Source organism: Paenibacillus sp. 203, assembly GCF_037027525.1.
Classification (GTDB): Bacteria; Bacillota; Bacilli; order Paenibacillales; family Paenibacillaceae; genus Paenibacillus; species Paenibacillus polymyxa_B.
The window spans coordinates 57,672-519,044 of the sequence record NZ_JAXCHD010000003.1; the positions used below are offsets into that span (position 1 = coordinate 57,672).

At 45.5% G+C, this 461,373-nt stretch carries 433 protein-coding genes, 5 pseudogenes, 3 riboswitches and 1 other annotated feature (2 of these 442 running past the window's edge); of the genes and pseudogenes, 347 read left to right on the forward strand and 91 right to left on the reverse strand.

Features of this window, described 5'->3' with window-relative positions; genetic code table 11:
• From pflA to WA407_RS06625, 7 genes are all read left to right on the forward strand, one after another.
• Positions 1-742 carry the 3' portion of a pyruvate formate-lyase-activating protein gene (gene pflA, locus WA407_RS06595; protein ID WP_235309533.1) on the forward strand. Its footprint begins 17 nt before the window's first position, so the window shows 742 of its 759 coding nt (coding positions 18-759); the start codon falls outside the window, past its left edge; it ends in the stop codon at positions 740-742.
• 721 nt (positions 743-1,463) lie between these two features.
• Positions 1,464-1,886, forward strand: coding sequence for a T9SS type A sorting domain-containing protein (locus WA407_RS06600; protein ID WP_235309534.1), 423 nt, complete (start codon positions 1,464-1,466; stop codon positions 1,884-1,886).
• Between the two features lie 456 nt (positions 1,887-2,342).
• The gene (locus WA407_RS06605) at positions 2,343-4,565 is read left to right on the forward strand and encodes a copper amine oxidase N-terminal domain-containing protein (RefSeq protein ID WP_235309535.1); all 2,223 of its coding nucleotides are present in this window, start codon (positions 2,343-2,345) and stop codon (positions 4,563-4,565) included.
• A gap of 253 nt (positions 4,566-4,818) precedes the next feature.
• A complete protein-coding gene (locus WA407_RS06610) occupies positions 4,819-5,310 on the forward strand; it encodes a Fur family transcriptional regulator (protein ID WP_013310843.1) in 492 nt (163 codons plus the stop codon).
• 1 nt (position 5,311) lies between these two features.
• The gene (gene yidD / locus WA407_RS06615; protein WP_336077018.1) at positions 5,312-5,602 is read left to right on the forward strand and encodes a membrane protein insertion efficiency factor YidD; all 291 of its coding nucleotides are present in this window, start codon (positions 5,312-5,314) and stop codon (positions 5,600-5,602) included.
• A 414-nt stretch (positions 5,603-6,016) separates the two neighbouring features.
• On the forward strand, positions 6,017-8,035 hold the full coding sequence (metG, locus tag WA407_RS06620; RefSeq protein ID WP_235309537.1) for a methionine--tRNA ligase: 2,019 nt from the start codon (positions 6,017-6,019) through the stop codon (positions 8,033-8,035).
• Between the two features lie 165 nt (positions 8,036-8,200).
• Positions 8,201-8,917 carry a cytochrome c biogenesis CcdA family protein gene (locus tag WA407_RS06625; RefSeq protein ID WP_336077019.1) on the forward strand — a complete coding sequence of 239 codons (717 nt, stop codon included), beginning with the start codon at positions 8,201-8,203 and terminating at the stop codon, positions 8,915-8,917.
• Here WA407_RS06625 and splB read toward each other — a convergent pair.
• Complete coding sequence (splB, locus tag WA407_RS06630; protein ID WP_023989268.1) at positions 8,910-9,974, reverse strand: spore photoproduct lyase; 1,065 nt, start codon at positions 9,972-9,974, stop codon at positions 8,910-8,912. The two genes, WA407_RS06625 and splB, sit on opposite strands and share 8 nt — an antisense overlap.
• Positions 9,975-10,226: 252 nt before the next feature.
• Here splB and mntR point away from each other — a divergent pair, with 252 nt between their 5' ends.
• The 3 genes from mntR to WA407_RS06645 all read left to right on the forward strand — a co-directional run bounded on the left by mntR (position 10,227) and on the right by WA407_RS06645 (position 13,616).
• Complete coding sequence (mntR, locus tag WA407_RS06635) at positions 10,227-10,652, forward strand: transcriptional regulator MntR (protein ID WP_007430946.1); 426 nt, start codon at positions 10,227-10,229, stop codon at positions 10,650-10,652.
• A 136-nt stretch (positions 10,653-10,788) separates the two neighbouring features.
• Positions 10,789-12,531, forward strand: a complete 1,743-nt coding sequence (locus tag WA407_RS06640; RefSeq protein ID WP_336077020.1) for a family 10 glycosylhydrolase — start codon at positions 10,789-10,791, stop codon at positions 12,529-12,531.
• Positions 12,532-12,626: 95 nt separating this feature from the next.
• Positions 12,627-13,616: a patatin-like phospholipase family protein gene (locus tag WA407_RS06645; RefSeq protein WP_336077021.1), complete on the forward strand. Its 990-nt coding sequence runs from the start codon at positions 12,627-12,629 to the stop codon at positions 13,614-13,616.
• A gap of 118 nt (positions 13,617-13,734) precedes the next feature.
• On the opposite strand, the gene WA407_RS06650 is transcribed toward WA407_RS06645, so the two are convergent.
• The 3 genes from WA407_RS06650 to WA407_RS06660 all read right to left on the reverse strand — a co-directional run bounded on the left by WA407_RS06650 (position 13,735) and on the right by WA407_RS06660 (position 16,232).
• Positions 13,735-14,055, reverse strand: a complete 321-nt coding sequence (locus WA407_RS06650; protein ID WP_336077022.1) for a hypothetical protein — start codon at positions 14,053-14,055, stop codon at positions 13,735-13,737.
• Between the two features lie 7 nt (positions 14,056-14,062).
• Positions 14,063-15,055, reverse strand: a complete 993-nt coding sequence (locus WA407_RS06655) for a DUF1385 domain-containing protein (RefSeq protein WP_336077023.1) — start codon at positions 15,053-15,055, stop codon at positions 14,063-14,065.
• A 175-nt stretch (positions 15,056-15,230) separates the two neighbouring features.
• On the reverse strand, positions 15,231-16,232 hold the full coding sequence (locus WA407_RS06660; protein ID WP_336077024.1) for an ABC transporter substrate-binding protein: 1,002 nt from the start codon (positions 16,230-16,232) through the stop codon (positions 15,231-15,233).
• Between the two features lie 288 nt (positions 16,233-16,520).
• Here WA407_RS06660 and WA407_RS06665 point away from each other — a divergent pair, with 288 nt between their 5' ends.
• The 33 genes from WA407_RS06665 (at position 16,521) to WA407_RS06825 (ending at position 46,628) form a co-directional block, all read left to right on the forward strand.
• On the forward strand, positions 16,521-17,102 hold the full coding sequence (locus WA407_RS06665) for a YqhR family membrane protein (protein ID WP_235309544.1): 582 nt from the start codon (positions 16,521-16,523) through the stop codon (positions 17,100-17,102).
• An 81-nt stretch (positions 17,103-17,183) separates the two neighbouring features.
• A complete protein-coding gene (locus tag WA407_RS06670; protein WP_061829060.1) occupies positions 17,184-18,257 on the forward strand; it encodes a M24 family metallopeptidase in 1,074 nt (357 codons plus the stop codon).
• A 33-nt stretch (positions 18,258-18,290) separates the two neighbouring features.
• Positions 18,291-18,848, forward strand: coding sequence for an elongation factor P (gene efp / locus WA407_RS06675; protein WP_029517249.1), 558 nt, complete (start codon positions 18,291-18,293; stop codon positions 18,846-18,848).
• A gap of 196 nt (positions 18,849-19,044) precedes the next feature.
• A complete protein-coding gene (locus WA407_RS06680) occupies positions 19,045-20,298 on the forward strand; it encodes an aspartate kinase (protein WP_028540593.1) in 1,254 nt (417 codons plus the stop codon).
• A 411-nt stretch (positions 20,299-20,709) separates the two neighbouring features.
• Entirely contained in the window at positions 20,710-21,705 is a 996-nt protein-coding gene (spoIIIAA, locus tag WA407_RS06685) for a stage III sporulation protein AA (RefSeq protein ID WP_254328379.1), read from the forward strand.
• Entirely contained in the window at positions 21,698-22,216 is a 519-nt protein-coding gene (gene spoIIIAB / locus WA407_RS06690) for a stage III sporulation protein SpoIIIAB (RefSeq protein ID WP_029517252.1), read from the forward strand. Before spoIIIAA ends, spoIIIAB begins: the two co-directional genes overlap by 8 nt.
• Before the next feature lie 12 nt (positions 22,217-22,228).
• On the forward strand, positions 22,229-22,432 hold the full coding sequence (gene spoIIIAC, locus WA407_RS06695; RefSeq protein ID WP_010345636.1) for a stage III sporulation protein AC: 204 nt from the start codon (positions 22,229-22,231) through the stop codon (positions 22,430-22,432).
• Between the two features lie 8 nt (positions 22,433-22,440).
• On the forward strand, positions 22,441-22,830 hold the full coding sequence (gene spoIIIAD, locus WA407_RS06700) for a stage III sporulation protein AD (RefSeq protein ID WP_039270937.1): 390 nt from the start codon (positions 22,441-22,443) through the stop codon (positions 22,828-22,830).
• A 12-nt stretch (positions 22,831-22,842) separates the two neighbouring features.
• The gene (gene spoIIIAE / locus WA407_RS06705) at positions 22,843-24,033 is read left to right on the forward strand and encodes a stage III sporulation protein AE (RefSeq protein ID WP_039270939.1); all 1,191 of its coding nucleotides are present in this window, start codon (positions 22,843-22,845) and stop codon (positions 24,031-24,033) included.
• A 38-nt stretch (positions 24,034-24,071) separates the two neighbouring features.
• Entirely contained in the window at positions 24,072-24,842 is a 771-nt protein-coding gene (spoIIIAF, locus tag WA407_RS06710) for a stage III sporulation protein AF (protein WP_235309547.1), read from the forward strand.
• 16 nt (positions 24,843-24,858) lie between these two features.
• A complete protein-coding gene (spoIIIAG, locus tag WA407_RS06715; RefSeq protein WP_029517255.1) occupies positions 24,859-25,500 on the forward strand; it encodes a stage III sporulation protein AG in 642 nt (213 codons plus the stop codon).
• 61 nt (positions 25,501-25,561) lie between these two features.
• Positions 25,562-26,386, forward strand: a complete 825-nt coding sequence (locus tag WA407_RS06720) for a SpoIIIAH-like family protein (protein WP_235309548.1) — start codon at positions 25,562-25,564, stop codon at positions 26,384-26,386.
• Positions 26,387-26,524: 138 nt separating this feature from the next.
• Positions 26,525-27,016, forward strand: a complete 492-nt coding sequence (gene accB / locus WA407_RS06725) for an acetyl-CoA carboxylase biotin carboxyl carrier protein (RefSeq protein ID WP_029517257.1) — start codon at positions 26,525-26,527, stop codon at positions 27,014-27,016.
• A 58-nt stretch (positions 27,017-27,074) separates the two neighbouring features.
• Positions 27,075-28,418, forward strand: coding sequence for an acetyl-CoA carboxylase biotin carboxylase subunit (accC, locus tag WA407_RS06730; RefSeq protein WP_039270945.1), 1,344 nt, complete (start codon positions 27,075-27,077; stop codon positions 28,416-28,418).
• Between the two features lie 125 nt (positions 28,419-28,543).
• Positions 28,544-28,957: an Asp23/Gls24 family envelope stress response protein gene (locus tag WA407_RS06735; protein ID WP_013310820.1), complete on the forward strand. Its 414-nt coding sequence runs from the start codon at positions 28,544-28,546 to the stop codon at positions 28,955-28,957.
• 73 nt (positions 28,958-29,030) lie between these two features.
• Positions 29,031-29,570, forward strand: coding sequence for an alkaline shock response membrane anchor protein AmaP (amaP, locus tag WA407_RS06740; RefSeq protein WP_013310819.1), 540 nt, complete (start codon positions 29,031-29,033; stop codon positions 29,568-29,570).
• 15 nt (positions 29,571-29,585) lie between these two features.
• A complete protein-coding gene (locus WA407_RS06745) occupies positions 29,586-29,819 on the forward strand; it encodes a DUF2273 domain-containing protein (RefSeq protein WP_023989248.1) in 234 nt (77 codons plus the stop codon).
• Between the two features lie 135 nt (positions 29,820-29,954).
• Positions 29,955-30,404, forward strand: a complete 450-nt coding sequence (gene nusB, locus WA407_RS06750) for a transcription antitermination factor NusB (protein ID WP_039270947.1) — start codon at positions 29,955-29,957, stop codon at positions 30,402-30,404.
• 37 nt (positions 30,405-30,441) lie between these two features.
• Positions 30,442-31,299: a bifunctional methylenetetrahydrofolate dehydrogenase/methenyltetrahydrofolate cyclohydrolase FolD gene (folD, locus tag WA407_RS06755; RefSeq protein WP_103048685.1), complete on the forward strand. Its 858-nt coding sequence runs from the start codon at positions 30,442-30,444 to the stop codon at positions 31,297-31,299.
• A 12-nt stretch (positions 31,300-31,311) separates the two neighbouring features.
• Entirely contained in the window at positions 31,312-32,676 is a 1,365-nt protein-coding gene (gene xseA / locus WA407_RS06760) for an exodeoxyribonuclease VII large subunit (protein ID WP_254328382.1), read from the forward strand.
• On the forward strand, positions 32,666-32,926 hold the full coding sequence (gene xseB / locus WA407_RS06765; protein WP_013310814.1) for an exodeoxyribonuclease VII small subunit: 261 nt from the start codon (positions 32,666-32,668) through the stop codon (positions 32,924-32,926). The genes xseA and xseB overlap by 11 nt, the downstream gene beginning before the upstream one ends.
• Complete coding sequence (locus WA407_RS06770) at positions 32,898-33,821, forward strand: polyprenyl synthetase family protein (RefSeq protein ID WP_235309551.1); 924 nt, start codon at positions 32,898-32,900, stop codon at positions 33,819-33,821. The genes xseB and WA407_RS06770 overlap by 29 nt, the downstream gene beginning before the upstream one ends.
• A 107-nt stretch (positions 33,822-33,928) precedes the next feature.
• The gene (dxs, locus tag WA407_RS06775) at positions 33,929-35,827 is read left to right on the forward strand and encodes a 1-deoxy-D-xylulose-5-phosphate synthase (protein WP_039270954.1); all 1,899 of its coding nucleotides are present in this window, start codon (positions 33,929-33,931) and stop codon (positions 35,825-35,827) included.
• 76 nt (positions 35,828-35,903) lie between these two features.
• Complete coding sequence (locus tag WA407_RS06780) at positions 35,904-36,755, forward strand: TlyA family RNA methyltransferase (RefSeq protein WP_235309553.1); 852 nt, start codon at positions 35,904-35,906, stop codon at positions 36,753-36,755.
• Between the two features lie 155 nt (positions 36,756-36,910).
• The gene (locus WA407_RS06785; protein ID WP_254328383.1) at positions 36,911-37,387 is read left to right on the forward strand and encodes a hypothetical protein; all 477 of its coding nucleotides are present in this window, start codon (positions 36,911-36,913) and stop codon (positions 37,385-37,387) included.
• Between the two features lie 16 nt (positions 37,388-37,403).
• Positions 37,404-37,853 carry a transcriptional regulator AhrC/ArgR gene (ahrC, locus tag WA407_RS06790; RefSeq protein ID WP_013310809.1) on the forward strand — a complete coding sequence of 150 codons (450 nt, stop codon included), beginning with the start codon at positions 37,404-37,406 and terminating at the stop codon, positions 37,851-37,853.
• 58 nt (positions 37,854-37,911) lie between these two features.
• Positions 37,912-39,630 carry a DNA repair protein RecN gene (gene recN, locus WA407_RS06795; protein WP_336077026.1) on the forward strand — a complete coding sequence of 573 codons (1,719 nt, stop codon included), beginning with the start codon at positions 37,912-37,914 and terminating at the stop codon, positions 39,628-39,630.
• A 123-nt stretch (positions 39,631-39,753) separates the two neighbouring features.
• Entirely contained in the window at positions 39,754-40,914 is a 1,161-nt protein-coding gene (gene spoIVB, locus WA407_RS06800; protein WP_336077027.1) for a SpoIVB peptidase, read from the forward strand.
• Between the two features lie 217 nt (positions 40,915-41,131).
• A complete protein-coding gene (gene spo0A / locus WA407_RS06805; RefSeq protein WP_023989239.1) occupies positions 41,132-41,935 on the forward strand; it encodes a sporulation transcription factor Spo0A in 804 nt (267 codons plus the stop codon).
• Positions 41,936-42,464: 529 nt separating this feature from the next.
• Positions 42,465-43,214: a class I SAM-dependent methyltransferase gene (locus WA407_RS06810; protein WP_235309556.1), complete on the forward strand. Its 750-nt coding sequence runs from the start codon at positions 42,465-42,467 to the stop codon at positions 43,212-43,214.
• Positions 43,215-43,496: 282 nt separating this feature from the next.
• On the forward strand, positions 43,497-45,197 hold the full coding sequence (locus WA407_RS06815; RefSeq protein WP_235309557.1) for a methyl-accepting chemotaxis protein: 1,701 nt from the start codon (positions 43,497-43,499) through the stop codon (positions 45,195-45,197).
• A gap of 168 nt (positions 45,198-45,365) precedes the next feature.
• On the forward strand, positions 45,366-45,869 hold the full coding sequence (locus WA407_RS06820; RefSeq protein WP_336077028.1) for a hypothetical protein: 504 nt from the start codon (positions 45,366-45,368) through the stop codon (positions 45,867-45,869).
• A 354-nt stretch (positions 45,870-46,223) separates the two neighbouring features.
• The gene (locus tag WA407_RS06825) at positions 46,224-46,628 is read left to right on the forward strand and encodes a hypothetical protein (RefSeq protein WP_235309559.1); all 405 of its coding nucleotides are present in this window, start codon (positions 46,224-46,226) and stop codon (positions 46,626-46,628) included.
• 108 nt (positions 46,629-46,736) lie between these two features.
• Here the strand turns inward: WA407_RS06825 and WA407_RS06830 are convergent, their stop codons facing one another.
• Positions 46,737-47,513 carry a sporulation protein gene (locus tag WA407_RS06830; protein ID WP_336077029.1) on the reverse strand — a complete coding sequence of 259 codons (777 nt, stop codon included), beginning with the start codon at positions 47,511-47,513 and terminating at the stop codon, positions 46,737-46,739.
• Between the two features lie 170 nt (positions 47,514-47,683).
• On the reverse strand, positions 47,684-48,280 hold the full coding sequence (locus WA407_RS06835) for a thymidine kinase (RefSeq protein ID WP_336077205.1): 597 nt from the start codon (positions 48,278-48,280) through the stop codon (positions 47,684-47,686).
• 208 nt (positions 48,281-48,488) lie between these two features.
• Between WA407_RS06835 and WA407_RS06840 the strand changes: the two genes are divergently transcribed.
• From WA407_RS06840 to lipB, 6 genes are all read left to right on the forward strand, one after another.
• Positions 48,489-48,722: a hypothetical protein gene (locus tag WA407_RS06840; RefSeq protein WP_069289844.1), complete on the forward strand. Its 234-nt coding sequence runs from the start codon at positions 48,489-48,491 to the stop codon at positions 48,720-48,722.
• Positions 48,723-48,848: 126 nt separating this feature from the next.
• Complete coding sequence (lpdA, locus tag WA407_RS06845; RefSeq protein ID WP_336077030.1) at positions 48,849-50,270, forward strand: dihydrolipoyl dehydrogenase; 1,422 nt, start codon at positions 48,849-48,851, stop codon at positions 50,268-50,270.
• Positions 50,271-50,410: 140 nt separating this feature from the next.
• Positions 50,411-51,439, forward strand: a complete 1,029-nt coding sequence (locus tag WA407_RS06850) for a thiamine pyrophosphate-dependent dehydrogenase E1 component subunit alpha (protein WP_025723034.1) — start codon at positions 50,411-50,413, stop codon at positions 51,437-51,439.
• 2 nt (positions 51,440-51,441) lie between these two features.
• Complete coding sequence (locus WA407_RS06855; protein ID WP_039270974.1) at positions 51,442-52,428, forward strand: alpha-ketoacid dehydrogenase subunit beta; 987 nt, start codon at positions 51,442-51,444, stop codon at positions 52,426-52,428.
• A gap of 88 nt (positions 52,429-52,516) precedes the next feature.
• Positions 52,517-53,908 carry a dihydrolipoamide acetyltransferase family protein gene (locus WA407_RS06860; protein WP_039270976.1) on the forward strand — a complete coding sequence of 464 codons (1,392 nt, stop codon included), beginning with the start codon at positions 52,517-52,519 and terminating at the stop codon, positions 53,906-53,908.
• 45 nt (positions 53,909-53,953) lie between these two features.
• Positions 53,954-54,652: a lipoyl(octanoyl) transferase LipB gene (gene lipB / locus WA407_RS06865; RefSeq protein ID WP_039270978.1), complete on the forward strand. Its 699-nt coding sequence runs from the start codon at positions 53,954-53,956 to the stop codon at positions 54,650-54,652.
• 119 nt (positions 54,653-54,771) lie between these two features.
• Here the strand turns inward: lipB and prli42 are convergent, their stop codons facing one another.
• The gene (prli42, locus tag WA407_RS06870) at positions 54,772-54,876 is read right to left on the reverse strand and encodes a stressosome-associated protein Prli42 (protein ID WP_023989226.1); all 105 of its coding nucleotides are present in this window, start codon (positions 54,874-54,876) and stop codon (positions 54,772-54,774) included.
• A gap of 85 nt (positions 54,877-54,961) precedes the next feature.
• On the opposite strand from prli42, the gene WA407_RS06875 reads away from it, so the two are divergent.
• Positions 54,962-56,095, forward strand: a complete 1,134-nt coding sequence (locus WA407_RS06875; RefSeq protein ID WP_039270980.1) for a tripeptidase T — start codon at positions 54,962-54,964, stop codon at positions 56,093-56,095.
• A 70-nt stretch (positions 56,096-56,165) separates the two neighbouring features.
• Here WA407_RS06875 and mciZ read toward each other — a convergent pair whose 3' ends face one another.
• Complete coding sequence (gene mciZ, locus WA407_RS06880; protein WP_250261079.1) at positions 56,166-56,309, reverse strand: Z-ring formation inhibitor MciZ; 144 nt, start codon at positions 56,307-56,309, stop codon at positions 56,166-56,168.
• A gap of 125 nt (positions 56,310-56,434) precedes the next feature.
• Here mciZ and WA407_RS06885 point away from each other — a divergent pair, with 125 nt between their 5' ends.
• From WA407_RS06885 to WA407_RS06915, 7 genes are all read left to right on the forward strand, one after another.
• Positions 56,435-57,046 (forward strand): NUDIX domain-containing protein, encoded by a 612-nt coding sequence (locus WA407_RS06885; protein ID WP_235309564.1) that lies wholly within the window; start codon positions 56,435-56,437, stop codon positions 57,044-57,046.
• A 4-nt stretch (positions 57,047-57,050) separates the two neighbouring features.
• Positions 57,051-58,247: an endonuclease Q family protein gene (locus WA407_RS06890; protein ID WP_336077031.1), complete on the forward strand. Its 1,197-nt coding sequence runs from the start codon at positions 57,051-57,053 to the stop codon at positions 58,245-58,247.
• A 187-nt stretch (positions 58,248-58,434) separates the two neighbouring features.
• Complete coding sequence (spoIIM, locus tag WA407_RS06895) at positions 58,435-59,088, forward strand: stage II sporulation protein M (RefSeq protein WP_023989222.1); 654 nt, start codon at positions 58,435-58,437, stop codon at positions 59,086-59,088.
• 99 nt (positions 59,089-59,187) lie between these two features.
• Positions 59,188-59,685 carry a ferric iron uptake transcriptional regulator gene (fur, locus tag WA407_RS06900; RefSeq protein ID WP_039270985.1) on the forward strand — a complete coding sequence of 166 codons (498 nt, stop codon included), beginning with the start codon at positions 59,188-59,190 and terminating at the stop codon, positions 59,683-59,685.
• Between the two features lie 166 nt (positions 59,686-59,851).
• Positions 59,852-60,094, forward strand: a complete 243-nt coding sequence (locus WA407_RS06905; RefSeq protein ID WP_043882230.1) for a YqzK family protein — start codon at positions 59,852-59,854, stop codon at positions 60,092-60,094.
• A gap of 105 nt (positions 60,095-60,199) precedes the next feature.
• The gene (gene xerD, locus WA407_RS06910) at positions 60,200-61,144 is read left to right on the forward strand and encodes a site-specific tyrosine recombinase XerD (protein ID WP_235309566.1); all 945 of its coding nucleotides are present in this window, start codon (positions 60,200-60,202) and stop codon (positions 61,142-61,144) included.
• A 72-nt stretch (positions 61,145-61,216) separates the two neighbouring features.
• Positions 61,217-62,041, forward strand: coding sequence for a purine-nucleoside phosphorylase (locus tag WA407_RS06915; RefSeq protein ID WP_209947348.1), 825 nt, complete (start codon positions 61,217-61,219; stop codon positions 62,039-62,041).
• Positions 62,042-62,165: 124 nt separating this feature from the next.
• On the opposite strand, the gene WA407_RS06920 is transcribed toward WA407_RS06915, so the two are convergent.
• Complete coding sequence (locus tag WA407_RS06920) at positions 62,166-63,377, reverse strand: O-antigen ligase family protein (protein ID WP_039270991.1); 1,212 nt, start codon at positions 63,375-63,377, stop codon at positions 62,166-62,168.
• 204 nt (positions 63,378-63,581) lie between these two features.
• On the opposite strand from WA407_RS06920, the gene WA407_RS06925 reads away from it, so the two are divergent.
• From WA407_RS06925 to ytfJ, 20 genes are all read left to right on the forward strand, one after another.
• Positions 63,582-65,225: a glycosyl hydrolase family 28-related protein gene (locus tag WA407_RS06925; protein WP_336077032.1), complete on the forward strand. Its 1,644-nt coding sequence runs from the start codon at positions 63,582-63,584 to the stop codon at positions 65,223-65,225.
• A gap of 209 nt (positions 65,226-65,434) precedes the next feature.
• A complete protein-coding gene (locus WA407_RS06930) occupies positions 65,435-66,628 on the forward strand; it encodes a D-alanyl-D-alanine carboxypeptidase family protein (RefSeq protein WP_235309568.1) in 1,194 nt (397 codons plus the stop codon).
• 96 nt (positions 66,629-66,724) lie between these two features.
• On the forward strand, positions 66,725-67,078 hold the full coding sequence (gene spoIIAA / locus WA407_RS06935; protein WP_013310782.1) for an anti-sigma F factor antagonist: 354 nt from the start codon (positions 66,725-66,727) through the stop codon (positions 67,076-67,078).
• Positions 67,075-67,530 (forward strand): anti-sigma F factor, encoded by a 456-nt coding sequence (gene spoIIAB / locus WA407_RS06940; protein ID WP_039270996.1) that lies wholly within the window; start codon positions 67,075-67,077, stop codon positions 67,528-67,530. Before spoIIAA ends, spoIIAB begins: the two co-directional genes overlap by 4 nt.
• Positions 67,531-67,541: 11 nt before the next feature.
• Positions 67,542-68,297, forward strand: a complete 756-nt coding sequence (sigF, locus tag WA407_RS06945) for an RNA polymerase sporulation sigma factor SigF (protein ID WP_023989213.1) — start codon at positions 67,542-67,544, stop codon at positions 68,295-68,297.
• A gap of 176 nt (positions 68,298-68,473) precedes the next feature.
• Positions 68,474-69,127, forward strand: a complete 654-nt coding sequence (locus WA407_RS06950; protein ID WP_235309569.1) for a stage V sporulation protein AA — start codon at positions 68,474-68,476, stop codon at positions 69,125-69,127.
• Positions 69,124-69,546, forward strand: a complete 423-nt coding sequence (locus WA407_RS06955; RefSeq protein ID WP_039271000.1) for a stage V sporulation protein AB — start codon at positions 69,124-69,126, stop codon at positions 69,544-69,546. Before WA407_RS06950 ends, WA407_RS06955 begins: the two co-directional genes overlap by 4 nt.
• A 26-nt stretch (positions 69,547-69,572) precedes the next feature.
• On the forward strand, positions 69,573-71,267 hold the full coding sequence (locus WA407_RS06960; RefSeq protein ID WP_254328393.1) for a spore germination protein: 1,695 nt from the start codon (positions 69,573-69,575) through the stop codon (positions 71,265-71,267).
• Positions 71,268-71,377: 110 nt separating this feature from the next.
• On the forward strand, positions 71,378-72,745 hold the full coding sequence (gene lysA / locus WA407_RS06965; protein WP_235309570.1) for a diaminopimelate decarboxylase: 1,368 nt from the start codon (positions 71,378-71,380) through the stop codon (positions 72,743-72,745).
• Positions 72,746-72,906: 161 nt separating this feature from the next.
• A complete protein-coding gene (locus tag WA407_RS06970; RefSeq protein WP_013310775.1) occupies positions 72,907-73,341 on the forward strand; it encodes a peptidylprolyl isomerase in 435 nt (144 codons plus the stop codon).
• A 251-nt stretch (positions 73,342-73,592) separates the two neighbouring features.
• Entirely contained in the window at positions 73,593-74,606 is a 1,014-nt protein-coding gene (locus WA407_RS06975) for a 2-oxoacid:acceptor oxidoreductase family protein (protein ID WP_069289833.1), read from the forward strand.
• On the forward strand, positions 74,606-76,894 hold the full coding sequence (locus tag WA407_RS06980; protein WP_103048709.1) for a thiamine pyrophosphate-dependent enzyme: 2,289 nt from the start codon (positions 74,606-74,608) through the stop codon (positions 76,892-76,894). The genes WA407_RS06975 and WA407_RS06980 overlap by 1 nt, the downstream gene beginning before the upstream one ends.
• A gap of 219 nt (positions 76,895-77,113) precedes the next feature.
• A complete protein-coding gene (locus WA407_RS06985; protein WP_013310772.1) occupies positions 77,114-77,581 on the forward strand; it encodes an IDEAL domain-containing protein in 468 nt (155 codons plus the stop codon).
• 68 nt (positions 77,582-77,649) lie between these two features.
• Positions 77,650-77,823: riboswitch (FMN riboswitch) on the forward strand.
• A gap of 330 nt (positions 77,824-78,153) precedes the next feature.
• Complete coding sequence (gene ribE / locus WA407_RS06990; protein WP_165177259.1) at positions 78,154-78,819, forward strand: riboflavin synthase; 666 nt, start codon at positions 78,154-78,156, stop codon at positions 78,817-78,819.
• A gap of 60 nt (positions 78,820-78,879) precedes the next feature.
• The gene (ribB, locus tag WA407_RS06995; protein ID WP_302058539.1) at positions 78,880-79,563 is read left to right on the forward strand and encodes a 3,4-dihydroxy-2-butanone-4-phosphate synthase; all 684 of its coding nucleotides are present in this window, start codon (positions 78,880-78,882) and stop codon (positions 79,561-79,563) included.
• A 79-nt stretch (positions 79,564-79,642) separates the two neighbouring features.
• On the forward strand, positions 79,643-80,107 hold the full coding sequence (gene ribH / locus WA407_RS07000; RefSeq protein ID WP_023989205.1) for a 6,7-dimethyl-8-ribityllumazine synthase: 465 nt from the start codon (positions 79,643-79,645) through the stop codon (positions 80,105-80,107).
• A 173-nt stretch (positions 80,108-80,280) separates the two neighbouring features.
• On the forward strand, positions 80,281-81,075 hold the full coding sequence (locus WA407_RS07005; protein WP_029517304.1) for a segregation and condensation protein A: 795 nt from the start codon (positions 80,281-80,283) through the stop codon (positions 81,073-81,075).
• On the forward strand, positions 81,044-81,655 hold the full coding sequence (scpB, locus tag WA407_RS07010; protein ID WP_013310766.1) for an SMC-Scp complex subunit ScpB: 612 nt from the start codon (positions 81,044-81,046) through the stop codon (positions 81,653-81,655). Before WA407_RS07005 ends, scpB begins: the two co-directional genes overlap by 32 nt.
• A gap of 167 nt (positions 81,656-81,822) precedes the next feature.
• Entirely contained in the window at positions 81,823-82,536 is a 714-nt protein-coding gene (locus WA407_RS07015) for a DUF2953 domain-containing protein (protein WP_336077033.1), read from the forward strand.
• A gap of 166 nt (positions 82,537-82,702) precedes the next feature.
• Positions 82,703-83,194 carry a GerW family sporulation protein gene (ytfJ, locus tag WA407_RS07020; RefSeq protein WP_039271014.1) on the forward strand — a complete coding sequence of 164 codons (492 nt, stop codon included), beginning with the start codon at positions 82,703-82,705 and terminating at the stop codon, positions 83,192-83,194.
• A 92-nt stretch (positions 83,195-83,286) separates the two neighbouring features.
• Here the strand turns inward: ytfJ and WA407_RS07025 are convergent, their stop codons facing one another.
• Positions 83,287-84,009, reverse strand: coding sequence for a protein-glutamine gamma-glutamyltransferase (locus tag WA407_RS07025; RefSeq protein ID WP_254328397.1), 723 nt, complete (start codon positions 84,007-84,009; stop codon positions 83,287-83,289).
• A gap of 206 nt (positions 84,010-84,215) precedes the next feature.
• Here WA407_RS07025 and WA407_RS07030 point away from each other — a divergent pair, with 206 nt between their 5' ends.
• The 6 genes from WA407_RS07030 to WA407_RS07055 all read left to right on the forward strand — a co-directional run bounded on the left by WA407_RS07030 (position 84,216) and on the right by WA407_RS07055 (position 89,926).
• The gene (locus WA407_RS07030) at positions 84,216-85,478 is read left to right on the forward strand and encodes a D-alanyl-D-alanine carboxypeptidase family protein (protein WP_336077034.1); all 1,263 of its coding nucleotides are present in this window, start codon (positions 84,216-84,218) and stop codon (positions 85,476-85,478) included.
• Positions 85,479-85,537: 59 nt separating this feature from the next.
• A complete protein-coding gene (locus WA407_RS07035) occupies positions 85,538-86,281 on the forward strand; it encodes a nucleoside recognition domain-containing protein (RefSeq protein WP_235309575.1) in 744 nt (247 codons plus the stop codon).
• Positions 86,282-86,288: 7 nt separating this feature from the next.
• Positions 86,289-86,819 (forward strand): spore maturation protein, encoded by a 531-nt coding sequence (locus WA407_RS07040; protein ID WP_013310760.1) that lies wholly within the window; start codon positions 86,289-86,291, stop codon positions 86,817-86,819.
• A 78-nt stretch (positions 86,820-86,897) separates the two neighbouring features.
• On the forward strand, positions 86,898-87,656 hold the full coding sequence (locus WA407_RS07045) for a pseudouridine synthase (RefSeq protein WP_023989197.1): 759 nt from the start codon (positions 86,898-86,900) through the stop codon (positions 87,654-87,656).
• A 109-nt stretch (positions 87,657-87,765) separates the two neighbouring features.
• Entirely contained in the window at positions 87,766-88,482 is a 717-nt protein-coding gene (locus WA407_RS07050) for a response regulator transcription factor (protein WP_039271023.1), read from the forward strand.
• Between the two features lies 1 nt (position 88,483).
• On the forward strand, positions 88,484-89,926 hold the full coding sequence (locus WA407_RS07055) for an ATP-binding protein (RefSeq protein WP_071641423.1): 1,443 nt from the start codon (positions 88,484-88,486) through the stop codon (positions 89,924-89,926).
• Between the two features lie 222 nt (positions 89,927-90,148).
• Here WA407_RS07055 and serA read toward each other — a convergent pair whose 3' ends face one another.
• Positions 90,149-91,741 (reverse strand): phosphoglycerate dehydrogenase, encoded by a 1,593-nt coding sequence (gene serA, locus WA407_RS07060; RefSeq protein WP_039271025.1) that lies wholly within the window; start codon positions 91,739-91,741, stop codon positions 90,149-90,151.
• Positions 91,742-92,002: 261 nt separating this feature from the next.
• Positions 92,003-92,252, reverse strand: a binding site (T-box leader).
• Between the two features lie 185 nt (positions 92,253-92,437).
• On the opposite strand from serA, the gene WA407_RS07065 reads away from it, so the two are divergent.
• Both WA407_RS07065 and WA407_RS07070 read left to right on the forward strand, forming a co-directional pair.
• A complete protein-coding gene (locus WA407_RS07065; protein WP_235309576.1) occupies positions 92,438-93,025 on the forward strand; it encodes a type II CAAX endopeptidase family protein in 588 nt (195 codons plus the stop codon).
• Positions 93,022-93,363 (forward strand): hypothetical protein, encoded by a 342-nt coding sequence (locus WA407_RS07070; RefSeq protein WP_039271029.1) that lies wholly within the window; start codon positions 93,022-93,024, stop codon positions 93,361-93,363. Before WA407_RS07065 ends, WA407_RS07070 begins: the two co-directional genes overlap by 4 nt.
• A gap of 105 nt (positions 93,364-93,468) precedes the next feature.
• Here WA407_RS07070 and WA407_RS07075 read toward each other — a convergent pair whose 3' ends face one another.
• The gene (locus WA407_RS07075; protein ID WP_336077035.1) at positions 93,469-94,395 is read right to left on the reverse strand and encodes a polysaccharide deacetylase family protein; all 927 of its coding nucleotides are present in this window, start codon (positions 94,393-94,395) and stop codon (positions 93,469-93,471) included.
• Positions 94,396-94,489: 94 nt separating this feature from the next.
• Here WA407_RS07075 and WA407_RS07080 point away from each other — a divergent pair, with 94 nt between their 5' ends.
• The 16 genes from WA407_RS07080 to spoIVA all read left to right on the forward strand — a co-directional run bounded on the left by WA407_RS07080 (position 94,490) and on the right by spoIVA (position 108,395).
• The gene (locus tag WA407_RS07080; RefSeq protein ID WP_336077036.1) at positions 94,490-94,867 is read left to right on the forward strand and encodes a hypothetical protein; all 378 of its coding nucleotides are present in this window, start codon (positions 94,490-94,492) and stop codon (positions 94,865-94,867) included.
• Positions 94,868-95,064: 197 nt separating this feature from the next.
• Positions 95,065-95,679, forward strand: coding sequence for a genetic competence negative regulator (locus WA407_RS07085; protein ID WP_013310751.1), 615 nt, complete (start codon positions 95,065-95,067; stop codon positions 95,677-95,679).
• A gap of 86 nt (positions 95,680-95,765) precedes the next feature.
• Entirely contained in the window at positions 95,766-96,461 is a 696-nt protein-coding gene (gene prsW / locus WA407_RS07090; protein ID WP_039271035.1) for a glutamic-type intramembrane protease PrsW, read from the forward strand.
• A 265-nt stretch (positions 96,462-96,726) separates the two neighbouring features.
• The gene (gene ypeB / locus WA407_RS07095) at positions 96,727-98,112 is read left to right on the forward strand and encodes a germination protein YpeB (RefSeq protein WP_061829227.1); all 1,386 of its coding nucleotides are present in this window, start codon (positions 96,727-96,729) and stop codon (positions 98,110-98,112) included.
• 165 nt (positions 98,113-98,277) lie between these two features.
• Positions 98,278-98,937, forward strand: a complete 660-nt coding sequence (locus tag WA407_RS07100; protein WP_235309578.1) for a flagellar brake protein — start codon at positions 98,278-98,280, stop codon at positions 98,935-98,937.
• A gap of 129 nt (positions 98,938-99,066) precedes the next feature.
• On the forward strand, positions 99,067-99,774 hold the full coding sequence (cmk, locus tag WA407_RS07105; RefSeq protein ID WP_023989187.1) for a (d)CMP kinase: 708 nt from the start codon (positions 99,067-99,069) through the stop codon (positions 99,772-99,774).
• Complete coding sequence (locus tag WA407_RS07110) at positions 99,771-100,364, forward strand: lysophospholipid acyltransferase family protein (RefSeq protein WP_013310746.1); 594 nt, start codon at positions 99,771-99,773, stop codon at positions 100,362-100,364. Before cmk ends, WA407_RS07110 begins: the two co-directional genes overlap by 4 nt.
• Positions 100,365-100,484: 120 nt before the next feature.
• Positions 100,485-101,711 (forward strand): 30S ribosomal protein S1, encoded by a 1,227-nt coding sequence (gene rpsA, locus WA407_RS07115; RefSeq protein WP_013371699.1) that lies wholly within the window; start codon positions 100,485-100,487, stop codon positions 101,709-101,711.
• A gap of 147 nt (positions 101,712-101,858) precedes the next feature.
• Positions 101,859-103,181, forward strand: a complete 1,323-nt coding sequence (der, locus tag WA407_RS07120; RefSeq protein ID WP_013310744.1) for a ribosome biogenesis GTPase Der — start codon at positions 101,859-101,861, stop codon at positions 103,179-103,181.
• Between the two features lie 11 nt (positions 103,182-103,192).
• Positions 103,193-103,801: a glycerol-3-phosphate 1-O-acyltransferase PlsY gene (plsY, locus tag WA407_RS07125; protein ID WP_039271041.1), complete on the forward strand. Its 609-nt coding sequence runs from the start codon at positions 103,193-103,195 to the stop codon at positions 103,799-103,801.
• Entirely contained in the window at positions 103,794-104,834 is a 1,041-nt protein-coding gene (locus WA407_RS07130; RefSeq protein ID WP_039271042.1) for an NAD(P)H-dependent glycerol-3-phosphate dehydrogenase, read from the forward strand. Before plsY ends, WA407_RS07130 begins: the two co-directional genes overlap by 8 nt.
• Positions 104,835-105,000: 166 nt before the next feature.
• Entirely contained in the window at positions 105,001-105,276 is a 276-nt protein-coding gene (locus WA407_RS07135; protein WP_013310741.1) for a stage VI sporulation protein F, read from the forward strand.
• 178 nt (positions 105,277-105,454) lie between these two features.
• Positions 105,455-106,105 carry a hypothetical protein gene (locus tag WA407_RS07140; RefSeq protein WP_336077037.1) on the forward strand — a complete coding sequence of 217 codons (651 nt, stop codon included), beginning with the start codon at positions 105,455-105,457 and terminating at the stop codon, positions 106,103-106,105.
• Positions 106,106-106,144: 39 nt separating this feature from the next.
• A complete protein-coding gene (locus WA407_RS07145) occupies positions 106,145-106,495 on the forward strand; it encodes a 2Fe-2S iron-sulfur cluster-binding protein (protein WP_039271045.1) in 351 nt (116 codons plus the stop codon).
• A gap of 245 nt (positions 106,496-106,740) precedes the next feature.
• Positions 106,741-106,878 (forward strand): hypothetical protein, encoded by a 138-nt coding sequence (locus WA407_RS07150; RefSeq protein ID WP_013371690.1) that lies wholly within the window; start codon positions 106,741-106,743, stop codon positions 106,876-106,878.
• A 38-nt stretch (positions 106,879-106,916) separates the two neighbouring features.
• Positions 106,917-108,395: a stage IV sporulation protein A gene (spoIVA, locus tag WA407_RS07155; protein WP_336077038.1), complete on the forward strand. Its 1,479-nt coding sequence runs from the start codon at positions 106,917-106,919 to the stop codon at positions 108,393-108,395.
• 178 nt (positions 108,396-108,573) lie between these two features.
• On the opposite strand, the gene WA407_RS07160 is transcribed toward spoIVA, so the two are convergent.
• The gene (locus tag WA407_RS07160; protein WP_061829223.1) at positions 108,574-109,485 is read right to left on the reverse strand and encodes an MmyB family transcriptional regulator; all 912 of its coding nucleotides are present in this window, start codon (positions 109,483-109,485) and stop codon (positions 108,574-108,576) included.
• Between the two features lie 131 nt (positions 109,486-109,616).
• Here WA407_RS07160 and WA407_RS07165 point away from each other — a divergent pair, with 131 nt between their 5' ends.
• The 5 genes from WA407_RS07165 (at position 109,617) to WA407_RS07185 (ending at position 115,005) form a co-directional block, all read left to right on the forward strand.
• Positions 109,617-110,549: a zinc-binding dehydrogenase gene (locus tag WA407_RS07165; protein ID WP_061829222.1), complete on the forward strand. Its 933-nt coding sequence runs from the start codon at positions 109,617-109,619 to the stop codon at positions 110,547-110,549.
• 252 nt (positions 110,550-110,801) lie between these two features.
• Complete coding sequence (locus tag WA407_RS07170) at positions 110,802-111,917, forward strand: sugar ABC transporter substrate-binding protein (protein WP_254328406.1); 1,116 nt, start codon at positions 110,802-110,804, stop codon at positions 111,915-111,917.
• 67 nt (positions 111,918-111,984) lie between these two features.
• The gene (locus tag WA407_RS07175) at positions 111,985-113,502 is read left to right on the forward strand and encodes a sugar ABC transporter ATP-binding protein (protein ID WP_254328407.1); all 1,518 of its coding nucleotides are present in this window, start codon (positions 111,985-111,987) and stop codon (positions 113,500-113,502) included.
• Positions 113,499-114,485, forward strand: a complete 987-nt coding sequence (locus tag WA407_RS07180) for an ABC transporter permease (protein ID WP_336077040.1) — start codon at positions 113,499-113,501, stop codon at positions 114,483-114,485. The genes WA407_RS07175 and WA407_RS07180 overlap by 4 nt, the downstream gene beginning before the upstream one ends.
• A 247-nt stretch (positions 114,486-114,732) precedes the next feature.
• Positions 114,733-115,005, forward strand: a complete 273-nt coding sequence (locus WA407_RS07185; RefSeq protein ID WP_013310732.1) for an HU family DNA-binding protein — start codon at positions 114,733-114,735, stop codon at positions 115,003-115,005.
• 71 nt (positions 115,006-115,076) lie between these two features.
• Here WA407_RS07185 and WA407_RS07190 read toward each other — a convergent pair whose 3' ends face one another.
• A complete protein-coding gene (locus WA407_RS07190; RefSeq protein WP_250261099.1) occupies positions 115,077-115,370 on the reverse strand; it encodes a hypothetical protein in 294 nt (97 codons plus the stop codon).
• A 37-nt stretch (positions 115,371-115,407) separates the two neighbouring features.
• Here WA407_RS07190 and mtrB point away from each other — a divergent pair, with 37 nt between their 5' ends.
• The 30 genes from mtrB (at position 115,408) to WA407_RS07340 (ending at position 141,387) form a co-directional block, all read left to right on the forward strand.
• Positions 115,408-115,638: a trp RNA-binding attenuation protein MtrB gene (mtrB, locus tag WA407_RS07195; RefSeq protein WP_013310730.1), complete on the forward strand. Its 231-nt coding sequence runs from the start codon at positions 115,408-115,410 to the stop codon at positions 115,636-115,638.
• Between the two features lie 98 nt (positions 115,639-115,736).
• Complete coding sequence (locus tag WA407_RS07200; protein ID WP_023989175.1) at positions 115,737-116,288, forward strand: hypothetical protein; 552 nt, start codon at positions 115,737-115,739, stop codon at positions 116,286-116,288.
• Positions 116,289-116,404: 116 nt separating this feature from the next.
• Positions 116,405-117,274 (forward strand): heptaprenyl diphosphate synthase component 1, encoded by an 870-nt coding sequence (locus WA407_RS07205; protein ID WP_336077043.1) that lies wholly within the window; start codon positions 116,405-116,407, stop codon positions 117,272-117,274.
• Between the two features lie 9 nt (positions 117,275-117,283).
• Positions 117,284-118,012: a demethylmenaquinone methyltransferase gene (locus WA407_RS07210; protein ID WP_061829257.1), complete on the forward strand. Its 729-nt coding sequence runs from the start codon at positions 117,284-117,286 to the stop codon at positions 118,010-118,012.
• A complete protein-coding gene (locus WA407_RS07215) occupies positions 118,005-118,877 on the forward strand; it encodes a UbiA-like polyprenyltransferase (RefSeq protein ID WP_336077044.1) in 873 nt (290 codons plus the stop codon). The genes WA407_RS07210 and WA407_RS07215 overlap by 8 nt, the downstream gene beginning before the upstream one ends.
• Positions 118,877-119,581, forward strand: a complete 705-nt coding sequence (locus WA407_RS07220) for a UbiX family flavin prenyltransferase (RefSeq protein WP_336077045.1) — start codon at positions 118,877-118,879, stop codon at positions 119,579-119,581. The genes WA407_RS07215 and WA407_RS07220 overlap by 1 nt, the downstream gene beginning before the upstream one ends.
• The gene (locus WA407_RS07225) at positions 119,538-120,404 is read left to right on the forward strand and encodes a menaquinone biosynthetic enzyme MqnA/MqnD family protein (protein ID WP_336077046.1); all 867 of its coding nucleotides are present in this window, start codon (positions 119,538-119,540) and stop codon (positions 120,402-120,404) included. Before WA407_RS07220 ends, WA407_RS07225 begins: the two co-directional genes overlap by 44 nt.
• Positions 120,401-121,375: a polyprenyl synthetase family protein gene (locus tag WA407_RS07230; protein ID WP_061829212.1), complete on the forward strand. Its 975-nt coding sequence runs from the start codon at positions 120,401-120,403 to the stop codon at positions 121,373-121,375. Before WA407_RS07225 ends, WA407_RS07230 begins: the two co-directional genes overlap by 4 nt.
• Positions 121,376-121,485: 110 nt before the next feature.
• Entirely contained in the window at positions 121,486-121,929 is a 444-nt protein-coding gene (gene ndk / locus WA407_RS07235) for a nucleoside-diphosphate kinase (RefSeq protein WP_061829211.1), read from the forward strand.
• 30 nt (positions 121,930-121,959) lie between these two features.
• Complete coding sequence (locus WA407_RS07240) at positions 121,960-122,760, forward strand: CheR family methyltransferase (RefSeq protein ID WP_023989169.1); 801 nt, start codon at positions 121,960-121,962, stop codon at positions 122,758-122,760.
• A gap of 229 nt (positions 122,761-122,989) precedes the next feature.
• Positions 122,990-124,159, forward strand: coding sequence for a chorismate synthase (gene aroC / locus WA407_RS07245; protein WP_013310720.1), 1,170 nt, complete (start codon positions 122,990-122,992; stop codon positions 124,157-124,159).
• Position 124,160: 1 nt separating this feature from the next.
• Entirely contained in the window at positions 124,161-125,255 is a 1,095-nt protein-coding gene (gene aroB, locus WA407_RS07250; RefSeq protein ID WP_336077207.1) for a 3-dehydroquinate synthase, read from the forward strand.
• Between the two features lie 2 nt (positions 125,256-125,257).
• On the forward strand, positions 125,258-125,632 hold the full coding sequence (gene aroH / locus WA407_RS07255; protein ID WP_013310718.1) for a chorismate mutase: 375 nt from the start codon (positions 125,258-125,260) through the stop codon (positions 125,630-125,632).
• A gap of 385 nt (positions 125,633-126,017) precedes the next feature.
• A complete protein-coding gene (trpE, locus tag WA407_RS07260; protein ID WP_235309591.1) occupies positions 126,018-127,568 on the forward strand; it encodes an anthranilate synthase component I in 1,551 nt (516 codons plus the stop codon).
• A 34-nt stretch (positions 127,569-127,602) separates the two neighbouring features.
• Positions 127,603-128,649: an anthranilate phosphoribosyltransferase gene (gene trpD / locus WA407_RS07265; protein ID WP_235309592.1), complete on the forward strand. Its 1,047-nt coding sequence runs from the start codon at positions 127,603-127,605 to the stop codon at positions 128,647-128,649.
• The gene (gene trpC / locus WA407_RS07270; RefSeq protein ID WP_069289827.1) at positions 128,639-129,433 is read left to right on the forward strand and encodes an indole-3-glycerol phosphate synthase TrpC; all 795 of its coding nucleotides are present in this window, start codon (positions 128,639-128,641) and stop codon (positions 129,431-129,433) included. Before trpD ends, trpC begins: the two co-directional genes overlap by 11 nt.
• The gene (locus WA407_RS07275; protein ID WP_336077047.1) at positions 129,430-130,101 is read left to right on the forward strand and encodes a phosphoribosylanthranilate isomerase; all 672 of its coding nucleotides are present in this window, start codon (positions 129,430-129,432) and stop codon (positions 130,099-130,101) included. The genes trpC and WA407_RS07275 overlap by 4 nt, the downstream gene beginning before the upstream one ends.
• Positions 130,098-131,294 carry a tryptophan synthase subunit beta gene (gene trpB / locus WA407_RS07280; RefSeq protein WP_235309594.1) on the forward strand — a complete coding sequence of 399 codons (1,197 nt, stop codon included), beginning with the start codon at positions 130,098-130,100 and terminating at the stop codon, positions 131,292-131,294. The genes WA407_RS07275 and trpB overlap by 4 nt, the downstream gene beginning before the upstream one ends.
• Positions 131,291-132,097, forward strand: coding sequence for a tryptophan synthase subunit alpha (trpA, locus tag WA407_RS07285; protein ID WP_235309595.1), 807 nt, complete (start codon positions 131,291-131,293; stop codon positions 132,095-132,097). Before trpB ends, trpA begins: the two co-directional genes overlap by 4 nt.
• Before the next feature lie 54 nt (positions 132,098-132,151).
• The gene (gene hisC, locus WA407_RS07290; protein ID WP_235309596.1) at positions 132,152-133,255 is read left to right on the forward strand and encodes a histidinol-phosphate transaminase; all 1,104 of its coding nucleotides are present in this window, start codon (positions 132,152-132,154) and stop codon (positions 133,253-133,255) included.
• A 26-nt stretch (positions 133,256-133,281) separates the two neighbouring features.
• On the forward strand, positions 133,282-134,370 hold the full coding sequence (locus WA407_RS07295; RefSeq protein ID WP_069289822.1) for a prephenate dehydrogenase: 1,089 nt from the start codon (positions 133,282-133,284) through the stop codon (positions 134,368-134,370).
• Positions 134,371-135,225: 855 nt separating this feature from the next.
• Positions 135,226-135,822 carry an RNA polymerase sigma factor gene (locus WA407_RS07300; RefSeq protein WP_172828252.1) on the forward strand — a complete coding sequence of 199 codons (597 nt, stop codon included), beginning with the start codon at positions 135,226-135,228 and terminating at the stop codon, positions 135,820-135,822.
• Positions 135,819-136,445 carry a hypothetical protein gene (locus tag WA407_RS07305; protein WP_061829202.1) on the forward strand — a complete coding sequence of 209 codons (627 nt, stop codon included), beginning with the start codon at positions 135,819-135,821 and terminating at the stop codon, positions 136,443-136,445. The genes WA407_RS07300 and WA407_RS07305 overlap by 4 nt, the downstream gene beginning before the upstream one ends.
• Positions 136,446-136,515: 70 nt before the next feature.
• Positions 136,516-137,118, forward strand: a complete 603-nt coding sequence (locus WA407_RS07310) for a histidine phosphatase family protein (RefSeq protein WP_068941607.1) — start codon at positions 136,516-136,518, stop codon at positions 137,116-137,118.
• A 166-nt stretch (positions 137,119-137,284) separates the two neighbouring features.
• On the forward strand, positions 137,285-138,394 hold the full coding sequence (locus WA407_RS07315; protein ID WP_235309597.1) for a hypothetical protein: 1,110 nt from the start codon (positions 137,285-137,287) through the stop codon (positions 138,392-138,394).
• Between the two features lie 52 nt (positions 138,395-138,446).
• Positions 138,447-138,953, forward strand: a complete 507-nt coding sequence (locus tag WA407_RS07320; protein WP_023989153.1) for a gamma carbonic anhydrase family protein — start codon at positions 138,447-138,449, stop codon at positions 138,951-138,953.
• 22 nt (positions 138,954-138,975) lie between these two features.
• A complete protein-coding gene (locus tag WA407_RS07325) occupies positions 138,976-139,155 on the forward strand; it encodes an IDEAL domain-containing protein (RefSeq protein ID WP_013371655.1) in 180 nt (59 codons plus the stop codon).
• 174 nt (positions 139,156-139,329) lie between these two features.
• A complete protein-coding gene (locus WA407_RS07330; protein WP_013310701.1) occupies positions 139,330-139,974 on the forward strand; it encodes a DUF1405 domain-containing protein in 645 nt (214 codons plus the stop codon).
• A 288-nt stretch (positions 139,975-140,262) separates the two neighbouring features.
• Positions 140,263-140,523, forward strand: coding sequence for a hypothetical protein (locus tag WA407_RS07335; protein WP_155729680.1), 261 nt, complete (start codon positions 140,263-140,265; stop codon positions 140,521-140,523).
• A gap of 18 nt (positions 140,524-140,541) precedes the next feature.
• Entirely contained in the window at positions 140,542-141,387 is an 846-nt protein-coding gene (locus WA407_RS07340) for a sporulation protein YpjB (RefSeq protein ID WP_235309598.1), read from the forward strand.
• 77 nt (positions 141,388-141,464) lie between these two features.
• Here the strand turns inward: WA407_RS07340 and WA407_RS07345 are convergent, their stop codons facing one another.
• Complete coding sequence (locus WA407_RS07345) at positions 141,465-142,334, reverse strand: YitT family protein (RefSeq protein WP_069289817.1); 870 nt, start codon at positions 142,332-142,334, stop codon at positions 141,465-141,467.
• Between the two features lie 213 nt (positions 142,335-142,547).
• On the opposite strand from WA407_RS07345, the gene WA407_RS07350 reads away from it, so the two are divergent.
• From WA407_RS07350 to WA407_RS07480, 27 genes are all read left to right on the forward strand, one after another.
• Positions 142,548-142,877, forward strand: coding sequence for a nucleotide pyrophosphohydrolase (locus tag WA407_RS07350; protein ID WP_235309599.1), 330 nt, complete (start codon positions 142,548-142,550; stop codon positions 142,875-142,877).
• Between the two features lie 50 nt (positions 142,878-142,927).
• The gene (locus WA407_RS07355) at positions 142,928-143,446 is read left to right on the forward strand and encodes a tetratricopeptide repeat protein (protein ID WP_013310696.1); all 519 of its coding nucleotides are present in this window, start codon (positions 142,928-142,930) and stop codon (positions 143,444-143,446) included.
• 31 nt (positions 143,447-143,477) lie between these two features.
• Positions 143,478-144,281, forward strand: coding sequence for a 4-hydroxy-tetrahydrodipicolinate reductase (gene dapB / locus WA407_RS07360; protein WP_069289816.1), 804 nt, complete (start codon positions 143,478-143,480; stop codon positions 144,279-144,281).
• Between the two features lie 56 nt (positions 144,282-144,337).
• The gene (mgsA, locus tag WA407_RS07365) at positions 144,338-144,775 is read left to right on the forward strand and encodes a methylglyoxal synthase (RefSeq protein ID WP_336077049.1); all 438 of its coding nucleotides are present in this window, start codon (positions 144,338-144,340) and stop codon (positions 144,773-144,775) included.
• Positions 144,772-145,464, forward strand: coding sequence for a bacillithiol biosynthesis deacetylase BshB1 (bshB1, locus tag WA407_RS07370; RefSeq protein ID WP_336077050.1), 693 nt, complete (start codon positions 144,772-144,774; stop codon positions 145,462-145,464). Before mgsA ends, bshB1 begins: the two co-directional genes overlap by 4 nt.
• 85 nt (positions 145,465-145,549) lie before the next feature.
• Positions 145,550-146,713, forward strand: coding sequence for an N-acetyl-alpha-D-glucosaminyl L-malate synthase BshA (gene bshA, locus WA407_RS07375; RefSeq protein ID WP_254328418.1), 1,164 nt, complete (start codon positions 145,550-145,552; stop codon positions 146,711-146,713).
• A 55-nt stretch (positions 146,714-146,768) separates the two neighbouring features.
• A complete protein-coding gene (locus WA407_RS07380) occupies positions 146,769-148,091 on the forward strand; it encodes a CCA tRNA nucleotidyltransferase (protein WP_336077051.1) in 1,323 nt (440 codons plus the stop codon).
• Complete coding sequence (locus tag WA407_RS07385) at positions 148,084-149,058, forward strand: biotin--[acetyl-CoA-carboxylase] ligase (protein ID WP_336077052.1); 975 nt, start codon at positions 148,084-148,086, stop codon at positions 149,056-149,058. The genes WA407_RS07380 and WA407_RS07385 overlap by 8 nt, the downstream gene beginning before the upstream one ends.
• Before the next feature lie 345 nt (positions 149,059-149,403).
• Positions 149,404-150,303, forward strand: coding sequence for a 3-methyl-2-oxobutanoate hydroxymethyltransferase (gene panB, locus WA407_RS07390; RefSeq protein WP_023989139.1), 900 nt, complete (start codon positions 149,404-149,406; stop codon positions 150,301-150,303).
• Positions 150,300-151,238 (forward strand): pantoate--beta-alanine ligase, encoded by a 939-nt coding sequence (panC, locus tag WA407_RS07395; protein WP_336077053.1) that lies wholly within the window; start codon positions 150,300-150,302, stop codon positions 151,236-151,238. Before panB ends, panC begins: the two co-directional genes overlap by 4 nt.
• Positions 151,231-151,614, forward strand: a complete 384-nt coding sequence (panD, locus tag WA407_RS07400; protein ID WP_013371641.1) for an aspartate 1-decarboxylase — start codon at positions 151,231-151,233, stop codon at positions 151,612-151,614. Before panC ends, panD begins: the two co-directional genes overlap by 8 nt.
• Before the next feature lie 82 nt (positions 151,615-151,696).
• A complete protein-coding gene (locus WA407_RS07405) occupies positions 151,697-152,329 on the forward strand; it encodes a tetratricopeptide repeat protein (protein WP_336077054.1) in 633 nt (210 codons plus the stop codon).
• 155 nt (positions 152,330-152,484) lie between these two features.
• Entirely contained in the window at positions 152,485-155,352 is a 2,868-nt protein-coding gene (gene dinG / locus WA407_RS07410) for an ATP-dependent DNA helicase DinG (RefSeq protein ID WP_061829187.1), read from the forward strand.
• Between the two features lie 44 nt (positions 155,353-155,396).
• Positions 155,397-156,050 (forward strand): redox-sensing transcriptional repressor Rex, encoded by a 654-nt coding sequence (locus WA407_RS07415; RefSeq protein WP_023989135.1) that lies wholly within the window; start codon positions 155,397-155,399, stop codon positions 156,048-156,050.
• Positions 156,037-157,338, forward strand: coding sequence for an amidohydrolase (locus WA407_RS07420; protein WP_336077055.1), 1,302 nt, complete (start codon positions 156,037-156,039; stop codon positions 157,336-157,338). Before WA407_RS07415 ends, WA407_RS07420 begins: the two co-directional genes overlap by 14 nt.
• 37 nt (positions 157,339-157,375) lie before the next feature.
• Positions 157,376-157,900: a cell wall elongation regulator TseB-like domain-containing protein gene (locus WA407_RS07425; RefSeq protein ID WP_254328425.1), complete on the forward strand. Its 525-nt coding sequence runs from the start codon at positions 157,376-157,378 to the stop codon at positions 157,898-157,900.
• A 541-nt stretch (positions 157,901-158,441) separates the two neighbouring features.
• The gene (locus WA407_RS07430; protein WP_061829183.1) at positions 158,442-158,975 is read left to right on the forward strand and encodes a hypothetical protein; all 534 of its coding nucleotides are present in this window, start codon (positions 158,442-158,444) and stop codon (positions 158,973-158,975) included.
• The gene (locus WA407_RS07435) at positions 158,968-160,470 is read left to right on the forward strand and encodes an AAA family ATPase (RefSeq protein ID WP_336077056.1); all 1,503 of its coding nucleotides are present in this window, start codon (positions 158,968-158,970) and stop codon (positions 160,468-160,470) included. Before WA407_RS07430 ends, WA407_RS07435 begins: the two co-directional genes overlap by 8 nt.
• A gap of 136 nt (positions 160,471-160,606) precedes the next feature.
• Positions 160,607-161,479 carry a 3-hydroxyacyl-CoA dehydrogenase family protein gene (locus tag WA407_RS07440; protein WP_061829181.1) on the forward strand — a complete coding sequence of 291 codons (873 nt, stop codon included), beginning with the start codon at positions 160,607-160,609 and terminating at the stop codon, positions 161,477-161,479.
• Positions 161,476-162,672 carry an acetate/propionate family kinase gene (locus WA407_RS07445; protein WP_013310675.1) on the forward strand — a complete coding sequence of 399 codons (1,197 nt, stop codon included), beginning with the start codon at positions 161,476-161,478 and terminating at the stop codon, positions 162,670-162,672. The genes WA407_RS07440 and WA407_RS07445 overlap by 4 nt, the downstream gene beginning before the upstream one ends.
• Before the next feature lie 132 nt (positions 162,673-162,804).
• Positions 162,805-164,100 carry an asparagine--tRNA ligase gene (asnS, locus tag WA407_RS07450; protein ID WP_336077057.1) on the forward strand — a complete coding sequence of 432 codons (1,296 nt, stop codon included), beginning with the start codon at positions 162,805-162,807 and terminating at the stop codon, positions 164,098-164,100.
• A 3-nt stretch (positions 164,101-164,103) separates the two neighbouring features.
• Complete coding sequence (locus tag WA407_RS07455; RefSeq protein ID WP_069289808.1) at positions 164,104-164,832, forward strand: DnaD domain-containing protein; 729 nt, start codon at positions 164,104-164,106, stop codon at positions 164,830-164,832.
• A 54-nt stretch (positions 164,833-164,886) separates the two neighbouring features.
• Complete coding sequence (locus tag WA407_RS07460; RefSeq protein ID WP_069289807.1) at positions 164,887-165,522, forward strand: RNA polymerase sigma factor; 636 nt, start codon at positions 164,887-164,889, stop codon at positions 165,520-165,522.
• Positions 165,519-165,989, forward strand: a complete 471-nt coding sequence (locus WA407_RS07465) for a hypothetical protein (RefSeq protein WP_061829178.1) — start codon at positions 165,519-165,521, stop codon at positions 165,987-165,989. Before WA407_RS07460 ends, WA407_RS07465 begins: the two co-directional genes overlap by 4 nt.
• A gap of 95 nt (positions 165,990-166,084) precedes the next feature.
• Positions 166,085-167,353, forward strand: a complete 1,269-nt coding sequence (locus WA407_RS07470; RefSeq protein ID WP_336077058.1) for a multi-tm2 domain protein — start codon at positions 166,085-166,087, stop codon at positions 167,351-167,353.
• A 1-nt stretch (position 167,354) separates the two neighbouring features.
• Positions 167,355-168,137, forward strand: coding sequence for a hypothetical protein (locus WA407_RS07475; RefSeq protein ID WP_235309608.1), 783 nt, complete (start codon positions 167,355-167,357; stop codon positions 168,135-168,137).
• 163 nt (positions 168,138-168,300) lie between these two features.
• Positions 168,301-168,912 carry a flavin reductase family protein gene (locus WA407_RS07480; RefSeq protein ID WP_336077059.1) on the forward strand — a complete coding sequence of 204 codons (612 nt, stop codon included), beginning with the start codon at positions 168,301-168,303 and terminating at the stop codon, positions 168,910-168,912.
• A 166-nt stretch (positions 168,913-169,078) separates the two neighbouring features.
• Here WA407_RS07480 and WA407_RS07485 read toward each other — a convergent pair whose 3' ends face one another.
• The 7 genes from WA407_RS07485 to WA407_RS07515 form a co-directional block, all read right to left on the reverse strand.
• Positions 169,079-169,735 carry a methylthioribulose 1-phosphate dehydratase gene (locus WA407_RS07485; RefSeq protein ID WP_235309610.1) on the reverse strand — a complete coding sequence of 219 codons (657 nt, stop codon included), beginning with the start codon at positions 169,733-169,735 and terminating at the stop codon, positions 169,079-169,081.
• A complete protein-coding gene (locus WA407_RS07490; RefSeq protein ID WP_336077060.1) occupies positions 169,736-170,413 on the reverse strand; it encodes a 2-hydroxy-3-keto-5-methylthiopentenyl-1-phosphate phosphatase in 678 nt (225 codons plus the stop codon).
• Complete coding sequence (locus WA407_RS07495) at positions 170,410-171,621, reverse strand: 2,3-diketo-5-methylthiopentyl-1-phosphate enolase (protein WP_336077061.1); 1,212 nt, start codon at positions 171,619-171,621, stop codon at positions 170,410-170,412. The genes WA407_RS07490 and WA407_RS07495 overlap by 4 nt, the downstream gene beginning before the upstream one ends.
• On the reverse strand, positions 171,618-172,484 hold the full coding sequence (gene proC / locus WA407_RS07500; RefSeq protein WP_028540660.1) for a pyrroline-5-carboxylate reductase: 867 nt from the start codon (positions 172,482-172,484) through the stop codon (positions 171,618-171,620). Before proC ends, WA407_RS07495 begins: the two co-directional genes overlap by 4 nt.
• 39 nt (positions 172,485-172,523) lie before the next feature.
• Positions 172,524-173,816, reverse strand: coding sequence for a glutamate-5-semialdehyde dehydrogenase (locus WA407_RS07505; protein WP_069289800.1), 1,293 nt, complete (start codon positions 173,814-173,816; stop codon positions 172,524-172,526).
• Between the two features lie 12 nt (positions 173,817-173,828).
• The gene (gene proB, locus WA407_RS07510) at positions 173,829-175,034 is read right to left on the reverse strand and encodes a glutamate 5-kinase (RefSeq protein WP_254328435.1); all 1,206 of its coding nucleotides are present in this window, start codon (positions 175,032-175,034) and stop codon (positions 173,829-173,831) included.
• 241 nt (positions 175,035-175,275) lie between these two features.
• A complete protein-coding gene (locus WA407_RS07515) occupies positions 175,276-176,457 on the reverse strand; it encodes a pyridoxal phosphate-dependent aminotransferase (RefSeq protein ID WP_336077062.1) in 1,182 nt (393 codons plus the stop codon).
• Between the two features lie 176 nt (positions 176,458-176,633).
• On the opposite strand from WA407_RS07515, the gene WA407_RS07520 reads away from it, so the two are divergent.
• From WA407_RS07520 to WA407_RS07530, 3 genes and pseudogenes are all read left to right on the forward strand, one after another.
• On the forward strand, positions 176,634-177,452 hold the full coding sequence (locus WA407_RS07520; RefSeq protein WP_336077063.1) for a carbon-nitrogen family hydrolase: 819 nt from the start codon (positions 176,634-176,636) through the stop codon (positions 177,450-177,452).
• Positions 177,453-177,474: 22 nt separating this feature from the next.
• Positions 177,475-177,885 (forward strand): annotated as a pseudogene (locus tag WA407_RS07525) (helix-turn-helix domain-containing protein); the annotation flags it as partial.
• A 279-nt stretch (positions 177,886-178,164) separates the two neighbouring features.
• Positions 178,165-178,305, forward strand: coding sequence for a hypothetical protein (locus WA407_RS07530; protein WP_023989112.1), 141 nt, complete (start codon positions 178,165-178,167; stop codon positions 178,303-178,305).
• A gap of 339 nt (positions 178,306-178,644) precedes the next feature.
• Here WA407_RS07530 and WA407_RS07535 read toward each other — a convergent pair whose 3' ends face one another.
• A complete protein-coding gene (locus WA407_RS07535; RefSeq protein WP_165177151.1) occupies positions 178,645-179,562 on the reverse strand; it encodes a LysR family transcriptional regulator in 918 nt (305 codons plus the stop codon).
• Between the two features lie 239 nt (positions 179,563-179,801).
• On the opposite strand from WA407_RS07535, the gene WA407_RS07540 reads away from it, so the two are divergent.
• From WA407_RS07540 to hydG, 3 genes are all read left to right on the forward strand, one after another.
• Positions 179,802-181,418, forward strand: a complete 1,617-nt coding sequence (locus tag WA407_RS07540) for an alkaline phosphatase (RefSeq protein WP_336077064.1) — start codon at positions 179,802-179,804, stop codon at positions 181,416-181,418.
• A gap of 250 nt (positions 181,419-181,668) precedes the next feature.
• Positions 181,669-182,727 (forward strand): [FeFe] hydrogenase H-cluster radical SAM maturase HydE, encoded by a 1,059-nt coding sequence (gene hydE / locus WA407_RS07545; RefSeq protein ID WP_336077208.1) that lies wholly within the window; start codon positions 181,669-181,671, stop codon positions 182,725-182,727.
• A gap of 49 nt (positions 182,728-182,776) precedes the next feature.
• Positions 182,777-184,189 carry a [FeFe] hydrogenase H-cluster radical SAM maturase HydG gene (gene hydG / locus WA407_RS07550; RefSeq protein ID WP_013310651.1) on the forward strand — a complete coding sequence of 471 codons (1,413 nt, stop codon included), beginning with the start codon at positions 182,777-182,779 and terminating at the stop codon, positions 184,187-184,189.
• 147 nt (positions 184,190-184,336) lie between these two features.
• Here the strand turns inward: hydG and hydF are convergent, their stop codons facing one another.
• From hydF to WA407_RS07590, 8 genes are all read right to left on the reverse strand, one after another.
• A complete protein-coding gene (hydF, locus tag WA407_RS07555) occupies positions 184,337-185,590 on the reverse strand; it encodes a [FeFe] hydrogenase H-cluster maturation GTPase HydF (RefSeq protein ID WP_336077065.1) in 1,254 nt (417 codons plus the stop codon).
• Positions 185,577-186,965, reverse strand: a complete 1,389-nt coding sequence (locus WA407_RS07560; RefSeq protein WP_254328599.1) for an aspartate ammonia-lyase — start codon at positions 186,963-186,965, stop codon at positions 185,577-185,579. Before WA407_RS07560 ends, hydF begins: the two co-directional genes overlap by 14 nt.
• A gap of 56 nt (positions 186,966-187,021) precedes the next feature.
• Positions 187,022-187,612 carry a 4Fe-4S dicluster domain-containing protein gene (locus tag WA407_RS07565; RefSeq protein WP_013310648.1) on the reverse strand — a complete coding sequence of 197 codons (591 nt, stop codon included), beginning with the start codon at positions 187,610-187,612 and terminating at the stop codon, positions 187,022-187,024.
• Positions 187,613-187,677: 65 nt separating this feature from the next.
• Complete coding sequence (locus WA407_RS07570) at positions 187,678-189,144, reverse strand: [FeFe] hydrogenase, group A (protein WP_235309617.1); 1,467 nt, start codon at positions 189,142-189,144, stop codon at positions 187,678-187,680.
• A 72-nt stretch (positions 189,145-189,216) separates the two neighbouring features.
• On the reverse strand, positions 189,217-189,867 hold the full coding sequence (locus tag WA407_RS07575) for a 4Fe-4S dicluster domain-containing protein (RefSeq protein WP_336077066.1): 651 nt from the start codon (positions 189,865-189,867) through the stop codon (positions 189,217-189,219).
• Positions 189,864-192,026 (reverse strand): formate dehydrogenase subunit alpha, encoded by a 2,163-nt coding sequence (gene fdhF, locus WA407_RS07580; RefSeq protein ID WP_235309618.1) that lies wholly within the window; start codon positions 192,024-192,026, stop codon positions 189,864-189,866. Before fdhF ends, WA407_RS07575 begins: the two co-directional genes overlap by 4 nt.
• Positions 192,027-192,153: 127 nt before the next feature.
• Positions 192,154-192,636: a DUF2294 domain-containing protein gene (locus WA407_RS07585; protein ID WP_235309619.1), complete on the reverse strand. Its 483-nt coding sequence runs from the start codon at positions 192,634-192,636 to the stop codon at positions 192,154-192,156.
• 580 nt (positions 192,637-193,216) lie between these two features.
• Positions 193,217-193,642 carry a MaoC family dehydratase gene (locus WA407_RS07590; protein WP_235309620.1) on the reverse strand — a complete coding sequence of 142 codons (426 nt, stop codon included), beginning with the start codon at positions 193,640-193,642 and terminating at the stop codon, positions 193,217-193,219.
• A gap of 492 nt (positions 193,643-194,134) precedes the next feature.
• Here WA407_RS07590 and WA407_RS07595 point away from each other — a divergent pair, with 492 nt between their 5' ends.
• On the forward strand, positions 194,135-195,553 hold the full coding sequence (locus WA407_RS07595; protein ID WP_336077067.1) for a transcriptional regulator: 1,419 nt from the start codon (positions 194,135-194,137) through the stop codon (positions 195,551-195,553).
• Positions 195,554-196,211: 658 nt separating this feature from the next.
• Here the strand turns inward: WA407_RS07595 and WA407_RS26720 are convergent.
• Positions 196,212-196,322: pseudogene (locus tag WA407_RS26720) on the reverse strand (SPRY domain-containing protein); the annotation flags it as partial.
• A gap of 653 nt (positions 196,323-196,975) precedes the next feature.
• Here WA407_RS26720 and WA407_RS07600 point away from each other — a divergent pair.
• Positions 196,976-198,031 carry a fibronectin type III domain-containing protein gene (locus WA407_RS07600; protein WP_336077068.1) on the forward strand — a complete coding sequence of 352 codons (1,056 nt, stop codon included), beginning with the start codon at positions 196,976-196,978 and terminating at the stop codon, positions 198,029-198,031.
• Between the two features lie 206 nt (positions 198,032-198,237).
• Positions 198,238-199,305 carry a fibronectin type III domain-containing protein gene (locus tag WA407_RS07605; protein ID WP_336077069.1) on the forward strand — a complete coding sequence of 356 codons (1,068 nt, stop codon included), beginning with the start codon at positions 198,238-198,240 and terminating at the stop codon, positions 199,303-199,305.
• Between the two features lie 542 nt (positions 199,306-199,847).
• Here the strand turns inward: WA407_RS07605 and WA407_RS07615 are convergent.
• Complete coding sequence (locus WA407_RS07615) at positions 199,848-201,323, reverse strand: FAD-binding protein (RefSeq protein ID WP_336077070.1); 1,476 nt, start codon at positions 201,321-201,323, stop codon at positions 199,848-199,850.
• Positions 201,324-202,040: 717 nt separating this feature from the next.
• Between WA407_RS07615 and leuC the strand changes: the two genes are divergently transcribed.
• The 22 genes from leuC (at position 202,041) to WA407_RS07725 (ending at position 232,013) form a co-directional block, all read left to right on the forward strand.
• Positions 202,041-203,465, forward strand: a complete 1,425-nt coding sequence (gene leuC, locus WA407_RS07620; RefSeq protein WP_069289784.1) for a 3-isopropylmalate dehydratase large subunit — start codon at positions 202,041-202,043, stop codon at positions 203,463-203,465.
• Positions 203,466-203,485: 20 nt separating this feature from the next.
• Positions 203,486-204,088 carry a 3-isopropylmalate dehydratase small subunit gene (gene leuD, locus WA407_RS07625; protein WP_336077071.1) on the forward strand — a complete coding sequence of 201 codons (603 nt, stop codon included), beginning with the start codon at positions 203,486-203,488 and terminating at the stop codon, positions 204,086-204,088.
• A gap of 232 nt (positions 204,089-204,320) precedes the next feature.
• Entirely contained in the window at positions 204,321-205,895 is a 1,575-nt protein-coding gene (locus tag WA407_RS07630) for an N-acetylmuramoyl-L-alanine amidase (RefSeq protein ID WP_336077072.1), read from the forward strand.
• A 294-nt stretch (positions 205,896-206,189) separates the two neighbouring features.
• Positions 206,190-207,689 carry an N-acetylmuramoyl-L-alanine amidase family protein gene (locus tag WA407_RS07635; protein WP_336077073.1) on the forward strand — a complete coding sequence of 500 codons (1,500 nt, stop codon included), beginning with the start codon at positions 206,190-206,192 and terminating at the stop codon, positions 207,687-207,689.
• Between the two features lie 44 nt (positions 207,690-207,733).
• Positions 207,734-208,384, forward strand: a complete 651-nt coding sequence (locus WA407_RS07640; protein ID WP_069289781.1) for a GerMN domain-containing protein — start codon at positions 207,734-207,736, stop codon at positions 208,382-208,384.
• A gap of 213 nt (positions 208,385-208,597) precedes the next feature.
• Positions 208,598-209,272 carry an endonuclease III gene (gene nth / locus WA407_RS07645; protein WP_023989081.1) on the forward strand — a complete coding sequence of 225 codons (675 nt, stop codon included), beginning with the start codon at positions 208,598-208,600 and terminating at the stop codon, positions 209,270-209,272.
• Positions 209,273-209,329: 57 nt separating this feature from the next.
• Positions 209,330-209,602 carry a hypothetical protein gene (locus WA407_RS07650; protein ID WP_013310628.1) on the forward strand — a complete coding sequence of 91 codons (273 nt, stop codon included), beginning with the start codon at positions 209,330-209,332 and terminating at the stop codon, positions 209,600-209,602.
• Between the two features lie 484 nt (positions 209,603-210,086).
• Positions 210,087-213,788 carry a dynamin family protein gene (locus tag WA407_RS07655; RefSeq protein WP_336077074.1) on the forward strand — a complete coding sequence of 1,234 codons (3,702 nt, stop codon included), beginning with the start codon at positions 210,087-210,089 and terminating at the stop codon, positions 213,786-213,788.
• 263 nt (positions 213,789-214,051) lie between these two features.
• On the forward strand, positions 214,052-215,827 hold the full coding sequence (locus tag WA407_RS07660; RefSeq protein ID WP_336077075.1) for an ABC transporter ATP-binding protein: 1,776 nt from the start codon (positions 214,052-214,054) through the stop codon (positions 215,825-215,827).
• The gene (locus tag WA407_RS07665) at positions 215,824-217,662 is read left to right on the forward strand and encodes an ABC transporter ATP-binding protein (RefSeq protein WP_061831567.1); all 1,839 of its coding nucleotides are present in this window, start codon (positions 215,824-215,826) and stop codon (positions 217,660-217,662) included. Before WA407_RS07660 ends, WA407_RS07665 begins: the two co-directional genes overlap by 4 nt.
• A gap of 129 nt (positions 217,663-217,791) precedes the next feature.
• The gene (purT, locus tag WA407_RS07670) at positions 217,792-218,976 is read left to right on the forward strand and encodes a formate-dependent phosphoribosylglycinamide formyltransferase (protein WP_336077076.1); all 1,185 of its coding nucleotides are present in this window, start codon (positions 217,792-217,794) and stop codon (positions 218,974-218,976) included.
• Complete coding sequence (locus tag WA407_RS07675) at positions 218,969-219,430, forward strand: GNAT family N-acetyltransferase (protein WP_061831569.1); 462 nt, start codon at positions 218,969-218,971, stop codon at positions 219,428-219,430. The genes purT and WA407_RS07675 overlap by 8 nt, the downstream gene beginning before the upstream one ends.
• A gap of 208 nt (positions 219,431-219,638) precedes the next feature.
• Positions 219,639-220,379 (forward strand): CAP domain-containing protein, encoded by a 741-nt coding sequence (locus WA407_RS07680; RefSeq protein WP_336077077.1) that lies wholly within the window; start codon positions 219,639-219,641, stop codon positions 220,377-220,379.
• A gap of 227 nt (positions 220,380-220,606) precedes the next feature.
• Entirely contained in the window at positions 220,607-221,287 is a 681-nt protein-coding gene (locus WA407_RS07685; protein ID WP_336077209.1) for a TIGR00266 family protein, read from the forward strand.
• Between the two features lie 174 nt (positions 221,288-221,461).
• Positions 221,462-222,412: a GDSL-type esterase/lipase family protein gene (locus WA407_RS07690; protein ID WP_336077078.1), complete on the forward strand. Its 951-nt coding sequence runs from the start codon at positions 221,462-221,464 to the stop codon at positions 222,410-222,412.
• Positions 222,409-223,485, forward strand: coding sequence for an ABC transporter ATP-binding protein (locus tag WA407_RS07695; protein ID WP_336077079.1), 1,077 nt, complete (start codon positions 222,409-222,411; stop codon positions 223,483-223,485). The genes WA407_RS07690 and WA407_RS07695 overlap by 4 nt, the downstream gene beginning before the upstream one ends.
• Positions 223,478-224,467 (forward strand): ABC transporter permease, encoded by a 990-nt coding sequence (locus WA407_RS07700; RefSeq protein ID WP_235309635.1) that lies wholly within the window; start codon positions 223,478-223,480, stop codon positions 224,465-224,467. The genes WA407_RS07695 and WA407_RS07700 overlap by 8 nt, the downstream gene beginning before the upstream one ends.
• Positions 224,468-224,565: 98 nt before the next feature.
• Positions 224,566-226,545, forward strand: coding sequence for a DNA topoisomerase IV subunit B (gene parE, locus WA407_RS07705; protein WP_028540692.1), 1,980 nt, complete (start codon positions 224,566-224,568; stop codon positions 226,543-226,545).
• Positions 226,546-226,567: 22 nt separating this feature from the next.
• Positions 226,568-229,030 carry a DNA gyrase subunit A gene (gene gyrA, locus WA407_RS07710; protein ID WP_336077080.1) on the forward strand — a complete coding sequence of 821 codons (2,463 nt, stop codon included), beginning with the start codon at positions 226,568-226,570 and terminating at the stop codon, positions 229,028-229,030.
• A gap of 275 nt (positions 229,031-229,305) precedes the next feature.
• Positions 229,306-229,776: a MarR family winged helix-turn-helix transcriptional regulator gene (locus tag WA407_RS07715; RefSeq protein ID WP_061831576.1), complete on the forward strand. Its 471-nt coding sequence runs from the start codon at positions 229,306-229,308 to the stop codon at positions 229,774-229,776.
• 265 nt (positions 229,777-230,041) lie between these two features.
• On the forward strand, positions 230,042-230,527 hold the full coding sequence (locus tag WA407_RS07720; RefSeq protein WP_336077081.1) for a MarR family winged helix-turn-helix transcriptional regulator: 486 nt from the start codon (positions 230,042-230,044) through the stop codon (positions 230,525-230,527).
• Positions 230,511-232,013, forward strand: a complete 1,503-nt coding sequence (locus WA407_RS07725) for a DHA2 family efflux MFS transporter permease subunit (protein WP_336077082.1) — start codon at positions 230,511-230,513, stop codon at positions 232,011-232,013. The genes WA407_RS07720 and WA407_RS07725 overlap by 17 nt, the downstream gene beginning before the upstream one ends.
• A gap of 134 nt (positions 232,014-232,147) precedes the next feature.
• Here the strand turns inward: WA407_RS07725 and WA407_RS07730 are convergent, their stop codons facing one another.
• Both WA407_RS07730 and WA407_RS07735 read right to left on the reverse strand, forming a co-directional pair.
• Positions 232,148-232,894, reverse strand: a complete 747-nt coding sequence (locus tag WA407_RS07730) for an RluA family pseudouridine synthase (RefSeq protein WP_254349745.1) — start codon at positions 232,892-232,894, stop codon at positions 232,148-232,150.
• Positions 232,895-232,903: 9 nt separating this feature from the next.
• On the reverse strand, positions 232,904-233,767 hold the full coding sequence (locus tag WA407_RS07735) for a class I SAM-dependent methyltransferase (RefSeq protein WP_028540694.1): 864 nt from the start codon (positions 233,765-233,767) through the stop codon (positions 232,904-232,906).
• A gap of 499 nt (positions 233,768-234,266) precedes the next feature.
• Between WA407_RS07735 and WA407_RS07740 the strand changes: the two genes are divergently transcribed.
• The 10 genes from WA407_RS07740 (at position 234,267) to WA407_RS07785 (ending at position 245,295) form a co-directional block, all read left to right on the forward strand.
• The gene (locus WA407_RS07740) at positions 234,267-234,725 is read left to right on the forward strand and encodes a flavodoxin (RefSeq protein ID WP_069289771.1); all 459 of its coding nucleotides are present in this window, start codon (positions 234,267-234,269) and stop codon (positions 234,723-234,725) included.
• Positions 234,726-234,745: 20 nt separating this feature from the next.
• Positions 234,746-235,558 (forward strand): hypothetical protein, encoded by an 813-nt coding sequence (locus WA407_RS07745; protein ID WP_254328453.1) that lies wholly within the window; start codon positions 234,746-234,748, stop codon positions 235,556-235,558.
• A gap of 356 nt (positions 235,559-235,914) precedes the next feature.
• Positions 235,915-236,568: an HlyD family secretion protein gene (locus WA407_RS07750; protein ID WP_061831582.1), complete on the forward strand. Its 654-nt coding sequence runs from the start codon at positions 235,915-235,917 to the stop codon at positions 236,566-236,568.
• 15 nt (positions 236,569-236,583) lie between these two features.
• Positions 236,584-238,101 (forward strand): DHA2 family efflux MFS transporter permease subunit, encoded by a 1,518-nt coding sequence (locus WA407_RS07755; RefSeq protein WP_235309639.1) that lies wholly within the window; start codon positions 236,584-236,586, stop codon positions 238,099-238,101.
• A gap of 69 nt (positions 238,102-238,170) precedes the next feature.
• Complete coding sequence (locus tag WA407_RS07760; protein ID WP_336077083.1) at positions 238,171-239,637, forward strand: efflux RND transporter periplasmic adaptor subunit; 1,467 nt, start codon at positions 238,171-238,173, stop codon at positions 239,635-239,637.
• A 235-nt stretch (positions 239,638-239,872) separates the two neighbouring features.
• A complete protein-coding gene (locus tag WA407_RS07765) occupies positions 239,873-240,715 on the forward strand; it encodes an STM4015 family protein (protein WP_235309640.1) in 843 nt (280 codons plus the stop codon).
• Positions 240,716-240,780: 65 nt separating this feature from the next.
• A complete protein-coding gene (locus WA407_RS07770; protein WP_235309641.1) occupies positions 240,781-242,121 on the forward strand; it encodes an STM4014 family protein in 1,341 nt (446 codons plus the stop codon).
• A complete protein-coding gene (locus WA407_RS07775) occupies positions 242,114-242,896 on the forward strand; it encodes an STM4013/SEN3800 family hydrolase (RefSeq protein ID WP_061831587.1) in 783 nt (260 codons plus the stop codon). Before WA407_RS07770 ends, WA407_RS07775 begins: the two co-directional genes overlap by 8 nt.
• 69 nt (positions 242,897-242,965) lie before the next feature.
• A complete protein-coding gene (locus tag WA407_RS07780) occupies positions 242,966-244,384 on the forward strand; it encodes an STM4012 family radical SAM protein (protein WP_235309642.1) in 1,419 nt (472 codons plus the stop codon).
• The gene (locus WA407_RS07785; protein WP_235309643.1) at positions 244,381-245,295 is read left to right on the forward strand and encodes an STM4011 family radical SAM protein; all 915 of its coding nucleotides are present in this window, start codon (positions 244,381-244,383) and stop codon (positions 245,293-245,295) included. Before WA407_RS07780 ends, WA407_RS07785 begins: the two co-directional genes overlap by 4 nt.
• Before the next feature lie 118 nt (positions 245,296-245,413).
• Here WA407_RS07785 and WA407_RS07790 read toward each other — a convergent pair whose 3' ends face one another.
• The 4 genes from WA407_RS07790 to WA407_RS07805 form a co-directional block, all read right to left on the reverse strand.
• A complete protein-coding gene (locus WA407_RS07790; protein ID WP_013310599.1) occupies positions 245,414-245,692 on the reverse strand; it encodes a YxcD family protein in 279 nt (92 codons plus the stop codon).
• Between the two features lie 3 nt (positions 245,693-245,695).
• Positions 245,696-246,151 carry a hypothetical protein gene (locus tag WA407_RS07795; RefSeq protein ID WP_336077084.1) on the reverse strand — a complete coding sequence of 152 codons (456 nt, stop codon included), beginning with the start codon at positions 246,149-246,151 and terminating at the stop codon, positions 245,696-245,698.
• A gap of 152 nt (positions 246,152-246,303) precedes the next feature.
• A complete protein-coding gene (locus tag WA407_RS07800) occupies positions 246,304-246,876 on the reverse strand; it encodes a PadR family transcriptional regulator (RefSeq protein WP_235309644.1) in 573 nt (190 codons plus the stop codon).
• A 251-nt stretch (positions 246,877-247,127) separates the two neighbouring features.
• Positions 247,128-247,691 carry a beta-class carbonic anhydrase gene (locus WA407_RS07805; RefSeq protein WP_061831592.1) on the reverse strand — a complete coding sequence of 188 codons (564 nt, stop codon included), beginning with the start codon at positions 247,689-247,691 and terminating at the stop codon, positions 247,128-247,130.
• Positions 247,692-247,864: 173 nt separating this feature from the next.
• Between WA407_RS07805 and WA407_RS07810 the strand changes: the two genes are divergently transcribed.
• The 5 genes from WA407_RS07810 to WA407_RS07830 all read left to right on the forward strand — a co-directional run bounded on the left by WA407_RS07810 (position 247,865) and on the right by WA407_RS07830 (position 253,362).
• Complete coding sequence (locus WA407_RS07810) at positions 247,865-249,382, forward strand: carboxypeptidase M32 (RefSeq protein ID WP_336077085.1); 1,518 nt, start codon at positions 247,865-247,867, stop codon at positions 249,380-249,382.
• Positions 249,383-249,509: 127 nt separating this feature from the next.
• The gene (locus tag WA407_RS07815) at positions 249,510-250,601 is read left to right on the forward strand and encodes an ABC transporter substrate-binding protein (RefSeq protein WP_336077086.1); all 1,092 of its coding nucleotides are present in this window, start codon (positions 249,510-249,512) and stop codon (positions 250,599-250,601) included.
• Positions 250,598-251,410 (forward strand): ABC transporter ATP-binding protein, encoded by an 813-nt coding sequence (locus tag WA407_RS07820; protein ID WP_235309646.1) that lies wholly within the window; start codon positions 250,598-250,600, stop codon positions 251,408-251,410. Before WA407_RS07815 ends, WA407_RS07820 begins: the two co-directional genes overlap by 4 nt.
• Positions 251,411-251,418: 8 nt before the next feature.
• The gene (locus WA407_RS07825; RefSeq protein WP_013310592.1) at positions 251,419-252,252 is read left to right on the forward strand and encodes an ABC transporter permease; all 834 of its coding nucleotides are present in this window, start codon (positions 251,419-251,421) and stop codon (positions 252,250-252,252) included.
• Positions 252,253-252,405: 153 nt separating this feature from the next.
• Positions 252,406-253,362, forward strand: coding sequence for an aromatic acid exporter family protein (locus WA407_RS07830; protein ID WP_336077087.1), 957 nt, complete (start codon positions 252,406-252,408; stop codon positions 253,360-253,362).
• Between the two features lie 21 nt (positions 253,363-253,383).
• Here the strand turns inward: WA407_RS07830 and WA407_RS07835 are convergent, their stop codons facing one another.
• The gene (locus WA407_RS07835) at positions 253,384-254,700 is read right to left on the reverse strand and encodes an amino acid permease (RefSeq protein ID WP_336077088.1); all 1,317 of its coding nucleotides are present in this window, start codon (positions 254,698-254,700) and stop codon (positions 253,384-253,386) included.
• Positions 254,701-254,815: 115 nt separating this feature from the next.
• On the opposite strand from WA407_RS07835, the gene WA407_RS07840 reads away from it, so the two are divergent.
• The 17 genes and pseudogenes from WA407_RS07840 to WA407_RS07920 all read left to right on the forward strand — a co-directional run bounded on the left by WA407_RS07840 (position 254,816) and on the right by WA407_RS07920 (position 275,546).
• Positions 254,816-255,712 (forward strand): LysR family transcriptional regulator, encoded by an 897-nt coding sequence (locus WA407_RS07840; protein WP_336077210.1) that lies wholly within the window; start codon positions 254,816-254,818, stop codon positions 255,710-255,712.
• A gap of 126 nt (positions 255,713-255,838) precedes the next feature.
• Positions 255,839-256,396 (forward strand): outer spore coat protein CotE, encoded by a 558-nt coding sequence (locus WA407_RS07845; RefSeq protein WP_061831597.1) that lies wholly within the window; start codon positions 255,839-255,841, stop codon positions 256,394-256,396.
• Between the two features lie 124 nt (positions 256,397-256,520).
• Entirely contained in the window at positions 256,521-257,753 is a 1,233-nt protein-coding gene (locus WA407_RS07850) for a putative amidoligase domain-containing protein (protein ID WP_336077089.1), read from the forward strand.
• 109 nt (positions 257,754-257,862) lie between these two features.
• Complete coding sequence (gene mutS, locus WA407_RS07855) at positions 257,863-260,682, forward strand: DNA mismatch repair protein MutS (RefSeq protein WP_336077090.1); 2,820 nt, start codon at positions 257,863-257,865, stop codon at positions 260,680-260,682.
• Between the two features lie 63 nt (positions 260,683-260,745).
• A complete protein-coding gene (gene mutL, locus WA407_RS07860) occupies positions 260,746-262,920 on the forward strand; it encodes a DNA mismatch repair endonuclease MutL (protein ID WP_336077091.1) in 2,175 nt (724 codons plus the stop codon).
• A gap of 14 nt (positions 262,921-262,934) precedes the next feature.
• On the forward strand, positions 262,935-263,783 hold the full coding sequence (locus tag WA407_RS07865) for a class I SAM-dependent methyltransferase (RefSeq protein ID WP_336077092.1): 849 nt from the start codon (positions 262,935-262,937) through the stop codon (positions 263,781-263,783).
• Positions 263,767-264,747, forward strand: a complete 981-nt coding sequence (miaA, locus tag WA407_RS07870) for a tRNA (adenosine(37)-N6)-dimethylallyltransferase MiaA (protein ID WP_069289755.1) — start codon at positions 263,767-263,769, stop codon at positions 264,745-264,747. The genes WA407_RS07865 and miaA overlap by 17 nt, the downstream gene beginning before the upstream one ends.
• 20 nt (positions 264,748-264,767) lie before the next feature.
• Positions 264,768-265,013, forward strand: coding sequence for an RNA chaperone Hfq (gene hfq / locus WA407_RS07875; protein ID WP_023989043.1), 246 nt, complete (start codon positions 264,768-264,770; stop codon positions 265,011-265,013).
• Between the two features lie 190 nt (positions 265,014-265,203).
• Positions 265,204-267,864 (forward strand): PBP1A family penicillin-binding protein, encoded by a 2,661-nt coding sequence (locus tag WA407_RS07880; RefSeq protein ID WP_254328469.1) that lies wholly within the window; start codon positions 265,204-265,206, stop codon positions 267,862-267,864.
• A gap of 165 nt (positions 267,865-268,029) precedes the next feature.
• The gene (locus WA407_RS07885; protein ID WP_013310580.1) at positions 268,030-268,587 is read left to right on the forward strand and encodes a DUF402 domain-containing protein; all 558 of its coding nucleotides are present in this window, start codon (positions 268,030-268,032) and stop codon (positions 268,585-268,587) included.
• Positions 268,584-269,278: pseudogene (locus tag WA407_RS07890) on the forward strand (YdcF family protein). Before WA407_RS07885 ends, WA407_RS07890 begins: the two are co-directional and overlap by 4 nt.
• A gap of 115 nt (positions 269,279-269,393) precedes the next feature.
• Entirely contained in the window at positions 269,394-270,377 is a 984-nt protein-coding gene (locus WA407_RS07895; protein ID WP_025718768.1) for an AAA family ATPase, read from the forward strand.
• A 113-nt stretch (positions 270,378-270,490) separates the two neighbouring features.
• Positions 270,491-271,777 carry a GTPase HflX gene (hflX, locus tag WA407_RS07900; RefSeq protein WP_013310577.1) on the forward strand — a complete coding sequence of 429 codons (1,287 nt, stop codon included), beginning with the start codon at positions 270,491-270,493 and terminating at the stop codon, positions 271,775-271,777.
• 111 nt (positions 271,778-271,888) lie between these two features.
• On the forward strand, positions 271,889-273,142 hold the full coding sequence (locus WA407_RS07905) for a methionine gamma-lyase family protein (RefSeq protein WP_235309653.1): 1,254 nt from the start codon (positions 271,889-271,891) through the stop codon (positions 273,140-273,142).
• Between the two features lie 83 nt (positions 273,143-273,225).
• Complete coding sequence (locus WA407_RS07910) at positions 273,226-273,639, forward strand: MerR family transcriptional regulator (RefSeq protein WP_007430683.1); 414 nt, start codon at positions 273,226-273,228, stop codon at positions 273,637-273,639.
• Positions 273,640-273,755: 116 nt separating this feature from the next.
• A complete protein-coding gene (glnA, locus tag WA407_RS07915; RefSeq protein WP_013310575.1) occupies positions 273,756-275,084 on the forward strand; it encodes a type I glutamate--ammonia ligase in 1,329 nt (442 codons plus the stop codon).
• 258 nt (positions 275,085-275,342) lie between these two features.
• On the forward strand, positions 275,343-275,546 hold the full coding sequence (locus tag WA407_RS07920; RefSeq protein WP_235309654.1) for a hypothetical protein: 204 nt from the start codon (positions 275,343-275,345) through the stop codon (positions 275,544-275,546).
• Between the two features lie 6 nt (positions 275,547-275,552).
• Here the strand turns inward: WA407_RS07920 and WA407_RS07925 are convergent, their stop codons facing one another.
• Together WA407_RS07925 and WA407_RS07930 are read right to left on the reverse strand one after the other, a co-directional pair.
• Positions 275,553-275,774 (reverse strand): DUF6199 family natural product biosynthesis protein, encoded by a 222-nt coding sequence (locus WA407_RS07925; RefSeq protein ID WP_061832034.1) that lies wholly within the window; start codon positions 275,772-275,774, stop codon positions 275,553-275,555.
• A 118-nt stretch (positions 275,775-275,892) separates the two neighbouring features.
• The gene (locus tag WA407_RS07930; protein WP_061832033.1) at positions 275,893-276,327 is read right to left on the reverse strand and encodes a hypothetical protein; all 435 of its coding nucleotides are present in this window, start codon (positions 276,325-276,327) and stop codon (positions 275,893-275,895) included.
• A gap of 316 nt (positions 276,328-276,643) precedes the next feature.
• Between WA407_RS07930 and WA407_RS07935 the strand changes: the two genes are divergently transcribed.
• Complete coding sequence (locus WA407_RS07935; RefSeq protein WP_442952026.1) at positions 276,644-277,366, forward strand: BclA C-terminal domain-containing protein; 723 nt, start codon at positions 276,644-276,646, stop codon at positions 277,364-277,366.
• Positions 277,367-278,270: 904 nt separating this feature from the next.
• Here the strand turns inward: WA407_RS07935 and WA407_RS26725 are convergent.
• The 3 genes from WA407_RS26725 to WA407_RS07945 form a co-directional block, all read right to left on the reverse strand.
• Entirely contained in the window at positions 278,271-278,339 is a 69-nt protein-coding gene (locus WA407_RS26725) for a hypothetical protein (protein ID WP_367997034.1), read from the reverse strand.
• A complete protein-coding gene (locus WA407_RS07940) occupies positions 278,320-278,499 on the reverse strand; it encodes a transposase (RefSeq protein ID WP_235309657.1) in 180 nt (59 codons plus the stop codon). Before WA407_RS07940 ends, WA407_RS26725 begins: the two co-directional genes overlap by 20 nt.
• Positions 278,500-278,614: 115 nt before the next feature.
• On the reverse strand, positions 278,615-279,103 hold the full coding sequence (locus WA407_RS07945) for a PLAT/LH2 domain-containing protein (protein WP_235309658.1): 489 nt from the start codon (positions 279,101-279,103) through the stop codon (positions 278,615-278,617).
• 351 nt (positions 279,104-279,454) lie between these two features.
• Here WA407_RS07945 and WA407_RS07950 point away from each other — a divergent pair, with 351 nt between their 5' ends.
• Positions 279,455-279,904, forward strand: a complete 450-nt coding sequence (locus WA407_RS07950; RefSeq protein WP_254328475.1) for a hypothetical protein — start codon at positions 279,455-279,457, stop codon at positions 279,902-279,904.
• Here WA407_RS07950 and WA407_RS07955 read toward each other — a convergent pair.
• Both WA407_RS07955 and WA407_RS07960 read right to left on the reverse strand, forming a co-directional pair.
• Positions 279,901-280,233: a hypothetical protein gene (locus WA407_RS07955; protein WP_235309660.1), complete on the reverse strand. Its 333-nt coding sequence runs from the start codon at positions 280,231-280,233 to the stop codon at positions 279,901-279,903. The genes WA407_RS07950 and WA407_RS07955 overlap by 4 nt on opposite strands.
• 352 nt (positions 280,234-280,585) lie before the next feature.
• Complete coding sequence (locus WA407_RS07960) at positions 280,586-280,708, reverse strand: hypothetical protein (RefSeq protein ID WP_268820031.1); 123 nt, start codon at positions 280,706-280,708, stop codon at positions 280,586-280,588.
• Positions 280,709-281,444: 736 nt separating this feature from the next.
• On the opposite strand from WA407_RS07960, the gene tet reads away from it, so the two are divergent.
• Positions 281,445-282,821, forward strand: a complete 1,377-nt coding sequence (gene tet / locus WA407_RS07965; RefSeq protein WP_336077094.1) for a Tet(L)/Tet(K)/Tet(45) family tetracycline efflux MFS transporter — start codon at positions 281,445-281,447, stop codon at positions 282,819-282,821.
• 138 nt (positions 282,822-282,959) lie between these two features.
• Here tet and WA407_RS07970 read toward each other — a convergent pair whose 3' ends face one another.
• From WA407_RS07970 to lexA, 5 genes are all read right to left on the reverse strand, one after another.
• Complete coding sequence (locus WA407_RS07970) at positions 282,960-283,499, reverse strand: GNAT family N-acetyltransferase (RefSeq protein ID WP_069289681.1); 540 nt, start codon at positions 283,497-283,499, stop codon at positions 282,960-282,962.
• A gap of 230 nt (positions 283,500-283,729) precedes the next feature.
• On the reverse strand, positions 283,730-283,870 hold the full coding sequence (locus tag WA407_RS07975) for a hypothetical protein (RefSeq protein WP_165177052.1): 141 nt from the start codon (positions 283,868-283,870) through the stop codon (positions 283,730-283,732).
• 41 nt (positions 283,871-283,911) lie between these two features.
• Entirely contained in the window at positions 283,912-284,076 is a 165-nt protein-coding gene (locus tag WA407_RS07980; protein WP_016821950.1) for a hypothetical protein, read from the reverse strand.
• 232 nt (positions 284,077-284,308) lie between these two features.
• Positions 284,309-284,611, reverse strand: coding sequence for a hypothetical protein (locus WA407_RS07985; RefSeq protein ID WP_336077095.1), 303 nt, complete (start codon positions 284,609-284,611; stop codon positions 284,309-284,311).
• A 274-nt stretch (positions 284,612-284,885) separates the two neighbouring features.
• Positions 284,886-285,512: a transcriptional repressor LexA gene (gene lexA / locus WA407_RS07990; RefSeq protein ID WP_013310545.1), complete on the reverse strand. Its 627-nt coding sequence runs from the start codon at positions 285,510-285,512 to the stop codon at positions 284,886-284,888.
• A gap of 188 nt (positions 285,513-285,700) precedes the next feature.
• Between lexA and WA407_RS07995 the strand changes: the two genes are divergently transcribed.
• The 4 genes from WA407_RS07995 (at position 285,701) to WA407_RS08010 (ending at position 287,964) form a co-directional block, all read left to right on the forward strand.
• The gene (locus WA407_RS07995; RefSeq protein WP_235309876.1) at positions 285,701-286,069 is read left to right on the forward strand and encodes a LysM peptidoglycan-binding domain-containing protein; all 369 of its coding nucleotides are present in this window, start codon (positions 285,701-285,703) and stop codon (positions 286,067-286,069) included.
• A gap of 108 nt (positions 286,070-286,177) precedes the next feature.
• Positions 286,178-286,384: a DUF896 domain-containing protein gene (locus WA407_RS08000; RefSeq protein WP_013310543.1), complete on the forward strand. Its 207-nt coding sequence runs from the start codon at positions 286,178-286,180 to the stop codon at positions 286,382-286,384.
• Between the two features lie 120 nt (positions 286,385-286,504).
• Positions 286,505-287,014: a hypothetical protein gene (locus tag WA407_RS08005; protein ID WP_061831521.1), complete on the forward strand. Its 510-nt coding sequence runs from the start codon at positions 286,505-286,507 to the stop codon at positions 287,012-287,014.
• Between the two features lie 155 nt (positions 287,015-287,169).
• Positions 287,170-287,964, forward strand: coding sequence for an HAD family hydrolase (locus tag WA407_RS08010; protein ID WP_336077211.1), 795 nt, complete (start codon positions 287,170-287,172; stop codon positions 287,962-287,964).
• A 101-nt stretch (positions 287,965-288,065) separates the two neighbouring features.
• Here the strand turns inward: WA407_RS08010 and WA407_RS08015 are convergent, their stop codons facing one another.
• Complete coding sequence (locus WA407_RS08015; RefSeq protein WP_235309665.1) at positions 288,066-288,608, reverse strand: 1,2-dihydroxy-3-keto-5-methylthiopentene dioxygenase; 543 nt, start codon at positions 288,606-288,608, stop codon at positions 288,066-288,068.
• 280 nt (positions 288,609-288,888) lie between these two features.
• Here WA407_RS08015 and metH point away from each other — a divergent pair, with 280 nt between their 5' ends.
• The 26 genes from metH (at position 288,889) to WA407_RS08145 (ending at position 316,521) form a co-directional block, all read left to right on the forward strand.
• Positions 288,889-292,329, forward strand: a complete 3,441-nt coding sequence (gene metH / locus WA407_RS08020) for a methionine synthase (RefSeq protein WP_336077096.1) — start codon at positions 288,889-288,891, stop codon at positions 292,327-292,329.
• A 79-nt stretch (positions 292,330-292,408) separates the two neighbouring features.
• Positions 292,409-293,338 (forward strand): ribonuclease Z, encoded by a 930-nt coding sequence (gene rnz, locus WA407_RS08025; RefSeq protein WP_061831517.1) that lies wholly within the window; start codon positions 292,409-292,411, stop codon positions 293,336-293,338.
• A 491-nt stretch (positions 293,339-293,829) separates the two neighbouring features.
• Positions 293,830-294,651, forward strand: coding sequence for a TIGR01457 family HAD-type hydrolase (locus WA407_RS08030; protein WP_235309666.1), 822 nt, complete (start codon positions 293,830-293,832; stop codon positions 294,649-294,651).
• A gap of 69 nt (positions 294,652-294,720) precedes the next feature.
• Positions 294,721-295,539: an Fpg/Nei family DNA glycosylase gene (locus WA407_RS08035; protein ID WP_061831515.1), complete on the forward strand. Its 819-nt coding sequence runs from the start codon at positions 294,721-294,723 to the stop codon at positions 295,537-295,539.
• Positions 295,529-296,377, forward strand: a complete 849-nt coding sequence (locus WA407_RS08040) for a deoxyribonuclease IV (protein ID WP_336077212.1) — start codon at positions 295,529-295,531, stop codon at positions 296,375-296,377. The genes WA407_RS08035 and WA407_RS08040 overlap by 11 nt, the downstream gene beginning before the upstream one ends.
• A 71-nt stretch (positions 296,378-296,448) precedes the next feature.
• On the forward strand, positions 296,449-296,787 hold the full coding sequence (locus WA407_RS08045) for a cyclic-phosphate processing receiver domain-containing protein (protein WP_235309667.1): 339 nt from the start codon (positions 296,449-296,451) through the stop codon (positions 296,785-296,787).
• Positions 296,784-297,098 (forward strand): thioredoxin family protein, encoded by a 315-nt coding sequence (locus WA407_RS08050; protein ID WP_336077097.1) that lies wholly within the window; start codon positions 296,784-296,786, stop codon positions 297,096-297,098. The genes WA407_RS08045 and WA407_RS08050 overlap by 4 nt, the downstream gene beginning before the upstream one ends.
• Complete coding sequence (locus tag WA407_RS08055; protein ID WP_250261194.1) at positions 297,095-297,868, forward strand: ABC transporter ATP-binding protein; 774 nt, start codon at positions 297,095-297,097, stop codon at positions 297,866-297,868. The genes WA407_RS08050 and WA407_RS08055 overlap by 4 nt, the downstream gene beginning before the upstream one ends.
• 22 nt (positions 297,869-297,890) lie before the next feature.
• Positions 297,891-298,949, forward strand: coding sequence for an SAM-dependent methyltransferase (locus WA407_RS08060; protein ID WP_061831511.1), 1,059 nt, complete (start codon positions 297,891-297,893; stop codon positions 298,947-298,949).
• Between the two features lie 180 nt (positions 298,950-299,129).
• The gene (locus WA407_RS08065) at positions 299,130-300,623 is read left to right on the forward strand and encodes a serine/threonine-protein kinase (RefSeq protein WP_336077213.1); all 1,494 of its coding nucleotides are present in this window, start codon (positions 299,130-299,132) and stop codon (positions 300,621-300,623) included.
• Positions 300,624-300,664: 41 nt separating this feature from the next.
• Complete coding sequence (locus WA407_RS08070) at positions 300,665-301,651, forward strand: SAF domain-containing protein (protein WP_254328484.1); 987 nt, start codon at positions 300,665-300,667, stop codon at positions 301,649-301,651.
• 22 nt (positions 301,652-301,673) lie between these two features.
• Positions 301,674-302,387, forward strand: a complete 714-nt coding sequence (locus tag WA407_RS08075; protein WP_061831508.1) for a hypothetical protein — start codon at positions 301,674-301,676, stop codon at positions 302,385-302,387.
• A complete protein-coding gene (locus WA407_RS08080; protein WP_336077098.1) occupies positions 302,384-303,241 on the forward strand; it encodes a hypothetical protein in 858 nt (285 codons plus the stop codon). Before WA407_RS08075 ends, WA407_RS08080 begins: the two co-directional genes overlap by 4 nt.
• Complete coding sequence (locus WA407_RS08085; RefSeq protein WP_235309672.1) at positions 303,242-305,077, forward strand: ATPase, T2SS/T4P/T4SS family; 1,836 nt, start codon at positions 303,242-303,244, stop codon at positions 305,075-305,077. It begins immediately after the preceding gene.
• Entirely contained in the window at positions 305,067-307,151 is a 2,085-nt protein-coding gene (locus tag WA407_RS08090; RefSeq protein ID WP_336077099.1) for a hypothetical protein, read from the forward strand. The genes WA407_RS08085 and WA407_RS08090 overlap by 11 nt, the downstream gene beginning before the upstream one ends.
• A gap of 50 nt (positions 307,152-307,201) precedes the next feature.
• Positions 307,202-307,681 (forward strand): hypothetical protein, encoded by a 480-nt coding sequence (locus WA407_RS08095; protein WP_023988985.1) that lies wholly within the window; start codon positions 307,202-307,204, stop codon positions 307,679-307,681.
• Between the two features lie 40 nt (positions 307,682-307,721).
• Positions 307,722-308,117, forward strand: coding sequence for a hypothetical protein (locus WA407_RS08100; protein WP_336077101.1), 396 nt, complete (start codon positions 307,722-307,724; stop codon positions 308,115-308,117).
• Position 308,118: 1 nt separating this feature from the next.
• Entirely contained in the window at positions 308,119-308,673 is a 555-nt protein-coding gene (locus tag WA407_RS08105; protein ID WP_322160835.1) for a hypothetical protein, read from the forward strand.
• Positions 308,660-309,649 carry a hypothetical protein gene (locus tag WA407_RS08110; protein WP_336077102.1) on the forward strand — a complete coding sequence of 330 codons (990 nt, stop codon included), beginning with the start codon at positions 308,660-308,662 and terminating at the stop codon, positions 309,647-309,649. The genes WA407_RS08105 and WA407_RS08110 overlap by 14 nt, the downstream gene beginning before the upstream one ends.
• Before the next feature lie 184 nt (positions 309,650-309,833).
• Positions 309,834-311,387, forward strand: coding sequence for an ABC-F family ATP-binding cassette domain-containing protein (locus WA407_RS08115; protein ID WP_023988981.1), 1,554 nt, complete (start codon positions 309,834-309,836; stop codon positions 311,385-311,387).
• A 93-nt stretch (positions 311,388-311,480) separates the two neighbouring features.
• Positions 311,481-311,589: riboswitch (TPP riboswitch) on the forward strand.
• 264 nt (positions 311,590-311,853) lie between these two features.
• Positions 311,854-312,447, forward strand: coding sequence for a thiamine phosphate synthase (locus WA407_RS08120; RefSeq protein WP_061831501.1), 594 nt, complete (start codon positions 311,854-311,856; stop codon positions 312,445-312,447).
• A 64-nt stretch (positions 312,448-312,511) separates the two neighbouring features.
• Entirely contained in the window at positions 312,512-313,660 is a 1,149-nt protein-coding gene (gene thiO, locus WA407_RS08125) for a glycine oxidase ThiO (protein WP_336077103.1), read from the forward strand.
• Complete coding sequence (gene thiS / locus WA407_RS08130) at positions 313,657-313,860, forward strand: sulfur carrier protein ThiS (protein ID WP_061831499.1); 204 nt, start codon at positions 313,657-313,659, stop codon at positions 313,858-313,860. The genes thiO and thiS overlap by 4 nt, the downstream gene beginning before the upstream one ends.
• A 2-nt stretch (positions 313,861-313,862) precedes the next feature.
• Positions 313,863-314,630: a thiazole synthase gene (locus tag WA407_RS08135; protein WP_254328492.1), complete on the forward strand. Its 768-nt coding sequence runs from the start codon at positions 313,863-313,865 to the stop codon at positions 314,628-314,630.
• Positions 314,627-315,688, forward strand: a complete 1,062-nt coding sequence (locus tag WA407_RS08140) for a ThiF family adenylyltransferase (protein ID WP_336077104.1) — start codon at positions 314,627-314,629, stop codon at positions 315,686-315,688. The genes WA407_RS08135 and WA407_RS08140 overlap by 4 nt, the downstream gene beginning before the upstream one ends.
• A gap of 140 nt (positions 315,689-315,828) precedes the next feature.
• A complete protein-coding gene (locus tag WA407_RS08145; RefSeq protein ID WP_254328494.1) occupies positions 315,829-316,521 on the forward strand; it encodes a response regulator transcription factor in 693 nt (230 codons plus the stop codon).
• Between the two features lie 65 nt (positions 316,522-316,586).
• Here WA407_RS08145 and WA407_RS08150 read toward each other — a convergent pair whose 3' ends face one another.
• Together WA407_RS08150 and WA407_RS08155 are read right to left on the reverse strand one after the other, a co-directional pair.
• Complete coding sequence (locus tag WA407_RS08150) at positions 316,587-317,084, reverse strand: C40 family peptidase (protein ID WP_069011717.1); 498 nt, start codon at positions 317,082-317,084, stop codon at positions 316,587-316,589.
• Between the two features lie 280 nt (positions 317,085-317,364).
• On the reverse strand, positions 317,365-318,006 hold the full coding sequence (locus WA407_RS08155; protein WP_336077105.1) for a thiamine diphosphokinase: 642 nt from the start codon (positions 318,004-318,006) through the stop codon (positions 317,365-317,367).
• A 149-nt stretch (positions 318,007-318,155) separates the two neighbouring features.
• On the opposite strand from WA407_RS08155, the gene WA407_RS08160 reads away from it, so the two are divergent.
• Positions 318,156-318,620 carry a low molecular weight protein-tyrosine-phosphatase gene (locus WA407_RS08160; RefSeq protein WP_336077106.1) on the forward strand — a complete coding sequence of 155 codons (465 nt, stop codon included), beginning with the start codon at positions 318,156-318,158 and terminating at the stop codon, positions 318,618-318,620.
• A 139-nt stretch (positions 318,621-318,759) separates the two neighbouring features.
• Here the strand turns inward: WA407_RS08160 and WA407_RS08165 are convergent, their stop codons facing one another.
• Positions 318,760-319,494 (reverse strand): alpha/beta hydrolase, encoded by a 735-nt coding sequence (locus WA407_RS08165; RefSeq protein WP_061831494.1) that lies wholly within the window; start codon positions 319,492-319,494, stop codon positions 318,760-318,762.
• Between the two features lie 255 nt (positions 319,495-319,749).
• Between WA407_RS08165 and pdhA the strand changes: the two genes are divergently transcribed.
• The 8 genes from pdhA to WA407_RS08205 all read left to right on the forward strand — a co-directional run bounded on the left by pdhA (position 319,750) and on the right by WA407_RS08205 (position 331,137).
• Positions 319,750-320,817: a pyruvate dehydrogenase (acetyl-transferring) E1 component subunit alpha gene (pdhA, locus tag WA407_RS08170; RefSeq protein ID WP_013310511.1), complete on the forward strand. Its 1,068-nt coding sequence runs from the start codon at positions 319,750-319,752 to the stop codon at positions 320,815-320,817.
• Between the two features lie 100 nt (positions 320,818-320,917).
• The gene (locus tag WA407_RS08175) at positions 320,918-321,898 is read left to right on the forward strand and encodes an alpha-ketoacid dehydrogenase subunit beta (protein WP_039271308.1); all 981 of its coding nucleotides are present in this window, start codon (positions 320,918-320,920) and stop codon (positions 321,896-321,898) included.
• A gap of 34 nt (positions 321,899-321,932) precedes the next feature.
• Positions 321,933-323,546 (forward strand): 2-oxo acid dehydrogenase subunit E2, encoded by a 1,614-nt coding sequence (locus tag WA407_RS08180; RefSeq protein WP_165177008.1) that lies wholly within the window; start codon positions 321,933-321,935, stop codon positions 323,544-323,546.
• Positions 323,547-323,549: 3 nt separating this feature from the next.
• Positions 323,550-324,971: a dihydrolipoyl dehydrogenase gene (gene lpdA / locus WA407_RS08185; protein WP_061831492.1), complete on the forward strand. Its 1,422-nt coding sequence runs from the start codon at positions 323,550-323,552 to the stop codon at positions 324,969-324,971.
• A gap of 254 nt (positions 324,972-325,225) precedes the next feature.
• Complete coding sequence (gene thyA, locus WA407_RS08190) at positions 325,226-326,020, forward strand: thymidylate synthase (RefSeq protein ID WP_013310507.1); 795 nt, start codon at positions 325,226-325,228, stop codon at positions 326,018-326,020.
• A 17-nt stretch (positions 326,021-326,037) separates the two neighbouring features.
• The gene (locus WA407_RS08195) at positions 326,038-326,526 is read left to right on the forward strand and encodes a dihydrofolate reductase (protein ID WP_235309686.1); all 489 of its coding nucleotides are present in this window, start codon (positions 326,038-326,040) and stop codon (positions 326,524-326,526) included.
• A 237-nt stretch (positions 326,527-326,763) separates the two neighbouring features.
• Positions 326,764-328,251 (forward strand): glutamate synthase subunit beta, encoded by a 1,488-nt coding sequence (locus tag WA407_RS08200; RefSeq protein WP_061831490.1) that lies wholly within the window; start codon positions 326,764-326,766, stop codon positions 328,249-328,251.
• Positions 328,252-328,779: 528 nt separating this feature from the next.
• The gene (locus WA407_RS08205; RefSeq protein ID WP_235309687.1) at positions 328,780-331,137 is read left to right on the forward strand and encodes a type IA DNA topoisomerase; all 2,358 of its coding nucleotides are present in this window, start codon (positions 328,780-328,782) and stop codon (positions 331,135-331,137) included.
• Positions 331,138-331,207: 70 nt separating this feature from the next.
• Here the strand turns inward: WA407_RS08205 and WA407_RS08210 are convergent, their stop codons facing one another.
• Together WA407_RS08210 and WA407_RS08215 are read right to left on the reverse strand one after the other, a co-directional pair.
• A complete protein-coding gene (locus tag WA407_RS08210; protein WP_235309688.1) occupies positions 331,208-331,972 on the reverse strand; it encodes an HAD family hydrolase in 765 nt (254 codons plus the stop codon).
• Positions 331,973-332,038: 66 nt separating this feature from the next.
• Positions 332,039-332,956: a hypothetical protein gene (locus tag WA407_RS08215; RefSeq protein WP_061828235.1), complete on the reverse strand. Its 918-nt coding sequence runs from the start codon at positions 332,954-332,956 to the stop codon at positions 332,039-332,041.
• 439 nt (positions 332,957-333,395) lie between these two features.
• On the opposite strand from WA407_RS08215, the gene WA407_RS08220 reads away from it, so the two are divergent.
• From WA407_RS08220 to WA407_RS08240, 5 genes are all read left to right on the forward strand, one after another.
• The gene (locus WA407_RS08220; RefSeq protein WP_336077107.1) at positions 333,396-334,553 is read left to right on the forward strand and encodes an MFS transporter; all 1,158 of its coding nucleotides are present in this window, start codon (positions 333,396-333,398) and stop codon (positions 334,551-334,553) included.
• Positions 334,554-334,635: 82 nt separating this feature from the next.
• Positions 334,636-335,361, forward strand: a complete 726-nt coding sequence (locus tag WA407_RS08225; protein WP_235309689.1) for a phosphonate ABC transporter ATP-binding protein — start codon at positions 334,636-334,638, stop codon at positions 335,359-335,361.
• The gene (locus WA407_RS08230; RefSeq protein WP_322160862.1) at positions 335,358-336,692 is read left to right on the forward strand and encodes a hypothetical protein; all 1,335 of its coding nucleotides are present in this window, start codon (positions 335,358-335,360) and stop codon (positions 336,690-336,692) included. The genes WA407_RS08225 and WA407_RS08230 overlap by 4 nt, the downstream gene beginning before the upstream one ends.
• 1 nt (position 336,693) lies before the next feature.
• Complete coding sequence (locus tag WA407_RS08235) at positions 336,694-337,392, forward strand: response regulator transcription factor (protein ID WP_023988960.1); 699 nt, start codon at positions 336,694-336,696, stop codon at positions 337,390-337,392.
• On the forward strand, positions 337,389-338,819 hold the full coding sequence (locus WA407_RS08240) for a sensor histidine kinase (protein WP_336077108.1): 1,431 nt from the start codon (positions 337,389-337,391) through the stop codon (positions 338,817-338,819). Before WA407_RS08235 ends, WA407_RS08240 begins: the two co-directional genes overlap by 4 nt.
• A gap of 80 nt (positions 338,820-338,899) precedes the next feature.
• Here WA407_RS08240 and WA407_RS08245 read toward each other — a convergent pair whose 3' ends face one another.
• On the reverse strand, positions 338,900-340,126 hold the full coding sequence (locus WA407_RS08245) for a glucose-1-phosphate adenylyltransferase (RefSeq protein ID WP_336077109.1): 1,227 nt from the start codon (positions 340,124-340,126) through the stop codon (positions 338,900-338,902).
• A gap of 236 nt (positions 340,127-340,362) precedes the next feature.
• Here WA407_RS08245 and glgB point away from each other — a divergent pair, with 236 nt between their 5' ends.
• Positions 340,363-342,285 carry a 1,4-alpha-glucan branching protein GlgB gene (gene glgB, locus WA407_RS08250; protein WP_254328503.1) on the forward strand — a complete coding sequence of 641 codons (1,923 nt, stop codon included), beginning with the start codon at positions 340,363-340,365 and terminating at the stop codon, positions 342,283-342,285.
• 21 nt (positions 342,286-342,306) lie between these two features.
• Positions 342,307-343,749: a glycogen synthase GlgA gene (gene glgA, locus WA407_RS08255; RefSeq protein ID WP_336077110.1), complete on the forward strand. Its 1,443-nt coding sequence runs from the start codon at positions 342,307-342,309 to the stop codon at positions 343,747-343,749.
• 86 nt (positions 343,750-343,835) lie between these two features.
• On the opposite strand, the gene WA407_RS08260 is transcribed toward glgA, so the two are convergent.
• Positions 343,836-344,906, reverse strand: coding sequence for a hypothetical protein (locus WA407_RS08260; protein ID WP_336077111.1), 1,071 nt, complete (start codon positions 344,904-344,906; stop codon positions 343,836-343,838).
• Positions 344,907-344,948: 42 nt separating this feature from the next.
• Positions 344,949-346,127 (reverse strand): M20 family metallopeptidase, encoded by a 1,179-nt coding sequence (locus tag WA407_RS08265; protein WP_254328506.1) that lies wholly within the window; start codon positions 346,125-346,127, stop codon positions 344,949-344,951.
• A 148-nt stretch (positions 346,128-346,275) separates the two neighbouring features.
• Between WA407_RS08265 and WA407_RS08270 the strand changes: the two genes are divergently transcribed.
• The 3 genes from WA407_RS08270 (at position 346,276) to WA407_RS08280 (ending at position 349,527) form a co-directional block, all read left to right on the forward strand.
• Positions 346,276-347,739, forward strand: a complete 1,464-nt coding sequence (locus WA407_RS08270) for an ABC transporter substrate-binding protein/permease (RefSeq protein WP_061828245.1) — start codon at positions 346,276-346,278, stop codon at positions 347,737-347,739.
• On the forward strand, positions 347,726-348,448 hold the full coding sequence (locus WA407_RS08275) for an amino acid ABC transporter ATP-binding protein (protein ID WP_336077112.1): 723 nt from the start codon (positions 347,726-347,728) through the stop codon (positions 348,446-348,448). The genes WA407_RS08270 and WA407_RS08275 overlap by 14 nt, the downstream gene beginning before the upstream one ends.
• A gap of 230 nt (positions 348,449-348,678) precedes the next feature.
• A riboswitch (cyclic di-AMP (ydaO/yuaA leader) is annotated at positions 348,679-348,852 on the forward strand.
• Between the two features lie 6 nt (positions 348,853-348,858).
• Positions 348,859-349,527, forward strand: coding sequence for a 3D domain-containing protein (locus WA407_RS08280; protein WP_165176983.1), 669 nt, complete (start codon positions 348,859-348,861; stop codon positions 349,525-349,527).
• A 189-nt stretch (positions 349,528-349,716) separates the two neighbouring features.
• On the opposite strand, the gene WA407_RS08285 is transcribed toward WA407_RS08280, so the two are convergent.
• Complete coding sequence (locus tag WA407_RS08285) at positions 349,717-350,523, reverse strand: polysaccharide deacetylase family protein (protein WP_336077113.1); 807 nt, start codon at positions 350,521-350,523, stop codon at positions 349,717-349,719.
• A 305-nt stretch (positions 350,524-350,828) separates the two neighbouring features.
• Between WA407_RS08285 and WA407_RS08290 the strand changes: the two genes are divergently transcribed.
• From WA407_RS08290 to mobB, 11 genes are all read left to right on the forward strand, one after another.
• Entirely contained in the window at positions 350,829-351,851 is a 1,023-nt protein-coding gene (locus tag WA407_RS08290; protein WP_081112401.1) for an NADH:flavin oxidoreductase/NADH oxidase, read from the forward strand.
• Between the two features lie 87 nt (positions 351,852-351,938).
• Positions 351,939-352,607, forward strand: a complete 669-nt coding sequence (locus WA407_RS08295) for a PspA/IM30 family protein (RefSeq protein WP_013310486.1) — start codon at positions 351,939-351,941, stop codon at positions 352,605-352,607.
• 131 nt (positions 352,608-352,738) lie between these two features.
• Complete coding sequence (locus tag WA407_RS08300; RefSeq protein ID WP_235309699.1) at positions 352,739-353,146, forward strand: DUF350 domain-containing protein; 408 nt, start codon at positions 352,739-352,741, stop codon at positions 353,144-353,146.
• Positions 353,147-353,170: 24 nt separating this feature from the next.
• Complete coding sequence (locus WA407_RS08305) at positions 353,171-353,677, forward strand: DUF4178 domain-containing protein (protein WP_007432513.1); 507 nt, start codon at positions 353,171-353,173, stop codon at positions 353,675-353,677.
• Positions 353,678-353,690: 13 nt separating this feature from the next.
• Complete coding sequence (locus WA407_RS08310; protein ID WP_069289667.1) at positions 353,691-354,446, forward strand: DUF4247 domain-containing protein; 756 nt, start codon at positions 353,691-353,693, stop codon at positions 354,444-354,446.
• A gap of 222 nt (positions 354,447-354,668) precedes the next feature.
• A complete protein-coding gene (locus tag WA407_RS08315) occupies positions 354,669-355,121 on the forward strand; it encodes an SRPBCC family protein (protein ID WP_235309700.1) in 453 nt (150 codons plus the stop codon).
• A gap of 191 nt (positions 355,122-355,312) precedes the next feature.
• Positions 355,313-356,026, forward strand: coding sequence for a hypothetical protein (locus tag WA407_RS08320; RefSeq protein ID WP_069289665.1), 714 nt, complete (start codon positions 355,313-355,315; stop codon positions 356,024-356,026).
• Positions 355,977-356,525: an accessory gene regulator ArgB-like protein gene (locus tag WA407_RS08325; protein WP_172828245.1), complete on the forward strand. Its 549-nt coding sequence runs from the start codon at positions 355,977-355,979 to the stop codon at positions 356,523-356,525. Before WA407_RS08320 ends, WA407_RS08325 begins: the two co-directional genes overlap by 50 nt.
• Positions 356,498-356,629, forward strand: a complete 132-nt coding sequence (locus WA407_RS08330; protein WP_257785361.1) for a hypothetical protein — start codon at positions 356,498-356,500, stop codon at positions 356,627-356,629. The genes WA407_RS08325 and WA407_RS08330 overlap by 28 nt, the downstream gene beginning before the upstream one ends.
• A 322-nt stretch (positions 356,630-356,951) precedes the next feature.
• Positions 356,952-358,229 (forward strand): molybdopterin molybdotransferase MoeA, encoded by a 1,278-nt coding sequence (locus WA407_RS08335; RefSeq protein ID WP_235309701.1) that lies wholly within the window; start codon positions 356,952-356,954, stop codon positions 358,227-358,229.
• A complete protein-coding gene (gene mobB / locus WA407_RS08340) occupies positions 358,226-358,774 on the forward strand; it encodes a molybdopterin-guanine dinucleotide biosynthesis protein B (protein WP_235309702.1) in 549 nt (182 codons plus the stop codon). The genes WA407_RS08335 and mobB overlap by 4 nt, the downstream gene beginning before the upstream one ends.
• A 4-nt stretch (positions 358,775-358,778) precedes the next feature.
• Here mobB and xerS read toward each other — a convergent pair whose 3' ends face one another.
• Positions 358,779-359,879 carry a tyrosine recombinase XerS gene (gene xerS, locus WA407_RS08345; RefSeq protein WP_235309703.1) on the reverse strand — a complete coding sequence of 367 codons (1,101 nt, stop codon included), beginning with the start codon at positions 359,877-359,879 and terminating at the stop codon, positions 358,779-358,781.
• Between the two features lie 116 nt (positions 359,880-359,995).
• Here xerS and WA407_RS08350 point away from each other — a divergent pair, with 116 nt between their 5' ends.
• From WA407_RS08350 to WA407_RS08370, 5 genes are all read left to right on the forward strand, one after another.
• Positions 359,996-360,505, forward strand: coding sequence for a GNAT family N-acetyltransferase (locus WA407_RS08350; protein ID WP_061828257.1), 510 nt, complete (start codon positions 359,996-359,998; stop codon positions 360,503-360,505).
• A gap of 186 nt (positions 360,506-360,691) precedes the next feature.
• Entirely contained in the window at positions 360,692-361,006 is a 315-nt protein-coding gene (locus WA407_RS08355) for an ATP-binding cassette domain-containing protein (RefSeq protein ID WP_235309704.1), read from the forward strand.
• A gap of 95 nt (positions 361,007-361,101) precedes the next feature.
• Positions 361,102-361,383 carry an oligopeptide/dipeptide ABC transporter ATP-binding protein gene (locus WA407_RS08360; RefSeq protein WP_235309705.1) on the forward strand — a complete coding sequence of 94 codons (282 nt, stop codon included), beginning with the start codon at positions 361,102-361,104 and terminating at the stop codon, positions 361,381-361,383.
• Between the two features lie 114 nt (positions 361,384-361,497).
• Entirely contained in the window at positions 361,498-362,670 is a 1,173-nt protein-coding gene (locus WA407_RS08365) for a M20 metallopeptidase family protein (protein WP_336077114.1), read from the forward strand.
• A gap of 667 nt (positions 362,671-363,337) precedes the next feature.
• Positions 363,338-366,409: a X2-like carbohydrate binding domain-containing protein gene (locus tag WA407_RS08370; RefSeq protein WP_235309706.1), complete on the forward strand. Its 3,072-nt coding sequence runs from the start codon at positions 363,338-363,340 to the stop codon at positions 366,407-366,409.
• A gap of 343 nt (positions 366,410-366,752) precedes the next feature.
• Here WA407_RS08370 and WA407_RS08375 read toward each other — a convergent pair whose 3' ends face one another.
• A complete protein-coding gene (locus tag WA407_RS08375) occupies positions 366,753-367,670 on the reverse strand; it encodes an AEC family transporter (protein WP_235309707.1) in 918 nt (305 codons plus the stop codon).
• A 251-nt stretch (positions 367,671-367,921) separates the two neighbouring features.
• Between WA407_RS08375 and WA407_RS08380 the strand changes: the two genes are divergently transcribed.
• A complete protein-coding gene (locus WA407_RS08380) occupies positions 367,922-368,926 on the forward strand; it encodes a copper amine oxidase N-terminal domain-containing protein (RefSeq protein WP_336077115.1) in 1,005 nt (334 codons plus the stop codon).
• Positions 368,927-369,103: 177 nt separating this feature from the next.
• Entirely contained in the window at positions 369,104-369,892 is a 789-nt protein-coding gene (locus WA407_RS08385; protein ID WP_235309710.1) for an SDR family oxidoreductase, read from the forward strand.
• A 78-nt stretch (positions 369,893-369,970) separates the two neighbouring features.
• Here the strand turns inward: WA407_RS08385 and WA407_RS08390 are convergent, their stop codons facing one another.
• Entirely contained in the window at positions 369,971-370,696 is a 726-nt protein-coding gene (locus tag WA407_RS08390; protein WP_039273213.1) for a DsbA family oxidoreductase, read from the reverse strand.
• 212 nt (positions 370,697-370,908) lie between these two features.
• On the opposite strand from WA407_RS08390, the gene WA407_RS08395 reads away from it, so the two are divergent.
• From WA407_RS08395 to WA407_RS08445, 11 genes are all read left to right on the forward strand, one after another.
• Entirely contained in the window at positions 370,909-371,937 is a 1,029-nt protein-coding gene (locus WA407_RS08395) for a LacI family DNA-binding transcriptional regulator (protein WP_235309711.1), read from the forward strand.
• The gene (gene rbsK / locus WA407_RS08400) at positions 371,930-372,808 is read left to right on the forward strand and encodes a ribokinase (RefSeq protein WP_235309712.1); all 879 of its coding nucleotides are present in this window, start codon (positions 371,930-371,932) and stop codon (positions 372,806-372,808) included. The genes WA407_RS08395 and rbsK overlap by 8 nt, the downstream gene beginning before the upstream one ends.
• A gap of 1 nt (position 372,809) precedes the next feature.
• Positions 372,810-373,244, forward strand: a complete 435-nt coding sequence (gene rbsD / locus WA407_RS08405; RefSeq protein WP_336077117.1) for a D-ribose pyranase — start codon at positions 372,810-372,812, stop codon at positions 373,242-373,244.
• A 30-nt stretch (positions 373,245-373,274) separates the two neighbouring features.
• Entirely contained in the window at positions 373,275-374,756 is a 1,482-nt protein-coding gene (locus WA407_RS08410) for a sugar ABC transporter ATP-binding protein (protein WP_336077118.1), read from the forward strand.
• 1 nt (position 374,757) lies between these two features.
• Positions 374,758-375,726: an ABC transporter permease subunit gene (locus tag WA407_RS08415; RefSeq protein WP_013310465.1), complete on the forward strand. Its 969-nt coding sequence runs from the start codon at positions 374,758-374,760 to the stop codon at positions 375,724-375,726.
• Between the two features lie 34 nt (positions 375,727-375,760).
• A complete protein-coding gene (rbsB, locus tag WA407_RS08420; RefSeq protein WP_025720638.1) occupies positions 375,761-376,681 on the forward strand; it encodes a ribose ABC transporter substrate-binding protein RbsB in 921 nt (306 codons plus the stop codon).
• A 220-nt stretch (positions 376,682-376,901) separates the two neighbouring features.
• Complete coding sequence (locus WA407_RS08425; RefSeq protein WP_336077119.1) at positions 376,902-377,909, forward strand: ABC transporter substrate-binding protein; 1,008 nt, start codon at positions 376,902-376,904, stop codon at positions 377,907-377,909.
• A 37-nt stretch (positions 377,910-377,946) separates the two neighbouring features.
• Positions 377,947-379,662 (forward strand): ABC transporter ATP-binding protein, encoded by a 1,716-nt coding sequence (locus WA407_RS08430; RefSeq protein WP_235309715.1) that lies wholly within the window; start codon positions 377,947-377,949, stop codon positions 379,660-379,662.
• Between the two features lie 56 nt (positions 379,663-379,718).
• Positions 379,719-380,681, forward strand: a complete 963-nt coding sequence (locus tag WA407_RS08435) for an ABC transporter substrate-binding protein (RefSeq protein ID WP_235309883.1) — start codon at positions 379,719-379,721, stop codon at positions 380,679-380,681.
• 224 nt (positions 380,682-380,905) lie between these two features.
• Positions 380,906-381,970, forward strand: a complete 1,065-nt coding sequence (locus tag WA407_RS08440) for a FecCD family ABC transporter permease (RefSeq protein WP_039273198.1) — start codon at positions 380,906-380,908, stop codon at positions 381,968-381,970.
• A 1-nt stretch (position 381,971) separates the two neighbouring features.
• Positions 381,972-383,018, forward strand: a complete 1,047-nt coding sequence (locus WA407_RS08445) for a FecCD family ABC transporter permease (RefSeq protein WP_336077120.1) — start codon at positions 381,972-381,974, stop codon at positions 383,016-383,018.
• Positions 383,019-383,134: 116 nt separating this feature from the next.
• Here the strand turns inward: WA407_RS08445 and WA407_RS08450 are convergent, their stop codons facing one another.
• The 3 genes from WA407_RS08450 to aiiA all read right to left on the reverse strand — a co-directional run bounded on the left by WA407_RS08450 (position 383,135) and on the right by aiiA (position 385,026).
• Entirely contained in the window at positions 383,135-383,302 is a 168-nt protein-coding gene (locus tag WA407_RS08450) for a hypothetical protein (protein ID WP_007432475.1), read from the reverse strand.
• 764 nt (positions 383,303-384,066) lie between these two features.
• Complete coding sequence (locus WA407_RS08455; protein WP_268820037.1) at positions 384,067-384,201, reverse strand: hypothetical protein; 135 nt, start codon at positions 384,199-384,201, stop codon at positions 384,067-384,069.
• 69 nt (positions 384,202-384,270) lie between these two features.
• Positions 384,271-385,026, reverse strand: a complete 756-nt coding sequence (aiiA, locus tag WA407_RS08460) for a quorum-quenching N-acyl homoserine lactonase AiiA (RefSeq protein WP_235309717.1) — start codon at positions 385,024-385,026, stop codon at positions 384,271-384,273.
• Between the two features lie 232 nt (positions 385,027-385,258).
• On the opposite strand from aiiA, the gene WA407_RS08465 reads away from it, so the two are divergent.
• The 4 genes and pseudogenes from WA407_RS08465 (at position 385,259) to WA407_RS08480 (ending at position 388,105) form a co-directional block, all read left to right on the forward strand.
• Entirely contained in the window at positions 385,259-385,561 is a 303-nt protein-coding gene (locus WA407_RS08465; protein WP_235309718.1) for a hypothetical protein, read from the forward strand.
• A gap of 347 nt (positions 385,562-385,908) precedes the next feature.
• Positions 385,909-386,865 carry a tyrosine-type recombinase/integrase gene (locus tag WA407_RS08470; protein ID WP_061828272.1) on the forward strand — a complete coding sequence of 319 codons (957 nt, stop codon included), beginning with the start codon at positions 385,909-385,911 and terminating at the stop codon, positions 386,863-386,865.
• 288 nt (positions 386,866-387,153) lie between these two features.
• Positions 387,154-387,528, forward strand: a pseudogene (locus WA407_RS08475) (hydrolase); the annotation flags it as partial.
• Positions 387,485-388,105: an ROK family protein gene (locus WA407_RS08480; RefSeq protein ID WP_336077121.1), complete on the forward strand. Its 621-nt coding sequence runs from the start codon at positions 387,485-387,487 to the stop codon at positions 388,103-388,105. The pseudogene WA407_RS08475 and the gene WA407_RS08480, both read left to right, overlap by 44 nt.
• A 198-nt stretch (positions 388,106-388,303) precedes the next feature.
• On the opposite strand, the gene WA407_RS08485 is transcribed toward WA407_RS08480, so the two are convergent.
• Both WA407_RS08485 and WA407_RS08490 read right to left on the reverse strand, forming a co-directional pair.
• Positions 388,304-390,265 (reverse strand): endonuclease MutS2, encoded by a 1,962-nt coding sequence (locus WA407_RS08485; RefSeq protein ID WP_336077122.1) that lies wholly within the window; start codon positions 390,263-390,265, stop codon positions 388,304-388,306.
• A 727-nt stretch (positions 390,266-390,992) separates the two neighbouring features.
• Positions 390,993-392,210 carry an MFS transporter gene (locus tag WA407_RS08490; protein WP_336077214.1) on the reverse strand — a complete coding sequence of 406 codons (1,218 nt, stop codon included), beginning with the start codon at positions 392,208-392,210 and terminating at the stop codon, positions 390,993-390,995.
• A 388-nt stretch (positions 392,211-392,598) separates the two neighbouring features.
• On the opposite strand from WA407_RS08490, the gene WA407_RS08495 reads away from it, so the two are divergent.
• Positions 392,599-393,696 carry a DUF3900 domain-containing protein gene (locus WA407_RS08495; RefSeq protein WP_336077123.1) on the forward strand — a complete coding sequence of 366 codons (1,098 nt, stop codon included), beginning with the start codon at positions 392,599-392,601 and terminating at the stop codon, positions 393,694-393,696.
• 119 nt (positions 393,697-393,815) lie between these two features.
• On the opposite strand, the gene WA407_RS08500 is transcribed toward WA407_RS08495, so the two are convergent.
• Positions 393,816-394,745, reverse strand: coding sequence for an L-lactate dehydrogenase (locus WA407_RS08500; protein WP_053325554.1), 930 nt, complete (start codon positions 394,743-394,745; stop codon positions 393,816-393,818).
• Between the two features lie 232 nt (positions 394,746-394,977).
• On the opposite strand from WA407_RS08500, the gene WA407_RS08505 reads away from it, so the two are divergent.
• The 10 genes from WA407_RS08505 (at position 394,978) to WA407_RS08550 (ending at position 404,713) form a co-directional block, all read left to right on the forward strand.
• Positions 394,978-396,369: an amino acid permease gene (locus tag WA407_RS08505; RefSeq protein ID WP_235309722.1), complete on the forward strand. Its 1,392-nt coding sequence runs from the start codon at positions 394,978-394,980 to the stop codon at positions 396,367-396,369.
• Between the two features lie 163 nt (positions 396,370-396,532).
• Positions 396,533-397,783, forward strand: coding sequence for a WD40/YVTN/BNR-like repeat-containing protein (locus WA407_RS08510; protein ID WP_336077124.1), 1,251 nt, complete (start codon positions 396,533-396,535; stop codon positions 397,781-397,783).
• A 152-nt stretch (positions 397,784-397,935) separates the two neighbouring features.
• Positions 397,936-398,118 (forward strand): hypothetical protein, encoded by a 183-nt coding sequence (locus WA407_RS08515; protein WP_061828281.1) that lies wholly within the window; start codon positions 397,936-397,938, stop codon positions 398,116-398,118.
• A 189-nt stretch (positions 398,119-398,307) separates the two neighbouring features.
• Positions 398,308-398,703 carry a DUF2500 domain-containing protein gene (locus WA407_RS08520; protein WP_013371386.1) on the forward strand — a complete coding sequence of 132 codons (396 nt, stop codon included), beginning with the start codon at positions 398,308-398,310 and terminating at the stop codon, positions 398,701-398,703.
• Positions 398,704-398,838: 135 nt separating this feature from the next.
• Positions 398,839-399,588 carry an SDR family NAD(P)-dependent oxidoreductase gene (locus WA407_RS08525; RefSeq protein WP_061828282.1) on the forward strand — a complete coding sequence of 250 codons (750 nt, stop codon included), beginning with the start codon at positions 398,839-398,841 and terminating at the stop codon, positions 399,586-399,588.
• 120 nt (positions 399,589-399,708) lie between these two features.
• A complete protein-coding gene (locus WA407_RS08530; RefSeq protein WP_061828283.1) occupies positions 399,709-400,131 on the forward strand; it encodes a cell wall hydrolase in 423 nt (140 codons plus the stop codon).
• 56 nt (positions 400,132-400,187) lie between these two features.
• Entirely contained in the window at positions 400,188-400,649 is a 462-nt protein-coding gene (gerQ, locus tag WA407_RS08535; RefSeq protein ID WP_336077125.1) for a spore coat protein GerQ, read from the forward strand.
• Between the two features lie 388 nt (positions 400,650-401,037).
• Positions 401,038-402,339 (forward strand): hemolysin family protein, encoded by a 1,302-nt coding sequence (locus WA407_RS08540; protein WP_322158124.1) that lies wholly within the window; start codon positions 401,038-401,040, stop codon positions 402,337-402,339.
• A 211-nt stretch (positions 402,340-402,550) separates the two neighbouring features.
• Positions 402,551-403,558 (forward strand): biotin synthase BioB, encoded by a 1,008-nt coding sequence (bioB, locus tag WA407_RS08545; RefSeq protein ID WP_336077126.1) that lies wholly within the window; start codon positions 402,551-402,553, stop codon positions 403,556-403,558.
• Between the two features lie 36 nt (positions 403,559-403,594).
• Complete coding sequence (locus tag WA407_RS08550) at positions 403,595-404,713, forward strand: glycerol dehydrogenase (protein WP_336077127.1); 1,119 nt, start codon at positions 403,595-403,597, stop codon at positions 404,711-404,713.
• A gap of 439 nt (positions 404,714-405,152) precedes the next feature.
• Here the strand turns inward: WA407_RS08550 and WA407_RS08555 are convergent, their stop codons facing one another.
• Positions 405,153-406,385 (reverse strand): aminopeptidase, encoded by a 1,233-nt coding sequence (locus WA407_RS08555; RefSeq protein WP_235309729.1) that lies wholly within the window; start codon positions 406,383-406,385, stop codon positions 405,153-405,155.
• A 162-nt stretch (positions 406,386-406,547) separates the two neighbouring features.
• Here WA407_RS08555 and WA407_RS08560 point away from each other — a divergent pair, with 162 nt between their 5' ends.
• From WA407_RS08560 to WA407_RS08600, 9 genes are all read left to right on the forward strand, one after another.
• On the forward strand, positions 406,548-406,844 hold the full coding sequence (locus WA407_RS08560; protein ID WP_061828288.1) for a hypothetical protein: 297 nt from the start codon (positions 406,548-406,550) through the stop codon (positions 406,842-406,844).
• A gap of 125 nt (positions 406,845-406,969) precedes the next feature.
• Complete coding sequence (locus WA407_RS08565) at positions 406,970-407,773, forward strand: MBL fold metallo-hydrolase (RefSeq protein ID WP_336077128.1); 804 nt, start codon at positions 406,970-406,972, stop codon at positions 407,771-407,773.
• 137 nt (positions 407,774-407,910) lie between these two features.
• Entirely contained in the window at positions 407,911-408,930 is a 1,020-nt protein-coding gene (locus tag WA407_RS08570) for an aldose 1-epimerase (RefSeq protein WP_013310435.1), read from the forward strand.
• 154 nt (positions 408,931-409,084) lie between these two features.
• Positions 409,085-409,786, forward strand: a complete 702-nt coding sequence (locus WA407_RS08575) for a FadR/GntR family transcriptional regulator (protein WP_061828291.1) — start codon at positions 409,085-409,087, stop codon at positions 409,784-409,786.
• A gap of 98 nt (positions 409,787-409,884) precedes the next feature.
• A complete protein-coding gene (locus WA407_RS08580; protein WP_235309731.1) occupies positions 409,885-411,429 on the forward strand; it encodes a 2-isopropylmalate synthase in 1,545 nt (514 codons plus the stop codon).
• A 163-nt stretch (positions 411,430-411,592) separates the two neighbouring features.
• The gene (gene fumC, locus WA407_RS08585; protein WP_336077130.1) at positions 411,593-412,981 is read left to right on the forward strand and encodes a class II fumarate hydratase; all 1,389 of its coding nucleotides are present in this window, start codon (positions 411,593-411,595) and stop codon (positions 412,979-412,981) included.
• Positions 412,982-413,182: 201 nt separating this feature from the next.
• Positions 413,183-414,649 (forward strand): potassium/proton antiporter, encoded by a 1,467-nt coding sequence (locus WA407_RS08590; protein WP_235309733.1) that lies wholly within the window; start codon positions 413,183-413,185, stop codon positions 414,647-414,649.
• 222 nt (positions 414,650-414,871) lie between these two features.
• Positions 414,872-415,993, forward strand: coding sequence for a phosphodiester glycosidase family protein (locus tag WA407_RS08595; protein WP_336077131.1), 1,122 nt, complete (start codon positions 414,872-414,874; stop codon positions 415,991-415,993).
• Positions 415,994-416,013: 20 nt separating this feature from the next.
• Positions 416,014-417,039 carry a copper amine oxidase N-terminal domain-containing protein gene (locus WA407_RS08600; RefSeq protein WP_336077132.1) on the forward strand — a complete coding sequence of 342 codons (1,026 nt, stop codon included), beginning with the start codon at positions 416,014-416,016 and terminating at the stop codon, positions 417,037-417,039.
• A 125-nt stretch (positions 417,040-417,164) separates the two neighbouring features.
• Here WA407_RS08600 and WA407_RS08605 read toward each other — a convergent pair whose 3' ends face one another.
• Entirely contained in the window at positions 417,165-417,704 is a 540-nt protein-coding gene (locus WA407_RS08605; RefSeq protein WP_061828296.1) for a helix-turn-helix domain-containing protein, read from the reverse strand.
• A gap of 269 nt (positions 417,705-417,973) precedes the next feature.
• Here WA407_RS08605 and WA407_RS08610 point away from each other — a divergent pair, with 269 nt between their 5' ends.
• The gene (locus WA407_RS08610) at positions 417,974-418,387 is read left to right on the forward strand and encodes a DoxX family protein (protein ID WP_061828297.1); all 414 of its coding nucleotides are present in this window, start codon (positions 417,974-417,976) and stop codon (positions 418,385-418,387) included.
• Between the two features lie 47 nt (positions 418,388-418,434).
• On the forward strand, positions 418,435-419,301 hold the full coding sequence (locus WA407_RS08615; protein WP_254328535.1) for a VOC family protein: 867 nt from the start codon (positions 418,435-418,437) through the stop codon (positions 419,299-419,301).
• A gap of 75 nt (positions 419,302-419,376) precedes the next feature.
• Here WA407_RS08615 and glsA read toward each other — a convergent pair whose 3' ends face one another.
• On the reverse strand, positions 419,377-420,315 hold the full coding sequence (gene glsA / locus WA407_RS08620; protein WP_061828299.1) for a glutaminase A: 939 nt from the start codon (positions 420,313-420,315) through the stop codon (positions 419,377-419,379).
• Between the two features lie 320 nt (positions 420,316-420,635).
• On the opposite strand from glsA, the gene WA407_RS08625 reads away from it, so the two are divergent.
• The 3 genes from WA407_RS08625 to WA407_RS08635 are packed head-to-tail and all read left to right on the forward strand — an operon-like array spanning position 420,636 to position 433,522.
• Positions 420,636-424,052, forward strand: a complete 3,417-nt coding sequence (locus tag WA407_RS08625) for an amino acid adenylation domain-containing protein (protein ID WP_336077133.1) — start codon at positions 420,636-420,638, stop codon at positions 424,050-424,052.
• A 3-nt stretch (positions 424,053-424,055) separates the two neighbouring features.
• Positions 424,056-432,644 (forward strand): amino acid adenylation domain-containing protein, encoded by an 8,589-nt coding sequence (locus WA407_RS08630; protein WP_336077134.1) that lies wholly within the window; start codon positions 424,056-424,058, stop codon positions 432,642-432,644.
• Positions 432,641-433,522: a hypothetical protein gene (locus WA407_RS08635; protein WP_254328538.1), complete on the forward strand. Its 882-nt coding sequence runs from the start codon at positions 432,641-432,643 to the stop codon at positions 433,520-433,522. Before WA407_RS08630 ends, WA407_RS08635 begins: the two co-directional genes overlap by 4 nt.
• 214 nt (positions 433,523-433,736) lie before the next feature.
• On the opposite strand, the gene WA407_RS08640 is transcribed toward WA407_RS08635, so the two are convergent.
• On the reverse strand, positions 433,737-434,039 hold the full coding sequence (locus WA407_RS08640) for a hypothetical protein (protein ID WP_069289635.1): 303 nt from the start codon (positions 434,037-434,039) through the stop codon (positions 433,737-433,739).
• Positions 434,040-434,331: 292 nt separating this feature from the next.
• On the opposite strand from WA407_RS08640, the gene WA407_RS08645 reads away from it, so the two are divergent.
• The 5 genes from WA407_RS08645 to katA all read left to right on the forward strand — a co-directional run bounded on the left by WA407_RS08645 (position 434,332) and on the right by katA (position 439,064).
• Positions 434,332-435,237: an NUDIX hydrolase gene (locus WA407_RS08645; RefSeq protein WP_254328539.1), complete on the forward strand. Its 906-nt coding sequence runs from the start codon at positions 434,332-434,334 to the stop codon at positions 435,235-435,237.
• Positions 435,238-435,265: 28 nt separating this feature from the next.
• Positions 435,266-435,748: an NADAR family protein gene (locus tag WA407_RS08650; RefSeq protein ID WP_023988856.1), complete on the forward strand. Its 483-nt coding sequence runs from the start codon at positions 435,266-435,268 to the stop codon at positions 435,746-435,748.
• Between the two features lie 5 nt (positions 435,749-435,753).
• Complete coding sequence (locus tag WA407_RS08655; RefSeq protein ID WP_336077135.1) at positions 435,754-436,653, forward strand: TIGR02452 family protein; 900 nt, start codon at positions 435,754-435,756, stop codon at positions 436,651-436,653.
• A gap of 61 nt (positions 436,654-436,714) precedes the next feature.
• The gene (gene cysC / locus WA407_RS08660; RefSeq protein WP_336077136.1) at positions 436,715-437,317 is read left to right on the forward strand and encodes an adenylyl-sulfate kinase; all 603 of its coding nucleotides are present in this window, start codon (positions 436,715-436,717) and stop codon (positions 437,315-437,317) included.
• Positions 437,318-437,606: 289 nt separating this feature from the next.
• Positions 437,607-439,064 carry a catalase KatA gene (katA, locus tag WA407_RS08665; RefSeq protein ID WP_235309742.1) on the forward strand — a complete coding sequence of 486 codons (1,458 nt, stop codon included), beginning with the start codon at positions 437,607-437,609 and terminating at the stop codon, positions 439,062-439,064.
• Between the two features lie 120 nt (positions 439,065-439,184).
• Here the strand turns inward: katA and WA407_RS08670 are convergent, their stop codons facing one another.
• The 7 genes from WA407_RS08670 to WA407_RS08700 all read right to left on the reverse strand — a co-directional run bounded on the left by WA407_RS08670 (position 439,185) and on the right by WA407_RS08700 (position 447,134).
• On the reverse strand, positions 439,185-440,495 hold the full coding sequence (locus WA407_RS08670; RefSeq protein ID WP_250268457.1) for an MATE family efflux transporter: 1,311 nt from the start codon (positions 440,493-440,495) through the stop codon (positions 439,185-439,187).
• Positions 440,462-441,304: an ABC transporter ATP-binding protein gene (locus tag WA407_RS08675; protein WP_336077137.1), complete on the reverse strand. Its 843-nt coding sequence runs from the start codon at positions 441,302-441,304 to the stop codon at positions 440,462-440,464. Before WA407_RS08675 ends, WA407_RS08670 begins: the two co-directional genes overlap by 34 nt.
• Positions 441,297-442,133 carry an ABC transporter ATP-binding protein gene (locus tag WA407_RS08680; protein WP_336077138.1) on the reverse strand — a complete coding sequence of 279 codons (837 nt, stop codon included), beginning with the start codon at positions 442,131-442,133 and terminating at the stop codon, positions 441,297-441,299. The genes WA407_RS08675 and WA407_RS08680 overlap by 8 nt, the downstream gene beginning before the upstream one ends.
• A gap of 7 nt (positions 442,134-442,140) precedes the next feature.
• Positions 442,141-442,995 (reverse strand): nickel transporter permease, encoded by an 855-nt coding sequence (gene nikC / locus WA407_RS08685; RefSeq protein WP_235309746.1) that lies wholly within the window; start codon positions 442,993-442,995, stop codon positions 442,141-442,143.
• The gene (gene nikB / locus WA407_RS08690) at positions 442,992-443,936 is read right to left on the reverse strand and encodes a nickel ABC transporter permease (RefSeq protein ID WP_336077140.1); all 945 of its coding nucleotides are present in this window, start codon (positions 443,934-443,936) and stop codon (positions 442,992-442,994) included. The genes nikC and nikB overlap by 4 nt, the downstream gene beginning before the upstream one ends.
• Position 443,937: 1 nt before the next feature.
• On the reverse strand, positions 443,938-445,473 hold the full coding sequence (nikA, locus tag WA407_RS08695; protein ID WP_336077141.1) for a nickel ABC transporter substrate-binding protein: 1,536 nt from the start codon (positions 445,471-445,473) through the stop codon (positions 443,938-443,940).
• 197 nt (positions 445,474-445,670) lie between these two features.
• Positions 445,671-447,134, reverse strand: coding sequence for a DHA2 family efflux MFS transporter permease subunit (locus tag WA407_RS08700; RefSeq protein ID WP_336077215.1), 1,464 nt, complete (start codon positions 447,132-447,134; stop codon positions 445,671-445,673).
• Positions 447,135-447,270: 136 nt separating this feature from the next.
• Between WA407_RS08700 and WA407_RS08705 the strand changes: the two genes are divergently transcribed.
• Positions 447,271-447,840 (forward strand): TetR/AcrR family transcriptional regulator, encoded by a 570-nt coding sequence (locus WA407_RS08705; RefSeq protein WP_061828312.1) that lies wholly within the window; start codon positions 447,271-447,273, stop codon positions 447,838-447,840.
• Between the two features lie 201 nt (positions 447,841-448,041).
• A complete protein-coding gene (locus WA407_RS08710; protein ID WP_336077142.1) occupies positions 448,042-448,293 on the forward strand; it encodes a YolD-like family protein in 252 nt (83 codons plus the stop codon).
• Between the two features lie 206 nt (positions 448,294-448,499).
• Here the strand turns inward: WA407_RS08710 and WA407_RS08715 are convergent.
• Positions 448,500-448,828, reverse strand: a pseudogene (locus WA407_RS08715) (DUF3817 domain-containing protein).
• Between the two features lie 479 nt (positions 448,829-449,307).
• On the opposite strand from WA407_RS08715, the gene WA407_RS08720 reads away from it, so the two are divergent.
• Positions 449,308-451,359, forward strand: a complete 2,052-nt coding sequence (locus WA407_RS08720; RefSeq protein ID WP_336077143.1) for a stalk domain-containing protein — start codon at positions 449,308-449,310, stop codon at positions 451,357-451,359.
• Between the two features lie 86 nt (positions 451,360-451,445).
• Here WA407_RS08720 and WA407_RS08725 read toward each other — a convergent pair whose 3' ends face one another.
• The 7 genes from WA407_RS08725 to WA407_RS08755 form a co-directional block, all read right to left on the reverse strand.
• Positions 451,446-452,408, reverse strand: a complete 963-nt coding sequence (locus tag WA407_RS08725) for an aldo/keto reductase (RefSeq protein WP_336077144.1) — start codon at positions 452,406-452,408, stop codon at positions 451,446-451,448.
• 112 nt (positions 452,409-452,520) lie between these two features.
• Positions 452,521-452,916, reverse strand: a complete 396-nt coding sequence (locus WA407_RS08730) for a MerR family transcriptional regulator (protein WP_061828317.1) — start codon at positions 452,914-452,916, stop codon at positions 452,521-452,523.
• A 415-nt stretch (positions 452,917-453,331) separates the two neighbouring features.
• Complete coding sequence (locus WA407_RS08735; protein ID WP_254328551.1) at positions 453,332-454,720, reverse strand: HAMP domain-containing sensor histidine kinase; 1,389 nt, start codon at positions 454,718-454,720, stop codon at positions 453,332-453,334.
• Entirely contained in the window at positions 454,711-455,370 is a 660-nt protein-coding gene (locus tag WA407_RS08740) for a response regulator transcription factor (protein WP_336077145.1), read from the reverse strand. The genes WA407_RS08735 and WA407_RS08740 overlap by 10 nt, the downstream gene beginning before the upstream one ends.
• A gap of 37 nt (positions 455,371-455,407) precedes the next feature.
• Positions 455,408-456,166: a lantibiotic immunity ABC transporter MutG family permease subunit gene (locus WA407_RS08745; protein ID WP_336077146.1), complete on the reverse strand. Its 759-nt coding sequence runs from the start codon at positions 456,164-456,166 to the stop codon at positions 455,408-455,410.
• 1 nt (position 456,167) lies between these two features.
• Positions 456,168-456,899: a lantibiotic immunity ABC transporter MutE/EpiE family permease subunit gene (locus tag WA407_RS08750; protein ID WP_235309754.1), complete on the reverse strand. Its 732-nt coding sequence runs from the start codon at positions 456,897-456,899 to the stop codon at positions 456,168-456,170.
• Position 456,900: 1 nt separating this feature from the next.
• Positions 456,901-457,608, reverse strand: coding sequence for a lantibiotic protection ABC transporter ATP-binding protein (locus WA407_RS08755; RefSeq protein ID WP_069289620.1), 708 nt, complete (start codon positions 457,606-457,608; stop codon positions 456,901-456,903).
• A gap of 149 nt (positions 457,609-457,757) precedes the next feature.
• Between WA407_RS08755 and WA407_RS08760 the strand changes: the two genes are divergently transcribed.
• Complete coding sequence (locus tag WA407_RS08760) at positions 457,758-458,885, forward strand: NAD(P)/FAD-dependent oxidoreductase (RefSeq protein ID WP_336077147.1); 1,128 nt, start codon at positions 457,758-457,760, stop codon at positions 458,883-458,885.
• A 77-nt stretch (positions 458,886-458,962) separates the two neighbouring features.
• Here the strand turns inward: WA407_RS08760 and WA407_RS08765 are convergent, their stop codons facing one another.
• Positions 458,963-459,829: a MurR/RpiR family transcriptional regulator gene (locus WA407_RS08765; protein ID WP_336077148.1), complete on the reverse strand. Its 867-nt coding sequence runs from the start codon at positions 459,827-459,829 to the stop codon at positions 458,963-458,965.
• Between the two features lie 182 nt (positions 459,830-460,011).
• On the opposite strand from WA407_RS08765, the gene WA407_RS08770 reads away from it, so the two are divergent.
• Together WA407_RS08770 and WA407_RS08775 are read left to right on the forward strand one after the other, a co-directional pair.
• Positions 460,012-461,031 carry a Gfo/Idh/MocA family oxidoreductase gene (locus WA407_RS08770; protein ID WP_254328555.1) on the forward strand — a complete coding sequence of 340 codons (1,020 nt, stop codon included), beginning with the start codon at positions 460,012-460,014 and terminating at the stop codon, positions 461,029-461,031.
• 1 nt (position 461,032) lies between these two features.
• On the forward strand, positions 461,033-461,373 hold the 5' portion of the coding sequence (locus WA407_RS08775; RefSeq protein WP_235309757.1) for a Gfo/Idh/MocA family protein. 685 nt of this gene lie beyond the right edge of the window; only the first 341 of its 1,026 coding nucleotides appear in the window; the start codon lies at positions 461,033-461,035; its stop codon lies beyond the right edge, outside the window.

The window sequence follows — 461,373 nt, forward strand, 5'->3', positions numbered from 1 at the left end:
ACACTCATTGGAAACCTTCGGGACCGTCGATGGTCCCGGCATCCGCTTCGTGCTCTTTATGCAAGGATGCTTGTTGAAATGTCAATATTGCCATAACCCGGACACTTGGGCCTTGAATGAAGGTAATCCGATGACGTTGGAGGAGGTATTGGCTGAGATTGAGCCGTATTTAGCCTATTACCGTTCTTCCGGAGGCGGATTGACCGTATCCGGTGGAGAACCGACGCTGCAAGCTCATTTTGTCGCAGAGCTGTTTAAAGAAGTAAAACGTCGGTGGAATTTGCACACGACACTGGACAGTAACGGATTTAATGACGCGGGCCGTATCCATGAACTGCTGGACGTAACAGACTTGGTGCTACTGGATATTAAGCATATTGACAATGACAAGCATATTAAGCTTACAGGCAAGTCTAACGACCGTATGCTAAGTACGGCTCGCTGGTTGTCTGAGCAAGGGCGCAAAATGTGGATTAGACACGTATTTGTACCGGGTATTCATGATGACGAGCAAGATTTATTGAATTTGGGACGGTTTATCGGAACGTTGAACGGAGTCGAGAAATTCGAAATTTTACCTTACCATCAAATGGGTGTTTACAAATGGGAAATGCTTGGTAAGGAGTATCCGTTGGAGGGAGTTCCATCTCCTACAGATGAAGAAGTTCAACGTGCTTACCGACTCATTGAAGAGGGTCGTCTGGAGACTGCTGGAAAGAATGCTGTCTGTCGTCCGTTATAATATTGGGGTAGTTTGTATTAGAGATATTAAAAAGGTTAAATGTTCGTATTTTTTAATTAGGAAAAATAAAGAAGACTAAATAATCAGCTTGTACCAATATTGAAATGGTGCAAGCTGTTTTATTTTTTTGAAATATTTAATGTTTTTAAAATAGAAATGCCTTTGGCTATCCACTTTTTCTTACTTTGGTAAAAGGGTATAAATTCTTAGCATTAAGATACGTAAAAGAAAATTTTAAGTGAGGATCCAATTGCTTCTTTTAGGGTAGTTCTTTTGAGGTTAAATGCTCTAATAGTAGGTTGTATTTTCAGACGTATACTTTGAGTTTTGACTAGTAGGAGCATTGATTTTATACAATTTTGTATTGTATTTGGTAGAAGTTAAAGCGATATGATTAAATGAAGGAAATCTCAATCGAGATAAAGGTTATTTCTATGAACATTTAGCCGTATAAATATACTACACTGCATTTGGGTGGGATAGTGAAAACACGAATACCATATAAGGTTTAGCTTCTAGAGATTGCTCTATATTTTTTTGAAAGTCATTCAACCCAAAATTTGTTTGTAATTGTTTTATAATCTTTGAATAATAACTATATTTCAGGAATTATTAAAATAAAAACTCAAACATATTATAATAAGGAAAAAAATGTTTACTTTTTCGCCTAACTGTTATAGTATTAATTTGTAGAAACTAAAAAATAAAGGAGACAAGAAACATGGAAAAATCTAAGTTGTTAGGTTTAACTGCTCTCTCAGCTCTCACTTTAACTTTAAGTTTATTACCTACTCAACAAACCTATGCTGAAGAAAGTGGAGTTAGCTTAAACTCAAGTTCGCAATCATCTATTGTACAATCTGAGAGTGTAGTTACACCTCAAGGATCAAGATCATATCAACTTGGTCAAACCTCCGCCTCTATTTATTTGAACGGCTCTCTAGATGTTCAGATTTATACGAGTCTAAGCAGTTCAGATTTATATAGTATTGATATTTATGATAGTAACGGTAGACATGTCTACCAGCGAGATAGAAATCCAAGTGAAGGAACTAGTTTTCATGTGAGTGGTTTATATGGCTATCATACAGTTCGCGTCCAATCCTATAATAATAACGGAACTTTTACTCTAACTTGGCCTTGATAGATAGATTATTTATTGGGTGTCTAAAGTCAATTTATGACTTGGGACACCCTTTTTTAATAGATCTATATTTTTACTGGTAAGCAACCCTTATTTTGTTTTCCGCTTTTTTGTACATATCTTTATTCTATGCATTTTGGAATTATATATTTTGCTTATATATAAAACATGAAAAAGACTTTATTTAAATTAAGAAATTTTTTTGAGATTAGATAAATAAGTGGAAGAGAAACCCGTCTTGTTATTGCTATTGCTTGTTTAATAGATTTTCAGTGTATTAAGTCCAATAAATAGAATATCTAAACGATATTCTATTTATTTCTTTGCAGTCACAGGAGAAAGTTCCCTTTTTTTCATGATAAGCAAAATCTCCAGAAACTTTTTAACAACTGACGCGTCTAATAGTATGACTTTTTACGGGAATGATAATAATTTGGTGATAGAAGGAGACAGACAATGAATTTCAAGAAATGGACCATGCTCACCGCTTTGGCAGTAGCTCAGGTGGCCGCAGTAGCGCCTGTAGGAGCAGAAGCAGCATCAACAACCGTTCAATCCACCGATTCGGTTAGCGCACAGCAGGCTCAGGCCAATGCTGCTGATTCAGGCGTTCAGAATAGCATCGGAGATCAAGATGGAACTAGCACACAAAATGACACGGTGGCACCTAATAACACAGGCGTATCCAATGATCCATTGACTGGCCTACCTACGGATACAACCAACGGATCGAACGTATCCAATGATGTATACGTTGGAGACGGAACGATCACCAATCCTGGTGGAGCTCCAACATCCATGGGTGCTAATCAATTGATTTTGTACTTAAACAGCGCGAAAATGGAACAAAACGGACAGGTGTACACAGCAACTCAGCCGATGACCGTGAAGGACGGAGTTTCCTATGTAGCTATCCGTTCACTTGTCAGCCGTGTCGGATTGCAGTTTAGTTATGACACTGCCACCAAAGAAACCGTAATCACACAAGGAACAAATGTCATGCGCTTCAAAACAGACAGCAAGGTTTATACGGTTAACGGTGAAGCCAGACAAATGAAGGGACCGGCTTTTCAGCAAAAGAACGTATTTATGGTGCCATTGACCTCGATTACACAGGCCTTAAATATTCCTTATACTGTGAATAATACGACTAAACAAGTTATCATGGATTTGAATCAGAAACCTAAAGCTTCCTTCACGGTTCAACAAAAAGATATCTATGCGGGCGAAACCCAAGTTACGTATTTGACGAAGGAATCTTCTCCTACAGGTCTTCCGATTGTGAACCAACGTTGGGAAGGTAAGCAGGACGTATTTCAGGAGCCGGGTACATATGTAGTTACCTATTCTGTTCTTGACTCTGCTGGGAACTGGAGTGATCCTTACTCAGTTACAATTACAGTAAGACCACCAAATCAGCCGCCAGTGGCTCTGTTTACAACTGATAAAAAAGAGTACAAAATGGGTGAGAAAATCACGATTACCGACCTGAGTACAGATGATGAGAATTCTATCACTAAGCGTGATTGGGAGAATAAGAAACTTGCCTTCTTCCAACCAGGTGATGTAACAATCACACTCACTGTGACTGATAAGCACGGCGCAACAGGTACCAAAAGTGAAACAATTAAAATTACGAATGAATTGCTGTACAACGAAGATGATTTCAATAAAATCTTCACACCATATGGTGATAAATATACAGTAGACGGCAGTCAGGTGCCTACCATGGCTACCATTCCTTTGACTAGTACATCTTCTCCGCGTCTTTTGATCCGTGCTAACAGCCCGGAACGTGTATTTCAGGACGGAATTGTGTATCAGGAAACCGGATCAGGCAGCACGCGCATACTCGTCCATCATGTGAATGAAACGGGTCGAGATGTGAAAATGTACGTGATTGCGACAAACAACAATATTACTGCTACCAACCTGAATGTCGAAAATTCCGGTTTTGCTGGACCATCTGAATTTGCGACGGCAGCGGGTAAAGTTTCAATTCAAAAATATTTTCAATCTATGATAGATGGAAGCAAACGTTCTAGTACGGTTCTGAATCCGGGTGAAAGCCGTATTATTTTGCAGGATTTGAACGAGAAAAAAATGAAGCAAAAGCAGGTCATTTCTCTATTGTCCGATCTATACACGGATCAACCAATCCAATATACGGTCATTATGGTGGATGCGAATGCAGATCCTATGACCGTACTGCCTACTCTGGCAAAACTTCCGAAAGACGGAATTCACAACCGTGGAACGTACGCTAATGCTGATATCTCGCTCAATTATACCGAAGAGGTTGGTAAAACAGCTCAACGTATCGTTCTTGGTGATAATAAGGTAGATCCGAACCTGATTGGTACGGACGGTCTGGACGGCTCTTCTGCTTCCAATGCCGGTAATTTTGGTGTTGTATATAAAGTTAAATTGGATCATGTAGCGCCGTATTCACTGATTACGTTCAACCCGCGTGGAGGCGAATATTCCGGCTATGCGATGGTAAACAATCAGGTTGTGGGTATCCCGACGAACGGCGCAGTATGGGCTCCAAATGAGATGAGTGTGCTGTATCGTACAGGGCATATCGAGGAAAGTGTAGAGATGTATTTCACTGCTGCTGCAGGAAGTAACTTGCCGGTTTCCGTAGTAGTTATGCCTTTGCCAGCTATTAAAAATTAATATGAAATAACCGGTGCTGTATACCGGCTTAGATCTTGGGTCTCGTCATTCACCGTTTAAAAGTCGATGTCACTTGCAGAATATAGGCGTTCTCCTGCTGCGAATTTAATTGTAGCGCCGGAGAGCGTCTTTTTCTTATGTATAGATACGAATATCTCTTATAATATTGACTTTAATCGTGGTATAATAAATAGATGCAAGCCTAAGCCTGCATCAGAAAACCTGAAACTACAGACAGGGGAGGGTGAAACGCATGCTGACAAAGGATGAGATTATTGCAACAATGTCCGCTCAGGGGCTGCGTATTACAGATCAGCGCAAGACGTTGGCCACGTTATTTTCCGAGAATGAAGGGTATCTGTCCCCCAAAGACGTTTATGAATATATGGGTAAGAAGTACAGTGGACTTAGCTTTGATACGGTTTATCGTAATCTGCGTGTAATGCAGGAATTGGGTGTGTTGGAACAGGTATCTTTTGAGGATGGAATGAAGTTTAAGGTGAGCTGTAATGAGCATCATCACCATCACCATATGATTTGCTTGAGCTGTCAGAAAACATTACCGATTTCTTTTTGCCCAATGCAAATGACAGATACAACGGATCAATTCCAAATCGTCGAGCACAAGTTTGAAATTTTTGGTTATTGCAAAGATTGTCAACAGAAGAATGGGCATACTGATAGTAATTCGGATGGGGGATTCAGACAGACGAGCAGTCACACTCACAGCCACGGGGGCTACTGAAATGAAAATCACCACACACAGAGTGGTACAGGCTCCGATTAAGTTTTATCGTTCTTATATTTCACCGTTAAAGCCGGCTACCTGCCGGTTCTATCCAACGTGTTCGGCGTACGCGTTGGAGGCGGTAGAGGTGCATGGTGCACTCAAAGGTTCATGGCTTGCTGCTAAGCGTATAGCCAAGTGCCATCCCTTTCATCCGGGCGGCGTAGATTTGGTCCCTCCTGCAAAAAAGGGAACAGATAGGTCTAGCGAAGATCGTTTGGCTACCCACTCCAAGAAGGGTCTGACTTGACAGCGCTATGCGGATTTGGTTATATTTTGGTTAATATTGTTTTCCTGCGAAGGGATGAGTAGGGTAAACCGCCCAGTACAGAGAGCCGGGGCTAGCTGCAAACCGGTCTGGAGCGAAGCCTGAATATGGTCCTGGAGGAACCTTTTTCGAGCGTATTTGCCACAGTTATTAGTGCTTGGGAGGCAAGCGTAAGGGGGAGGCGTGTTCCAGCGTTAATGGGCGGTCAGATGTGACCGGTGAAGCCTGTAGTCTGCGAGGATACAGGAAAATTGGGTGGTAACGCGTGAGGTGACTCTCGTCCCATAGGGGCGGGGGTCTTTTTTGTGCCCAATTTGTGCCAAATTCATGAATTGGAGTACCATCATGTCAGCAGATCTTATCGAGCTGCCGTGAACAAAACAGGAGGCAACACACATGTCCAATGAGAACACATTTTACATTACGACTCCGATCTATTATCCGAGCGACAAGCTACATATAGGTCATGCTTACACGACGGTTGCGGGAGATGCAATGGCCCGTTACAAGCGGCTACGTGGTTATGAAGTGCGCTATTTGACAGGAACGGATGAGCATGGTCAGAAGATTGAGCAGAAAGCGAGTGCAGCAGGCAAAACGCCGCAACGTTTCGTAGATGATATTGTGGCAGGTATTCAAGAACTGTGGCGGAAGCTCGACATTTCCAATGACGATTTTATCCGTACTACGGAGGAACGTCATAAGGCTGTCGTACAGGAAATTTTTGATCGTTTGCTGAAGCAAGGCGATATTTACAAGGGAGAATACGAAGGCTGGTACAGCATCCCTGACGAAACGTACTACACAGAAACTCAGCTGGTTGACGTGGTGAAGGACGCCGAAGGCAATGTGGCTGGAGGAAAAAGCCCGGATAGTGGACACCCTGTAGAACTGGTCAAGGAAGAGTGTTACTTTTTCCGTATGAGCAAGTATGCTGATCGGTTGCTGCAATTTTATGAAGAGAACCCACAGTTTATCCAGCCGGAATCACGTAAAAAAGAGATGATCAATAACTTCATCAAGCCGGGTCTGGAGGATTTGGCTGTATCACGTACTACCTTCGATTGGGGCATTAAGGTGAAGGGGGATCCGAAGCATGTCGTGTATGTTTGGATTGACGCACTTTCCAACTATATCACAGCCTTGGGTTATGGCTCTTCCAATACCGAGTTGTATGATAAATTCTGGCCTGCAAATGTGCATATCGTAGGTAAAGAGATTGTAAGGTTCCACACGATATATTGGCCGATCATGCTGATGGCGCTGGATCTTCCGTTGCCTAAAAAAGTATTTGCACATGGTTGGCTGCTCATGAAAGACGGTAAAATGTCGAAATCTAAAGGCAATGTTGTAGACCCGGTGACGTTGATTGACCGTTATGGTCTGGACCAACTTCGTTACTACTTACTGCGCGAGGTGCCTTTTGGGGCAGACGGAACATTTACACCAGAAAGTTTTGTAGATCGAGTTAATTCGGATTTGGCAAATGATTTGGGCAACTTATTGAATCGTACCGTGGCGATGGTAGATAAATATCTTGATGGCAAGGTTCCGGCTTATGAAGCGAATGTAACAGCATTCGACGGAGCTTTGGAAGACATGGCAACATCGACTTATAGCAAAGTAGAAGAAGCTATGGAAAACATGGAGTTTTCCGTGGCATTAACGGCGATTAGCCAATTTATTAGCCGCAGCAACAAGTATATTGACGAGACGCAACCATGGAACTTGGCTAAGGATGAGGGAAAACGTCGCGAATTGTCATCTGTTATGTTGCATTTGGTAGAAAGCTTGCGCATCGCTTCCATCTTACTCCAGCCATTCTTAACCCGTGCTCCTCATAAAATTTGGGAACAGCTCGGTATTAGCCAAGGTGAGCTGACTACATGGGATAGCGGCAAGCAGTTTGGTCGTATTCCGGAAGGAACGCAGCTGGTCAAAGGTAATCCGATCTTTCCGCGTCTGGATTCAGAGCAAGAGGTTGCTTTTATCGTGGAAGCAATGACCGGGGGGAAGAAACCGGAAGAAGCTACAGCACAAGTTCAACCGCAAAATGCATCTGAGGCGAGCCAGGAAGCGCCGGAGGCAAAAGAAGAGATTGGCATTGAGGGTTTTGCCAAGGTAGAACTGCGCGTTGCTCAGGTCGTCGCCTGCGAGCCTGTGAAGAAGGCCGATAAACTGTTGAAGCTCCAACTTGATCTTGGTTATGAGCAGCGGCAAGTAGTATCAGGGATTGCGAAGTTTTATACGCCGGAAGATATCATTGGACGCAAGGTGATCTGTGTGACCAATCTTAAGCCAGTAAAACTTCGGGGAGAGCTGTCGCAAGGTATGATTTTGGCAGCATCACATGGAGATCAGCTTACGCTGGCCACCGTACCGGAAGGTATGCCGAATGGTGCGGTTGTAAAGTAGTACGCTATGTAAAAATAAAAGAACGTAATGAGCGTATGTCCGGGAATCATTCTTCCTGGGCATGCGCTTTTTGGCTTGCATCATATTTTGCTCCCGCTACACGTATGTTTTAGTAGGCAGGGCTTGTTTGTTCGTGTTCACTTAAGACAGGTGGGAGGGAATATGATGACAAATATCAACGCCGGGTTGGCGATCGTAGCCGGACTGGTTTCTTTTTTTTCACCGTGTTGTTTACCGCTGTATCCATCTTATTTATCGTATATGACAGGGATGTCTGCGCGTGAACTGGCTGAAGGACGGCACAAGGCAGAGGTTCGTTATCGTACGATGGGACATACACTTGCTTTTGTATTGGGCTTTTCGGTCGTTTTCTATTCACTGGGTGCAAGTGTCGGGTTGCTTGGAGAATGGTTTGCTAATTATGGGGATACGCTAAGAGTGGTAGCAGGGTTACTTATTTTACTAATGGGACTGGTATCTCTTGGTGTGGTGCGTCCTTTGATTCTAATGAGGGAGCATAAGCTTCGCTGGACATGGAAGCCTGCCGGGTATGCCGGTTCCTTTGTGATCGGAATTGGATTTGCGGCAGGCTGGTCGCCCTGTATCGGTCCCATGCTAACAGCTATTATCGCTTTGGCGGCAGTAGAGCATCACATTTGGTTCAAGCTGATTACAGGCTATGCGCTTGGCTTTGCGATTCCATTTTTTGTATTAGCTTTGCTGGCAGGCTCTGTTGGACTATCCTCTCGCTATACCTCCATCCTAATCAAAACAGGTGGCATACTACTTGTTATCACTGGCATTTTACTGGTAACGGATCATATGACTGATGTAACGCTATTTTTACAACGGATTACCCCAGATTGGATGCTAGTTATGTGAAATATTCAATACGACTTAAAGGGAAATGTTCAAAAATGCGCTCTGTGATAAACTCTCGTAGTGCATTTTGCTGTTCATCGGGATAAACATATTTGTTTTGTCCCCAGCGGCCCCATTTTTTCTTGCGTTTCTCTATGTCCATCTCCAGCTTGGTTTTCGGATAACGTTTCTCGATGACAGCTTTGGATGTTTTGGTGAAGCGATGCTGAATTAATTCGAACGTCAAATCTTTTGTAGCATGCTGAGGCAAGGTTTCTCCCAATTTACGCAGCAACTCGCCGTAGCCTTCTTCCCAGCCGTCATACCAGATGATGGGTGCAATGATGAACCCCAATGGATAACCGGCTCGTGCGATTTTGCCCGCGGCTTCAATACGTTCCTCGAAGCGTGAAGTTGCAGGTTCAAACTGTTTAATAACATAATCGGAATTAATGCTAAAGCGGATGCGAGTATGACCATTATGTTTAATATCCAGCAATGGATCAACATGATGATATTTAGTAACAAAACGCAGACGACCAAATTCCTCATCTGCCATGAAACGAATCAAGTCTCCAAGCGTTCCGGTGATATGCTCCAAACCAACCGGATCGGAGGTACAAGCTGCTTCAAAACGGGTAATTTCAGGCGCACGCTCCTCGATATAAGCTTTAGCTGCTGATAAGATATCGTCAGTGTTGACATATACACGAATATACGGTTTTGCTCCCAAGGTTGTTTGTAAATAACAGTAGTGACAGTGCCCCATGCAACCAGTCGAAATGGGGATAGCGTATTCGGCAGAGGGCTTGGATTGGTCAAAAGTCAACGTTTTACGGATACCGACTACCAAAGTTTTTTTTGCCATTCGGTACTTTTCAACTTCGGTTTCACCTGGTAAATTGGTAATTCGGTTGTGAGAGGTAGTCATTCGATACGGAATATCCTTGGCTTTAACCCAATCCATAATACGCTGGCCCTTGGGATAATTCAGTGCGTCTGGCTCAAAAAACACCAGGTCAGGCAAAAATGGCTTGGTTCCTCTGGTTTGGACAGGAGTACGCTCAAGCGTAGACATGGCTAACGCTCCTTTCGAAATAAATCCACACTGCTCTGGTGTCCAACTTTAACATTTTGCCGCAGAAATAAACCGATACAGGACGACTATATTAGTGTGCCCGGCTTAAATTGAACAAATCGTGGCAATAGCTGTGAGTAAAGGGATGAGACTTGCCAATGGGCAATGATAACATGTATCATTACATAGTAGGTTTAACGCAGGAAATGAAGGCGGTAAGCGCCCGTTCAATAACAGAAAAGAGGGAAACAAGTGCCAACGCCAAGCATGGAAGATTATTTGGAACGCATTTACCAACTGATTGATGAGAAGGGCTATGCTCGTGTCTCGGATATCGCAGAGGGGTTAGAGGTGCATCCTTCGTCTGTCACCAAAATGATTCAGAAGTTGGATAAGGACGATTATCTTGTATATGAGAAGTATCGGGGACTGATTTTGACACCGAAAGGGAAAAAGGTCGGCAAACGGTTGGTTGATCGCCATCAGTTATTAGAGCAATTTCTGGATATGATTGGGGTTGACAAGGACCTGATATATAAAGATGTGGAAGGTATTGAGCATCATCTGAGCTGGGATTCCATCACTCGTATCGAAACATTGGTCGAATATTTTCGCCGGGATGAAGATCGCTTGCGCCAGCTTCATGACATACACAAGGAATTGAGTGGAGATTCCTAAAAGCATCTGTCCTTACGGACGATGCTTTTTTATTTGTCCCGACCGCAACAAATATCCGGTTATTAGCGTCTATCCATTATATAGCAGGACAAGATAGGGGTTAAAATTAACAGGGTTAGCGGAGGATTGTAATAATATGAATCGAAAGAAAATAGTGGCGTTGGCTGCAGGTCTACTCTTAGCAGTGCAGACTGCCATCGTTCCTGGTGTTCAAGCAGCTCCAACTGGTGATATTCAAATTATATTGGACGGACAGTCCCTGCAAAGTGACGCGTCACCGTATATTGTACAGGGAGCCAATGTTACGATGGTTCCTTTGCGAGTGATTAGTGAGGGATTGGGCGCTCAGGTCAACTGGTCGGAATCGTCCGGTACGGTAACGATTACAGCACAGAACAAAAATATATCTATGGAGAACGGTGCACAAAGCGCTACAGTGAATGGCAAGTCAGTTCGACTGGATGCATCTGCCCGTATGACAAGCGGGAGAGTTATGGTGCCACTGCGTTTTGTTGGGGAAGAGTTGGGATTAAAAGTGGATTGGCAAGCTTCAGAGCGAGTCATTACGTTAAGCAGTGGTAAGGAAGGTGTCTCTACTGGCGGGAACACTTCTGCGGGAAGCAGCGGCTCCATATCAGATACGTCTGCATCTAGCAATCAGGACAGGGTAAGTACAGATCAGGGAGCTATCGATGATGAGCAGGCGGTTGTCACTTCACCGTCAACGTCTACTAGTGAGGAGGGTTCAAGTTCTTCGCAGGCAAATGTTGTTCAGGTAAAGGCTTCAACTTCCATGCGTGGAGCATGGATTTCTACCATTAATGGAGATTGGCCTTCTTCCGCTGCCCGAAGCAGCTCCGATAAGCAAAAGCAGGAGTTTACTAAAATGCTCGATGATTTGCAGGGGATGGGCATCAATGCGGTATTTGTTCAGGTTCGTGCCAGCGGTGATGCGCTCTATCCGTCGAGTCTCGTACCATGGAGCAAGTATTTGACCAACACCCAAGGTAAAAATCCAGGCTATGATCCCTTGAAATTTATGATTAGCGAATCGCATAAGCGAGGGATGGAATTTCATGCTTGGTTTAATCCATTCCGTGCGAATTCTACAGGAACAACCAGCGGTTTGGCTGCAAACCATGTGGCTAATCAACACCCGGACTGGATTGTTAAGAATGGTAGCCAATTGTACATCAATCCAGGAATTCCAGCTGCACGTCAGCATGTCATTGCGGCGATTATGGAGGTCGTGAACGGATATGATATTGACGGCGTCCATTTGGACGATTATTTTTATCCTTACAGCGGGACTTTTGATGATGATGCGACCTTCAGAGCATATAATGCCAACAAAATCTCTAACAAGGGCGACTGGCGGAGAGATAATGTGAACAGTTTTGTCCGCGATTTGGGCAAAAGTATTCATGGCAGCAAGTCTAAAGTTCAATTTGGAATTAGTCCTTTTGGGGTATGGCGTAACAAATCTCAGGATTTAACGGGTTCAGACACGAAGGCAGGCGTTACAGCGTATGATACGACGTTTGCGGATGTAAGAACCTGGATTAACAAAGAATGGATTGATTATGTAGCTCCACAAATTTACTGGAGTATCGGTTTCCCGGCGGCGGGATATGACAAGCTTGTCGCATGGTGGTCCAATGAGGTCAAAAACACAGATGTTAAGCTGTATATCGGTCATTCTCCGTATAAGATCGGCACCCCTGAAAAGGGCTGGCAAACGGCTCAAGAGCTAATTAAGCAGCTTGAACTGAACGAAAATTATAAACAGGTCAGAGGCGATATTTACTTTAGTGCACAGCATTTGCGTAAAAATCCATACGGACTCATTCAGCTTCTTCAAAATTATTATCAAATGTGATATAAATTGGATCATATAGGTTCTATTTGGGCCTCCGTTCTCATACATAAGCAGTAGAACTGCTTACTCCCAAGAGAACGGAGGTTTTTTGATCTATGCTGATCAATGCTGTGTTCCAGGGTGGAGGGGTTAAGGGAATTTCGCTGGCGGGTGCAGTTAAGGCTGCGGAGGAGCATGGAATTGTATTCAATCGTTTGGCAGGTACATCATCAGGTTCTATTGTAGCTGCTTTATTGGCGGCGGGATACTCTGCGGATGAAATGAAAGCCGTAATTGAGAAAACCCCCTTGGTCAAGTTGTTACGACGTTCTCCAGTGTTCAATATTAAGTGGGTTGGACCAACAGCTCGTATCTTTCTTAAAAAAGGGCTCTACTCAGGGGAGGCACTGGAGCACTGGGTACGTGAGCTGTTACGAGCTAAGGGAGTGCGTACGTTCGCGGATTTACCTCCTGGCAAATTGCGCATTATTGCATCAGATATTACGAATGGACGCATTCTGGTGCTTCCTGAGGATATCAAACGTTTTGGTATCAATCCCTCTTCACTGGAGGTAGCTAAAGCCATTCGGATGAGCACAAGTATCCCTTATTTTTTTGATCCTGTTATGTTAAGGCTTGATTCTGCACTTGCCAAGGGAAAGACTTTTTCTCAGCAATTTGTATTTGTAGTTGATGGGGCTTTACTAAGCAATTTGCCTTTGTGGCTTTTTGATGAGCCTGTAAATGAACGTGAGGCCAAAACGATTCCAACGGTAGGGTTTCAAATGGTGGGCAAAACGGGTACGGAGACCAAAGTTTCTTATATACGGGGTCCATTGACCATGCTGCAGGCTATTTTTGATACCATGCTATCAGCACACGATGAGCGATATATTGAGCAGGAGAATCGGTATCGGACGATTAAGATTCCAACATTGGGTATCCGCACTGCACAATTTAACATTTCTACAGAGCAAAGTGATTTGTTGTATGCTTCCGGTGTGCAGGCAGGGGATGCTTTTTTCCACAAATGGAGCATTACTTCTTACCAGCAGCAGTATAGCAAGTACCAATTGATGAAGGATACCATGTACGCTATGAAATAAACACTAACTCGCAGTTAAAGTTAATTTAAAAGGGTGTAAAAAGGAGCCTCTTCCCGGTCATATTTGAATACGCGGGTGATGGCTCCTTTGTGCTACATTTTAAAGGATGTGATTATCATTAATGATATTTAGGTTGTTCTTCTTCATTTTTTCCCTTGGAACCCTCAATCACATAAAAAGGATACGCTTTGCGCTTGCCTGTAGTTTGCTGCTTACGTGCGTTGGCTGTTTTGGCCATGGTGCGCACAGAGGGTTTGATTTTGGGAGTACGGCTACGTTGTCCTGGAAGGTATTTGTATAGCAGAAATATAACTGCAAAAACAAGGACGGGAATTAGTAAACTTATAAGAAAGCCCCAGCTTCCTCTCCATAGCATATCCACAATTCCATATGCACCCAAAGCAAGGGTAAGCCAGAAAATAACGGCATGTCTGTTCATTATTCACTCATCCTTTCACAGGATCAAGGACCGGACTGTTGAAGGTCTCCTTTACAGGTACATTTTCCAACTCAGCATCCAATTCAAGCATACGCTTAAATGAGGCAATAGATACCTCCACTTGATCATCAGTCGGTTCTTTGGTGGTAAGTAGTTGCAACCACAGACCGGGGTAACCTAAATAACGAAGTACCGGAATTTCACGAAGGGCATTGGTTAGCTTGAGGAATTCAAAAGAAAGCCCCAGTACGATCGGAAGTAGTAAAAGCCGTTGCCCCATACGTTCCCACAGACTATCGTAGGTAAATAAGGAATAGACAAGCACCCCGATGATCACAGTCAGCATAATAAAGCTACTACCACAGCGGTAATGTAGACGACTGTATTTCTGTACATTGGCCGGAGTTAGTTCTTCCCCAGCTTCGAATGCAGTAATTACTTTATGCTCTGCACCATGATATTGAAACAATCGTTTAATTAACGGAGTTTGGGAAATACCCCACAAATAAGCCAGTAACAGAATCAGCTTAATAGCTCCTTCTGCGAAGTTATGCAAAATTTGGCTGTGAAACAAGCTACCGAACAGGAAATTCTCTACAATAACCGGAACGAGAGTCAATACAATTTTGCCAAACAGGAATGACAAAATACCGACCGCCGCCACACCGATCATCATACTCAGACTCCAGCGAGATTCTTCTTTTTTCTTTTGCTCAGCGCGTTCTTCCGGATCTACTTCATCATCAGCATACGCATCGGCTGAATAGTTTAAATGCTTGGTACCTTTGGCGCTGGAGTCGATGATGCTTACAATCCCCCGCAATAAAGGAATTCTGCGGAATTTGGATACCCAGGATTGCTCCTTGCGTGGTACTTCCAAATATGTGATTTCGCCAGTCTTGCGGCGAACTGCCGTGACATTGACACGCTTGCCGCCGAACATGACACCTTCAATGACTGCCTGACCGCCGTAGCTCACAGGCTTGGATGCTTGTGACAACCGTCTCACCTCTCTTAATACATGCTTTTTTGTATATTGTATCGAATTTGGAAGGGAATATCTAGTTAGTTGAAACTGGTGTAACCACAGGCTTATAAAAAAAGCATTTATGGAGCGTCAGACTGCTCACATAAATGCTAATCATTATAAAACCGAATGAATATTTGGAAACAACTTATTTTGTAATCGCCCCGACTACCTGGTCAACCAGCCCTTTTGATGAGAGAGGACCGCCAAATGTCCATGTCGTACCGCTCAGTGAATAGGTACGTTTTTCTTTAACGAAATTCAGACCGTTCCAGACTGAATTATTTTTCATGGGTGCGCCGAAAACATTATCGTCCGGCTGCACAATATAGATAAAGTTGCTATCCTGAACGGCAGACAGAGCTTCAATGCCTACAGTTGAAAAGCCATACTGTTCAACTTTGCTCGGTTTCCAATCATTAATCATACCGATCTTCGCCAGTGTTGCCACGACGACTGAATTATCCGAAAACATACGGAGGCTGGCCGCATTTTGCGAAGTGAAAGCCTGTGTCAGTATATAATGATAATCCGACTTGCCAGCAGCGGCGAGCTTTTCTTTGGCTTCAGCATAATGCTGATCCAGTTCGGCAAGCACCTGCTTAGCTTTTTCTTCTTTTCCAAGAGCGACTGCGATGCTATTAAAAATTTCTACCATTTTATCATGATCGTAGCCGTTACCATCGTTTAGATTATATTCGATCGTTGGAGCGATGGCCTTGAGTTGATCATAGATAGCTTCATTCCCATCAACATTGGAAATGATTAGATCCGGCTTCAATGCAGCAATCGCCTCCAGGTTCGGCTCGTTACGCGTACCGACATCGACCACGCTACTGTCCAGAGCCGCCTCCGGTGTCACATACACCTTGTAGTTGGCATTGTCAGCATTACCAACCGGCTGAACGCCCAATGCAATCAAATCCTCTGTAAATGTCCATTCCAGTACTACGACACGCTGTGCGGGCTTGTTGAGCGTGATCTCACCACGATTATGCTTTACCGTCACAGGACCGGTCGCTGTGTCAGTCGGTTTGCTACCCGACGTGGGTGCCTGATCTTTATCCGATGCTTTGTCGGCTGCTCCGCAACCTGCCAAAGTGAGCGTAAAAACCATTAATAATAAAATGCCAATGAGTCCCTTTTTCATAGAAGCATTCTCCCGTATATATGTTTTTTAGAAAATGATAATGATTATCATCTTCATCATTATATTATGTATAGAGGATTGAAATTTTGTCAATGCAAAAAACGGGTCCGAACGCTTGACTGGTAAGCTGCTATTATTCTGCATTCCGGTTCATTGTTAAACGATCCTCCTTTTGAGCATACTACCTAGCAAAATGGGAATGCAGAATCCGATGGAAGTACATGCATTTCCGATTGCAATAGTCTTTACCATGGAAAAAGTTTGCATCTTGAAAGGGGATTAAACAACATGAGTGAAACCTACTCTATACCCAAGATAGGCCATGAACAGGAGCAGTCTCGCGAATCTCAGGATCAACGTAATCATAACGACAGTGGTGGAGGCAGGCAGCAGTCAGGCAAAATACATACGCCTCTCATTCCTTTTGCACTTGAGTTGGGTTTTTTTGCGGGTGTGCTCTGGGGATTGCTGCGCTGGCTGTTTTATAAGTTGCACTTTACGGTAGTAGCGCCTGGCTTTCTCGCAGAGCCATTTTTCAAGCATTCGTTTATGAACACCATGGCGGGGCACCTGGTAGGGCTACTGTTTTTTATTGCATTATCCGTCGTAGCTTCACTGGTGTACACTCTGTTGCTACGCAGATTTAAGGGTCCTTTACCCGGAATTGTATATGGCCTGATTTGGTGGGTTGTTTTATTTGTATTAACAGGTCCTAAGCTAGGGATGATGAATGCTCCTAATCGGTTAACATGGAACTCCTTATATACGGAAATTTGTGTGTTTATGCTGTGGGGACTATTTATCGGATATACGGTTGCTGTCGAGTATACGGATGAAAGAAAGCGCGAGCCTGAGAAAGCTGAGGGCTGAACGTAACAAAAACTTCTCAAGCGCCTATTCCCTGTGTTAAAATAGCATTTGGTTATTTGACAGAGGGGAGCGGAATGAAAGATGAAGAATGACCGGGTGTTAAAGCTGCGGCAGGCGCTGGGCGAGCATAATCTGCGGGCTATGCTAATTACTAGCCCTGTCAATCGTCGATATTTGACAGGCTTCACAGGTTCGGCGGGTTATGTGCTGATTACGGAATCCCATAGCTATTTGCTGACTGACTTTCGCTATATGACGCAAGCGACCGAACAAGCCGAAGGCTTCACGGTGGTGCAGCACGCTGCACAGGTCATGGAAACGGTGAAAGAATTGCTGTCTTCCCATCAGATCAGCGAAACAGGCTTCGAGCAAGATGCTGTAACTGTTGCGACGCATAAAGCTTATAGCGAAGATTTGTCACCTATTTCACTGGTTCCGGTGTCGGGCATTGTGGAGAAGTTAAGAGTGTACAAAGATGCAGAAGAGCTGGAAGTGATGCAGCGGGCAGCGGATTTGGCAGATGCTACATTTGCACACATTTTACCTTACATCAAGCCAGGTGTCAGCGAGCGTGAGCTGGATCTGGAAATGGAATTCTTCATGCGCAAGCAGGGAGCTACATCCTCTTCATTTGACACGATTGTGGCTTCCGGGGTTCGTTCGGCTTTACCTCATGGCGTAGCCAGTGCTAAGTTAGTACAAGCAGGCGAGCTGATTACGTTTGATTTTGGTGCGTTGCTGGATGGCTATTGCTCTGATTTGACACGTACAGTGGCTACACAAGGGGATTTGGCGCCCCAGTTGCGCGAAATCTACGATATTGTACTTAAGGCGCAGCTTCACGCACTCGAACATATTAAGCCGGGCATGACAGGCCGTGAAGCGGATGCACTGACCCGGGATATTATTGCGAGCCATGGCTATGGAGACAATTTCGGGCACAGTACAGGTCATGGTCTGGGTCTTGAAGTACATGAATCTACACGTCTGTCGAAGGCGAGTGATGATATTCTGGAGCCGGGTATGGTGGTAACGGTCGAGCCAGGTATCTATGTCCCTGGATTGGGCGGTGTACGGATCGAGGATGATATCGTTATTACAGATAGCGGCATCAAAGTATTAACACATTCGAGCAAAGAATTTACAGTCGTTTAATAACGATAACAGTCCTGTAGGAGGGGTATTTTAGTGATTAACGTAAATGATTTTAAAACAGGTTTGACCGTCGAGGTAGACGGAGATATTTTTACGGTGCTGGATTTCCAACACGTAAAACCGGGTAAAGGTGCAGCATTCGTACGCTCCAAGTTGAAAAACTTGCGTAACGGTAACACCGTTGAACGTACATTCCGTGCGGGTGAAACGATCGGTCGGGCGCAAATCGAAAATCGTGGTGTGTCCTATCTGTACGCTAGTGCAGACGACCATACATTCATGGATAATGAAACATATGATCAATTCACATTGTCCAGCGATCAACTGAAATGGGAGCTTAATTTCCTGAAAGAAAACATGAATGTAAATATCGTCAGCTATAACGGCGAAATTCTGGGTATTAACCTGCCTACAAGCGTGGAACTGAAAGTAATCGAAACAGAGCCAGGCATTAAAGGTAATACGGCTACAGGTGCTACCAAAAATGCCAAACTGGAAACGGGTTTGAATGTTCAAGTTCCTTTGTTCATTAACCAAGATGACGTATTGTTGATTGATACACGTGACGGCAAATACATGTCTCGCGCATAAAATTTGCAACTTTTAGATTTCCTCTGTCCTTTTTAAGGGCAGGGGATATTTTTATAAGCACTAATATTAAAAAACATTGGCTCCACACAGCACTTTCGTATTATACTGAACTAAAGTTATGCCGCAGGATGTCACGTTCAGTCGTTTGGTGCCATCTCAAGGTTACATACTGTTGAGTCTGAGGGAGTGAATATCGTTGTCTTTGTATGTCATGAAATTCGGAGGCAGTTCCGTCGGTGACACGGAGCGCATGAAGCGCGTGGCAAAACGCGTTGTTGAGAAACAGAGTGAAGGGCATCAATGTGTAGTGGTTGTTTCCGCAATGGGAGACACGACAGACGAACTGATTGACCAGGCCAAATTGTTGAATGAGCAGTTGCCTGCACGTGAGTTGGATATGTTGATGACGACAGGTGAGCAAATTTCAATCGCCTTATTGTCGATGGCTATTCAGCAGTTGGGTCATGAAGCGGTATCGTTTACGGGATGGCAGGCTGGTTTCCGTACTGAATCTGACTTTGGTCGAGCACGGATTACGGACATTCAACCTCAGCGTGTGCTGGATGCACTGAGCAGCAACAAGATCGTTGTTGTAGCTGGTTTCCAAGGGATGTCTGCAGAGGGAGACATTACGACGCTGGGACGTGGTGGCTCTGATACGACGGCCGTTGCGCTGGCGGCGGCGATTCAAGCAGATGCCTGCGAAATTTACACGGATGTGGACGGTATATATTCAACAGATCCACGGATCGTGAAAGTTGCTCGTAAGCTAAAAGAAATTTCTTATGATGAAATGCTGGAATTAGCCAATCTGGGTGCAGCTGTATTGCATCCTCGAGCGGTAGAATATGCCAAACATAACCGGGTACCGCTGATTGTGCGATCCAGTTTTAACCATAATGAAGGAACGGTCGTAAAGGAGGATGCAGTAATGGAACAGGGCGTTGTAGTCAGTGGGATTGCATATGATAAAAATGTAGCAAGAATCAGTATTTTGGGCGTCGCCGATATCCCCGGTGTACTGGCGAAAGTATTCGGAACACTGGCGGCAGCTAAAATTGATGTAGACATTATTGTACAGAGCGGGGTCGAAGCTGGTAAAGCAGATTTCTCCTTTACCGTAGCTCTGACGGATCGTGAAGCAGCACTGAAGACGCTGGAAGGTATTCGTGGAGAGCTTCCGTACCGTGAAGTAACGTCTGAGGAAAACCTGGTGAAGGTATCCATTGTAGGTGCAGGAATGGTTAGCCATCCAGGTGTCGCTGCGCAAATGTTTGCCGTACTGGCAGAGCAAGGCGTTAGCATTAAAATGGTAAGCACATCTGAAATCAAAGTATCGTGTGTAATTGAAGCGGGTAAGCTTCATGAGGTTATTCAGGCGTTGCATACAGCTTATAACCTGGACACCGAGGAGCAAGCGTTTGTGGGTGGACCGCAAGACCGTCGTTAATAACTGCAACGTGATCTAGACATGAATATGTCTAATGTGAACGATGCTATGACAGGTAAAGGTTGATACATTATAAATCCTCTATTTATAGTTTGATAAATCATAGAATACAGCAGTAGGTTAAGAGGTTGTTCCATCAGTGAGAGTTAAACTGAGGGGCAGCCTCTTTTTTGCTGAATCTATCTTTTCTACCCAAGGGTATCCCTTAGCCGACAAGGCTTTGAGAGGCCCTTTTTTATTTGTGCGAATTAGAGAATGGTGCTTTAACAAGCGGGGGAAAGGTCTGTTGAGCGTTGATAGGAGTTAGCAAAAGTTTGCCTAGGTTTTCAATATATTTTCGGCATAAAAAGCGAGAGTCAACCATAGACTTGTCTTAAAGAAAAAGGACAACTGTGAGGGGGCGGCATCGGTATGGAATGGCTGGAGTTATTTCCCGAACCGTTGCACGGTATACTCGGAAGGCTTCCGGAAACGGTATTTAAGCAACTGGAAGAAATACGGGTCAGGGAAGGAAGGCCGTTGGAAATTAATGCAAATGGTGATCATCATTTTGTAACGTCTGCGGGTCGGCTGACTTTGAACCATGTGGAAGCTTATAAGCCTGACCGTGAGGATGCCCACCGACTGCTGGATTTTATCAGCAATCATTCCCTGTATACCATGGAAGAGGAGCTTCGTAAAGGGTTTATTACGATCCCTGGCGGTCATCGTATTGGCTTGGCAGGGAGAACCGTGCTCAACCGAGGACGAGTGGAACATTTGAGGGATATAAGCAGCTTTAATGTAAGAATTGCTCGTGCAATTCCCGGCATAGCTGATCGGATATTGCCTTATGTAGCAGATCGAATGTCCGGGAAAATCCGGCACACCCTCATTTTGTCCCCTCCTCAGCATGGCAAAACGACACTGCTTAGGGACTTGGCTCGGCAACTCAGTTACGGAGGGATGGAAAGCAATGGGGGGCGACGGAATGGACTCAAGGTAGGCATTATAGACGAACGCTCTGAGATCGCTGGCAGTCACAAAGGTATCCCCGGTTTTGATGTCGGACCTCGCACCGATGTATTGGACGGATGTCCGAAAGCAGAAGGCATGATGATGATGATCCGCTCGATGTCACCGGATGTCCTCATTGTTGATGAAATCGGACGACCGGAAGATGCGGAGGCGGTGCGCGAAGCGCTTCATGCAGGCATTGCAGTCATTGCTTCCGCACATGGTCGCGATGTGGCTGAAATGGCGACCCGGCCTGCTTTTGCTGGATTAACTACAGGGCAAGAGCTGTTTCAACTCTACGTCATGCTGGAGCGGACGAGCCGGGGCGTCTCATTCCGGTTGGCAGATGCCAAACAACGCAGGATTACACTGCCTGGAGAAGGGCAAAATGGGGGCATCTTCTATGCTTAAGTTGCTTGGTGCCGCCTTGGTTATACTGGCCGCTACGCTGGCAGGCTGGCAGCGGGCAAGGCAGTTTGCGATGAGGCCGCGGCAAATCAGGGAGTTGATTCTTGCACTGCAAAGACTGACCACCGAGGTTTCCTACGGGGTGTCTCCGCTACCAGATGCTTTCGCCAAGACAGGAGAGCCCTTGCGAGAGCCGCTGCGCACTCTGTTTCAGCAAGCCTCACGCTGGATGCACCCCTCTTTTGGCCTGACTGCCAGAGAAAGCTTGCATAAAGCCATTGAAGACTCGTGGAGCCGTTCCTCTATGAAGCAAGCCGAGAAGGAAGCGATGCGGCAGCTTGCTTACAGTCTTGGAACCAGCGACCGTGAAGACCAGATCAAGCACATTGCGCTGACCATCCAGCAGTTATCCCATGAGGAAGCGCAGGCGCAGGCAGATCAGGTGAGGTACGAGCGTATGAGCAGGAGCCTGGGACTGCTGATCGGAGCATTGATCGTCATTTTGATCTATTAGCGGGGTGCTCGAATGAATTTAGAAGTGAATGCGATTTTCCAGATTGCCGGAATTGGCATTATTATCGCTATGATTCATACCGTATTAAAGCAAATGGGCAAAGAAGACATGGCCCACTGGGTAACGGTCATCGGTTTCGTCGTGGTCCTGTTCATGGTGGTGCGAATGCTGGATAACCTTCTGCAAGAGATCAAATCTATCTTTCTTTTTCAGTAGGTGGACACATGGAAATCATTCAGGTGGTGGGCTTCGCCCTCATTGCCACAGTCCTCATTTTAGTCATTAAGGAACAGAAGCCGATGTTTGCCTTTTTGATTGCAACAGCTGCGGGAATCGTCATTTTTTTGCTGCTGATTGGCAAGATCGGATCTGTGGTTTCTGTACTGGAGCGACTGGCTCGGTCTTCGGGCATGGATATGATCTATTTTAAAACCGTATTGAAAATAATCGGTATCGCTTATATTGCTGAATTTGGAGCGCAAATCGTTAGGGATGCAGGACAAGACGGGATTGCTTCCAAAATTGAGCTTACCGGAAAGGTACTCATTATGGTGCTCGCAATCCCGATTATCAGCATTATTATTGATACCATTCTGAAGCTGATGCCCGCCTGAGGGGGTGATGCCATGAAAAGGCTAGGGGGCATGCCGAATCTCAAAGTAATTGCGATGTTGTTGCTATGTCTTTGGTGTGCCTCAGCTGCGGTCCTCTTTGCAGATACACCGACTAACGAATGGATCAGACAGCAGGCGGAGCAAATGCCCAAAGATGAAGTAGAACATTATTGGGACGGGCTCATGCAGGAATACGGCGGATTTTTTCCTGATCAGAAAACGCCTTCCTTCATGGACATGCTGCTTCCAGGCGGTGAAGGATTCAGCATAAAGGGTGTATTAAGCGCTATAGCTGATTTTTTCATCCATGAAATCCGAGTAAATGCCAAATTGCTCGTCACCATCGTCATGCTCAGCATTATGAGTATGGTGCTGGAAACGCTGCAAAGCGCTTTTGAAAGCAAACAGGTCAGCAAAGTGGCCTACGCTATCGTATACATGGTCATTATCATTCTGGCGATTAATAGCTTTAGTGTAGCGATTGGTTATGCCAAAGAAGCGATTGATAGCATGATTCACTTCATGATGGCAATGTTGCCCTTGTTGTTTACCATGTTAGCCTCGATGGGCAACGTCGTAACAGTTTCGGTGACCCACCCGCTGATTGTATTTATGATCAACACAGTCGGAACAGTCATTCATACGCTGGTTTTCCCGCTACTGTTCTTCTCGGCTGTGCTGTACTTGGTCAACTCGCTGACGGGCAAATACAAACTGACCCAGCTAGCCGATCTGATGCGGAACGCTGGAGTAGCAGTGCTGGGAGTGCTGCTGACCATATTTCTGGGAGTCATTTCGGTACAAGGCTTGACTTCGTCAGTTACTGACGGATTAACGATCCGCACAGCCAAATATATTACGGGTAGCTTTGTTCCGGTGGTCGGCAAGGCGTTGGCAGATGCGACAGATACAGTCATTTCGGCTTCGCTGCTCGTTAAAAATGCCATTGGTCTGGTAGGAGTCATTATTATATTGTTCCTGTGTGCCTTTCCCGCCCTCAAGATTCTGACACTGGCTCTCATTTATAAAGTGACAGCAGCGATCATGCAGCCTTTGGGTGATACGCCTATCGTGGAATGTCTGGATGCAATCGGCAAGAGCATGATTTATGTTTTCGCGGCGCTGGCGGCAGTGGGATTAATGTCTTTCCTTGCGATTACAGTCATGCTCGCAGCAGGCAATATGACGGTCATGATGAGGTGAACCAATGCATGTAAACCAACAAGGGGGAGGGGAGTAACGTGACCTGGCTGGGAGGCTGGCTTAAGGAACTGGTGCTAATCGTGTTGCTGGCTTCTTTTGTCGATATGATCTTACCGAGCCGATCTATGGAAAGGTATGTCAAACTCGTTCTCAGCCTACTTATTTTGCTGACGTTGCTGTCTCCGGTCGTGCGCTTACTGAGTAGTAGCCCCTCCGAGGTTCTAGGGCGAGCATTGGATCTTCAACGTCAGGCTGAGACAGGCAAGAGGGAACCGACATTGGAGGAGATTTTAGCAAAAGGCAGCCAGTTGAAGCAACAGCAAGAACAAAGCTCCATGCAATGGGCCGGCAAAGAGGTAGCTAAGGAAATGAAAGGACAGTTGGAACAATATACTGGGTTAGCAATTCAGTCGGTCCAGGTTACCCTTGCAAAGATTCAACAGAAGGAATCGGAGCTGGAGGCAGGAACGGGTGTCCAGTCGGTAGTGGTCAAATTGGCAGAGCAGCAGCCAGAAAAAGAAAAGAACAACACAGACGTCTCGCCTGGTGCAGATGCCAAGCCGATAATGGTGGAGCCTGTAGCCGAAAAGACAGTGAATATTCGTGTGGAACCGACACATACAAAAAATTCAGAACTTAATGAAGGAACGCGAGAAGAAGATCGTAATCCTGATAAAACTGCTGAGGACGGAAAGCCAACGGATACGAAAGCTTTTGGTTTAATTACAGGACTTCTACGTGAAAAATGGGGAATAGACAGCAAAAATGTTCAGGTAGTTTCTTCGCAGGATGGAACACATGAATGGTAACAGGAGGTGAGCAGAAATGAGCAAATGGCTGAAAAAGCTGGAGCAATGGCTGGGTGGAGGGGCGGATGGGGCGAAAAGATTCAACTCATTTCGTTGGCTGCTTATACTTGGCCTTATCGGTGTAGCGATTATGCTTTTTAATTCATTCGTTAATGTGAAAAAGGTTGATCCAGAAAACGTAGGCCGTGAGCCGCCTGGGGTGATGAAAAATGAGCCTACGTTAGAGACAACAACAGGTGAAGAAAGTTCCTTTGCCGGGATCGAGAAGGTTTTTGAGGACAATATGAAACAGATGCTGGAGCAGATTGTTGGCGTAGGAACCGTCGATGTCATGGTTACGGTAGATTCCACCGAAGAAGTTATCGTTCAACGCAATGTAAAGGACATGCAGGAAGAGAACAACGAGACGGACGCCAATGGCGGACAACGACACACTACTCAATATACACGTGATGGCGAGATTGTCACCTATGAGTCATCAGGTGGCCAGCACACCCCGATTGTGACAAAAAAAGTAAAACCGCAGGTGAGGGGAGTGCTTGTTGTGGCTATGGGGGCAGAAAACCCTACAGTGAAGCAGCTAATTGTCGATGCTGTACAGAAGGGACTAAATGTACCTTCCTACAAAATTTCAGTCGTACCGCGCAAGCAGGGATAATTGGGATTTAGGAACAAAGAAGTTTATATTTTAAACCATTAATGAATATGGAGGACGGAACATGAATAATAAAAGACAAACCGTTTGGCTGGTGTCCATGCTGAGTTTAATGGTCGTGCTGTCTGCGTATTATTTGTTTACGGAGGACTCAAGCCCTGCCAATCCACCAGTAGCCGATAGTGAGCAAGTGAGCAAGGTTAAGCAGGATGCCGCACAGGAAGCAACGACGAAGGCAGAGGAACAATTGAACGAACTGAAGGTAAATGAAGTAGTGACGAATGGAGAAGTAACTGATGGAGCATCAGCAACTTCCACAAAATCGGATACGGCTTCCACAACTGACCCAGCAACAGAAAACTCAAAAGGCGATAAAGATACGGCAGCTACCCCTACTACTGAACCAGCGACATCCGATCAAAACACAACTGCGACTAAAACGGACACGACAGCACAAAGTGACGACAAAGCAGCCTCTACAGCCAAAACCGACCAGCAAGTACTGGATCAAGTGGCAACCGATCAAGCTGCCCAACCTACAGCAGCAGCTGTGATTGACAACTATTTGCTGGAACGGGACGTGGAAAATCAGAAGAAAAATGATGAACTGACTACCGCAATGAACGACAGCACACCCAAGAAAGCCGCAGAGGCTCAAAAAGAATTACATGTACTTGAAGATAAGCAGGCTAAAATTACTGGAATTGAAGAAGAGCTTCAGCAGCAGTTCGCCAATGCGGTCGTCCGTGAGGAAGATGCTGATAAATACAAAGTAGTGGTTCTGAGTGAAAAATTGGATGCTAAGCAAGCGGTAACAATTGTTGATAAAGTCATGAAGGAACTGAACGTAACGCAGGATAAGATCAGTGTCCAGTATGTTACACAATAAGACAAAAAACGCGAAAAAGCCCGGATTTCTGCATTATTCCGGGCTCTTTCTATTTTTAATGATTGTGATATAATACATAAAGCTGTTTCAACAATGTAATCAGCAACCGGCAAAATGCTGAAGGAGTGATTAATAGAGATGTTTAAATTAAGCGAGATTAAGGAATTGATCAAGCTGGTGGATGAAACGTCTGTGCATGAGCTTGAAATTGAAAATGAAGGAACTCGCCTGTTGATCCGGAAACCTGGCAAAAGCGAGATCGTTACGGTACAGGCTCCTGTGGCAACACCTGCTTATGCAGTGGCACCACAAGCTGTTATTCCAAATCCACAAGTACAGTCCGATGTTGGATCTACAACTGCTGGGGAACCTAGGGAATATGCAAGCAATCTACATAAAATCGTATCTCCGATGGTAGGCACTTTCTATAGTTCTTCATCCCCGGATACGGCTCCGTATGTGAGTATTGGCAGCAAAGTGGGCGAAAAAACAACGGTATGTATCATTGAAGCGATGAAGCTGATGAATGAGCTGGAAGCTGAAGTGAAGGGCGAAATTGTGGAAATTTTGGCCGAAAACGGACAATTGGTCGAGTATGGCCAGCCATTGTTCCTTGTGAAACCGGAGTAAAGCTTGTTTGAACCCTCTTTTGAGGGTTTGGCAAGACTGCTCCCAGGGAGGTAAAGTCATGACATTTCAAAAAGTATTGATTGCAAATCGTGGAGAAATTGCGGTTCGTATCATTCGCGCTTGCCGCGAGATGAATATTTCGACAGTTGCCGTATATTCGGAAGCTGACAAGGATTCGTTACATGTGCGTCTCGCAGATGAGGCTTACTGTATCGGACCGACGCTATCTAAGGACAGCTACCTTAATTTTACGAACCTGATGAGCGTTGCTACATTGACTGAATGTGATGCCATTCATCCAGGTTACGGATTTTTGGCGGAAAATGCAGACTTCGCTGAAATTTGCGAATCGTGTAATATTACGTTTATTGGTCCTTCTCCTGAAGCCATTAACAAAATGGGAGATAAGGCCGTAGCCAAGCAGACCATGAAGGATGCCGGAGTTCCGGTTATTCCGGGTTCAGACGGTCTGGTTGAGGATTTGCAGGATGCGATCAGCATCGCACGTGATATCGGATATCCGGTAATTATCAAGGCCACAGCAGGTGGCGGAGGTAAAGGTATTCGTATCGCCGAAGATGAGGATAACCTTATTCAGCAAATCACTACCGCTCAGCAGGAGGCGCAAAAAGCATTTGGCAACGCGGGTGTGTACCTAGAAAAATATTTGACCGGTATGAAACATGTGGAAATACAGATCATAGCGGACAAGCATGGTAATGTTGCCCATTTGGGCGAACGGGACTGCTCTGTGCAGCGTCGTCGTCAGAAGTTGTTGGAGGAAGCACCATGTCCTGTAATATCGCAGGATGTTCGTGAAGAAATGGGTCAGGCAGCTGTTCGTGCAGCTTTGGCCGTTCAATACTCTGGTGCAGGTACTCTCGAATTTTTGCTTGGCCCGGACAATAATTTCTATTTCATGGAAATGAATACACGTATTCAGGTAGAACATCCCGTAACAGAAATGATTACCGGTGTAGACCTGATTAAGGAAATGATTTCTGTCGCTGAAGGACATCCGCTTTCCTTTACGCAGGAAGAAGTCACCATCAATGGTTGGGCGATAGAATGCCGTATTAACGCTGAGGACCCGGATCGCAATTTTATGCCTGCACCGGGTAAAATCGGATTTTATCTGCCTCCAGGCGGTCCTGGAGTACGGGTAGACAGCGCAGCATATCCAGGTTATAGCATTCCTCCTTATTATGACTCTATGATCGCCAAGCTGATTGTGTGGGCACCTACACGGCAAGATGCAATTGCCAAAATGAAGCGGGCTTTGTCTGAGTTTGCTATTGAGGGCATACCCACAACGATTTCTTTTCATCAGCGCTTGCTAGAGCATCCGACCTTTATTAGAGGCGATTTTGATATTAAATTTTTGGAGGAAAACGAAGTTTAATCGGTATATTTCCTCAGTTTGTCATAATGAACGCCAAATGATATAGTATGGATAATAAGTGAGCATGTCTGCTTTGAAATCCAAAGCTGGAATGAAACTTATTTTGACCGAAAGGTGTTGAAGGTATGAGCACAGTGCCAACCGAATTCGAACGTACAGAAATTGGGGAGATTCAAATTGCCCCAGAAGTTATTGAAGTCATTGCCGGACTGGCTACCGTTGAGGTACCAGGCGTAGCGGGAATGAGTGGCGGATTTGCTGGTGGGTTTGCCGAACTGCTAGGCCGCAAAAATTTATCTAAAGGTGTAAAAGTGGAAGTCGGACAGCGTGAAGCTGCTGTAGACGTTTCCGTCATTATTGAGTACGGTAACCGTCTGCCTGAGGTGGCTGCTGCTATTCAGCATAATGTTAAGCGTTCGATTGAGAACATGACAGGTCTTAACGTTGTTGAAGTGAACGTGCAAATTCATGATGTTCAATTCAAAAATGCCGAAAAAGTAGAAGAGCCGGAAGTGCTGGGCGCCGGACGGGTTAAATAGAGCGATACTTTGTACAAACCCCCGACCCTTATGGGTCGAGGGTTTACTCTAATTTAAGGAGGCTGTGCGTTTCGTGGCTAAAGTTATGGACAGACTTCTGCTGTTCTTGTACAGCTTAAGTATCGGAATTATTTCCATTCTCGCCATCCTCCTCCTGAGCGGGGCCATTCCGTATGTTTTAAGTATTGAGGATGAGCGAGTGGTGTGGTTTACCAGCCTGATTATTGCAGGGGTTCTGTTGTTATTGAGTCTTCGTTTTTTTTATATCTCTATTCGACGGAACCAAACCGTACAGCATTCTATTGATCAACGAACGGAATATGGTGACATTCAGATTTCAGTGGACACCATTGAAAATCTGTGCCTCAAAGCAGCTTCCCGATTTCGCGGGATGCAGGATTTGAAAGCACGCGTTCGCGTGTTGGAATCGGGACTTGATATTACGATTCGGGCGGTTGTAGACGGGGAAAGCTCCATTCCGGTGTTAACCTCCGAGGTACAAAAGGGGGTACACGATCATGTGGAAGAAATTACAGGAATTCCTGTGTCCAATGTGTCGGTGTACATCGCTAATGTTTCTCAGTCACCCAGCTTTAAGAGTCGTGTGGAATAGAGGTGATTTTCCCTGATGCCCTGGAAAGAAATATGGGGAAGTTACAAGGGCCGGATCATGGGGATCACGGCTGGTATTTTTTTCGGTTTTATTTATTTGTGGGCAGGCTTTTGGAATATGTTGTTCTTTGCATTGATGGTGTTCATCGGATATACGCTAGGAAGACGTAGCGATTCAGCGCTCGGTTCATTTCTCCCTTGGAAGGAATGGGGCGATTGGTTGTCGCAGCGTTGGCGTCCTTTTAAATGAACCCTGTGATACGTGTTCTCCAAAATAGAGCTGTAGCTTCTTTGCGCCCAACGTTTTGGAGGATGCGTTCACAGGTTTTTTTGTGGAAATTGGTTAGAATGAAAAATAGATATAGGCAAGCGTAGGAGGCAGGGCATGAAAAGACGTCTGGCGAGGGAATTAGCGGTACAGAGTATGTACCATATGGAAATGAATGAAGTGGATGCGGCAGCAGCCGTGGACATGTTGCTTCAGGAAGCCGCTGAGGAAAACGAAGCGGAAGTTGTCGTTAAAGACGCGGCAGTGTTAAGAGCGTATGTTTTAGAGCATGTGCGGGGTACGTGGGAGCACAAGGAAGCCATTGATGGGCTGTTGGTGGATTATCTTAAAGGCTGGCAGATCAGCAGACTTTCACGTGTAGATCGTCAAATTTTGAGACTTGCGGCATATGAGATGATTTTCCGTGAGGATGTTCCAGCCAAGGTAGCTGTTAATGAAGCGATTGAGTTGTCGAAGCACTTTGGTACCGAGGAATCCGGTAAATTTGTTAATGGTGTACTGGGACGAGTGATTCAAGAACTGGAGCAATTGAAAGCACGTTTTTAAGTAGAGACTACTGAATCAGGTTGGAGAGTGGTTAAACATGTCAGCACCGATCATTGATGGTAAACAAATCTCTCAGGATATTCGCGCAAGCATTCAGCAAGAGGTCATTCGTCTGAAAGAGCACCGCTTTCAACCGGGACTGGCTGTTGTATTGGTAGGCGAAGATCCCGCTTCGCAGGTGTATGTTAAAAACAAGGAAAAGGCGTGCCATGATCTCGGCTATTACTCAGAGGTTCACCGGTTGGCAGCAGATACTTCTCAGGAAGCATTACTGGAACTAGTGGACAAGCTGAACCATCAAAGTACTATCCATGGGATTTTGGTTCAACTGCCGTTGCCAAAGCATATTCATGAAAAAGCTGTCATTGACGCGATTGCAGTGGAGAAGGATGTGGATGGATTCCATCCGGTGAACGTAGGGAATTTGGTCATCGGTGACGATAGTCTATTGCCTTGTACTCCTGCTGGAGTCATTGAGTTAATCAAGCGTGCTGGAGTGGAGATTGCTGGTAAACATGCGGTAGTTATTGGTCGCAGTAATATCGTAGGCAAGCCAGTGTCTTTATTGTTGCAACGTGAAAATGCTACGGTTACGATGTGCCACTCCCGTACAGCGAATATCGGGGATCTAAGTCGACAAGCGGATATCTTAGTCGTTGCGATCGGCAAAGCCAACTTTATTGATGCTTCGTTCGTGAAGCCCGGAGCGGTTGTGATAGATGTGGGGATGAACCGTCTGGAGAACGGAAAGCTGGCGGGAGACGTTGATTTTGAGAGCGTGAAGCAAGTGTCTGGTCCGATTACGCCTGTTCCCGGCGGAGTAGGCCCGATGACGATTACGATGCTGATGCAAAATACGCTTGTAGCGGCCAAGCGGTCGCACGGTTTGGCATAAGGGCAGCTGCCTATGGCTGAACAACGTATTTACTCTATAAAGGACCTGAATCGTTATATCCGGATGAAACTGGAATCGGATCAGGTGCTGTCTGATGTATGGATACGCGGGGAAATTTCTAATTTTACGCATCATTCGAGTGGTCACATGTACTTTACGCTCAAGGATGAGGGGAGCCGCATACGTTCGATTATGTTTGCAACCCATAATCAGCGGCTTCCCTTCGTACCGAAAGAAGGTACGCGTGTTATTGCCCGGGGAAACGTATCCGTGTACGAACGAGATGGACAATATCAGTTTTATGCGACTCAAATGCAGCCTGATGGTATAGGAAGCCTTTATTTGGCTTACGAACAGCTCAAGCAAAAGCTGGATGCAGAGGGACTGTTTGATACTGCTCGTAAGCGTAATCTCCCTGCCCATCCGGCAACCATTGGCGTGATTACGTCACCGACCGGAGCGGCTGTGCGTGATATTATTACGACCCTTCAACGGCGATACCCGCATGCTGGAATTGTGTTGTATCCTGTGCTTGTACAAGGAAAAGGTGCCGCACCCTCGATTGTCAAGGCAATTGAAGCTATGAATCGTATGCAAGAGGTTCAGGTGATGATCGTCGGACGGGGAGGTGGCTCGTTGGAAGAACTGTGGGCGTTTAATGAGGAAGCGGTTGCGCGCGCCATTTACGCATCGGTCATTCCGGTTATTTCGGCAGTTGGACACGAAACGGATTTTACCATTGCCGATTTTGTGGCTGACTTGCGTGCAGCAACGCCAACCGCAGCAGCTGAGTTGGCTGTGCCTAATCAGGCAGAGCTACGGGATCAGCTGCTCCAGCGTGAGCAACGCCTGCGCAACGCCCTCCGGCAGCGGCTGGAAACCAGCCGTGAACGCTTGGTGAGGCTTCAGCGTTCACCAGTCCTGCTGCACCCACGCCGCTATATGCTACAGCATGCAGAGCGAATGGACATGCTGCATCAGCGGCTAATCCGCGCAGTGGGTAACCGTTCACGCTTAAACGCAGAAAAGAATGCACGTATGCGTCAGGTACTAGAGCGGTTTAATCCACGTGAACAAATTCGTTCGGCACGCAAGCAGGCGGATATGGCGCAACGTCAGCTGGAGTCTGCGATGCGTGCTATTACGAAAACGGGACGGCAGCAGTTGCACACGGGAATTCGTCAGCTGGATGCGCTGAGCCCACTCAAAGTCATGGCCCGAGGCTATAGCTTGGTATACGATGAGCAGGAGAAACGGCTGATTAAGTCGCTCAAAGACGTACAGCCGGGAGATTCCATCAAGATTAAAGTGAGTGATGGGCAGTTGGACTGCCAAGTATGGGGAATGAAGGAGGACGCGAAGCACGGTGGCGAATGAAACGGAATTGAATTTTGAAGCGGCTATGGCCGCTCTTGAAGAAATTGTCGGACAACTGGAGCATGGAGACGTTCCTCTGGAGCAAGCCATTGATTTGTTCCAGCGGGGGATGAAGCTGTCTCAGCTTTGCAGTCAAAAGCTGGAGCAGGTTGAACGTAAAATTGAAATGATCGTGGAAGAGGATGGAGATTTGCGCAAGAAGCCTTTTGGCGGCGGATTAGATGAAAACGGCGGTGAAGGGCTTGAATAGACCGTCGTTCAAGGAATATTTGACCGGAACGGCGGATGCGGTTTCGTCTGCACTGACCGAGCAGTTCCCGGCCGATTGGAACATTCCCGATGTTCTTCGAGAATCTATGAATTATTCACTCACCGCAGGCGGAAAACGGCTGCGGCCTCTGCTTGTGATCGCTGCTGCTGAAGCATTCGGTGGAAGCAGGGAAGCTGCGTTGCCAGTGGCATGTGCGGTAGAAATGGTACATACGTACTCTCTCATTCATGACGACTTGCCAGCCATGGATGATGATGATTATCGGCGAGGTAAGCTGACGAATCATAAGGTATACGGCGAGGCGGTTGCCGTCCTTGCGGGTGATGCTTTGTTGACCCATGCCTTTTACAGCATTGTGCAAGCAGGACGACGTCACGGTGTTTCATCCGATTCGCTATTGTCCATTGTTGAGGATTTGTCCGAAATGAGTGGCGCGCGGGGCATGGTAGGCGGACAGGTCGCCGATATGTCAGGCGAGCAAGGAATGACGGGGATCGAGGAACTGGAATATATCCATCTTCATAAAACTGCTGATTTGATTATTTTCTCGCTCTTGGCAGGTGGACGGATTGGTGGGGCGGACAAGACTCAATTAGAGGCGCTTCGCCGCTTTGGACGAGACTTGGGGCTGGCTTTTCAGATACAGGACGATATACTGGACCTCATAGGCGATGAGAGCAAAATGGGTAAGAAAACGCAAAGTGATGTTGAGCAGGAGAAGGTTACCTATCCGTATTTCATTGGTATGGACGCATCTTTGCGGCAGGTGGAGGAACTCACCGCATCTGCTAAAAAAATGATAACAGAGAGCGGTATTCCCGATTCTTCTCGTTTGCTGGAGATAGCGGATTACCTGATGAAGCGTGATCATTAGTTGCGTTAGAGCTGTTTTGACTTGTCTGCGTTTAAGCACAGTTAAAAAGTGTGATATAATACTTGTTAACTTTACACACAAACTTGAAGGAAAGCGGGGAGATATGCGTGCTGCTTCCACACATAAAGCAACCAGGCGATCTGAAATCACTGTCGGTTGAGGAGTTGGCTTCTCTAGCCGAGGAAATCAGGAGCTTTTTGATTGAGAAGCTGTCCGTGACTGGGGGGCATCTGGCATCGAATCTGGGAGTGGTTGAGCTCACGATCGCCCTGCATTATTGCTATAACAGTCCAAAGGACAAGATGATTTATGACGTTGGGCACCAAGCCTACGTACACAAAATATTGACAGGGCGAATGGATCGTTTTGATACACTTCGTCAGCGTGATGGACTTTGTGGTTTTGTAAAAAGAAGTGAGAGCGAGCATGATGTTTGGGAAGCCGGTCATAGCAGCACTTCTCTGTCGGCGGCAATGGGAATGGCCTTGGCTCGAGATTTGAAGGGCGAGGACAATAAAGTCATTGCAATGATCGGAGACGGAGCGTTGACTGGGGGGATGGCCTTCGAAGCGTTGAATCATATCGGTCATGAGCGCAAAAATTTAATGGTCATTCTGAATGACAACGAAATGTCCATAGCACCTAATGTAGGGGCCATGCATAATTATTTGAGTAAAATCCGCTCGGACCGTCATTATTTGCGAGCAAAAGATGAGCTGGAAGTTTTGCTGAAAAAAATACCCGCGATCGGCGGTAAACTTGCCAAATCGGCTGGCCGTGTCAAGGACAGTCTTAAATATATGATGGTGCCTGGTGTACTGTTTGAGGAACTGGGACTTACGTATCTCGGTCCAGTGGACGGACATGATTTGCCGAAGCTAATCGAAACCTTCCAGCAGGCTGATAATGTCACTGGCCCTGTATTGGTGCATGTCGTAACCACCAAGGGCAAAGGCTATAAACCTGCGGAAGCAGACTCACACAAATGGCATGGAATCAGTCCCTACAAAATTGAATCGGGTCAGGTACTCAAAGCTGTAGGTAATCCGATGTATACGGAAATTTTCGGTCGAACGTTGATTGAGCTGGCTGAGCAGGATGAGCGCATCGTTGCGGTCACCCCCGCTATGCCTGGCGGATCAGGATTGGTACCGTTTAGTAAAGAGTTTCCTAGCCGTATGATTGACGTCGGCATTGCTGAACAGCATGCAGCTACCATGTGTGCTGCGTTGGCAATGGAAGGGATGAAACCGGTGTTTGCGGTGTATTCCACTTTTATGCAGCGTGCTTATGACCAGATTGTGCATGATATCTGTCGTCATAATGCGAACGTAATGTTCGCGATTGACCGTGCAGGTTTTGTTGGGGCTGACGGGGAAACTCATCATGGCGTGTTTGATGTGGCATTCTTGCGTCATATCCCGAATCTTGTGCTTATGATGCCAAAGGATGAGAACGAGCTACGCCATATGATGAAAACAGCGCTCGACTATGAAGATGGTCCAATTGCTTATCGTTACCCGCGTGTTAATGTGGTTGGCGTGCCGATGGATAAAGAATTACAGGCTATTCCCATCGGCAGTTGGGAGCTCCTGCGTAAAGGCGAGGGCTTTGCTGTAATCGCATCAGGACCGATGCTCCAGGTGGCGACAGAGGCTGCGGAGGCGATGAAACGGGAAGGTTTGCAAGTGGGCGTCGTGAATGCCCGTTTCCTGAAGCCTTTGGACGAGGATATGTTGCGTGAGCTGGCTCGTCAGCATACGAAGCTGATCGTATTGGAAGAAGCTTCTGAAGCAGGAAGCTTGGGTAGCGCTGTACTGGAATTTTACGCTAAAGCCGAAATACAAGAGGCACAGGTGCGCCTAATGGGGATTCCCGATCTGTTCGTGGAGCATGGCTCCATCAAAGAGCAGCGTGCTGAAGTAGGTCTTACCATTGAAGATGTATGCTTAAAGCTGCGTAAATGGGCTGCTGAGCCAGCATATGGCATGGGACAATCCGTATAGGGTAACTTGAAGTGAAGACCATGACGTTTATAAAAAGTATGACAAGAGCAGCTTGGCTGCCTAAAGGGAGATTAACATGTCTGTTCCGAAGGAACGCATTGATGTATTACTTGTAGAACAAGGCTTTTTTGAAAGCCGTGAAAAAGCTAAAGCTGCGATTATGGCTGGGCTAGTGCTGGCGGACAGCGAACGGATCGAGAAGGCGGGGATGAAGGTACCACGCGCCAGCGAGCTTAAAGTTAAGGGTTCGGTGCATCCGTATGTAAGCCGTGGAGGATTGAAGCTGGAGAAGGCCATCCGTCAATTTGAGCTGGATATGAAGGGCAGGACAATGCTGGATATTGGCTCGTCCACTGGAGGTTTTACGGATTGTGCGCTTCAGCATGGAGCTGAATACGTATACGCCATTGATGTGGGTTATAACCAGCTGGATTGGTCCCTTCGTAATGATGAACGAGTATGCGTAATGGAGAAAACGAATTTCAGATATATGACACCCGCGGATTTGAATGGTTCCGTGCCGAATTTCGCTAGTATTGACGTTTCCTTTATTTCATTACGTATTATTTTGCCCCCGTTGCTTGCCTTGTTGCATCAACCTGCTGATATTGTAGCTCTAATCAAGCCGCAATTCGAAGCTGGACGCGAAAAGGTCGGAAAATCCGGTGTGGTCCGTGATCCTGCTACGCATAAAGAAGTGTTGCAGACCATTCTGATGTTTGCACATGAGCTTGGACTTACGCTGCAAGGTTTGGCTTATTCGCCTATTACAGGTGGAGAAGGCAATATTGAATTTTTAGCGCATTGGCGTTTGGATGGGCTTCCTGCTGCAGAATCGCAGCTGGAGAAGTTGGATTTCAGACCACTGATTGAACGTACCGTTCAGGAAGCAGGTCAGACTTTTAATAATGGTCCATCGCGTAAGTAACATTCAGGGGTTCTCCATGAGTTCTGTGAACTTAAGGGAACCTCTTTTTGGTGTGAGGGATTGATTGTAGAACTCACGTTCGCCTATAATGAGATGTACAAAGGAAAAGGGATTTTACATCTTGTCCTAGAATATGTCCATGAGGTGATCGGTCCATGGACACAAGATATGATACGGTTATCATCGCTGTGATTGGGGTGATATTAGGGATATGGGCTTTGTATAGCCTACGTGCCTGGTTGAAGGAGCCAGGGTCGCTTGTGCTAAAGACGATACCGATTAACGAGGACTTGGACGAAGGGCCTGTCACAGACCTACTCGAAGAAGCAGGATATGAAGTAGTGGGCGGGAAGATGAAAATACCGCTTGCTTTTAAAGTGAATGGACATACCGTGTATAGCCGTTTGTTTATAGACTACGTAGCTGTACGAAACGGTTCGACATATATGGTCAAAACGTCACGCCGCAAGAAACCAATGGAGTGGAGTGGTCCTGATTTAAGGGACAGGCTCATGCCGTATTTATTGCTCTATCCGGGTTGCGCGGGTGTATTGTACGTTGATACGGACGAGCGAAGTATTCGCCTTATTACATTAGTGGAAGACCTCGAAGAAGAGGAATATGAAGGTTAATCCATAGGAGGATTATATGAAGGGTCAACGACATATTAAAATTAGGGAAATTATTTCACAACATGAGATTGAGACGCAGGATGATCTGGTTGAAGCATTGCGTAAGGCTGGTTTTCAGGTCACGCAGGCGACCGTATCGCGTGATATCAAGGAGTTGCTGCTCATCAAGGTTCCAATGGACGATGGCAGATATAAATATTCGATGCCTTCAGATCAACGTTACAATCCGGCCCAGAAACTGAAACGTACGTTGGTCGATAACTTTTTGCATATTGACTACACAACCAATCTGATTGTGATGAAATGCCTGCCGGGAACAGCCAACTCGATTGCTGCTTTATTGGACAATATTGAATGGTCCGAGATCATGGGGACGATTAGCGGGGATGATACCATTTTGATTATTTGCCGATCGGAAGAAAACAGTGAAGCTATCGTGAATCGTCTTATGGGCTACATTTCCTAATTATAATGGCTACGCATATTAGGCGTTTTAATTTGTACATCATAGAGGTGAAAGAACGATGCTGGTCACTTTGTCTATACGGAATTTGGCGGTTGTAGAGGCCGTCGATGTTCATTTTTATAAAGGGTTTCATGTGTTGAGCGGGGAAACTGGTGCTGGTAAATCCATTATTATCGATGCGCTTGGGCTGATTGCAGGCGGTAGGGGCTCTGCTGATTTAGTGCGTTACGGTTGTGATAAAGCAGAGATGGAAGCCTTATTTGAACTGCCGGTAAAACATCCAGTTTGGAATACACTTGAGGAACAAGGGATTAAGGCTAATGCGGAGGAGCATTTGCTGATTCGTCGCGAACTTACGGTTCAAGGGAAAAGCTCTTCTCGAATTAACGGCCAGATGGTTAATTTAACGATGCTGCGTGAGGTAGGTGAGCAACTCGTCAATATCCACGGGCAACATGAGCATCAAAGCCTGCTACGTGCAGATCGCCATCTGGCGCTACTGGATACGTTCGGTGATTCGGTCATTGGTCCGGTCAAAACGCTTTATCGGGAGCGTTACAATGCTTTTGTCAAAGCGGAAAAAGAAGTAAGAGAACTGCAAAGCTCCAGTCAAAAGGCTTATCAGCTTTTGGATATGTACCGATTTCAATTAGAAGAGATCGCTGCGGCGGAGTTGAAATTGGGAGAAGACGAATTATTGGCAGAGGAACGGGTCAAGCTATCCCATAGTGAGAAAATGATGGATGGGATATCAGGAGCATACGAACTGCTAAGCGGCAGAGGTGGACTGGATACGATCAATAACGTGTTGTCCAGATTAAACGATGTCCAAAGCTATGACAGCAAAAGCCTTCAGCCCATTGCGGAGCAGATTCAGTCTGCTTTTTACCAGTTGGAGGACGCAGCATTCCAATTACGTTCTTATCGTGAGGATATTGAATTTAATCCAGGCAAGCTGCATGAAGTGGAGCAACGTTTGAATCAAATTACCGGGTTACAGCGAAAATATGGTGATAGTATAGAGCAGATTTTGGAATACTATAGCCGTATTGAGCAGGAAACCGATCTGCTTGAAAATAAAGATGAGCGGTTGGAGCAGCTCATTGCAAAACGGGACGAGTTGCTTTCCGATTTGCTTGAGATTTCGGAAGAGCTTACAGAAGCACGCGAAATTTGTGCTGAAGAGCTTGCAGAGCAAGTGGAGCAGGAGTTAAAAGACCTGCAGATGGAAAGAACATCACTCAAGGTGCACATTGATCCAATTGAAGATCAACGCGGATATGAGTATAAAGGTCTGAAGGTAAGACCTACCAAGCAGGGCATTGATAATGCGGAATTTCTAATATCGCCCAATCCAGGTGAGCCATTACGTCCACTTGGTAAGATTGCTTCAGGCGGTGAGCTATCACGTATCATGTTGGCGATGAAAAGTATTTTTGCGCGTCATGATCAAATTCCAGTACTCATTTTTGACGAGGTGGATACCGGGGTGAGTGGTCGTGCAGCTCAATCCATTGCCGAGAAGCTATATCGTTTATCTTCCGTTTGTCAGGTCTTTTCCATTACTCATTTGCCACAGGTGGCATGTATGGCAGATCATCAGTACCTTATTGAGAAAAATGTCCATGATGGACGGACCATGACTCAAATTGAGGGACTTACGGAGGACGGGCGTGTCAAGGAATTGGCACGGATGCTGGGCGGCGTGGAAATTACCGAAAAAACTTTGCATCACGCACAGGAAATGCTGAATTTGGCGGAAGGAAAGAAAGCCTGAAAAGAGCGGCTGGCGTAATGTTTAACAGTTATAAAAGCCTGGGGGCAAGGTTACCTTATAGGTACGCAATTGGCGACCACCTTTACTCGTCAAGCGAAAGAAGCAAAGGGAGCGTGACAGCCATTGAATTTTTACTCCAGGATCAAATTGCTCGGTCTTTTGCTTGTTTTTCTTATGTGTACTATCGGTAACGCTCAGCATGTGCAAGCCGCGCTGCCTCCACAAGCTTCTTTGGATTTGTTCGGCTCTAAAAGCATGAGGACAACCCAAGAAAGTGTAGTTCCCGATTTAAAAGTATACCCGGGGGGGCAGACGATTGGGGTCAAAGTAAAATCTTCAGGAGTGCTTGTCGTCGGTCACCATATCATTCAGGAAAGTAATGATCGTAAGGTGTCACCTGGTGAAACAGCGGGGATTCGCCTAGGGGATCGGATTACACACATGAACGGCAAACCACTCAATAGCCTGGCAAGGGTTGCTGAGGCAGTAGACGAAGCAGGTAAGAATAAAAAGCCGCTCGACATTACACTTTGTCGAGGAGAGCAGACGATTTCCACGAAGTTAACACCAGCATATGATCAAGATGATAAAGCCTGGCGGCTTGGGTTGTATATTAGAGACTCGGCTGCAGGTGTAGGTACATTAACGTTTTACGCACCGGACCAGGGTGTATACGGGGCATTGGGCCACGTAATTACCGATATGAATACCCAAACCCCTATTGTCGTGGGGAGCGGAGAGATTGTGCAGTCCAATGTGACGTCAATTGCGAAAAGCCAAAGTGGGGAACCAGGAGAAAAACGCGCTCATTTTCTCAAAGATCATCGGGTATTAGGAAATATTGAACGAAATACGAATTTTGGAATTTTTGGGAAAATGTCAGATGAGCCGCAATATGGATTGTATTCAACTCCTATTCCGGTGGCTCTTGCGAATGAAGTAAAGGAAGGACCTGCAGAAATTTTGACTGTACTGGAAGGTCAACAAATTCAGCGGTTTCAGGCGGAAATTGTACACATTTCTCAGCAGGACAAACCAGCAACCAAAGGACTTGTGATTCGCATTGTAGATCCAAAGCTGTTGGATAAGACCGGGGGAATCGTGCAAGGAATGAGCGGTAGTCCGATTATTCAAAATGGTAAGCTTATCGGGGCTGTAACACATGTATTTGTGAATGATCCTAAATCAGGTTACGGTTGTTTTATCGAATGGATGCTGCGCGATGCAGGAATCATGCAGAATAACGTAAGCTTGAAATTATCTTCTAATCTTAAGGCGAGCTAGTGGCCTTAAGATTTTTTTGTCGAAAAGCAGGGGAATAACTCATATTTGCAAGATAAAGAATCAATTATAATAGAAACTATAAAAAAAATAAATAAAAATAATTTTCGACAGAAGGAATTCATAATTCGATGTCGAAATCATATACTCCGACAAGAAATATTTATATACTGTAAACAAGATATCACAATGGAATATCACTCAATGAGGAGGAAGTACATTGCAAAAAATTGAGGTATTGTTGGCTGATGACAACCGGGAATTTACGAATTTGCTTGCTGAATATATTTCCGATCAGGAGGATATGGAAGTTACAGGAATCGCCTATAACGGCGAAGAAGTGCTCCAACGCATCGCAGAATCCCGCAACATACCTGATGTACTTATTTTAGATATTATTATGCCTCATCTGGATGGTCTCGGTGTATTGGAGCGTTTAAGAGAAATGAACCTGACTCCACAGCCGAAAATCATTATGCTGACTGCATTCGGTCAAGAAAATATTACACAGAGGGCCGTACAGCTTGGGGCATCTTATTATATTTTGAAGCCGTTTGACATGGAAGTGCTGGCTAACCGTGTTCGCCAATTAGTGGGGCCGCAGTTAGTTAGCAGCAGTCCGGTGACCATTTCATCCATGCGGTCCAACGTTGTACCTATGGGTAAGACGAAAAACCTGGATGCCAGTATCACGGCCATCATACATGAAATTGGTGTACCAGCTCACATCAAGGGCTATCAATATTTACGCGAAGCCATTACGATGGTGTACAATAATATCGAAATTTTGGGAGCCATCACCAAAACGTTATATCCAGCAATCGCCGAAAAGTTCAAAACGACGGCATCTCGCGTAGAACGCGCCATTCGTCATGCTATCGAGGTAGCATGGACCCGTGGAAATATCGACAGCATTTCACACCTGTTCGGGTACACCATTAATATCAGTAAGTCCAAACCAACCAATTCAGAGTTCATAGCGATGGTAGCAGATAAGCTGAGAATTGAGAACAAGGTGTCCTGAAAGGGTCAGAATGATTGATGAAGCAAGGGATTTTTGTGGTTTTACGTTTATCAATGATAATTGCAGGGATGGCTATTATATTTCCAAAACAGCCGACCCGATCCGATAAACTTCTGAATAGTAGACAACTAATACCGCCTATTTATTGGTTCTTCCAAGAACCAGTAAATAGGCGGTATTTTTTATAAACGATTTTGAATTTCAATTGGACAATTTAAAGTTTTCTTCAATTATCATCATTTTCATTACTTTCAGTAGTCGTTCTATTAAGGTAGAAAGTTGTAAAGAAATATTATTGAACTATTGCTTGATCGACAAGCTCTATTAGAAATATAATTAAAACAATCTTTCAAATGAGGTGAATCGGATGTCTTTCCGTATTGTTCGAGGTATTTAGTTTCCGGGCTGGAAAAAACGCGTACCAGCCGTCAAGGGGAAAGTCTATCCTTTTGACTACAAAACTAAAATAATGAATGATATCGGTCTGCTATCCCGTAGTATTTATCCCTAATTGGAAGGTGGAAAGAAAATGAATTCAATAGAGTATAAAGAGTTTTATAATAAGATTGGAAAAATCAACGGCTGGAATTTCAGCAATGTGAAATGTATCTCCAAAGGAGTAAAATGGGACTTCTACAATGAAGTAGCGAAGACATGCAAGAAGTCGGATATATTGCTTGATATCGGTACTGGCGGCGGGGAAGCAATTTTATCAATAGCAGATTCTGCATTACTTTTAGTTGGGATTGACCATTCCACCGGAATGATTGAAACAGCAACCAAGAATTCTGCTGAATCAGACATAGCAAATGTTCGTTTTCTCCAGATGGATGCTGAAAATCTAAATTTTCCTGAGAACTTCTTTAATGTAATCTCTTCTCGACATTCATGTTTTTATGCAAAAGAAATAGCAAAGGTGTTAGTAAAGGATGGTATGTTCCTGACACAGCAAGTAAGCGAAAACGACAAATTAAATATTAAAGAAGCGTTTGGAAGAGGACAGGCATGGGGTGCTAAGAAAGACTCGTTAAAAGCTCAATATATTACCGAATTAAGTGACGCGGGCTTTAAGGACATACAGTCATTTGAATTCAATGCAACCGAATATTATCAGACTCCTGCAGACTTAATATTTCTCTTGAAACACACACCAATTATTCCCAACTTCGGAGAAGAAGAAATTGATTTTCAAATACTCCAACAATTTATTTCGGACAATCAAACCGAATTAGGAATAAGGACAAATTCAGAACGATTTATGGTGATTGCTAGGAAGTAAAACATAAAGGGATACCCGTTTTTTGGGTATCCTTTTTTTAAAGTTTGATGGAATGAGTGAATAAAGATTTTTAGCATCGTCCTCGCTAAATGGCAGAAATTATGAGACATAATACCCTTCACACTGATTATAAAAATAAACCTGAATCAGTTGCACTAACCATCACGAAGAAAAAGTTCCCTTTTGTAAACAGTTCTGAAATTCTCTTTAAATTTGATATAAACAATGTGTCGTTTCTTGTCGATATAGTATCTAATATAAAGAGAACTGAGGAGCGAATATATGAAATTTAACATTCGAACAAAATTGATATTGGGTTTTCTTGCGGTAATAATATTATTGATTGTCATTAGTACAACATCTATCTCAAGAATGAAAAATTTAGGCGACACTTCGATGGAAATAGATAGCCATTGGATGCCAAGTGTGACTATCCTGGGAACACTAAATGGCGATATATCTGATGTAGAGCGGATCTCATTAAACATTATTGTAGAACGTGACCCAGAAGAAATGGAGAAGGTTCAGGCCGAATATGATAAGGTTTTAAAAAAGGTTGAGGAAAGCCGAAAAACATACGAAAAATTAATTGCTACCCCTAAAGAACGTGAAATGTATGAAGAATTCTCCAAAAATTATGCGGAGTATTTGGCTAAGTTGCCAGAAATGATTGAAGCGGGGAAAGCTAATGATTACACTCAATCAAGCATTCTTCATCAAGAGTCCTATAAGTTATGGTATAGTTCAAACGATAAGATCAGCCAGCTCATTAAATTGAATGCAGATGGATCTAAACAGACTACGAAGGAAGCTGTTGACAACTTTATTTCAGGGAGACAATTGGTCATCATTCTGAGTATAGCAGCCGTTATACTAGCATTGATCATGGCAATCATCATAGCCCAGATTATTTCTAAACCTATCTTGCGAATTAGTCGTGCTGCTGAAAGTATCGCATCGGGTGATCTTACAAGTGAAACTATCATTGTGAAGGGCAAGGACGAGATCAGTACGTTGGCACATTCCTTTAACGCCATGGTTGAGAATCTTCGTCAACTGATTCAATCTGTGAGTAATACGGCTGAGTTGGTAACCACTTCCTCAGAAGAATTGACGGCCAGCGCAGAGCAAAACAGCCAAGCATCTGCCCAAATAACCGAAACGGTGCAAGAAGTAGCTACTGGAACGGGAGACCAGGTAGATATGGTGACGAAATCGTCCCAAGCTATTGAGGAAATGTCTATCGGTGTTGAGCAAATTGCCATCCGCGCGCAAAATGTATTCGCATCTGCGCAAGATGCGGCCCATAAATCGGCTGAAGGTAACCAGATGATTCAACAGGCAGTTACGCAGATGAATGCCGTAAATGATTCGATGAATGGATTGGCAGATCTCATGGCTGGATTGGGAGAGCGCTCAGACGAAATTGGCAAGATCATTGATGTTATCACCAATATTTCTAGTCAGACCAACCTTCTTGCCTTGAACGCTGCGATTGAAGCGGCCCGTGCAGGAGAACATGGTCGCGGATTTGCTGTAGTTGCAGGCGAAGTTCGCAAGTTGGCTGAACAATCGGCTCATTCTGCTCAACAAATTACGGAGCTTGTGGGATTGATTCAAAAGGATACTACCCATGCTATTGAGGCGGTAGCGTCCAACGGGAAGGATGTCATGACAGGTCGTGAAGTTGTACAAAATGCAGGCGCATCCTTTGAACTAATTCAGGAAACTGTAAATAAAGTGGCCAGTGAAATTGAAGAGGTTTCTGCCGGATCAGAACAAATGTCTGCAAGTACTGATGAGATTGTTGGTTTTGTCAGACAAATTTCAGCGATTGCTGAGGAAGCCGCAGCAGGGACACAACACGTATCTGCCGCAACTCAGGAACAGCTGGCATCCATGGAGGAAATTGCCTCTTCTGCAAGAAATCTATCCAAAATGGCGGAAGACCTGCAAGGGCAAATTGGGAAATTCAAAGTATAATTCGTATACTGCTTTTTATGGTTCAGAGGAACTAGCTGCTCTATTGTGAGCAGCTTTTTTTCTATTTTTTATTAATATATTGTGATTAAAGGGTGGGGATATGAGAAGCCTGTAATTGGAACGATATGATATAATGGTGGGAAATTCTTTTGGGTTGGAGTGACCATCATGGATAATAAGACTGAACTTAAAGCAAGTGAACTACGTCAGTTAGCGATAGACAAAATCATAGCTACACCATTTTTGAATGATTTTAAATATCTGAAAGGCAGAAAAGTTTTGAAAAAAGAAACCAAGGAATTTATATTTGAAATTAGTTTTGGTGCGACAAAATATGGTGCATTAAAATTTTATATTATCGTAGAATCCAAAAGAATAAAAAAGAAGTATAGTACTGGCGCTTGTTTTCACAGTGAGTTGATTGCTCTCACCAAGAAATATACGGAAAACAGGGATTACCCTGTGTCCACAGAAGCTGAAAGAGAACGGGTGATCCAAGAGATTATTGAAGATATTTACACTTTCGCGTTGCCCTTTTTCAAGCGATTTGAACATGTAGAAACACTAGCAGAACAAGTACATAAGTCAGGCTTTTTACCGCACCGCAAACGCTTTGATAAGTTTAATCCGTTAACGAAAAGATTCATTGATTTTTATTATCAAGGGAAGTAATGTAGCCATCTGGGCCATTTTTATTCTCACCATTGGGCAGTAGATAAGCATTATGATAAGGAGAACGATCTTCCTAGAGGGGATATTATCGTTTTTCAAAAGTATGATGTACAATTTGTAAAACGGGTCAATGTACTTCTCAGGTAAAGATGATTTACCTAATATGCTCAGTTAGAGGCGAGTCAGATGTTGCACGGGAGGGTACGATTTTTATATGGAGACCATCGGATGAACAGCACAGAGGCTGTATACACGGGTATATTTCAATGAATAAAGCTATAGGCTAAGTCATCGCATTGAACGGGCTAGTGGTATTAACCCAATTGATTCTAAAGCAAAGGCGGGGATGAGAGCATGTGGTATAGTCTGACTTGGGTGTTCTTGGGCGTGTTGTTGGTGGGGTTGGGTTGGATTGTTAAAGTAAGGCGTAGTCGCAGCAGCAACAAACAAGTGAATGAACAGCGGGACAGTAATGTCGTTGAATTTCGTCCTCGTAAGTCCGCTCGACAATCCCGCACCCGTAATGAATCTAAGTCTAAAGTGTCCTCCGGTCCACGCACGAATGCAAAAGCAGCAGGTATTCAGGCCCAAACTGGGTTTGGACTGTCTGACTCTATCCAGGGCACAGGCAAGCAAAAATGCTCCTTTTGTAAAAAAGAAGATAAATTAACCTTCTATGCGGATGACAATGGGTCGTTGTATGGGGTATGCAAAGAGTGTAAGCATAAGGCGGAAAGACAGGATATGTTGCCACTTTAGTCTATACAGACGATTGAGGACCATCATTAAAGAATTCTTTTAATTAATAAAAACTCCCAACCGATGTAGTAAATTGGTTAGGAGTTTTTTGTTTGTATTTTTACATTGTTATCTAATTTGTCTGTCAATTAGTTCCTCGAGTGCATCCGCTATGTGATCGGGTCCATAGGAGAGCTCTTCCCGGCTTAAGCTCAACCAGGCATGGCGCTCATCCATATCAAATGCAGTCTCAAGCCAACCAGAAAACCCTTTGCCCCTGCGGTCTACTTCTACAAGCACATGCACACCCTCGGGTTCCAACTGCATAACCAGCTCCAGCTCCTCGATATCACGTGCATATTCTGATCCGGGCGTAAATTCAAATTCCTGTACGTACGGAACGCCGCGTCCCAGCTTAGGATGACGTTCGCAGGTGGAGGAGCGGAATCGGAAGCCCAACAGGTGAACCGCCTCAAACACTGTATTCATATAGGGATGTGGTTCGATTTTGAGTGAATCACGATCGGTCGGGTCCAAAGCCATGCCAATATCTAATGCTGTTTCCAGCCAGACGGGCTGTTTGGCGTGAGTAACAGGAGTTTCCAATGGCAATCTGAAGGAATAAGGAATTTCAAGCTCCTGTCCTTGCTCTAGATGAAAGCCGTCAGATACCTTAATCCGTGCAATGCAGCAGGTGCTGGTAGTTTTTTTATCATCGTGCTCCACGATATATTCAGTCTTGAGCTTGATGTCAATTTTGCCGATTTCCTGATCAATTTTGCCGCCTTTGATGCGCATGATGCCACTAAGTTCTTCCCCAGGCACATATACAGCTTGATCCATCAGCGTATCGACTTTAGCTGAACCGATTCCTGCGCTTGCTAAGATTTTGTTAAAAAAACTCATTATTCCGTCCCCCCAGATAATCTCATGGTCATGATATACAAACGAAAACTAAAAACTTGTACAGCTTAACCGGATATACGGGGCAATGGTTCGATTCGTTCCAAAAAAATGCAAGAAAAAAGTCACTGGTACTCACGTAGCATATTGCAGCTTGTCGATCTATCTGTCCACTACTCGCAGTTCACTTTATGAGGAGGTATAAAGCAATTTCGACAACGAGGCTCATAAGCCTCAGAGTCGCCGATCATCACAATAGGTCCCACAGTGGAAGGTTTACCATTTACCATACGTTGCGTAAATACTGCTTCCGAGCTACCGCAGACAGCGCAAAAGGAAGTCAGCTTCTCGATGTCATCCGCCATGGCGAGCAGACCACCGACATAGCCAAACTCTTTCCCTCGATAATCCAGATTCAGCCCATCGGCAATTACATGCTTGCCGCAATAAGCTAGCTCTTGTACAAGCGACATAATATGACGACTGAAAAACTGGACTTCGTCAAAGGCAACCACGTCGGCATCTTTTGTTTCTTGCAAAATACGCTGAACGAGCTCATCTGTAAGTTTTCTTGGGATAGAGATAGCGGGCAGCCGATATCCGATCCGGCTTACTATTTCGTCCTCGGCATAGCGGTTATCTTCAGCGGGTTTGTAAGCTACCACTTTACGATGCCCGTATTGGATTAGTTTTTGACAGCGGCGAATCAATTCGCCGGATTTTTCACTGAACATGGGGCCTGTAATAATCGTAATTCGTCCTGTAGGCAAAGCGAATTCCCCTCTCTGTAACATGTACATAACACTGTAAATCTTCTTCTCCGAAAGAAAACGCCATTATAGATTACCATAACCAGCCGTATACAGACTAGAGAAAATATATTGATTTTCGACATGTTTTTGTATGTCCATTCCTAAAACGTAAATGTGGTCGTCATTGCTCTGCCGCCGTGGGCATGATATGGTGAAGCGTAGTGGAATGAAGGGAAGAGTGAAAGGCATGGACGAAAAAAATACGGATTATAGTGCCAAAAAAGGAGCATTACTGGAGCAAGGGCTGATCAGCCCGCAAGCTCTAGAACTCATCACTGAGCTGGAGACAGAGCTGAACTTTCTGCGCAAGCAAAATGAATCATTTCGCAAGGCGCTGCGAGCCAAATCAGCACAAAGTTCAAGGATGTCTACTAAGTTACGAGATGCACTGTATGAATGATATGGAAAGATATCTGGATTAAAGGGTTAGTTTTTTTGTAGCCTATGCCTAAACGCTATATTTTGTACAGTGAAATAAAGAGAGTACAATAAGCTATATATAATCAATTGTTAATGGAGGAGAAACATGACTATACATTGTGATGTCGCTATTTTGGGTGGAGGAACCGGGGGGTATGTAGCAGCCATTCGTGCCGCCCAGCTAGGCAAAGAAGTGGTTATCATCGAAAAGGACAAGCTTGGCGGAACCTGTCTGCACCGTGGTTGCATTCCGAGTAAGGCCTTGCTACGCAGTGCGGAAGTATATGCCACGATTAAAGAAAGTGCACAATACGGTATCGAGACATCGGGAGCACAGCTTGTATTTCCCAATGTTCAGGAACGTAAGGAAGCCGTTGTGGAACAACTGCATCAGGGCGTTCAATTTTTGATGCGTAAAAATAAAATTACGGTACTGAGCGGTAAGGGGCGCGTGATTGGTCCGTCTATATTTTCTCCAAAAAGCGGGGCAGTTGCCGTGGAACTAGAAGATGGTGAGATGGAAACGATTGTTCCTGCACATCTCATTATTGCAACAGGATCACGTCCGCGTATGCTGTCCGGACTAGAGCCAGATGGCGAATTTATTCTGAGCAGTGACGAAGCGTTAACGATGGAGGAGCTACCAGCATCCCTGATTATCGTGGGCGGTGGTGTTATTGGCGTGGAGTGGGCTTCCATGCTAAATGATTTTGGCGTGGAGGTTACGGTGGTTGAAGCTGCGAATCGACTTATTCCCACGGAAGACGAAGACGTTTCGCGTGAAATGCAGCGTTTGTTAACCAAGCGTGGTGTCAAGGTGCTGACGGGTTCACAAGTGCTGGCTAAAACATACGGCAAAGATGAGGAAGGTGTGCAGATTGACGTGCAAAAAGGGGAAGAAACCGAAACCCTCAGCGCTACCAAACTGCTCATTTCTGTAGGGCGTCAGGCAAATGTGGAAAATATAGGGCTGGAAAATACGGATATCCGCGTAGAGGGTGGCTTTATCTCAGTTAATGAACATTTGCAGACGAATGAACCACATATTTACGCCATTGGGGATTGCATCGGCGGCTTACAACTGGCGCATGCAGCGAGCCATGAAGGTTTGCAGGCGGTTCATCATCTGGCGGGCGAAGATTTTCACAGTGTACCTAACCATCTGATTCCGCGGTGTATTTATACACGTCCTGAAGCCGCAAGCGTCGGCTTAACGGAGCAAGAAGCCCGCGAGCGTGGACATCAGGTGAAGACAGGGAAGTTCCCTTTTCAAGCTATCGGGAAATCGCTTGTATACGGCAGTCGGGACGGCTTCGTCAAAGTAGTGGCCGACGAGAAGACCAATGATATTCTCGGTGTACATATGATCGGTACGCATGTGACGGACCTGATCAGCGAGGCGGCTCTTGCGCAACTGCTGGATGCTACGCCGTGGGAAGTCGGACAGCTTATTCATCCGCATCCGACGTTGTCGGAGATTTTGGGAGAAGCGATGCTGGCCGTTGATGGACAGGCGATTGGCATATAAACGTTTCAAATAAATCGGTGCTTTTCTTTTTGGGGAGAAAAGGATTATAATGGGGTTAGTCAGAGTTTAGTACCAGGTTTTAAGACAAGATGGTACTAGGTACTGGAAGTAGGATGTTTGACACTTAAGGAGGTGCCTCAATGAGTTCTAAAGGCGCTGTAGACGCTGGCTTCAGACATGAACAGCTAGGACTTACTCACGGACAAGTTATTGATATGTACAGATATATGTTGCTTGCAAGAAGATTTGACGAGCGCAACATGCTCCTGCAACGGGCAGGGAAAATTAATTTCCACGTTTCCGGCATTGGACAGGAGGCGGCACAAGTAGGTGCAGCTTTCGGCCTTGACCGGGAAAAGGACTATTTTCTTCCCTATTATCGGGATTATGGATTCGTGCTTGCGGTAGGAATGACGCCGCGCGAACTGATGCTGTCGGCATTTGCTAAGGCAGATGATCCCAATAGCGGTGGTCGCCAGATGCCAGGACATTTTGGTAGTAAACGGCTGCGTATTGTGACAGGCTCCAGCCCAGTAACAACACAGGTTCCGCATGCAGTAGGTGTAGCTTTGGCTGCCAAAATGCAGAAAAAGGATTTTGTATCGTTTGTTACGTTTGGAGAAGGCTCCAGCAATCAGGGAGATTTTCACGAAGGCTGTAACTTTGCTGGTGTACAAAAGCTGCCAGTCATCATTATGTGCGAGAACAATCAATATGCGATATCGGTTCCGATTCATAAACAGTTGGCAGGCAAGGTAAGCGATCGTGCTTTGGGATATGGATTTCCAGGGATTCGAGTCGATGGTAATGATGCATTGGCGGTATATGCGGCGGTGAAGGAAGCACGCGAACGTGCTGTCCGCGGTGAAGGTCCTACGCTGATCGAAGCCATGATGTACCGACTGTCTCCTCACTCCACCTCGGATAATGATCTGGCTTACCGGACCAAGGAGGAAGTGGATGAGAACTGGGCCAAGGATGGCGTAGCCCGTATGAAAAGCTACTTGATCGAATGCGGCATTTGGGATGAGGCCAAGGATGCGGATCTGTCGGCTGAGCTGCTGCTCGAAGTCAAGGAAGCGATTGAATATGCAGATAAAGCGCCTTTTCCAAAGCCCGAAGATACGCTGCTGCATGTGTATGCAGATAGCGATGGGGAGGGCCGGTAACGATGGCGATTATGGAATATATTGATGCGATTCGTCTTGCCATGAAAGAAGAGATGGAGCAGGATGAAACGGTTTTTGTATTAGGGGAGGATGTCGGGGTGAAGGGCGGCGTCTTTACAACGACAAAGGGGCTTATGGACCAATTTGGTGAGCAACGTGTCATGGATACGCCATTGGCTGAGTCGGCTATTGCCGGGGTTGCGATTGGTGCGGCCATGTACGGAATGAAGCCAATTGCCGAAATGCAATATTCGGACTTCATGCTTCCGGCGACCAATCAGATTATTAGTGAAGCTGCTAAAATCCGCTACCGCTCTAACAACGATTGGAACTGTCCTGTGGTAATCCGCGCGCCAATCGGTGGTGGGATCTTTGGCGGTTTGTATCACTCTCAGTGTCCAGAATCGATCTTTTTTGGTACGCCGGGTTTGAAAATTGTTGCTCCATTTACCCCTTATGACGCAAAAGGATTGCTGAAAGCAGCCATTCGTGACCCTGATCCGGTGCTGTTTTTTGAAAATAAAAAATCCTACAAGCTGATCAAGGGTGAAGTGCCTGAGGATGATTATATCGTTCCGATTGGCAAGGCTAATCTATTACGTGAGGGTGACGATATTACGGTCATCGGTTATAGCCAGCCTTTGCATTTTGTCATGCAGGCTGCTGAGGAATTGGAGAAGGAAGAGGGCATTACCGCACATGTTGTGGATTTGCGCACACTCCAACCGCTGGACCGCGAAGCCATTGTTGAGGCTGCACGACATACAGGTAAGGTATTAATCGTGCATGAGGACAACAAAACGGGCGGCATCGGTGCCGAGGTATCGGCTATTATTAATGAGGAATGTCTATTCGAGCTGGATGCGCCGATTGAGCGTCTATGTGCTCCTGATGTACCAGCCATGCCGATCAGTCCACCGATGGAGAAGTTTTATATGTTAAACAAGGATAAAGTTAAGGAAGCCATGCGCCGTCTTGCAATGTATTAATATAGGGCAGATTGGACGAAAGCATTCCAAAAGTATAGCGGGGGTAGCGGAAAAACGCGCCCTCCTATGATGTTAAGGAGTTGAAAAAATGTCAGACCAAACACAATGGAACGACGTGACCATGCCACAATTGGCAGAATCGCTCGTATCGGCGACAATTGCCAAATGGCTCAAACAACCTGGTGAAACGGTAGAGCAATTTGAGCCGATTTGCGAGGTTATTACAGATAAAGTGAATGCAGAAATCCCATCCACGTTGGACGGCATTATGGGTGATCTGTTGGCAGAGGAAGGTCAAACAGTAGCGGTAGGAGAGTTGATTTGCCGTATCCAGACGAAGTCGGCTGCACCTACGGCTGCACCAGGGGCGACACCTGTTGCACCAGCATCTCAAAGCACCGTACAAACACAATCTCAGCAGAGTGCTGGATCGGATCAGTCCATGAGAGGACGTTTTTCCCCAGCGGTGCAAACCCTGGCTGCTGAGCATAATGTGGACTTAAGCCAAGTACCAGGCACGGGCATGGGGGGGAGAATTACCCGCAAAGACGTACTGAATTATGTGCAGCAGGGCGGTTCTGCTCCTACTGGAGTATCTGGACAGCCGACTGCGACGACATCAGGACAAGGTTCTCCTTTTGCAGGAAGACAGCAGTCTGCTACTCAGCACGGTACACCGATTCAAAATATGGACCCTGCTATTCCGGTTCGTAACAGTGGGATTCATTTGACGGAGGCTCCAAAAGCTCCTGTGATCGAAGTTGAAGGTGGCAACAACAACAGATCCGAGTATTTTATTGATGTTACACCCATTCGCAGTGCAATTGCTCGCAATATGCGACAAAGCGTTTCCGAAATTCCACATGCTTGGACGACGATTGAGGTGGATGTGACCAACCTGGTGATGCTCCGCAACAAGATCAAAAACGAATTTAAGCAAAAAGAAGGAATTAATATTACGTATCTGGCTTTCCTTATGAAAGCAGTCGTGAATGCAATCAAGGAATATCCGATTATGAATTCGGTCTGGGCAGTGGACAAAATTATCGTCAAAAGAGACATCAATATTTCGCTAGCCGTAGGTACGGAGGACTCCGTTCTTACCCCTGTTATTAAAAAAGCGGATCAGAAAAATATTGCTGGATTAGCTCGTGAAATTGACGATTTGGCACGTAAAACCCGGGAAGGCACGCTCAAACTGGACGACATGCAAGGCGGAACGTTCACTGTAAACAACACAGGCTCCTTTGGTTCAATTTTATCTTATCCGGTGATCAATTATCCGCAGGCTGCCATTCTTACCTTTGAATCCATTGTCAAAAGACCCGTGGTTATTGATGATATGATTGCGGTCCGCTCGATGGCTAATTTGTGCTTGTCGCTGGATCATCGCATTTTGGACGGAGTGATTTGCGGACGATTCTTGCAACGGGTTAAAGAAAATCTAGAAGGCTACACTTTAGATACGAAGCTGTACTAATCATCCGAACAGTGGGGGAAATGTACGGAGAGGAAGTGACAGGCCGTGAACAGACGACCGCTTGATGTAACCTATACGAATAGGATGGAATATGCCCATGCATGGGATGTCCAGAAGGAGATTGTGGGAAAGCTGGATGCGGGAGAGGCAAGAGAAACGCTTATGCTTCTCCAGCATCCGCCGACCTATACGATTGGTTCTCAGCGGCATCCTGAACATTTGCTCCTCACACCAGAGCAACTGAAGGAGCAGGGAATCAGCGTCTTTCAGATTGACCGTGGGGGAGACATTACATATCATGGGCCGGGGCAGCTTGTCGGATATCCTCTACTTATGCTCGGCAACCGGGAGGCGTTGAATCTGCACGGATACCTTCGAAGTCTGGAAGAAGTGATCATCCGGTTGTTGGCATCTTATGGAGTTGAGGGAAGCCGTAAGCCTGAATATACGGGGGTATGGATCGGGAATCTTAAAATTGCGGCCATTGGCGTTAAATTCAACAAGTGTAAGCACCGTCGGGGCTTCGTAACCAGCCATGGCTTTGCCTTTAACATCAAATCAGGGATACAGCATGAGGGCTTTGAGGGCATTGTCCCGTGCGGAATTCAGGAATACGGTGTGACATCATTGGAGGACTGCATACAGAAGCCTATATCGGTGGAGCAGATTGCGAAGGAAATTGTACCGTACTTTGAACAGCAATTTTCATTTGTTGCGCAATGGCAAACGCATTCTTTCCAATAAAGTAAGGCGGGCTATTGTGTATCTACACGGAAGCCCGCCTGTTTGCTTTACGTAACAGCTCGTCCACTCGAGGCCTCAATAGTGCCTTAGAGCAGCCGGATACCTTGAGTGGGAATTTATTATAGTGGCATAATAAACGGCTCAATTACCATGAACAGCGTAGAACCAATCATAGCTGCGAGCATAATGTAGACGAAAAAACGAACCCATTTTTTGTTCGACATGTGTAACTCCTTTAGGATAGGTTTAAGTCATAGATAAGAACATCTATCCGTATTGTAGCGTAATCGGGAAAGAGAGGAAAGTTTAATGACAGTAAAAGTAGTAAAAGACCGAATCGTACAGGAATTTATGGAACTCGTACAGGTGGATAGCGAAACGAAAAATGAGCAGGAAATATCACGTGTTCTAAAAGAAAAGTTTAATGCACTTGGGCTGGAAGTAATGGAAGACGATTCTCGTGAAAGAACCGGACATGGTTCAGGCAATCTGATCGTCACCTGGAAAGCGGAAGGTGTGGAGCAAGCACCCAAATTGTTTTTTACCTGCCATATGGATACCGTTACTCCGGGTAAAGGCATTAAGCCGCAGTTGGGTGAGGATGGCTGGATTCGTAGTGACGGTTCAACGATTCTGGGGTCTGACGACAAGGCGGGAATTGCTGCTTTGTTCGAGGCGATTCGTGTCGTGCGCGAACAGAATATTCCCCATGGTCAAATCCAGTTCGTGATTACGGCTGGTGAGGAATCTGGTTTGATGGGTGCACGGGCGATGAAGCCGGAAGTGCTAGATTCTGATTTCGGATATGCTTTGGATTCAAATGGTGAGGTCGGCTCTATTTGTATAGCTGCCCCAACGCAGGCACGTATTGAAATGAAGATAACTGGGAAGTCCGCTCATGCGGGGGTAAATCCCGAAGATGGCATTAGTGCCATTCAGGTCGCTTCTAAAGCAATCTCTAAAATGAAACTAGGACGGATTGATAAGGAAACGACCGCTAACATTGGCAGTTTCGAGGGCGGCGGCGCGACGAATGTGGTATGCGATTTTGTATTGATCCGTGCAGAGGCTCGTAGTATTGTGCAAGAAAAGGTTAATCATCAAATCCAGCATATGCGTGAAGCACTGGAAACCACCACACGTGAATTTGGTGCACAGGGAGAGTTCCGCAGTGAAGTCATCTATCCGGCATTCAGCTTTACAGAGCATGATGAAGTTGTACAGGTTGCTCAGCGTGCGATTCAAAGACTGGGACTGGCAACGCCAACCTTCCATTCCGGTGGTGGCTCAGATGCTAATGTATTTAATGGGCTTGGAATTCCAACGGTGAATTTGGCTGTGGGCTACCAGAACATCCATACAACAGAGGAAAAGATTAAGGCCGATGACTTGGTGAAGGTTGCTGAAGTTGTCGTAGCTCTGATTCAAGAAACCACAAAATAAATTTGTATTATACACTTGCAACATACTGAAAAAGGTTCAGGTTAAAGACAGGAACAGCGTTCCTTCGTCTTTAGACCTGAACCTTTTTTGGAACAGCTAGCGAAGCGATGGTGGCTGTAGGTCCATGTTCCTTTTGCCATTGACGCAAGAGTGCTTGAATCTGCCAGGCTTTACCAACGATATGGAGGGTGCTTTCAGTACAGTAGCTTTTCATTTCTGCATCTCCTCAGGACAGGAAGTTTGTTATTCTACCACCAGCATATGTACAAAGTGGACAAGTTAGACTAACTTTGGTGATAATTAATAAAGAAAGATAGATATGAAGGAGGAAACTTACCGATGAACGAGCAAACGAACGGACAATTGAACAATCCAACAAACGATGCACATCGCAAGCCTTATTCCAATCCTGCGCTGGAGGAAAAGACCGTGTCCACACAGCCTATCTTTGAGGGAAAGGTCATTACATTACAGGTAGACACGGTAGAGCTTCCCGACGGCTCCACTGGCAAGCGTGAGATCGTAAAGCATCCAGGTGCGGTGGCTGTTTTGGCACTACATAAAGGGAAAATGCTGGTCGTGGACCAGTACAGACAGGCGATGGGGCGCTGTGAGGTAGAAATTCCTGCAGGTAAGCTAGAGCGGGGTGAAGACCCGATGGAAGCAGCGGGGCGTGAGCTGAGAGAAGAGACAGGTTATACTGCTAAGTCGTTGAAGCTGCTGCACTCCTTTTATACCTCTCCTGGCTTTGCGGATGAAATCATTCATCTGTATGTGGCCGAAGAACTGGAGTTAGGTGAGATGGAACCGGATGAGGATGAATTTCTGGAGCTGTTTGAGGTGACGCTGGAAGAAGCACAGACGCTCATTCGTGAAGGACGGATTAGTGATGCTAAAACGATTCTGGCCGTCTATGCATGGCAACTCCGCCAACTTACAGGGAGCTTCTAAGCGTATGGATGAAAATATAGTAGAACTTAACGACTACTTTGCAGACTTGCATATTCATATTGGCAGGACAGAGAAGGGAAATCCGGTCAAAATTAGTGGCAGCCGCGATCTGACCTTTGCCAACATAGCTAAGGAAGCCTCCGGTCGCAAAGGAATTGGGCTGATCGGTATCATTGACTGCCATGCACCTAATGTACAGGAGGATATTCATACCTATTTACATACGGGTGAAATGAAGGAAATCAGCGGCGGAGGTATCGCATACCGGGATACGGTCATTCTCCTTGGCACGGAGCTGGAAATACGTGCTGAAGGTCGTCCTGAGACGCACGTACTGGCCTATTTTCCAGATCTGGTGGCGATGGAGGATTTTACCCAATGGCTGGCCCGGCATATGAAAAATGTTAATCTCAGCTCACAACGAATCTATGCACCGCCACGCGAGTTGCAGCAGCAAATTTACGGACGTGGAGGCATTATGGTGCCTGCGCACGTCTTTACTCCTCATAAGGGCATATACGGCAGTTCAGCGGCTCGTATGGAGGAACTGCTGGATATGGAGCTCATTAGTGGGGTGGAGCTGGGGCTGAGCGCAGATTCATCTATGGCCGGTTTGATTTCGGAACTGGATCGCTTCAGCTTTCTCACGAATTCAGATGCCCATTCACTTGGGAAAATCGGACGAGAATACAATAAATTATCACTGGCAAAGCCGTGTTTTGATGAATTCAGAATGGCTTTGGAGCGGCGGGAAGGACGACGGGTGCGTGCCAATTACGGATTAAATCCGAAACTGGGCAAATACCATCGTTCTTACTGTCAAAGCTGCGGTACGATTATTGACGAGCAACAGATGGCGGATGAACGTTGTCCTGACTGTGGTCATACCAAGCTTGTGCGAGGTGTGTTGGATCGAATATGGAGCATTGCCGACCGTGAGCAACCCATGATTCCGCCCCATCGTCCGCCGTACATTTACCAGATTCCACTGGAGTTTATTCCAGGTCTGGGCAAAGCCAAGCTGAACCAGCTATTGGCTGCATTTGGAACAGAAATGAATATTTTACATGAGGTTACACAGGAGGAGTTAGCAGCAGTCGTGGGTAAAGTGTTGGCAGAGCAAATTGTGCTTTCACGCGAGGGGCGACTGTCGCTTGTATCCGGTGGTGGTGGAACATACGGCAAAATAGCTAAGTCCTAGTAAAGTCTTGTCCCTCTAAAGGCATATCAGCGTCTGCTTGTTCATAACCATAAATTATCTTGCCGCTGGCTTGGCACATCATTCGTGATGTTTGATCTGCAGCGAAAGCTGCCCCATTTCTAGCCATCAGCCATCGGATTACGGTTGTTTTTTGGACAAACAAGCAGATGAAAGGGGCAGGACGCCGATGCAATGGTTTCGTCATACGTTAAAGGATCAGACGCCGTATTATGTTTTCTTGGCTGTGCTGTTTCTGGTGGGAGTCGTCTTTGGCGCACTTATGGTAAACGCACTCTCGCTGGAGCAGTTACAGGATTTGTCCCGTTACCTGAAGGATTTTTTTGTAACGGTCAATCAAAACGAACAGGGCTTCGCTGATTCGCAGGCGGCCTCGACCTTTTGGGATAGCGTATCTTTACATCTGAAATGGGTCGGCCTAATTTGGGTGTGTGGCCTTTCGGTTATTGGTCTACCGGGCATTCTTGTATTGAATTTCCTCAAGGGTGTGCTAATCGGATTTTCAGTAGGTTATATGGTGGGGCAATATTCGTGGAAAGGACTGCTATTTTCTTTGGTTTCAGTTGCTCCCCATAACCTGCTCGTGATTCCGGTACTGCTCGTCTGCAGCGTGGCTGCGATGACTTTTTCCATCCATATGATCAAAACCAAAATACTCGCTACCCGGCCGTCAGACGGAATGCTGCGTCCGTTGCTGTCTTACGCAGGATTGACTGCTGTGATGATGGTGCTTCTTATTGGTAGCGCGTCCTTTGAAACTTGGATCACCCCGGTTATGATGCAATGGGTCACTCCTATGCTGACAGCTTCCGTGTCATCTTGATCCGTTTCAAAATGTTTGACTTTATTTGTATAGACCCCCTATAATAATAGGAGTGAAAAAAGTGCAGTAGGCAGTAGCTTTGCAGGGGGAGGGAGACACATGGAAGCACGGATCGAAAAAATTAAGCAGCAACTGCAATCCCAGGGCTACAAACTAACGCCTCAGCGGGAAGCCACCGTCAGAGTTTTACTTGAGAACGAAGATGATCATCTGAGTGCGGAAGATGTATTTATGCTCGTCAAAGAGAAAGCTCCCGAAATCGGTCTGGCAACCGTATACCGTACCCTAGAACTGCTAAGTGAACTGCATGTCGTGGAGAAAATTAATTTTGGTGATGGCGTTGCGCGTTACGATTTGCGCGGCGATACAACCAAACATCACCATCACCATTTGATATGTGTGCAGTGTGGCAGTGTAGATGAAATACTGGAAGATTGGCTTGGACCATTGGAGGAGCGCCTGGAACGGGAATATAATTTTACCGTAGTGGATCATCGTTTGGACTTCCACGGTATTTGTTATCGTTGTAAGGCGAAGAACGATACGACTGCTCAGAAATCTTTGGGCAAATCCAAAAAAAACAAATCTCAGGACTAAAAGCTGACTACCCAAGCTCTCACCGACGAAGATGCGTTCGGGAGAGCTTTTTTGGTTCGGGATCTGTTGTTCGGGATTAAGCGGTATAAAAAGGAATAGCTTGTCATACCCTTCCATAGAGAGTCCTAATTAGGGCCATATTCTGGGGAAAAGGCGGCTGATCCACATGGTACTATCGTTGCGGAGAGGACTAAAATGGCTGCGTTTGGTAATCTTGTTCGGGGTACTAGCATGTATGTTCTTTTTTAGCCTCAGGCTGTTTACAGATTGGATAACACCTGTAGATCATTACCGAATACCGGAAGGACATGCAGTTAAGGTATTTGGCGGACAAAAAGTAAATGAAGGGTCCGAGCATCGAATAGCAGTGTTGGAACGTTTACGTTTCTTTTACTGGTATGGTGAATAGTCTAAGTAATCGGTCTTGATGAGCTTATGAAATGAAGGCAGCACACGAAGAAGCAGACGCTGAGACTGAACCGCTGTATGCAGAACAAGGAGACTTTTGGAACTCATGAAAATGTACATTCAACCTTTCGCTCAATATATGGAAGAGGAAAAGGGTTTGTCGCGCAGCACTTTGGAAGCGTATCAACGAGACGTACAGCAGTTTGTCGAGTTCGCAGAAAGCTGTGGTATTGAGCAGCCGGATAATGTCCAACGGTCACATCTGGTACTGTATTTGGGCCATTTGAAGGAACAGGGAAAAGCTGCGGCGACGATATCACGTAGCGTCGCCTCCATTCGCTCCTTTTTTCATTTTCTTATCCGGGAGGGAATTACGATCCATGATCCGTCCGTTCTGCTGGAGTTGCCTAAAGCGACTAAAAAGAAGCCCTCGGTGCTAACGCAGGATGAGGTAGAGCGTTTGCTGGCCGCGCCAGATGTGACTGCCCCGCAAGGGGTGCGAGACAAGGCGATGCTGGAGTTGTTATATGCGACGGGCATTCGCGTATCGGAGCTGATTGCCCTTAACGTGTGTGATGTGCGCACCGATCTGCGCTTTGTGCACTGTGGCGGCGAGGCAGGCAAAGAGCGTGTTGTACCGATTAGCCGTGAGGCATCACAGTGGGCACAAGCCTACATGGACGAGCAGCGTCTATTATTGCTGAGATCCGGGCAGGGTGAAGAAGCTCAGGTAGAGCAGGAAGCCATGTTCCTGAACGTATCTGGACAGCGTCTCAGTAGACAGGGCTTCTGGAAAATGATTAAGAAGTACGGCCAGGAAGCAGGCATAAGCGAGGATATCACGCCCCACACGCTGCGGCATTCCTTTGCGGTACATATGCTGGAGGGCGGAGCGGACTTACGCTCTGTACAGGAAATGCTGGGTCATGCTGATCTGTCAACGACGCAGGTATATGCGCAGACGGCAAGACGGAATATGAAGGAAGTATATGAAAAGCATCACCCGCACGGCGGCAACCGCACTTCTCATGAAAGCAAAGATCGAACGTAACGATACTTTACTTTCATAGAAAATGTGATTATGACTATAACTTTACGATTGTACAAGTCAGGAGAGATATTAATGTCAACAGCCAACCAAGCTACAATTCAGGAAGCAGCAGAATATATCCGTGCCAAAAGCGGAATACGTCCAGAGATTGGTCTTATTCTGGGATCGGGTCTCGGTATTCTGGCCGATTTAATTCAGGATGGAATTAGTATTCCTTATCAGGATATTCCCCATTTTCCTGTATCGACCGTAGAAGGTCATGAGGGAGAATTACTGTTAGGCACGATTGAAGGTCGCGCTGTCGTCATGATGAAAGGGCGCTTCCATATGTATGAGGGCTATGGCCCACAACTGACGGCTTTCCCAGTTCGGGTGATGAAGCAATTGGGGATTCAAAGTCTGCTGGTGACGAATGCAGCAGGTGGTGTAAATACTTCCTACGAAGCAGGCGATCTGATGGTCATCTCGGATCATCTTAATCTGACAGGACAAAATCCGCTGATCGGACCGAACGATGCCGGTCTGGGCGTTCGTTTTCCAGACATGTCGGAGGCGTACAGCCGCCGCTTGCGTGAAATTGCCAAGCAAACGGCTAACCAACAGGGCTTCAGCCTGCAAGAAGGTGTATATGCTGGATTGCTGGGCCCTAACTATGAAACGCCTGCTGAAATCGTTATGCTGCGTACACTGGGCGCAGATGCGGTGGGTATGTCGACCGTATCTGAGGTTATTGTAGCCCGTCATGCAGGTATTGAGGTACTGGGCTTCTCCTGTATCACGAATATGGCTGCAGGCATTCTGGATCAACCTTTGTCCCATGGTGAAGTGATGGAGACGGCAGAGAAGGTACGTGAGCAATTTTTGAAACTTGTGCTAGCGATTATTCCACAAATGTAGATTGGGGATCATGTTCAACCGAAGCGGTGGACATATATCCCAAGAACCCCGTATCCGAACGCCTTTTGTTGGCGTGGGTACGGGGTTCTTTTTCACATACAGCGGTTGAGCTGAGTATGATCTCCTAATGAAGAGGCTGTGTGCTCAATGCAGTTGAATTCGCTTTTTCTGCTACAGCCAGTTTATGTCGTTCTTGCACCTTGATCACAATAACCATAAAAATAATCCAGTAAATAGATAGCGAGTTCAGGAAACGGCTGTCCGTTATATTATTCAATACGATAAAAAGGAAAAAAACCGCTGCCGTTAGCCATGTATACATATCTGCTTTACCAATTCTGAATTTAAATAAAGTGGTTATGGCGAGTGTAATGGTTGCCAGTAGTCCTGTAAGGCCCACATCGATCCACAGATCTCGGAAACCGCTATGGCTGCTTGTCAGATCAAATCGAATTCCATTCGCATAGATACTGGGCCGGGCTGCCCAGTAGGAGCCGTAACCATGTCCGAACCAGTAATGGCTCTGAATAGCACCACCAATCCCCTGCCAGATTTCCGTTCTTCCAGTTAAGGTCGTTGTTTTTCCAAATTCCGACGCAATCGCATCTCCATAAGTAAAGATGAATACCAAACCCAAAAGAACGAACAAGCAGGAACAGCTAATGAAGAAACCGCGTAATGCAATGCTTCGGATTCTCTTGAATAGCAATATAAACAATATAAATACGAAGAGCGAAGATGTCAGCACCAAAGAGGTGGTAGATTGGCACTCGATGAGCAATAAGGCATTGAGTAAGATGAAGCCAATATGCAAAACTTTATGTTTACCCCTGAAAAAGTAAATAACATGTGAAACAAAACTTAACAGAGAGAGAGTTCCAAGTGTATTTTTATGACCAGAGATGCCCTTCCATAGCCCAGTATGTTCTACGCCACCATGAATAGCAAAGGAGGGAACGAGCAAAACGGCGAGTAGATTAAGTATGCTCAAAATACTTAACGTAACGACTAAGAGGCGAATGCAGCCCTGTGTTGTATAATGGGTGACCAAATAGAGCCCAAAGGTAGAGAAGGCAAGAAATTTGAGAACCATCAGCAAGGAAGAGGTCTGCTCTTGTTCAGCCCATAAACAGGAGGCAGCGATGTACAGCATGAGTAAAGTCAGCAACGGATTGTCGACTAAGGTTGCGATCAATGACTTGAGTGAAGGTAGTAGCATGGTATAGCTGAACAACAGAATAAGCAGGGAAATCGTGATAACTCTGGGGGACAAACCCTGACAAGCATAAGGAATCGAAAAAGCCAGTAAACCAGCTACGGTAAGTACATGTTTCACGATTTCACCACCTAGATACATTATGTATCTATAATATACAAAACGTATCTTCTTGTACAATAATAATAAAATATTTATTTTCATTTTTCTCAAGCCTAGAGCAAGCCCTATTGTGCATATACTCAGTCCATGCTAAGAAAATGAAGAATTCTTCGGCTTGGTTAAAAAGGAACTTTTTACGTTTTTAAACATGGGGGTGTTCGGGTGGCGAATCATTTTACAGACCGTTTGAAGTTGAATTTGAGTGGTACAGGCAAAGACTTAACGCCGCAGCAATTAAATGAAAATTTTAAAACCATTGAAAAAGAATTCATTGAACGCAGTGCAAACGTAAGTTGGTTTGGAGCTGCTGGTGATGGTATTCAGGATGACACGGCAGCTTTGCAGGAGTTGATTAATAAGACCCCCGATTATTCCATTCTTCACATCCCCAGTGGACGATACAAAATAACCTCTACCCTACAGATCCGCAAGCAGGGTGTGCGCATTTTTGGCATTCATAAGGGCAGATACCGACAAGGCAAAGGTGTTACGTCGATTGAATTTTATGGTACGGGTCCTTGTTTTCAAATTGGAGATGAAAGTCTACCATCGTTTAGCGGATTTCAAAATGTGCAGTTTCATGACTTATCGATCCGGTACGAGGGGGCTGAGAGATCCACATTAAATAATCCGTTTTCGCAGTCAGTGAAGCGTGGATATTATGGCAAAGGTACTTTAGGTATTCAGGATTGGAAGGGCGGTGGAGTTGCCCTAGATAACGTCCTAATTGAGCATTTTGAAACGGCTTTTTGGGGCTACGAAAGTGATGTGAATTTATTTAAATGCACGGAGATTAATTACAATAAAACAGGGATTCACTTACAGAATAGAAGTTCACAGTTTACTAGCATAGCGCTTTTTACATTGGGGAACGATACGGCATTGGATCTGAACAGCTCCAACGGAGCCAGATTTTTGGCTAGCCAGCACATTAAGGATGGGAGTTCCAATGATATTCCCATTCTAATTAATGATTTTATGAACGCTGAATTTATAGGTTGCTGGTTTGAGGGACTAAGCAGAGAGCATAAGATGACAGTGCCTTCTTTTATTCAGATTGGTGCTACCAAAGAAACGAAAAATGTGGCCTTGCGTGACTCCATTTTAGCGATAGCGGACAAATTCGATGACACCCAATCCGTATGTAACTATTTTGTGGATGTGGTCATTGGCAAAAAAGTTTTGGTGGACGAGGTGGGAGGGTATCCCCGTAATCTAAAGCAGCTTATTTCTTTCTCTGGTAGCTCTTCCACACAGCAGGTGACACTTCGCTCACATTTGGATTTTAGCTATAGCAATAATCGTTATGACGAGAACAATGGGACAGGGCAGGCTTTGCTGCTAGTCGAGAAATACTCGAACAACGGGATTGAACATTTGGACGAAACCTTTGTTAAAGCCTACTTGGGAGCAAGGCAAAATCTCCCCGCAGGTAGCTGGCAGAAGGTAAAGTTCAATCAAATCAACTATGATGAGCTGATCGAATTCGACGCGGCGAATAGCCGATGGCGAGCCAAGCGAGCTGGGAAATACAGAATACAAGTTTACATTTCGACCGACCCTCAAGTGGATGGTAATCGCACACGGCTGGCACTTCACCTGAATGATGAGCAGCTTGCCGGGAGCTCCGCCTATGCCTATCTCGATGATAGGGTTATCGGCGGACTGAACTATAGTGCATTGAGTGGAGCAATGGAACTTAGGCTGGAAGCGAATTCTTTTATTGATATACGGGTATTTAGTCAAAATACAATGGATATTTTACCGGGTGGCGGTATCACATATCTCACCGTAAGCCGAATTTAAACCATTATTTCACAGACGATAGATGTTCTGTCTTTTTATATATTGGAAAATGCGCACCATGCTGACTCAGCTTGGTGCTATTTGATGTTTTTATCCATATGGAATATTTTTCTTTCATTCTGACGACAATGGTTAGCAGCACGCGAATAGGCCGGAGGGTTAAGTAAGCTCCGGTGCTTTACGCCAATATGTTGAGGAGGGAACCGATTGTGAAGAAAAAAGTGGTGGCGTTCATCCTGGCTTGCCTGGTAGCCTTGACTGCCGTCCCTGTCGGCGGTTGGGCCGAAGAAAGCATACCTGAAAGCAAAACCAAAGAGGGATCAGCGGCTGAGCTAGCTCCCCAGGCTCTCTCGGCGATCCTGATGGATGCAGATACGGGCACAGTCATCTATGAAAAAAACAGTCGTGAAAAGCTTCCTCCAGCGAGCATCACCAAGATTATGACGATGTTGCTGACCATGGAGGCCATTCAGGATGGCAAGCTTAAGCTGACCGATAAAGTTCGTGCCAGCGAATATGCATCTTCAATGGGGGGCTCGCAAATTTTCTTGGAGCCGGGAGAAGAAATGACGGTCGATGAGATGCTGAAGGGAATCGCGATGGCTTCCGGCAATGACGCTTCTGTGGCGATGGCTGAGAAAATTGCAGGGTCTGAGCAGGCTTTTGTCGACATGATGAACGCCAAGGTGCAGCAGCTCGGGCTCAAGGATACCCATTTTGCCAATTGCAACGGTTTGCCTGTCGAGAATCACTATTCTTCTGCGCATGATATTGCGGTTATGAGCCGGGAGTTGTTGAAATACCCGCAAATTACGAAATATACGGGTGCCTATCAGGACTATTTGCGCAAATCCTCGGTAAAACCCTTTTGGCTGGTAAATACGAATAAGCTTGTCCGTTTCTATACTGGAGCAGACGGGCTGAAAACAGGCTATACGGGAGAAGCAAAGTTCTGTCTTTCCGCTACTGCGAAGCGTGATGGCTTGCGTGTCGTAGCTGTTGTGCTTGGGGAGCCGAATACAAAGATACGCAACAATGAAGTATCTTCTATGTTCGACTATGCGTTTTCTCAATATACAATGAAATCCATATACAAGCCGGGTGAATTGCTGGGTAGTGTAAAAGTTGAAAAAGGCGTATTGCCAGAGCTGAAAATTCAGGCTGAGCGTTTTTACAGCGTGTTGGTGAAAAAAGGTGGCAACAAACAAACGTTGCGTCATGAATTACAACTGTCCCCAAGCCTCAAAGCTCCTGTCCGGGCTGGTGACCCAGTCGGTAAGCTGGTCGTCTATCAGGATGGACAACGTCTTAAGGAGTTTAATATCACTTCGCCTGTGGCTATCGAAAAGGCCGGATGGTGGAAATTGTTTAAACGTACCATGTCGAACCTATTTTCTTTGTAGATTTTACGGGGTTTTCTTCTAGTTTTGTCGGAGGGCAGGAATCGTCTGCGGCTACGTAGAAATCCTTGTCCAAGACCGGGAGGAGAGTGAGTAAGCATGAACCTGCAAATTGAAATGGAGCATCACCGGGGGGTACTGATTGTAAGGCTGTCTGGTGAGCTTGATCACCATACGTCGGACATGGTCCGTATGCAAATGGATGAGGCGATTCAGCGTCGGCAATGCGAGCATATTGTGCTCAGCCTGAAGAATCTTCAGTTTATGGATAGCTCCGGCCTTGGCGTTATCTTGGGACGGTACAAACTGATCAAGCAAAAGGGCGGGAAAATGGCAGTCTGTGATGTCAATCCGCCAGTACACCGACTGCTGGATATGTCAGGGCTGTTCAAAATCATGCCCATATATGACAACGAGGGAAATGCGCTCACGGAACTGGAGGTAGTGTCATGAGAGAAGGCACGGGTAACAATTTCATGAGCTTGCAGTTTGCTGCCAAATCGGAGAATGAAGCATTTGCTCGTGTGGCTGTCGCGGCATTTATTTCTAGGCTTGATCCCACAATGGATGAGCTAAGTGATTTGAAAACTGTGGTGTCTGAAGCGGTGACAAACAGCATTATTCACGGTTATGACAGCGACCCGTCAGGTGTCGTAACGATCAAAGTCAGGATTGAAGCGGACGTGATTACGTTGGTTGTTGAGGACGCAGGCCGAGGAATTGAGGATCTGGAACTTGCCAAGCAACCTCTATATACGTCCAAACCTGAATTGGAACGCTCCGGCATGGGCTTTACGATTATGGAAAATTTCATGGATGAGTTTGAAGCAGTCAGTGAGCCGGGCGGAGGCACGTCGGTCCGGATGAAGAAAAGGATTGAATCCAAGAAAGCTTTATACAATTAGGAGTTGATCCTATGGAAGCAGGAGGAAAAAAAACTTCGCACAGCTATTTGGAGGATGCGGAAGTCAAACGGCTTATTGCACTGAGTCAATCCGGTGATAATGAGGCTCGTGAGACACTGGTCAATAGTAATATCCGGCTCGTCTGGTCTGTCGTGCAGCGCTTTATGAACCGGGGGTATGAACCTGACGATCTTTTTCAAATTGGTTGCATCGGCTTGTTAAAATCGGTGGATAAATTCGATCTCAGCTACGAAGTCAAATTTTCAACATATGCAGTACCGATGATTATCGGTGAGATTCAACGGTTCCTGCGTGATGACGGTACACTCAAAGTTAGCCGTTCCTTGAAGGAAACGGCCAATAAGGTCCGCAAAATGAAAGACGAGCTATCCAAACGGCTCAACCGTCTGCCTACAGTCAAGGAAGTTGCTGATGAGCTGGGAGTGACACCGGAGGATGTTGTTTTTGCGCAGGAGGCCAATAAGCCGCCTACTTCCATTCACGAAACGGTGTTCGAAAATGACGGTGATCCGATTACACTTATGGATCAGATTGCTGACGAATCACAGGAAAGGTGGTTCGACAAGCTGGCACTCAATGAAGCCATTGGCGGACTATCTGAGCGGGAACGGTTGATTGTGTACCTGCGCTATTACCGGGATCAGACTCAATCAGAGGTTGCAAGTCGGCTTGGTATTTCTCAGGTACAGGTATCACGGCTGGAAAAAAAGATTTTACAACTGATCCGCGATCAGATTGCCCAATAATAACAGTCAGGATCTTAGTGAAATCCTTATGCTTACGTATTTAAAAAGGGTATTCCAAAGCCATTTTAATGGCCAGGGGTACTCTTTTTTGCGTGGGGTAAAAGACAATACACAGAATAGGTTTCCTCTCTTCGTTCCATACTAATCGATAATTACGAGGATAAGGAGGGGATCGGATGACTCATAGTCCGGCTCCTACAGTAGCTCCTATTGTCTACTTGAGGCTCCGCAGCCGTGTCCGCATGATACAAGGGCAGGATTTACATTTGGGTGATGTAGCCCATCTGCTGACTAATCCTGAATGGGAAAAGGATCTGCTTGAGCTTGTTCTCAAGCGCCCGCAGCACCAGGACGGTAATCTGATACTGATAGACATGCTGCAGATCATAGCAAAAATTAGAGATCATATTCCGGGGGTCATAGTTGAATCTCTCGGGAAGCCGCATGTACTTGTGGAACTCGTGGAGAAACCCCGTAAGCCGTCCAAAATACTGTTTGTTTTGGTATGGGTGCTTCTGTTTTTTGGCTCTGCGCTGACAATTATGAATTTTCATGCCGACGTTAGCATGATGGAGGTACAGGTTCGGATTGTGGAGATGATTACGGGACATAAAGATGAACATCCGTACCTGTTTCAAATTGCTTACTCGATCGGCATCGGCTTTGGCATGATCGTTTTTTTTAATCACTTGTTCAAGAAAAATTGGAACGAGGAGCCGACGCCGCTGGAGGTGGAAATGTATCTGTACCAGGAAAATGTGGATCAGTATGTTGTGGCAGAGGAGTATGAAAAGATGGCCCGTTTGCACACAAAGGATAAGAAACCATGATATTTGTACAGGCTGCACTTCAGATTATCTTAGGTATTGCTGGGGGCCTTGCGGTGGGTAGCGGTGTAATTGCTTTTTTTATTGTGCTCGATATCATGCCGCGATTAGCACAACTCACCCGTACGTATAAAAAATCACGTGCATACGAAAAGGCAATGATTATAGGTTCAGTGCTGGGGACTGTGGTCGATTTTTGGAACATCTGCTTGCCACTACCGGGCATATTTACATGGATACCTGGGTTGTTTTGCGGAGTGTTTATTGGTTTGCTCGCCGCGGCTTTAACGGAGGTATTGAATCTCCTGCCTATACTCGCCAAGCGACTCCACATGACCGTGTATATGTTCGGCCTATTAATGGCAATGGTGCTTGGCAAGGTGACGGGTTCCTTATTTGACTGGTTTGTATACAACCGTTAACAACGAAAGCGAAGGGGGCAAGGAATATGGATCGCAGAGCGGATCAAGAGCATCAGGAGCAACATCAAGAAGACAGGGGAATCGGAAAGGAATATCATACTGACGGAGAAGAGTTGAGTCCATGGAAGGAAAAGCAGGCGCAGGAATCTGCGCGTTTTAAACACAAAAAAGAGAGTGAGCGGTCTGATAACGTAGAGGAGTCCGTTCGCTACTGGCAGGCCGAAGATGATATATCGCCGAGAATGAAGGATAATAAGAATACACTTGAAACAGTATTAGGCTTGGGGGAGACCTTTGATGTTGTATTCAGGGAAATGACACTGGGTGGGCGTCATACCGGATATCTGTTCCTAAATACCTTTGCGAAAGATCAGATCATGCTTGAAGTGCTAAAGCGTCTCACCTATCTGACGCCGGATAATCTCTCTTCGGATGGACTACAAGCGTATTTCGAAAATTTTATTCCACATATTCAGGTGGAGAAGACAGATAAGATGTCTGTCGTCATTAACAAGGTGCTGACAGGAATGAGTGCCTTTTTCATGGAAGGCGAACGTTTTTCCCTTATTCTGGATACTCGTAATTATCCGGTGCGTAGTCCGGAGGAACCTTCTTTGGAGCGGGTTGTGCGCGGTGCCCGCGACGGGTTTACTGAAACAATGCTTACAAATGTAAGTCTGGTGCGCCGACGTTTGCGGGACCCAGGACTTAAATTTGAGGCTATGCAGGTCGGACGCCGAACCCGAACAGACGTATGTTTGGGCTACATTGACGATATTGTGGATAAGGTGATGGTGGATACTGTACGAGACAAAATTAAAAATGTTAATTTGGATGGTATTCCTCTGGCCGATAAGCAATTAGAGGAGACGATTATCAATAAAGGTTGGAATCCATATCCATTAGTACGATATTCGGAGCGACCAGATGTCGTGGCTTCGCATATTATGGAAGGAAGGCTCGTTATTTTCGTCGATACCTCACCCAGCGTGATGATCTTGCCTACCACTTTTTTTGACTTGTGTCAGCATGCAGAAGAAAATCGGCAAACCGCTTTTATGGGAAGTTATTTGCGCTGGGTACGTTTTTTAGGCATATTTGCCTCGATGTTTCTGCTTCCCATGTGGCTGCTAATGGTCATCAATCCCGAATTAAAACCGGCGTTTCTCGATTTTATCGGTCCTCAAAAGGAAGCACATCTTCCGCTGATTGCACAGTTTATCATCGTGGAACTAGGGGTCGATCTCATGCGAATGGCGGCTGTGCATACTCCGACACCACTGGCTTCCGCTATGGGCTTGATCGCAGCTATTCTGGTCGGTGACATAGCGGTTCAGACGGGACTTTTCGTGAATGAGGTCGTGCTGTATATGGCTGTCGCTGCCATAGGAATGTTCGCAACGCCGAGCTATGAGCTAGGGCTGGCGAATAGACTGATTCGACTATTCCTGCTGGTTGCTGTTGCGATTTTTCATGTACCTGGCTTTGTCGTGGGTACGACACTGATCATTTTGATGCTGACGCTGCATCGGTCATATAATTCTTCGTATTTGTGGCCGTTCATTCCTTTTAACGCCAAAGCGTTAGCTTCCATCTTGTTCCGTATGCCTGTACTAGATGCGCCTAACCGCCCGTCATTTAACAAAACTAGGGACAATACGCGTATGCCCCATACGGATGCCGACACAGATTCGAACTCAGGCAATGGACAGGAGCATTAATATAAATGATCTGCATAAAAATCCATTGTTCTTGATGTTTTTTTTGCTATACTGGTGTAAACATTCGATGGAATATGACTAGCTTGTTCCAGAAAGAGAGGCGCCAGAACATGTATTTGCATGGAAGCAGTAAAATTAACAGCAATGGACATTTGGAAATCGGCGGTTGTGATACAACACTTTTGAAAGAGCGTTTTGGCACACCACTATATATTGTTGACGAACAGTTAGTCCGCCGGCGCTGCCGGGAGTATATAGAAGCTTTTCGTGAAACCGGATTGAAGTTTCAAGTCGCTTATGCAAGCAAAGCGTTTTGTGTTATGGCGATGTGCGCTTTAGCTGCTGAAGAAGGGATGTCGCTTGACGTAGTTTCCAGTGGAGAATTGTTTACTGCGCTACAAGCAGGGTTTCCGGCAGAGCGAATCCATTTCCACGGCAATAACAAAACACCGGAAGAAATTGAAATGGCGTTAGATGCGCAAATTGGCTGCTTCGTCGTCGATAGCGAAATGGAGTTGCATTTGTTGCAGGCCCTTGCCTCCGATAAAGAACAGCAGGTGAATATCTTACTGCGGGTTACACCAGGGGTTGAGGCGCATACGCATGAATATATGGCCACAGGTCAAGAAGATTCGAAATTTGGCTTTGACATTGGAAACGGTACAGCACGCCAAGCAGTGGAACAGGCTATCAAGCTAGACCATCTTAACCTGCTGGGGGTACATTCTCATATCGGTTCGCAAATATTCGAAGTGAATGGCTTCCAAATGGCTGCTGAACGGGTTGCAGCTTTTTCCAGAGAAATTAAGGAACAGCTTCAGTTTTCTTTCAAAGTGATTAATCTGGGTGGGGGATTTGGCATTCGCTACACAGAAGAGGACACACCACTGAAAGTATCAACCTATGTACAGGCTATCGGCGAAGCGGTGAAAACTTATTTTTCAGGACTTTACGATGAACTTCCAGAAATTTGGATTGAGCCGGGACGCAGTATTGTAGGCGATTCAGGCACGACCTTATATACGGTAGGAAGCATCAAGGATATTCCGCAGGTACGTAAATATGTCTCGGTAGATGGCGGGATGACAGATAATCCACGCCCTGCACTGTATCAGGCCAAGTATGAAGCGATGCTGGCTAACCGAGCGCAGGATACGAACGAAGAGACGGTGTCCATTGCGGGCAAATGCTGTGAAAGCGGCGATATGCTGATTTGGGATGTAGAGCTGCCTCGTATAAATAGCGGCGATTTGCTCGCTGTTGCCTCAACCGGAGCCTACAATTACTCCATGGCGAGTAATTATAACCGAATACGTCGACCAGCAGTTGTATTTGTCAGCAACGGTGAGGCCGAGTTGGTAGTGCGTCGGGAAACCTACGAAGATATCGTACGCAACGATGTTGTGCCACAGCGCTTGATTCGTGATCAAGCTAGTCCAGTGGTTCAGCCCAACGCCAAGATTACCGTTTCGTCCTGATTTTAGAATTGTAAGATCAAGTAGGCCATTGAGTCGGTAATAATACACCGGGGACAATGGCTCTTTTTTTGGACAAGACTTTGCTAAGCGCGGCAATTCATAGTAAACTGGAACTTGATGTTATTTAGTTCTCAAAACAGGTTGAAAAGGAGATACAAACAATGAAAAAAGGTAGAATAGATCTTGAAAACGGCGGTATCGTTGAAATTGACTTTTTCCCAGAAGAAGCTCCAAACACCGTTGCTAACTTTGAAAAGCTGGCAAACAGCGGTTACTACAACGGTTTGAGCTTCCACCGTGTCATTCCGGGCTTTGTTGCTCAAGGTGGTTGTCCAATCGGTAACGGTACAGGCGGTCCTGGTTACACGATTGACTGTGAAACAGCTACGAATACAACAAAGCATGCCAAAGGCGTTCTGTCCATGGCTCATGCAGGTCGCAACACAGGTGGCAGCCAATTTTTTATCTGCTACGCTCCACAACCACATTTAGATGGAGTACATACTGTATTTGGTAAAGTAACCAAAGGTATGGAATTCATTGATGCTGTAAAACAAGGCGACAAAATGAAAGAGGTTAAAGTATTTGACGTGTAATTTTACCGTTAATTACATGATCTTTTTCAAATAGTGTTGCACCTAAGCCGTTCTGTCTTTGGACAGGGCGGCTTTTGTTGTCTTTTGTTTGACGGTTTATTGATTTTCGCAATCACGTAGGCATTACAGTGCGTAAGATCACATTCGAAAAGTAAGTGTTGTGATAGCCTTTCGATAAGAATGCATTTTCCATTTATTTTATATGAGTATTCAAACTCAGTAAGGATTGGAAAAGAAGGGGGCTTATCACATTGTCTATTTTAACGCGCACAAATCGACTCGGATTTTTTGAGATCCGGCTGGAATCCATTGGTGGACTCGGCGCTAATCTGGCTGGCAAAATGTTGGCCGAAACCGGGGTGCTTGGTCTGGGGCTGAATGCTTCAAATTTTTCGTCCTACGGTTCGGAAAAAAAGGGAACTCCGGTTAAAAGCTTCGTCCGCTTCTGTGAGCCGGAGGTCGATATTCGGGATCACAGTCCGATTGAGCAACCGCATGTGGTAGGCATTTTCCATGAAACGTTATACAAAACGGTAAATGTAATCAGCGGACTGCCAGCGGATGGGATTGTAGTGGTTAATTCCACGCGTCCAGCAGAAGAAATACGGGCTGATTTGGGACTGGTATCCGGTACATTGGCGGTGGTGGATGCGATGGGTATCGCACTGGAAGAGCGAACCAAACTAAATACGTCCATGCTCGGTGCCTTGTTCCGTGTCTGTGATTTCCTGGACCCGGAAGCGATGAGATCGGTTATACGCAGTACCTTTGAAAAGAAAAATCCGCTGTTAGTGGAACCTAATCTCCGTACATTTAACCGTGGTTATGAGGAAATGGAACTGCACGTATATCCAGTTACTGATGACGCAGAGGATCGGGTTTTTGAACGTCCGCAGCCATTGATGGGATACGAAACGCAACTACTGGGGGGCGTTATTGCAACTCAGGGAAACAGCATGACGAGAGATGTTAGTGGTTCACGTCAAGGGTATGTACCTGAATATGAAGCTGATAAATGTACCCATTGTGCCAAGTGTGATTCGATTTGCCCGGATTACTGTTTTGTATGGGAAGAGCAAGCTGACAAACGCGGAAGAATGATGCCATTTTTGCAAGGGATTGATTACCAGTATTGCAAAGGATGTCTGAAATGTGTAGATATTTGCCCATCGGGGGCATTAAGCTCGCGTCGGGAGCAATGGGGATGGGCGGAACAGAATCGAGTTGCCCACCAATTTCCGGTATATGAAGGAGGACGTGCGTAATGGCAAAACTGGAGGAAGAACTCAAACAGACAGGCGCCGCGCAAGTGACAACGTTCGAATCCGGTAATGAAATGGCAGCTACGGCGGCTGCGCAGATTAATTATCATATGATGGGATATTTCCCGATTACTCCATCTACTGAGGTAGCGCAGTATTTGGATCAGATGAGAACGAGAGGTCAGCATAATATTAAGCTGGTTGCAGCAGACGGAGAACACGGATCGGCAGGGATTTGTTATGGAGCTGCCGCAGCGGGAGCGAGGGTTGTGAACGCCACTAGTTCGCAAGGTTTCCTGTACATGCTGGAGCAGTTACCTGTTCAGTCAGGTACCCGTTTTCCAATGGTTATGAATCTGGTGACACGAGCTGTCAGTGGTCCCCTGGATATTCGCGGGGATCATTCGGATCTGTACTATGGTTTGAATACAGGCTGGGTCATTTTGACGGCAAGTACACCACAGGCTGTGTATGATATGAACATCATGGCACTAAAAATCGCAGAGCATAGCGATGTTCGGCTACCTGTAATGGTTGCATATGACGGTTTTTATACGTCCCATCAAAAACGTAAAGTGCAATATTTTGCAGATGCTGAGACCGTGCGCGGTTTTGTAGGTCCTAACCCGAACTTAAATTATCCGAATATTACTGATTTTGATCATCCTGTTACCGTAGGTGCGCATATGAACGGTGATGACCTGACGAATAATCATGTTCAGCTGTCCGAAGCACTGAAGCTGTCAGAAGGAGTATATGAGCAGGTAGCAGCAGAATATGCCGCTTTATCCGGTCGGGAATACCCGATTTTAGATCTGTATCAAATGGAGGATGCTGAGGTCGCGGTATTCCTGTTGAATTCGGCGGCTGAATCGGCTAAGGATGTGGCGGATCAACTCCGTGCGCGCGGGATTAAAGCTGGTGTGATACGTCCGAATATCATCCGACCGTTCCCAGCCGCACAACTGCGGGAAGCCTTACGTGATGTCAAGGCGCTGCTGGTAGGTGAACGTGCAGACTCGTATGGGGCAGACGGCGGGAATTTAACGCATGAAATTAAGGCGGCCTTGCAGGAGGACCCACTGAATCGGACACTCGTGTTGAGCCGTATCTTTGGCTTGGGCGGCAAGGATTTTTATGCGGAAGATGCAGAGGCGTTCTTCCAGCTTGCGATTGAGGCGGCAGAGGCTGGACGAGCGGAGAAGCCCTTTGATTATTACGGAATTAATCCGGGTTCACCGGACAAGGTGATGCCGCAAGTTATGCAGCCGCCACGTGGCAATGCATACCGTACGGGCCTGATTCAGGTTACGCCGGACGAGGCGACCGGGAAGCTCAAAGTCAAGGTGCCACCCCTGCGGTCGTTGACAACCAAACCACGCCGTCTTACACCAGGTCACGGGGCTTGCCCAGGATGTGGGGCATTGTCTGCGCTGGAACTGTTTTTCAAAGGTATTGAAGGGGATATTGTCGTGTTGTTCCAGACAGGCTGCGTATATGTGACGACGACAGGGTATCCATATACATCACACAAACAACCGATGATCCACAATCTTTTTCAAAACGGGGCCGCTACACTTTCAGGAGCGCTGGAAGCTTATATGGAAATGAAGCGCCGTAATGAAATTGAAATGTCGGACGATCCGACCTTTATCATGATCAGTGGTGACGGTGGGATGGATATAGGTATGGGTTCTGCGATTGGTGCGGCTCTGCGTAATCATAAGCTGATTATGTTGGAATATGATAACGAAGGGTACATGAATACAGGTTCACAGCAATCATACTCCACTCCGGTTGGTCACATGACCAGTACGTCGGGTGTAGGGAAAATGCAAAAAGGAAAGCAAGGACATCACAAGGATACCGTGCAAATCATGGCTGCTTGTAACATTCCGTATGCTTTTACAGCAGCTGAAAGTCATCCGCAGGATATGCTGCGCAAAGCAGCCAAGGCTCAATGGTATGCGAACAACGTGGGTACGGCTTATGGTAAGATCCTGTGCGCCTGCCCGCTGAATTGGAAATCCGAAGATAGACTGGGCACCAGCATTGTGGGCGCTGCAGTCGAGTCTTGTTTCTTTCCTTTGTACGAAATAGAGCAAGGCAGTACGACGATTACGTACAATCCGGAAGACAAGGGAAAACGGATTCCAGCTGCTGAATGGTTGAAATTAATGGGTAAAACGAAGCATCTTCTTAAGGAGGAGGCTACGTTGGCTACCTTTGAGCAGGAGATTGAGCGTCGCTGGACTATCCTGAAAAAGAAACATGAAATTTCAGAGCTATAATTACGTTTTTTGCATAATCATCGATTAACATTGTTATCCGCTGTTACTGTAGTGGTTCAATCAAGATTCTTTGCGTTTATTGCGCAAAGAATCTTTTTTGTCGTTTATGGGTTGAAGCATAAAAAAACAGGTAATGATTTCCGATATAGGAGTGGAGGCCTATAAGAGGCACGTTAAAAAGTTTTCTTCTGAATTTTAAGATGCAATGAGGTGCAGGTAATGATTAAGCTGAATACAGTTGAAATAATCGAAATTATAAAGAAGCAGATCCCTAAGGTTATGAACATCAAGCCAGTGGAGCTAAAGTTTACGGATGATTTTGGACGGGCTTCGTTGGCAGCGACAGAACACAAATTCACGCTGACGAACCAGCATTATTCTGCCAAGGTGATGGATTGCGTGTTAGAAACACAGGTACGCCCCATTTTAATGTGCGAAATTATTTATTTTCTGAAATGCGAGTTTATTGACGGACATGTTGATGTGCGACTGGATTATGAAGCATGTTCTGAGGAAGGACGGGGACCGGTTGCTTCAGCCGTAATTACCTTTGATCATGCAACAGAGTTGGGAGTCGAGGAACTGGCCGATCTGATTGACTTGGCGCTTCATATGAATGATAAAACCTGGTTTGAAGAACTCTCCAGCCAATATGTCAAAACCAAAGCAGGAGCTTCTATTAGATAACTTGCTTTTTTTAGAAGTCGGTGCTAATATACGTAACAAGTTTAATGTTAATTCAATTAAATAAGAGCAAGATCCTTCGGGGCGGGGCGAAATTCCCCACCGGCGGTGATGACATGTTTGTGGATCGTTTTTGTGAGAAACAGCATGGCTTAGTCCGTGACCCGGATGCTGAATGATCGGCAGAAGGTGGACCTGGTGCAAATCCGGGACCGACAGTATAGTCTGGATGGGAGAAGGATACGAAGCGCATGTGCATGACGTGACATGTGCCGATTTTTAGCATACCCAATTGTGCGTACGGCTTATTTCGTTGTAGGACAGCATCGGGCGATAGCTTGCTTAAGCTTTCTTTTTGATGATGTTCAGAGCGTATTTGGTTGTATCCTCAGTCATGCTTTCTATTGGCAAATCTATGATTTCATGTCGTCTTAAGATGCATATGAACTGCGCTTGTATACTACAAATGTGACTCTCATCACCCCCATGACGGATTGAATCCGAACTGGGGGTTTTTTGCGCTTATAGCTGATGAATTAGGGATAAACTGAAATGTAGTGGAAAGGAGTGAAGGCATGTTTACCGGATTGGTCGAGGAAGTGGGTCGCATTCAAACGATTTCCAAAAGCGGTGAAGCGATGGTGCTGGGGATTTCGGGTTCCGTGGTGTTGGGCGATTTGAAAATAGGAGACAGTGTCTCAGTGAATGGCGTTTGCCTGACGGCGATACAGATCGGTACGAAAGACTTTAAGGTTGATGTGATGCCGGAAACCTTTCGCAGCAGTAATCTGAAAGAGTTGAGATCAGGCAGCCGAGTCAACCTGGAGCGAGCGATGGCGGCGAGCGGAAGGTTCGGAGGACATATCGTGCAAGGACATGTGGACGGGACGGGAACGATTCGCGGGGTAACATCAGATCAGAATGCAGTTGTGTTCGAAATTGAGCCTAAAAATCAAACATTATTTAAATATATTCTTCTCAAAGGGTCAATCACAATTGATGGTATCAGCCTCACAGTCGCACAGCGTACGAGAGATACCTTTGCCGTATCCATTATTCCCCACACCTTATCCGAAACGGCCTTACAAGCCAAACGTGAGGGAGATACCGTCAATATCGAATGCGATATTTTGGGCAAATATGTAGAACAGCTTTTAAATTACAGAGGTGCAGCGGAGGCGGAGAGGGTAGAAGAAGCTCCTCTCAGTTTGGACTATTTGGCGAAACACGGCTTTGCCTGATATTGAAGGGTAAGCCTGTTTAGGAGCATTCGTGGCACAAGACATAAGGAGGAAAGTGTTATGGATAGAGATAGCCAAACAAGTGCAATGGCAAACGTCATAGAGCATGGCGAGTTGGAACATGACGAAGAGATTCGTTTGGATTCCATCGAAGCAGCGTTGGAGGACTTGAAAAACGGTAAAGTTGTTATTGTAGTGGATGATGAACAGCGCGAAAATGAAGGCGATTTTATCGCTTTGGCTGAAAAAGCGTCGCCTGAGGTCATTAATTTCATGATTACAGAAGGTCGCGGGTTGGTCTGTGTGCCAATCACACGACAAAGAGCCGAGGCCTTGGAATTGCATCCTATGGTAGAGCAAAATACAGATTTCCACGGTACTGCCTTTACGGTATCGGTAGATCATATGGAGACAACAACGGGTATTTCAGCGGCCGAGCGCTCCTTGACTGTACGCGCCTTGGCAGACGAAGCAGTCACAGGCAGTGATTTCCGCAAGCCTGGTCACATGTTCCCGCTGATTGCTCGCGATGGTGGTGTCTTGCAGCGTGCGGGTCACACTGAAGCGGCTGTTGATCTGGCCCGACTCAGTGGCTTCAAGCCTGCTGGGGTCATTTGCGAAATTATAAAGGAAGATGGCTCAATGGCCCGCCTGCCTGATCTGGCAGTGGTCGCCAAGCGACATCAATTAAAGCTGATCAGTATTCAGCATTTGGTGGACTACCGTCGTCGTTTATCATTGTAAAAATACATCTCGGTTCCAAGTAAATCTGAAGTATTGTCCGAAGTCCCTAAATAATTAAACTAAGAGAGGTTGATTAAACATGGCACGTTTTCTAGAAGGTAATCTCGTATCGAACGGTTTAAAATATGGTATTGTGGTAGGCAGATTTAATGAGTTTATTACGAGCAAGCTGTTAAGCGGCGCAATTGACGCACTTCAACGACATGGTGCACAGGAAGATGAAATTGATGTAGCCTGGGTTCCGGGTGCATTTGAAATTTCACTGATTGCACAAAAAATGGCTGCAAGCGGCAAATATGATGCCGTAATTACGCTGGGTACGGTCATCCGTGGTTCTACTTCACATTATGATATCGTCTGCAATGAAGTGGCCAAGGGTGTGGCCGCGAGCAGTCTGAAAACGGGAGTGCCCGTTATTTTTGGTGTAGTGACTACAGAAAACATTGAACAGGCTATTGAACGAGCAGGTACGAAGGCTGGTAATAAAGGTTGGGATTCTGCATTGGCTGCGATTGAAATGGCCAATCTCGGCAAGCAATTTTAATTATAGGAATAGCTGAATAGAACGCTATAAACTGCAAGGTGAAAAAGGGATTGGATTGTTAAGCAAGGCGATGACGTATATACTACAGAAAGAGGGATTGATAACGTAGAGCATAAGTGCTATAGGGAAAGGTATTGTTGAATGATGATTGGAGTAAGGCAGGGGGAAGCACATTGACAGTCGTAAATTACAAGCTGGAAACATTCGAGGGTCCGCTGGATCTACTGTTGCATCTGATTGATAAAGCCGAGATCGACATTCAGGATATCCCGATTAGCGATATTACTGATCAGTATATGGCTTTTTTGCACAGTATGCAGGAGCTGGAACTGGACATTACGAGCGAGTTTCTGGTGATGGCGGCGACGCTCTTATCTATTAAGAGTAAATTGTTGCTTCCCAAGCCACCTGTGATGGAATATGACGATTTGGATTTTTATGAGGAAGAGGATTATGATCCACGTGAGGAACTGGTCCGCAAGCTGGTGGAGTATCGTAAATATAAGGGGATTGCTCGCCATCTAAGTGAACGTGAGTGGGAGCGGAGTCTAATTTATGGCAAGGAGCCAGAAGATCTAAGCGCATTCCTGCCTACTGAACCCGTAAATCCGGTGCATGGGCTGCATGCAAGCGATTTGGTCGCGGCCTTTCAGCGTGCTTTGCGCAAAGCAGAACGACGTACGACGGTAACTCGTGTTCATCGGGACGAAATTTCAGTCAAGGACCGTATCCGGCAAGTTATCGGAGCTTTAGAGATGGTGGGGAATGGAGGACGGCTACTGTTCTCTAAGCTGATGCATGAGGATATGTATCGGCATGAAGTGGTTGTGACCTTTTTGGCTATCCTTGAACTGATGAAAATGAAACAAATTTTCTGTTATCAGGAGAAGCTTTTCGATGATATTGTAATGGAGTGGAGAGGGGATTTACGGGTTAATGGATTATCTGAAGCTGAAATCAATTATTGAGGGACTGCTGTTTCTCGCAGGAGAGGAGGGGTTGTCCACCAAGCAGATCGCCGACATTGTAGAGCAGCAGCAAGAGCTGGTTGAACAGTGCCTGGAAGATATGAAGCAGGACATGGAGCAGGGAGGAAGAGGCCTGCAACTTGTCCGTATTGCCGGTCATTATCAGCTTGCAACTTTATCCGAACATGCACCTTACTTTGAAAAGCTCGCATATTCTCCGGCACGTGCCTCACTGTCTCAAGCTGCTTTGGAGACGCTGGCCATTGTGGCCTACCGCCAGCCCATTACAAGAGTTGAAATCGAAGAGATTCGGGGTGTCAAATCCGAGCGGGCCATACATACACTGGTCAACAAGGAGCTCATTGAAGAGAAAGGTCGAGCTGAAGCCATCGGACGGCCAATATTGTACGGAACGACGAAATCATTTTTGGATTATTTCGGTCTGGGCTCTTTGGCAGATCTACCACAACCGGAGTTGTTCGAAGATTCGGACAATTTGGAGGAAGAGACTCAATTATTGTTCGAGCGTCTGGAGAGCAGCCAGCCTGCAGCCAACGATCTGGATCTTGAATCCCAATAAAGTTCATCCGGATCTTGCGGCTCACTTATGTAAAATTTCAAATATACAGCCAGTCCTCAAGTAGTTAGAGGCTGGCTGTTGGTATTTTAAGATGCATGATTTTCCGGCGAACGGTCATACTATTTTTGCCATGATATTTATAGCAAAAAGGTAGGGAGGACTCGCCAGTGTGGAAATGGATCAGTATCGCCATCATCGTCGTTATATTACTTGTGCTGACTATTCTGCTCTCTCGTATTCGATTGAAGCTGGATATTGCCAAACATGACAATGATGATCGGGCGCATCTAGAGATCAGATTTCTATACGGGATGATTAAAATAAATTACGATGTTCCGGCCATTCTCATAACAGGTTTGAAAAAAGGGCTTCTCTATCGGCTTGATCGCAACAAAAACATACATAAAACGGATGCTTCCGTGGATAGCGGTAATATTGATACAGAAAAAATCAAGCAATTTATATATGATATACGGGTTTTGCTCAAGGGAACGAAATCCTTCAATCGATGGTTGCGACATACATTGGCACATGTGACGATGTCCAAAATGGAGTGGTCCACCAACATTAGTCTTGCTGACGCGGCTTATACAGCTACCTCAACCGGTATTTTGTGGGGATTAAAAACGACCTTGATCGGTTTTGCTTCCAGCTTTGTGCGCATGGATTGTACCCCTAAGCTGTATGTTGTGCCGTATTGGGTGGATCGCTTGCGTTTTACCACCACTTTGAACTGTGAAGCAAACGTATCGCTCGGCTATTTAATTTTCTCCATGCTCATCTTATCTTACCGCATATGGCGCGTTCCGGGTGGACCCGAGGCATGGAAGCGGGTTTTTTTCAAAAAAAATGAAGATCTTCAAGCTAGCAATGAAAGATAAACATTGAAATGTGGTGAAACTTAATCTTTCTGAACTTTGGGATTTCAGTGTCCTCCAGATTAAGGCATAACCGAATCGGATGACATACATATTTCCTTGAACCCCTGCGCACAATAGCGAAAGAAAAGGCAATCTACGCTTGAGATAAGCAAAGGAGGAATTAATCATGTCAGATCACCCGATTCAAGGGCTCATGCAAACCGCAATGGAAAACATCAAAGCCATGGTAGACGTGAATACGATTGTGGGAGACGCGGTGGAAACACCCGATGGTTCCGTTATTTTGCCAATCAGTAAGGTAGGATTTGGTTTCGCTGCCGGGGGAAGTGATTTTAACGTAGACGAAGAAGCACTTCATACTTCCTCGGCTTCGGGTAATCATAGCGGGAAGGAAGGTCATCCTTTTGGTGGCGGTAGCGGTGGTGGTGTATCTATTCATCCCATTGCTTTTCTGGTTGTTGGCAAACAGGGGGCACAAATCGTTCCATTGGACAATCAAACGCATCTGATTGAGAAACTCATTGACTCCACCCCATACCTGATTGATAAGGTTCAGTCTATCTTCCGGAATGCAGGCGGCAATGTGCAGACTCCACCCCCACAGGTACCTGTAGATATTAATATTGATCAAAGTAATTCTGGCCCGGCTTACTTGTAAAAGTCATTGGAAATGAAAAGCGTTCTCTCAGGAAGGTATCCCAAAGCCGAATATAGGCTAAGGAATACCTTCTTTTCTGCTTACACTTGGCCCTATCTCCGAATATACTGCCTTCCCCCAATGACAGCATGTATACGGTGACTGTATTCCTGATGGTACAAAGTATGCAGCGATAATTCATTTTTTCGATTTCCTTCGGTAGCGAACTGCGATAAGTAGATGAAGTCCGGATAAACCACTTCATTCGTCAAATAAGCAGATACCGTGGCTTCCGGCCGACGATGTTGATTCAGGGAATCGATAATACCCTTCGCCGGCAAGATGCCAATCCCATGTCCATAAAACAAGTCTTCCTTCAGCTTAACGACATTTTCTCCTTTCCATTCCAATGTATCAGATGACACATCCGGATTGTTGAAATACAGAATATCGCCAGGAGCTGCTTTATGACTCCCTTGCTGCTGTATGAGCCTGAGGTCACTGTCATAGTGCCAGTCATACAGCAGCATATCTGCAAAAATCCGATTAAACTCACTTTCCAGAATGGAATCCAGCACTCCTTTGTACAGCACAATAACCATAGCTGTTGCACATTCAAAAGCGTATTGATGACCGTTTAAAAAAATGTCTGTGATCCCCTCTGCCGGAGTGACACCTGCTTTAATCTGAAAACCACCCTTTTCCGTTAAATCCCAAAATTGCTGGTTGCAACGTGCGGTAGCAAAAGTGGCAAAGGATACACCGCTTCGATGCAATGCTTCTGCGGACTCTACAATCCGCGATCTTAAAATCATTTCAAACTGGAGACGCAGCATGATGTAACCCCCGATCCATATTTAACTTTGGTAACTAATATATATGTACTCGGGAGGGCAAGTTGCTTGGTTTATGCAGAAAGAAAGCAAAAAGAGAGCAGCTAATGGCTGTTCCGTAAAGGAATTTTCTGTTATAAAGGTGGACATACTTTGAACAGCTTGGACATAGAATGGTACAAGACTTGCTCAAAACCGGAGGAATCCAAATGTTTAAAAAAAAGCAACACATTCACGCGGACCACAGCCATTTCTTGAATAAGGCACGCGCATTTGTTTTGCCGCTGGTGGTTCTGCTTATTTTGTCATTGCCGCTTACGTTGCTGAGTCCACAGCCCGTTCGGGGAGCGATAAAAACAGAAGTAGCGCCGCCCGCAATAGGAACCCATGCACAGGCTGCTTCTTTAATTGATGTCACATCAGGAAGAATCATTTATTCTACCGAGGGTGACCGGGAGCTACGTATTGCCAGCCTGACCAAGATTATGACTGCAATCGTGGCCATTGAACATGGACGCTTGCAGGACCGGGTAAAGGTGAGTCCAACCGCGTATGCCAAAGAAGGGTCCTCGCTTTTTCTGCAAATGGGTGAACAAATGTCGCTGGAAAATATGCTGTACGGCTTAATGCTCCGTTCTGGTAATGATGCCGCTTCTGCCATTGCTGAGCATGTGGGGGGGACGGAAGAGGGATTTGTCCATTTGATGAATGACAAGGCGGTTCAGCTTGGGCTAAGCCACACACATTTTGCTAATCCTCACGGGCTGGATGCCGAGGGACATTATTCCTCAGCCAATGATATGGCCCGGCTTACTGCTTATGCGCTGCATAATCCAACTTTTGCCCGTATCGTAAAAACAGAACTGAAAAAAGCACCGAATCCCAACGATTCTTGGGACTACTCATGGCACAACAAAAACAAAATGCTGCGGCTGTATGAGGGAGCTGACGGAGTGAAAACAGGTTTTACCAAAAAAGCGTTTCGCTGTCTGGTTAGCTCTGCCACACGGGACGGCCGCCAGCTCGCTGCCGTTACCTTGAATGACGGGGACGATTGGAACGATCATGCACGTATGCTTGATTACGGATTCCGATATTATCCGCTCATTCCGATTACGGACAAGCAGCAACCTATCGATGGTTACCCACTATTAACAGGTACAAGCTTTGCCTATCCTTTACATGAAGGTGAGAAGACCCAGTTGCACAAAAGGCTGGTGTTGTATAAAAATTCTGCTTCTGCAGACAGAGCGGACGTATCTTTTGGCTTACGAGGGCGTGTCGAATTCCTATTGGAAGGTAAACTTATCGGTTCTGTTCCTGTGTATGAAAAAGGTAGTAAGCTGCCTACTCAAAGTACCGTACAGCCACAGCAAGAGGCTCCAACTGCACAAGATCCTGCAAACAATACTCAGCAACAAGGTTGGACGAGCAAATGGAACGAAATCCTAAAAAATTTGTTTGGAGCCTAGGGCAAACGGGAAATTAGAGCTGGGACGTGTCACATCATTGGGAAAAGGAGGAATCAGCCATGATTCATCTCATATGGGTGGCTTTGATTTGTATTGGATTTGTATTTGCTGCCGCGCAGGGAAATATTGAGGTGGTGACGAAAGCAGCTTTTGACGGGGCAACTACGGGGGTTACAGTGTGCTTTGGACTGATAAGTGTGCTGGTGTTTTGGATGGGCATGATGAGGCTGGCTGAAGATGGTGGGCTCTTACAGAAAATATCCAAGCTGCTTTCTCCTTTGGTTGCCTTTCTCTTCCCTGATGTTCCGCGTAATCATCCCGCTATGGGTTACATTTTGTCCAATATGAGCGCCAATCTGCTGGGCCTGGGGAATGCAGCCACACCGATGGGAATCAAGGCTATGCAAGAGTTGCAGACGCTCAATCCAGATAAGCAAACCGCTACACCAGCCATGTGTACGCTGCTCGCCCTGAATACAGCCAGTATTACGCTTATTCCTACGACGTTGATCGCGATACGGCTTAATTTTCATTCCGCACATCCGGCAGAAATCGTCGGTACGACACTGGTAGCGACCGCAATAGCCACCTTTGCTGCAATTGCGGCGGACCGTTGGTACCGTAGTCGAGAATTGCGCCGCCGTCCTCCAGCGATTCCGCCGTCCCAGACATCCTTGGCATCACTCACCTCATCAGCACCAACATCTACTGCCTCTTCAACGACGCTGTCCGTATCTTCACCTGCTGTTCCGCGAACGGGAATCACGGCTGCCAAGGGCAGGGACACCACTTGGAAAGGATGAGGGAGGCATGCTTAATTTTATAAACCTCGTATCGACTTGGGCCATTCCGGTTATTCTCGCTTTTATTCCTTTATATGCATATGCTAAAAAGGTACCTGTCTACGATTCTTTTGTGGATGGAGCCAAAGACGGCTTTTCTACCGCCATCAGCATTATTCCTCATCTCGTAGGCATGATGGTGGCGATTAGCATTTTTCGAGCATCCGGCGCTTTAGACTATTTGATCTCTTGGGTAACCCCATGGATTAAACACTGGGGTGTACCCGGTGAGGTACTACCTTTAGGCTTGCTTCGTCCATTGACGGGCACCGGTTCACTTGCGTTCACGACGGATCTAATTCGCACTTATGGCCCGGATTCCATGATCGGTCGGATCGCCTCAACGATTCAGGGCAGCACAGACACGACGCTATATGTGCTAACTGTATATTTTGGTGCGGTAGGTATCCGCAATGGACGGTATGCTTTGAAGGTAGGACTATTTTCAGATGTGGTTGGTTTTGTGGCAGCCATTGCCATTTGCCTGCTTGTATTTTAATTTCTGCATCGTTTTTTGAACGGGGGTTGTGATTTTGCTCATGGATGGGTATCATTAGCATGAGGTGAATTAGCGAACATGGAAAGATTGCAGAAAATATTGGCCCAAGCTGGTGTAGCTTCCAGACGTAAATGTGAAGAGCTTATTCAGGCGGGCAGCGTGGAAGTGAACGGGGTTGTCGTAACTGAACTGGGAACGAAGGCAGACCCTGATCAAGATATGATTACGGTAAAGGGACGCCCGATCAAAACCGAGAAAAAAATCTATCTGATGATGAACAAACCTAAAGGAGTCATTACGAGTGCTTCCGATCCGGAAGGCCGTAAAATCGTGTCAGACTATCTGAAAGGCGTTAAGGAACGCGTATATCCGGTAGGGCGTCTCGATTACGACACCGAAGGACTGCTGTTGCTTACCAATGATGGCGAGTTCGCCAATCTGCTCACCCATCCCAAGCATCATGTGCCCAAGACATATGTGGCAACTGTCAAAGGCGTTCCGCATGGTACTGAGCTGGACAAGCTGAAAAAAGGAATCGTGCTGGAAGATGGCATTACTGCACCAGCCGAGGTAGAATATAAAGATGTAGATCCGAATGGTAAGGAGTCTGTGATCCAGATTACCATTTATGAAGGTAGAAATCGCCAGGTAAGACGGATGTTTGAGGCCATTTCACACCCGGTCATCAGACTCAAGCGGATTGCCTTCGGTGATCTTTTGCTACAAAACTTGAAGCGCGGTCTGACCAGACCTTTAACCAAGGACGAAATCAACCGTCTCATTCAACTTGCCAAATCAGACAACACGAAAAAGAAACGGACAGGACGGGGGTCATAACCCCGGCCTTTTTGGTGTAAAGAGACTGTTGGATGAGAGTAAAGTTTGACCAAGCACGGGAAAATAGTAAAATAGAGAGAATGGTTTTTTTAGCGAAGGGGCTGGGAATATGTCAGAACAAAGCAACCGCATATTAATTGTAGATGATGAAGAACGCATTCGCCGCCTTCTGCGGATGTATCTGGAAAAAGAAGGATATGCAATTGACGAAGCTGAGGATGGTGAGATTGCCCTCCAAAAAGCGACTGCAAGCGATTACAGCATTATTTTACTCGATGTAATGCTTCCAGGGATGGATGGGATTGAGGTGTGTACACGGCTACGTCAGACTAAATCTACACCTGTAATTATGCTGACTGCCAAAGGTGAGGAAGTGAACCGTGTACAAGGCTTTGAAGTCGGAGCCGATGATTATGTGGTTAAGCCCTTTAGCCCGCGAGAAGTCATTTACCGGGTGAAGGCGATTTTACGCCGTTCGTCTGAAACTGCCTTTTTAACGAAAGAGGCGGTACCAAGCAATAGTATTGTTTTTCCGAATCTTATCATTGAGCATGATGCGCACCGGGTAACTGCGGGCGGGATTGAAATCAGTCTCACGCCTAAAGAGTACGAGCTGTTGCACTATTTGGCGGTGTCGCCAGATAAAGTCTTCTCGCGCGAAGAACTGCTGAAAGACGTTTGGAATTACGAATTTTTTGGTGATCTGCGTACTGTGGATACGCATGTGAAACGGCTTCGTGAAAAGTTGAATAAAGTATCGCCAGAGGCAGCGGCTATGATTACGACCGTGTGGGGCGTAGGTTATAAGCTGGAGGTTCCAAAATAACGTGAACTTCTGGAGATCGCTGGTAGGCAAGCTGTGGATCACCATCATTTGTCTTGTAGGCTCTGTGCTTATTTTTCTTGGGCTTTTTTTATTGCCGTACATCAACAGAAATTTTGCGGCGTATGAATCGACGGAAATTAAGCATTTGTTCACCTATACATGCATTGTCGGATTTTTATTGACGACCTTTTTTGCCTTATTCCTTTTTACTAAAATCACACAGCCTATGCAGCTGTTGATTCAGGCGGCGAATGCGATTCGTGAGGGAAGGTATGATACTCGGCTTTCGCTGGTGACCAGTGACGAAATTGGAGAACTGGCGAAAACTTTTAATCATATGTCTACGGAACTGGAAGCAACGATCCGCAGTCTGAATGAGGAGAAAAACCATTTATCCAGCGTACTGCGAAGCATGTCTGATGCCGTAATCACCTTCGACAGAAGCGGACAAATCATCTTGACGAATCCGCCGGCACAAAGTCTGTTGGATATCTGGAAAAAGCTGGAGTGGCAGGAGCGTGATCTGGAGGAGTTTGGAGCTTCTGTACCTGAGCCTTTGCAGTCTCTGTTCCATACTGTTATGGACAGGGGAGAGGATGTCGGAGACTATATCCATGTCAAGAAGGGCTCCTGGTCGGTGCAGATGGCGCCTCTGTATACGGATAATGCAATCCGCGGTGCAGTAGCTGTGCTTAGAGATATTACGGAAGAAGTGAAGCTGGAGAAGATGCGGAGCGATTTTGTGGCCAACGTATCTCATGAAATCCGTACACCTTTATCTATGATGCAGGGCTACAGTGAGGCGTTGCTGGATGGCATGGCGGGTTCCCCTGAAGAATCCGAGGAGCTGGTACAGGTCATCCATGATGAATCATTACGCATGGGAAGGTTAGTCAAGGATCTGCTTGATCTGGCCCGAATGGAGGCTGGTCATACAGACATGCACCGACAGGAAGTGGATGTGAATGAGCTGATCGAGCGTGTTCACCGTAAATTTACGGTACGTTCAAAGGAACAGGGACTGACACTCGATTACCATGAGCAAGGCCAACGTTTACTGCTGCCTGAGGCAGATGAAGACCGACTGGAGCAGGTATTGACCAACTTGCTGGATAATGCATTCAGACATACACCCGGCGGGAAAAAGGTTACTATTGCGGCGGATCGAATTTTGGGAGAACGGCATGAGTTAATCCGTATTCGGATTAAGGATGAAGGTGTAGGCATTGCCAGCGAGGATCTACCTTATATTTTCGACCGCTTCTACAAGGCAGATAAGGCCAGAGTACGTGGTGAGGATAAAGGGACTGGTTTGGGGCTTGCTATTGTCAAGAACATTGTAGAGGCTCACGGAGGCTCTGTCTCAGCTGCCAGCGTATTGGGAGAAGGGACGGAATTTACTATTTTGCTGCCGATCTCCAACAAAACAAAGCTGGGTCTGTAACAGAATTATAAGCCCCAGCTGATATACCCCGGTTTGCAGGCATCCTCGGAAGAGGGTGCTTTTTGTTGAAAAATCAACATTTATCTTGTTCAACGTGGAACATCCTGTTTCATGCATGATGATTGCTTTCATGACAGATAACGGTATAAGAGAAAAAGACGCCTGGGTAGCCAGGCGCCTCTCTTTATTATAAAACCATGGACTTCTCAATATTGTCTGGAACTAATTTAACACTACTTCTTGGGCAGTATTTAGTTCTGGCAAACCAACGAGTTGAATCAGCACGTCTTTTGGCACGGCTTTATCGACGGTCAGGATCATGATGGCTTCACCGCCGACAATTTTACGCCCTACTTGCATGGAAGCGATATTGACGCCGTTCTCGCCAAGCAAGGTGCCAACACGGCCAATAATGCCTGGTTTATCATTGTGGGAGATGAGTAGGAAATGAGCTTCCGGTGCCACATCTACCGGGAACTGGTTCAACCGAACAATACGTTCGCCATAGCCTGCCAGCAGGGTGCCAGATACACGTTGTTCTTCGCCGCTCTGCGTCTTGAGTGTAACGGTAATCAGGTTGGTAAAACCCTTGGTTGCGGGCGCCTGAGATACGACAAGATGGATGTCACGTGTTTTGGCCAGATGTACAGAGTTTACAATGTTCACATCGCTGCCCAGATGACGGCTAAGAACACCTTTCAAAATATACCGTGTCAGCGGCTGTGTATCCACAGAGGACAAATCGCCAGCGTAATCTACCTGAATTTCACGTACAGCCTGATTCGTGATCTGAGCGGCAAAGCTGCCCAGCTTTTCTCCAAGCGAGAAATATGGCTGCAATTGCGTCATGACGTTGGATGGTACTGGAGGCATGTTGACCGCATTTTTAAAAGGCTCATCACGCAAAATATGCAGCACTTGCTCGGACACATCGATAGCTACATTCTCCTGAGCTTCGACAGTCGAGGCACCCAGATGTGGTGTGACGATAATTTTCGGATGACTCAGGAATGGGTGATCCTGTGCTGGCGGCTCTGACTCGAATACGTCAAAGGCTGCACCGGCAACGATACCTTCATCAATGGCTTCAACAAGAGCCATTTCATCGATAACTCCGCCCCGGGCACAGTTGATGATGCGCATTCCTTTTTTCATCACTTCAAACTGTGGACGAGCAATCATATGTTTCGTTTCTGGTGTTAATGGTGTGTGTACGGTCATAAAATCTGCGTTGCGGATAATTTCGTCCACGCTCGCCAGCTTAATGCCCAGCTTCTCAGCGCGTTCTTCCGTTAGAAATGGATCATAGCCGAGGATGCTCATGCCAAATGCTTTAGCACGTTTAGCCACCTCACTGCCGATACGTCCCATGCCGAGGACTCCAAGTGTTTTGTTACGCAGTTCGACACCGAGGAATGTTTTACGATCCCATGTACCGCCAATGGTTTTGGCATATGCTTGTGGAATATGACGTGCTAGAGCCATCATCATCGCAAAAGTGTGCTCACAAGTCGTAATCGTGTTGCCGTCAGGAGCGTTAATAACGATAATCCCTCGTTGTGTTGCTGCTTCGAGGTCGATGTTGTCCACTCCGACCCCAGCTCGCCCTACAACCTTGAGGTTCTTACCTGCCGTCATGATGCGTTCGGTTACCCGAGTTTGGCTTCGAACGAGTAATGCGTCATAGTCACCAATAATTTGAACCAATTCATCCTCGCTGAGACCTGTGTTCTTGTCCACCGTGACATCGTCTGCATCCATCAGTTGCTGGATGCCCAGGTCACTGATCGGATCGGATACTAACACTTTAAACATTTGGTTTCCTCCTCAAAGTTAACTTCTTTTATGGACAGGATGTACTTCAAACTGAAATACATTCCATAAAGAACATGAAAAAACTTGAAATGCTTCTAAAAGTACAGGAGAGCGGTGTAAAATACTAGTGTGATAACGCATTGACGCAGAAAAGGGATAAAATAGTATTATGCACCAAACTGACGATCAAAAGTCTTACGCGGAGGCGCTTTGCGGTTTTCGGGCATCAAAAAAACCCCCGAATCACATACTATCTCCATAGTAAGGGACGAGAGTTATCGTGGTACCACCCTAATTCGCAGCCATTTCGCAATGGACTGCCTTCAGCGGTCATAAAATGACCGAAAGGATAACGGTTTTCTGCCGATTGCATCTAATGCCGGGAAGTATTCCACAGACCTCGGTGCAATAACTCAGGAGCGCTGAAAGTAGTTATTTCGTCACCGGCTTCCACCCAAGCACCGGTTCTCTGAGGACGAAATCAATACCTTTTCTCCATCATTGTTGTTGTCGCTAATAATTTTTTCATAATGTATCATGGCTTACATGGGCATGTCAATAGGACATGCGACATGTGTGGATAGCCGTCTAGATATATAGCTACAGAATGCGGAAAATTAAGATTTAAGTCTTCTTGAATCCGCCCGACTTTTTGGCTATGATGCTAAAGAAGACTATGCAGAGGACTAACTAACTATGAAAAAGCTTAAAGTGAAATGGAAAAGAGCGCAAATTCATGAATTGAACGACCGCTTGCTGCTTTACAATTTGTATCTAACTCAGGGGCTGACCCTGCTGATTGGCGCAATCTGGATATTTTTTCAGAAAAGAAATGTGTTAGAACTATTTGCATTGCCGAACACTCTGCACGTCTTATGGTGGGGATTGGGTTTGGCCGCCGCTATGTTACTTGTGGATCTGTTGCTGTCCCGGATTATGCCTGAGGATGCTATGGATGACGGTGGTATTAACCAAATGCTGTTTCAAAATCGTCCGGTGTGGCATATTATTTGTATAGCAGCTATCGTCTCTATCTGTGAGGAATTCTTGTTCAGAGGTGCAATTCAGTACAGCTTTGGTCCTTATTGGACAAGCATTTTGTTTGCGGTGATTCATATCCGGTATTTACGGCATTGGATTCCCACTGGCTGGGTTTTTCTTAGCAGTTATGGATTGGGCTACATATATGTGCAGACCGGTAGTCTGTGGGCACCGATCATTTGTCATTTTGTGATTGACCTTATATCTGGCTTAGCGTTACGTTTTCGGAGGTATGAAGAATGAATCAGGAACTTAGCAGAGTGCAGACCTATGGTAGCCGTCGAAATGGTCGCAAAGGCAAGGAGGAGGACAGGTCAAAATCTAAACCAGTTCGCTCCCGTGCTTCACGGCCCGTGCCAGAATTGGCTCACGTTGCCGCTGTACCAGAAGTTGCTGTGACGATGGAGGATGATACTCCTGCCAGTGAGTACCGAACGCGGGCAGAAATGTTTCCGTCCCGCCGTATTCGGGTAAGCAAGTGGTTTTTAAATTTTTTGAGTACTCTTTTTGTGCTGATTACTGCAGCGTTACTGTGGTGGGGCATCAAGGGTGCACCACCCATCAGTGAAATGCTTTGGTAAAGGCGCAAAATGATACGGTAAAAAGGCCTCCGTCTCCGCATGAATAGCGGAGAGTGGAGGCCTTTATTGCATCATCTACAGTTAAGACTGAGTATACGCAAGTCTCTATTTGCTGGCAGGAACCTCAATGCTTTGAGGATCAACAAATTGGTAACCCTTTTGCTCGAGGCGTGTCAATAGACTGTCCAGAGCCTCAGCTGTCCATGGCAGTTCATGCATCAAAATATTGCTGCCTGGATGAAGTTGTTCCGTTACGTTTTTGAGAAGTGCCTCCGTTTTATTAGGCTGATTCTTTTTCATTGTCCAGTCCAGAGAACCGACGGACCATGTCATGTATAGGAGACCGTTTTCCTTAGCGACCTTGCGACCTACGTCTCCGCCGGCACCATGAGGGGGACGGAAGAATACGGGGGCTTGACCTGTAATGTCCTTAACAACTTTTTGTACCGATTCAATCTGTTTTTTGACCTCAGGCTCAGATTTATTCTTCAGCACGATGTGATCCCAGCTATGGTTGCCGATGGGCTGTCCACGGTCATGGATAAGCTTAAGCAACTCAGGATGCTCTTTTACACGGTAACCGTTTACGAAGAAAATCGCTTTCGCTTTGTGTTTATCGAGTACATCTATGATTTTGTTGATCATGGCTGCTTCCTTAGGACCATCATCAAAGGTCAGTAACACGACTTTTTTTTCGGTACCTTGTTGGTTAGGGATTACATTGTAGGCTTTGTTCAAGTGATACATTTTGTTATTGGTAGTTGCCGATGTCGCAGCTCCTATTTCGTTGCTTTCGATGGTTTTATCATTTTGTGCATTGGTTTTACCCGCTGAATTATGATCATCACTGCCTGCTTGCTTACTGCTGCTTTTTGGGGAAGAGACGCTGCTCTGATCTTTGGCGCTGTTACTTGAGTCAGACGCTACCGAATCCTGCTGGTTGCTTGTTGCCGCAGATTCCGGCTTGTTTGCAGTGCAAGCACTAAGCAGCAGACATGCTGTGAACAAAATGGCTGCTGTTTTTGTACCCATTATTTCATCTCACCTTCCTGTATTTTATACCGTATGAGTTTGTCATTACTGACGAACACTATGCTTGATTCTACCACAAAGGGAGGTTCTAATTGTGAAAACATCTTCATTTTTCCTGGGAATCGTCTTGGGCGCTGTCGCAAGCTCTTTGATCTCCCGCAACCGCAACATGTTGGGCTTATCCATGGATATGGGTGGAAAAAAAAGCGGCAATTTAGTGCAGAAAGCCCGTACTAAAATGATGGACGCGGCATTCCCCGGAATGGGCGAGATAACACTCAATAAAGAAGACACCCATAAGGATCAAGACCATCATTCACTAACAGATAAAACCGCTCATAACGCCCATACCGCCAAGAACAAAGAAGAGAATATGAAGTTGATTAAAGACTTCATCAGCACAAGTCCCGATGTTAAACGTGAGGTCGAGCAAATTTTGAAAGAAACTCATACAGCCGTACCGGGATTGTAACCCAGAAACCTTTATTCCGAATCATTTTGCGGCTTTTTTATAAAAGCCGTTCAAATGATTCTTTTTTTTATCTTTTTATTGCGTGCATTTACGATTATAAAATGATAACATGATTACATAGAACCATTTTCATCACAGGCATCATAATTGCATCATAATCTGTTAATAACACTCGGCTGCCAGGAGGAGGGTCCAGTATGAAAATAGAAAGATTAAGTCAGGACAAGATACGGATTTTCCTTACCTTTGACGATTTGAGCGAACGCGGTATTCAAAAAGACGATATGTGGCAAGAAATTCCAAGAGTTCATGAGCTGTTTACCGAAATGATGGATCAGGCGTACAGCGAACTGGGCTTCGACGCCACGGGACCGTTAGCTGTCGAAGTCTTTGCGCTTCCTGCTCAAGGAATGGTTGTTATCGTCACCCGGGGAAAATACGACCATCAACAGTATGGTTCGGGTCCCGATGAGGAGCTTCCAGAGGAAGTCTACGAAATGGAAGTCACGCTGGAGCATAGCGATTCCATCGTTTACGCGTTTAGCGATTTCGAAGTACTCATAGAAGCGGCTCATATGCTTCGTAGTAACACTACGGAAGCAGGTAAGCTGTATCATTATAGAGGAAAATGGATTCTGCACTTGGAACCAGAAGAAGTAGAGGAGTCCAAGCTTGCGGCTTTAATTGCGGTTCTTGCTGAATTTGGAGAAGGCTCATCCGTTACACCAGCTATGTTGGAAGAGTACGGCAAGCTGGTCATTCCTGAGCAGGCAGTTGCTGTCATCTGCACTCATTTTGACAGCCGTTCTTGATTCGTTTTATCGAAAGTGATATCGAAGTGAATTTGTCGGCTCTGCGCTAAAAGCAGGGCCGACTCATTTTTATGGAGGGATGATCGGTGCTTCTGTTTTCGGTTTTAGCGGCAGCCACAGCGCCGGGTCTCGCCTTATTGATGTATTTTTACTTGAAGGACAGGTATGATTCGGAGCCACTGCACATGGTTATTAAAGTGTTTTTGCTCGGTTTTTTGGTGGTTCTTCCTGTCATGATTTTTCAACGCGGGCTGCTGCTTTGGCTAGGGGATCACACGTTAATCCAGGTGTTCGGCATTTCAGCCGGAGTGGAAGAGTTTTTTAAATGGTTTCTGTTGTATCACATCATCTATAATCATACCGAGTTCGACGAGCCTTATGACGGTATTTTGTATGCGGCCGCAGTCTCACTCGGATTTGCAACAGTTGAAAATCTGTTATATGCGTGGGCGGGCCATGCTTCGATTAGCATGATGCTGATGAGATCATTACTACCGGTATCCGGTCATGCGATGTTTGGTGTAATGATGGGCTACTACATGGGGAAGGCCAAGTTTTCAGAGGGCTTGAGGAGCAAATACATGTTGCTGCTGTCATTGGTGCTTCCATGGTTCTGGCACGGAGTATACGATTTGATTTTAACGAAATTTTCGCATGACTGGATCTGGTTTATCATTCCACTTATGGCATTTCTATGGTATGGAGGAATGGCAAAGATCAGTCGAGCTAATAACCGTTCTCCTTTTCGTTTGTTAAAACGGGAAGAAAAGGTTAACATGTAACAAAATGGGGCACACTGATCTGACAAACCTGTTAGAGAAAGAGGTGTCTTTTTTTTGCGTATAAAAGTAAGAATTCATTGTAAAAGATGTGGGGAACGTTTTGTGCTGAGAGGACGTATAGAGCAAGGACAGATTCAGACCGGCTTTAAACGCTGCATTTGCGATAACTGTGAGTTTATTGTTGAAGTCATGGAAAACCATGCATAAGAGAGCATTCTTCTTGTCACACTATCGGTAGTGTACTTGAAGAAAGGAGACTCCCAATATGTATAAGCGACTTAGTGCCGTATTGTTCCCGGTGGTTACCCTGATGATGATAGGAGCATTTGTGTGGGGTTATCAGCAAAGCCAGATGAGAAAAGAGGTGTCTCTTCAGGCAAATAGCATGTCGATAAAAGCGGAAAATCAATACCAGCGTGCGTTTCACGATTTGTCGTTTCATATGGATCAGCTGCATTCTCAACTCGGTAACGCGGTTGCTGTCCATAATACTTCACACGCGATGCACCGCAAATGTTTGATGAACGTGTGGAGGATTGCAAGTGAGGCCCAAAATGAGGTTAATCAGTTGCCTCTGAATGTAATGCCTTTTAATCATGCCAAGGATTTACTGTCACATCTATCCGCGTTTTCGTATCAGACCGCTGTCCGTGATCTGGATCACGAGCCTTTAAACGAGAAAGAAATTTCGAACCTAAAAACGTTATATAACAATTCCAAAGAAATTTCGAAAAACATGCAGGAAGTGCAGCAAAAGGTCCTTAGCAAAAATTTGCGATGGATGGATGTAGATATGGCGGCAGGTTCGCAAACTGGTCCGAAGGACAACACCATTATTGATGGCTTTAAAACCGTGGACAAAAAGGTGGAAAACTACAAGGAGCTGGATTGGGGACCGTCTGTAGCCAGCATCTATGATAAACGCTCTGTGAAAAAATTGAGTCTCCCGGCAGTGAATGCAGAACAAATTAAACGAAATGCCGCTGAATTTACAGGAAAACCGGAAAGTCAGATCCGTGTGAACGAAAACGGTAAAGGAACGGAATGGGCATCTTATACAGCTACCCTGCTAAATAAGAAGCAACCCGTGGCCAGTATGGATTTTACGAAAAAAGGCGGCAAGCTTATTTCTTATCATGACATGAGAGCAGTAGGCCCTAAAAAAGCAACACGTAATGAAGCGATTCGCTATGCTAGTGAATACCTTGAACAAAAAGGTTACAAAGGAATGAAGCCAGTTGCGTATGATGAGAGCGGGAATTTAGCTAATATTACATTTGCGAGCCAACAAGGGGACGTGATTATCTATCCAGAAAAAATCACAGTCAGATCAGGCCTTGATAACGGACAAGTGATCGGTTTTCAATCCAGTGATTATGTGTATGAGCATAGTCATCTCCGCCGCATTCCGCAAGCGAAATTGAATTTGAATGCAGCACGAGCAAAATTGAATCCTGAATTTCGTGAAACTTACCACCGTAAAGCTTTAATTGAAAATGAACTTTCGAATGAAGTTCTATGTTATGAATTTGGTGGTAAAATCAATGGTTCCGTCTACCGGATATACATTAACGCCAATACGGGAATGGAAGAAACGATTGAAGAGGTTAAAGATTCAGATGAACCTCAGGTTACTGCAAGTAATGCGTAGTTGATTACATGAAAATGAATCAATAGTCACTCTAAACCTCCTTCGTGAAGGAGGTTTTTTGTGCTTTAGTCATAGATCGAACAAATATAATGCTTAATATAGGCACAAAGTCGTGGTATTATATACCTTAATTAGAGCTTTTAATGGACAAGGATGGTGGATCATTTGTTTCCCAAAATTAATGATGTGTTATACATACAAGTGGCTGGTAGTGACCATAAGGACGAGATTTTTGAATTTAAGTCTCGTATTGCAGAAGAGGAGTCACAGAACTTCCTAATTGAAATTCCTATGTCACAAACAAGTGGGCATTTGAAAAAATTGTTTCTAGGGGAAGAACTGTCTATATTTTTTATGAGCGAGGGTGGGATTAAAAATTATTTTAATACCCACGTTACGGGTTTTAAAGAGGATGTTCTCCGGATGGTTCGTATCCACAAACCTGCTCCAGACAGCATCAGCAAAATTCAGCGCCGCAACTTTCTTCGGGTTAAGGCCAACTTGGAAATTGCAGTAAAGCATGGTGCGAACGAGTCCAGATTTGTAGCAGAGACACATGATGTAGGAGGCGGGGGTGTTTCTTTTCACACCCAGGGAACTCATCATCTTGAAGAAGGAGAATCATTGTCTTGCTGGATTTTAGTTCCATATAAAAACGGTACTCAGGAGCATGTTCCGTTCCAATCTGAAATTGTGCGCATTCAGCAGATGGAAAACGGTCGCAAACTCATTATGCTGAAATATGAGGAAATCGCTGATCAGGAGCGCCAAAAACTGATTAAATATTGCTTTGAAAGACAGCTGGAATTCCGGGGGAAATCTTAATCATCCGAAATTTTTCTTTTATAGTAAACCTGTCGCTTATTTTGCATCGCCTATAAATGTGTGGTATAATTTTCACGTCGCAGGCAATGCCTGCTTTTTTCTTGAGGTTAGGTTAGGAGGAATTCCCTGTTGGCAAGGCAACATGTATCTTCAAGTAACAAAATCAATGTAGCCATTGATGGACCTGCTGGTGCAGGGAAAAGTACAGTGGCCCGCCTGGTGGCGAAGGCACTTTCTTATGTATATGTAGATACCGGCGCCATGTACCGAGCTGCAACGTGGTACATGATGTGTAAGGAAATACCTGCAGAAAATGTACAAAAAGTGCTTCAACATGTACCTGAGCTGGTGATTGAATTAGTACCGGACCCCACAGGCCAAAAGGTTTATTGTAACGGGGAAGATGTAACCACTGTGATCCGTTCGATGGAAGTGACTAGCAACGTGTCACAGTATTCAAGTATTGCCGGTTTACGTACACGTTTGACTGAAAACCAGCGTGAAATGGCTGCGCGCAAGGGTGTCGTTATGGATGGTCGTGATATTGGAACAACTGTACTTCCCGATGCGGAAGTCAAGGTGTTCATGACCGCAAGTGTTCAGGAACGTGCCTCTCGCCGTTTTAAAGAACTGAGCGAAACTGATGATATCACTCTGGAGCAGCTAGAACGTGACATTGCGGCACGTGACAAGCTTGACGAGGAGAGGGAGGTATCCCCGCTTCGTTGCAGTGAGGACGCCATCGTGCTTGATACGACCCATATGGGCATTCAGGATGTCGTTGATACGATCGTATCTTATTGCTTAACGGAGAAGGATGGAGAGATCAGCCAATGATATATACTGTATGCGCCAGTATTTTGCGTCTTATTTACCGCGTTCTGTTTAGACTTGAGGCGGTAGGCAGGGAAAATGTTCCTGCCGAGGGCGGAGTGCTGTTGTGTTCTAATCATATTAGTAATCTTGACCCTCCTACAGTCGGTATTTTGCTGAAGCGAAAGGTTCACTTTATGGCAAAAGCCGAGCTGTTTAATGTTCCTGTACTGGGTCCACTAATTGGGAAACTGGGAGCTTTTCCAGTCAAACGCGGTGGTGTAAGTAAGGAATCCATTAAGCTGGCATTGAACATTTTGCGTGATGGTAAGGTTATGGGGATCTTTCCCGAAGGCTCCAGAGGAGCTGGGGGAATCGGTAAAAAGGGTGCTGCAAGCTTTGCGCTACGCAGTGGAGCGGCTGCCGTTCCGGTCGCCATTATTGGTGATTACAAGCTTTTCCGTAAAACGAAAGTGTTATACGGTAAACCTGTCAATTTGGACGCTTACCAAAAGGGTGCCGATATCGAAGGAGATCCGCTAGAACTTGCAACAGAAGCAATTATGTCTCGTATTCGCACGATGAAGGAAACGGGTAAGCCTACGAATAACTGAAAGGCTTGCATGAATTGTGTCTAAGCTCGGAAAACTAGAACAAAAGTTTATTTATGTTTTGAACTCTGCCATGCGCAGGTTTAAATAAATGGTTTTTTTTGAATTGAGGAGGGTATTGACATGTCGGAAGAAATTAAAAATCAAGAAGCTGCTGAAGCGGCAAATCAAGACGAGCTCGATCAAATCGTCTCCCTGAAAAAAGGTGACACCGTTAAGGGTACAATCGTGAAATTGGAAGATAACCAAGCGGTAGTAAGCATTGGATATAAATACGATGGAGTTATTCCAATTCGCGAGTTGTCTTCTGGTTTGGATAACGCAGAAGAAGCAGTACAAGTAGGCCAAGAGGTTGAAGCTAGAATTATCAGCATTGACGATGGCAAGGAAAAACTTGTTCTGTCCAAACGTGCAATCGACAGTGAAAATGCTTGGGAAAAGTTGGAGCAACTGTTCGAAAGCAAAGAAGTATTTGAAGTTGTTGTGAATGATGTCGTTAAAGGCGGCATCGTGGTAGACGTGGGTCTGCGCGGATTCATTCCTGCATCCATGGTAGAACGCCACTTCGTTGAAGATTTCAGTGATTACAAAGGCCGCACATTGCGTGTTGTTGTAAAAGAACTGGATCGTGAAAATAACAAAGTGATCCTTTCTCAAAAAGACGTTCTGGAAGCAGAATTCGAAGCCAACAAGCTTAAAGTAATGGCTGAGCTGAAAGAAGGCCAAGAAATCGTAGGTACGGTTCAACGTCTTACTCAGTTCGGTGCTTTCGTAGATGTTGGCGGCGTGGACGGTCTGGTTCACGTATCTGAAATTGCTTGGACTCATGTCGATAAGCCTTCTGATGCAGTTTCTGAAGGAGATCAAGTGAAAGTGAAAGTCTTGAAAGTAGATCCTGAAAAAGGGAAAATCAGCCTGAGCATGAAAGCTGCACAGCCTGGTCCTTGGGAATCGGCTGCTGGACAATTCAACAACAATGACATCGTAACAGGTGTTGTAAAACGTCTGGTTAACTTCGGTGCATTCGTTGAAATCGCTCCTGGCGTGGAAGGTTTGGTTCATATTTCCCAAATTTCCCACAAACACATTGGAACTCCACAAGAAGTTCTGGAAGAAGGACAAGAAGTGAAAGTTAAAATTCTTGAAATGAATCCTTCCGAAAAACGTGTTAGCCTGAGCATTAAAGAAACTGAGGAAGCTCCTGAAGCTGCTCCTAAAGCAGAAAGAGCACCACGTGCATCTCGTGCACCTCGTGAGGAACTGAATAATCCTAACGTTTCCCTCAATAATTCCGGTCTGAGCATTACGCTCGGCGAGCGTTTTGGCGATAAGCTGAACAAATTTAAATGAGTTTAAATCAATACATTTTATAATAAGCATAACGTACACCATCGGCGGACCCAGAGGGTTCGCCGATTGTTGTTACGTGACCATATCGCCAATAGGTATGTTTTTTGCTATGATGATAGCGGAAGAATTGACAGGAGGAGTGAATTTATGGCAAGACCCGTTGTGGCTATCGTTGGTCGTCCGAATGTGGGTAAGTCCACTATTTTTAATCGGATTATCGGGGATCGTTTGTCCATCGTGGAAGATAAACCCGGAATCACTCGTGACCGTATATACGGTATATCGGAGTGGAATGGTAAATCCTTCAGTATTATTGACACCGGCGGCATTGAGATTGATGGTGAGGATGTCATTTTAAAATCCATCCGTATGCAGGCCGAACTTGCAATAGAAGAAGCAGATGTAATTGTATTCATGAGTGATGCGAAAGCAGGAATTACACAGTCAGATGAAGAGGTAGCTCAAATGTTATATCGTTCGGGTAAACCGATCATCGTAGCTGTCAACAAGGTGGACAACCTCAGTCGCGCCGATCTGATTTATGAGTTTTATTCTTATGGATTTGGTGATCCAATTGCTGTTTCTGGTAGTCATGGAACAGGGATAGGCGACCTGCTAGATGCCATTACGTCCAATTTGCCTGAGCTGGAAGAAGATCACTATGATGAAGACGTTATTCGTGTTGCCTTGATCGGCCGCCCGAATGTAGGTAAATCTTCACTGGTTAACGCCATTCTGGGAGAAGAACGGGTTATCGTTAGTGACATTGCGGGCACGACGCGTGATGCAATTGATACACCTTTTGAAAAAGACGGTCAAAAGTATGTGCTGATTGATACGGCAGGTATGCGTAAACGTGGCAAAGTATATGAAACGACCGAAAAATATAGTGTAATGCGTGCCATGCGTGCCATTGAGCGTGCAGATGTTGTACTGGTCGTTATTAACGGCGAGGAAGGCATTATTGAGCAGGATAAGCACATTGCTGGCTATGCTTATGAAGCGGGTAAAGCGTCGCTGTTTGTCGTTAACAAATGGGATGTCGTGGACAAGGACGATAAAACGATGCACCAGTTTGAAACGAAAATTCGCGATCACTTTCTGTTTATGACATATGCTCCGATTGTGTTCTTGTCTGCAAAAACGAAGCAACGCCTGCAAAAGCTGCTTCCTGTTGTACAGCATGTGGCACAGCAGCATGTATTGCGTATTCAGACACATTTGCTGAATGATGTAATTTCCGACGCGGTTGCCATCAATCCCCCACCAACAGACAAGGGACGTCGTCTGCGTATTAACTATGTGACCCAGGTTGCTGTTAAGCCGCCTACGATGGTTGTATTCGTAAACGATCCAGAAATAATGCACTTCTCGTATGAGCGTTATCTGGAGAACAAAATTCGCGCCGCCTTCAATTTTGAAGGAACTCCAATTCGTATCTTTACACGGCGCAAGTCTGACGAAAGTTAGGAGCGAATAGGTTGATTTTACAAATCGTTGCCATCGTACTCAGTTACTTGCTTGGCTCTGTCAGCTTTAGTTTGCTGTATGGAAAATTAAAAGGAATCGACATTCGCCAGCATGGAAGCGGCAATGCCGGTGCGACGAATACGCTGCGTGTGCTTGGAAAAGGCCCAGCTATTCTGGTACTGCTGCTGGACGTACTTAAAGGGGTTATTGCAGTGCTAATAGGGCACTGGTTAGGTGGAGAATCATCCTGGGTATCGGGTTTGTGCGGCATTGCAGCGATTGCGGGCCATAACTGGCCGATATATTTTCACTTCCGTGGAGGAAAAGGTATTGCGACTGCTATTGGTGTATTGGCATCGCTTGCCTTACTGCCCGCACTATATGCCGGAATCATTGCGATACTTGCAATCGTAATGACGCGTTACGTATCCTTGGGATCGCTCATATTTGTCATTTTGACTCCCTGGATATTACTCGTGCTTGGTTATGCATGGCCGTTATTCTGGACGGCTCTAATCATTTGTCTGTTCGCTGTGTGGAGACACCGTACCAACATAGTCAAGCTGGTACGTGGGAATGAGAACAAGCTTGGCTCCAAAGGAGGAGATCGTCTTGTCTGAGAAAATAGCTGTGCTGGTCGCGGGGAGTTGGGGAACAGCCCTGGCTTCCGTTCTTGCGGCCAATAACAACGATGTCTCTGTCTGGACGAGAAACGAGCAGCAAGCAGCTGAAATCAATGAGAAGCATACGAATGAGCATTATTTACCAGGCTCCATTTTGTCTGACCGCATTTCAGCTACAACTGATATGCAGACTGCGGTATCTGGTGCTAAAGCAGTGATTATCGTATCTCCTTCGGCTGCTGCTCGTCAGGTAGCACGTAGTCTGAAAGCTCATTTTAGCAAGGATATGCTGGTAGTGCATGCCATTAAAGGTTTTGAAACTGAAACGCTTAAACGTATGTCCACGGTGATTTCGGAAGAACTGGAAGTCGCTGAGGGCGATATTGCTGTGCTGTCTGGTCCGAGTCATGCGGAAGAAGTGGTGAGGAAATGTCCTACAACGGTTGTTGTAGCTTCCTCCAATGAGAAGGCTGCGCAAGCCGCACAGGGGCTGTTCATGAACTCCTATTTCCGCGTCTATACAAACCGTGATTTGCTCGGCGTGGAACTGTCCGGGGCGCTAAAAAATATTATCGCATTGGGTGCGGGAATGTCAGATGGACTTGGTTTCGGTGATAATGCCAAAGCGGCTTTATTGACCCGTGGATTGGCTGAAATTACCCGTGCCGGAGTTGAGATGGGCGCTAACCCACTAACCTTTGCTGGCCTGGCTGGTATTGGCGATCTAGTGGTCACTGCAACGAGTCGTCACAGTCGCAACTGGCGTGCAGGGTCACTATTGGGACAGGGCCAACAGCTTGATGCTGTGCTGGAATCTATGGGCATGGTCGTAGAAGGTATTCGAACGACCAAAGCGGCATACGCCATCTCCCAAAAATTAGGTGTTCAGATGCCTATTACAGAGGTGCTTTATGGAGTGCTGTTTGAAGGACGTGACGTCCGTAAGGCTGTTGAGGCGCTGATGGGTCGCGATCCTAAGACCGAGATGGAAGTCATGCCACTTCAAACTTGGGAGCAATGGCATTCTTAAGGGCTCGGATGAGCTTTAATAATATAAAGGCTGTCTCATGGTAGATTTCTTCTATAATGAGATAGCCTTTTTTAGTTAGGCGTTTGGCATGTCTTATGTACGCTTAATCACCTTTTGTCTCCGCCACTCATAGACTGAGTTGAGCAATGGCGGAGGAGGGGAGATTGTGAATAAAAACTTTCCGAAAGATGCATTGAAGGCCATTAACAAAAAAGGCGGCAAAAACATATCCGAAAATGCAGTGAAAAAGCTGGCAGGCACGGTAAAGGCGGACACGCTTCAAAGCGAAGCGCAACTGCGTCAGCTTATCAAGCAGGTGTCTGCGATGGCCAACATTCCGGTGTCGGAAGATACAGTAAGGGATATTGTTGGTGCCGTCAAAAAGAGCGGAATGAATCCTTCCAATATGGAAGCGTTGATGAAAATGATGATGAAAAAATAGACCGCTGGCCGCACGCCAGTTAGTATTATTCACCGTGAACCGGGAAGGTTCGCGGTTTTTTTTGTATTTTGGAGTAGGTAACCTCTTTTTCAGTACACAAAATATCGAACTGCCCTGTCGAACATGTTATAATGATGCCCATCAGGAAACGGAAGGAAAGACAGCAAAGGAGGAAACGATGTTGAAGGAGGCAATATCATCAGTGTTAGTGGACAGGCTTCCTCACAATCTGGCAGTTGCGCTGAGTAGCTTGGCTGAGAGCTGGTCAACAGTGTCGGTTCCGTGGATGTTGGGCGGGAGCTGTTCATTACTTGTGCAAGAAGTTGAACTGGATCGCATGCCTCGGGACATTGATATTTATGCGGATATTCATGCCGCAAAGCAGCTTCATGCGCACCCCCTGGGTATGAGTATAGATCGACAGCAGGTTGACCGTAGCGGCTCTTACGTTTCATTGCTGAGCCACTATGATCTGGAGGGATTTCCAGTCGAGTTGGTGGGAGGATTTGAGGTATTATGTGACGGAGCGTTATACCGCTTAGAGATCGAGCGACTACTTTGGTCGACTGGTGTTCAGCTTGAGCTGGGGAGTGCTTCACTGCGTCTGATGCCGCTCAGTCATGAACTTTTATTCAATATATTGCGAAATCGACCCGACCGGTACAAAGCGATTGCCGATGTCATGAAGCGCGATCCGCAACGTCATATAATTGTACTGAAGCAGTTACTAGTCAGTAATATTTGGAATGAGGAGCAATTGGACAAGCTTGCAGAACTTCTGCCTTGGCCAGAGTTGCATTCTGTCATCCAGATGGGCAATGAAGTATAAGCTGTGTGTATTAGGAGAAAGACGACTGGAGGACCGTTCATGAATGTGCAGATTACGTTCAAGCCGTCAGGCAGGCGCGTACAGGTTGGTCAGGGTACGTCATTGCTTCAGGCTGCTCGTAAAGCGGGTGTATATATTCCCACTCGTTGTGACGGAAAAGCAGCCTGTCTGATGTGTAAGGTACAAATATCTCCAGAATGGGCTGAATTCGCAGGTCAACCCAGCGATGCAGAGCAGCGGAAGCTGGGACCTTTACTGGATGAAGGAATACGCTTATCCTGCCAGGCTCGTGTCCAAGGCGATATGGAGGTAACCATACCGGAGGATAAGCTCAAAGCGGCTATCAGGCGGCAACTGGAGCGTCAGGCGATGGATGATGAACTGTGGTAATGCCGATTATATCAGGAGAATAAAAAAAGGATGGTTTCCGACGACTCTAAACAGTCAGGAGAAACATCCTTTTTTTATTTAGTCTAGCGACAAAGTCATGGGAGAGCCTTGCCCCGCATATATTAGGTGAGTGGACCCAAACGTAAAATATCGTTTCTGCAATGATCGCTCTGTCGTAATCTATTTTTCAAAAAACTAAACATATTTTACGGAGGGGATACATATGATGGTATCAGTCCAAATGCATGTACGAGTTTACGCCGTTTCGCCGATTCCATCAGTCTCCTGAATCTCGGCGGCGGACGACTTCCGGGCATTTTAAAGGCTGTTCTGCCGCATCTGGGATCAAGCAGTTGGTTGAACACGAAGCGGATGCTCTTTAAGCATTTTTCCTTCGGAGACTTTTGAGGAGGGGATTTCATTGGAGAAAGTGGACATTTTTAAAGACATTGCCGAACGCACCGGAGGAGACATTTATCTTGGGGTCGTCGGCGCAGTCCGAACAGGAAAATCAACGTTTATCAAGCGCTTTATGGAGACGATTGTTCTGCCAAACATTACAAGTGAGGCGGACCGTGCCCGCGCCGTAGACGAGTTGCCGCAAAGTGCGGCAGGCAAGACGATCATGACGACGGAGCCTAAATTCGTACCGAATAATGCCGTCCAGATCAAAGTAACGGAAGGACTGGATGTGAATGTACGTCTGGTTGACTGTGTAGGATATGCAGTAGAAGGAGCAAAAGGTTACGAGGATGAAAATGGTCCGAGGATGATCTCCACACCATGGTTCGAAGAACCTATTCCTTTTCAGGAAGCGGCAGAAATTGGTACACGCAAGGTTATTCAGGAGCATTCGACGCTCGGTGTGGTAGTCACTACAGACGGCACGATTGCGGAAATCCCGCGCATTTCTTATGTAGAGTCGGAGGAACGCGTCATTGAGGAGTTGAAGGAAGTTGGCAAACCATTTGTTTTGGTTATCAACTCCACGCATCCGCGCAGTGATGAAACACTCCAGCTTCGCAGTGAGCTGGCTGCCAAGTACGATATACCCGTCATGACACTCAGCGCGGCGACTATGACGGAAGATGATGTTACAGGCGTACTTCGTGAAGTATTGTATGAATTTCCGGTGCATGAGGTGAATGTAAACCTACCGAGCTGGGTCATGGTACTGAACGAAGAGCACTGGCTGCGTAGCAATTATGAAAATTCCGTTCGCGATACGGTTAAAGATATTCGACGCCTGCGTGATGTAGATCGAGTGGTCGGCCAGTTTATGGAATATGAATTCATTGACAGGGCCGGGTTGAGCGGGATGAATATGGGGCAGGGCGTAGCTGAAATTGATCTGTATGCTCCCGATGAGCTGTACGACCAGATTTTGGTCGAAGTCGTCGGGGTAGAGATTCGCGGCAAGGATCATTTGCTACAAATGATGCAGGATTTTGCCCATGCCAAACGGGAGTACGACCGCTTCGCTGAAGCGCTGGAAATGGTCAAGACAACGGGATATGGCATTGCCGCGCCGTCGTTGTCCGAGATGGCACTAGACGATCCGCAGTTGATTCGTCAGGGTACAAGGTTTGGTGTGCGGCTCAAGGCAACAGCACCTTCCATACACATGATTCGGGTCGATGTGGAATCGGAATTTGCTCCGATTATCGGAACAGAGAAGCAAAGTGAGGAGCTTATGCGCTATCTGATGCAGGATTTTGAGAATGACCCAATCAAAATTTGGGAGTCAGACATTTTCGGACGTTCGCTTCATTCTATTGTACGGGAAGGCATTCAGGGTAAAATCGCCATGATGCCGGACAATGCACGCTATAAGCTGCAGGAAACGCTGGGTCGTATCATTAATGAAGGCTCCGGCGGTCTCATTGCTATTATTCTTTAAGGCTAAGCCACACCAAAAATATATAAGGAAATACCGTGGAAAGCAATTTGCTCTCTACGGTTCGCAGAAAACAAAATATTAGACTGACCTCCAAAACCAGACAGGGGTAGCCATGGACGAGAAAATAAAGTCCTAGACTACCTCTATTTTTATTGAGCTTTCGTTTCTCATTGACTGGCTATTCATTAAACGCGAAGTTCTGACATTCTGCAGGACACCCCAAATATTCAAATACTCTGCGTGCAGGTTCGTCTATTGGTAAGTACACTTCAATTCCAGGATACATGTGGCTGCTTACAGAAAGATGAATTTGCTTGTAACGAATAGGGACAAAATCGGCCATGGTTCCCATTCTGGCCAAAATGATTTTGGATTGCTCAACTTCATTTGCTGAGTCCTTTGGCTGCATATTCCAATATTTATTGAGGTCGTCGTATTTTCGAAATCTGTCAATTAACTTTTTATACCCATGGTCGTATCGGGAAAACATGTTATTCCTTCTAAAAGCTTGTATTCCATAAATAGCATGAGACTCCCATTGTTCGAACGACTCAGTATCGAAGGTGGAACGGGGCCGAATGGAAAAATCGGAGTTAAAATGAAAATCAACTTTATTCAGCTTGCCATTCATAAAAGAATCATAGGGGATATCAAATAACTGGCGAAACGGCTCATTTAACCCCTTAATATCTAAGGTATGAGTGACGATCATTGCCGGAAAAGGCAGATTACTCATGATCTGCTGCGCTTGCTCCAGCGCCAGCTCCAGAGACCGTCCTTCCAATTCGTAATGGATCGGAAGATAATCGGCGGCGAGGAGAAGATCGTTGCGCTCATCTGAAGTGCACTCCAGATACTCAGCAATATGGATCATCGTTTGCCGATCCGGTATTCGACGAGACCGTCCAACCAATAGATTTTTATATGTAGGACAGGCCTCATCATTAAGCTCCTGCTGAGTAAATCGTTTCAATAACGGGTGAGATTGCTCGGTATATTCCCGCTGGCGTTTCATACGAACAGCTTCAATCTCTCCCAATACGATTTTTAATGTTTTGTGCTGGAAGTCCTCATCCTTGTGCATGGTCATCTCTTTTCAATCCTTTTCATAATGAGGTGTAGTTCTACACTTGGTACACATGATTCCCTACAGTATACTACATTGTGAAAAAGGGGAGCTATTTACAAAGGGTTCTCAATGACAAACATGGAGGAGATCATATGGTTCGTGCAATTGTAACAGATCCGTTTGCTTCAGGATATTTTGCGATAAAGGAAGTTGCCGCCCCACAGGCCCAGCCTTGGGAAGCGATCGTTCAAGTACAAGCCTTCTCTCTTAATCGGGGTGAAGTTGTAGATGCAAGAAATAATGGAGGACAGATCAGACCAGGCTGGGATTTTTCTGGGATCGTCGTTGAGCAGGCTAAAGATGGCACGGGTCCGAAACAGGGAAGCCGTGTCGTAGGCCTTCTCTTGATGGGAGCATGGGCCGAACAGGTTGCTGCTCCTACTTCATTACTGGCTGAATTTCCCGATGATATTACCTTTGCCCAGGCGGCTACTTTACCAGTAGCTGGTCTGTCAGCGCTCTATACGCTTAGAAAAGGAGGAATGCTGCTCGGTAAGCGAATGTTGATTACTGGCTCGACTGGCGGAGTTGGAATTTTTGCACATCAGCTAGCCGCGCAATCTGGAGCTTTTACAGTAGGTGTTGCCAGAACAACGGAAAAAGCCTTACTTGTTCAAGAGGCTGGTGCTAATGAGGTTATTGTTGGAGATACCGCGATTCCATCGGTTGATGCATTTGGACCTTATCATCTAATTATAGATTCAGTAGGTGGTGATACGCTAGCTGCCTTACTGCCTCAGCTTGTGCCAGACGGAATATGTGTATCCATGGGACATTCGTCCTCACCTTACGCAACGATTAATATCAGGGGCTTAGGTGGTAGAACCTTGTATAGCTTCTTTTTAGGAGAGGAGATAAATCGCTATTCGCCGGCGGAAGATCTGAAATTATTAGGTGAATTTGTTTCCAAAGGCCAGTTAGTACCAAGGATCGAAGTGGAGACATCCTGGAAGGAAATTGGAACTATTGCCCAACAACTGATAGATCGGAGGTTCTCCGGTAAAGCAGTGCTCCAAATAAATTAGATGTGAGCTTTCTCATATTTAAAATAACAAAACAGGATTGTATCTTCGGACTAGGCTCCGTCCTGATTTCAAATTTAAGCAGCAACCGTTTTCCGGTATTCAATCGGGGGGCGGTTGTTTGTTGTGTTTTGGCCTATAAAACCAGAAATTTTTCTATATTTAATAAAACCTATTTACATACTTGGTTTAAAGCGATATATTAAGTATCAAATTTGAATCATTTTGTGGATTGAACGAGGGGGAAATGAAATCATGAATATCCAAAAAGAGCTCCAAAGAAACAAAAAGCTAGGGCTAGGGGCTATCATGCTACTGGTGCTGGTTTTGCTGGTCACTGCATGCGGCGTGCCGAAAACAGAGAGCGGCACTCAAGGGACAAGCACTGCGGGATCGAATACAACAAACGGAAAAACGGACAATTTAAATCTAAAGGGTAAACGGGTTGCGTTGATCATGGAGTTTAACACGGGCACATTTTCGCAACAGTATGTTCAAGGCGTGGAAGAGGAAGTTAAGAAATTTGGCGGTACGCTGACTAAGTTTGTGGCAGATAACGATAAGGCTAAAATGGCTTCTCTGCTTGATAGTGCGATTAACCAGCAGTTTGATGTCATTTTGACTGATCACGGTGATGCATTGCTGGAGACAGGGCTGAAAAAAGCAATTTCCCGCAATATTCCGGTTATCGTGTTCGATGCTGCCGTCAATGTTCCGGGTGCGGTAGTGCTCTCACAGGATGACCAAAGCATGGCTGAGTTGACGCTGGAGCAAATGAAAAAGGATATCGGCGGCAAAGGTAACATTGTGAAAGTATGGGTTGCTGGATTTGCACCGATGGAACGTCGTCAGGTTGCTTATGATGCATTTTTGAAATCCAATCCGGATATTAAAGAAATCGCGACTTTTGGTTCTGCTCAGAATCCTGCTTTAGATACGCAAGCCAAAATGGAAGCTGTATTAAAGCAATATCCTAAGGGCGAAATTACAGCCGTCTGGGCGGCTTGGGATGAATTTGCCAAAGGGGCAGCCCGTGCGATCCAACAAGCGGGACGTACGGAAATTAAGGTCTACGGCATTGACATGAGCGACGAGGACTTGCAAATGATCCAGGACCCGAAAAATCCTTGGGTGGCCTCGGCAGCCGTTGATCCAACAGATATCGGGCGCGTACAAGTGCGCTATGCATATCAGAAGCTGCATGGGGATAATCCGGAGGAGAAAGTCGTATTGAAGGCTGTATATGTGCAACGCGAAGCGCTGCCAGATAAGCAAATTTCCACATCCGAGCTATCCCAATATGTGGAGGGATGGGGTCAAAGTGAGCAGGGATATGAGGATTGGATGAAGGAATATGAAACGTCCAAATAAAATGTTTGCATCATGCAAAAGGCGCGCTTCGGCGCGCTTTTATCATAAGCAGGCGTGAGGGGGCACCATGAGTTCACAAGTATATACATTGGAGATGAAGAAAATCAGCAAACAGTTTGCTGGTGTAGATGCGCTGCGAGCCGTGGATTTTACGGTGCAGGGTGGCGAAATTCACGCTCTGCTGGGTGCCAACGGGGCAGGGAAAAGCACATTGATGAAGATTTTGTCCGGTGCGTATCGTTCCGATCAGGGAGTTATCGTAGTTGGTGGCAAGGAACTAAACATTAGTTCACCGTGGGAGGCCAAAAGGGCGGGAATCCACTGTGTGTATCAGGAGGTTGATTCAGCGCTTGTGCCTCAGTTAACCGTAGCTGAAAACATTGTAATGGACGATTTGTCTGCACCTGATGGTCGATGGTGGGCTGCGCCGGGGGCTATGCGCAGACGAGCGCGTGAGGCATTAGCACGTCTAGAGGTAGATATTGACGCACGACGATATGTGTCTGAACTGACGTTGGCAGAAAAACAACTTGTACTTATCGCACGTATTCTGACACAGCAAGCAAATACCATCATTTTTGATGAGCCTACGGCGCCGCTCAGCGAGGAAGAAACGCGACGTTTGTTCCGTACAATCCATACACTCAAGGATGAGGGAGTTGCATGTATCCTCATCACACACCGATTGCCGGAGGTTATCGAACACAGTGACCGTGTTACGGTGATGCGTGATGGCGAGCGCGTGTTCACGGGACCTGCTTCTGATTTAAGTGTAGGCGACATCGTTACGCATATGCTTGGGAAAACATTTGAAGAGGAATTCCCAAAAACAGAGGTACCTATTGGTGAAACGATATTGGAAGCAAAAGGGCTTCACAAAGGATTACGAGTGCACGGCGTTGATTTACAGGCCCGACGTGGTGAAATTCTCTCTATTGTGGGTTTGGTTGGTGCAGGCAAAACGGAGCTGTCACGACTTCTTACAGGAGCAGACAAGCCGGATAAGGGAGAGCTGACCTTTAAGGGTCGCTCCATTCGATTGAGAGAGCCAGCGGATGCGGTAGCTCGAGGAATTGTATCCATACCCGAGGAGCGACGTAAGCAGGGGGTGCTAATTGAGGAGAGTGTAGAAAGAAACCTCAGCCTTCCGCTATTGGGGAAGCTGAGTGTCCTTGGTTTCATCAGTCGGCGTAAAGAACAAAATAACGGTAATGGGATTGTCGCCTCTCTCGGTATTAAGACGCCATCGCTCCGTCAGAATGTTAAATATTTGAGTGGCGGGAATCAGCAAAAAATTGCGATTGGGAAATGGCTGCATTCGGGAGCGGATGTATTTGTTTTTGACGAGCCAACCAAGGGTGTGGATATAGGGGCAAAAAGTGATATTTTCCGTATCATTGGGGAGTTGGCGGAGCAAGGAAAAGCGATCATTTATCTAACCTGTGAATTTGCTGAAGGGATTGGCATTGGTGATCGGATTGCAGTGATGTATGATGGCAAAATTATAAAGGAATTTGCGCGGGGCGAAGTGGAACAGGAACAGCTTCTGTTGTATGCCAGCGGCGGTGAAGAGGTGCATTCATGAAGGAAAAATGGTTAAACGTCTCATTTCGTTACGGTGCCGTAGTTGTCATTATAGGTGTATTGGCGTTTTTTTCATCTACATTACCTTATTTCTGGACTTATGATAATTTAATGGATATTCTAGGGTCTATTGCCATTGTGACTTTCGTTGCCATTGGTGTGACGTTGTCCCTTATCGTGGACGGTTTTGACCTGTCGGTGGGAGCTACAGTATCTTTGACAACGGTCGTTTCAGCTTCTTTGATGGTCTGGTATGAGCAGCCTGTTGCGGTGGTCATTATTGTGTCTCTGATTGTCGGCGCTTTGGTAGGACTGTTAAATTCATTATTGATCATTAAACTGCGTATTCCTGATTTGCTCGCAACTCTTGCAATCATGTATATTGTAAGCGGGATTCACAAAACGTACGCCCAGGGCTATACCATATACAATCATATGCAGTTTCCTGATGGCAGCAAGGCGCCGGGGGAGATATCTCCTGCATTTCTATTGCTGGGGCAAGGAAAATGGTTGGGTATCCCGATTTCGGTTATTTTACTGTTACTGACTGTGGCGGCGGTGCATGTTTTCTTGACCTATACAAAGCATGGGCGTCAAATGTATGTAACGGGTGGAAATGAGGAAGCTGCTCGTCTGTCGGGCATACGGGTAAAAAAAGTCCGTACTCTGGCCTATGTTGCTTCAGGCGTATTTGCGGCGATTGCCGGTATTTTGTATGCCTCGCGAGTAGGCTCAGGCCAAATTGACGCGGGTTCCCCTTTGCTCATGGAGGCGGTAGCTGCAGTATTCGTCGGTTTTTCGGTCTTTGGTGCTGGTAAACCCAATGTCATTGGTACATTTATTGGTGCGGTATTGATCGGTGTGTTGGTTAATGGATTAACGATGATGAATGTGCAATATTTTGCCCATGATATTGTTAAAGGAGTAGTGCTGGTACTTGCGCTGGCCGTTACTTTTTACGTGTCAAACCGTCGTCGTACTTGAAATTGTCTGTGGACTGTATTACTATAAACCTTGTTCCACGCAAGAAGGGTGCCATAAAACGCCAGTTTCGGCCTATATTGCGGAGGTTAGGTATATTCTATGTATATTTAACGACGAAACGGAAACAGATGATAACATTATGGAAGGCAGTACGCCGCCCGGGTTATTTTATACAGGCGACCTCATATCGGTCATTAACACCGATAACCTTAATGCTGGACTACACTTGAATTGGGAGGTGAATATTATGAATAAAACGGATTTGATCAATCAGGTTTCTGAAAGCACTGAATTGTCCAAAAAGGACGTAACCAAAGCAATCGATGCAGTATTTGAGGCGATCTCTGGAGCGCTGCAAAGCGGAGATAAGGTGCAACTGGTAGGTTTTGGGAACTTTGAGGTTCGTGAACGTTCCGCACGTAAAGGACGTAACCCGCAAACAGGAGAAGAAATCGAAATCCCTGCGAGCAAAATTCCGGCATTTAAACCGGGTAAAGCGCTCAAAGACGGAATTAAATAAGATTTCTTACATATTCCCAATGCGCTGAAAAGACCGTGAATTTGATTCACGGCCTTTTCTTTTTGCCCTGTTTACTTCGTGGTAGAGGTGCTATGGTCTGAAGAAGAGGAAGCTGTTCTGGCGTTTCGCGAGGCATAAGCGATCAGCACCAGGGGTTCACCCGTTAGCTCGGCAAATTCATGCTCTAGCTGTTGAAGCCGTTCGATTTGGGCAGGGCTGAGATTGGCGGGAAGATAGTTTTTCATCAGATCCGTTCCTTTCTTTAATGGATGGGACTGCACGGATAGTATGGCTCGGGACACGCTAATTGTTGCAGGTAGCTCGGGAAGCATGTAGTTGACAAAACTAGCTTGAATCTCCATCATAAAAAGTATAGCTTCGGCTCTCAGGGAGGAAAAGGACATGGAAGATAATGTGACGGGTAGCAGTGAGTACGTCGTAATTAAAGCGAAAAGCAACGGATGTCAGGTTTTTGGTCTGACTAGAGGTCAGGATACACGCTTGCATCATTCAGAAAAATTGGACAAGGGCGAGGTACTGATCGTCCAATTTACGGATCATACTTCTGCTATTAAAATTCGCGGCAAAGCCGTTGTGATGACTAAGCACGGGGTAGTAGATACGGAGGATTAAAATGCAGGCATAGCCTGCTTTTTTTTGTTGTAGAATGAGAGTGAGGACCTTTACCGTAGCAAACCCACATTATGAGGTAGAGGTCAGGGGAGGCTCTGATGAAACCTTGGATTGTATTCGGTGGCTCCATTCTCATAACCATCGCTGCAGCTGTGTTGCTGCCGTCCTTACAGGTGCTGGACTCAGGAACCGCAGCAGTTCGTGAGACACAGGCGACGATTTCGCCTCAGCAACGGGTGCTGCTGTCGGATGACAATCTGGTGGATACGCTGAACGAGCTGCCGTTGACCACACCGATTGCAAGCGCAAGCTGGGAACATTCAGTCCTGACCCTGGATGTCAAGCTGTCCAAGGAAGAAACTGCCCCACTAGAGATTTATCAAAACATGGCGGAGCTTGCCGCTTTTAGCTTTTACGGAACGACGAATGTACGGCAATTGCTGCTTCGGGTGGTGACGCAGGACGAATGGTCAGGAGAACGTCATTTGCTGCTTGCATCAGATATACGCCGGAACGAGTGGACGAACGAGGCATTGGAACAGCTGAGAAGCCGGGAAGGCGCGGAATTGCCAGAGGATTTGAAATCCCGTTTCCGCATTACAGTAACGCCCATGTGGCAAAACAGGTTTAACGGTGTATATACAGATTAGATGTTTCTGCCGGTGGACCTACAGTACTTTAGTCGCGAATCATTTTAAATTGTGATATAATATAAGGCATTGCAATTATTTGAGTATAGCAGAAAGTCATGTCTCGGAGGCTTAGGATGAAACCGTATCGCGTACCCCAATTAGCAAGGAAATATGTGGAATACGACATGATTCAACAACATACGGAAATGCCGGCTTTTCCTGACAGCCGTACCCGTTTGATGTTTGTGTTTTTGAACCGGAATGCGCAGGAGCTGCATGCCAGTGAGGACGAACTGTACGCATTGGTAACCTCACTTGTGCAGATGGGGCTGGATACGCATGATATGATTGATACTTTATCCGGTATACGGAGCCCGGAGGAGATGCGTTCCAGACAGCTGAAAGTGTTAGCAGGGGACTATTTTAGCAGTCGTTTTTATCAGCTGCTTGCACTGGCAGGCCGCATCACGGCCATTTCGAAGCTGAGTGATGCTGTATGTGAAGTGAACGCAGGGAAAATGAGTTTGTACTGGGGAATGAAGCAATTCCGATTGGATGCAACTCAGTATTTAACTCAGATGGTTCGTTTCAAAAAGGAACTTTTTTTATCATTCACTTCACTTGTAGCAGAACAGGATCAGGAAATTTGGAAGCAGCTTCTCAACAAATTTGCCCTCTGTGATACCTTGGTGGAGGAATGGGGGAAGCGGACAGAACCGGACAAGTCCCGTTTCGGATATATGTTCTGGTATATTTATGGTAACGGGGACCGGAACGAGCAGGCATTGCTTTCAGATAGTGGTACTGACACTGAAGCATGGCGTAAGCTTGTTCTGAAATACAAAGCCGAGGATGCGATACTGGACAAGCTTCGCTCGGCAGTTACACACATCCGGCAGATCCTGTCAGATGATCAAAATACGGGGATCGAGGAATTTGAACGCATGCTTGAGCCTTTCCTGAAGCTGCTAAATAGTCCGCACCCAGTTGTGAGGGAAGGTTAGGTGAACGTGATGGGATCAAGCGACACCAAGCCGAAAGAACAATTCGTTCATGGCGTGTTTGAAAGCATAGCAGGTAAATACGATTTGATGAACGATATACTGAGCTTTCGCAGACATAAGGCTTGGCGGAAATTTACGATGAAAAAAATGAACATGCATCGTGGCGATACGGCAATCGATCTTTGCTGTGGCACATGTGACTGGACGCTTGCGATGGCGCGTGCAAGTGAAAGTGGTCACATCGTAGGACTGGATTTTAGTCAGAACATGCTCAATGTTGGCGAGCGTAAGATTACATCAGAATCCCGTGAAAAGCAAATTAAGCTTGTTCAGGGCAACGCGATGGAACTACCTTTTGAAGATAATTCATTTGATTATGCGACGATTGGTTTCGGTCTGCGCAACGTGCCTGACCTGCGCCAAGTGTTACAGGAGATGCAACGAGTCGTCAAACCTGGCGGGCAGGTCGTATGTCTGGAATTGTCCAAACCTACTTGGCAGCCGTTCAAGGGAATTTACTACACATATTTTCAACACATCTTGCCCATGCTCGGCAAATTGTTCGCCAAACGTTATGAGCAGTATAAATGGCTCCCTGATTCGTTGGCGCTTTTTCCAGGAAGGGATGAGTTGGCTGGCATCTTCCGTGAAGTCGGATTGAAGGATGTCCAGGCTCATTCTCTCACCGGAGGCATTGCGGCATTGCACATTGGAATCAAGGAGAGTCAGCATGTTTAAGAAAATTGCTATTTTTTTGGAAATGATTAAAATTGAACATACCTTATTTGCGCTCCCATTTGCATTCATGGGGGCTGTATTGGGGTCTGTTGTCGTGACAGGCAACCTTCCCTCCTGGCCGCAGATCGGCTGGATCCTGCTAGCTATGGTAGGCGCACGTAGCGCGGCTTTTGGCTTTAATCGTATGATTGACCGGGTGATTGACGGGAAAAATCCGCGCACAGCAGGACGCGCTATCCCGGCGGGGTTGCTCAAATCGAGCGAAGTGGTGATTTTCATTATCGTCAGTTTGGTGTTGTTATTCTGGGCATCATTCAAGTTAAGTCCGCTGGCGTTCAAGCTGTTTCCGCTGGCCTTTTTTATGCTCGTTTTTTATTCTTATACCAAGCGTTTCACTTGGCTTTGCCATGTTGTACTTGGTCTGACCATTGGTTTGGCGCCACTAGGTGCGTGGGTTGCAGTAACGGGACAAATAGATTTGACCGCTATCGTACTATATCTCACGATTGCATTTTGGACGGCGGGATTTGATGTAATTTATGCTTGTCAGGATATAGATTTTGACCAAAACGAAGGAGTTTATTCTATTCCTGCCCGTTTTGGTGTAGCAGGTGCATTGAACATTGCTCGGGCATTCCATGTCATTACGGCGATCGGATTTATTGTACTGTTCTTTATTGCAGATTTAAGCTGGTGGTATCTGGCGGGCATGATTATTTCGTACATTATTTTATTTTATGAACACTATATCGTATCTCCAAAAGATTTGAGTCGTTTGCAGACGGCATTCTTTACTATGAACGGTGTACTTAGCACTGTCGTATTTGCCTTTACACTGATTGATTTGGTGGTGCGTCAATACTAATGAATAATCAGGTGAGCGGACATCAAGGCAAACGAATCGTTATTGGCATTACAGGCGCGAGCGGACATCAAGGCAAACGAATCGTTATTGGCATTACAGGCGCGAGCGGAAGCATTTATGGTGTGCGACTGGTAGAGACTTTGCTGGACTTGCAATACACAGTTCACCTGATCGTTTCCAATGCTGGCTGGCGGGTGTTGAAAGAGGAGTTGGGCTGGAATGTGACTGACCGGGAAGGGGCTTTGAATGAACAATTCGGAGGCCGTCCCGGTTCTCTTGTATACCATCCGTTCACAGATATTGGAGCTTCGATTGCGAGCGGCTCTTATTTGGTGGATGCGATGATTATCATGCCATGCTCGATGGGGACGTTGTCAGCAGTAGCACACGGTTCGTCCGATAATCTCATGGCGAGGGCAGCGGACGTGATGGTGAAGGAAGGTCGTCCGCTGATCCTTGTGCCTCGTGAGACGCCTCTACATGCCATTCATTTGGAAAACATGCTTAAGCTTGCGAGACTCGGCGTCAAAATGATTCCGGCTATGCCGGCTTTTTACTTTCATCCGAAGACGCTGGATGATATTGTGCTGTTCCTCGTAGGCAAAGTATTGGACAGCTTGCGTATAGAACATCAACTGTTTACGAGATGGGGGGATTCCGATGCCGACACCGGACACCAAGACAATCACAATCGGAAAAATTAAATATACAAACGCTTGGCCTATTTTTCATTTTTTTAATCCTTCTAAGCTTCTCCATTCGGCGGAGATGGTTTCTAAAGTTCCGGCTGAATTGAATCGAGGTATGCTGAATGGGAGTTTGGATATTAGTGCGATGTCCTCCTTTGCGTATGCATCGGGTGCTGAGGAAATGCTATTGTTGCCAGATTTATCCGTCAGTGCAGATGGTCCTGTGCAATCCATTTTACTATTTTCACGCAAGCCGCTGGACGAAATCAAAAACGGAACCATTGCACTTACGAATACGTCTGCTACATCCGTGAATTTGTTGAAAATTTTGATGCAAAAGGCATGGGAAGGTCAACCTTCCTATTTTGACTGTGAACCGGACCTTGACTTGATGCTGGAACAGGCAGATGCAGGGCTATTGATTGGAGATCACGCGATTAAGGCATCTTGGCGAAGTGAAGATCTGTATGTTACGGACCTCGGAGAAGAGTGGAAGCGCTGGACGGGCTACAGTATGACTTTTGCTGTATGGGCAGTACGACGTGCTGTTGCTGCTCAGAATCCTGCCGCTGTGGCTGAAATTGCGAGTGCGTTCCGCGCAAGCAAGCAGCGTAGTCTGTCGAACCTGACGCCTGTTATTTCTGAAGCATGCGAGGAAATTGGAGGTCTGCGAGATTATTGGGAGCGCTACTTTACTAATCTGTGTTATGATTTTGGAGAGAAGCAACAACAAGGTTTAGAGCTTTATTTTCAGTATGCGCATGAACTGGGGCTGCTTGACCGACGAGTGAAGCCGCTTCTCTGGAGTGACAATACGCTGACACGGGTGAAAGAATGAAACGATTGGATTTGTTTGGTTTATTAAAGAAGGATATGAACTTTATAGAAGAAGAGTTATACCGCAGTATCGACAGTACGGAGCCGTTGATTAATGATACGTCGCTTCATCTGCTTAAAGCAGGGGGCAAGCGTTTGCGTCCCGTATTTGTATTGCTGGGAGGCAAGTTTGGAGAATATGATCTGGACAAGCTCAAGCGTATAGCGGTACCTCTAGAACTGATTCATTCTGCCTCTCTCGTTCACGACGATGTGATTGACGATGCGGAAATGAGACGCGGTCAACCCACCGTGAAGTCCAAATGGGACAATCGGGTGGCTATGTACACCGGAGACTACATATATGCACGTGCGCTGTCTATTGCTGCTGGACTGCCGAATCCCGACATTCACCGGGTACTGTCTAAAGCGCTGGTGCAGATGTCCATTGGTGAAATGGAACAGATTCGTGATTTTTTTAATGTGGATCAGAGTGTGCGTAATTATTTGCTTCGCATACGGCGCAAAACAGCATTGTTGATTGCGGTTAGCTGCCAGTTGGGAGCTATGGCTGCAGGGGCACGGGAAAGTATCAATTCCCTGCTGTACAGCTATGGCTATAACGTAGGTATGGCTTTTCAAATTCAGGATGATCTGCTTGATCTGTGTGGCACGGAAAAAAAGATTGGCAAGCCGCCGGGCAGCGATATGAGACAGGGGAATATTACGCTTCCGGTGATTTATGCGCTCGAACAGCCTGAGCTGCGTGCAGATCTACTGGCCGAAATCCGCCGCATTCAGGATGGGGATGGGCAAGGAGATGCACGCAAAGCGGTGGATATGATCAAAAAAAGTGAAGGAATCGCTAAAGCTGAAATTCTCGCCGACCGATATATTAATAAAGCGCTAAACGCGCTGGACTTACTACCAGATGTCAAAACAAAAAAGACGCTACGCGATATTGCTCATTTTGTAACACGCCGCTCCTACTAAAGTTGTGTTTTGGGTTTGCTGTGACAAAATACTTTAACCGTTTCCAAGCTTTCTGTTACAATACAGTTTAGTACTGTATAAATACATTAGATTGGATTGGGAGTGAGCCGATGGATCGTACTTTTTTGATGGTTAAACCGGATGGTGTACAACGTGGACTGATTGGACGTATCATCAGTCGTCTGGAAGACAAAGGCTTCAAAATGGCGGCTGGCAAGCTTGTGCAAGTATCAAGAGAACAGGCAGAACGGCATTATGCAGAGCATGTGGGCAAGCCTTTTTTTGAAGAGCTTGTAGGCTTTATCACATCAGGCCCTGTGTTTGCTATGGTATGGGAAGGGGATAACATCGTTACGCTCTCCCGCTTGTTGATTGGTAAAACACAAGTAACCGAAGCTCTTCCGGGCACAATCCGTGGAGACTTTGCAGCACATACACCGTTTAACCTCATTCATGGTTCAGATTCACCGGAGAGCGCAGAGCGCGAGATTGCAAATTTTTTCCTGCCGGAAGAATCCGTTCGGTATGAAAAAAGTGTGGCGACCTGGGTATAAGTTTAATTACGTATGAAGAAGGATGGTAGCATGACGGATATGGAACTGGGTCAGACGGACCCCGATTACACAGCGTTTATCCGCAAAATCAAGGACAGCACAGGTATTGATCTTGCACAATACAAAGAAGCACAGATGAAAAGGCGGTTAACTACGCTTCGCAACAAAAACGGGTTTCCCAGTTTTGTTTCTTTTTATGATGCCATGATGAAGGAAAAACCTCTATTCTATGAATTTCTGGATCGGATGACGATCAATGTTTCGGAATTTTGGCGAAATCCCAATCGGTGGGAAGTGCTGCGGGATACAATCTTGCCACAACTGCTTGTAGGAAAGCAGAAGCTTAAGCTGTGGAGTGCGGCATGCTCGACTGGTGAAGAGCCTTATAGCCTGGCTATGGTTCTCGACGGTAAAGGGATTTTAGGAAATTGCTCCATTACAGCTTCCGACATTGATGATGGTGCATTGGCAAAAGCCAAGGAAGGTAAATATTTGGAGCGTTCGCTCAAGGATGTACCTGAGCAGGTAGCTAGCAAATATTTCAAGCCGGATGGTGCGATGTATCGAATTGATGACCGTTTGAAACAAGCCGTGAAATTTCAAAAGCAAAACTTGCTGCTGGATCGGTTTGAGGATGGCTATGATCTCATTATCTGTCGAAATGTAATGATTTATTTTACAGAAGAGGCCAAACATACGTTGTATCAAAAGTTTGCAGCCAGTCTTCGTCCCGGCGGTGTGTTATTTGTCGGTAGCACAGAGCAAATCTTTTCTCCTAACCAATATGGTCTGGAATCGACGGAAACCTTTTTTTATCGCAAAAAAGCATAAGCCTGCGTATATCATCCAAAGTTTTGTAGGAACTTATTTATATCTTTGAGTAATTGATGGTTGGCTTATCAGCAAAGCACGTCCTTTAGCCCCTTTGGCTAAGAGGCGTGTTTTTGTTTATCTGCATACACGTGGCTTTTCTTGTCAAAGAAAGGTGCGTATACTATAATGAAGCACAGTTAAAGGTTTTAGCGATGCACAGTTTAACAGTTTAAAGGGGGAACGCGTCATGAGTTTACGTTATTTAACCGCGGGGGAAACGCATGGTCCCCAGCTAACTGCCATTGTAGAGGGTATGCCGAGCAATTTAAAATTGGATTTTGAGGAATTGAATTTTCAGCTGCACCGTCGTCAGAAAGGATATGGACGGGGTCGGCGTATGCAGATTGAAAAAGATACGGCGAAAATTGCCGGAGGCGTACGTCACGGCTACACCACGGGTGCACCGATTGCGCTGGTTGTGGAAAATAACGATTGGAAGCACTGGCAGAACATTATGAATATTGAGCCTATTGAAGGCAGTGATGAAGAAAAACGTCGGGTTCACCGTCCACGTCCGGGTCATGCGGATTTGAATGGCGGAATGAAATACAACCTGAAGGATCTTCGTAACGTGCTGGAGCGCTCCAGTGCACGCGAAACAGCAATTCGTGTGGCCTGCGGCGGTTTGGCCCGTCAATTGCTGGCTGAGTTCGGAATCAAGGTGGCAGGTCAGGTCATCCGCATTGGGGAAATCGAAGCTCCTTACCGTGATCTGCCGATTGATGAGCTGATTGCCGTGACAGAAGCCTCCTCGGTGAGAGTAACCGATCCAGAAACCGAAAAGAAAATGGAAGCATATATTGATCTGATCAAGCAAGAAGGTGATTCAGTCGGTGGGGTAGTGGAATGTATTGTAGAAGGTGTTCCGATTGGTCTGGGCAGTCATGTACAGTATGATCGGAAGCTGGATGCACGTATTGCACAAGGCGTCATGTCGATTAATGCATTTAAAGGCGTGGAAATCGGCATTGGCTTTGAAGCAGGAGAATTGCGTGGTTCACAGGTGCATGACGAGATTCTATATGATGAGGAACGTGGATATCACCGTCGTACCAATCGTTTGGGTGGTTTTGAGGGTGGCATGACGAATGGAATGCCAGTTGTGGTTCGTGGCGTAATGAAGCCGATCCCTACACTCTACAAGCCTCTGCAAAGCGTCGACATTGATACAAAGGAAGCGTTCACTGCACAGGTTGAGCGTTCGGATGCATGTGCAGTACCCGCGGCTAGCGTAGTTATGGAGCATGTGGTAGCTTGGGAGATTGCGAAAGCTTTGCTAGAAAAATTCGGCGGGGATTCGATTGAAGAGATTCGTGCAAATATTGCATCCTACGAAGAACAACTGGGGCGGTACTAAGATGAGTACGCTGACGGTACAGCTTGGGGAACGTTCTTATCCTATTCATATCGGACGAGGGCTGCTACATCGAGCCGGAGAGTTGTTGAAGGAACGAGGAATTGCGCAAAAAAGCCCGTTGTTGATTGTTTCTGACGAAAATGTAGCGGGATTCTACTTGGCAACATTGGAGAGCAATCTTCAGGCATCTGGCTACAAGACAGTGTCCTTTGTCGTTAAGCCAGGTGAAACTTCCAAGTCGCTTGCTGTATTTGAGCAGGTCATAACAGCAGCCATTGAGGGAGGTTTGGATCGCAATTCAGCCGTTATTGCACTTGGTGGTGGTGTGGTGGGTGATTTGGCTGGATTTGTGGCAGCTTCTTATATGAGAAGTGTCAAGTTTGTACAGATCCCCACTACGATCCTTGCCCATGATAGTAGCGTGGGCGGTAAGGTCGGCATCAACCATCCTTTGGCGAAAAATATGATAGGAGCCTTCCACCAACCGGAACTTGTGTTGTATGACGTAGATACGTTGTCAACATTACCTCCTCGTGAGGTATCTGCGGGGCTTGCTGAAATGATCAAGCATGGCTTGATCTGGGATGCTGATTTCGCCCAGTGGTGCCGTGACCATGCGACTGATTTACTTGCGCTGGATGCGACAGCTCTGGAGTACGGTCTGGAAAAGGGATGTTCCGTAAAAGCCGAAGTGGTGTCGCGCGATGAACGAGAAAATGATTTGCGCGCTATTCTAAACCTAGGTCATACGATTGGTCATGCGATTGAAGCCATTGCGGGATATGGTGAGTTTTTACACGGGGAAGCCATTTCTATTGGTATGGTCGGCTCCGCACTTTTGGGCGTGAAGCTGGGGGCAGATCCTTCTTTGGTAGATGAAACGAAGGATATGTTGTCTTCGCTACGGCTACCGACCTCCCTTCCGTCACATCTCGATACAGATCGGCTACTGGACGCGATGATGCATGACAAAAAGTTCAAAGAAGGCAGCATTACTTTTGTCGTCCCACGTAGCATCGGGCACGTGGAGGTTGTGAAGGATATTTCCGTCTCTTACATCCGACAAGTTATTGAACAGTTAAAAGAGGGGGCGTAACGATGTACAATCGGGGAATTCGTGGCGCGACAACCGTAGTGAATAATGAAGAAAACGAAATTTTGGAAGCAACATGCCAACTACTGGAGGAAATTGTATCCTACAATGAAATTCAGCCGGAGGATATTAGTAACGTATGGATTACGGTGACCCATGACCTGGATACTGCCTTTCCAGCCAAGGCCATTCGTCAGCTTGATGGCTGGGATATGGTTCCGCTCATGTGTGCATTAGAAATTCCTGTGGCAGGCAGTTTACCCAAGTGCATCCGTTTGATGGTACAGGTGAACACCGATAAATCCCAGCGGGAAATTAAACATGTATATTTGAACGGAGCGCAGGCGTTAAGACCGGATCTGGCTTCCCAAGGGAAATAAGCGCCCGTTTTTAAAGTTGATGGTTGCCAAAGTAACATCCCATGAGATATAGTGTGTGTAGCAGAGTTAAGTAGAGTAGAGTTAGCCAGAGACAGAGTTGAGATGAGAAGAGTGCAGCCTTAGCCAATTCCATATGAGATTACAGAGACCGGCGGTAGCAGGTAAGCTTTTGTCTATGAAGAGATATTCTTCTACAGAGAAGCTTATTTGAAGGAACCTGCGTGTTTATACAAAAGGGATGAGTGTATACTTATCTATTTGCTGTAGTCATTTACATATGGAGCATTCTTATAATTTCAATAACTGACAGCCTCTACCTTACCGGTAGAGGCTTTTTTATATTCTCTCCTATGGTTCTGCGCCAATTTGGAAAGGAAGTGATCTCATGTTAACGCCGCATGTGGAGCAAGTGATAACGATGGCGAATGAATTTAACCTGATTCCTGTGTACAAAAAAGTGCTGGCTGATATGGAGACGCCGATTCGGATTTTCCGTCGGTATGCCGAGCGGGACCGTGCCTTTCTGCTAGAGAGTGTAGAGGGAGGCGAACAGTGGGCGCGACATTCATTCATCGGTACAGACCCGTTTCTAATGGTCTCGGGTAAAAAAGGACGTTTAATATTGGAACAACACGGTAAACGGCAAATATTAAACGACAAGCCGATTGAAGCGCTCAAAGCATTGCTTCGTAAATACCGTAGTCCGAAACTGAAAGAAATGCCTCCATTTACAGGCGGGGCTATCGGATTTTTTGGATATGACCTGCTTCAATATTATGAAAAGCTACCAGAGCATTCGGTAGATGATTTGAATATGGATGATATTCGTTTTATGTTCTGCGATCAAGTCATTGTTTTTGATCATGTGAAGCAGCAAATTTTGCTGGTCGGCAATGTTCATGTAGGCGAAGGGTTCCGCGATGAGGACATCCGTGCTGCTTATGCTGACGTGGAACGCAAGTTGGAGGAAACGGCACAGTATTTGCGCAAGCAGTCTCAGCCTGAGCGATTAGGATCAGCCTCCATTCCTGATGATGTGGAACTGGGTGAGATCCAATCCAATGTGACGAAGGAACAGTTTATATCAAACGTAGAGCAGGCGAAGGAGTATATCCGCTCCGGTGATATTTTTCAGGTTGTACTATCCCAGCGTTTTCACATTGATACAGAGGCCTCACCTTTACAGGTATACCGCGTGCTGCGCACGATGAACCCGTCGCCATATATGTATTATTTGAAAATGGATGACGAGATCATCGTAGGCACTTCGCCTGAGGCACTCGTCAAGGTGGAAAACGGCCGGGTAGAAACCCGTCCTATTGCAGGAACGAGACCGCGTGGGGTAACGGAGACAGAAGATGTGGCACTTGCTGAAGAACTGTTAAACGATGAAAAAGAACGTGCAGAACATCTGATGCTGGTCGATTTGGGAAGAAATGATTTGGGCCGTGTATCACAGTTTGGCACAGTCAAATGCGATACGTTCATGGAGATTGAACGCTATTCCCATGTCATGCACATTGTATCCAATGTGTCAGGTGAGCTACGGGAGGACAAAGATTTCTTCGATGCTTTTCTGTCTTGTCTGCCAGCCGGCACCGTATCGGGGGCTCCGAAGCTACGAGCCATGGAGATTATTGCTGAGTTGGAGCGGGAAGCACGCGGACCCTATGCAGGGGCGATTGGATATTTAGGCTTCTCAGGTAATATGGACGCTTGCATTACGATTCGTACGATTGTGTTTAAAAAGAACCGGGCCTATGTCCAGGCAGGCGCTGGAATTGTGTGGGACTCGGTTCCGGAAAGCGAGTATCAGGAGACGGTGAACAAAGCGAAGGCATTGCTGAAGGCAATCCGTACTGCAGAAGTGATGTTCCCGGCAACGACGCAGCCCTATAACAGCGTCATCAACCAGGATTATTTGTACACTCCGTAACACACAAAAATCTGATTTTGAGGAGGAGACGACAATGGAACGACATGACATGATGCAAGTGGGGTTAAGCCAGATCATTGAGGGACAGCACCTTTCGCGTACGGAGGCCCGTAGCGTAATGGAACAGATTATGAGTGGAAGTGCTACACAGGCGCAAATTGGCGGGCTGCTGACGGCTCTTCGCCTCAAAGGGGAAACGGTAGATGAAATCACTGGTTTTGCCGAGGCTATGCGTAGCTACGCTAGTCCAGTGCAAGCTGAAGAAGGCAGCGGTCGTCTGCTGGACACATGTGGAACCGGAGGTTCGGGGATTCACAAGTTTAATATTTCCACGATATCCGCGATCATCGCAGCTTCGGTGTCTGTACGGGTAGCAAAGCATGGCAATCGTTCTGCAAGTGGCCGTGCCGGGAGCGCTGATGTCCTGGAGGCATTGGGAGTCAACATTCATTTGACGAGTGATCAGGCTAGGTCATGTCTGGACCGAATCGGCATCTGCTTTTTATTCGCACAGCTGTATCATCCGTCTATGAAGCATGCCGCCGCGCCGCGCCGCGAGCTGGGTGTGCGGACGGTATTCAATATGCTAGGTCCTTTGACGAATCCGGCTGGTGCGGATCGGCAGCTGTTGGGTATTTATGACGCCAACAAAACGGAAGTCATTGCCGAGGTATTGAACCAGCTCGGCTCCAAACGGGCCATGGTTGTCAGTAGTCTGGATGGGCTAGATGAAATTAGTATTTCAGCTCCGACACGTGTATCCGAACTGAAGGACGGCAAGGTTCACACGTTCGAGCTTCATCCGTCGGATCTGGGCTTGCAGACGCATTCTCTTGATCAGGTGCTGGGCGGCGACGCACAGGTTAACGCAGATATCATACGACGAATTTTAAACGGAGAGCATGGAGCTTATCGGGATGTTGTGTTAGCGAATGCAGGAGCGTGCATTTATGTATCAGGTGCAGCGGCTACCTTGACGGACGGAGTAGCACGAGCGGCAGAAGCCATTGACTCGGGACTGGCAATTTCCAAGCTGGATCAATTAATACAGGCAACGGGGGAATATCAATATGTATCTTGACAAAATTGTGGTGACGAAGCGACAAGAAGTGGAGCAGCTTAAGGAGCATTTTCAAATAAGTAAAGCTGAACGATTAATTGCTGATTTACCTGCGACGAGAGGATTCGAAAATGCGATCGCGAGCAGACGCAATCGTCCGCTCGGACTGATTGCTGAGGTGAAGAAGGCTTCCCCATCCAAAGGGCTGATTCGACCGGATTTCCATCCGGTGGACATTGCACGTGCATATGAGGGAGCAGGAGCGGATTGCATTTCTGTACTGACAGATGTGACGTATTTTCAGGGGAGCCCTGAATATTTACAGCAAATTCGCGATCAGGTGAAGATTCCGCTCCTGCGAAAGGATTTTATCATTGATGAACGGCAAATATATGAAGCTCGTCTGCTGGGAGCGGATGCGGTGCTATTGATTGCCGCTATCCTGGAACCCCGTGTATTAGGATCCTTTTTACAGATTGCCAAGGACCTCGGGCTGGACGCGTTGGTAGAGGTGCATGACAGTGAGGAGCTTAAAGCGGTGCTGGAGCTGGGGACAGCAACCTTAATTGGCGTAAATAACCGAAATCTGCGGACATTCGAGACTCGTCTCCAGACGACAGAGGAGCTGATCTCACTAATTCCTAAAGGGGTTACGTTTATCAGTGAGAGCGGAATTGCGGGACCGGAAGATGTTAATTATCTGCATTCGGTAGGTGCACACGGTATCTTGGTGGGGGAGCATCTGATGCGCAAGGAAGATGTAGGACAGGCTGTAGCCGAATTGATGGACGGGGTTAAAGCATGAACAAAACGGGCATAAAAATTTGTGGACTTCAAAGCGTTGAAGTGCTAAAATCTATGGTAAACTTACCGGTCGATTATATAGGTTTTGTGTTTGCTGACAGCAAGCGCCGGATTGACGGCGTACAGGCTGGAAAGCTGCTTCGCGTATTAGATGAATGGACCTCAGGTAGCAGACCGCGCAGCGTGGGTGTATTTGTGAACCCTGGTGATACACTGTTAAATGATGTGATGGAGAAAGCACCCTTGGATGTCATACAGCTGCATGGACAGGAGAGTCCGCAGCGCTGTCGGGAGATTAGGGGGCATTTTGGTATACAGCTATTCAAGGCATGGTCTGTGGACAGTCAAGGACAAACAGAACGCTCGGCGGACGAATTGGATGCCTTTGTCGGGACAATTGACGCTTTATTGCTGGATACATACGATCCCCTGTATGGCGGCGGCTCCGGAAAAACGTTTGCGTGGGATCGAATTCCTGCCTATCAGGCTTGGACCCATCAACATGGAATTCCTTTGTTTGTAGCCGGCGGGTTGACTGCCGATAATGCGGAAAAGCTGGTTCATGAGTATCATCCCGATGGGCTGGATGTATCCAGCGGTGTAGAAACGAACGGAGTCAAGGACATTGCAAAAATCACAGCATTTGTAGAAAGGGTGAAGCAGGCATGACACAATTACCTGATAACAACGGACGTTTTGGAACATTTGGAGGACGTTTTGTACCGGAAACGTTGATGAACGCACTGATTGAATTGGAGGAATCCTACCGTAAGTACGCGGATGATCCCAAGTTTAAAGCAGAGTTGAACGGGCTCCTTAAGGACTATTCTGGTCGGGAAATGCCGCTTTATCATGCGGAGCGTCTGAGTCAGCATTTGGGCGGAGCTAAAATTTACTTGAAGCGCGAAGATTTAAATCATACCGGTGCCCACAAAATCAATAATGCATTAGCTCAGGGATTGCTGGCGAAGCGTATGGGGAAACAGAAGGTCATTGCTGAAACAGGCGCAGGACAGCATGGTGTCGCGACAGCGACTGTGGCTGCGTTGCTCGGATTGGAATGCAAGGTGTTTATGGGCGAAGAGGATACTGTGCGCCAGCAGCTGAACGTCTTTCGGATGCAGCTTTTGGGTGCAGAGGTCATTCCGGTGACATCAGGTACACGTACACTTAAGGATGCAGGGAATGAAGCTTTGCGTTACTGGGTCAGCCATGTCCATGATACGTTCTATATTTTGGGTTCAGCTGTCGGCCCACATCCGTATCCGATGATGGTGCGGGACTTCCAACGCGTGATTGGTGATGAAACACGTCGCCAGATCCTAGAGAAGGAAGGCAGACTTCCGGATGTCATCGTGGCAGCGATCGGTGGCGGAAGCAATGCCATCGGAATGTTTTATCCTTTTATTGAGGATCAGGGTGTCGCATTGATTGGCGTGGAGGCCGCTGGAAAAGGTGTCGAAACGGAATTCCATGCAGCTACGATGACCAAGGGAACACAAGGGGTCTTCCAAGGCTCTATGAGTTATCTGCTTCAGGATGAGTACGGACAAGTGCAACCTGCGCATTCCATCTCGGCTGGATTAGATTATCCAGGTGTTGGACCGGAGCATTCATACCTGAAAGATATTGAGCGGGCCAAGTATGTTCCGATCACGGATCAGGAAGCGCTGGATGCGCTTCAGCTCCTCTGCCGTACCGAAGGAATACTTCCTGCATTAGAGTCGGCACATGCAGTTGCGCAAGTCGTCAAGCTGGCACCTTCGTTGACGGCAGATGATATTATCGTTATTTGTTTGTCTGGACGCGGGGATAAAGATGTGGACTCCATTATCAAGTATTTGGGAGGAAATCCGTCATGAATTTAATTGATCAGGCGTTTGGTCGCCTTAAAAATGAAGGCAAAACGGCATTAATTCCTTTTCTGACGGTAGGCGACCCGGATGTGGATACTACAATAGAGATCATTCGGCAGTTAGAGTCGGCCGGAGCTGACATATTGGAACTGGGTGTACCCTATTCCGACCCGCTGGCTGACGGTCCTGTAATTCAGCGCGCGTCTGAGCGTGCACTGAAACGGCAAATTTCCATTCGCACGTGCATGGAGACAGCTTCTCTGGCCAGGGCGGCAGGTTCAAGTCTGCCTTTTATTCTGTTCACGTATTACAACCCTGTATTACAGATGGGCATGGATGCTTTCTTTGCAGGCTTGCAGGAGCACGGTATCAGCGGTCTGATTATTCCGGACCTTCCGCTTGAGGAAGCGGAGGAGCTGGGAGGACGGGCCGCAGAGGTGGGTGTGCATCTGATTCCTCTGGTGGCTCCAACTTCTGAACAGCGGATCGAACGAATTGTCCGTCAGGCCCGTGGATTTGTATACTGTGTATCTTCGCTGGGTGTAACTGGGGAAAGAGCTTCCTTTTTTGAAGGTATAGAGGGCTTTATCGCGCAGGTCAAACGGCATACGGATATTCCGGTAGCGGTCGGTTTTGGGATCTCTACTCAAGAGCAGGTAGCCCGGTTTTCAAACATTTGCGATGGAGTTGTGGTCGGCAGTGCAATTGTACGTCAGGTGGAGGAGGCCATTCCATTGCTGAATGATTCTGTGCGCAGGCAAGAAGGTCTTTTGCAAATTCATAATTTTGTGGCACAATTAAAGCAGTAACTGTCAAAATAGAAAGTAATAAATATGTTCTGATTGGATAGAGGAGGTAGGGGCATGCAACCTAAACCGCATATTGTACATTTGCCAGTATATCAGCCCGGTAAACCGATTGAAGACGTAAAACGTGAGCTGGGACTCGATGAAGTCATCAAGCTCGCCTCGAACGAGAATCCGTATGGTAGCTCTCCCAAAGTGTTGCAGGCCATTCAGCAGGAGTTTGCCAACATTAGTGTATATCCTGACGGAAGTGCCGTAGCTTTGACACAGGCACTAGCTAAACGGACGGGTTTAAAAGAGGAACAGTTTATCTATGGATGCGGATCTGACGAAATTATTGCGTTGATTACGCGCGCTTTCCTCCTTCCCGGAGAAGAAAGCATTATGGCCGATCAGACATTTTCCGTATACAAAAGTAATGTGGAAATTGAGGGAGCGGTTGCAGTTGAGGTGCCTTTGCGTGACGGTGTACATGATTTGGATGCTATGCTGTCCCACATCAATGACCGTACGAAAATTATTTGGATCTGTAATCCAAATAACCCGACGGGCACGATTGTACCCGAAGCAGAGCTGATTGCGTTTTTGGACCAAGTACCAAAGCACATCATGGTTGTTCTGGATGAAGCCTACGCCGAGTTTGTGACGGATCGCTCGTATCCCGACGGCATTGGTTTGTTGCCAGCGTATGAAAACCTGGTTGTACTACGCACCTTCTCCAAAATCTATGGGCTTGCTTCGCTGCGCATTGGTTATGGTATGGGAGCCGAGTCAATCATTCGCTTGATAAATCAGGTTCGTGAACCGTTTAATACATCACGGGTAGCACAGGCTGCTGCCATTGCTGCCTTGGAAGATCAGGAATTTGTTCAAGAATGCCGGGATCGTAATGCAGAGGGCAGAGTTTATTTGCAAAATGAACTCAAGCGTCTGGGGCTGGAGTCTTTCCCGGCACATGGTAATTTTATTATGCTGGATGTACGTCGTCCATCCGGTGAGGTATTCCAGGAGTTGCTTCGTAAAGGTGTGATTATTCGCGCAGGTCATCATAAATATCCGACATATATTAGGGTGTCGGTTGGATCACAGCCGCAAAATGAGTTGTTTATTCGTGTGCTGGAACAGGTCCTGGGGGCGGAAGCGGCGAAAGTACGCCTATAATTTCCGCAGATGGGATTTGATAATTGATGAAGATTGCCATTTTCGGCGTGGGACTGATTGGTGGGTCCCTCGCACTTTGTTTTAAAGGGAAGCCGGATATTACTGTTGTCGGCCATGCCCATCTCCCTGAACTGATGGAACCGATGTTAAGCCGTGGTGTCGTGGACACCGCGACTCTTTCGGTTGAAGAAGCGGCAGAGGATGCCGATTTTATTTTTTTATGCGTACCTGTGGGCTTATTGGAACATTATCTCGAACTGTTAAGCAAGCTACCGCTTAAAACGGGTTGTATTATTACTGATGTAGGCAGCACGAAATCGGCAATTGCCAAAAAAGCATCAGAAATTTCTTTGCGCAACGCTTACTTTATCGGTGGTCATCCGATGGCCGGTTCGGAGCGTTCCGGTGTAAAGGCTGCTTCCGCATTGTTATTTGAAAACGCATATTATGTGCTTTCCCCAGCAGAGGGTGTGCCTGAGGAAGCATACAGTTCACTGGAACGTTTATTAAAATATACTAGTGCTCATGTTGTGCGTGTCCAACCTGATATGCATGATGATATTGTCGGTGCGATTAGCCATCTTCCGCACATTATTGCAGCGGCGCTGGTGAATCAGGTGCGAAAGCACAATGATGAAAATCCGTTGTACCGTACATTGGCTGCGGGCGGGTTCCGTGATATTACACGGATAGCCTCTAGTGATCCGGTTGTGTGGCGGGACATCTTACTGAGCAATCGTGAAGTTTTACTAGGCCTGTTGGAAGAATGGAACGGACAGATTGAGCGTTTTACCCATTTACTGAGAATACAAGACGGTGAGGGAATCGCTGACGAGTTTTTGACAGCTGGGCACTTCCGCAGTGAACTGCCAGAGCGTCGTAAAGGAGTCATCGTCTCCACGTTTGATCTGTATATTGATGTACCGGATACCCCAGGGATTATCGGGCGAATTGCTATGGAACTCGGTAATCACAGCATTAATCTGAGCAATATGCAAATCATTGAAAGCCGGGAGGATGTCCCAGGCATCATGCGGCTTTCCTTCCGTCAAGAGCAGGATTGGGAGCGTGCCAAGACTCTGCTGGATTCGATGGGGTATAAAGTGGTGGTGTGAAGGGTGGAGAAAGTATGAGTGTTCGTTAAGGAGGTACACCGCTCCGCGATCCATTTGATCTTACGATCGCTGTTGCAGGGGGATTCTCTGGACTTTTTAAATTATCTAAAGGTAAGAATCCCCCTGCAAAGGTGAACGCTACGCTTCTCTAGATTCAAATGGATCGCTGCGCTACGGATCGCCTTAAAAGTACTATGCTTTCTGGGAGTGAAATAATAGGAAAAGTTTTAAAGCGGGTGAAGAAACTTTCGCCCGCTTTTTTGTTATTTGAAGAACAAATGAGACAATCCTTCTCACTAATTATTATTAAAGAAAACAAAAAAAGACCACCCGGGTAAAGCCCCGGGTGGTAGCTACTTTTAGTGAAGTAGCTGAGTAGGATAGGAGTGGAGAGAAACCATACTGTACTTTTATTATATGTATACGTTTTCATTTTGTCAATTTTTTTTTGAAGCGTTTTCTTTTTGTGTTTTTTTCCTTATTGATGTATTTGAATAGAACATTTTCAATGGGGTTGTCATTTAATCTTGAAAAAATTTAAAATCCCCTGAAAAGCTGTATAAATGAATCAGGTGCCAGCGTTAGGGAGGCATTGATAGAAATCGTGGGGATTTTGGACTTTTTTACTGACGGACATTTTGTGGTACAATGGGTAAGTCCATTTTGGATGTTGAATATTGTTGGGGATAGCACCGTTAATGTTGGCACTACATAGGGTAAGAAAATAACAAATGTTCCATGATGCTGTTTCATCCATTTGCGCAGAGGGCGCAACTTTTTTTGACCTGTTCGGTATATATAGACAGAATCGAACGGGAAAACAGCACATGTATGGGCGAGGAGGGTCTCACTCGGATGATGACAGATTCCCAGATGATTCAGGAAATCAAACAAGGTAATGTTGAGGTTTATTCAGAATTAATGAGGCGGCACCAACGTAAAATTTTAGCTTTTGTTTATCATATGCTGAAAAGTTCGAACCTGGAAATGATTGCTGAGGACTTGTGCTCAGAAACGTTTTATAAAGCGTATCGGAGCCTGCACTCTTTTCGCGAGGTAGACGCATCGTTTTCCACTTGGTTATATACGATTGCACGCAATACGGTGCTAAGTGAGCTTCGCAAGCACCGTAGCGGTCAGGTTCCATTGGAGGAGAGCGGTTATGTACCGGTAGCTCCATCGGATGTCATTCCGGAGCAGGCCGTCCTTCGCGGTGAGAAGGTAGAGATGGTTCGTGAAGCGATCAATAGATTGCCTGAGAAGCAGCGATCTGCGCTGATTTTGCGTGAATATGAGCAATTGGATTATCAGGAGATTGCGACTATTTTAGGACAGACGGTCAGTGCGGTGAAGTCATTGCTTTTCCGGGCAAGATCCAGTGTGAAGACGCAGTTGGAGCCTTATTTTTTTGAGCCTCTCTATGAGGAAAACGAAGGGATGAGCAGCCAATGAAATCCAGGGACACTGAGGATTTGTTCGCTACAGGCAAAAATGTATCGAAACAAGACTCGGAGCGCAGACGGGCCAAAAGCTCGTCTGCTGGGTGGGAGCATGGTTCGGAAGAAAAAGAGTGGAATTTGTCAAAAGAAAATCGGTCCGATATTCGTGATATTTCCTTTGAAATAACAGATGAAAAGCTAGAGGCAATGAATCGCAGAGTCATGGATCGAATTTATGAAGAATCACCGTGGCTTGTTCCGGGCGAGCATCGACGTGCGCGTGTGAACCCAGCAGCCCGTAAGTATATGTCTGTATGGATCGCCGGCTTCTTGGCCGTATTTTTATGTAGCTTCTTGTTTTTGAACTGGAACGGAAGCTCCTCTCAGGAAAATCCCCCTCAAGCAGCTCCTGTCATGGACACAGGTATTTTACCGACAGGCCTGTTGAAAACTACAAGTACATCTCCACAATATCAATACCACATTAAAGATGTGAATAGTGGCATTATGGACCCGCTGGTTGCTAGCATTGTTCCTACTTATCCGCAATACTGGATGTTGTTGTCTGTATTGGCACTTGCGCTTGCTTTATTTTCTCTGGGCTGGATCCATCGGGCGAGAAGGGTCAGAAATTAGCAGGACAGCTGGGCTCCAATATGAATTCATAACAATGCCTGAATAACAAAACAGCGGAGGAAACGACACGATGCTTATTGGCTTGATCAGACATGGATTGACGGATTGGAATGCGGTAGGGAAAATCCAGGGTCACAGTGATATTCCCTTGAATGAGGAAGGGCGTCGGCAGGCACGCTTGCTGGCAGAACGATTAAAGGAAGAACCTTATCATTGGGACGGGCTTATTACAAGTAGTCTCTCCAGAGCGAAAGAGACTGGGGAGATTATTGCTTCTGCTCTGCATCTCCCGTTGTTAGAGCCTGATGATCGGCTAAGAGAACGTGCTTATGGTCAGGTCGAGGGCATGACCCAGGCCGAGCGTGAAGAGAAGTGGGGAGTCGACTGGCATCTGCTGGATCTAGGGCAGGAAAGCGATGCGGATCTTCAGCTTCGCGGGCTAGCTTTTATGGAAGCCATTTGGACGGAAAATCGGGACAAGAATCTGCTGGTCGTTTCCCACGGCGGTTTTTTGGCTAATTTGTATAAGGCTCTGTATCAGGAAAAATTCACGGAACGAATCGGCAATTTGTCACTTAGTGTACTCCAGCGTGAGGATATGGATTGGGCACCACTTTTGTATAATTGCACGAAGCATTTGCAAGAGAAAAGTGACTGTAACTCAAAAAGTTAGTAAAAGACCAAGGCTTCTACTTATCGTAGGAGTCGTGGTCTTTTTTGTTTTTTAATTATACCTTTGCAAAAAAAGAGGTTTAGAGTCTGAACAATCCGTCAAAGCTGTGGGTACAACAGGTAAGAATCAATTCCGGATGACAGTCCAGTGACGAGGCGATGGAACAATGAATCTGGCGGATATGCTGACATTTGCGGATATTGTGCATTTGAACAGAATCGCGGTGTATTACGATTGTGACTGTAAACCTAATTCCAAACATGAGTTGATCCAGGGGATTTTGACGAAGCTCGGCAGCAGTAGTTTTTTTGAGACGCAGGTCAAGGAGCTGAGGTTGTCAGAGGTAAGGTTTTTGAACGCGCTGCTGTTCGATGACCGACCGTATTTCAGCATGGAGGAATTGGTTGCAATAGCCAAACAGTCTGTTGAGGAGGACAAGAATCCTGGTGAGCGGCCAAGGGATATTGTGACCCGTCTGCGTTCTAGTGGCTGGTTGTTCAATGGTTCGACGCACAATACGAGGTATTTGTTCCAAATTCCGTTGGATATGAAGGAGCGCTTTCGACGTGTTATGGTACATGACTTCCAAAACGGAATGACCCGGGTAAGCGAACCGTCGTCGTACCGGGATGAAGGGCATCTGCTGGCAGAGGATTTACGGCTTTTCCTTCAATACATGGGGCAGCATGAGGTTCCGCTAAATCCCGAGGGAGCTTGGTATCGTCGCAATCAGCAGCAGCTGATGGAACATTTGCACATTGCGGAGCCGCTTTTGGGTAAGGGAGGATGGCGTTTCGGGTATGGCTCCTCTTTTAAGTTTTATCCAGACCGAATGGCACTACTTTATGATTATGCCCGTCACTCCAAGTACATTGAGGAGAAAGGGGACCAAGTTGTGCTGACGGCAAAGGGAGAAGCGCATCAGGAGCATACAATTGAGGAAGAAATGATACAGCTATTCAGGTTTTGGTTAAGATTGTATAAAGGAGCCGTTCCTAATTTGCTGTCTCTAGTCTACTGGATTGGAGAATGTGCCAGGCCCTGGACGTCCTCAGAGTCGCTTTTTGTACATATCGGCCCACTGATTCGACCGTTTTACTATGATACGCCCCGTTCGGTCTTTGATCAGAGGATTATACGAATGATGCTTCACTTGGGTATGCTTCGTCAGGGTGAACATTCGACGGGACCATCTGTACAGATGACGGCCTGGGGGCTGAAGTTGGCGGGAGAGTGCCGCATTGGTCGGAACGACTCGGGTATACGGCTCCATTGACAAGCAGCACACATATTGATAGAATTTCACCCAAAATGAGAGGGTGAAGTTGTTGCTGATTCACTATAACGGAAACATGCCACAGCTCCATTCATCTGTCTATATGGCAGAAGGAGCAAAAATTGTCGGAAAAGTAACGATCGGTCAAGATTCCTCTGTATGGTTTAATGCCGTACTGCGCGGAGATATGGCGCCTATCATCATCGGTGAACGCTGCAATATTCAGGACGGTGTCGTGGGACATGTGAACACGGATCAGCCCCTGTTGCTGGCGGATGATATTTCGGTAGGTCATGCTGCAATAATCCACGGTTGTACGGTAGGCAAAGGCACTTTAATCGGTATGGGGGCCATTGTACTCAACGGAGCGGAGCTTGGTGAATATGCTTTAATAGGAGCAGGGTCGGTCGTTACGGAAAATACCAAAATACCACCCTATACTCTTTCTCTCGGTACACCTGCCAAAGTGGTGCGCGAATTGACAGATGCAGATTTGCAGCGGATGTCACGAACGGCACTCAGCTATGTGGCGAAAGGAAAAGAATATAGGATCTCTTAAACTCATGTTGGAGGTGCATCCTATGGATAAAATGAAGGTTACTTATGAAGTAATGTTGGGCCTGTCTGCTGAAATGGTTTTGGACGAGGCATTACGTAAACACCGGAGTGAAAAACTCTACAAGGATATTGATGAGGCGCTAGCCTCCGGAGATGAAGTAGCTTTTCGTCATCTTACGGATGAGCTGAAAGCAATGAGTTAGAACAATCTTAGGAATCCTAAGTTGGATTTCAGACGAATCTTTAGTTCAAAGATTATAATCATCAAACCTGACTGTAGCGGCGGTCAGGTTTTTTTGATACGCTTGGATATGATATAGTCTTTGTAGGATGGGACCTGTACAAGGCAACTGTCGTATGAACGGAGGATGAAGGACGTGTCGTTATCTTATTTGTGGAGCCGGTCGTTCTTGACGAGCCGGCCTTTTTTGTGGCTGCTGTTCTGGTGTAATCTGGTTGGAACGGTGTATGGGTACATATGGTATGGGGGGCAGTTGGAATATACGCTAAATTATCACCCAATGTGGCAGATTGTATTTGTGCCTGATAGTCCGACGGCGAGTCTGTTTTTTACGATCTCTATAGCATTTTTGCTCTATTCTCCGCGTCTCAAGAGCTTGAAGGTCATTCGCCAGATCATCGAGGCGTTGGCTGTTGTCACGAGTGTAAAATATGGCATCTGGGCTTCAGCTATTATTTTTTGGGGAGTTGCGCAGGGGGGACATATGATATGGCAGGATTGGATGCTGGTGGCATCTCACACGGCAATGGCGGTCGAAGCACTGCTGTTCGTGCGTTTTTTCACCTGCAAATGGACTGCTTTGTGCCTAGCCACACTCTGGACATTATTAAATGATACGATGGATTATACATTTGGTATATATCCGTATCTTCCGAAGACGCTAACGGATGATGTACCACAAGTGCGTGCTTTTACCTATATGCTGACCCTTGTCAGTATTATAGCGGCATGGCTTGCCATGTTTGCGCGCAATCGAATGGGAGTAGAAGTGGAGAAATAGAGATGAACATTGTTATAAACCAAAAAGAATATATATTTAAAAAAGGAACCGTGATGATCATAAAATAAGAAAGAGCTTTAATCATTTAGCTAAACAAAGTTTTGGTTTTGATTTTGAAGCTTGGTATCAATTGGGCTTTTGGAATGATAAATATATCCCTTACGTACGGCAGGGCAACTGTGATGCTACGTATTTGTTCGCAATGATAGTGTGAAGAATTTTTACCCTAAATTCGCGTTTGTTTCAGCACAAGAATATCAATCGAACCGGAAAGTAATCATAAACCACTTGGACATTAAAGTTGAGAAATTGAACCTGGAAGAGCAGTCGGATTTAAAGTTACTGAAAAATAAAAGTGCTAGATTAAATCCGTATTCACTTTTTGCTGCGGAAAGTAGTGAATGGCTGGTTTTATTCTATGCCATCTCGTTTTTTAAAGATAAATTTATGTATATACCTCAATATGACACGATTGTGGTTGCAGATTTTGAGGGGGATACCATTTGTCCTAAAGCAAGTTCTAGTCTCGGTAACCTTGCCATACAGTAAGGTGAGGAGGGATGTCCCATGATTAGGGGTCAGGCGTTGCAAATTATGATACGTATTGTTTCGAGTGTTGTTTTAACTATGGTCCTGCTGCTGTCCGTCTGCGTCCCTCCAGGTGTGGCAGAAGCGCGTGATCAGTCAAAACCCGTAGGAAATATAAAAGAGATTGAGGAACTGGATCATGCAGCTGCGATACTGTACCGAGATGTGATGGACGGGAACATTGAAAAAGCGCGCGCGGATGTAGCCGAGGTGAGTCGATGGTTTGGCACTGGACAGGTGCAGGCAGCGTTATCTGTAGAGGCCATTCATGCTTTGTCCGGCAGCATCCTTGAGGTGCAGCAAGCTACACAGTCCGTCCAAGCATCACCGGATGAATGGGTGAAGGCTGCGGCCAATTTACGACTTGCGACAGATGCGCTTGCACATCCGCGTCAGCCCTTATGGCAGCAGTATTATAAGATTTTAAAAGAAGATGTTAGTGGCTTGAACAGCCAGTTTGCTAAAGGCAACATGAAGGGTTTCAAAGCTGGAGCCGCGGTGCTGGAGGACCACTATGAGACGATCCGTACAGCAGCATTGATTCATGGCAGAACAAGTGAAGTTGTCCGGGCTGATTCATGGATTTCCTACGTCAAAGGATTGGGGGATCAGCAAAATGCAGATGCCTCAGCGATTAGAGGGGCGTTGGATCAGGGAAATCCGACGTTTAATGCCTTGTTTGGACGTGAAAAAGACGCCACTGCCCTGGCGCCATTTATCCCGCGTGAAAGTGAGCGCCGGGCAGAATTGGCAATCGGCATGATTGTTCTGCTGGCGCTGGCCTATGCAGGTTATCGTAAATATCGAGCTGGTTTCTCTGGATAACGATGCAAAATTCGAATATTCGCGTCGTTGGCTGCTGAGCCATCCATATAGGTTAGCCCATCGCCCGGATTTCCGGGCTATTCCTCTTTGAACCCCTCTCCATGTACATCATGCACATCCTGTATGATAATAAACGCCCGTGGATCAACCGATTTAACAATTTGGTGCAAACGTCGTATTTCCTGACGAGGCACGACACAATAGGCAACATGCTTGGCCTGCTTGGAAAATGCACCTACAGCCGGAATAATAGTAACTCCACGATCCATGTCCCTAATAATAATATCCGCAATGTCCATCGTGTGGTCGCTGATAATCATAAAGGCCTTGGCAGAATAGGCCCCTTCTTGTATAAAATCAATAATTTTGGACGCGATGAACACGGCGACTAATGTATATAGAATTTTTTCTTTTGGTATGTAAAGTAGTGAAGCACCGATAATGACAATATCAATGACCAGCAGAATCCTTCCCATACTCCAGCCAAACTTCCGGTTTAGAATACGAGCGATTATATCCGAGCCGCCCGTGGTGCCGCCAAAGCGGAACACAATACCTAATCCGGCCCCAAGCGTAACCCCCGCATATAATGAAGAAAGTATAAAATCGTGTTCAGTTTGAAATGTTCCCATCCATCCGAAATGAATCATTTTTTCATACAACCACAGAAAAAAAGTGAGCGACCCGATACCTACCCCTGTATATAGAATTTGCTTGCCCCCAAGCATTTTCCACCCAATTAAAAATAAAGGAATGTTCAGCAGCAATGTGGAGAGAGAGGGTGAAATCGAAAAAGCATAATTGAGCAGCAGGGTGATCCCTGTAATACCACCTTCCATCAGTTTACTGGGTATTATAAAATAAAGCAGACCGAATGCATAGATGGCGGTCCCGAGCACAATGGGTAAAATCAGTTTAAGCTGTTCCATGGACTTGGATATCTTCATATGATCCCTCGCAGTAGCAGTTTAAGGAAGAACGACTTCATGCTGATTTTGCTAAATCGCAGCTCCTTATATGTAGTATTCCTTTTTACGAAAGCTTTAAAAGGCTGATGACTGTAAGTTGGATCATAAGTACACAATTAAAAAAAATTTGTTTTAAAATGTGCTTTACGATAACATATGAATAAACCTGCACATGGGGGGATTGCGTGATTCATGGAAAAATCATTAGATGAAATTCAACGTGAGGTAGACCAATATATATCTCAATTTAAGGAAGGGTATTTTAGCCCTTTGGCGATGTTGGCCCGGATGTCTGAGGAAGTCGGGGAACTGGCGAGGGAAGTCAATCACTCCTTTGGCGAGAAACCGAAAAAAACGGATGAGGCGGACAATTCGATTGAGCTGGAGCTGGGGGACATTTTGTTCATCACAGTTTGCTTTGCGAACTCGCTAGGTATAAATTTGACCGAGGCTCATGATAAGGTCATACGAAAATTTAACACGCGTGACGCGAATCGCTGGACCAAAAAGGACACCGATTAGGCGTTTTGTACATATGCTGTACCAAACCGGTTACCCGGAGGTGCAGTGTCATGAAGGCGGAGGAATACGTTCAGAAAGCTTATCAGTGCATTTTGCAGAACGATTTTGAGCAGGCCGTGGAATGGTTTGAAAAAGCAATTTCAGCTCAGCCTGATCATGCGGAGCATTATTTCCGGTGCTCGGTTACCTATGCTCGTAGTGGTCGTTTGGAGCAGGCTCTCGCATATGCAGAGCATGCGGTTCGTCTCGCTCCACAGCAGGATGAATATGTTCTCCATCTGCATGCGCAGGAAGCCAGGCAGCATACGGAGAAGGCCAGAAAAATGCTGGATGTCGACAGAGCTACGCCACAGGTGCGTCAGGATGCGATTTTGCTACTGGAACGAGCAATAGCCCTCGATCCGTTATGTGGGGATGCTTTTTTGTTGCTCGCATTGATTTATGATGAATTGAATGAGTATAAGCTAGCTGTGCAGGCTGCTCGCGAGGCGGCTGCACTGTTTCCTCACAATGTGCAGCTTGCCAACCTCATGAAGAAGTTATGCCAGCAGATGAATGAACAGATCTAACACAAATGGATGCATAAGGAGTTGTAGGGATATGTCAGAACCAATAAAAGTGGCTGTTGTAGGAGCAGCAGGGCGTATGGGGCGTGAAGTTGTCAAATTGGTTCTTCAGGATGAGGAACTACAGCTTGTGGCCGCAGTGAACAGAACACATGCCGGCAGTGATGCCGGCCTTCTCGTCGGATTACCGGAAGCGGGTATCGCTATTGTGGAGGACGTGGAGCAGGCTTTACTGGATAGTCGAGCGGATGTCATGGTCGATTTTACGGGGCCGCGTTTTGCGTACGCACATACAGCGCTTGCTATCAAGTATGGAGTACGTCCGGTTATCGGAACGACAGGGTTTACCCCCGAACAGATTAATGAACTGGACAAGCAGTGTCGTGAGCAGCAAATTGGTGGTCTGATCGCGCCGAACTTTTCGATTGGAGTCATTTTGATGATGCGGTTTGCGGCTCAGGCAGCGAAATACTTCCCACATCTGGAAATCATCGAGTATCATGGTGACCAAAAATTGGACGCGCCATCGGGCACAGCCATTAAGACCGCAGAGCTGATCGCCGAACAGCGTGAAGAGCTACGACAGGGTAACCCGGAAGAGGAAGAAACGTTAGAAGGATCACGGGGGGGGTACTATCAAGGGTTCCGTGTTCACAGTGTCCGTCTTCCCGGTGTGTTCGCACAGCAAGAAGTAATCTTCGGAGGGTTTGGACAATCTCTGAAAATTCGTCAGGATTCTTATGAACGAGCGGGCTATATGCCGGGTGTTAAAATCGGTATTCAGAAGGTCATGGAGCAGCCGGGGCTTGTATATGGATTTGAGCATTACATCGATTAAGAATACGCGAATGATTTGACGAACGAAATTATAGAATGAGGCAGGAGGAACTTTGAATGTTAAAGATTGCATTTATAGCGCATGACCGAAAAAAGGATGAAATGGTAAATTTCATAACGGCCTATGAGCATGTTTTTACAGATCATCAGTTATTTTCAACAGGTACAACAGGTCTGCGCATTATGGAGCAAACCAAGCTTCAAATTCACCGTTTCATGTCCGGGCCGCTTGGAGGAGATCAGCAAATCGGGGCTATGGTTGCACAAAATGACATGGACATGATTATATTCTTGCGTGATCCGCTTATGGCCCAGCCGCATGAGCCGGATATTAGCGCCCTGTTACGTCTGTGTGATGTACAAGGGATTCCTCTGGCAACCAACGTTGCAACTGCTGAAATACTGGTTAAGGCGCTAGACCGTGGCGATTTTGCTTGGCGTGAGCTGGTACATAAATATAAACCGGGGATTGACCAGCAAGGTGATATAAAATGACACTGGACATCTTGATTTTCGGAGCCCATGCCGACGATGCAGAAATAGGAATGGGAGGCACGATTGCTAAGCATACAGCCGCTGGTTTAAAGGTGGGCGTTTGCGATTTGACGCGGGCTGAAATGTCATCCAATGGTGATGTGGATACTCGTATGGCAGAGGCAGAACACGCTGCAAAAGTACTCGGACTTGCCGTGCGGACGAATTTGGGTCTGCCGGATCGTGGATTATATGTAACTCCAGAACATGTAGCTGCAGTTACAGCAGAAATACGGCGCCATGCACCGAAAGTCGTATTTGCTCCTTATTGGGAGGATCGGCATCCAGACCATGTCATGTGCAGTAAGTTAGTGGAGGAAGCGGTATTTAACGCCAAGTTGCGACGTTTTATGCCAGAAAATCCTGCGGTACAGGTAGAGCAATTATATTTTTATTTTATTAATGATATTGGCAGAACGGATTTAATTGTGGATATCACCGAGCATTATGAAGCCAAAGAACGGTCTTTGTTGAGTTATGCTTCGCAATTTCAGACAGCACCTGGAAAGGATACAGTATCCACACCCTTAAATCAGGGATATGTGGAACGCGTAAAAGCTCGCGACTCGTTGTTGGGTCAACGCAAACTGATTTCGTATGCAGAAGGCTTTGCGTCCAAAACGCCATATCTGGTTAAGCTATTCACATAAGAATTCTATACTTGAGCATTTTGCAGAATGTTAAAATAAATCGGCAGGAAAGTTATCACTGATGAGCGGAAGGAGGCAGCTTAGCTTGAAAGACAAATTGAAAATTGGCATTACCTGTTATCCGTCGTTGGGTGGCTCCGGCGTAGTGGCTACTGAGTTGGGTAAGTTGCTGGCAGAAAAAGGGCATGAGGTCCATTTCATTGCCAATAGCATTCCGTTCAGATTAGGCGGGGCATTTCAGAAAAATATTTTTTATCATGAGGTTGAAGTTAACGATTATTACGTGTTTAGATATCCACCCTATGATTTGTCACTCGCGACCAAAATGGCCCAAGTCGCACAAATGAAGAATTTGGACGTACTCCATGTTCATTATGCAGTACCCCATGCAGTATGCGCTTACTTGGCGAAGGAAATGGTGGGTGATCATCTGAAGGTGGTAACCACCTTGCACGGTACGGACATTACAGTGTTGGCACAGGATGAGTCGTTGAAGGACCTGATTCGGCTGGCTATTAACAAAAGTGACGCTGTGACAGCGGTTTCCAAGGATTTGATTCGGGAGACGATAGATGCGTTGGAAATTACACGACCTATTGATTTAACCTACAATTTTGTAGATAAACGGGTATATTATCCACGAGATGCCGCGGCGCTTAGAAGAGATTTTGCCCAACCGCATGAAAAAATAATGATGCATATTTCCAATTTCCGTCCTGTCAAAAGGGTGGGAGATGTGCTGGATATATTTGAAAAAGTGCAACGTAAAGTACCTGCGAAGCTACTGTTGGTGGGAGAAGGACCGGATCTTCCAAAAATCCGTTGCAAAATCGAGAATTTAGGTCTGCAAGATAAGGTCTTCTTTTTAGGTAAGCAGGATCAGATCGCAGAAGTAATTTCTATGGCGGATGTGCTGCTGCTTCCCTCGGAAAAAGAAAGTTTTGGTCTGGTTGCATTGGAAGCAATGGCCTGTGGAGTGCCGACAATCGGTTCTCAAGCAGGGGGGGTACCTGAACTCGTTGTTCATGGAAGTACGGGGTATCTTGCTGAAATCGGTAATACTGAGGCAATGGCTGATTATGCAGTAGAGCTGTTGTCCGATGAAGCGATGGCGGAACGTTTCCGTGAAGCGTGTCTGACCCGCGCCCGTACCGTTTTTTGTGATGAACTGATTACCCGTCAATATGAAGAGATATATTACCGTGTGTTGGGACGCGAGGTGCCGGATCTTAAACCGATCAGCGTTTAAGGGGGCGGACTCGCGTCCGTTTTTTATATTGAATACTTGCAAAGGGGGAAACCCTATGAATACAAATACTTGGCAATATGCTGACCAAGAGATGGCATTTCATGGCAGAGAGGTTATACATACACTAACCGCAGCAGGACACGAAGCCTACTGGGTCGGTGGCTGTGTGCGGGATGAGCTATTAGGAAGAGCCATTCATGATATGGATTTGACTACTTCGGCTGAGCCTGAACAGGTCATAGCGCTATTCCCTCACGTCATTCCGACAGGAATTCAGCATGGGACGGTTACGGTCATGCAGGGTGGCCATGCGTTCGAGGTAACCACTTTTCGTACGGAAAGTGGTTATGCCGATCACCGCCGTCCAACGGAAGTTGCCTTCGTAAAGGATATCCGTGAGGATCTGATGCGACGGGATTTTACTATGAATGCGATTGCGATGGCAGAACACGGAGAGCGTGTTGACCCATTTGGAGGAGAAGCCGATTTACGAGCCGCTCTCGTTCGTTGTGTAGGCCGAGCCGAGGAACGTTTTGAAGAGGACGGGTTACGGATGCTGCGTTGCATCCGTTTTGCCTCTGTGTTTCGGTTCCGTGTTGCTTACAACACCTGGAAAGGCATGATTCGGCGCAAAGAGGGACTTCGTTACATAGCCATGGAACGTGTGCGGGTCGAGCTGGAAAAGATGCTAGCGGGCCCTGACCCTTTACGTGGGTTGGAGATGCTGAGCCGTAGCGGATTGCTCGGTTGTACGAAGGTTCCGGTTCCTTGGGAACAATGTGAAGTAGGGGCGCTCAAGGGGATCGTTCAACTGCAAGAAGAACTGCGGTGGGGCCTGCTCTTAATGTCTTGTAGACTTACCTCAGAGGCAGCGGATGAGCTATTAAGAGCTTGGACCTTTTCCAACGCGGTACGACTTCGGCTGGTTCATCTGCTGGAATGGGAGACCGAATTAATCTACAGTGCTGGTGCCATAGCTGGCGATTCCGATCCGGGGGAGTCTGGCATTGTCAACGATGAGGCGCTGCGTCGTAGCTGGATTCGTCTGCTAATTAGACTGGGAAAAGATACAGCTTCAGACTGGCTTGATCTTTACAAGACACTGCCTGCTTCATTCCGCGGATTACCGCCGTCGGTAGAAAAGCATGTGGCGAAAACAGCCGAACTGGCAAGCTCGTGGACAAAGCAGGCTGTAGTCGTTCGTATCAATGATTTAAATATTACAGGAAATGAACTGGTTCAAGCGATAAATCGACCAGGCGGACCTTGGCTGGGTCAGCTGATGGAACAGCTTTTACAAGCTGTTGCCTGCGGAGATACTCCGAATGAAACAGAAACATTGCTTCAGGAAGCGAAACGGGTGATGAGCAGTGAATAATCATGAAAGATTGTTAGGCATACTGGAGGAAGGTACATCCGATTACGTATCAGGGGAGGAAATCAGCCGACGCCTCTCGGTTAGCCGAACAGCAGTATGGAAGCAGATCAACAAACTGCGTGAGTTGGGCTACAACATTGATGCCTCCTCGCGTCGGGGTTATCAATTGATATCCCGACCGGATCGGCTGCAAGTCTCCAAATTGGCCGATATGTTAAATACTCAATCTTTTGGCCAGCGTATTGTTGTACTGGATTCGACGGTTTCCACTCAGCAAGATGCCATGCGTTTGGCAGAAGAGGGCGCGCCAGAGGGGACAGTAGTGCTTGCAGAGGAACAAACGGCAGGTCGGGGACGTTTGGGACGGAAGTGGTATTCCCCTCGTGGCAAAGGAGTCTGGATGAGCATTGTGTTGCGTCCTACCCAGCCCTTGGCTTTTACCCCCCAGCTAACGCTACTTACAGGTGTAGCAGTGTGCAGGGCCATTCGTCGGCTGACGGGTGTGGAGGCTGGTATCAAATGGCCAAACGATCTGCTGATTCATGGTCGCAAAATATCCGGTATTCTGCTGGAATCTGCAACAGAGGATCAACGGGTTCGATACTGTATTGCAGGGATTGGCATTGATGTGAATTTAAATAAAGAAGATTACCCGGAAGAGTTATCGCAGGTGGGAACGTCCTTGAAAATAGAAGCAGGGCGTGAAATTGACCGTACTGTGCTGATCGCCTCAGTGCTGGAAGAGATGGAACAGCTAAGCAAGTTGTATGCCGAGCAGGGGTTTCAGCCTATAGCCATGCTGTGGGAGGCTTTGTCCGTGACTATGAACCGTAGCATACGGGCACATACCGGGCAAGGGATAACTGTAGAAGGTACAGCTGTTGGCTTGGACCCTTCCGGGGCACTCGTAGTAGAAACGGATCAGGGAGAGCGAATTCAGGTCATTTCAGGGGATATACAATTGTAGAAGCAACCCTAGCTATGAAAACGACCGAAATCGTTCTATTCCCTGTGCAAAACTTCACGTGAAAAAGCTGATGTTTTTTGTTATACTGTGCAGGAGGCGGCATCGGACGGTCCGAGCTGCACTCCAGGGGCACATGCTCTACTTTAGCAAGTTTGTAAGACCATCATAACTTCATTTGAAGGTTACGTTGGATTCTGCTCTGAGCCGAACAGGACCGAGACAGAAGGGACGATCTCAAAATGAGTGTCTTTTTTGGCTGTTCGGACCTTTTGATGACGCAGATGTACAGGCGTTCATAAAAGGTTATTTTTTGTGCCAAAAAAAGATGGAAGGGAGCCATTTACAATGGCAGGAAAACAAGCACTGAATATTGTGAAAATGAAAAAAATGAAGCAAGAGGGCATTCCGCTCAGTATGCTGACCGCCTATGATTATCCATCGGCTAAAATAGCCGAGGAGGCGGGAATTGACATGATTCTCGTAGGTGACTCGCTGGGTAACGTAGTTCTTGGTTACGATTCAACCATCCCTGTAACCTTGGATGATATCGTGTACCATTCCCGGGCAGTCGCAAGAGGCGCGGAACATACATTTATCGTAGCGGACATGCCTTTTATGACATATCACAGCAGCGTATCAGAAAGTCTTCAGGGCATCCGCCGTCTGATGCAGGAAGGACATGTGCATGCTGTTAAATTGGAGGGCGGAGCTGAAATTGCCGATGTTGTAAAAGCAACTGTTCAGGCAGGTGTGCCTGTATTGGGACATATCGGGCTTACTCCGCAATCGGTTAATCAAATTGGCGGCTATCGCATTCAAGGCAAGGACGAAGCGGACGCACGCCGGTTAATGGCGGACGCCAAGGCGCTGGAGCAGGCGGGTGCTTTTGGCGTTGTATTGGAACTGGTAACTGAGGAAGTGGCAACAGCGATTTCTAAAGAGCTTTCCATTCCAACCATTGGAATTGGTGCTGGACGTGGATGTGACGGTCAGGTACTCGTTTATCACGATCTGATTCAGTACGCATCGCCTTATTTCAGCAAACGCTTTGTTAAAACCTATGCCGATGTAGGCGGCTTGATCCGCAGCAGCATTGAGCAGTATGTGAGTGATGTAAAAGGGCGGGCATTTCCGGCCGCGGAGCATGTGTTCAGCGCGGATGACCGCGTTGTGGAATCCCTGTATGGTAAGGCAAAAGGACAGACACAGGAACAAGCTAAGGAAAAGGTGGAATCACGCTCATGATCATCGTAAGAGAAGTGGATCAGCTGCGCAAGATTATTGCTGAACGTCGGCAGCTTGGGACAAGCGGAACAAAAAAGGTACACGGTTCTACCTCTTTACAGCAACATAAAGTCGGCTTTGTACCAACAATGGGATACCTGCATGAAGGGCATGCGAGCTTGATGCACAAGGCGCGTGAAATGGCGGATACGGTGGTGCTTAGCATTTTCGTAAATCCGATTCAATTTGGACCGAATGAAGATCTAGACAGCTATCCTCGCGATGAAGCTCGTGATTTGGAGGTAGCGCGGCGCGAAGGCGTGGATATTGTTTTTTTACCAACTGTAGCAGAAATGTATCCACAACCAACCCAAACCAAAATTCGTGTATCCGCTTTGACAGATCGTTTGTGCGGTGCTTCCCGTCCCGGCCATTTTGATGGTGTGACTACGGTGGTAGCCAAGCTTTTTAACATGATAGGTCCTGATTTGGCTTTCTTTGGAATGAAGGATGCGCAGCAGGTTGCTGTGCTCCAGCAGATGGTGACTGATCTCAATATGAACGTGACTATCGTACCTTGTCCCATCGTCAGAGAGGCGGATGGCTTGGCCCTCAGCTCCCGTAATGTGTATTTAAGTGCAGAACAGCGCGAGCAGGCGTTGGTGCTGTCTCAGTCACTGCGTAAGGTGCAAGAAGTGAGCGAAGATATAGTAACAAACACAATTACGATTCGTCAGCTACATCAAATGGTGGAGTCCACCATTACTTCCTCTCCTTTAGCAGACATTGATTACATTGAAATATTAACTTTTCCCGGTCTGGAGCCCCTTCTTCCCGAGCAGCGGCTATGTGATGTTCAGGAAGACGTCATCGTAGCGCTGGCTGTGAAATTTGGCAATACCAGACTGATTGACAATATAAGAATACAGAATGCGGAGGTGCTTTCCCATGTTTAGAACCATGATGAAATCCAAAATTCACCGCGCTACGGTTACGGAAGCTAACCTGAACTACGTGGGGAGTATCACTATAGATGAAGATCTCATGGAGACATCGGATTTGTTGGAGAATGAAAAGGTTCAAATTGTAAACAATAACAATGGAGCTCGACTGGAAACCTATGTTATCCCCGGACCGCGTGGGAGCGGCGTAATCTGTCTCAATGGTGCGGCAGCCCGTTTGGTGCAGCCTGGTGATACAGTCATTATTATTTCTTATGCTTCCATGTCGAATGAAGAGGCCAAAACATACAAACCAACAGTGGTATTTGTTGATGAACATAATAAACCAGCCCAAACGATGAACAAAGAAGTACACGCGACGATCATGTAATGAATGGGAGTGCGGATGAAACCCGTCTTTTAAGCGAAAAATGTGAGTGTATTAATCCATCTTTCATAAGGGCGGGATGCACATGTTCCAGCATGTATTCGCAGAAATGAACAGCATGTTAGATGATATCGTGAAGCATTACCCATCAGCCCAGGGCTCCCGCAGGCAGGAGCTGCTACAGCACTGGAGTCTGCTGCGGAGAATGAGTGACGGAATTATGGATGAGTGGCTGGCCTTTGAGGAAAAAATGGTTTGCCTTCGTGCGGCCGGGTTTTCCGCGGAGACCGATATGTCTGACACGGAGCTGCCTGAAAAAGAGCTGCCAGCTTTTAATCGGGGGCAAGGGTATTATCGATTACTCATGTACCCTGAGGCGATCCAACAATTTGAGCAGGTACTACAGCATTTTCCGAACAGCTGGCAGAGTCGCATGTATATGGGAATGGCCTATTTTCAACTAGATGATTCAGCAGAGGCTGTATGCCATTTTCAGAAGGTGCTGGACTTGACTGAGCAGGCAGGACTGAAGGCGGTCATCTATAATGCGCTAGGCTGTCTGTTGGCAAAGCAGGCTGACGTAGAGGAGGCGCAAAAATGTTTTGCTCTCGCACATCAGTTCGATCCTGCGTTACCCGAGCCGCTGCACAATATGGAAGCCTGTCTGTCCGGTACCGAAAAGCTTCGATACGACAGCTCCATGATGACCTGGATGTAGTTGTCAGACACCGAGCAAGACGATGCATGCCCACCTCTCAGGCGGCGTGTGCATCGTCTTTTTTGGCTGTCTTAATTTCCAAACAGGCGATCTTCTGCTATGCTAATATACAGAGTTATTATTTTTGTAAGTGTCATAAGAAAGGATTAGCCCGAATGAAATTTGCGGTATTGGATTTTGAAACGACAGGCACCCAGTCCGCGGATGACATCATTCAAGTCGGACTTGCAATTATAGATCATGATAACAGCATTTCCCGTGTTTACGGCTCTTATGTAAACCCTGGCAGATCTATTCCCCCTTTTATCACCGGGTTGACCGGAATTACAGACGATGACGTCAAGGATGCTCCTGCACTTGAAGAAATGATGATGGAGCTCGTGCCTATGCTGGACGATGTTGTACTGGTCGGTCATAATGTGGCGTTTGATTTTAATTTTTTGCAAAACGCTCTGGATCGGTGCGGTTATTTGCCGTTTAGCGGAAGAATCTTGGATACAATGGATTTTCTGAAAATTATGTTTCCATCGCTATCTTCGTATCAGTTGGGTTTTGTGTCTTCTGAGTTTGGGCTGGCGCATGATCGCCCTCACCAAGCAGACAGCGACGCGTTGGCTACGGCTGAGGTGTTTTTAAAGTGTCTGGGTGAGCTTCAAGCATTACCTTTGATAACGATACAGCGGCTTAGCGATTTGTTTGCAGAGGAAGACAGTGACCTTGGATGGTTTCTTGATGGGGTGCGTGAAGAGAAAGAGCTTGATCCTATTCAGGATCTGGAGGGACATCAGTTTTTTCGTCAGCTTGCGCTAAAAGTGGAAGATTGGACGGAGCTAGCTGCTCCGCGTAGAGAAGATGACCCGAATCCACTGTCAGGTGTTTCCTTTGAGGAGTACATGGATGATGTGCGGGACAATTTGCGTTCATCCTTGAGCCAATATGAGGAGCGCGAGGCGCAGATACAGATGATTGAGGGTGTAAATCAGGCACTGAGTGAAGACAAGCACCTACTGATCGAAGCAGGTACAGGAACAGGGAAGTCCCTCGGCTATTTGCTCCCATCGCTGTATCACAGTGTGAAAAAAGGACAGCGAGTTATGGTAAGTACACATACGATCAACCTGCAGGAGCAATTACGCGAGCGCGACATTCCGATGCTGACCAAGGTGATTCCGTTTCCGTTCCGGGCTGCTATTTTCAAGGGTCGGGGACATTATTTGTGTCTGCGTAAGTTTGAACATAAAATAAACAGAAGAGACTTCGCGACACCGAAGGAAGATTTAATTACAGCTGCTCAGATGATCGTCTGGTTGACGCTAACAGAAACCGGTGATGATGAAGAACTGAATCTGAGCAACCGTGGTGGAGATTTCTGGGAAACGGTGGCGAGTGATTCAGAGTCCTGTCTTGGTCGTTCTTGCCCATGGTTCCGCAAATGCTATTATCATCGTGCACGCCATGAAGCAGGGATAGCGGATGTTGTTATTACGAATCACTCTAAGTTGTTTACAGACGTCAAAGCTAGTCACCAGTTGTTGCCGAGCTATGAACATCTGGTGATTGATGAAGCCCATCACCTGGAGGAAGTAGCTGGTAAGCACCTAGGTATGCATATGAAATATTTCACACTCGTGCATACACTGACGCGACTGTTCAAAGACAGCAAGAATGGACAACTGCCTTCACTTCGTCAACAGTTGGCGAAATCGGGGCACGAGAAGTCGACGGATTGGGCCTCAACCATCGATCAGATGTATCCGCTCGTGTTAGAGGTTAAGGAAACTTGGGACCTGCTAAGCGACAAGCTGTTTGGCATGTTGCCAGAACGAAGCGATGCGACACCGGGTGAAACAGGACAGTTTTCTTCCCGTCTCAAACCTTCAGCCAAGCCTGCAAAGTGGGATCAGGCGGGGGCTTTGGAAAATCAGCTATATGTAACGATGAGTGAAATTTTGCGCAAGGGCGACAAGCTGATGCTGGACGTCAAGGAAGAACATGACGATTATGCGGCGGATAGCCTTATTACAGATATCACGGGTCTGCTCAAGGATCTGGCGGGGATTCGAGAAAATTTGCGCTTTTTTATGCGACTCGATGATGAAACAACCGTATACTGGCTCGAAGCGAGTGGGCAATTCCGCAGTAAATCATTACAATTTTATGCGGTGCCCGTCGATGTGAGCCGCCAGTTGAAAGAAATGTTTTTTGACAAAAAAAGAAGCATTATTCTGACGTCTGCTACCTTATCGGTAGATAAGTCGTTTCAGTACATGATCGATCAGCTCGGCTTGCAGGAAGCCGCAGATCAAGAGCGGCTGATGACTTCGCAGCTCCCGTCACCCTTTAATTACAGGGATCAGGTGTTGCTGGTCATTCCACGGGATTTCCCAAGCGTGAAGGGCAGTGTAGGAGATGCACACTTTGTAGATATGCTCGTTAGCTCTCTAGGAGCGACTGCTCAGGCGACGCGGGGGAGAATGCTTGTTCTGTTTACTTCCTATCGGATGCTCCGGCAAGTGTATGAGCCGCTCAAAGAGGCCTTAGCATCCAGCGAAATTACTGTGCTGGGACAAGGTGTGGACAGTGGGAGTCGCAGCAAGTTAACCCGCCGTTTTCAGGAAGCCAAAGCTTCTGTATTGCTGGGAACCAGCAGCTTCTGGGAAGGCGTCGATATTCCGGGGAAGGCTCTGACTTGTCTGGCCATTGTTCGCTTGCCATTTCAACCGCCGAATCACCCGTTGCTGGAGGCAAAAAGCGAGCTGCTCCAGCAGCAGAAGAAGAATCCATTTATGAAGCTGTCTGTACCACAAGCGGTCATTCGCTTCAAACAGGGATTTGGTCGGTTGGTTCGTACAGCGAGCGACCACGGGGTCGTTATCGTTTACGATACGCGTGTGATCGAATCCTATTACGGAAAGCACTTTTTGTACTCGTTACCGGGACCAAAAATGGAGCATATGCCATCGGAACAAATGGTGCCCCGCATCGCCGAATGGCTCCAATCCGCCCCGGAGACCGAGGCATAACGGACGGACACTAAGTATGTTCGTTACAATTAGGGGGAGCAAGTATGAAATCAGATAAAATTTCAGAGGCTGTCGTACGGAGGTTACCCGTATATTTACGTTATCTGAATGCACTTCACAAACGGGAGGTGGCTACGGTCTCTTCTCAAGAGTTGGGACAAAGGCTAGATTTGAACCCGGCCCAAATCCGTAAAGATCTCGCCTATTTTGGAGATTTTGGTCGGAAGGGTATCGGTTATGATGTTTCTTATCTAATTGAGAAAATACGCCATATCCTGAAAATCGATCAGCAAATTAATGTAGTATTGGTCGGAGCGGGTAATCTGGGGCAAGCCCTTTCGAATTATAACGCTTATTTAAAAGACAATATGAAGATTGTAGCGGTATTTGATGCGTTTCCGGATAAGGTAGGGACCAAGATCAATACATTGGTCGTGCAACCGATGGATGAACTGGAAGCGACTGTGAGAGAAAAAAACATTCGAATCGGGATTATTACCGTACCTGATTTTGAAGCACAGCACGTGGCTGACAGGCTTATTGAGAGCGGAATTGGAGCGATCCTGAACTTTGCACCGACTACTCTCAAGGCACCGGCCAACATTCGGATTCATGCCACAGACTTTACAACTGATTTGCTTAGCCTCGCTTATTATTTGGAGGACGGAAAGGAAGAAACACAATATGACAGTGAATAAATGGATGATTAAAAACGGCTCTTTTGCCGTAAATGGACCAGAAGCTGGGGTAATCCATGGTTTTATGATTGTGGAAGATAGCCGCATTACTTACATTGGCGAGACTTTGCCTTCGGGTGAGGAAGAGACGGAAGCGATCGATGGTAAGGGGCTTTTGTTTTTACCTGGTCTGATTAATACTCATGGTCATGCGGCGATGTCTCTGCTGCGTGGGCATGGAGATGACTTGGCACTTCAAGTATGGCTTCAGGAAAAAATGTGGCCTATGGAAGCCAAGTTTACATCTACGGACGTGTACTGGGGTACGTCGTTGTCTGTGCTGGAAATGCTGAAAGGTGGAACAACGACCTTCCTGGACATGTACGATCATATGGATGAGGTGGCTCGTGTAGCTGAAGAGTCAGGTATTCGTGCAAGTCTGATGCGTGGAGCAATTGGACTATGTTCGGAGGAAGAACAGCGAATCAAGCTGGCTGAGGCCGTGACTTTTGCGCGTAACTGGCATGGTAAAGCAGACGGGCGTATTACAACAATGATGTCACCGCATGCGCCATACACCTGTCCACCTGCGTTTATTGAAAAATTCGTACAAGCTGCGCATGATCTGGATTTGCCGCTGCATACGCACATGTCTGAGACGATCGCCGAAGTGGAGCAAAACGTACGAGACTACGGTTTGCGTCCAGTTGCGCACTTGGATAAGCTTGGCTTTTTCTCCCGTCCCTCGCTTGTTGCCCATGGCGTTCATTTGAACGACGAAGAAATAGCTTTACTGGCTGAACGTGGTGTAGCGGTTTCGCACAACCCAGGTAGCAACTTGAAGCTGGCAAGTGGTGTGGCAAGAGTGCCTGAATTGCTGCGTGCAGGGGTTACCGTTTCTCTCGGAACGGATGGTCCTGCCAGCAATAATAACCTGGATATGTTCGAGGAAATGCGTCTGGCAGCACTTATTCACAAGGGTGTATCTGGTGACCCTACGGCAGTTCCTGCGAGTGAAGCGCTGCGTCTGGCAACAGAATACGGTGCAAAGTCAATTGGTTTAAAAGAAGTAGGAGCGTTGGCAGCAGGCAACAAGGCTGACTTTATCGCGCTGGATCTGAATCAGGCACATTTCTTGCCGCGTACAGATCTTATTTCCCATGCGGTATACTCAGCAAGCGCCAAAGACGTGGTTCACGTATGGGTAGACGGTCGTCAGGTTGTGAAAAACGGCGAATGCATGACTATGGACGAGGAACGCATCAAACATGAGGCACAAGCCGCCTTTGAAGGGCTGCTGTCGCGCTAATTCAGGTGTCACATCCCCTTAGAGAGGAAGCACGGGTTTGAAAAATAAGAAAAAGTGGATAGCGGTCGCCATTTTGGCCGTAATACTGATCCTGGTCAGCATTTTCTGGTATTATTCCTATGTTACTCAAGACCAGGTGGCTGAGAAAAATGCCGCTATCATTAAGGCCAAGCAATCAGGTGGTCTGGTTAGCACGACTCAAACATGGAAGTCTGTGTGGGATCAGGTATATTGGGTGGTTCAAGGGAAAAATGCACAGAATGAAAATATAATGGTGTGGGTTCCTTTTCAAAAAGTGGAGGGACAACCTAACGTACCTGCCGCAGATAATAGCGGTGTTCACACCGAGTTGCTGAAGAACGGAGTCGATGAGCAAAAAATGACGTCAATAATTCAGCAGCAGCTTCCAGGTGCAAAAATTGTAAGGCTTCAGCCGAGTGTGTTCAATGGCGAATATGTGTGGCAGTTGTTTTACGATGATGGAAGTCATCATTACTACACCTTTTATCGTTTCTCAGATGGGGTGGCGACGGGTGTAAAGTATACTTTGCCCAATAACTGAGCTGGTTGAGGATTAGCAGATGTGGAATAAATGACTAGTAAATAATTGAAAGCTTAAGAAAAAGACGTAAATGCGATGAAATTCGTATTTACGTCTTTTAGTCTTGCTATGCCGTAAAGTGGGCTGAAAGCCAGTGAAGCATCTTTACCTATCCATCTTCTCTCCTAGGGCAAATTCATCTTTATGGCGGGCAGTACGGAGTGGAGGATTTGAATCTGGAGAAGCGGAGCGTTCGCCTTTGCCGCCGGATTTTCTCCGTAAGAATATAATCGAGAAAAATCGGGTGGCAACAGCGATCGTAAGATCAAATCCTACGCTCAGCGTCTCGCCTCCACCTTAACCAAAGATTTTGCCTCATCACAACTCCTCCACACATTGCCTTCGATATTAGATATACGTTATGATATACTATATTTTATAAGTGATAGACAAAAATGATAGAAAAAAGAATTGCTGATCGCTGTAAGATCATGCAATTTGGTTGTTTGTTGACATTCGTCCCGTTTCTTCTGGGTTTTACATTTTGAGAGGAGGATGTTGTTTGAAATTGCGTGCAGTTCCTATCGTTGTGGCGGCAGTTTTGGCAGCTTTGCTGCTATTTGGGGGATGGTTCATTTACCGTCAGGTTACAATGCAAAGCCCTCTGGAAAAACTGGTTTCTCAATATCCAGGCGTGACAAGCGCTCAAATAGATATTAAACAGGATCAGGTTGTATTGAAACTAGATCTCAAACCGCAGGCGGATGTGGCCGGATTAGTCGATGTGGTTAAGCAAAAAGGACAAACCATCATTGGCAGCCGTACCATTAAGCTGGATATTGAAGATCGTTCCAATTCAGCACTGAATCAATGGTGGTCTGAGGCTATGTTTCCTGTAGCCGAAGCGATGGAAAATAAAAAGTATACTCAAATTTCATCTACAGTTGAGCAGATGAAAAAGAAAAAGACGGGTATCAAAGCTGATACCGACATGGATTCGAACAATGTCTATATCCGACTCAGCGAAGGGAAAGCGACCAAATTTATCGTTTTGCCACGTCAATCTCAGCAAATGGGGGTATGGCCTAATGCCTAGATGGATCAAGGAAACATTAATCGGCATAGTGCCGGTGACTATTATATTTCTCGTTTTTATTGGGGTGAATATTATCCCTCTTCTAGTTGCTGGCGTGATGCTCAGCGGCTTGTTAATGCTCATGCATGCACGTGGTGGCTTGGCCGTAGGTGCTGGGCAAGAACGTAAACGCAAAAAAAATGGTCCGGACAAACTGACTTTTGAGGAAATCGGTGGGCAGGAAAGCGCTAAGCAGGAGCTGCGTGAGGCCCTGGACTTTTTGAATCGACATGATGAAATTTCCAAGTTTGGTATCCGTCCATTAAAAGGTGTTCTGCTTACAGGTCCTCCGGGAACAGGGAAAACACTGATGGCGAAAGCAGCCGCACACTATACTAATTCTGTATTTGTTGCAGCCTCAGGTAGTGAATTTGTTGAAATGTACGTTGGTGTTGGCGCGGGTCGTGTCCGTGAGTTGTTTCGGGAGGCACGTACTCGTGCAGCCAAGGAAAAAAAGGAAAATGCGATTATTTTTATTGACGAGATCGACGTAATTGGTGGTAAACGTGAGGGTGGACAGCAACGAGAATATGATCAGACTTTGAATCAGTTGCTGACAGAAATGGATGGCATTTATTCGGCAGATACACCGCGGATTTTGATCATTGCAGCAACAAACCGTAAAGAAATGTTGGACAGCGCCTTAACGCGTCCAGGACGTTTTGACCGTCATATTCAAGTGGATTTGCCTGATAAGAAGGGCCGTCTTCATATTCTTAAAATTCATGCCAAAAACAAACCGATTCAGGAAGATGCGAATCTGGACAAAATTGCTGATGAATCTTACGGGTTTTCCGGCGCACAGCTGGAGAGCGTGATGAATGAAGCGGCAATCTATGCGATGAGACAGGATCAGAAAATGATTGCGCAGAAGCATCTGTCGATGGCAATTGACAAAGTAATGATGGGTGAAAAGACAGATCGAGAATCGACATTGGAAGAGAAAAAACGTGTAGCGATTCATGAACTGGGACATGCTATTATGGCCGAAATTGTTCGTCCCGGTAGCGTAAGCCAGGTAGCACTTAGCCCACGTGGGAAAGCGCTTGGCTATGTGCGCCACAATCCACAGCAAGAGCATTATTTATACACCAAGCAGTTCCTGGAGGAGCAGATCATGATCTCACTCGCAGGGGCTACGGCGGAAGAAATGTACTATGGCGGTCGCAGTACCGGCTCAAGTAATGATTTTGAGCAGGCGCTGAACATCGTCCATACGATGATGACTTCCGGTTTGACTTCACTTGGCATTATTAACATGGAAATGGTAACCAAAGAAGAACTTATGCGGGAAAATGGCGAGATTATGGCTGACCTGCACACCCGAACTTTGGAGTTGCTAGAAAAGCATCGTCCTGTGTTCGACAACTCACTTGACATCCTGATGAAGGAAGAAACTCTGTCTGGAGACCAATTTAGATGTCAATTTAGTGAAAATGCTTTATTACCAGCATAATTTTTTATGCTGGTTATTTTTTTTTACTTTTAGTCCGTGCTAAGATATTATTATCTATTGGGACATAAACATGTATTTTTCGACAAAGAAGGATACAATATATGAGAGTGACCAGGAAAGGGTGGAGTAAAGAATCATGCAATTTAAAAAAATCGGCGTCATCGGCGGCGGCACCATGGGACAGGGGATTTCTGAAATGCTCGCGTCCAAAGGAATCGATGTGCTGCTGGTAGAGCAGACACCAGAGAAACTAGACTACGCCTACAATATGATTGAAACGAGTCTGGACAAACAACTGGAAAAATGGGCAATTACTCAAGCTGAGAAAAAATTGATCTTATCCCGTATTCAAAAAGTAATCCATTTGGCGGAGCTCGGCAGCTGCGATATGGTCATTGAGACTATTACAGAGAATCTGGACGAGAAGAAAGCAGTGTTCCAAGAGCTAGACTATGTGTGTCCAAGCAATATTATTCTTGCAAGTAATACTTCCACGCTGAGCCTGACCGAGCTTGCTAGCTCGACCAAGTATCCTGAGCGTGTTATTGGTATGCACTTTATTTATCCAGTATCCCGTATTGATCTTGTAGAAATTATTCGTGGTTTGAAAACTTCGGACGATACATTTGAACACACTAAAATGTTCGTGGAAGAAATAGTGGAGAAAAAAGGAGTCATGATTTATGAATCTCCTGGATTCGTAACAAGCCGGATTATCTGTCTGCTGATTAACGAAGCGGCCCATGTACTTCAAGAGGGCGTGGCTTCCGCTGAAGATATCGATGACGCTATGCGAATCGGCTATAACTTCCAAAGCGGTCCTTTGGAAATGGCTGACCGCTTTGGTCTAGATTCCGTTTTGGCTGCTCTGGAGCGTATGTTCCGTGAATTCGGCGAATTGAAATATCGTCCGTCCATCGTTCTGAAGAAAATGGTGCGTGCAGGTAATCTGGGCGTGAAATCGGGCGAAGGCTTCTTTAAGTACGACAAGGATGGTGACCGGATATGAAAATTCTCGTAATCAATGCAGGGAGTTCTTCCCTGAAATACCAATTATATGATATGACGGACGAGTCCGTTCTGGCAAAAGGATTGGTAGAGCGCATCGGTATGGATTCCTCCATTCTTACGCATAAGCCAACCAATAAAGAAGAATACACCGAAGTTAGCGAAATTTTGGAACATACTACAGCCATCCGTAAAGTGCTGAACGCACTCACAGATGCTGAACATGGTGTAATCTCCAGTACTAGTGAAATTCAGGCTGTAGGCCACCGTGTGGTTCATGGAGGCGAAATCTTCAAACAGTCAGCAGTTGTAACGCCTGAAGCGAAGAGTGAAATCCGCCGCTTGTTTGACTTGGCACCACTGCATAACCCTGCTTCCATGATGGGGATTAAAGCGGCTGAATTGAATATGCCAGATGTACCGCAGGTTGTGGTATTTGATACCTCGTTCCATCAAACCATGCCTGAAAAAGCTTATATGTACGCCATTCCAAGAGTGTTGTACAATAAGTATAAGGTTCGTCGTTACGGTGCCCACGGCACTTCCCATGATTTTGTAAGTAAGGAAGCTGCCAAATTCCTTGGTCGTCCTTTGGAAGACCTGAAGATTATCACTTGTCATATCGGTAATGGTGGTAGTGTAACAGCAGTTCAAGGCGGTTTGTCTGTTGATACTTCCATGGGTATGACTCCACTGGAAGGTCTTATGATGGGTACTCGTAGTGGTGATTTGGACCCAGCAATCGTACCTTATGTCATGAACAAAGAAGAATTGACTGTCAATGAAGTCAATTCCATGCTGAACAAGCATAGTGGACTTTTAGCTATTTCCGGTATCAGCAGTGACATGCGTGAAATCACAGAAGGTATGGAAAAAGGCGAAGCTAATTCTACATTGGCATTCGAAATGTATGAATACCGTCTGCGCAAATACATTGGATCGTATGCTGCCGCAATGAACGGGGTAGACGTAATTGCATTTACAGCAGGTGTAGGCGAGAACTCCATCGTTCTGCGTAAGAGAGTGTTGGAGCAATTGACATTCCTCGGTATCGAGCTGGATGAATCGTTGAATGCTATTCGTTCTGGCGAGCCTCGCCGGATTACAACTGCAAATTCAAAGGTAGAAGTACTGATCATTCCAACGAACGAAGAACTGGTTATTGCCCGCGACACGTTCCGTCTGGTTCAGTAGTTCGGTTCGAAAGTATAAACTTTATGCATGCGGACTTACGTTTGATTTCCGCATGCACCAAACAGCGAGAGCAAACAGCCTGACCCAGGGGGAAGGGCTGTTTGATTTTCGGTTAAGAGGAGAGAGACGGTCATGACGAATAAAAGTACGATTGCCCAAGTGGGCCGCCATGTAGGGGAAACGGTTACAATCGGCGCTTGGGTGAACAATAAACGATCTAGTGGTAAAATTCAGTTCCTGCAACTGCGCGATGGTAGCGGGTATATTCAAGGGGTTATCGTGAAAAGCGAAGTGTCCGAGGATATTTGGAATGACGCGAAATCCTTGACTCAAGAGAGCTCCCTTTACGTTACTGGAGTGGTGCGTGAAGAACCGCGTAGCCAATCGGGCTTTGAATTAACGGTTACAGGCATTGAAATTATTCATTTGACCGAAAACTACCCGATTACACCCAAAGAGCATGGTGTAGATTTCCTGATGGATCATCGTCACTTGTGGCTGCGTTCCGCCAAGCAACGTGCTGTTCTGATCGTACGGGCTGAAATTATCCGTGCGGTACAGGAATTCTTTAACGGCAACGGCTTTACGAAGGTGGACCCACCCATTTTGACTCCTTCCTCTGCAGAAGGCACAACAGAATTGTTCCACATTAAATATTTTGATGAAGATGCGTATTTGACACAAAGCGGGCAGTTGTATATGGAAGCCGCGGCAATGGCGCTGGGCAAAGTATATTCCTTTGGTCCAACTTTCCGTGCGGAAAAGTCCAAAACACGTCGACACCTGATTGAGTTCTGGATGATCGAGCCTGAGATGGCTTTTGTGGATCATGAAGAATCCTTGCGCGTTCAGGAGCAGTTTGTAAGTCATATCGTGCAATCTGTTCTGAAAAACTGTGCGAAGGAGCTTGAAACAATCGGACGCGATGTTTCGAAGCTGGAGCAAATTCAAGGCGAATTCCCACGTATTACGTATGATGAGGCGATTGCCTTCCTTCAAGGTAAAGGTTTCGATATTCCATGGGGAGAAGACTTTGGTGCTCCTCATGAAACGGCGATTGCTGAAAGATATAACAAGCCTGTGTTCATTACACATTGGCCGACTCACATTAAGGCATTCTATATGAAACCAGACCCGACCCGTCCAGAGGTTGTTTTGTGTGCCGATATGATCGCTCCTGAAGGCTACGGCGAAATTATCGGGGGTTCCCAACGGATTGATGATCCAGCATTGATGGAAGAACGTTTTAACGAGCATAACTTGGCTCGTGAAGCCTACCAATGGTATATGGATCTGCGCACCTATGGTACCGTTCCGCATTCCGGCTTTGGATTGGGCCTGGAGCGTACAGTAGCATGGATTTGTGGACTCGATCATGTACGTGAAACGATTCCGTTCCCACGTATGCTGTATCGTTTGTATCCGTAACCGATGACCGGATCATTCGACAAGACATCAGCGGCAGAATGGGCGGAGGGAGTAGCCTTTGCTATGGAAGCCGGAATGGTCCAGATTCCCTACGCCCTGCTCAAGCATTATCGGACACTTCGGCTGACGGATGGTGAAATGCTGCTACTGATGCAGTTGCTTGCCTTTAAACAAGCGGAACGTAATGAATTTCCGACATGGGAACAATTGCAGTCACGTATCGGATGCACTGCGAACGAAATCGCACTCTATTTCAGTAAGCTCATGAAAGAAGGATTTTTGAGAATCGATTCCGTAGAAGACCGCAGCTCATCCGTACAATTCGAACGTTACAATTTGACGGGGCTGTACCGTAAGTTGGCAGAATGTATGATCGCTGAGCGTAATGAGCAGCACGATGAAGATGACATTTTGTTTGCCGGAAAGCCGGATTTACTGAATGGAATATCAGAATCCCCGCTTACAGAAGAACGCAATTTGTTCACGATTTTTGAGAAAGAATTCGGGCGCCCATTGTCACCGATGGAATACGAGACGATCACTAGCTGGGTGGATCAGGATCGGTATCCCGAGGAGCTGATTTTGCTGGCTTTGAAGGAAGCGGTATTTGCAGGGAAGGTACATTTCCGGTATATAGACCGTATTTTGCTGGAGTGGAGCCGAAACCGTGTTCGTAATGCACAGGATGCCAAAGAATACGCCCAGCGATTCCGTGGTGGCGGACGCAATTGATATATCGGTCTAAATAGGCTTTAATGATAGAGGACACACCATTCCGTCAGGAGGGTGTGTCCTTTTTTAAATATTTTTTTCGAAATATGCAGGGGAAGGAAATTTCCTGGCGTCTATAGTATTGGGAAGGGGGAGAGCGTCATTGATATAGAGAGAATCATTGAACGAATACGGTCCGGTGACCGGCAGGCGTTCCGTGAGATCGTAGAGCTGTACAGCAAGCATGTATTTCATATCGCCTATTCGGTACTGCATGACAGCAAGGAAGCCGAAGATGCCGCGCAGGAGGCGTTCGTTCAGGTGTACAAGTCTCTCCCCCAGTACCGGAACGAAGGATTTAAAACGTGGCTGAGCCGAATTGCGCTCCACAAAGCGCTGGATATTAAGCGCAAACAGGACAGACGACCCGCAGAGCTTATAGACGTGGCACAATCCCTTGTACAGCTCCCTTCCCGGGATGAGGATGTGCTGGCCCGTCTCATTCGCGAGGAGCAAACTGTAGAACTATCGCAAAAAATTGCCCAGTTGCCCCAGCAACATCGGGATATTATTCAAGCCTATTATATGCAGGGCAAAACTTACGATCAAATTGCAGAAGAGACGCAGGTAGCTTTAAAAACAGTAGAGTCGAGACTCTATCGGGCGCGGCTATGGATTCGAAATCACTGGAAGGAGGAGGAATGGCAATGACTGACCAACAAGATAAACCGTGGATTGAAGGGAAATCGAATGACTGGCATGCTTACATTGCAGGAACTTGCACGATAGAAGAATCTGCCCGGCTGGAAAAGCTACTGCTGGAAGACGAACAGGCGCTGATGTTATATCTTGTTGCACTGGAGCAACTGGAGTCAACTTTAAAAGATTATTCTGCCTGGATGGATACGGAGCGCTTCACAGATCAGGTAATGGCCGTTCTTCCCGAGATAGAAGCTGAACCGAGTCAAGTTATGTTCAAAAAACGCCGCTGGTTTGAAAAACCTGTGTTTCATTATGTTGTCGCCGCAAGCCTAACGTTGATCTTGTTGTCCAGTGGAGCCTTTGACAAAATGATGCCGCAAACAGACGGAAAGCCGATTCCTCCAAAAGAACGCGTTTCTTACAGTGAAGAGGTCATGCGAGCTACAACAACCTGGCTCGATAAATTAAAGCCCTAAATCATCGGATAAAGGCTGAGATGAAAAACTCAAAAATAACAACCTTCAATTGGAAACTTTATCAAAATCCCCATAAATAGAAAGGAAGTGTAGCGATGCCTTATACGGAAAGAAGCAAGCTCTTGGCATTTCTATTGAACATTATTCCCGGTGTGGGACACTATTATTGGACACGAAAAGCCAATGTGTTTGTATACACCATTTTGTTTTTCGGATGTTTGGCAGGAGGATTATTTCTTGCATTCGTAGTAAGAGACGAATCGCCTTTATTATTCGGTATGTTTGTTGCCGCCCTTTTTTGGGGACTCAGCATGCTACATATCATGATTAGCTTGTTGCGTTATGATCCTCGTGCAGTCGCTGCTCCATACCCCCCCCATGCAGGGCTCAATCCATATGATTTTTACTCGCAAAATGGACCTTATAGACAGGCTGGTTTAACAGGGGAGGTACCGGAGGGGGCAACACACACAGATACGGATGTACCGGGAGCAGGAATGGGATATGGCCCGGGCTATAATAACCATTATCAACAAGGACACTATGGTATGGCAGGATCACCTGCTTTTCAAAGAGGATCGGAGAATGAACGCTTTTTTACGATTTTGCTGTCGTTCATTCCTGGATTGGGACACCTTCATTTGGGGCTAATGCAGCGTGGTTTGTCTTTTTTACTGTCCTTCTTTGGCTTTGGTGCGATTCTTATCTTTATTACTAGCATTACTAACGAATCCGGATTTTTGGCCTTTGCGGGCGTGTTGCCGATTATTTGGCTGTATTGCATGTTTGATGCGGTGCAGCATGTACATCGCAAACAAGCTGGAGAAATTCTTCAGGACCGGACTTTGTTTGAGGAACTGGAGCATGGAAGAATCGAGGGACGCCGAAGTAAAATGCTGGCTACCATTTTATCGGTATTTCCCGGTGCCGGACATATGTATATAGGTTTGCAAAAGCGTGGACTCCAACTCATGCTTTTGTTTTTAGGAGGCATCTATGTACTGGACGTGCTGCATCTTTCACTCTTTTTGTTCCTGCTTCCGGTGGTTTGGTTTTACAGTTTTTTTGATGCATTGCAGCAAGTAAGCCGTTATGGACGGGAGCCGCTGATCGACAAACCTGTGATCGGTATGTTTGCACAATATCACCGCTGGGTAGGCTTGGGGTTACTATTGCTGGGCGCCTATTACATCTTAATCAACGTACTAGTTCCCACTCTGGATCGTCTGTTTCCAAACAGAGAGATTTATAATTTGGTTGACATGTATCTACGGACGATTATCGTATCCTTATTGTTGATCGGCGGTGGTATTTGGATGATGATTGGGAATTCCAAATCTAAACGAGTAAAGGAGAAGCAATAGAATGGATACTGAATTTTCAAAGAGTGAGGCTCCCTTAAAGGGAGTCCATCATCCTCATAGCGATGGAGGAGGTGCCACAGGTATATTGGGTACATCATCTAACAAAAATAGCTCCTCTAAAGCGTCAAACACTCCGGCAGGGGTGTGGAAAGTTGGAAGGCTGTCAATGGGACTTTTCCTTGTTCTGCTGGGGGGCGTAACGTTTGCCTCCAAGTTTTGGGGAGCGGGCATTCTGGACCAGGCGTTAACCTGGTGGCCTGTCGTTTTTGTTTTGCTGGGATTGGAAATTTTAATGTATACTGCTTGGAAAGGGACGCGTGAGCGCATTCGTTATGATTTATTCAGTATGTTTATTACGGCGGTATTGGTTTTTTGCTGTATCGGATTTGCCTTGGTCAGTTCATTTGGGATCACTCCGCAAGTCAGAGAAATAATGAGTTCGGTTCAGGAAACAAGGGTTCTCCCAGACTGGCATGAAAAACTGCCTGCCGAAGTGACCAAGGTGATTGTACAGGGAGAAGATCCTTATGCGGTCAAAATTGACGCAACCACCTCACCGGAGGTGCATGTGTTCGGAAGTTATGTATACACAGGTAAAGAGGATGAAATAAAAGGACAAGATTTATACCAGACCAAGCAAATCGGCGATACATTGTATGTATTACTGGGTCAAATTCCGACACGTTTTATGCAGACTCAGCAGCAGCTTGATGTTACGATTGCTGTACCTGAGGGAATTACGGTTACTGTGCGCGATAGCCGAGGAAATATAATTGAAAAATAGGGATATCTCCGGCCCCAACTTTACATTTCGTATCATTCACGCGATACTGAAAGGGAAGCCTGAGATGTCATCCATGTTGCTAGCTAATGGTGTATTTGCTTATCAGGCGAAACTTGATGATGTGCAGTCGAATGGCGATTGTGATCGGAAATGAGGGAGAATAATGATTTCGTTGAATCCTGATACGCTTACAGGGCGTGAAAATTATAAGCTGTTGACCGGAAGTATTATCCCAAGGCCCGTAGCCTTTGTAACGACTTTGAGCAGCGAAGGGGTGCTGAATGGTGCGCCATTCAGTTATTTTTCCATCGTAGCCTCTGAACCGCCACTGCTGTCTGTATCCGTACAACGTGTCGATGGAGTATCCAAAGATACAGCACGTAATGCGATGGAGCATAAGGCATTTGTCGTACATATCACAGACGAGGACAATGTGGGAGCGGTGAATGTGACGGCTTCCCGTCTGTTGCCGCAGGAGAGTGAGGTTGCACTGGCAGGCCTTACCCCAGTCAAAAGTACAAAAATCGAAGTTCCCGGTGTGGCAGAAGCGAAAATACGCATGGAATGTATTCTGGAACAAGTTATACCGTTGGGAGGCAAGGAGGACTCACCTGCCTGTGATCTGTTAATCGGACGCGTAGTGCAGTATCATTTGGCCGAGGAAGCATACCAAAATACGTATGTGATTGCTAAGGAGTTGCGTCCAGTAAGTCGGTTGGCTGGGAACAACTATGCGAAGCTAGGAGAGCAATTCACGCTGGAGCGTCCCCAATAGGGGGCGTTTTTTTACAGCATGCCTAAGATTTTATGTGGCTAGTAGAATAGAATACCCTAATTATAAAAAAGAGAACGTTCCTGTGCTATCGCTTAGGCTCCGTTCTCGATATTCAATGGCCACTTTTACAAATAATGATAAGCATCTTTGATATTTATGAGTTTATTTACTTCAAAGTTTTCAGTAGCAGGGAGCGATAGGTTGTTTCAAACAAAAATTCAAACGCCTCCAAATGCTTTTTAGCCTCAAATACATCACGGCCCCACGCATAAATGCCGTGGTTACGCAATAAAATTCCAGGCACCTGATCATTCAGCACACCGGGCACCAGCTTGGCAATCGAGGCAATATCTGCGTAATTAGGCAGCACAGGAATATCAATCGCAGCATTTTCGTCCCAAATGTTAAAAGCCTTGATCAGCTCAATACCTTGGATAGGTACAGCGCCTTGCTCACCGTAATATTCGGAAATCAGATTATTAAACACGGTATGCACATGAAAAACGGCTCCGCAGCCTGTCAGGCGATAAATTTCGCAATGTATAAGCGTCTCTGCGCTTGGCTTGAGGTTTGTCGCTTCTGCCGCTTTTCCGTACTGGTCTACGAACAGAAAATCTTCCGGAGTACGCTTGGTTTTATCCTTACCGCTGGCGGTCACTGCAAAATAAAATTGTTCGGGATGAAAGTCACCGATTCGGATCGACAAATTGCCGCTCGTGCCTGGGAACCAGTTGCGAGATGCGAATAGTTCTTTGACATCAGCGAGTTCTTCCAGTGTACGGCGTTTTTCTTCCAATGAAATGTCTGCCAAGTTAAAACTCATTTACAGCACCCCTTGCTCCTGTTTTTGCTTTAAATCCTCGATAATGTCATCAAATGTTTCAAAGGGTACATGTGGTACGCCAAGCTCTTGACACTTTAAAGTCAGATGCGAACGGGAGTACACAAGATCGGCAATTTTAGCTCCTTCAAAATCGGTTAGGCTGTCGCCGATCAAAATCCGTTCGTATTGTTCGGAAGGATATTGACGAATCACAGTCGTTTTACACATGCCACAATCATTTGTACACGGTTCCTCACATGGATGCGGCCACGTAATCTGGATGCGCTCCCCGGAAAAATCCGCTTCGTTGCAATAGATGTGGTCGTGTGGAATGTCAAAGGGTTTTAGCAATGGATCAATAAAAAAATCAATGCCGCCACTGGTGACGAAAAATTGAATCTGCTGCTCTCGTACATAGTCCAAAAAGCGTGCAAAGCCCTCGCGTATACCAGCTTGTCCAAGTACATATGAGATAATTTCGTCCTTTTGCTCCGAAGGCATCAGGGCGAACATCGCACCTACGCCTTCACGAATGGATGTATGCCCATTTACGATCTGATACATGATGGGCTCACAGCCTGTAGGCTGAAAATGCTTCATAATGGCGACAATATTGTCGCTGTTCGTAATTGTCCCGTCAAAATCGCAAAAAATGACGGGCTTCTTTGCTATGCTCATCGTTCGCCTCCCCATGTGTCGAGCGCAGATTGTAGCTCGGGGTGAGTACGGGCATATTCTGCCAGGGGGACATTCTGCTGTACCGCTTCAATCGCCTGCACAAAGGCGCGCCCACCAGCTTCTGTACCCAGCGGATGTCCGTGAATGCCGCCCCCAGCGTTGACAACAACGTCAGTACCAAAATCACGTACAATGATCGGCACGAGGCCCGGGTGAATCCCTGCGGAAGGGACAGGCATGCTGGCCTTCAGCGGTAGATCAGGGTTGATCAGCTCATCGCGGATTGCCATGTTTTCGTCACGCGGCATCGTCACTGAGCCGTAGGGAGAAGGGAAGAGGACGAGGTCAGCGCCAGCCAGCCGCATAAGCTGACCGAGCAGGACGGAGGCCGATATACCATAATGTGGCGATGGATAAACAGCACCCGCTAACGAAGGATGGGCTGCAATCGGCACCGAGACGGCGGGATCGCTGCTAAGTTCATGCAGCACATCGTAACCGTAGGCCAACACGTTAAACAGTAACGCGTTGGCACCCGCATCAATGGCCTTGAGAGCTTGTGTCTTAAGCTGCGAGGTCGGTCCCGTTAAATTAGCGGCATACAGCAGCTTTTTACCGGTTTCACGCTTAGCCGCTTCGGCGGCTTTGATGCAGGCTTCGACACGTTTTTCAATCGACGTCAGCGCGTTTTCAAATAAGATCTCGTCGTCCTTGATCAGATCAACACCACCGAGAGCCTGCCGGGTAAACTGTTCACGAAGTTCGTCCAAATTGAGGCCAATTACAGATTTGAAAATGCTCATGAGCAGGGGGCGATCATACACGCCAAGCTGCTCGCGCAAGCCGCTGATACCGAATTTCGGTCCTGGAAAAGCAGAGCGGAATGCTTCCGAGAAACCCAGCTTCGTTAGCTTAATTCGGCCGTCCATCGAAATTTTGCCGAAGACCGTGACCAGCAGAGCGGGAATGTCTCGGCTGAAGTTGACATCCGGGTAAGCGATGGTCAGGTCCGCGTACCGTTCACCGGGACCTCCATCGTGAATATCCACAGAATGAACCGAGCCAAGATGCTTTTGCATCGCGTCCCGTTTGGCTTGCGGGAGCTCAGTCCAGCTGCCCACCGTCATGCCGATGGCAATAGATTGGGCCTTTTGGTTAAAATCGGCTTTGTCATCGTATACCCGGTAGGTCGCCAAGCAATAGCTCATTCAATTCCCTCCTTGAGTACAGCTCCCATCTCGCGGGATCGTTCAGCGCACCGCTGCACCGCCGCAATCACCGTTTCGTAGAAGTCACCTTTGTCCAGCATTTCCAATGCAGCTACCGTAGAGCCATTAGGAGACATAATTTTGTGGCGAAGGGCAGAAGGCTCCTCTCCGGTTTGCTGCACCATACGTGCCGCTCCAAGCGCGGTTTGCACCGTTAGTTCGTGCGCTTGCTCAGGGGTCAAGCCACCACGGATTCCTCCGGCAATCATGGCTTCCATCAGGTAGTAGACATACGCAGGGCCGCTTCCAGATATCCCGGTCAAAACATCCATTTTCTCTTCTTCTATAACCGTTACCGTACCTACAGATTCGAACATTGTAAGCACGTTTTTACGCTGGTTTTCGCTGATCTCCTTGGAAAAGCTAATACCTGTGGCTCCCAGCCCAATTGAGCTGGATGTATTGGGCATCGTCCGTGCGATCGGCTGCTTGCGACCCAGCAACGTTTGCATCGTACGAATAGACAATCCGGCGATTACCGAAATGATCAGCTGCTCATCAGACAGAAGTGGGCCGAGCTGTCCAAGTGCTTGTGCAGCATCCTTGGGCTTCATGGCAAGCACAATGACCGGAGAACGACGCAGAAGCTCGGTTTTGGCGGCATCCTCGGTTTGGAACAAGACTCCATATTGCTTTTGAAGTTCCTCAAGGCGAGCCTGATTACTGCGGTTGATGACAGTAATACCACTAGGTTTGACAACAGAACGAGCCGTCATTCCACGAATAATAGCCTCTGCCATTGATCCTGCCCCGAAAAATGTAATTTGCTCATTAATTAAAACCTTTGTTTGTGATTCACACATAGATTCATAACCTCCAAGGATACAGATTGATTTAAGTTATTATTCCCTGATTTGTCCAGTACCGTACACGCGATATTTGGTTGAAGTCAAGGCAGGCAATCCCATTGGACCGCGGGCATGTAATTTTTGTGTGCTAATTCCGATCTCGGCACCAAACCCAAATTCGAAGCCATCCGTGAAGCGAGTGGATGCATTGTGGTACACGGCTGCCGCGTCCACTTCTTGCAGAAAACGCTCGACATGGGCTTTGTCCTCGGTGACAATACACTCTGAATGCATCGTACCGTAACGGGCAATATGCTCCAGTACTTCGTCCAGATTGTCCACGACCTTTACGTTCATAATGTAATCATTATACTCGGTGCCATAATCCTCTTCTGTAGCAGGAACAGCCCAAGGAGCCAATTCTCGTGTGCGTGCACAGCCGCGTAGCTCAACCCCCGCATCACGAAAGCGTTCTGCCAATTCTGTTAAATGTGCTTTTGCATAATCCGAGTGTACGAGCAATGTTTCCATTGAGTTACACACGGACGGTCTTTGCACCTTGGCATTCAGTGTAATCGCTTCGGCCATTGCGGTATCCGCTGTAGCGTCCAAAAAGGTATGGCATACACCAGCTCCGGTTTCGATGACAGGTACGGTAGCGTTCTGAACGACATTTTGAATGAGTGAACGCCCGCCGCGTGGAATAATTACATCCAGCAAGCCGTTCAAGGTGAGCATTTCGTTGACCGAGGCACGGTCTGAATCTTCAATAAGTTGAAGTGCCTCGCGTGGCACAGCGGTTGCGTCTAGTGCCTGCTGGAGTACTTCGATAATCTTGCGGTTGGAGAAGAGGGCGGCCGAACCACCGCGTAGCACAACCGGATTGCCTGTTTTCAAGCACAGGCCCGCGGCATCCACGGTTACATTTGGACGCGCTTCATATATGATGCCGATGACACCCAGCGGTACACGTATCTTCTCAATTCGCAGACCGTTTGGACGTTCAATTTGCTCAAGGGTGTCGCCGACCGGGTCAGGCAGTGCCACAATTTGGCGTAATCCTTCGGCAATAGCTCCGATTCGGTCCTCGGTCAGCTTGAGGCGGTCGAGCAGCGATTCCGATGTTCCCTGTTCCCGTCCACGTTTCAGGTCATTATGGTTTGCTGCAATCAGCTCTTCAGTATGGTTTACTAGAGCTTCAGCCATAGCAAGCAATGCTTCGTTTTTTTGTGCTGTAGTCAGTCGGTTCATGACCCCGGCACTTTTTTTGGCAAGATTCGCTTTGGTTCGTACTTCGCTAAACTGATTCTCCTCGGTTGCAGCTGTGTTAGTCGTTAAATCACTCATGTTACGGCCTCCCTACATACATAATGTAATCCATTCATCCCTGTGGATCACCTCAAGCCGGTGAATGGGACCAATTTTGCCCACAACCTCGCCGCTGGGTAATCCTTGTACATTTCGGAGCTGTTCATCGTCATAATTGACGATGCCGCGTCCTAACACTTTATTTTCCGGTCCGAGCACCTCAACGACATCTCCGGCATGAAAGCTGCCCTCGACACGTCGTACGCCAACCGGAAGTAGACTGTGTCCTCCGTGAACCAACGCTTCCTCAGCCCCTTCATCTACATGCACCGCGCCCAGAGGGGTGGACATAAATCCAAGCCACTGTTTTTTCATCGGAAGTGAAGAGAGGTGGGTGTCAAAATAAGTTCCCGGTCCGTGTCCTTCGACGGCGGCGTCTAGATCACCATTCGCGCTTACGCGTCCCACATATACAGGTACACCGCCGCGTGTAGCGACTTTGGCAGCTTCGATCTTGGATCGCATGCCGCCAGTACCTACAGACGATCCAGAACCTCCAGCTAATGCATAAATCTCCTCTGTAATTTCTTCGATACGTTCAAAACGTACGGCATTCGGATGCTTGCGCGGATCTGCCGTATATACGCCATCGGTGTCCGTAATGATAATCAGATGCTGAGCTTTGACCAGATTGGCAACCAGCGCGGACAGCATATCGTTATCGCCGAATTTCAATTCGTCAATCGATACAGTATCATTTTCGTTAAAGATCGGGATAACCTGCTGGCGCAGCAATTCTTCTACGGTCATTCCGGCATTATTCATCCGTTTGCGGCTCAAAAAGTCACTACGGGTTAGCAGAACCTGCGCGATCACTAGGTCAAAATCTTTAAAAGCCTGCTCATAGGCCTGCATGAGAAGAGCTTGGCCAACAGCTGCTGCCGCCTGCTTTTCATGCAGTAGCTTAGGGCGAAACGGGTACCCAATCTCCCTGAATCCGGCGGCTACTGCGCCTGATGTAACCAGCAGCACTTCATGACCTTTTGCACGAAGCAAGCTGATTTCCCGGGCAAAATAAGCAATGGCTTCCCGATTCAAGCCACCTTCCACTCCAGTCAGAGAGCTGCTACCGATTTTAATGACGATTCGTGTTGACAAGACGTCCACTTCCTTAATTTTACTCTTTTTAATGCAAAAAAACTTCCATCCTTTGTATGCAAAGGACGAAAGTCTGTGCTTCCGCGGTACCACCTTCATTGATGATTCATGATCATCCCACTTGAAACCTGTTAACGGCAGGGACCGCCTGATTGCGCAGGGCGCTCGGGGATAGGAGTTGGGAGAGAGTCCAGGTAAATTCTTGCAGCCTATCGGAATTTACTCTCTGAACAGGACCGAGTCTCTCTTAATAATCCCTTCAACGCGCTAAATGATATTGGATACAGAATACCACGAAAAGACCAGGTTTGGCAAAGAAGTTGTAGCTGGAAAATACGGCTTAACCAAACAGGTTTAGCTTGCCAATTCGATCAGCCGCCTCGGTCAGTCGAGCTTCTGAGCTCAGCAGCCCCGCTCGCACATATCCTTCGCCGCCGCTCCCGAAGCCGATCCCTGGAGCCACAGCCACCTTGGCTTCCCGCAACAGCAGATCGGCAAAAGAAGCCGAACTATAGCCCTGCGGCACAGGCAGCCAACTGAAAAAGGAGCCGCTTGGGCGCGTCGCCTTCCAGCCTATTTGCCCAAGTGCATCATAAAAAGCGTTACGGCGTGATTCATAGCGGGCTACCAGCTCGCCTACGCAGTTCTGCGAGGCCGTCAGGGCTGTCGCCGCTGCTGCCTGAATGCCGCCAAACAAGCTTACATAAATATGATCCTGTAACAGATTAATCATCGAGATGATTTCGGCATTACCGAGCGCGAAACCAACACGCCAGCCCGCCATATTGTACGTTTTGGACAAGGTATAGAACTCAATCCCCACGTCTTTAGCACCCTCTGCCTGGAGGAAGCTCACCGGACGTTCGCCATCAAATCCAATAGCGCCATAGGCGAAATCACTGGCAACCACAATACCGTTACGTTGCGCGAATTCAACCGTATTCTCGTAAAAAGAAAGTGGCGCCGTTGCCGAGGTTGGATTATTCGGATAGTTAAGGAACATTAACTTGGCGCGGCGGCGTTCTTCCTCGGAAATGGCTTCATAATCGGGCAGAAAACGGTTCTCCTCCTTTAATGGGAGAAAAGACATTTCCGCTTTAGCCAAGGCTACGCCAGACCAGTAGTCCGGGTAGCCGGGATCAGGTACGAGACACACATCGCCGGGATTGAGTAAGACTTGCGGCAGCTGAACCAAACCCGTTTTTCCGCCAAACAGGATGGCGACCTCGGTTTCAGGGTTGAGCGTCACACCGTAATCCTCCTGATAGCGCTGGGCAACGGCTTCCTTGAGAAAGCTGTAACCGCGAAATGGCGAATATTTATGATACAGCGGGTTATCCGCTGATTCCTGCAAAGCTTTTACAATATGAGAAGGAGTGGGGGTGTCCGGGTTCCCTTGTCCGAGATTAATGACATCATGCCCCGCCGCGATTTCACGGTTTACATTTTGTACAAGTGTGGCAAAAAATTGAGTGGGTAACTGTTTCATGACGTCAGCGGAGGGAATAGAAAAATGAGTCATCAATACACACGACCTTTTGGAATAGTTTAAGAAATAATCTATCACGATTTTACCGAGTTGTATAGGGGGAATTAAGCTTACATGGTTGCGTAATCCAGACTGATCGGGCTATGATGGGGGAAAATACCGGATAATGGGTCGCGGGAAGCTCCGGCTCACAAGGAGGATGAAGGATTTTGACGTATCAGGAAACTCAGCCGTTCAGTGTTGCACTCATACAAGCTCACATAGAGATAGGAAATCCCCCGGAAAACCGCAGTCATATCCAAGCTTTAATGGAACAAGCGATGAAAGTCGAACTAAAGCCGGATCTGATTGTCCTGCCGGAAATGTGGAATACGGGCTATGCCTTGGATCGCATTCATGAGCTGGCGGATAAGGAAGGGACGGAGACTCGGGCATGGATAGCAGCATTCGCTTCCACCCATGAAGTGAACGTAGTAGCTGGATCGATCGCAGAGAAAAAAAGCGACGGTCATGTGTATAATACGATGCTCGTTTTTGACCGTACAGGCAGAGAGGTTGCTTCGTATTCCAAAATTCATCTATTCCGACTTATGGATGAAGAAAAATATTTGCAGCCTGGCGAAGAAAAGGTTTTATTCGCACTGGATGGTGGTATTCAGGCAGGTGCGTCAATCTGCTATGATATCCGTTTTCCTGAACTAGCCCGCAGTTTGGCCCTGTCGGGCGCAAATTTGCTGATCGTACCCGCAGAATGGCCTCATCCCCGGCTTCATCACTGGCGTACCTTGCTGACCGCACGTGCTATAGAAAATCAGATGTATGTCATTGCTTGTAACCGGGTAGGTCGTAGCGGAGATACTGATTTCTTCGGGCATTCGCTTATTATTGATCCATGGGGAGAAATCATTGCTGAGGGCGGAGAGCAGGAGGAGATTCTCACAGGAACAATTGAGTCTGTCTTGGTGCAGGACGTGCGTGGTCGTATTCCGGTGTTTGAAGATCGGCGTCCCTCACTGTATGACCGATAATCAGTGCAGAAAGGAATACTCCATGCTTAAGGAACGCATTGATTTTTTGTGTAAAAAGAAAAACTTGTCCCGTAAAGAGCTAGTAGACGGGCTGGTGACACCCGCACATTTTGCGAATATACTGGCTGACCGTTACCCGTTGGCAGAGGATCTGGCCGAGCAAATTGCTGGGCGTTTAGGTGTAAACCCATCCTACCTCTTGCGTGCAGCGGCAGAGGATGAGGGTACGCTGGCTACAGCGGATAAGATTTTCACAGAGCTGTCCAAGCTGGCTAATCCTGCCACGGAAAGCTATGTGGATCAGCTGGAGGATCGCAACGATTCGCTTGTGGTGGAAATGACGACTTATTTGATGAAGGCCGTATATTACCAGCAATTAAATGACCCAACGGCCTATGAATATTTACATCAGACAAAATTAAGCTTCAGTTTAGGTTGAGTGTAACGAAAAACAACGGCGATACATTTAATGTAACCACGCAAAAGGATGTTTTTTCTTCCCAACTATCCAAACTGCAGCAGGGAAGTATTATAGAGGTCATTTATTCACCTCAAGATCCTTCAAAATTAGTCTTTAAAACACAAGTGAGTGAAGCCGAGGTACAGCAAGCATTTGGTTCTTCTCGATAATAAAAAAGTTTTCCGATATCTGTTTCAGATACAGCCCATAGGTGTATTATAATAGTATCCCGACACCAGGAGGTTGATAACGATGGATAACCAAAGTAGATCCGAACTGGCGAATAGGGATGGCCTGTCACGGCCGAGAGGCTTAAATAGACAGGTTGTCGGAAACAATTATGAAATGGGCTATGATCAGGATAAAAGTCCACCAGATTTAGGGAGACCCTGATCACAAAAAGGCGAGGACAGGCACTTTGGGATCACACAGCACATTGGAACTGAGGTAGGACACTCTTGGGAGACCAAGGCTAGAGACCTTAAGGAAAGAAGTGATGCGGGATGGATAAAGTGGAGTTTCCGAGCAAGCGTAAAGTAATCAGGCGAGGCTGACATGAAATTCAAATGAACATGAAATGTGGTTCGTTGAAGACAAATGGAAGCAACATCGCAACAGTGTAATCGAACCCGTAAAGTAAATGAAGTATTGAAAGTATAGGGGTGAAGCCCCGGGACCGCCTTCTTCTCTGGCTTTGGCTAGGGAGGAAGACGGTCCTTTTCACATTCGAAGCTACTTTTGAGAAAGTTGCTCGACCGTTTCTCGGAAGGTATCAATAAAGGCTTCGGCAGCTTTAGACAAATAACGTCCGTTTCGGTAAGCAATGGCCAGGGTACGGCTAGGGGTAGGTTCGGCGAGTGGCAATAATGCTGGAACAAACTCGCTGCTGGCGGCCCGGGCGATAAAACGGGGGACGAGTGTCACTCCCATACCTGTCGCTACGAGCGATTGGAGCGTCTCCATATTAGTGCTCTCAAACACCACATTAGGTTCAAAGCCAGCTTGATGACACAAATCCATCGTCAGCTTGCGAAAGCCTTGCCCTTTTTTCAGCACGACAAAAGGCTCATCTTTCAGTTCTTCCATATGCACAGGCTGCGGATGGCCTCCGTTTTTACGCAGGGCTAGGGGGTGACCTGGAGGAACGGCAAGATCAATCCACTCTTCACCGATGGGCACATAGGAAAGTGTAGGTTCAACTAATGGAAGAGATAGCAGGCTGAGATCTGTATCCCCACTGGCAGTTTTTTTCTCCAGATTCATGGATGAATCCTCGACTAACACGATTTCAATGTCGGGATGAGCCTTTTTGAATACAGGCAGCACATGCGGCAGCAAATGAGAACCTGTGATAGGCATACTGCCAACCACAACCTTCCCTTTCCGCAGTTGAGAAATGTCGTCCATTTCCTGCCGGAGCTGCTCGACTGCATCGACTATTTTTTTTGCCTTTTCTACAAAGCTTGCTCCTGCATGTGTTAATTCCACCGTGCTGGTGTTGCGTTGAAATAAAAGTACCCCAAGTTCTTTTTCCAGTTTGGATAATTGTTGGCTCAAAGAGGGCTGAGCTATATGCAGTTTTTCTGCTGCGCGTGAGAAGTTTTTTTCCGCTGCAATTTGCAGGGTGTACTGAAGCTGTCTGAATTCCATCGAATTTTGCGCCCCTTGTCTTATAAGCTTTACCTATTACATCATAGACTGATTATACAATAATAAAATGAAATTCCCAATCTTAACGAATCTCATGTGTCACAAGTTTTATATAGATGGAGCGTTTTTATACAAATAGAGTCTTTTAATACAGATAAGCAATTCATTTAACATTCTCCTGATAAAACGTGATTAATCTTAGTTCTGGTTGTACAAAAAAGTGTCTGGGAGGAAAATGAATGGTAAAATGTTGGGGGATACATACGAAGAAATCGGTGGCTGCACTCGTAGCGACTATGATGCTAGCCGTAAGCGGTGGGACGGCGATGGCAGTCGAAAAGGACACGTCGATTAAAAACGTAATTATTTTGATTCCAGACGGTATGGCTAATGACGCCACTGCACTGGCTAGATGGTACAAAGGATCCTCCTTAACGTTAGACAGTATGGCAAGCGGCATGGTGCGTACGCATTCTGCGGATGCTCCAATTGCCGATTCTGCTCCAGCGGGTACTGCTTTTGCCACAGGACATAAATCACATACTGGGTATGTAGGTGTCCTTCCTGATGAAGCGACAATGCCTGGACAACAACCCATTGCAGCGGGTGACGCCAAAAAGCCTGTAGCTTCCATTCTTGAGGCTTCCAAGCTGGCAGGAAAATCGACCGGAATTATTGCGACTTCCGAGATTATGCATGCGACACCAGCTGATTTTACCGCACATTATCCTGATCGTAAAAATTATGATGCACTCAGCATGCAGCAAGCCTACAACGGGGTTGACGTAGTGTTAGGTGGAGGCGGCAAGTTTTTGGAGGCAGCAGGGCGTAAAGATGGCCAAGATTTGGTAGCCCAAATTAAAGACCAGGGTTATGACTTTGTCACGACACCTGAAGGGTTGAAAAAATCGACCTCCAGCAAGCTCTGGGGCAGCTTTTCTCCCGAAGCCCTTGCGTATAACCTGGATCGTGATGCATCCAAGGAACCTAGTCTGGCGGAAATGACATCGAAAGCAATTGATGTGTTGTCCAAAAACGATAAAGGCTTCTTCTTAATGGTAGAAGGCAGTAAAGTGGATTGGGCCGCCCATGCAAATGATCCAACCGGAATTATCAGTGACGTGCTTTCATTTGACGATGCAGTGAAAGTTGCTGTGGATTACGCCAAACAAAACCAAAATACAGTCGTCGTAGCAGTGACAGACCACGGAAATGGTGGATTGACGATTGGTAGCAGCGATACAACTAGCAATTATGATAAAACACCTTTAGCTTCTTTTATAGATCCGCTGAAAAAAGCGAAGCTGACGGGTGAAGGCTTGGAAGCCAAGCTGAATGCAGATCGCAGCAATATTAAAGAGGTGCTTTCCACATATTTTGGCATCACTGATTTGACAGACGAAGAAGTAAAAACCATTAAAGATGCCAAAGAAGGCAGCATGAACTATGCTGTTGGACCGATCATTAGCAAACGTGCAAATATTGGCTGGACTACAGGCGGACATACAGGAGGCGATGTCGTGTTGTACACGTACGCGCCGAACGGAGATCGTCCAACCGGTGTAATCGACAATACAGATGTCAATAAATATATGACACGTGTACTCGGACTGGATTTGGATACGGTCAGCAAGCAGCTGTTTGTTCCTGCAAAAGCCGCTTTTGAAGCTAAAGGAGCCAAGTTTACTGCGGACACGAAAGTCATTACAGTGACCAAAGGCAGTAACAAGCTGGAGCTTCCAGTATACAAAAATATAGCTACGCTGAATGGTAAAAATACCACGCTCAACGGTGTAGTTGTATTTAACGGCGTTGACTATTTTGTACCCCAGCAGGCGATTGATTTGATTCAGTAGTAAGCAGAACCATCGACAAGGGCTGTTTCTTCCATTAGAGGAAGAGACAGCTTTTTTGTGTGTTGATATAAATGTGTATTTTTTGGGGCAGAAGTTGGAGCTGGTTTTTATAAGATGGGATTTTTTGTGAAACTAATCACGTTACAACCTCTCCGATATTGCTAGAATAATACATGTACGGTACAAGCCGCTGATGATGTGAAGTCCGGATGGACGAGGGAAGAAGGGATGAGTCACGGACGAATTATTACTGCGTCTAGCTGACGGCAAGGAATGGACGCATACGGAAATGATGGAGCTGCTGACACGTCTGGATGATGAGCCGACGCTGCGGGCTCAACTGAGACACCTGGCAGCTCGCACCAAATTGGAGCGCTATGGCAAAGGTGTTTTTTTACGGGGATTAATTGAATTCTCCAGTATATGTCGTCAGGACTGCATGTACTGTGGGCTGCGCGCTTCGAATAAAAAGGCAGATCGTTACCGTTTGCAGCCAGAAGAAATTCTGGCCTGTTGTGCGGAGGGGTATGAACTCGGTTATCGGACCTTTGTGCTGCAAAGTGGGGAAGATTACTGGTTTACTGCAGCCCGGCTGACGAAATTGATTCGGGAAATTAAAAGCCGTTTTGCGGATGTGGCGGTTACACTGTCCATCGGTGAACGGGATGATGAAACTTATGAGCAATTATACGAGGCTGGCGCGGACCGTTTTTTGCTGCGGCATGAGACAGCTTCTCCCCATTTGTACGCCAAGCTGCATCCGACGATGACGATGGAAAGCAGGCGCAGCCGTCTGCTGGCTTTGCAACGAATCGGTTTTCAGATCGGGGCCGGATGTATGGTGGGGTTACCAGGACAAACGAATAGTGAATTAGCAGACGATTTGGTCTATCTACACAGCCTGTCACCAGATATGATCGGGATTGGTCCCTTTTTACCGCATAGCAACACGCCGCTTCGGGATGCCAGTCAGGGGAGTATGGAAAAGGCACTCGATATTATTTCGTTATCCCGATTGGTCGTTCCAGATGCACTTATTCCGGCGTCTACGGCAATGGGAACGATTCATCCCCAAGGCAGGGAGAAGGCGCTTCAGGCGGGAGCGAATGTGGTGATGCCCAATTTGTCGCCACTGGCGGTGAGACCTAAGTATGCGATTTATGAGAATAAAATATGTTTGGGCGATGAGTCTGCCCAATGTCGACATTGCCTGGAGCTGCGGATTCGCGGAGCGGGATTTGAAGTCGATATGGGGCGCGGCGATAGTCTGAGGGTGCAACGACAGCTTATGAGACAGGAAACTTTGTGAGGCTATAACGGAAACATTGCAGTAACCATAAATAAGGAGATGGGTATACGTGAGTGGAGTACGAGAGAAAGTGTCGGCGGATTTTATTAATGAAGCAGAGATTATGGCGGCAGTAGAGCAGGGGAAACAAGAGGCAACAGATCGACACCGTATTTTAGAAATTTTAGAAAAGGGGAGAGCCTGCCGGGGACTGAGTGCGAGTGAAGCGGCGGCTCTTTTGCATGTGGATGATCCTGAATTATTGGAAGAGATGTTCAAATCTTCGAGGGCAGTCAAAGAACAAATTTATGGCAACCGGATTGTGCTGTTCGCCCCTTTATATGTAAGCAACCACTGCGTGAATAACTGTGAATATTGTGGTTATAAACATACCAATGACAGCTTTACTCGTAGCCGTCTGACACCGGAGGAATTGGTGGAGGAGGTTAGAGTGCTTCAAGAACTGGGACATAAGCGGCTCGTGCTGGAAGCGGGGGAAGACCCAGTCCATTGTCCCATTGACTATATCGTCGATTGTCTGCGTCAGATCTATGAGGTCAAGGTAGATAACGGCAGCATACGGCGGATCAATGTGAATATTGCATCCACAACCGAGGAGGACTATCGGAAGCTGGCAGAGGTAGGCATTGGTACGTATATTTTATTTCAGGAAACGTATCATCGGGAAAGCTATCGTAAATTCCACCTACAGGGACCAAAGCGGGACTTTGATTGGCACACCACCGCAATGGACAGAGCCATGCGTGCGGGTATAGATGATGTGGGGATCGGTGTGTTGTACGGCTTGTATGATTTCCGCTATGAGACCGTCGCGATGCTGAAACATGCTGAGCACTTGGAAGAAGCCTTTGGCTGCGGCCCTCATACGGTTTCAGTTCCACGATTGCGTCCGGCTGAAAATGTAGATCTGGAGCGATATCCGTACCTGGTCAACGATGAGGATTTTATGAAAATTGTATCCGTTCTTCGACTGGCTGTCCCTTATGCTGGCATGATCCTGTCCACTCGCGAGGAGCCGGAATATAGGGACCGCGTCATTGGTTTAGGCGTGTCGCAGATTAGTGCAGGTTCAGCTACAGGCGTAGGGGCATATGCAAAACAGGAAACTGATGATAAGCCTCAATTTGAGGTGGGGGATCATCGCTCACCATCGGAAATTATTAAAAGTTTGTGCCGTGGCGGATATATGCCGAGCTACTGCACAGCTTGCTACCGTGAGGGGCGAACTGGGGATCGTTTCATGGAGCTTGCCAAATCAGGACAAATTCATAATGTGTGCCAGCCGAATTCGCTGCTGACCTTCCAAGAATATCTGCTGGATTATGGGGATGAGGAGGCGCGTGAACTGGGAGCTGCCGCTCTGCGAGAGAATCTGGAGCGTATACCACGTGAATCGACGCGCCGTTTGACGCTTGACAGACTGGAACGGCTGGAAGCAGGCGAGCGTGATTTGTATTTTTAGCAATTTATATTATTCGTAGTATCATTTCACGCTATGAAAATTCTCATGATTTATAATAGAACTTGAAAATGAAAAGCAGTCGCGTTGGAATCAGCGCGACTGCTTTTGTGTGTCTGGAAAAAAATATTAATGATGAGATGAGGTCTTTTAGGAATAACTGCCGGCATCTACAGCTTGATCCCATGCCAGCATAGCAGATGGGAAGCATTCAATAGCACGGGGAAAGACCCCCTGTACATAAGCGATGAAAATACCATAGTTCACAATCGGCACTCCGGCAGCTTTCGTTTCCGACATTCGATGAAGCATCGTACGCCGATTGAGCATGCATGCACCGCAATGAATAACCAGTGCATATTCGCTCAAATCATCGGGGAAGCTGGAGCCGGATGCATGCTCGATGATGAGACGTTTGCCTATCGTTTGGCGGAGCCAGCGGGGAATTTTCACTCGACCAATATCGTCAGATTGGCATTGGTGAGTGCAGGCTTCGGCAATGAGTACACGGTCTCCATCCTTGAGGCGATCGATGGCTCTTGCACCTCGTACCAGTTCGTCCAGATCGCCTTTATGACGGGCAAACAGGATGGAAAAAGAGGTAAGAGGCACATCCTTAGGCGTGTCGGCCGCTACTTTCATAAAAACCTGTGAATCGGTAATGACCAAGCGAGGCTTACGTCCCAATCTCTCCAGCGTCAATCGTAGTTCATGTTCTTTGGTCACTACAGCGATGGCATCACTCTCTAGTGTATCGCGGATTGTTTGCTGCTGTGGCAGGATCAATCGGCCTTTTGGTGCAGCTTTGTCAATGGGAACGACCAGCACAACAACATCGCCGGGTGACAACAGGTCACCGACGATTCGGAAACGATCCTCGTTTTGAGGGAGCGTATTAGTAATAGCCTTTTTCAGTTCCGTGTCTCCCCAAAGCAAAGATGCACTGAAAGGAATCAGGGTGAGATCCAGTTCAGTTGCCAGCTTTGTAGCCGTTTTATCTGATTCAGTAAGGGTATCTATCTTATTCAATACCCCAATAACAGGAATCTTTTTGGTGCGGAGCTTTTCGAGTAGCTCATGCTCGAATGGTCCGACACCAACGGTGGCGTCGATAACGAGCAAGGCCAAGTCTGTACTATTAAGTATTTCGAGCGTTTTGTTGCGGCGCAGCTCCCCGATCTCACCCTCATCGTCCAGTCCGGCGGTATCCACCAGAACAATGGGACCCGCTGGGAGTAGCTCCATTGGTTTGAAAACGGGGTCCGTGGTCGTTCCTCCTACAGGAGATACCACAGCGACGGGCTGACCAGTCAGGGTGTTCAGAATGCTGGATTTGCCTGCGTTGCGGCGACCGAGCAGGACGATATGTGGTCGATTGCTACGAGGGGTATCATTCATTCCCATGGTGAGTTCCTTCTTCCTGTCCCGGAATTCCGGGCTTGGTTACTGTATAGGGATGGCATAATTGGTCAATCCGCGAACGGCTCAGTAGGCCGCGATCTTCTGCAATATCTTCTGGCGCGCGACCTTGCACAATGGCTGCAGATGCAATAGAGGCAGCTTCATCATAGCCAAGCTCCGCGACCAGCGCAGAAGCCATCACGGCTGAGTTACGCAGATTTGTAGTACAGCGTTCCTCACGCACGATCAGGCCGCGCACACATCGCTCCTCGAATAGTCGAACCGCGCTGTTCAGAATATGTAGCGATTCCAGCAGCGATTCGGCAATCAGCGGCAGGAATGCGTTTAGCTCCAACTGACCGGAGGCAGCGGCCATAGTGATAGCCGCATCTTCGGCTATCACACGCATGGCTGTGAGTCCTGCCATTTCAGCTATTACCGGATTGACCTTGCCAGGCATAATAGAGGATCCCGCCTGAACTGGAGGCAGCGTGTATTCGCCAAAACCACCGAAAGGACCAGAGGCCAGTAGACGAAAATCGCCAGATATTTTGTACAGATTCACGGCGGCTGATTTGAGTAGACCGGACACCTCGACAAAGACATCCATATTTTGAATCGGGTCCATCGGGTGGTCACTGCGACTCAGTCCAAAGCCAGTCTCATCCGCCAGCTTTTCGACCATCCGATAGCTGTATGCGCGGGGCGCGTTCATACCTGTGCCAATCGCCGTGCCCCCAATAGGGATTTCCCGCAGTCGCTCTTCAGCTTTATAGAGACGCCAGCGGTCGCGCGCTATAGCCTTTGCGTAGGCACCAAAGCCCTGCCCGGCCATCATGGGCAGGGCATCCATTAGCTGAGTGCGGCCTAGCTTGAGCAAGTCGGCATATTCTGTTTCTTTGTGCTGTAAAGCATCCTGTAACGAAGATATCGTGTCACATAAAGGCCGAAGCAGCCGTATCGCTGCAATTCGTAGCGCTGTCGGATAGACATCATTCGTAGACTGGCAGCAGTTCACATCATCCAGCGGATGTAAAATCTCATACTGCCCTGGTCTGCCTCCTAGCTGTACGATGGCCAAATTAGCAATGACCTCATTTACATTCATATGGGTACTGGTGCCTGCGCCGCCTTGCATGGCATCCACGGTAAACATATGTTGGTGCCGCCCGGCGAGTAATTCGTCGCAGGCATTTACAATGGCAGAGGCCCGTTGGGCAGGAAGCCGTTTCTGCTCACCATTCACTTGAGCGGCTACTTTTTTTACCAACACAAGAGCGTGAATCAGGTTTTTGTTCACAGGCCTGCCACTGACCGCAAAATTATTCATCGCGCGTGCAGTGTGAATACCGTAAAAGGCATCTGCGGGAATTTCCATCTCTCCTAGCGCATCCCGCTCGGTTCGCGTATTTGTAGGCAGAGAAAGACCTTCAGTCATAGACCCGTTGCTGGAATGCGTGTCATATGCAGTAGCTGACGTGCACTTGCAGCGCGTTTTTCCTCAACACGGGCGTGAACCAGATCTGGTTCGACCAGCTTGAGGGCTTGTGTTGGACATTTACCAATACAGGCCGGACCACCGTCCACGCCTTCGCACAAATCACATTTGCTGGCAATCATGCGTTCTTTGGGTTGCAAACGTCCTGACATATTGGTATACAATCCGTCCTGCACTACAGGCTGCCCGTTTCGATACTCGGGTACCATGGTAATCGCGCCGTAAGGGCAAGCGATCATGCAGGTTTTACAGCCAATGCAGCTTTCACTATTAATGAGAATGCAGCCATCTGCATTCGTAATGGAGCCGTTCGGACAAGCGTTGGCGCATGGGGCATCCTCACAGTGACGACACTGAACGGGTGCAGTGACTCCAAATGATTTGATAACCTTCAGACGAGGGTGAAAATGAAACTCATCATCTGGTGAGATAAAAGGGTTCTCCGCTGAATGTGCGATGACACATGCGATTTCACAGGTACGACAGCCGATACACTGATCGGGATCAGCTAAAACAAAACGGTTCATACAATTCGACTCCTCTCTAACTAACAACAAATATAATGTATACAGCATAAAAATAACTTAACGTATTAATGAATGGAGTAACCCGTATCCCCTTTGGTGGAAATAGTGCTACTGTGGCTTTGCTTGCCGGGTCCCCGTTGTTGGAAGGTCGTGTGCAGCAGATGATGCGACACATGACCCAGCGGCTCACCTAGAAATTCATCATAAAGTTTGATGATGTGAGGGTTCTCATGCGATTTTCGTACCTGGTGTGCAGCATCATGTCCATAGATGGAGGATTTACGTGCCCGATAAGCTTCAATTCGATGCTTTTCTAACATGAGCTTGGGTTGTCCCCCTCCGCTGATACATCCAGCAGGGCAGCCCATCACCTCAATAAAATGATAATCACATTCGCCCGCCTGGACACGATCCAATAGCTGATAGGCATGTTGTAGCCCGGCGACGACCGCTACCTTGAGCTGCAGCTTGCCTACCTGAACCTCAGCTACTCGAATGCCTTCCTCACCACGAACAAAATCGAGTTGGAGCTTCGGCAGTTTTTCATTTGTCAGCAGCTCGTAACCTGTACGGATGGCAGCTTCCATGACTCCTCCGGTGACTCCAAAAATGGAGCCTGCACCTGAATATTGTCCTAACGGTGAATCGAATTCTTCATCAGGCAGGTTCGCAAAATCAATTCCGCGCTGCTTGATCCAGTATGCAAGTTCACGCGTGGTCAGTACCTCATCCACATCACGGTAACCGTCAGATTCCATTTCGGGACGATCGCACTCAAATTGTTTACAGGTACATGGCATGATGGCAACGCTGTATATATTCGCAGGTTCCACCTCGTCTAGTTGTGCGCCATAAGATTTGATTAACGCTCCTAACATTTGCATCGGAGATTTGCAGCTGGATAGATGGTCTAGCAGATCGGGATATTCTATTTCTGCAAATCGGACCCATGCTGGACAGCAGGATGTGAACATGGGTAAGGGACCGCCTTCGGTCACGCGACGAATTAATTCAGTGCCTTCCTCCATGATGGTCACGTCAGCTCCAAAGTTGGTGTCGTATACCCGATCGAAGCCAAGGCGGCGCAAAGCAGCAGCCATTTTCCCAGGCGTCAAGGTGCCGAAAGGCATTCCGAATTCCTCCGCGAGTGAAACACGAATGGCAGGAGCACATTGGACGATCCGAAACTGTCCAGGTTTGGTCATCATATCGGCTACCTTATTCAAGTTGTAGCTATAATAGGCAGCGAATAGCGGCTCTCTGATGTCGGCAGGCATATCGCGTTCTTGGATACGTTCCAGCCGTCTAGCGGCGCCTTCCTGTGAAGATGAACCTGCCCAGTCAGATGCGTATACGCTGCATATTTGTACACATTGACCGCAAATAACACATCGGTCTGCATTAACGGTTTGCGGTTCTCCGGGCAGTCCCTCTATGGCATCTACTGGACAAACCCCAGCACAACGTCTGCATCCCGTGCAGAGCGTAGGGTCAATATGAATGACAGGGTCTGTGCAATCAGTCGTCTTCATACAAGGAGGTGAAGAGATCTTGTCTATTGTGGTTGACATGTTTTTCTACCTTTCTGCGGCTGATTTTTGACCTTATAGGCGTGGGAAAAAGACTTCCCGCCGAGGCTCTGCAGGTGAGTCGGATATACCTTTGGCCAGCCGTAGGACATGATTCGGGCAGGCCTCTACACATGCAGGCTGTCCGTTCTCTGTTTCCGCGCACAGATCGCATTTGCTTGCCGCGGTGCGGGGAAGGGCGACTCGATTTGCACGGTGAGTCAGGCCGGACTGTGTTACAACGTGTCCGGCCCGGTAGACCGGAGACACCTCAATTGCCCCGAAGGGGCAGGCCAAAACACAGGAGGTACAGCCGATACATCGTTCCTCATCTATCATAACGACGCCGTCCTCCTGACGAATGGCCTGTACCGGACAGGCATGTGCGCAGGGGGCATTTTCGCAATGCCGGCATTGCACCGGCACATACATCTCCCCTGTACGTACAACATACACCTTGGGTACAACAGGTACGCTGACGGTTCCGACCGAAGCTCCTATACCGTTAGCCTGACTGTGAACGGCGAAGCACGCCAGTTCACAGGCTTTGCAGCCGATGCACTGCCCGGCGTCTGCGACTACAAAAGAAGAAGCAACAGCGCTTGTTCTACTGGCTGCTCCCATTCTACTCGTCGAAGTTGACCGGTTTTCTGTCGGACGGTGCATCATATTCCCTGTGCCGCTCATCTCGTCACCTTATCAGCCAAAACAGCTTCCTGGACGTTCATCTGTCTGCGAATCCGTTGGTACGATTCATGTACATCACGTTCGGCCTGCACTTGGTCGGCGATCCGTTCCAGACGGATGGCACAGTATTTTAATTCCGGGGTTTTGGATACCGGATCGAGAAAATCAGCGGTCAGCTCGTTACATGCTCCAACCCACCAGTGATAGGTCATGTAAGTCGCACCTTGTTGCACACGGTCACTGATTTGTGCCCGTGCCATGATGCGTCCCCGACGGGAGGATATGGCAACAATTTCGCCATCCAGAATATTCAGATCTGCTCCGTCTTCTGGGCTAATCTGAATAAAGCCAGGCTCATCAGACAACTGGCGCAGCGCGCGGCAATTGCCAGTCATGGTACGCACGGAATAGTGACCTACCTCACGGACTGTGGATAAGACAAGCGGGTATTTTGCATCCGGTTGTTCTTGTGGCGGACGCCATTCGCAGGCGAATAATCTGCCTTTGCCACTAGGTGTCGAGAATTGATTTCCCTTATACAAATACGGTGTACCTGGATGATCCTCGGTAGGGCAAGGCCATTGAACGCCGCCTTGCTGCTCCATTTTTTGGTAGCTGGCACCCGAGAATAATGGGCTAAGGCTGCGCATTTCATCCCAAATTTCCTCTGTGTTTGCATAGGACATAGGGTAGCCCATGGCGGTAGCAACCTCGCTAATAATGGCCCAGTCTGGCTTAACATCACCCTGTGGCTCAACGGCCTTACGGATGCGCTGAAACCCCCGATCTGCCGAAGAATATACACCGTCATGCTCGCCCCAGGCAGTAGAAGGGAGGATGACATCGGCGTGCAGCGCTGTTTTGTTCATGAAAATATCCTGAACCACGACAAATTCCAATTGGTCTAGGGCTTCACGCAACTCAGCGGCGTTCGGATCACTTTGTACAGGGTCCTCTCCGAAAATGTAATAAGCTTTCAGCTTGTTCTCCTTCAGGATGAGGTGCGGTACCTCTGTAAGTGGATAGCCTTTTTTACGCGGCAGCTCAACACCCCATGCTTTTTCAAACTTTTTGCGGACTGTGTTGTCTGTTACATCCTGATAGCCAGGGTACACATTCGGCAAAGCGCCCATATCACAGGACCCCTGTACATTGTTTTGTCCCCGTACTGGCCCGATACCGACATTCGGCTTGCCCAGATTTCCGGTCAACAGTGCAAGGGAAGCGAGCCCCTTTACCACATCAACGGCCTGTGAAAATTGACATACGCCCATTCCGTACAAAATTGTAGCGGTAGGGGCCTTTGCATATTCCCTCATAGCCGCCCGGATATCGGCCGCCTTGACCCCCGTAATGCCTTCCGCATATTCGGGAGTATATTTTTTAATGCTGTCTACGTATTCGGCAAAGCCTTCTGTGTTTGCTTCCACATATCGTTTGTCGTACAGTCCTTCATGCACAAGTACATGACCAAAAGCGTTCACCAAAGCCATGTTTGAACCGCCCTTTAGGGGTAGCCACATATTCGAAATACGAGCTGTTTCGGTCATGCGTGGATCGCATACAATAATTTTGGCGCCTCTTTGCTTGGCAGCTACAATGCGTCTTGCGACGATCGGATGTGTTTCGGGTGCATTATATCCAAACACGAAAATGAGATCAGAGTGTTCAATTTCAGGAATAGAGTTGGACATAGCTCCATCTCCGAGCGAGTAAGTCAAACCTGCCACAGAAGGGCCGTGGCATACACGAGCGCAATGGTCAATATTGTTCGTGCCAATGACCGCCCGCATGAACTTTTGCATGACATAATTGGCTTCATTTCCCGGGCCGCGTGCGGAGCCCGTTCCCATAATGGAGTCGGGTCCGTATTTTTCCTTAATTGCTGACAGCCGTTCGGCAGTATATTGAATGGCTTCCTTCCACTCCACTTCCTCCATAACTCCATTTTTGCGAATCATGGGCTTGCGCAAGCGTGCAGTCAGAATTTGTGGGTCATTCAAAAAATCCCATCCATAGTGTCCTTTAAGACACAACGTTCCTTCATTCGTACGACCACCAGCCGGCTCTGCGCCAATTACCTGTCCTTTTTCCACCAGCAAATGAAGCTGACAACCGCTCCCGCAGTAGGGACATACGGTTAATACCTTGTCTGCCATAAGTGCAGCACCTCTTTTATATGAAATAGATGAAACTCGTAACATAAAAAAAGCCAATACAAAAATGCCGCTTTACGCTGCATCCTGTACTGGCTTATCCGCGAGCGAGGAGACAAGCTCCTTCCCGCTAATCCAACCGGTGTATGTGTTGTAGTTCTAGAGAAATGATAATGTGTCCGTCTCCATGGACGGAGGGGCAGACCTCCCAAGTATAAGTGAAGGGACTGCCGAGTGTTTTTTCGGCTTCGTTCATAAACTCCTTTTCCAGATAGGGACGAAGGACGTTCCAATATTCCCTGACCTTGTCCTCGGCCCCTTCATGAACGAGAATTTCGGACAAATTAGACAATGTACCTCGAATTTCTACCGTAATCCGGAGCGGCGAATCCAGTGAAACCTTGACGTTGTCCGGTCCTTTTCCACGGTAGTGCTTGACAATACATACGGCCAACTTCCTGATGCGCTCACGGTATTCCAATTCGGTATTCAACATCTGGACACTCCGCTTCGAATCAAAATAAAGGCGTACTTGCCGCGCATGCCAGACAGCCTGTGTAGCTGGTTTTAGAACAAAATGTAACCGTCCCGACCCAAGTGGTCTGCCCAGCACGGCGTATCACCCTTCTATGGTAGAACAGGTTGACCCGGAAAGATGTGAAATTCATTACACTGAACCAAAAATTTACATAGATTAGACCACTCTTGAAGTAGCTATACCTCTATGGTTTGTATGATGCTTCTCATTCCGTCGTGTTGTTTGTACAGCTCCAATACAAAAGAAGTTGAATGACATACTATGGGCTGAGATTAGTAAATGGCATACTCAAAGCCCTCTATACTGAAATAGCTCAGTGCGAATCTCAGAGATTTATAGTAAATTATTCATTTATATGATTTGCAATATCAATTTATTATTATTACATTGGATGGAAATGCTAGTCGAACTCCAGAAGGCATAGATATGTTATCCAAAATGGTGTAAAGTACGGGTTCAAGATGTAGAATCTATGCGATATTCAGTTTGTAGAAGGGCAACGTCAAGGTCGCCAAATGAAGACTTAGTAGGAATTACTGCAACGTGTGGCTGAACATGAAGCCGCAAGTCAAGCCACGTTAGAATAAAGAGAAGAGGTCCGTGCTAAAATGCATGGACCTCTTCAGACCTGTAATAATTGATTTTTTATGAAACTTTACTGTTTAACCAGAACGGATAAATCGCCTTCAAAAACTTGCTCCTCTTTCTTGTTGAAAGTCGACAGCAATACAGTAACGAGTCCTGTTCCATTCCTCATCTCTTTTACTCCAATCACTTCAACAATGGTGTACAATTCGTCGCCTGGATATACTGGTTTAATAAATTTAATATTATTCATAGCAGTTCCAGCAATAACCTCATCACCGTAACTGCCTGTTTCAACCCAAAGCTTAAAAGAAACAGCTAATGTTTGAATTCCTGAAGCGATAATTCCATTAAATCTGCCTTGTAATGCTTTCTCTTCATCTAAATGCATATATTGCGGGTCAAACTCCCTTGCAAATCTGGTAATATCCTCTTTAGTTAATTTTAAAGACTTGGTTTTAAATACTTGTCCGATATAAAATTCATGAAACCGCATTATTACACCTCTTGATTAAATTATTTGCTTATTTATAGAGTAGCATAATATCACCAATCAAGTTAAGCTGCCCGTTAGCTTAATGACGTATTGTCCGTCTACAACTTTATATTCACCGAACAATATTTCCCTTTAAAACTCGTAGCGTTATAGCAGCAAATTAATTTAAGATACAAGTATGAAAAGCCTCTGATAATTCAGCGGATTTTTGTAGTCCCACTCAGTAAGTAATCCTCCGTACTTTTGTACAGTCAGATCAATGTAAGTGTCTGTTTTTTGAAGGATTATATTTCCATTACCATAAGTCTCACTGGTAACAGTGGCAAGGTTATTTGACTTCAATGCAGAGTGACTCTTTGGAACTGCTTATTTTATATACTTCGACATTCGATGCAAATAAATAAAAATTATTGACAACTGTTAAATTATGGACAACAATAGAATGCAATAATATATAAATATTGGTACTTCTGTATGAAGGGTGGTTTATCTATGAAAGTTACACCCACGATTAGAGCAGAATTGGAACAATATCTAAAACAAGAAGGTTTGAGCATGATGGAGTTTGGGCATATAGCGGGCATGAATAGGGGGATAGTAAGTAGCATAGTGTCAGGCAATAAATCTATGTCTGTTAACCAGATAGATCGCATTACCGAGGCTATGGGTTTACCAGAAGGCTACTTTTACGACCTATTTATAGAAAACTACATCATCGACACCCCCCCGAATATGAGACGAATAGAGCCATTTTTGTATCGTTGTGCGGAATTGGACAAGCTGGATGCGATCCGTCGAGTGGTAGGAACCATTATGGACAACCTACTCTATTCGCCTAAACTATTTGATATGGCAGAAGTGCTATTAGCACAGGGACGACATGATGCTGCGTTGCTGTTCTATGAGGGTGTAGCTGAAACGGAGAAGTACCAACATTCTGAACGATTGGCGATCTGTCAGTATCGAATGTTCACGATTCAGGTTGGGGACGATCAAAGCCGCAATCTCAAGGCAGCTACGTTGTTCGAGCCTTACATTGAACGTCTGGATGAAATGGACCAACTTGACGCATTGAAGGATTTGGCTAATGTGTACAGGTCTTTGCGTAAGTGGGACAAGGTTGAGGAAATGGCAAGGCAAATGAGAGGGAAAGCTGAAGTACAATATTCCATAAAGCATCAGCAGAAGAATCGAAAGAACAGGGAGCATGAAAAGGAAACCAGAAATCCGTTATTTGGATACATTGCTTACGCCGATTTGTTGTGTGCTAGTGTTTGTGAAGCCCAAGGCGATTATCAACAAGCCCTACTATATACATACGCCTATGCGAATTTAGATTGGGTCAAAGAGACTGATGAAGATACTCAACACTGGGTAAACTTGTTCAGTCAGTGGGCAGAAGGTAACACGTACGTCAATAAACTCCTGTCTGGAGATGTTAGCGTGCTGCCAGACTATGTTGAATATATAGCGGCAACATCAACCGCTAATGAAAATGAGAAACTCTCAAAGCTGTTGAACGTTATGATAGCGGCTAACCGATATGAAATAGATGTGGATGATGTCCTTTCACGTTTTGAAACAAATATTAATTCATTTGCTCAACTCCCAACATCATCTGATATATATACCCAACAAGTAATACCAGACTATTTCGCATGGTTTGCTTACGAAATGGCTCATTATTATTTACATCGGGTGAAATACAGTGATGGCTTTAAATACTTGATGTATGCAATGGCAAAGTCACATATAATAACTAATGAAACAAACTTTATAAATTGTATTGGTCTGTTTATGCGTTTTCAAGTCCATGCGACTCCTGAAATCAAAACAGAGTTCTCCAATCTAATTGAAAAGGTGTGGTTAAGTAATGTTGAAAAAAATGGCATTGTTAATTGTTGCGAGTAGCTTTTTGTTTTTTATAACTGTACCCGCTCACAATCATGAGCAGCTTATTCAGACCCTTGTACAAATTGGGGGATTCTAAAGCTAAAGAAAGCTCTGCCGACCATAAGGTTAGCAGAGCTTTCTTCAGTGCAGGAATTACCACAGAATTCACCGAATGACTATCTTGATGTGATAAGCATAAACTGTACATATGAGTAGTTATATTTGGTCTAGCTTGTGGTATAGCGGGCTGGATGATAGGTGACTATATATTTGGGAATTTAGGCGCTTCTGTTGTGTTCGCAATTATATCTGGAGCATTAGGGCTAACGATAAATATGATAGGCTGCCCTAGATTTACTTCAAAGAGTTTAGCCCAAGAGTTTTTTGATAAACTTTAAAATATTTAGAGAGAGCAAAATTTATTTTTTAGATTGACCATATTCTTGAATAAATTTCCATTGAAGAAGCTATTAAAGATGGAATTACTACCCTTATGATTGATAACCTGCTTAAAGCGTCCGGTATGCGAGCAGTTGAAAATATGTTGATATCCAAACAGGAGCTCGTGTTGTTTATGACCCTAATAATAAAGTAATAGCCATTTTGGATAATAGTTTGAATGCTGTAATTACAATTTTATAGCGATAACGGTAAGTGGCGCTTTTTACTGAACCCTCAAGGAAGTTACTACAGACCCGTTTTTCCAAGTCACATTTGTAGTCTCAGCTTTTGTAACTGTAGGGAACAATGAGAACACCGAAACTCCAATGAATAAGGCTAACAAGATACCTCAAATTCTTTGAACTTTTTTTAAAACTTCCTCCTAAATTTATGTAATAAAAAGGTTGATTATAAAACTGAATTAAAGGTATTTCTAAACATTAATGTCTATATATTAAAAAATAAAGTTTAATAGTGTGGAATTGAATCTTTAGTGTAGTAGTTACTCTCTCTAGTACTCCATAACTGAGAGTTTTTTTGTTTTGTGACAACATACGCGATATTTAGACATGACTCCCAATATAGTATTGAGAAGATTTAAAATACTATGGAGGTGTCGCATGATAAAAGGAATCGTAAGAGAAAAGGGAGTTCCCAAAAAAAGTATATGACCGCGCCGAATAGCCAATGGAAATGTGCTAAAAATGGCGCAGGTGCAGATATTCGATACATAAGCTTTAGTGATAACCGGGGAACAGGATCATGGGTAAGTCATGAGTTAGATAAGTAAACTGATGGTACAAAGGTAAGATTCATAGTGAAATAAGGATGAGGGACTTTACTAGCATTTGGTTGTTAGAGTCTTTTTTGTAACCAATAAAAAATAAATATGCAAATATCTAGATTATATTTATAGATCAGCAAGTTTATGTTTAGACACATTTTTAGAATTAATTTACCTTAGTAATTGTTCTACAAACCTTAGTAGGAGGAGTTCTTGTGAAGATATATTTTATGAAAAAGATAAGTATTTTGTTAGGTGTTTTATTGTTTGGAACGAGCTTGATTTTAAATTCAAATACGTATGCAGCGTCGATCGGTGAGAGATTAACTTCCCCCGAAGAAGGTTGGAAAAGATATGACGATATGAATCCTGCCATTAAGTATGAAGGTAGTGGGTGGGGATATGTTACAAATGAACCTAATAGTGTTTATGCAAAAACAGGCCACTATATGAAACTATCTGGAGCAACAACAAATTCCATAAAATTCAAATTCTACGGAACTAAATTGCGAATTATTGATTTGTATTGGACCAATAGGGTAAACAATGTGTCCATAGAGATTGATGGTAAAGTTTCGACATACAATCCAAATAATCCTGCAAATCTGTATCAAGTACTTGTGTTTGAAGTCTTAGATCTAACACCCGCTGTTCATGAAGTAAAGTTAACTACGAATAGCACAAACAATACATTTTCGCTTGATGCAATAGATACTGATGGAGAATTGGTTGATATCTACACTCCCATGAATCTAGTAGTCTCCCCTGGAGACGGTCAAGTTACATTAAACTGGGGACAGGTTCAAGAAGCTGACAGTTACACAGTCAAATATGGAACGGAATCAGGCAAATATACTGAAACTGCCACAGCCACAAAAGACTCATATGGAAACTTTATTATTCCCGGCCTAACCAACGGGACGAAATACTACTTTGTTGTGAGTTCTAAATTGAATGGAGCAAATTCTGAATACTCCAGTGAAGCATCTACCACTCCTCAAGAAGGGGATCAAACTGAACCTGAGCAACCTTCAGGTAACCGTGCTTTCCTGGTAGTGACCATGACAACTGGTTTAGAGAAAGAGTTCGATCTAAGTATGAAAGAGGTCAACGATTTTATTACCTGGTATGAGGGAAAGCAAGCTGGAACTGGATCGGCATCATATGCCATCAATAAACATGATAACAACAAAGGTTCATTCAGCAGCAGAAAGGATTATTTGCTCCACGATCGTATCCTAACGTTTGAAGTGAGTGAATACTCAAAATAAATCAAAAGTTTAGCCTTAAGTGGTAATAGAGTTTTTCGTTGATCAGTTGAAATTAGATTAGATGGAAGAAGGATACACGGGCTTGAGTTTTTTATAACCAATAAAAAATATAGTTATATTTATAGATCAGCAAGTTTATGTTTAGAATAAGCATTTGATCACCTTACTATGTTTTTGGATTAAATTAATAGAAAGGGGATTATTAAATGAATTGGATTTTTTCAAAAAAAATCGGAGTTATCATAGGTGTATTCTTCTTTGCATCAATTATTTTTTCGGACTCAAGTGTCTTTGCAGCAAAAGTTGGAGAACGCTTGGATAAGCCTGAGCCAGGATGGACTCGGTATGATGATCGATCACCAGAATTAATTTATGGGAATGACATGGTTAAAATAGAGGATGCAGAAGACTACAACAAGACAGCGTTAGGAGCTGCTCATAATAAGCCAAGTACTATTAATTTTAAATTTGACGGAACAAAAATTAGACTGATTATCAATATGTCAGATTCATATACTAAAAAAATAGGGATTAGCATAGATGGTAAAGTAGAATACTTTAGTGCTTATAGGGAGTCTTGGTCACATCAGCGGTTGGCGTACGAAAAAGTGGGATTAGAAAGAGGAATACACAACGTTAAAATTTGGACAGAGGTACCTTCAAGCAACTATGTTGTTTATGATTATCGCTTTGATGCTATAGATGTGGATTCTGATGGTAAGCTGACTGATTACAATGGTTCTGAAATCAATCTAAGTGCTGAGGCAGGAAATAGTCAGGTTACTCTGAAATGGGAGCAAACTAAAGACGCTGAAAGCTATACAGTCAAATACGGAACAGAATCCGGCAAATACACTGAAAGCGCAACAGCTACTAAAGATGCTTACGGCAATTTCGTTATTCCGGGTTTGACCAACGGAACGAAATACTACTTTGTTGTGAGTGCTAAGGTGAATGGCGTTGATTCTGAATACTCAAATGAGGCTTCTGCCACTCCACAAGGAGGAGGGAGTCAACCTGATCCAGAGCCAACTACTGGAGATCGTGCAATATTGGTGGTCACTATGACAACAGGCTTGGAAAAAGAGTTTGACCTAAGCATGAAAGAGGTTAATGACTTTATCTCGTGGTACGAAAGCAAACAGGCTGGTTCTGGATCAGCTTCATACGCAATCAATAAGCACGATAACAATAAAGGCCCATTCAGCAGCCGTAAGGATTATATGCTGTTTGATCGTATCCTTACGTTTGAAGTAAGTGAATACTCTAAATAAATCAAAAAGCTCAGCTGACCTTAATGGGTCGGCTGAGCTTTTTTTTGTTAAGAAGCCCTTCCTTAAACCAAGACCTCGCATAGCCTATGGAGTAGGAGTACCCTAAAATAAAGGAGGCGTTACGTGTGGGGGAAATGAAAAGAGACTACGAGGGAATCACCGGAAGAGTTTGGACATCGATAGCTGCTGTCTTGGCACTATTCATTTTGCTGGTAATCATCTTGAAATTAATTCATTTATAAAGATTCTTAAGCTCCACCGAGGGATTTAATTTCTAAAGCATAGCCCCATTAGTTCCTGAGGAACCTATAAGGTTCGCCGTTTGTCCCATTCCCGACCTTAAAGAAGTTGGTGAAACAACGTTTTAGACACACAAAAGGAACCTCAGCGGCTTTTCCGGAGAAGGTAGGGTAATAACCCCTTAACGAAGCCTTATCCACGTCGGAGCGGCTAAAATAAAGTAGACTGATTCATGAGGGTCGCCTCTTTTCGGAATGGTTGGTTTGTGCTTACCATTAGCTGAAAAGGCGACTCTTTTTATCCTATTTTTGGTTAATCAACAAGCCTGACTTTGCTTCAAGATCTTCTATAATTTCTAGTGCAACAAAATATCCGAAAAATAATGTTAAAATATCCTCGTATCGTTTTCCTGATCCTCTTGCTCTGCTTAATAATATATTTTGACTTTCTTGTATTTTTTTTTTATGGAAAGATAGAGAAGCAACGGATGAATTGGAAGCGATCAAATCCATCATTAGAATTGACAAATTTTTCTGAAACTCTTCAATCGGAAAGTCATTATTTTCTTTCGAATACAGCTGCATCGTTTCAGGTGGATCTTTAAATGAAGTTTGATATTGAGTATTGAAAACACCTTCATTAGCTATTTTGTCAACAATTAATTTACCAAAAACGATCCCCGATGCGAACGCTTGCCCAGGGATTCTTCCTATACCATGATCACCATTAAATTGAGCTTCTCCAGTAGCAAAAACACGATTCAAGTTTATAGCCTCGGCAGTAGCATTGATTTCGATTCCTCCTGAAGAATAGTGCATCGTTGGTGTAATTTTGATTCTTTTATTTTTAACTACTTTAGGACTAAATCCATATGTTTTGAATTTTTCATTTAACACATTTTCATCAGCATGGCTCATATCCAAGTACATGTCCTTTTTTTGTTTGATGCATTCTAGTTGGAATTTTAAAATCTCATCAATCATTTCGTGGTAATCATCTCGGGCAATTGCATCACAAATATACTCATCTTCTAATAATTGAACTCCTTCCTCATCTATTATTTTTCCTTGACTCAAAGATACAACCCCGCCCAATAAAATTTGTCTTCCGTTATATATAGACCAAGGATGACACATTACTGTAGACATCCCCTTTAATCTCGCACCTATTTTCTTAGCTAAGATTAGCGTTTCACCAGTTGAACCGGGCGAATTATCATTGAAACAGAATTGTCCTGCATATCCCCCCGTAGCTAATACCAAATAATTAGTATATATTCTGATAAATTGATCTGATTGTGTGTCATAAAATATTGCGATAATTCCGTGATCGTTCTTTTCCAAATGTATCAAAATTTTATTACACATCGGTTGTTCAATATGTTGTAATAAACAATTGATTAATTTCTTTCCCCCATGTGATTTAATCATACATTCAGGCATGATACCAAAGGATGTTTTCTCATAAGAAATACCCAATTCTTCGAAGAAATTTATAATTATGTTGGAATTCCTATATAGCGATTCAATTACGGATCGATCTGCTCCACATTTATCAATAGTAAGATTAATAATATGATTAATTTCATTCTCTGAGGGAACACGTGTATTTGCTGCTGAAAGAAAGGAGTTGCTTTGTTTGGGTGCACTCTTTTTTGTTACAATCGTGTACTTGATATTTTTTTTTGACAAATAATAAGCAGCAGTAAGTCCTGAGATCCCCGTACCGACAATCAAAATTGGAGTGTAGTGTTCAACGGATATTCCATTTTGTTTCATCATTCCAACTCCTTTTTAGGATGTGAATGTTTTCTTCGGCTGAATCTCGTAGTCGGTTTTCTATTTTTTTGCAACAAAACGCATCAGGAGGATATTTATAAAATTCTTGCTTTCTTGTTAATTACCTGTGATTTATATCAAATTATATAACTGTATTTCGTTTTATACTTTATATAGTTATTAAGAGCTAACAAAATCAAATACAAACAGTTTTGCAAAAGTAGAGGAAAAAAAGAACCATTAAAGCAATTGCTAAGATGATTCTTATTACGAGTTACAATATCCTTGTTACCGACGAAGAATGGAATCTAAACAAAATATTTTCCTGATTGTACAAGTTTATTCCTTATTTTGTCAACAATATCTGAGAATATATAACTGATTCAGCTTTCACAGTATGAATATTCACACAAATTCTTAATGTAATAACTAGCGTACCTTAGAAAGGGCCACAGAGTTCATCGTATTCATCCATTTGTATAACCCTTTTTTTAACCTTCGAATTTTAGTCGAATGTTTTTACTAATTAAGAGCTGATAGAGAAACAGTGCAATGAACCGCCTATATTCACCTTCTCCAGCCTTATAGCCTTAACCTATCACTTCTATAGATATCATATCTTAGACCAATCAAACATCCCGTGGTATATTGTTGACATTCAAGAGAGAGCCGTTAGCTTCTCTCCACTAGGTTCGAAAAACACAGGGGTGAATAATGATGAGTAAAAAGACCATGTTCGAGAAAATTTGGGATAACCATGTCATCTATCAGGAAGCGGGTAAGCCGAGTATTTTGTACATTGATCTTCACCTCGTACATGAGGTAACATCGCCACAGGCGTTTGAAGGATTACGTCTTAGCGGCCGTCAGGTGCGTCGTCCAGAGCTTACGTTTGCAACGATGGACCATAACGTACCGACTAAGGACCGTTACAATATTACGGACCCGATTTCCAAGCAGCAGATCGATACATTAACTCAAAATTGCCGTGATTTTGGTGTCACACTGTATGATCTGGATACGGTTGATCAAGGTGTCGTTCACGTTATGGGACCTGAACTTGGTCTGACTCATCCGGGCAAAACGATTGTTTGTGGTGATAGCCATACCTCCACACATGGGGCGTTCGGAGCGCTCGCTTTTGGTATCGGAACCAGTGAGGTAGAGCACGTAATGGCAACACAATGTCTCCAGCAAGCCAAAGCCAAAACGATGGAAGTTCGCTTTGTAGGCCGCCGCAAACCTGGTGTGACAGCAAAGGACATGATTTTGGGTGTCATCGCCAAATATGGTACAGATTTCGCTACAGGTTATGTTATTGAGTACACAGGTGAATCTATCCGCGAATTGAGCATGGAAGAGCGCATGACTGTGTGTAACATGTCCATTGAAGGCGGAGCCAGAGCAGGAATGATTGCACCGGATGAAACCACCTTCAACTACTTGCGTGGACGTCAACATGTAGCACAAGGAGCTGCTTTTGAGCAAGCGGTTGCTGAGTGGAAAGAGCTTGTTACAGATGAAGGTGCTGAGTTTGATGTCGTGCTGGAGTTTGACGTAGATGCTTTGATTCCGCAAGTAACCTGGGGCACCAGCCCGGGTATGGGTACAGATATTTCCTCAACCGTACCGATTCCGGCAGAACTGCCAACCGAAAACGAACGTAAAGCAGCTGAAAAAGCGCTTGAATATATGGATTTGAAGCCAGGTACTCCGATCACGGATATTGCGATTGATTATGTGTTTATCGGCTCCTGCACCAACGGGCGAATTGAAGATTTGCGTGCAGCCGCTGAGGTTGCCAAAGGTTACAAGGTTTCTGACAAAGTAACGGCCATCGTCGTACCAGGTTCGGGTCGTGTGAAAATTCAGGCTGAAGAAGAAGGACTGGACGTCATTTTTAAAGAAGCAGGATTTGAGTGGCGTGAAGCGGGATGCAGTATGTGTCTTGCGATGAATCCAGATGTACTGCAACCGGGACAGCGTTGTGCTTCGACTTCTAATCGTAACTTTGAAGGTCGTCAGGGACGCGGAGGACGGACTCATCTGGTATCTCCAGCAATGGCAGCCGCTGCGGCGATTCATGGACATTTTGTTGATGTACGGGATTGGAAATTCAAGCAGGAAGAAGTAGTCCGCTAGGATACAGAGGAGGAATTACGATGGAAGCTTTCACAACATTAAAAGGAATTGTAGCCCCTGTGGATCGGGTGAACGTGGACACAGATGCTATCATTCCTAAGCAGTTTCTGAAACGAATTGAACGTACGGGCTTTGGACAGTTTCTGTTCTACGAGTGGCGGTTTGATGAAGCGGGCAATATCAATCCTGAATTTGAACCCAACAAGCCTCGTTATGCAGGAGCGTCTGTGCTGATCTCTCGCGCTAACTTTGGCTGCGGCTCCTCACGTGAGCATGCGCCCTGGGCGATTATGGACTATGGGTTTCGTTGCGTAATTGCACCGTCTTATGCAGATATCTTCTATAATAACTGTTTCAAAAATGGTATATTGCCGATCAAGCTATCTGAAGAGCAAGTAGAGGAATTGTTTCAGCGTACGGCCAAGCATGATAACTACCAATTGAACGTAGACCTGAATGAAAAAACAATCACTGACGACTATGGTCTGAAAATTGAATTCGATCTGGATGAACATCGCCGTCAATTCCTGCTACAAGGCTTGGACGATATTGGCCTGACACTCCAGCATGAATCTGAAATTCTGGCGTATGAACAAAGACGCGCTGCGAAACAAGGCGCATAATCATATTTCCCAGTTCAGTATCAATACGAAGCCATATAGCTTGCTCATTTGTTAGACAGAAAGCCCGTACTGGCAATTCTTTTGCCTGCGGGCTTTTATTATGCTCAAACAATAAATTGGAAAATAAGGGGTTGACGGTTCGACTCAGCATGGTATTGTAAATGTAAATTGGTTGAAGGACTGTGTCTGTGAGAAATACCAAAAAATACATATATAAGTTAGGGGAATGAGGATGAAGAAATATGGTTGGGTGATACTAGCGGCTATCTTGATTTGGTTGTGGCCGTCCTCCCCTCATGTGAATGCGGCTGGAACAGATTTGTTTTTGGATGGCAAAAGAGTGGAAGCGCCTGCAGATGCCAAACCTGAAATGGTTAATGGAAAAATCATGGTACCGCTCCGGGTGGTTGGGGAGCAGCTGGGGTATCAGTTCAAGTGGGAACCACAAGCCTATAAAATCTCAATCCAAAAAAACAGTACCGATATGTCTATGTATGTAGGCCGTACATCGGCTGATGTGAATGGAAAAACAGTAAGTCTGGATGCGCCTCCTGTACTTCGGGGCAATTCGACCATGGTTCCATTGCGTTTTGTTGGGGAGCAAATGGGGCTGAAAGTAGATTGGAATAATAAAAGTAAATCCGTAAATCTCAGTCAAATGGCTGCAACTCAACAAGCGAATAAACAGTCTCACTCCCAACCATCGTCGCAAACGTCAACACAGAGTACAACTAGCACCAATAAAACGTCTTCAGCAACAGCGACGACAATAAACCCAGTTGAAGCAGACAAGCATACTGAAGCCGCATCTTCACCATCCAAGCAGCAAAATACAGAACAGACCACAGCGAATGCGTTGCTTGTACAAAATATTACTTTTGAGGGTGAAACGTTAAAGATTTCTTTGAACAAAGATGTTATCCCTAAAGTATCCAAAATGACGGGGAATGATCGTATTGTTGTAGATTTACCAGAAGCTTCAATGATGACTGATTTTCTTCAGTCATTCCCGATTCGTAGCGATGGTACGCGGGCGCTGACGAATAGTAACAGTGAGGATGTGCAGGAAATTAGATTTGCTCCGACAGATGGACCGAATGGGGGCGTACGCATTGTCATTGCTTTAAATCAAGCACGTGAATACGATCTATCAACCAATGGCCTAGGCGATATCACCCTTCAATTGCGTGAGCATAGTGTGAATCCAGTAGTGGTAACACCAACGAATGTCGAAGGACGGCGAATCGTCGTCATTGATCCCGGACATGGTGGCAAAGACCCTGGAGCAGGTAGTGTGACTGGGCGACATGAAAAGGAATTTACATTGGCGGTAGCGTTAAAAGTCGAGCAGCTTCTGCAAAATGATCCTGACATTCAAATCGTATTGACTCGCAATGGAGATACGTATCCCACGTTGGATGAACGACCACAACTCGCTAATAGTCAGCAGGCAAGCGTGTTTGTATCTATTCATGGTAATAGTATGCAAGCTTCAGATAAAGGAAAAACCAATGGCTCTGAAACCTATTATGCACGTCAGGACAGTTTGGCACTGGCAAAGACGATGCATAAATATCTTGTAGCGGCTACCGGATTTAAGAATAATGGCATTAGGGTGGCAAACCATGCAGTGACGAGAAAATCACAAATGCCTGCTGTATTGCTGGAATGTGGCTACCTTAGTAATCTATCCAATGAAGCAGCCATGTTTACAGAAGAAACACAGGAGAAGATTGCCGAAGGTATTGTCGATGGGTTGAAGGAGTATCTTGGAACGGGCACAGGAGCAACTGAATCACTTAACTAAGGATGTTAGCAATAAAAGCTACTTTCCACCTTTTAATGAAAATTCATGGGGGTGAAAAGTAGCTTTTTTTGTTTTTTTAGCTGTGACTTTGGACGGAAAACGAATGATCTATATTTTTAGTCAAAATTCGACAAAAATAGTTCTTTGGCACGTATATTTCTGTTATGATGGAATATATTCGCAACTTTTGGTGTGAGATAACGTCTAAAAGGTTGTCTGATATTACATAAGCGCGTATATCAGGTCGCCGCACCGGAGCATGTGGCAAAAAAATTATGAATGGAAGGGTGACGAATGAAGAAATTTGGTTTTTTATTGTTATTATTTGTCTTCATGTGGGCGGTTCCGGGTTATGGACATGCGGCTTCGAGTGGAACACAAATCTATCTCGACGATCAACAGTTAAGTGTCCCTAGTGGTGCTAAGGCACAAGTAATTGGCGGAAGTACAATGGTCCCGCTACGCGTAATTTCTGAAAATTTGGGATATGACGTGACATGGAAGCAGCAGGCGCGAACCATAACGATTGAGAAGGACAGTACCTCGATCCGAATGATAATCGGAAGTAAGACGGCGACTGTCAATGGAAGCGACATTAGTCTGGATGCTTCGCCTCTGCTGCGTTCCAATTATGCCCTTGTACCGCTTCGTTTTATCGGCGAGCAAATGGGACTGGACGTAAAATGGGACAGCAGCTCCAAGTCCGTAAAATTATATACCCGCAGTAGCGGGTCTGGAAACGGGGAATTTACACCTCCCAAGTCTGGAAATAACAGTACAGATACTGGAAGTGTAACTGTACCAACGAATAATGCGAACTCAGGTGTTACACAGGTGCAGGGAGTCAGTTTCAGCCAAAACCGTTTAACCATCACCACAGCAAGTGCGGTCAAGCCGAAAGCGTTTACGATGACAGGCCCTGATCGGGTAGTTGTGGACTTGCCGGCGACTGCGTTTGCTGACAATTTTGGAGACCAGCAAAAGCTGGATAGTAACTTAAATGGTTCGCTGGACATTGAGAATGAAGCGGATGTGTCCGGTATCCGGTATGCTTTATTCCAAAAGGAACCTTCAACGGTGCGCGTTGTTATTGATTTAAAACATGCCATGAATTATACCGCATATAATGATGGATCGAATCGTGTTATCGTCGATCTGGCTTCCAAGGATTCAGTGAATACCATGCCAGACGCAACGTTACCAGATGGCTCACAGCCGGATGACACGCAGACATCACCAACTAACAGCAATGGTAAAAAGATCGTTGTTATTGATGCTGGTCATGGAGCAAAAGATTCTGGTGCAGTTGGTGTTTCGAGAAAAAATTATGAAAAGACCTTCAACCTAGCTATGGCTCTAAAAGTAGAAAGCATATTAAAGCAGAACCCCAATCTTGAGGTTGTGCTGACACGCAGTGATGATACATTCTTGGAGCTTAAACAGCGCGTAAAAGTAGCTGAAAACCTTAATGCTAACGTGTTCGTGTCCATTCATGCTAACAGCAGCGGTAGCTCAGCTTCCAACGGTACAGAGACGTATTACCAGCGTAGTGCAAGCAAAGCGTTCGCTAACGTTATGCATAAGTACTTTGCTCCTGCGACGGGTCTGACAGACCGAGGCATTCGTTATGGCAATTTCCATGTAATTCGGGAAACGACTATGCCAGCCGTATTGCTTGAAGTAGGATATCTGAGTAATGCAAAAGAGGAAGCCACACTGTTTGATGAAGATTTTCAAAATCGGGTAGCTCAAGGGATTGCAGATGGAATCACAGAGTATCTCGACGTAAAATAAATCTTCAACAAATCGCTTGTCAACGTCAAGCAAGGAGGGGACATATGAACAAGAAAATCGTAATTGCAGGCCTGCTGGCATTGTTCGCCATTGCAGGTGCAGGGTGTGCCTCTAAGCAAACATCGGCTCCTGCGACTCCATCTCAGGAAACACAAACTTCTAATGCACAAAATAGTACACCTGAACAGACGACCCCTGATCCATCGGCTCAGTCTGCTGAGAATAACGGAGCGAGTCAAACACCTGCATCTCCGTCAACAGAGCCTACAAAGACCAAGACGGACACGGAAAATTCAGGAGATCGACAAACACAGCAGATTACGGTGTACTATACGGATACACAAGAGAACGGCTTGAAAGAACAGAAAAAGGAAATTACCTATCCAAGCGAGCTGGAAAAATTGCAAAAAGCGTTTGAAGCTCTGCAAAAGAGTGGGGATTCTGCTCTAATCCCGTTGTGGTCCGAGAAAATTTCCGTGCATAAGATCAAATTGGATAACGGTGCATTGACTTTTGATATTTCCCTGCCGGACGAGGCTCGATTGGGAGCTGGCGGCGAGGAATTGGCTATCGATGCCTTGAAGAAAACGATGTTCCAATTCAAGGAAGTCAAAACGCTGGATTTGCTCGTAGATGGGCAATCTCTGGAGTCCTTAATGGGACATGTAGATTTGGATCATCCCATGAGTCGCTAACCGATCAGACGGTATGAAAACTTCTTGAGGATTTACACACTTTTCACGTGCAATCTGTGACAGATAATGATAATATAGGAGTGTATTTCTCGCCTATGCAGGCAGTCATGCACAAATAGTATTCGTTTCTTTCCGGATGATTATTTAGAGTGACCGTCTTGATGCGGGCTATCCCGTATCAAGACGTTTTTTTTGGTAGGAGGTAGGATTTCCGTGAATGCAGCAACCGCACGTCATATATTGGACACCATCGGTACGATGTTTCCGGATGCCCATTGTGAGTTGAACCATGACAATGCTTTTGAATTAACGATCGCCGTGTTATTGTCTGCTCAATGCTCCGATCAGATGGTCAATAAAGTAACGGCAGACCTGTTTCAAAAATACAAGTCACCTGAGGATTATTTGGCTGTTCCTCTTGAGGAACTGGAGCAGGATATTCGCAGAATCGGCTTGTACCGAAACAAGGCCAAGCATATTCATAACCTCTGTCGTATTTTAATAGACCAGTACGGGGGAGAGATACCTTCAGAGCACGATCAACTGGTTAAGCTACCCGGTGTCGGCCGCAAGACGGCTAACGTCGTAGTATCTACTGCTTTTAATGTACCAGCTATTGCGGTAGATACGCATGTAGAGCGTATTTCCAAACGGCTCGGTTTTGCAGGGTGGGATGATTCAGTGCTTGAGGTGGAAAAAAAGCTGATGAAGAGGGTACCTAGGGATGAATGGTCTTTGACCCACCACAGGCTTATTTTTTTCGGACGCTACCATTGCAAAGCTCAAAATCCTCAATGTCAGGTATGTCCGTTGCTTGATGTGTGCAGGGAAGGCAAGAAACGTATGAAAACGTCTCTTATCAGAAAAGATAAGGAACGTAGAGCTTAAAGACCCACAGAGGTAACAAAGGGTTTAACCATTTATGTGTAGAAAAGGATGAAGAGTATGAAGTGCATTTCGGTGTATACAGACAATTTTGAAGCGTTCTCTGATATTTTTGAGCAAATTGTGACAACAGAATTTGCTGAAAACGAAGAGCGTGAGCTTGAGGGAATCACGGTTAGTCATTCCGGTGATGTACCTGAGCATTATCTGGAGCGTATGTCACAAAAACCAGAAGTGGTCGTAATGAAGGACAAATCCCGTGGGATTACGATTTTACAGCATGGTCAAGTATTTGAAATTTTGCTGCCAGTGCTTGAGACTGCAGCCAATTAAGTTCAATTAGCGGACGACATGCGTTGCATGTTCCGGTGTAGGCGGCTCGGCTGGTTTAACCAGCCCGAAGGCGCATTATACTTGAACCTTGCAGACCATCCTGATATGGCTAGAGCCTATTCCAATGAAGTGTGCATACATTTTGCACCCTGAATTATGATATCGGGTTCCCCATGTTCCAAAAGGTGAATGTACGTGATGAGTAGGCTCACCCGTTGTATACATATCTTGCTTCGTCGTTGTCCTTTAAGGGGGCTTTGATGAAATGCATTCGGTTGCCAAAATACTTATTCCTAATGATCCGTTTTGGACAGAATAAAATGAACTTATTATTATCATGTACAAAAACAGCGTTCCCTAAAGCCAGGTACTGGAGGGGAGCGCTGTTTAGTTTTTTTTGATGTGATGATTCTCACAACGGCTTAGGAATGCTACAATATAGCTATTTGGTGCAGACAAGTGATAAGGAGTGGAACCGTAGCTTATGATGCAAACGATTACAGGAGATGCGGGAAAGTGGTTGGATACGATAGAACAGATACAGAATACATTACGTAAAGCCGGGGACGAAGCGGGAGCGAAGGCGACAGGTGATCTGCTGGAAAAAGCATATGTGCAGGAGCTGACCATTGCCTTTTGTGGACATTTTTCAGCGGGTAAATCGAGCTTGATTAACAGCCTATGTGGTAAAACCGTGCTGCCGTCTGGACCGGTGCCTACGAGCGCTAATGTAGTGTCCATACGTTATGGGCGTCCGAGAGCGCTCATTCATCCAGCCAAATCAGCGGAAAATCCAGAGCCGGAAATCGTGGAGGCCTCCCTGTCCGAGCTTGCTGAGTATTGTAAAAATGGTGGAGCCTATGAATCGGTTCAAGTGTGGGAGGATGTTCCCATATTATCTAGCCGAGGAGTGTTGCTGGATACACCAGGCGTAGATTCCACAGACCACGGACATGCGCTGGCGACACATTCTGCTTTACATTGGGCAGATATTGTTTTTTATGTGATGGATTACAACCATGTCCAATCTGAAAATAATTTGTCCTTTGCCAAAAGTTTGTCGGATTGGGGCAAGCCGTTATATTTGATCATCAATCAAATCGATAAACACCGGGAGCGAGAGCTTTCATTTACACGTTATCGTAATGAGGTGGAGACTAGCTTTCATGCCTGGCAGGTTCATTATACGGATATCCTCTTTACTTCCTTGAAGGAGCAGAATCATCCATGGAACCAGTGGAAACAGTTGACGCACCTGATCCCGAAATTGCTGGAGCGAAAAACAGAGCTTTTGGCATACAGTTTAGTGTCCTCTATGCACCATTTGGTAGAGCAACATGTGGAGACTGTGCAGGCAGCTGAAGAAGAGGAACTGAACACACTGCTAAAAGAAGCAGGTGGAGAAGAAGCCATTTTGCGCCTGGATATAGAGCAGAAAACCTTGCAGCAAGAAGATGAACACTGGAAGATGCTTCCGGAGCAGGAGCGTAAACGACTGCGTCAAGAGCTGGATCATCTACTGGAACATGCACATTTGACGCCAGCGGAGCTACGTGAAGCGGCAAGCGAATACTTAGAGAGCCGCAAGCCGGGCTTCAAAACAGGACTATGGTTTGCAGGAGGAAAGACTGAGCGAGAAAAGGAAAGCCGTTTGGAACGGCTGACAGGAATGCTGACTGATCAGGTGGAGGGACAATTGCTTCCTCATGTACGGGAGCTACTGAGGTCTTGGGGTGACGGTCAGGGTTTGTGGTCCGCTGCGATGGAGCAGGAGCTGGATGACATCCGCCCTGTAACGGATCGGCAACTGGTAGAGCAGACGGTGAAGGAAAATGCGTTGTCGCCGGAGTATACGTTGAACTATTGCAAGGATCTACGTGCTGCTGTGACCGCCGATTGCCGCCGCAAGGCGCTTACGCTAGTAGACCGCCTGCTGGCCCAGCTTGCAGTGCGAGCCGAAGCCCGCCGCGCGGCTCTCGCGGATGCGCGCACTGCGCTGCTGGCGCAGGCGGAGGCGGCGAGCCGCTACAGCACCCGCGTGCAAGCTTCGGCTTCGCACGCCAGCCTGCTGCGCAGCTTGCTGCCGCAGGCTTCGCACGCCAGCCTGCTGCGCAGCTTGCTGCCGCAGGCTTCCGCGCCAAGCCGGTTGCCCCGTGCGGACGCGCCTGCACCTGCGTCTGATACCTCCGCTGCTGCCTCGCCAGCTGCGACGCCAACGGGCGTTGCGCGTCCTGGTATCGCTGGCTCGCGGAACGCATCGGCGCAGCCGCTAGCAGGAACGGCGGCAGCACAGCCTGCCGCCGGAGGCCGCCGCACGCGGCTGGATGCAGTAGCGGCCCGATTGAAGGCCGCCGCTGCCCTGGTAAGCCCATACCCTGCCATGCAAACGGCGGTACGGGATTTACATGCCCGCGCCGCTGCGCTGGAGGGTGGGCAGTTTACGCTGGCGCTGTTCGGAGCGTTCAGCGCTGGGAAATCTAGCTTCGCCAACGCTTTGCTGGGTGAAGCTGTGTTGCCCGTATCGCCGCATCCGACGACAGCGGCGATTAACCGCATAATGGCGCCTGCGAGTGCTGAGCGCCATGCCACGGCTGACGTCCATATGAAATCAGTGGACGCGTTGCGGGAAGATCTTAAATACTCATTTCGGCTATTAGGATTGGGGGAACCAGCGGCAGCGGGCTGGCAAGAAGCCGTTCATGCTTTATCTCCGGAAGGCATCCATCCTGCGGGTAGGCCTCATTATAGTTTTTTGAAGGCTGCCGCAGCGGGATGGGAAGAAGCTGAAAGCTTGCTGGGACAACAGCTTCAGGTGGATTTAGAGCAGTATCGGGATTTTGTTGCGTCTGAGCACAAATCATGCTTTGTGGAGCATATCGACCTTTATTATGATTGCGCTCTGACCCGTCAGGGCATCGTGCTAGTGGATACGCCTGGAGCGGATTCTGTGAATGCACGGCACACAGGCGTGACCTTCAACTATATGAAGCATGCGGACGCTCTTGTATTTGTCACCTATTATAACCATGCGTTTACGCAAGGCGACCGACAGTTCCTGAACCAACTAGGTCGAGTTAAAGAGACCTTGGCGCTCGACCAGACGTTTTTTATTGTGAATGCATCAGATCTAGCTTCTTCTGAAGAAGAACTTCATTCTGTTACCCGGCATGTACAGGAACAACTACAGGCGAATGGAATCCGAAAGCCACGCATTTATCCGCTTTCCAGTATGCTGGCGTTGGAAGCTGCCGAACAGGGAGAGGCTTCATTGCGTTTAGCTTCACGTTTTGATGCATTTGAAGATGATTTCTCGGCATTTGCAGCCGAAGAGCTGGCAGGTCTGTCCATTGCTTCTGCTATGCAGGAACTGAGCCGGCTGCGGAACCGCATAGAGCAACATGCAGCCGATGCCCGGTATAGCGTAGAAGAACGTGAGATCCGATTCGAGCGATTAACTCGCATCCGTGGGGAATTGGAGCATACGCTCCTAGATCTGACTGACAGCAACGGTGCATCTGTGTTATCGGGCGAAACCGATGAACTGCTGTATCATGTCCGTCAAAGGCTGTCCTATCGGACTGGAGAATTTATGGCAGAGGCGTTTCATCCATCTGTTCTGCGTGAAGGAGTAGGTGATCTCCGTTCGGCTTTTGCATCTTGTGGTCGTGAGCTGATGCGCTTGATCGAACTGGAGCTGTCTCAGGAATTACTGGCAACCACACTCCGGCTGGAAAAAACGGGACAAATTTTGGTGCACAAGGTTACACAACAGTGCGTAGAACACATGAACCATCAGTTGCCAGGACTAGATTGCACAATTCCTGAATCCAGAAAATGGGCTGTTCCCGAGCTGAATGAAATTTCCCTGCAGGAGTCCATTCATTGGAAGGATTATTGGAATAGCTTTAAAAATCCAAAGCTATTTTTTGAAGGAACTGGTCGAGCGAATCTACAAACCAAACTGGAGCCGATATTACGCGAGCGAATCGGGGAAGCTGTGGATCAGCAACGAGAACGAATGTCTACTTTTTACGTTACGCTGATGCAGGAGGAGCAAATGTGGCAGAAAGCTCAGCTTCGAGAGCAAATGCTGGAGACGACTCGTGGCATGGAGCATGCGCTTATGGGCGGTGAGCAGCCACAGGTTTGGGAAGAGCTTGCTGGCAAGATTGCGGCTTTGGAGTAAAGATAAATAAGTACACCATTTATTAAAGTTCAGGACACCGGGTTGTGGGACAACCCGGTGTTTTATGCATGCTCCAAAAAGAAAGCAATACTGAGTAAATAGCCATATTCAATAATAAGAAAGCGATTTAATTTGTCTAATCACCCACCACTTGATAACCTGCCTGAATACGGCTCGTTATCCTCTTTGCCGCCTTGGAACGCGAATGGTAAACTTCACTAAGCCATATAACAACGTCGTGCAACTAATGGAGGGACATTGACATGGAAGTGCTCAGGCAACTGCAAGTTTTTTTTCGCGAGAGGAGACACTATCTGTTTCTTTCTATTTTATGCCTTGCGATAGCGACGGCTCTGGGACTGGTGTATCCGAACCTGCTCCAAAGGCTTATTGATAACGCTATCATCCCTGGTGACTTCGGGAAAGTACCGGCGCTGGCTCTGACTGTGCTGGGAGTAGTCATCATCAAAGGGTTCATGCAATTTTTACATGGTTTTTTTGGTGGACGGCTAGGTAACTATCTGGCGTACCGACTCCGCAATGCTTGTTACGAAAAGCTGCAATTTCTGTCTTTCAGATATTATGACACTGCCAAAACGGGTGATCTCATGTCCCGACTGACTGGTGATTTGGAGGCAATTCGTAACTTTATTGGGTTTGGTTTTGCCCAACTCCTCAATGTGCTACTGATGGTCGTATTCGGCTCTATGATGATGCTGTATATTAACTGGCAGCTCACACTCATTACGATGATCAGCATGCCATTGCTGCTCTTCGTCACATTCAAGTTTGAATCCCGGATTCATCCCACCTTTCAGGAAATGCGGATTGCCCTTAGCGCCTTGACGACAGCGGTCCAAGAAAATATAACAGGTGTGCGAACCGTCAAATCTTTTGCCCGCGAATCCTATGAAGTTGAGAAATTTTCAGTACGTAATGAACAATACAAGAGTAATCAAATTCAGGCTGCTTCCTTATGGAGTCGGTTTTTCCCCGCTATGGAACTGATTGCTTCTGTCAGTGTGGTCCTTCTGTTGGGCATGGGGGGGTATCTGGTTATTCAGAAGTCAATGACCTTGGGGCAGCTCGTCGCTTTCTTTAGCTTAATTTGGTATATTATCGGTCCCATCTGGAGCATTGGCTTTCATATCAATAACTATACGCAGTCCAAAGCTTCTGGTGAAAGGGTCTTGGAACTGCTAAATCAGTCCATAGATGTAACCGATGAAGCCGGAGCACTTACACTCGATGCCGATCAGGTGGAAGGACATGTTACGTTTGAACATGTTACCTTTGCTTACGGAAATAAGCTTCCTGCTGTTGTTGACATCAATTTAGACGCACCGCCAGGATCAGTCATTGGAATTTTAGGAGGAACGGGGTCAGGGAAGTCTACCATTATTCAATTACTCATGCGCGCTTATAATGTGAATGCAGGAAGTATCAAGTTGGATGGCAAGGATATAGGTCACTTAAAGATTCGCGATTTGCGTGCTCAAATTTCTTCCGTGTTTCAGGAGACGTTTTTGTTTTCGTCCTCTATACGCAACAATATTTCATATGGTTTAAGCCATGTCAGTATGGATGACATCATACGCGTTTCCAAACTGGCTCAGGCTCATGAATTCATAACTGAACTACCGCTGGGTTATGACACTGTCGTCGGAGAACGTGGATTGGGACTGTCCGGAGGACAGAAACAACGGATCGCCATCGCACGCGCACTACTCAAAAATCCGAAGATTCTGGTTCTGGATGATGCTACCAGTGCGGTCGATATGGAAACAGAGCATGAAATACAGACCGGTTTTCAAGAGGTTATGCGTGGTCGAACAACATTCATAATCGCTCATCGAATCTCTTCGCTTCGTCATGCTAATGAAATTGTGGTGCTTGAGGAAGGACGAATCGTTCAGCGTGGAACACATGAACAGCTCATTGCTACTCCAGGTCCATATCAGGATGTGTATCATATTCAATACGCCGATTACATAGCTCAGGCTCCAGACGGTGTATCCGAAGGGCAGGTGAGACCATGAATATACCCGCAGAAAAAGTCAAACCGTTAAAAAAACCAACGAATGAGCGCTTTGTCTATCAAGATGATGATGTCATTGACAAACCGTTTAACTGGTCAGAATTCAAACGTTTGTTGGCATACATGAAGCCTTATGCCCGTCAGATTTTGCCGATCCTTCTGGTCATGATGATTCTCGGCACCATTACCAAGCTGACCGTTCCTTATTTGATCAGTCTGGCCATTGATAAAGCAATTGCTCCCGCATGGCCTGCACTGCCCAGCGTAAAGTTGCTGTTGCTCATCACGGGTGCCGTGCTCTTGTTATATTTAATTCAATGGGCAGCCAGCACGTACCGCATTAAATTCACCAATATTATCGGTCAACGGGTTATTTACGATTTGCGTGAAGATTTGTTCAAGCATATTCAAAAGCTATCTTTTAACTTTTTTGATAAGAGACCGGCAGGTTCTGTATTAGTGCGCGTGACGAATGACATTAACTCGCTACAGGATCTATTTACGAACGGTGCAGTGAATGTCCTGATTGACTGCGTACAGCTTATCGGAATTATTGTCATTTTGCTGCTTATTAACTGGAAGCTCGGTTTAGCGGTAATTGTCACTGTTCCAATCATGTTTTTGATCTCGACCAAGCTGCGCGTACGTATCCGCCGCGCTTGGCAAGAAGTGCGTATGAAGAACTCGCGTATCAACTCTCATTTGAATGAGTCTATTCAGGGGATTCGTGTGACACAAGCATATACGCAGGAGCAGGAAAACATGGCTTATTTCGACGACATGAACAGCTCTAGCAAAAAGTCGTGGGATAAGGCTTCTGCCATGAATCAGGTCTTTGGCCCACTTATTGATATTACCGGAGGATTTGGTACGCTTGTGCTATTCTGGTTTGGAGCGCATTTAATTCAGACAGACCAACTTACGGTGGGACTACTGGTTGCGTTTGCCAACTATGTTGGGAACTTTTGGGAGCCGATTAATCGGCTGGGCCAAATGTATAATCAGTTACTGGTTGCGATGGCTTCGTCAGAACGAATTTTTGAGTTTATGGATGAACAGCCGAATATTGCAAACAAACCGGGAGCAATAGCCTTGCCGCCCATTCGGGGAGACATCCAATTTGAAAAGGTCATTTTTGAGTATGAAAAGGGACGTCAGGCGCTTAAAGGTATTAATCTTTCTGTCGAGGCGGGTCAATCTATAGCGCTTGTGGGTCATACCGGATCAGGTAAAAGTACAATTATTAATCTGCTAAGCCGTTTTTATGACATTACGTCAGGGCGGCTTACGATTGACGGTCATGATGTGCGTGATGTCACGGTGGAGAGCTTGCGAAGCCAGATTAGCATCGTACTTCAGGATACATTTATTTTTTCGGGGACGATCCGTGATAATATTCGATTTGGCCGTTTGGATGCAACGGATGAGGAAATTGAAGCGGCTGCGAAGGCGGTCAATGCTCATGAATTCATTGTTCACTTGCCAGCTGGCTATGAAACAGAGGTAGAGGAGCGGGGGGGAATGCTGTCCATGGGCCAGCGACAGCTCTTATCCTTTGCTCGTGCCTTGCTGGCTAATCCGCGAATTCTTATCCTAGATGAGGCCACAGCTAGTATTGATACAGAAACGGAGTTGAAAATTCAAGAGGCTCTTCAGGTTTTACTAGAAGGCAGAACTTCTTTTATGGTCGCTCACCGTTTGTCCACCATCCGTAATGCTGATCATATCGTTGTACTGGATCATGGGGAAATCCAAGAAAGTGGTAATCATGAACAATTGATGAAAAAACATGGAATATATCGGGGGCTGGTGGAAGCACAGTTCAGATTTTTGTAAAAAAAAGATCAAAAAATCGCGTTTTTTGTAAATTTTAATGCCGAGCACTATTGCATTCTTGGAGCTAAACCCTGAAAATAAAGATGAAAAGAGATCAGAGCAATTTCGTCAGAGGGGGAAGAGTTCAAGATGTGGGGTGCTCCTTTTTCTGCCAAGGCTAAGAAGATGCTGCTGCTGGGTAGCGGCGAATTGGGAAAAGAAGTCATTATTGAAGCTCAGCGGCTTGGCGTGGAATGTATTGCTGTAGATCGCTATGAACTGGCTCCAGCAATGCAGGTGGCCCATCGCTCTCACTGTCTGGATATGCAGGATGCTGAGGCGTTGAAGGCACTAATTCGTAAGGAAAAGCCCGACATAATTGTACCTGAAATCGAAGCTATTGCTACGGGTGCTTTGGAAGAATTAGAGCAAGAAGGATTTCACGTAGTACCAACGGCCCGTGCCGCCCGTCTTACGATGGACCGGGAAGGTATCCGCAGGCTGGCTGCCGAGAAATTACAGCTTCCGACTGCTGCCTATCGTTTTGCAGATAACTTTGAGCAGTTGAGGTCGGCGGTTCATGAGCTGGGCACGCCATGCGTGGTCAAGCCCTTGATGAGTTCGTCGGGTAAAGGGCAGTCTGTATGCCGGGCACTCGAAGATGCAGAATCCTGCTGGAATACGGCGCTGGAAGGCGCGCGTGCCAAAACAACACGTGTCATTGTTGAAGCTTTTGTCCCGTTTGAGAGCGAAATTACCTTATTGACCGTCAGATCGGTTTTGGGTACGACTTTTTGCCCACCGATTGGCCACATTCAGAAAGATGGGGATTATGTCGAATCCTGGCAGCCTCATGGTATGACGGACAAGCAGCTTTCGGAAGCGGAAGAGATTGCCCGTAGGATAACGGATGAACTGGGTGGTTACGGATTGTTTGGCGTAGAGCTATTTTTAACAGCTGATGGCGTCATATTCAGTGAAGTATCCCCTCGTCCGCATGATACAGGAATGGTGACCATGATTACGCAGGATTTGTCGGAATTTGCGCTTCACGTGCGGGCCATTCTCGGATTCCCGGTGCCATCCGTCACGCTGCTTACACCAGGAGCTTCAGCTACTTTGAAGGCAGAAGTGACTACGCGGGATTTCGTAATAAGCGGTCTGCATGATGCATTATTGCTACCCCGGACACAGGTGCGAGTGTTCGGGAAGCCTGAAACCAAGCCGGGACGCCGGATGGCTGTAGCGCTTAGCGCTGCAGAAGATGTGGAAACAGCACGGAAGACGGCCAAAGAAGCTGCTAATATGCTGAAAGTGGAGGTAAATCATGTCTAACAATGTGATGATTCCAGTACTGACAATTCGTTCCGTAGAGCTTGGCGATTGCGAAGCCGTAACTGGACTACTAAGAGAAGTCGGATACCCGATGACTTGTGGTGTAATGAAAGAAGTTATGGGAACAGCGCGGGAGGACAGTCAAGCGAATATGATGGTTGCAGAAATGGATGGTCGTGTTGTCGGAGTAATCGGCATGCATACGGCTCAAAGCTTGGCTTATCCTGATCCTGCCGTACAAATCACCATGCTGGTCGTGAGCGGGGAGTATCGCGGCGAGGGCATTGGCAAGCGCTTGGTGGCTTGTGGTGAGGAGTGGGGACGTGCGCAAGGATGCTATCATTTATTCATTACCGGAGCGAATAACCGCATCAAACAAGTAGAGGCCCGAGCTTTCTACAACCGAATCGGCTTTGAAAAGCAAGGCTACCGTTTCAGCAAAAAGCTTAGATAATCAGCCTATAACAAGACAATCTAATACTTAAAGCCTCACTACTTTTAACTTAGTTCCGCATGGGTCAATTCCGAGCGGGGCTATTTTTTTTCCAACTTTTATACCATTGATCCTGCTATAAAACATGATATACTGCTAGAGTAAAGATTACAAAGTTGTAACCAGACGCGTTCACACCAAGGCATTTATACAACAAGGAGATGACGAAATGAAGAATATGTTGAAAAAAACACTGGTGATGGGAAGTCTTAGCGCCATTTTATCCGCAGGATTCATCGTTCCGGCATCAGCTTCACCAGCTGACGATTTGACTGCCCAACTACAACAATGGTTTCAAAATAACGGATATACCGTCAATATGTCCAACGGGACGACTACGATAACAAAGACCGTAATTAAGGATGTTTCTGAAAAGGACAAGGCTAAAAACAAAACAGCAAATCCTTCATCCGGCAAACAAACAACAACCAAACAGGTTGGCCAAAAGGCTTCGCAGTCTGGTACCAAGCAACAGACTCAAAAACAAAACACAAACTCAGGCGCGGGTCAGTCTGCAGGTGCGAATGCACAACTCAGCAAGTCCCAATTTGCAGCTGAGGTTGTAAAGCTTGTAAATAACGAGCGCAGCCAAAAAGGTCTCAAGCCCCTCGCATCGAATGCGAAGCTTACAGAAGTAGCCTTAGTCAAGGCGAAGGATATGAGTACGAACAATTACTTTTCCCATACATCACCGACCTATGGTTCACCATTTGATATGATGAAAAAATTCGGTGTAACTTATACGTATGCGGGTGAGAATATTGCTATGGGACAACAAACACCACAAGAAGTGATGAAAGCCTGGATGAACAGTCAGGGACATCGTGAGAATATTTTGAAGGCAGAGTTTACACAAATCGGTGTGGCTTACTACAATGGATATTGGGTACAAGAGTTCACACGTAACTAAGATGATAGTAAATACGTTCCCAACGTTATGTCGCTGCTACGAAAAGATAGTGACGTGACGTTAATCTAGAGACCCGCTGACACGTTCAGCGGGTCTTTTGGTGTCTCTTCATCCGCCAGTGGCATAACCATTGCTTTATACCAGAAAAGACATAAGGGACGTATTTATAGTATGATAGCAGCAAGTTGAATAGATATCAGACTACTTATGGAAAGCCAGGTGAACAAATGAGCTACGAAATCGTGCATGAAGGTGCCTTTGCTATGCTCAAGGTGCAGTTGAAACCCGGGGAAATGATTAAAGCAGAAATGGGAGCGATGGTTTCCATGTCTTCCAGTGTAGATATAAAGGGGACGGTAGACGGTGGACTGTTACGTGGTTTAGGCAGAATGCTGAGCGGAGAAAAATTCTTTTTTCAAGAACTGAGGGCAGTCCGGGGACCGGCTGAGGTGTTGTTAGCCCCTGCTAGTATAGGTGATGTACAAGCGGTGGAACTGGATGGCACGTATAGGCTGTTCGTCCAAAAGGACGGTTTTCTGGCTTGTACGGAAGGCATTGAGGTTAGCACCAAAATGCAAAACCTGATGAAAGGTTTATTTTCCGGTGAAGGTTTTTTTATCGTAGAAATCAGTGGTCGAGGTACGGTATTCCTGTCCTCTTATGGAGCCATTCATCCTATTTATATTGCGCCAGGAGAAGAGCGTATTATTGATAATGCTCATCTGGTGGCATGGCCGGATTATATGGATTATAAAATTGAAAAAGCATCTAAAGGCTGGTTGTCCAGCGTAACGAGTGGAGAAGCACTTGTATGCCGCTTTCGCGGTAAAGGAACGGTACTGATTCAAAGTCGAAATCCGGGCAGTTTTGGACAATGGATCAAAAGTTTTATCCCTGATAGCAAATAGTTTGATTCGTCTGATTAGAGATGAGAGGATAAACCGTTCGTAGAAGAAAGTATATATAAGGATGGTCATTTGCCATCCTTTTTTTGCATGTTCATGGGAAATTATATGTGACTCTAAGCATTTATTGCGCTTTTATTCCGAACGGTTTATTTGCAAAATGATATGAGAAGCTTTATGTTTATTTCACTAAGCTATCAGGAGGGAACACGAGTGAATTCATCAAAATGGATTTGGCGGTCTGTCGGTTCCGTTTCCATTGCCGCCACATTGCTATTATTGTACGGATTTATTACAGCAGTACAAAGTATCACGGCTCCAGAGCCAATGGTTAGCAATCAACCTGTACATTCCGGTTCATCGCAGACACAAACTGCGCCATCCGCTACTAATCAGACGGGAGAGTTTCGGGTAGCTGCCATTGGAGATTCGCTAGCCAAAGGCACAGGGGATGACTCCGGAAGTGGCTTTGTGCGTCGGTCGGTGAGCTTGTTAAATAATCAGGAAGGCCATAATGCTCAGCTCATAAATAATCTGGGAATTAATGGACTGACGACTCAAGGACTATTGACCAAGCTGGATGAGCCTGGTGTTTCTTATGTGTTGAAAAAGGCTAACGTCATTATTGTCTCGATTGGCGGAAATGATTTATTTCAGGGAGCTCAGGCTGCCCAAACTGGCAAAGAGCCGCCTACACTTAGTGGTTTGAGTAAAGCTGTGCCTGATGCCGCCAAACGTCTGCAAAAAGTGCTGACAAAGGTAGGGAAAATCAATCCGAATGCTAAAATTATCTATGTCGGATTATATAATCCATTCAGTGACCTGCAGGAAATGAAAATTCCCGGTAATCTTGTAGTAACAGAATGGAATCTGGCTGCCATGGCAATTACCAACCAAAACAGCAATATGACTCTGGTTCCAACTTTCGATTTATTCCAGCAAAATTTGCCCGTCTATTTATCATCCGATCATTTTCATCCAAACGGACAGGGCTATCAGGCAATCGCTGAACGTATCGCGCAAGGGTTTGCAGTTGCAAACACGAAGGATGCCGATAAAGTGGATAATGAACAACAATCAACAAGTAGCCAACCCGCTGAAGTGAAAAAGGGAGGAAACAAGCAATGAGCATCCAATCTGCTGACAAGACCGGGGCTGGAATAACCGAAAATTCGACATCAAGGGATGCATTGTCCAGTTTCCATTCCGCCAATCAGGTTGGCAGCGGAGGCAGAGACAGAAGCAATACCGAAACAGTTCTCTCTGTTCAGCACGTTAAGAAACGTATCAAACGCAAAATGATCATTCATGATGTCACATTCGACGTTCGTGCGGGTGAAATTTTCGGATTTCTTGGTCCTAATGGGGCTGGAAAAACGACGACTATTCGTATGCTGGTCGATTTAATTAAGCCTACGGAAGGGACGATTACCGTCTGTGGTCATAATGTAAATCGTGACCCTGAGCAGGCTTTACGGCATATTGGTTCTATTGTGGAAAATCCAGAGGTGTACAGCTACCTGACAGGGTGGGAGAATTTAGAGCATTTTGCCCGTATGCAGCCTGGTGTAGACGAGCAGCGTATCCGCGAAGTCGTTGAGCTGGTTCGGCTCGATCGCCGTATCCATGATAAAGTAAGTACGTATTCTCTCGGAATGCGCCAGCGCCTTGGTATAGCCCAAGCCTTGCTAGGTAGACCGAAATTACTCATTTTGGATGAACCGACGAACGGGTTAGACCCTAAGGGGATCAAGGAAATGAGAGCTTTTATCCGTTTGCTAGCGGCAGAAGGCATGGCTGTATTTGTTTCCAGCCATTTGCTCAGCGAAATCCAGCTGCTATGTGATCGGGTGGCAATTATAAGTCGGGGAAAGGTGCTAGCTGTAGGTGGAGTGCGGGAACTGGTTGAGACGCACTCTCACATGGCCGTGTGGCAACTGGAGCCTCGTGATCAGGGTCTTGCCAGATTGCAAAATTCTCCGCATGTGCAAATGATAACGAATGCCGATGAATTAATTGATGACAGCATTGTTGCAGGTAGCGGAGCCGATGCAATTTTTACAGAAATGGATGAAGAGCATATTGCGGAGCTGGTGACACAAATGACGGCTTCCGGTATTTCCGTTAAAGGTGTAACCAAAATCAACCCTACACTGGAGCAGCTATTCCTGAAAATGACGGAAGGTGAGATACTTGAATAACATTTTACCGCTCGTACAAAATGAAACGCTCAAAATTATCAAGAAGAAACGATTTTATGTCATTTTACTTGTTTTACTTGTGCTTGTGCCGATTTTTACGTACGCTCAGATGAAAGTGGCAGAAAACAATCGCGAAAAATTCGGCAATGATTGGCGGCTTGAACTACGCCAGGCGATTACCGATAATCAAAACTCGCTGGGAAGTGACCGGGTTCCCGAGGAATGGAAGACCTATCGTCGGGTCTTTGTGCAGCAGATGCAATATTATTTGGAGAATGATGTGAATCCTAATGAGCCGAGTGGTGTCACCTTTACCAGAGAGTTTATGGATAATTCCATAAATCTGTTCGTTCCGCTGTTGATTATGGCCATTGCCTCCGACTTGGTTTCTGGAGAACGGACGACTGGCACGATAAAAATGTTGCTGACTCGCCCAGTCAGGCGGTGGAAAATACTGCTGAGCAAGCTGTTGACATTGTATATGTTCGTCTCGCTCATCATTTTGGCTGTATTTATAATTAGCTATCTCATATCAGGCTTGTTTTTTGGTTTTCGCGGTTTTAATGTTCCGGTATTTACCGGATTTCAAATTGTTGGATCGACGGTGGATTTGTCTGCTGTACATGCGATTCCACAATGGCATTATCTGATGCTGCAAGCCGGATTGATCTGGTTTGTCAGTCTTGTGGTAGCTTCGTTAGCCTTTATGGTATCTGTCCTGGTACGAAGTACGGCGGCAAGTATCGTGGTCATGATGGCTGCGCTTATTTCGGGCACTATTTTGACAAACATGGCTTCATCTTGGCAGAGTGCTAAATATTTATTTATGGTTAACCTCGAATTAACCGATTATTTATCTGGAAGCCCCGCCCCGATTGAGGGAATGACCTTACCCTTTTCTTTAGCTGTACTGTGCATTTGGGGGGCTGCGGCATTGATTGTTTCATTCGCCGTCTTTACGAAACGGGATATATTGAATTAAAATGGACAAGGTAAAAGAAAACATCTGTTTGCATTTTTGGTGAAAATCATCAAGAATAAGGCAAAACACGGTTACGATTAGACAAAGGGGGAGCATGAATGGTCGACAAAATCGACTTGTCTGCGGGAGTATCCGGCACACAAAGCGGAGCTTCAGAATATGGCGCGGACGACATTCAAGTGCTCGAAGGGCTTGTGGCAGTTCGCAAACGGCCGGGCATGTACATCGGGAGCACCAGTTCTTCGGGACTGCATCATTTGGTATGGGAAATTGTAGACAACGCGGTGGATGAACATCTCGCCAAGTTTTGCTCTCGCATTGATATTACAATGCATAAGGACGGTTCCGTTACGGTATCAGACAACGGGCGCGGTATTCCTACAGGAATGCACAAAACGGGAATTCCTACGCCTCAGGTTGTATTCACCATTTTGCACGCCGGAGGTAAGTTTGGCGGTTCGGGATATAAAAAGTCCGGGGGTCTGCACGGTGTAGGTGCGTCTGTAACGAACGCTCTTTCGGAATGGCTTGAAGTAGAAATTTACCGGGACGGCAAGATTCACCGTCAGCGGTTTGAATATTGGCAGGACAAGAAGGGCGTGGAGCATGTCGGAGAACCGACCACAGGCCTTGAAGTGCTGGGCAATACTAACAAGACGGGCTCGAAAATTACATTTAAACCGGATATTCGTGTTTTTCAGGCAGGCATTCATTTTAACTACGATACGTTGGCTGAGCGCCTTCAGGAAATTGCTTTTCTAAATTCGGGCCTTCGTATTCAACTTAAAGACGAACGCAGCGGAAAGTCAGATGAGTATTTTTATGAGGGTGGCGCAAGTCAGTTTGTTGCTTTTTTGAATGAGGGCAAGGATGTGCTGCATGACGTTATTCACTTTAATGCCGAGAAAGAAGACATTGAAGTAGAGATTGCCATCCAGTACAATGCGGGTTATACAGAGACGATTGCTTCGTTCGTTAACTCCATTCCGACACGTGGCGGGGGTACGCATGAAACGGGATTCAAAACCGCTTACACTCGTGTCATGAACGACTATGCCCGCAAAACGGTGATGTTGAAAGAAAAGGATAAAAACCTGGAGGGCAACGATCTACGTGAGGGCATGATGGCTGTAATCAGTGTCAAAATGGCTGAAGTTGAATTTGTCGGCCAGACAAAGGATCAGCTGGGTAGCGCTTCGGCACGGAGTACAGTGGATGCCATCGTATCTGAGCAGATGCAGCGTTTTTTGGAAGAAAATCCGCAGATAGCACAAACTTTGATCAAGAAGGCAGTTCAAGCATCCAGAGCGCGTGAAGCTGCACGTAAAGCTCGGGATGAGATGCGTTCCGGCAAAAAGCGCAGTGAAAGTTCCAATTTGAATGGTAAACTGTCGCCTGCGCAGTCCAAGGATTTTACACGTAATGAGTTGTTTATTGTGGAAGGCGATTCGGCTGGAGGATCAGCCAAGCAGGGACGGGATTCCAAAATTCAGGCCATATTGCCGCTAAAGGGCAAGCCGATGAATCCGGAAAAATCCAAACTGGCGGATATTATGAAGAATGATGAGTACCGTGCTATTACAGCAGCTATTGGTGCGGGGGTAGGAACAGAGTTTTCGCTGGAAGACAGCAATTATTCCAAAATCATCATTATGACCGATGCAGATACAGATGGTGCGCACATTCAAGTGCTGTTGTTGACGTTCTTTTATCGGTACATGAAAGAGCTTATTGATGCAGGACGCATATTTATTGCTCAACCGCCATTGTATAAAATAACTCGAAAGTCGGGTAAGCTCGAAACGGTGCGTTATGCTTGGACTGACGAGCAACTTGATAATTATTTAAAAGAATTTGGACGAAATTTTGAGCTTCAACGCTATAAAGGACTTGGGGAAATGAACCCTGATCAGTTATGGGAAACAACAATGAATCCCGATTCACGCACCTTGTTACGCGTTCAGATAGAGGATGCAGCCAAGGCTGAACGCAGGGTGTCCACTTTGATGGGTGATAAGGTGGACCCGCGCAAACGCTGGATCGTGGAAAACGTAGATTTCACGGAATACGTAGAGTAGTGCTATCAAAAGAGGTGTATACATGAGCTTATCGGAGCAGTTTTTGCCAGCTTTTCTGGAGGAAGTGGTCGGTGACCGCTTTGGCCGATATTCCAAATATATTATTCAGGATCGGGCGATACCCGATGTACGGGACGGATTAAAACCCGTACAACGTCGTATTCTGTATGCAATGTACGATTCGGGCAATACGCCGGATAAAGCATATCGTAAATCAGCCAAAACCGTTGGGGACGTTATGGGTAATTACCACCCCCACGGTGACTCGTCGATTTACGATGGCATGGTACGGATGGCGCAGCCTTGGAAAATGAGTCACGTGCTGGTGGATGGTCACGGTAACTGGGGCTCCCAGGATGATGATCCGGCGGCAGCTATGCGTTATACGGAGGCTCGCTTGTCCCCGATCGCAATGGAAATGCTGCGCGATATTGAAAAGCGTACGGTTTTGTTCAAAGACAATTTTGATAACTCGGCCAAAGAGCCTGTTGTGTTGCCGTCTCGTTATCCAAATTTGTTGGTGAACGGTTCCAGTGGGATCTCGGCAGGATTTGCGACAGAGATCCCTACACATAGTTTACGCGAAGTTATTGATGCCAGCATTGCGGTGATGGAAAAGCCAGAGATTGAGCTGGAAGAGATTATGACCTTTATTAAAGGTCCTGATTTCCCGACGGGCGGACTCATTATGGGTGGCGAAGGCATCAAGGACGCTTACCGCACGGGAAAAGGACGCATTTATATTCGTTCCAAAACGGAAATTCAGTCTTTGCGCGGAGGCAAGCAGCAGCTGGTCATTACCGAGATTCCGTATCAGATCGTCAAATCAAGGCTCGTAACCGCCATGGAAAATATCCGTCTGGAGAAAAAGGTGGAAGGGATTGCCGAGGTTCGTGACGAAAGTGGACGAAATGGTTTGCGCATCGTTGTGGAGCTGAAGAAGGAAGCTGATGCGGAAGGGATTTTAGCTTATTTGCTGAAAAAAACCGACCTACAGGTGGCATATAACTTCAACATGGTAGCCATTGTGAACAAGGCGCCACATCAGCTTGGGCTGAAGTCCATTTTGGAAGCGTATATCGCCCATCAACGCGAAGTTGTCACTCACCGTATCCAGTATGAACTGGAAAAGGCAGAGGATCGTGCCCATGTGCTGGAAGGTTTGGTCAAAGCACTGAACATTCTGGATGAGGTCATCGCAGCCATTAAAGCTTCCAAAAATCGTCAGGACGCACAAAATAATTTGCAATGGATGTTTGGTTTTAGCGAACGTCAGGCAGATTCTATTTTGACTTTGCAGTTGTACCGTCTCACCAATCTGGAAATCACAACGCTTGAAAAAGAACTGGGTGATATCCAGAAAAAAATCGCGCAATATCGTTCTATTCTGGAAAGTGATCGCAAGCTGATCAGCCTGATTCGCAAGGAACTGTTGGAAATTCGCGAAAAGTACGGCATTGACCGTCGTTCAGATATCCAGGGCGAGGTAGAAGAGATTAAGGTGAACCTGGAAGTCATGGTGGGAGCAGAGGATGTGCTGCTGACACTCTCGAAAGATGGCTATGTGAAACGTACAAGTATGTTGTCATTCACTCGTTCAGGCGGGGAACGTTCAAGTTCTGGTGTTAAAGAAGGGGATTACGTTACCCAATTGCTTGATGTGAATACGCTGGATGTATTGCTCGTCTTCACCCAGCGCGGACAATATTTTTTACTGCCTGTACATCAGGTGCCAGAGTATAAGTGGAAAGAGCCGGGCACACCCATTGTCAACGTCATTCCGTTATCGAAGGAAGATCGTATCGTAAGTGTTATTCCGCTCAAAAACATCGAGGAAATCGGCAAAAGTCTAGTATTTGTAACAAAGAAGGGCCAAGTAAAGCGTACAGAATTAAAAGAATATGCTACAAAACGTTCTAGTGCCGTAGCCGCCTGCAAAGTAGCAGGGGACGATGAGGTATTATCGGTAACGTTAAGCGAGGGTACCCGGGATATTATGCTGATTACCCGCGCGGGTATGAGTATACGCTTCAAGGAGCAAGAGGTTAATGCGATGGGTCGCGTCTCGGCTGGTGTCAAAGGTATACAGCTAGCGGAAGGCGATGAAATTATCGCGGCGTTATGGGTAGAAGAGGATGAAGGAGAAGTATTGGTGCTGACCGAGTCTGGTTATGGTAAGCGTACGCTTCTGTCGGACTATCCTACACAGGGAAGAGGCGGCAAAGGTATCACTACCTTTGAGTTCAAGGAAGGCAAACGAGTACGTTCGAATGGAACTCGAATCGTGGCTGCCTTCTATTGCCGTGAAGCTGTTCAATTATTTGCAATCACAGCAGAAGGAGAAACGATGTCCTTCCTTTCGGAAAAGGCTCCTTTGACCGACCGAAAGGATACAGGCAAGCTGCTGGCTCCAGTGGAGAAGAAGGACGAAATTGTGAATGTGCTGCTGCGTAGTGAGCCGCAAGCTTCTCAGTCCATAGAATAATAGGAAAGTCAAGCGCTTATTAGCTCGAAAAAGAGAGGTCCTCTCGTGCCATTCCGGCACGAATGAGGACCTTTTTGCCGTCATGGTGTCGAACTCTGACCAGCCTTCAAAACCCAGGTGAGACTTCCTTCCCCTTTTCATTTGATGCTCCAAAAACGGCAGGAAACCGGGGCTGAATGGCGAAAATTTAATGTGATGAAATACAATCCGGACGGTGGCCCATACGGTAACTTTGATGCTTTTACTGACCCTGTTATCTAAAGGAGTGAGGCAAAATGCAAACGACCGAATTTGCAAAAATCTGGTCCAGAATGGCTAAGGATTATAAGGTTCATATGGAGCAGCAACTGGCTCCATCACTAACCGAAGCTCAACTTACGGTGCTGGAGGTTTTGAACGAATACGGCCGTATGAAACCGTCTCAACTAATCCCATATCTCGCCACCACACCAGCCGCGGTTACGATGCTGCTGGATCGGATGGAACGGAATCGACTGGTCACCCGTTTCAGAGACGTAAAAGACCGTAGAATTGTATGGATTGTCATTTCGGATCAAGGGAGAGAAGAAGTAGAGCGTGGATTACGAATACGGGATGATTTTCTGGGTTCTGCACTAAACCGAATTTCTCAGCACAATCAAAATTTGCTGGTTTATTTGTTGGGGAAAATTACAACGAAGGCGAAGACTTCAGTATCGGCAAGTGAGACTGAGGGAGTAAAGGAACCAATAGAGCGAGCAGAATAACTAGAATGGTGGCTACATGAAAAGTAGCTGTACGCAGCAGATTATCATTTTAAGGCAAATAGGAGTGCGCGGATGTAAATACCTATCGTGGTATTCATACCGCGCTTTTTTGTGTTGAAGTATAGATGATATTTGGGTGAATGTTGACATTTACATAAGAGATGATAAAATAATAGTTATAAATAAATAACAATTCGTATACAAATAGTTGCTTGTTTATGTTATATGGATTGTGAATTGGGTATTAGAAAGAAGGATGGTTTCAGTGAGTGACAGAGAGGAAGACAGACTTGAGGTGTACCGGATTATTCAATCGGTAAGGGAGGTTAACAAAACGATATTTTATGCCTTCTGGAATGAGGAGCAGCATTTGGATCTGACGGCCATTCAGCATATGGCTTTGGCAATTCTGAATAAACGCCCCAACATCGGGTTATCCGAGTTGGCAGACATAGCGCATGTGGGAAGCAGCTCTATGAGTGGAGTGGTTGACCGCTTGACCAAGGCGGGATATATTGCTCGCGGACGGCATGAGCATGACCGTAGATCCTTAGTGTTGACGCTTACGCCGGAAGGGAAAGATATCATGCAAAAAGTAGACGCCATGTGGATGGAGCGCATCTTGCCCATTCTGGACATCCCGAAGGAGCAGCTAGAGATGGCCATGGATATCCATAAACAAATGATCATGAAATTAACACCGAAGGGAATGAATCAACTTGAGCAGTCCTCAAATGACACTACCAGGTAATGTACGCAGAGCACCCATTGTGGCCGCTCTGTTGATTGGCGCGATTGTAGCGATATTAAATCAGACGTTGATCAGTGTGGCTTTACCGAAAATGATGAGTGATCTGAATATAGATGCCAATATAGCTCAGTGGCTCAGCACGGGGTTTATGCTCGTGAATGGGGTATTGATCCCGGTGACCGCGTTCTTGATTGCCCGTTTCTCTACTCGTAAATTGTTTATTAGCGCGATGACTATTTTTTCAATCGGCACGCTGTTATGTGCTATAGCGCCAAGCTTCAGCGTATTGCTGATCGGTCGGCTTATTCAGGCCGCGGGAGCAGGTATCATGATGCCCTTAATGATGGTCGTTATCTTGAACATCTACCCAATAGAGCGTCGTGGTCGGGCGATGGGAACCTTGGGGATTGCGATGGGTTTTGCTCCAGCCATTGGGCCAACCTTATCCGGTTATATAGTACAGCATTATGACTGGCGGGTTTTGTTCTGGATCATCCTGCCGATTTCAGTGATTTCGATTGTGATCGGATTTATTTTTCTGAAAAATGTAACGGAGCAGTCCAAGCCAAAGCTGGACATTCCCGGCATCATTTTGTCTACGCTCGGTTTCGGTGGACTATTATACGGCTTTAGTGATGCAGGAACATCAGGTTGGGGAAGTATTCCTGTCCTGTCTACGCTTATCGTTGGGACAATTGCGCTTATTTTGTTTATTGTCCGCCAACTGAAGGCAGATGAGCCTATGCTGGAGTTCCGTATCTTTAAATACGATGTATACAGCTTGACGACAATCATTAATGTGATTGTGACGATGGCTTTGTACGCCGGTATGATATTGCTTCCGATTTATTTGCAAAATATTCGGGGTTTTACACCGCTCCAGTCCGGTATGCTGATGTTACCGGGAGCGATTCTGATGGGGCTCATGTCTCCTGTAACGGGGGCTATTTTTGACCGAATCGGAGCACGCTGGTTGTCTGTAATTGGCTTGCTGATCATGGCTATAACGACTTGGGAATTTACAAGGTTGACCGAAACAACCACCTATATGACACTGTTAATTAATTATACGGTGCGGATGTTCGGGATGTCGTTGCTGATGATGCCGATCCAAACGGCCGGGTTGAATCAGCTTCCGCAACGATTGAATGCACATGGTACGGCAATGAGTAACACGCTGCGTATGATTTCCGGCTCGATTGGGACAGCAATTCTGGTGACAGTGATGTCCACACAAAGCAGCAACCGCTTGACATCGATTGTTACGTCTGAGGGACTAAACGTGACGGATAAAGCGGGGATGCTGGCTGCAGGTAATCAAGCCACGATTTATGGGATTAATTCGGCTTTTATCATTGCAACAGCGTTGAGTGTGGCCGCTCTGATTTTAGCATTTTTCATCAAAAATACGAATGCACAAAACGCCCAACCCCGTCAACAACTGGTAAACAGCAAGAAAGGGCAGTCCGTGGCTTCCTCATCATAAAAGGATGAGATGACGCATTAATTTAATTTTCTGCAAACAAAGAACCTGGAATGCATGTTTGTTCACATGCGTTGCAGGTTCTTTGTGCAAATGGGGTCGAAGATCGATATTCAGATAGAGCAGGGCTTTCCGATTCAAATTTCAGACGTAATCATGTTCTCATAAAGCGACCTTGGCCATTCATTCCATGGAAATTGGACAGGAGGTAACGAGTGAAATCTCATATCGTCCTTGCTAACCGGATGCGGTGCTCCAGCGAGTAAGGACCAGAGCGCCAGCTGTTGACCGGGTCGACTCAGATGACCGCCATATTTTTGGTCACCGTAGAGGGGACAGCCGATCGCCTGCATTTGCACACGAATTTGGTGTGAGCGTCCGGTGTGCAACTTAATCTGCACGAGACTGAGTCCATCTGCTTGTCCGATCACGTAGTACTCCAAAATGGCTTCTTTCGCACCAGCTGTGCCAGGTCGAACCGCTTGAACCGTGTTGGTTCGGCTATCCTTTAGCAAGTAATGGGTTAGACGGCCCTGTGGGTCCGTCGGAACGCCATTTAGAACTGCGGTATACAGTTTGTGAAAATGACGACTTCGTACTGACTCTGACAGGCGAGAAGCAGCTTTGGACGTCTTAGCAAAAATCATGGCCCCACCTACAGGCCGATCCAGTCTGTGAACTAAGCCCAAAAAAACGTTACCAGGCTTATTGTGTCTGATTTTTAGATCTTCCTTGAGTAAAGACAACAGATCAGGATCACCACTGGCATCCTCTTGCGTTGGAACATTGACAGGCTTTACAACTGCCAAAACATGATTGTCCTCATATAGGACAGGAATGTTCGGCTGTGCATGCTCATGCCGGGTAAGTTCATTTTGAGTCATAAGAGGAATTTAAGCCTCCCAGCGTCCGAGAATACCACAAGGCAAATTCAATCCCGAGCGTGTGATCGGCAATCCGATTTCACCAGCGCTAATTTGTCCGCCGTACTTTTGTTGCATGGTCATGCTCAGCATGTTGCGCAATACAGTAGGCGAAATACCTGTAGTATAGGAGTTAATCAGCATGAACAGCGGTTGATCCGAAATGATGCTCATGCAGGATTCGAGAAACGGGTATAAGCTTTCTTCAAGCTTCCAAGTTTCTCCGTTCGGTCCGCGTCCGTAAGAAGGAGGGTCCATGATAATAGCATCATAACGGTTGCCCCGACGTTGTTCCCGTTGCACGAACTTGAATACGTCATCCGTAATGAAGCGTACCGGACGGTCAGCCAGACCGGACAATTGAACGTTTTCCTTTGCCCACTGTACCATGCCTTTGGCGGCATCCACATGAACTACACTGGCTCCTGCATACGCAGCAGCAGTCGTGGCTCCTCCCGTGTATGCAAACAGGTTCAGTACGGAAATCGGCCTGCCTGCGCCTTTGATTTTATCCATCATCCAGCTCCAGTTCGCTGCTTGCTCCGGAAAAAGACCGGTATGCTTGAAGCTGGTCGGTTTAATGTGGAATTTAAGCGGTCCATAGCTAATTGTCCAGCGCTCGGGGATAGGTTTTTTCATATCCCAGTTGCCGCCACCGGAGGAACTACGGTGATAATGCCCATGAACATTACGCCATTCGGCTGTTTCCTGGGCCAAAGGCCATATGATTTGCGGATCGGGACGACGCAAGACAATATCACCCCAACGTTCCAGTTTTTCACCACCGCCTGTATCCATTACTTCATAGTCTTTCCACTCTTGTGCTACATACATGTACAATCCATCCTTCAGCAGTCAATTCAGGATTCAGGCAGCAAACTGCACAGAAATCCCCATATGGAGTCTATTGTACAACAAACCTCAGCAACAATCGAATGATTATATAAATAAGTAAGTAGTCAAATGGTCTAAAATATTTTTTCTCGGATGTACTTGTAATTATAGCGCTTCCATATTAAAATGAAATCAATCCCACTTGTACGTACAACAATCCGTTTTTTTATTAAAATAATAAAAACGGATTGAATTGTACATACATAATATTTTTTATCAACACAGCTGAAATTCTACTTAATTAAACAAGCCTCTAATTTAATGTGCTTATCCATAGAGTTTATCAGCCAACAGTCGCATGTAATGCGGCTGTTTTGCGTATATCTCCCCAAGAATAAAGCTAGTTTTTGAAATTAATATTTGACAATGAGAATCATTATCAAATATTATTTGAGTAACAGGGAGTGAAAGCATCCCATATTTCAAATAAAGGTGAGGGATGAACTTGGGTAAAATCATGATTGCTTATGCCAGTTTGACCGGTAATACAGAGGAAATTGCGGAATTGATCGCCGAGGGTGTTCGTCAGGCAGGGCATGAGGCGGAGTTGAAGGCTTCGTATGATTGCAGCGCGCAAGAACTGCTTGCATATGACGGGTTCCTACTGGGTGTATATACATGGGGAGATGGTGAGCTTCCTGATGAATTTTTGGATTTTTACGAGGAACTAGACGAACTTGATTTGTCTGGTAAAAAGACTGCAGTATTTGGCAGTGGAGATACATCTTATACGCAATTCTGTGGCGCAGTGGACTTGGTAGAGGAAAAAGTCAAAGAACGCGGTGCATCGGTCATTCAAGAGAGTCTGAAGATTGAATTCAATCCATTGGATGATGACAAGGAGAATTGCCGAGCTTACGGAAGACAATTTGCACAGGCTGGTATTGAAGTGTCCTGAGAAGAGAGTGAGGGATAGGTATGCGCAATAGCGATAGCTTAAGCGGCTTTCCTCTTCTGCACGACTATCAGCTAGAGGAGATGTGGAGAACTCCACAGCCAATCCGTCAATCACAGAGGAAAAGAGGGCGTGAGGGCTGGAATTGGCGGCAACGGGTTCAATATGCAGTAGGGCATGCGCTCAACGAATACTTTGGAATGGAAGTAAAGGTACGGCGGGAAGTCCCTGTCCAGTATGTGCTGGAGAAATGGTGGCCCAAGCAGTCAGACAACTTTGAATCTTTGTTCCATTATTGGGATGTCAAAAATAAAGTGTCAGGTGAGTTGTCAAAAATTTGCGGCTTAAATAATGACTTGATGGTGCCTGTGATGCTGTATGAACAATTTTGTACGTCTGTGCCTGAGTTAGAGGTCAATATTTCGCTTATTGTTCAGGCTGCTTGGCAACTATCAGCAGAAGTAGATTCCCTGCTCATTCAAAAGTACATCGTTGACTATAATCCTAACGTTGTCAGTACATTCCAACATATGACAAATGTATTTTGTTATTATGCATTTGGAGCTCTTCCTCAGCTTATTGAGGTATACTGTCTGCTGGAAGGCAAAAAGGTTCGCTTCATTCCGGGACCTGCTTCTTTACAGCAATCTCTGGATTACGTACGGCTATTACGGGATTCCAAAGAGGATGTACATGGGACGGCAGAACGCTGCCGTTGCGGGGGGTGCATAGGGGAGCAAGTTTCTCAGGGAAACAGAATGAATAAGAACACGAAGGAAGGGCAGGAGGCGAAAAACTGCAAACAACGGTCAGCTGTACCTGCGCCTTTCTCTTAACGTTACTGTGTAACCCTTTAATTGTAAACTATCCCTTTTCGTGAAAGAACCTTGGAAACAAGGTTCTTTTTTATGAAAAAAAATTATGAAAAAACTGAAAATTTATGTTGCCTGAATAGATAAATATATCTATAATATTTCAATGTACAATAGTTATATGAAAATATTTAAATATAAAAGGCGGTTTGTGGACCATGGATCAGGTTGTCCTATGTACATAAGATAGTCCTGTCTTTTGCATGGAATGTTGCCATGTGTTTATTTACGTTCTCTATTTGGTTTAATGGCCTAATATTTCAATTTTAAAATATTAGCGTTGAATAATAAAAATTTTTTGGACAACAGGGGTGGAAGAAGTGAGTAAGAAAACTGTATTGCCAATCCTCATTGTACTGCTCATTCTGAGCGGTGGAGCTATTGGCTACTATTATTGGTATCAAGCAACACACTTTGTTAAAAGTGACGATGCGCGCATTCAAGCCGATCAATATAAGGTAATGCCGCAAATCTCTGGAGAAATTAGCCACATTGATGTGGAAGAAGGAGATGTTGTTCAGCGTAATGAACCGATTGCCGAGCAGGATGTATCGGGGCTGGATGCGAGCATGATCAGCAAGTCCGTACTGCGCGCGCCGATCAACGGAACCGTCATTAAGATTTATTCGAAAGAACATGAAATCGGATCGCCGGGTAGTGCTGTTGCAACTATGGTGGATATGAACAGCTTGTACGTATCTACGAATATTGAAGAAACTGATATTAACCGTATTAAACCAGGACAGCTTGTTGATATTACGCTTGATGCAGCAGGTGACCAGGTGATTCAGGGTAAAGTTCGTAAAGTGGGCGAAGCCTCCAACGCCGTGTTCTCACTCGTTCCTGCAGTGAACACAAGTGGTAACTTTAACAAGGTGACTCAGCGTGTGCCTGTAGAGATTGCTGTGAACAAGCCGAAGGATCTGAAACTTATTCCTGGAACGAACGTGGAAGTAAAAATTCATACACCTTAAAAAGGAGGGGTCCATGTGGCTGCCAATGATATTGCTGCTGCTCCTTCGACAGATTCTTCCAAAGAACGCTGGCTTGCCTTTTTCGCTATCGTTTTAGGCGCCTTTGTCGCCATTCTGAACAACAGTCTGATCAATGTCGCCATTCCTAGATTGACGACAGATTTAGGATCTACGACGACACGTATTCAGTGGGTTATTACAGGTTACACGCTTGCATCTGGTGTAATCGTACCGATTACCGGATATATGGAGCAGCGCCTCGGATACAAAAAGTTTTTGATTCTTGCGCTCAGCGTATTTTCGCTGGGAACGGGAATATGTATTTTTGCATGGAGTGATTCTTCCCTGATCGCAGCACGGGTGCTGGCTGGTCTGGGCGGTGGTGTTATTATGCCGCTGAGTATGACGATTATTTACAAAATTATGCCGCGTGAACAAATCGGTATGTCCCTTGGTATATGGGGGATCGCCGCAATGGCAGCGCCGGCTGTAGGGCCTACGCTCAGCGGATATTTAATTGAGTGGTTTAACTGGCGATTCTTGTTTATTGTCAGTGTGCCAGTTGCTTTATTTGCAATTTTAATGGTTATTCTTCTAATTAAAGAACCGCCTAAAGTAGAGCCGAAGCCGTTTGATCTACCGGGCTTTTTGCTGGCGGCAACTTGTGCCGGAACACTCTTGTACGCATTGACAAACGGCCAGCGTGATGGCTGGACTTCCTTTGGAATTGTATCCCTGCTGTTTATTGCTTTCTGGGCACTTGTTTTTCTGATCTATGTAGAAAGCGGCAAGGATAATGCTGTAATTGAAATCTCATTATTCAAGAATTCAAAGTATACGATTAGTGTAATTGCCTCTAGTCTGGTCATGATGGGGATGTACGGAGGAACGTTCCTAACACCGTTGTTTTTGCAAAATATCCAGCGTGTGTCACCGATTGATACCGGTATTATCCTCATTCCACAGGCCATTGCCATGGCGGCTATGATGCCTATTGCCGGGAAGCTATTCGATAAGTTCGGCATTGTGCCTTTGGGACTTGTGGGCCTGACGCTAACCAGCTTTATGACCTATCATCTTCACCAGCTTACGCCAGATACTTCGCATGCCTGGTTGGAAACCGTAATGGCATTACGGGGTCTGGGAATTGGTATTTGTATGATGCCATTGTCCACGGTCGGCATGAATGCCGTTCATCCGAGCAAGGTAGCCAATGCGTCTACAGCGTCCAATCTGGTACGTACTGTGGCTGCATCTATGGCGATTGCGGTGTTAACCGCCATTATGCAAAGCCGTTCGGCTGCTCATGCCCAGCAAATTTCGGAGTCCATTACACCAGACTCGGCTCATGCGCTTCAAGCGACATTGGGCAGCTCATGGATGTCATCCATAAGTAGTTTAATTACACTGGATGCTACATCAAGAGGAATTGGGGATACGTTCCTCATTTCATCCATACCGCTGTTTTGCACAATTCCACTCATCTTTTTGTTTATTCAGAGGAAGAAAGCAAAGACACAGCCGGAAGCTTAATAAGTGAAGTACAAAATATCGACTGGATGACTTACATTATTTCCACGGACAGAAAGAAAGGGAATTATCATGAAAATATTGAGAGTAGAAAGTACATTAGCGGCTTTAGTGCTCGGCGGCGCAGTGCTGGCAGGCTGCTCCAGTAATAGCGGGGCGGCTCAGGACATGGTCGTTCCGGTTAAAATCAGCCAAGCACAGCAAGGCATCATCGGACAGGGAAATATTTATACAGGAACGGTAACACCTTCGGAGACGGTGAACATTGTGCCTAAAGTGGGCGGTAAAGTGGTTGAACTGCCTGTGGATATTGGCTCCGAGGTTAAAAAGGGTCAAGTACTGTTCAAGCTTGATGATAAAGACATGCGGAATAATGTTGCGAAAGCTCGCGCCGCAGCAGCTGCGGCAGCAGCCGGAGTAAGTACCGCTCAAGCATCCCACGAATCTACGATGGTTCAAGCAAACTCGGGCTTAGTGCAGTCCAAGAGCGGCGTGATTCAATCCCAAAGCGCAATCAATCAGGCACAGGGGGCTATTAATCAAGCCACTACAGCCGTAGAACAAGCAACACATGGTGTCTCCTCGGCAGCCAATACGGTGAAACAAACGCAGCAAGCTTTGGCAGATGCACAGAAGAATGTAACACGTACACAAAGTCTATTCGATGCAGGTGCGAGCACTCAAGCACAATTAGAACAAGCCAAAACAGCAGTTGTGAATGCGGAAGCGGCTTACAATAATGCACAAAATGCGCAGGCTAATGCACAAGATCAGTTGGTAGCTGCGCAGAAGGCCTTGACTACAGCTCGCAACAGCTATGATTCAGCAAAAAATAGCTACAGTAATGCCAATAGTGGCTACAGCAATGCGCAAAACCAACTCAAAGTATCTCAAAATACTGCGGTCATCGAGTCCAGCCAACAATCTCTTAAGCAGGCTCAGCTGAATGTAAACATTGCTCAGGATGCATTGGATGACACCGTTGTTACATCACCGATTAATGGTATTGTGGGTACGAAAAATGCAGAAGTGGGTGAAATGGTATCCGCTCAATCTCCTGCGCTGGTCATTGCGAATCTGAGTACGGTCAATACATTAATCTATGTTCCAGCGGAACAGATAAACAATGTAAAAGTAGGTGACAAGGTACAGGTTCGTGTTGCAGCGTCCAACATTGTAACAACAGGTACAGTTAAAAATGTAAGCCCGTTGGATGCAAATGGAAAAGGCTATCCTGTAAAAATCTCAGTTGCGAATCCAGACACAAAATTGAAATCCGGCATGTTGGCTGATATCAGCTTTGTCGCTGCCAATGCACAAGAAGGCATTGTGGTTCCTACTGCGGCAGTTCAAAAGGATCAAGGTAAAGAATATGTATATGTTGTAAACGGAGACCATGCAAAACGTAAGGAAGTGAAGACTGTTCAGACGGCAGGTTCACAAACACTCGTTACCAGTGGCTTGAGCAATGAGGAGAATGTGATCGTGAATAATCTGGCATTGCTGTCCGATAACTCACCGATTACAATTAGCCAATAATTTGGTTCTAGAATTACTACTATATAATAGTAGAAGTTTATTATAGACATATGCGCAAGACAGCCTGCTTAGTGGGCTGTCTTGTTTTGATTTCATTGAGCACATTTTACATAGGATTGATGTCGATATAGGACTATTTTTGACGAACATTGGTAGAATAGGATAGACTAAATTGGAAATAGATAGTTTTCAAGATTTATTACATTCTCAGATAAGTGATCGGAGGAATTGTAAGATGGAAGTAAAATTGGTAGTGGATTTTGAAGCTTATGAGAATGGCCAAACGATGGCTAAATTGCTTGAGGAACTGGCAGCCAAGCCGGAGAGCGCGGAAGTTACGGATCTGATCATTGGAGATTGGGGTGGAGCCTATGAGAGCTCACCAGATGATTTCATCCCAGTGTTAGTGAAGCTTAAAGATCATTTCCCTAAGTTACGCAAGCTGTTTATTGGTGATATGGAATATGATGAGTGTGAGGTTTCATGGATTAACCAGACGAATCTATCCCCGTTATTAGAAGCGTTTCCAGCGTTGGAGTCCTTTCATATCAAAGGAAGCCAGGACCTGAGTCTGGAACCACTTCGTCATAACCACCTTCAGGAATTGGTTATTATTTGTGGCGGCCTGCCTGTGAGCGTTCTTCAGCAAATACACAATGCAGAACTGCCTGAACTGCGCAAGCTGGAACTGTATTTGGGTGTCGATAACTATGGTTTTGACGGTAACCTGAAAGATGTTTTGCCGTTTTTGAATAGCAATCCTTTCCCCAAACTTACATACTTGGGACTGAAAGATAGTGAAATACAGGATGAAATTGCGATTGCAGCAGCTAATGCCCCTGTGATTGGACAACTGGAAGTGCTGGATCTCTCACAAGGTACGTTGTCTGATAAAGGTGCAGAAGCGCTGCTGGCTAGTGAAAGTATAAAAGGGCTGAAGCATCTGGATTTGAGCTATCATTATATGTCTAGTGAAATGATGCAACGTTGGAAAAGCTCGGGTCTATCTGTGAACGTGGAAGATCAACAAGAAGCGGATGAGGAAGATGATTGGCGTTATCCATCACTGACTGAGTAATTTGTACAAATGGACTTAAAACGGACTGTTTTCAAAATTAAAATGATCTAAAGTGAGGCGGCTCTATGGTTAGAATGTCAGACTGTAATGTCAGCGAGCCGTTTATCTTGTTCGGTAATCCGGGTAATCGTCGGACTACCGGATTACAGGAGGCGCGAAGCAGATTAATGCTTCCACCCGCTCTGGAGGTTTCCTATAAGAATGTGCTGGAAGCTATTCGGCAGAAACAAGGTCTGAGCGAGCTGATGGCGCGAATAGCTGCGCGAGCTACGCATGATAGCGTGAATGGCAGTTCCTTTGTGCAAGAGAGCATTGATCAGTTACTGGCGGGGCAGATGAACAGTGGTCCGCTGCTTCGTCTGGATGCACCGGGCGAAAGTTTTGAGGTAGAGCGTGAGTTGATTGCTCTGGGCGCCTCGGATGGTGAGGGAGACGATTCTCTGTTACCATGGCCCGAATGGACACAAGGAACAGGTATATCGGCGGCAGAAGCGCGACGTCTGCAGGAGCAGCACGGTCGTATTTGGCACCCGGCACAATGGTTCCGGGGCTATTGCCGTCTGCTGGCCTGGCTGCGGGATGAAGTGGCTCTGCTCTGGCCCTCGTCATACTGGATGAACGATCCGGCGGAAGTGGCCGTGATGTTCGACAAACGGCGTTGTAGCGCCGATTTAAGCAAGGCAGATATAAGAGTCCCGCCAGTGCTTGCATCTTCAGGTGGTGCATTTCATGATGTTGTCGATCTGCACGCGGCAATAAAGGAGAGCGGGTTTCACCGCGTATTTGTGAAAATATTTTGTGGGTCTGGTGCTTCTGGTGTCATGGCCTATCAGGTACATCCCCATACACACGCGGAACTGGCGGTGACCACGATTGGAACGGAAATCATACGCGGACAGCGCGTGTATTATAATGCCGGACGACTACGTCGTTATACGGATAAGCAGGACATTCATGCTATCCTTAACTGGCTATGCCTGGAAGGGGTACATGTAGAGCGCTGGATTCCCAAAGCGACCCTGAACGGGCGTGTTTATGATGTGCGCCAACTCGTGTGCGGATCAGAAGCTTGCCATGCGGTTTTACGTTTGAGCCACAGCCCCATTACGAATTTGCATTTGCGTAATGAGCGGCTCTCGCTGAAGGAAGCCGGATTACCACAGAATACGGTGGAATCGATCCAGCATACGGCGAAAGCCGCTATGAGTGTTTTTCCAGCCTCCATGGTTGCTGGACTGGATGTGCTGGTTCCGGCTCATGGCGGTCGTCCCTATGTATTGGATGTTAATCCGTTCGGTGATTTGCTGTACCGGGTTGAGCATCAGGGTTGGAATCCGTATGAATGGGAAATGCAGCACCTCGTTAATAGGAGCGTGGGTACGGAAAGGAAAGACAGATATGATTGATATGAACCAAATTGTCGGCTCTCATGATATTGTCATGATTACGCTTGATACTCTGCGTTATGATGTAGCAAAGCTGGAGGAAGAGAACTGTCCGAATTTGTGCGGCTCCGGGTCGTGGGAAAAGCGTCATACACCGGGTAGCTTTACCTATGCTGCACATCATGCCTTTTTTGGCGGATTTTTGCCGACTCCAGCGAATACGGATAAGACTTCACATATCCGTCTGTTTCACACAAAGGATACGGGACTGCGTACGCATCCACATACCTGGCTGTTCGATGCCCCGGATATTGTGTCCGGGCTAGAGGGTGAAGGTTATCGGACCATCTGTATCGGCGGCGTTATTTTTTTCACGAAGAAAAATAAGCTTGCCAAAGTGCTGCCAGGGTATTTCCAAGAAAGCTACTGGCGTATGAACTTTGGCGTTACCAACCCCCGTTCGACGGAGCATCAGGTGAATCATGCTCTGAAACTGTTGGGGAATACAGACCCGTCGCAGCGCTTGTTTTTGTTTCTGAATGTATCAGCGATCCATGGGCCTAATCATTATTTTGTGAAGGGCTCAGCTAAAGATTCAGTGGAGTCTCAACGAGCAGCCTTGCGGTATGTGGATGGTGAACTTGGACGTTTGTTCGATGCTTTACGAAATCGGGGCAAGACGTTTTGCATGGTTTTTTCCGATCATGGTACAGCTTATGGGGAAGACGGCTATGAAGGACATCGTCTGGCGCATGAGGTAGTCTGGAATGTGCCTTACCGCGAATTTATATTATAAAGCAAATAGAAATATAGATTGCACTAGTAAAATATCAAAAAATCAATCCAGCGCGAGGAAGGAGCAGAAATGAAAGCCATGAATCTGAATCACTCACATCCAACGGGTGCGGTAGCCCCGGAGATAGACACAAACTTAGCACCCTCTAGGTTTCAGTGGCCTGAAACTCCTGCTGAATGGGCACGCACGATCCGTGAAGCTCCCTACCGCTCCTATCTGTACTCTTACCCGCATAAAACGGCCTATCGTTCGTTTGATACACCGCTCTCATTGCAGGAGCTGTGGGAGAAGGAGGAGTTAGAAAGCTATTTTTTGTATATGCATATTCCGTTTTGCGCGGCTCGCTGTGGATTTTGTAACCTCTTCACTTTGCCGGACAAGCGTCTGGATGTACATAAGGAGTATGTGGATGCGCTAGAAAGACAAGCCAAGCAATGGGCACCCATTATGGGCCGTCGGCCTTTTTCGCGTTTTGCGATCGGCGGCGGTACACCAACCTTACTGGAGGCTCCTTTGGTGGAGCGTTTGTTTGACATAGCGGAAAATATAATGGGACTGGACCCTAAACGAGCTTCTATTTCGGTGGAAACCTCTCCCGATACTGTGACTGAGGATAGGTTGGAGGTGCTCAAGCGCCGCGGGACAGATCGTGTCAGCATGGGAATTCAGAGCTTTGTGGAATCAGAAAGTGCCGCCATTTACCGACCTCAGAAGCCCAAACTTGTTAGAAAAGCACTTGAGCGGCTGGTGGAATACAACTTTCCTTTGCTGAACGTGGATCTGATCTATGGCCTGCCTGGTCAAACGGTGGAAACCTGGCTGTATTCTTTAGAGGAAGCACTGTCTTACTCGCCAGGAGAGATTTTTCTTTATCCGCTATATATTCGAGAAAATACGATTTTAAAGCCAGGCTATACCGGGCTGGATCATGATATTCGTCTTAGCTTGTATGAAGTGGCGCGCGAACGGCTCAAACAGGCAGGATATGTACAATATTCCATGCGCCGTTTTGCAAAAAATGATGGTTTATCCAGCAAAGAGCTTTTGCCCTACAGTTGTCAGGAGGAAGGTATGGCTGGTCTGGGGTGTGGTGCGCGATCCTATACACGTAATGTTCACTATGCCAGCCGGTACGGTGTTAGTGCAGCAGCTACGCGTAGTATTATCGAAGATTATGTTGCTGCGGAACGTCATGATCTGGCTGACTACGGCTTTATTTTAAATGTGGATGAGAGTAAGCGACGCTTTATCTTAAAGGCGCTTCTTCATCGGGAAGGTTTGGAGCTATCGGCCTATGCAGAGCGCTTCGATGTATCCCTGTCGGACGATTTTACGGGAATGTCATTGCTGCTGGAATCCGGTATGGCTGTCGTCGAGGAGGGTAGGCTGCGACTTACAGAGGAAGGAATGGCCTATTCCGATGCGATTGGGGACTGGATGATCTCCACATCAGTACGTGAGCGCATGGAAGGATATGTAGGCGCATGAGAGCGACCTTATATTATCGTGGTTCGTTGACCTCGTGCAACTATGCCTGCCCATACTGTCCGTTCAGTAAAAACGTTGATAGTCGGGAAACGTTGAACAAGGATCGGGCCCAGTTGGAACGTTTTGCCGATTGGGTACGAGAACAGGGCGCTCTGGGGCATCGTCTCTCTATTTTTTTTAATCCGTATGGAGAAGCCTTGATTCATTCCTGGTATCGCAAGACCATGATTGAGTTTTCCCACATGGCGCATGTGGAAAAAGTGGCGGTACAGACGAATCTATCGACTAAGCTGGATTGGACGCAAGAACTGAACCCGGAGACTGCTGCGCTGTGGGCTACATATCACCCTGGAGAGACGAAAGAGCAAGTTTTTATATCGCAGGCTATGAAGCTATATGAACTTGGCATTTCCTATAGTGTCGGTACCGTCGGGTTAAGACAGGCATTTCCGGCTATTCGTTCCTTGCGATCGCAACTTCCAAGGAATGTTTATTTGTGGATCAACGCCTACAAGGATCGTCCACATTATTATACAGATGCTGAGGTTGCTGAATTAACTGCGATAGATACCTATTTTCAATGGAATTTAAAGGATTATAGCAGTCAGGGGCGGGCATGTCGCGCTGGTGAAGATGTATTTTATGTCCAGGGTGACGGAAGAGTAAAACACTGCTATCAGGATCGACGGGTGCTAGGACACTTATACAGGGATGGTCTTGAGGGTCTGAGTGGCAAACGTCCGTGCCGGATGAAAGAATGCGGCTGCTATATCGGCTATATTCATATGGTGGAGCAGCCGTTTCGAGAAATGTACGGTAGTGGCTTACTCGAAAGGGTGCCGCAGGTACAGCTATCTCCGGTTCCATCATTTAGCAGACAGGCTATTCATAGAGCAAATGAATCCATATAACAAGGTACGTCCGCGTCTAAATGTAATGCTATAGCAACCCTAATGATCTATTGGAAAACGAGCAAAAAAAACCGACCCTTGCCATCAAGCAAAGGTCGGTTCTTCTTATGCGAAATAATCAAGTTTGGACAATAGCAGTAATTTCTTCATCCAGATCCAATCTGATTTGTTCGCGATAGGCACGAATATTGTATTCGGAATACAGATATCTCAGAATTGCTTCAATCATGTTGGCTTCCACCAGATATTGACTACGGCCCTGTACATGGACTTCTGCGGAATAACCTGTATCCTCTTCCCAGCTTAATTCTACTGTTACATCAGTGGGCTGTACACCTTTGCGTTCAGCCATATGCAAGCAAATAGCGTTGACAATTTCATCCATACTCAAAATCATAGCTTAGTAACGTCCTCCGCGGGAATCATCGGGTCTGCGACGATTTTTAATAGCACGGTAGATACCTACTCCGGCCATGATCAGGACGTAAATGGCGAGAACGTTAACGGCCAGACCAAGCAAGCTACCCAATGCGCCCATGTTGCCGAACAATCCGCCGAAGAGCATACCTGCCAAACCGCCCAGCATCATACCTTTCAGGAATCCGCCGCCACCGCCAAGGAATCCACCAGTTCTGTTTGTATTCCCAGCAGTTGCTCCTGACTTGGTTCCGCTATCTGACTTATTGACGCCACTGCTGTCATTTGCCTTGCTTGGTGTAGATTGGTATGATTTAGGCCCGGATTTAAACCCGCCGCCTCGCCTTGCATCAGCTGTAGATGGTGCGATCATAGCAATGAGTAGGGTAAGAGCCATCATCAGCATCATCATATTTTTCAAAGTAAATGTTTTTTTCATGTAAATATATCCCCCTTAGTAAATTTTTTTTATAGGTCAAACAACCGCTAATCAGTAATACGAATGGCATGGAAAAGGGTTTCAAAGAATTTTAATTTTTAAAAATTAAATAATAACGTCCCATAAATCCTATGCATGGATTGGTAAAGCATTCAGCTTTGCGGCTTAAGTAAAAACGGATTAGTATCCGTACTGACATCACCGGCAAGCAGCATACGCAGAACCATTTGGCACCATTCCAGACCTGCTTTAGCATTCAAAAGTCCTTTTTGTACTAAAATATAGTCACCAAAGGTCTTACTGCCAAAATGTAAATTCTCTGCTGGAATGTCGTTCAAAATATCCTCAAGATGCTGGATTTTCTGAATAAAATGACGTTTGCGTTCCTCCAGCATACGATTGGCACTACTTTTGTCCGTCAACCAAAGACAGAACAGTCGAAGACTTAATTCATCCCGTGTAACCGGAGCAGCTAACGCTTCCTGGGACCATTGCTGAAGCATATGGATTCCCTTGTCGGTAATGGTATACATTTTCTTATCAGGCTTGTCGGACTGCTGAATCCAACGAGAGGCTAGCAGTTCCTTGCTCTCCATACGGGCCAGTAGCGGATAGATCTGACTGTGCTTAGCCTGCCAAAAAGGCTGAATACGCAACATCAGATCATAGCCGGAGGATTCCTCTCTTGCGAGAAGCCCCAACAGACCATACGATAGTAAATTCATAGATCTTATCTCCTTCATCCATCATAGTAACGGTTGTAACAGCACTGCGGCAGGTATTCTGCAGCTTCATGAAAAGTGTACACTGAAACTGTATGGTTTGACAACTTTCAGACAGGTCGTTCACAGGTTAGCCAAAATTGGCTCCTGTCATTCTCCACGTATATGCGCTTTTTTTCATAAAAAAGGGTAGTTTAGGCTCGTATGTACGAGCTTAAACTACCCTGGTAACTTTCTGCCGAAGCGTATCCTGTTTACTGTTCATTCCCGTCAACGACAAGCGTTAACGCTCCTGTATCTGGATGAATAACCATGCCGTGAACGGGGGCATTAGGGGGGAGAAGCGGGTGATTCTTAATAAGCTTCACGGTAGTTCTTACCCCTTCTTCAATGTTATCAAAACCTTTCAACCATTTATTTAGCTTAATGCCTGAATTTTCTAATGTGTTCAGCACTTCCTGAGAAATTCCGCGATCGAGCATTTCATTGACCATGTGGTCTGCATTTAATGCAGCCATACCGCATTCATAATGGCCTACGACGACGACTTCGTCTGCTCCCAGCTCATACAGGGCGACTAGCACACTGCGCATTACGCTTCCAAAGGGCTGTGAAATAATCGCACCCGCATTTTTGATGATTTTCACATCACCGTTGCGCAGGTTCATAGCTTTTGGGAGTAATTCCGTTAGCCGTGTATCCATACAGGTGATAATGACCATTTTTTTATTGGGGAACTTGCCCGTTCTATAGGCCTCGTATTCTTTGTTTTCTACGAAAACACGATTGTACTCTAAAATTTCTTTGATGTGATCCACGATTGTTCCCTCCAGATTCTAATAAAGTTTGATATGTACAGTCCAACGTTTGTTTTAGGTCTTAGGAGCTGGTCGTACATGTTGTGTGTTGATTATACTTTTTAATATAAGTATCATCAAGTATAGGTATTGTAAAGTTTTAACCATTTTAAGTTAAAGAGGTGACCTCAAATATGACGCAACAGACGTTGGATCAATTGACGGCTTTAAAGGAGCTTGCACACAAAATTAGTAGTTATGGCGAAGCAGTAGGTCTGCTGCACTGGGATTTACGGACTGGCGCTCCGCGCAAGGGCGTTGATATTCGGTCGGAGACGTTGGGTATGCTGTCCACTGAAATGTTCAAGCTGATGATCTCGGATGAAATGGGACAATTGCTGCAATTTTTTGCCGTAGAAGACAAGCTGAAGCAACTGGAGGACAATGATCGCAGATTGGTGGAGGAATGCCGTAAAAATTATGAACTGAATCGTTCGGTTCCGGCAGACCGATACCGGGATTATAGCATTCTTGCAGCACAGGCAGAGAGCAAGTGGGAGGACGCAAAGGAACATAGCGATTTTGCCGGATTTGAACCGTACTTGTCTAAAATCGTAGACATGAAGCGTGAATTTATCGGCTACTGGGGGGTTAAGGATACAGAGTATGACACGCTTTTGGATCAATATGAGCCGGGGATGACGGTTGAAAAGCTGGATGCTGTGTTTGATCGTCTCAAGAAGCGCCTTGTACCCCTATTGTCTAAAATTCAGGCTTCATCGAACCAGCCGGATAAGAGCTTTTTAGATGGTGTGTTTGATGTGAAGCAGCAGGAGAAGTTCAGCCTATTCATTTTAGGACAGATGGGGTATGACTTTGACGCAGGTCGTTTGGATGAGAGTGTACATCCTTTCGCAACAGGATTAAATCCAGGTGATGTGCGTATAACAACTCATTATCTGCAAGATGATGTAACCAGTGCTATTTTCAGTTCTTTGCATGAAGGAGGTCATGCGCTGTACGAACAAAATATTGCTCCAGAGCTGGCAGGATCACTACTGTCTGGAGGAACCTCTATGGGGATTCATGAATCCCAGTCCCGCTTGTGGGAGAATAAAATCGGACGCAGTCGTGCTTTCTGGGATCGGTATTACGATGATTTGCAAAAGCATTTTCCTGATCGTTTGGCAAAGGTTACGGCAGAGCAATTCTACCGGGCAGTCAACCGTGTGGAAAATTCACTGATTCGTATTGAAGCGGATGAGCTAACATATAATTTACATATCATTATCCGTTATGAAATTGAAAAAATGCTGTTTAATGAAAAGCTGGATGTGAAGCGTCTCCCCGAGGTGTGGAATGCGAAATATAAGGAATACTTGGGACTTGTTCCACCGAATGACGGACTGGGCGTACTTCAAGACGTTCACTGGTCCGGCGGTGATTTTGGTTATTTTGCTTCCTACTCACTTGGCAATATGTATGCAGCGCAAATTTTGGCGACATTACGCAAAAAGTTGCCAAATCTGGATGAATTAATTGCTACTGGAGAGCTTGAGCCGATCAAGCAATGGCTGACCGGACGTATTTACCGTTACGGCAAGAGTCGGACGCCGTCCGAGTTGATTGTAGCCATTACAGGTGAGGATCTGAACCCGGATTATCTCGCCGACTATCTGGAAGAGAAATATACCTCCATATACAAGCTGTAAATCATATAGCATCTACCCCGCGTTCCCGGGCGAACGTGGTTTTTTTTTTTGCAATTAACCAATATATCGACAATGGCATAACAATATATGAAGTCAACCGATGTAAAAAGGTGGGGAGGGAATAAGGATGAAAAACGGCGCTCGTTTCAAAGCTGTGGTGGCTGCGGCACTACTCGGATTACTGTTGCTCAGTGGGTGCACCCCCAAAGGAGGGGAGCAGACGATTGAGATCAGATTAGGCGAGGTAGCCCGTACGGTCTTTTATGCGCCGCAGTATGTAGCCTTGAGCCAGGGAATGTTTGCTCAGGAGGGACTGGATGTCCAGCTGGCAACGATTCCCGGGGGTGACAAGGCAATGACGGCGTTGTTGTCCAATCAGGCGGATATCGCGCTGATCGGCGCGGAAACATCTATTTATGTGTATCAGCAAGGAGCAGAGGACCCTATCATTAATTTTGCCCAACTGACACAGACGGATGGAACCTTTTTGTTTGCCCGTCAAACGCAGAATAGCTTTGAATGGGAAAAGCTGAGAGGACAAAATTTTTTGGGGCAACGCAAGGGTGGAATGCCGCAAATGTCACTTGAATTTACGCTTCGCAAACACGGCATTGATCCTCACAAAGATCTGAAGCTGATTCAAAATATTGATTTTGCTAATGTTGCCTCTGCTTTCGGCTCCGGTACAGGGGATTATGTGCAGCTGTTTGAACCGCAGGCATCTATTTTTGAAAAGGAAGGTCGTGGGCGGGTTGTTGCCTCTATCGGTGTGGAGAGCGGCGAGTTGCCGTATACAGTATATATGGCTAAGCAAAGCTACCTGAACACAAATAGCGAGGCTGCACAGAAATTCACAAATGCTGTATATCGGGCACAACAGTGGATTGCTACGCATTCACCTGAACAGATTGCCGAAGCAATCACGCCCTATTTTAAAGATACAGATTTAGCTGTTTTAACGAGTAGTATCAAGCGATATAAGGAACAGAGTACCTATGCTTTGAACCCGATGATTGAGGAAAAGGAATGGAAGAACTTACAGGATGTCATGACCTCGGCAGGGGAGCTTAAAAGTCCGGTTGCACTAGATAAGCTAGTGAACCCATGCTTTGCACAACAAGCGATTTCGTCAAGCTCTACCGGGAATACTGAACCGCCTGTGAAAAAGAGCACAACTGAATCTACGGATGCAGGTGTCGGTACTGGAGGTTCATCATGATGGAGGAACGGAGTGGCCTAACTTTGGACGCGACCATCCCGATGGTGAGACTGGAGCAAGTGACGCATGTCTATGTAACGGATCGTGAAGCTTCGCTGGCGGTTGAGAATATTGATTTTTCCGTAGAGACAGGGGATTTTGTCAGCTTGGTTGGTCCAAGCGGCTGCGGCAAAACGACGATCCTGTCCATGATCGCGGGGCTACTGCGTCCAGCGGCAGGCCAAGTTATGTTGCAAGGTCAGCCGGTAAGTGGTCCGAGTCCAGAGGTCGGTTACATGTTGCAGCAGGATTATCTGTTCCCGTGGCGGACGATAATGGATAACGCATTGTTGGGTCTGGAACTAGGCAACAGAGTAGATGAAGCTGCGCGTGAGCGGACACGGCTGTTACTGGAAGGCATGGGTCTGGGAGGGAAGGAGCATCTGCATCCGTCCCAGTTGTCTGGGGGAATGCGCCAGCGCGTGGCGCTGGTACGGACGCTGGCGACCAATCCGGGACTGCTGCTGCTGGATGAGCCGTTCTCCGCGCTGGATTATCAAACCAAGTTACAGCTGGAAGATCTGATTGCGGAAACCTTGCGCGAGCGGAGGAAGACGGCTATTTTAGTCACACATGATTTGGCTGAGGCCATTGCGGTCAGTGACCGGATTATAGTGATGGGTCGAAATCCGGGTCATATCCGACGTACCTTCGAGATTCCGGATTGCATCCGAGAAGCTCAGCCTTTTTATGCACGCGAGCAGCCGGGTTTTAATGAGCTTTTTCATGAAATATGGGGTGAACTGGAGGCTTCGGGAGCAAAGGAGTGAGTTAACGTATGAAGGACGAAGCGGATCAGCTTGAGCAACGTTGGATTCAAGGACTACATCAGGCGTATTTACGCAGCAGGCGTTCGCAACGATGGTTAGTGACAGGTGTGCAGACAGCTATTTTACTGCTTTTGTTTGTGCTATGGGAAATTGCAGGCCGTTTGAAGTGGATTGATGTACTACTGTTCAGCTATCCGAGCAAAATTTTTACCCAGATCGGCAAGGATGCGGTCAGTGGTGAATTATGGGGACATGTAGGTGTCACCGTGGGAGAGACGATGGCGGGTTTTTTACTCGGTACACTGTTAGGTACGTTGCTGGCTGTACTTATTTGGTGGTCACCGTTTTTGTCGAGGGTGCTTGATCCCTATATGGTCGTGTTCAACAGTATGCCTAAGGTGGCGCTAGGTCCAATTTTTATCGTCATGTTTGGGGCGGGATTTACTGCTATCCTAATGACAACCCTCTCCATTACGGTCATCATTACGACACTAGTCGTATACAACAGCTTTCAGGAAGTCGATTCGAATCTGATCAAAGTGGTTCGCACGTTTGGCGGATCACGCCGTGATACGTTTCAAAAGGTGATTTTACCTGCATCCTTTCCTGCAATCGTCTCTACGCTGAAAGTGAATGTCGGTATGGCATGGGTTGGTGTGATTGTTGGTGAATTTCTGGTGGCTAAAAACGGCTTAGGCTATTTGATTATCTATGGTTTTCAGGTGTTCAATTTCACGCTGGTTATGTCCAGTCTGTTGATCATTGCTGTCGTAGCTACACTGATGTATCAGGCGGTCGTGTATGTGGAGCATCGTCTGCTTTCTGGTCGTCCTCATCGGTAATAATAAAATTTCTGAACATTTGTGTAAAACGTGAAAATAAAGTACCATGAAAAATGAAAATACTTAAAATTTATGAAAATGAACATTATGCATAAATTTCGAATTATGCAAAATGCTGAAACAGATTTCATCTAGAGAGGACAGAATTTTTTCATGGGCTTTCGTACGATTAAAACGGCTATTGCCGCATTAATGGCCGTACTTATTGCGGATGGTTTTGGCATTCATGGAGCCACCTCAGCAGGGCTTTTAGCGATTTTGGGGGTGGATGTCACACGCAAGAGAAGTCTCCGTACCATTTCGGCGAGATTTTTTGCATCCGTCGTGGGGCTTCTTTTTGCTTGTGTTTTGTTTGTGGTATTCGGATTCCATGATTGGGTACTGGCATTATATATTTTAACGGCGTTTCCAGTCATTGTACGGGTGGGATTTAAAGAAGGGATCGTCACCGGTTCGGTCGTAGTTTTTCGCGTATTTAGCGGCGGCGTGATTGATATGGAGGTACTGCTGACCCAGCTAGCTCTGCTAGTGATTGGACTGGGTTCCGCGATGATTGTCAATTTAGCCTATATGCCGGGTTCTGATAATACAATGCAACAAATTCGGCAGGAGGTGGATCGGACATTTTCTGTTATATTCAGAAATATGGCCAATACGCTACGTAGTCCAGCATACATATGGGATGGCAAGGAAGTTATTGAAGCGAACAGCGTGATAGCCAAAGGGGTTACTGAGGCGGGGCGTTCCTTGGAAAATCAGATGCTTCGTCCCCAAGAGGGCTGGAATGTGTATTTTTATATGCGAAAAGAACAGCTGGATTCGATCCAAAATATGATGCAGTTGATCGCACAAATGTATCAGCATATGCCGCAGGCCAAGCTTCTGGCCGAGCTGTTCGATCAGCTTAGCAATGACGTTTTGGCTGGACATTATACGGGACAAACCGAGAAGCTGCTAGAGCAGGTTCGTGAAGAATTTAAAGCCATGGAGCTTCCCGGAACCCGGGAGGAATTTGAGATTCGCTCGGCATTATTGCAGCTTACACATGAGCTTCATCAGTATTTGAAAATTGCGAAAAAGGACAAGGCCCCTACTCCAGTGAAAAACTAGAGTAAAGCCCTTGAGAGGCTACTATCCATGACGGACAGTAGCCTTTTCTTGTTCAGTAATGGTAGAAGTCGGAAGATTCAAAGTCCGTTTGTGCCGAATTCGGTCTGTGGTCCATAAGACAGCGGTGATCAGGCAAGGGTACAGCATAGCCCATCCGACAAAGGGGAAAACGATCGCCGTAGAGATGAACGATATCCAGCTGATGGCTACGCCCCAGCGACTACCACGCAGAAGCTTAATTCCTGCTGCACAACCACCGAGATAGGTCAGAATAAAGGTGGCGTTCGGGAATTGAATCAGCTTAGTGAGTGAAACAGCGCCACTACCGTACAACACCATAATGATCACAAAGCACACGCTAAGAAAAGCAATGCCTCCGATAGGGGTATGGAAACGTTGCGATAACCTGCCCATCCAGCGAAAGGCCTGTCCTTGCCGGGATAAAGCATAAGCGACACGTGAAGCGGCACCAACATAAGCAATAATAGTAGCGGTACAAATAAAGATACCCGTCAAGCCTGCAATTATCGCGCCCCATGGCCCGATAGCTCGACTAATCACCCATACGAGCGAAGCATCCGAATCCCCTGCAAGGTAACTTTGTGTGCCCACAGTAGCCAGCGCAGTTAAGAAATAAAGTAAACCGACAATGACGGCTGCAATGGTCACACCTCTAACGGCCGCCCGCTGGGGATTGGTGAATTCCTCTGACATATGGGACACGGCCTCCCAACCGATAAAGCACCAAAACAGAATCGCGGCGGCTTGACCGATAGAGAGCCAGCCATGTGGAACAAACGGGGTGAAGTGGACTGTTTTCATCTGAGGAAGTGCTGCGGCAATGGCGAATATAAGGACGGCAACGATAGCTATGACGACTGCGATCTGAATACGTCCCGCGACCTTCATGCCGATCCAGTTGATGATCAGGCCCACCGCCAGCATAGCAACGGCTAACATTATGCGGCTTTCCTCTCCCCAGCCCATGGCTGCGGTCATATAGCCGGCTCCGGTGAGTGCGGCAACAGGTGCTCCGATCGGAACCGACATGAGAAAAAACCACCCGATATAAGCACCGGCACGTGGGGAAAAGGCCAACGTGACAAAGTGCGATACCCCTCCCGCATTCGGGAATTTGGCAGATAGAAGCCCCATGGAAAGTGCCATTGGCAGGATGAGCAGGGTCATAAAACCCCATGCCAGCAGCGATGCCGGCCCCGCCATTTGGGCAGCAAGACCAGGCACAATCAATATCCCCGAACCCAGTACAGCTCCGATATAGAGTGCAATGGCCTGTGGAAGACCAATGGTGGATTGAAGTTTATTTTCATTTGTCATGCAGAAAAGCCTTCTTTCTCTTGTTATTTTCTCCAGCTTATCAGATAATCAATCTATCGGAAAAACGGAATATAACGATTGCTTGCATCGGAAAAACCGATTGAAGGAGCGGATTATGGAATCGCGGCATTTGTTTACCTTTTTAAATGTAGTTGAGGCAGGCAGTTTTACGCGAGCAGCGCGTATACTGGATTATGCACAGTCGAGTATCACTGCTCAAATTCAAGCGCTAGAGACGGAGTTGGGTACGCCGCTTTTTGATCGCATTGGCAAAAAAATCATGCTGACGGATGCCGGACGACGTCTGCTGCCCTATGCGCAGGAAATTTCCAAGATGCATGCTATGGCTAAGGATGCACTTCGTTCAGAAACAGAATTGGCGGGCACGCTGAAAATAGGAGCACCAGAGTCTCTGGCCGCTTTTCGTCTACCAAGTCTGATCCGTGAGTACAGAGAACGGTATCCGAAGGTTAAAATTGTCCTTAAACCCGGCGAATGCTGGGAATTACGCGATTTGATCCGTTCTGGTGAGCTGGATTTGGCTTTTTTGCTTCAGCCTGAGACGGAGGATAGAGAATTGAATGTCACCACGCTTATTCACGAGCCGATGGCCTTGGTAGCGCCACTTAAGCATTCGCTGGTTACCTATAGCCGGGTAGAGCCTGCCGACTTGAAGGACGAAACTATTTTGCATACGGAGGCAGGATGTACGTACCGTATCCTTTTTGAGCAGTATTTGAATAAACACGGTATTTTTTCAGACCCTAGCCTGGAATTTTGGAGTATTGAAGCCATCAAGCAGTGTGTCATGGCTGGATTGGGTATAGCGCTGCTTCCGCTGGTAACGGTACAAAATGAGCTGGGAGAAGGTAAAATGGCGCGTTTAGCCTGGGATGACAGTGAACAGCAGGTGGCTACTCAGGTCGCTTACCACACGAAAAAGTGGAAATCTCCGGCTCTTAGTGAATTTTTACAGATCGTTGAGCAGCATGTAACACATTGGCGTGCATGAGTTCAAGCCATCGCGGCATATGCTTATACAAATAATATTTTTTCCTTTTCGCCTATTCACTCAACATTCGCCCACAACCTGCATACATATGTATGGAATGATTGATTGTATGGAGGAGGTTCAAGAATGGCATTAAGTCATAAAAATCGTAGAGAGATTATTACCAAAGCGATCTGTGGTAAAGGTCGCAGATTCTCTACCGTAACCCATACCGTAACTCCGCCGAATAATCCGACGAGCATTTTAGGGGCATGGATTATTAACCACCAGTATGAAGCTGTGGCGGCGGGGGACGGCATTGAGGTCGTCGGGACGTATGATATCAATATTTGGTACTCATACGATAAAAACTCGCAGACCGATGTGGCCAAGGAAACGGTGTCGTACGTAGAAAATGTGCCGCTCTCGTATCTTGATCCGAAGCACCGGGCGTCTACAGTGGAAGTATCCGCCGAAGCTACACAGGAGCCGAGTTGTGTCGAGGCCAGTGTGTCTTCTGGAGGTGGCAGCGTAATGATCCGGGTCGAGCGGGAATTTGCGGTGGAGCTGGTGGCGGAAACGAAGATTGTTGTAGAAGTATTCCCGAATGGTAGCAGCGATGATTTTGAAAAAGACTTTGATTTTGGAGCGGAAGAGGGGGACTATGAGGAGCTCGACCCCGACCTCATTGACGACGAGCTCTGACAGAAGTAACCAAAAAGAGGGCCGCTTTACTCTTTGCGCCGGCTGATTCTGCGCAGGGGGCAAAGGCCCTCCTTTTTTGTTGTTGTGGGTTGAAATCCGTACGTAGTCCGTAGGGGGGAATACGATGCAGCAGCCGGGACAGGCGCTCATACGCTTCAGACAGATGCCAAATGATGAAAAAAAGCGTAGACTGGAGCGTTCAGGCATAGCGGTTCAGTGGATGGATAGCAGCCTTGCAGACTTTGCGATAGGCTACGCGGTGCAAATCCATCAACTGCGAGTGTTGGAAATTCGTAGACGTGCCATCGAAGGCCCTTCCAAAGTCCGCGCATACGATCTGTCTGAACTGGATCAACATTCACCGCTCTATGTCCGGATGGAGCGGCTGGCTGTACGTGCGTTGTACACACTGGGTTTGGACAGTGGTGAGGTGGTACTGACGCCGCTGGGGGAGCACAACTGTCAGGTGCGCGAAGTCTTGGCACAGCCATGGCTGAACGATAGACGTTTGACCACGCTATATGAAATTGCTGCGCGTGAAGGGGATATTGAGGGTGAGAATCTTTCAGTGGAACGAGGGAGAGATCGACTACTCATCGGAATGGACCCCGAATTTCTACTGGTTCGTATGCCAGAGGGGCGGGTCGTTCCGGCCTCAAGATATTTGGGGCGTCTCGGCATAGCCGGCTGCGATGCTGTTACCCGCCGGGGACGAACACTGTATCCAGTCGCTGAGCTTCGTCCTGCGCCAAGTGGAGATCCGGCCCGTCTGCTGAAGCATCTGCGTCTAGCTTTTGCAAACGCAGCCCGGCGCATTGCTGACCGCACACTCATCTGGCAGGCGGGGGGGATGCCGCAACCGGGTTTTCCGCTGGGCGGACATCTGCATTTTAGCGGGGTTTCGCTAAACGGTGCCTTGCTCCGGGCACTGGATAACTATTTGGCACTGCCTTTGGCGCTACTGGAAGACAAGCGTGCGGCCCGGCGCAGACCGCATTATGGCAATTTGGGTGATTTTCGCCGTCAGTCGTACGGAGGTTTTGAATATCGTACACTGCCCAGTTTTCTTATTTCGCCACAGCTGGCGAAAGGTGTGATTGGAATGGCGTTTCTCATTGCTTCTCAATATCCGCGTTTGCAACGTAGGCCGCTGGGTCAGGAGGAGGCTCACAGAGCCTTTTATGAAGGAAATCAATTTGTGCTTAGGGAGTATGTGGAACCTCTTATTTTGGATATGGTTTCACTGGAAATATACTCGCAATATGAAGCTTATGTAGAACCATTGCTGGACAGCCTCCGTAAGGGGAAACAGTGGGATGAATCACGGGATTTGCGCCCGTATTGGAAGCTTACGTAAAACAAGTGTCGACACCAGAAACGGTTTCATGTTATCGACTGTCATTTTTGATATAATAAGAGATAATTATAAGTTTAAACGGAACAAAGTGTGGGGGTTAGTGAACGGTATGTCCAAATATACACCGATGATTGAGCAGTATTTATCCATAAAAGAGCAGGCTAAAGATGCATTTTTGTTTTTCCGTCTGGGAGATTTTTACGAGATGTTTTTCGATGATGCAATTCTTGCATCCAAGGAGCTGGAAATTACACTTACGGGTCGTGAGGGTGGTGCCACGGAAAAAATTCCGATGTGCGGCGTGCCTTATCATTCAGCTGAAAATTACATACAGCGTCTCATTGAGAAGGGTTATAAGGTGGCCATCTGTGAGCAAATGGAGGAAGCCTCAGCTACGAAGGGGATGGTGCGTCGGGATATTGTCCGCGTTGTGACCCCGGGAACGGTAATGGAAGGCAAGGTGCTGGGTGACAAATCCAACAACTACATGGTATGTGTCACAGAGACGGACGGGATGCTAGCGCTTGCCGCGTGCGACTTGTCAACAGGTGAATTGTATGTGACTTCTGTGCCTGATTCGAAAGAATGGCTACTAGATGAAATTAACATTTATGAGCCTTCCGAAATGTTGGGAGATGGTCATCTGCTGGATTTTGTGACATCCCGTATGTCCCCCGTTGGACGGCGGGTTGTGTATACGGCCTGGGACAAATCCAAGGATGATTTGGTTCGGGATCAATTTGGGGAAGCCACGTGGGCAAGGCTTACGGAGGAACGCAGACGGTGCGTATCGCGCTTGATTTCCTATTTGAATGAAACGCAAAAAAGATCGCTAGGCCAATTGACCCAAATCTCGGTATATGAGCCAAACCATTTTATGATTCTGGATCCATTTACCCGCAGGAACCTGGAACTGGTGGAGACGGTACGGGAACGCTCCAAGAAAGGCTCGCTGCTGTGGCTGTTGGACCGCACAGAGACTTCCATGGGAGCGCGTCTGTTGCGTCGTTGGATTGACAAGCCACTGTTGAGCAGCAGTCTTATTGAGGAACGCTTGGAGGCTGTGGACAAGCTATACCACCAGTTTATTTTCCGAGAGGATGTACGTGCTCAGCTTAAAGAGATTTACGATCTGGAGCGTCTAGTTGGGCGGATCGCCTTTGGTAGTGCTAATGCACGTGATCTGATCGCCCTCAAGCTGTCGCTGGCCCAAATTCCTTCTTTACGCGAGCTGTGTGCTGAATCTCCTTCGAAGACGCTGAGACAGATTGCACAAACGCTGGATGGCTGTACAGATCTGTGTGCGTTGATTGAGGAAGCGGTGGCGGATGAACCGCCAATTTCCGTAAGGGATGGAGGTCTTATTAAGGAAGGCTACCATCAGCGTCTGGACGAACTGCGCGAGGCGAGTGTGAACGGTAAACGTTGGATCGCTGAGCTAGAGGCCAAGGAACGTGCAGCAACCGGCATTCGGTCACTTAAAATTGGATACAACAAAGTATTTGGTTATTATATCGAGGTGACCAAATCCAATTTGGCTTCATTACCGGAAGGTCGATATGAACGCAAACAGACGTTGGCGAATGCGGAACGGTATATCACACCGGAGTTGAAGGAAAAGGAATCTCTAATTCTGGAAGCCGAGGATAAAATGGTTGATCTGGAGTATACTCTTTTCTCCGAGCTTCGTAGTAAATTGAACGCTGAAATTCCCCGTTTGCAAAAGCTGGCAGAGCAAGTGGCTGAAATTGACGTGTATCAGTCGCTGGCATCGGTTAGTGCGGAACGGGGATTCGTGAAACCTGAGCTGACTACAGGATATGATTTCGTAGTGGAGCAAGGGCGCCATCCCGTGGTGGAAGCCGTAATGAAAGATGGCGGTTTTATTGCCAACAGCACGATGTTGGAGGAAGGCGATGCGCATATTCTACTTATCACCGGGCCGAACATGGCTGGGAAAAGTACGTATATGCGTCAGGTTGCGCTTATTGCAATTATGGCTCAAATTGGCTGCTTTGTCCCAGCTGCACGTGCCAAGGTGCCGATGCTGGATCGCATTTTCACACGGATCGGCGCGGCGGATGATCTCATCGGCGGGCAGAGTACGTTTATGGTCGAAATGGCAGATATCCAAGTAATGACGGACAAGGCAACTCCGCGAAGCTTGATCATTATTGATGAACTGGGACGAGGTACGTCCACCAGTGAAGGAATGGCAATTGCACAGGCAGTCATCGAATTTGTCCATGACACGATCGGCTGTAAGGCGCTGGTATCCACGCATTTCCATGAGCTGGCGCATTTGGAGCAAGGCCTGTCTTCGCTGCGAAATTACTCTATGGCCGTGCAGGAAAGCGGCGATAAGGTGAATTTCCTGCGCAAGCTCATACCGGGAGCGGCTAGCAGTAGCTATGGCATTTATTGTGCTCGGCTTGCAGGCTTGCCCAATAACATTATTGAGCGAGCGAATGGACTGCTGAATGGTTTTGAACAGGCAGCAGCTCAAGTAACGGCAGGTACCGAGATAGTAGTAGGAGGGAAGGAAGGGACTGAACCTCGTACAGCCTCAGGGACGGAAGATATTTCTTCTTTGACCGAATATAATTCAGGCCAGACATTGCGAGAAAGCGGAGAAACAGCATCATCAACTCAGTCTTTATCACAGCAGGCCACCCTGGTAAAAGAAGATACTCTACAGACTGTGGAGGATTCCAGCAGGTTGGAGCAAGGAGCAACCGAAGTGGTACAGCTGTCCATTTTTGGAGAGCAGGAGCTTGCCGTCTCCAAGCCCCATGCAGAGACAGTAGAGGCTAATCCGATTGTGCGCCAAATTTTGCGCAAGGTGAAAAATGCTGATGTCATGAATATGACTCCTTTACAGGCAATGCAGCTATTAAATGATCTTAAAAACAAGGCCAATGGCCTGTAGTTAAAATAAGTGACATTATTCTTATTTTTCATCACACTTTGAAGTCAGGAGGAGGTTAAAAGGATGTCTAAAATTCGGGTACTGGATGAACATATTGCGAACCAGATTGCTGCCGGTGAGGTCGTGGAACGTCCGGCCTCCGTCGTGAAGGAGCTGGTGGAAAATGCGATTGATGCAGGCGGTACGCGGGTGGACGTATGGGTAGAAGAAGGCGGTCTGCAAAGTATCCGGGTCACGGATAATGGAAGTGGCATTGAGCCTGAGGATGTGGAGACGGCATTCTATCGGCACGCGACAAGCAAAATTGGACATGGTCGCGACCTGTTTCAGATCACAAGTCTCGGCTTTCGGGGAGAGGCGTTGCCAAGTATAGCGGCTGTATCGAAAGTAGAGTTGCTTACAGCAGCCGGAGATGACGGGCGTGCCCGTAAATTGGTGATTGAGGGCGGTAAGCTGGTGCTTCACGAGGATGCCGCTAGTAGGCAAGGGACGGATTTTACCGTACGGGAGCTGTTCTATAATACACCTGCACGGCTGAAATATATGAAAACAATCCAGACCGAGCTGGGACACATCTCGGATGTATTGTACCGAATGGCGCTTTCGCACCCTGAGGTTGCCTTCACATTGCGGCATAATGGCAATACATTGTTGCAAACGCTGGGTAATGGTGATTTGCTCCAGGTGATTGCCGCTATTTATGGAACTTCTGCGGCGAAGTCCATGCTGCTGCTGGAAGGAGAGAGCCTCGATTACCGAATTAGCGGCTATATCAGCCGCCCAGAGTGGACCAGATCGAATCGGAATGCGATATCGACGGTAGTGAATGGACGTTTTGTGCGTAGCTACGGGCTTAATCAGGCGTTGCTCAAGGCGTATCATACCTTGTTGCCGATCAATCGTTTTCCGCTGGCTGTGATCCAACTGGATATGCATCCTTCTTTGGTGGATGTTAACGTTCATCCTGCCAAGCTGGAGGTAAGGTTCAGCAAGGAAGCTGAACTGTTTCAGTTGGTCGAGGATTCGGTAAAAGCTGTTTTAGGGCAGCAAGTGCTGATTCCGAAGGCAGTCAAGCGCGAGATCGGTGGCAAGGACAGTGGCTCGTTTGTGCAGGAGCAGTTTCACTTCTCAAAGGGAAATGCTACGGAAGGGGATGCTCCTTCCGGCAAAGACCGGGGGGGAGCACTGCCACTTTCCGTGATCTCGCCGGAGAACCAGGTACCGGGCCAATCCAATTACTTGAACAGGAACGAAGAGAATAACAGAGGTAGCCAGGAGCGTGAGCAACGTCCGAGCAGGGATAGCCTCTCAGCTATTGGACGGGCAAACAACCTTTCAGGTAAAAGTATTAGTGATGATGAACTGGATGCAGATTTTGTGGAAGAAAACAACGGAAGTGAAGTTAGAGGGGACGTGCCGCTCCCTGATGGAGCGACTGTACAGTCGCCCGAAGGAGATAATGCTGCAATAGGCACATCTTCTTTATACAGTGGAGGGATAAAGGAAACGGCTGCTTCTGCTGCTTACCCATCTTCTGTGCCTCCGATTGCAGGACACGCTACGGATTCCCGTCATTTCGCGGATCAGAAGCCTCGCCAGCAACGTCTGAATGCAGAGCAATTGGCAGCGGTGTCGGGAGAAGTTCCAGAGTTGCCCACTTTTCCTGAACTGAATTTAATCGGTCAGCACCACGGGACATATCTGATTGCACAGAACGACCAGGGCTTGTATTTAATTGATCAACATGCCGCACATGAACGAGTCAATTATGAATTTTATTATGAAAAATTCGGTAATCCCGAGTCAGTATCGCAGGAGTTGCTACTGCCAATTACACTGGATTTTACGCCTTCCGAGACAGAAAAGTTGAAAACAAGGCTGCACTGGTTTGAGCAGGCGGGGGTGTATTTGGAGCATTTTGGCGGTCAAACTTTCCGTGTCAGCTCTTACCCGTACTGGCTTCCTCAAGGGGAAGAAGCGGATGTTATTGAGGAAATGGCCGGATGGGTGCTCGAGGAAAGAGCCATTGATCTTGCAAAGCTGCGGGAAGCAGCCTCGATCATGTGCTCCTGCCGGGCTTCGATTAAGGCAAACCAGAAGCTGACTGACCGACAGGCTAGCGTGCTGCTAGAGCGTTTGGCAGCGTGCAAACAACCATATACTTGCCCTCATGGGAGACCTATTGTGGTTTCCTTTTCCACATATGATTTAGAGAAGCTGTTTAAAAGAGTAATGTAAGGGAGTATATATATATGTTACAGGATCGGGAAAACCGTGAAGAAGAGCGGTCGAGGCTACGGGAGAAGATAGTTGAATTACTGGTCACGACAGGGGATTCCCCCTCGGCTGAGGTTGTGGAGCGAGCGAAGCTGCTTGCAGCCGAGTTAGGGGTGTTGTATGCCCCTCGTCGTGGCATATCGGTAGCTAAGCTAATCGCGGCTCACAGAGTCAGCCAAGCATTGGTTCTGGTGCAGGGCGGAGTGAGGCTGATTAGTCCAGAACAATCACCGATGGTTTTTCACCCGAGTATGGGCTTCATTCGCGCCAAACGGGTATTAAAGGGTGAACCTGACCCGATGTTGACGGCTGCCCGGCTCGTCCCGGGTGATACTGTACTGGATTGCACCGCAGGACTTGGTACGGATTCTCTTCTATTTTCAATTGGAACGGGAAGCTCTGGACAAGTCACGGCTGTGGAGAGTTCTTTCCCCGTCTATGCTTTAATCAAGGATGGAATGAGGCATTACCGTTCCGGCAACGCTGAAGTAGATCAGGCCTTTTCCAACATTGACGTTCGTTTTGGTCATCATTTAGACTATTTGCGCAGTTTGTCGGATCGCAGTATAGATATTATTTATTTTGACCCTATGTTTCGTGATCCGTTGCTCGATTCCAGCGCAATCGGTCCATTGAGAGGGCTGGCTAATCCAGACGCGTTGAATGAGGAGAGTATTGTTCATGCGAAACGGATTGCACGAAAAACAATTGTATTAAAAGAAAAACGGGGTAGCGGGGAATTTGCCCGCCTCGGCTTCCGTGTAGAGCAGCGGGGCACAACGAAAACAGTGTACGGAGTGATTGATATTGACAGTGGCACCTAAGCCTAAATTACTTGTTCTTGTTGGCCCGACTGCGGTTGGCAAGACGAAACTAAGCATCGAGATGGCTCGACAATTTGACGCGGAAATTATTTCCGGGGATTCCATGCAGGTATACCGTCATATGGACGTTGGAACTGCCAAAATTTCCGAACAGGAAATGGAAGGAATCAAGCACCATTTAATTGATATTCATGAGCCTGAATACCCATATTCAGTAGCCCAATTTCAGGAAGACTGTCGTCGTCTCATACCTGATATTCAATCTAGAGGAAAGCTACCGTTTATCGTAGGCGGAACAGGTTTATATGTAGAATCAGTCTGCTATGAATACCAGTTTTCCGAGGTAGGGGCTGACGAAGCTTTTCGTCAGGAACAGCTTGACTATGCCGAACAGTTTGGAGCAGACGCGCTTCATGCGCGACTACAGGCGGTTGATCCCGAAAGTGCACTTCGTCTGCATCCTAATGATCGTCGTCGTGTCGTTCGGGCACTGGAAATTTACCATGTTAGCGGAACGACACTTAGCTCTCAACTTGCCAGTCAAAAAAAGGAATCTCCCTACCAACTCTGCATCGTAGGTTTGACAATGGATAGGCAAATGCTATATAAACGTATTGAAGACCGAATTGACGGGATGCTCGATCAAGGGCTTGTTGCTGAGGTAACCTCCTTAATGGAACGGGGAGTGCGAAGCGATGCCATCTCCATGCAAGGTCTAGGCTATAAAGAGATATCCTCCTACCTGCGGGGAGAGGTGTCTTTGGAAGAGGCGGTGACTTGGCTAAAACGGGATACGCGTCATTTTGCGAAGCGACAGCTCTCGTGGTTTCGCCATATGAAGGATATCCAGTGGGTAGATGTCACTGATTTCGGAAATTTTTCTGCTCATGCAGCCCGAATACACGAAATTATAGCAGGAAAGTTCCGGACAGACCTTGAATATACTTCAAAACAATCCAAATGATTATTGGGGGTACGGCTAAAATGAACAAGTCCATTAATATCCAAGATACGTTTCTGAATCAATTGCGCAAGGATTCTATACCTGTAACGGTATACCTCATCAATGGATTTCAGGTGCGAGGGACGATTAAAGCATTTGACAATTTTACGATCGTTATCGACTCGGATGGAAAGCAACAGCTGATTTACAAGCATGCCATCTCCACCTTTACACCGCAACGCAATGTATCGCTTGTACAGCAACAGGATAACGCTAGCGATAACTGATTACGGCTTGACGGTCGCCCGGGTTCATGAAACTTTTCAGGCGTCCGTCTCGTCTAACTGTATAGGAATGTGACCGGGAGCAACCTGATCAGGGTTGTTCTTTTCATTCCGTTTACTTTCATGCTGCCGACAGCAAGCTTTAGGCTTATGTTAGGTAGTATATGATTATTCGCGAAAGGGAGTCAGGGGAATGCCAAACGATTCATTGTCCAGATCCGGCAATCGCAATAGAACCACATCTAAAGAGAAGCCGAAGGGCAAGAAAAAGAAAATAACAGGTAAGCGAGTGGGGTGGACGCTTTTTATTACAGCGGCGTTAGCCATATTTTGCGCACTTGGCGGGTATTTATTTGTCATGATAAATGGTGAAAAAATTTACGAAGCCAACAAGGACAAAATTACAGTGAACGAGACATCGAAGGTTTATGATCGCAACGGTGTCCTCATGGGTGAGTTGTCTGTGCAAAAAAGCGATCCTGTCAAAAGTGAAGAAATTCCACCATTGCTCAAAAAAGCTTTTATCGCAACAGAGGATAAGCGTTTTATGGAGCATCAAGGGGTTGATATTTGGTCTATCGGTCGGGCGGCCGTAAAGGATATCGTGGCTCGTTCTGCAGTGGAGGGCGGCAGCACACTAACTCAGCAGCTGGCCAAAAACTTGTTTTTGACACGTGACAAAACCTTTTTCCGTAAAGCGACCGAGGTATCCATCGCAATGGCGCTGGAGCGGAGGTTGACTAAAGATGAGATTATTACCCTTTATCTGAACCGGATTTGGTTTGGACGCTCGTATTCTGGAATTAAGGCAGCGTCGGAAGGCTATTTTGGCGTGTCAGACTTAAACAAATTAAAATTGTGGCAGGTTGCTACACTGGCAGCTATTCCGAAAGGGCCATCCAAGTATAATCCGATCAGTAACCCGGAGAACTCAAAGGCACGACGTGCGGTGGTTCTCCAGCTGATGTTTGAGCAGGGGATGATTGGAAAGCAAGAGATGGAAGAGGCCAAAGCTGTAAATTACAATTACAAACAACCAGAAAAAGTTCAAAAGTATCAAAATTTTATGGAATACGTCATGGATGAGGCAGAGGATGCACTACCAGGAGTTAGCGGCAATGATTTGATTATTGGTGGTTATAAGATTCATACGACAATGGATGCCCAGGCCCAAAATGCGCTGGATCAGGCGATGGCAGATGATGACATGTTCGAAAAAAGTCCTGACGATCAGCCTGTTCAAGCCTCGATGGTCATTATTAACAACCAAACAGGTGGAATTGCCGCGATGGCACCCGGACGAGATTATAAAAAGGGAACCTTCAATCGTGCGACACAGAGCCGCAGACAGCCAGGATCGGCTTTCAAGCCGATTGTAGCCTATGCGCCAGCTCTTGAATCCGGTAAATTTACGGTGGATACCCCTTTGAGTAACGAACGCCAGAGTTTTAACGGATACAGTCCGAAAAACTTACATGGTTACTCATCAACCATCAGCATGCTCGATGCCATTACGAAGTCTGAAAATATTCCGCCTGTATGGTTGCTGAACCAAATCGGTGTGGAAAAAGGGGTTCAATTTGCCGAGAGCGTAGGCATTCCGATGGACAAAAATGATCACTCACTTGCTATCGCATTGGGTGGATTAAGCAAAGGAACGAATACCCTTGAAATGGCGCAGGCCTACAGCGCTTTTGCCAATAAAGGACAATTCCAAAAGGCTTATTCCATTAAAAAAATTAATAATAGTGATGATCAGGTAGTTTATACTCATGAAGAGGAATCTAAATCTGTAATGAGTGAAAAAACGGCTTATGAAATGACACAAATGATGCAAAATGTAGTCAATAGCGGCACAGGTCGCAAAGCACGTATTGACTGGCCTGTAGCTGGTAAAACGGGTACGACCCAAAGCGGAATTAGCGGTAACAGTGGTAACCGGGACATCTGGTTTGTCGGTTATACGCCAGAATATACCGGAGCAGTATGGATGGGTTATGATAAGCCGGACAGCAAACATATGCTCAGAAACTACAGTGGGCAGTCGGCAGCCTTTTTCGGAAGAGTCATGGGTGAAGCTCTCAAGGGACACCCGGTTACGCAATTCAGCGAGCCGAAGGGATATGAACCACCAGTTGAGCAGAAGCCAGAAGAGCCGGTTCAGGCTACCGCTCCAAGCGGGCTGAGCGGGTCTTATAGTCAGGACACCCAAATTGTATCGTTGTCCTGGACTGCGGCGACGGGGGATAATGTACAATACCGTGTGTATCGCAAAGGGACTTCTGATGCAGGCTTTGCAACAATCATGGAGGCCATGAAGGGCACGAGTGGTGAAGATACGTCTCCTATAGCTGGAAACACGTATGAATATTATGTAGTGGCTTATGGAGCGGATGGTAAAGAATCCGAGGCTTCTAATACGATCCGTGTAGAAATTCCGGCAGAGACTACTCCGGTTGATCCACAACAAGGGACTGATCCAAACGAGAATGGAACCTTACCGGATAATGGCGGGGCTACAGACGGACAAAACGGTACAGATCAGGGAAATACAGATCCTGGCGGTACCAACAACAATAATGGCTCAGGTCAGGTTCCGGCATCTCCTGGAGATACTAGTGGGAATGGTGCTGGAGGCACAGGCAACAATAATAGCAATTCCGGCAATGGAAACGATACAAATCAGGAAAATGGTCAGACTACTACACCGGATGCAGGTATTTCTGATGAAGGTACTATGGTAAATCCAGAAAATACGGATGCATCTACGACTGAAGTCACAACGGATGGAACTCAAGAAGGCAATTCTAACGGTCATTCGAACTCCAATCGTGGACGTCACAATCGGGATTAGCAAGTATTGCTTTATGTAAGTTGAATTTGCTTCAAATCAAAGGTATTTTCGGACCGTTTCACGGTCTGAGAATACCTTTTTTTGCTTTGGTAAAGGGGTTCTTTTTGAGTGTACAGTTTAAATATGGTAAGCTGGTTTTACCAATGTTGGAGAGGAACATCATTTATGAAGCGCAAATTCGGAGACCGGGCCAACTGGCGCAGAATCACCAATCGCAAGTTTGCTTGCCGGTATGTAGAAAGTGACGCGTTTACAGGATATGTGACCCTGTATACAATTTTGAGTCTCAAGGAGCCGTTATGGAAAAGTTACGGTGGTCATACGTTTTGCATAGCCGATAAAGGATATTCCTGGCTACAATATTATCCAAAAGGTGAGCATTATGTGGTGACTGCTATGTTCGACAACCGGGAGCAAATCGTTGAATGGTACATTGATACCTGCCGAAATCAGGGTGTGACCGATCAAGGAGTCCCATGGTTTGACGATTTGTATTTGGATGTTGTGGTGCTTAAAAACGGTGAAATCTTCCTAGTGGATGAGGATGAATTGGAGGAGGCGTTACAACGGGGGCATATCTCAACGCAAGAGGCAGAATTGGCCAACCGTACAGCGGCTGATGTGTTACATCAGATAGATGCCCACGTGTTCCCCTATTTTAAAATGTCGCTGAAACACCGGGCAGAATGGTTTCACAACGGTGATTTCAAGAGAGAACGGTGAAAGTTTTGCAGTGGATTAAAGACACTGGACCCAAACGTCCTGAGTTTAATAGCGGGCAGAGTCGCCTTAAGAAGATATCTATGTATCCAAGCGTCTTGTACTTTGTTTGATGATTTTCATTTTGGTCGGATTGGTATGGGCAGGTATCCGAGTGTGGGACATGAATACAGCCGCCTCTACCACTCCGCTCAAGCAAGTGCAAATTGGTATCGTACTAGGTGCTTCTATGTGGGGGGCTGAGCCCAGTCCTGGATTGAAGGAAAGGCTTGAAGAAGCATTGCGCTTATACCGCAACGGGACGGTACAGCGTCTAATTGTAAGTGGGGGACTGGATAAACCAGATTTTCCGTATACGGAGGCTGAGGGCATGCAACGCTATTTAGTAGATAGGGGGGTCCCTGTACAGCATATTGTGTTGGAAAACCATGCGACCAGTACTTACGAAAATCTGCTCTATAGCCAGCGCATCATGAATGAATATGGATGGACCTCCACCGTGATCATCACACATAGCTATCATGGCCCTCGGGCGATGGAGATTGCTCAATTCTTGAAATTTGATCATCCTCAGATGGCACTGACGGAATCCAAAGTGCTGAATATGCCAATTCATCAATCAAGAGAAGTATTGGCATACGCTAAATGGACGCTGCAACGGTGGTGGATCAGCGCTCAAACTTGGGTTGCCTGAATTAAAGAAAAGGCTTTGTGCACGTTCCCGGTGCTTTTATGCTAATAAGGACATGCCAGACCGAATACATTAATAGGGTAAGCTGTGCCTGAAGAAATGTTGAGGTGATGGATGCATGAACGGACGGGGAATCGCCGCGGGCAAGCGGTCGGAGGAGAGACCTTCCAGACAAATTAATGTCGTGCTGCGTAGCCCGGAGCCGATAGCTTCGGTGACTGTGGACGAGACGGAAGCAGTGGCTTCAACCAAGTCACAGGCGCTACCGCAGTATCTCAGTCTTTATCAGGAAATTCAGAAAGAACTCGATCATCTCGTCGGCTTGGATAACATCAAAGACCTGGTATTTGAGGTATATGCCTTTTTACAAATCGCCCATATGCGTACGGATGCGGGATTATTGAGCAATGCACACGTATATCACATGATTTTCAAAGGAAATCCAGGTACAGGGAAAACGACAGTAGCCCGCATTATCGCTAAAATGCTGCAAAAAATGGGTGTACTGAGCAAAGGTCATCTGATTGAGGTAGAGAGGGCTGATCTGGTCGGTGAGTATATTGGCCATACGGCACAAAAAACGCGAGATCTGGTAAAGAAATCTCTTGGCGGCGTGTTGTTCATTGATGAGGCTTACAGTTTGGCACGCGGAGGGGAAAAGGATTTTGGAAAAGAAGCGATTGATACCTTGGTAAAGTCCATGGAAGACCAAAAAAATCAATTTATTTTGATTCTCGCTGGATACTCGGGGGAAATGGACTTTTTTCTACGAACAAATCCTGGCCTTCCTTCTCGCTTTCCAATCCAGTTGGATTTTCCTGATTATACTGTGGATCAGCTTATCCAAATTTCCGAGATGATGGCCAAGGAGCGGGATTATATTCTCATGCCTCAGTCCATAATTAAAATGAAGGAGCATTTGCTAAACGAGCGTAATGACAGTCTTCATGCATTTAGTAATGCACGATATGTTCGTAACGTGATTGAAAAAGCGATTCGGCACCAAGCTGTCAGGTTGCTCAATCAGTACCGGAGCGGGCAACCTGGCAAACAGGAATTGATGACGCTGCGTCCAGAAGATTTGAAAATGGACAAAAGATAGGCGATAATAGGAATCTGAATCACATCGAATGGTATGACATCGAGCGGGGGCCGGCCTGAACATCAGGTCGGTCTCTGTTCGAGAGTTGACATGAAAATAAAGGAGCAAACAATATGGCGAACTCCACTCATGATACACAAACCGAAATGCAGGACAAGGCGGTACTGGTTAGTCTAATTACGGATGAAGTTAAACGATCTGGCATCAATACGGAATACTCGTTGGATGAGCTGGTGAAACTGGCTGAGACAGCGGGAGTTGAAGTGTTGAGCGTCCTGACACAGAATAAGGAAGCTAAGGATTCAAAATGGTTTATTGGCAAAGGAAAAGTAGAGGAACTGCGCGCAGTTGCTGAAGAATTGGGAGCGAATACAGCTATTTTTGATCAGGAGCTCTCGGGGGCCCAAGTACGGAATCTGGAAGAAAGTCTGGATCTCAAAATTATTGACCGGACACAATTGATTCTGGACATTTTTGCACAACGTGCAAAAACACGGGAAGGTATTATTCAGGTTGAACTGGCGCAGTTGTCATATTTACTCCCACGTTTGTCTGGACATGGAAAAAATCTCTCGCGTCTCGGTGGTGGAATCGGGACACGTGGTCCTGGTGAAAGCAAGCTGGAGACAGACCGCCGTCATATTCGTGATCGAATCAGTGATCTGAAACGCCAACTGGAGGAAGTGACCCGCCACCGGTATTTGCACAGGGAGCGCAGACAAAAGAGCGGCATTGTTCAGGTTGCACTTGTTGGCTATACCAATGCGGGCAAATCGACGCTGTTGAAGCAACTGACAGCAGCCGATGTATATATTGAGAATCAACTGTTTGCGACGCTGGATCCTACCTCCAGAACAATGGAGCTACCGAGTGGAAAAGAAGTTATTCTTACGGATACGGTCGGTTTTATCCAAAATCTCCCTCATGATTTGGTCGCTTCCTTCCGTGCTACTTTGGAGGAGGCGAATGAGGCTCATCTCATTTTGCATGTCGTAGACGCGTCTTCGGATATGCGAGACGAACAGATGAAAGTTGTAGAGACGATCTTACAACAGCTAGGGGCTGCGGACAAGCCTCAGATCGTATTATTTAACAAAAAAGATGCCTGTACCCCTGAGCAACTGGAAATGCTTCCTTCTGGGGAGGGCTATTTGAAAATTAGCGCTTTTGATGAAGGCGATTTGCTGCGCATTCGTGAACTGATTCAAGAGCATCTGAGCGGTGATACGCTGAGATTCCGCATTCCTGCGGAACGTGGGGATTTAACCTCGGTGCTTTATCGAATCGGAGATGTACTGCTGACAGAGTATGATGGAAATGATGTCATTTATGAGGTTGAAATTCAAAGAGGCGAGTACGAAAAGTATGGTCATGCACTCAGCGAGTTCACAGAAGGTTAACATGTAATGATGTTTTTGGGTCAATAAAATGATAAAGCTCATCGTTCAAACTGAACAATAATATAACATGAATAGCCTAAGGCTGCGTAAGAGAGAGGGTCAAGAAGGTAAATGGTAGTTTTTAGTCCAGAAATTCAGCAAATTCAGGAAACAGCAGAGCATAAAATACAAGAACATATACAGCACATAGATCATATTGTAGATTCAAATCAGTGGAAGGTAATTCAGGCATTCCAGCGGAAGCAAGTGAGTGATTTTCATTTTGCGGGTTCTACGGGATATGCTTACAATGACCGGGGACGTGAGGTGCTGGAAGAAGTCTATGCGGATGTGTTCGGTGCGGAGGCAGCGTTGGTGCGTCCGCATTTTGCCTCGGGTACTCATACAATTGCCACTGCTTTATTTGGTGTGCTGCGTCCAGGGGATGAACTGTTATACATTACCGGGAGGCCTTATGATACCCTGCACAAAGTGATTGGTAAGGCCGGCGACGGGACAGGATCATTGCAAGATTTTGATGTTACTTATGGAGAAATCGCACTGACAGCGGAAGGTAAAGTGGACTGGGAAGCGGTGGAGGCTGCTATCCATGCCAATACCAAAGTGATCGGTATTCAGCGTTCACGCGGTTATGATTGGAGAGCTTCGTTTAGTGTAGCAGATATTGAAGAAATGACAGCACGTGTGAAGGAAATAAAACCTGACGTCATTGTCTTTGTTGACAATTGCTATGGTGAATTTACCGAGAAGTTGGAACCTACTCAGGTCGGTGTCGATTTGATGGCAGGTTCGTTGATTAAAAATCCCGGTGGTGGCATTGCAGAAACGGGTGGATATATCTGCGGCAAACAAAAGTATGTAGAACTGGCATCCTACCGATTAACTGCACCTGGAATCGGTGGAGAAGTAGGTGCCATGTTAGGTACTACACGAGGCATATTTCAGGGACTATTCCTTGCTCCAACACTGGTTGGGCAAGCGGTTAAAGGGAGTGTATTCGCAGCTGCGGTCTTTGAGGAGATGGGATTTGAGACCAAACCTGCCTGGCATGAAGAGCGTACGGATTTGATTCAGGCTATTTCTTTTAGCGGACCAGAACATCTAATTGCTTTTGTACAGGGTATTCAGCGTGCGGCTGCCGTGGATAGCCATGTGGTGCCGGAGCCGTGGGATATGCCGGGTTATGAGCATCCAGTTATCATGGCAGCAGGTACGTTTATACAAGGGGGAAGTTTGGAACTATCTGCAGATGCTCCGATTCGTGAGCCTTATATTGGTTACATGCAAGGGGGCTTAACCTACTCTCATGTTAAATTTGGAGTGCTTATGGCTCTGCAAACGATGAAAGAACGTAAATTATTGTGAGTTTTTCTAACATGTCATTGACACTTTGCATCAGCTAAATGTACAATAAGGTGAATAATAGATCACTGGAAGGTTGATGACAAATGGGCGACGAAATTCGCAGAAATATGGCCTTATTTCCAATAGGTATTGTCATGAAGCTAACGGACTTGTCAGCACGTCAGATTCGTTATTATGAACAGCATAACTTGATAGTTCCTGCCCGTACATCGGGAAACCAACGTCTTTTTTCTTTTAATGACGTAGAGCGTCTGCTTGAAATTAAGGCATTGATTGAGAAGGGTGTTAACATTGCGGGAATTAAACAAGTCATGAATCCGGTTACCAAGGAATCGGAGGAAGCTACGGTTATTACTGCAGATACGGAAGTCAAACGCCGTGAAATGTCCGATACTCAGCTTCACCGCTTACTGAAACAACAACTTGTTGCAGGCAAAAGACCAGGACAGGTATCCCTAATCCAAGGCGAATTATCACGGTTTTTCAATAAGAGATAATGCTTTGACCTACCTCTTGGTACAAGGTCGCCTTACTTTAAAATCAGGTCTCATCATTTAAGTATTTATAGAACAACTGATTCGTATATAGTCGTTGCAGAAAGGGAGAGGTTAGAGTGAGTTATAGCAGAGAAGATATTCTTCGGATTGCGAAAGAAGAAAATGTACGTTTTATTCGTTTGCAATTTACAGATTTGCTGGGCACTATTAAGAACGTTGAAATTCCGGTTAGTCAACTGGAAAAGGCATTGGATAATAAAATGATGTTTGACGGTTCTTCCATAGAAGGTTATGTGCGTATTGAAGAATCTGATATGTATTTATATCCGGATTTGGACACTTGGGTGGTATTCCCTTGGGTAACCTCGGATCGTGTAGCTCGTTTGATCTGCGATATTTACAAGCCGGATGGAGTTCCGTTTGCAGGTGACCCGCGGGGCATCTTGAAACGTGTACTTAAGGAAGCAGAAGAGTTGGGATACACTTCGATGAATGTCGGACCAGAGCCTGAATTCTTCTTGTTCAAAACGGATGAAAAAGGCGAGCCAACTACAGAACTGAATGACCAAGGCGGGTATTTTGACCTGGCTCCGATGGATCTGGGTGAAAACTGCCGTCGTGAAATTGTACTCAAGCTTGAAGAGATGGGCTTCGAAATTGAAGCATCTCATCATGAAGTTGCACCTGGTCAGCATGAAATTGACTTTAAATATGCAGATGCGATTAAAGCTGCCGACCAGATTCAAACGTTCAAGCTCGTTGTTAAGACGATTGCTCGTCAGCATGGTTTGCATGCTACCTTTATGCCAAAACCTTTGTTTGGTGTAAATGGTTCCGGTATGCACTGCAATCAATCGTTGTTTAAGGACAATGAAAACGTATTTTATGATGAAACGGACGAACTCGGATTAAGCCAGACGGCCCGCCATTATATGGCTGGTATTCTTAAACATGCACGTGCAATGGCAGCGATCACGAATCCAACGGTAAATTCCTACAAACGTCTCGTACCAGGTTATGAAGCGCCTTGTTATGTGGCTTGGTCTGCAAGCAATCGCAGTCCAATGATTCGGATTCCTGCGTCCCGTGGTCTGAGCACTCGCGTTGAAGTTCGTAACCCTGACCCGGCAGCGAATCCTTATTTGGCCTTGGCAGTGATGCTGAGAGCAGGTTTGGATGGTATCAAACGTCAGTTGGCTCTGCCAGCTCCGATTGATCGTAACATTTACGTGATGTCTGAGGAAGAGCGGATTGAAGAAGGCATTCCAAGTCTGCCAGCAGACTTGAAAGAAGCTTTGTCTGAGCTTATTCGGAGCGAAGTTATCTCTGACGCACTGGGCGATCATGCTCTGGCCTACTTCTATGAGCTTAAGGAAATTGAATGGGATATGTATCGCACACAGGTTCATCAATGGGAACGTGATCAATATCTGACTCTTTACTAAAATGGGAAATCCTTTGGCGCTCTAAGCGTTGAGGGATTTTTTTATTTGTGGTAGGTAAAAAAAATATTAAGTTTATTTATAATTGCCCCCTAATTGCCCCCAAAAATTTTATTATCAGAATAAATTTTCGGTAACAGACTCATAGTTCTCCATGCTATTTATCTCTATTTTTTTGGAGATGTGTGGATAAACGTCGGCTGTGAAAAGAGTGACGAGTCGAGTTTCTGCATTGTTCTTCCTTATAGGGTGACTGGTTAGATGAGTAAATACAAAGGGAGAAAAATGATCTTTATACTTATTATAGCGGCAGGCCGGTCTAAGATTAAGGAAGTTCGATTAGTGGAAACTATGGATAAGAGACAGATTTCTGTTTTTGAAAATATGCTAAATGATATTTTAGGAGCTTCAGCTAACAGCAAGTGTCTTTTGGATAAGGGTATTTTGAGGATTGAAAACAGATAGTAGAATTTACAGAAATATAACTAAAAGTCCACATGTTAAAAAGAAGAACCCAAAGAGTATCGAAATAGAGCCTCTAAATTTCATGTCATCAATGTAAGCATCACTCGGTTCAGAGTCACCTTTGATCTTCCAGGCTTCGTTTGCACGCCATCCCCAAGTGGGATTTCGTTTACTTAAAATACCAAGCGAGAAAAAAATAATTGCAATAAAAATAAGCATGAATCCCATTTGATCAGCCCCTTTAAGTAAACTATACCAAAAAAGAACGACAGATGGAAAGTATCGTCTCTCAAGGACAGATAGAAGAAAAATAAGAGGGCTTTGCCCTCCATGTGATGGTTCAATTTTAATCTGAGTAGGCAACAGCATTAAAACTTTCTATTCCTATTCGGGTAGCATCTGCTGTGCAAAATAGATATAAGGTATACACCAATTCATTTGAAGGTGGTAGAGGGATATTGTAATCGGAAGCATTTATGGTGACGACCTGTACAGCGTTTGGGTTTGCTTCGGAGACACTTACAGAGTAAAGGGCGTAAGCAACAAGCGAATCGAAATTGCCTCTAACAATGGAAAAAGAAATAACGGAGTCAAATGGTGGAGGGGTAGGAAATGCAAGCTCAGCTATCCCGGATAATTGTACACGCATGTTTTCCCCTGCGCCCGTTACATCTAAGCCAAGCTCAGCAATGGCAACGGGTGTATTGGCTGGCAAGGGAATAGAGATTGTATTACCGTAACTTGCGTTTTGTGATGTTCGAGCATCTAACAATCTAGTCATTATCTCATCTCCCTTTTTGGGTAAAGGATTTGCAAGCTGGAAATATAAAAATACAGACAGTGTAGGATTTGGACCGGTTGATTGAACTAGATATTAAGCTTCAGAAGAATGAGCTGTAATAATGCTAACACGATAGGGTCAGACCTATGCCTATTTTCCCGAAATGAAGTCAACAGCCCAATCTTTTTGGTTAATTGCACAATATGCTACTTTGACTAGACTTTGGAGGTGACCATTAATTATGTTTCGACATTATTGTTGGCAGAAGAATATGCATCGGAGAAAATTTAGAAGATGTGTAGTTAAAAAAGTCAAAGTGTTACCGAAAGTTATTGTTAAAGGGATCCGAGGACCTCAAGGACCTCAAGGACCTCAAGGACCTCAAGGACCTCAAGGACCTCAAGGACCTCAGGGACCGCAGGGACTGCCGGGTCCACAGGGAGTTCCAGGCGCTCAAGGCCAGCAAGGGCTACAAGGTTTTCAAGGAATTCTCGGACCAACAGGACCAACAGGACCAGCAGGAGCAGTAGGGCCAGCAGGACCAGTGGGGCCGGCAGGAGCGGTAGGCCCAGCAGGTCCAGCGGGGGCGGTAGGACCAGCAGGAGCAACGGGGGCAGCAGGGCCTGCAGGCGCCGGGATAACAGACTTCTTAAGTGTTTTCCGAGCAGATCCTGGCACGGGAACTGACACAGTTCCGGGTAACTCACCAATTACCTTTACAGGAGTTTTAGCTAATGTTGGTGGTGCATTTACTTTCACTCCTCCATCTACAACGATAACAATCAACGAAACGGGGAGCTATCTAATAGATTTTACAATTCATAACCAAGGTAATGCTGACTTTAACCTTACCGTAAATGGAATCCCTGTTACCCCTGTTCCCTTCACGGGTAACGGTGGCGGACCAATTTCGGCAGAAGTCATTATTACTGTAGGGGTCGTTCCTACAACTATTCAATTGGTAAATGCAAATGCAACCCCGGCCCAACTTCATAACTTTACCAATACCACTCTTACTATATTAAAGTTGACTGTTTAAGCCATTCTTAATGATATATAGAACATTATATGTAGCCGCCTTAGAAAAGACTGTACGATTTCCATCGTCAGTTTGTCTAATTACACTCATAGTAAGCAGACGCATTTATGAGGGGATTGTGTAGCATGGCAAGAGAACGTAGTGGCAGTAATAAGATCCATTAAACACTACCACTACTCCAAAGCCTATCTTCAAAAATGAAATGGATAACTTTGTAAAAAGATGATATTATTCAGACATAGAAATATGAATGCTAAGAAGGTCGGGAAACTTCTCCCACCTTCTTTTTGTTGTGACAAATCGGAACTATTGCTTTGATCCGTCAGGTACGACAACTCATGAGCGGCAATCAATATAAATTTTCTTTTTTGATTAGTCGCGAAAAATGGAAGCTACAGAAGAACGGGCCGAGGTCGTTTGGCCTAAAGTTGAGCATTGCATAAGGAAGCCTTTAACCTTGTGTTGGTAGAAGGACTGACGGAGGAAGAATACAAGAATGTAGACGAAGAGGGCATTTAGGAGTTGGATGGCCTCTTAGAACGATTTCTATAAGGAGTTTGTTTCCACCTAATGAAGTTTATGAGCCTACGACGAAGAAGACCAAGAGGTTCCTGAGGATGATCGGAAAATAAACTGGATAGAACTTTAGCTCTATGCGTGAGTAATGGTATTTCTGATTCAGAATGGACTAATACGACCATTCCAAAGATTAGAGCGCTCATGAAGGCCAAGAACAGAAACCGGGAATTCGAAATCATTCTCCACGCCGCTGGTAAGGTGGAAAATAAAAAGCCGAAGAAGGTCAAGTCGCTATCTGATCTTGGTTTCTTCGCAAAGTAAATTAAGAAGCATCCGCAAACATGAAGTGACCCCTGCAAAGTAAACAGCTATCAAAAAGCAATAATTAAGTAGCCTGAGAAGGAGTCAGGTTGTTTAGTTTCTCTTGAAAGCGTTCATGGTTGTAGAAATGGATATACTTTTGAACGGCATGCTCCCCTGACCCATCGGCGAACCAGCGAGGGGTCAATCTCCATTTCTCGTGCCACGGTTTTATATCCGATTCCCTTTTTGAGGTACAGATCTACTGTCTTATTCTTGAAGCTCACATCGTAAGTTTTTCTTATTTCTCCCATAGAAAAATCCCCTCCATAATAGACAGATTAGATGGCTTGCTCTTTTCTGTCTACTATGAGGGGAACTTATCACACTTGATAGAGTCTTTTGTATGAATTGTATAAGTACTTGTTTTTATGATGGAAAGAGAGTTTCGGAATCTGGTTCTCCGCCGGCACCAAGCCAACGGTCAGGGCCTGCAAATGAGAAAGTCTTTCCGTTCCCGGTTACTTTGATATTAGCGAGTCTCCAACCTGATTTATTTCCAGATCCATCAGTCCTAATGGTAACTTTTCTGATGTCACCAAGGTTGCTGGTACTGATTCTTGTAGTATCAGAATCTCCTTTTTCAAAGCTGCCAGTGAGTGCGGCGGTAACATAGTCGCCATTAGAACCATACAGAGTTATAGAAATATTTGAGTCTGTACCTGAATCCGCAATACTGCCTGTGTTTACGGTAACAACATATTCAACATTAGCAAAAGGTGTAACAGACTCTATGCTTCTATTAGAGTCTTGTAATGAACTATAAGTGTCGCTTGTGACCTGATCCGCGAAAGAAGGTGCTGCGAAAGCTACAGATGATATGAGCATTGCTGATGCTAATAAAGATACTTTTTTCATTAATTAGTTACCACCTTTCTAGTATTTGTATTTAATGTTATACATGTGTAATATGTTTGTACATAGTTCTTTGGTTGTGAAGAAAACTTTTTTCCTTGTCTTTGTTTGTTGTATTTCATATTTATGTGTCGAATATTCTTATTTTTAATGAATCACGGAATGGTATGAATATTTATTTATAGAAGGTTTTTTTGTGATTTAGCCAGAATAGCTTAATTCGAGGCGATCAGCATGAACCACGCTAATCAAATGTGTATTTTTCATGTCAGACAAAGCTCCCCTTACTTTGACAGTCATTAAGCTGTATGTTTATTGACGAAGATTAAAAGAAGGAGAGGAGTTATTGCTCCGTTGTCAGCTTCTGCAGATGCAGCAACTGTAACGCTTGACACTTACAAAAATTTTTCAAATCAAGAAATAGTTTTATCACAATCAGTAATATTTAAAGATGACACGGCATATACAGATGTATCTGATACAGTGAAAAGAGTGAAATTTTCAATTAATGGTTTGGAAAATCTTTTTAATGCTAATTATTATAATCGGTTGGTCTGGACAAGTGATGAAAATACACCGAGTATAGAAAATACGTTATCAGTAAAAATTGCTCCAAAAATAGGGAGTCTTTACGGTTCCAGTAGTTATGAGAACCTTTCTCTGATAAAACAAAAGATCAACTCCGATTCAAAAGTATATGGATGGATTCAATTAGAATCAAAAGAGTGGACTAAAGCAGGATCAGCTAAAAGCTCTACTAACCTTAATTGGTCGGCAGAGCTTTTAACTGTTCACGGCTTTTAGAATATATCCAGGTATTCTTTCTGGAATTTGATGAAATCTTGCACACTGTCGTGATAGGTAAATCTACCGCCATTTTTATCAATAATCCAGTTGATCTTCTCGTCATTTAACAAGATTCCATACATACAGTGATGAAGCAGCTCAATTTGCTTTTCATCTCTAATTCGGATCAAATGTTTTTCTTCTTCGACAATGAGGTACCATTTCGTTTCTGTTTCATCTACATCTACGTCTACATCAGCATCTACATACAGTATTGATACCGACAAGGGGAATGGCCAGTCAAACCAATGTCCTCGTTTGTCTTCTCTATAACCTTCAAATGCCATGGTTATTTCCCCCTACTTGGATAATTTCCTGATTAGTTTAAATGTATCTAACATGCTGCGATTGTACGCTTAATTGGAAACTGTTTTACGGAAGTGGCAGCTATCCTCAGCCTTTGGCATCTTGGCACCAATCTGGTGAATGACCTGCTGTTTGAGGCTGGTACTAGCTGGGATACGTCTGTTTAGGCTGGGCTAACGGAGTGTGAACTCCGGATTTTATTGTAAATTTCTCATTTGCTCAAGTTTTTAAAGACAATGCTGGTTCAAGGAAACATTTGCGGCAGCCCTTTTTGACATTGGACGACACAGGCTTTTAGGAATACACACATTAAGTTTACTGCTAGTTCTTGTCTTATCCTACTGGCTCAGGAATATCGCCCCCATATTCTTTCCATGGCTTCACGTACACCATCGTAAGCTTCTGAAAAAGTTCAGTATCACTTGGGCAACCGTCTAATCCGCTATTGTTGCGCAATAGCTGTATCCTCTTTTATCGTTCCTTGTTCTGATCTGTATAGTATACGGAAAACGACAGGTAACAAAGAAGTTGAGCGCTTTGTTACCCGATATCAAAACGCTACTACCAATACTCTACAGTTATTCTACTGAGCAATGACGTGGGCCCAACATGAAGGAACTGGAGTTGAAAACAGGTAGCAGTGTAGTGGACATAAAGGCGCGTCTGCTGGCTTTGGAAGAGGGGGACAACAAGAGCGATATACGCTCTATATTGTAATCATAGAGGGCTGGAATGGTGACCCAAAGATCATTACATTTTCTCGTATGGAAATAGGCGCTGTATTAAACCTCCAATGAAATGGAGCTTATTATTTGTACTCGGAATATAATTTGCGCATAACACATCAGGAGGCTACACTCATGTCTTGAATTGTATTTTATTTCTGGAGTGGTTTGTTTCTTATATTTAAAATAAATGGATGGAGAAGATCGGATATATATTGCTACATCGTTACTTACTTCATTAACTTTAAAGGGGATCTGAAAAAAGTTTAAAATTGTAATTCATGGATTGTTGCATTTGTATATATAATTACATCTTTTCCCATTCTAGATAAGGTGGTAGAATGAAAAAAATAGGTATGGGAGGCGTTTTATTTGAAGTGTGATAAATATAATTGGGGACAATTTAAAGAGGGGGCGTATCATTGACCCTATAAACTACGTTAACCCTCATTTCTGGAGGGTCAAAATTGAAAACCCCTTATTCACAGTCTGTTTTACACCATAACCAAATTTTAATATGGCTTTGTGTTCTTTCGTTTTTTAGTGTGTTAAATGAAATGGTTCTTAATATCTCTTTACCTGATATTGCTGATGAATTCAATAAAACACCAGCCGTTACAAATTGGGTAAATACTGCCTTTATGCTAAGTTTTTCTATAGGAACCGCTGTATACGGAAAGCTATCTGATCAGTTAGGTATTAAAAGGTTGCTTCTGTTTGGAATCATAGTGAATTGCATAGGATCATTAATTGGATTTATGGGACATACTTTTTTTCCAACACTTATCTTTGGGCGATTTATACAAGGGATTGGTGCAGCTGCATTTCCTTCACTTGTGATGGTCGTAGTTGCTCGCTATATCCCAAAAGAAAACAGGGGCAAGGCATATGGCCTCATCGGGTCTATCGTAGCAATGGGTGAAGGGATAGGACCGGCTATTGGTGGGATGATTGCTCATTATATTCATTGGTCTCATTTACTGCTTCTTCCTGTTCTAACGTTTTTCACTGTTCCCTTTCTGATAAAATTATTGAAAAAGGAAGTCATATCAAAGGGTTCACTTGACATTGCAGGAATCGTGCTTATATCTCTAGGCATTGTAATGTTTATGTTGTATACAACGTCTTACAGAATTTCTTTTCTGGTGATAAGTATTCTTTTTTTCTTGATCTTTTTAAAGCATATCAGACAAGTAACCAATCCTTTTGTTGATCCTTCATTGGGGAAAAATACTGCATTTATGATAGGAATCCTTTGTGGCGGACTTATGTTTGGTACCGTAGCTGGATTTGTTTCTATGGTCCCTTATATGATGAAAGACGTTCATCACTTAAGTACCGCAATGATTGGCAGTGGAATTGTTTTTCCTGGAACGATGAGTGTTATTTTCTTTGGTTTCCTTGGAGGAGCACTTGTTGATAAGAAAGGTTCCTTACATGTGCTAGCAGTCGGCGTTGCATTTCTTGCCGTCAGCTTTTTGATAGCTGCTTTCTTTATTGAAATGACACCTTGGCTGATGTCTATTATTCTAGTCTTTGTTTTCGGTGGTCTTTCTTTTATTAAAACAGTAATATCCACTATTGTTTCAAGTAGTTTAAGACAAGAAGAAGCTGGCGCAGGAATGAGCTTGCTTAATTTTATAAGCTTTTTATCAGAAGGAACAGGGATTTCAGTTGTAGGAGGCTTATTATCAATACGTTTTATTCATCAAAAATTTATACCAATCTTTAATTTTCCATCTGCTTATTTATATAGCAATATGTTATTGATTTTTACAGTGGTCATTATAATTAGCGGGATTTTAACTGTTATTGTATATAGACGTTCAGTTTCAGATTCCTGATAAGAGCAGAAAAGGATTATATGCTGAAAATGATCGCATCCTCACGTTTGAAGTAAGTGGATACTCTAAATAAATCAAAAGCTCTGCTAACCTTAATTGGTTGGCAGAGCTTTGTTTGCTGATCAGTTTGATTTTAGGCTAATTTGAATGCTTAAACTTATAATACCAAAAAATCGCTTTTTCATGGGCTGTGGAAAAGTTAGAATATAGCATAGTATCAACTCCGCCGATTACAAAGTTATTTTTAGCATAGAATCGACAAGCTAAAACATTCACATCCTGTGTTTCAAGCATTAGACCAACAAGGTTATTCTGCTTAGCCCACTCGGTTGCTTTACTCAATAAGGCTGCTCCGATTCCCTTGTGTCTCCAGTCTTTAGCGACGGCAATATCCTCAATTAGAGCATAGCCATTCCAATTAGTACAAAGTTTAATTTGCCCAACACAGTCGTTCTCATCATAATATAAAAAAATAGATTTTCCTTGTTCATCAATATAACTGATGTCAACGTCATCATCCTCATACTGTTTAAAATATGGTTCGGGGAAACTTTCTTCTATATATGTCCAATTATCGTTCTCGTATTTAGGTATAATCCTTCCTGACACAATAAAGCCGTTATTCTCATTTGACTTCTTAAAATCTCCCATATTCGAAAGTGACATTTTAATTATCATGGCTTGTCTCCTCCTGGTTTAATTTCTCTACGCACACTATTCTAAAAGAGAGCCACCATTTCCTGTCTGTTAGATTTATAAAAAGAGCAAAATTGTAGCGACTGTTCAACTATGTCTGATATTCTACGATCTCGTCCGCTTGCTTCAACGATTCATAGCAGTAGTTAGGTGTACCGTTTAACACAAAAAAAGCAGGAAGAATCCTTCCTGCTTTTGCTTGAAAACGATTATTAACGTCTGCGTTGTCTATCATTCACGCTAAACAGATTAACAGCCAGTGCGTTACCTCTTGCACGCGCAACGGCTCTTTGATTCGAACGGATGTTTGATCTTCTTCTTCTCAAATCACGTCTGCAATGTCTTCTGCTCATATGATCACCTCCCTTCAAGGAAATGAAGGTACGGATGAATCTTAGTGGTGTTTATGCTTACGCTTGGAAATTTTGATATTCAAGGCATTGGTTGCTAGTGCATTTCCGCTTCCTGTTTTAGCAGCTGCGGCTTGAAAGACTTTAACGACCAGATATCTGTTTTTCCCGATGCGATGCTTATACGTTTTAACTCTATTTCTGATCATCTGCATATCTCCTTTGCTTAGGTCTGCTATATACTATGTCAATTGTGATAGTAATGTATCAGCATAAATCTATTAAAAGCAAAAAGAAGCTGGTACCTATATTCCTAATGGTTAACAAAAAACTCATGCGAACCTGTCTTCGCCATTTCAACTTTACGTTGCAGGAGAATGTTACAGGCAGGTCGGCATGAGTCTAATAGTGTAGATAAATAATATGCAGTTTAGTATAAAATTATTTACTATTTAGAGTGTTAAGTTTTTTCTCGTAGTACGCCTCTTGAGCAAGAATATGATTCAGTTGTTCAGAGAGCTGTTTATATTCTTGGCTGTTTTCTGGGTAATTGTTTCTTTCGGAAATTACAGCTTCGAGTTGCTTTTCTAAATACCTGAAATGGATAAGTATTTGTATGTACTGAATACGATCGTAGGTTGTTATGTGTGATTTCTCTTCTGCATACAAATGATCCATTTTTGGTACTACACAGCTTATGGCGATAAATATAACAACAAACGCTGAAATTATAATTTTTTTCATTTAATTCCTCCTACAGAGTTATGAGTAATTAATATACCATATTTATCTAAAACAAAGAAAGATCTATTAGTTTTGCCCATTACAGTATAGCTGCTCAAGATCAGTGGGTGATTATTTGAGATGAGGAGGCTGATTTTATAGTAGAAACAATAGGAATAGGTTGCTGAAATGAAAAAAAAGTTGTGAGATACATAATAACAATACAAAACCGGCTTGCCCTAGGCAGCCGGTTTTGTATTAGTGGTTAGAATAACGGGGAAGAAAGAACGAGAAATCAGTGGAAGTCCCGGAAGAGTCCTACAACCTTGCCCAAAATGCTGACGTGTGTCAGGCGAAGCGGTTCAAAGGCTGGGTTTTCAGGTTGAAGCCGGATATGATCTTTTTCTTTGTAGAAGGTTTTAACTGTAGCTTCGTCTTCATCTGTCATAGCTACAACAATATCGCCATTATCAGCGGTCTGCTGCTGACGTACGATTACATAGTCTCCGTTAGCAATCCCAGCCTCAATCATGCTTTCGCCTACAACAGATAACATGAATATTTTATCCTCACCAACAAAGTGTTGGGGAAGAGGAAAGTAATCTTCAATATTTTCTGTCGCCGTAATAGGAAGGCCAGCAGTTACTTTGCCGACGACGGGGACACGACTAATGGAGTAATTAATCAAGTTGCTGTTATCCGATTCGTCTTGACCGAGTAACTCAATAGCCCGTGGTTTTGTAGGATCGCGTCGAATGAGTCCTTTTTTCTCTAAACGATCCAAATGACCGTGAACCGTAGAACTGGAGGCCAATCCGACAGCCTCGCCTATTTCGCGTACAGAAGGGGGGTATCCCTTTAGACGCACTTCATTGCGGATAAATTCAAGAATGGCCTGCTGGCGGCTCGAAATCTTAGACATACCGTATCAACCCCATTTAGTAACGTTTGGGAAAATTATAGCATAGAACCTCCGTTCGTACAAACATAAGTTCTAAATAATCCCTAAAAATAATCGCGAACTTTTGTTCTCTTTTCTATTGAACAAAACAAATGTTCGTGTTATATTGTGAAAACATAAGAACAAACGTTTGGAGGTCGCAGCCAATGATGAAATATAGCACTTATCAAAGTATTTTTCCGATGAATTCAGAAAATTTGCAGGAGACCCGAAAAGAGGGTAGAGCGCATTTTATGCAAATTATTACTAATAGTCTTTTACTTAAGCTTCTTATTTTAGTGATTGTTGCTTGGATTGCAGGGGCAGGTGTACTTACGGTTTTCGCGGCACCCTCAGCTTCCAAGGGAGAAGTGACTAAACTGACCGTACAACCTGGAGATACGTTGTGGGAGATTGCCGCAAATCATAAACCGGAACGAATGGATACACGGGTATATATAGAAGGAATTGTGCGGATTAACGGTTTGGAGGACCGGGGAGTGCAGGCAGGTCAGGTACTCAAGCTTCCGCACTTCTGATCTATAGACAATTAGAGCTTGTCAGGGAGCGTAATGCGGGAGCCTTGACAAGCTCTTTTCTACATGTCAAAGTGTATTATATCTTTGCTTTTATGGAGGGGACACAATTTGGATATAGACAGCTTGGTACAGCGCATCAATGAATTAGCGCGCAAAGCAAAATCCGAGGGTTTGACGGAAGAGGAAGCCACAGAGCGCGCCAATCTTCGGGAAATTTATTTAGGTAACATTCGCCGTAATTTTCGGCAGCAGCTTGAAACGATTGAATTTGTGGACGATGATACATCGAAGGGAAATGACGGGCTGAAGCATTAATGTTGTTAAAGCGCCCAAGCCTGCAATTTGCCTTTTGTTTTAGGTACCGTTCTCGGTATCTATATAGATTAGCTTTGAGGCAATTGTTTTATTGTAATATATCTGGGAAGGAATTGAGAGATGGCCCGATCATTTGAAAGAAAAGTACGCAAAAACACAGCGCATTTAAATAAATCGCGCAAAAAGCAAGGCATTCAAACCATTAACGGCGCAGGTTCTGCAATGGATATTTTCCGTGGCCGTAACATTACTGTGCCAATTATGCTGGCTGGTCTCTCTGTATTGTACATGCTTATGAGTTACTTTTTGACTAAGACTGGCATGCGAGGGATGGATTGGCTTGTATTCGGCCTGTACTTGATGCTGGCTGTTATCTTTTTCATCCGTCGTCCTTATCTGAAAGTGGGAAAGGATACTCTCTATATGCTGAAAGGTGGTAGAGAACGTCCAATGACGGCAGGGGACATGAAAGCCATCAAGATTGAAAAGGGTTACGTAACCGTTGAAAGAAAAGGTAAGGGCGGTAATTTCATATTCACAAAATCATTAGGTCGCTATGACACGGATGCCATTGCAGAGCGACTTGAGAAGTTTGCGCTATCCAATCAGATACAGGTGGACAAGAAATAACTGATTTAGCCTGTAGCTCTTTAACAAAGGCCGTATGATGTTATTTCATATAACATGCTGCGGCCGCTTGCTTAATATGGGCACACATAACGATTCAAATACTTAATCGAGCAAATAGGTGTACATATACTGTGGAAAGAGAGTGGATAATTCAGATGACGATTCAGGCGGTAATGTTTGATCTTGATGATACCCTTTTATGGGATGAACGTAGTGTAGAAGAGGCATTTGATGCAGCGTGCCAAACAGGCTTCCGTGAAGCAGGCGTTGATCCGAAAACTCTGGAGGAAGCGGTACGTAGGGAAGCACGCGCTTTGTATGAATCCTATGAAACCTTTAGTTTTACTCAAATGATCGGCATTAACCCGTTTGAAGGATTATGGGCGAATTTTACAGCAGGTGAGCAACCTGAATTCCGCCAATTGGAACAGTTGGCCCCTGTTTATCGAAAGGAATCATGGCGCAGAGGACTCCAGCAACTAGGGATAGATAATGAGAAGTTGGCGGAAAAGCTGGCTACCCAATTTGCTTCGGAAAGACGCGCGCGTCCACATGTATATGAAGAAACGTTTGAGATTCTAGAACAATTGAAGGGACATTACAAACTGTTATTGCTGACAAATGGCTCTCCTGATCTACAACAGGAGAAACTGGATGGAGTTCCTCAATTAGCTCCTTTTTTTGATCATGTTGTCATTTCAGGTTCATTTGGTCGAGGCAAGCCTGATCCGTCTATATTCCAGCATGCTTTGGGGCTTCTTGGTATTGAGCCTGAACATGCTTTAATGGTAGGAGATAAGCTGACGACTGATATTCAAGGAGCGTTGGCAGCAGGTGTACACTCGGTGTGGGTGAACCGGAACGCTAAAACCAATACCACAGAGATCAAGCCGAAGTTCGAAATCAAGCATCTGTCTGAATTGGACGGAATTATTCAAACGTTAAAGTAAGAAATCCATAGTCTTAAGAAACGAGTATTAAAAAAACTCCCTTCGCTCGATTATTACAGAGCAGAGGGAGTTTTTTTATTCACACAAGGATAAATTCGTAATTATGCTTTAATGAAGGTTGGGTCTTCATACGGTTCGGCAATCCAGCCATTTTCTTCGATGAACAAGCGGATTGCGACGATCTTTTGATTCTCCATTAAAGTGAAGAAGTGAGGTATATTTTCAGGTACGGAGATAACGTCCCCCGGTGAAAGCTCTACGTTAAAATAGCCGATCTCTTCAGGGCCTTTAATGATGAAGATGCCTTTACCAGCGACAATGGCACGGATTTCATCCTCGGTGTGGGTGTGAATTTGCTCAAACTTGGCCAGCAGCTCGTCCAAATTCGGCGTTGCTTCAGATAAAGTGATAACGTCCCATATTTTATATCCGCGACGTGCGGCTAAATCCTTGATTTCGGGTTCAAATGTTTGGAGAACAGCGGCCTTTTGATCATCTGTTAAGGTAAAGTTCTCTTGCAGCTCCCCGGACAATTTGGAAGTATCCCAATGTTCATACAATATCTCGTGACTCTCCAGAAATTCACGTACTTGTGCTTCACCGCTAATTCGCTCGTTCGTATTACGTATTAAGATTTCGGCCATATATCTATTCCCTCTTTTCCACTTGGATTAATGATGTATAAAGAATACCATGTCTTGAAACGTTGTACAATACAGGATTTCAACATTTTATAATGCAAATGACTATAGCTAAAGGGTCAGGGTTAAGTACGTTCTGTAATGCTACAAACTATAAAAATGGATTAGAGAAGTCGTTTTTACAAAGAACAACCTGTATAAAACGTATGTTTTTACTTCAATCTATCTAAATGATACGGTTTCTGCTAAACTAGGATTTAACGTTTTGCGGGGGTGAAGAAATTTGGATAAAGTTAGCTTGCAGGATGCATTACAACGAAGAATACTCCTTCTTGATGGGGCCATGGGCACCATGATTCAACAGGAAGACCTTTCCCCCGATGATTTTGGTGGGGAAGAGCTGGAGGGCTGTAATGAAATGCTGGTCTTAACGAGACCAGATGTCATTCAAGGGATTCATGAAGCTTACTTGGAGGCTGGGGCAGACCTAATTGAAACGAATACATTTGGAGCAACATCCGTCGTTTTGGCGGATTACGATATACCAGAACGTGCCCGTGAAATTAATCTGGTGGCAGCCAAACTGGCGCGTAACGCGGTGGATAAATACAGCACTGCGGACAAGCCTCGTTTTGTAGTAGGAGCTATGGGTCCAACCACGAAAACCTTGTCTGTCACAGGTGGTGTTACATTTGCTGAGCTGATTGACAGCTATCAAGAGCAGGCTTTGGCGCTTATTGAAGGCGGCGTGGATGTACTCCTTTTGGAGACCTCACAGGATACGCTTAACGTCAAGGCTGGAAGCATCGGAATTCGGCAGGCTTTTGAGCAGACAGGTATCGAGCTTCCGCTAATGATTTCAGGCACGATTGAGCCTATGGGAACGACGTTGGCCGGACAAAATATCGAATCCTTTTGCATATCACTTGAACACTTACATCCAATTTCGATTGGATTGAATTGCGCTACAGGTCCAGAGTTTATGCGTGATCATATTCGCTCTCTGTCTGAAATGTCCTCTGCAGCTATTAGCTGTTATCCAAATGCGGGTTTGCCTGATGAAAATGGCCAATACCATGAATCGCCTGATTCATTAGCCCGTAAAATGGCTGCTTTCGCTGAAAAAGGCTGGCTGAATATTGCTGGGGGTTGTTGTGGTACCACGCCTGAGCATATTCGAGTTATGAGTGAAAGTATGGCGCAGTTTGAGCCGCGTCCGCTGGTAGGTCATCATCCTCCTGCCGTATCAGGCATTGAGCCTGTATATATTGAACAGGACAATCGTCCGTATATGGTTGGTGAGCGAACGAATGTTCTGGGCTCCCGCAAATTCAAGCGTTTGATCGTGGAAGGCAAATATGAAGAGGCATCTGAAATTGCCCGCGCTCAGGTAAAAAGCGGAGCGCATGTCATTGATATTTGTGTGCAGGACCCGGATCGCGATGAAATGACGGATATGGAAGCGTTTTTGAAACTGGTTGTAAACAAGGTAAAAGTACCTTTGGTGATTGATACCACGGATATTAAAGTCATTGATAAAGCACTTCAATATTCGCAAGGTAAGGCGATTATTAACTCCATTAATTTGGAGGATGGTGAAGAGAAATTTGAGAAAATGGCTCCTCTTATTCATAAGTACGGCGCCGCTGTTGTTGTTGGAACCATTGATGAACGCGGACAGGCTATTTCACGTGAGGATAAGCTTGAGGTAGCTAAACGTTCTTATGATCTGTTGGTAAACCGTTACGGTTTGGCAGCAGAGGATCTAATTTTTGATACGCTCGTATTTCCAGTAGGAACAGGTGATGAGCAATATATTGGTTCAGCTAAGGAAACGATTGAGGGCATTCGCATTATTAAAGAAGCCCTTCCCGGGGTTCATACCATCCTGGGCATCAGTAACGTATCTTTTGGTTTGCCGGAAGCGGGTCGTGAAGTGCTCAATTCCGTCTATTTATATGAATGCACCAAAGCAGGTCTGGACTATGCGATTGTAAACACTGAGAAGCTTGAACGCTATGCATCCATTCCAGAGCATGAGCGGAAACTTGCGGAAGACTTGATCTATAAAACAAATGACGATACTTTATCCGCCTTTGTAGCAGCTTTCCGTAACAAGAAAGTGGAGAAAAAAGAAAAGATATCAAACCTTTCGCTCGAAGAACGACTGGCTTCCTATGTAGTCGAGGGAAGTAAAGAGGGACTCATTCCGGATCTGGAGCAGGCGCTCGTGAAATATTCTTCGCTGGAGATTATTAATGGCCCGCTGATGAAGGGGATGGAGGAAGTAGGACGACTATTTAACAATAACGAACTGATTGTTGCGGAGGTGCTGCAAAGCGCTGAAGTGATGAAGGCGTCCGTAGCCTATTTAGAGCCGTTCATGGAGAAGAATGAATCCTCAGTAAAAGGTAAGATTTTGTTGGCTACAGTCAAAGGTGATGTGCATGACATTGGTAAGAATCTGGTGGAGATTATTCTATCCAACAATGGTTACCATATCGTGAATCTGGGTATAAAAGTACCACCAGAACGCATTATTGAAGCTTACCGTGAAGAAAAGGCAGATATGATTGGCTTATCCGGACTGCTTGTTAAATCGGCACAACAAATGGTGCTGACCGCACAAGATTTAAAAAATGCGAATATTGATATTCCAATAATGGTGGGTGGAGCTGCTTTAACACGTAAGTTCACTAAAAATCGTATCCGTCCTGAGTATGATGGTCTGGTTGCCTATGCAAAGGATGCTATGGATGGTCTGGATATTGCCAATAAGCTTATGAATCCTGAGTCCCGCAAAAAAATGGCTGAGGACATGGAGGCTGAGCGGGAGGCGGAAGCGGCAATCGTCGTGGAAGCCAAGCCGCTCCCTAAGCTCACTCGAGCTGTGCGCTCTAATATTGCTCAGGATTTGCCTGTTTATATTCCACCAGATACGGATCGCCATGTACTGCGCAACTATCCACTGAATTATATTTTGCCTTACGTGAATATGCAGATGCTAATGGGGCATCATCTTGGTTTAAAAGGCAATGTTGAACAGCTGCTGGCTTCGGAAGATCCGAAAGCGATTCAGTTGAAGGAAACCGTGGACAGCATCATGTTTGAAGCTGTGACAGACGGAATCATCCAGGCACATGCTATGTATCGTTTCTTTCCAGCGCAGTCCCAAGGAGATCAAATTCTGATCTATGATCCCTCGGATGTGAGCAAGGTACTGCACACATTTACATTCCCGCGCCAGCAGGTAGAGCCTTATCTATGTCTGGCTGATTTCTTGAAATCAGTGGAATCCGGAGTTATGGACTATGTAGGTTTCATGGTCGTTACAGCTGGTCATGGGATTCAGCAGATATCTACCCAGTGGAAAGATAAAGGAGATTATCTGCGCTCGCATGCACTTCAAGCGGTAGCACTCGAAGTAGCAGAAGGGTTAGCGGAACGGCTTCACCATATTATCAGGGATAGCTGGGGGTTCCCGGACCCTGCCGATATGACAATGAAACAACGACACGGTGCCAGATATCAAGGCATTCGGGTATCCTTTGGCTATCCGGCATGTCCAGATCTAGAGGATCAGGGGCCGTTGTTCCAGTTGTTAAAACCTGAGGATATTGGCGTTGAGCTGACGGAAGGGTTTATGATGGAACCGGAGGCTTCTGTATCAGCCATGGTGTTCAGCCACCCTCAGGCGCAGTATTTTAACGTCGAAAAGGTTTAACACCTTTATCAGATGGGACAGCAAATACCCTCCGAGCTTCGGAGGTTTTTTGCTGGTCAGCAGGAAGAAGGTTAAAGTTATGGAATTTTATTTTCTCGGTACAAATGCAGGGGTGCCTACGATTCAGCGAAATGTAACGTCCATCGCTCTTCGTTTGCTGGAAGAACGAAGAAGCATGTGGCTGTTCGACTGCGGCGAAGGCACTCAACAAGAGGTATTGCGTTCGCCGCTCAAACTAAGCAGACTTGAAAAAATATTTATCACCCATTTGCATGGGGATCATCTTTTTGGTCTGCCGGGACTGCTGTCGAGCAGAGCGTATCAAGGGGGAACGACACCACTGACGGTATATGGGCCGCCTGGAATCCAGCAATATATAGAGCTATCTTTAGGGATCAGCCAATCGCGAATCAATTACCAACTACATATTGTGGAGCATACGGGCGGGGTTCTGTTTGATGACGGACAATTCCGGGTAGAGTCAGCTTTGCTGGATCATCGGATTGACAGCTATGGCTACCGAGTTGTAGAGATGGATAAGCCCGGTAAGCTTAACCAAGAGCTGTTGGAGCGATATGGTATTAAGCCTGGCCCGATGTACGGTAAGTTAAAGCGTGGGGAAAGCGTGGAGGTAGAGGGTGGAGTTATTTTGCATCCTCAGGATGTACTGGGTTCGCCGAAAAAAGGGCGTATCATCACGATTTTAGGGGATACGAGACCTTGTCCGAATACGGTAGTGCTGGCTCAAGATGCAACTGTCGTCGTTCATGAAGCCACTTTTCTGCATGAACTGGCAGATACAGCTTACGAGTATCATCATAGTACAGCGCTTCAGGCAGCGGAAGCTGCAAAAGCCGCAGGTGCGGGTCAGTTAATCATGACGCATTTTAGTTCTAGGTATAAAGATCAGGAGCAGCTTCAGCCATTGCTGGAGGAAGCGCAAAGCATATTTCCTAATTCATTGCTTGCGGAGCAGCATGTGTTGTTACCGGTACCCGATATCGGTTAATAAACGATTGCAGAAGATATGTGCATGGGTGCCGGGGCTTGCCTCGGTGCCTTTGTTTTTCACCGAAATTATTTTCCGGGAAAGCGCAGGATGCGACAAGAGATGAGAACCCGTGCTGGGTGGTGGGGGATGAATTTGTTCTACCACATATGGAGGCGTGTCATATTCGAGTTTCTATATATCGAATTTAAAGGATTATATTTCTTGAGCATGACCAGGAAATACAGGAGATTTCCTTTGAGGAAATAGCGCCTTCGATGGATTTCGACGAAGAAGTGAACTTATGTCATGGGAAAGCGACGGCTTTTAGCGAGGAATGGCGCTATTTTGGACGGTTTACCAGCAATTCATGGACTTCATAAGCATTTTTGACTTAAGATAGATGATATGAATAGAGACGGTCGATTATTTTATGACCTGAATAATTAAGGTGGTTAAATAAGAAGGAGAACATCGTTCATGGGATGAATTATAGTTTTTAATGCTATGATGTGAATGGATTTGAAGTAGGGGAGGGGATTGCGATAAAATCGTTACTAATTGATCTGGATGGAACACTTTATCATGGAAATCGGATGATCAAGGGTGCGGATCTGTTCATATCCCGATTGCGTACAGACCAGATACCTTATGCTTATGTTACAAACAATGCTTCACGTACACCCGATTCGGTGGCTGAGCATTTGGTTGGTATGGGAATTGAAGCGGCCAGCCATGAAGTCTATACTTCGGCGTTAGCAGCTGCACAATATGTTGCACAGCAAAGTCCTGGAGCTCGTGTATATTGTATTGGTGAAACAGGATTACGCGATGCACTCACAGGAGCCGGTTTGCAGCTTGTTGAGAACCATCCTGATTATGTGGTGCAGGGGATAGATCGTCAATTTACATATGATGCGCTGGCCGCTGCCATGCGCTGGATTCGGGAAGGAGCAACTTTTATTTTGACAAACCCGGATCTCCAATTGCCTTCACATGATGGGCTAACGCCAGGTGCAGGTACGATTGGAGCTGCAATTGAAGCGGCTTCACAGGTAAAGCCTATTGTCATCGGCAAGCCTTCAAGCGTATTGATGAACTATGCGCTGAACCGCTTAAACATTAGGGCGGATGAAGCTCTGGTTGTGGGCGATAATATGCTTACAGATATTGCGGCAGGTGCAGCAGCAGGTTGTAAAACAGCTCTGATCCTGTCGGGCGTGACGACCCGCGCTAATATGGACGAGCATGTGCGTACCGTTGGAGTGAAACCTGACCTGATGTTTGACAATCTCGCTGAACTGCAGGACTGGATGAAAGAAGAGCTGAAATAATAGAAAGTATATGTCTTACAAAACTTGCGAGAATTAAAAGCTATGTAGCTACGAAAGGAAAGATGTTTTATGCCGGAACTTCCTGAAATGGAAAACTACAGAATCTTATTATCAAAACAAATTTTGGACATTCCGATTACTGGAGTTACGGTTAGCCGTGAAAAGTCCATTAATACTGAAGTGGAAACGTTTGAGAAGCAATTGCTGGGAACGACCGTTGTATACTTAGAGCGTCGAGGCAAGCATTTGATTTTTCATTTAAACACGGGCGGGCGGCTCGTACTTCATCTGATGCTCGGAGGACTGTTATATCTGGGAACGGAGGAGCAGCGTCCAGATCGTACAGTTCAAATCGAATTAGATTTTAGTGGAGTAAAACTTTATTTTATCGGACTGCGCTTAGGTTATCTGCACCTGCTAACGGCTAAAGAAACAGAAGAAGCTTTGTCAGACCTGGGACCTGATCCGTTAGACCGTCGCATGACGTTGGAAAAGTTTACAGCACGGCTGAAGGGACGCCGGGGGATTTTGAAAACAACGCTGGTGAATCAGCAGATTTTTTCGGGTATTGGCAATTGTTATTCAGACGAAATTGCTTATATCGCCGGATTTACACCGGGTTCCAAAGTACAGAACATTGTGCAGTCGCCAGAAAAAGTGGAAAAGCTATATCATGCCACTCAATCCGTACTACGTGAAGCTACAGCGGAAGGCGGGTACATGGAAATGCCTCTAATGGAGGGGGACACGCTAACAGGTGGATTTGATCATCAGTGTCGAGTATATGACCGCGAAGGAGAAGAATCTCCAAGTGGCGGGAAAATTGTAAGGGTTGAACTGGCGGGGAAAAAAGCATTTTATTGCCCGGTACAGCAGCATGATGCCTAAATTGCTCATCGGCTCCCATGTGAGTACGCGTGGTGGCTTTTCCAAAGCCGCTATGCGTGCGCGAGAGCAGGGGGGACGTTCATTTCAATATTTCCCGAAAAATCCTCGTAGTCTTAGGCTGAAGGAATGGAGTGCTACTGATGCTGCTACTTGCAACGCTTACTGTTTAGAGCACCAGCTTCAATCCATTGCTCATTCACCATATCCCGTTAATCCAGCTCATGGGTCCGAGCGTGGTCAGGAACTTTATGAGCTGACGATTGCTTCATTACGCAATGATCTGGATATTGCTGAAGCCTGTGGGTCAAAAGGGATTGTCGTTCATTTTGGTCATATGCATTCGTTAGACCCTCTAGAGGGCTACCGTAATATCATTAACTGTTTTAATGATGTGCTGGAAGGCTGGCAGGGAAATGCTAAAATATTGATCGAAAATCAGGCGGGAGATCATGGACCCATGGGAACCACGCTTGAGGAAATGGTGCAGATTCGTCAGTTGTGCCGATATCCTGACAGTATCGGCTTTTGCTTAGACACTTGTCATGCATATGCAGCGGGATTGTGGAACGGTGGAATGGACGAGGCTTTGATCGAAAAAGGGAATCGTCTCGGCTATTGGTCAGCTCTGTGTGGAGTTCATTTGAACGATTCTAAATACCCATATGGCTCTAAAAAAGACAGACATGCCCGTGTGGGACAAGGCTACATTGGTACTGAGGGCATGCATTGGATGACAGATCAGGAGGCTGTAAGAGGGATTCCTATCGTTTTGGAGAGTGAGACGGGACCTGATGGGACACATCAGGAGGATATTCAAATGATTCTAAGCTGGGAGTAAATTGGTCTGATTGATAATAACTATCTTTGAGGCTTGTGAGCTTGCATATATGGAAAAAGGAGGAGAAGTTGATGTATTTGTTTATGGACGATTATCGGCCTTGTCCTCCGGGCTTTAAGCTGGCAAGAGATGCGGATGAGTGTCTGCTGCTGCTTCATGAATACCCTATTTCGATACTATCGCTAGATTATGATTTGGGTCCAGGTCAGCCTACGGGAAAGGATGTGGCTGCTGCTATCGCAGAGAAACGGCTATATCCACGTGAAATTTACTTGCATTCGTCCAGTCCAGAGGGGCGGCGAGCCATGTATGAGCTACTCTATGCGAATAAGCCAGAGGGAGTCACCGTACATAACGGGCCCATACCCGAAGAGCGTATGCGAGAGATCAGAAAAGGGTCTGAACGATGAAAGAGATCGGACAAAAAGAGGCGTGCCGTGCCATATGGGAGGGATGCAAGCTGGCTTTGTTTGTGTACACTCCCATGTGCGGAACATGCGCGGCTGCCCGTAAAATGCTGGAGGTAGCAGAGCATTTGCTCCCTGAAGAAGCAGTGGTGCAGAGCAACATTAACTATATTCCTGAACTGGTACAGGAGTACCGGATATCCAGCGTTCCCGCGCTTCTTATATATAATGGTGAAAACAAAAATCCTGAAATCATCTACAAAATGGAATCTGTAGAACACTTGCTGAGCAAAATAAGGAGCGTGATGGAATGATATCCATGAAGAGCATTACGTTGCAGCGGGAAGAAAGACGGATTTTGGACGATGTAAGCCTGGACATACGAGAAGGTGAACATTGGGCTATTCTGGGTCGCAATGGTTCCGGTAAAACAACATTGCTGGAAATGATGACAGGATATATGTTTCCAAGTCATGGAACGGTTGAAGTGCTTGGGCAAATGTATGGTCAATGTGATGTGCGGGAAGTTCGCAAGCAAATCGGATATATCAGCCAGACCTTGTTGGAAAAGCTGGCGCTAAAAGATCCCGTTTGGGAAGTGGTCGCTACAGGTGCGTATGCTTTTTTGCGCTTTTATCAGGAAATTCCGACAGAGGCAAAAGAAAAGGCCATATCTTTGCTGGAGGGTATGAATTTAGGCGACTTGATTCATCACCCACTGGGGACGTTATCTCAAGGAGAACGTAAAAAGGTGATGCTGGCCCGCTCACTGATGGCAGAACCTCGTCTGCTAATTATGGACGAGCCTTGTGCCGGGTTGGATCTATTTGAGCGGGAAAAAATGCTGGTCGAGATTGATCGGCTCCGCAAGCGAGACTTATCAGTGGTTTATGTGACTCACCACATTGAGGAGATTGTCCCCCTCTTTACGCATGTTGCATTGATTCGTGATGGTAAGGTCGCAGCAGCTGGACCGAAAAAAGAAGTTTTAACGAAAGAATTGATTATGCACACATATGAAGTTCCGGTTGAGCTGGATTGGGATGGAGAACGTCCCTGGATTCGGGTGTGCACTGGAGGGTAATGTTATTTTGGAGGAACTATATATGAGTACAGATGAACAAAGTGAATCTACTTTGTCATCATCAAGATTTGTTTGTACTGCCAATCACGGTTTTGCACCCTATGCTCAAGAGGAGCTTAGAAGATTATTTGGCTCTGTAAAAAGCACGATGCTTTTACCTGGTGAAATTTTTTTGGCTACATTACCTGCGGAAGAAATTGAGGCAGTGAGGACAATTACAGCTCAGCCGCCGATGTTTTTACGTCACTTGTTTCCTGTTCATTTTCAGGAAGAAGGAACGGACCTGGTTCAGGTGCAGGAACGGCTGGTTGCATTCATCCGTAACCGCAAGGAACTGATGGATCAACGTGTTTCTTTACAAGTGCGCAAAGGATCTAATAGCAGTTGGACTGAAAGCGCAGGTGCGCTCAAGCAGGCTTTGAGTGAACAAATAAGTGATCTACCTATGGAGCAGACAGTACAAGGCGCCGATCTTATTGTGTCCGTTTTTGCAGATACAGATACGTGGTATGCAGGTGTATCACGTCCTGAGGATAACCTATCGGATTGGAGCGGAGGCGCGGTTCGTTTTCAAAAAGAAGATGGACAAATTTCTCGTGCCAAATTCAAGCTATTGGAAGCAGAAGCAACGTTCGGCATAGATTTTGGCGCTTTCCGTCAGGGACTGGATATTGGGGCAGCACCGGGTGGATGGACTTCCTTCTTACTGGAGCGGGGACTGAAAGTTACAGCGGTTGATCCGGCAAAGATGGAGCCATCACTGATGAAGTACGCCAATCTGACTTTTTTGCGTAAAAATGCAAGTGAAGTCAAATTTAAAGAGAATTCGTTCGATCTGCTGGTTTGTGATATGAGCTGGAGTCCTAAGCAAATGGCAAGGCTCGTTACTGATTTACTATATAGTTTGCGAAGTGGTGGTACTGCTATCGTTACGGTCAAGCTAATGCATAAAAAGCCCTTGGCGCTCATTCATGATGTAATTGCTTCATTTGAGGAGTCCGGCATGCAGATTCAGCGTGCTAAGCAGCTATTCCATAACCGAGATGAAATTACCCTGTACATGATCAAGTATGGAAAATAATACTTTACAATAGATACAGGTGTGCTATATAATAAATCCAAATTGTTCCTTAAAAATAATAATCATGTTTAAATCAAGGGAAAGCATCCCGCGAAAACGGTTTTCATGGCGACATGGAAATTTGATTTTGCGGCAGCTTTCCCTTTTTTGCGTTGTCTGCTTTAGAAAGGAGGTAGGAGAATAATGAAGCAACCATCACAGTTGGAATTCGGATCCATTGTCGGTGAGCGTTACCGTATTGTCCGCACATTGGGTTCGGGAGGAATGAGCCACGTGTTCATGGCAGAGGATTTAAAACTGCCAGGCAAGCAATGGGCGGTGAAGGAGTCGGTTGCCGGGCCACAAGTGATGAAGCTTGTACGTACGGAGGCAGAGATGCTGATTTCGCTGAGTCATCCACGTTTACCGAGAATTGTTGATTTTTTTGAGCATCCTCGATCTGGTGCGGTATACCTGGTCATGGATTACATCGAAGGAATTACGCTGGAAGCATACATGAAGGGCTATCAAGGCTATATTCCACAGGAGCAAATCGTCCCATTCGCTTTGCAGGTACTGGATGTGTTGGATTATTTGCATACCCGTCAACCGCCAGTCATTTACCGAGATCTGAAACCGACGAATATTATGCTGACACCGGAAATGGAATTTATACTGATTGATTTTGGAATAGCGAGGAGCTATAAGGCTGAACTGGATCAAGATACGGTAAAGCTGGGCACAGTGGGCTTCGCTGCCCCGGAGCAATATGGAGCAGGTCAGACGGATGCTCGTTCAGACTTATACAGTTTGGGAGCGCTGCTATTGTATCTATGTACAGGAGGCAAATATAGCGAGTGGACTGCGGGAGTAGAAGGGTATATTCGCGGAGAATTGCCCCGCCAATTGATCCCGGTGATTCGAAAACTGCTGCGTCAGCATCCTGAGGAACGATTTCAATCTGCCGGGGAGGTCATTGGAGAACTGCGGCACAGTGCGGATTTTCAGCCTGCTCAACAAGGAATATCCGTTAATGATGCCTCAATGGATTATGCAGGTACAAGGGTAGTGGCTGTATTGGGTGTCTCGGCCGGCTCCGGTGCTACTCATACAGCAATTGCGGTGAGCCACTATCTGGCTCGAAGGTCCCGCTCCGTAGCTTTGGTTGAGCTGCACAGCACAACCAAAGCATTTGCCCGACTTCAAGAAGTCGTAGAAGGCACATCCGTTGGACAATCGAGTTCAAGTCGGCGTTTTGAAGTTGATGGAGTACACTACTGGCGGCAAACATCTCGTGCGGATGTCATTTCTTTGTTGGGTGGTTCCTATAGATTTATCGTACTGGACCTGGGGAGTGGGCAGGACAATGAACGACTGGAAGAATTCTTGAGAGCCGATTATCCGCTTGTCGTTGGCTCAGGGGCCGAATGGAGAGTTCAGGATATAGCAGGGCTAGCCCGATCTCTTCAGCGCCACCCACAGCATAAATGGAATTACTGCTTGCCATTGGCAACCTCGGAGGCGGTTCGCAGGCTTCGTAAGGAGCTGGATCACGATAAAGTATTTGCTTTACCGTTCCACTCAGACCCCTTTGAACGAGATGATGAGGTGGATCAGGTGCTGGACGAGCTGTTTCGCGGAGTCATTCCAGATACCCGGAAAAAACGCTTCGGATTCCTTAAACGACAGCGCTAAATAGAACGGTATATATCAAAAAGAGGCAGGGGAGAAGTTGTGTGTCCAAGCTAAGAAAAAGCAGTAAACAAAAGCTATACGCCGGTTGTATTGGCGCAGGGATTATTGGCACTATCTTTGCTGGCTACCTTATGATTAATATCCACAAAATGGATGAGGTCAGGAAACAGGCTGAAGTAGAGGCAGAGCAGAAATGGAAAGTGTATGAACAAGAGCAACGAACCGCGAAAAAAGGTTGGGCGGTTGTCCGTGACATTTCCCCAGGCGAACAGATTGCATCTAATGATTTGAAGGGAATTAAAGTTCCCGGTTCTCAGGCCCCATCAAATTTGCTGACAGATAAAAGTGAAGTTTCCGGTACCACAGCCAAGATTGAGCTAAAAAAGGGATCTGTGCTTACATCGGCCATGGTTACTGCTGATGAGCCCACACCTAAAGATTTACGCAACCGTGAGCTAAAGGTGGTAGTATTGCCCAACAGCCTCAAGTCGGGTGACGAAGTGGATATCCGCATTCAATTTCCAACAGGGCAGGATTACATTCTATTATCTAAGAAGAAGATTTCTCGACTGGAAGGTCCAATTGTCTGGGTCACTTTGAATGAGCAGGAAATATTATCGCTTTCGAGTGCGATTGTTGATGCTTATCTGCATAAAGCATCTATCTATGCCCTGACATATGTCGATCCCCAATTTCAGCCCAAGGCAATCCCGACCTATCCGCCTAATGCGCAGGTGTTAGCGTTAATGAATAGTGATCCGAATTTGATACGCGTGGCTGAACAAAAGCTGTCCAAGCAGCTGCGGGATTCGCTTGAAAATGCAATTAATGCGTCAAACAATGTGATTTCAACACCCGTGGAAAGAAGTTTGAGTGAGGAAATTGTAGCCCAGCATGCGGGTGCTACTATAGAAAACCCAGCAAGCGGGATAGATGATACAAGAAATGAATATGAGAACGAGCAGGATCATCAAGAACAAACAAAGATTCTGACGCAGGGCGAAAGCTCTGATCCGTATGCCAAATAAATGAGAGAAAAGGAACGGAAGTATGAAAACATGGATATTTGCCGGGCTTTGTGACAAAAGCGATACCTTGTTATATATCAGCAGTATATTAGCAGCTTCCGGCCAACAGGTACTGCTTGTGGATGCTACGCTGCGGGGACAGTATCGGTATAGCATAGGGATGCTCGACAAACCACTTCCCATTACGCAGTTTAGTGGTTTTGATGTAGCAATTGGATTTACAGCATGGGAAGACCTGCATACCGTTATGATGACTGATCAAAAGGCGGAGCAGGCTTATGACATTGTTATTTTGGATGTAGAGTTACCTGATTTTTGTCCAATTTCTGTTTGGAAAGGGGCAGAACTGCGAGTTTGGGTCAGTGATTATAGCCGTATGCTAATGCACAACGGACAGAATTGGCTTGAGCATTTATTCAGTCAACCCGAATTCCCCAAAGATCTTGTATTTCACAAGCTATTTTTACAGGCTGTGGATTGTGGTGTGGAGGAGCCGTATCTGTGGGAATACATGAACCATTTCCCGGCTTCTTGGCAGCAAGAGCCATATGTTCTGCCATGGGATGAGGGGCTGCTTGCTCTGAAACTGGAAAATGAGCATAAAAAACAGCTACTACTAAAACCGCTATCCAGAATGTATAAGAAAGAATTATGCCGTTGTATTGGGGAATGGATGAGTTGGGAATTAAAAGTGAGTCGTCGTGCGCTAAAGCGTGCGGAAAGGAGTAGGGCATGAGTACCATTTTGTTTTGGAGCCCCATTAAGGGGGCTAGTGGAAGTAGCTCTTTGGCGGCAGCAATAGCAATTACCATAGGGAATCTATATAGAGGAAGACTATTATTGACACATTTAGGTCGTAGATATACCGGTATTGAATCAGGATTACCTATACAAGAGTATGGTATGGACGATCCAACCCTACAGCTTCAGGAAGGGGGCTGGGATGCTGCCGCACGTTTGGTTCTGCGAGGGACACTGTCTAAAGAAAATATTCGTAATTATACGACACCTGTACTCGAACATACTTTGGATGTACTTGAGGGAACCTCCACCTTTGGAGCTGCACCGCCGTTACTATCTCCAGGGCTTGTACGGGCAGTAATAGATACAGCGAATCAATATTATGATTTAACGCTGATTGATGCAGGAAGTGGAGCAGGGTGGGGGGCTGTACAGCATGAAGCATGTGCACAAGCCAAACTGGCCGTTCTTTCACTCACTCAGAATATGCGAGAATTAGATGCTTATTTTGAATCCGTGTCTCCGTTATCTACCTACTCATCATTGCCCTTATTAATAGTACTTGGGAAATATGATGTGCATTCTCAAGTGAATGAAACGAATATTCGCAGGAGATATGGCTACAAAGGTGCTTTGTATACAGTCCCTTATAGCACCGGATTTATGGACGCATGGAACCGCAGGGATGTGATCGGCCATGTGCAACGTGAGGTACGAAGTGGAAAAGAGCAGCATCGCAAGCTTTTTATGCCCGTAGGATGGGCGCAGAGTATACGACATATCAGCAAAGCTATTCTGGAGGCGTCAGAGTCCGATCTTCGACTCAAGGCTTTGGAGAGGGGCGCTTAAATGCTGTCCGCTCAAATGATCAACGGATTGATTCTTACCTGCATAGTACTGATGTGCATCGTACTGATTATTGTTAAATATCGAGGGAATCTTCACTCGCGACATTCAACCCTTCGGGTAGAAAAAAAGAACGAAGATGCCACATTCGAAACATTAATAGAGTATATCAAAAATGCACTTCATGAACTGAGTCATAGCCAGATGGCGGATGCCGGATTGCATGAAGAGGAATATAGACGGCGTATCCATCAAAGGGCGGAACTACGCAGGGCGTTAAAGGACTGTGCCAATGGCAGCATTGGAGATAAACGTTTTGTTAAAAATCTGATGGCTGAGCTTCTGATTAACGGTTACGGCTTGAACGAGAAAATCGTCGATACTGTTATGCCATTCTCCAGACCTGAGTTGTTTAGCATACAGGATCAATTCGAAATTATATTTTACCAATACCAGCAGAAGTTTGGCGCTGATGCACTATCACGTTTATTGGATACTTATGACTTGGCCGAAATGAGGTATTCACAGCAAGGTGAAGAAGATGGAAGTTATCTCGTTACCGCAGAGGATATTCGTTATATCTATGACTGTGAGTACCGCCCTCTTTCCTTTTTGGAGAAAGTGGATATTATTGTCCAGCGCATTTATCAGCATTACAAAGGCTTTTCCGTCATTGATGATATTCGTGACCAGCGGATCGACGGTGTAAGTGGGGGTGTCAGTGGTATGCCGGAAGGTGGGATTCCTGCATCATCAGACTGGCCTTCGGATGGGTATGCATTTGAACAAACATCTGCGTCTACTGCCAATGGTTATGAGAGCGTGTGGATTTTTTATAAAGGTAAAACGATCCATCTTTCGTTCCTTTCCTTCGGATCTGAGCGTGAACTTAAAAGGGTGTGCCAAAATATTTACAAATACAATTACCCGGGCCAGCTTTCCGAAGCGAATGGTTATAAGGTCAACGAAATGAAGGATGGGTCACGGGTAGTGGTGGTGCGCCCTCCTTTCTCAGAATCGTGGGCTTTCTTTGTTCGTAAATTCGATATTCAAAGCGCATCGCTGGAACAGTTAATTAAGGGACAGAATGCTGATTTTCCAATCCAACTACTTTCTTATTTAATGAAAGGCAGCCGGATTACTGCTATTACAGGCGCGCAGGGTTCAGGTAAGACGACGTTGTTAATGGCGATGGTCAAGCATATTTATGCTTCGTATACGCTTCGTGTTCAGGAAATGGCCTTTGAACTGCATCTGCGCAGCATTTACAGTCGCCGTAACATTCTTACCTTTCGAGAAACGGACCATATTTCAGGACAACAAGGGCTTGACTTGCAGAAAAAAACAGATGGAACCGTCAATATCCTAGGCGAAGTAGCAAGTGATGAAGTAGCTGCTTGGATGATTCAAATGTCGCAGGTTGCCAGTCTGTTCACCATTTTTACTCATCATGCCAAAACATTTCGTGATCTCGTGTTTTCACTTCGTAATTCATTGCTCAAAACAGGAGTATTTCAGCATGAAGGCATCGCTGAGGAACAGGTAGTTCATGTCATTAACTTTGATGTGCATCTCAAACGTGATGCGGAGGGGCGACGCTACATCGAACGGATCACAGAATGTGTGCCGTGTGACCCGGATCGTACGGATGCAGGCTCCAATGCTTCATTGAGCTACAGTTATCGCCACGTTATGGAATATCGGAACGGAAGCTATATACCGATGGAGCCCTTAACAGCCAAAAGTGCAAAAGAAATGTGTGAGCAGATGAATGTAAAGGATGCCAGAGATTTCCGCAGTTTTTTGACCCGCTATTGGGAGGAAGACTATGAGTCTTAAAGAAATTTCATTATGGATTTTACTTATATCAGGTGGAAGCTTTGCGCTTCTATATATAGTTTTGTGGGGGTTGCATAAGCGTAGTAGTCATGCAGTTCGCAGAGGACGAATTTATTCTGTGCAGGAAGGACGTAAGGGAAAAGCGGTACTGCAACGTGAGCTGCAAGCCTTACTGCATAAGTTGTACACGCTATGTATGAAGGTCCCTTTCTTATCTGGCTACATCACGAGTGTACGTAAGCGACTAGCTGGTCAGCATGCCTACGATGAGTACAAGCTTCGCCTACAGACTATGAAGATGACACTGTTCATCTGGGGGGCTTTTGCTTGCAGTGGCGTTGTACTGGTCATGATGAAGCCAGGAATAGAGTTTGCTATATTGGCCGTTTTATGCGGAGTGGTAATCAACAGTCTTATTTTGGATATGGCCATTAGCCGGATGGAAAAAAGGCTACTTGCACAGATGATCGAATTATTCGCCAATGTACGTCATTATTACCATCAGCACGGTATGGTGGAGGAAGCCATATCCGAAGCGACCGATTTGGCGGAGGCAGAGGCTGGGAGACACGCACGACTCATCCATGAGGCGCTAACAGATGTTGATCCGCACGAAGCATTGGAAAGATACTATGAGTCGGCTCCTAATCGATTTTTAAAAGCATTTGCCGGTATCTCGTATATGGTAATGGAGTTTGGTGATCGGATTGAGGAGGGGGGCTCCATTTATTTGAAGGGGCTCGGCAGTCTCGCACGCGAAATCCAGTTGGAGTTGCTGCGAAGAAATAAACTGGACTATCTATTAAAAAGTCTAAACGTGATCGCACTGGCACCTGTTTTCTTTACCACCCCAATCGAGACATGGGCGAGATCCAGCTTTCCATCCATGGATGAGTTTTATCAGGGAAAATTGGGTTATATCACGAAATTGTCCGTTTATATTGTGATAATCGTATCTTATTTTCTGTTACAGAAGCTTCAACAGACCGATGAAACAGGATATCGTGCGGGTAGAGGACGGAGGGTTTGGGAACAGAAGCTATACCGTTTTCCCATCATCCGTAATGTGGTGGATTCTTTAATTCCGCGTCAGCATATATCTTCTTATTTCCAGATAACCCGCCTATTAAAAGAAAGTGGTGCGGAGATAAAGCTGGAGTGGCTCTACATACGCAGAATAGCTCTTTTTATCGTAGGTTTGGTGCTCAGTATTAGTACGATATTTTTTTTACATGAAGCTGAGAAAACGCATATCCTTCACGCCCCGGTACAATCGGGTCAAATGTTTGGACATTTAAGTCCGATGGAGCAAAAAGAAGCTTTGAAGCAGAGTGGGATTGATCGCAAAATCATGCATTTGCTGAACATGAGAGCGGACAGCACATACGAACGAACGTACGCTGCTTTAGAACATAATGCCAATGGAACTGTTACTCCTGAACAGATATCCACAAATACTCGGCGTATTCTCCAAAAGCTGAAAGATTGGAATGATGAATACATCAAGTGGTGGGAAGTACTGATTAGTTTGATTTTTGGGTATGTAGCCTATCAAATGCCTATGCTTTTATTATATTTGCAACGAAAAATGCGTCGGTTGGATATGAGGCACGAGGTGTATCAATTTCAAACAGTTATTTCCATTTTACGGGTTATGGAACGAATGTCTGTCGAGGAAATATTGGAGTGGCTGAACAGATTTTCAGTTATATTCAAAAGACCTCTGCAAAAATGTTTGCTTCATTATGAACATGGGCCAGAGGCAGCTCTCAACTTATTAAAAGAAGAGGCACCTTTGCCGGAGTTTCAGCGTCTAGTGGACAAGCTCCATTTGTCTTTGGGTAAAATTACGATTCGAGAGGCCTTTGATGATTTGGAATCCCATATGTCTTACTATTTCGAACAAAGAAAACAGGAGTATGAAAAAATAATAGACAGCAAGGCTATCTGGGGAAGGATGATTGGCTTTGCCCCGATGTATGGTCTTATCTTTTTATATTTGGTGATTCCGTTGATCGGCATGAGTTTTGTTCAAATGGATAACTATTATGAGCAAATACAAAAAATTCAGTAAGAAAGTTCTATTATGACTAATACAAAATAACAAGCTGAGGAGAGAAAAATATGAATAACGCATCAACAGCTTTAAAGGTAGCCGCTGGGATATTTTTGACCATCGCTCTAATTACGATTGTAGTTATACTGTTTATTTCAGCCCAGGAGGCGACTAAAACGGCACAAAACAATTTTGCTGATATCCAGACCGAATTGTCTCAAGCCTCTTTTACGGTATATGACGGCACAACGATTAGCGGTTCCCAGGTGACCAACGCGCTACGGAAGTTTCAGGGGAAGGACCAATTCGGCATTCAGATTAAAACCGGTAAAAATATGGCAGGCCAGTGGTACGGTAATGCTCTGAACATTAGCCCAGACAGTGAACAGTATGGCGCAGTGAATGGTGGCAGTGATAAGACTGGGAAAATCACGAATACGCTTAATGAGAAAGAGAATGAATACGTAAATCCAAGTGGCAAATTCAAGGCTGAAATCGTAAAGGACAAATCGAACGTTGTCCGTGGGTTGTTGTTTACCCAGTCCTAAGCACTACAGCAAAGATAATAATCATAAGGGGGATGAGAGTATGTCTGATCACGCTTCAAGTATGCTGCGGCTTGGTGTGTCAGTTATTCTGTTCATAACCGCATGTGTAACGGCAGCAAACTTGTCCAGCCAGCTGGATGGTGCACTGGAATTAAGATCACAGCAAGAGGAGCATTCTGAAGGGCGAATAGCCCGTACTGCTCGGGTGGAATTGCCGGAACGGATTAAAGGAGCTCAGGTCATACAGGCAATTCGCATGAACTTACAGGAGGGGATTTCGGTTCAAGTCGACGGGACAGAGTACGATGTGTATTCTGAACCATTTGAGCCTGATGTATCTGCCCTGGATGCTTCCTCTTTATATTCCATGTATCCACAGCGTAATGGGAATGGGGACATAACATCTGTACGTTTTGAGAAATTGGGGGAAGACTGAAGTGGTTCAAACAATATCCAAGTTGTTGGGGACGCTGCTCGCTGTATTGCTTTTGTACATCGTACCCGCAGTTCAAGCTGCTGAACGGCAGGATGATATATCCGGGTTAAATACATATCATTCAACTGTACGTTTTGTTGATATGGTAAGAACCAAAGGTTACATTACACCGACGATGTATAACGATTTTATGCGTGATCTGGAACTGACAGGCAATACGTACGAAGTTGACTTGGAGCATATGCACAAAAAGTATGTACCGGACTATGCGGATGCCGCGAAGCCAGACAGTTTCCTAGGCAACTATGAAACTGTCTATGATGGGTACTATAATCCGCAAATCTTGCCTGTACTGTTTCCTGACAATCAGCAGCCAAAATCAGATCAGACACGTCGGTATACCTTGATGGCCGGGGATTATTTTACGGTCCGGTTACATAATACGAATCGGACTCCTGCGAACTTGTACAAATCATGGCTTCTCGGTGGGGCAGATAGCGGCAAGCCGGCAGTTACAGCTTCTTACGGGGGCATGGTTCTGAATGAAGATTACTGATTTTGCAGTCATATTTATACTTTTGTTTTTGCCCTTTGGTGTAGTTAGTGACTTACGGGTGCAGAATCAGCGTGAAGTGCAGCAGCTAGAAATGAAATATACGTCAGCTCTTCGTACCGCAGTTCAGGATGCAGGGGTCGTGCTCTCACAGAATGAACGTCAGGAACGCGAGGCCGGATACGGATCGGATAAGTTTTTTCGTGTAGATAAAGAAGCAGCGCTGAACACGTTCCTGCATACCCTTTTTCTTAATGTAGGCATTGATGAGGATATAGTAGCACAACGTGCATTATTGGATTATATACCAGCCATTGTAATTCTGGATTATGACGGTTATTATGCGTTCACTTCAGAAGCCTATACAGACGAGCGTGGACAAGCTGCTATTGCCCACAAATGGAGCGAAAAAAAGCCATATGCTATTGTTGATTCAGTAGGCAACAGTGTGGGGTTCAGCTTGGATAATTATGTGCACGCATACGATGCGCGGAATCACAGGTGGGTGGAGGGCTTTCAAAAGGAACTTCAGGATCAGACTCCTATATCTTTACTGAATAATTCAGAAACTTTTGAGCAAATACGTCGTTCCACTATTGTTGGCAGCGTTCAAGAGGACCTGGCGCGAATTATTAATGTCCATAACGAAAAAGCTGCACGTAACGGCATATCCTATACATTCACACTACCGATCATTCCGCAAGAGGAGTGGTACAACACGATAGATGATGTGGGTCTGATCGCGTTTATCCAAGGCATTCCGGTCGGAGACAGGTATTACAATAACTATGGATTTGGTGGTGGGAGAGTCGTCAGAAAGCAAGACATTATCGGTGGCATAGAACCAGATACTAGAATGAAATATTTTTATAGAGATTCATGTCCAGCTCCCTTTAAAGCGAGTGAACGTTTTACGGATGAAAAATCTGCAGCAGCTGCGGGATACTTTGAGTACAAATGTTATAATGGCTTAAAATAATCACCCTCATGGGTGGTTTTTGTTTTTTTAGGCAGATCCATACCAAAAAACCTTAAAATTCACTGTTTTCAATATTCCGATATGGTTGTAGAATGTGCTACAATAAAGCTTTGAAAGAAACGAAATGCATATGAAATAAGAACAGTCGGCAGCGCCGATGACAATAAGGAGCCAAAAACAGCTTATGAGTTTATTGACTGTAGAAAATGTATCCCACAACTTTGGGGACCGCGCATTATTTAAAAATGTTTCCTTTCGATTGCTTGCGGGGGAACGTGTAGGTTTGGTAGGAGCTAACGGTGTTGGTAAATCGACACTCATGAACATTCTCACTGGAAAATTGCTTAAGGATGAGGGTAAAGTGGAATGGACTCCACGTGTACGTTACGGTTATCTGGATCAGCACACCAAGCTGACACCGGGCAAAACGGTACGTGATGTATTAAAAGACGCTTTTCTTCCTTTGTTGGAATTGGAAAAGGAAATGATGCAGATTACTGACAAAATGGGGGATGCTTCTCCTGAAGAGTTGGAAGTGTTGCTGGAACAGATGGGTGAAATTCAGGAGCAACTGGATATGGGCGATTTTTACCTCATTGATGTGAAGGTTGAAGAAATGGCGAATGGACTAGGTCTGTCGGCCATAGGACTGGATCGGGATGTATCTGCACTTAGCGGCGGGCAACGGACAAAGGTGCTTCTTGCTAAATTGCTGTTGGAAAAGCCGAATGTCCTGCTGCTGGATGAGCCTACCAACTACTTGGATGTAGAGCATATTGAATGGCTTACGCGCTATTTGAAGGATTATCCCTATGCTTTTATCCTTATTTCACATGATACTGAGTTTATGAACCAGGTCGTTAATGTTATTTACCATCTTGAATTTGCCAAGATGACCCGTTATTCAGCTAACTATGAAAAGTTTCTTGAAATGGCGGATCTGAACAAAGCTCAGCATATTGATGCTTATGAGAAGCAACAGGACTTTATAAAGAAACAGGAAGATTTTATTCAGCGCAATAAAGCGCGTGCTTCTACCTCAGGCCGAGCAAAGAGCCGTGAAAAGCAGCTTGATCGGATCGAACGTATTGATAAGCCTGAAGAAGCCGCAAAACCAACCTTTCAGTTCAAAGAGGCACGTGCAAGCGGAAAGACGGTATTTGAGGGTATTGATTTTGAGATTGGTTATACACATGCCCTTTTGCCTAAAATGTCCATGACGATTGAACGTGGCGAAAAAATTGCAATTGTTGGCTACAACGGTGTCGGTAAATCGACATTGCTCAAAACCATATTGGGAAAAATTCCGCCAATCAGTGGAAAAACCTATCAAGGTGATTTTTTGCAGCCCGCTTATTTTGAGCAGGAAGTAAAGGCGGAGAAAATTACACCGATTGACGATGTGTGGAATGAATTTCCGCATTTGAACCAGCATGAAGTACGAGCGCATTTGGCGCGCTGCGGTTTGAAAAATGAGCATATCACACGTCCGCTATCTGCGCTTAGTGGTGGAGAACAGGCTAAAGTCCGTCTTTGCAAACTGTTAATGCGTGAAAGCAACTGGGTATTGTTCGATGAGCCTACCAACCACTTGGATGTTAAAGCAAAGGATGAGCTGAAACGTGCCTTGAAGGAATACAAAGGGACGGTATTGCTTGTATCTCACGAACCGGACTTTTACGAGGATTGGGTAACCAAAACGTGGAATGTGGAAGAGTGGTCAAGTAAAGTTAACTAAAATCAGTTAAATCCAGTTCTGCATATTTCACACGAAGTGGGGTTTGCAGAATTAGGAAAATATGCTAAGCTATCTTTAGCTTATACAATAAAATAGTCACACTAGGGGAGCCGCCCATGCGGCTGAGACGGAATAAATGGATTTCGGACCCTTTGCACCTGATCTGGGTTATGCCAGCGTAGGGAAGTGAGCGCCGTACAAACAAGGCAACACCATCTTTATTTTGTTTGTGCGTGGGACGATACACGTATACGGATATCATGGTCCGTTCGATTATTGGACGTTCGTTAAACCACTTCCTTGGGGAAGTGGTTTTTTTGCGTTTCGTTCATTTTAAGTTGTTCGAGCTTCCGTAGACGGATTCACATACAATCCCCTTTCATTACTGCTGGTAGACGTGGCTGCTAAGCTTAGATCCTTTAATCCAATGTGAGGTGAAGACAAAATCGAATTACACGCAATTTCGATGGAAAAGGGCACTTTTGCACAAGCCGCCCGAGTGGCTGCTATGATTTGTCCGTATGTTCATTATGTACACGCACGTTTAAAACAGAATGGTGCCTCTGCATTGCTTTCTTTGACTCGCAGCATGGTGGAGCAGGAAGTTCCTTTGCAACAAATTGTAGTAAATGATCGTGTGGATGTAGCTTTACTTACTTTGGTTGGAACCGTCCAGCTACCAGCTAATGGATTACCTGTTGTGGATGTGAAAAGCCTACTTTCAAAGAGTACACGCTGTGGAGTGTCTGTGCATTCCTTGGAGGAGGCGCAGACTGCCGAGCAGGCAGGAGCAGACTATGTACTTTATGGTCACGTATATGAGACCCATTGTAAGCCCGGTATTGTACCGCGGGGTTTAGCTCAGCTTGAACATATTTGCAGGCTGTCGAACATTCCGGTGATCGCGCTGGGCGGCATACAACCGCACCATATCCCGGAGCTTTATATGGCCGGAGCAAGCGGAATTGCGGTGATGTCTGGTATATGGGAGGCTGAGTCGCCCGTTGCAGCTGCGATGGAATATAGGCGAATGGCAGATCTTGTAGTTCACAGCTTGTAGCGAGAAAACGAGAGTAGAGGCAAGCTGAAAGCAGAATGGTTTATGGAGAGGAGACACGGAACAAATGCTAAAGATACACACAGAGGCAAGAGCGATAGGACATGCTGAATGCTTGGTCATAGGTGGAGGTGTCATCGGCAGTTCCATTGCTTATCATGTGGCCAAGGAGGGAAGAAGTACGATCATGCTGGAACGATTGATCCCGGGTGAGGGAGCCTCAGGAGCAGCGGTTGGAATGCTGGCAGCGGAAAGTGAAGAGTTCACCGACTCTGAGCTGGCACGATTTGCTCGCAGAAGTCGAGATGCATTCCCTGAGCTTGTTTGTGATCTGGAGCGTTTGTCGGGTATTTCGGTGGAATTCCGTACAGAAGGATTTGTGACCCCTTTCCGTACGGAAACTGAAGGCCAAAAACGCTGGAAAGCTGCTAAAACGCGAGAGGATGATTGTCCTATCTGGTGGGATGCGAGGGAATTGGCCCGACGAATTCCAGGTTTGGATGAACAAGCGATCGGAGCAATATATCGTTCAAAGGAGACACAAGTGGCTCCTGTCCAGCTTTGTCGTGCTTATGCAGGTGCTGCTGCGGTGCTGGGAGCAACGGTATGGTCTGGTACACGGGCAGAGCAACTGGTCATACAGGATGGTCGAGTTTGCGGTGTCCGAACAGATAGCGGCTTTTTTTCCTGCGATCAGGTCATTATTGCTGGAGGCTTGGATAGCATGAAATTACTGGCGCAGGTTGGATTTGAATATCCACTTTATTCGGTCAAGGGCGAAGCGGTAGCGGTCTCCTTGAAGGATCACCCATTAGAATACACCATTTATGCTGATGATATTTACCTCGTGCCTAAACAGAATAACGAGCTTTGGATTGGGGCAACGAGCCTTCCGCATCAATATGACGAAGAAGTGACCGTAGGAGGCTTGGAGGGGTTGCTGGCACGTGCCTCTGCCTGGCTGCCGTGCGTCCGTGAAGCTTCTTTTATACGCGCTTGGGCGGGCTTACGTCCGCAGGCTGCATCAGGCCATCCTTTTATAGGTACTGTTCCTGGGGTCGAGGGCGTATTTGCTGCGGTTGGGCATTATCGCAACGGTGTCCTGCTGAGTGATGCTACCGGGCGTGCGATGGCAGCTATGCTTAATGGAGCTGGTGCAGCAGAACTTGGGATAAGTAGTTTTTCTTCGGAGCTCCTCAAGGAGAAAAGCTTATGAAGCTGACGATTAACGGCCAGAGCATGACCTTTTCTAATCGAATCACTCATGTGAATCAATTGCTACATGAGCTTGATGTAAAGGTGAAAACCGTAGTGGTGGAGCTGAATCGGCATATATTGAGCCGTGAAGATCATGATGAAGCGGTACTGAAGGATGGAGATTGCCTAGAAATTGTACATTTTGTGGGAGGCGGTTGATTATGTTAACCATTGGAAAAGCATCTTTTACCTCGAGGTTGTTGTTGGGAACAGGAAAATTCTCTGATCTGGATATCCAATCCCAAGCCGTAGAGGCTGCTGAGACGGAAATATTGACGTTTGCTGTACGGAGATTGAACTTGGAGGAACGGGATAAGCAGCATTTTCTCGATATGCTGGATTTGAGCCGGTATACACTTCTTCCCAACACAGCAGGGGCTACAACAGCAGAGGAGGCGATTCGTATTGCCCAATTGGCAAAAGCCTCCGGCCTGTGCGATATGATTAAGGTGGAAGTCATTGGGGATAGCAAGACACTGCTCCCTGACCCTTTTGAAACGTTGAAAGCTAGTGATAAGCTGTTAGAAGAAGGCTTTATCGTGCTGCCCTACATATCGGACGATGTGATTCTAGCAAAGAGGCTACAAGAGCTTGGAGTACACGCCGTTATGCCTGGAGCTTCACCGATTGGTACAGGACATGGTTTGCTCAATCCGTTTTCATTAGGGCTAATTATTGAACAGGCGGAGGTTCCGGTTATTGTCGATGCGGGTATTCGCTCACCCGGTGACGCGGCAATGGCGATGCAGTTAGGGGCAGATGCTGTTTTGTTGAACACAGCCGTATCAGGAGCGAAGGACCCAGTAAAAATGGCCGAGGCCATGAAACTGGCTGTTCGTGCTGGAAGATATGGTTTTGAGGCGGGGATGATTCCTGTAAAACGTTACGCTTCAGCAAGCAGTCCGACAGAAGGTATGGTTCAGGCATGAAGGTAACTGACAAATCCGATGCAGGAGAAACACATCCAAGTGACCGTTATTCCAGACAGGAAAGATTCGCGCCCTTTGGACCGACGGGACAACGCCGGCTTGCTTCTTCCCACGTACTAATCATAGGTGTCGGAGCGTTAGGTACAGGTATTGCGGAAACGCTCGTTCGCGGGGGCGTAGGTACAGTGAGCCTCGTAGACCGGGATTATGTGGAATGGAGCAATTTGCAGCGCCAGCAGCTTTTTCAGGAAAGTGATGCTGCGCAAAGATATCCCAAAGCAGTAGCTGCTCAGCGAAGATTAAAGGATATTAATTCGGAAACGGTTATACATGCACATGTACTGGATGTTGGGGTGGAAGAACTGGAAGAGTTGATCTTGGGGGTAGATCTCATGATGGATGCAACCGATAATTTCGATACCCGACTTCTTATGAACGACATGGCACTCAAGCATCGGATACCTTGGATTTATGGGGGATGTGTGGGCAGCTATGGTGTAACCTATACCATCTTACCGGGTCAAACGCCTTGTCTTCACTGTCTGCTGGAAACTGTACCGTTTGGTGGAGAAACCTGTGATACCGCCGGGATTATTCCGCAGGCCGTACAGATGGTCACGGCTAACCAAACTACGGAAGCTTTCAAACTTCTTGGTGGATATCCGGAAGATTTGAGAGGAAAGCTGCTTTCGTTTGATTTGTGGAAAAATGAGTATGTAGCAATAGCGGTAGATAGCGTTAAAAAGGAGAACTGTCCTTCTTGCGGCAGCCAACCGACGTATCCCTATTTGTCGGCCTCTCATCGGCAGAAGACAGATGTTTTGTGCGGTAGGGATACCGTTCAAATTAGACCAGCAAACCCAACACATCTGAATCTTGCAGAAACAGCAGATAGATTTGCTTCTTTGGTAGAAGGAAAAGTAGAGCGGAATCCGTTTTTGGTTTCCTTTAGTACAAGCGAGCATCGCTTGGTTGTTTTTGCAGATGGCAGAGCGTTGATTCATGGGACAAAGGACGTGGCAAAAGCAAGAAGTCTGTATCATCGCTATTTGGGTTAAACTATAAAAGCAGAAAGCCATTCTTTGGAGAATGATTTTCTGCTTTTTTGTTACAATAATATTAATATGCTTTAATGGCTTATAACAAACTTGTTCGTATCCAATATGTAATGCTATGTCCAAACCAGGTGGGTGAAAAGATGAGCCCGTTAATTTTACTTGTGGATGTAAATGAAGCGTCTCCCGTATTTGTTCATCCATTGGAGCAGGCAGGTTATCAGGTGGTTCATGTTAGCAATACGACAGATGCAAGCTCTTATGTAGCCCATAATCCTGTGGATTTGCTACTGCTCAATATAGAAGATGAACCGACGGATTCACATGGTTTGCTTCGCACATTGCAGCAATACCATCCTCATGTCCCGCTATTTGCAATGACTTCATCAGATGAGGAGGACCATATTGTTTCCTGCTTTGAACAAGGAGCACATGATGTGATCGTCCTGCCCTTTTATCCTAGAGTTTTTCAGGCTAGGGTGGCTAATTTATTGCGGATTTTTGGTATTGAACGTGATGTGAAAAGGGCAATCGAGGCGGGTGATTTACATATAGACAATGCAAGCAGAATGGTGAGCAGAGGGGGGCAAAAGCTGGAATTAACTCCGAAAGAATTTGATCTTTTGCTTCACCTGGCGATACATCTTAACCAAGTTTGTAGCAGACAGCAAATTCTGAAGGATGTTTGGAAACATGATTATATCGTTGATACGAACGTAGTAGACGTCTATATCAGACATTTGAGGGTTAAAGTAGATAAAGGATATAAGTTTAAAATGATCCGTACGGAACGAGGAATTGGCTATTCACTCAGAACACCAACCGTATCAGAATAGCATAAGGCATATAAAAAAAACCGGAACTTTCGTCCCGGCTCGCATATTTCATAATGAGTTTCAAACTACAGCACGCGGCGTGCTTTAATGTATGTTCTTTTCCAGTTGCCAGAGTTCAAATCGGAGATAGTCACGCCAGGTCCGCCGTAAGTGTGTAGAATTTTACCCCCGCCCATATAGACTGCTACGTGGGTAATGTTGCGACCCGTGGCACGGCTACCGCTTGAAAAGAACACTAAGTCCCCTTTTTTCAAATTGGACTTGGATACGGCATGTCCAACTTTGGACTGTTGAACAGAAGTACGCGGCAAATTCACTCCGTATTTCTTGAATATGTGCTTCATGAAAGAAGAACAGTCAAAATTGCGCGTCGTGCTTGTGGAAGCTCCAAACTTATAGGGTGTGCCCATATATTTTTCGCCGTAGTTAATTACTTTTTGGCCAACAGAAGTAGTAGTGGCAGCCTGTGCCGTATTTGTTCCCTCAATTGCAAAAGTACCAAAGCCGATCGTGGCTGCGACCCCTGCGATAATTACCTTTTTTATGATTTTCTGCATATTCATGTTGTAAGTACCTCCAGAAATTGATTTGTGCAATATTTTGCTGAGTTGCTAACTAACTGACAGCGTTGAGTATAACAGTTTTGAAGCCGCCTAATAGTTGGAAAAGAACTCTCAAATGCTTGAGGGACAAGACTTACACAGTGATTATTAAAAAACAATTAAAAATTACAATTTGTTAAAAATATATCGATTCATAGATCTCTACAAACGGAAAAACCCTTATTAATCAAAGGTTTTGAGTGAAAAAACAATTTAAACAATGGTTACAACAATGTCATAATTAATCCTTGCTTTGAATAACGAGTAGAAGACCGCTTTTGATGGAAATCGTACCTTTTGGAGCCGTTAGCTTATTACTGACAGCACGTGATTGTCCCATTTTGAGGGTGGCATTATGTAGCGGATACATAAATCCTTCCAGTTGTATGCCTGTTACTTCGGCAGTCATAGGAAGCAGCGATGTATATGTATAACCCATAGGCTGGATCTCAAGCGTTGATCCGGTGAGCTCAATATAATTATGTGCGTCCATAATAGCGCAGCTAATATGATGCTGCATTGCACGTACCAATATTTGAACATTAGCCAATGTGTGGTCCATCCGGGTGCCAGTCACACCAAGCAGCAGTACATGATCTGCCCGTTCGTCCATAGCGATTTCCAAAGCAAGCTCAGTATCTGTTAAGTCTTTAAGTACTGGATCGCACGAAATCATACGTTGGCTTGCTGATTCTACCTTTTCTTTTTCCTCTGGTGTGATCGAATCAAAATCTCCTACAGAGATATGTGGTGTAATACCGTGCTCGATCAGGAAAAGAGCACCTTTATCTGCACCTATAATAAAATCATCGGGTTGTATTTGATGTAAATCTTCTTCATTAAGACGACCGCCTGAAAATACAATCGCTCGTTTTTTTGTCATAATCAACATCCTTTCTTTCTGATACGATCCTATATATACCATCGTTTTTAAGTATACCGCGTTAAATATGGCTTGCACAATTTTGGAGGACATGGCTACAATGAAACAGAAAAAAAGGAAGTGTAACGGGTAATAGGAAGGAGAACGAAATGATTAACGTTTTGTTTGTGTGTTTGGGCAATATTTGCCGCTCTCCGATGGGGGAGGCAATACTGAGGCATAAAGCGCAGGAACGGGGATTGAGCGCAGAAATCGGGGTGGACTCGGCCGGGACAGGCGACTGGCACATCGGAAATCCCCCGCATGAGGGAACACTAAAGCAACTTAAACTGCATGGAATCAGCGAACAAGGCATACAGGCGCGGCAAATAACGGGCCGTGATTTTGATGCGTTTGATTATATTGTGTGCATGGATGACTCTAATGAACAAAACATGCGAAAGATTGCAGGTGGAGCGGAGGCTGATATTCTAAAATTTATGGATTTGCTTCCTCAAGAAAAATTAAGAGAAGTACCCGATCCATATTTTACAGGGAATTTTGAAGAGACCTATCGATTAATGGACGCAGGCTGCGACGCCTTGCTGGACAAGATCGTAGAAGAAAAGCTATAATGTGAACGACAGATGACGGCAATAATTGCCGTTTTTCATTATACTTTTTTGAAAGCGCAACCAAATTGCATTAAAAAATGAGGAAGGAGCTTAATGACCTAGTAGGTCAATGCTCCATTCCCTATAGAAGAATTTTTACTCAGGCGCGATCCAAAAAATACATTAGCGCGTCAGGCAACTCGTTTTGCCAAAAGCCCCACAAATGTTTGCCATCCTTTTCACGGTAAGAAACTTCAGCGTTCCGTTCGCGCAGCAAATCTGCACATTGACGGTTAAGTTCTACAAAGTTGTAAATGCCAGTATCACTCTCAAATGCATCTTCCTGAAGGCCAACCGTCATCCACACCCGCAAATGAGAAAGATCTTTCTCACGGGCGATGATTTCCTGCGAAGCTTCATAGTAAGCACCTGAGAGGCTGATAATGCGGTTGAACAGCTGAGGATACATCAAAGCCAAATGCAGAGACACACTGCCTCCCAGTGAATCCCCCGCCAAAATGCGGGACGCTGCATCTTTTCTTATAGGATACTTTTGCTCCACATAGGGAATAATCTCTTCTGCAAAACAGGTGGTATACGCCTCAAAACGATTGCCAAAGGGAGCGTACTCCTGAGTTCTGATTTTGGTATTCACTTCCACACCTACAATAATGAAGGGTTCGACGCCCTCATCTAGAATGAGGCGGTTGGCGTGAGTTGCAATGCGGCCAAAATTGAAAAATTCTTCTCCGTCCTGACAGTATACGACCGGGTAGCTCAATATTTCATTATAGCCGGGCGGCAAATATATCCGGAGAGTTCTGGTCTCGCTAAGAAAGCGGCTGTTTACTTCGTCTTTAAGGATGGTTCGTTTTAAATACCGAGAATCCGTCATTTTTCGTCACCTTTCTTGGGTATTATTTTGCATTCGGGATCACAATAAGTTAAGATTACCCTGATTGCAATAGATGTTTAAAATTTCAATCATGTACTAAGCTGTTATAGTAAAAAACATACCCTGTTACATACACAAAAATGTGGTAAACTCAAAAAAAATAACTAAATCTTTGACGCGAGCGATATAACAGGTGTATAATAATCCTATAACAGCGGAACTTGATATTCAAATTTTTTTGTTGAGGTGAAGAAAATGAGCAAGGTTCCTTATGAAGTTTACACAGAGGAAGTTGAGGCGCTGTCCGTACTTTCTCCGGATGGTGAAATTATCAATAAAGATATGTTGCCTAAACTTACAGATGATCAATTGAAAGAAATTATGTATCGAATGGTATTTACACGTACTTGGGATGACCGTGCCGTTAACTTAGGTCGTCAAGGACGTCTCGGTTTCTACGCTCCGGTATCCGGACAAGAAGCAACCATGATTGGTAGCGAATATGCGCTCCAAAAAGAAGACTTTATTGCTCCAGGCTACCGCGATATTCCGCAAATCGTTTGGCATGGCCTGCCATTATACCAAGCTTTCTTGTATTCCCGTGGTCATCAACACGGCGGCCAAGTGCCGGACGGTGTTAATGTACTGATGCCGCAAATCATCATTGGCGCGCAAATTTTGCATGCTATGGGTATTGCTATGGGTTACAAACTGAAAAAGCAAAAACAAGTCGCCATTACATATACAGGTGACGGCGGTTCTTCCGAAGGTGATTTCTACGAAGGCCTGAACTATGCTGGTGTATACAAGTTGCCAGTTATTTTCTTTGTGCAAAACAATGGTTACGCGATCACGACTCCATTTTCAAAACAAACGGCTGCTCTTTCGATCGCTCATAAAGCAGTAGCTGCTGGTATTAAAGGCGTGAAAATTGATGGCATGGACGTGCTTGCAGTTATTAAAGCCGTTCAAGAAGCTGCAGAGCGTGGACGTAATGGTGAAGGTGCTACTTTGATTGAAGCCGTAACGTACCGTTTCCGTCCGCATTCCCTTTCTGATGATGCAACAAAATATCGTTCTAAAGAAGAAGAAGGCGAATGGAATGCGAAAGATCCAATTGCCCGCTTTGCGAAATACCTTGAGAAAAAAGGCCTTTGGACTGAAGAAGATACAGCTCGCGTAAAAGAAGAAGCTAAGGCAAAAGTGAACGAAGAGATCAAAAAAGCCGAGAAAACAGAGAAAATGACAATTCCTGGCCTGATCGATAGCATGTTCGAAACAACGCCTAAGCACTTGGAAGAACAAAAAGCTGATTTTAAATAATTGAACTTGAAAGAGACCGGGCGGTAACCCGATCCGGTCTGCTTTTCGATTGACCTGAACTGAAATTGATCTGTCAATGTTTAAGGAGGAAATGAAGCAAATGGCACAAATGAACATGAAAGAAGCGATTCGTGACGCACTGCGCGTAGAGTTGAAACGCGACCCTAACGTCCTGCTTTTCGGTGAAGACGTAGGTCATGTAGGTGGCGTATTCCGCGCTACAGAAGGTCTGCAAAAAGAATTTGGCGAAGAACGTGTATTCGATACTCCGCTGGCGGAATCCGCAATCGGGGGTCTTGCTGTGGGTCTGGGTATCCAAGGCTTCCGCCCTGTAGCTGAAATCCAGTTCGTAGGCTTTATCTTTGAAGCACTCGATCAAATGGCAATTCAAGCATCCCGTATGCGCTACCGTTCCGGTGGTCGTTACAATTCTCCAATCGTATTCCGTACACCTTTTGGTGGCGGTGTTAAGGCAGCCGAGCTGCATACAGATTCCTTGGAAGGCCTTCTGGCTCAAACACCTGGTATCAAGGTTGTTGTTCCTTCCAACCCTTACGATGCAAAAGGTCTTATGATCGCGTCTATTCGCGACAATGATCCAGTATTTTTCATGGAGCATTTGAACTTGTATCATGCATTCCGCGCTGAAGTTCCTGAGAATGATTACACAGTTGAACTGGGCAAAGCTAACGTAGTTCGTGAAGGTTCCGATGTGACGATCATTACTTACGGTATGATGGTGCACACTTCGGTTAAAGCTGCTGATGAGCTGGAAAAAACAAAAGGTATCAAAGTGGAAATCATTGATTTGCGTACCATTAGTCCGATTGACATTGATACCGTTGTTGCTTCTATTCAAAAAACCAACCGTGCTATCGTGGTTCAAGAAGCGCAAAAGAGCTCCGGTGTAGCTGCTGAAGTTATTGCACAAATTAACGAAAAAGCAATCCTGCATCTGGAAGCACCTGTTCTGCGTGTAGCAGGCCCGGATACCGTTTATCCTTTTGCTCAAATTGAAGATACTTGGTTGCCAACCCCAACACGTATCATTGATGCGGTTAATAAAGTATTGGAATTTTAATTAAAGCACACCGTAAATTTGGGAGGTTTTAAACGTGGCTAAATTTGAATATAAATTCCCGGAGCTAGGTGAAGGTCTTCACGAAGGCGAAATCATCAAGATGCACATCAAGCCCGGCGACAAAGTAACAGATGAAGATATCATCATGGAAGTACAAAACGATAAGGCTGTAGTTGAAGTTCCTTGTCCGGTTAATGGTACAGTACAAGAAGTATTTGCCAAAGACGGTGACATCTTTAACGTAGGTCAAGTCGTAGCTGTAATTGATGCAGAAGGTGAACTTCCTGAACAAGAAGAAGCACCAGAAGCACCAGCTGCTAGCCCTGAGCCAAGTGCTGCTGCACAAAGCGGAGCTGCAGGTACAGCTAGATTTGAATATAAATTCCCAGAGCTGGGTGAAGGTCTTCACGAAGGCGAAATCATCAAGATGCACATCAAGCCTGGCGACAAAGTAACAGATGAAGATATCATCATGGAAGTACAAAACGATAAGGCTGTAGTTGAAGTTCCTTGTCCGGTCAATGGCACAGTACAAGAGGTATTTGCCAAAGACGGCGACATCTTTAACGTAGGTCAAGTCGTAGCTGTAATCGCTGCAGAGGGTGAACTTCCTGAACAAGAAGAAGCACCAGCTGCTGCTAAACAAGAACAGGATGCTGCACAAGGCGGAGCTAACACTAAACCAGCTGCAACTCCTGCTGCTTCTAACAAAGATGTACTAGCTACACCTAGCGTCCGCAAATTTGCTCGTGAGCAAGGTGTAAACATCGCTCAAGTGAGTGGCTCCGGCAAAAATGGTAAAATCACCAAAGAAGATGTAGAAGCTTTCAAAAATGGTGGAGGCCAAGCGGCTGCACCAGTAGCGAAAGAAGCTGCAAAAGCACAAGAGCCTGCTAAGAAAGAAGCGAAAGCTGCGGCAGCATCCGCACCAGCAGCAGATCCACGTGCTGAGGAAGAGCGCGTACCATTTAAAGGTATCCGCAAGGCTATTTCCAATGCTATGGTTAAATCGGCTTATACGGCTCCGCACGTTACGATTATGGATGAAGTAGATGTAACTGAACTGGTTGCTTTCCGTACTCGTATCAAACCAATTGCTGAGAAGAAAGGCACAAAAGTAACATACCTGCCATTCATCGTAAAAGCTTTGGTTGCTGCTTCCCGTCAATTCCCGGCTCTGAATGCCACAATCGACGAAGAAGCAAACGAAATTGTCTACAAAAAATACTACAACATCGGTATCGCTACAGATACAGACAACGGCTTGATCGTTCCTGTTATCAAAGATGCTGATCGTAAGAGTATCTGGATGATTGCTGATTCCATTCGTGATCTAGCTGTGCGCGGTCGTGATGGAAAATTGGCTGCGAACGAAATGAGAGGAAGTACAATTTCCATCACTAACATCGGTTCTGCAGGCGGTATGTTCTTTACTCCAATCATTAACTTCCCTGAAGTTGCGATTTTGGGTACTGGCCGCATCAGTGAAAAAGCAGTCGTGAAAAACGGTGAAATTGTAGCCGCTCCAGTAATGGCTCTTTCCTTGAGCTTTGACCACCGTATTATTGACGGTGCAACTGCTCAAAACTTCATGAACTATATCAAACAGCTGCTCGCTAACCCTGAGTTGCTTGTTATGGAGGTGTAATCAATGGTAGTAGGAGACGCTTCTCTGGATATTGACACATTGGTTATCGGTGCGGGTCCTGGCGGCTATGTAGCTGCCATCCGTGCCGCACAATTGGGACAAAGCGTATTGATCGTTGACAAATCTGAGCTGGGCGGTGTCTGTCTGAACCGTGGATGTATTCCATCCAAAGCTTTGATCTCTGCAGCTCACCAATACGAAGCAGCTAAACATGGCGAGTCCTTCGGTATTACGGCTGAAAATGTAAAAGTAGACTTTGCTAAAACACAAGAATTCAAAAACGGTGTTGTTAAAAAAATGACAGGCGGCGTAAGCGGCTTGCTCAAAGGCAACAAAGTTGAAGTTTTCAATGGCGAGTGCATGTTCATCAACGAAAACGAAGCGCGTGTATTCAACGAACATGAATCACCACGTTACCGTTTTAAAAATGCAATTATCGCAACAGGTTCCCGTCCAATCGAACTGAAACCATTCCCATTTGGCGGACGCATTCTGTCTTCTACAGAAGCATTGAACCTGCCTGAAATTCCAAAAAGCCTGATCGTAATCGGTGGTGGATACATTGGTGCAGAGCTTGGACAAATGTACTCCAAATTCGGTTCTAAAGTAACGATCATTGAAGGTATGGATACAGTGCTTCCTGGTTTCGACAAAGATATGACTTCGATCGTTGCGAAAAGCATGAAGAAAACTGGCATCGAAATCTTCACTGGCGCTAAAGCGGAAAGTGCAGAGCAAACAGATAAAGACGTAACGGTGAAATTCTCCGTTAACGGCGAAAGCAAAGAAGTAACTGCTGATTATCTGCTTGTAACTGTTGGACGTCGTCCAAACACAGACGGTGAACTGGGTCTGGATCTGATCGGCGTAGAACTGGATGAGCGCGGAATGGTGAAAGTTGATCACCAAGGACGTACTAGCATTCCTCACATCTTTGCAATCGGCGATATCGTAGCTGGTCTTGCTCTGGCACACAAAGCTTCTTACGAAGGTAAAGTGGCTGCTGAAGCAATCGCAGGCGAGCCGTCTGTAGTAGATTACAAATGTATGCCAGCTGTCGTTTTCACAGATCCAGAATGCTCCAGCGTAGGTTACACAGAGACAGAAGCCAAAGAAAAAGGCTACAATGTCAAAGTTGGCAAGTTCTCTTATGGAGCAAACGGTCGTGCGGTTTCCCTGAACGCTGCTGAAGGTTTTGTGAAAATCGTAGCTGACGCTGACACAGGTCTGGTACTGGGTACGCAAATCGTAGGCCTGGAAGCCTCCAACCTTATTGCTGAGCTGGGTCTGGCGATTGAAATGGGTGCTACACTCGAAGATATCTCCTTGACTATTCATGCTCACCCTACATTGGGCGAAATCGTTATGGAAGCAGCGGAAGTCGTGCTGGGTCATCCGATCCATGCATTGGCACCACGTCGCTAATACCATTTTTCATTATCTCGTTTTTGGTTTTCATACATGACAAAGAGAGGCAAGGAGCGCTATATCTGCGCTCTTTGTCTCTTTTTTTTCAAACTTTAGGGTTTTCAGGACTACTATGAAAATTCACACAGTACATGGTCAACGAAGCACCGTACATGATAAACTAAATATAGATATTGGTGCAGAAAAAGAATTTTAAAGATTAGAATCTGGCGATGCCAGGTTTTTATTCATGCTCAAAGGAGAGGAATAACGTGCGCAACTATTTGGAACTGCTGGAGGATATTTTAGAGAATGGAGTAAAAAAAGAGGATCGTACAGGAACGGGTACACTATCTGTTTTCGGAAGACAACTCCGTTTTGATCTGGCCAAGGGCTTCCCCTTGGTGACCACCAAAAGAGTTCATTTGAAATCCGTTATTCATGAGCTGTTATGGTTTTTGCGGGGAGATACCAACATTTCTTATCTCAAGGAGAACGGAGTTACCATTTGGGATGAGTGGGCGGACGAGCAGGGGAATCTGGGGCCTGTATATGGATCGCAATGGCGCTCGTGGGAAACAACAGACGGGCAACATATTGATCAAATTGCGAATGTCATAGAGGCTATTAAAAACAATCCAGACTCACGTCGACACATCGTCAGTGCTTGGAATGTGGCAGAAATCGAATCCATGAAGTTGCCGCCATGTCACTTTGTATTTCAGTTCTATGTAGCTGGAGGAAAGCTTTCCTGTATGCTAACAATGCGTTCTGTGGATACCTTTTTAGGGCTGCCGTTCAACATCGCGAGTTATGCATTGCTTACGCATATGGTTGCACAGCAGTGTGGTTTGGAGCCCGGCGAATTTATTTGGTCAGGCGGCGATGTGCATATTTATTCAAATCATATGCAACAAGTGCATACACAGCTGGAACGTGATCCTTATCCGTTGCCTCAGTTAAAAATTCTGCGCAAACCGGATTCGATTTTTGATTATACCTATGACGATTTTGCTTTTGAAAATTACGAGTATCATCCAGGGATTAAGGCGCCTGTCGCCATCTGATTAGAGGAGGTGGAAAAATGGGCATTTCAATGATATGGGCTATGGCACAAAATGGTGTGATTGGCCGGGATAACAAACTTCCCTGGCGCCTCCCTAGAGACATGGCCTTTTTCAAAGAGCAGACGATTAATAAAACGGTACTCATGGGGCGCAAGACGTGGGAATCCTTTGGAGGAAAAAGCCTGCCAAACCGACGTAACGTCGTCTTAACTCGAGATCAGTGTTATCAGGTGAAAGGTGCGGAAGTGATTCATTCACTGGAAGAAGGGCTCCAATTAGCAAAGCAGGAGGAGCTAATGGTCATTGGAGGAGCAGAAATTTATGCACTGTTTTGGCCACATGCCGATCGGTTGATTGTGACTCGGATTGAGGAGACTTTTGAAGGCGATACAACGTTCCCCGAGCTGGATTGGAACGGTTGGAATATAGTTAGTGAGACTCCGGGTATCAAGGATGACAGAAATCCATATGAGTACCGTTTTGTTGTTTACGAGAAAACGGAATAAGAATGGACTGTATCCGACCCCACTCATTTGAAAAATTAATAAACCATATAAAAAATCCTTTTGGTGTTGATGCAAAAAGTTGCATAAGTTTTCATTACTTTTACGCTGTATTGTGATACAATAAATCAAATTCAACGAGAACAGACCCTTTCATAATACAAGCAGACAAATTCGAATTTGACTTAAATTCTGAATGGATGATCGGGGTTCATAAGCGAAGAGATGGGGGAACGTAACATGTCTACACCAACTGGATTTATGGAATACACACGACAGCTTCCTACAGACCGGGACCCGGCAGAGCGTATAAAGGATTGGGAAGAATTCCATAAGCATATGTCTGAAGAAGAGCTGCGTACCCAAGGGGCGCGTTGTATGGACTGCGGAACTCCTTATTGTCATACGGGGATGGATATCATGGGAGCAACTTTAGGCTGCCCGGTTCATAATCTCATTCCGGAATGGAATAATCTCGTATACCGTGGTTTGTGGAAGGAAGCGCTAGAGCGGCTGCACAAAACAAATAACTTCCCGGAATTTACAGGTCGTGTCTGTCCTGCGCCATGTGAAGGTTCGTGTACAGTCGGCCTGATCGGACAGTCTGTTACAATTAAAACCATTGAGGAAGCTATTATCGAAAAGGGTTTTGAGGAAGGCTGGGTTGTCCCTAATCCGCCAGAAAAGCGTACAGGCAAACGAGTGGCTGTTGTCGGTTCGGGTCCGGCAGGTTTGGCTGCAGCTGCACAGCTTAACAAAGCAGGGCACAGCGTGACTGTGTATGAGCGTGCAGATCGTGTGGGTGGATTATTGATGTATGGCATACCGTCCATGAAATTGGATAAAAAGGTTGTTCAGCGGCGTGTGGATTTGCTGGAGGCAGAAGGTATTCAATTCATCACAAATACGGAAATCGGCAAAGATATCCCTACCGATCAGTTAATTGCTGAATATGATGCTGTTGTCCTATGCGGTGGTTCTACGAAGCCAAGAGAATTCAACATTGAAGGTAGCGATTTGAAGGGTGTTCATTATGCGATGGATTATCTGAATGGTACTATCAAAAGTTACTTGGACTCCAATCTGGAAGATGGCAACTATTTGTCTTCCCAAGGTAAGGACGTTATTGTAATCGGTGGCGGTGATACGGGTTCGGATTGTGTAGCTACTTCTTTGCGTCATGGATGTCGGAGTGTCACTCAATTTGGCACACACACCAAAGCGCCTATGGAGCGTGACCCGATTGCCAATCCTTGGCCACAATTTCCAAACGTGTATTCTCTCGATTATGCACAGGAAGAAGCTAAGGCGTTGTTCGGAGAAGATCCACGTGAGTTCTCCATCATGACGACCAAATTTGTAGGTGATGAGAACGGTAATCTGAAAGAGCTACACACCATTCAAATTCAACGGATTGTTGATGAAACTGGGCGCAAAATCTATCAACCGATTCCAGGTACGGAGCGCGTATTCCCTGCACAAATCGCTCTTATTGCCATTGGATTTGATGGTCCTGAGCAAACGATTGTAGAGCAAATTGGTTTGGAGACGGACCGTCGTTCCAACGTTAAAGCACGTTATGGAAAATATGTTACTAATGTGGATAAGGTTTTTGCTGCAGGTGATATGCGTCGCGGACAAAGTCTTGTCGTGTGGGCTATTAATGAAGGTCGAGAAGCTGCACGAGAAGTTGATAAATACCTCATGGGCGCTACCGTTTTGGTGTAATTATAAATTTCATGTTACGGATCAGTCAAAGCTCCATCTTCGGATGGGGCTTTATTGTATTTCAAGCTGAGTCTGCCAGAAGCGAAAAATGAATAAATGATTATTGAGCTGTGAAACATTGTGAAATATATGTTATATAATATAACTTAAATTCAATCGTATCACCATATATTTCTTATCTAAATTGATCATAACATAAAAATGGGTGTTTAGTGTAGATTTTTTTATAGAAAAAAGGATTATTCCACAAGAAAATTAGATAAAAGCTGATTTTTATGTTATATAAATTAACATATACATAACTTTCGTTGACTGTATAAAATCATGACCTGAGAGAACCATGGTATCTATGGTATAATACACGTATATTGTTGAAGCGTTTGACTAAATGAATTTACAAAGGAGCTTTCGTCGGGAGAAGGCTCCTTTTGCATGAGGCCGGGATACCTGTGTTTTCATTATCATTCCATGTATATGTATGATTCATGGAGGAGAAACAGAAGGCCGTCAGGAAGGAATGGAGTATGAATGAAGACGTTGATTATTGCTGAGAAACCAGATATGGGACGGACGATTGCCGCCGTTATGGAGCCGCGGGCAAAAAATAACCGTACCTATTTGGAAGGGGAGAAATACATTGTAACCTGGGCGATCGGACATTTGCTGGGTTTGGCTGAGCCGGATGCATACGATACTAAGTACAAACGATGGAATATTAAGGATCTTCCTATTATCCCTGAGCAGTTCAAAATTGTACCGAATCCGAAAACAAAGGATCAGCTGAAAATAATTGGTGAACTGGCTAAACGCTGCAACGCCATCGTAAATGCTTGTGATGCTGGACGGGAAGGGCAATATATTTTTGCGTTGATTCAACAGCAATTGAAGTTGCATCAGCCAGTTAAGCGACTGTGGATTTCAGATTTGACAGCGGAGAGTATTGCGACAGGCTTTGAACGATTGCGAGATGCTTCAGAGTTTGAATTTCTGACTCAAGCTGCAAGGGCACGAAGTGAAGCGGATTGGCTGATCGGAATGAATGCTTCCAGAGCGTTCACAACACGACATAATACACTGCTGTCAGTAGGGCGGGTGCAGACTCCCGTGCTGGCATTGATTCATGACCGGGAAAAGGAAATTGAGGCATTTCAGTCTCAAACCTTCTATGATGTGTGGGCTGAATTCAAGCAAGATCAGATCAAGTACAAAGGTGCGTGGCAGGGGGATCGGCTGACGAAGCCGGAGGAGGCTGAGGCGATCGCTGCGGCCGTTCGCGGAAAAACGGGTAAAATCACCAAATATGACACAAAGCAGACAAAAGAGTATCCTTTTAAATTGTACGATTTAACGTTGCTTCAACGCGAGGCGAATGCCAAGTACGGTTATTCGGCCAAAAAAACACTAGATGTGGCACAAGCGCTTTATGAGCGTCACAAGGTCATTTCTTATCCGCGTACCAATTCTAACTATGTGACAGAGCAAAATATAGACGGCATGCACAAGGCGCTACGGATGCTGGGGACAGGTCCTTATGCTGATCTGGTACAACAAGCCAACCCCAACTTGGTCCATAAACAGAATAAATCGGTCTGCAATCCAGCTCGTGTTGAGGATCACCATGCTATTCTGCCAACGTTAAAAAGACCAGGTACGCTAAGCAAGGAGGAGCAAAATGTATATGACCTGGTTATTCGCAGGTTTTTGTCACATTTTTTTCCGCCTGCTGAATATAAAATGCATACCGTAATGACGCAGGTGGACAAGCATCTGTTTAAAACAAATATCAAAGAGCTTCTTTCCTTGGGATGGAAAGTGGTTTTAAGTAAGGTTGACCAGGATAAAGGTAAAAAGAGCAAATCATCGAAAAAAGAGGATGAAGAGGAAACGGACGAGTGGACGGACAAGAAGTTTGAGATTGATACGGGACGTCCGGTGGAGTGTGTTCGTGCTGAGATGAAAGAAAAGGCAACTCAGCCCCCCAAAAGCTACACGGAGGGTACATTGCTTAAGGCGATGGAAAGCGCAGGCAAACAGATGGAGAATGAGGAATTACGTGAGGTCATGAAGGATGCCGGCTTAGGCACACCTGCCACACGGGCTGCCACAATTGAACGATTGAAAAAGGTTGGCTATATTGAAATGAAGGGCAAAAAGATTCTTATTACGGAAAAGGGAAAGATGGCTATTGATCTGATCCGTCATGCCGGGGTTGATCTATTAGCCTCGCCGGAGATGACAGGTCAATGGGAACGTCGTCTACATCAAATTTCCAAGGGTGAGGCGGCTCAGGAGAAATTTATGGATAACGTTAAAAGATTTACGTTGTCCATCATTGACAAGGTGAGGCAGCAGCCACCAGCTCCGGCAGATGCCTTTGGCGAGGAAGCAAGGGGGAAGCGTGCGGCTGGAAAAGAAGGCGCACGTAGCGCACGTGCGAGTGGACGCACCGTCGCCAAGGGGGTGGGGCGTGCTACATCAGGACGCGGTGGTAACGCTGGAAGCGCAACGCTGGAGCAAGCAGCACCACCAGCAAGTCGTGCTGCGGGAACAGCAGGTTCCGTTGCACGCAGCTCTTCCGACGGACCCTCAGGCATTTCAGTGAGCCAAAGGCAAGCTTTGGGTAGCTGCCCATGCTCTAATTGTGGCGGAAGCATTATTGAAGGGCGTAAAGGGTATGGGTGCAGCCACTACAAGCAGGGCTGTGGTTTTGTCGTCTGGAAGGAATATGCTGGCAAGCAGATTACCGAAACGATGCTCAAGTCTCTGTTGACAAAGGGACAGACGCAATTGTTGTCTTTTAAGCGTAAAGATGGATCGACCGTCAAAGCGCGAATTATTCTGAATGAACCAGGTACAGGACAACTTAGCGTTCGAGAGGAATCCTGAGACAGGGTTTAGACAACTATTTTGGCTGAATCAAAGGTTTAATAACAATTACATCAACAAAAAAGGGACCCTATCCGAGGGTCCTTTTTTGTTGATGTAATTGTATGCTTTCGTGGATAACCCGTGGTACTTCCGTCAGCTTCTGTATCGTATACATCACGGAGTTCACGTTTTTTTGCAATTCAACCATATTGTAAATCCATTCCTTAGGCTGCTTGAGATAGACAGCATGAATACCTGCGGCAAGGGCTGGAGATACATCAGTGCGCAGAGAGTTCCCGATCATCCAGGTGATGCTTCGGTCCAAGCGATTCATCTGGATGATTTCTTCCAGTGCTTCAACATTTTTATGCTGACGAATGTAGATGCGGTCATCAAAGTAGGTAGCCAGTTTCATTTGTTCAATCTTTCTTTCTTGAATGATCTGCTCACCACCAGTATAAAGGTGAAGGGAATGCCCTGCTTTTTGGAGGGAGTTCAGCGTTTCGACCATGCCTGGATACGGTTCGATTTCCTGTTCGTATACACTTCGGCCAAGAGAGCGAAGCTCCTGCTCTTCCCGTGAATCGAGACGGCGTCCGAATTGTTCCGAGAAAAATTGGTACGTATCTATCAGAGATTGTGGGAAATGCTCGCTGGCAAAGCCCACCTGATGAACTCCAGCCACATCAATTTCGATTTGTTTTTCACGAATCGTATTTTTCGTTAGGTTATGAGTTGCAAACCATTCCTGAAGCAAATCGAAAAAGTGGTTGAGGATAAGGTCAAAATACTTGTTGCAGTGGACTAAGGTGTCATCAAGATCAAATAAAATGTGCTGCTTCAGATACGACATGATGCATACTCCTTCCAAGCCAAAGCTTTAACGCTGCTTTGGTTATAACTAAAAGTACAATTCAAATTACAATCCAATATAGGATTCCAAAAATACCTGTAAATCAGCCGCGCCATCGGGACGGATGCTGAATTTTTCCTTATGATAACGTCCGATGTGAATACGGAGCAGACCAGCCACTCGTAAAATCATCATATCAGACATGAGTGTATCTTCCAAACGGCTCAAATCGTGGCGCATGTCTTCGAGAGACTTAGGACCTTGAGCTACATAACGTAGAATTCGCAGTCGCTGCGGATCATTGACCGCACGAGTTAGCCGTAGCAGAAGCGTAGGCGGTTCTTCCTCGCTCTCCTCGGGGATATCTACCGGATACTGGATCAGAAGTGTGCGGGTATAAAAACAGTATGAATTAATCGGGCGATTATGGACAACCGGAAATAGGACTACTGTATCCAGGTCTTCCACGTGTGGCACGACTAGTCCAGCTGTCGCATATTCAACCAGTGCTTCCGGTTCCATCTTACTCAGCAGCATGCGTTTTTCCGCAGCGTCTTCTTCTGCCAACACACGTAGTTCGCCTTCCAAGGCCCGAAAATAATCACGATCCCACAATCTGAGGAGTGGTGCGTATACCTTGCGAATGCGTAAAGATTCTTCAAAGGTTAAAAAAGGGATATGCGGAACGAGCAACTCAAACATATCTTTATCCGGACCGTGGTCCAAATAAGAGATATAATCAGATATTTCATCCGATTCCGGTCGAAGTAACGCCCAGGCATAGAGTGCGTCATAATCGCTAAAAGGGCAATCCTGAGCTGTAGCAAGCTCAGTACGAACTTCATGTTGTAGTCGTGCATCTACCTTGTCGATCCATTCATGGCCCAAGTCCATATCTTGGACCCACTTTTTAGTCACATAGGCCATGAAGCTGCCGAGCAATTCATAAATTGGAGAAGTGTCTATTTTAATTTGATAACTCATGGAACTAATGCCTCCTATTCTGTCTTCTAGCCCAGAGCGGTGAACGTAATTAAGCCCGTCCATAAGCAAAACATGAGCATTTTAATAATTGCTCACTTATTTATTATGGCTTGTTCTGCCAGGGATTGTCCACTATAATATGAAATAGTGCGTTGTGACGTGAATGGGTTCGGATTGAACATACGAGGCTCCTTAACCGAAGGAGTCGGATACATACCAGACAAGCTCTTTCCGTAAAATCGTCATCTCAGATGGCGATTTTTTTCTTCTATTCTTTAATACACTAATTACACCTGAATTTGTATATGTGATTTGCCGGTTTTGCAGGACGGCATGAAATACATAGTGATAAGAATTATTATTGATTATGGAATCAAATGCAAATCATTTCTTAACATTGATTTTAATTATTTTATTTGTTCGATCAGGAGGAGCTAGGATGTCGTCGTCGTTACGAGTTCATTATTTTATTTTAATTGCTGTTATTATTGTTGCCGGATTATGCCAAGGTTTATTATTACCTATTCTGTCTATCTCGTTGGAACAAATGGGAGTTTCATCTTCACTAAACGGAATGAATGCGGCTGCCCTGTATATTGGTTCATTCGCAATGACGTTGGTGGCAGAACGGACATTGGGGTGGTTAGGGTTCAAAAAGCTGATGGCCGGAGGGCTTGTGCTAGTGCTCGTTACGCTGCTGCTATTCCCGCTAATCCCTGATATTCGGGTATGGTGCATACTGCGTCTGCTAGTAGGTATTGGTGACAGTGCATTGCACTACTCTGCGCAGCTATGGATATTGCTGGTGACTCCAGCAGAGAAGCGAGGCCGCAACATTTCCTTTTATGGTATGTCATACGGTCTGGGTTTTGCATTAGGACCATTGGGATTATGGCTACTCGATTATGGAATGCTGGTTCCATTCGCTGCGTTGGCCTTATTATGTTTGCTTGTTTTGTTATTGGTGTTAATAAAGCTGCCGGACTCCAGACCGGAGAAGCTGGAGTCCGAGGCGCGTCCCACTCAAAGATTTCGTCGCAGCTACAGCTGGGCATGGTACGCTCTTTTACCTGCATTTCTATACGGCTATATGGAAGCGAGCCTGAACAGTAACTTTCCAGTCTATGGCCTGCGTATTGGCTTTCATACCGATGAAATCGCTGCCTTGCTGCCGTTCGTCAGTTTGGGAGGGTTAGTGCTGCAGCTACCGCTAGGGATATTGAGTGACCGTTGGGGACGTAAAAAGGTGCTAATGAGCGTAGGTATAGCAGGGGGAATGACCTTTATGTTGCTACCTTGGAGCGGCAATCATTTTATGTTCACTTTGATATTGCTGACCCTAGCAGGTGGTTTAGTAGGCTCCTTTTTCTCCCTCGGTTTGGCCTACGCCGCTGATCTGTTGCCCAAATCATTTTTAGCAGCCGCGAATGTACTGGCATCCTTTCATTTTAATCTGGGAAGTGTGATCGGACCTAATATTAGCGGAGGGTTGCTGGACTTTGGAACTCAAGGCAGTATGTTTCTTGTCCTTGGAGGTAGTTACGTTGTTTTCGGATTGTTAGGTTTGTTTTCCAGAAAAAGAGTAACGGCGGTTTAAAACTGCGGTTTGCATGGTATTTGTTTCACATTTACTATAAAATATAAACAGTATTGATGGCGCGCAAAGGGGAATCACTTAGATGATTAAAATTCGGAAGCTGACCAAGCAAGTGGGGCCTGAACGGACCCAGCTACTTCGAGGAATTGATGCTGAAATTCATCAGGGCGAATTTATTGCCATAGTGGGGCCAAGTGGAAGCGGCAAAACAACGTTGCTTCGCTGTCTTGCTTTACAAGAGCCATGGGATGAAGGCAGTTTAATTGTAGGTGGCAATGATGTGCTGAAATCCGGGTGGACGGGCAAGAAGAAAATAAAGCGGGAATGGGCATACCTGGAGCAAAACCCGCATCTAAATATGAATCGAACCGCTCTTAAAAATGTGCTCATTGGCAGATCCGTTCAAACTCCGATGTGGAGAATGGTGACGGGGATGGTGCGTTCCGACGATTATATGGGAGCGATGGACGTACTGGAGGATCTGGGTCTGCTGGATAAGGCGCATGATAAATGTGACAAGCTCAGCGGTGGCGAGCGGCAGCGGGTAGCGACTGCGCGTGCTCTCGTGCACGGAGCTAAAGTTATTTTAGCTGATGAGCCTGTAAATGGACTTGATCCAACTTCGGCAGCGCATGTATTGGAGACCTTTCGCAAGCTGTGTTCTGACGAGCGGGTGACGATCATGACTGTATTGCCGCTGGAAATGGCTGAACGCTTTGCTTCCCGTATATGGGGGTTGAATGATGGTGAATTGGTGTTTGATATTCAGGGAAGACGATTGACACAAGCAGAAAAGAACAAATTGTGAAGGGGACGGCAAGAGAAGTGAATATAATGCTGTTGAGAATGGTGGCTGGCTGCTGTTCCTTGCTGCTCCTTGCTGGATTTTTAAGCGGCTGTAATGTTATTAGCGATCCCATTTCGCTGATGGAGACACCGACGATGTCTGACGAGAAACAGCAGTTGAATGGTGCAGTGAATACGCAACTAGGGGCGGTACAGCCTTTAAGGCCGAATGACCCAGATGACCCGACGCCAATTCGGACGGGTGATCTGAACAATGATGGCACAGACGAAGCAGTGCTCTTTTATGAAACGCCAGATGAGAGCGTAAAAATACATGGTGCCTTGTTTGAAGATCAGGGCGGAACATGGGTAAAGAAGCTGACGTTTGATGGGGAAGGCACTGTGCTGGAGTCATTTAAGCTCGTGGATTTAACGAATGATGGAACACTCGATATTGTAGCGGGTTTTTCCAGCGGAGATAGTGGCGATGGCGGGGATCAGAAGGGACTCATCGTGTATTCCTATACCGGAGGAACGCTGGAGAAAATATATGCTACAGGTTATACAGACTTCGTCGTAGATGATTTTAACCATAACAAGATGGACTTGAACGGGGATAATTTGAATGATTTGACGATTATCACGCTGCGACGTAATGAATTCTTTACTGTTAAAACGTTTCAATTCAGTGGGGGAACCTTTAAGGAAATCGGATCGTTGGATTTGGACAGTCAGGTCTTAGGTGTCTATAATGTCGTTGCTGGCAAGGTAGCCGAGGGTAGGCAGGGGATTATTATAGACACCAAAATTGCCCAGACCACTACCGTGTCCAATGTTATTGTGATGGATCACGGCAAGCTCAGGAAGCTTAATCTTATGGATGTCACCTTCAAGGATGCGACCATCGCCAGTGGTGATGTGGATGGTGACGGCATTCTGGAATTTGGTAATTTGGAGAAGCCTAAAGGTTGGAGTAACAAGCCGCTGGACGAGGTTCCATATTTTGTGTCGTTCTATCAGTGGGACGGGGCGAAAGGAACGATTTTTAAGCAGCAGCAGTATCGTGATTCTAATGAACAGGTCTACTTCAGATTACCGAAAGAGCTGCATGGCAAGGTGACTATTGATCCGAAAGTTTCGAAGAAGGACAGCTATTTGCGCTTCATTTTGGATGATACAGACAAAACGATAGCGGAAATTAAATTTTTCTCGTTGTCACAATGGGAGCGAAACAACGAAGGTTATAGCCAACTGTGGAGAACGAATGCGCAGGTCATTGGCATTAAGCGATCCAGTGAGCTGGAACCGCGTAAAACCATTAAAAACAAGATGGGGGAAAGGCAGGTAGAGTAGAGTGAGTAAAGTTTTAATCATGGAAGACGAGGAATCCATTCGCAGCTTTATCGTCATTAACTTGAAGCGTAACGGTTTTGAGGTGTTGGAGGCGTCGGAAGGGCATGAGGCTCTGAATATTTTGAACACGGTGCGGGATATTGATATTGCACTGCTCGACGTAATGGTACCCGGTATGGATGGTTTTGAGGTCTGTCGGAGAATCCGGGAAACGAATGAGCGCATCGGCATTATTTTTCTCACAGCGAAAGTACAGGAGCAGGATAAGGTGTATGCCTTGTCTGTAGGGGCCGATGATCATGTGAGCAAGCCTTTTAGCCCGACGGAGCTGATTGCACGTATTCAATCGTTATTGCGTCGGGTGAATGTACATCGTGAAACAGCAGCCAAAGTATCCTTCCAATCCGGACCGTTCACGCTAGATTTGATTGCTAAGCAATTTAAGAAGAGCGGGCAGCTGATCGAGTTGACACCGACTGAGTTTTCCCTGATTCAATTTTTTCTCGAAAAAGAAAACACGCCGCTCAGCCGAGATGTTCTACTTGACCACGTATGGGGCAAGGAATATATGGGCGATCCGAAAATTGTGGATGTGAACATCCGACGTCTGCGGCAGAAAATTGAAAACAATCCATCCGAGCCAGCTTTTTTACAAACAGTCTGGGGACATGGATATAAATGGAAAGGTCAGTCTCAATGATCAAAAAGGGGATTCGCCGACAGATTGTGCTTCACTATTTTTTCGTAGTGTTCTTGGCGCTTCTGTTAGTAGAAGTCATTTTTATGTTTGCACTCCGGTCGTACTATTATGACTCCATTTACAAACATATCGAAAGCCGTATCGAATCGGTAAGTGAATTTGCACCCAAATTCAAAGAGCCGGAACAGTCTTTGCAATCGTATTTGTTAAATACATTTTCTCTACCCTTCACTGAACTGCAATTGCTCGATGAACAGGGAAATGTAATTGATAACTCGACGAATTTTGCAGCAGATCTAAGTGTGCAAACAAGTGATGTTACACAAGCATTAGCTGGAGATACGGGCAAATGGATCGGAAAGCAACCGAGTACGGGGCAGCAGGTGATGGCGGTATCTCAAAAACTTGACAATATCGTCGGAGACCAGGTGTATGTTATTCGGTATACGACTTCGCTGGAATTGGTAAATGATAAGCTGTTTACGATTACGCTGTTTTCTCTTGGCATCATGGCAGCTGTACTGGTTATTGTATTTGTAGTCAGCACAGGGCTCGCGAATTCCATTGTTAGACCGATTAATAATATCCGCGATGTATCTGCTCAGATGGCTCAGGGGAGGTTTGATGCACGCATTGAAGGCGATTATCGTTATGAGTTGGGTGAACTGGCTTCGACTCTGAACTATATGGCACAGGAAATTGTCAGAACAAATCAAATCAAGGATGATTTTATTTCATCCATATCTCATGAATTACGTACTCCACTTACATCTATTAAGGGTTGGAGTGAAACGTTAAATTCTGGCGGATATGACCCGGAAGAGACGAAAATCGGGATGAAGATTATTTCTAAGGAGACCGATCGGCTGATTGGCTTGGTAGAGGAAATTCTCGATTTTTCCAAGCTGGAGCAAAATGCCATGAAGCTTGTGATGGGAACGGTGGATCTACGGGAGCTTTTACAGGAAATTATGCTGAACGTATGGGCCAAAGCAGAAATGAAGCAGATAAAACTTCAGCTGGATTCGGAGGAAACGGCATATCTCGTCCATGGAGACGGTAACCGTCTAAAACAGGTGTTTTTGAACATTGTGGATAATGCTATCAAGTTTTCGCATGAAAGTTCGATTATTTTTCTGTCTCTACAACGGTTTGATGGCAATATCGAGATATCCGTACAAGACACAGGGATTGGAATTAGTGCTGAAAACCTTGCCAGAGTCAGAGATCGCTTTTTCCAGGTAGACCACCAAAATGGTGGTACTGGACTGGGATTGGCAATCTCGCAACAGTTTATCGAGCGCCATCATGGTCAGATGCTCATCAGAAGTGAACTGGGGGCTGGAACAACCATTACGGTTTCATTACCTGCTCTGCAAGCAGAGCAATCCGTGGAACCATCACAACTTACTGAAGGACAGATTTAAAGCCTACTTATAGGTGTAATTAGAAAAACAGCCAGTCCTCTCAAATCGGGAGGGCTGGCTGTTTTTAATTTGGGGTAACGTTATGAAGTAAAACCTTCGGCACGCAAGCGTGTATTGCGCTCGTAAGCTTCTTTCAGCATACGTGTAGTTTGCGGTCGTACCGCCATTTTACCAAATACCGTTTCATTGGGTCCGATGACCATAATTTCGCCCGGTTTACCTTTAATGACAGCACCATCGCGAATCACAGCACCTTCACCAATAATCGCATGTTCAATATGGACGTTACGTCCAATGCGTGTGTCAGGCATAACGATACTTTCTTTAATGGCTGAACCTTTACCTACCTCGACACCACTAAATACAACGGAGCGTTCTATTCGACCCTCTACTTGGCAGGAATCATGCAACAAGCTGCCCAATGGTTGTGTTTGACGGTTAGGTACCTTTTGTGCGCTCAACCTTGTGCGGCGTTCACGTGTATACATCGGCCAGTCCTTGCGTTGAAGGTCGATCGCACAATCTTCGTGTAACAAATCCATGTGTGAATCCCATAGGCTTTTAACGGTACCTACGTCCTTCCAGTAGCCCTGGAATTCATAAACGTACAAGGATTCTTGGTCCGCCAACATTTTAGGTATGATATCTTTACCAAAATCATGACTGGATTGAGCATCCTGTGCGTCTTCTAACAGGTAATTTCTCAAGTAATCCCATTTGAAAAGGTAAATCCCCATGGAGGCCAAATTACTTTCCGGTTTCTCCGGCTTCTCTGCAAATTCTGTGACACGCAGATCTTCATCGGCACTCATAACACCAAAACGGTGTGCTTCATCCCAAGGTACCTCCATGACAGAAATGGTAGCCGCAGCTCCTTTTTCCTTATGGTAGTTCAGCATTTCACGATAATTCATATAGTAGATATGATCACCGGATAAAATAAGCACATGCTCCGGATCTTGGCTGTCAATATATTCGATATTCTTATGAATAGCATCTGCCGTTCCTAAGTATTCAGCGTTACCTGTGTTATAAGATGGAAGCAGGGTAATTCCCTTGTCATCTGTTTTTGTAAGACCCCATGGTGTTCCATCCCCGATATGTTCGTGCAAGGATTCTGCCTCATATTGCGTCAAGACACCTACAGTATCAATGTCCGAATTTACGCAGTTACTGAGAGGAAAATCGATGATCCGGTAATGACCGCCAAAAGGTACGGCGGGTTTTGCAATCGTTGAAGTAAGGGGAGCAAGACGGCGTCCCTCTCCGCCTGCCAGCAGCATGGCAATGCATTCTTTATTAAACATTTCGTTTCCCTCCCGGTTTAGTTGTCAGTGTAGTACATACATAAACGGTATGGGGTACTCTTGAAACCATAAGGTATATAAGATTCCCCCAAAACTAAGGTTTATTTTTTTCCTAGTCATTTTTCTGTTCAATGTGGCTAGAATGGGGTAATAACTCAAGTCAGCTTTGACCCAAAAGCGAATGCATTACCGATTCATACATTTTTACTTACAAAACATATAAGGGTGGTGACGTGATGACAGACCAAACTCTTCCGCAACAGGCTATTTCATCGGAAGATATTTATTTGTTTCATGAAGGAACGCTTTATCACAGCTACCGATCTTTGGGTTCCCACCTTACTGTGGAGAACGGAGAACAGGGCGTCCGCTTTACGGTCTGGGCTCCTCATGCTCTCCATGTCGGGCTTGCTACAGATCGCAACAACTGGAATGGGGAACAGGATTCCTTATATAGGGTTCCCAAATCCGGTTTTTGGAGTCGTTTTTTTTCGGGGATATCCCAAGGAACTTTTTACAAATACGACATTACGGGTGCAAACGGTGAACGATTTCTGAAAGCAGACCCTTACGCGGTACGTGCTGAAGTGAGGCCAGCAACGGCTTCTGTGGTAGCTTCTATAGATGGTTATGCTTGGAACGATGCGATTTGGCGCCGAAAACGTAGAGCACCTTATGGAAAGCCTCTGCACATATACGAGCTTCATCTGGGCACTTGGAAGCAAAAAGAAGATGGTACGTTTTATACATACAGGGAAATAGCTGAGCTTCTTGTGCCTTATGTGACCGATATGGGGTATACACATATTGAGCTGATGCCGCTGAGTGAGCATCCGTATGATCTTTCCTGGGGCTACCAGCTTACCGGATATTTTGCACTCACAAGCCGTTATGGAGAGCCGCATGATTTTATGTATTTGGTGGATCGTTGCCATCAGGCGGGAATCGGAGTGCTGATGGATTGGGTGCCAGCCCATTTTGCAAAAGATGCTCATGGATTAAGGCTGTTTGACGGATCGCCCCTGTTCGAATACGCGGATCCGCTGATTGCGGAAAAGCCCGGCTGGGGAACGCTGACGTTTGATTACAGCAAGCCGGAGGTGCGTTCTTTCCTGATATCTAATGCGCTATTCTGGATGGATGTGTACCATATTGACGGCCTGCGCGTAGATGCTGTGACAAGTATGCTACGGCTGGATTTTGAAAAGCAGGACGGTCAATATCGTTTTAACTCTAAAGGAGGCATTGAAAATGAGGAGGCTATTGCCTTCCTTCAACAACTGAATGAAACAGTATTCCGCTATTATCCGTATGCTCTGATGATGGCAGAGGAGTCCAGTGCCTGGCCGATGGTGACTTCCCCGGTAAGCGATGGAGGACTCGGTTTTAATTACAAGTGGAATATGGGCTGGATGAACGATACGCTTGATTATATCGAAACGGATTTCGATCAAAGGCCAGAGCGCCATAATTTGCTGACATTCCCCATAGCTTATGCGTACAGCGAGAATTTTACACTGCCGTTGTCGCACGATGAGGTTGTTCATGGGAAGAAGTCGCTGCTTGATAAAATGCCAGGTAGCTATGAGCAAAAATTTGCCGGGCTTCGAGCGCTTCTCGGTTACCAAATCACCTCACCGGGCAAAAAGCTCTTATTTATGGGAGGGGAATTCGGCCAATTCATCGAATGGAAGGATGAAGAGCAGCTTGACTGGTTTCTGCTGGATTATGACAGTCACCGTTCGCTGCACACTTATACGAAAGCGCTGAATCATTTGTATATTCAGGAAAAGGCGTTATGGGAACTGGATCATTCGTGGGATGGATATCAGTGGATTGAAGCGGAGGACCGTGGGCAGAGCGTAATTACGTATTTACGTAAAGGTAAAAAGCCGGGAGATACACTGGTCGTGCTAATTAACTTTCAGCCCGTGCCCAGAGAGAACTATCGAATTGGGCTGGAAAAGGCCGGGGGTTATATCGAACTGCTGAACAGTGATCATAAGGACTTTGGGGGAAATGGCCAGCTAAATACCGGAGTGATACGGACCGCCTCCATTCCTTGCCACGGACAGCTTCACAGCTTGGAGGTGACCATACCACCCTTAAGCATCGTTATACTCAAGAAAGCGCCTCGGAGGCCTAGAAAAGCAGATTAAACACATAAGGAGGAAGCACATATGAACATTTTGTTTGCGGCAGCAGAAGCACATCCATTTATTAAAACAGGCGGGTTGGCTGATGTCATTGGCGCACTGCCGAAGGCACTTCGTCAGGCGGGGTGCGACGTCCGAATCATTTTACCTAAATATGCGAGGATTCCCGATACTTATAAAAAGTCTCTGCGTCCGGTAGCGGTGAAGCAAGTAGCCGTAGGCTGGCGTAATCAATATTGCGGAATAGAGGAACTGACATTAGACGGAATCAAGGTTTATTTTATAGACAATGAGTATTACTTCGGTCGTGACGGTATTTACGGTTATATGGATGATGGCGAACGTTTTTCCTTTTTTAACCGGGCGATTTTAGAAATGCTGCCTGAACTGAACTTTCGGCCGGATATTTTGCATTGTCATGATTGGCATACGGCAATGGTTCCGCTGCTTCTGAATGCCGATTATCGACATTTGCCCTTCTACAGCGATATTCGCACGGTGTTTACGATACATAATCTGCTGTATCAAGGGGATTTTCCGTATGAGGTCTTAACTGAGCTGCTCAACCTGGATGGAAGCTATTTCACCCCCGAGGGTGTGGAGTATCATGGCAGACTGAATTTTATGAAAGGTGGGCTTACGTACTCGGATCATGTCACGACCGTGAGTCCAACCTATGCAGAGGAGATTCAAACCGAATTTTACGGATACGGGCTGGAGGGTCTGCTTCGTAAATTGGGAGATCAGGGTCGCTTAACAGGGATTGTGAACGGAATTGACACCAAAAGCTACAATCCTGCCACGGACAATCGTATTTATACGAAGTACCGCACGAGTCTGACAAAGAAAAAGGAAAACAAAATTGGCCTGCAAAAAGAGTTGGGTCTGCCGGTGCGGCCAGACGTACCTATGATTGCCATGGTAACCCGGCTTGTAGATATGAAGGGGCTAGATCTGGTAACGAGAGTGCTTGACGAAATCCTGTATTATGATGATATCCAGTTTGTCGTGCTGGGAACAGGGGATCCGGCTTTTGAGCATTGGTTTCGTGAGGCAGCGGGACGCTATCCACTGAAAATGTCGGCACAGCTCGCTTTTAGCGAACCTCTGTCACGAAAAATATATGCGGCAAGTGATATGTATCTTATGCCATCAAGGTTTGAGCCTTGCGGGATCAGCCAACTGCTGGCGCTTCGTTATGGAAGTATCCCTATTGTGCGAGAAACAGGGGGTCTTAACGATACTGTGCAGGCTTACAATGAGACCACAGGGGAAGGAAACGGATTTAGTTTTACGAACTACAATGCACATGATATGCTGAACACTATTCGTCGTGCTGTTCATTTTTATCGCCAATCTGAGCATTGGTCGAAACTTACACAGACGGCTTTTGCAGGAGAATATAGTTGGGATGTTTCAGCTAAAGCGTATATGGATATTTACCATTTGCTAACAAAGACGGACTGAACAGAGTAGGAACACCATAGTCATGTTAATGAAAAAGGGAATCCCTTTAGCCAGTGTTTGGCTGAGGAATTCCCTTTTTGCTATGATCAGTCGCCCCCGCCACCACAGCTGCTTCCACATGAAGAGCCGCTGCTACACGAAGAATGACTACCAGAATCGCCTGAATCATGGTGAGAAGAGCCTCCATGATGAGAACTGTCATGGGAGGAATGATGGTGCGAGTGATGTGTATCCCAGTTCGAGCAACCGCTTGCCGAGCTACAGCCGGATGAGCTAGCTAATACGGCATTACCTGTAGCATCCGGGTGCATGTGTATGGCAAATTGTTCAGGTTGATACCATGAATACCACACAACAGCTAATAATAAATAGTCGACCTGTAAATAGTTGACCTTAGGCAATTGCTTCCCCTCAGGATCATCCACCGCTTTATTCACCCGCTCGCGCAGACGTTGTACAATCTTATGAACCGCTTGTTGGGCCTGATGTGAAATGGCTGTATTCTCCTGTGTATTCCAGCGGTCACCTGCTGGCTGCGCCGAAGTTGCGAGTTTATAATAGCGCGAAAGCTCGTCGTTCGGTAATGGATGATTAAAAAAAGTACCCCACAAACTGGCGCTATAGCGGTTCCAGCCAAAGCATTCCACATACAACCAGTCAAACCACGCCCGCTCCTCAGGCATCGGCTTAGAGCCGCCAGAATGGGGCGCATGGTGAAGCATACGACCAAAAAAAGCTTCCGAGAATTGCTGATATTCGCGGGTAAACATCAACATTTCGTGCCATAATTCATCCACATCACTACTGAACATAGGCACTCTATTCATAATCGCGCATAGCATAAAATATCGTTTTAGCTCAAGCCAGCGCCAATCATATTCTTGCTTCGTCAGCTCTGGGTGGGCTTCCATTACACGACGCCTTACGCTTTGAGCATAGGAGGCGGGTATGGATTGCTCCAGTAGCTGCATCAGCTCTGTAATCTCTGGATGACGCTCCTGTGTAAGGGACGAAGGAGAAGGGGAACTGAGGAAAAAAGCATTCCGGCGCCGTGTTTTTCTGTTTCCCCGGTTCCTGCGTATTGAACGGAATATAAACCAAACAATGATGAGGTCCACCACAATAAACAACGTCCAAAAGCTGCTCATACTATCCATGATGGCTGGCTGCTCCTTTCTGAAAGAACACGGAATTAAGATTTAGCTTTCGTTATTCAGCAGAGAGAATTCTTTTTTTATTTGGGCTAGCAGTTCAGGATTCGTGATTACATCGCAAGCAGTCCATGCCAAGGTTCTTGCAGCCAGCAGCATTCCTTCCATGGCCCGGTCCTGCATCGCCAAATCGCGGAATTCTGGTGTATGCAAGGCATGCTTCTCGTCAATAACTTGAATGTACGGATGGATAGCAGGGCAATGAAGCGATACATTTCCGATATCCATGGAGCCGTGATCTTCACCTTCCGTTATATCTTCTTGCGAAATGCCAGCCTGCACCAAATTTGCGGTAAAGGCATCGGAAAGTACGCGGTTTGTGACCATTTCATCATAAGATGTCTCATAATTGGAGGTCTCCAAACGACATCCGGCCTGTAAAGCAGCTCCTTCAGCAATTTGAATAACACGGCGAGTCAGCGGGTTCAGTTCTTGACGTGTAGCGGCCCTCACATAAAATTGGGCTGAGGCGTAATCAGGAATAATATTGGCTGCTTGCCCACCCTGATTAATGATCCCATGGATACGCACTGTACTTTTTACTTGTTGACGGAACGCATTGATGCCATTGAACGTTTGAATCACAGCGTCCAGCGCGTTAATGCCCTCGTGCGGACTGGCAGCCGCGTGGGCGGATTGACCAAAAAATTCGAATTGTACAGCATCAATCGCCAGTGATTTGCCTGATTTTTCGTAATGGTCATAAGGATGCGTCATAAGTGCTATGTCGCAATCATCAAACAACCCGGCAGCGGCCATCGGGACCTTTGCACCGCGTGTTTCTTCGGCAGGTGTGCCATATACCCGTACTTCTCCACCAGTTTCGTCGATGATCGACTTAAGGCCGACGGCAGCACCTGTACTCATCATACATATCAAATGGTGCCCACAGGCGTGTCCTAGACCTTTCAGAGCGTCATATTCTGCCAGAAAAGCGACAACCGGTCCGGGTTTTGCAGATTTGTAAGTTGCAATAAAGGCTGTTTCTATGCCCAATACGGGTGTCTGGATCTCAAAACCGTGAAAAACCAGTTCTTCTTTTAAACGGGCAGCGGCCAGAAATTCCTCGTTTCCAAGTTCAGGATTTGCGCCAATATATAACGAAATGTCCTTAAACCGTGGGGCATGCTGCTCAATTGTCTTTTGAATGGTCTGCTTAAAATCCATGCTGAAAACTCCTTTATATAAACTGTAATGTAGGTACTGCGTTAGGTATGCTGAAATTGTACTATAACATTCATTGCATAATCATGCATATTCATTTATAATGACACAATCTTATTTATTATAAAGAATTTAAGGAGAGAAAAAAAGATTGAAAAAGGCATATCGTTTTACCGCCCTGGTTTTGTCGGCGGTTATCTTGCTGTTGACTGGTCTTCCCATGCTCACTGCATACGGAACGGAAGCAAAGCCACAGAAAAAACTTGTAGTGGGCATGAGTGCCGATTTTCCGCCGTATGAGTTTCATAAAGTCATTAACGGTAAGGATACCATTGTTGGGTTCGATGTGGATATCGCCAAGGAAATCGCCAAAGATTTGGATGCTGAGATGGTCCCTGAGGACATGAGTTTTGACTCTTTGCTGCCTGCTTTGCAAAGTGGTCGTGTAGACTTGGTACTGTCCGGTATGACACCGACGGATGAGCGGAGAAAGAGCATTGATTTTTCAGATGTATATTATCGCTCCAAGCAAGTCATTATGGTACGCCCAGAGGATAAAGACAAATATCCTACGATGGATGCTTTGAAAGGCGAGAAGATTGGCGCACAAAAAGGGAGTATTCAGGAAGAAATTGCTCAAAAAGTGCCCAATGCCACTGTAACGTCATTGGATAAAATATCGGATCTGGTACTCCAACTGCGGACCCAGCGTATCAACGCTGTTGTGATCGAAGATACGGTTGCTAAAGGATACACGTTAGATGGTACCGTAACACTTGCCAAGGCGGTGCCTGAGGATGCCGGAGCAGAAACAGCTGTAGGTATACGCAAGGGGAACGCAGAATTGCTTGCCTCTGTAAATAAAACGTTGGCTCGCCTAAAAGCGGACGGGTCGATTGAGAAGTTTTCCACGGAGGCAAGTGCACTCTCAGCAGATCGACAGGTTTCTTCTAATAACATCGTAGATATTTTTTGGAAATACCGCAGTTTATACGCTACGGGTATCGGCTACACTCTGTTGCTGTCTGCGCTCGGAGTATTGTTCGGATTTATCATTGGTCTAATCATATCCTTGCTGCGAATGAGTGGAGTACGTATCATTGAATGGTTAGGTACCACTTATGTAGAGATCCTGCGTGGCACACCTATGCTGGTGCAACTTATGATCATTCATTACGGGGTTGCTTTGACGCTGGGTGTCAACTTTACGCCACTTCAGTCTGGCATAATCACATTGTCTCTGAATAGCTCGGCGTATCTGGCTGAAATTTTCCGTGCAGGTATCCAGGCAGTGGACCGTGGACAGATGGAAGCTGCCCGCTCGCTCGGGATGGGGAGAGGCAAAGCTATGCGTCATGTCATTTTGCCGCAAGCGTTTAAATCTATTTTGCCTGCTATCGGTAATGAGTTTATTACGATCATTAAAGAATCATCCATTATTTCGACCATTGGGATGGTGGATATTATGTATCAGGCCCAGGTCATTAAGAACATTACCTACGAAGGATTAAGTCCGTTCATAATCGCAGCCGCTATTTATTTTGTAATGACATTCAGCTTGTCTAAGCTGCTGGGTTTATGGGAAAGGAAGTTGAGAGCCAGTGATCACCGTTAAACAACTGCGTAAATCGTTCGGTAAGAATGAAATTTTAAAAGGCATTGATATAGATATCGCCAAAGGTGAAGTCGTCGTCATCATCGGCCCCAGTGGTTCGGGGAAGAGTACGTTTTTGCGTTGTATGAATCTGTTGGAACAGCCTACGGACGGGGAGATTTTATTTGAGGGCGAGCCGATTACAGCTCGTGGCCATAATATTAATGTAACCCGGGAGAAGATGGGGATGGTGTTCCAGCATTTTAATCTTTTCCCGCATAAAACAGTGTTGCAGAACCTGACACTTGCCCCAACACAGGTTAAAAGACAGTCAGGGAAGGAAGCGGAAAAAATTTCGCTAGAACTCTTGCGTACCGTAGGGCTTGAGGATAAGAAGAATACCTATCCGAACCAGCTATCCGGAGGACAGAAGCAACGTATTGCGATTGCACGTGCTTTGGCCATGCAGCCGCATGTAATGCTGTTCGATGAGCCGACTTCTGCATTGGACCCTGAAATGGTTGGAGAGGTTCTGGATGTAATGAAGAAGCTCGCCGAAGGCGGGATGACAATGGTAATCGTGACGCATGAAATGGGCTTTGCCCGCGAGGTAGGCGATCGAATTATCTTTATGGATAACGGTCAAATTGTGGAGCAAGGTACACCAGAGCAGGTATTTGGCACTCCAAGCCATGATCGCACCCGTGATTTTCTTGCCAAAGTATTGTAAGGAAGTGCTGATATAATCTATAAAAAAAGCCCTCCGTTTGACGGAGGGCTTTTTTTCTTTTTGTCACCATTTCCCTATATTTTCGTAACAAATATCGATTTGTAGATGACAAAATTGTAACGAGTGTAGTATGATGTTCAAGGTTCCCAACATTTTCATGCGGATAAGGTTACAAAATTGTGATATTATGCAGTAAGCCAAAACTTACCGGGACAGCATACGGTTATGACAAACGCTGAATGCTGGGTCTAAACTATGGGAAGTGCGGGGGACGTAACAACGGCAGTCATTCCGATACGTCATAAGACGATGTGGAATATGCCTAGGGGTGAATTGCACAAGCATAGGGCTTCTCCTGAGTCCGAATCCGACAGCTAACTTCGCAGGCATAACAGAGGAGGTACATATCTTTGAAACATCTAAAACATATTGGTAAAACGATGAAATTTGCGGTGCTTGCCGCAGCTATTGCAGGGCTGGCACAGACAGCTGGAGTAGCGGATGCTGCTTCGCTTCACACTGCCAAAGAGGGCGATACCTTCTTTTTGCTTGCTCAACGTTATGGAGTATCGGTAGACGAGCTAACGAAGGCGAACCCAAACATTGCTTCCAACAATATATATGCAGGTCTGCAAATTAAGGTACCTGGTGAAAAAAGTGTGAAGGCAGCTTCGGATTCGAAGCCGCAGCTTCTTACGGAGAAAGCACCAGCGAATGAGGGGCCAACGATTGAAGCGTGGGGCAAAACATTCAACTATAGCAAAATAGTTGACGTTAAGGCTTCAGCGTATTCTGCCGCAGCCGACGAGAATGGTAAATGGGGAGCAGTGGACTACTACGGCAATCCGCTTAAACTAGGTACAATTGCGGTAGACCCGAACGTCATTCCGATGGGCACGAAAGTGCTGGTTACAGGCTATTCCCACCCAGGTTTGCCGGATCATTCTTTTGTAGCTGTCGCTCGCGATCAGGGTAGCGCCATTACAGGAAAGCGGATTGATATCTTTATTCCTGGCAACAAATCATTTGTGAACGACTTTGGATTTCAAAATGTGAAGCTGTACGTTATTGATAAATAGCATTGTACGTATATACGGTTTAATTAAACATAATATATATTATGTAAACTTAATACCTGTATCCTACCGCATATAACTAGGTCGCAGGTCTTATCCATAAAAAAAAGCTGTCTTGACGAGCAGAAAACTTCTGCTGGTAAGACAGCTTTTTTACGTTGCTTTAGCTGTAGCTCAATCATAAACATATGGTTATTTCCGTTCCGATGTGTGGAGTAGCCGGGGGACTGTCACAAATTTGTAGTCCTTAGCTTTTAGAGAGTGAATTAGACCCGGCAGAGCTTGGACAGTGCCTTGCAAGTTGGAACTTTGACCTCCACCTGCGTGCATTAAAATAATAGAGCCAGGCCCGGTAGCTGGGATCACATTGCGTTGAATTTGTGTTTTACTTAATCCCTTCCAATCGAGAGAGTCTACATTCCAATTGACAATCATATAGCCATGACGACGTGCCCATTGGATTTGAGGCTCCGTGATTTCACCGTAGGGTGGACGAATCAACTTGGGGCGAAAACCTGCGCTGGCTTGTAAAATACGTTCTGTTTTTGTAATCTGGTTGCGAAAGCGTTCTGGTGTGGCCTTCCTAAAATCCGGATGAGTATAGGAATGGTTTCCTATAGCATGGCCTTCACGGATAATACGGCGTATGATCCCCGGATGCTTTTCCGCACGGTGACCGACGATGAAAAAGGTGGCTTTGATGCCATTGGCGTGTAATACGTCCAAAACCTGCGGCGTATACCTAGAATCGGGCACATCATCAAAGGTTAGGGCAATTTGGCGGGTGTGTGGGCCGCACATTTTAAAAATGTCCGCATGTTTTTTTCGCAGCATTGCTAATGTAGGAGTTGCTTGATCTGTGCTCTGATGTACAGAAGAAGCAACAGCTGCTTCCTTGGGATGGGGCGTTCCGGTGTTGGGAGGCGCATCCGCGTGAACGGGTAAACTTGAGAATGCTAGTAACAGTGCCAAGCATGGCAACACTCCCCTGTACGGCATATGTATCCCCCCTTTCCGTGCAGTGGTACCTAGTGGTGCTCTCGACTATTATGTACCTGTCCTATTAAAAATATGCTGGTAACCAAGTTCGGCTCATAAACGACTGGAAAGAAGCCCACGATGAAACGATTATCAATGAAGATGATGGAGCTAAACGTACATATTCTCTTAAACATGACCGAAAACAGGAGCATTTTCGCAAGTTTTAGCCTTACAACGAATTCGGTATACTGTGACAGCTGGTGTATAATGGGGATGCAATTCATAATTATACAGACATGGAATTGAAGGAAGGATGGATAAAAGTGACCGACTTGTTTACTCCTTATCAATTAAAGGGGCTTTCTTTAAAAAATCGGATTGTCATGCCCCCGATGTGCCAATACAGCGTGGAGGCCAAGGACGGAAATCCAACGGATTGGCATCATGTCCATTATGTGAGCCGGGCAGTAGGAGGCACTGGACTTATTATTGTGGAAATGACAGCGGTCCATCCAGATGGACGTATTACGGATCGTGATTTGGGTATTTGGAGTGACGAACATATTTCTGCATATCGTAAGATTGTAGAGGAAGTCCACAAGTATGGTGCCAAGATTGGTATTCAACTAGGCCACGCTGGACGCAAGGCTGAAGATGCTGAGCAACCTGTGGGTCCGTCCACGATTCCTTTTAGCGAACGCTTTAAAAAGCCGCACGCCTTAAAGACAGCTGAAGTCAGGGAACTGGTTCAGGCATACAAAGAAGGCGCGCGCCGCGCGGTTGAAGCCGGTTTTGATACGGTTGAGATACATGGCGCTCACGGCTATCTGATTCATCAATTTCATTCGCCTTTAACAAATACCAGAGAAGATGAATATGGACAGGATTTGTCACTGTTCGGTGTTGAGGTCATACATGCTGTTAAAGAGGTTCTTCCTGCTGACATGCCTGTGCTTATGCGGATATCTGCCAAAGAATACGTCGAAGATGGATATAACGTGGAATACATAACAGGCGTAGGGGAACGATATCGTGATGCAGGTGTGGATATTTTCCATATCTCTTCTGGTGGTGAGGGTCCGATTGGTTCTGGCGGAGGCCCGTCTGCGCGTGCCGGCTATCAGGTGGATTTGGCTCATACCATCCGTGAAAAGCTGAATGTACCTGTGATTGCTGTTGGCTTACTGGATGATTATGAGGACGCCCGCCGGGTTGTTCAGCAAAAAGAAGCTGATCTGGTAGCAATAGGCCGTGCCATGCTGCGTGATCCCTATTGGGCGCTGCATGCATCGCGGGAGCTAAAAGTACAGGCCGACATCCCAGAGCCTTACTTGCGCGGTTTTTAGATATTTTTGAAACCCTCTTTGCAAAGCTTGCGTAAACATGTGTACAGAGCTTAAAATTTAAGCATTCAACTCTAGGAGGAACTTCACATGTCTATTTTCAAACGATTAAGAGATCTTACGATGTCCAACATTAACGCCATTATCGACAAGGCAGAAGATCCAATTAAAATGACGGATCAATACATTCGTGATATGCAAGAGGACCTGGAAGATGCAGAGAAAGCGGTAGCCGCTCAAATTGCTATTGAAAAGAGGTTCAAACAGCAATACGAAGAACAGGCTGCTTTGGTAAAGAAACGTGAAGAACAGGCACATACCGCTGCAAAAGCACAAAATGTAGATCTGGCCCGTCGTGCGCTGGAAGAAAAGAAATCTGCTGAACAAAAAATGAACGAGTTCAAAGCTGGTTACGAACAGAACAAAGCTGCAGCCGATAATCTACGTGGCAAGCTGGATGAAATGCGCAGACAGCTGACAGAAATGAAAAACAAGCGCGAAACACTGGTTGCCCGTTATAATGCAGCTAAAGCGCAAACCGAAATTAACAAAGCTATGAACGGTTTTAGCTCTGATACGGCAACTGCCGGATTGAAGCGTATGGAAGAAAAAATGTTGCAAGCAGAAGCACGTGCCGAAGCGAGCAACGAAATGTCCTCTAAGGAAAAATCGTTGGATGAGGAGTTCAAAGAGCTGGATAAGAAAAGCGCCGTGGACGATGAGCTTGCCGCTTTGTTAAAGCAATACGAAAATAAATAAGAACATTTTAGCAATGCCACCAAGTGTGATTGCTCAGGAAGCGAAGGAGAAACGTTTTCTCCTTCGCTTTTCCCTGCCTGGAGGCGCAAAACATTATATGAAGGTCAAGAAGATGTGGAGGATGGTATGAAATGCATTTTTTAGAAACGATGAAAGCAATGCTTGTATGGACTGGTGCGGGGGCTATTTTGATCTTCGTATTAATGTATGTCGACTCTTTATTTACGAAGTATAAGGATTTTGCCGAAGTGAAAGCTGGAAATATGGCCGTAACGGTACGAATGATTATGAAGCTGGTTGCACAAGGCTATATTTTGTCAGGGTCTATCGCTACAGCTAATAATTTGCTCGAAGCGCTTGTGTATTCTGTGATCGCCTTTGTCATCCTGCTTGTTTTGGAAGTTATTGTACGTCTGCTGTTGCGGTACTGGGCTCAGTTTGACCTGGATAAAGGTACACAGGAAGGTAAAATTGGTTTCGGTCTGTTTTCAGGAGCGCTGCATCTAGTTGGCGCCTTGATCATTACAGCATGCTTCTAGGCTAAGAAAGGCAGGAATATAACCATGGGTGTGTGGAAAAGAATTTCAAATCTATTTGCTAAGCCGGAGCCGCCAAAAGCAGAGAAAAGCATGCTTCACTTAAATCCAGGTGATATCTGTGAAGTGTCGCTTGTTACCTATGAAGTGGTAGGTCGTGTACATAATCGTGCCCGGAATGCCGTTGTTTTGACGCTTCAGGATGGTAATCAAGTCAGTTATCTTCATATTGAGGAACGGGAAACACTGCAATTCGGACTATATCAGGCCATCGACGGCAGACTTGACAACCCTGAGGAAGTGCCGACCATTTTAGAGCTGGATGATACAACGTATCATTTGGAGGAGCAGTATTCTGGGCATGTTACCGTCATGGGCCGTGCTCCTTTCCGACAGGGTGGAGAGCAGCATGTTTGGCAGTACCAGTCTGATGATTATCATCTGTTGCGGGTAGAGTGGCAGGACGGTCGCTTTATGCTTTATGAAGGAGAAGAAGTGATTACCGGAGACGTCAAGGTTATTCGGGCAAGCTAGGAGAGGGTTACACATGAGCAAACGCACCTGGCAGTATGCATTAAAGATCATGGTGGCGCTGAGCTTGTTCGTATCCGTGTTAAGCGGCTGCGGCGCGCCAAGTGTAAAAGATACGTATCCGCTGGAATCGGTTAGTGGCAGCGGAAACTCGACCTCGTATGTATACCGGGCAGCTGGCAAGACAGTTCCGGAAGTAGCGGAGGAATTGAAAGAACAGCGTACACCGGAACAAATGTCACCGCAGAGCAATGAGCGGATGTTTCTGGTATATAGCGATGAGTGGTACCATTTGCAGCAAGATCCAGCTAAGAAGGAAGATACACTCATTGAGATTGACAGTAAAAAGTATGTCGAACAAAATTACAGTTCAAGCTTTCTAAAAGGATACTTAACCGCAACTGTGCTGGATGCTCTGTTTGATTCGTTGCGTGGTTCAGGCTCCTATCGGGGCTACTCCAGCAGAGATGTATACCGACCTTCTCAGGGCCAATATCGTGCCCCTACGGTGCAGGAGAAAAAAGCGATCCCGCCGATTACGGTGGAGCGTAAAGGCTCGGTTACCCGTAGAGGAAAGAACTCGGATTCCAGTGTTGGATCAAGCGGAAGTCTGTTCGACAGAGGGTCCAGCAGTTCACCGAGCAGAGGCTCGATTTCACGTGACCGTAGCGACAGCGGTGGTTCCAGCATATTTGATTCGCCGCGTAGATCTTATAGTAAGCCCAAAACACGTAGCGGTTCAGGTAAAATCAGCCGACGAAGTCGACGATGACGGGTATCGTCAATTTATTTGAAAACAAAAGATTCGCGGAACTGTGGTACTGATGCACAGTTCCTTTTTTTATTTTTAGAGATGACGTTGGTGATCATCTAGCGGCACAGCCATCAAGTAGAAGTGGACTGATAAGGGAAAGCAGCCGCAACCTACACCTTTATGGATATAATAATGTAGAGATAATCAAAACTCTGTTTAATTGAAGGGATTGAAAATTAAATGGTACTATCTATTTCTTGGCCAGATCTTTCACAAAGACCATTTAATCTAATGGTGGAACGAAAAATGGAGTGTTCTCCGAATGTCCTGTATCAGGCGTGGACGAAGCAGTTTGACAGTTGGTTTGCAGCCCCAGGATCAGTATTAATGGAGGCTGAATTGAACACGACCTTCTTTTTCGAAACGCATTTTGAAGGGAAGCGTCATCCACATTACGGAAGATTTCTAAGACTTGAGCAAAACAGACTTATCGAGCTGACTTGGGTTACTGGCGAAGGCAGCACCAAGGGAGCTGAAACAGTGGTCACCGTTGAGCTTAAACCTCACGGTAATGGCACGCATCTTTACTTAACGCATGCAGGTTTTCCAGATGAGAATTCAAGGAACCAACATGAGCAGGCTTGGCCGCTTGTAATTGAGCAGCTCGACAAAAGGATGATGCCAGATAGATAATTCAGAAGGTTACAGGCTAAAACTGCAACAAGAGGACGATTTTAAAATCGTTCTTTTCATATTTTTTGACGACAAAAATAATATTTACCTTACATAAAAACAAATATTACCAGTTTACTAGATTATTTCATTGCCACATCTATTAGTAAAATATACAATTACAACAGGCGAAATAAGAGGATGGTGTATCTGTGTTATCTGCTTTTTTATATATATTACTTGGTGTATTCGATGCTTTGGCCGCTGTTATTTTGGTCTTAAAGCTTTATATGCTTCCCGTGAGGGAATATCGCACAAAAATATTATTCTATGCAATGGGCATAGCTTTGTTTTCCTTTCTAATGAGGGAAGTTATAGGCTTGCCTAAATTAGATTTGCCGCTTCAGTATTTGTTAATGGTTATCTTTTTTAGATTCGGTTTAGGGATCAAAACCCATCTAGCAGCTTTTTCTGCTGGTTCTGGTCTAACAGCCTACATTAACCTACAACTTTTTGTATTTCTGTTTGCAAATTTTTTCGGAGTAGCAGAACCAGGTGTTATTAATGATACTTCTGGCTCTTCTATTTACGTTATTCAGTTATCTTCTATTATTATTGCGTACTTTATTTCTTTTGTGATGGGAAAATATAACTTTGGATTCTCGTTTATAATTCAGCCTCCACATGATTTTTTAAGAGCTGAAAATTACTTATCGTCTCTAAATAAGCTGTTGATTCTAGGTGCTCTAATATCAGCTGCCACCATTTTTATTACTTTGTATATGCTCTATAGCTCAAATACCATAGGATTACTATCCATTTCATTGCTTACTTTCGGTTTGTCGTATTTCTTTTCAGAGAGAGGAGATTACGAGGGTGCTAGAAGCGCTATCAAGGTACATCGCAACGGAAATAAAAAAAGCTGATCCTGATGGCCCAACAAGTGTAGAAGTGATGGAGTATGCGCTTGGTATAAAAATTACCGAAGTATCGTCGATACTAATGGTTGCGGTTATCGCTTGGATGACCGGGCATTTTTGGGGGGCGTTATTAGCTCTAGTAACTATCATGTTTGTAAGAAAATTTTCAGGAGGGGCACACTTCAGTAATCTTACATTTTGTGTCTGTTTTACAACGGCAATATGTGTAACTATACCCTTCGTCTCTTTAAATTTATCAACAATTTCGATTATTAATGCTTGTTCAATATTAGTGTTTTTAGTTTATGCACCCAATCATTTTATTTATATTCATAAGACCAATAACCACAAATATTATAAAACTGTATGTGTTTTGGTATGCGCAGTGAATTTTTTTATACAGTCCCACATAATATGTTTAGCTTTAGCTATTCAAGCATTCAGCATTCTTCCTTTATGGAAAGGAGGTGAACGAAAATGGATAAAAGATTGGCGAGAGCTTTAAATATAAGACTGGGAAAATACGCTAACGAATCTACCAAAAATGAAAAAACAGTATTTGGTGCTAAACCGATACCGGCTGAGCTTAAGAAAAAAGAAAAGAACTGATGAAGTACCGCGTTTTCAATTTGGGGCATTGCTTTTATACGATCGGGCTAACCGCACAGACTTGCAAGGAAGCTTTTCAGCTATCACGACTTGGTTTTGTGAGATCGAGTCTAACGCATTTGGAGGTACGATTCGAAGAATCTGACTTCACTTGCTCTATGTCTCATAATAAGCTTAAAGCACTTAAAAAGTTATAGAAATGACCCGTAGAATTCACGGGTTATTTTTATTGCCATACATACTTAGACACCCCCCGATTTGCCAGATAACGGTTTTAGCGTTATAACAGAAAGAGGGCATTTTAGAAGAACGGAGTGAAATTATGAATCATACATCATTAAACGCAGAAAAATTCCAGCGTAAAGCAGTTCAGGTGGAAGAGGCGCAAAGCAGGATAGCTAGTCATGTTAAACAGGGTGAAAGGGAAGACGTAGAGCTGGAGCAGGCGCATGGACGTTCTTTGGCAATGGATTTGACCGCACCACACCCGTATCCCCGTTTTCGTCGCTCAGGTATGGACGGTTATGCGATCCTTGGCTCGGACACCGAAGTCTGCTCGTCCGGTCAGGAAATCTGGTTACATGTGATTGATGAAATTCCATGTGGCACCGTATCGGACAAGCGGGTGGAGACTGGAATGGCTGCCCGTATCATGACAGGAGCGCAATTACCTGAAGGGGCGGACACAGTTGTCATGCTGGAAGCAACACAGCTGCGTGAGGAAAACGGACAGACATATGTCGGCTTGAAGAAGCGTATGGAGATTGGCAAAAATGTAACACAGATTGGTCATGAGATTCAGGAAGGTCAGCTTTTGCTTAGTAAGGGAACCTGCCTGGGAGCAGGGCACATCTCGGTACTGGCTACTTTTGGAGTACATCAGGTACCTGTTTACAGAAAGCCCAGGGTGGCCGTTTTTTCTACAGGATCGGAATTACTTGCAGTGGATGAGCCGTTACAACCGGGGAAAATTCGAAACAGTAATACATATATGCTGGCTTCTCAAATTAGAGAGGCAGGAGGAGAGCCGTTCATTTTACAAGCCATTCATGATGATTTGAGCCTTGCCCGTACCTCTGTACGTGAAGCGATAGCTGCCTATGATATCGTGGTCACGAGTGGAGGAGTATCGGTGGGGGATTTTGATATTATGGGTGACCTGGTACGACAGGAAGATGTGAATATGCTGTTCAACAAGGTTACGATGCGTCCAGGAAGTGTGACCACAGCCGCTTTGATTGACGGCAAGCTGTTATTTGCGCTTTCAGGCAACCCCGGTGCGTGCTTTGTAGGCTGTGAGCTGTTTGTACGGCCGACGATCCAAATGATGTTATCTTCGGCACATCCATATTTACAAACCTGGACGGCGAAGTTAGGCGCAGATTATACGAAGGTAAACAACTATACACGCTTTGTACGCAGCTCTCTGGAGATACGTGGTGGGCAAGTATACGCGATTCCTGCGCAAGTAGATGAATCCAGTGTCATGGTGACCATTAAGGACAGCGACTGTCTGATCGTGATTCCTCCTACAACAGAAGGATTACGCAAAGGTGAAGAGGTGCGAGTACTGGTATTACAAGGTGGACAGGTAACGTGAATACGAAACATCCATTTGTATGTCAAATCGTCGGATTCAAAAATACGGGGAAAACGACCTTTCTCGGAGGGTTGATTCGTTATGTGCAGAAGTCAGGTCTACGCGTAGCAGTGATCAAGCATGATGGACATGAATTTGAAATGGATCATGAGGGTACAGATACGTACAAGCACCGACAGGCGGGTGCTGAAGGCGTAGCTATTGTTTCGGCTGGAAGAACAGCCATTTTAGAAGAGCATAGTCAGCCTGTCACCAGTCTGATCCGGCATTTTCAGGCCTATGATTGTGTGTTGCTGGAAGGCTTCAAGCAGGAGGATTATCCAAAGCTGGTCATGGTGAAGGAACAATCGGATGCTCAGCTTACCGGTAAGCTGACAAATGTACAGGGAGTAGCGGTTTGGGAGCATCAAATGGATTGGGCTCAAGGTCACTACTCAGATGAAATGATACAGATATTTCCTGCCGAGGCCAACGGACCCGCAGGCCGCTGGCTACTCGAACAGATTCAAAAGCAGATAGAAGAAATGAGGAATAAGCAGGGGTGAGACATCAATCGGCTGAGTCGGTTAGAGTGTCTACCCGCCGTTCGATCGCCTTGGACATGGTTTTGTCAGTCAGGTGGGCATACACTTCTGTTGTTTCTGTCGAAGCGTGCCCCAGTTGTTCCTTTGTTTTGTAAATATCATTTTGTAAATAATAATCAGTAGCAAAGGAATGACGAAGCTTATGCACGGTAAGGTAAGGCTTGCCGAAACGCTTGGCGTACTTGATGATCATTGCCTGAATAGCTCTTTTGGTCATCCGTTTGCCTTCTGTACTGCCGTTAGGACGTGCGACAAAGAGAGCTTTTTCTTTTTTTGGGGCGCGGTAACGGGTATGTCTTAGGGACAAATAAAGTATGAGATCATCTTTGGATTGCTCGCGGAAATACACCGGCGTTTTAAAGGTTTCGTCGTTATTGCCTTTGCGGTACACATATAATAATTTATTGTTTATGTCTAAATCATCTAGATTCAGATTGACGATTTCAGATACGCGCAGGCCTGAGTTCAAAATGAGGCTGGCGATGCAGGCATCCCGTTCCTTATTTAGTTCATAGGAGTATAACGCCTGCTTGTTATCGGCCAAATCGTGACCATAGCCTTCATAAATATAACCGATGAATTCAAGCAGTTCTTCCTCTTCCAGTATTTTACCTTTAAGCTTGGCCGCCGTATCCTTGGGTTTATGTATACGCTTGATTTCGACCTTGGCCATAATGTTGCGTTTGAGCAATGGATAAAAATTTTCATCCTCAGCGATCTGACTCAAATAATGAAAAAGCGAACGCAGGGACGATAGCTTACGTGAAATGGTAATACGGGAGTTGGAGCCTTCGCGCTTCGTAGACAGGAATAATCGAAAGCCTGTAATACTGTCCATATGAAGTGTCTCCAATTCTTCCAGTGTAACTTGGGCATTTGTTTCTCCAGTAGACAAGCCTTCCGAGCGAAGCCATGAAAAGAAAGCTTCGTAATCCCGCACATATTCTAGTAATGTGGAAGGGGACAGGTCGGGCAGCTTGTAATCCATAAATTGCTGCACGTACCATGGTAATCCCGGCATTTTTTCATCTAGTTTGCGCCGGTCGATGATCTTTTGTATATTCATTGGGTTCCACCTCGTCCGGTCATAATATATATGTATTTTAGCATATTTTGCACAGCACTGGATGGGATGTAATTCGAAGTTAAAGAACAGATTGAACCGCCAAGAGAGGTGAAAGTATGGGGTATAATATCAAATCGGAACTGAAGCTGTCTATTAAGAGTGTACCGGAGTCGCAAAAGGACATTATTGTACAGCTCATGCAATTTTATTTATATGATTTTACAGCCTATCTTCGAATTGATGTCACTGAGAAGGGGACATTCCCGGCTTATCCAGACTTGTATCAATATTGGACGAGCGGTGAACAGAAGCTGCCTTTTCTAATTTGGAGACAGGATATTCCTGTAGGCTTTGCACTCGTTGACCGAATGTCCAGCAATCGAGAAGCTGACTACTACATGGCTGAGTTCTTTGTACTTCGTCCTTATCGGCATAATGGGGTTGGGACTTGGGCGGCTCATGAGCTGTTTGGACGTTTTAACGGACGTTGGAAGGTGACCCAAATGAGCACCAATAGGCCGGCACAATCTTTTTGGCGAAAGGTGATTGGAAGTTATACGAAAGGCGAGTACAAGGAACAGACACATCCGGTAAGAGGGAATATAAGTCAGTTTTTCAATACCTGAAAAATTCGAAATAGAAAATCAGTAATGAAAAAGAGTCGGGGAGAGTATCCTGTCGGCTCTTTTTTGTTGTCAATTCAAGTCTTCTAAGAGACCAGTTGGACCCGAAAAGAAATGCAAATTAGCAACAAAAAGCCTATTCTTAAATGCTATAGAAGGAGGGAGTCCGTTTGTCATCATTGCTGTAGATTGAACATTTATACGGTCGAATTTCACACTAAAAAAGGTTTACTGCAAGCACTCGACAACGTATCACTAACGATCAGGACGGGAGAAATGGTCTGCCCCAACGGTGAATCCGGCAGCGGAAAAACGATTACCCCCAAGTCGATTATGCGGCTAACCGATTATGAAAACGGACGAATTGCCCAAGGACAAATACGGTTGCAGTACATAGATTTGACCGTTTTGTCGCAGCAGGAATTAAGCTCACTTCGCGGCAAAAAGATGGCGATGGTATTTCAGGAGCCGATGTCGGCGTTTGATCCGGTGATGTGGTCCTGATCTGCTATGGTTCGCGATTTCCGTATGAGTTTTTGGGAGGACGCGCCAACGAATCGGGATAGCCCGTGCCATTGCTCTGTATAGTGGTTATGTACTTGGGGGAACTTGTAGAATTGCTCCAAGTGACGAGTTGTTTCAGGCATCCTGCCTATCCGTATACCCGAGGGCTTGTTGCCTCGATACCTAATCCAAATCCGAAAAACCGCCGGGAGCTAATTACGATACAAGGTGAGATTCCTTCGCCTGCGAAGCCTCCATCCGGCTGTCGTTTTCATACCCGCTGTCCACTAGCGACCTCGCGTTGCCGTGAGGAAGAAGTGCCAGGACTGACAGCGATTAGCACAGGACATTATGCCGCTTGTCATTACCCGTCCTAGGTTCAAGACACCGCTTTGATCTACTATCAGCATGATAAAAGAACTACATTCTACAGGCCGTTCATGGTAAGATAAGGATAGAAGCATATAAATTCAATAGGAAAAGAGGGTATTATGCTAGAAAAATGGGTTCAGGAATTAAAAGATGGTGAACAAGAGCTGATTGCGTGGAGAAGACATCTACATCAGCATCCCGAGCTTTCTTTTGAAGAAACGAATACGTCTGCATTTATCGCCGATCAATTGCGCTCTTTTGGCATTGAGGTAAGAACGAATGTGGGTGGAAACGGTGTGCTCGGGTTTTTAGAAGGCGGTCAGCCAGGTAGAACGATTGCATTTCGTGCTGATTTTGATGCGCTTCCCATTCAGGATGAAAAGGATGTGCCTTATAAATCGACCGTTTCGGGTGTTATGCATGCCTGCGGACATGATGGTCACACGGCTGCGTTACTTGGAGTGGCACGCGTATTGAGCCATAACCGTGAGGCCTTGAAGGGAAAGCTTGTGTTTATTTTTCAACATGCAGAAGAAAAACCGCCTGGTGGAGCCAAGTTTATGATTGAGGATGGCTGTCTGGATGGGGTAGAGGCGGTATACGGTATTCACCTCGCCTCTGAAATTCCGCTTGGTAAAATTGGATTAAAGAGTGGGCCTGCGATGGCGGCTGTCGACGCGTTTACGATCCAGATCAACGGTAAAGGCGGGCATGGCGCACGACCGCATCAGACGGTTGACTCTATTGTTATCGGCAGTCAAATTGTGAACGGGTTGCAGCAGGTGGTTAGTCGCAGGGTGGACCCTATTGAATCAGCAGTGTTAACGATTGGGGTATTTCAAGCTGGAACTGCCTTTAATGTGATTGCAGATAAGGCCAAAATTGAAGGGACTGTACGTACGTTTAATAAGGAAGTGCGTAAGGAAGTCGAGAATGAAATTCGCGGTATCGTCAAGGGCTTGACTGAGGCTTATCATGCCGGATACGAAATTGACTATTTGAATGGCTATCCTTCTTTGGTGAATGCCGAAGCCGAAACGGAACGTGTACGCGAGCTCATCGGCAGACTGTATGGAGTAGACGCTTTTTTGGATTTGAAGCCAGTCATGGGAGCAGAGGATTTTGCTTATTATTTGGAGCAGCGACCGGGAGCATTCATTCATGTGGGTGCACGCAATGAGGATGAACGAACGCATTTTGCTCATCACCATCCTCACTTTGATTTTGATGAGCGAGCATTGCTCGTCTCAGGACATATATTTTTAGCTCTGGCGCTTGAATACTTGCAATAATATGCATATGTTTATGACTGATGACAGTATTAACGGAAGCAATGTAAGCTGGAACCGCGCATAGCGCGGTCAGGCTGTCGAGAAACCCCCTGTTTTTTTGCAGGGGGTTTAAAACTGTCTTAGTGGTCTAAAAACTAGGGTCCTCAGATCGTTTTAAATCGATTTTTGTTTTAAAAGATGCGTCTCCCCATATAAAAATAGAAGTGTCGAAAAGTCCTCTAGACTTTCTCGACACTCTGACCGCGCATAGCGCGGTTTTTTGTTGTAAATCAAAGTATTTTGACATCCATAAAGAATGAAAATGAAGTAATTAATTCATTATATGAAAAATTCATAATAGAGTTAAATAAAAGGTGTTAAATCTTAAGGAAGTCCAAACCTCATATTATAAGCTGAGGAGCACGAGATAATATTGCATTATCTTGATTTTTCGCACAAGGAAATGAGAAAAAGATGACGAATCTATTGAGCAAGACACCGATGTAAGCGCTAACAAAACGAGTATCGCACCGTATATATTGGTTGAATGGAGGTGAGCCTGAGAAAACATTTGTCAGATTTGTGAGAAGCAACGATAACGATAGGAACGTATTCAGAATCGGCTGATTACTTTGATCTCAGAATGACTCGCATATTCAAATGATAATGAAGAAGGAGGTTGAATTCATTGACTAAGGCAAAAAACAGGTTGAGAATTGCTTGTTTGGCGCTTGTGGTAGCGGGTGCTTCCTGGACAGGAATGATAGCACCGGCTCATGCTGCTCCAAGTGACGATTACAGTTGGAAAAGTGTCGTAACAGGTGGAGGTGGTGGTTTTGTACCTGGCATTATTTTTAATGAAACGGAAAAAGACCTAATCTATGCCCGTACAGATATTGGAGGAGCTTACCGCTGGAATGCTGCCAATGAGAGCTGGGTTCCGCTGACGGATTCTGTGGGCTGGGAGGATTGGAACAAAAATGGAGTCGATGCACTGGCGACTGATCCTATTGATCCGAATCGCGTATATATAGCTACAGGCACGTATACTAATTCATGGGATAAAGAAAACGGGCAGATTATGCGTTCCACCGACAGGGGCAATACGTGGCAGACAACCAAGCTTCCTTTTAAGGTGGGGGGCAATATGCCGGGGCGTTCAATGGGTGAACGTCTGACGATTGATCCAAATAAGAATAATATTTTGTTCTTTGGAGCTCGAAGTGGTAATGGACTATGGAAAAGCTCTGACTTCGGAGCAACTTGGAGCAAGGTGAGCAGTTTCCCGAATCCAGGGACGTATGTACAGGACCCTTCCAATGAATATACCAGCGACATTGTCGGTTTGGCCTGGATTACCTTTGACAAAAAAACAGGCTCTTCCAGTAAAGCAACGCAGACGATCTATGTAGGTGTTGCAGATAAAAAGCAAAGTGTCTATCGCAGTACAGATGGCGGAACAACCTGGTCTGCTATAGCGGGACAGCCTACGGGCTATTTGCCACATCACGGTGTGTTATCAGCGGACGGCAACTTGTATATTTCTTATAGCGATGGAGCTGGTCCATATGACGGAACAAAGGGTGAACTGTGGAAATTGAATACAGCAAGCGGGCAGTGGACTAACATTAGCCCTATTGGTAGCAGCAGCGCGGACAATCATTTTGGATATGGTGGACTGACGGTGGATGCCCAGAAGCCAGGTACACTTATGGTTGCTACCTTGAATGCCTGGTGGCCGGATGAAACGATTTACCGCAGCACGGATAGTGGGGCAACCTGGAGTCCTATTTGGGAATTCGATGGTTATCCGTCTCGCAAGCTGAAATACAATCTGGATATAAGCGGTGCGCCTTGGCTGACTTTCAATGCCAACCCTGCTCCACCGGAAGCATCGCCCAAGCTGGGCTGGATGATCGGAGATCTGGAGATAGATCCGTTTAATTCAGACCATATGCTGTATGGCACCGGAGCTACGATTTATGGCTCTAAAAACCTGACCAATTGGGATAAAGGAGGAAAGCTAGATATTTCGGTAGCCGCTAAAGGGGTAGAGGAAACAGCGATTTTGGATTTGGTGAGCCCTCCAGTTGGCGCGCCTTTGGTGAGCGCAGTAGGTGATGTCTCTGGTTTCAAGCATGACGATCTGTTCAAGGCTCCAGCTAAAATGCTGGATAATCCGACCTTTACAAGCAGCGAAAGCATCGATTATGCCGAGTTGAATCCTTCTTTTATGGCCCGGGTAGGTAAAGCGGATTATAAAAAAGATCCAAATGCCAAATCCATCGGTTTTTCCAATGATGGCGGAGCCAACTGGTATAAGGCAAATAGCGAGCCTTCCGGTACAACAGGAGGAGGGAGCATCGCCGTAGCGGCAGATGGGAATGGCTTGCTGTGGAGTACATCGGACAAAGGTGTGTTCTACTCCAAAACTGGCGGCAACGCATGGACAGCAAGCACAGGGATTCCAGCGAATGCAAAGATCGTCTCTGATCGAGTGAACCCTAATAAATATTACGCATTTGCCTCCGGGAAAATATATGTGAGCACCAATGGAGGCGTATCCTTTACGCCATCAGCGGTAACTGGCTTACCGACAGCAGGCAATGCTGATATTGACGCTGTACGAGGAGCAGAAGGAGATGTATGGTTCGCCGGAGGCTCCGAGGATGGAGGGCCATATGGCTTATGGCATTCCAAGGATTCTGGCGCTACGTTCACCAAGCTCTCTAATGTGCAGGAAGCGGATTTTGTAGGCTTTGGTAAGGCAGCGCCGAACCGTACGAATGCAGCGGTATTTATCGTTGGTAAAATTGATGGTACACGTGGATTTTACCGTTCGGACGATGCTGGCGCAAACTGGGCGCGCATTAATGATGACAAGCATCAATATGCTCGAGTGACCAAAATTATTGGGGACCCTCGGGTTTACGGACGTGCTTATCTGGGAACGAATGGCCGCGGCATTCTGGTGGCAGATCGTGTGGGTGGTGATCAGCCATCTACCGGGCAAGCAAGTATTACACCAACGACTGCAACCTATGGAGTAGATAACAGCAATACCGATATTACTGTCAAGCTTACACTTAACGGTAATACGCTAGAAGCGATCAAGCAGGGAAGCGTGGTGCTGAACAAGAGTGAAGATTATACGGTTAGTGAAGAAACGGTCGTTCTTACTAACAAGTATTTATCGAAACTTCCTAAAGGAGAGACCACGCTCAACTTCCATTTTAGTACAGGCACTGATGCGTTGTTCACGATTACGGTGAAAGGAGATACGCCAAGTGAGCCGGGAACAGGCGAGGGCGTTCTGAAGGTGCAAGCCTTCAATGGGAATGTATCCGCCACAAGCAATACAATCAGTTCCAAATTTAAAATAACCAATACGGGAACCTCATCAATTTCCCTAGCAGACGTGACATTGCGTTATTATTACACCATTAACGGGGAGAAAGCACAAAATTTCTTCACAGATTGGTCGAGCGTCGGTACAGGGAATGTGATTGCTAGCTTCAAAACATTATCCAATGCGAAGCCAGGGGCAGATTCTTATGTAGAAATCGGCTTTAACTCGGCTGCGGGTTCTTTAGAGCCCGGTCAAAGTGTGGAGTTGCAAACCCGGATATCAAAAGAGGACTGGAGCAGTTACACACAAACCGATGATTATTCATTTAATCCCACAGCAAACAGTTTACAAGATTCTTCTAAAATAACCGCTTACCTGTCTGGAAGCAAGCAATGGGGAATTGAGCCCTAACCTTAATAAGGATAATCCTAAGTCAGCCACTCTAATGAGTGAGCTGGCTTTATTTTTGATGACCTTGTTGTCCTGCATTCTTTTTTTGGGGAAAATGCAACGACAAGTTGAAAACAGTAACTAATAGAGATTCAAATTAAATTATATAATTATTTCACTATATGAAAAATTCATAATAGAAAAAAACTATTTCTCGCATACAATCTCCACAAAACAAACACACCACTTTAAGTAGAAAAAGAAACACTGACGGGAACATATGTTCTTTTATCTCGAAAAAGGAAACGCTCCTGTCCTTAGACAAAAAGCGTCTCTAATCCATTTTTTATATTGATCATACACCTCAAACAAGATGCCGGGATGCTGAAATTAATAGGGTCATCGTAATGACATTCACAATCGTGGAAAGTAATACTGTTTGTGCGGCAAAATCGGGTTCGTTTTTATATTCTTCCGCCAAAATACTGGTATTAACGCCGGTAGGCATACCCGATGCAATGAGCAAGGCTTGAGCGGGAATTCCCTTAAGACCCAGCAGCAAGACGAGCATAAAACCGACCATTGGACCAACAATCAGGCGTAGTACCATACTGATGTACACGGCAGTCCGGCGCAAACGAAAGGGATATTGCACAATTTGTGCTCCCAAAGTAAGCAGAGCCACGGCAACCATCGACTGACTAATATAATTCAAAGGTTCAGCTAGTAAATTAGGCAATGGACTATGCAGCAGATTTAGGAGCAAACCTAGCGCAAGCGCATAGGGAACAGGCATTTTTAAAAAATTAATTAATATTTTTCGAGTATTGGCCTTGCCGTTTTGCACAACAAAAGTGCCGTATGTAAATGTGACAAAGCTTTGAAAGGTCATAATCAGAGCTTGAACGGAAATGGCCAAAGGGTCACCTTTGAACACCAACTGATTGATTGGCAGACCATAATTTCCTGAATTATCTAGCATTACACTATTTGTAAAAGCTCCACGCATTCCGGGACTGTATTTCAGAGATCTGGCGACGGTAGTGCTGATTACGTACAGAATAGCTATGTACAAGGCATAAAAAAGTGAAACCTCACCCATGAGCATTAAAGAAATTTCCGAGTTATAAAGACCCGTAAACACAACTGCGGGGGTGATATAGTAAAAATTGATTTTAGCTAAGGTATACAAATCCAGTCGAAAATAATATTGCATGATACAACCAAAACCGATAAGTACAAAAATAGGTAAAACAACGTCCAAAAGAATGGTGCCGAACATGTCTGTTTCATCTTCTTTCTATTATGCGAATGTAAAGGCTGATACTTAAAAATGCATGTGTAATTCTCATTATACTGTGTAAATAGGTTAGGCGTATAATAAAATTTTATAGTGGTTTTGGCAATCTGGACTGCGGCTATATTGGTGTCCCACACATTAGTTAAAGAAAAGATAAAAAATCAGCTTAGAGAAGCCGTTAATACATCTAGGGACATTTGAGCCCGGTCTTTACTATAAGGAGGAATCGCATCATGAGAAACACTTGGACAGCTTTATTAGCGTGTATACTGGTCTTGGGATTGGCAGCAGGAACCGCTGAGGCCAAGCAGGGACGCGGAAATGATCATGAGAACAAACAGGAAGCAAAGACGTCTGTTAAAGACGGGAATGAAAAGAGTGGGGAAGAGCTAATCAATCCCCATGACTCAGACAATGATCAGTCCAAAAAACAAAAGGACAAAGCATCCGGTAAAAAGGATGAAAACAGTAAAAAAGAAAAACTCGCAGAAATCAGAAAAACCGAACCTGTTGCAGTAACGGATGATACGTACGAAGAGTCCAAAGACCATAATGGTCACAAGGGACGCAACGGTTACAAGGGTCTGCTTCACGCGGTAGAAAATACGAAGGATAAGCCGGCAGGAGCGGTTATTGCGAATCTGCTGCTTACGAAATACCCGGACCGTTTGACTCCAGAGCAGGTTGCTGAACTTGAATTGATCCGGAATTCTGGTAAAGCACTGACTGAGGCAGCTGAGCTACTGGCTGAAAACGGAAATGTGACAGATGCCGTTTACATGCAGGAGGAGGCGGTACTGGCTAATGTGTCCGATCTGGACAGCTACAAAAAGCTCGGTGAATTCTCGAAGAAGGCTGGACGGCCGTCGGGTATGAAGCTGTTCGTGAATGGTGAAGAATACGATGCCAAACCGATTAACCGCAAGGGGACCACACTTGTTCCGTTTAGAACAGCTTCCGAAGCTTTGGATGCAAAGGTTTCCTGGGATCCGAAAGAAAAGGCTGTTACAGTCACCCGTAACGGCGTGTCCGTCAAATTATTTGTTAATAGTCCGAAAGCATATATTAACGGTCAGCCGTATTCTATCGAGCAGCCAGCATCCATAGTGGATGGGACGACAATGGTACCTGTAAGGGTAATCGGAGAGGCCTTGGGGACAAATGTTAAATGGGAGCCTGAAAGCCAGTCCGTTGTTGTATACGAACAGCCAACAACAACTACTACATCAACATCATAACGTGTTGTAAACAAACAAAATTTTGAAAGCAAAAAGGGCCCCTGACTAAATGTCATGCCTTTTTATTTTACCTTGCAATTAATGATTTCGTATTCATGATACTACCAAGCTATTCGCATTATGTGCTGGTCATGTGTACAATTAAATAGAGAACACTGAGAAAAGGGAGTGTTATAGATGGATTTAGGATTAACGGGAAAAACAGCCTTTGTTGCAGGTTCCAGTAAAGGACTCGGCAAAGCAAGCGCACGGGAGCTGGCACGCGAGGGTGCGAATGTCGTCATTTCAGGACGGAACGAAGCAGAGCTTCAGCGGACGCAGGCGGAATTACTGGAAACAGCGAGTGGCCGCGTTGAATATGTAGTTTGCGATGTAACAAAACCAGAACATATCTCCCAGGCCATCCGCCGTACAGCTGATTTGTTTGGCACCGTTGATATTTTGGTTAACAATGCGGGTGGGCCTCCTGCCGGTACCTTTGATGATTTTACAGATGAAGTGTGGATGCAGGCCTTTGAACAAAATTTACTTAGTCATATCCGGTTGATCCGTGAGGTGTTACCTTATATGAAAAAACAACAAAACGGTAGGATTTTAAATATTGCTTCTTCCTCAGTTAAACAGCCAATTCCGGGGTTAATCATTTCAAATACGCTACGTACTGGAGTCGCTGGATTGGCGAAAACATTGTCTCTGGAATTAGCTCCTCATAATATTCTGGTACATACTGTAGCACCAGGGAGAATTGCAACCGATCGCGTGCGTAGCTTGGACGAGCATCGAGCTGAGAAAACTCAGCAAACCACGGATCAGGTTCGTAAACAAGCAGAAGAGGGCATTCCATTGGGGCGGTATGGAGAGCCTGAAGAGTTCGGTAAAGTTGTTGCTTTTCTGGCGTCTTCAGCTTCATCCTATTTGACAGGGAGCACCATCCTTGTGGATGGCGGAATGATTAAATCGTTATAAAATAAAGATGCGTGCCAGCTCAGGTTTAATTGGGTGCTGGCACGCTTTTTTTAAATTTATTTAGGGAATAGATAATCTTCATTCACGTCCTGGAAGCTCACAACCCTCATCGGTACATATACCACCTGCATCTTGTTTGGACGAGCTGCCGCTTATCATGGTGAAAGGTGAACGTTCATCCCATGCTTTTTGAAGCGCATCATGGAATACTTCCTCCGGCTGGGCACCAGAAACAGCAAATTTTCGATCAAATACAAAGAATGGTACACCCTGAACACCTAACTCAGCGCCTTCGGATTCATCAGCTCTAACTTCGTCGGTAAAGCGGTCACTGGCTAATATAGCAGCCGCTTCCTTTTGATCCAAACCAACCTCAGTAGCCAGCGCTACCAGCACTTCATGATCCCCTGTATGCTTGCCTTCGATGAATACAGCCTGGAATAAACGCTCGCTCAGCTCCAGCATTTTGCCTTGTGTTTGAGCCCAAAGTGTTAAGCGGTGAGCATCAAGAGAGTTCGTCGGCACCATGGCATGAATATTATAATCAAGACCCGCAGAGCGTGCGTTTTCGTTCATTCGATCATTCATAGCCTGAGCCTCTTGCAGACTGACCCCATATTTAGCGGATAGTTCTTCATTGATCGTTTTACCGCTATCTCTCACAGCATCCGGGTTCAATTCGAAACTCTTGAATGTCAATTGCACCTCATTGCGATGTGGAAATTGCTGTAATACTTGCTCCAAACGGCGTTTGCCAATATAACAGAATGGGCACATATAATCAGACCATACTTCAATATTCATCAGGAAAAAGCCTCCATGTATACGTATTTTATTGAGTAACCGGGAGTAGTGCTCCCCACTTTAGAATGTGCATAAAGGTGGAACTTCATTAGTTACAACAAGAATTATAAAGCTAAAGCATTCAACGTGCAAATAATTAATGCTTGTCAAAAAATTAATGCTATGATATTTTATATGTGTAACCGGTTACACATTGGAGTTGAACCTACACTATGACAACAATTAAAGAAGTCGCCAGCTTTGCAGGTGTTTCCGTAGCGACCGTATCCAGAGTTATTAATGAAACTGGATATGTACATGAGGATACACGGCGAAAGGTAGAGGCTGCTGTGAGGCAGTTAAATTACAAGCCCAATGAAGTTGCACGTTCTTTGTATAAAAAGAAATCCAGATTAATCGGCCTGCTGCTGCCGGATATTACGAACCCTTACTTTCCCTTGTTAGCTCGTGGGGTGGAGGATCGAATGCAGGAAAATGATTTTCGGATTATTTTCGGTAATAGTGATGAAGATCGCCAAAAAGAATTGGATTACATGGATACTTTTGTTCAAAATAATGTCGTTGGTGTTATTTCTTCTACCAATGATCCCGATGCCGACTGTTACGCTAAACTGAAGATCCCGGTCGTTTTTCTCGATCGAACTTCCAGTGACAGCCTCTCCGTATTTGCGGATGGAGCCCATGGCGGTTGCTTGGCTGCTCAAGAAATGGTTGCCCGCGGCAGCAAACAAATTACAGTCATGCAGGGCCCTGCACATATTCGTCCAGCACAAGACCGTTTTCGCGGGGCGGTTGAAGAGCTTCGGCAATCCGGAATTGCTTACCATGTGGTCGAGACAACTTCCTTTTCGTTCAAGGAGGCCGAGTCGTGGGCCAAAGAGCTGTTTAGCAAGTACCCGGATACGGACGGAGTTATCGCAAGTAACGATATCGTGGCTACAGCGGTGATGCATGAGGCACATAGATTAGGAAAGAAAATCCCGGATGATGTTCAAATTATCGGGTTTGATGATATACCATTAAGCAGTTTGTTATTCCCGCCTTTGTCAACGATCCGACAACCTGCTTATGAAATGGGCTGGGAAGCAGCAGGACTACTCATTCAGTTGATTGAGCAGTCGCAAGTAACGAAGTCAAGCGTACCTAATCTTCATTCGAAAGTACTTACCTATTCAAGCATACAATTGCCCGTCAAATTTATAGAACGGGAAACGACGAGAAAGGTGGATTATGATGGCTAAAATTTCGATTATCGGAAGCAGTTCTATGGATCTCGTAGTTACTTCGTCCAAACGTCCCGGTGCTGGTGAAACGGTATTGGGTGAAAGCTTTACAACCGTACCTGGAGGTAAAGGAGCCAATCAGGCAGTAGCCGCAGCACGACTCGGAGCAGCCGTTACGATGATTGGACGTGTAGGGGATGACCATTTTGGAGAACAGATTTTACGAAATTTTGAAGAAAATCATGTTCATACTGGCTATGTGAAACCGGTTACACATATGGAAAGCGGTACAGCGCATATTGTACTAGCTGAAGGTGATAACAGTATTGTCGTGGTAAAAGCAGCAAATAATGAAGTGACACCCGCCTATGTGGAAGAAGCGCTTGACGTCATCCGAAGTTCGGATATTGTGCTAATTCAACAGGAAATACCAACAGAAACGGTTGTTTACGTAAGCGAGATTTGTGCGAAATACCAGATACCCTTGTTGCTGAATCCAGCCCCGGCTCGTGAAGTGGAAGAAAGCGTAATTGCGAATGCGACCTACATTACGCCAAACGAGCATGAAGCTGCCATTATGTTTAAGGATATGAGCCTGCAAGAAGCGTTGCGTAAATATCCCAACAAGCTGTTTGTGACTGAGGGCAGCAACGGTGTACGATTTTTCGACGGAGAACAGGAAGTCGTGGTTCCTACTTATAAAGTAGAAGCCGTTGATACAACAGGTGCAGGAGATACGTTTAACGCTGCTTTTGCAGTGGCACTGGCCGAAGGAAAATCGCTGGCCGACAGTGTGAAATTTGCTAATCGTGCTGCGTCATTGTCCGTAACCAAATTTGGAGCCCAAGGTGGAATGCCAACCCGTCGTGAAGTGGAGGAGCAATTATAATATGAAGAAACATGGAATCCTAAACAGTCATATATCCAAAATACTGGCGGATCTCGGCCACACAGACTATATTGTCGTGGCTGATGCCGGCTTACCTGTTCCTGAAGGCGTTACCAAAATTGATTTGGCCCTTAAACTGGGTGTTCCATCCTTTCAGGACGTTGTTGATGTCATTGCAGCAGATATGGTGATCGAAAAAGTAACGCTGGCCGAAGAAATCAAACAAGAAAATGAACAAGCATTACAGTATATTATGCGCACCTTTGCAGGGGAGCAATTAAAACATCCACAGATTAATACGCAAGCTGCTGTCATTGAGTTTTGCTCTCATGAACAATTCAAGGAGCTGACCCGTTATGCGAAGGCGGTCATTCGTACAGGAGAGGCTAAGCCATTTGCCAATTGTATTTTGCAGGCAGGAGTTCATTTTGGATAAATCAATATTGAATAAAAAGGAGGGTACAGCATGCAGATTCAAATGAAAGGAATTCACAAAGCCTTTGGAACCAATCAGGTACTGAGTGGTGTTGACTTTAATCTTCGTGAAGGAGAAGTACATGCCCTCATGGGTGAAAATGGTGCAGGAAAATCAACGCTGATGAATATTTTAATCGGACTGCATCGGCGAGATGAGGGAACGATCATCATTGACGGCCAGGAAACCTATTTTGCTGACCCCAAAGAAGCGGAGCAAAAAGGAATTGCTTTTATTCACCAGGAACTGAATGTGTGGCCGGAGATGACCGTGCTGGAAAATCTGTTTATCGGCAAGGAAATGACATCCAAGTGGGGCTTACTAGACAGCTCTAAAATGAAAGCGTTAGCAAATGAGCAATTCAGCAAGCTTTCGGTAAACCTTCCATTGAACGGTGAAGCAGGCGAGTGTTCAGTGGGTCAACAGCAGATGATTGAAATAGCCAAAGCACTCATGACGGATGCTAAAGTTATCGTGATGGATGAGCCGACAGCCGCCTTAACCGAACGGGAAATTCAGAAGCTGTTCGAGGTTATTACTTCTTTGAAAAAAGATGGTGTTTCGATCGTGTATATTTCACATCGGATGGAGGAGATATTCGCGATCTGTGATCGGATTACCATCATGCGTGACGGGAAAACGGTGGATACTCAGGCGATTCCCGATACGAATTTTGATGAAGTTGTACGGAAAATGGTAGGTAGAGAGCTGACTGAACGCTATCCGGTAAGAACGCCCGCTTTGGGAGAAGTGGTGCTGGAGGTCAAAAATGCCACGCATAAAGGCTTGTTTGAAAATGTGAATTTTACTGTGCGGTCTGGTGAAATTGTAGGTTTTTCAGGCTTGATGGGCTCGGGACGAACCGAGATCATGAGGGCGTTATTTGGACTGGATGCTTTGGATCGTGGTGAGATCCATGTACGTGGAAAAAAGGTGACTATTCGCAAGCCGGATGACGCGGTGAAACTAGGGATTGGCTTCATTACAGAAGACCGAAAAGATGAGGGCTTGGTTCTGGATTTTTCCATTCGGGAAAATATGGTGCTGCCAAATCTCTTTAGCTTTACCTCAAAAGGATTTATTTCAGGTAAAAAAGAGTTGGATTTTGTTAACACTTTAATTAAGCGCTTACAAATTAAAACCCAATCGGGTGAAACAACGGTTCGCAGTTTGTCAGGTGGTAATCAGCAAAAGGTGGTTATTGCCAAATGGGTAGGTATTGGTCCAAATGTACTCATTCTTGACGAACCGACGAGAGGTGTGGATGTGGGAGCCAAGCGGGAAATCTACCAGTTGATGAACGAGCTGACCGAACGTGGAGTCGCGATTATCATGGTATCCTCGGAACTCCCTGAGGTACTCGGCATGAGCGATCGTATTGTCGTGGTGCACGAGGGAAAGATCAGCGGAGAGCTGAGCAGGGAAGAAGCCACACAAGAAAATATTATGACGCTAGCTACAGGAGGACAGTAATATGACAACTATGAATGAATCAAAAAGCAGCAAAGGCTTTCAAATGTCACAAATCACACAGAAGCTTGGCCCGTTGTTGGGACTCATTATTTTGGTGATTATCGTATCGGTCTTAAATCCCAGCTTTTTGGAACCGCTTAATATTTTGAATTTATTGCGCCAGGTATCCATTAATGCGTTGATTGCGTTCGGTATGACCTTCGTTATTCTCACAGGCGGAATAGATTTGTCAGTCGGCTCCATATTAGCACTATCCAGTGCGTTTGTCGCAAATATGATGCTGGCCGGGTTCGATCCTATTTTGGCGATTATCATCGGCTGTGCATTGGGTGGCGTGATGGGGATGGTCAACGGCTTGATGATTACGAAGGGTAAAATGGCTCCGTTCATCGCTACACTAGCAACCATGACCATTTTCAGAGGATTGACACTCGTTTATACCAATGGTAACCCTATTACAGGACTCGGGGACAGTCTGGTATTTCAATTGTTCGGTCGTGGCTATCAGTTCGGTATTCCGGTTCCAGCGATTACGATGCTCATTACCTTTGCTGTCCTATGGATCATTTTGCATAAAACACCATTTGGACGTAAAACGTATGCCATTGGTGGTAACGAGAAGGCTTCGATTGTATCTGGTATTAAAGTACCGCGTGTAAAAATTTGGATTTACTCTCTGGCTGGAATGCTCTCTGCATTGGCGGGAGCTATCTTGACTTCGCGTTTGAACTCGGCGCAACCGACAGCAGGTACTTCTTATGAATTGGACGCTATTGCGGCTGTCGTATTAGGTGGAACAAGTCTCTCGGGAGGACGCGGACGAATCGTAGGTACGTTAATTGGTGTGCTTATCATCGGTACACTAAACAATGGCTTGAACTTGCTGGGGGTTAACTCTTTTTATCAAATGGTAGTAAAAGGGATAGTCATCGCTATTGCTGTATTGATTGACCGTAAAAAATCCGCATAATACACCTAATCTGCGTAGAAGGAGACACAAAAATATGAAAAAGCTTACATTAATCATGACTGCATTGCTGCTCCTGCTCATGACAGGGTGTTCCTTGGAACCGCCCGAATGGGCAAAACCTAAAGCGGCCGCGAACCTGAAGGACATCAAAATCGGCTTGTCGATCTCAACACTGAATAATCCATTCTTCGTATCTCTCAAAGACGGAGTTGTGGCAGAGGCCAAAAAACAAGGAATGCAGGTCATTGTTGTGGATGCACAAAATGATTCGGCGAAACAAAGTAATGACGTGGATGATCTGATTCAACAGGGAGTAAACGCGTTACTCATTAATCCGACAGATTCGTCGGCCATCTCCACTGTGGTACAATCAGCGAATGCATTGAACATCCCGGTTATTACACTGGATCGTTCTGCTGACAAAGGCGATGTAAAAGCACTCGTCGCTTCAGACAACGTAGAGGGAGGACGAATGGCTGCCAGATATGTGATTGATCAAGTTGGAAAAGGTGCCAAGGTGATTGAGCTGGAAGGTGTTCCAGGAGCATCCGCTACCCGTGAACGCGGAAAAGGATTTCATGAAGTAGCAGATAAGGATCTGAAAGTCATAGCCAAACAATCGGCCGATTTTGATCGGACCAAAGGTTTGAACGTGATGGAAAATCTGCTGCAAGGCAACCCGGACGTTCAGGCAGTATTTGCCCACAATGATGAAATGGCGTTGGGTGCGATCGAAGCAATCCAAAGCTCAGGTAAAAACATTCCAGTCATCGGTTTTGACGGTAATGAGGATGCGCTTAAATCAATTAAGGAAGGGAAACTGACAGCCACCGTAGCTCAGCAACCCGAGCTTATTGGTCAATTGGCGGTGCAGGCAGCCAAGGATGTACTTCAAGGTAAAACCGTGAAAACATCAATTCCCGCTAAGCTGGAGTTAGTGGATCAATCGAAATAAAAAGGGCGCTTGACCCAACATATTAAGCTATTCGGACTGATGCTGTAATGCGCATCAGTTCTTTTTTTTGGCTATTCTACGATGACGATACATACACATAAATGGAAGTTTTTTATTTTTGTATTGTAAGAAGAGACGGTAAAAGATAGAATAACAATTATATGATAATGAGAATCACTATCATATAATGAATTGTATATATCTAAGGAGGACGTATATTGTGCAACAAAGGTACAGATTAAAATGGGAATCCACGCTTTGTCTTGTGGTTCTTTTGATGGGTGTATTGAGTGCATGTGGAAACGCAGCTAGCAACAACCAGACAAACGACAAGACCAGCATTAATGATCCTTCCGGGCAATCCAAAACGGTTGTCATGCGCGAATATACTGATGCCACTGGCAATAAGATCAGTATCCCTGCAAATCCACAGCGAGTTGTCACGACACAATATTTGGATGCTATGCTGGCCTTGGGAGTTAAGCCTGCAGGTGCTGCTTCCCATTTGTTGGAAGGCGACTATTTAAAAGGTAAGATTGACGGAGTTGCGGATATTGGGAACCCGACAAATGTAGAAAAGGTGCTGGAGTTACAACCGGACCTGATCATCACAACAGAATATACCACGCCCGAAGTGAAGGAGCAGCTAGAGAAAATTGCTCCAACCGTAGTCGTTTCGTTTGGAGAAGGCGATGTATTTGAGCAACTGCGGAATGTCGCAGCCGTGCTGGGTAAGGACAAGGAAGCCGAGCAGTGGATCGCTAGTTTCAACAAAAAGGCTGAGGAAGGTCGAAAGAAGCTGGTTGGAAAATTCAAAAAAGATGAAACGGTTACGATTTATATGGCCTACGATAAGAATGTGTTAAGGGTATACGGAGCGCGGAATGTAGGACATGTTATTTACCGTTCACTGGAATTGAATCCTCCTGAGTACATACGCCAGAAGCTGGCGAAGGACCCGAGATTTAATTATGTTTATGATGTTATTTCAATGGAAAAGTTACCTGAACTGTCAGGAGACCGAATTATTATGCTGGTTTATGATGAAGCGAGCAAGGACGGCATGCTTAAGCAAATTGAGCAAAGTGCATTGTGGAGAAATCTCCCGGCTGTCAAAAACCACAAAGTGTATTTCATCAAAGCCGATCCGTGGTTTACCTACTCACCGCTAGCCGTTGACCAATCACTCGATGAGGCTGTTAAAATGTTTTCCGTTGATCCGAAGTGATCAGTTCAATTGAAATAAGAAAGGAGAAGTCATAACCATGCTTAGACGATTTTTTGAATACTATCGTCCTTACCGGACTTTGTTCATCATTGATTTCTCTTGTGCCTTGCTGGCTGCACTGCTGGAGTTGGCTTTTCCGCTTGCAGTCAACCGGGTGGTCGATGATTTGCTGCCCAGCGGGAACTGGAAATGGATTTTATATGCCTGTCTAGCTCTACTCGGGATTTATGTCGTCAGTGCTGCGCTGAACTACGTGGTTACCTATTGGGGACACAAGCTGGGCATTAACATCGAATCGGACATGCGTAAAAAGCTGTTTGATCGGGTACAAAAGCAATCTTTTCGTTTTTTTGACAATAACAAAACAGGGCATCTCGTGTCACGTATGACCAACGATCTGATGGATATTGGGGAAATTGCCCACCACGGACCCGAAGATTTGTTCATCGCGTTGATGACACTAGGGGGAGCCTTTGGTATCATGCTCGGTATTAACTGGAAGCTGGCTGTACTGACTTTCATCATTGTACCCCTCATGATTTACTTGTCTCTTTATTTCAGCCGTAAAATGTCTGCTGCTTTCCATCGTATGTTTTCTGATATTGCGGATTATAACGCTCGTATTGAAAATAATGTAAGCGGGATTCGTGTTGTTCAAGCGTTCTCCAACGAAGCACATGAAATGGAACGGTTTGCTGAAAATAATGGGCGTTTCCGTAAAACGAAGCTGATCGCGTACCGGATTATGGCCTGGAATTCCTCGATTAGTTTTATACTAATGAAGCTGGTTTCATTGTTTGTGCTAGTATGTGGAACATGGTTTGTTATTGAAGGACAGATGACCTACGGGGAATTTATCGCATTTGTGATGCTGTCTAATGTATTCCTGGGGCCGATTAAACAAATTAATTCTGTCATCGAAACGTATCCGAAAGGGATTGCTGGCTTCCGACGGTACCTGGATTTGCTGGAAAGTGAATCGGATGTAGAAGATCTGCCTGGGGCCAAGGCGGTTAGCCATCTTAATGGAGATATTCAATTTGCAGGTGTAACGTTTGGTTACGAAAACAAAGATAAGGTATTACGCAAAGTGGACCTATCTATCCATGCGGGTGAAACCGTAGCACTTGTGGGTCCTTCAGGAGCAGGTAAAACGACACTTTGCAGTTTGTTGCCTCGCTTCTACGATGTCGAGGAAGGTAGCATTACTATTGATGGAATGGATATCCGTGAAATGAAGCTGGAATCGCTGCGATCCATGATTGGTATCGTACAGCAGGATGTATTCCTCTTTGATGGAACGATTCGTGAAAATATTGCTTACGGTAAGCTGGATGCTTCGGAAGAAGAAATCTGGGATGCTGCTCGTCGAGCTCAGATTGAAGACCTTGTTCGCTCATATCCGGATGGTCTGGATACAATGATCGGTGAGCGAGGTGTGAAGCTCTCTGGTGGTCAAAAGCAACGTTTGTCTATTGCACGGATGTTCCTTAAAAATCCGCCAATTCTCATTTTAGATGAAGCAACATCAGCATTGGATACAGAGACAGAAGCCGCGATTCAGCAAGCGCTGACAGAGCTATCCCAAGGCCGTACGACACTCGTTATCGCGCATCGTCTGGCAACGATCAAAAATGCTGACCGCATTATCGTAGTTGCAGACCAAGGGATTGCCGAGCAAGGCAGACATGAAGAGTTATTGGCAGTAAAAGGGGCATATAGCCGCCTGCACCAAGCTCAATATGGAACGTAAATAGGCCAATATGACACCGTAAATAGAGAGAGGAATGAACAGGTTTGACAAAGAAAATGTGGATTGTAATGATGCTTCTGTCAGTCATTTTAGCTCTTACCGCCTGTGGTGGAAATGTAAAGCAACCGGATGAAAAGCAGAATCAAACATCTAGCGAACAAAAGTCAGAGGAAATGAAAACAGTCAAAACGATTCATGGAGATATTAAGATTCCGGTTCACCCTCAGCGGATTGTAGTAGATATGTACCAGAATGATTTATTAGCACTAGGAATTAAACCTGTAGGAAGTGTTAAATATTATCTGGATAATCCGTTTTCGAAGGAGCTTGTGCAGGGCATTGCAAGCATTGGAGACCGCGGCAGCGTATCCATTGAAAAAGTATTGGCTCTGGAGCCTGACTTGATTCTGATTGGTTCCAAAGATGCTCATGAATATGAAAAATATAGTAAAATTGCTCCGACCATCGTCATTCCTTATGGAACGTACAAGAATGTTCATGAGGAACTGACAGCTTTTGGTGAGCTGCTTGGAAAAGAACAGGAAGCCAAAACATGGCTTGCCCAATACGATCAGCGGATGCAGGCTGCACGTGACAAGCTAAAGGGAATTGTTCAGCCTGAAGATACTTTCACCGTAATGGAAGCTTCGGAAAAAGAATACTATGTATATGGCGATAATTTTGGCAGAGGAGGACAGGCGGTATACAAAGGACTGAATTTGACACCTCCGCCGCTTGTCCAAAAAGAATTATTTGGTGAGACTCAATGGAAATCGGTGTCAAAAGAAGTCATTAATCAATATGCTGGCTCTTATATCTTTCTGACGGTTAACAAGGATTTGAGCGGTTACGAAGGAGACAGCATATGGAAATCACTGAATGCAGTCCGGCAAGGTAAGGTTTTTGAGCTCCAGGAGGATCGATATTGGTACTTCGATCCCATTGCCATTGTAGGGCAAGCTGAAGAAATCGCAGATTTGATCGTCCAGCGGAATAAAGAGAACGCCACACAGAAGTAGTCGCTTCGGTGGTGTTGGCAGCCCTTTGGTATTTATGCCGAAGGGCTTTATTTGTTCACAATAGGGCAGAGTATTAGGCATTCCTCGAAATTTGCTATTGATGCCGTTGCCACATTAATTTACAATAGTAAAGATTGCATGATAATAATTCTCATTATCAACATCATCTTCAACACAGTTCGTGATAGCTACATACTATTCAACAGTAAGGGTGAACAATAGTTATGAAATTATCAGAATCATCGGATAGCCCCGCTCAAAGTAATCATAACCAGTCGCCGACTCAATTCCACTCGCGACCTTGGGCGGCTTCGCTTATCCTGACAGTTGGGCTTGGACTTTTAGCGTTCGGTATCGCGCTATCCCTATCTTTTGGTGCAGCCTCAATTAGGCTGGAAGAGGTATGGAACGCCGTTTTTCATTTTAAACCCGAGTTGCAAAACCATCAGATTATTTGGGAAATCCGTTTACCTCGGATTCTGGGTGGAGTTCTAATCGGAGTTTGCTTTGCTGTTGCAGGTGCAATTATGCAAGGAATGACCCGGAATCCGCTTGCTGACTCGGGCTTGCTTGGACTGAACTCGGGAGCCAGCTTGGCGATGGCAATTTGCTTTGCCCTTTTTCCTGGCTCTTCCTTTTTACAGTTAATGTTGTATTCCTTTGTTGGTGCAGCTCTGGCTGTTGTGATGGTATATGGTACAAGCTCCATATCCAAATCAGGTCTTACGCCAGTTCGTCTTGTATTGGCGGGTGCAGCTGTCACAGCATTGCTGTCTGCCTTAGGAGATGCGATCAGTTTGTACTTTGATGTTGGACAGGATTTGGCCTTTTGGTATGCCGGAGGGCTTAGTGGAACCAAGTGGGTTCAGCTCGGTATAGTTTTGCCTTGGGTTGTGGCAGCTTTTATCGGTGCACTCATGTTGTCGCGCTCCATTACGCTGCTCAGTTTGGGAGACGAAATTGCGTTGAGCCTTGGTCAGCGAACTGGGGTGGTAAAGGTAGTCGGAATGATTCTTGTTCTGATTCTGGCGGGTGCAGCGGTGTCGTTGGTGGGTTCTATAGGTTTCGTGGGATTGATTATTCCCCATATAACTCGTAAGCTGGTTGGCGTCGATTATCGCTGGATTATTCCATGCTCGGCCATTATGGGAGCTTTACTCATTGTGTTTGCCGATCTGGCAGCCCGTATGATTAACGCACCTGAGGAAACACCGGTGGGCGTACTTATTGCCTTAATTGGGGTTCCGTTCTTCCTTTATCTGGCACGTAAAGAAAGGAGGGCACTGTAAGATGAATAACGTTACGAATGGGGCTATTGCCAAAGCTAGTCATCGTAAAAAAATCCATGATTGGATGGTTGTATTCATTCTGCTCGTATTGCTCATTGCTGCGTTTACCATAAGTGCGAATACGGGAACCATCCGGCTTTCGCCAATGGAGCTATTTAGAACCTTGTTTGGACAAGGGACTCCACAGCAGGAATTAATCCTATTTGAATTCCGATTGCCACGAATGGTTATTTCCCTTCTTATCGGTGCAGGTCTCGCTGTTTCTGGCTGCATCATGCAGGGGGTTTCGCGTAACGGTCTAGCGGACCCTGGTATTCTAGGCATTAATGCAGGCGCCGGGTTGATGGTCATGCTGTTTGTATTGCTTTTTCCATCTATGCAAACTACGAATTCATTGTTTTTACTTCCCGCTCTTGCACTGATTGGATCAGGAGCAGCTGCTATTCTCATCTACGCGCTTTCTTACAAGAAAGGTGAAGGAATTTCTCCGACAAGACTACTGCTGAGCGGAATTGGCGTAGCGGCGGGTATCAGTGCTGCGATGATCATTATGACTCTTAAGCTGACACCCGAAAGTTACACGTTTGTAGCTAATTGGTTAGCAGGAAGCATCTGGGGCTCAAACTGGAAATTCGTGATGGCTCTGTTGCCTTGGCTGATTGTATTGCTTCCTTTCGCATACTACAAAGCAAATGTGATGAATGTGCTTAATCTGGGGGATCAGACGGCATCGGGGTTGGGTACACCTATCGAAAAGGAACGTATTCTCCTTCTCGCTGCTGCGGTTGGATTGGCCAGTTCTAGTGTTTCGGTTAGTGGCGGTATCGGCTTTGTCGGTTTGGTGGCTCCACATTTGGCGAGAAAGCTGGTGGGGCCGAAGCATAAAATGCTGCTGGTAACCTGTGCTTTAGTCGGAGCACTCCTGGTACTTGTAGCGGATACGATCACACGATCCTTACCTTTACAGAAAGAAATCCCGACAGGTTTAATTGTAGCCATCATTGGTGCGCCATACTTCTTATACCTGTTGAGTCGCTCCAAAGGGTAACGTCACGAAAGAGTACCACCTGTCAATTAAAGGCTACGCAAACAAATAACCTTCAACACCACTAAGGAAGTGGGGCTGAAGGTTATTTGTTTCATTTAATTTAGCAGCCTTTCATCTCAACGGGAAGTATTCAAGGCATGAGAGGTTTGATGCAGCTCTCTGATCATTTTATGCAACGTGTAATTTTCCTGACGTGTCACGCCGTGTTGATTTTCCTGAACCAGCAACTGATGGATGTTTCGTTTTAGAATTTCACTTCGACGTTCCAGCATTTCGGTACTCATAAATAAATGAACACTCCCTTTGTCATGAATAAACCTACATTTTTGAAATGAGCATAGGCTGAATTTAAGTTTGCCTTTCGACTTCTTTAAGTATATCGTGCTGGATGATCAAGGGAAAACGGAGCGAGACAGCAAATTGCTTTTTCTCATCATCCATGCCGTGTCGACAGCGACTCACCCCATGAGTTCTTAGATATACTTCCTGATGCTAGCGATAACAGGGGATTAGGCGTAATTAACTTCATGTATATAATTGTTTTTTTGATATAAACGGATTAAGTGTATTAATCCATTTGGAATATTTGTCAGTAAGGAGCGTATTGGATATTGCTCAGGCTGTTCTGAACAAGCAGGGGCTTAATAGCGAGTTAATACAAAGGATCAATTGTGTATTTGCAGAAAATCAATTTGTGCGCTTAAAAGTTAGCTAGGTTTCTGAAGATCAGCATTTACATACTGAATTTATAGATGAACCCGAACAGTTAAAGCGAATGTATATGGAATCACTTATCAGTTTGCTGAAAGCTATGGGGGGGAGCAACTAGAACTGCAAAGTTGTATTCAATGCAATCATTGGTTTATTCCATATTAGCGAGCTCAGTTAACCAAATTTTGCAGTTCTAAATGTCGGAGTCATTACAACTACTTAATGAAAAGAAAAGATTAAGAGGCTATAACATTTTTGAAGTGGGGAGATACAATAATGATTATTTAAAAATCGAATGAAGAAATTGAGATCATGGGGGGAACTGGCTGAATTACGACTATTCTGCCAGTCCGCACCACTTGCCTTTGAGGCCGAACTTTTCAAGTCGTGTGTTGTACGCCGTAGACGTATACTGGAAGCCGTGATCCGAATGAAGCACGGCTTCGGATACGTCTATTTTGTGTGCATTCATAATACCAATTTCTTCATACCCCAGACCGATAAGATCCGGAATGGTGGAGAAATAGCTGCTTTATCATCATTATTTGTATTGTGGATATACCGGCTGAACGACTACCTGCTCAGGATCATGACCGAAGAACAACAGATTCGGCTTAACCTCCTGCACAATCTGCTGAATGCGGGCGATTGACTGACGTGCCTGTTCACGGTCAAAGCCGTCAAACGGCACGTCGTTTGCGTAATTCTCCTGCGTGTAGGCAACATCAATCGTCAGCATGACCGGACCCGATTCCTTTGTTGTGACCAACGCGGACTGATGACCCGGCGAATGCCCCGGAGTATAGAACAGTTGCAAACCTGGAACCAGCTCATGATCCCCTTGAAGCAGTCGGTAATTCAAGTCCGCCTGCACGCATTCCGGTGGCGCATACTCCAGATTACCGATCGCAGCGTCTGCTTCGGTCTGCTGCACATAAATCGGTGTATTTGGAAAATGCGGATTGCCTCCGGCATGATCCATATGCATATGAGAGATTACGATGGCATGGATATCGTCCGGTTGATAGCCGATCCGATCCAGTACAGCCACGATACTATCATCGGCTGACATATGGGGAATGAAGCGCCCTTCAAACGGTGTACTTTTAAAATAATTTGGATTGTCGATAAACGAATCCGGCATACCGGTATCAATGAGAATCGGACCGTGATCTGTCTCCAGCAGATACGACCAGATTTGCAGGCGCACCAGTTCACCGGGCTGTGCATGATGGTTGAGTGAGGAACGATCAATATCAAGCTGACCGATCGGTAACCAGTACAATCTGTTAATCATACAATCATCCTCCAATCGTAGTTTACATAATAATTATTATGTAGTTATTAATCGGGGTTTCGGCTGACGGAAAGTGATGTTTGTATTTTCGTTTGTAAGATCCGGGTGCTGGAGCCTCGTGCTGTCGTTGTAATCTCACTCTTTCGAAAATTAATTTTTAATAGTTTAAATGAAAAGCATGTAGGCGTCCAGTAGAAATTTGCCGTCAGGCAGGCCAGTCCATACTTTTCCTGTGAACAAGACTGTTTCTACACACTGCTCGAAATTTGCCCAGAAGCTGGATCACACGGTCATCATCTCGAAAATCGGTGAAATTCTTGGTGATCCACTGCTGCTAGTGGGTGAAAATTACAATCAGCTAGCAGGCTATCATATGGAGATGGTGCACGCACCGGAAGGTGATCCGGATAGCGAGTTGGAAGCTGCGCATGATATTCATGTTTTGGCCACTATGGCGATTTTGACTGCTACCGATCGAGAGCAGCGCCCCCAACTTGGAGAAATGGTGCCGCATGCAAGACTATTGGCTATTTAGTTTTGTTTTGGATATGAATGAATTACATTAGGAGAACTTTTCTTGAGCGTGTTTTAATTTGTCTACATTGTGGGATCGACCCCCTCTGATCCTATGCCACGCCGTTAAGTGCTTTGAAATGTCTGCTTGAAGGCGATACTAGGCTGGACAAGAGGAAAAACGCTCTATTTGCCCTTGAAAAGCGCTAAAAAAACAGCGTATAATATAAATTATACGCTGTTTATGTTTAAAACGACTTTTAGAATCCCTCCTGCATAAGATGTCGATTGGATTGTCGATAAAAATCAGACGAAAATGATCGTTTTACAGTATATTTCGGAATATGAACTGAATTGGAGGCGAGCGAGATGAAAAAAGAGATGCGACATGTGGAACTCGATACAACTGAAGAAATTGATGAAATATATACTGAGGAGCTGGAAGCTTTTTTGATCTGGATGAAGGATGCAGGATATACGATACATACGCAAAAAAATTATATGGGGGATGTGAAGCAGTTTTTACGGACGTTGCGTGAAAAACCACTCGATCAGGTGAAGAAGATTCATGTTATGTCGTATTTGTCTAAAGCGCGGGAGGGAGGCGCCGGAGATAGTACGCGGAACCGGAAGCATGCAGCGGTGAACAGTTTCTTTAAAGCGCTACAGGAATTTGAGTTATGCAGCACAAATCCGGCAGCGGGAATTAAAAAAGCAAAGACTGAAAAGAATCGTATGCCCGTCTATCTGGATGAAAAGGATATTCATCCGTTTTTGCTCGCGGTGGAGGGGAAATATGCAAATCGCAATATGGCTATTTTTCTGCTGATGGTCTACATGGGATTGCGGGTGGGGGAGGTTCATTCATTGAATGTCTCGGATTATAGCCGAGAAAGACGTACCTTAGATGTGTTCGGTAAAGGACGTAAGTGGCGTACTCTCCCGGTACCGGAAGCCGTGTGTGATTTTGTAGAGCATGCGTTGGAGGAAAGATTGACGCCGTGGAGAGGTAAAGAGGATGCGATGTTCGTATCCCAAAAAGGCCGTCGTCTGGCAGTGCGCACCATTCAACAGATCGCTACAGAAACGTTCGAACGATTCCAGCAAGATAAGAGTATGGAACGCCGGGAGGCTTATTCCAGCCATAAGCTGAGACATACATTTGCGACAATGCTATTACGTAAGGGAGCAGATCTGCGTACCGTGCAGGAGCTACTGGGGCATTCATCCATTCAGACAACCACAGTATATACACATGTCACTGATCGGGAAAAGGAAAAAGCAATGGATAAGCTGGATATTCAGATACCAATATCAGGATTGTGAGTATATGTTGGAAAATTGAGATTAAACAAAAAAGAGTTTACATAATAATTATTATGTAAAATCTTGATAAGGAGTCATATCCCGACTCGCAAATAAAATCAACGACTTTGTCTCATCAATATAGTGAACGTTGTAAACTTGTGAGAGAACCCCACATTAGAACTTGACCTGGAACGCGTTTCATAAGCTAGGTTAAATGTATAAGCTTTTAATCCACTCTTGTTAGAAATTAAACTCAGATTCTAGTGTATATTGGGGGATTTTATATATGTTTAAACTGGTAGTAAGTTTGGCGAGCACGGAAAAGGGATCTGGATCTTAGGGGACAGTGCTACGCGGATTAAAAAGGATGGAGTCGTCGTCAAGGAGTTTACGATTGAACACAATCTAGCATTACAAGCGATAAGAGATATCGAAAGTTTTTCCAATGATTTTATTATCATAGCATGTACAACGGAAGCAGCATTTGTTCATTCTCATATTCAAGACGAATACTATAAAATTGTGAAAGGCTCGTATAAAGAAGTGGTTAAGATTGATTCATTTGATCAAATCAACAGTAGCTTTCTTAAAATAACTGTATATGATCCAGCTGGAAGAAGTCCCTTATTAAGAAAACATGTTGAAAAGACTCTACTGGGTCAAATTTATATCGTTGATAGCTGCTCTGGGAGAAGCATGGTGTGGTTCATTAAAGGGAATCGCTGATGGTGTTGTTCTGGTCGTTGGAACCGGAATGGGCGGTGGAATCATCTCTCAAGGTAAATTGCTGAAAGGCCATCATTTATCGGCTGGGGAATTCTCCTTCGTCAGAACTAACAATGAGTATGCAGACAGTGTTGATTATTTGCTTGGTATGAAAGGGAGTAGTTCTGTATTATCTAAAACCGTTGCCAAAGCTAAAGGGCTTCCTGCAGATTCTATGACAGGTGAAAAAGTATTCAAGCTCATTGAAGAAGGTGATCACACGGTCCAAGCGATTTTTCAAGAATACTGTAGGAACATCGCAACACAAATTATTAATTTGCAAACGATTCTTGATCCTGAAAAGTTTGTAATTGGGGGAGGCATATCTGCAAATCCTTTACTGGTTATTACTATTAAAGAAGAACTAGAGAAACTTTATCTAGATTCGATCTTAAATTTTGTGCGTGCAGATATTGAGCAGAGTAAATTAGGCAATGAAGCGAATTTGCTAGGTGCTATATATAACTACAAACAAACCTATCATCTTGAATGATAACAAAAGTTATATTTCGATGTCTGATTTATCTTGTCCTGTCTAATAAAGAAGCATATAGTTTACATAATATATATTATGTTTTTAGTGTGGTGAAATCTGCAAGTGAATCACTCTTATCAAGTGTCCACTTGCAGATTCAAGTTTCACTGACAATATAAAATAGCTTATTTTTCAGTTGAGAATATACGCATGCGTCTATATTTCATTTTCCGGGGGAGATTCAATCATCAGTCCTTCGACATGCTTACGTCCCAGCAGTTTTCGTTTTTTGCGGTTTTCCTTGGTTTCTAAAACAATATCCAGATCATAGTCGTCAGGATATAATTCAGTAGCAGCGATGTGAAGGACGAGCCTCTTTTTGTTCATGGTTAGCTTCTGTCCTTGGATCAAAATCCCGACATTACCTCGTTCATCCTCGGTTTTGTATACAATTCCAGTTCGATCCAGATAGCCTACATAAACACTATCGCCAAGGGCAAAAGGCTTGGTTTTGAGAGGAATTTCTTGTTTACCCCGTTTTGTGAATGTCTGGTCTAAAGCCTCTTTTTTAGGGAAAGGCTTATTTGCATCATCAGACTTTTCATCATCTACAGAAGGGGGAATAACAAACGATTCCTGTGTATTCCGAGACGCTCTGCCTGCAGAAATGGCCTCAGAACGCTCGATAATACGTGTCCACATGCCCAGCTTCAAGGCAATTGCATATGCATAGCTTTCTCCGGCCTCTCCAATGCGAAGTCGGTACAAAGGTTGTAGCGTTTCGGTATCAAACTCCATACGAGCATTCTGAAATCCCGGTGTGTTTTCAGCAAAATGCTTGATTTCGCTAAAGTGCGTTGTAGCCACTACTGTCGCTCGGCGGCGATGGAATTCTTCTAGCAACGCGATAGAGAGGCCTACTCCTTCTCCTGGATCGGTGCCGGATGCCATTTCATCAATCAGAATCAGAGTAGAGTTTCCTGTTGTTTCTAAAATGCTAATCATGTTGCGGATGTGTGCAGAAAAGGTGCTCAAAGCATGTTCAATGCTTTGTCCATCCCCGATATCTACCACAATTTCCTCGAATACAGCCATTCGGCTACCATGCAAAACAGGTACCAGTAGCCCAGATTGCACCATTAGTGTTAATAGACCGACGCTTTTAAGTGCCATCGTTTTTCCGCCTGTGTTCGGTCCAGTGATGATGAGTGAGGAATATCCTTCACCAATTGAGAAATCAAGCGGCACCATGGTATTGGACATCAACGGGTGACGTGCACCTTGGATGTCTATAATCCCGTCAAGGTTAAGTTCGACAGGAACAGCATCCAGAGTCATGGCGTATTTGGCTTTTGCCAATAAAAAATCCAGTACACCTACAGTCTCTGTATTGATGCTTAGTTCCCGGTTGTATGACTCGGCCATTGCCGTCAGGTCTCCCAGCACTTTCATTTCTTCTTTAGATTCTTCTGCCATGTTTGCGCTCTGATCGAATTGCAGATTCGTGATTTCCGCAGGTTCAACGTAAACCGTCTGACCACTTCCCGATTCATCCAGTACATTGCCTTTCACTTGTTTACGGAATTCTTTTTTGATAGGAAGCACGTAACGGCCATTGCGCTGACTAATCATATTTTCCTGCATAATGGATCGGTGACGGCTTGTGAGAGAGTCAAGTTTTCTCTTGATGCGTTCTTCAGTAACCGCAATTTTTTTGCGAATTTTAGCTAGTTCTTTACTGGCGATATCCGTCACACGTCCCGAATGAATACATCTTTCGATTTCGGATAGAAGTGGCTCCATGCTATACATGGAAGATGCATAAGCGCTGACGGTTGGAGCAGCGTCCGCCTTGGAATGCATATATTTTATGAGTTGAATGCAGCTTCGAATGAATTGAGCCATATGAGAAAAATCACGTTCGCTGAACATATACCCGGTTCCGAGCAGTTGAAGAATGTGCTCCATTCCTTCCAACGAAGGAACAGGGACGCTTGCTCCGTGGCGAATGATCTGTAACGCTTCGTTGGTTTCGTCAAGTCGAATCTTAATGGTACGGATATCAGTAATTGGGCACATAGAAGCAGCGTGATGCTTACCCAGATAAGAAAAAGCACATTCGGAAACTCTTGTTTTAATTTGATCATATTCCAAACGCAGCATTGTAGTTTCGTTCATGAATAAATCTCTCCTTTAATTGTGTAGTGTCAGGATTTTGGAAAACTTGCTATTAAAATAAAAAAGGGCGGAGAATGAACAAAACGTTCATTCTCCGCCCTTAAGGAAAGAGGGAATTTATCAACAAATAAGCCTGTTATACAGCTTTTGTAGTTCCGAGTTCCGTGTTTCCAATTCATTCACGTAACAGCTCTTTGCTAAGCTATTTGGATCGAATGGAAAAGGGAAGTTACAAAATCTGAAAACAAAAAACCGCGCTGAACACAGCACGGAATAAGGCCTGGATGAAGATAATCCCGAAGGCGATTTATGATATCCGCATGTTCTTAACTAATATCAGGATAACAACACAGCAAGAAACAAACCTGTCCCCGAAGGGTGCAAGTGCCTGGTGTTACTCCCTGAATATGCAATTGCTTAGTTAAGAACGTTCACCGACATCAAAATCTCTCCCTTAATTGAAGATATAACCATACTATACGATTGGACAGGCGTTGAAGTCAAGGCCGACTTCTTTAATTCGATGTAATGGGGATCATAATGTTAACATAATGTATGTTATGTATACATAATATCAATGTCTTTTAAATGAGAATGATGATCATTATAATTGTAATCAAGAGCATGAAGAAAGAGAGCCATAATCCGTATGAAATCATGATACAAACATTAAGAAACCGCCCCGGAGGATGCTATATCATATCTCCAGGAGCGGTTTCTTGTGCTGTTATTCAGAATCATCGGCTATGACAGCTTGTACAGGCTGCCTGTCACGAAGCAATGGTAACAACAGCATCGCTCCGACCAAAAACAAACCGGCGCTCACGGTATATACAGTGTTCAGGGAGGATTCGTGTTTGAGTGTTCCGCCGATACTCATACCGACGACCATCATCCCGGAGAACAGGGGAGAGAGGGCACCAGCGACGCGGCCGATAAAAGCAGCTTCGGCATTTTTCATCATCATCGTGTTGATACCGATATGAATGCAAGGATAAAATAGGCCGCTGAAAACTTGTAGTGCCATAGTCAACACAATATTGTGCGACCATCCGACACCACAGGTTGTCAGTGTGCTGACCAAGAGTCCGGCTACCAGGAGCAATTGCGGCTGTACTTTTTTGGCAACCCCCATAATCAGGCCGCCTCCCACCAGCATAGCCGCTCCGTTCGCCATTAATGGCCATTGCAGGAATTCCTTGTTTTGTCCAAGGTTCTCGATGGCGACAAAAATCATTAATGGTTGAATAAGTCCAACCGCCAGTCCAATTACAGTAAATGTTCCCCCAAGCGTGCGAAGTGTGCGGTTATTCCATACATAACGTATTCCTTCTTTAAGCTCTTGAATGAAATGAGTGGGTTGATCATCTATCTCAAGTGCTTGTTCATCTTGGGGAATACGAGTCAAGACAAGTGCCGAAATGAGAAACAATATTCCGGTTATAGACATTGAAAAGAAAATTCCAAAGTGTTGATAAATAAATGTACCGATAACAGGACCGATAACCATAAATAATGCCATGAGAGATTGAAAAAGGGCCATCACTCCCTGAAGCTGGTCTGGTGCTACATGCTGCTTAAATATCTTCATTGCAGACGGCTGAGAAAATTGAGATAGAATGGCCGAAAAGAAAGTAGACAGCAAAAGCATCTGCCATGACCCGTACCATAGTGCCAACAAGACAATAAAAATAGAGGCCGCGGATAGCAAATCGCAACTAATCATAGTCCGTTTGGGCCGCCAGCGGTCCGCAAATGTTCCTCCAATGATAGCGAACAGAAAAATAGGCATGAATTCAGCAACCGAAATGAGCGATACGTAGACGGGATCATTATGAGTCAAATCTGTTACATACAACAGTATGGCAAAGTTGCGCACCCAAATGCCCAAATTTAACAGCGCATTGGAGGAGATAATGGTCCTTATATATGGATTTTTAAACAACAACAAACTCTCCTTTCCTGTTTTCAAGGCGCGAACCCCTTGCAATATCGTTTTATATAAACAAAAATTATTTTTGTCTATAAAATAATAGATAATATAATAAATTAACTATTGTTTAGTCAAATGTTTTTTTGAAACCAAGAAGAAAGTAGAGCATGGAAATAAAGAGGTCAATGATCCTTAAGGACGTGAATTAGAATAGTGATAAAAGTACTCACTTTAAACTTGTGAGTTGGTAATAATATCTAATCAAAAAAAGGATAACATAATATATATTATGTTAACTAAATTGCTTGTCTAATAATAGGGCTTTGAATCCGATGTACCTTTTAAAATCATAGTGATATAATTACGCGTACATGCCTGAAAAGGAGCGAATGGAACATAAATGAACTTTCAAGTGGATTTTTTATCTTTTTTTGTAATTCAGGTAGATGGAAAAGAAGGACAGGGTGGTAAGTCCTATAAGCATTACGCTACAATGGACGACTACGATTATGACGAAAGCGATGTTAAAAAATTTTTGGACGGGGAATTTACTCGTATTAGCAAGCGGAAGGTTGAAAAAAATCCCAGCACAGAGCAGGCACCGACCAAAATCGGCCGCTTTATCGTCGAACCGGAGCATGAATTGAGCAGTAATCCGAATTTCAATATGTTCGCCCGACTGCGGGCAGCAGAGGATAAGGAAGATTTTAAAAATGCTTGTGACGATCTGGTGCGGATGTATCTGGATACGAGCGCAGTACGCGGCGGAGCGCTGATCATTGTACAGGCTACCTTGAATACACACTCGGATGATCCGTTTATTTTTGTGCTTAAATGTGATTTTGAACCTAAAATTGCCAGAATTACTGAAAGCAGTCTGGTGAGTGAGGTCGAAATGGCTATTTCTGCCCGTAATATGAAATCCATCATGTATCCTTACATGCTTGAGGAGGGGATGAACGATGAGTGGGAGCTTAAAATTCACCAGTCTTCGCATGCCCGGTATTTTGAAGATTTTTTGAAATTCGTGACCTATGAGCAATCCATGCCCGAAATTGTCAATGAGCATGTCATGGGCTTCGTTCAGAACTATGTAGAAACCAAATGGCCGGATGCATCTAATGAGGAAAGACAGCAGGAAGAGCGTGATCTGGAATTGTGGGCGGCTAGCGAAAAACGGGATTTGCAAGGGAAATGGGAACCCCTTCAGGTCGTAGAGGCTGCACAGCATATTGTCGAGCTGAAACCAGAAATTGAAGTTCGTTTTAAACTAGATGATACGGCCGTGCGTGGGCTACTGTCCGACTTTGGCGCCAAGCTGCATATCACGAAACTTCATGATAGATATGCACTTATTATTGAAGGCGATGCATTTACGTTTGAAAAGGGATTTTCACCGATTGAGTTGCTCCAACCTGAATCGTTTGAAACGGTGGCTGAGCGGCTAAAAGAGAAACGCCAGCATGAAATTGAGGATGGCGATACGCCACCTTGGTAATTCGAATGCAAAGCAAGACGACAAACTGAACTTTTACATTATAATGACTAAAATAACTGGCCTCTCAACGGATATTACCGCTGTGGAGGCCAGTTTTGTTTAGCTTTTATGTTCCCAATCTACATATGAACTTTGCTAATTTGATCTTTCAGCTTGTCCGCAGATTGAAGCAACCTGGCACGTTCCTCGTCATTGAGCGGAAGATCCAAAATTTCACGTACCCCATTGTGATCTACGATACTTGGAACACCTAAATATACGTCAGATACTCCGTTATAATTTTCCAGCAAGGTGGACACATTAAGTACCGACCCCTCGTCCCCGAGAATGGCGGCTACGATTCGGTCGAGAGCCAGCCCAATAGCATAAGAAGTTGCGCCTTTAGCATCTATAATTTCATAGGCAGCATTCTTGGTATTTTCAAAAATTTCATTTTTCGTTTCTTCACCCAGTTCCAGCGGAGTTCCAGCTACGTTGGCTGTGCTCCATACAGGTAACTCAGAGTCACCATGTTCTCCAATAATATGGGCGTGGATGCTTCGTGGATCGATGCCCTTTTGCTTTCCAATCAGATAGCGGAAGCGTGCGCTGTCCAGCAACGTTCCTGATCCAATGACTCTGCTTGAAGGCCAACCACTGCGTTTCCAAGAGATGTAGGAGAGAATGTCCACTGGATTGGTTGCGATCAGCAAAATGCCATGTGTATTGACCTTGACGATATTATCAATAATACTTTCAAAAATTTCGGCATTACGCTTCAGTAAATCAATGCGCGTTTCTCCCGGCTTTTGTGAAGCGCCCGCTGTAACAATAATGATATCTGCATCACGGCAGTCTTCATAATCACCTGCCCACACTTTGACACCACCGAGAAAGGGAAGCCCATGATTCATATCGAGCATTTCCCCCTTCGCCTTTTTGACGTTGACATCAATAAAGACAAGTTCTGACATGCGTTGGCGCAGCAGTAGGGTATAGCCGGTTGTTGTGCCAACCGCTCCCATGCCGACAATGGCCACTCTACTTCGTTTGTAAGGTTTTAAGCTCATAAAATCCTCATCTCCTTCTCGGGTTGAATACCTTTTCATTTTGGGCTATTTCTTAAAATTTTATCTTTCCAACTTAGTGTACCGTATATATTTACCCACCGCAAAGAAATATGACATTTTTCCTTGACTTCAAAGGCGAGCTCGCTAATAATTAATCGAATGATAAGAACACGCACTAAAGCGTTGCAGCATCGATATTGACGCATGAAATTATGGAAAGAGGATTCGGCATATGGACTTATTTCGAAAAAAAACAGGACTGCTCCCGCATGAGGAAAGCGGATCTACAGGTCACTTAAAGAGAACAATGGGTGCCTTTGATCTCACCATGCTAGGTGTAGGATGTATTATCGGTACCGGGATTTTTGTTATTACTGGCAAGGCAGCAGCAGAAAATGCAGGTCCTGGATTGATGCTCTCTTTTGTTATTGCAGGTATTGCCTGCGTACTAGCAGCCTTGTGCTATGCGGAGCTTTCATCTACAGTTCCCGCAGCTGGGAGCGCTTATGCGTATAGTTATATTGTATTTGGAGAAATTTTGGCTTGGGTACTGGGGTGGGACCTAATTCTGGAATATGGAGTGGCGGCCGCCTCTGTGAGTAGTGGATGGTCTGCATACTTTCAAGGCTTGCTGGCTGGATTTGATGTACATTTACCGATGGCTTTAACCGCAGCCTTCGATTCGACCAAGGGCACCATTATTGATCTACCAGCCGTGTGTATCATTATGCTCATCACATTGTTACTGAGTCTCGGAGCCAAGGAGACGGTCCGATTCAATTTAATAATGGTTTGTGTTAAAGTCGGAGTTGTATTGCTATTTATTGGGATCGGTATCTTTTATGTTAAGCCTGACAACTGGACACCATTTTTGCCTTATGGATTTTCTGGTGTTTTGAGTGCTGCGGCAATCGTATTTTTTGCTTATCTGGGTTTCGATGCCATCTCAACTGCAGCCGAAGAGGTTCGCAATCCGCAACGGAATATGCCCATCGGCATTATTTCTTCTCTAGCGATCTGCACAGTACTGTATATTGCGGTTTCAGTTGTGCTAACGGGAATGGTACCTTATACGCAGTTGGGGGTAAGTGATCCTGTTGCGTTTGCTCTCCGCTTTATTCATCAGGATTTCGTAGCCGGATTGATTTCAGTCGGTGCGATTGCGGGGATGACGACCGTTTTATTGGTGCTCTTGTATGGTCAAACGCGGTTAATTTTCTCCATGTCACGTGATGGCCTTTTACCCGTTTTTTTATCTAAAATAAATGCTAAAACTCAAACGCCAATTCGAAGCACTTGGCTGGTGGGCAGCATTATCGCATTGGCTAGTGGATTGTTCCCGTTACATGCACTGACCAATCTGACGAGTATTGGAACCCTATTCGCTTTTGCTGTGGTATCGGTAGGAGTTATCGTTCTGCGCAAGAAACGCCCTGATTTGAAAAGAGGCTTTACCGTGCCGTGGGTTCCGTTGCTCCCACTTTTAAGTGCTTTGGTTTGCATCGGTCTGATGCTTCAGCTTCATATTAGCACCTGGATTGGATTCATTGTGTGGCTCCTGCTTGGATTGTTGATCTATTTCTTCTATGGATACCACAAAAGTTTGTTGAACCGTAAATCTTAATAAATTCTAGTATAAAAAAAGCCGGCATCCTGCACTTTTGTGGAGGGTCCGGTTTTTTTTGACATTACGCGAAAAGTGTCACATAGAGTCGTTTATGGTATAATTCTGTTTCAGATAAGCTTTTGGCACGTGATTACAGCATGCCATCGAGGGAGGATTTTATATGAAACTGCGCTGGCGTGCGCTCTTGGGGGGAGTACTGCTGCTGACGGGCATTCTACTGACTGCCTGTTCTGCTGAAGCCCCAGATACGTTAACTAAACCTCCGATTGAGGAACCTGATGACCAGGGTCAGACAATTACAATTAATCCACCAGTGACTCCAAAGGTGGGCGATCCCAACGCCAAATATGTAGTACAGACGCGAATAGCGGATTTTCATTTAATTGATAACAATAAAGGGTTAGTTTGGGGAGTTACCCATAATGAGCTTCGGCTTTATGATACTCATGATGGCGGAAAGACATGGAATAATATTTCCCCCTCCGAAAACGTCCAATTTCAAGACAAGCTTGAATATGGAAAGGACATCAGTTTCACTGATTCTCTTCACGGTTGGGTTGTCCGTCAAAATTTGGACAAAACAGCAACCGTCATTCTGAGAACAGCAGATGGAGGACAGAGCTGGGATGTTTCAGCGCTTCCAAGCGGGGACCATGTGAGCTCGATTCAATATGTAAATCCAACTACTGGCTGGATTATGGCATATGTAAATCTGAATGAGCAGGATCAACAAAAACTGTTGTATCACACCACTGACGGGGGAGCCACATGGAATAAAGTTGCGCAAAGTTCGGGTATGACATCCAACAAATCAGGCTCAGGTTTACCCGATCGGGGCAGCCTGGCGGGAATGAGCTTTTCTTCCAACAATCAGGGGTTTGTAGCGATCAATCTGGATAACAGTGTTAAGCTGTACAAGACTTTGAATCAAGGGAAAACCTGGACTCCGGTAGCTAACAGAATACAGGGCTGCCCTCAGGCCAAAGCAGAAGCCCAGCAGTCTCTGAAAGGGAGCAGTGCCTCGTACTGGATTCCGGTTCTTTGCTATGGGGATAAGGCCATAAAATATAACGGACTGTTTACAAACGATACAGGGACACAATGGAACGGTGTGCCTTTGGGTCTGAGTAGCAACATTAATTCTATTATCCCTGGCCGTACGTTTCTAAATGAAAAGGAAGGGTGGATCATAACCGAGACCGGAATGAGCCGTACAATGGATGGGGGGAAGACGTGGACAAGTCTCACAGGCAACAAAGTGCTACCTTTGAAGTTAAAAGACTACCCACGATCGGTTAAGCTCCGTTTCGCTTCTTCTTCGGTGGGTTGGCTTCTTTTGGAACGCCTTGATGACAAGAAGTCACTGCTGCTGAAAACGACGGACGGCGGTGCGAACTGGAGAATTTTATAATCGCTATAAAGGTGATTGCCCTGGGTGTTTTTCCCAGGGCGTTTTATTTTTAAAAAATTTAAATTTTATACGACTATATGTGAAAAAAATCACAAACTAACAAATAAGCCGCTGTTATACTAAACCTGTAAACAACGATAGGAGTGATAATCATGAGAGCGAATCAGGATCATATGTTAACCCAATACTACCTTCAATTTTGTTATACTTGCCAGGATGCCTATGGTTGCACGACTGAAGAGGACTGCAAGCAGTGTGCAGAGCGTTACGCTGAAGACGAAAATCATGAAGTTCTGGATGAAACACAACGTTATCTCCAGCTTGTACATGTGTAAATCGATGCATCATTCTGATATCGCCATATCTTGAGCCCTCCCGGATAATTCCGTGGGGGCTCTTGGCGTTCTTGAGGGTTGCTATCAAATTTGGGCAGGAACATACATATACTGTTATAGAAAGCTTAGGTCAGGTCAGGATGCCCGGTAGTTTCCCTGTGAAATGCCTGGCGGAGAGGAGTGCGGTGCATGGGTTTTGAGTCATTATGGATGTTCGATTGGCTGGGCACGGTACTGCCCGTATTTTTCGTTGTCGTGTTGGGTATTGTCGTGTTGTCTGCAGGCAGGGAAGTCATGGAATGGAGTCGGAATAAAAGGCAGCCTGTATTGACGGTCGGTTCCCGAATTACAGCCAGAAGGACACATCTCCAACAGAGGCGGCAGGAGGAACAAGGGACTCGTACCTATACTTTCTATTACGTAACCTTCGAGGTGGAAAGTGGCGACCGGATGGAGTTTAAGGTATCTGGGGAAGAATATGGTCAATGCGCTGAAGGGGATGAGGGACGGCTTACTTTTCAGGGTACAAGGTATATCGGGTTTCAGCGTCTTAATCGCTATAGCTTGGAACAGGTTAAAATGTAGAATTCAGTCTAATTATTTTTTGGATTCATTTACAGCCTTCTGCGAGATGCCAGGGTAGAGGGCTGTAGATGTTTCTTGTACAGCACATTTTGGTACATATATACTAGACAGTGTAGTTCAGAGGAGGAATGATTTGTGTCATTTGAGGGACAAGTTGTTATTGTAACAGGAGCGGCGCATGGCATCGGGAAAGAAGTCGCTTTTGCCTACGCTGCTCAGGGTGCCCATGTTGTATTTGCCGACCACAATGAGGAGGAGGGTGCAGCAGCCGCTGCAGCGGCCCGGAACGAGGGCTATCAGGCCATTTTTATTCCTTGTGATGTGCGGAAGGAAGAAGATATTGTAGCGCTAATCCGTGCCACGGAAGAAGAATACGGTACGATTCATACGCTAATTAACAACGCTGGCGTGTCCAAATGGAAATCTCCTTATGAGTTAACGATAGCAGAATGGGATGACATTCTGAATACAAACGTACGCAGCTGTTTTATTGCCACTAGGGAAGCAGCTAAGGTGATGAAACGAAACGCAGAAGGTGGCTCTGTGGTCAATATGACCTCTACACGAGCTTTCATGTCAGAGCCGGATACAGAAGCCTACGCGGCATCCAAAGGAGCGATTGCGGCCCTTACACACGCGATGGCCATATCGCTAGGAAAGGACGGGATTCAGGTCAATTGCATCAGTCCAGGGTGGATTGAAGCCGGCGATTATGAGAAACTGCGTGCAGAAGACCATCAACAGCATCCGTCTGGGCGAGTAGGAACCCCTAAGGACATCGCACGGGCCTGTCTGTATTTGACACAACCTGGCAATGATTTTGTAACAGGCACGAATCTGGTAGTAGATGGTGGCATGACGCGTAAAATGATTTATGAGCCATAATAAAAGCCTGAATGAGTAGTCCCAGTCTTGGGGCTATTTTTTTATTTTTCTGGACTGTCACCCATTGGGCATTTGTACCATACGATAGGGTATGTGATGGAGAAGCGAGGAGGGGACGCGGTGGCTGTAATCAAGACCAACTCAGAAGATGTAAGGACCCTCGCCCGGCTGATGCGGGCTGAGGCTGAAGGTGAAGGCGAGATGGGGATGCTCATGGTTGGGAATGTCGGTGTGAACCGAATTTTATCCAATTGCCTAGATTTCCGGGGGATACGTCTCATGAATGACATGGTGTTTCAAAGCCCCGGAGGTTTTGAAGCCACTCAGAAGGGGTATTTTTATCAGAAAGCCCGTGATCGGGACATTCGACTTGCCCAGCGTGTAATCAATGGAGAAAAGCTACATCCGGCATCCAATGCATTATGGTTTTTCAGACCAGCAGGAAACTGTCCGGGCACTTGGTATGACCAGACCAATACCGGGCGTTTTAAAGCCCACTGCTTTTTTAGCCCGTCTGTACAGGATTGTCCTAATGTATATTAGACACTTTACAGAATGGCTTGAAGAATTAAATTAAAACCATTTTAGGAGGAATTTACATGATTTCACAGCAAGCTTACCGTCCCGTATCTTATGCTTCCGGCAAGGGATATCCCGAATGGCCAAGAGGGATGGCTCCAATGGGAACCATGCAGCCGCAGCCTATGACTGGCTTTCCACCTCAAGTAAGTAGTGGCAGCCCTATGACACCAACGGGTACCGTAGTGCAGGTTCAGACTCCGCAATACGAGCAATCATACATCGAAAATATTTTACGCTTGAACTTAGGCAAAACGGGAACCTTTTATATGACCTATGAAAATAACCGGGAATGGAATGCGAAAATATTTAAAGGCATTCTGGAAGCAGCAGGTCGGGATCACATTATTATTAGTGATCCGGCGACAGGCAAACGGACTATTCTGCTGATGCTAAATCTGGACTATGCAACGTTTGATGAGCCATTGTTGTACCAATATCCCGGCGTCATCGGGAATCCGGGTGCATCCCCGGTTCGCTGATGCCTTCATATATATGAGTCTACATCCTCTGCCAGACGGCAGGGGATGTATTTTGTTTATAATCTTTCTCAAATATAGTAGCTTTCTTTGTGGTAAGCGGCGGAAACGAGAGCTTTATGACCTAAATGATAGGGGAGCTGTTTTTTCTGACATTGCTTGTGGTTTGACTGTATAGAGTATAGTTATATAATTAAATATAAGCTGATGAATGATCTAATCATTTATGCGGAATATGGCTTTAGAAGCCGGAAGGAGTGAATGTGTTGGGAAGTTGACGCTGCTTATGATGTGTTATCGTTCTGTCTATGATGAAACTATCCGAAGGAGGTGCGCCTGTCTGCCGTAATGACGGCTGATGGGGAGCATATTGAGTGACCCTTTACCGAGTATGTTTAACTTATTTATTGTTTTTGCATTAGTACTATTGAATGGTTTTTTTGTATCTGCGGAATTTGCCATGGTGAAGGTCAGAGGCAGCCGTATTGAGACTTTGGTGGAGGCGGGAAATAAAAAGGCCGTGTACGCCGCCAATATGTTACACAACTTGGACGCTTATTTGTCTGCCTGCCAGTTGGGTATTACACTAGCATCGTTGGGACTAGGATGGATCGGAGAGCCGGCCATCGCACATTTGATCGAACCTGTATTTACAGCCGCTGGATTAGGAGCGGTATATGTGCACGGTACTGCCGTGGTTATTGCATTTATTGTTATTACGATTCTGCATATTGTGTTGGGTGAATTGGCGCCCAAAACGATAGCTATTCGTAAATCTGAGACCATTACGCTGTATTCAGCCATGCTGATGACTTGGTTTTACAAGTTGATGTATCCATTCATATGGGCGTTAAATGGAATGGCGAACAGCCTGCTGCGTTTATTCCGTCTGGAGCCGGTATCTGAAAATGACGATTCCGCGCATACCGGAGATGAAATACGCATTCTGATGAAAGAAAGCAATAAGAGCGGACTAATTGATAATACGGAATTGGCGCTTGTTGATAATATATTTGATTTTACCGACACGACCGCCAGGGAAATCATGATTCCGCGAACTGAGATGATCTGCTTATACAGTAATGAGTCCACAGAAGAAAATCTCGCGATTGCGACGGAAAGCATGAGAACCCGTTATCCAATCTGCGCCGAAGATAAGGACCATATTATCGGCTTTATCCATATTAAGGACCTTCTACGGGCGAACACACTGGATACCCGTACGATGATTCGACCGATTCTTGCTGTCCCGGAATCTACGCAAATTAGTGATCTGCTCAAACGCATGCAGCGTAGCAAGACGCAAATCGCAATTTTGATTGATGAATATGGCGGGACATCGGGTATGGTAACACTGGAAGATATTATGGAAGAAATCGTTGGTGAAATTCAGGATGAGTTCGATCAGGAACGTCCGAGTTGTGAGCAGATTAATGACGAGGAATTTTCCATTGACGGCATGTTATTAATTGATGAAGTGAACGATCGCTTTGGACTGGATCTTGATCATGAGGATTATGATACGGTAGGGGGCTGGCTATACTCACATGTCGAGGTTATTCCTCCACAGCCTGGCCAGTCTGTATTGTTTGAGGGATGTATGTTCACGGTAGAAGAAGTTGAAAATAAGCGGATTTCACGTATTCGGTTGATAAAACAGCCTATTATCGTGGAAGAAGCAGGAGTCTCATAACGGAATACGGAATAAATCTTGAGAGCGACCTTGAACGATGTGGGGTCGCTTTTTAATTTGCCTCCTTTACAGAAAGGACATGAATTGATATGATGTTCGTGTTATTGTCAACCTAATTATAATCGACTGGGTTGACAATAACAAAAAAACTTCCTCTACGTTGAAAATCTTATCCATTTACATGATCATTAAATTTTGGGAGGCAAGAAGTATGAATTTACTAAACGAGGTTATAGATTGGGGCTTGTTGGCTGAAAAAGCGATCCAAGGCAGCCGTATATCGCTGGAAGAAGGTATGGAGATACTGGAAGCCGACGATGAGGAATTATTACCAATTATGCAAGCTGCATTTCAGGTGCGACATCACTTTTATGAAAAAAAAGTAAAGCTCAACATGATCATCAATGCCAAAAGTGGCCTGTGCCCGGAGGATTGCGGTTATTGCTCACAATCTATCGTATCCACGGCGCCTGTGAGCAAGTACAGTATGCTGGACAAGGAATCACTGTTGGCTGGAGCTAGGGAAGCAGTAGCGCGGAGAGCAGGGACGTATTGTATCGTAGCTTCCGGCAAAGGTCCAACAGATCGAGAGCTGGATCAGGTGATTGAGGCAGTGCAAGAAATTAATCGCACGATGCCGCTCAAAATTTGCGCCTGCTTAGGGATTCTCAAGGGAGATCAGGCACGACGGTTGGCAGAGGCTGGGGTACATCGATACAATCATAATTTAAATACAAGTAAGGCCAACTATCCTTCGATTACAACCACACATACATACGATCAACGCGTCGAAACTGTGAAAATGGCTCAATCTCACGGAATGTCTCCATGCTCTGGCGTTATTATCGGGATAGGGGAAACGAATGAGGAAATCGTACAAATGGCTTATGCCTTACGGGAGTTAGATGCTGACTCTATTCCGGTTAACTTTTTGAGTCCAGTCCCTGGAACCCCGTTGGAAGGAGCAAAGCGAATATCACCTATCCAAGCTTTGAAGGTGCTGGCACTGTTCCGCTTCATCTGTCCATCCAAAGAAATACGCGTTGCAGGTGGACGAGAGTTGAATTTACGCTCGTTACAACCGCTATGCCTGTATGCAGCGAATTCAATTTTTGTAGGAGATTATTTAACGACAGAAGGCCAGGAGGTCACATTTGATCATCAAATGATTGAAGATCTTGGTTTCGAAATTGAGATGTGTGCCCTTTCAACCGTATAATAGAAATTGTACAAACTTGGAAGGGAGAGTTAAACGATGAGCGAAAAAGTATTTATTAGTCCAGGTAAATATGTGCAAGGGAAAAATGTGATTGATAAAACAGGTGAGTATGTTAAGCCATTAGGTCATACTGCCTTGGTTATTGCGGACAAACTGGTTTGGGAGATTGCAGCCGACCGCGTAGTAAAAAGTCTGGAACAGGCTGATATTACGGCGGTTAAAATGGAGTTTCAAGGGGAAGCATCGAAAAATGAAGTCAACCGTATTGCGGATCAGGGACGAAGCGCCCAGGTCGATATTGTCATTGGTGTAGGTGGTGGTAAAACGCTGGATACGGCCAAAGCCGTTAATGAACTACTCGGTTCCTCAGTTGTGATTATTCCAACGACTGCTTCTACAGATGCCCCTACTAGTGCACTATCTGTTTTGTACACCGATGAGGGTGCATTTGATACGTATACCTTTTTCAGTAAAAATCCGAGCCTGATCCTGGTGGACACGAAAGTCATTTCTCAAGCGCCGCCCTTGTTCCTCTCCTCAGGCATTGCAGATGCCATGGCAACGTGGATTGAGGTCCGTGCGGTCATTGAAGCTCGCGCAACGACAATGGCTGGTGGTTTGCCAACCTTGGCGGCAGAAGCCATTGCGTCCAAGTGTGAGGAAGTTCTTTTCGATTACGGTCTGCAGGCTTATGAATCCGTGAAACGCAAAGTCGTCACACCTGCGCTTGAAGCGGTAGTCGAAGCCAATACGTTGCTAAGCGGTTTGGGCTTTGAAAGCGGCGGTTTGGCAGGCGCACATGCGATTCACAATGGTTTTACCGTTCTGGAAGGGGATATTCATCACCTGACACATGGTCAGAAGGTAGCTTTTGGCACCTTAGTCCAGCTTGCTTTGGAAAAAAGACCTTTGTCCGAGGTGGAGCGGTATATTGACTTTTATCTAAAACTCGATCTGCCTGTCACGCTGGAAGACATTAAGCTACAGGAAGCTTCCCGAGAGGATTTGTACCGGGTAGCTCAGGCTGCTACTAAAGAAGGCGAAACTGCTCACAATCTACCATTTGCTGTCACAGCGGATGATGTGCTTGATGCGATTTTAGCGGCTGACCAATATTCACTTGCCTATAAGGCTAAAATTGGACATAAAAGCTAACTTCATACGAAATAAAGTAGATTCAAAGGTCGCTGATCAGCGACCTTTTTTCCATTTTTTATCTTGCAACTTATGTTATAAGGTGTATATCTTGGGTCCGATCAACCTTATGTTCCTGTGAGTAAAGTTCCGGGCTGGAGTTGGGCTTTTGTCGTGGTCAGCTTGGTTATAGGATTGCTATTTTCGGGGATTTTCGGTGTGTGTATAGGAATATTGGGCAGCATGTTTTACGTGAAATCATCTTTATCCATGCATCAAACCACCAATCGAAGAGTTGTAAATTGCCTTATTGTCTTTTTCATCATCAGCGTGATACAAATTGTTTTTGGAATTGCAGCGAATTCTTGGATTAACACGTTGTAAAATAGATCTAACATAGCCTATAGGAAGAAGCAAGAAGGCTCTCACGCATAAAACGGTGGGAGCCTTTTTTGCCGTGTTAGATCGCCCAATTTCCTTTACGGAAGATAGGTTCCTCAGTACCGTCCTCGGTAACGCCGTTAATGTCCATTTCAGCTGAACCGATCATAAAGTCGACGTGAGTCAGGCTGGAATTCAGGCCGTTGGCAGCCAACTGCTCTTGAGTCATATCCTTGCCGCCTTTAAGGTTAAATGCATAAGCATTACCGATGGCCAAGTGATTAGAGGCATTTTCATCAAACAACGTATTATAAAATAAAATATTTTTATCAGAGATAGGTGACTTGTGAGGTACGAGAGCAACCTCCCCCAGATAGTGTGAACCTTCATCCATTTCTACGAGATGCTGAAGAGTTTCCAAACCGGTTTCTGCCTGTACATCGACAATACGTCCATTTTCAAAAGTCAGTGAAAAGTTGTCGATGATATTTCCGCTGTAGCTAAGTGGCTTGGTGCTGCTGACCTTACCGTTCACTCCCGTTTTGAGCGGAGCTGTAAACACTTCCTCGGTAGGCATATTGGCTACAAAAGTATGTCCCTGTTGGTTGACGCTTTCGGCTGCTACCCACAGATGATCTTTTGCCAATTCGATGGTGAGGTCTGTGCCTGGAGCCAGATAATGCAGCTTTTTATAGCGTTTGGCATTTAAAATATCAGCTTTGCTGGAAAGGATTTTCAAATGCTCTTTCCACGCCTCCACAGGGTTATCCAGATCCACACGCACGGTGCTGAAAATGGCATCCCACAGTTTATCCATTTGCTCTGAAGCTGGCAGATCAGGGAATACTTTGGCAGCCCACTCTGCTGAAGGATAAGCAATCAGAGACCAACTGAATTTGTCGGCCATTTGATACTCACGATATTGACGTAATTCATGTGACCGCACACGCTGGGCAGCAGTAATTCGGCTGGACGGAATTCCCTGAAGCAAATCCGGATTTTCTGCAATGACATGCAGTACAGCTGCGCCATTTTCGACCTCTTCAGTCATTTCGGCTGCGTACCATTTGGGAGCAATATTAAAAGTTTCATCAGGAGCTAGTTCATACTGTAATCGAGTAATAGTCTCATCACTCCATTTTACTGTAACCAGCTTGGCCCCAGCAGTATACGCTGATTTGACGATAAGTCTCACGAGTTCGGCGGACAAAATTGGTGCATGAACGATGAGTGTCTGCCCAGGATGGACATTGGCGCCGACCCGAACGGCTAACTCGGCATATTTGTGCAATTTTTGTTGAAAATCTGACATGTAACTTTCCTCCATTTCACGAAAAGCCTTAAACAAGGCTTGGGTAACTTGCACAGTTTTTTTGCAAATTCCACACATAGCTTATATATTGTACAATGTAACGAAAAGGTTCACAAATCAGTTTTGGTACTATTTAGTGAAAATGAAAGGGCGGATAGATGAATGACAGAGCAAAATTCACCTCAGGAAGTGAAAGAAGTACATATTCAACAGGCACAAATGACAAAAGATGAGAATGGTGCTTATCTGGGCCAAGTGGTATTTAAAGTAGAGGGACAGAGTTCTGTATATGAAATCACATTCCACAGCAAAAGGGGAAAGGAATGGGATTACAGTCTCCATTTTGCGGGAGAGCCACGGGTGGAGGAAGAGATGCTGCAAATGGATAGCTGGATTGAAGAGAACGATGATTTGTTCGACTATTTGCTAGATACGGCATGGAGCAAATTACCCGAGTAATGTAAACATGGTCTATTTTCGTGACAAGCGGATTATATTTAGCAGTGTCCGCATATTCTGCTGACATGGGGGAAGCCTAAGGTCGATGTTAACAGGAAATTCCATGTGAATAGGAGGGTGAAGCTTTGGCAAATCATCTGTTCACCGAAGGAATGACGGCAAATGAAGAGGCTGCTCCCGATCTCCTGAGCTTACGGACGCTGTTTGTAAATATGTGTTTTATTGGGGAGCCGGGAAGCCGTTCCTGGGTGCTGGTGGATACGGGGATGACAGGATTTACAGACTCGATTATACGCCTGGCAGAGGAACGGTTCACTGGCCCTCCGATCGCTATTGTGCTTACACATGGTCATTTTGATCATGTAGGTTCGGTTATTGAGTTGGTACAGCATTGGGGTACACCTGTTTATGCACATCCTTTGGAATTACCTTATTTGACGGGAATGAAGGATTATCAAAAACCTGACCCTAGTGTAGGGGGAGGTTTAATGTCGAGCATTTCCTTCTTATACCCTAATGATGCTATAGATCTCGATGATCGCATCACATCACTGCCCCCAGATGGCAGTGTCCCCGGTGCCCCTGGTTGGAAGTGGCTGCATACGCCAGGACATACACCTGGTCATGTATCGCTTTTTCATGAGCGAAGAAGGTTAATGGTGGCCGGTGACGCTTTTATTACGGTGAAACAGGAATCGGCACTGGCCGTTATTTTACAGGAAAAAGAAATACATGGGCCTCCTGCGTATTTTACGACAGATTGGCAAGCTGCGCAGCGTTCGGTGGAAATGCTGGCCAAGTTAAAGCCTGAGATTGCAGTCACAGGACATGGTCATTACATGCATGGTGCTGAGCTGACAGATCAGCTGGAGCGACTGGCGGGAGATTTTGAGCACATGGCTGTACCCAAACAGGGCCGTTATGTGTAGTGATGCGTGAAGGACGATGCCTTGCGGGGCATCGTTTTTTGTATGGACGTGGAATTTTTTTGCTCAGCATGGTATAGTCAAGCCAAAAGCTAAACGCTTTCATTAAACATCGTCATTTCATCAAGGAGGATTTTTTGATGACACAACAACATGCTGCAATTGGTGATCTTTATTATGGAATACCGGCGATTCGTCTTAAATTTGGACGATATGAAGCAGTTGCCCTGCCGGGAAACGGCGCAAATCTGATTTCTTTTCGTGACAATGAAACGGGATATTCTTTTCTGCGTGAGCCAGATGCTGAGAGCATAGAGGCTTTTAAGCAAAGCCCGTCTGTTTACGGAATTCCTTTCCTGTTCCCTCCGAATCGGTATGAGGATGGAAAATTCCTGTGGAATGGTGTTACATATGAGCTGCCGATAAATGAAGAGGCGACCCACAACCATCTGCACGGCTTTTTACACACTGTTCGGTGGGAGGTTGAGGACTACGGTTCTGGGGAGCAAGGTAGCTATGTGGTAATGAATCAGCATGTAAGGGAAGGACATCCCATGTTCCGCTATTTACCCTTCACCTTTACCATGAAGTTAACGTACAGCCTGGACGAATTTGGCCTGCATCAGCGTTATGTGATCCATAACGAGGGCGATCAACCGATCCCCAACTTATTTGCCTTTCACACAGCGATTCGCGTTCCGTTCGTACCCGATAGCTCGCCTGAGGATTACAAGATTAAGGTCACAATCGGTGAGCGTCGTGAGCTGACGGAACGGTTGTTGGCCACAGGTCAGTTCCAGCCTTTATCTCCGGAAGAGGAACTGCTGAAGACGACGGGAGTTAGTCCTTATTTTGCCTCTATGGATAATCATTACACGGCAGCTCCGCAAAATGGACGCAACTACATGGAACTGACACACAGTAAGACAGGTGCTACCCTCGTATACGATGTAGGCACAGCTTATAAGCATTGGATGATCTGGAATAACAAAGCGAACAAGGAATTCATCTGTCCTGAGCCGCAAATGAACATGATCAATGCACCGAATCGTCCGGATCTGCCAGCAGAGGAGATCGGATTGATTGCACTGGCTCCAGGCCATATTTTTGAAGCAACCAGTCGTTTGTATTGTATTACACCTAATAAATCGAAATCCTAACATTTAAATTTATCCTTATAGGCCTGTATCGTGTCCAACGGTGCAGGCTTTATTTGGGTATGTAAGCATAGGTAAGGACCAATGGGGAAGGAGGACGAAAAAGGTTGCAGAATGACAAGCAGTCGTAGTATGATACGAAACAGGAGATGATCAGATGAATTTTCCTTTTCAAGCCGTCAAACGCAAGCAAATCGCCGATGAAGTGGCTGAACAGCTGCAACGAAAAATTGCTGCTGGTGAATGGAATGTGGGCACTAAGATTCCAACCGAGCCCGAGCTCATGAAGCTATTCGGAGTCGGGCGATCTACAGTACGTGAAGCGGTTAGCGTTCTGGTGCATGCCGGTCTATTAGAGAAAAAGCAAGGACACGGAACTTTTGTCTGCCAACCGACGACTTCTCAAGAGCCATTGGATTACCGTCTAAGCCGTGCTGAAATTATTGAGGTTTATGAAGTGCGGAGTGTGTTGGAACTAGAGATTGCCAGATTGGCTGCATTACGTCGTAATGACGAGGATTTACGCTTAATGCGTGCGGCGTTGGACCGTCGTGCTGCAACTTTGGCCGCTGGAGATTTGACTGGGTACCTAGATGCGGATATCACTTTTCACTTGGCTGTTGCCGGAGCTACACGCAATAAGGTGCTTACAGACGTATATGGCAGCTTTGTAGAGGCCATTCGCAAGGCATTGAACAATCTCATTACCGATCCAGCGATGCAAAATCATTTTACTCTGCAGCATGAAAAAATATATGAAGCAATCCGTGATCAGGATGGCAAGGCTGCCGAACTTTATAGCATTCAACATTTGGACGGCACCAAGCTGGAGCTGCAAAAGCATATGGGAAGTTCATAATTTTTTTATCCTTAAACATCAGATGATCAGATGAATATAATGATCTTTGAGCCTTTTACTTGAGCATCTCCTAAAATCAAACCAAAGGTGGTATCTGCATGCGCAAAATATGGGTGTTGGACACAACGTTAAGAGATGGAGAGCAATCACCAGGAGTTAGCTTAACCAGCACAGAAAAGGTGGAAATTGCGCTTCAGCTTCAAAAATTAGGCGTAGATCGGATTGAGACTGGCTTTCCAGCAACCTCGCCTGGTGAGATTATCAGCATGCAGGAGATTGCCAAACAGGTTACCCAAGCAACACTGGTTGGTTTTGCACGCTCGAAAGAACAGGATATTGATGCAGTCAGAGAGGCGCTACGAGGAGCTGAGGATGCCTGTCTTCATTTGTTCCTGGCTACCTCACCCATTCACCGCCAACATAAGCTGCGAATGGATAAAGCGAAAGTATTAGAGACCGCTGCTGCTGCCATTCGTTATGGACGCAAGTATTTCAGCAAGGTAGAATTTTCAGCAGAGGACGCCAGCCGTACCGAGCTGGACTTTATTTGTGAAGTCGTGGATATGGCGATTCGTGCTGGAGCGACAGTCGTCAATTTACCGGATACGGTGGGATATGCCTCGCCGGATCAGTTCGGTGAAATGTTTAGAATTGTAAAGCAACAAGTGCCCGGTATCGAAAAAATACAACTTAGCACACATTGTCATGATGATCTTGGCATGGCAACAGCTAACACGCTGGCGGCCATCCGTAATGGTGTAGATCAATTTGAAGGTACCATCAATGGAATTGGTGAGCGAGCCGGAAATACACCTATCGAGGAAGTTGCACTGGCCCTTGATACCAGAACCGAGCTTTATAGTGCACAAACGAGTCTGGTTTTGGAGGAGCTGTATGCCACCAGTCGTCTGGTGAGCAAACGTACGGGGATGTCGGTACCGGGAAACAAGGCCATTGTTGGAGCCAATGCGTTTGCTCACGAGTCCGGTATACACCAGGACGGAATGCTCAAAGAGCGTACAACGTATGAAATCGTGTCCCCTGAACGTATTGGTCTGAAGACGAGTAAACTTGTGTTGGGCAAGCACTCGGGTCGACATGCATTTAAAGAAAAACTGGCGGACATGGGGTTTGATGCTTTGACGGAGGAACAGCTGCAAGAGGCGTTCCGCAAATTCAAGGCCTTGACGGATAAGAAAAAACAGGTGCTAGATGAAGATTTGCACGTCCTGATGGACGAAAGCCGCAATGCCTCACCTCAAATGTACACACTGGATTCCATTCAGGTGTCTTATGGCAATCAGTCGGTTCCAGTCGCATCCATTCGGCTGAGTAAACAAGATGGGACAGCAATTGATGAAGTAGCAATGGGTAACGGTTCTGTAGATGCGATTTTCCATGCTATAGACAAGGCCAGTGGTGAAGAGGTGGAGTTAGAGGATTATTCGATCCAATCTGTAACATATGGCAAAGATGCGTTGGGGGAAGTACACGCTAGTTTGAGGCAAGGTGAGTACACAGCTCTGGGAAGAGGCACAAGTACTGATATTTTGGAAGCTAGCGCCAAAGCTTACATCGATGCGCTGAACAAGCTACTGGGCAGAAAAGAAGTCCATGGCAAAAGCAATATCACCATTAGCTGAACTTTGTGACCCAGGATAGTAGCCGAAATCTCCTTTTGCCTCCTCTGATCTCATTGTAAAAAAGCGCTTGCAAAATAAATGATAACATTTGAAATTTAATGTATAATAGGCAAGAGAGTACCATATTTTGTCTGAATTACATAGGCCAAGAGGAGGAAATGAGTTGAACTACCGCATCGAAAAGGATACGTTGGGTGAAATCAAGGTACCGGCAGACCGTCTGTGGGGAGCGCAAACACAGCGCAGCAAGGAAAATTTTCCGATTGGCTCGGAGAAAATGCCATTAGAGGTCATACAGGCGTTCGCGGTGCTTAAAAAAAGCGCGGCGATCAGTAACTATAAGCTGGGTAAGCTATCACAGGAGAAGCAGGACGCCATTATTTATGCAGCGGACGAAATTCTCGCAGGGCGGGTTGATGACCATTTCCCGTTGGTTGTATGGCAGACAGGAAGCGGTACGCAGTCCAATATGAATGTAAATGAAGTGATTGCTCATCTGGGAAGCCAATGGTTACAAGAGCAGGGAAAAGATATGAAGCTGCATCCCAATGACGATGTAAACATGTCGCAAAGCTCAAATGATACGTTTCCTACGGCGCTTCATGTAGCGGGTGTCATTGCAGTGGAGGACCGTTTGTTGCCTGCCATTGATAAGCTGAAAGAGACTTTTCAACAGAAGTCAGAGCAATTCAAGGATATTATAAAAATTGGACGAACCCATTTACAAGATGCGACACCGCTTACGCTGGGTCAGGAAATAAGCGGCTGGTATGCCATGCTGGACAAGAGCAAGCGAATGATCATCGACACGGTGCAATACATGAAGGAGCTGGCGATTGGCGGAACCGCGGTGGGGACAGGAATTAACGCTCATCCAGAGTTCGGCTCCCGAACCTCTGCGGAAATTTCTAGTTTCACTGGCAAAACGTTCACTTCCGCACCCAATAAATTTCATGCACTGACCAGCCACGATGAAGTGGTGGCCGTACATGGAGCAGTCAAAGCGCTCGCGGCTGATTTGATGAAAATCGCCAATGATGTTCGCTGGCTGGCAAGTGGTCCGCGTAGCGGCTTGGGCGAAATCATGATTCCTGCTAACGAGCCAGGTAGCTCCATTATGCCAGGTAAGGTGAATCCGACTCAGAGTGAAGCACTGACGATGGTCGTTACGCAAGTAATGGGTAATGATGCAGCTATCGGCTTTGCTGCGAGCCAGGGTAATTTTGAACTGAACGTGTTTAAGCCAGTAATCATCTACAATTTTTTGCAATCTGTTCATCTGCTGGCCGATTCCATGATTGCTTTTAACGACAACTGTGCGATTGGCATCGAGCCTGATCTCGCTAAAATTGAGCACAATTTGAATAATTCGCTGATGCTGGTGACGGCATTGAATCCACATATCGGATATGAAAATGCCGCTAAAATCGCCAAACTTGCACATGCAGAAGGGCTGTCCCTAAAAGAAGCGGCACTCCGCAGCGGACTGTTGACTGAAGAACAGTTCGATCAATATGTTGTACCTGCGCATATGATTCATCCTAAAGCCTAAAGCACGACGATAGTCTCTGCTTAAGCCTTATAAAAAATATACAAAACCAGCTCATGGAGTGCGATTTAGCACAAACCATGAGCTGGATTTTTTGATTTTATTATATAATTTTTTATTTAGGATTAGTATTCTGTGTGATTTGAGGGTATATAGATAGAAGGCGAAAAATTGAACATCTATTTTCAAGATAGGAGAAGCCGTATGGAACAGACAACCGTTATTAATTTGATTGTACTTTTGCTGTCCGGCTTGCTGCTGGTCGGCGTGCTGACTACCAAATTTTCCAGCCGTTTCGGTATGCCTGCGCTCGTTTTGTTTATTGCCGTAGGTATGGTGCTCAGTCAGTTTATTTATTTTGATAATGCCTTTATCACACAGCTAGTTGGCATTCTCGCGCTCATTGTAATCTTGTTTGAAGGCGGGATGCAGACAAAGTTTGCAGATGTTAAGCCGGTTATTCGACCTGCATTGTCATTATCAACGTTAGGGGTCATCATTACGACCGTAGTCATTGGCGTATGCGCCAAGTTTATTTTAGGCGTAAGCTGGATGGAATCCATGCTGTTTGGCGCTATTGTCGGATCGACCGATGCGGCGGCCGTGTTTTCCGTTCTAGGAGGTAAAAACATCAAAAAACGAATTACCTCAACGCTCGAAGCGGAATCCGGCAGTAATGACCCGATGGCTGTATTTCTCACGGTAACATTGATTGAGCTGATACATCACCCTGAGCAATCCATTTGGATACATATCTTGTTATTTTTATGGGAAATGGGTTTCGGTTTAGTCGTTGGTTTTGTACTCGGACGTATCGGTGTATATGCGATTAATAAAATGAATTTTGATTCCTCCGGTTTGTATCCTGTGATGGCGCTGGCATTTGCGGTCTTGACGTATGCTGCGGCATCGTTACTGGAGGCAAGCGGATTGCTGGCGGTTTATGTCATGGCCATTGTCTTGGGAAATTCCGACTTGACCTACAAGCGATCCATTATCCATTTTAACAATGGTTTCGCCTGGATGGTGCAGATTATGATGTTTGTCCTGCTCGGGCTATTGGTCTTTCCCGATCAATTGCTGGGCATTGCGTGGCAAAGCTTGGCGCTCTCCTTCATCCTCATGCTCGTGGCTCGTCCAATAGGCGTATTCCTAAGCTTACTTTTTTCCAGGTACTCTGTGCGCGAGAAGACACTGTTATCCTGGGCAGGACTGCGGGGGGCGGTACCTATTGTACTAGCAACCTATCCTTTACTGGATGAGATGGATGTAGGACCCTTGTTTTTTAATGTTGTATTTTTCGTCGTGCTCACTTCTGCGATTATTCAAGGTACCACTATTTCGTGGCTAGCGGTGAAGCTTGGCTTGATGGACCCTAACGAGACGTCATCTCCTTCACTGCTGGAATTAGTTTCTCTGGGAAAAACCACTTCGGAAATCAACCACATTCAGGTACAAAAAGGGATGTCGATTGCAGGCAAAGCGATTCAGGATATACAGTTGCCTGAAGATATTTTATTCACAGCCATAATTCGGAACGAGCAAATTATTGCCCCGAGAGGCACGACGGTGATTGAACCGGGCGATACATTGTATGTGCTTAGTCCCAAACTGAAGCGACAGCAGATGAAAGAACTGTTCATGCTGCTCGAACCAGAGGCTGCTCCGTAAAAAGCGTAGAGTACCCTTAGTTACAGTCCTTCACATTCATGTGGAGGACTTTTTCCTGTATTTTTTTCAGAGTGGATGAATCTGTTAAAAAATTGACACTATCATTCTACAAAATTAGTTTATGATATTGTCGTTAGATGTCGCTGCCTATCGTTACGAATTATTTGATGGGCCATAGTGATGAATAAGATAGAAGTCACCAATAAACAGGAGAGATGATGAATGAAACCGGAAGTCTTGCCAAAGCGTGCAGCAGCTCGCAGGCAGAAAAATAGAAAAAAGAAACGAAAAGGGAAATTCGGTCGTTTTATACTGCGACTGTTGATTGTATTCCTGGTAGCAGGAATAGGGGGTGGTGCGTGGTTGTTCTTAACGACATCTGGCAAGGATATGCGCTATTTGGCTGCGGATACGCTGATCACGACCCAACATCGTCACTGGGCGAAGTACTTTATCGGTGAAGCAGAGGCGAAAAAACGTGTGGCTGAATATTCGGCCCGTTTTGAAGCGATGGGGGAGGAGAAGGACAGACATACAATCAATCTGCCTGATCTGATACCGACCAAAGTACAACAAACGCCGCTGGTTGAAGTGGAAGAGGTATCGGGCCGTAACTATCATGGCTATGTTATGACGGTTCATGACCCCACTAAAATTCGGCTCGGGGTTCCTTCCAAGGTCGGCCGGGGAGAAAGGGTATCTAGTATGGTCGAGCGTTTAGGGGCTGTTGCTGGCGTAAATGGCGGTGGCTTTGCCGATCCCAACTGGAATGGGAATGGTTTTAAACCGATTGGCGTTGTCATTTCCCAGGGTGAGATATACTACAATGACATGGGCAAAAATGCGTCTGTTCAAATCGTAGGTATTGATAAACAGGGGAAAATGATAGCCGGCCACTATTCGTTGTCCGAGTTGTCCAAAATGAATGTGCAAGAAGCGGTTACTTTTCAACCACGCCTAATCGTGAATGGGAAAGGTCTGATTCGCAATGCAAGCGAGGGGTGGGGAATTGCTCCCCGTACCGCAATGGGGCAAAGAGCAGACGGGGCCATTATATTCGTGACCATCGACGGTCGTCAGCCTGGGTACAGCATTGGTGCCAACTTGTATGATATGCAAAATATTTTGCTTAAACATGGAGCGGTTATCGGTGCTAATCTGGATGGAGGCTCTTCAACGGTGCTTGTCAAGGATAATGCCATTGTGAACAAGCCTTCTTCTGAATACGGAGAGCGGTATTTGCCGACAGCGTTTCTCGTATTTGAGCATCCAGAGACCGTTAGTATCCCGAACATATGGGAAGGTCTGAATCCTGGAGACATTAATGCAGCCAAAAAGAGATAGATCTGGAATGAACAAGTCTATTGAGTGAACGGAGACTGATGATGAAGCTAAAACGAGCAGGATTTCAGCGATTGTTTGTCGCCTTGTCAATGCTATCCTTACTCTTGACCACAATGCATCAAGCGGTTGCCGAAGCTGCTGAACAGGGTGCCATAGCGTCTCAATCAACGCAGTTCATAGATATTGTTATAAACGGTCAACCTATAGACAGCAAGGCTAAGCTTCTACTGATCCACGGAAAGCTCATGGTTCCGCTTAAACCTTTCGCCGAAGCTGTGGGTGCAACCTACCACTGGGATGTCAAAAAGAAGCAGGTCACGCTACAAAAGTGGGCAGAACCCTTGGTTCTTAAGGAGCGATCACGTAAGAACCAGCAGCAAATTACCTTTGAGCTTGTAAGTAAAGAAGTATATGTACCTCTGAGAGATGTGTCGCTTGAATTAGGTTATACGCTGGAGAAGACAAATTCACAGATTCAGGTTCAGCCAGAGATTCATGGTAAAATAAAAGAACAAATATACGAGGGGGATCTGGCCACAGCGCGTGATGCGTTAACTCGTTTAGGCAGACGTTCTGTCCATCCTTATATCGAAGCACACCGTCCTAACACTGAGCTTCTGTCCAGTGTCTACATGTTCCCCCAAGGTGAAGCATTACGGTATTTTACAGTGAACGGGGATGTGCTAAGTCTGGTTGAAGTGAAGGACGGTTTTCCGATTGTCACCTATCAAGGGTATGTGGGAGCTCCTTTTGATAAAGAATTTACAATGGAATACGACCCGCTGGGGCGTTTTTTGGAGAATAAAGCCAAAAATCAGTGGGGAACTTATCCGAAACTAAATAAGCCGCTGATCTACGAGTTCACTACAGGATGGGGAGACAGCAGTACCACTTTCTATGGGCGTATTACTACGGATAAAAAAGAAGAACTGCTGGGTACTACTGGTGATCCGATAACTGGACTCCCGGCTAATACCAAACAAATTATGAAAACCTTCAAGCTACCGTGGGAATCGCGTACTGATGCCCAGCAGGCGATGAAATAAGTTAAGAGCAGCAATAGCAAATGAAAATATAAGAAGCGCGGATCGTTGAAGTAAAGATACTTCCGGTACGCGCTTTTTTCGATAGGATTTGTACTTTTGTTGCTTCGTGCTTGCGTAAATATCGATTAAGCGTCATTATCTGCTTCGAGAAACACGGAGATCAGAATTCGTGCGTTGTTATCTCCCACATTTTTGGCATAGTGGGGGATAGCTGCTCTCCAGCTAAAGGAATCCCCTGCTTCCAGAGTAGCCGAATCCTCGCCTTGCTCCACGTATACCGTGCCCTCCAAGATAAAATGAATCTCATCTCCCCCATGAGCATGCTCCTCTTCTGTAGACGAGCCTGGCGGCATGTCCACCAGCATCATTTTAACGTTTCCTTGCCCTCCCAAATGATCAACCTGGAGGTTGTTTTTACCATATAAGGTTTTACGGCGCTCGTCCTTGCGAATTACTTGCATCCGTTCCTCATCTTTAAGAAGCAGAAAAGCGAGAGGGACCTTAAGCGCATTAGCGATACTGTCCAATGTAGCGATGGAAGGAGAGGTTTTATTATTTTCTACTTGACTCATAAACCCTTGCGATAGTCCGGTTCGTTCGCATATTTGCTGGATGGATAAATTTTTACGTTTACGAGCAGCGCGTATGTTGCATCCTATACTCATAGAACGTTCCTCCTTTAAGGAAATATAATGTATACTAATTTAATATTTATCATACCAAATAATTTGTTGACAGACTACAGTTTCTTATGATAAATTCACATTACAAAATAATTATTTCTATTACTAATAATTCGAGTTTGATTCACACTAATGTGTTGCGGCATAGATTCAGACAGGATTATTTTTTTAACCAAATTATTAGTAATATAAATTAATTATTCATATGCACTTGTATGAGTGTAATAAACAAACAGAATGGAGAGATAAACATGAGTTCAGCAAGCAGAAACATTTCTACAATTATGCGGGTGGCACTGGGAATTTTGTTTTTGGCACACGGAATTGCTAAATTCCAAATGGGGTTGGGTAATGTAGCAGGCTGGTTTGCCAGCATTGGCGTTCCAGGATTTCTAGGTTATGTCGTTGCGGTGATTGAGTTGGTCGGCGGGATTGCATTGATTCTTGGATTGCTTACTCGTTATGTATCTGGGCTTTTGGTTATTGTTTTGATCGGCGCCATTTTTACAGCAAAACTGTCCGGCGGGTTGATGGGGAATGGTCAAGGCGCTGGCTATGAGCTGGATATTGCTTTTATTCTGGTAGCTCTTCATCTGGTATTTGCACCAACGACTCGCTTGTCTCTGGACTCTTTGTTCGGGCGTCGTGAGTCAACAGAAAAGTGATTTTGGTTGCTTTAGTCCTCCAATCCATGTAGAAAGAGGGAAATCTCATGACAGCACATATACATGACAACACCAAAATTGGGCAGGTTTCATTAAAAGTTAGTAACTTGGAGCGTTCTATTCAATTTTATACAGAGGTGGTTGGTTTTCAGCTACTGCGTCAAACGGCGAATACCGCCGAATTGACTGTCGATGGGAAGCATGCGCTACTGATCCTTAACTATATTGAAAATGCAGTTATTCTGCCGCGTCAATCTGCTGCCGGGTTATATCATTTTGCTATTCTTTTACCAAACCGTGTAGCTCTGGGCCTGTCCTTACGTAATCTGCTGGCTCATGAGATTGAAATCGGACAGGGAGATCATGATGTAAGTGAAGCCCTTTATATCCATGATCCCGATAATAACGGAATTGAAATCTATGCAGATCGTCCCCGTGATCAATGGAAAAAGGATGCTAATGGATTTTACATGATGGGAACAGATCCCGTGGATGCAGAAAACTTGGTTGCGATTTCCGAAAATCTACTTTGGCAGGGACTACCTCAGGGAACGATAATCGGGCACGTCCACTTCCATGTGTCTAATTTGCTCAAAGCACAGCAATTTTATTGCGATGTGCTTGGCTTTGACATTACGTGCCGATATGGCTCTTCAGCCTTGTTCGTTTCCGCAGGTGGTTACCACCACCATATGGGCTTGAATATATGGGCAGGTGAAGGAGCCCCACCAGCTCCTGAGCACGCTGCCGGATTGGATTATTTTGAATTGATCGTACCAGATCAGAAGGAATTGGATGCCATTGTTGCTCGTTTAGAGGCAGCAGGCTATGGAGTGCAAGAACGCGAGGGCGCCAAGTATGTAGCTGATCCGTTCCGCATTCAAATTAAACTGATTAACGGTCAAATCTCGTAACAAAGAAGGCGCGTAACAAAAAAAAGGGGATTCCTATTAAGCCGTAAAGGCTGGGGAATACCCTTTTTCGTATACTTAGAACAAGCTCCAGTCCAAATCCCGAGACATCTTCTCTAGCAAGTGTACACCAGCTGTACTGTTGCCCATACGGTTCAGAGAAGGTCCAACCAGTCCAATGCCATATCGTCCGGGTACCATCGTCATAATACTGCCTGATACGCCGCTTTTGGCAGGTAGTCCGACTTGAATGGCGAATTCCCCTGAGGCGTCATACATGCCACATGTCGTCATAAATGTTTTGGCGATCTGTACATAGCGGCGGGGAATCAGCGGTATACCTGTCACTGGATCTCGACCATTGTAAGCTAATACAAGTCCCATACGAGCTAAATCAGTACAGTTCAATTTGACAGCACAATGTCTGAAATAAACTTCAAGCACATCCTCCACATGACCTCTTAAAATTCCTTTTTCCATTAGAAAATAAGCAAGGGAACGGTTCAAATGGCCTGTAGCTGATTCTGAATCGTAGACATCCTGATCATATTCCAATGTGTCATTGTGGGTAAGCAGGCGGAAAAATTGGAGAACACGCGCAAATCTCTCTTCTGGACTGTTCCCGCGAATCAGAGAGGAGACTGCGATTGCTCCGGCGTTAATCAGTGGGTTAAACGGAATGCCCGGTTCAACTAGTTCTAGCTTTAGCATGGAATTAAAACGGTCTCCGGTAGGCTCCATACCCACTTTAGAGAAGACAACGTCCTCTCCATTATCCATCAAGGCCAGAATGAGCGTAAATACCTTTGAGATACTTTGCATCGTAAATTGGATTTCCGTATCTCCGGCTACCACAGTTTCACCCGCACCGTTCATTACAACAACACCCAGCGCGTCGGCCGGGGCTTTGGACAGCTCAGGAATATATGCTGCTACCTTGCCATGAATATACTCATGACGGCTTTGTTCTACCCATTCCGGCAGTTTGGTCTGTAATCTCTGCCACTCCGATGTCATTTCTTTTCCTCCAGTCGAGTAACCAATCTGTGGTATTTTATTGTAGAGCAAAAAGTAGCTATATACTTATTTTAAAGAAATTTTCAGTTGAAAAACAAGCTCTGATGTCATTTCTTTTTCTCCAGTTAAATACCCAACCTAATGTAATATCGGTATTATGGTTTATCCTCTGTAGTCTTCATTCACTTCATCCAACTGCCTATCCGAAATCACTTCTAAGTGCCACACATACTCTTTTTTAGCGTTGGCTCATAAGAAAGATTCCCATTTTTAAAAAAAGTTAATAGGAGAAGGAGATGAAGTGGAACATGTTACACGGTATGTTAGCGGATTACCCGCGGGAGAAAACGATTCATCAATTGTTTGAAGAGCAGGTTGAGCGCACACCGGATCACATAGCGGTTGTATTTGGGGACAAGCACTTGACGTATGCTGATCTGAACAAACAGGCTAATCAACTAGCACATGTTTTGCGGGCTAAAGGTTTAGATAATGACGAGGCTGTCGGAATTATGGTCGAATGTTCATTGGAAATGATCATCGGAATTTTCGGGATTTTAAAAGCTGGGGGAGCCTATGTGCCGATTGATCCTGAATACCCGAAGGAACGTATACGCTATATGCTGACGGATTCTGGTGCAAATCTCCTGCTGACCCAGCTTCCAATCCACCAACAAACAGAGCTCGCCAGTGTTGTACTGGATTTGTTGGACAAGCGGAACTATGGGAAAGAAACAGGGAATCTCACATCTAATCAAGGTTCCGATACTCTTGCTTGCATTATGTATACGTCTGGCTCTACCGGCGAACCTAAGGGCGCCCTGACGATGCACTACAATATTATACGTGTTGTTAAAAAGACAAATTACATCCAATTCTCGTCAAAAGATAGGATATTACAAGTGGCCAGTTTTTCGTTCGATGGTTCTACATTTGGTATTTATGGGGCTTTGCTTAACGGAGGCACTCTCGTATTGAACTCACAAGATCAAACCATGAATGCACGTGAGCTATCAAGCGTCCTACGGACACAACAGATCACGAAATGCTTCGTCACGACAGCACTTTTTAATGCATTGGTGGATGTGGATCCCGATTGCTTTGCAACTATTGAAACCTTGCTATTCGGTGGTGAGAAGGTTTCAGTCAGCCATGTGCGTAAAGCGTTTGCCCGTCTAGGTCCGGGCCGTTTAATTCATGTCTATGGACCGACAGAGAGTACGGTATTTGCTACTTATTACCCGATTGATCATTTGGACGAAAATGCAAATACCGTACCGATCGGCAAACCAATCAGCAGCACGAAGGTTTACATCTTGGATCAAGAGCAGCATCCTCTGCCGCAGGGAGTTGCAGGTGAACTGTACATCGCTGGCGATGGATTAGTTAAAGGTTATTTGAATCGTCCAGAGCTGACAGAAGAGAGGTTTATTCAGTCATCATGGGTACCTGGAGGCAGGTTGTATCGAACTGGAGATTGGGTGCAAGAGCAAGCGGACGGAAACATCGAATATATCAGCCGGATCGACGATCAAGTGAAAATAAGGGGTTTTCGAATTGAGCCTGGGGAAATAGAGTCGCATTTATTAAAAGTAGATGATATACAAGAAGCGGCAGTTATCGCCCGTGAAAAGGAGGACGGTCAAAAGCAGCTGGAAGCATACTTTACGGCGACCAAAAAACTGACAGCAGATGAAATTAAAACCGCTCTCTCTATAAAGCTGCCAAATTACATGATTCCATCTTTTTATATACAACTAGAGCAAATGCCATTGACACTGAATGGTAAGCTGGACCGCAAGGCACTGTTGGCCCTTGAAGAGAATATACATGGTGGTGCAGAATATGTGTCTCCGAAGCCGGGACTGGAAACGAAGCTGATGGACATCTGGCAGGATGTATTGGGGGTGCAGCAGTTCAGTGTTTTAGATAGCTTCTTCGACCTCGGTGGGCATTCTATTCATGCGCTTACATTAATGTCGAGAATGGAGCGTGCAGGATATCACGCCACTTTAACAGACATTTACCACTATAAAACGATTCGGGCACTCGCTGATTATCTTCGTTCAACTCAGAATAGTGTTATAGGGTCCCAAAAGCAGCAGGACATCATAGAAACAACACAAGAGTTGATGTCTTGGCTTCACCAAGAAACAGATGGTATTTACGAGCAAGTGAAATACCAAGTAAGGGATTTTATTCACGAAGTTAGAGATATTCAGGTGCTTTACTACGACACGGCGGCCGACGTAAACCATATCATGCGGATCATGGATGGGAAAATAGCTCAAGAGCTACTGCCTCACTACATTGTACCACTGCATCAAAAAGCTAAAATGGCTGATCCATACTGGACCATGGATGAAGAGGAGTTTTTCCAGCGTCTGGGCTTAAAAAGCATGGATCTGGATCAGGCGGCAAGTTTACGCAAGCGGCTGGAAGACGATTATTTGAGAAAAGATCAGTGGATTAAAACAGGGCAAGTGGCACAAGAATATCCGCTAAGTGGAATTCAACAAATGCAAATCTCGTTTCATACACCTCCAAGCTTAGGTATATTTAGGCTAGATGAGTGTGTGAATTACGATTTTTTGGATCAGGCTTACGCTCTTTTTATACAAAGTCAAGGATTACTGAGAAGCGTCCCGGTCCAAAGAGATGGATGGACTTATTGGAAGGAATACGTACTTTCTAGCGATGGTTTGCCAAAGCTCAACATCATTGACGTGTCGGATTACAATCCATGTGGTCCTATTACGGACATGATAAATGATTATGTAACGAACACCCGATTCGCCGGAGAACATACTTTGTTCCACATGTTTGTGCTGAAACGAAACCTGCGTGAACATTATGTCATTACTATTTATCATCATGCGATATGCGATCGGGTGACCTCGGAAGTAGCCGAACGACAGTTGATTGCTTACTACAGGAGTCTGCTTCAAAATCGACCCCTTCCTAAGGATGAAGTGAAGCCCTATGTGGAGTATGTTAAACAAATCCAAAGTGGACCGAAAGGGATCACGGAACAAGAATTGATATCAGCCTTTAATTTGGAAGCGTTCCAAAAAAGCAAGCAAAACGTCTTCCAAGCTCCGAAGCTTCGAACGAGCACAGAAGCCTACCTGTTTAACGTAAGTATCCCTGCTGAAGATCCTTCTTTGGAGTTTGCGCTTTCTGTCTATACAAAGGGCTTGCAAACTTATTTAGGTATGGATAAGCTACCATTGTTATTTTTATATGATGGAAGAAGGTACGACGAGGCGGCTTATTATAACACGGCCGGTGAATTTATCGATTTTGTGCCTATGCTGATGGAACTGAAGCAGAATCCAGATGAAATGATGCAGTCTGTCAGAAGCAGACTAGACTTATTAAAGCACCACACGATTAATTTTATGCATCTTTTTACGAGTCCTGATTACAAAGACAAGTGGAAACGTGCCAGAACACTTGCACAGTTTGGGAAGCAGTACGAGCAACTAGACTTATTCATGTTTAACTATTTAGGAAACAGTGCCAAAGCAGGCTCAAAATACAGCAATTATTATGATGATACTGTCATAAAGCAACCAAATCCGCTGCCGATCTATTCACTGTTCAATTGCATTGCTTCTTCCTACACGGACGGCCTTATTTTTTCTATACGATGCAGTTACGAGATAGAGGTTAAGGAAGTCAGGGCTGCTTTTTATCAAGCTGCAGGTATGGCATCCCGGATAGGGGAGGTTTAATAAGTGAAGGAATCAGCCAATACATCTAATCAGAGTTGTTCTGATAGACCGCGACGTTACTTGCCTTTATTTTCTCACCATAGTGGAAATGCCGGACAGCCCGAAGGCCATGATCAAGCGCTTTACAAGATTCGTTTGGGGACAAGACAGGTCAAAACGATTATGGGTTTTGTACAGCATCATCAGCTGGGTATGCCTTCTTTTATAACAGCCATATGGTCCGTACTGTTATCCCATTACGCCAATCAATATGCTCTGCCTGTTTTATATTCCGTGGTATCAGACAAAGAAGGGAAAGGATGTCGTCTGGATTATCCACTACTCATTCATATACAGAAGGAAGATCATCTTCTCTCTTTGATACAAAGGATACAAATGGAATGGAACAGACAACTTAGTAGCGACGAGTGGAGAGAGGATTCTTCGCAGCAAACTAAAGTCGATCCTCTATTAGGGGGGAAGAAGGATTTCTTCAATGTGGGTATCTCAGAAATTTATGATGACTTTCCTTCTCCAAGTTTAAATGCGGAAAAGTCCCCTCCCCTTTATGGTATAGATCAGCCAGAAATCGCGCTCTGCTACCGTTATGGCCCGGATGTATTGGAGTGCGCAATACAGTATGATGGCAGTCGTTTTGGAAAAAGGCAAATCGCTAGATTCGCAGGCCATTTCAAAACACTGCTGGCAAATGCACTCCTTCTTCCGGAGAAGACGGTACTATTTCACCCCATGCTGACCACAAGAGAACGCAGACAGATGCAACAATGGAATGATACGGAACAGTCCTATCCTTTGGATAAAACTGTGGTTCATTTGATCGAGGAGCAGGCTGGCCGAACACCCGATGCAATCGCTTTAGAGTTTGGAGAGCAGAAGCTGACCTACTATGAGTTAAATCACCAGGCAAATCAAATCAGCCGCATGATTTTAGAGTCGTATTCGATACAGGGACATGGCGTTCTGCCGACCGGCACGCTGATTGCCATCGTCTTGGATAGAAGCGCAGATGTGATCCCGTCGATGCTTGGAGTTATGAAAGCGGGCGCTGCTTATCTTCCGGTCGATCCCCAATATCCTGGGGAACGGCTGCGATTTATTTTAGAAGATGCACAGGCCCAAATGATTATAACGCACAGCCAATTAGTAAGTAGGCTGAATCCATATATTTCTCAAATGGGTATGGGAGCACATTCGCTGATTTGTGTGGATAAATGCTTGGTACGGCAGGGCTACTATCCCTACAAAAACTTGAAGATCAAGGTTAAACATAATGATCTGGCTTATGTCATCTACACATCCGGTTCTACTGGAAGACCAAAGGGCACGCTTATTGAACACGCTGGTCTGGTTACGTTGATCCCTTATCTTGTTGAAAAGTTTGGTATCACCTCAGATTCAAGAGTCATGCAATTCGCCTCCATTAGTTTCGACGCTTCGGTCTACGAATGGATCGGCACGCTATCAGTAGGCGGAACAGTGGTTGTTCTGTCAGACGAGGAACTGCCTCCTTATGCAGACATTTCAGATATTCTTGAAGAGAAAAATATCCACATTGCCATGCTGACACCATCAGTGCTGCGTACGATGAAACATAGGGAACTGCCAAGGTTACGGACAATTGTATCTGCTGGGGAACCCTGTACGTCTGATATTGTAGACTATTGGGGAAGAGGAAGACGATTCGTGAACGCTTACGGGCCGACCGAAGTGACGATTATTTGTTCTACTTCTGTCTGCAGACCAGGGAAAGAAATTACGATCGGCAAACCCGTCTATAACAAACGTTTATTCGTTTTGAATCCATTCGGCAGTCCTGTGCCTGTCGGCGTTCCCGGCGAACTATGGGTGGGCGGTATAGGGCTTGCCAGAGGATATTTGAATCGTGAAGAACTGACTCAGGAACGGTTCGTTCACAAAGAGGTTGTAATCAGCAGTGAAAATCCACCACACAGTGAGCGGTTATATAAAACCGGGGACATTGTGAAATGGACGCCGGGTGGTAAATTGGTATTTATCGGCCGTAGTGATGAACAAATTAAAATTAGAGGGTATCGTATCGAACTGGGTGAAATAGAACATCAGCTCTGCCAACATCCCGACATCGGTCAATGTATCGTTCAAGCCTGGAAAGACGGGTCCTACCATAAACTGGTGGCCTATTATACTGCCGTAGAAGAATTGAAAGAGGCCGATCTGACACAGCACTTAAACTCTGTATTACCAGCTTATATGGTTCCTTCATATTTTTGTTATCTGGAGTCATTTCCAGTAAATACAAACGGAAAAGTCGAACGTGGAGCTCTCCCCGATCCGAGGGGTAACTTATTTATTCAAGCTGATGAAGTAGTGGAAGCAGAGGAATACGGTTTCGAAAAGCGCTTGCTTTGGATTTGGCGGCAGATTTTAAAAAGAGGAGATATCGGGGTTAACGACCATTTTTACGCGGTTGGGGGAGACTCAATTCTTGCCATTCAGGTCGTATCTATGGCCAGGGATCATGGTATCATGCTTACTCCAAGACAAGTTGCGGAGTATCCAACCATTCAGAAATTAGCTGCTGTGGTTACTTGGACAGACAATGATCAAAAGGAAGATCTCAGCGTTGACTTGACAGGCGAATTTGGTTTGACACCGATCCAGCACTGGTTTTTCGAGCAACAGTTTGTAGAGCCGCATTATTTCAACCAATCACAGCTGTTTGTACTCAGTGTTTGTGATGCTGTGAAGCTGGAAACTGCCATTAATCAATTGATTCGATTACATCCAGAGCTTTCAATGGAGATCGTAGTCAAGGAACATGTGTATTTGCAGCGCTACCGAAAGGATGCTTCCATTCAACTGGCTAGCTACACCCTTCAACAAGTCGATTATCCCGAATCCGAAATTTCAAGCATATGTGATACGTGGAACAGACAATTGAATTATGAGACGGGCGCCATGATGTATGCAGGAGTAATTCAAGGTCACCCTGACGGTAAAACCCGTCTGTTTATGACTATACATCATCTAGTCATTGATGGAGTGTCTTGGAGAATATTGGTCCAGGAATTGTATCAATTGTATCAGGGTATAGCGCTGCCTACTGTTTTAAATCCATACAAAAAATGGCATTCTGTATTGATGAGTTATTCTAAACATAAAGATACTTTACGTCATATTGAATATTGGAAAAAGGTGCAGCATCAAACTGCAGCATTTGTGCTGCCAGTGGACCATTCACCGGCTCGTAAAAAGAGCAGTGAATCTTCGGAATGGGTTACGATGCTTACTCCAGACGATACGGAACTGCTTTTGCACCATTGCTCCCAAGCTTACCATACCGAGATTAACGACCTGCTACTTACAGCCTGGTCCCTGGCGCTCTCCGCTTGGTCTGGGCAGAAGACGATTGCGTTTCGCTTAGAAGGTCATGGACGTGAGCACTTTGTATCCGATATAGATCTGACAAGAAGCATCGGTTGGTTTACCTCCATGTTTCCGGTATGCATTCAGATTACGGACAGTTCCCCCTTGGGGGCGACGATTAAATCTGTCAAAGAGCAGTTGCGTTGTATTCCTCACCGCGGCATGTCATATGGCGCTTTGAGATACTGCCATCCGAATACAGAAGTCCGTTCCGAGTTATCAGCTTCTGAACCTCAGGCTCTTTTCAATTACTTGGGCCAGTTTGATCAGGGGAATGCGAGCGAATTAAACCAGTGGTTAGGGTTTACAAGTGACGCAGCACAGGATTATAGCTCGCCGCTTAATCATGGAACAAGCCTATTGGAACTCAACTGTTCCATTGTTCATGGCAAGCTGCATTTGTTTATGAAATATAGCAAACGTCACTATGAAGAAGCCACCATTACTCAGTTGTTAGATACTTTTATAACACGTTTGCTTGCTATTATCGAACATTGCAGCCGGACTGAACACCAAGAATTCACACCTAGTGATTTTCCATCAGTGTCACTGAAACAGCATTCGCTCGACCAGATCGTAAAGACATATCATTGGCAATTTGGATTGGATAAAATGATGTACCTAAGTCCCTTACAAGAAGGACTGCTGTTCCATTATTTAGATCATCCTAGTTCCGATCAATACTTTGTGCAGGTTAGTTGGAAATATCATGGCAGGCTAGAGGTAGACCGTTACCGAGAAGCCTGGAACAGCATCATTTCTGAAAATGATAGCTTGCGGACTTGCTACATTTGGGAGGCTTTGGACAAGCCCATACAATGTATTGTCCGAAATGTAGAATGGGATTGGACATTTTTGGATTTTGAAGCAGAGCAACCAGAGCAGCAACAGGAGTGTATCGAACGCTGGATGACAATGGATCGTAATCGCCGTTTTGATCTGAGTCAGCCTGCGTTCCGCATAACACTGATTCAGACCGCTTCGAATGAATGGACGATGATCTGGAGTTACCATCATATTTTGCTGGACGGTTGGAGCCTGCCGCTACTACTGAGTCGGGTTCATGAACTCTATGCTTGTAGCCTGCAAAACCGGATGCCACAGCGCAGCTTGACCCGTTCTTTTGAAACTTATATTCGTTGGTTAAACAATAAGGATCGCACGGAGGCCGAGTCATTCTGGAAGGCATATTTGGCTGACGTAACGGAGCCGACCCATCTGCCGATAGAGAAGGGCATACTTCCCGATGTACATCAACCGATTGAGAACCAGCAGATCGAGACTTTTTGTATCGATTCGAGACGAACCAAGCGGATCACTGATTTTGTACAGCAAGCACAAGTTTCGCTAAATACGTTGGTGCAGTTCGCATGGGGCAAAGTGCTACAAGTCTATCAAGATGCGCATACAACCGTATTTGGCATGGTCGTGTCCGGGAGGGGATCGGATCTTGCACAATCGGATCGGATCACGGGTATGCTGATTAATACGTTACCTTTGGTCATGCACTGGAATGTGGAGCAAACCATCACTGAATATGTACAAAAGCTGCACCAAACCATTCAGAAACTAAACGACTACAGCTATGTGAGCCTGAACGAACTGAATAGCTGGTCTGGTATTCAAGGACATGTCATGTTTTACAGCATCGTAGCATTCGAAAATTATTTGAACGACTATCGGCAGCCTGAAAATGAATTGAAGATGTCAGCTATGGAGGAACGAGAGAAAACGAATTATCCAATGACGATCACCGTTGCCAATGACGGGGAACAGATCACCATCAAGTTTATGTATGATGCAGATCGACTGAAACAAGAAACGGTTTGCCGACTGGCAGAGCATCTGCTAAATACGGTGCAATATGTGTTGGAATATCCGAATCACACCGTCGGAGACGTTTGCTTTATGAACAAGGATGAATATGAACGAATCGTCTATGACTGGAACGATACGTATACAGCATATCCCAGAGAACGTTCAATTATTGATTTATTCCAGGAGCAAGCGAAACTACGGCCTATGCAGCCGGCAGTAATTGCGCACAATCAGGTTATGTCCTACCACACCCTAAACCTCATGTCCCAGCACATTGCCAAGATGTTAACGGATGATGCTGATGACAACAATCATGGAAAGTTTATCGGAGTTTACTTGCCGCGCTCTCTTGAATTCATTGTCTCCATCCTGGCGATCATGAAAGCGGGATATGCCTATGTTCCCATTGACCCCGATTTTCCGGCAGCAAGAACCCATGAATTAATCAAGGACGCTGGACTGGACACCATCCTCACTTCACAGGAAGGAGCGGAACGTATCTCGGAAGCTAGTAGGGGAATCCATTTAATATTAATTGATACAGAGCATTTTGACCAAAATGGAGTGGTGAAACAAGAAGAGAAGGAGAACATGATTGCTCCCAATGACCTTGCTTATCTAATGTATACATCAGGATCGACAGGAAAACCGAAAGGCGTTATGGTGGAACATCGCAGTGTCATTCGCTTGGTCAAAAACACCTCTTATTTCCCGTTTTCCTCTGATATCAGATTGCTCTATACGGGTTCGCCTGTTTTTGACGCTTCTACGTTTGAAATTTGGGGGACGTTGCTGAATGGAGGACAGCTGTTTGTAGTTTCAAAAGATGATCTTCTAAATATCCATGTGCTGGAACAGCGGATGAAGGAGTGGAGAATTAATACACTATGGCTAAGTTCCGCACTGTGTAATCACTGGATTGAAGAAAATGAAAAGATATTTGCTGGACTCCAATGGTTGCTCATAGGTGGAGAAATTTTGTCAGTTAAGCATATAAATCGTATCCGGCTTGCCTATCCAGAACTTTCGATTCTCAATGTATACGGTCCTACGGAGAACACCACCTTTTCGACGAGCTACCGGATCGAAAAGCCTTTTGAGCAGAATATTCCTATTGGCAAGCCCATTAGTAACTCAACTTGTTATATTCTGGACAAGTGGGGTCGTGTTCAGCCTGTCGGAGCACTCGGGGAATTATGCGTGGGGGGAGACGGGGTTGCAAGGGGGTATTGGCGGCAAAACCAATTGACACAGCATGCGTTTGCACCGAATCCATATCGCTCTGCCAAAGATGGTGAAAGAGGTACAAATTTAATTCTATACCGTACGGGAGATCGGGCGAGATGGCTACCAGACGGGAATATCGAGTATATTGGACGGGCTGACGATCAGGTAAAACTACGTGGCTATCGAATCGAACTTGGAGAAGTCGAGTTCCGTCTTAGCAGCTATCCTCTAGTGAAAGAATGTCTGGCCTTTGTCCGGGAGGTTCATGGCGATTTGCGAATGATCGCTTACTATACAGCGGAAGAGGAGCAACGAGTGGAGCAGCTTCATACTTTTATGGCTGAAGGTCTTCCATCTTATATGATACCGTTTCGTTACGTTTGGCTGAAATCGTTCCCATTAACGGCTAACGGAAAAATCGATCGCAAAAAGCTTCCTTTACCTGAAATCCATAGTAGTGATAGAGAAGTAAATGCTGGATCGAAGACTGAATTGGAACAAACAATAGAAGAAGTTTGGGGCATGGTTCTGAAGCTAGATTACATTGGCAAAAATGAAGACTTTCATACGTTGGGAGGACATTCGCTCCATGCGCTACGCATAGCCAGTCTGCTGCAAAAAAGCGGATATCCGGTTACGGTTAACCAAATATTTCGCGAACAGACGATCGAACGTTTGGCCCTCTCATTGAGCAATGCAATGACGGATACAACAACTGTCCTTAGTCCAAATATGGATATCCCATATATTCAGTCTATAAGAAAAGCATATCCGGATGACGGATTTCCGCTATCTGCTGTACAAAAACGTTTTTTTCAAAGAGATCTCGTGAATCGTAACATGTTTAATGTACCTTACCTGGCCCGGCTCAAAAATTGCATCCCTACAGAATTGCTGAACACGTCGCTTGAGTCACTATTGAACAAACATGCGGCTTTGCGACTATCCTTTGCTCAACTGGAAGATGATGAATGGTATCAGTTTGAGCAGAAAATAAGTGTAGAACAGGTAGTCTCTTACGTGGATTTGCACATGGTCTCGGGATCACATGACGCCTACATTTCGGAATACTGCTCGAAAGTGCAGCGTGAATTCGATATCAAAGAAGGACCCTTATGGAAAGTTGTGTTGTTTGACCATTATTGCGAAGAGAGACAACAGGTGATATTACTTCTGTTCCATCATTTAATTTCTGACGGGATTTCCATAAACATTTTTTTAGAAGAGTTGAGACATCTTCTCCTGCCGGGAAAAGGGAATGATCTGGCGTTACATGCGGAGGAGGAGGGAAGCAGTTATCGGGATTGGTGCATGGCGTTGACCCAATATGCGGCGAAAGACTTTTTTCCTAAAGCATCCACTTTCTGGAGTAAGGTTGTGGAAGGCGGCCAATCTTTACAGGTTGACACGGAATCGGAGATACAGCCACTTCATCGCCACATGAGAACTATAACGTATGATTTACTTGAAGGAGAGGAGCATATTCTTCTTCTAAAAGCATTGGCTGTAAAGCACCATACTACGCCACTGAGCATCTTACTGACGGCATTGTCACAGGCTTGTTTCCAATTGAAAAAGCAATCAGATTTGGTGCTGCATGTGATGTCTTATCAACGTGAGTCCTTTTTGCCGGGTATCGTGATTGATCGTACAATTGGTTTTTTCGCCGGAGCATATCCCCTTCGAATTCAGATCCCGGAAGGAGACCTGTCCGACAATTGGGAAGTAGCACTGGGACATGTCGTACACACGTTGCGGCATATTCCATCTGAAGGCATGGATTACTTTATTTTACGTCATTTGATACAGAATATTAATCCAAATACGGAACCACTAAAGGACGGAACACACATGCTTTTCCATTACCAATCAGAGGAAATGAACGGGATAGCCGATGAGTTGTACGAGCCTTTATCCATTTCTTACGGAAATACGAACGCCGCAGACAATCCCTCTGCTTACAAGCTAAATATAACAGCAGGTCTTAGACGCGATAGATTAAGTTTAACCTGCTATTATAGTTCACTACATTATAAGGATCAGACGATCGCTGAACTAATACGCTTCATAAGCGAACATCTGTGCCAAAGCATCGGTGTTCGCCCATATACCATGATAGGGGAGGGGAGCTTCAAATTATGAAAGTATATGAATTTTGCCCATTTTTCAATGAAAATCGCATTGCAGATATTAAAATAAAAGAAAATGCCGGCTGGATTGACGAGCTGCACGTGATCGAAGCCAACAAGACGTTCAGCTATTTGGATAAGCCCTGCAACTTTAATCCAGATTATGTGGGTCCCAAGGTGATTCATCATCCATTTCACGCGGATCAACTGTTTCGTGAACCTGAGAAGCACTCATTGTACTTCGATGTGGATAGCTGCGGCGCAGATAACTTTGACCGCTGGTACTGGCGTCTGCTCAGCTATAACAGTGCGTTTTATAATGAGGCTTGCCAAAGAAACAGAAGTTCCTCTATCTTACAGGATAAAGTTAAAGACGATGATGTGATCATTTTGGCTGATTTTGATGAGATCATTGACAGTCGGATGGCGGATCGTATTGTTTCGGAAGTGAAGAAACATCAAGTTATTACAATTAAAATGCACTATTCTGTATTCTTCCTGAATCTTTTTTGCCAATCTAATCACGGTGCTCCTCATTGGAGCTACCGCGTGTTCGCCATGACCGGTCGGTACTTCAAAAGTATGCCTTTCTCACCCGACTATCTCAGGAAGAAGGGAATTGCTGAAGCGTTATATCATGACATTTATTGTCTGGAGGAGCCAGCTGGATTCCACCATTCATGGCTTGAATATCAAAAAACCGCGCTTCCCAAACTGCAAGCTTTTGCTGCCAATGTAGAAGATAAAAGTATATTAAATGCAGAGTATATTGATCAATGCTTACATGATAAAAAGCTGTACTATATCGATACCGAACTTTATGTTGATAACTCAAAATCGTTTTTGAGCAGTCTACAGGAACTTGAAACAGATGATCTTTGGTATAAGTAAAGGAAGTTAGATTAGCTGCCTGAGAAACCCGGTTCACACAAGATCAGGGTTTCTCTTTTGCTTTTTTTCAAGCTATAAGGGGGAGCTACGCCAATTGGGAGGAGTAAAGCGAAAAGAAATCAAATAAAACTGCCGACGAGATCGGCAGTTTAGTTTAAAGATCTTCTGATGATCAGGTTATTCATCGGAAGGTTATTTTGCTATGTAATCAGAATCAATAGTAGCTGTTTGAATTCAATGAACTTATGATGGCAGGCAACAGAGCAACAGCCATAATGATATAGATCACAATTACAATAGCTGCCCAAAGAAGGCCTGCTTTAGCATAGTTAGCTTTACTCGGATTAGTCGAGCCGCTAAATGCCCACACAAACAGCATAATAAGTCCAACTACCGGTATAGCCATCAGAAGTAAACTGATCATCCACTCCTTGAATGATACAGGAGGCGGGTAAACAGGGGCTGGTCTGGATGGTGCTCCTTGCTGATTGAATTGCGGATTAAACTGGTTAGACAATTAGATCTTCTCCCTACGTGATTAGTATGTTGTGTTTCCTATATTGACCAAAACATCATACATGATATGACAATAAGCAACAAGTGAAATTCAGTAAACAGTCTAATAGTACTATCAAATGATTAAAAATAGGACTATACACCCTATTGACGAAGCAGTTTTTATATATTACTGTATTGATATTAACATTTTGTTTTTATCAATTAATTCAAATTAAAAGTTACATAGAGAATTCGTCACTTTTGAATTAACAGCGACAAATGACCCATATATGAACAGGTAGGTGAGGCAAGTGACAGATGGATCGAAACATAATCACAGTGGCTTGACGGAAGAGGAGTTCTTGGCCCTGTATGATGCGAATGAATATGAGCGCCCATCCGTAACAGTAGATATGCTGCTATTTACGGTAATGGATCAGCTCCAACAAAATTATCGGAAGCTGCCTGAGAAGACCCTCCAGCTTCTTTTGATCCAAAGAGGGGAGCACCCTTATATAGGGCAATGGGCGTTGCCGGGGGGGTTTGTAGGTATAGATGAAAGTCTGGAAGAGGCTGCGCGACGCGAGCTTAAAACGGAAACGAATGTGGATCAGATTTATATGGAGCAGTTATATACTTGGGGAGATGTGGCACGTGATCCTCGTATGCGGGTAATCAGCTGCGCTTACATGGCATTGGTGGATCACGATTCCTTGGAGGTACTGGCGGGGGATGATGCTGATGATGCCCAATGGTTTGAGCTGGATTACAGCGTAGCTCAGGAGACGCGGACGAAGCAGCCGGAAGGTTACACATGGGAACAAGACATTGACATCACATTGAAGCATGGGGACATCCATCTATCAGCCAAAGTAAAAATAACTGAAATTCTTAAGGGAAGAACCATTGAAATCAAGCGAGAGGTGCTGGAGTCACAAGGAATTGCTTTTGATCATGCCAAAATTATTGCATACGGTATAGAGCGTCTGCGCAGCAAAATAGAATACACAGATATCGCATTTCACCTGATGCCAGCTCTATTTACACTGAGTGAGCTTCAGCAGGTGTATGAAATTATTCTAGGTAAGGAGCTGTTGGCCGCAGCTTTTCGTCGCAAAATAGCTGATCTCGTGGAAGAAACCAATGAGTATAGAAAGGCGGCTGGACATCGTCCGTCCAAGTTATACCGATTTAAGCCTCGGTCGCGTTTTATGTAGCATAAGGAATATGAAATGAGGAATCTTTATGGAAAAGTTTACATTTTTTTATCGCAGTCATTCGCCATTTTCGCAATGGTATCCTTCTGATTTTGTCGTGGATGGATTGGAGTTTAACTGTGCCGAGCAATATATGATGTTGAAAAAAGCACAGCTTTTTGGGGATGAAGAGGCGGCCTTGAAAATTATGCAAGCACCTACCCCAAGGGAGCAAAAAGCCCGGGGCCGCAGTGTGCGCGGATTTGACCAATCCTTGTGGGAGGCCAATTGCCGGCAATTTGTATATGACGGTAATTACGCCAAGTTTACACAAAATCCGAATTTGCTCAAGCACCTGCTTAAAACGAAAGGAACCACTCTGGTTGAGGCTAGTCCAACCGACACCATTTGGGGTGTAGGCTTAGCTGAGAGCGATGCTCGTATACGGAACCGCAAGCTATGGCGTGGCACGAACTGGCTTGGGGAAATATTGACGAATTTACGTGAGGATGTATTGCAAAAGGAGGAATAGTCACCATGAGAAATACAATGAATTCCCGGAGTAACCGGGATGCACGATCACATATGGCGCAGGAGACACTAACCATTTTGGAGAATGGATATTACACGAATATCAAACAGGTTCAAGTAAATATGACAAAAGAGATAGGAAATGCGGTCACAGGCTCGAAGTTATATACACCTTCTCAACTGGTAGCTGTAAAGCAAGAAACAGAGCAAAGAATAAAAAGTATATTGGGGCCTTCTTCCCGCATAGAAGAACAGACGATTATTGCAAAATTGGAAATTACGGGAGAAAGCACGTTACAGGCGGCATACAGACTCCAGGTAGAGGAGAAGCTGACCCACGTGGCGTGTTTGAATTTTGCATCAGCTAAAAACCCGGGAGGTGGATTTCTCGGAGGCAGCCAGGCTCAAGAAGAAAGCTTGGCTCGTTCGTCAGCGTTATATCCTTGCATTTCACAAATGGAAGAGATGTATGGACATAATCGGAAGCTGCGGAGCTGTTTTTATTCAGATTATATGATTTATTCGCCTGTAGTTCCGGTATTTCGGGATGATCAGGGAACATTGTTGGAGAAGCCATATCAAGTCGACTTCCTGACCGCACCTGCTGTAAATGCTGGAGTTGTGCGAGAACGGGAGCCAGAGCAGGTGAATCGGATTGGGGAAGTGATGCTGGAGCGGATCCGTTACGTTCTTGGAATGGCTAAGCAAAACGGCGTAGAACATCTTGTGCTGGGAGCCTATGGTTGCGGAGTATTTCGCAATAAGCCAGAAGAGGTTGCCCTCTGGTTCAAGCAAGTGCTTGTAGATGAAGGATATGGTTTGCTGTTTGACCGGATTGTTTTTGCAGTGTTGGATCACAAAGCAGACCAACATACTTTAAATAGCTTTAAAAATGTTCTTTCTTGAAGTGAAGGCAGTGCATAAAAACTGTTTTACTATAATATTCCATGAAAAAGGAAGGTGCTGAATGAATCCATCTTCGAATATAACCTGGCATGTGTCCGATATTGATAAGCAAGCGCGTCAGCTGTTGAATGGCCATAAAAGTCCGGTACTTTGGTTTACAGGGCTGTCTGGTTCGGGAAAATCAACGGTATCCTCCACACTTGAAAAAGCGTTATACGCACGAGGCATACACACGTTTATTTTGGATGGAGATAATGTTCGGCACGGTTTAAATCAGAATCTAGGTTTCCTGCCCGCTGACCGTAAAGAAAATATCCGCCGTATTGCTGAAGTTGCAAAGCTAATGGCACATGCGGGTGTTCTAACGATTTGCGCCACCATTTCCCCTTATCGTGAAGATCGTGAAATGGTAAAGGAGATTTTACAGCAGGAAGGTTGCTATGAGATTTATATACAGTGCAGCCTGGAGGAATGTGAGCGACGCGATCCAAAAGGAATGTACAAGAAAGCGCGTGCCGGAGAAATTCATCATTTTACGGGGGTTGATGCTCCCTATGAAGCACCGCTGGAACCTGATCTAATCGTATCCACTGAAGGTCGGGAGATAACCCAGTCGGTTCAGGATATCTGGGATTTTCTTGATAGGAAGCAGCTGCTATTATGATTTTATGATGAATTCTACATGAATATTGTCTGAAAGCCTCAATGGCAAAACTTCGAGAAGTGATCAAAGTAATCATTATAGAAAGTAAAAATGAAACATATATATTGGTAAATAAATATAGTACTGCATATACGGCAAGCCTTATGGGGCTTGCTTTTTTATTTATGATTTTAAACTAATTCTAAATCCTAGATTATAATAATTATAAAAAAGTATTGATTTTTGTTTGTGCACAATTTATAGTGAAAGGCACATAGTTAACCAATTCATTCAAGAGGTGATTTCAATCATGAGTAACCAACCAACGAACCTGACTACAAGCTGGGGAGCTCCTGTTGGAGATAATCAAAATTCGATCACAGCAGGCTCACGGGGTCCCACACTAATTCAGGATGTGCATCTGCTGGAGAAGCTGGCGCATTTTAACCGGGAGCGTGTGCCGGAACGTGTCGTTCATGCAAAAGGTGCAGGGGCGCACGGATATTTTGAAGTCACTAATGATTTGTCTGCATATACAAAAGCAAGCTTCTTGTCTGAAGTGGGCAAGCGTACACCGATGTTTATCCGTTTTTCTACTGTGGCGGGTGAGCTGGGCTCGTCCGATACTGTACGCGACCCACGTGGTTTTGCGGTGAAGTTTTATACAGAAGAAGGCAACTATGATCTCGTGGGCAATAATACACCTGTGTTTTTTATTCGGGATGCCATTAAATTTCCTGACTTTATTCATACGCAAAAACGTCATCCCCAAACCCATCTGAAAAACCCGAATGCGGTCTGGGATTTCTGGTCCTTATCTCCTGAATCGCTGCATCAGGTAAGTATCCTTATGTCTGACCGCGGTATTCCAGCTACACTTAGACATATGCATGGTTTCGGTAGTCACACGTTCAAGTGGGTAAATGCCGAAGGACAGGCAGTATGGGTGAAATATCATTTTAAAACAGAGCAAGGTGTGCAAAATCTTGATGTGGATTTGGCTGCGAAAATTGCCGGTGAAAATCCGGATTATCATACAGAAGATTTGTTTAATGCCATCAAAAAAGGTGATTTTCCGGCATGGAAACTTCATGTGCAGATTATGCCGGTAGAAGATGCAGATACGTATCGCTTTGATCCATTTGATGTGACAAAAGTATGGTCTCAAAAGGATTATCCGCTGATTGAGGTTGGGCGCATGGTGCTGAATCGTAATCCTGAGAACTACTTTGCTGAGGTAGAGCAGGCGACATTCTCTCCGGGTTCATTTGTTCCTGGGATTGAAGCATCCCCGGATAAAATGCTGCAAGGACGCCTGTTTGCCTACGGCGACGCACATCGCTACCGTGTAGGTGCAAATCATAATTCGTTGCCGATCAACCGTCCGCATGCAGAAGTACACAACTACCAACGCGATGGTGCATTACGCAGTGACAGCAATGGCGGAGGCTCTGTTTATTACGAGCCTAACAGTCTCGGTGGACCCAAAGAATCACCTGCGCACAAAATTGCTCCTTTTGAAGTGTCTGGCGAAGCGCAAAGTGTAGCCTACGATCATCATGATCACTACACACAGCCGGGTGACCTGTACCGCTTGCTCAGTGAAGAAGAGCGCGCACGTTTGGTCCGAAACATCGTAAATGCGATGAAGCCCGTAGAAAGTGATGAAATCAAACTGCGTCAGATCGGACATTTCTACAAAGCTGATCCTGAATACGGACGCCGTATAGCCGAAGGTTTGGGCTTGACCGTTCCTCAAGGCGAGTAGAGGTATCTGCAAACCCTAACCTGAAAGCCGTATGAATATATAATAAAAGGATGTCCCAACACCACGTACATGGTGGATGGGACATCCTTTGTTTTTGAGAGCGATGTAAATCAGGTGCTGCTATATCCTCTGCAAGCGAGGTAAATAGATTACAAGAAACAGTGACCGTCCTAGTGCAAATACGATAAAGGACAGCCAAAGTCCGTGATTCCCATAATGGGGAACGCACCAGAAGAGAGCGATCAAAAAGCAGAGCAATGAGATCAGCATCGAATTACGGATCGGATACGTTACCGTCATCCCCGTAAACACACCGTAGAATACCAGTCCCAGCCCGGCTGCCAGCGGAAAGACCACAAGCCATCCATTATAAGGGCCTGTAAGACTAATCACTGTGGCATTATCCGTAAATAGCGAGATAAGCGGCTCTTTCAGTGCGAAATACAATCCTCCCGTCACTACGCTGGTCACCAGTGTCCAGAACCAGGACAAGTGAATAACCCTTTGCAGCATTTTACGATCCCCGGCACCCCGAGCCTGACCCGTCATAATGCTACTGGCGTTGGCGAACCCATCAAAAAAGTAAGCCATAATATAGTGGATCTGTAGCAAAATAGCGTTCGCCGCCAACTGATCGGTCCCAAAGCTCGCACTGCGCGCCGTAAACAGATTAAACATTGTCAGCAGACAGGCTGTACGAATCATAAGATCAAGGTTTGTTGCCATGACACTTTTCAACTCTGAGGCTCCAAACCAACCTCGCCAATTCATCTGTCCGCTTTGCTTCCATTCTCTCCAAATCGATGAGCGGAACACCAGAACTAGACCCAATATACATGCAAGAGCCTCTGCAATCAGAGTAGCGCTTGCTACACCAGTGACATTCCAATGCATCATCTGTGTAAATACAATAGCTAATACCATATTGATTACGTTCATTGAAATTTGCAAAAATAATGTAGCCTTCACACGGGATAATCCCATCAGCCAGCCAAGCAGCACATAGTTCACCAATGTAAGAGGGGCTCCCCAAATACGAATGTTAAAATAAATTGCTGCCTGCGCCGCTACATCCTGAGCCGGATGGATTAGCTGAAGAGAAGCTAGCAGAATTGGCTTTTGTAACACAATGAATACCGCACCAATGAGTAGAGCAATGGCCAGTGGGCGCATGAGAGCAGCTATGCTCTGGTCGTTATTTTGTGCCCCCGCGGCTTGTGCCGTGAAAGCCGATGTGCTGACTCGCAGGAAGCCAAACAGCCAATATAAAGTATTGAAAATAAGAGTGCCCACCGCTACACCGCCTAAATACGCGGAATGGCTCAAATGACCGATTACAGCTGTATCCACCGCACCGAGCAGCGGGGTTGTAATCGTCGAAATAATTAAAGGGATAGCTAAAGCAAGATAGGCTCGGTGGGAAGGCAACATGTTGAAAAAACCTCCAGTAATGATTGTGTATAAGGATGGCGATCCGAATGAAATAATGCTTCTTTGGGAAAATGCTCAACCACACTGCCTTCTTTCATGACCATGATTCGATCACTCATAAAGTGCACAGCCGCCAGATCATGTGAGATAAACAGGTAAGCCAGTCCTAGCTCATCCTGCAAATCCTTGAGAAGATTTAAAACGGTGGCTTGTGTAGTCACATCCAAACTTGCCGTTGGCTCGTCTAATACGATAAAATCCGGCTCTGTGCTGATGGCACGCGCGATGGTTACACGCTGCTTTTCCCCACCGCTGAGCTGATGTGGAAACTTGTCCAGATAGCTGGCTGGAAGCTTTACCATATCAAGCAAATGTTCTGCTATATCCCGACGTTCTGAGGACATACCCGCCATAAAGGAAGGAACATAGTACTTAAGCTGGTCCAGTGGCTCCAGCAGGGAGTGCAGGATGGTTAGTCTGGGGTTCAAAGCCGCAGATGGATGTTGAAATACTGCACCCAGCCTGCTGCGAATCCGTTTTAATTCGCTCAGCTTTAGCCCTCGGATAGACTGTCCATCCAGTCTAAGCTCGCCTTGATCAAATGGGTCCAGTGTCAAAATACAGCGAGCGAGTGTACTTTTCCCACTGCCGCTTTCCCCGACGATGCCCAGACATTCTCGGGAGGAGATCGTCAGAGCAACATCTTGCAGCACCGTTTTGCCTCCAGCGTAAGCCTTCGTCAAACCGGAGACGGTCACGACAGGATTAGAAGTGTCTTGCCGTTGAGCGCAGGTGGCTTGGTTATCCATGTAAAGCGCTCCTTTCCATTGCGTTCTGTTCTTCAGTGCTGTTGTAAGGTAAACGTGCTGGAGCGCCCGGAGACAGCGGCGGAATAGCCGCCAGTAGACGACGAGTATACGGGTGGTCCGGATGGTTCAGCACCGCTTGCGTGTCACCTATTTCAACCAGTGAACCTTCGCGCATCACTGCGATTCGATCTGCATACTTGCGTACATGACGCAGGTCATGAGTGATCCACAAGACGGAAATACCCGTCTCCGTCCGGATTTGGTCAATGAGTTGGAGCACCCGATGTGCTGTGAGCGTATCCAGCGCTGTTGTAGGCTCGTCGGCAATAAGCAACTTGGGCTCCAGCAGTAGTGCAGCCGCAATAGCTGCCCGTTGCAATTGACCGCCGCTGAGCTGGAACGGATAGCTGCGGTACACACGCTCGGCGGGAAGCTGTACGTGCTCCAGCACCTCGATACAGCGCTGTTTGCGCGCCTTGCGATCTTGTTTGCCATGGGCGCGCATCAGCTCGTCCAGTTGGCTGCCTACACGCAGAAAGGGGGTGAAAGCCCCGTGGTAGTCTTGAAAAATGTAAGATATTTCACTACCCAGCAAAGAACGTCGTTGTTTAGCGGATAGGGCTAGCAAATTATTGTCCTTCCACGCAATGATTCCTTCCGCTGTAACAGAAGAGGGGAGAAGGCCGCCGATAGCGAACGCCGTCATGCTTTTGCCGCTACCGCTTTCGCCGGCTAGAGCACACCATTCTCCCGGACGAATGGCAAGCTCCAGTTGCTCTACAATCGTTTTTACATTTGTCCGAATCGTTAAGCCTTCAATAGTCAGCATGTACAGCTCACTCCTCTGTCCGGGTTTTAACATCATAACGGTCGCGGAGTTTGTCTCCAAATACGTTCGCTAGTAGCACTGTTAGCACGACAGCTATCCCTGGAACCAGCATCAGGTGGGGAGCCATTTGAAAATACGCTCGTCCTTCATTCAACATAGTACCCCATTCGGGAATTGGCGGCTGTGGACCTAAGCCCAAAAAAGATAGGGAGGCAATCATTAGAATGATTTTGCCGATATCCAGCGTAGCCAGCACAAGAACATTCCCAATTGCATGGGGGAGAATATGCCGCATGACAATCCGCAGGGAGGAGGTACCCGCCAGTATGGATAACGAAATGTAATCCTTTTGCTTTTCAGCCAGAACGGTACTACGCACCAGACGTGCATAACCAACCCATTTTACCGCCGTCACCGCGAAAATAAGATTTACTAAGCCTGGTCCGAGCAAACCGCTCAGTACAATGGCAAAAATGTAATCAGGCAATGTCATGAAGGCATCGACCACCCGCTTGAATACACGATCCATCCAGCCTCCAATAAATCCTGAAAGCAGACCAAGAGGGACCCCGACAACCAGCGAAACGGCCAAAATCAATAAACTGGTTCCGACAGTCGTCCGAAGTCCAGCTATCACTCTCGATAGTACATCTCTGCCCAAATGATCCGTTCCCAGCCAGTGTGTAGCGCTGATCGATTGTAGTCGATTCCCCATCTGGATGCGATACGGATCTTGCGGTGCAAGAAACGGAACGACTGTAATTGCTGCAAGAATGAGCAGGATGGAGAGCGACACGATCCATGTTTTGGACAATCGTGTTCTAGTGAGCTGCCCGTTTTCCGCATGTACGGATTTTATCATGATAAACGTTTCTCCTTCAAAGCGATTTCAGGATTGACCCAACGGTAGGACAGCTCTACCAAAATATTGATACATACAATGAATGCAGCCATAAATACGGTATAGCCCTGAATTATGGGGTAATCCCTTGCAGCGATGGCATCCACAATCCATTTGCCCAGCCCCGGATAGGCGAATAGCACTTCAATTACGACTGTACCTCCCAGTAGGCTGCCTATACTCTCACTGAATACCGTAATAAGCGGAACTAGACTGTGACGAAGCATGTGTCTGAAAAAAATGCGGATGGGGCTGATTCCACGCGCTTGCGCCGCTTTGATAAAGTCTTGCCCCGAGCTTTCAATCAGACTTGCGCGGATCATTCGTACATAAACGGCTGCCATTGCCAATCCCAAGGTAAGAGAAGGGAGTACCAAATGAAAAGCGGTTCCTTCACCCATAGACGGCAAAATGCGCAATTTAACTGCAAACCATTCGATAAACAAAAGCCCCAGCCAAAAGCTGGGAATCGAGGAGCCGATTAAGGCAAACACACGACTGGCTCTGTCAATCCAACGGTTACGGTAGAGCGCTGCCATCGTTCCGAGCGGGAGAGCTATCAGCAGCATAATGAACAGGGAGCCTCCGGTCAGCAGAAGTGTATAAGGCAGTTTTTCCATAAACTCTGTGAATACCGGACGATGGGTTAAATAAGATTGTCCAAAATCAAACTGAAGCAACTGGATCAGCCACTTCCCATATTGTACAGGTAATGGCTGATCCAGCCCCAGTTGGCTGCGCATATCTGCAATTTGCTGATTGGACACAGCTACATCGTCGACTCGGAGAATGCTCCGGACGGGATCGCCCGGAACAAGCTTAAGCAGAAAAAAGCTCACAAAGGAAAGAATAAGAAAGAACAAAACCAGTTCAAGAAACTTTTTGGCGATGGATTTAAACATGCTAGTTCACATCCAGGTCCTGGGTCAGCAAGTAGTATTCACTTTGGCTAGTTACCCAGTTATGTACGTAATCGCGATATGCCACTACGTTGTTAGGATGGACCAGAAAGGATTGCAGATTTTGTTGGTCAATCAGCGTGACAGCCTTCAGCGCCAGCTTGTTGCGTTGTTCCTCATTCACGGTTGTGTTCAGCTGTGAGATCATACCCGTGAGTTCTGGTACATTTACACGCCCATAATTCAGTGCTCCTTCAGGCATGTAAGCCGCATTCAGAAAATAGCTTGCATCGCCGCGCGGGGCTGTAATGCTACTATAAGTCGCTAAATCCCAATCCTGATGTGCGGCGAGATATTCGTCAATATTATCAACCTGACGGATATCAATCGTAATGCCAAGTTCTTTAGCGTTAGCCTGAATCAGCTGGGAAATGAGTGGAAGCTCCGCTCTCGACTGGTAAGTTAGCAATGTAAGATGAAGCGGCTTGCCGTCGGGATTCGCAACTTTTCCGTTCTGCACTGTATATCCAGCTTGCTTGAAGCCTTCTCGTGCAGCATTCAAATCAAACTGTTTCGTAATATATTTCGGTGAAAAAGGAAAGTCGGACAAGAACGGGCCTTGAGCAGGGGTTCCCTGACCAGACATGATACCACTGGCAATCTCATCCCGGTTGATCAGGTTATCGAATGCTTTACGCACAGCCGTCTTTTTCAGATCTTTATTGTTCATATTGTAAATCAGTTGATGCGTTCGCAAACTAGGAAGCGAGTCTACCTTAACAGTAGAATCAGCTTTCAATAGCTCCAAGCTTTCAATTGGCGGGCGATACACAATATCAGCTGTTTTGGCTTGAAAAGCAAGCTGACGCGCATTGGCGTCTTCGTTAAACATGAATTTGGCATGTTTCAACTTTACTTCACCGTTCCAATATTGTTCATTGCGATCTAAATTCAGTTCACTTCCAGCACGGAAGCTGGCAACCTTGAACGGTCCCGTCCCTGATGGGAGGTCACCTGTAGCTGTGGTGTCTATAATAGCCGTATTCGGATGAACCAGCTCAGACACAAATTCCGGGAAAGGCTTGTCTGTCGTAATGGTCAAAATCTGTCCATCCGCATGAATATCACGGATATGTAGCGCATTTTTGACCGATGGATTGAGCTTTAACGCTCTTTCCAAAGAGGCTTTGACAGCAGCAGCATTGACGGCTTTACCGCTGTGGAAGTTTACACCTGGTCGGATGTTGAAGGTCCAGTGCTGTCCGTCCTTGCTATCCCATTTTTCTGCAAGCCAAGCTTCCAGCTTGAGATCCTTGTTCACTTTGATCAGTGTTTCACTTACTCCAGCACGAACAGCTGTGTAATTTACATCTGAATGAGGATCTATAGAAGGGCTTTGCACGTTAAACAATAAGGTGACACTTTTATCTTGTGGTGCAGCAGATGGAGAGGGTGAAGCTGACGGAGATGAAGCGCAGGCTGCCATCATCACCGCCATTACCGCAGGTATAAATAGTTTAAAATACGAACGCTTAAACACAGGGAGTCCTCCTTAATAGTAATCGTAATTTTTACGCTTTAATTCATAAACCATATCGTAACCAAATGAAGGAGCTTTGTAAATATGTAATTGATGAATGTGTATGTAAATTCATATTAAAAAAGGCTGCATAACCAATAGTGAGATGGTTAGCAGCCTTTAAGTATATTTAGATATGTTTACAAAAAATTTATGAATTAATGCATGGGTGCTTTGGCAGTGCCATGTTCAACATGAACTCTGCGGATGAAAAACGCAAGGATCAACCCGATCACACTGATGATCATCGCAAAGAAAAATGAATTTTGTGATCCGATTGCCATGGCATTGGCCATTTCATTTACGGATTCAGGCATACTGGATTGGCTCAAATAGCTGTCCATGCCCTTCGAGAGAATGCTTACCGCTACGGCTGTACCAATAGCACCAGCAACTTGTTGGAGCGTGCTCATAATGGCCGTTCCGTCTGGGTATAGATCCATAGGGAGCTGGTTAAGTCCGTTTGTCTGAGCTGGCATCATAATCATGGAAATGCCGATCATCAAGCAACTATGAAGCACAATAATGAGTACGAGAGTTGAAGTTGTGGTAATGCCAGACAGGAAAAATAAAACAGCGGCCACGATCACAAGCCCTGGAATGACAAGCCATTTGGGACCGAATTTATCGAATAGGGAGCCCATAATGGGAGACAAGAGACCGTTGATAATCCCACCAGGCAGAAGTACCAAACCTGCTGTTAGAGCAGACAAAGCCAGCCCTTTTTGCAAAAAGAGTGGAAGAATCAGCATCGTAGAAAGGATCGTCATCATACATAAGAACACCATAATAACGCCGATCACGAACATAGGATATTTAAACACACGCAAGTTCAACATAGGCTGCTTCATCTTCAACTGACGTACAGAGAACAGTATCAACGATACCAGACCGACAATCACAGGAAGCAGAACCATCAGGCTAGCCCAACCTTCGCCACCTTCTCCGGATTTACTGAAACCAAACACAACACCGCCGAAGCCTATGGAAGACAGGAGGATAGATAAAAAATCTATTTTAGGCTTGGTCGTTTCTGAAACGTTTTGCATAAATAAAATACCGCAAATCAGCGAGAGAACCAAGAACGGAAGAGAAATCCAGAAGATCCAGTGCCAAGACAGATTTTGCAGTACCAGTCCTGCAATGGTAGGTCCCACGGCAGGTGCAAACATAATTACCAATCCGATGATCCCCATAGCCGCGCCTCTCTTTTCAGCCGGGAAAATGATCAAGATGGTGTTAAACATCAACGGCAATAACAACGCTGTACCAATGGCCTGAAGAATACGTGCGATCAATAGCACTGAAAAAGTAGGTGCAAGTGCAGCAACGAGACAACCAGCTATTGAAAACAGCAACGATGTCACAAACAACTGTCTTGTTGTAAAGGTTTGAATCAGCAATCCCGATACAGGTACTAAAATACCGAGTGTGAGCAGATAAGCGGTAGTCAACCATTGGGCTGTTGCAGTTGTAATATGCAAAATCTGCATCAAATCATTCAGTGCAATGTTAAGTGCCGTTTCACTGAACATCCCAATAAAGCCGCTAAGGAGCAGGGCAATCATAATAGGTAGCACCTTGAACGTTTTGGGTTCAGAGGGTGAACTCGATTGACTCATTGTATTCATGTTGTTTTTGTTCCTCCAATAAATTAATGGTGTTGAATTATAACGATCGGTCTATATATAATAAACATGTTGTTATTTTTTTGTCAAAGTATAAGTTATAACTACTATATAATGAAGGATGCTGTATATGGCTGCTAAACCCGAATCATACGAGAATATCGTACAAACCGCATCGAAGCTCTTTTTTCATCAGGGGTATCACGCGACCGGACTGAATCAGATTCTTGCGGAGAGTGGATCACCGAAAGGGTCACTTTATTATTATTTTCCGCGTGGTAAAGAAGAATTGGCTTTGGAGTGCATAAGAAGAGGGAATGAGTTTATAAAGCAAAAATTAAAACAGACACTGAACGGGAATGATAATCCAGTACTAGCCATTCAGGATTTTATTCGTAATACAGCTGAGGAGGCAGACCGTACCGGCTTTAACGACTTCATGCCGATTGGCTTCTGGGCTGCTGCGGAAACTTCCTGTATTAGTGAATCGCTACGTCATGCCTGTGTGAATACGTTTACAGATTGGCAGCACATCTATATGGAGCGCCTTCAGGATTCGGGCTGGGAAGAGGAAAAGGCACATAGTCTGGCGGTACTTATTATTTCGATGCTCGAAGGTGCATTGATTTTGGCCGTTACGCAACAGAGCAGTGCTCCTATATATAATATCGTGGATTACATTCCGCAGTTGGTCAAATAATCCTGTCTCTTCGACTTTTAATCGCTCCTAATGGGCTCCAACAAGCAACTTTAAAAAGCCGATATTTTCGGTTTTGAGAACTCGGCTTTTTTGTGGCTCTGAGACGTAATTTTACTCACATTACCAGCACCAAATGATGAAAAGTATGGTAAAATAGAATGAATTTGATTTTGATTTTGCACGAAGGAAGGGTGATAGCAAGTGGCAAAAGCGAAGGTACCCAAACGGCCTACTCGGGATGAATTTGTACTGGAGGAAATCGGGAATCAGCTTGTAGAAGCACAACGAGAGCAATCCGAAGTTGTATTGACCGTATGGGGACGCGAAGAAACAACCCGTGGACAAATTGTTAAAATGGACCCGAGAACAGGAAAGGTTCATGTAGAGAGTAATGGAGAAACGGATAAAGTTTCTTTTATGGATATTATGAGTGTAAATTACCCGAGAGATTAGTTGTTGTGATTACATAAATATAGCAGATAGGGAAGAAAAGAATGACAAAGTTAGAGTCTCCCTTACTGCGTGGGAAAGTAACAATTTACAATTCGCGTATACAAAAACAACCGAGTGGTTTAGAGCCATCGGTTGTTTTTGTATACTGCTGCATGAGTGGGAAGAGAAAGCAACGTTATTGTGTTGGCACTTGCCCTTGTACATGCTTATGTAGCTTTTATCGGGCTGGTATGACTCGCACGTGCTTCGGCTTTTTAAGCACCTTACGATCAAAAATGAAGGGGCCAAACGGCAACAGTGAGGCAATCAAGGCAGCAAGACTTTGCAGTAGCGTTATTTTCCGCATAATCAGCATGACCACAGTCGCTACAACATAAGCCACGAACAGTACCCCATGGATCATACCCACCCAGCTTACCATTTGCGGTATTCCAGCTGCGTATTTAAGTGGCATAGCGATACACACAAGCAGTAGATATGAAATTGCTTCAATATTACCAATGACACCAAACATCTTAAAGGCATTTTTGAACATAATACACCTCTTTCTCTTATTACTTAAAATTTAATATATCCTATAATGCAATGTTATTAAACGGTAGAAAGTTACGATATATCGAATATTTATAGCTGAATCCAAGGTTATGTCAGAGCTTTCACATGATTGAAGTATCCAACGTCCCACAGCTTAGCGTCCCCGGAAACGATAATCGTAATTTCGTTTAAATTGTTGAAACAAACAATGGGGCTTATAAAGATGGCTTGGAGTATGAGAAAACACTAAGCTGGTGTAGTTCGAAGGCTTAGCATATATTGTTTGCGCGACCCCTATCTGTAAAAATGCTAGTGTGAAGCCTAAACATTTTGTATGGAAATTCCGATAACAGTTAAATGAATGTCTGTACATTTTAGTGTGAATTTTAAAAGCTGGATTGCAGCAGAAGGGTTTGTAAGCTTGACTTATTAGTTTTGACAAATAAAATTTCCATACTGGTATCAAGGAGAGCATAGATTATGAATAAAAAACGTTTGCGTCAATGGATGGCTCCGTTCGCAACGGCTACACTGATTTTGAATACGGGATATGGCATTTTGGCACCCGATGCAGTGGCTAGCGCGTTGTCGACTGAAAGGCATAACTCAAATCTGACAGGCCTGAATACAGAACAGTTACATACCAAATTAACAATCGCTCAAGGCCGTCATGTGCCTGTTACTTCAGGCACGAAAGTGACTACGTTAACCAAAGGCTATGGTCAGAACACCTATCTTAACCAAATGCTAAAAGTAATGTCGAGCCAAATGGTTACTGCGAATATCGCGCCGGCAGAGGTAAGCAATCTGACAGCGGTTCCTACAGAAACAACAAAAGTAAATTTGTCCTGGAACAATCCGTCGGACATTAATTTTGACCACATAAAAGTGGTAAATGTCACTAACGATGTATATGTAGATAACATTCGAAGTAACTCTTATATGATGAGCGGTTTACAACCGAACACGACATATATCTTTCGCGTGAAAACGGTGAATAAGAGTGGAGATGAATCTCTAGGTACGACAATACAGGCTAAAACGGCTTCCGTTGATGGTCCTGTGGATAAGACACCCCCAGGAGAGGTAAGCGGGCTGACAGCTACGAATGTTGGATATAACGCTTTTACCGTAAATTACATATTGCCTAAGGATGCTGACCTGAGCCAAGCGATCATCTATTTAAATGGTAAGGAAGTGCAGCGAACCTCAGGCACGTCTTACACGTTTAATGTCTTAAATGCTGCTACAGCCTACACTGTAACGGTCAAAACGATAGACAAATCCGGAAATATATCTCAAGGAGTTAGTATTCCAGTTACAACTTCTACGGTCTCTACCGATATTGTACCCGAAGTGACAGGTGCTTCAGTGACATCAGTTAATAACTATAGCGTTACTGTTTCCTGGACAAGACCTAGCGGAATTAATACGGTCAGTCTGTATAAGGATGGGCAACTGGTAACTGATTCAACAGGATCATCCTATACATTCAACAATCTTTCGGCAAGCCAGACCTACACGTTCACGATAAAATCCAAGCGAAGTACAGGTACGTTGTCCTCTGGTGTGAAACTGACTGCTACAACGGACAGTACGTCCTCCAATTCGTCAGAAGTGTCCAATCTTGAAGTAGATAGTAAGAGCGACACCTGGATCAAAATCACCTACGATATGCCGAGTAAAGCCGACAAGGTAAAGATATATGTTGATGGTGATTATGAGGGAACTACAAGCTCTGAGTCCTATAAAATAACGGATTTGCGAGAAGGACGCTGGTATGAGATTAAGGTCGTGACTGTCAATAGTAATGGAAGAGAATCTAGTGGTGTTAAGATATCAGAACGCACGGATTCGGATGGTTACTACTCTTCTTCGTCATCTAGTTCATCGAACTATGAGAAAGCGAGAGATTTGATGCGAATTGCAGAAAACAGTCTGAATGCCTCCGACTGGCGTTCTGCCAGAGATGCAATCAGTGATCTGCCGAGCGGAACCCGTAAAAGCGATTTGCTGGATCGGTTAGAAGCTATTCGCAATAGAGCAATTGGGACCAGTAGTTCATCATCTGGGACGAGTTCTACTACAACAACTTCTGGTACAACGTCCTCCTACCCTAACAATGCGGTTTCCTCATATTCAACTTCGTTCACCCTGACACCAGGAGCTAAATCAGCTTATGTCGATGGTCGTGCTACGACGATGGCTCAGGCTCCGCGAATCATAAATGGGGCGACGATGGTCCCGCTGCGCTTTATCAGTGAACGGATAGGTTACGAGGTAAATTATGAAAAAGCGACTAAAAAGATCATTCTGACTCGACCTACAGACGGCAAACAAGTAGTGCTTCAGGTCAAGAATTCTACCCTTGCCGTGTATGAGTTGAACAACTCCCGGAGTTATTCGACGAACATCACAGCTCCGGTTATTGTTAACGGCTACACGCTGGTTCCATTACGAGTGATTAGCGAGCTTTCGGGGTATCAGGTGAACTATAATACTGCATCCAAACAAATTACGATTACAAAATAAATACTTCTGCAAAAAAGGGTTCTAAAGTTTTCACTTTAGAACCCTTTCTGTGTATTAGGAAGTGTAGGTAGAACAATAACAATCTGTTACTCTGTAAACAAGTTATTTTGATTGAAAAGAATATCGAGTTGCTTAAGCTCGTCACTTGTTAGTCGAACACCCAAAGTTTGAAAATTGGATTCGATTTGATCAGGCTTGGTTGCACCTGGAATAATTAGATCAACGGCTGGACGCGTTAATAGCCAAGCTAGCGCAATCTGTGCAGGATCTGCACCCTTGTCTTTCGCGAATGCTTTGAATCGATCCACGCGTTCCAAATTCGCGAGAAATGCTTCTTTTTGAAACAAAGGATTATTCATTCGTGAAGTATCATTAAATACATCATCCTTCTTATATTTACCGGCCAATAGACCTGATGCGAGCGGGAAAAAAGGAATCAGTGAAATTTCGTGCTCTAGACAATAAGGAATAACGTCGGCTTCTGCATGACGGACCAGTAGTGAGTACTCAGCTTGAAGAACATCCAAGTGCTTATCAGCATTAAAAGCCTTAAGCTGCTCAAAGCTTAAATTTGAAGCGCCAATGGCTTTGATTTTCCCTGACTTCTTCAGCTCTGCAAGTGTGTCAGCAGCTTCAGCCAGCGGGGTACGGCTGTCGGGAAAGTGAAGAAAGAAAATGTCAACATAGTCTGTCTGTAATCTCATCAGGCTGTCATCCACAGCCTTACGTAATGCAGCTGGACTGTTGTCGACTTCCAGATGGCTTTGATTAAATTGCGGGTTAGAAGAAGCTTTAGTAGAGATTACAAGATGTTCCCGGCCACCATGTTCCCGGATGGCCTCACCGATTAACTCCTCAGAGTGGCCCATTCCATACAGAAATGCGGTATCAATGAAATTGATTCCTTTTGCAAGGGCAGTTCTAATTAATTGTCGGCTTAGAGTATCATCGACTTTTGGATACATCATTGAATTACCTACCACACCTGCTCCAAAACCAAGTTTAAATGCTTTTAATCCGGTTTTTCCTATTGCTATTGTATTGTTCATGTTTATAAGCTCCCTTTTGTATGATGTGGAATCCTTGGAGGGAATCTAATGCACATCTTACAACCTGGTGTAAACACTAGGTCAAGCAGAGCAATTCAGTTTTAAAAAAAGATTAAGTTTGGGTCTCAAGCGGCAAAAAGTTATGGCCAAATTTTTGCCCGGTTTGCAATTTCAATTCAATCATATCCTTAATTTCCTGAAGTTCTTGCAGCTGCTGATCTATCTTTTTTTGGTAATTGTAAAGCCTATCATACCATTCATTATTTGATATGTTGCTCTCATCTAATTGAAGCTGGATAATAGGTTTTAACTCCTTCAGCGACATTCCGGCTTTTTTTAAACACTTGATCATTAGAAGTGCCTCTTTGTGTGAATTGTTATATATCCTGTGCCCATTATTTTTGCGGGCCACGGGAGGAAGAAGACCCATTTTCTCATAATACCGTAAGGTATCCTCACTGATTTGGAATTGATCCATAAGTTCTTTCATTTTAAAATTTGTTGTCATCTCTCGTCACCTTCGTAAGGGAATCTTTAACGCTTAATGAATGCATTAATTAACATTAAGTGGCAACAAAACCGGAGTTGGTATGGGTATCTATATGATGGGAAGCTTTATGGCGGGGCTATCGGAACGTCTATTCTTGGTTCCGTATTTGATCAAGGAGCACAAAGCAAAATTATAGCATCATCCGTTCAGCAGCACATATAGTAATCCAATAACCAATGTTCCTTATAATAATCGCGAGGCTGTGCCAGGAGTGTTTTCATTCCGATGGCAAAATGATAAAACGCTACTGACCTTCATATGTCAGTAGCGTTTTAAATTGTTTCAATAACAAACGAGGAAGAAGTGTGTGCCTTATGAATCGAACCAAGCTTAAGAGCAAATTATTTATTTCGGTAATTTACTCATTATGTCGCTAATGAACTGACGGAATCTCAATGCTTACCTGTCCGCCGCCTGTCTGGGTGGAGTTGGTGATGATCAGCTTTCCGCCATGTAGATTGACAATGGATTTTGTTATATACAGACCCATACCGTAATGTCCATTTATTCTTCTGGACGAGTCACCCATATAGAACTGCTCGGCGGCCTGTTTGAGGCCTTCCGGAGAGAACCCTGGGCCTTCATCTAAGATGCTGAATCGAATGCAGTCTTCCCCAGACTCTACGGTCATCTGGATCTCGCTATATTCAGGCGCCTGATCTACCGCATTAGAAGCAACATTCATAATGGCTCGCTCAAGTAGAACTGGGTCTGCATACAGCGTCTTAGGGAGGTTATATGCAGCGAATGCTACAGATATTTTTTTGACAGCAGCCAAGGCCATTATCTGATCTTTCACTTTCGTTAAATAGAAGTCAGCATCCATCGTTTCCGCCCGCAGGGTGACAAGCGTTTCCGCTTTTGAAATTTCAATAAGAGTCTTAATATACTGCTCCATCTGCCTGGTGCTTTCCGATATATAATCCGTATAGTTCTTTTGCTCTTCGGACTGATCGGTCTCGGACAGCAGCTCTACGTTTCCACGAACGATAGTGAGTGGTGTTTTGACATCGTGTGCTAGGGCGGATATTTGCTCGCGGCGGGATCTTTCGAGATTCCATTGTTTCTGAAGCGAAGTCTTTAAAGTTTCTTTCATTTTATCCATGGAATGCAGCACCTGATCGATTTCCATCACGCCACTGAATTCGATTGAGAAGTCCAGATCCTGTGCTTGAATTTGTTTGGTGGCCTGCTGCAACCCACTCATCTTACGTGCCAGCTTTCGTCCGAAGGAGGAAGCCAGCAAGGCACCTCCCCCCAGAAAGGCGATACAGAACACGGCAAAAAAGGACAATTCCGCGTTCGGCAGGTATTGACGCAGGATAGGAAGTTCAAACTGAGCCGAGACAGAATAGCGCATCACAGTAACTTTATCATTATGTGAGACTTTTACATAGTTATAGGGAAATTGATAAGCAGTATCGTTCTGCTGGGTAACACTCCAAGCAGCTAGAGCCTGCTTTTCAGAAAGGTTTCCCTCAATGAGGCGGCCTTTCGAAGTGAATGATGCGTATTTATACAGTTTCTGCCGAGAATCCGGCTGTAGGGTCTTGCCAGCTTCAATGATTGTCTTGTCCTCCCGCACCTGATTCTCAGCATAGTTCGCGGGGAGAATGGTCCCACAAGACATCAGGACATAGAAGATGAGAACCAGGAACAGAGCGAGCGCAATCGTCCCGATACAGAACATAACTAAATAACCCAGAAAAATGGTTCGTAGTTTGGTTGTCTTGCGTGCCTGCTGTACTTTGGTTACTTCCATCGGTACCCGATCCCCCAAACCGTCTCCACTGGCGAAACCTCTACTTTGCCAAGCTTGGCTCGGATATTTTTTATATGCTCCACGATGGTGGCGGAATCGCTGTCCCCATCCAAGCCGAAGACAGCTTCGTAAATCTGCTCTTTAGGGAACACCTGTCCCCAGTTCAGGGCTAGAAACTTACATATCTCATATTCGCTTTTGGTAAACGGGACTACAACATTCTGAACGGTGATTTCCTTGCCGGACAGATTGAAATGAACTTCCCCGATGCAGAATACATTACGCCGTTTACGATTCTCCCGTCTGAGATGGGCGTTGATTCTTGCGCGCAATTCTCCAGCACCAAACGGCTTGACAATATAATCGTCGGCCCCTTCCCCAAGCCCTAACATCACATCGTTCTCCATGGATTTTGCGGTGAGGAACAGGATCGGGCAGTCTATTTTGCTGCGAATTTCCCGACAGAGTGTGAACCCGTCCATGGTAGGCATCATCACGTCAAGCAGGATGAGGTCAAAGGCTCCAAGCTGCATGGTGAGAACCTGTGGGGAGTCGGAGATCACCGTGACAACATGGCCATCTTTCTGCAAAATATTTTGAAGGAGTGCCAAAACGGCGGGTTCATCATCAACGGCCAACAAGTTTGCCATGCTTAATTCACTTCCCTTGCTTTCTATACTCTAGTCTTTATTCCGACGAATTGTGTCCTTCCCAACGACAAATCCATAATCCTAATAATACCATGACGACTACGGTCCCTACTACGCAATATCTGACTCCCGAATCAAGCCGTATAGCTTCAGGAATAGATACTGCTGAGTTTATATCGTATTGCACCCAGATCGTGATGAACCGGGCAGCCCAAGCAGAGGGGATGAATATCCAATTATGATCACCCAGCCCTGTAAGAAGCAAAGCGGACAATAGACTCTCCATAATGCCTAGACCGATGGAAGCTCCCTTGCCGAACCGCAAACTAATGAAAAAATGCAGAAAATAGAGGAAGACACTGGACATAAACAGAATGCAGGCAGCCAACACATAAAACTTCAAGCCATACGGTGACTCTCTCATAAGATATATATAGCCAGCCCCAAAGCCTCCGGAGGCAAGCAGCACACTGCCAAATCCCAAGATCAGGAGCAGGCTGAGCTTGCTCAGGAAAGGTAGCAGCTTCACTGGCGAGATCAATAGCTGCTGGAAATTGCCAGCGACTGCCTCCTGCTCAACAGCAATGGAGCAGACAATACCAATCATGGTAGGAAGAACCACGGCCAAGACCTGCAAATAGCCGTCCACCTTTGAAATCGGTGAATACGGAGTAAAGGAATAGTAGGCTAGAAAGATTGCTATGCCTAAAAGCGGCACAAACAGCTGCACAAGCAGTAAGGGCTGCCTTCTAAGTTTAAGCACATCGGATTTCAGATAGCGGAAAAAAGAAATCATCTTATTTAGCCTCCCGCTTGCGGAAGGACATCGCCGTCAGTATCGACAGAATTATGAACAGGCAGATTGTGATCACTAGGCCGGGCACAATCACGCCTTTATCCAAAAGCGGATCTCCTGAAGGAACGGCAAGCCCATTAGGTAGCACTTTAATGACGGCGCACATTAATCGGGCTGGAATAGCATAAGGGACCGCCCACCACACAGAGGACGTAGCGAACAAAATGGTGCAAGATACGTTGCCCAGCATGTTAATAATTAGAGTGGCAAACATGCCTATTCGGTCCGTTAGGAACAGGCAAAGTGGAACTTGCCACAAAAAGGTGATGAATAGGATTAGAGTTGCAGCAACGCTTCCTGCTAGTGTCACGGAAGTTGAGAATACGAATCCGCCAAGCGTTATCCCTATAAATAGGACAATAAAGGAAACCATTAAGAGTCTTACGCAAACCCCGATTTTACCGTACCATACCTGAGCCAAATCTACAGCCATGCCGAGGACAGCACGGTATTTCAGCTTCTTGCCATCCTTTTGGATCACTCCTGAGCACATTAAGGTGAGGGCACCTGGCAGCAGCATGAAATACCACCAATTGTAGCTGGCACTTTGGAGCATACGTCCCCCCATGAGTATGGTACACAGAAGAAGAGTAGCTATGGGGGCAAGCCAGACCAACTTTTTTGTGAAGGTGCGCTTTAATTTTAGATGTTCGGCGGCTATATATTGCTGCATCCTACTCATCCCCTTTTCGGTATTCCTGTGCAATCTGCATGAACAACGATTCCAGGTTTTGCCCTGGAGTGACCGCCTCTTGATAAGCTAATACGCCGCCGGCAATGATACCGACATGGTCAACGATTTGTTCGACTTCGGATAAAATATGGCTGGAAAGAATTACGGTAATTCCTTGCTTCGGGAAGGAGCGAATCAACTCGCGTTGCTCCTGAATACCAATGGGGTCTAGTCCGTTGGTTGGCTCATCTAAGATCAATAGCTTGGGATGATTGAGGAGAGCAATGGCAATGCCCAGCCGCTGTTTCATACCCATCGAGAACTGGCCCGAGCGCTTTTTCCCGGTATGGGTCAAATCAACCATGTTCAGCACTTCATCAATCTGCGAATCAGGCAATCCCAGCAACGTTGTACGAACTTTGAGGTTCTCTCTAGCTGTCAAATTCTCATAGAGTGGAGGGGATTCGATCAGTGCGCCGATCTGAGCAAGATCTTTTCGGGACCAGGGTTTTCCTTGAAATAAAATCTCACCGGATGTCGGGCGTAGCATACCGGTTAACATTTTCAAGGTGGTTGATTTTCCAGCCCCATTTGGGCCAAGTAGTCCATAGACGGAATTCTCCTGAATAGACAGTGTGACGTTGTTCACCGCCTGTTGTCGTCCGAAGGTTTTGCAGAGATTTTTAGTCTGTAAAATAATGTTATCCATATCAGTTCATCCTTTTCATTTGTTCTGACAACTACTTTAAAGATCAATTCTAAGAACTTTATAAGGATTTAAAATATTAATTTCAAACTTTATGCATTCATGCACTATTCGCTATAATGGATACAGTGATGTAGGAAAGGGATGTAATCATGAAGAAGGTCATCGTAATCGGATCAGGAATTCTGGGGGCATCGACAGCATACCATCTAGCAAAAATGGGCGCTAATGTCATTATTGTAGATCGTAAAGATAAAGGACAGGCTACTGATGCCGCTGCTGGCATTATCTGTCCCTGGCTATCACAGCGACGCAATCAGGCTTGGTACCAGCTAGCCAAAGCGGGAGCACGTTTTTACCCTGGGTTGATTGAAGAACTCAAAAGCGAGGGAGAAACAGAAACTGGCTATGCTCAAGTGGGGGCTCTCAGTATTCATGATGATTTGGAGAAAATCAAAAAAATGGAGAAGCGGGCACACTTACGACAATTGGATGCACCGGAAATCGGTGAAATTACCCGGCTAAATGAAAAAGAAACCCATGAACGGTTTCCTTTGTTAGTAGAAGGTTATCATTCTGTTCATATTAGCGGTGCCGCCCGAATAGATGGGCGTGCGCTGCGGGATGCGTTGGTCCGATCAGCACAAAAAAACGGGGCGGTCCTTATACAAGGAAATGCTACGCTTCAATATGAGTCCGACCATGTAACGGGAGTAGTGGTCGGTGCACAAAGCTTCTCGTCTGACAAGGTCATTGTTTGTGCAGGTGCATGGGCCAATCAACTACTGTTGCCTTTGGGCATTCATTTTAAGGTTAGTTATCAAAAAGCACAAATTATGCATTTGCAGGTTCCTAATAGGCAAGATACAGGCACTTGGCCTGTAGTCATACCGCCTTCTGATCAATATCTGCTGGCTTTTGATAAACAGAAGATCGTAATAGGGGCGACTCACGAAAATGAAATCGAAGGTTACGATACGAGAGTAACAGCAGGGGGGATGCAGGAAATTCTGGATAAAGGTTTAGCATTGGCCCCTGATTTAGCAAACAGCACTTTTCAGGAGGTAAGAGTTGGTTTCCGTCCTTTTACACCCGGTTTTCTACCGGTGATCGGAGCTGTTCCAGGCTGGGATGGTCTTATAGCGGCAAATGGGCTTGGAGCATCCGGGTTGACCATGGGCCCCTTTATTGGAAATCAGCTGGCAAAGTTGGCACTTGGAATGAATGTAGATATCGATAGCAATGATTATGATATTCGAAAAGCAATAGATGAAAGTTGATTCTTGACTGAGGAGAACAATATATATACTGAAAAAGTCGCCATATTGGCGACTTTTTGTTTTAGTGCATATTCATTTTATACGTCGTTCATCATGTCATTGAGATGCGAATTCTCCAACGATTGTGTTAGGGTTTGCATGTTTTTCAAGTAGTCGATTTTATAGATACAGGAATAGATCACATTTAATACATAGTCAAAAGCAATTTGCGACGAAAATGTACCAATCTTGGCATGTTTTACTTCGTCATCAGGCACCCGGATACAGATATTACTGAGTTTGGCCAATTCACTTTGATTGGTTGCTGTAATTGTGATAAAAGGGATATTTTCATGTGCGAAATGCCGTGCTGCTTTTAAAAAAATCGGCGACTTTCCGTGGTAAGTTAAAAACACAGCGCAGTCCTGTGTCGTAAGATTAGCCGTATGGTAAGCCCATTCAGACAGCTCCGTAGCTATAACCACATACTTGTTTATTTTTACCAATTTATTTTGGAAACTTTTCGCACGGATTTGTGAATCGCCCAACGCATATATAAAGATCCTTTTCGCTTGATCCAGCAATAGGGCTGTTTGCGACAATGAATCATCATCCATGAATGTAAAGTTTTTTTCAATCGTTTCTTTCATTAATTCTGCAATTTCTTTCGCCACTTGAAGTGGGGATTCATCATAACCGAAGGGATAGTTGGGGTCTACATTGGAAATGTTCTGGGTGTTCTGCTGAAACTCCCGAGCAAGTTTGATTATAAACTCCTTGAAGCCCGATAGCCCAAGTTTATGTGTTAATCGATTAATTGCGGAATGCGAAGTATACGTTGCCTTTGCAAGCTCCTGAATATTTAAGTGCAGAATACTTTCCTTATGAAGCAAAATATAGGATGCAATGCTTTTTTCGTTTGGTGTAAAGTTTTGCATTTCTGATAATTGTATCAGTATTTTCAACAGGTTCACCCCGGCTCAATTGAATAAAACGTTCGAAAAATAATATGAAATAAACATTTTGTTTAAAAATAAACAACCATTTTTAAAAATAATCGGTTGAATGTACCATTTTGGTGGCGAATCCTTTACGATCAACGTTCTTCTTTTATAATAAATGAAAAAGAGCCTAAGGGGGAAATAATATGCTTACCATCGGTTATATTGGAAATGGGAAAAGCACGAACCGTTATCATCTTCCTTTTTCATTGAACAGAGCTGAATTGAAAGTGAAGACGATATATGCCCGTAATCTAGATAAAAGAGAGTGGGAAAAAATCCCTGACGTGCTGTATACAGATAATATAGAATCTTTAATGAACGATAAGGAGATTCAGTTGATTGTTATCTGTACACCTGTAGAATCCCACTACTCTTATGCAAAAATGGCGCTAGACCACGGGAAAAATGTACTTGTTGAGAAACCTTTTATGTTAACCAAAGAAGAAGCCGTGTCGATCTTCCAATATGCTAAAGAGAAAAATCTGGTTATACAATGCTATCAGAATAGACGTTACGATTCGGATTTCCTCACTACCCAGAAGGTTATTGAATCAGGAAAGCTTGGAGATTTGCTGGAGGTGGAGATGCATTACGATTATTATCGCCCTGAGATCCCGAACTCCACTTCTCATTTTTCCAGATATAACAGTTACCTATATGGACATGGCGTTCATACCATTGACCAGGTTCTTTCCTATTTTGGAAAGCCGGACACAATCCATTATGATGTTCGTCAATTGCTGGGTACTGGGAGAATGAATGATTACTTTGATCTGGATTTTTATTATCCCTCGCTCAAGGTATCCATCAAATCCAGCCTTTTTCGCTTAAAAGAGCGGCCAGGTTTTGTTGTACACGGAAAAAAAGGCGTTTTTATAAAGCAAACGAAGGATCGTCAGGAGGAGCATCTGAAATTATACTATCTGCCTAAGGGACACTCCGATTTCGGCATCGACCAGCCCGAGCATTACGGCATCTTAACATATCTGGATGATAAAGGCGAGTATCATGAAGAAAAAGTCGTTTCTGAAAAGGGAGACTATGCTCGAGTATATGACGATATCTATCAGTCGATCGTACTTGGTAAAGAAAAAGTGATTAAAGACGAAGAAACGATAATTTGTATGGAAATACTTGAAAAAGGTATAGAGGAGTGCAACTAAAATGAAGTTGGGAATTGTCGGAGCAGGGATGATCGTAGGGGATCTATTGAGCTTTATTCAGGATATCCCGACTATTTTATTAAAGGCAATTTGTTCTAGACCTAGTCATGAGGAAAAATTACTGGATTGGCAACATAGATATGGAATCTCTCAGATTTATTCGGATTACAGCGAGATGCTGATGAATCATGAAGTGGATACAGTTTATATCGGGCTGCCTAATCATCTTCATTATTCATATGCCAAAGAAGCATTATTGAGTGGCAAACATGTCATTTGTGAGAAGCCGTTTACTTCCAATTTGCAAGAATTCCTAGAGCTAAAAGAAATTGCTCAGCAAAG

Coding starts and splice junctions, on each gene's coding strand:
- WA407_RS06660 (WP_336077024.1), bottom strand. CDS start 16,232: ATGAAAAAGGGACTCATTGGCATTTTATTATTAATGGTTTTTACGCTC.
- WA407_RS07635 (WP_336077073.1), top strand. CDS start 206,190: ATGAAGAAATTTGGTTTTTTATTGTTATTATTTGTCTTCATGTGGGCG.
- ndk (WP_061829211.1), top strand. CDS start 121,486: ATGGATCGTACTTTTTTGATGGTTAAACCGGATGGTGTACAACGTGGA.
- WA407_RS07405 (WP_336077054.1), top strand. CDS start 151,697: ATGTTCCAGCATGTATTCGCAGAAATGAACAGCATGTTAGATGATATC.
- WA407_RS07440 (WP_061829181.1), top strand. CDS start 160,607: ATGCAATTTAAAAAAATCGGCGTCATCGGCGGCGGCACCATGGGACAG.
- WA407_RS07065 (WP_235309576.1), top strand. CDS start 92,438: ATGAAAAAGCTTAAAGTGAAATGGAAAAGAGCGCAAATTCATGAATTG.
- WA407_RS08375 (WP_235309707.1), bottom strand. CDS start 367,670: ATGTTCGGCACCATTCTTTTGGACGTTGTTTTACCTATTTTTGTACTT.
- aroH (WP_013310718.1), top strand. CDS start 125,258: ATGTACAATCGGGGAATTCGTGGCGCGACAACCGTAGTGAATAATGAA.
- WA407_RS07175 (WP_254328407.1), top strand. CDS start 111,985: ATGAGTTCACAAGTATATACATTGGAGATGAAGAAAATCAGCAAACAG.
- WA407_RS08580 (WP_235309731.1), top strand. CDS start 409,885: ATGCGCAAAATATGGGTGTTGGACACAACGTTAAGAGATGGAGAGCAA.
- ypeB (WP_061829227.1), top strand. CDS start 96,727: ATGTATAAGCGACTTAGTGCCGTATTGTTCCCGGTGGTTACCCTGATG.
- WA407_RS08605 (WP_061828296.1), bottom strand. CDS start 417,704: ATGAGTATAGGATGCAACATACGCGCTGCTCGTAAACGTAAAAATTTA.
- spoIIIAG (WP_029517255.1), top strand. CDS start 24,859: ATGAGCAAATGGCTGAAAAAGCTGGAGCAATGGCTGGGTGGAGGGGCG.
- WA407_RS07180 (WP_336077040.1), top strand. CDS start 113,499: ATGAAGGAAAAATGGTTAAACGTCTCATTTCGTTACGGTGCCGTAGTT.
- WA407_RS08505 (WP_235309722.1), top strand. CDS start 394,978: ATGGACTTATTTCGAAAAAAAACAGGACTGCTCCCGCATGAGGAAAGC.
- WA407_RS06960 (WP_254328393.1), top strand. CDS start 69,573: ATGGATCGCAGAGCGGATCAAGAGCATCAGGAGCAACATCAAGAAGAC.
- WA407_RS07850 (WP_336077089.1), top strand. CDS start 256,521: ATGCAGCAGCCGGGACAGGCGCTCATACGCTTCAGACAGATGCCAAAT.
- WA407_RS07445 (WP_013310675.1), top strand. CDS start 161,476: ATGAAAATTCTCGTAATCAATGCAGGGAGTTCTTCCCTGAAATACCAA.
- WA407_RS06955 (WP_039271000.1), top strand. CDS start 69,124: ATGATATTTGTACAGGCTGCACTTCAGATTATCTTAGGTATTGCTGGG.
- rbsK (WP_235309712.1), top strand. CDS start 371,930: ATGGCTAAAATTTCGATTATCGGAAGCAGTTCTATGGATCTCGTAGTT.
- WA407_RS08095 (WP_023988985.1), top strand. CDS start 307,202: ATGAATAACGCATCAACAGCTTTAAAGGTAGCCGCTGGGATATTTTTG.
- prli42 (WP_023989226.1), bottom strand. CDS start 54,876: ATGTCGAACAAAAAATGGGTTCGTTTTTTCGTCTACATTATGCTCGCA.
- WA407_RS07210 (WP_061829257.1), top strand. CDS start 117,284: ATGGGATCAAGCGACACCAAGCCGAAAGAACAATTCGTTCATGGCGTG.
- WA407_RS07070 (WP_039271029.1), top strand. CDS start 93,022: ATGAATCAGGAACTTAGCAGAGTGCAGACCTATGGTAGCCGTCGAAAT.
- lpdA (WP_061831492.1), top strand. CDS start 323,550: ATGGTAGTAGGAGACGCTTCTCTGGATATTGACACATTGGTTATCGGT.
- WA407_RS08305 (WP_007432513.1), top strand. CDS start 353,171: ATGGGTGTGTGGAAAAGAATTTCAAATCTATTTGCTAAGCCGGAGCCG.
- WA407_RS07740 (WP_069289771.1), top strand. CDS start 234,267: ATGAACTTGGGTAAAATCATGATTGCTTATGCCAGTTTGACCGGTAAT.
- WA407_RS07590 (WP_235309620.1), bottom strand. CDS start 193,642: ATGCGGTTTCATGAATTTTATATCGGACAAGTATTTAAAACCAAGTCT.
- WA407_RS08160 (WP_336077106.1), top strand. CDS start 318,156: ATGATTAACGTTTTGTTTGTGTGTTTGGGCAATATTTGCCGCTCTCCG.
- WA407_RS06820 (WP_336077028.1), top strand. CDS start 45,366: ATGGATAATAAGACTGAACTTAAAGCAAGTGAACTACGTCAGTTAGCG.
- WA407_RS08260 (WP_336077111.1), bottom strand. CDS start 344,906: ATGGATAGTATGAGCAGCTTTTGGACGTTGTTTATTGTGGTGGACCTC.
- WA407_RS07465 (WP_061829178.1), top strand. CDS start 165,519: ATGACTGACCAACAAGATAAACCGTGGATTGAAGGGAAATCGAATGAC.
- WA407_RS06650 (WP_336077022.1), bottom strand. CDS start 14,055: ATGAACAGACATGCCGTTATTTTCTGGCTTACCCTTGCTTTGGGTGCA.
- WA407_RS07925 (WP_061832034.1), bottom strand. CDS start 275,774: ATGGGATTCATGCTTATTTTTATTGCAATTATTTTTTTCTCGCTTGGT.
- panB (WP_023989139.1), top strand. CDS start 149,404: ATGGCAGGAAAACAAGCACTGAATATTGTGAAAATGAAAAAAATGAAG.
- WA407_RS07640 (WP_069289781.1), top strand. CDS start 207,734: ATGAACAAGAAAATCGTAATTGCAGGCCTGCTGGCATTGTTCGCCATT.
- spoIIIAA (WP_254328379.1), top strand. CDS start 20,710: ATGGAATGGCTGGAGTTATTTCCCGAACCGTTGCACGGTATACTCGGA.
- WA407_RS08145 (WP_254328494.1), top strand. CDS start 315,829: ATGAGCCCGTTAATTTTACTTGTGGATGTAAATGAAGCGTCTCCCGTA.
- WA407_RS08385 (WP_235309710.1), top strand. CDS start 369,104: ATGGATTTAGGATTAACGGGAAAAACAGCCTTTGTTGCAGGTTCCAGT.
- spoIIIAE (WP_039270939.1), top strand. CDS start 22,843: ATGAAAAGGCTAGGGGGCATGCCGAATCTCAAAGTAATTGCGATGTTG.
- WA407_RS08740 (WP_336077145.1), bottom strand. CDS start 455,370: ATGGCAAACTTGTTGGCCGTTGATGATGAACCCGCCGTTTTGGCACTC.
- WA407_RS08615 (WP_254328535.1), top strand. CDS start 418,435: ATGACAGCACATATACATGACAACACCAAAATTGGGCAGGTTTCATTA.
- WA407_RS08430 (WP_235309715.1), top strand. CDS start 377,947: ATGCTTAGACGATTTTTTGAATACTATCGTCCTTACCGGACTTTGTTC.
- WA407_RS08300 (WP_235309699.1), top strand. CDS start 352,739: ATGCATTTTTTAGAAACGATGAAAGCAATGCTTGTATGGACTGGTGCG.
- WA407_RS07655 (WP_336077074.1), top strand. CDS start 210,087: ATGATGCAAACGATTACAGGAGATGCGGGAAAGTGGTTGGATACGATA.
- WA407_RS07435 (WP_336077056.1), top strand. CDS start 158,968: ATGCCTAGATGGATCAAGGAAACATTAATCGGCATAGTGCCGGTGACT.
- WA407_RS06950 (WP_235309569.1), top strand. CDS start 68,474: ATGACTCATAGTCCGGCTCCTACAGTAGCTCCTATTGTCTACTTGAGG.
- rpsA (WP_013371699.1), top strand. CDS start 100,485: ATGTCGGAAGAAATTAAAAATCAAGAAGCTGCTGAAGCGGCAAATCAA.
- WA407_RS06890 (WP_336077031.1), top strand. CDS start 57,051: ATGGATGAAAATATAGTAGAACTTAACGACTACTTTGCAGACTTGCAT.
- WA407_RS07145 (WP_039271045.1), top strand. CDS start 106,145: ATGAATGTGCAGATTACGTTCAAGCCGTCAGGCAGGCGCGTACAGGTT.
- WA407_RS07190 (WP_250261099.1), bottom strand. CDS start 115,370: ATGATGGAGATTCAAGCTAGTTTTGTCAACTACATGCTTCCCGAGCTA.
- WA407_RS07770 (WP_235309641.1), top strand. CDS start 240,781: ATGGTTAGAATGTCAGACTGTAATGTCAGCGAGCCGTTTATCTTGTTC.
- WA407_RS07170 (WP_254328406.1), top strand. CDS start 110,802: ATGAATATCCAAAAAGAGCTCCAAAGAAACAAAAAGCTAGGGCTAGGG.
- WA407_RS08745 (WP_336077146.1), bottom strand. CDS start 456,166: ATGATTTCTTTTTTCCGCTATCTGAAATCCGATGTGCTTAAACTTAGA.
- spoIIIAB (WP_029517252.1), top strand. CDS start 21,698: ATGCTTAAGTTGCTTGGTGCCGCCTTGGTTATACTGGCCGCTACGCTG.
- WA407_RS08610 (WP_061828297.1), top strand. CDS start 417,974: ATGAGTTCAGCAAGCAGAAACATTTCTACAATTATGCGGGTGGCACTG.
- WA407_RS08510 (WP_336077124.1), top strand. CDS start 396,533: ATGAAACTGCGCTGGCGTGCGCTCTTGGGGGGAGTACTGCTGCTGACG.
- WA407_RS07780 (WP_235309642.1), top strand. CDS start 242,966: ATGAAAGCCATGAATCTGAATCACTCACATCCAACGGGTGCGGTAGCC.
- xerS (WP_235309703.1), bottom strand. CDS start 359,879: ATGAATATACAAAAGATCATCGACCGGCGCAAACTAGATGAAAAAATG.
- WA407_RS08150 (WP_069011717.1), bottom strand. CDS start 317,084: ATGAATATGCAGAAAATCATAAAAAAGGTAATTATCGCAGGGGTCGCA.
- WA407_RS07680 (WP_336077077.1), top strand. CDS start 219,639: ATGAAGAATATGTTGAAAAAAACACTGGTGATGGGAAGTCTTAGCGCC.
- WA407_RS07420 (WP_336077055.1), top strand. CDS start 156,037: ATGACAGTGAATAAATGGATGATTAAAAACGGCTCTTTTGCCGTAAAT.
- glgB (WP_254328503.1), top strand. CDS start 340,363: ATGACAGACCAAACTCTTCCGCAACAGGCTATTTCATCGGAAGATATT.
- WA407_RS08350 (WP_061828257.1), top strand. CDS start 359,996: ATGGGGTATAATATCAAATCGGAACTGAAGCTGTCTATTAAGAGTGTA.
- WA407_RS07595 (WP_336077067.1), top strand. CDS start 194,135: ATGAAAGTTACACCCACGATTAGAGCAGAATTGGAACAATATCTAAAA.
- WA407_RS07165 (WP_061829222.1), top strand. CDS start 109,617: ATGGTTCGTGCAATTGTAACAGATCCGTTTGCTTCAGGATATTTTGCG.
- gerQ (WP_336077125.1), top strand. CDS start 400,188: ATGATTTCACAGCAAGCTTACCGTCCCGTATCTTATGCTTCCGGCAAG.
- WA407_RS08560 (WP_061828288.1), top strand. CDS start 406,548: ATGACAGAGCAAAATTCACCTCAGGAAGTGAAAGAAGTACATATTCAA.
- WA407_RS07800 (WP_235309644.1), bottom strand. CDS start 246,876: ATGAATTTACTATCGTATGGTCTGTTGGGGCTTCTCGCAAGAGAGGAA.
- WA407_RS06610 (WP_013310843.1), top strand. CDS start 4,819: ATGCTGACAAAGGATGAGATTATTGCAACAATGTCCGCTCAGGGGCTG.
- WA407_RS08675 (WP_336077137.1), bottom strand. CDS start 441,304: ATGGATAACCAAGCCACCTGCGCTCAACGGCAAGACACTTCTAATCCT.
- WA407_RS06850 (WP_025723034.1), top strand. CDS start 50,411: ATGAGTTCTAAAGGCGCTGTAGACGCTGGCTTCAGACATGAACAGCTA.
- panD (WP_013371641.1), top strand. CDS start 151,231: ATGTTTAGAACCATGATGAAATCCAAAATTCACCGCGCTACGGTTACG.
- WA407_RS08700 (WP_336077215.1), bottom strand. CDS start 447,134: ATGAGTCAATCGAGTTCACCCTCTGAACCCAAAACGTTCAAGGTGCTA.
- WA407_RS08075 (WP_061831508.1), top strand. CDS start 301,674: ATGAAAACATGGATATTTGCCGGGCTTTGTGACAAAAGCGATACCTTG.
- WA407_RS07730 (WP_254349745.1), bottom strand. CDS start 232,894: ATGACTCAAAATGAACTTACCCGGCATGAGCATGCACAGCCGAACATT.
- WA407_RS08720 (WP_336077143.1), top strand. CDS start 449,308: ATGAATAAAAAACGTTTGCGTCAATGGATGGCTCCGTTCGCAACGGCT.
- WA407_RS07920 (WP_235309654.1), top strand. CDS start 275,343: ATGAGTAAATACAAAGGGAGAAAAATGATCTTTATACTTATTATAGCG.
- katA (WP_235309742.1), top strand. CDS start 437,607: ATGAGTAACCAACCAACGAACCTGACTACAAGCTGGGGAGCTCCTGTT.
- WA407_RS07480 (WP_336077059.1), top strand. CDS start 168,301: ATGATTTCGTTGAATCCTGATACGCTTACAGGGCGTGAAAATTATAAG.
- proC (WP_028540660.1), bottom strand. CDS start 172,484: ATGTGTGAATCACAAACAAAGGTTTTAATTAATGAGCAAATTACATTT.
- accB (WP_029517257.1), top strand. CDS start 26,525: ATGTTTAAATTAAGCGAGATTAAGGAATTGATCAAGCTGGTGGATGAA.
- WA407_RS07325 (WP_013371655.1), top strand. CDS start 138,976: ATGGATAAAATGAAGGTTACTTATGAAGTAATGTTGGGCCTGTCTGCT.
- dapB (WP_069289816.1), top strand. CDS start 143,478: ATGTCAGAACCAATAAAAGTGGCTGTTGTAGGAGCAGCAGGGCGTATG.
- WA407_RS08100 (WP_336077101.1), top strand. CDS start 307,722: ATGTCTGATCACGCTTCAAGTATGCTGCGGCTTGGTGTGTCAGTTATT.
- WA407_RS06875 (WP_039270980.1), top strand. CDS start 54,962: ATGACAGTAAAAGTAGTAAAAGACCGAATCGTACAGGAATTTATGGAA.
- WA407_RS07415 (WP_023989135.1), top strand. CDS start 155,397: ATGAAATCAGATAAAATTTCAGAGGCTGTCGTACGGAGGTTACCCGTA.
- WA407_RS08555 (WP_235309729.1), bottom strand. CDS start 406,385: ATGTCAGATTTTCAACAAAAATTGCACAAATATGCCGAGTTAGCCGTT.
- WA407_RS07820 (WP_235309646.1), top strand. CDS start 250,598: ATGATGGAGGAACGGAGTGGCCTAACTTTGGACGCGACCATCCCGATG.
- hydF (WP_336077065.1), bottom strand. CDS start 185,590: ATGGGAATGAATGATACCCCTCGTAGCAATCGACCACATATCGTCCTG.
- spoIIIAC (WP_010345636.1), top strand. CDS start 22,229: ATGAATTTAGAAGTGAATGCGATTTTCCAGATTGCCGGAATTGGCATT.
- recN (WP_336077026.1), top strand. CDS start 37,912: ATGCTGGTCACTTTGTCTATACGGAATTTGGCGGTTGTAGAGGCCGTC.
- WA407_RS08240 (WP_336077108.1), top strand. CDS start 337,389: ATGATCAAAAAGGGGATTCGCCGACAGATTGTGCTTCACTATTTTTTC.
- WA407_RS07630 (WP_336077072.1), top strand. CDS start 204,321: ATGAAGAAATATGGTTGGGTGATACTAGCGGCTATCTTGATTTGGTTG.
- WA407_RS07760 (WP_336077083.1), top strand. CDS start 238,171: ATGAAAATATTGAGAGTAGAAAGTACATTAGCGGCTTTAGTGCTCGGC.
- hfq (WP_023989043.1), top strand. CDS start 264,768: ATGAACAAGTCCATTAATATCCAAGATACGTTTCTGAATCAATTGCGC.
- sigF (WP_023989213.1), top strand. CDS start 67,542: ATGGAAGCAGGAGGAAAAAAAACTTCGCACAGCTATTTGGAGGATGCG.
- WA407_RS07355 (WP_013310696.1), top strand. CDS start 142,928: ATGAAGGCGGAGGAATACGTTCAGAAAGCTTATCAGTGCATTTTGCAG.
- WA407_RS08110 (WP_336077102.1), top strand. CDS start 308,660: ATGAAGATTACTGATTTTGCAGTCATATTTATACTTTTGTTTTTGCCC.
- gyrA (WP_336077080.1), top strand. CDS start 226,568: ATGAGCTTATCGGAGCAGTTTTTGCCAGCTTTTCTGGAGGAAGTGGTC.
- WA407_RS06745 (WP_023989248.1), top strand. CDS start 29,586: ATGCCCTGGAAAGAAATATGGGGAAGTTACAAGGGCCGGATCATGGGG.
- purT (WP_336077076.1), top strand. CDS start 217,792: ATGTGGGGTGCTCCTTTTTCTGCCAAGGCTAAGAAGATGCTGCTGCTG.
- WA407_RS07470 (WP_336077058.1), top strand. CDS start 166,085: ATGCCTTATACGGAAAGAAGCAAGCTCTTGGCATTTCTATTGAACATT.
- WA407_RS08590 (WP_235309733.1), top strand. CDS start 413,183: ATGGAACAGACAACCGTTATTAATTTGATTGTACTTTTGCTGTCCGGC.
- WA407_RS07575 (WP_336077066.1), bottom strand. CDS start 189,867: ATGAGCGGCACAGGGAATATGATGCACCGTCCGACAGAAAACCGGTCA.
- WA407_RS08760 (WP_336077147.1), top strand. CDS start 457,758: ATGAAGAAGGTCATCGTAATCGGATCAGGAATTCTGGGGGCATCGACA.
- aroC (WP_013310720.1), top strand. CDS start 122,990: ATGAGTTTACGTTATTTAACCGCGGGGGAAACGCATGGTCCCCAGCTA.
- bioB (WP_336077126.1), top strand. CDS start 402,551: ATGAATTTACTAAACGAGGTTATAGATTGGGGCTTGTTGGCTGAAAAA.
- WA407_RS08175 (WP_039271308.1), top strand. CDS start 320,918: ATGGCACAAATGAACATGAAAGAAGCGATTCGTGACGCACTGCGCGTA.
- WA407_RS08520 (WP_013371386.1), top strand. CDS start 398,308: ATGGGTTTTGAGTCATTATGGATGTTCGATTGGCTGGGCACGGTACTG.
- WA407_RS07910 (WP_007430683.1), top strand. CDS start 273,226: ATGGGCGACGAAATTCGCAGAAATATGGCCTTATTTCCAATAGGTATT.
- WA407_RS07970 (WP_069289681.1), bottom strand. CDS start 283,499: ATGATAATTAAAATGTCACTTTCGAATATGGGAGATTTTAAGAAGTCA.
- WA407_RS07835 (WP_336077088.1), bottom strand. CDS start 254,700: ATGACAAATGAAAATAAACTTCAATCCACCATTGGTCTTCCACAGGCC.
- WA407_RS07380 (WP_336077051.1), top strand. CDS start 146,769: ATGAATACAAATACTTGGCAATATGCTGACCAAGAGATGGCATTTCAT.
- WA407_RS08480 (WP_336077121.1), top strand. CDS start 387,485: ATGTTGAAAAGACTCTACTGGGTCAAATTTATATCGTTGATAGCTGCT.
- WA407_RS07240 (WP_023989169.1), top strand. CDS start 121,960: ATGACGGATATGGAACTGGGTCAGACGGACCCCGATTACACAGCGTTT.
- ribE (WP_165177259.1), top strand. CDS start 78,154: ATGTTTACCGGATTGGTCGAGGAAGTGGGTCGCATTCAAACGATTTCC.
- parE (WP_028540692.1), top strand. CDS start 224,566: ATGGTCGACAAAATCGACTTGTCTGCGGGAGTATCCGGCACACAAAGC.
- WA407_RS08575 (WP_061828291.1), top strand. CDS start 409,085: ATGAATTTTCCTTTTCAAGCCGTCAAACGCAAGCAAATCGCCGATGAA.
- WA407_RS08200 (WP_061831490.1), top strand. CDS start 326,764: ATGTCTACACCAACTGGATTTATGGAATACACACGACAGCTTCCTACA.
- lysA (WP_235309570.1), top strand. CDS start 71,378: ATGTATTTGCATGGAAGCAGTAAAATTAACAGCAATGGACATTTGGAA.
- WA407_RS08315 (WP_235309700.1), top strand. CDS start 354,669: ATGGTACTATCTATTTCTTGGCCAGATCTTTCACAAAGACCATTTAAT.
- WA407_RS07785 (WP_235309643.1), top strand. CDS start 244,381: ATGAGAGCGACCTTATATTATCGTGGTTCGTTGACCTCGTGCAACTAT.
- WA407_RS08625 (WP_336077133.1), top strand. CDS start 420,636: ATGTTAGCGGATTACCCGCGGGAGAAAACGATTCATCAATTGTTTGAA.
- WA407_RS08220 (WP_336077107.1), top strand. CDS start 333,396: ATGTCGTCGTCGTTACGAGTTCATTATTTTATTTTAATTGCTGTTATT.
- WA407_RS07715 (WP_061831576.1), top strand. CDS start 229,306: ATGCAAACGACCGAATTTGCAAAAATCTGGTCCAGAATGGCTAAGGAT.
- ribB (WP_302058539.1), top strand. CDS start 78,880: ATGGATAGAGATAGCCAAACAAGTGCAATGGCAAACGTCATAGAGCAT.
- WA407_RS07650 (WP_013310628.1), top strand. CDS start 209,330: ATGAAGTGCATTTCGGTGTATACAGACAATTTTGAAGCGTTCTCTGAT.
- ribH (WP_023989205.1), top strand. CDS start 79,643: ATGGCACGTTTTCTAGAAGGTAATCTCGTATCGAACGGTTTAAAATAT.
- WA407_RS07050 (WP_039271023.1), top strand. CDS start 87,766: ATGTCAGAACAAAGCAACCGCATATTAATTGTAGATGATGAAGAACGC.
- mutS (WP_336077090.1), top strand. CDS start 257,863: ATGTCCAAATATACACCGATGATTGAGCAGTATTTATCCATAAAAGAG.
- proB (WP_254328435.1), bottom strand. CDS start 175,034: ATGAAGGTGGTACCGCGGAAGCACAGACTTTCGTCCTTTGCATACAAA.
- WA407_RS08050 (WP_336077097.1), top strand. CDS start 296,784: ATGAAAGAGATCGGACAAAAAGAGGCGTGCCGTGCCATATGGGAGGGA.
- WA407_RS07530 (WP_023989112.1), top strand. CDS start 178,165: ATGGATAACCAAAGTAGATCCGAACTGGCGAATAGGGATGGCCTGTCA.
- WA407_RS06905 (WP_043882230.1), top strand. CDS start 59,852: ATGGTACTATCGTTGCGGAGAGGACTAAAATGGCTGCGTTTGGTAATC.
- dinG (WP_061829187.1), top strand. CDS start 152,485: ATGAAATTTGCGGTATTGGATTTTGAAACGACAGGCACCCAGTCCGCG.
- WA407_RS07030 (WP_336077034.1), top strand. CDS start 84,216: ATGTTTAAAAAAAAGCAACACATTCACGCGGACCACAGCCATTTCTTG.
- WA407_RS07185 (WP_013310732.1), top strand. CDS start 114,733: ATGAATAAAACGGATTTGATCAATCAGGTTTCTGAAAGCACTGAATTG.
- WA407_RS07340 (WP_235309598.1), top strand. CDS start 140,542: ATGATTAGGGGTCAGGCGTTGCAAATTATGATACGTATTGTTTCGAGT.
- asnS (WP_336077057.1), top strand. CDS start 162,805: ATGACGAATAAAAGTACGATTGCCCAAGTGGGCCGCCATGTAGGGGAA.
- WA407_RS08730 (WP_061828317.1), bottom strand. CDS start 452,916: ATGACAACAAATTTTAAAATGAAAGAACTTATGGATCAATTCCAAATC.
- WA407_RS07665 (WP_061831567.1), top strand. CDS start 215,824: ATGAATATACCCGCAGAAAAAGTCAAACCGTTAAAAAAACCAACGAAT.
- rbsD (WP_336077117.1), top strand. CDS start 372,810: ATGAAGAAACATGGAATCCTAAACAGTCATATATCCAAAATACTGGCG.
- WA407_RS07605 (WP_336077069.1), top strand. CDS start 198,238: ATGAATTGGATTTTTTCAAAAAAAATCGGAGTTATCATAGGTGTATTC.
- WA407_RS07200 (WP_023989175.1), top strand. CDS start 115,737: ATGAAACCTTGGATTGTATTCGGTGGCTCCATTCTCATAACCATCGCT.
- WA407_RS06915 (WP_209947348.1), top strand. CDS start 61,217: ATGTCAACAGCCAACCAAGCTACAATTCAGGAAGCAGCAGAATATATC.
- WA407_RS08550 (WP_336077127.1), top strand. CDS start 403,595: ATGAGCGAAAAAGTATTTATTAGTCCAGGTAAATATGTGCAAGGGAAA.
- pdhA (WP_013310511.1), top strand. CDS start 319,750: ATGAGCAAGGTTCCTTATGAAGTTTACACAGAGGAAGTTGAGGCGCTG.
- WA407_RS07570 (WP_235309617.1), bottom strand. CDS start 189,144: ATGAAGACGACTGATTGCACAGACCCTGTCATTCATATTGACCCTACG.
- nikC (WP_235309746.1), bottom strand. CDS start 442,995: ATGATAAAATCCGTACATGCGGAAAACGGGCAGCTCACTAGAACACGA.
- WA407_RS07660 (WP_336077075.1), top strand. CDS start 214,052: ATGGAAGTGCTCAGGCAACTGCAAGTTTTTTTTCGCGAGAGGAGACAC.
- thiO (WP_336077103.1), top strand. CDS start 312,512: ATGCTAAAGATACACACAGAGGCAAGAGCGATAGGACATGCTGAATGC.
- WA407_RS08365 (WP_336077114.1), top strand. CDS start 361,498: ATGCTAGAAAAATGGGTTCAGGAATTAAAAGATGGTGAACAAGAGCTG.
- WA407_RS06985 (WP_013310772.1), top strand. CDS start 77,114: ATGATTAAGCTGAATACAGTTGAAATAATCGAAATTATAAAGAAGCAG.
- WA407_RS07075 (WP_336077035.1), bottom strand. CDS start 94,395: ATGGGTACAAAAACAGCAGCCATTTTGTTCACAGCATGTCTGCTGCTT.
- mgsA (WP_336077049.1), top strand. CDS start 144,338: ATGTTAAAGATTGCATTTATAGCGCATGACCGAAAAAAGGATGAAATG.
- thiS (WP_061831499.1), top strand. CDS start 313,657: ATGAAGCTGACGATTAACGGCCAGAGCATGACCTTTTCTAATCGAATC.
- WA407_RS07885 (WP_013310580.1), top strand. CDS start 268,030: ATGAAGCGCAAATTCGGAGACCGGGCCAACTGGCGCAGAATCACCAAT.
- WA407_RS08635 (WP_254328538.1), top strand. CDS start 432,641: ATGAAAGTATATGAATTTTGCCCATTTTTCAATGAAAATCGCATTGCA.
- glgA (WP_336077110.1), top strand. CDS start 342,307: ATGAACATTTTGTTTGCGGCAGCAGAAGCACATCCATTTATTAAAACA.
- WA407_RS08750 (WP_235309754.1), bottom strand. CDS start 456,899: ATGCAGCAATATATAGCCGCCGAACATCTAAAATTAAAGCGCACCTTC.
- WA407_RS07615 (WP_336077070.1), bottom strand. CDS start 201,323: ATGAAACAAAATGGAATATCCGTTGAACACTACACTCCAATTTTGATT.
- WA407_RS07220 (WP_336077045.1), top strand. CDS start 118,877: ATGAATAATCAGGTGAGCGGACATCAAGGCAAACGAATCGTTATTGGC.
- WA407_RS06885 (WP_235309564.1), top strand. CDS start 56,435: ATGAACGAGCAAACGAACGGACAATTGAACAATCCAACAAACGATGCA.
- WA407_RS07085 (WP_013310751.1), top strand. CDS start 95,065: ATGAAAATAGAAAGATTAAGTCAGGACAAGATACGGATTTTCCTTACC.
- WA407_RS07790 (WP_013310599.1), bottom strand. CDS start 245,692: ATGATTTTGAGTATGGATGAAATTGTCAACGCTATTTGCTTGCATATG.
- WA407_RS07745 (WP_254328453.1), top strand. CDS start 234,746: ATGCGCAATAGCGATAGCTTAAGCGGCTTTCCTCTTCTGCACGACTAT.
- WA407_RS07980 (WP_016821950.1), bottom strand. CDS start 284,076: ATGATCAGAAATAGAGTTAAAACGTATAAGCATCGCATCGGGAAAAAC.
- WA407_RS06625 (WP_336077019.1), top strand. CDS start 8,201: ATGACAAATATCAACGCCGGGTTGGCGATCGTAGCCGGACTGGTTTCT.
- WA407_RS08310 (WP_069289667.1), top strand. CDS start 353,691: ATGAGCAAACGCACCTGGCAGTATGCATTAAAGATCATGGTGGCGCTG.
- WA407_RS07840 (WP_336077210.1), top strand. CDS start 254,816: ATGGAATCGCGGCATTTGTTTACCTTTTTAAATGTAGTTGAGGCAGGC.
- WA407_RS08195 (WP_235309686.1), top strand. CDS start 326,038: ATGGGCATTTCAATGATATGGGCTATGGCACAAAATGGTGTGATTGGC.
- WA407_RS08570 (WP_013310435.1), top strand. CDS start 407,911: ATGACACAACAACATGCTGCAATTGGTGATCTTTATTATGGAATACCG.
- WA407_RS08055 (WP_250261194.1), top strand. CDS start 297,095: ATGATATCCATGAAGAGCATTACGTTGCAGCGGGAAGAAAGACGGATT.
- WA407_RS08410 (WP_336077118.1), top strand. CDS start 373,275: ATGCAGATTCAAATGAAAGGAATTCACAAAGCCTTTGGAACCAATCAG.
- WA407_RS07675 (WP_061831569.1), top strand. CDS start 218,969: ATGTCTAACAATGTGATGATTCCAGTACTGACAATTCGTTCCGTAGAG.
- WA407_RS08295 (WP_013310486.1), top strand. CDS start 351,939: ATGTCTATTTTCAAACGATTAAGAGATCTTACGATGTCCAACATTAAC.
- WA407_RS08040 (WP_336077212.1), top strand. CDS start 295,529: ATGATGCCTAAATTGCTCATCGGCTCCCATGTGAGTACGCGTGGTGGC.
- WA407_RS08165 (WP_061831494.1), bottom strand. CDS start 319,494: ATGACGGATTCTCGGTATTTAAAACGAACCATCCTTAAAGACGAAGTA.
- WA407_RS08415 (WP_013310465.1), top strand. CDS start 374,758: ATGACAACTATGAATGAATCAAAAAGCAGCAAAGGCTTTCAAATGTCA.
- WA407_RS06665 (WP_235309544.1), top strand. CDS start 16,521: ATGAGTGAAACCTACTCTATACCCAAGATAGGCCATGAACAGGAGCAG.
- metG (WP_235309537.1), top strand. CDS start 6,017: ATGTCCAATGAGAACACATTTTACATTACGACTCCGATCTATTATCCG.
- WA407_RS08395 (WP_235309711.1), top strand. CDS start 370,909: ATGACAACAATTAAAGAAGTCGCCAGCTTTGCAGGTGTTTCCGTAGCG.
- WA407_RS07515 (WP_336077062.1), bottom strand. CDS start 176,457: ATGACTCATTTTTCTATTCCCTCCGCTGACGTCATGAAACAGTTACCC.
- WA407_RS07455 (WP_069289808.1), top strand. CDS start 164,104: ATGACCGGATCATTCGACAAGACATCAGCGGCAGAATGGGCGGAGGGA.
- WA407_RS07150 (WP_013371690.1), top strand. CDS start 106,741: ATGTACGAGTTTACGCCGTTTCGCCGATTCCATCAGTCTCCTGAATCT.
- WA407_RS07830 (WP_336077087.1), top strand. CDS start 252,406: ATGGGCTTTCGTACGATTAAAACGGCTATTGCCGCATTAATGGCCGTA.
- WA407_RS07810 (WP_336077085.1), top strand. CDS start 247,865: ATGACGCAACAGACGTTGGATCAATTGACGGCTTTAAAGGAGCTTGCA.
- serA (WP_039271025.1), bottom strand. CDS start 91,741: ATGTTTAAAGTGTTAGTATCCGATCCGATCAGTGACCTGGGCATCCAG.
- WA407_RS07275 (WP_336077047.1), top strand. CDS start 129,430: ATGAACAAAACGGGCATAAAAATTTGTGGACTTCAAAGCGTTGAAGTG.
- WA407_RS06785 (WP_254328383.1), top strand. CDS start 36,911: ATGGACACAAGATATGATACGGTTATCATCGCTGTGATTGGGGTGATA.
- WA407_RS06670 (WP_061829060.1), top strand. CDS start 17,184: ATGAAGAATGACCGGGTGTTAAAGCTGCGGCAGGCGCTGGGCGAGCAT.
- WA407_RS07735 (WP_028540694.1), bottom strand. CDS start 233,767: ATGTATGTAGCACAAGAGTGGAAAGACTATGAAGTAATGGATACAGGC.
- xseA (WP_254328382.1), top strand. CDS start 31,312: ATGGCTGAACAACGTATTTACTCTATAAAGGACCTGAATCGTTATATC.
- WA407_RS07140 (WP_336077037.1), top strand. CDS start 105,455: ATGTTGAAGGAGGCAATATCATCAGTGTTAGTGGACAGGCTTCCTCAC.
- hisC (WP_235309596.1), top strand. CDS start 132,152: ATGCAACCTAAACCGCATATTGTACATTTGCCAGTATATCAGCCCGGT.
- WA407_RS06770 (WP_235309551.1), top strand. CDS start 32,898: ATGAAAACGGCGGTGAAGGGCTTGAATAGACCGTCGTTCAAGGAATAT.
- bshB1 (WP_336077050.1), top strand. CDS start 144,772: ATGACACTGGACATCTTGATTTTCGGAGCCCATGCCGACGATGCAGAA.
- WA407_RS07930 (WP_061832033.1), bottom strand. CDS start 276,327: ATGACTAGATTGTTAGATGCTCGAACATCACAAAACGCAAGTTACGGT.
- WA407_RS08650 (WP_023988856.1), top strand. CDS start 435,266: ATGGAAAAGTTTACATTTTTTTATCGCAGTCATTCGCCATTTTCGCAA.
- WA407_RS08090 (WP_336077099.1), top strand. CDS start 305,067: ATGAGTCTTAAAGAAATTTCATTATGGATTTTACTTATATCAGGTGGA.
- WA407_RS08335 (WP_235309701.1), top strand. CDS start 356,952: ATGAATCATACATCATTAAACGCAGAAAAATTCCAGCGTAAAGCAGTT.
- WA407_RS07895 (WP_025718768.1), top strand. CDS start 269,394: ATGAACGGACGGGGAATCGCCGCGGGCAAGCGGTCGGAGGAGAGACCT.
- WA407_RS08725 (WP_336077144.1), bottom strand. CDS start 452,408: ATGAACAATACAATAGCAATAGGAAAAACCGGATTAAAAGCATTTAAA.
- WA407_RS07690 (WP_336077078.1), top strand. CDS start 221,462: ATGTTTATTTCACTAAGCTATCAGGAGGGAACACGAGTGAATTCATCA.
- WA407_RS08735 (WP_254328551.1), bottom strand. CDS start 454,720: ATGGAAGTAACCAAAGTACAGCAGGCACGCAAGACAACCAAACTACGA.
- WA407_RS07565 (WP_013310648.1), bottom strand. CDS start 187,612: ATGAACCGTTTTGTTTTAGCTGATCCCGATCAGTGTATCGGCTGTCGT.
- WA407_RS07310 (WP_068941607.1), top strand. CDS start 136,516: ATGCTTATTGGCTTGATCAGACATGGATTGACGGATTGGAATGCGGTA.
- WA407_RS08015 (WP_235309665.1), bottom strand. CDS start 288,608: ATGGCCGAAATCTTAATACGTAATACGAACGAGCGAATTAGCGGTGAA.
- WA407_RS06645 (WP_336077021.1), top strand. CDS start 12,627: ATGCTGATCAATGCTGTGTTCCAGGGTGGAGGGGTTAAGGGAATTTCG.
- aroB (WP_336077207.1), top strand. CDS start 124,161: ATGAGTACGCTGACGGTACAGCTTGGGGAACGTTCTTATCCTATTCAT.
- WA407_RS08595 (WP_336077131.1), top strand. CDS start 414,872: ATGAAACCGGAAGTCTTGCCAAAGCGTGCAGCAGCTCGCAGGCAGAAA.
- WA407_RS06855 (WP_039270974.1), top strand. CDS start 51,442: ATGGCGATTATGGAATATATTGATGCGATTCGTCTTGCCATGAAAGAA.
- WA407_RS07985 (WP_336077095.1), bottom strand. CDS start 284,611: ATGAAAAAAATTATAATTTCAGCGTTTGTTGTTATATTTATCGCCATA.
- WA407_RS07995 (WP_235309876.1), top strand. CDS start 285,701: ATGAAATATAGCACTTATCAAAGTATTTTTCCGATGAATTCAGAAAAT.
- WA407_RS08155 (WP_336077105.1), bottom strand. CDS start 318,006: ATGACAAAAAAACGAGCGATTGTATTTTCAGGCGGTCGTCTTAATGAA.
- WA407_RS08670 (WP_250268457.1), bottom strand. CDS start 440,495: ATGTTGCCTTCCCACCGAGCCTATCTTGCTTTAGCTATCCCTTTAATT.
- WA407_RS07110 (WP_013310746.1), top strand. CDS start 99,771: ATGATATATACTGTATGCGCCAGTATTTTGCGTCTTATTTACCGCGTT.
- WA407_RS07300 (WP_172828252.1), top strand. CDS start 135,226: ATGATGACAGATTCCCAGATGATTCAGGAAATCAAACAAGGTAATGTT.
- WA407_RS07725 (WP_336077082.1), top strand. CDS start 230,511: ATGACACTACCAGGTAATGTACGCAGAGCACCCATTGTGGCCGCTCTG.
- WA407_RS06600 (WP_235309534.1), top strand. CDS start 1,464: ATGGAAAAATCTAAGTTGTTAGGTTTAACTGCTCTCTCAGCTCTCACT.
- WA407_RS07345 (WP_069289817.1), bottom strand. CDS start 142,334: ATGAAGATATCCAAGTCCATGGAACAGCTTAAACTGATTTTACCCATT.
- WA407_RS08680 (WP_336077138.1), bottom strand. CDS start 442,133: ATGCTGACTATTGAAGGCTTAACGATTCGGACAAATGTAAAAACGATT.
- der (WP_013310744.1), top strand. CDS start 101,859: ATGGCAAGACCCGTTGTGGCTATCGTTGGTCGTCCGAATGTGGGTAAG.
- WA407_RS06840 (WP_069289844.1), top strand. CDS start 48,489: ATGAAGGGAAGAGTGAAAGGCATGGACGAAAAAAATACGGATTATAGT.
- WA407_RS08455 (WP_268820037.1), bottom strand. CDS start 384,201: ATGAATGCACACAAAATAGACGTATCCGAAGCCGTGCTTCATTCGGAT.
- WA407_RS07795 (WP_336077084.1), bottom strand. CDS start 246,151: ATGAAAAAAACATTTACTTTGAAAAATATGATGATGCTGATGATGGCT.
- WA407_RS07560 (WP_254328599.1), bottom strand. CDS start 186,965: ATGGAAATTCCCGCAGATGCCTTTTACGGTATTCACACTGCACGCGCG.
- trpA (WP_235309595.1), top strand. CDS start 131,291: ATGAATTTAATTGATCAGGCGTTTGGTCGCCTTAAAAATGAAGGCAAA.
- WA407_RS08770 (WP_254328555.1), top strand. CDS start 460,012: ATGCTTACCATCGGTTATATTGGAAATGGGAAAAGCACGAACCGTTAT.
- WA407_RS06640 (WP_336077020.1), top strand. CDS start 10,789: ATGAATCGAAAGAAAATAGTGGCGTTGGCTGCAGGTCTACTCTTAGCA.
- hflX (WP_013310577.1), top strand. CDS start 270,491: ATGGCGAACTCCACTCATGATACACAAACCGAAATGCAGGACAAGGCG.
- WA407_RS07865 (WP_336077092.1), top strand. CDS start 262,935: ATGTTACAGGATCGGGAAAACCGTGAAGAAGAGCGGTCGAGGCTACGG.
- spoIIAA (WP_013310782.1), top strand. CDS start 66,725: ATGAACCTGCAAATTGAAATGGAGCATCACCGGGGGGTACTGATTGTA.
- WA407_RS08205 (WP_235309687.1), top strand. CDS start 328,780: ATGAAGACGTTGATTATTGCTGAGAAACCAGATATGGGACGGACGATT.
- leuD (WP_336077071.1), top strand. CDS start 203,486: ATGGAAGCTTTCACAACATTAAAAGGAATTGTAGCCCCTGTGGATCGG.
- WA407_RS08225 (WP_235309689.1), top strand. CDS start 334,636: ATGATTAAAATTCGGAAGCTGACCAAGCAAGTGGGGCCTGAACGGACC.
- WA407_RS06720 (WP_235309548.1), top strand. CDS start 25,562: ATGAATAATAAAAGACAAACCGTTTGGCTGGTGTCCATGCTGAGTTTA.
- WA407_RS08450 (WP_007432475.1), bottom strand. CDS start 383,302: ATGAGTACCGAAATGCTGGAACGTCGAAGTGAAATTCTAAAACGAAAC.
- WA407_RS08005 (WP_061831521.1), top strand. CDS start 286,505: ATGGCCCGATCATTTGAAAGAAAAGTACGCAAAAACACAGCGCATTTA.
- WA407_RS08515 (WP_061828281.1), top strand. CDS start 397,936: ATGAGAGCGAATCAGGATCATATGTTAACCCAATACTACCTTCAATTT.
- spoIIM (WP_023989222.1), top strand. CDS start 58,435: ATGCAATGGTTTCGTCATACGTTAAAGGATCAGACGCCGTATTATGTT.
- WA407_RS06810 (WP_235309556.1), top strand. CDS start 42,465: ATGAATTCAATAGAGTATAAAGAGTTTTATAATAAGATTGGAAAAATC.
- trpD (WP_235309592.1), top strand. CDS start 127,603: ATGGAACGACATGACATGATGCAAGTGGGGTTAAGCCAGATCATTGAG.
- WA407_RS07945 (WP_235309658.1), bottom strand. CDS start 279,103: ATGAAAAAAGTATCTTTATTAGCATCAGCAATGCTCATATCATCTGTA.
- WA407_RS07505 (WP_069289800.1), bottom strand. CDS start 173,816: ATGAGTGATTTAACGACTAACACAGCTGCAACCGAGGAGAATCAGTTT.
- WA407_RS07485 (WP_235309610.1), bottom strand. CDS start 169,735: ATGAGTTTTAACTTGGCAGACATTTCATTGGAAGAAAAACGCCGTACA.
- WA407_RS07205 (WP_336077043.1), top strand. CDS start 116,405: ATGAAACCGTATCGCGTACCCCAATTAGCAAGGAAATATGTGGAATAC.
- WA407_RS08330 (WP_257785361.1), top strand. CDS start 356,498: ATGGATAAAAGATTGGCGAGAGCTTTAAATATAAGACTGGGAAAATAC.
- WA407_RS06830 (WP_336077029.1), bottom strand. CDS start 47,513: ATGAGTTTTTTTAACAAAATCTTAGCAAGCGCAGGAATCGGTTCAGCT.
- WA407_RS07490 (WP_336077060.1), bottom strand. CDS start 170,413: ATGAGCATAGCAAAGAAGCCCGTCATTTTTTGCGATTTTGACGGGACA.
- fur (WP_039270985.1), top strand. CDS start 59,188: ATGGAAGCACGGATCGAAAAAATTAAGCAGCAACTGCAATCCCAGGGC.
- WA407_RS07845 (WP_061831597.1), top strand. CDS start 255,839: ATGGCATTAAGTCATAAAAATCGTAGAGAGATTATTACCAAAGCGATC.
- WA407_RS07540 (WP_336077064.1), top strand. CDS start 179,802: ATGGTAAAATGTTGGGGGATACATACGAAGAAATCGGTGGCTGCACTC.
- WA407_RS08445 (WP_336077120.1), top strand. CDS start 381,972: ATGAATAACGTTACGAATGGGGCTATTGCCAAAGCTAGTCATCGTAAA.
- nikB (WP_336077140.1), bottom strand. CDS start 443,936: ATGTTTAAATCCATCGCCAAAAAGTTTCTTGAACTGGTTTTGTTCTTT.
- mtrB (WP_013310730.1), top strand. CDS start 115,408: ATGGAAGATAATGTGACGGGTAGCAGTGAGTACGTCGTAATTAAAGCG.
- WA407_RS07815 (WP_336077086.1), top strand. CDS start 249,510: ATGAAAAACGGCGCTCGTTTCAAAGCTGTGGTGGCTGCGGCACTACTC.
- WA407_RS08140 (WP_336077104.1), top strand. CDS start 314,627: ATGAAGGTAACTGACAAATCCGATGCAGGAGAAACACATCCAAGTGAC.
- WA407_RS07695 (WP_336077079.1), top strand. CDS start 222,409: ATGAGCATCCAATCTGCTGACAAGACCGGGGCTGGAATAACCGAAAAT.
- spoIIIAD (WP_039270937.1), top strand. CDS start 22,441: ATGGAAATCATTCAGGTGGTGGGCTTCGCCCTCATTGCCACAGTCCTC.
- WA407_RS07035 (WP_235309575.1), top strand. CDS start 85,538: ATGATTCATCTCATATGGGTGGCTTTGATTTGTATTGGATTTGTATTT.
- WA407_RS06780 (WP_235309553.1), top strand. CDS start 35,904: ATGTCTGTTCCGAAGGAACGCATTGATGTATTACTTGTAGAACAAGGC.
- splB (WP_023989268.1), bottom strand. CDS start 9,974: ATGTCTACGCTTGAGCGTACTCCTGTCCAAACCAGAGGAACCAAGCCA.
- trpC (WP_069289827.1), top strand. CDS start 128,639: ATGTATCTTGACAAAATTGTGGTGACGAAGCGACAAGAAGTGGAGCAG.
- panC (WP_336077053.1), top strand. CDS start 150,300: ATGATCATCGTAAGAGAAGTGGATCAGCTGCGCAAGATTATTGCTGAA.
- WA407_RS08540 (WP_322158124.1), top strand. CDS start 401,038: ATGTTTAACTTATTTATTGTTTTTGCATTAGTACTATTGAATGGTTTT.
- WA407_RS06605 (WP_235309535.1), top strand. CDS start 2,343: ATGAATTTCAAGAAATGGACCATGCTCACCGCTTTGGCAGTAGCTCAG.
- mciZ (WP_250261079.1), bottom strand. CDS start 56,309: ATGAAAAGCTACTGTACTGAAAGCACCCTCCATATCGTTGGTAAAGCC.
- ahrC (WP_013310809.1), top strand. CDS start 37,404: ATGAAGGGTCAACGACATATTAAAATTAGGGAAATTATTTCACAACAT.
- WA407_RS08085 (WP_235309672.1), top strand. CDS start 303,242: ATGCTGTCCGCTCAAATGATCAACGGATTGATTCTTACCTGCATAGTA.
- WA407_RS07535 (WP_165177151.1), bottom strand. CDS start 179,562: ATGGAATTCAGACAGCTTCAGTACACCCTGCAAATTGCAGCGGAAAAA.
- WA407_RS08500 (WP_053325554.1), bottom strand. CDS start 394,745: ATGAGCTTAAAACCTTACAAACGAAGTAGAGTGGCCATTGTCGGCATG.
- leuC (WP_069289784.1), top strand. CDS start 202,041: ATGAGTAAAAAGACCATGTTCGAGAAAATTTGGGATAACCATGTCATC.
- WA407_RS08215 (WP_061828235.1), bottom strand. CDS start 332,956: ATGAGTTATCAAATTAAAATAGACACTTCTCCAATTTATGAATTGCTC.
- WA407_RS08485 (WP_336077122.1), bottom strand. CDS start 390,265: ATGAACGAAACTACAATGCTGCGTTTGGAATATGATCAAATTAAAACA.
- WA407_RS08495 (WP_336077123.1), top strand. CDS start 392,599: ATGAACTTTCAAGTGGATTTTTTATCTTTTTTTGTAATTCAGGTAGAT.
- WA407_RS07230 (WP_061829212.1), top strand. CDS start 120,401: ATGAAACGATTGGATTTGTTTGGTTTATTAAAGAAGGATATGAACTTT.
- WA407_RS07350 (WP_235309599.1), top strand. CDS start 142,548: ATGGAAAAATCATTAGATGAAATTCAACGTGAGGTAGACCAATATATA.
- WA407_RS07160 (WP_061829223.1), bottom strand. CDS start 109,485: ATGACCATGCACAAGGATGAGGACTTCCAGCACAAAACATTAAAAATC.
- WA407_RS08755 (WP_069289620.1), bottom strand. CDS start 457,608: ATGGATAACATTATTTTACAGACTAAAAATCTCTGCAAAACCTTCGGA.
- rnz (WP_061831517.1), top strand. CDS start 292,409: ATGGAATTTTATTTTCTCGGTACAAATGCAGGGGTGCCTACGATTCAG.
- WA407_RS08705 (WP_061828312.1), top strand. CDS start 447,271: ATGGCTGCTAAACCCGAATCATACGAGAATATCGTACAAACCGCATCG.
- xerD (WP_235309566.1), top strand. CDS start 60,200: ATGAAAATGTACATTCAACCTTTCGCTCAATATATGGAAGAGGAAAAG.
- WA407_RS07295 (WP_069289822.1), top strand. CDS start 133,282: ATGAAGATTGCCATTTTCGGCGTGGGACTGATTGGTGGGTCCCTCGCA.
- WA407_RS07315 (WP_235309597.1), top strand. CDS start 137,285: ATGAATCTGGCGGATATGCTGACATTTGCGGATATTGTGCATTTGAAC.
- WA407_RS07025 (WP_254328397.1), bottom strand. CDS start 84,009: ATGCTGCGTCTCCAGTTTGAAATGATTTTAAGATCGCGGATTGTAGAG.
- fdhF (WP_235309618.1), bottom strand. CDS start 192,026: ATGGCAGACAAGGTATTAACCGTATGTCCCTACTGCGGGAGCGGTTGT.
- aiiA (WP_235309717.1), bottom strand. CDS start 385,026: ATGATTAACAGATTGTACTGGTTACCGATCGGTCAGCTTGATATTGAT.
- WA407_RS08285 (WP_336077113.1), bottom strand. CDS start 350,523: ATGCCGTACAGGGGAGTGTTGCCATGCTTGGCACTGTTACTAGCATTC.
- WA407_RS07475 (WP_235309608.1), top strand. CDS start 167,355: ATGGATACTGAATTTTCAAAGAGTGAGGCTCCCTTAAAGGGAGTCCAT.
- nusB (WP_039270947.1), top strand. CDS start 29,955: ATGAAAAGACGTCTGGCGAGGGAATTAGCGGTACAGAGTATGTACCAT.
- lpdA (WP_336077030.1), top strand. CDS start 48,849: ATGACTATACATTGTGATGTCGCTATTTTGGGTGGAGGAACCGGGGGG.
- WA407_RS06735 (WP_013310820.1), top strand. CDS start 28,544: ATGAGCACAGTGCCAACCGAATTCGAACGTACAGAAATTGGGGAGATT.
- WA407_RS08440 (WP_039273198.1), top strand. CDS start 380,906: ATGAAATTATCAGAATCATCGGATAGCCCCGCTCAAAGTAATCATAAC.
- ytfJ (WP_039271014.1), top strand. CDS start 82,703: ATGTCAGATCACCCGATTCAAGGGCTCATGCAAACCGCAATGGAAAAC.
- WA407_RS08655 (WP_336077135.1), top strand. CDS start 435,754: ATGAGAAATACAATGAATTCCCGGAGTAACCGGGATGCACGATCACAT.
- WA407_RS08080 (WP_336077098.1), top strand. CDS start 302,384: ATGAGTACCATTTTGTTTTGGAGCCCCATTAAGGGGGCTAGTGGAAGT.
- WA407_RS08120 (WP_061831501.1), top strand. CDS start 311,854: ATGGAAAAGGGCACTTTTGCACAAGCCGCCCGAGTGGCTGCTATGATT.
- WA407_RS06825 (WP_235309559.1), top strand. CDS start 46,224: ATGTGGTATAGTCTGACTTGGGTGTTCTTGGGCGTGTTGTTGGTGGGG.
- rbsB (WP_025720638.1), top strand. CDS start 375,761: ATGAAAAAGCTTACATTAATCATGACTGCATTGCTGCTCCTGCTCATG.
- WA407_RS08380 (WP_336077115.1), top strand. CDS start 367,922: ATGAGAAACACTTGGACAGCTTTATTAGCGTGTATACTGGTCTTGGGA.
- WA407_RS08245 (WP_336077109.1), bottom strand. CDS start 340,126: ATGTTTAATAAAGAATGCATTGCCATGCTGCTGGCAGGCGGAGAGGGA.
- WA407_RS07905 (WP_235309653.1), top strand. CDS start 271,889: ATGGTAGTTTTTAGTCCAGAAATTCAGCAAATTCAGGAAACAGCAGAG.
- trpB (WP_235309594.1), top strand. CDS start 130,098: ATGACACAATTACCTGATAACAACGGACGTTTTGGAACATTTGGAGGA.
- WA407_RS07225 (WP_336077046.1), top strand. CDS start 119,538: ATGCCGACACCGGACACCAAGACAATCACAATCGGAAAAATTAAATAT.
- WA407_RS08035 (WP_061831515.1), top strand. CDS start 294,721: ATGCCGGAACTTCCTGAAATGGAAAACTACAGAATCTTATTATCAAAA.
- scpB (WP_013310766.1), top strand. CDS start 81,044: ATGGATTATCTGAAGCTGAAATCAATTATTGAGGGACTGCTGTTTCTC.
- WA407_RS08060 (WP_061831511.1), top strand. CDS start 297,891: ATGAGTACAGATGAACAAAGTGAATCTACTTTGTCATCATCAAGATTT.
- WA407_RS08045 (WP_235309667.1), top strand. CDS start 296,449: ATGTATTTGTTTATGGACGATTATCGGCCTTGTCCTCCGGGCTTTAAG.
- WA407_RS08265 (WP_254328506.1), bottom strand. CDS start 346,127: ATGGATTTTAAGCAGACCATTCAAAAGACAATTGAGCAGCATGCCCCA.
- WA407_RS07955 (WP_235309660.1), bottom strand. CDS start 280,233: ATGGCATTTGAAGGTTATAGAGAAGACAAACGAGGACATTGGTTTGAC.
- folD (WP_103048685.1), top strand. CDS start 30,442: ATGTCAGCACCGATCATTGATGGTAAACAAATCTCTCAGGATATTCGC.
- WA407_RS08390 (WP_039273213.1), bottom strand. CDS start 370,696: ATGAATATTGAAGTATGGTCTGATTATATGTGCCCATTCTGTTATATT.
- WA407_RS07765 (WP_235309640.1), top strand. CDS start 239,873: ATGGAAGTAAAATTGGTAGTGGATTTTGAAGCTTATGAGAATGGCCAA.
- WA407_RS08435 (WP_235309883.1), top strand. CDS start 379,719: ATGTGGATTGTAATGATGCTTCTGTCAGTCATTTTAGCTCTTACCGCC.
- WA407_RS07825 (WP_013310592.1), top strand. CDS start 251,419: ATGAAGGACGAAGCGGATCAGCTTGAGCAACGTTGGATTCAAGGACTA.
- mutL (WP_336077091.1), top strand. CDS start 260,746: ATGTCTAAAATTCGGGTACTGGATGAACATATTGCGAACCAGATTGCT.
- lexA (WP_013310545.1), bottom strand. CDS start 285,512: ATGTCTAAGATTTCGAGCCGCCAGCAGGCCATTCTTGAATTTATCCGC.
- WA407_RS07215 (WP_336077044.1), top strand. CDS start 118,005: ATGTTTAAGAAAATTGCTATTTTTTTGGAAATGATTAAAATTGAACAT.
- WA407_RS07940 (WP_235309657.1), bottom strand. CDS start 278,499: ATGGGAGAAATAAGAAAAACTTACGATGTGAGCTTCAAGAATAAGACA.
- WA407_RS07880 (WP_254328469.1), top strand. CDS start 265,204: ATGCCAAACGATTCATTGTCCAGATCCGGCAATCGCAATAGAACCACA.
- WA407_RS06815 (WP_235309557.1), top strand. CDS start 43,497: ATGAAATTTAACATTCGAACAAAATTGATATTGGGTTTTCTTGCGGTA.
- accC (WP_039270945.1), top strand. CDS start 27,075: ATGACATTTCAAAAAGTATTGATTGCAAATCGTGGAGAAATTGCGGTT.
- WA407_RS07495 (WP_336077061.1), bottom strand. CDS start 171,621: ATGAGCTATTGCTTGGCGACCTACCGGGTATACGATGACAAAGCCGAT.
- WA407_RS08010 (WP_336077211.1), top strand. CDS start 287,170: ATGACGATTCAGGCGGTAATGTTTGATCTTGATGATACCCTTTTATGG.
- WA407_RS06980 (WP_103048709.1), top strand. CDS start 74,606: ATGGCAAAACTGGAGGAAGAACTCAAACAGACAGGCGCCGCGCAAGTG.
- WA407_RS07305 (WP_061829202.1), top strand. CDS start 135,819: ATGAAATCCAGGGACACTGAGGATTTGTTCGCTACAGGCAAAAATGTA.
- yidD (WP_336077018.1), top strand. CDS start 5,312: ATGAAAATCACCACACACAGAGTGGTACAGGCTCCGATTAAGTTTTAT.
- trpE (WP_235309591.1), top strand. CDS start 126,018: ATGTTAACGCCGCATGTGGAGCAAGTGATAACGATGGCGAATGAATTT.
- WA407_RS07775 (WP_061831587.1), top strand. CDS start 242,114: ATGATTGATATGAACCAAATTGTCGGCTCTCATGATATTGTCATGATT.
- WA407_RS07045 (WP_023989197.1), top strand. CDS start 86,898: ATGGAAAGATTGCAGAAAATATTGGCCCAAGCTGGTGTAGCTTCCAGA.
- WA407_RS06860 (WP_039270976.1), top strand. CDS start 52,517: ATGTCAGACCAAACACAATGGAACGACGTGACCATGCCACAATTGGCA.
- WA407_RS08115 (WP_023988981.1), top strand. CDS start 309,834: ATGAGTTTATTGACTGTAGAAAATGTATCCCACAACTTTGGGGACCGC.
- cysC (WP_336077136.1), top strand. CDS start 436,715: ATGAATCCATCTTCGAATATAACCTGGCATGTGTCCGATATTGATAAG.
- WA407_RS08210 (WP_235309688.1), bottom strand. CDS start 331,972: ATGTCGTATCTGAAGCAGCACATTTTATTTGATCTTGATGACACCTTA.
- WA407_RS07040 (WP_013310760.1), top strand. CDS start 86,289: ATGCTTAATTTTATAAACCTCGTATCGACTTGGGCCATTCCGGTTATT.
- WA407_RS07685 (WP_336077209.1), top strand. CDS start 220,607: ATGAGCTACGAAATCGTGCATGAAGGTGCCTTTGCTATGCTCAAGGTG.
- spoIIAB (WP_039270996.1), top strand. CDS start 67,075: ATGAGAGAAGGCACGGGTAACAATTTCATGAGCTTGCAGTTTGCTGCC.
- glsA (WP_061828299.1), bottom strand. CDS start 420,315: ATGACATCGGAGTGGCAGAGATTACAGACCAAACTGCCGGAATGGGTA.
- WA407_RS08135 (WP_254328492.1), top strand. CDS start 313,863: ATGTTAACCATTGGAAAAGCATCTTTTACCTCGAGGTTGTTGTTGGGA.
- WA407_RS06970 (WP_013310775.1), top strand. CDS start 72,907: ATGAAAAAAGGTAGAATAGATCTTGAAAACGGCGGTATCGTTGAAATT.
- WA407_RS07975 (WP_165177052.1), bottom strand. CDS start 283,870: ATGAGCAGAAGACATTGCAGACGTGATTTGAGAAGAAGAAGATCAAAC.
- WA407_RS08470 (WP_061828272.1), top strand. CDS start 385,909: ATGAAAAAAGAGATGCGACATGTGGAACTCGATACAACTGAAGAAATT.